390 protein-coding genes, 4 tRNA genes and 2 pseudogenes (1 of these 396 only partly in view) are annotated in these 461373 nt (G+C 64.1%); 190 read left to right on the top strand and 206 right to left on the bottom strand.

Features of this window, described 5'->3' with window-relative positions; all coding sequences use genetic code 11:
- Both NLM25_RS03775 and NLM25_RS03770 read right to left on the bottom strand, forming a co-directional pair.
- Positions 1-668, bottom strand: partial view of an amino acid ABC transporter substrate-binding protein gene (locus tag NLM25_RS03775; RefSeq protein WP_254136084.1) — the 5' portion only. The gene continues 250 nt to the left of window position 1, outside the view; 668 of the gene's 918 nt are visible here — the first part of the coding sequence; it begins with the start codon at positions 666-668; its stop codon lies beyond the left edge, outside the window.
- Between the two features lie 12 nt (positions 669-680).
- A complete protein-coding gene (locus NLM25_RS03770) occupies positions 681-1976 on the bottom strand; it encodes a dicarboxylate/amino acid:cation symporter (RefSeq protein WP_254136083.1) in 1296 nt (431 codons plus the stop codon).
- Positions 1977-2185: 209 nt separating this feature from the next.
- Here NLM25_RS03770 and NLM25_RS03765 point away from each other — a divergent pair, with 209 nt between their 5' ends.
- The 5 genes from NLM25_RS03765 (at position 2186) to NLM25_RS03745 (ending at position 7510) form a co-directional block, all read left to right on the top strand.
- The gene (locus NLM25_RS03765) at positions 2186-3181 is read left to right on the top strand and encodes an NADP-dependent oxidoreductase (RefSeq protein WP_254136082.1); all 996 of its coding nucleotides are present in this window, start codon (positions 2186-2188) and stop codon (positions 3179-3181) included.
- Between the two features lie 236 nt (positions 3182-3417).
- Positions 3418-4224 carry a cysteine rich repeat-containing protein gene (locus NLM25_RS03760; RefSeq protein WP_254136081.1) on the top strand — a complete coding sequence of 269 codons (807 nt, stop codon included), beginning with the start codon at positions 3418-3420 and terminating at the stop codon, positions 4222-4224.
- Positions 4225-4354: 130 nt separating this feature from the next.
- Positions 4355-4570 (top strand): hypothetical protein, encoded by a 216-nt coding sequence (locus NLM25_RS03755; RefSeq protein ID WP_254115315.1) that lies wholly within the window; start codon positions 4355-4357, stop codon positions 4568-4570.
- Between the two features lie 190 nt (positions 4571-4760).
- Complete coding sequence (locus NLM25_RS03750; protein ID WP_254115314.1) at positions 4761-5900, top strand: FAD-dependent monooxygenase; 1140 nt, start codon at positions 4761-4763, stop codon at positions 5898-5900.
- Positions 5897-7510, top strand: coding sequence for a benzoate-CoA ligase family protein (locus NLM25_RS03745; RefSeq protein WP_254136080.1), 1614 nt, complete (start codon positions 5897-5899; stop codon positions 7508-7510). The genes NLM25_RS03750 and NLM25_RS03745 overlap by 4 nt, the downstream gene beginning before the upstream one ends.
- A gap of 172 nt (positions 7511-7682) precedes the next feature.
- Here the strand turns inward: NLM25_RS03745 and NLM25_RS03740 are convergent, their stop codons facing one another.
- Positions 7683-8192, bottom strand: a complete 510-nt coding sequence (locus tag NLM25_RS03740) for a MarR family winged helix-turn-helix transcriptional regulator (protein ID WP_254136079.1) — start codon at positions 8190-8192, stop codon at positions 7683-7685.
- Complete coding sequence (maiA, locus tag NLM25_RS03735; RefSeq protein ID WP_254136078.1) at positions 8182-8814, bottom strand: maleylacetoacetate isomerase; 633 nt, start codon at positions 8812-8814, stop codon at positions 8182-8184. The genes NLM25_RS03740 and maiA overlap by 11 nt, the downstream gene beginning before the upstream one ends.
- A gap of 176 nt (positions 8815-8990) precedes the next feature.
- On the opposite strand from maiA, the gene gtdA reads away from it, so the two are divergent.
- Complete coding sequence (gene gtdA, locus NLM25_RS03730) at positions 8991-10031, top strand: gentisate 1,2-dioxygenase (RefSeq protein WP_254136077.1); 1041 nt, start codon at positions 8991-8993, stop codon at positions 10029-10031.
- Between the two features lie 113 nt (positions 10032-10144).
- Here gtdA and NLM25_RS03725 read toward each other — a convergent pair whose 3' ends face one another.
- The 4 genes from NLM25_RS03725 to NLM25_RS03710 all read right to left on the bottom strand — a co-directional run bounded on the left by NLM25_RS03725 (position 10145) and on the right by NLM25_RS03710 (position 14299).
- Positions 10145-10969, bottom strand: coding sequence for an ABC transporter permease (locus tag NLM25_RS03725; RefSeq protein ID WP_254136076.1), 825 nt, complete (start codon positions 10967-10969; stop codon positions 10145-10147).
- The gene (locus NLM25_RS03720; protein WP_254136075.1) at positions 10962-11735 is read right to left on the bottom strand and encodes an ABC transporter ATP-binding protein; all 774 of its coding nucleotides are present in this window, start codon (positions 11733-11735) and stop codon (positions 10962-10964) included. The genes NLM25_RS03725 and NLM25_RS03720 overlap by 8 nt, the downstream gene beginning before the upstream one ends.
- Before the next feature lie 133 nt (positions 11736-11868).
- Entirely contained in the window at positions 11869-12873 is a 1005-nt protein-coding gene (locus NLM25_RS03715) for an ABC transporter substrate-binding protein (protein ID WP_254136074.1), read from the bottom strand.
- Positions 12874-12931: 58 nt separating this feature from the next.
- Positions 12932-14299, bottom strand: a complete 1368-nt coding sequence (locus NLM25_RS03710; protein WP_254136073.1) for an FAD-dependent oxidoreductase — start codon at positions 14297-14299, stop codon at positions 12932-12934.
- 111 nt (positions 14300-14410) lie between these two features.
- On the opposite strand from NLM25_RS03710, the gene NLM25_RS03705 reads away from it, so the two are divergent.
- Both NLM25_RS03705 and NLM25_RS03700 read left to right on the top strand, forming a co-directional pair.
- Positions 14411-15295, top strand: coding sequence for a LysR family transcriptional regulator (locus NLM25_RS03705; RefSeq protein ID WP_254136072.1), 885 nt, complete (start codon positions 14411-14413; stop codon positions 15293-15295).
- Between the two features lie 159 nt (positions 15296-15454).
- Positions 15455-15730 (top strand): hypothetical protein, encoded by a 276-nt coding sequence (locus NLM25_RS03700; RefSeq protein WP_254136071.1) that lies wholly within the window; start codon positions 15455-15457, stop codon positions 15728-15730.
- A gap of 11 nt (positions 15731-15741) precedes the next feature.
- Here the strand turns inward: NLM25_RS03700 and NLM25_RS03695 are convergent, their stop codons facing one another.
- Complete coding sequence (locus NLM25_RS03695) at positions 15742-16545, bottom strand: enoyl-CoA hydratase-related protein (protein WP_254136070.1); 804 nt, start codon at positions 16543-16545, stop codon at positions 15742-15744.
- Positions 16546-16703: 158 nt separating this feature from the next.
- Here NLM25_RS03695 and NLM25_RS03690 point away from each other — a divergent pair, with 158 nt between their 5' ends.
- Complete coding sequence (locus tag NLM25_RS03690; RefSeq protein ID WP_254136069.1) at positions 16704-17678, top strand: ketopantoate reductase family protein; 975 nt, start codon at positions 16704-16706, stop codon at positions 17676-17678.
- A gap of 3 nt (positions 17679-17681) precedes the next feature.
- Here NLM25_RS03690 and NLM25_RS03685 read toward each other — a convergent pair whose 3' ends face one another.
- Positions 17682-18359, bottom strand: coding sequence for an alpha/beta family hydrolase (locus NLM25_RS03685; RefSeq protein WP_254136068.1), 678 nt, complete (start codon positions 18357-18359; stop codon positions 17682-17684).
- 126 nt (positions 18360-18485) lie between these two features.
- Here NLM25_RS03685 and NLM25_RS03680 point away from each other — a divergent pair, with 126 nt between their 5' ends.
- Positions 18486-19631, top strand: coding sequence for an acyl-CoA dehydrogenase family protein (locus NLM25_RS03680; protein WP_254124136.1), 1146 nt, complete (start codon positions 18486-18488; stop codon positions 19629-19631).
- 8 nt (positions 19632-19639) lie between these two features.
- Here NLM25_RS03680 and NLM25_RS03675 read toward each other — a convergent pair whose 3' ends face one another.
- Complete coding sequence (locus tag NLM25_RS03675; protein ID WP_254136067.1) at positions 19640-20620, bottom strand: helix-turn-helix domain-containing protein; 981 nt, start codon at positions 20618-20620, stop codon at positions 19640-19642.
- A gap of 158 nt (positions 20621-20778) precedes the next feature.
- Here NLM25_RS03675 and NLM25_RS03670 point away from each other — a divergent pair, with 158 nt between their 5' ends.
- Positions 20779-21504: an alpha/beta fold hydrolase gene (locus NLM25_RS03670; protein ID WP_254136066.1), complete on the top strand. Its 726-nt coding sequence runs from the start codon at positions 20779-20781 to the stop codon at positions 21502-21504.
- A gap of 41 nt (positions 21505-21545) precedes the next feature.
- On the opposite strand, the gene NLM25_RS03665 is transcribed toward NLM25_RS03670, so the two are convergent.
- Positions 21546-22430 (bottom strand): LysR family transcriptional regulator, encoded by an 885-nt coding sequence (locus NLM25_RS03665; RefSeq protein ID WP_254136065.1) that lies wholly within the window; start codon positions 22428-22430, stop codon positions 21546-21548.
- 102 nt (positions 22431-22532) lie between these two features.
- On the opposite strand from NLM25_RS03665, the gene NLM25_RS03660 reads away from it, so the two are divergent.
- The 3 genes from NLM25_RS03660 to NLM25_RS03650 are packed head-to-tail and all read left to right on the top strand — an operon-like array spanning position 22533 to position 24031.
- Positions 22533-22961: a DoxX family protein gene (locus tag NLM25_RS03660; protein ID WP_254136064.1), complete on the top strand. Its 429-nt coding sequence runs from the start codon at positions 22533-22535 to the stop codon at positions 22959-22961.
- 19 nt (positions 22962-22980) lie between these two features.
- Positions 22981-23442 carry a DsrE family protein gene (locus tag NLM25_RS03655; protein WP_254136063.1) on the top strand — a complete coding sequence of 154 codons (462 nt, stop codon included), beginning with the start codon at positions 22981-22983 and terminating at the stop codon, positions 23440-23442.
- Positions 23435-24031 carry a TlpA disulfide reductase family protein gene (locus NLM25_RS03650; protein ID WP_254136062.1) on the top strand — a complete coding sequence of 199 codons (597 nt, stop codon included), beginning with the start codon at positions 23435-23437 and terminating at the stop codon, positions 24029-24031. Before NLM25_RS03655 ends, NLM25_RS03650 begins: the two co-directional genes overlap by 8 nt.
- A gap of 6 nt (positions 24032-24037) precedes the next feature.
- Here the strand turns inward: NLM25_RS03650 and NLM25_RS03645 are convergent, their stop codons facing one another.
- From NLM25_RS03645 to NLM25_RS03635, 3 genes are all read right to left on the bottom strand, one after another.
- The gene (locus NLM25_RS03645) at positions 24038-25177 is read right to left on the bottom strand and encodes an amidohydrolase/deacetylase family metallohydrolase (RefSeq protein WP_254136061.1); all 1140 of its coding nucleotides are present in this window, start codon (positions 25175-25177) and stop codon (positions 24038-24040) included.
- A gap of 200 nt (positions 25178-25377) precedes the next feature.
- A complete protein-coding gene (locus tag NLM25_RS03640; RefSeq protein WP_254136060.1) occupies positions 25378-26838 on the bottom strand; it encodes a catalase in 1461 nt (486 codons plus the stop codon).
- 66 nt (positions 26839-26904) lie between these two features.
- Positions 26905-27546 carry an HD domain-containing protein gene (locus NLM25_RS03635; RefSeq protein ID WP_254136059.1) on the bottom strand — a complete coding sequence of 214 codons (642 nt, stop codon included), beginning with the start codon at positions 27544-27546 and terminating at the stop codon, positions 26905-26907.
- Positions 27547-27651: 105 nt separating this feature from the next.
- On the opposite strand from NLM25_RS03635, the gene NLM25_RS03630 reads away from it, so the two are divergent.
- Positions 27652-28635, top strand: coding sequence for a GlxA family transcriptional regulator (locus NLM25_RS03630; RefSeq protein ID WP_254136058.1), 984 nt, complete (start codon positions 27652-27654; stop codon positions 28633-28635).
- A gap of 14 nt (positions 28636-28649) precedes the next feature.
- Here NLM25_RS03630 and NLM25_RS03625 read toward each other — a convergent pair.
- A tRNA-Arg gene (locus NLM25_RS03625) sits at positions 28650-28726 on the bottom strand.
- Between the two features lie 142 nt (positions 28727-28868).
- Between NLM25_RS03625 and NLM25_RS03620 the strand changes: the two genes are divergently transcribed.
- The gene (locus tag NLM25_RS03620) at positions 28869-29222 is read left to right on the top strand and encodes a glyoxalase/bleomycin resistance/extradiol dioxygenase family protein (protein ID WP_254115281.1); all 354 of its coding nucleotides are present in this window, start codon (positions 28869-28871) and stop codon (positions 29220-29222) included.
- 123 nt (positions 29223-29345) lie between these two features.
- Positions 29346-29639: a GYD domain-containing protein gene (locus NLM25_RS03615; RefSeq protein ID WP_254115280.1), complete on the top strand. Its 294-nt coding sequence runs from the start codon at positions 29346-29348 to the stop codon at positions 29637-29639.
- Between the two features lie 58 nt (positions 29640-29697).
- On the opposite strand, the gene NLM25_RS03610 is transcribed toward NLM25_RS03615, so the two are convergent.
- The 5 genes from NLM25_RS03610 to NLM25_RS03590 all read right to left on the bottom strand — a co-directional run bounded on the left by NLM25_RS03610 (position 29698) and on the right by NLM25_RS03590 (position 34441).
- Complete coding sequence (locus NLM25_RS03610; RefSeq protein WP_254136057.1) at positions 29698-30654, bottom strand: tripartite tricarboxylate transporter substrate-binding protein; 957 nt, start codon at positions 30652-30654, stop codon at positions 29698-29700.
- Between the two features lie 49 nt (positions 30655-30703).
- Positions 30704-31075, bottom strand: coding sequence for a cupin domain-containing protein (locus tag NLM25_RS03605; protein WP_254136056.1), 372 nt, complete (start codon positions 31073-31075; stop codon positions 30704-30706).
- Between the two features lie 27 nt (positions 31076-31102).
- Positions 31103-31741, bottom strand: a complete 639-nt coding sequence (locus NLM25_RS03600; protein WP_254136055.1) for an RraA family protein — start codon at positions 31739-31741, stop codon at positions 31103-31105.
- A gap of 26 nt (positions 31742-31767) precedes the next feature.
- Positions 31768-33285 (bottom strand): AMP-binding protein, encoded by a 1518-nt coding sequence (locus tag NLM25_RS03595; protein WP_254136054.1) that lies wholly within the window; start codon positions 33283-33285, stop codon positions 31768-31770.
- Between the two features lie 127 nt (positions 33286-33412).
- Positions 33413-34441, bottom strand: a complete 1029-nt coding sequence (locus tag NLM25_RS03590) for an alpha/beta hydrolase (protein WP_254136053.1) — start codon at positions 34439-34441, stop codon at positions 33413-33415.
- A 209-nt stretch (positions 34442-34650) separates the two neighbouring features.
- Here NLM25_RS03590 and NLM25_RS03585 point away from each other — a divergent pair, with 209 nt between their 5' ends.
- Complete coding sequence (locus NLM25_RS03585; RefSeq protein WP_254136052.1) at positions 34651-35286, top strand: hypothetical protein; 636 nt, start codon at positions 34651-34653, stop codon at positions 35284-35286.
- Positions 35287-35306: 20 nt separating this feature from the next.
- Here the strand turns inward: NLM25_RS03585 and NLM25_RS03580 are convergent, their stop codons facing one another.
- Together NLM25_RS03580 and NLM25_RS03575 are read right to left on the bottom strand one after the other, a co-directional pair.
- On the bottom strand, positions 35307-35522 hold the full coding sequence (locus tag NLM25_RS03580; protein ID WP_254136051.1) for a hypothetical protein: 216 nt from the start codon (positions 35520-35522) through the stop codon (positions 35307-35309).
- Between the two features lie 22 nt (positions 35523-35544).
- Positions 35545-36546, bottom strand: coding sequence for a 2-dehydropantoate 2-reductase (locus NLM25_RS03575; protein WP_254136050.1), 1002 nt, complete (start codon positions 36544-36546; stop codon positions 35545-35547).
- A 167-nt stretch (positions 36547-36713) separates the two neighbouring features.
- Between NLM25_RS03575 and NLM25_RS03570 the strand changes: the two genes are divergently transcribed.
- The gene (locus NLM25_RS03570; RefSeq protein ID WP_254115272.1) at positions 36714-37316 is read left to right on the top strand and encodes a YidB family protein; all 603 of its coding nucleotides are present in this window, start codon (positions 36714-36716) and stop codon (positions 37314-37316) included.
- A gap of 42 nt (positions 37317-37358) precedes the next feature.
- On the top strand, positions 37359-37631 hold the full coding sequence (locus NLM25_RS03565; protein WP_254115271.1) for a GlsB/YeaQ/YmgE family stress response membrane protein: 273 nt from the start codon (positions 37359-37361) through the stop codon (positions 37629-37631).
- A 115-nt stretch (positions 37632-37746) separates the two neighbouring features.
- Here NLM25_RS03565 and NLM25_RS03560 read toward each other — a convergent pair whose 3' ends face one another.
- Complete coding sequence (locus tag NLM25_RS03560; protein WP_254136049.1) at positions 37747-38532, bottom strand: SDR family NAD(P)-dependent oxidoreductase; 786 nt, start codon at positions 38530-38532, stop codon at positions 37747-37749.
- Positions 38533-38788: 256 nt separating this feature from the next.
- Here NLM25_RS03560 and NLM25_RS03555 point away from each other — a divergent pair, with 256 nt between their 5' ends.
- The 3 genes from NLM25_RS03555 to NLM25_RS03545 are packed head-to-tail and all read left to right on the top strand — an operon-like array spanning position 38789 to position 41857.
- Positions 38789-39850 (top strand): acyl-CoA dehydrogenase family protein, encoded by a 1062-nt coding sequence (locus tag NLM25_RS03555; protein ID WP_254136048.1) that lies wholly within the window; start codon positions 38789-38791, stop codon positions 39848-39850.
- An 18-nt stretch (positions 39851-39868) separates the two neighbouring features.
- A complete protein-coding gene (locus tag NLM25_RS03550) occupies positions 39869-41029 on the top strand; it encodes an acyl-CoA dehydrogenase family protein (RefSeq protein WP_008133127.1) in 1161 nt (386 codons plus the stop codon).
- A gap of 15 nt (positions 41030-41044) precedes the next feature.
- Positions 41045-41857 carry an enoyl-CoA hydratase/isomerase family protein gene (locus NLM25_RS03545; protein WP_063980654.1) on the top strand — a complete coding sequence of 271 codons (813 nt, stop codon included), beginning with the start codon at positions 41045-41047 and terminating at the stop codon, positions 41855-41857.
- A 166-nt stretch (positions 41858-42023) separates the two neighbouring features.
- Here NLM25_RS03545 and NLM25_RS03540 read toward each other — a convergent pair whose 3' ends face one another.
- The 3 genes from NLM25_RS03540 to NLM25_RS03530 form a co-directional block, all read right to left on the bottom strand.
- Complete coding sequence (locus NLM25_RS03540; protein ID WP_254141105.1) at positions 42024-42773, bottom strand: hypothetical protein; 750 nt, start codon at positions 42771-42773, stop codon at positions 42024-42026.
- A 2-nt stretch (positions 42774-42775) separates the two neighbouring features.
- Positions 42776-43564, bottom strand: coding sequence for an enoyl-CoA hydratase (locus NLM25_RS03535; RefSeq protein WP_248881154.1), 789 nt, complete (start codon positions 43562-43564; stop codon positions 42776-42778).
- 134 nt (positions 43565-43698) lie between these two features.
- The gene (locus NLM25_RS03530; protein WP_254115266.1) at positions 43699-44904 is read right to left on the bottom strand and encodes an ABC transporter substrate-binding protein; all 1206 of its coding nucleotides are present in this window, start codon (positions 44902-44904) and stop codon (positions 43699-43701) included.
- Positions 44905-45312: 408 nt separating this feature from the next.
- On the opposite strand from NLM25_RS03530, the gene NLM25_RS03525 reads away from it, so the two are divergent.
- Both NLM25_RS03525 and NLM25_RS03520 read left to right on the top strand, forming a co-directional pair.
- Entirely contained in the window at positions 45313-46164 is an 852-nt protein-coding gene (locus tag NLM25_RS03525) for a thermonuclease family protein (protein ID WP_254141104.1), read from the top strand.
- A gap of 133 nt (positions 46165-46297) precedes the next feature.
- On the top strand, positions 46298-47689 hold the full coding sequence (locus NLM25_RS03520; protein ID WP_254115265.1) for a M48 family metalloprotease: 1392 nt from the start codon (positions 46298-46300) through the stop codon (positions 47687-47689).
- A gap of 172 nt (positions 47690-47861) precedes the next feature.
- On the opposite strand, the gene NLM25_RS03515 is transcribed toward NLM25_RS03520, so the two are convergent.
- Positions 47862-49190, bottom strand: a complete 1329-nt coding sequence (locus NLM25_RS03515; RefSeq protein WP_254115264.1) for an MFS transporter — start codon at positions 49188-49190, stop codon at positions 47862-47864.
- A 182-nt stretch (positions 49191-49372) separates the two neighbouring features.
- Here NLM25_RS03515 and cyoA point away from each other — a divergent pair, with 182 nt between their 5' ends.
- The 7 genes from cyoA to NLM25_RS03480 are packed head-to-tail and all read left to right on the top strand — an operon-like array spanning position 49373 to position 56268.
- A complete protein-coding gene (gene cyoA / locus NLM25_RS03510) occupies positions 49373-50533 on the top strand; it encodes a ubiquinol oxidase subunit II (RefSeq protein ID WP_254136047.1) in 1161 nt (386 codons plus the stop codon).
- 11 nt (positions 50534-50544) lie between these two features.
- On the top strand, positions 50545-52542 hold the full coding sequence (cyoB, locus tag NLM25_RS03505) for a cytochrome o ubiquinol oxidase subunit I (RefSeq protein WP_254115262.1): 1998 nt from the start codon (positions 50545-50547) through the stop codon (positions 52540-52542).
- A complete protein-coding gene (gene cyoC / locus NLM25_RS03500) occupies positions 52543-53172 on the top strand; it encodes a cytochrome o ubiquinol oxidase subunit III (RefSeq protein WP_254115261.1) in 630 nt (209 codons plus the stop codon).
- Positions 53169-53549, top strand: a complete 381-nt coding sequence (cyoD, locus tag NLM25_RS03495) for a cytochrome o ubiquinol oxidase subunit IV (RefSeq protein ID WP_254115260.1) — start codon at positions 53169-53171, stop codon at positions 53547-53549. The genes cyoC and cyoD overlap by 4 nt, the downstream gene beginning before the upstream one ends.
- Positions 53546-54394 carry an SURF1 family protein gene (locus tag NLM25_RS03490; protein WP_254136046.1) on the top strand — a complete coding sequence of 283 codons (849 nt, stop codon included), beginning with the start codon at positions 53546-53548 and terminating at the stop codon, positions 54392-54394. The genes cyoD and NLM25_RS03490 overlap by 4 nt, the downstream gene beginning before the upstream one ends.
- Positions 54366-55745, top strand: coding sequence for an ATP-binding protein (locus NLM25_RS03485; protein ID WP_254136045.1), 1380 nt, complete (start codon positions 54366-54368; stop codon positions 55743-55745). Before NLM25_RS03490 ends, NLM25_RS03485 begins: the two co-directional genes overlap by 29 nt.
- Entirely contained in the window at positions 55735-56268 is a 534-nt protein-coding gene (locus tag NLM25_RS03480) for a response regulator transcription factor (protein ID WP_254115257.1), read from the top strand. Before NLM25_RS03485 ends, NLM25_RS03480 begins: the two co-directional genes overlap by 11 nt.
- Positions 56269-56295: 27 nt before the next feature.
- Here NLM25_RS03480 and NLM25_RS03475 read toward each other — a convergent pair whose 3' ends face one another.
- From NLM25_RS03475 to NLM25_RS03460, 4 genes are all read right to left on the bottom strand, one after another.
- On the bottom strand, positions 56296-57414 hold the full coding sequence (locus tag NLM25_RS03475) for a 5-methyltetrahydropteroyltriglutamate--homocysteine S-methyltransferase (protein ID WP_254136044.1): 1119 nt from the start codon (positions 57412-57414) through the stop codon (positions 56296-56298).
- A gap of 14 nt (positions 57415-57428) precedes the next feature.
- Positions 57429-58574, bottom strand: a complete 1146-nt coding sequence (locus NLM25_RS03470) for an ABC transporter substrate-binding protein (RefSeq protein ID WP_254136043.1) — start codon at positions 58572-58574, stop codon at positions 57429-57431.
- Between the two features lie 114 nt (positions 58575-58688).
- Positions 58689-59795, bottom strand: a complete 1107-nt coding sequence (locus tag NLM25_RS03465) for an aromatic ring-hydroxylating dioxygenase subunit alpha (RefSeq protein WP_254136042.1) — start codon at positions 59793-59795, stop codon at positions 58689-58691.
- Positions 59796-59818: 23 nt separating this feature from the next.
- Positions 59819-60790 (bottom strand): PDR/VanB family oxidoreductase, encoded by a 972-nt coding sequence (locus NLM25_RS03460; RefSeq protein WP_254136041.1) that lies wholly within the window; start codon positions 60788-60790, stop codon positions 59819-59821.
- 159 nt (positions 60791-60949) lie between these two features.
- On the opposite strand from NLM25_RS03460, the gene NLM25_RS03455 reads away from it, so the two are divergent.
- Positions 60950-62161: a LysR family transcriptional regulator gene (locus NLM25_RS03455; RefSeq protein ID WP_254136040.1), complete on the top strand. Its 1212-nt coding sequence runs from the start codon at positions 60950-60952 to the stop codon at positions 62159-62161.
- A 109-nt stretch (positions 62162-62270) separates the two neighbouring features.
- On the opposite strand, the gene NLM25_RS03450 is transcribed toward NLM25_RS03455, so the two are convergent.
- The 5 genes from NLM25_RS03450 to NLM25_RS03430 form a co-directional block, all read right to left on the bottom strand.
- Positions 62271-63062: a CarD family transcriptional regulator gene (locus NLM25_RS03450; protein WP_254115251.1), complete on the bottom strand. Its 792-nt coding sequence runs from the start codon at positions 63060-63062 to the stop codon at positions 62271-62273.
- Between the two features lie 346 nt (positions 63063-63408).
- Positions 63409-63747 (bottom strand): ferredoxin FdxA, encoded by a 339-nt coding sequence (gene fdxA, locus NLM25_RS03445; protein ID WP_014490375.1) that lies wholly within the window; start codon positions 63745-63747, stop codon positions 63409-63411.
- A 132-nt stretch (positions 63748-63879) separates the two neighbouring features.
- Positions 63880-64137, bottom strand: a complete 258-nt coding sequence (locus NLM25_RS03440) for a S4 domain-containing protein (RefSeq protein WP_309143644.1) — start codon at positions 64135-64137, stop codon at positions 63880-63882.
- Between the two features lie 25 nt (positions 64138-64162).
- Complete coding sequence (locus NLM25_RS03435; protein WP_254136038.1) at positions 64163-67531, bottom strand: helicase-related protein; 3369 nt, start codon at positions 67529-67531, stop codon at positions 64163-64165.
- Between the two features lie 677 nt (positions 67532-68208).
- Positions 68209-68994 carry a DUF3108 domain-containing protein gene (locus NLM25_RS03430; protein ID WP_254141103.1) on the bottom strand — a complete coding sequence of 262 codons (786 nt, stop codon included), beginning with the start codon at positions 68992-68994 and terminating at the stop codon, positions 68209-68211.
- Between the two features lie 605 nt (positions 68995-69599).
- Between NLM25_RS03430 and rpmB the strand changes: the two genes are divergently transcribed.
- From rpmB to ftsZ, 6 genes and pseudogenes are all read left to right on the top strand, one after another.
- On the top strand, positions 69600-69905 hold the full coding sequence (gene rpmB / locus NLM25_RS03425; RefSeq protein WP_254115247.1) for a 50S ribosomal protein L28: 306 nt from the start codon (positions 69600-69602) through the stop codon (positions 69903-69905).
- A gap of 277 nt (positions 69906-70182) precedes the next feature.
- The gene (locus NLM25_RS03420; RefSeq protein WP_254136037.1) at positions 70183-70899 is read left to right on the top strand and encodes a hypothetical protein; all 717 of its coding nucleotides are present in this window, start codon (positions 70183-70185) and stop codon (positions 70897-70899) included.
- 10 nt (positions 70900-70909) lie between these two features.
- On the top strand, positions 70910-74212 hold the full coding sequence (locus tag NLM25_RS03415) for a DEAD/DEAH box helicase (protein WP_254136036.1): 3303 nt from the start codon (positions 70910-70912) through the stop codon (positions 74210-74212).
- 51 nt (positions 74213-74263) lie between these two features.
- Positions 74264-74473 (top strand): annotated as a pseudogene (locus NLM25_RS44230) (phospholipase effector Tle1 domain-containing protein); the annotation flags it as partial.
- 117 nt (positions 74474-74590) lie between these two features.
- Positions 74591-75139 (top strand): hypothetical protein, encoded by a 549-nt coding sequence (locus tag NLM25_RS03405; protein ID WP_254136035.1) that lies wholly within the window; start codon positions 74591-74593, stop codon positions 75137-75139.
- A 50-nt stretch (positions 75140-75189) separates the two neighbouring features.
- On the top strand, positions 75190-76449 hold the full coding sequence (gene ftsZ / locus NLM25_RS03400; protein WP_254136034.1) for a cell division protein FtsZ: 1260 nt from the start codon (positions 75190-75192) through the stop codon (positions 76447-76449).
- A 266-nt stretch (positions 76450-76715) separates the two neighbouring features.
- Here the strand turns inward: ftsZ and NLM25_RS03395 are convergent, their stop codons facing one another.
- Positions 76716-77375, bottom strand: coding sequence for a hypothetical protein (locus NLM25_RS03395; protein ID WP_254136033.1), 660 nt, complete (start codon positions 77373-77375; stop codon positions 76716-76718).
- 461 nt (positions 77376-77836) lie between these two features.
- Here NLM25_RS03395 and NLM25_RS43860 point away from each other — a divergent pair, with 461 nt between their 5' ends.
- The 3 genes from NLM25_RS43860 (at position 77837) to NLM25_RS03385 (ending at position 79994) form a co-directional block, all read left to right on the top strand.
- On the top strand, positions 77837-77971 hold the full coding sequence (locus NLM25_RS43860) for a hypothetical protein (RefSeq protein WP_256565378.1): 135 nt from the start codon (positions 77837-77839) through the stop codon (positions 77969-77971).
- 271 nt (positions 77972-78242) lie between these two features.
- Positions 78243-79574 (top strand): DUF2235 domain-containing protein, encoded by a 1332-nt coding sequence (locus NLM25_RS03390; protein WP_254136032.1) that lies wholly within the window; start codon positions 78243-78245, stop codon positions 79572-79574.
- A 174-nt stretch (positions 79575-79748) separates the two neighbouring features.
- A complete protein-coding gene (locus NLM25_RS03385; protein WP_254115239.1) occupies positions 79749-79994 on the top strand; it encodes a PilZ domain-containing protein in 246 nt (81 codons plus the stop codon).
- A 48-nt stretch (positions 79995-80042) separates the two neighbouring features.
- On the opposite strand, the gene NLM25_RS03380 is transcribed toward NLM25_RS03385, so the two are convergent.
- The 6 genes from NLM25_RS03380 to cobS form a co-directional block, all read right to left on the bottom strand.
- Positions 80043-80450, bottom strand: a complete 408-nt coding sequence (locus NLM25_RS03380) for a hypothetical protein (protein WP_254115238.1) — start codon at positions 80448-80450, stop codon at positions 80043-80045.
- A gap of 302 nt (positions 80451-80752) precedes the next feature.
- Positions 80753-81865, bottom strand: coding sequence for an NADH:flavin oxidoreductase/NADH oxidase (locus NLM25_RS03375; protein WP_254136031.1), 1113 nt, complete (start codon positions 81863-81865; stop codon positions 80753-80755).
- A 188-nt stretch (positions 81866-82053) separates the two neighbouring features.
- Positions 82054-83124 (bottom strand): esterase-like activity of phytase family protein, encoded by a 1071-nt coding sequence (locus NLM25_RS03370; protein WP_254136030.1) that lies wholly within the window; start codon positions 83122-83124, stop codon positions 82054-82056.
- Entirely contained in the window at positions 83121-85028 is a 1908-nt protein-coding gene (cobT, locus tag NLM25_RS03365; RefSeq protein WP_254115235.1) for a cobaltochelatase subunit CobT, read from the bottom strand. The genes NLM25_RS03370 and cobT overlap by 4 nt, the downstream gene beginning before the upstream one ends.
- Positions 85025-85435, bottom strand: a complete 411-nt coding sequence (locus NLM25_RS03360; RefSeq protein ID WP_254136029.1) for a GNAT family N-acetyltransferase — start codon at positions 85433-85435, stop codon at positions 85025-85027. The genes cobT and NLM25_RS03360 overlap by 4 nt, the downstream gene beginning before the upstream one ends.
- 3 nt (positions 85436-85438) lie before the next feature.
- Positions 85439-86437: a cobaltochelatase subunit CobS gene (gene cobS / locus NLM25_RS03355; protein WP_254136028.1), complete on the bottom strand. Its 999-nt coding sequence runs from the start codon at positions 86435-86437 to the stop codon at positions 85439-85441.
- A 294-nt stretch (positions 86438-86731) separates the two neighbouring features.
- Here cobS and NLM25_RS03350 point away from each other — a divergent pair, with 294 nt between their 5' ends.
- Positions 86732-87394 carry a VTT domain-containing protein gene (locus NLM25_RS03350; RefSeq protein WP_254136027.1) on the top strand — a complete coding sequence of 221 codons (663 nt, stop codon included), beginning with the start codon at positions 86732-86734 and terminating at the stop codon, positions 87392-87394.
- Between the two features lie 173 nt (positions 87395-87567).
- On the opposite strand, the gene NLM25_RS03345 is transcribed toward NLM25_RS03350, so the two are convergent.
- On the bottom strand, positions 87568-88788 hold the full coding sequence (locus NLM25_RS03345; protein ID WP_254136026.1) for a citrate synthase family protein: 1221 nt from the start codon (positions 88786-88788) through the stop codon (positions 87568-87570).
- Between the two features lie 79 nt (positions 88789-88867).
- Between NLM25_RS03345 and NLM25_RS03340 the strand changes: the two genes are divergently transcribed.
- Positions 88868-89962: a citrate synthase/methylcitrate synthase gene (locus tag NLM25_RS03340; RefSeq protein WP_254115230.1), complete on the top strand. Its 1095-nt coding sequence runs from the start codon at positions 88868-88870 to the stop codon at positions 89960-89962.
- A gap of 195 nt (positions 89963-90157) precedes the next feature.
- Here the strand turns inward: NLM25_RS03340 and NLM25_RS03335 are convergent, their stop codons facing one another.
- Positions 90158-90790, bottom strand: coding sequence for a J domain-containing protein (locus NLM25_RS03335; RefSeq protein ID WP_254136025.1), 633 nt, complete (start codon positions 90788-90790; stop codon positions 90158-90160).
- A gap of 158 nt (positions 90791-90948) precedes the next feature.
- On the opposite strand from NLM25_RS03335, the gene NLM25_RS03330 reads away from it, so the two are divergent.
- The gene (locus tag NLM25_RS03330; RefSeq protein ID WP_375166926.1) at positions 90949-91224 is read left to right on the top strand and encodes a BolA family protein; all 276 of its coding nucleotides are present in this window, start codon (positions 90949-90951) and stop codon (positions 91222-91224) included.
- A gap of 145 nt (positions 91225-91369) precedes the next feature.
- On the opposite strand, the gene NLM25_RS03325 is transcribed toward NLM25_RS03330, so the two are convergent.
- From NLM25_RS03325 to NLM25_RS03315, 3 genes are all read right to left on the bottom strand, one after another.
- A complete protein-coding gene (locus NLM25_RS03325) occupies positions 91370-92674 on the bottom strand; it encodes an HlyC/CorC family transporter (protein ID WP_254115227.1) in 1305 nt (434 codons plus the stop codon).
- A 92-nt stretch (positions 92675-92766) separates the two neighbouring features.
- Positions 92767-93915 (bottom strand): 3-dehydroquinate synthase, encoded by a 1149-nt coding sequence (gene aroB / locus NLM25_RS03320; RefSeq protein ID WP_254136024.1) that lies wholly within the window; start codon positions 93913-93915, stop codon positions 92767-92769.
- Positions 93912-94535, bottom strand: coding sequence for a shikimate kinase (locus NLM25_RS03315; protein ID WP_254115225.1), 624 nt, complete (start codon positions 94533-94535; stop codon positions 93912-93914). Before NLM25_RS03315 ends, aroB begins: the two co-directional genes overlap by 4 nt.
- Positions 94536-94692: 157 nt before the next feature.
- Between NLM25_RS03315 and NLM25_RS03310 the strand changes: the two genes are divergently transcribed.
- From NLM25_RS03310 to NLM25_RS03295, 4 genes are all read left to right on the top strand, one after another.
- Positions 94693-94839 (top strand): hypothetical protein, encoded by a 147-nt coding sequence (locus NLM25_RS03310; protein ID WP_014439243.1) that lies wholly within the window; start codon positions 94693-94695, stop codon positions 94837-94839.
- A 17-nt stretch (positions 94840-94856) separates the two neighbouring features.
- Positions 94857-95816 (top strand): site-specific tyrosine recombinase XerD, encoded by a 960-nt coding sequence (gene xerD / locus NLM25_RS03305; RefSeq protein ID WP_254136023.1) that lies wholly within the window; start codon positions 94857-94859, stop codon positions 95814-95816.
- A gap of 429 nt (positions 95817-96245) precedes the next feature.
- A complete protein-coding gene (locus tag NLM25_RS03300; protein WP_254115223.1) occupies positions 96246-97208 on the top strand; it encodes an acetyl-CoA carboxylase carboxyltransferase subunit alpha in 963 nt (320 codons plus the stop codon).
- A gap of 442 nt (positions 97209-97650) precedes the next feature.
- Complete coding sequence (locus NLM25_RS03295; RefSeq protein ID WP_254136022.1) at positions 97651-99210, top strand: murein L,D-transpeptidase family protein; 1560 nt, start codon at positions 97651-97653, stop codon at positions 99208-99210.
- A gap of 126 nt (positions 99211-99336) precedes the next feature.
- Here NLM25_RS03295 and NLM25_RS03290 read toward each other — a convergent pair whose 3' ends face one another.
- The 7 genes from NLM25_RS03290 to NLM25_RS03260 all read right to left on the bottom strand — a co-directional run bounded on the left by NLM25_RS03290 (position 99337) and on the right by NLM25_RS03260 (position 106872).
- Positions 99337-100032 (bottom strand): ABC transporter ATP-binding protein, encoded by a 696-nt coding sequence (locus NLM25_RS03290; protein WP_254115221.1) that lies wholly within the window; start codon positions 100030-100032, stop codon positions 99337-99339.
- Positions 100025-100759, bottom strand: coding sequence for an ABC transporter ATP-binding protein (locus tag NLM25_RS03285; RefSeq protein ID WP_254136021.1), 735 nt, complete (start codon positions 100757-100759; stop codon positions 100025-100027). The genes NLM25_RS03290 and NLM25_RS03285 overlap by 8 nt, the downstream gene beginning before the upstream one ends.
- Positions 100746-101840: a branched-chain amino acid ABC transporter permease gene (locus NLM25_RS03280; protein ID WP_254136020.1), complete on the bottom strand. Its 1095-nt coding sequence runs from the start codon at positions 101838-101840 to the stop codon at positions 100746-100748. The genes NLM25_RS03285 and NLM25_RS03280 overlap by 14 nt, the downstream gene beginning before the upstream one ends.
- A 6-nt stretch (positions 101841-101846) precedes the next feature.
- Positions 101847-103064, bottom strand: coding sequence for a substrate-binding protein (locus NLM25_RS03275; protein ID WP_254115218.1), 1218 nt, complete (start codon positions 103062-103064; stop codon positions 101847-101849).
- 2 nt (positions 103065-103066) lie between these two features.
- Positions 103067-103924, bottom strand: a complete 858-nt coding sequence (locus tag NLM25_RS03270) for a branched-chain amino acid ABC transporter permease (protein ID WP_254136019.1) — start codon at positions 103922-103924, stop codon at positions 103067-103069.
- A gap of 90 nt (positions 103925-104014) precedes the next feature.
- On the bottom strand, positions 104015-105529 hold the full coding sequence (locus NLM25_RS03265) for an amidase (protein ID WP_254136018.1): 1515 nt from the start codon (positions 105527-105529) through the stop codon (positions 104015-104017).
- A gap of 152 nt (positions 105530-105681) precedes the next feature.
- The gene (locus NLM25_RS03260; protein ID WP_254136017.1) at positions 105682-106872 is read right to left on the bottom strand and encodes a substrate-binding domain-containing protein; all 1191 of its coding nucleotides are present in this window, start codon (positions 106870-106872) and stop codon (positions 105682-105684) included.
- Positions 106873-107050: 178 nt separating this feature from the next.
- On the opposite strand from NLM25_RS03260, the gene NLM25_RS03255 reads away from it, so the two are divergent.
- On the top strand, positions 107051-107485 hold the full coding sequence (locus NLM25_RS03255) for a MarR family transcriptional regulator (protein WP_254115214.1): 435 nt from the start codon (positions 107051-107053) through the stop codon (positions 107483-107485).
- Positions 107486-107851: 366 nt separating this feature from the next.
- Here NLM25_RS03255 and secA read toward each other — a convergent pair whose 3' ends face one another.
- Entirely contained in the window at positions 107852-110692 is a 2841-nt protein-coding gene (secA, locus tag NLM25_RS03250) for a preprotein translocase subunit SecA (protein WP_254136016.1), read from the bottom strand.
- A gap of 353 nt (positions 110693-111045) precedes the next feature.
- Here secA and NLM25_RS03245 point away from each other — a divergent pair, with 353 nt between their 5' ends.
- The 3 genes from NLM25_RS03245 to mutT all read left to right on the top strand — a co-directional run bounded on the left by NLM25_RS03245 (position 111046) and on the right by mutT (position 113732).
- A complete protein-coding gene (locus NLM25_RS03245; protein WP_254136015.1) occupies positions 111046-111972 on the top strand; it encodes a peptidylprolyl isomerase in 927 nt (308 codons plus the stop codon).
- A gap of 102 nt (positions 111973-112074) precedes the next feature.
- Positions 112075-113316 (top strand): bifunctional glutamate N-acetyltransferase/amino-acid acetyltransferase ArgJ, encoded by a 1242-nt coding sequence (gene argJ / locus NLM25_RS03240; RefSeq protein ID WP_254136014.1) that lies wholly within the window; start codon positions 112075-112077, stop codon positions 113314-113316.
- A gap of 5 nt (positions 113317-113321) precedes the next feature.
- A complete protein-coding gene (gene mutT / locus NLM25_RS03235; RefSeq protein ID WP_254115210.1) occupies positions 113322-113732 on the top strand; it encodes an 8-oxo-dGTP diphosphatase MutT in 411 nt (136 codons plus the stop codon).
- A gap of 138 nt (positions 113733-113870) precedes the next feature.
- Here mutT and NLM25_RS03230 read toward each other — a convergent pair whose 3' ends face one another.
- Positions 113871-114719, bottom strand: a complete 849-nt coding sequence (locus NLM25_RS03230; protein ID WP_254136013.1) for a methyltransferase domain-containing protein — start codon at positions 114717-114719, stop codon at positions 113871-113873.
- Between the two features lie 126 nt (positions 114720-114845).
- On the opposite strand from NLM25_RS03230, the gene NLM25_RS03225 reads away from it, so the two are divergent.
- From NLM25_RS03225 to NLM25_RS03210, 4 genes are read left to right on the top strand one after another with little or no spacing between them, the layout of a single operon-like run.
- Entirely contained in the window at positions 114846-115655 is an 810-nt protein-coding gene (locus NLM25_RS03225) for a ComF family protein (protein ID WP_254136012.1), read from the top strand.
- A gap of 35 nt (positions 115656-115690) precedes the next feature.
- Complete coding sequence (grxC, locus tag NLM25_RS03220) at positions 115691-115966, top strand: glutaredoxin 3 (RefSeq protein ID WP_254141102.1); 276 nt, start codon at positions 115691-115693, stop codon at positions 115964-115966.
- Positions 115963-116841: a carbon-nitrogen hydrolase family protein gene (locus tag NLM25_RS03215; protein ID WP_254115207.1), complete on the top strand. Its 879-nt coding sequence runs from the start codon at positions 115963-115965 to the stop codon at positions 116839-116841. Before grxC ends, NLM25_RS03215 begins: the two co-directional genes overlap by 4 nt.
- The gene (locus tag NLM25_RS03210; RefSeq protein WP_254136011.1) at positions 116838-117317 is read left to right on the top strand and encodes a DUF1178 family protein; all 480 of its coding nucleotides are present in this window, start codon (positions 116838-116840) and stop codon (positions 117315-117317) included. Before NLM25_RS03215 ends, NLM25_RS03210 begins: the two co-directional genes overlap by 4 nt.
- A gap of 13 nt (positions 117318-117330) precedes the next feature.
- On the opposite strand, the gene NLM25_RS03205 is transcribed toward NLM25_RS03210, so the two are convergent.
- From NLM25_RS03205 to NLM25_RS03195, 3 genes are all read right to left on the bottom strand, one after another.
- Positions 117331-118230 (bottom strand): EamA family transporter, encoded by a 900-nt coding sequence (locus NLM25_RS03205; protein WP_254136010.1) that lies wholly within the window; start codon positions 118228-118230, stop codon positions 117331-117333.
- A gap of 276 nt (positions 118231-118506) precedes the next feature.
- Positions 118507-119274 carry a bifunctional 2-polyprenyl-6-hydroxyphenol methylase/3-demethylubiquinol 3-O-methyltransferase UbiG gene (ubiG, locus tag NLM25_RS03200; protein ID WP_254115204.1) on the bottom strand — a complete coding sequence of 256 codons (768 nt, stop codon included), beginning with the start codon at positions 119272-119274 and terminating at the stop codon, positions 118507-118509.
- A 14-nt stretch (positions 119275-119288) separates the two neighbouring features.
- On the bottom strand, positions 119289-119756 hold the full coding sequence (locus tag NLM25_RS03195) for a PH domain-containing protein (protein ID WP_254124131.1): 468 nt from the start codon (positions 119754-119756) through the stop codon (positions 119289-119291).
- Between the two features lie 148 nt (positions 119757-119904).
- Here NLM25_RS03195 and NLM25_RS03190 point away from each other — a divergent pair, with 148 nt between their 5' ends.
- From NLM25_RS03190 to prfA, 3 genes are all read left to right on the top strand, one after another.
- Positions 119905-121161 carry an aspartate kinase gene (locus tag NLM25_RS03190; protein WP_254115203.1) on the top strand — a complete coding sequence of 419 codons (1257 nt, stop codon included), beginning with the start codon at positions 119905-119907 and terminating at the stop codon, positions 121159-121161.
- A gap of 268 nt (positions 121162-121429) precedes the next feature.
- A complete protein-coding gene (ptsP, locus tag NLM25_RS03185) occupies positions 121430-123697 on the top strand; it encodes a phosphoenolpyruvate--protein phosphotransferase (protein ID WP_254136009.1) in 2268 nt (755 codons plus the stop codon).
- A gap of 56 nt (positions 123698-123753) precedes the next feature.
- A complete protein-coding gene (gene prfA, locus NLM25_RS03180; protein ID WP_254136008.1) occupies positions 123754-124839 on the top strand; it encodes a peptide chain release factor 1 in 1086 nt (361 codons plus the stop codon).
- Between the two features lie 7 nt (positions 124840-124846).
- Here prfA and NLM25_RS03175 read toward each other — a convergent pair whose 3' ends face one another.
- Together NLM25_RS03175 and NLM25_RS03170 are read right to left on the bottom strand one after the other, a co-directional pair.
- A complete protein-coding gene (locus tag NLM25_RS03175) occupies positions 124847-125326 on the bottom strand; it encodes a MarR family winged helix-turn-helix transcriptional regulator (protein ID WP_375166925.1) in 480 nt (159 codons plus the stop codon).
- A 108-nt stretch (positions 125327-125434) separates the two neighbouring features.
- Complete coding sequence (locus NLM25_RS03170) at positions 125435-125833, bottom strand: hypothetical protein (RefSeq protein WP_254136007.1); 399 nt, start codon at positions 125831-125833, stop codon at positions 125435-125437.
- 411 nt (positions 125834-126244) lie between these two features.
- Between NLM25_RS03170 and NLM25_RS03165 the strand changes: the two genes are divergently transcribed.
- The 4 genes from NLM25_RS03165 to NLM25_RS03150 all read left to right on the top strand — a co-directional run bounded on the left by NLM25_RS03165 (position 126245) and on the right by NLM25_RS03150 (position 131105).
- Positions 126245-127576 carry a substrate-binding protein gene (locus tag NLM25_RS03165; protein ID WP_254136006.1) on the top strand — a complete coding sequence of 444 codons (1332 nt, stop codon included), beginning with the start codon at positions 126245-126247 and terminating at the stop codon, positions 127574-127576.
- Between the two features lie 99 nt (positions 127577-127675).
- The gene (locus tag NLM25_RS03160) at positions 127676-128551 is read left to right on the top strand and encodes a branched-chain amino acid ABC transporter permease (RefSeq protein ID WP_254136005.1); all 876 of its coding nucleotides are present in this window, start codon (positions 127676-127678) and stop codon (positions 128549-128551) included.
- A gap of 11 nt (positions 128552-128562) precedes the next feature.
- Complete coding sequence (locus NLM25_RS03155; RefSeq protein WP_254136004.1) at positions 128563-130410, top strand: ATP-binding cassette domain-containing protein; 1848 nt, start codon at positions 128563-128565, stop codon at positions 130408-130410.
- On the top strand, positions 130407-131105 hold the full coding sequence (locus NLM25_RS03150) for an ABC transporter ATP-binding protein (RefSeq protein ID WP_028149500.1): 699 nt from the start codon (positions 130407-130409) through the stop codon (positions 131103-131105). Before NLM25_RS03155 ends, NLM25_RS03150 begins: the two co-directional genes overlap by 4 nt.
- A gap of 11 nt (positions 131106-131116) precedes the next feature.
- On the opposite strand, the gene NLM25_RS03145 is transcribed toward NLM25_RS03150, so the two are convergent.
- Complete coding sequence (locus tag NLM25_RS03145; protein WP_254136003.1) at positions 131117-131542, bottom strand: HIT family protein; 426 nt, start codon at positions 131540-131542, stop codon at positions 131117-131119.
- Between the two features lie 90 nt (positions 131543-131632).
- Here NLM25_RS03145 and prmC point away from each other — a divergent pair, with 90 nt between their 5' ends.
- Together prmC and NLM25_RS03135 are read left to right on the top strand one after the other, a co-directional pair.
- On the top strand, positions 131633-132529 hold the full coding sequence (gene prmC / locus NLM25_RS03140; protein ID WP_254136002.1) for a peptide chain release factor N(5)-glutamine methyltransferase: 897 nt from the start codon (positions 131633-131635) through the stop codon (positions 132527-132529).
- 463 nt (positions 132530-132992) lie between these two features.
- Positions 132993-133775 carry a DUF4167 domain-containing protein gene (locus NLM25_RS03135; RefSeq protein ID WP_254115194.1) on the top strand — a complete coding sequence of 261 codons (783 nt, stop codon included), beginning with the start codon at positions 132993-132995 and terminating at the stop codon, positions 133773-133775.
- Positions 133776-133840: 65 nt separating this feature from the next.
- Here the strand turns inward: NLM25_RS03135 and NLM25_RS03130 are convergent, their stop codons facing one another.
- The gene (locus NLM25_RS03130; protein WP_254115193.1) at positions 133841-134587 is read right to left on the bottom strand and encodes a class I SAM-dependent methyltransferase; all 747 of its coding nucleotides are present in this window, start codon (positions 134585-134587) and stop codon (positions 133841-133843) included.
- A 107-nt stretch (positions 134588-134694) separates the two neighbouring features.
- On the opposite strand from NLM25_RS03130, the gene gloB reads away from it, so the two are divergent.
- The 3 genes from gloB to NLM25_RS03115 all read left to right on the top strand — a co-directional run bounded on the left by gloB (position 134695) and on the right by NLM25_RS03115 (position 136758).
- A complete protein-coding gene (gene gloB, locus NLM25_RS03125; protein WP_254136001.1) occupies positions 134695-135462 on the top strand; it encodes a hydroxyacylglutathione hydrolase in 768 nt (255 codons plus the stop codon).
- 37 nt (positions 135463-135499) lie between these two features.
- Entirely contained in the window at positions 135500-135922 is a 423-nt protein-coding gene (locus tag NLM25_RS03120; RefSeq protein WP_254136000.1) for a cupin domain-containing protein, read from the top strand.
- Between the two features lie 152 nt (positions 135923-136074).
- Positions 136075-136758 (top strand): flavin reductase family protein, encoded by a 684-nt coding sequence (locus NLM25_RS03115; RefSeq protein ID WP_254135999.1) that lies wholly within the window; start codon positions 136075-136077, stop codon positions 136756-136758.
- 7 nt (positions 136759-136765) lie between these two features.
- Here NLM25_RS03115 and NLM25_RS03110 read toward each other — a convergent pair whose 3' ends face one another.
- The 3 genes from NLM25_RS03110 to NLM25_RS03100 form a co-directional block, all read right to left on the bottom strand.
- Positions 136766-137635, bottom strand: coding sequence for a DMT family transporter (locus NLM25_RS03110; protein ID WP_254135998.1), 870 nt, complete (start codon positions 137633-137635; stop codon positions 136766-136768).
- A gap of 115 nt (positions 137636-137750) precedes the next feature.
- A complete protein-coding gene (gene phbB / locus NLM25_RS03105) occupies positions 137751-138476 on the bottom strand; it encodes an acetoacetyl-CoA reductase (protein WP_254135997.1) in 726 nt (241 codons plus the stop codon).
- Positions 138477-138725: 249 nt separating this feature from the next.
- Positions 138726-139904 carry an acetyl-CoA C-acetyltransferase gene (locus tag NLM25_RS03100; protein WP_254115187.1) on the bottom strand — a complete coding sequence of 393 codons (1179 nt, stop codon included), beginning with the start codon at positions 139902-139904 and terminating at the stop codon, positions 138726-138728.
- Between the two features lie 305 nt (positions 139905-140209).
- On the opposite strand from NLM25_RS03100, the gene phaR reads away from it, so the two are divergent.
- Both phaR and NLM25_RS03090 read left to right on the top strand, forming a co-directional pair.
- Positions 140210-140806 (top strand): polyhydroxyalkanoate synthesis repressor PhaR, encoded by a 597-nt coding sequence (gene phaR, locus NLM25_RS03095; protein ID WP_254135996.1) that lies wholly within the window; start codon positions 140210-140212, stop codon positions 140804-140806.
- Between the two features lie 106 nt (positions 140807-140912).
- Positions 140913-141530, top strand: coding sequence for a trans-aconitate 2-methyltransferase (locus NLM25_RS03090; RefSeq protein WP_254135995.1), 618 nt, complete (start codon positions 140913-140915; stop codon positions 141528-141530).
- 151 nt (positions 141531-141681) lie between these two features.
- Here the strand turns inward: NLM25_RS03090 and NLM25_RS03085 are convergent, their stop codons facing one another.
- Complete coding sequence (locus NLM25_RS03085) at positions 141682-142569, bottom strand: branched-chain amino acid aminotransferase (protein WP_254135994.1); 888 nt, start codon at positions 142567-142569, stop codon at positions 141682-141684.
- 120 nt (positions 142570-142689) lie between these two features.
- Between NLM25_RS03085 and NLM25_RS03080 the strand changes: the two genes are divergently transcribed.
- Positions 142690-143625, top strand: a complete 936-nt coding sequence (locus NLM25_RS03080) for an alpha/beta hydrolase (protein WP_254135993.1) — start codon at positions 142690-142692, stop codon at positions 143623-143625.
- Positions 143626-143668: 43 nt separating this feature from the next.
- Here the strand turns inward: NLM25_RS03080 and NLM25_RS03075 are convergent, their stop codons facing one another.
- Entirely contained in the window at positions 143669-143917 is a 249-nt protein-coding gene (locus tag NLM25_RS03075) for a hypothetical protein (RefSeq protein ID WP_254115182.1), read from the bottom strand.
- A gap of 216 nt (positions 143918-144133) precedes the next feature.
- Between NLM25_RS03075 and NLM25_RS03070 the strand changes: the two genes are divergently transcribed.
- Positions 144134-145006, top strand: a complete 873-nt coding sequence (locus NLM25_RS03070; protein WP_254141101.1) for a hypothetical protein — start codon at positions 144134-144136, stop codon at positions 145004-145006.
- A 212-nt stretch (positions 145007-145218) separates the two neighbouring features.
- The gene (locus tag NLM25_RS03065) at positions 145219-146802 is read left to right on the top strand and encodes a sensor domain-containing diguanylate cyclase (protein ID WP_254135992.1); all 1584 of its coding nucleotides are present in this window, start codon (positions 145219-145221) and stop codon (positions 146800-146802) included.
- Positions 146803-146818: 16 nt separating this feature from the next.
- Here NLM25_RS03065 and NLM25_RS03060 read toward each other — a convergent pair whose 3' ends face one another.
- The gene (locus NLM25_RS03060) at positions 146819-147379 is read right to left on the bottom strand and encodes a carboxymuconolactone decarboxylase family protein (RefSeq protein WP_254135991.1); all 561 of its coding nucleotides are present in this window, start codon (positions 147377-147379) and stop codon (positions 146819-146821) included.
- Positions 147380-147532: 153 nt separating this feature from the next.
- Between NLM25_RS03060 and NLM25_RS03055 the strand changes: the two genes are divergently transcribed.
- Positions 147533-148108 carry a hypothetical protein gene (locus NLM25_RS03055; protein WP_254135990.1) on the top strand — a complete coding sequence of 192 codons (576 nt, stop codon included), beginning with the start codon at positions 147533-147535 and terminating at the stop codon, positions 148106-148108.
- A 27-nt stretch (positions 148109-148135) separates the two neighbouring features.
- Here the strand turns inward: NLM25_RS03055 and NLM25_RS03050 are convergent, their stop codons facing one another.
- Together NLM25_RS03050 and NLM25_RS03045 are read right to left on the bottom strand one after the other, a co-directional pair.
- Positions 148136-149281, bottom strand: coding sequence for a PLP-dependent cysteine synthase family protein (locus NLM25_RS03050; RefSeq protein WP_254135989.1), 1146 nt, complete (start codon positions 149279-149281; stop codon positions 148136-148138).
- A 108-nt stretch (positions 149282-149389) separates the two neighbouring features.
- Positions 149390-149854, bottom strand: coding sequence for an Lrp/AsnC family transcriptional regulator (locus tag NLM25_RS03045; RefSeq protein WP_254115178.1), 465 nt, complete (start codon positions 149852-149854; stop codon positions 149390-149392).
- Positions 149855-150013: 159 nt separating this feature from the next.
- Here NLM25_RS03045 and NLM25_RS03040 point away from each other — a divergent pair, with 159 nt between their 5' ends.
- Positions 150014-151030, top strand: coding sequence for a 1-aminocyclopropane-1-carboxylate deaminase (locus NLM25_RS03040; protein WP_254135988.1), 1017 nt, complete (start codon positions 150014-150016; stop codon positions 151028-151030).
- Between the two features lie 81 nt (positions 151031-151111).
- On the opposite strand, the gene recQ is transcribed toward NLM25_RS03040, so the two are convergent.
- The 4 genes from recQ to NLM25_RS03020 form a co-directional block, all read right to left on the bottom strand.
- Positions 151112-152977 carry a DNA helicase RecQ gene (gene recQ, locus NLM25_RS03035; RefSeq protein ID WP_254135987.1) on the bottom strand — a complete coding sequence of 622 codons (1866 nt, stop codon included), beginning with the start codon at positions 152975-152977 and terminating at the stop codon, positions 151112-151114.
- A gap of 245 nt (positions 152978-153222) precedes the next feature.
- Positions 153223-153966, bottom strand: a complete 744-nt coding sequence (locus NLM25_RS03030) for a polysaccharide deacetylase family protein (protein ID WP_309143577.1) — start codon at positions 153964-153966, stop codon at positions 153223-153225.
- 106 nt (positions 153967-154072) lie between these two features.
- Complete coding sequence (locus tag NLM25_RS03025) at positions 154073-155074, bottom strand: homoserine O-succinyltransferase (RefSeq protein WP_254135985.1); 1002 nt, start codon at positions 155072-155074, stop codon at positions 154073-154075.
- Positions 155075-155086: 12 nt separating this feature from the next.
- Positions 155087-156388, bottom strand: a complete 1302-nt coding sequence (locus tag NLM25_RS03020; RefSeq protein ID WP_254135984.1) for an O-acetylhomoserine aminocarboxypropyltransferase/cysteine synthase family protein — start codon at positions 156386-156388, stop codon at positions 155087-155089.
- Positions 156389-156962: 574 nt separating this feature from the next.
- Here NLM25_RS03020 and NLM25_RS03015 point away from each other — a divergent pair.
- Entirely contained in the window at positions 156963-158261 is a 1299-nt protein-coding gene (locus tag NLM25_RS03015) for a TadE/TadG family type IV pilus assembly protein (RefSeq protein WP_254141100.1), read from the top strand.
- An 83-nt stretch (positions 158262-158344) separates the two neighbouring features.
- Here NLM25_RS03015 and NLM25_RS03010 read toward each other — a convergent pair whose 3' ends face one another.
- On the bottom strand, positions 158345-159955 hold the full coding sequence (locus tag NLM25_RS03010; RefSeq protein ID WP_254135983.1) for an amidase family protein: 1611 nt from the start codon (positions 159953-159955) through the stop codon (positions 158345-158347).
- A 255-nt stretch (positions 159956-160210) separates the two neighbouring features.
- Here NLM25_RS03010 and NLM25_RS03005 point away from each other — a divergent pair, with 255 nt between their 5' ends.
- Entirely contained in the window at positions 160211-161029 is an 819-nt protein-coding gene (locus NLM25_RS03005) for a uracil-DNA glycosylase (RefSeq protein ID WP_254135982.1), read from the top strand.
- The gene (locus tag NLM25_RS03000; RefSeq protein WP_254135981.1) at positions 161026-162636 is read left to right on the top strand and encodes an amidohydrolase family protein; all 1611 of its coding nucleotides are present in this window, start codon (positions 161026-161028) and stop codon (positions 162634-162636) included. Before NLM25_RS03005 ends, NLM25_RS03000 begins: the two co-directional genes overlap by 4 nt.
- A gap of 27 nt (positions 162637-162663) precedes the next feature.
- Here NLM25_RS03000 and NLM25_RS02995 read toward each other — a convergent pair whose 3' ends face one another.
- Positions 162664-163845 (bottom strand): MFS transporter, encoded by a 1182-nt coding sequence (locus NLM25_RS02995; protein WP_254135980.1) that lies wholly within the window; start codon positions 163843-163845, stop codon positions 162664-162666.
- A gap of 98 nt (positions 163846-163943) precedes the next feature.
- On the opposite strand from NLM25_RS02995, the gene NLM25_RS02990 reads away from it, so the two are divergent.
- Positions 163944-164897, top strand: coding sequence for a LysR family transcriptional regulator (locus tag NLM25_RS02990; RefSeq protein ID WP_254135979.1), 954 nt, complete (start codon positions 163944-163946; stop codon positions 164895-164897).
- A 204-nt stretch (positions 164898-165101) separates the two neighbouring features.
- On the opposite strand, the gene NLM25_RS02985 is transcribed toward NLM25_RS02990, so the two are convergent.
- Positions 165102-165992 (bottom strand): LysR family transcriptional regulator, encoded by an 891-nt coding sequence (locus NLM25_RS02985; RefSeq protein WP_254135978.1) that lies wholly within the window; start codon positions 165990-165992, stop codon positions 165102-165104.
- 120 nt (positions 165993-166112) lie between these two features.
- Here NLM25_RS02985 and NLM25_RS02980 point away from each other — a divergent pair, with 120 nt between their 5' ends.
- The 7 genes from NLM25_RS02980 to NLM25_RS02950 all read left to right on the top strand — a co-directional run bounded on the left by NLM25_RS02980 (position 166113) and on the right by NLM25_RS02950 (position 175248).
- Positions 166113-167057, top strand: a complete 945-nt coding sequence (locus tag NLM25_RS02980) for an ABC transporter permease (RefSeq protein ID WP_254135977.1) — start codon at positions 166113-166115, stop codon at positions 167055-167057.
- Entirely contained in the window at positions 167054-167872 is an 819-nt protein-coding gene (locus NLM25_RS02975; RefSeq protein ID WP_254135976.1) for an ABC transporter permease, read from the top strand. Before NLM25_RS02980 ends, NLM25_RS02975 begins: the two co-directional genes overlap by 4 nt.
- Positions 167869-169551: an ABC transporter ATP-binding protein gene (locus NLM25_RS02970; RefSeq protein WP_254135975.1), complete on the top strand. Its 1683-nt coding sequence runs from the start codon at positions 167869-167871 to the stop codon at positions 169549-169551. Before NLM25_RS02975 ends, NLM25_RS02970 begins: the two co-directional genes overlap by 4 nt.
- Before the next feature lie 19 nt (positions 169552-169570).
- Positions 169571-171121, top strand: coding sequence for an ABC transporter substrate-binding protein (locus NLM25_RS02965; protein ID WP_254135974.1), 1551 nt, complete (start codon positions 169571-169573; stop codon positions 171119-171121).
- Positions 171121-172149, top strand: coding sequence for a CapA family protein (locus NLM25_RS02960; protein WP_254135973.1), 1029 nt, complete (start codon positions 171121-171123; stop codon positions 172147-172149). The genes NLM25_RS02965 and NLM25_RS02960 overlap by 1 nt, the downstream gene beginning before the upstream one ends.
- 53 nt (positions 172150-172202) lie before the next feature.
- On the top strand, positions 172203-173807 hold the full coding sequence (gene ggt / locus NLM25_RS02955; RefSeq protein WP_254141099.1) for a gamma-glutamyltransferase: 1605 nt from the start codon (positions 172203-172205) through the stop codon (positions 173805-173807).
- Between the two features lie 61 nt (positions 173808-173868).
- A complete protein-coding gene (locus NLM25_RS02950; RefSeq protein WP_254135972.1) occupies positions 173869-175248 on the top strand; it encodes an L-serine ammonia-lyase in 1380 nt (459 codons plus the stop codon).
- A 112-nt stretch (positions 175249-175360) separates the two neighbouring features.
- Here the strand turns inward: NLM25_RS02950 and NLM25_RS02945 are convergent.
- Positions 175361-175450: transfer RNA gene (locus NLM25_RS02945), tRNA-Ser, on the bottom strand.
- 194 nt (positions 175451-175644) lie between these two features.
- On the opposite strand from NLM25_RS02945, the gene NLM25_RS02940 reads away from it, so the two are divergent.
- On the top strand, positions 175645-175986 hold the full coding sequence (locus NLM25_RS02940; RefSeq protein ID WP_254141098.1) for a hypothetical protein: 342 nt from the start codon (positions 175645-175647) through the stop codon (positions 175984-175986).
- A gap of 125 nt (positions 175987-176111) precedes the next feature.
- Here NLM25_RS02940 and NLM25_RS02935 read toward each other — a convergent pair whose 3' ends face one another.
- From NLM25_RS02935 to NLM25_RS02925, 3 genes are all read right to left on the bottom strand, one after another.
- The gene (locus tag NLM25_RS02935; RefSeq protein WP_254135971.1) at positions 176112-177572 is read right to left on the bottom strand and encodes a trehalose-6-phosphate synthase; all 1461 of its coding nucleotides are present in this window, start codon (positions 177570-177572) and stop codon (positions 176112-176114) included.
- 235 nt (positions 177573-177807) lie between these two features.
- A complete protein-coding gene (gene otsB, locus NLM25_RS02930) occupies positions 177808-178629 on the bottom strand; it encodes a trehalose-phosphatase (protein ID WP_254115165.1) in 822 nt (273 codons plus the stop codon).
- A 3-nt stretch (positions 178630-178632) separates the two neighbouring features.
- Positions 178633-180120: an MFS transporter gene (locus NLM25_RS02925; RefSeq protein ID WP_254135970.1), complete on the bottom strand. Its 1488-nt coding sequence runs from the start codon at positions 180118-180120 to the stop codon at positions 178633-178635.
- A 182-nt stretch (positions 180121-180302) separates the two neighbouring features.
- Between NLM25_RS02925 and NLM25_RS02920 the strand changes: the two genes are divergently transcribed.
- Positions 180303-180641 (top strand): DUF3175 domain-containing protein, encoded by a 339-nt coding sequence (locus tag NLM25_RS02920; protein ID WP_254135969.1) that lies wholly within the window; start codon positions 180303-180305, stop codon positions 180639-180641.
- A 3-nt stretch (positions 180642-180644) separates the two neighbouring features.
- Here the strand turns inward: NLM25_RS02920 and NLM25_RS02915 are convergent, their stop codons facing one another.
- Both NLM25_RS02915 and NLM25_RS02910 read right to left on the bottom strand, forming a co-directional pair.
- The gene (locus tag NLM25_RS02915) at positions 180645-182678 is read right to left on the bottom strand and encodes a methyl-accepting chemotaxis protein (RefSeq protein WP_254135968.1); all 2034 of its coding nucleotides are present in this window, start codon (positions 182676-182678) and stop codon (positions 180645-180647) included.
- A gap of 218 nt (positions 182679-182896) precedes the next feature.
- Positions 182897-184936, bottom strand: coding sequence for a methyl-accepting chemotaxis protein (locus NLM25_RS02910; protein ID WP_254135967.1), 2040 nt, complete (start codon positions 184934-184936; stop codon positions 182897-182899).
- Positions 184937-185277: 341 nt separating this feature from the next.
- Between NLM25_RS02910 and NLM25_RS02905 the strand changes: the two genes are divergently transcribed.
- The 4 genes from NLM25_RS02905 to NLM25_RS02890 all read left to right on the top strand — a co-directional run bounded on the left by NLM25_RS02905 (position 185278) and on the right by NLM25_RS02890 (position 190345).
- A complete protein-coding gene (locus NLM25_RS02905) occupies positions 185278-185763 on the top strand; it encodes a (2Fe-2S)-binding protein (RefSeq protein ID WP_254135966.1) in 486 nt (161 codons plus the stop codon).
- Between the two features lie 85 nt (positions 185764-185848).
- On the top strand, positions 185849-188191 hold the full coding sequence (locus NLM25_RS02900) for a xanthine dehydrogenase family protein molybdopterin-binding subunit (protein WP_254115159.1): 2343 nt from the start codon (positions 185849-185851) through the stop codon (positions 188189-188191).
- A gap of 15 nt (positions 188192-188206) precedes the next feature.
- The gene (locus NLM25_RS02895; protein WP_254135965.1) at positions 188207-189007 is read left to right on the top strand and encodes a xanthine dehydrogenase family protein subunit M; all 801 of its coding nucleotides are present in this window, start codon (positions 188207-188209) and stop codon (positions 189005-189007) included.
- A gap of 231 nt (positions 189008-189238) precedes the next feature.
- Positions 189239-190345, top strand: coding sequence for a CaiB/BaiF CoA-transferase family protein (locus NLM25_RS02890; protein WP_254135964.1), 1107 nt, complete (start codon positions 189239-189241; stop codon positions 190343-190345).
- 134 nt (positions 190346-190479) lie between these two features.
- On the opposite strand, the gene hppD is transcribed toward NLM25_RS02890, so the two are convergent.
- Positions 190480-191598: a 4-hydroxyphenylpyruvate dioxygenase gene (gene hppD, locus NLM25_RS02885; RefSeq protein ID WP_254135963.1), complete on the bottom strand. Its 1119-nt coding sequence runs from the start codon at positions 191596-191598 to the stop codon at positions 190480-190482.
- Positions 191599-191718: 120 nt separating this feature from the next.
- Here hppD and NLM25_RS02880 point away from each other — a divergent pair, with 120 nt between their 5' ends.
- Both NLM25_RS02880 and NLM25_RS02875 read left to right on the top strand, forming a co-directional pair.
- Positions 191719-192198, top strand: a complete 480-nt coding sequence (locus NLM25_RS02880) for an Lrp/AsnC family transcriptional regulator (RefSeq protein ID WP_254135962.1) — start codon at positions 191719-191721, stop codon at positions 192196-192198.
- Positions 192199-192271: 73 nt separating this feature from the next.
- A complete protein-coding gene (locus NLM25_RS02875; RefSeq protein WP_254135961.1) occupies positions 192272-192583 on the top strand; it encodes a DUF1272 domain-containing protein in 312 nt (103 codons plus the stop codon).
- A 101-nt stretch (positions 192584-192684) separates the two neighbouring features.
- Here the strand turns inward: NLM25_RS02875 and fahA are convergent, their stop codons facing one another.
- From fahA to NLM25_RS02850, 5 genes are all read right to left on the bottom strand, one after another.
- Positions 192685-193953 (bottom strand): fumarylacetoacetase, encoded by a 1269-nt coding sequence (fahA, locus tag NLM25_RS02870; protein WP_254135960.1) that lies wholly within the window; start codon positions 193951-193953, stop codon positions 192685-192687.
- 226 nt (positions 193954-194179) lie between these two features.
- On the bottom strand, positions 194180-195526 hold the full coding sequence (hmgA, locus tag NLM25_RS02865) for a homogentisate 1,2-dioxygenase (RefSeq protein WP_254135959.1): 1347 nt from the start codon (positions 195524-195526) through the stop codon (positions 194180-194182).
- 2 nt (positions 195527-195528) lie between these two features.
- Complete coding sequence (locus tag NLM25_RS02860; RefSeq protein WP_254115151.1) at positions 195529-196485, bottom strand: MBL fold metallo-hydrolase; 957 nt, start codon at positions 196483-196485, stop codon at positions 195529-195531.
- A gap of 35 nt (positions 196486-196520) precedes the next feature.
- Positions 196521-196751, bottom strand: a complete 231-nt coding sequence (locus NLM25_RS02855; protein WP_254135958.1) for a DUF2783 domain-containing protein — start codon at positions 196749-196751, stop codon at positions 196521-196523.
- Between the two features lie 8 nt (positions 196752-196759).
- Positions 196760-198376, bottom strand: coding sequence for an FAD-dependent oxidoreductase (locus NLM25_RS02850; protein ID WP_254135957.1), 1617 nt, complete (start codon positions 198374-198376; stop codon positions 196760-196762).
- Positions 198377-198486: 110 nt separating this feature from the next.
- Here NLM25_RS02850 and NLM25_RS02845 point away from each other — a divergent pair, with 110 nt between their 5' ends.
- A complete protein-coding gene (locus NLM25_RS02845) occupies positions 198487-199029 on the top strand; it encodes a MarR family winged helix-turn-helix transcriptional regulator (protein WP_254135956.1) in 543 nt (180 codons plus the stop codon).
- A gap of 129 nt (positions 199030-199158) precedes the next feature.
- Here the strand turns inward: NLM25_RS02845 and NLM25_RS02840 are convergent, their stop codons facing one another.
- On the bottom strand, positions 199159-199965 hold the full coding sequence (locus NLM25_RS02840; RefSeq protein ID WP_254135955.1) for an N-acyl homoserine lactonase family protein: 807 nt from the start codon (positions 199963-199965) through the stop codon (positions 199159-199161).
- Between the two features lie 367 nt (positions 199966-200332).
- Here NLM25_RS02840 and NLM25_RS02835 point away from each other — a divergent pair, with 367 nt between their 5' ends.
- From NLM25_RS02835 to NLM25_RS02820, 4 genes are all read left to right on the top strand, one after another.
- Positions 200333-201874 carry a caspase family protein gene (locus NLM25_RS02835; protein WP_254115147.1) on the top strand — a complete coding sequence of 514 codons (1542 nt, stop codon included), beginning with the start codon at positions 200333-200335 and terminating at the stop codon, positions 201872-201874.
- Between the two features lie 148 nt (positions 201875-202022).
- Complete coding sequence (locus NLM25_RS02830; RefSeq protein WP_254115146.1) at positions 202023-202694, top strand: OmpA family protein; 672 nt, start codon at positions 202023-202025, stop codon at positions 202692-202694.
- A gap of 158 nt (positions 202695-202852) precedes the next feature.
- Complete coding sequence (locus NLM25_RS02825) at positions 202853-203782, top strand: efflux RND transporter periplasmic adaptor subunit (protein WP_254115145.1); 930 nt, start codon at positions 202853-202855, stop codon at positions 203780-203782.
- Positions 203782-206952: an efflux RND transporter permease subunit gene (locus NLM25_RS02820; RefSeq protein WP_254135954.1), complete on the top strand. Its 3171-nt coding sequence runs from the start codon at positions 203782-203784 to the stop codon at positions 206950-206952. The genes NLM25_RS02825 and NLM25_RS02820 overlap by 1 nt, the downstream gene beginning before the upstream one ends.
- Before the next feature lie 98 nt (positions 206953-207050).
- On the opposite strand, the gene NLM25_RS02815 is transcribed toward NLM25_RS02820, so the two are convergent.
- A complete protein-coding gene (locus tag NLM25_RS02815; protein WP_254115143.1) occupies positions 207051-207725 on the bottom strand; it encodes a Crp/Fnr family transcriptional regulator in 675 nt (224 codons plus the stop codon).
- Positions 207726-207985: 260 nt separating this feature from the next.
- On the opposite strand from NLM25_RS02815, the gene NLM25_RS02810 reads away from it, so the two are divergent.
- The 3 genes from NLM25_RS02810 to NLM25_RS02800 all read left to right on the top strand — a co-directional run bounded on the left by NLM25_RS02810 (position 207986) and on the right by NLM25_RS02800 (position 213829).
- Positions 207986-210040: an AsmA family protein gene (locus NLM25_RS02810; RefSeq protein WP_254135953.1), complete on the top strand. Its 2055-nt coding sequence runs from the start codon at positions 207986-207988 to the stop codon at positions 210038-210040.
- A gap of 246 nt (positions 210041-210286) precedes the next feature.
- Positions 210287-212734 (top strand): adenylate/guanylate cyclase domain-containing protein, encoded by a 2448-nt coding sequence (locus NLM25_RS02805; RefSeq protein ID WP_254135952.1) that lies wholly within the window; start codon positions 210287-210289, stop codon positions 212732-212734.
- A gap of 267 nt (positions 212735-213001) precedes the next feature.
- On the top strand, positions 213002-213829 hold the full coding sequence (locus NLM25_RS02800) for a hypothetical protein (protein WP_254135951.1): 828 nt from the start codon (positions 213002-213004) through the stop codon (positions 213827-213829).
- On the opposite strand, the gene NLM25_RS02795 is transcribed toward NLM25_RS02800, so the two are convergent.
- Both NLM25_RS02795 and NLM25_RS02790 read right to left on the bottom strand, forming a co-directional pair.
- Positions 213830-215101: a Spy/CpxP family protein refolding chaperone gene (locus NLM25_RS02795; RefSeq protein WP_254141097.1), complete on the bottom strand. Its 1272-nt coding sequence runs from the start codon at positions 215099-215101 to the stop codon at positions 213830-213832.
- A 154-nt stretch (positions 215102-215255) separates the two neighbouring features.
- The gene (locus tag NLM25_RS02790; RefSeq protein ID WP_254135950.1) at positions 215256-216317 is read right to left on the bottom strand and encodes a LysM peptidoglycan-binding domain-containing protein; all 1062 of its coding nucleotides are present in this window, start codon (positions 216315-216317) and stop codon (positions 215256-215258) included.
- A gap of 187 nt (positions 216318-216504) precedes the next feature.
- Between NLM25_RS02790 and NLM25_RS02785 the strand changes: the two genes are divergently transcribed.
- A complete protein-coding gene (locus NLM25_RS02785) occupies positions 216505-217188 on the top strand; it encodes a hypothetical protein (protein WP_254135949.1) in 684 nt (227 codons plus the stop codon).
- Positions 217189-217301: 113 nt separating this feature from the next.
- Positions 217302-219965, top strand: coding sequence for an EAL domain-containing protein (locus NLM25_RS02780; RefSeq protein ID WP_254135948.1), 2664 nt, complete (start codon positions 217302-217304; stop codon positions 219963-219965).
- A 150-nt stretch (positions 219966-220115) separates the two neighbouring features.
- Here NLM25_RS02780 and NLM25_RS02775 read toward each other — a convergent pair whose 3' ends face one another.
- The gene (locus NLM25_RS02775; protein ID WP_254115136.1) at positions 220116-220610 is read right to left on the bottom strand and encodes a hypothetical protein; all 495 of its coding nucleotides are present in this window, start codon (positions 220608-220610) and stop codon (positions 220116-220118) included.
- Positions 220611-220703: 93 nt separating this feature from the next.
- Complete coding sequence (locus NLM25_RS02770; RefSeq protein WP_254135947.1) at positions 220704-221813, bottom strand: DUF937 domain-containing protein; 1110 nt, start codon at positions 221811-221813, stop codon at positions 220704-220706.
- Positions 221814-222049: 236 nt separating this feature from the next.
- Between NLM25_RS02770 and NLM25_RS02765 the strand changes: the two genes are divergently transcribed.
- Positions 222050-222739, top strand: coding sequence for an aspartate/glutamate racemase family protein (locus NLM25_RS02765; RefSeq protein ID WP_254135946.1), 690 nt, complete (start codon positions 222050-222052; stop codon positions 222737-222739).
- Positions 222740-222766: 27 nt separating this feature from the next.
- Here the strand turns inward: NLM25_RS02765 and NLM25_RS02760 are convergent, their stop codons facing one another.
- The 3 genes from NLM25_RS02760 to NLM25_RS02755 form a co-directional block, all read right to left on the bottom strand.
- A complete protein-coding gene (locus NLM25_RS02760) occupies positions 222767-223063 on the bottom strand; it encodes a hypothetical protein (protein ID WP_254135945.1) in 297 nt (98 codons plus the stop codon).
- Positions 223064-223194: 131 nt separating this feature from the next.
- Positions 223195-223320, bottom strand: a complete 126-nt coding sequence (locus tag NLM25_RS43855) for a hypothetical protein (protein WP_256565372.1) — start codon at positions 223318-223320, stop codon at positions 223195-223197.
- 111 nt (positions 223321-223431) lie between these two features.
- Positions 223432-223608, bottom strand: a complete 177-nt coding sequence (locus NLM25_RS02755) for a hypothetical protein (RefSeq protein ID WP_254135944.1) — start codon at positions 223606-223608, stop codon at positions 223432-223434.
- 133 nt (positions 223609-223741) lie between these two features.
- Here NLM25_RS02755 and NLM25_RS02750 point away from each other — a divergent pair, with 133 nt between their 5' ends.
- From NLM25_RS02750 to NLM25_RS02740, 3 genes are all read left to right on the top strand, one after another.
- Complete coding sequence (locus tag NLM25_RS02750) at positions 223742-223879, top strand: hypothetical protein (RefSeq protein ID WP_254115131.1); 138 nt, start codon at positions 223742-223744, stop codon at positions 223877-223879.
- A gap of 125 nt (positions 223880-224004) precedes the next feature.
- Positions 224005-225120, top strand: coding sequence for a beta-propeller fold lactonase family protein (locus tag NLM25_RS02745; RefSeq protein ID WP_254135943.1), 1116 nt, complete (start codon positions 224005-224007; stop codon positions 225118-225120).
- A gap of 178 nt (positions 225121-225298) precedes the next feature.
- Positions 225299-226186, top strand: a complete 888-nt coding sequence (locus NLM25_RS02740; protein WP_254135942.1) for an efflux RND transporter periplasmic adaptor subunit — start codon at positions 225299-225301, stop codon at positions 226184-226186.
- Between the two features lie 267 nt (positions 226187-226453).
- Here the strand turns inward: NLM25_RS02740 and NLM25_RS02735 are convergent, their stop codons facing one another.
- Complete coding sequence (locus NLM25_RS02735) at positions 226454-227302, bottom strand: caspase family protein (RefSeq protein WP_254135941.1); 849 nt, start codon at positions 227300-227302, stop codon at positions 226454-226456.
- Positions 227303-227728: 426 nt separating this feature from the next.
- Between NLM25_RS02735 and NLM25_RS02730 the strand changes: the two genes are divergently transcribed.
- The 3 genes from NLM25_RS02730 to NLM25_RS02720 all read left to right on the top strand — a co-directional run bounded on the left by NLM25_RS02730 (position 227729) and on the right by NLM25_RS02720 (position 231737).
- Positions 227729-229456, top strand: coding sequence for a hypothetical protein (locus NLM25_RS02730; protein ID WP_254135940.1), 1728 nt, complete (start codon positions 227729-227731; stop codon positions 229454-229456).
- Between the two features lie 247 nt (positions 229457-229703).
- Complete coding sequence (locus tag NLM25_RS02725) at positions 229704-230444, top strand: thermonuclease family protein (RefSeq protein ID WP_254135939.1); 741 nt, start codon at positions 229704-229706, stop codon at positions 230442-230444.
- Positions 230445-230549: 105 nt separating this feature from the next.
- Entirely contained in the window at positions 230550-231737 is a 1188-nt protein-coding gene (locus NLM25_RS02720) for an alanine--glyoxylate aminotransferase family protein (protein ID WP_254135938.1), read from the top strand.
- Between the two features lie 105 nt (positions 231738-231842).
- Here NLM25_RS02720 and NLM25_RS02715 read toward each other — a convergent pair whose 3' ends face one another.
- Together NLM25_RS02715 and NLM25_RS02710 are read right to left on the bottom strand one after the other, a co-directional pair.
- Positions 231843-232958, bottom strand: a complete 1116-nt coding sequence (locus NLM25_RS02715) for a hypothetical protein (RefSeq protein WP_254135937.1) — start codon at positions 232956-232958, stop codon at positions 231843-231845.
- Positions 232958-234394, bottom strand: a complete 1437-nt coding sequence (locus NLM25_RS02710; protein ID WP_254135936.1) for an MBOAT family protein — start codon at positions 234392-234394, stop codon at positions 232958-232960. Before NLM25_RS02710 ends, NLM25_RS02715 begins: the two co-directional genes overlap by 1 nt.
- A 149-nt stretch (positions 234395-234543) precedes the next feature.
- On the opposite strand from NLM25_RS02710, the gene NLM25_RS02705 reads away from it, so the two are divergent.
- Positions 234544-236649 carry a S9 family peptidase gene (locus NLM25_RS02705; RefSeq protein ID WP_254135935.1) on the top strand — a complete coding sequence of 702 codons (2106 nt, stop codon included), beginning with the start codon at positions 234544-234546 and terminating at the stop codon, positions 236647-236649.
- 199 nt (positions 236650-236848) lie between these two features.
- Here the strand turns inward: NLM25_RS02705 and NLM25_RS02700 are convergent, their stop codons facing one another.
- From NLM25_RS02700 to NLM25_RS02675, 6 genes are all read right to left on the bottom strand, one after another.
- Positions 236849-237940: an SMP-30/gluconolactonase/LRE family protein gene (locus NLM25_RS02700; protein WP_254135934.1), complete on the bottom strand. Its 1092-nt coding sequence runs from the start codon at positions 237938-237940 to the stop codon at positions 236849-236851.
- Positions 237941-238014: 74 nt separating this feature from the next.
- Complete coding sequence (locus tag NLM25_RS02695) at positions 238015-238734, bottom strand: ribonuclease activity regulator RraA (protein WP_254135933.1); 720 nt, start codon at positions 238732-238734, stop codon at positions 238015-238017.
- 10 nt (positions 238735-238744) lie between these two features.
- Positions 238745-240484: an L-arabinonate dehydratase gene (gene araD, locus NLM25_RS02690; protein WP_254135932.1), complete on the bottom strand. Its 1740-nt coding sequence runs from the start codon at positions 240482-240484 to the stop codon at positions 238745-238747.
- Positions 240481-241344, bottom strand: a complete 864-nt coding sequence (locus tag NLM25_RS02685; protein ID WP_254135931.1) for an ABC transporter permease — start codon at positions 241342-241344, stop codon at positions 240481-240483. Before NLM25_RS02685 ends, araD begins: the two co-directional genes overlap by 4 nt.
- 11 nt (positions 241345-241355) lie before the next feature.
- A complete protein-coding gene (locus tag NLM25_RS02680) occupies positions 241356-242117 on the bottom strand; it encodes an ABC transporter ATP-binding protein (protein ID WP_254135930.1) in 762 nt (253 codons plus the stop codon).
- Positions 242117-243136 carry an ABC transporter substrate-binding protein gene (locus NLM25_RS02675; protein ID WP_254135929.1) on the bottom strand — a complete coding sequence of 340 codons (1020 nt, stop codon included), beginning with the start codon at positions 243134-243136 and terminating at the stop codon, positions 242117-242119. Before NLM25_RS02675 ends, NLM25_RS02680 begins: the two co-directional genes overlap by 1 nt.
- A gap of 95 nt (positions 243137-243231) precedes the next feature.
- Between NLM25_RS02675 and NLM25_RS02670 the strand changes: the two genes are divergently transcribed.
- The 3 genes and pseudogenes from NLM25_RS02670 (at position 243232) to NLM25_RS02660 (ending at position 248148) form a co-directional block, all read left to right on the top strand.
- On the top strand, positions 243232-243960 hold the full coding sequence (locus NLM25_RS02670) for a GntR family transcriptional regulator (RefSeq protein ID WP_254135928.1): 729 nt from the start codon (positions 243232-243234) through the stop codon (positions 243958-243960).
- A 206-nt stretch (positions 243961-244166) separates the two neighbouring features.
- Positions 244167-244580, top strand: coding sequence for a response regulator (locus NLM25_RS02665; RefSeq protein ID WP_254115114.1), 414 nt, complete (start codon positions 244167-244169; stop codon positions 244578-244580).
- A gap of 67 nt (positions 244581-244647) precedes the next feature.
- A pseudogene (locus tag NLM25_RS02660) lies at positions 244648-248148 on the top strand (PAS domain S-box protein).
- A gap of 108 nt (positions 248149-248256) precedes the next feature.
- On the opposite strand, the gene NLM25_RS02655 reads toward NLM25_RS02660, so the two are convergent.
- Complete coding sequence (locus NLM25_RS02655) at positions 248257-248892, bottom strand: response regulator transcription factor (RefSeq protein ID WP_254115112.1); 636 nt, start codon at positions 248890-248892, stop codon at positions 248257-248259.
- A 149-nt stretch (positions 248893-249041) separates the two neighbouring features.
- Here NLM25_RS02655 and NLM25_RS02650 point away from each other — a divergent pair, with 149 nt between their 5' ends.
- Positions 249042-249335 (top strand): hypothetical protein, encoded by a 294-nt coding sequence (locus tag NLM25_RS02650; protein WP_254135927.1) that lies wholly within the window; start codon positions 249042-249044, stop codon positions 249333-249335.
- Between the two features lie 54 nt (positions 249336-249389).
- On the opposite strand, the gene NLM25_RS02645 is transcribed toward NLM25_RS02650, so the two are convergent.
- The 7 genes from NLM25_RS02645 to NLM25_RS44225 all read right to left on the bottom strand — a co-directional run bounded on the left by NLM25_RS02645 (position 249390) and on the right by NLM25_RS44225 (position 255661).
- Positions 249390-249893: a response regulator gene (locus tag NLM25_RS02645; protein WP_254115110.1), complete on the bottom strand. Its 504-nt coding sequence runs from the start codon at positions 249891-249893 to the stop codon at positions 249390-249392.
- 148 nt (positions 249894-250041) lie between these two features.
- On the bottom strand, positions 250042-250359 hold the full coding sequence (locus tag NLM25_RS02640) for a hypothetical protein (RefSeq protein WP_008565131.1): 318 nt from the start codon (positions 250357-250359) through the stop codon (positions 250042-250044).
- Positions 250360-250361: 2 nt separating this feature from the next.
- Entirely contained in the window at positions 250362-251240 is an 879-nt protein-coding gene (locus tag NLM25_RS02635; RefSeq protein ID WP_254115109.1) for a protein-glutamate O-methyltransferase CheR, read from the bottom strand.
- 59 nt (positions 251241-251299) lie between these two features.
- The gene (locus NLM25_RS02630) at positions 251300-251686 is read right to left on the bottom strand and encodes a response regulator (RefSeq protein WP_254115108.1); all 387 of its coding nucleotides are present in this window, start codon (positions 251684-251686) and stop codon (positions 251300-251302) included.
- A gap of 32 nt (positions 251687-251718) precedes the next feature.
- A complete protein-coding gene (locus NLM25_RS02625; protein ID WP_254135926.1) occupies positions 251719-252192 on the bottom strand; it encodes a chemotaxis protein CheW in 474 nt (157 codons plus the stop codon).
- Between the two features lie 21 nt (positions 252193-252213).
- Entirely contained in the window at positions 252214-255036 is a 2823-nt protein-coding gene (locus tag NLM25_RS02620; protein ID WP_254135925.1) for a hybrid sensor histidine kinase/response regulator, read from the bottom strand.
- Positions 255037-255484: 448 nt separating this feature from the next.
- Positions 255485-255661 carry a hypothetical protein gene (locus NLM25_RS44225; protein WP_375167804.1) on the bottom strand — a complete coding sequence of 59 codons (177 nt, stop codon included), beginning with the start codon at positions 255659-255661 and terminating at the stop codon, positions 255485-255487.
- Positions 255662-255893: 232 nt separating this feature from the next.
- On the opposite strand from NLM25_RS44225, the gene NLM25_RS02610 reads away from it, so the two are divergent.
- The 4 genes from NLM25_RS02610 (at position 255894) to NLM25_RS02595 (ending at position 258346) form a co-directional block, all read left to right on the top strand.
- On the top strand, positions 255894-256604 hold the full coding sequence (locus NLM25_RS02610) for a Crp/Fnr family transcriptional regulator (RefSeq protein WP_254135924.1): 711 nt from the start codon (positions 255894-255896) through the stop codon (positions 256602-256604).
- 167 nt (positions 256605-256771) lie between these two features.
- On the top strand, positions 256772-257470 hold the full coding sequence (locus tag NLM25_RS02605; RefSeq protein WP_254124125.1) for a Crp/Fnr family transcriptional regulator: 699 nt from the start codon (positions 256772-256774) through the stop codon (positions 257468-257470).
- Positions 257471-257621: 151 nt separating this feature from the next.
- Positions 257622-257999 (top strand): Hpt domain-containing protein, encoded by a 378-nt coding sequence (locus NLM25_RS02600; RefSeq protein ID WP_254135923.1) that lies wholly within the window; start codon positions 257622-257624, stop codon positions 257997-257999.
- A gap of 98 nt (positions 258000-258097) precedes the next feature.
- On the top strand, positions 258098-258346 hold the full coding sequence (locus NLM25_RS02595) for a hypothetical protein (RefSeq protein ID WP_254115103.1): 249 nt from the start codon (positions 258098-258100) through the stop codon (positions 258344-258346).
- Positions 258347-258425: 79 nt separating this feature from the next.
- On the opposite strand, the gene NLM25_RS02590 is transcribed toward NLM25_RS02595, so the two are convergent.
- Entirely contained in the window at positions 258426-259049 is a 624-nt protein-coding gene (locus NLM25_RS02590) for a LuxR family transcriptional regulator (protein WP_254135922.1), read from the bottom strand.
- A gap of 339 nt (positions 259050-259388) precedes the next feature.
- Here NLM25_RS02590 and NLM25_RS02585 point away from each other — a divergent pair, with 339 nt between their 5' ends.
- The 3 genes from NLM25_RS02585 to NLM25_RS02575 all read left to right on the top strand — a co-directional run bounded on the left by NLM25_RS02585 (position 259389) and on the right by NLM25_RS02575 (position 262807).
- Positions 259389-260552, top strand: coding sequence for a hypothetical protein (locus NLM25_RS02585; RefSeq protein WP_254135921.1), 1164 nt, complete (start codon positions 259389-259391; stop codon positions 260550-260552).
- 330 nt (positions 260553-260882) lie between these two features.
- Entirely contained in the window at positions 260883-261308 is a 426-nt protein-coding gene (locus NLM25_RS02580) for a hypothetical protein (RefSeq protein ID WP_254135920.1), read from the top strand.
- Between the two features lie 284 nt (positions 261309-261592).
- Entirely contained in the window at positions 261593-262807 is a 1215-nt protein-coding gene (locus NLM25_RS02575; RefSeq protein ID WP_254115099.1) for an EAL domain-containing protein, read from the top strand.
- A gap of 11 nt (positions 262808-262818) precedes the next feature.
- Here the strand turns inward: NLM25_RS02575 and NLM25_RS02570 are convergent, their stop codons facing one another.
- The gene (locus NLM25_RS02570; RefSeq protein WP_254135919.1) at positions 262819-263679 is read right to left on the bottom strand and encodes a DMT family transporter; all 861 of its coding nucleotides are present in this window, start codon (positions 263677-263679) and stop codon (positions 262819-262821) included.
- 159 nt (positions 263680-263838) lie between these two features.
- On the opposite strand from NLM25_RS02570, the gene NLM25_RS02565 reads away from it, so the two are divergent.
- Entirely contained in the window at positions 263839-265200 is a 1362-nt protein-coding gene (locus NLM25_RS02565) for a PLP-dependent aminotransferase family protein (RefSeq protein WP_375167875.1), read from the top strand.
- Here the strand turns inward: NLM25_RS02565 and NLM25_RS02560 are convergent.
- Entirely contained in the window at positions 265197-265793 is a 597-nt protein-coding gene (locus tag NLM25_RS02560) for a GDYXXLXY domain-containing protein (protein ID WP_254135917.1), read from the bottom strand. The two genes, NLM25_RS02565 and NLM25_RS02560, sit on opposite strands and share 4 nt — an antisense overlap.
- Positions 265790-267061 (bottom strand): DUF2157 domain-containing protein, encoded by a 1272-nt coding sequence (locus NLM25_RS02555; protein ID WP_254135916.1) that lies wholly within the window; start codon positions 267059-267061, stop codon positions 265790-265792. Before NLM25_RS02555 ends, NLM25_RS02560 begins: the two co-directional genes overlap by 4 nt.
- Positions 267062-267371: 310 nt before the next feature.
- On the opposite strand from NLM25_RS02555, the gene NLM25_RS02550 reads away from it, so the two are divergent.
- Positions 267372-268475, top strand: a complete 1104-nt coding sequence (locus NLM25_RS02550; RefSeq protein ID WP_254135915.1) for a tripartite tricarboxylate transporter substrate binding protein — start codon at positions 267372-267374, stop codon at positions 268473-268475.
- Positions 268476-268848: 373 nt separating this feature from the next.
- On the opposite strand, the gene NLM25_RS02545 is transcribed toward NLM25_RS02550, so the two are convergent.
- From NLM25_RS02545 to NLM25_RS02515, 7 genes are all read right to left on the bottom strand, one after another.
- Positions 268849-270054: a mandelate racemase/muconate lactonizing enzyme family protein gene (locus tag NLM25_RS02545; RefSeq protein ID WP_254115093.1), complete on the bottom strand. Its 1206-nt coding sequence runs from the start codon at positions 270052-270054 to the stop codon at positions 268849-268851.
- Between the two features lie 32 nt (positions 270055-270086).
- A complete protein-coding gene (locus tag NLM25_RS02540) occupies positions 270087-271106 on the bottom strand; it encodes a TRAP transporter substrate-binding protein (RefSeq protein WP_375167874.1) in 1020 nt (339 codons plus the stop codon).
- A gap of 30 nt (positions 271107-271136) precedes the next feature.
- Positions 271137-272420: a TRAP transporter large permease gene (locus NLM25_RS02535; RefSeq protein ID WP_254115091.1), complete on the bottom strand. Its 1284-nt coding sequence runs from the start codon at positions 272418-272420 to the stop codon at positions 271137-271139.
- Positions 272417-272962 (bottom strand): TRAP transporter small permease, encoded by a 546-nt coding sequence (locus NLM25_RS02530; protein WP_254115090.1) that lies wholly within the window; start codon positions 272960-272962, stop codon positions 272417-272419. The genes NLM25_RS02535 and NLM25_RS02530 overlap by 4 nt, the downstream gene beginning before the upstream one ends.
- Entirely contained in the window at positions 272922-273704 is a 783-nt protein-coding gene (locus tag NLM25_RS02525) for a FadR/GntR family transcriptional regulator (RefSeq protein WP_254135913.1), read from the bottom strand. The genes NLM25_RS02530 and NLM25_RS02525 overlap by 41 nt, the downstream gene beginning before the upstream one ends.
- Before the next feature lie 491 nt (positions 273705-274195).
- Entirely contained in the window at positions 274196-275176 is a 981-nt protein-coding gene (locus NLM25_RS02520) for a tripartite tricarboxylate transporter substrate binding protein (RefSeq protein WP_254135912.1), read from the bottom strand.
- Positions 275177-275233: 57 nt separating this feature from the next.
- The gene (locus NLM25_RS02515; protein WP_254135911.1) at positions 275234-276886 is read right to left on the bottom strand and encodes an FAD-dependent oxidoreductase; all 1653 of its coding nucleotides are present in this window, start codon (positions 276884-276886) and stop codon (positions 275234-275236) included.
- 102 nt (positions 276887-276988) lie between these two features.
- Here NLM25_RS02515 and NLM25_RS02510 point away from each other — a divergent pair, with 102 nt between their 5' ends.
- Together NLM25_RS02510 and NLM25_RS02505 are read left to right on the top strand one after the other, a co-directional pair.
- Positions 276989-277900 (top strand): LysR family transcriptional regulator, encoded by a 912-nt coding sequence (locus NLM25_RS02510; protein WP_254135910.1) that lies wholly within the window; start codon positions 276989-276991, stop codon positions 277898-277900.
- A 149-nt stretch (positions 277901-278049) separates the two neighbouring features.
- Positions 278050-279639, top strand: coding sequence for a DUF6538 domain-containing protein (locus NLM25_RS02505; protein ID WP_254135909.1), 1590 nt, complete (start codon positions 278050-278052; stop codon positions 279637-279639).
- Positions 279640-279901: 262 nt separating this feature from the next.
- Here NLM25_RS02505 and NLM25_RS02500 read toward each other — a convergent pair whose 3' ends face one another.
- A complete protein-coding gene (locus NLM25_RS02500) occupies positions 279902-281005 on the bottom strand; it encodes an ABC transporter substrate-binding protein (RefSeq protein WP_254135908.1) in 1104 nt (367 codons plus the stop codon).
- An 822-nt stretch (positions 281006-281827) separates the two neighbouring features.
- Here NLM25_RS02500 and NLM25_RS02495 point away from each other — a divergent pair.
- The 3 genes from NLM25_RS02495 (at position 281828) to NLM25_RS02485 (ending at position 284139) form a co-directional block, all read left to right on the top strand.
- The gene (locus NLM25_RS02495) at positions 281828-282517 is read left to right on the top strand and encodes a hypothetical protein (RefSeq protein WP_254135907.1); all 690 of its coding nucleotides are present in this window, start codon (positions 281828-281830) and stop codon (positions 282515-282517) included.
- A gap of 324 nt (positions 282518-282841) precedes the next feature.
- Positions 282842-283135, top strand: coding sequence for a DUF6538 domain-containing protein (locus NLM25_RS02490; RefSeq protein ID WP_254135906.1), 294 nt, complete (start codon positions 282842-282844; stop codon positions 283133-283135).
- Between the two features lie 323 nt (positions 283136-283458).
- Complete coding sequence (locus NLM25_RS02485) at positions 283459-284139, top strand: hypothetical protein (RefSeq protein ID WP_254135905.1); 681 nt, start codon at positions 283459-283461, stop codon at positions 284137-284139.
- Positions 284140-284447: 308 nt separating this feature from the next.
- On the opposite strand, the gene NLM25_RS02480 is transcribed toward NLM25_RS02485, so the two are convergent.
- The 4 genes from NLM25_RS02480 to NLM25_RS02465 all read right to left on the bottom strand — a co-directional run bounded on the left by NLM25_RS02480 (position 284448) and on the right by NLM25_RS02465 (position 291504).
- Positions 284448-286076 (bottom strand): WD40 repeat domain-containing protein, encoded by a 1629-nt coding sequence (locus NLM25_RS02480; RefSeq protein WP_254135904.1) that lies wholly within the window; start codon positions 286074-286076, stop codon positions 284448-284450.
- The gene (locus NLM25_RS02475) at positions 286073-288187 is read right to left on the bottom strand and encodes a hypothetical protein (RefSeq protein ID WP_254135903.1); all 2115 of its coding nucleotides are present in this window, start codon (positions 288185-288187) and stop codon (positions 286073-286075) included. Before NLM25_RS02475 ends, NLM25_RS02480 begins: the two co-directional genes overlap by 4 nt.
- 537 nt (positions 288188-288724) lie before the next feature.
- Positions 288725-289780, bottom strand: coding sequence for a MoxR family ATPase (locus NLM25_RS02470; protein WP_254135902.1), 1056 nt, complete (start codon positions 289778-289780; stop codon positions 288725-288727).
- Positions 289777-291504 carry a serine protease gene (locus tag NLM25_RS02465; protein WP_254135901.1) on the bottom strand — a complete coding sequence of 576 codons (1728 nt, stop codon included), beginning with the start codon at positions 291502-291504 and terminating at the stop codon, positions 289777-289779. Before NLM25_RS02465 ends, NLM25_RS02470 begins: the two co-directional genes overlap by 4 nt.
- Positions 291505-291735: 231 nt before the next feature.
- Here NLM25_RS02465 and NLM25_RS02460 point away from each other — a divergent pair, with 231 nt between their 5' ends.
- Entirely contained in the window at positions 291736-292935 is a 1200-nt protein-coding gene (locus tag NLM25_RS02460) for a serine protease (protein WP_254135900.1), read from the top strand.
- 933 nt (positions 292936-293868) lie between these two features.
- On the opposite strand, the gene NLM25_RS02455 is transcribed toward NLM25_RS02460, so the two are convergent.
- Both NLM25_RS02455 and NLM25_RS02450 read right to left on the bottom strand, forming a co-directional pair.
- A complete protein-coding gene (locus NLM25_RS02455; protein ID WP_254135899.1) occupies positions 293869-300588 on the bottom strand; it encodes a hypothetical protein in 6720 nt (2239 codons plus the stop codon).
- A gap of 3 nt (positions 300589-300591) precedes the next feature.
- A complete protein-coding gene (locus tag NLM25_RS02450) occupies positions 300592-308169 on the bottom strand; it encodes an apolipoprotein A1/A4/E family protein (protein ID WP_254135898.1) in 7578 nt (2525 codons plus the stop codon).
- A gap of 492 nt (positions 308170-308661) precedes the next feature.
- Here NLM25_RS02450 and NLM25_RS02445 point away from each other — a divergent pair, with 492 nt between their 5' ends.
- From NLM25_RS02445 to NLM25_RS02425, 5 genes are all read left to right on the top strand, one after another.
- Positions 308662-309600 (top strand): hypothetical protein, encoded by a 939-nt coding sequence (locus NLM25_RS02445; protein WP_254135897.1) that lies wholly within the window; start codon positions 308662-308664, stop codon positions 309598-309600.
- A 21-nt stretch (positions 309601-309621) separates the two neighbouring features.
- Entirely contained in the window at positions 309622-310350 is a 729-nt protein-coding gene (locus tag NLM25_RS02440) for a hypothetical protein (RefSeq protein ID WP_254135896.1), read from the top strand.
- A gap of 9 nt (positions 310351-310359) precedes the next feature.
- On the top strand, positions 310360-311388 hold the full coding sequence (locus NLM25_RS02435; protein WP_254135895.1) for a hypothetical protein: 1029 nt from the start codon (positions 310360-310362) through the stop codon (positions 311386-311388).
- Positions 311381-315685 carry a phospholipase D-like domain-containing protein gene (locus tag NLM25_RS02430; protein WP_254135894.1) on the top strand — a complete coding sequence of 1435 codons (4305 nt, stop codon included), beginning with the start codon at positions 311381-311383 and terminating at the stop codon, positions 315683-315685. The genes NLM25_RS02435 and NLM25_RS02430 overlap by 8 nt, the downstream gene beginning before the upstream one ends.
- Positions 315686-315859: 174 nt before the next feature.
- Entirely contained in the window at positions 315860-316918 is a 1059-nt protein-coding gene (locus tag NLM25_RS02425) for a DUF2252 family protein (RefSeq protein WP_254135893.1), read from the top strand.
- Positions 316919-317117: 199 nt separating this feature from the next.
- Here NLM25_RS02425 and NLM25_RS02420 read toward each other — a convergent pair whose 3' ends face one another.
- The 5 genes from NLM25_RS02420 to NLM25_RS02400 form a co-directional block, all read right to left on the bottom strand.
- Complete coding sequence (locus tag NLM25_RS02420; protein ID WP_254135892.1) at positions 317118-319109, bottom strand: hypothetical protein; 1992 nt, start codon at positions 319107-319109, stop codon at positions 317118-317120.
- Positions 319106-320023 carry an AAA family ATPase gene (locus tag NLM25_RS02415; protein ID WP_254135891.1) on the bottom strand — a complete coding sequence of 306 codons (918 nt, stop codon included), beginning with the start codon at positions 320021-320023 and terminating at the stop codon, positions 319106-319108. The genes NLM25_RS02420 and NLM25_RS02415 overlap by 4 nt, the downstream gene beginning before the upstream one ends.
- 12 nt (positions 320024-320035) lie before the next feature.
- Complete coding sequence (locus tag NLM25_RS02410; protein WP_254135890.1) at positions 320036-323125, bottom strand: SUMF1/EgtB/PvdO family nonheme iron enzyme; 3090 nt, start codon at positions 323123-323125, stop codon at positions 320036-320038.
- On the bottom strand, positions 323122-324093 hold the full coding sequence (locus NLM25_RS02405; protein WP_254135889.1) for a serine protease: 972 nt from the start codon (positions 324091-324093) through the stop codon (positions 323122-323124). The genes NLM25_RS02410 and NLM25_RS02405 overlap by 4 nt, the downstream gene beginning before the upstream one ends.
- Positions 324094-325491: 1398 nt before the next feature.
- Positions 325492-325716 (bottom strand): helix-turn-helix domain-containing protein, encoded by a 225-nt coding sequence (locus tag NLM25_RS02400; protein ID WP_254135888.1) that lies wholly within the window; start codon positions 325714-325716, stop codon positions 325492-325494.
- 759 nt (positions 325717-326475) lie between these two features.
- Here NLM25_RS02400 and NLM25_RS02395 point away from each other — a divergent pair.
- The 4 genes from NLM25_RS02395 (at position 326476) to NLM25_RS43850 (ending at position 330540) form a co-directional block, all read left to right on the top strand.
- Positions 326476-326724: a helix-turn-helix domain-containing protein gene (locus NLM25_RS02395; RefSeq protein WP_254135887.1), complete on the top strand. Its 249-nt coding sequence runs from the start codon at positions 326476-326478 to the stop codon at positions 326722-326724.
- A gap of 441 nt (positions 326725-327165) precedes the next feature.
- On the top strand, positions 327166-327756 hold the full coding sequence (locus NLM25_RS02390; RefSeq protein WP_254135886.1) for a hypothetical protein: 591 nt from the start codon (positions 327166-327168) through the stop codon (positions 327754-327756).
- Between the two features lie 259 nt (positions 327757-328015).
- Positions 328016-330118, top strand: a complete 2103-nt coding sequence (locus NLM25_RS02385; protein ID WP_254135885.1) for an AAA family ATPase — start codon at positions 328016-328018, stop codon at positions 330116-330118.
- A gap of 293 nt (positions 330119-330411) precedes the next feature.
- The gene (locus NLM25_RS43850; protein WP_256570652.1) at positions 330412-330540 is read left to right on the top strand and encodes a hypothetical protein; all 129 of its coding nucleotides are present in this window, start codon (positions 330412-330414) and stop codon (positions 330538-330540) included.
- A 26-nt stretch (positions 330541-330566) separates the two neighbouring features.
- On the opposite strand, the gene NLM25_RS02380 is transcribed toward NLM25_RS43850, so the two are convergent.
- Entirely contained in the window at positions 330567-331646 is a 1080-nt protein-coding gene (locus tag NLM25_RS02380; RefSeq protein WP_254135884.1) for a helix-turn-helix domain-containing protein, read from the bottom strand.
- 179 nt (positions 331647-331825) lie between these two features.
- Between NLM25_RS02380 and NLM25_RS02375 the strand changes: the two genes are divergently transcribed.
- The gene (locus NLM25_RS02375; RefSeq protein ID WP_254135883.1) at positions 331826-333613 is read left to right on the top strand and encodes a recombinase family protein; all 1788 of its coding nucleotides are present in this window, start codon (positions 331826-331828) and stop codon (positions 333611-333613) included.
- Positions 333614-333712: 99 nt separating this feature from the next.
- Here the strand turns inward: NLM25_RS02375 and mutM are convergent, their stop codons facing one another.
- Positions 333713-334618, bottom strand: coding sequence for a bifunctional DNA-formamidopyrimidine glycosylase/DNA-(apurinic or apyrimidinic site) lyase (gene mutM, locus NLM25_RS02370; protein ID WP_254135882.1), 906 nt, complete (start codon positions 334616-334618; stop codon positions 333713-333715).
- An 81-nt stretch (positions 334619-334699) separates the two neighbouring features.
- Between mutM and ubiE the strand changes: the two genes are divergently transcribed.
- The 11 genes from ubiE to trxA all read left to right on the top strand — a co-directional run bounded on the left by ubiE (position 334700) and on the right by trxA (position 351792).
- Positions 334700-335461 carry a bifunctional demethylmenaquinone methyltransferase/2-methoxy-6-polyprenyl-1,4-benzoquinol methylase UbiE gene (gene ubiE / locus NLM25_RS02365; RefSeq protein WP_254135881.1) on the top strand — a complete coding sequence of 254 codons (762 nt, stop codon included), beginning with the start codon at positions 334700-334702 and terminating at the stop codon, positions 335459-335461.
- Positions 335458-337032: a 2-polyprenylphenol 6-hydroxylase gene (gene ubiB / locus NLM25_RS02360; protein WP_254114685.1), complete on the top strand. Its 1575-nt coding sequence runs from the start codon at positions 335458-335460 to the stop codon at positions 337030-337032. Before ubiE ends, ubiB begins: the two co-directional genes overlap by 4 nt.
- Positions 337033-337088: 56 nt before the next feature.
- Entirely contained in the window at positions 337089-338540 is a 1452-nt protein-coding gene (coaBC, locus tag NLM25_RS02355) for a bifunctional phosphopantothenoylcysteine decarboxylase/phosphopantothenate--cysteine ligase CoaBC (RefSeq protein WP_254114686.1), read from the top strand.
- Positions 338537-338995, top strand: a complete 459-nt coding sequence (gene dut, locus NLM25_RS02350) for a dUTP diphosphatase (RefSeq protein ID WP_254135880.1) — start codon at positions 338537-338539, stop codon at positions 338993-338995. Before coaBC ends, dut begins: the two co-directional genes overlap by 4 nt.
- A gap of 190 nt (positions 338996-339185) precedes the next feature.
- Complete coding sequence (locus NLM25_RS02345; RefSeq protein WP_254135879.1) at positions 339186-341690, top strand: PAS domain-containing sensor histidine kinase; 2505 nt, start codon at positions 339186-339188, stop codon at positions 341688-341690.
- Positions 341687-343255: a tRNA (adenosine(37)-N6)-threonylcarbamoyltransferase complex ATPase subunit type 1 TsaE gene (gene tsaE / locus NLM25_RS02340; RefSeq protein ID WP_254135878.1), complete on the top strand. Its 1569-nt coding sequence runs from the start codon at positions 341687-341689 to the stop codon at positions 343253-343255. The genes NLM25_RS02345 and tsaE overlap by 4 nt, the downstream gene beginning before the upstream one ends.
- Positions 343256-343343: 88 nt before the next feature.
- Complete coding sequence (locus tag NLM25_RS02335) at positions 343344-343661, top strand: PilZ domain-containing protein (protein WP_254114690.1); 318 nt, start codon at positions 343344-343346, stop codon at positions 343659-343661.
- A gap of 147 nt (positions 343662-343808) precedes the next feature.
- Positions 343809-344531, top strand: a complete 723-nt coding sequence (locus NLM25_RS02330) for a nucleotidyltransferase family protein (protein WP_254114691.1) — start codon at positions 343809-343811, stop codon at positions 344529-344531.
- 223 nt (positions 344532-344754) lie between these two features.
- The gene (addB, locus tag NLM25_RS02325; protein WP_254135877.1) at positions 344755-347901 is read left to right on the top strand and encodes a double-strand break repair protein AddB; all 3147 of its coding nucleotides are present in this window, start codon (positions 344755-344757) and stop codon (positions 347899-347901) included.
- Positions 347895-351404: a double-strand break repair helicase AddA gene (addA, locus tag NLM25_RS02320; protein WP_254135876.1), complete on the top strand. Its 3510-nt coding sequence runs from the start codon at positions 347895-347897 to the stop codon at positions 351402-351404. The genes addB and addA overlap by 7 nt, the downstream gene beginning before the upstream one ends.
- A gap of 67 nt (positions 351405-351471) precedes the next feature.
- Positions 351472-351792: a thioredoxin gene (gene trxA / locus NLM25_RS02315; protein ID WP_008540017.1), complete on the top strand. Its 321-nt coding sequence runs from the start codon at positions 351472-351474 to the stop codon at positions 351790-351792.
- 65 nt (positions 351793-351857) lie between these two features.
- On the opposite strand, the gene NLM25_RS02310 is transcribed toward trxA, so the two are convergent.
- From NLM25_RS02310 to aroA, 12 genes are all read right to left on the bottom strand, one after another.
- Complete coding sequence (locus NLM25_RS02310; protein WP_254135875.1) at positions 351858-352598, bottom strand: metallophosphoesterase; 741 nt, start codon at positions 352596-352598, stop codon at positions 351858-351860.
- A 131-nt stretch (positions 352599-352729) separates the two neighbouring features.
- The gene (locus NLM25_RS02305) at positions 352730-354073 is read right to left on the bottom strand and encodes a glutamate ligase domain-containing protein (protein WP_254135874.1); all 1344 of its coding nucleotides are present in this window, start codon (positions 354071-354073) and stop codon (positions 352730-352732) included.
- Entirely contained in the window at positions 354070-355011 is a 942-nt protein-coding gene (gene accD, locus NLM25_RS02300) for an acetyl-CoA carboxylase, carboxyltransferase subunit beta (protein WP_254114696.1), read from the bottom strand. Before accD ends, NLM25_RS02305 begins: the two co-directional genes overlap by 4 nt.
- 173 nt (positions 355012-355184) lie before the next feature.
- The gene (gene trpA, locus NLM25_RS02295; RefSeq protein ID WP_254135873.1) at positions 355185-356021 is read right to left on the bottom strand and encodes a tryptophan synthase subunit alpha; all 837 of its coding nucleotides are present in this window, start codon (positions 356019-356021) and stop codon (positions 355185-355187) included.
- Complete coding sequence (gene trpB, locus NLM25_RS02290) at positions 356018-357235, bottom strand: tryptophan synthase subunit beta (RefSeq protein WP_254114698.1); 1218 nt, start codon at positions 357233-357235, stop codon at positions 356018-356020. The genes trpA and trpB overlap by 4 nt, the downstream gene beginning before the upstream one ends.
- A complete protein-coding gene (locus tag NLM25_RS02285; protein ID WP_254135872.1) occupies positions 357232-357903 on the bottom strand; it encodes a phosphoribosylanthranilate isomerase in 672 nt (223 codons plus the stop codon). Before NLM25_RS02285 ends, trpB begins: the two co-directional genes overlap by 4 nt.
- Positions 357904-357969: 66 nt before the next feature.
- Positions 357970-358362: a lipopolysaccharide assembly protein LapA domain-containing protein gene (locus NLM25_RS02280; protein ID WP_254114700.1), complete on the bottom strand. Its 393-nt coding sequence runs from the start codon at positions 358360-358362 to the stop codon at positions 357970-357972.
- Between the two features lie 71 nt (positions 358363-358433).
- Positions 358434-358739 carry an integration host factor subunit beta gene (locus tag NLM25_RS02275; RefSeq protein ID WP_007598410.1) on the bottom strand — a complete coding sequence of 102 codons (306 nt, stop codon included), beginning with the start codon at positions 358737-358739 and terminating at the stop codon, positions 358434-358436.
- 172 nt (positions 358740-358911) lie between these two features.
- Positions 358912-359892 (bottom strand): signal peptide peptidase SppA, encoded by a 981-nt coding sequence (gene sppA, locus NLM25_RS02270; RefSeq protein ID WP_254135871.1) that lies wholly within the window; start codon positions 359890-359892, stop codon positions 358912-358914.
- Positions 359893-360292: 400 nt separating this feature from the next.
- Entirely contained in the window at positions 360293-362002 is a 1710-nt protein-coding gene (gene rpsA / locus NLM25_RS02265; RefSeq protein WP_254114702.1) for a 30S ribosomal protein S1, read from the bottom strand.
- Positions 362003-362268: 266 nt separating this feature from the next.
- Positions 362269-362907 carry a (d)CMP kinase gene (gene cmk / locus NLM25_RS02260; protein WP_254135870.1) on the bottom strand — a complete coding sequence of 213 codons (639 nt, stop codon included), beginning with the start codon at positions 362905-362907 and terminating at the stop codon, positions 362269-362271.
- Positions 362904-364241: a 3-phosphoshikimate 1-carboxyvinyltransferase gene (gene aroA / locus NLM25_RS02255; protein ID WP_254135869.1), complete on the bottom strand. Its 1338-nt coding sequence runs from the start codon at positions 364239-364241 to the stop codon at positions 362904-362906. The genes cmk and aroA overlap by 4 nt, the downstream gene beginning before the upstream one ends.
- 170 nt (positions 364242-364411) lie before the next feature.
- Here aroA and NLM25_RS02250 point away from each other — a divergent pair, with 170 nt between their 5' ends.
- From NLM25_RS02250 to NLM25_RS02240, 3 genes are all read left to right on the top strand, one after another.
- Positions 364412-364819: a TIGR02300 family protein gene (locus NLM25_RS02250; protein ID WP_038932747.1), complete on the top strand. Its 408-nt coding sequence runs from the start codon at positions 364412-364414 to the stop codon at positions 364817-364819.
- Between the two features lie 95 nt (positions 364820-364914).
- Positions 364915-364990 (top strand) — tRNA-Ala (locus NLM25_RS02245).
- A 133-nt stretch (positions 364991-365123) separates the two neighbouring features.
- The gene (locus NLM25_RS02240; protein WP_254135868.1) at positions 365124-365366 is read left to right on the top strand and encodes a GIY-YIG nuclease family protein; all 243 of its coding nucleotides are present in this window, start codon (positions 365124-365126) and stop codon (positions 365364-365366) included.
- 7 nt (positions 365367-365373) lie between these two features.
- Here NLM25_RS02240 and NLM25_RS02235 read toward each other — a convergent pair whose 3' ends face one another.
- Positions 365374-365835 carry a MarR family winged helix-turn-helix transcriptional regulator gene (locus NLM25_RS02235; RefSeq protein ID WP_254114705.1) on the bottom strand — a complete coding sequence of 154 codons (462 nt, stop codon included), beginning with the start codon at positions 365833-365835 and terminating at the stop codon, positions 365374-365376.
- 153 nt (positions 365836-365988) lie between these two features.
- Here NLM25_RS02235 and NLM25_RS02230 point away from each other — a divergent pair, with 153 nt between their 5' ends.
- From NLM25_RS02230 to NLM25_RS02195, 8 genes are all read left to right on the top strand, one after another.
- Entirely contained in the window at positions 365989-366414 is a 426-nt protein-coding gene (locus NLM25_RS02230; protein WP_014490914.1) for an organic hydroperoxide resistance protein, read from the top strand.
- Between the two features lie 176 nt (positions 366415-366590).
- Complete coding sequence (locus tag NLM25_RS02225; protein WP_254135867.1) at positions 366591-367793, top strand: CaiB/BaiF CoA-transferase family protein; 1203 nt, start codon at positions 366591-366593, stop codon at positions 367791-367793.
- 217 nt (positions 367794-368010) lie between these two features.
- Positions 368011-369327, top strand: coding sequence for a sn-glycerol-3-phosphate ABC transporter substrate-binding protein UgpB (ugpB, locus tag NLM25_RS02220; RefSeq protein WP_254135866.1), 1317 nt, complete (start codon positions 368011-368013; stop codon positions 369325-369327).
- Positions 369328-369375: 48 nt separating this feature from the next.
- A complete protein-coding gene (gene ugpA / locus NLM25_RS02215) occupies positions 369376-370257 on the top strand; it encodes a sn-glycerol-3-phosphate ABC transporter permease UgpA (protein WP_254135865.1) in 882 nt (293 codons plus the stop codon).
- Complete coding sequence (gene ugpE / locus NLM25_RS02210; protein WP_254135864.1) at positions 370257-371105, top strand: sn-glycerol-3-phosphate ABC transporter permease UgpE; 849 nt, start codon at positions 370257-370259, stop codon at positions 371103-371105. The genes ugpA and ugpE overlap by 1 nt, the downstream gene beginning before the upstream one ends.
- Before the next feature lie 6 nt (positions 371106-371111).
- Entirely contained in the window at positions 371112-372197 is a 1086-nt protein-coding gene (locus tag NLM25_RS02205) for a sn-glycerol-3-phosphate import ATP-binding protein UgpC (RefSeq protein WP_254135863.1), read from the top strand.
- 349 nt (positions 372198-372546) lie between these two features.
- A complete protein-coding gene (locus tag NLM25_RS02200; RefSeq protein WP_254114711.1) occupies positions 372547-372972 on the top strand; it encodes an Hsp20 family protein in 426 nt (141 codons plus the stop codon).
- A 51-nt stretch (positions 372973-373023) separates the two neighbouring features.
- On the top strand, positions 373024-373296 hold the full coding sequence (locus NLM25_RS02195) for a DUF1150 domain-containing protein (RefSeq protein ID WP_011083553.1): 273 nt from the start codon (positions 373024-373026) through the stop codon (positions 373294-373296).
- A gap of 89 nt (positions 373297-373385) precedes the next feature.
- Here NLM25_RS02195 and NLM25_RS02190 read toward each other — a convergent pair whose 3' ends face one another.
- The 3 genes from NLM25_RS02190 to NLM25_RS02180 are packed head-to-tail and all read right to left on the bottom strand — an operon-like array spanning position 373386 to position 376950.
- A complete protein-coding gene (locus tag NLM25_RS02190; RefSeq protein WP_254135862.1) occupies positions 373386-374924 on the bottom strand; it encodes an AMP-binding protein in 1539 nt (512 codons plus the stop codon).
- A 58-nt stretch (positions 374925-374982) separates the two neighbouring features.
- Complete coding sequence (locus NLM25_RS02185) at positions 374983-376110, bottom strand: DUF5938 domain-containing protein (protein ID WP_254135861.1); 1128 nt, start codon at positions 376108-376110, stop codon at positions 374983-374985.
- Between the two features lie 36 nt (positions 376111-376146).
- On the bottom strand, positions 376147-376950 hold the full coding sequence (locus tag NLM25_RS02180) for an SDR family NAD(P)-dependent oxidoreductase (protein ID WP_254135860.1): 804 nt from the start codon (positions 376948-376950) through the stop codon (positions 376147-376149).
- Between the two features lie 283 nt (positions 376951-377233).
- Here NLM25_RS02180 and NLM25_RS02175 point away from each other — a divergent pair, with 283 nt between their 5' ends.
- Positions 377234-377872: a TetR/AcrR family transcriptional regulator gene (locus NLM25_RS02175; RefSeq protein WP_254114715.1), complete on the top strand. Its 639-nt coding sequence runs from the start codon at positions 377234-377236 to the stop codon at positions 377870-377872.
- 67 nt (positions 377873-377939) lie between these two features.
- Here the strand turns inward: NLM25_RS02175 and NLM25_RS02170 are convergent, their stop codons facing one another.
- The 14 genes from NLM25_RS02170 to NLM25_RS02105 all read right to left on the bottom strand — a co-directional run bounded on the left by NLM25_RS02170 (position 377940) and on the right by NLM25_RS02105 (position 396003).
- Positions 377940-381512 carry a filamentous hemagglutinin N-terminal domain-containing protein gene (locus tag NLM25_RS02170; protein WP_254135859.1) on the bottom strand — a complete coding sequence of 1191 codons (3573 nt, stop codon included), beginning with the start codon at positions 381510-381512 and terminating at the stop codon, positions 377940-377942.
- A 20-nt stretch (positions 381513-381532) separates the two neighbouring features.
- Positions 381533-383221: a ShlB/FhaC/HecB family hemolysin secretion/activation protein gene (locus NLM25_RS02165; RefSeq protein WP_254135858.1), complete on the bottom strand. Its 1689-nt coding sequence runs from the start codon at positions 383219-383221 to the stop codon at positions 381533-381535.
- 322 nt (positions 383222-383543) lie between these two features.
- On the bottom strand, positions 383544-384005 hold the full coding sequence (gene ptsN, locus NLM25_RS02160) for a PTS IIA-like nitrogen regulatory protein PtsN (protein ID WP_063681444.1): 462 nt from the start codon (positions 384003-384005) through the stop codon (positions 383544-383546).
- Between the two features lie 222 nt (positions 384006-384227).
- Positions 384228-384827 carry a ribosome hibernation-promoting factor, HPF/YfiA family gene (gene hpf / locus NLM25_RS02155; protein ID WP_254135857.1) on the bottom strand — a complete coding sequence of 200 codons (600 nt, stop codon included), beginning with the start codon at positions 384825-384827 and terminating at the stop codon, positions 384228-384230.
- Between the two features lie 84 nt (positions 384828-384911).
- Entirely contained in the window at positions 384912-386537 is a 1626-nt protein-coding gene (gene rpoN, locus NLM25_RS02150; protein ID WP_254135856.1) for an RNA polymerase factor sigma-54, read from the bottom strand.
- Between the two features lie 90 nt (positions 386538-386627).
- Positions 386628-387638: an LPS export ABC transporter ATP-binding protein gene (gene lptB / locus NLM25_RS02145; protein ID WP_254135855.1), complete on the bottom strand. Its 1011-nt coding sequence runs from the start codon at positions 387636-387638 to the stop codon at positions 386628-386630.
- 236 nt (positions 387639-387874) lie between these two features.
- A complete protein-coding gene (locus tag NLM25_RS02140; RefSeq protein WP_254135854.1) occupies positions 387875-388600 on the bottom strand; it encodes an LptA/OstA family protein in 726 nt (241 codons plus the stop codon).
- A gap of 5 nt (positions 388601-388605) precedes the next feature.
- The gene (lptC, locus tag NLM25_RS02135; RefSeq protein WP_254114722.1) at positions 388606-389334 is read right to left on the bottom strand and encodes an LPS export ABC transporter periplasmic protein LptC; all 729 of its coding nucleotides are present in this window, start codon (positions 389332-389334) and stop codon (positions 388606-388608) included.
- Between the two features lie 142 nt (positions 389335-389476).
- The gene (locus tag NLM25_RS02130; protein ID WP_254114723.1) at positions 389477-390091 is read right to left on the bottom strand and encodes a ribonuclease D; all 615 of its coding nucleotides are present in this window, start codon (positions 390089-390091) and stop codon (positions 389477-389479) included.
- Positions 390092-390207: 116 nt separating this feature from the next.
- Positions 390208-391533, bottom strand: a complete 1326-nt coding sequence (locus NLM25_RS02125) for a UbiA family prenyltransferase (protein WP_254135853.1) — start codon at positions 391531-391533, stop codon at positions 390208-390210.
- Between the two features lie 286 nt (positions 391534-391819).
- Positions 391820-392398: a tail fiber domain-containing protein gene (locus NLM25_RS02120; protein WP_254135852.1), complete on the bottom strand. Its 579-nt coding sequence runs from the start codon at positions 392396-392398 to the stop codon at positions 391820-391822.
- Positions 392395-393684, bottom strand: a complete 1290-nt coding sequence (locus tag NLM25_RS02115) for a hypothetical protein (RefSeq protein WP_254135851.1) — start codon at positions 393682-393684, stop codon at positions 392395-392397. The genes NLM25_RS02120 and NLM25_RS02115 overlap by 4 nt, the downstream gene beginning before the upstream one ends.
- Before the next feature lie 307 nt (positions 393685-393991).
- Positions 393992-394561 carry a hypothetical protein gene (locus NLM25_RS02110; protein WP_254114727.1) on the bottom strand — a complete coding sequence of 190 codons (570 nt, stop codon included), beginning with the start codon at positions 394559-394561 and terminating at the stop codon, positions 393992-393994.
- Entirely contained in the window at positions 394552-396003 is a 1452-nt protein-coding gene (locus NLM25_RS02105) for a hypothetical protein (protein ID WP_254135850.1), read from the bottom strand. The genes NLM25_RS02110 and NLM25_RS02105 overlap by 10 nt, the downstream gene beginning before the upstream one ends.
- Before the next feature lie 197 nt (positions 396004-396200).
- Between NLM25_RS02105 and NLM25_RS02100 the strand changes: the two genes are divergently transcribed.
- Positions 396201-400196 carry a BTAD domain-containing putative transcriptional regulator gene (locus tag NLM25_RS02100; protein ID WP_254135849.1) on the top strand — a complete coding sequence of 1332 codons (3996 nt, stop codon included), beginning with the start codon at positions 396201-396203 and terminating at the stop codon, positions 400194-400196.
- Positions 400197-400297: 101 nt separating this feature from the next.
- Positions 400298-401569 (top strand): MFS transporter, encoded by a 1272-nt coding sequence (locus NLM25_RS02095; RefSeq protein WP_254135848.1) that lies wholly within the window; start codon positions 400298-400300, stop codon positions 401567-401569.
- Between the two features lie 42 nt (positions 401570-401611).
- On the opposite strand, the gene NLM25_RS02090 is transcribed toward NLM25_RS02095, so the two are convergent.
- Genes NLM25_RS02090 through NLM25_RS02085 form a run of 3 tightly spaced genes read right to left on the bottom strand, consistent with a single transcriptional unit; the run spans position 401612 to position 405353 of the window.
- Entirely contained in the window at positions 401612-402904 is a 1293-nt protein-coding gene (locus tag NLM25_RS02090; RefSeq protein WP_254141096.1) for a PepSY domain-containing protein, read from the bottom strand.
- Entirely contained in the window at positions 402904-403032 is a 129-nt protein-coding gene (locus NLM25_RS43845; RefSeq protein WP_256570650.1) for a hypothetical protein, read from the bottom strand. Before NLM25_RS43845 ends, NLM25_RS02090 begins: the two co-directional genes overlap by 1 nt.
- A gap of 5 nt (positions 403033-403037) precedes the next feature.
- Complete coding sequence (locus NLM25_RS02085) at positions 403038-405353, bottom strand: TonB-dependent siderophore receptor (protein ID WP_254135847.1); 2316 nt, start codon at positions 405351-405353, stop codon at positions 403038-403040.
- A 205-nt stretch (positions 405354-405558) separates the two neighbouring features.
- Here NLM25_RS02085 and NLM25_RS44085 point away from each other — a divergent pair, with 205 nt between their 5' ends.
- Positions 405559-406497, top strand: coding sequence for a helix-turn-helix transcriptional regulator (locus NLM25_RS44085; protein WP_254135846.1), 939 nt, complete (start codon positions 405559-405561; stop codon positions 406495-406497).
- Positions 406498-406588: 91 nt separating this feature from the next.
- On the opposite strand, the gene NLM25_RS02075 is transcribed toward NLM25_RS44085, so the two are convergent.
- Both NLM25_RS02075 and NLM25_RS02070 read right to left on the bottom strand, forming a co-directional pair.
- Complete coding sequence (locus tag NLM25_RS02075) at positions 406589-407812, bottom strand: MFS transporter (RefSeq protein WP_254135845.1); 1224 nt, start codon at positions 407810-407812, stop codon at positions 406589-406591.
- A gap of 279 nt (positions 407813-408091) precedes the next feature.
- A tRNA-Leu gene (locus NLM25_RS02070) sits at positions 408092-408178 on the bottom strand.
- 149 nt (positions 408179-408327) lie between these two features.
- Here NLM25_RS02070 and NLM25_RS02065 point away from each other — a divergent pair.
- Positions 408328-409293 carry a complex I NDUFA9 subunit family protein gene (locus NLM25_RS02065; RefSeq protein WP_254135844.1) on the top strand — a complete coding sequence of 322 codons (966 nt, stop codon included), beginning with the start codon at positions 408328-408330 and terminating at the stop codon, positions 409291-409293.
- 55 nt (positions 409294-409348) lie between these two features.
- On the opposite strand, the gene NLM25_RS02060 is transcribed toward NLM25_RS02065, so the two are convergent.
- From NLM25_RS02060 to NLM25_RS02050, 3 genes are all read right to left on the bottom strand, one after another.
- On the bottom strand, positions 409349-410089 hold the full coding sequence (locus NLM25_RS02060; protein ID WP_254135843.1) for an SDR family oxidoreductase: 741 nt from the start codon (positions 410087-410089) through the stop codon (positions 409349-409351).
- Positions 410090-410092: 3 nt separating this feature from the next.
- The gene (locus NLM25_RS02055; RefSeq protein ID WP_254135842.1) at positions 410093-411424 is read right to left on the bottom strand and encodes an FAD-binding oxidoreductase; all 1332 of its coding nucleotides are present in this window, start codon (positions 411422-411424) and stop codon (positions 410093-410095) included.
- 101 nt (positions 411425-411525) lie between these two features.
- The gene (locus NLM25_RS02050; RefSeq protein WP_254135841.1) at positions 411526-412332 is read right to left on the bottom strand and encodes an undecaprenyl-diphosphate phosphatase; all 807 of its coding nucleotides are present in this window, start codon (positions 412330-412332) and stop codon (positions 411526-411528) included.
- Between the two features lie 169 nt (positions 412333-412501).
- Here NLM25_RS02050 and NLM25_RS02045 point away from each other — a divergent pair, with 169 nt between their 5' ends.
- The 3 genes from NLM25_RS02045 (at position 412502) to NLM25_RS02035 (ending at position 415287) form a co-directional block, all read left to right on the top strand.
- On the top strand, positions 412502-413194 hold the full coding sequence (locus tag NLM25_RS02045; RefSeq protein ID WP_212484983.1) for a glutathione S-transferase family protein: 693 nt from the start codon (positions 412502-412504) through the stop codon (positions 413192-413194).
- Complete coding sequence (gene queG, locus NLM25_RS02040; RefSeq protein WP_254135840.1) at positions 413143-414318, top strand: tRNA epoxyqueuosine(34) reductase QueG; 1176 nt, start codon at positions 413143-413145, stop codon at positions 414316-414318. The genes NLM25_RS02045 and queG overlap by 52 nt, the downstream gene beginning before the upstream one ends.
- 180 nt (positions 414319-414498) lie before the next feature.
- Positions 414499-415287, top strand: coding sequence for an acyl-CoA thioesterase domain-containing protein (locus NLM25_RS02035; protein ID WP_254135839.1), 789 nt, complete (start codon positions 414499-414501; stop codon positions 415285-415287).
- Between the two features lie 11 nt (positions 415288-415298).
- Here the strand turns inward: NLM25_RS02035 and NLM25_RS02030 are convergent, their stop codons facing one another.
- Together NLM25_RS02030 and NLM25_RS02025 are read right to left on the bottom strand one after the other, a co-directional pair.
- The gene (locus NLM25_RS02030) at positions 415299-415766 is read right to left on the bottom strand and encodes a nuclear transport factor 2 family protein (RefSeq protein WP_254135838.1); all 468 of its coding nucleotides are present in this window, start codon (positions 415764-415766) and stop codon (positions 415299-415301) included.
- 171 nt (positions 415767-415937) lie between these two features.
- Positions 415938-416753 (bottom strand): carboxylesterase, encoded by an 816-nt coding sequence (locus NLM25_RS02025; RefSeq protein WP_254135837.1) that lies wholly within the window; start codon positions 416751-416753, stop codon positions 415938-415940.
- A 251-nt stretch (positions 416754-417004) separates the two neighbouring features.
- Here NLM25_RS02025 and infC point away from each other — a divergent pair, with 251 nt between their 5' ends.
- On the top strand, positions 417005-417544 hold the full coding sequence (infC, locus tag NLM25_RS02020; RefSeq protein ID WP_071917037.1) for a translation initiation factor IF-3: 540 nt from the start codon (positions 417005-417007) through the stop codon (positions 417542-417544).
- A gap of 63 nt (positions 417545-417607) precedes the next feature.
- On the opposite strand, the gene NLM25_RS02015 is transcribed toward infC, so the two are convergent.
- The gene (locus NLM25_RS02015; protein ID WP_254135836.1) at positions 417608-418003 is read right to left on the bottom strand and encodes a hypothetical protein; all 396 of its coding nucleotides are present in this window, start codon (positions 418001-418003) and stop codon (positions 417608-417610) included.
- A 274-nt stretch (positions 418004-418277) separates the two neighbouring features.
- Here NLM25_RS02015 and rpmI point away from each other — a divergent pair, with 274 nt between their 5' ends.
- Complete coding sequence (gene rpmI, locus NLM25_RS02010) at positions 418278-418478, top strand: 50S ribosomal protein L35 (RefSeq protein ID WP_008539890.1); 201 nt, start codon at positions 418278-418280, stop codon at positions 418476-418478.
- An 80-nt stretch (positions 418479-418558) separates the two neighbouring features.
- A complete protein-coding gene (rplT, locus tag NLM25_RS02005) occupies positions 418559-418918 on the top strand; it encodes a 50S ribosomal protein L20 (protein ID WP_011083533.1) in 360 nt (119 codons plus the stop codon).
- Between the two features lie 48 nt (positions 418919-418966).
- Here rplT and NLM25_RS02000 read toward each other — a convergent pair whose 3' ends face one another.
- Complete coding sequence (locus NLM25_RS02000; RefSeq protein ID WP_254141095.1) at positions 418967-419374, bottom strand: hypothetical protein; 408 nt, start codon at positions 419372-419374, stop codon at positions 418967-418969.
- 137 nt (positions 419375-419511) lie between these two features.
- On the opposite strand from NLM25_RS02000, the gene pheS reads away from it, so the two are divergent.
- The 3 genes from pheS to NLM25_RS01985 are packed head-to-tail and all read left to right on the top strand — an operon-like array spanning position 419512 to position 423825.
- Positions 419512-420594 carry a phenylalanine--tRNA ligase subunit alpha gene (gene pheS / locus NLM25_RS01995; RefSeq protein WP_254135835.1) on the top strand — a complete coding sequence of 361 codons (1083 nt, stop codon included), beginning with the start codon at positions 419512-419514 and terminating at the stop codon, positions 420592-420594.
- On the top strand, positions 420591-422999 hold the full coding sequence (pheT, locus tag NLM25_RS01990) for a phenylalanine--tRNA ligase subunit beta (RefSeq protein ID WP_254135834.1): 2409 nt from the start codon (positions 420591-420593) through the stop codon (positions 422997-422999). Before pheS ends, pheT begins: the two co-directional genes overlap by 4 nt.
- A gap of 55 nt (positions 423000-423054) precedes the next feature.
- Entirely contained in the window at positions 423055-423825 is a 771-nt protein-coding gene (locus NLM25_RS01985; protein ID WP_254135833.1) for a sulfite exporter TauE/SafE family protein, read from the top strand.
- A 158-nt stretch (positions 423826-423983) separates the two neighbouring features.
- Here NLM25_RS01985 and NLM25_RS01980 read toward each other — a convergent pair whose 3' ends face one another.
- Positions 423984-425372: an NAD(P)/FAD-dependent oxidoreductase gene (locus NLM25_RS01980; protein WP_254114762.1), complete on the bottom strand. Its 1389-nt coding sequence runs from the start codon at positions 425370-425372 to the stop codon at positions 423984-423986.
- Positions 425373-425564: 192 nt separating this feature from the next.
- Here NLM25_RS01980 and NLM25_RS01975 point away from each other — a divergent pair, with 192 nt between their 5' ends.
- Positions 425565-426536 (top strand): YiiX/YebB-like N1pC/P60 family cysteine hydrolase, encoded by a 972-nt coding sequence (locus NLM25_RS01975; RefSeq protein ID WP_254114763.1) that lies wholly within the window; start codon positions 425565-425567, stop codon positions 426534-426536.
- Between the two features lie 203 nt (positions 426537-426739).
- Here NLM25_RS01975 and NLM25_RS01970 read toward each other — a convergent pair whose 3' ends face one another.
- Complete coding sequence (locus NLM25_RS01970) at positions 426740-427015, bottom strand: metal-sensitive transcriptional regulator (protein WP_007598521.1); 276 nt, start codon at positions 427013-427015, stop codon at positions 426740-426742.
- Between the two features lie 50 nt (positions 427016-427065).
- Here NLM25_RS01970 and NLM25_RS01965 point away from each other — a divergent pair, with 50 nt between their 5' ends.
- The 4 genes from NLM25_RS01965 (at position 427066) to NLM25_RS01950 (ending at position 433373) form a co-directional block, all read left to right on the top strand.
- The gene (locus tag NLM25_RS01965; RefSeq protein WP_254135832.1) at positions 427066-429507 is read left to right on the top strand and encodes a heavy metal translocating P-type ATPase; all 2442 of its coding nucleotides are present in this window, start codon (positions 427066-427068) and stop codon (positions 429505-429507) included.
- Positions 429508-429641: 134 nt separating this feature from the next.
- Positions 429642-430088 carry a nickel-responsive transcriptional regulator NikR gene (gene nikR, locus NLM25_RS01960; protein ID WP_254135831.1) on the top strand — a complete coding sequence of 149 codons (447 nt, stop codon included), beginning with the start codon at positions 429642-429644 and terminating at the stop codon, positions 430086-430088.
- 430 nt (positions 430089-430518) lie between these two features.
- A complete protein-coding gene (locus tag NLM25_RS01955) occupies positions 430519-432546 on the top strand; it encodes a S8 family serine peptidase (protein WP_254135830.1) in 2028 nt (675 codons plus the stop codon).
- 86 nt (positions 432547-432632) lie between these two features.
- Positions 432633-433373 carry a sulfate transporter family protein gene (locus NLM25_RS01950; RefSeq protein WP_254114768.1) on the top strand — a complete coding sequence of 247 codons (741 nt, stop codon included), beginning with the start codon at positions 432633-432635 and terminating at the stop codon, positions 433371-433373.
- A gap of 6 nt (positions 433374-433379) precedes the next feature.
- Here the strand turns inward: NLM25_RS01950 and NLM25_RS01945 are convergent, their stop codons facing one another.
- The 3 genes from NLM25_RS01945 to nth all read right to left on the bottom strand — a co-directional run bounded on the left by NLM25_RS01945 (position 433380) and on the right by nth (position 437026).
- Positions 433380-435008 (bottom strand): MFS transporter, encoded by a 1629-nt coding sequence (locus NLM25_RS01945; RefSeq protein ID WP_254135829.1) that lies wholly within the window; start codon positions 435006-435008, stop codon positions 433380-433382.
- The gene (locus tag NLM25_RS01940) at positions 434995-436134 is read right to left on the bottom strand and encodes an HlyD family secretion protein (protein WP_254135828.1); all 1140 of its coding nucleotides are present in this window, start codon (positions 436132-436134) and stop codon (positions 434995-434997) included. Before NLM25_RS01940 ends, NLM25_RS01945 begins: the two co-directional genes overlap by 14 nt.
- A gap of 139 nt (positions 436135-436273) precedes the next feature.
- A complete protein-coding gene (gene nth / locus NLM25_RS01935; protein ID WP_254135827.1) occupies positions 436274-437026 on the bottom strand; it encodes an endonuclease III in 753 nt (250 codons plus the stop codon).
- Positions 437027-437048: 22 nt separating this feature from the next.
- Here nth and NLM25_RS01930 point away from each other — a divergent pair, with 22 nt between their 5' ends.
- A complete protein-coding gene (locus NLM25_RS01930) occupies positions 437049-437582 on the top strand; it encodes a DUF2244 domain-containing protein (RefSeq protein ID WP_254135826.1) in 534 nt (177 codons plus the stop codon).
- Positions 437583-437636: 54 nt separating this feature from the next.
- Entirely contained in the window at positions 437637-438533 is an 897-nt protein-coding gene (locus NLM25_RS01925) for a bifunctional helix-turn-helix domain-containing protein/methylated-DNA--[protein]-cysteine S-methyltransferase (RefSeq protein ID WP_254135825.1), read from the top strand.
- Positions 438534-438651: 118 nt separating this feature from the next.
- On the opposite strand, the gene NLM25_RS01920 is transcribed toward NLM25_RS01925, so the two are convergent.
- From NLM25_RS01920 to dnaK, 13 genes are all read right to left on the bottom strand, one after another.
- A complete protein-coding gene (locus NLM25_RS01920) occupies positions 438652-439275 on the bottom strand; it encodes a 2,3-bisphosphoglycerate-dependent phosphoglycerate mutase (RefSeq protein ID WP_028155497.1) in 624 nt (207 codons plus the stop codon).
- A 19-nt stretch (positions 439276-439294) separates the two neighbouring features.
- Positions 439295-440110: a 4-hydroxy-tetrahydrodipicolinate reductase gene (dapB, locus tag NLM25_RS01915; RefSeq protein ID WP_254135824.1), complete on the bottom strand. Its 816-nt coding sequence runs from the start codon at positions 440108-440110 to the stop codon at positions 439295-439297.
- 104 nt (positions 440111-440214) lie between these two features.
- On the bottom strand, positions 440215-441213 hold the full coding sequence (locus NLM25_RS01910; RefSeq protein ID WP_254135823.1) for a M23 family metallopeptidase: 999 nt from the start codon (positions 441211-441213) through the stop codon (positions 440215-440217).
- Positions 441214-441242: 29 nt separating this feature from the next.
- The gene (locus NLM25_RS01905) at positions 441243-442325 is read right to left on the bottom strand and encodes a helix-turn-helix transcriptional regulator (protein WP_254135822.1); all 1083 of its coding nucleotides are present in this window, start codon (positions 442323-442325) and stop codon (positions 441243-441245) included.
- 180 nt (positions 442326-442505) lie between these two features.
- On the bottom strand, positions 442506-443780 hold the full coding sequence (locus NLM25_RS01900) for an HlyD family type I secretion periplasmic adaptor subunit (protein WP_254135821.1): 1275 nt from the start codon (positions 443778-443780) through the stop codon (positions 442506-442508).
- Positions 443781-443866: 86 nt separating this feature from the next.
- Positions 443867-445582 (bottom strand): type I secretion system permease/ATPase, encoded by a 1716-nt coding sequence (locus tag NLM25_RS01895; RefSeq protein ID WP_254141094.1) that lies wholly within the window; start codon positions 445580-445582, stop codon positions 443867-443869.
- A gap of 129 nt (positions 445583-445711) precedes the next feature.
- Positions 445712-447013 (bottom strand): calcium-binding protein, encoded by a 1302-nt coding sequence (locus NLM25_RS01890; RefSeq protein ID WP_254135820.1) that lies wholly within the window; start codon positions 447011-447013, stop codon positions 445712-445714.
- Between the two features lie 355 nt (positions 447014-447368).
- The gene (locus tag NLM25_RS01885) at positions 447369-447674 is read right to left on the bottom strand and encodes a DUF1330 domain-containing protein (protein ID WP_254114780.1); all 306 of its coding nucleotides are present in this window, start codon (positions 447672-447674) and stop codon (positions 447369-447371) included.
- A gap of 22 nt (positions 447675-447696) precedes the next feature.
- Complete coding sequence (pyrF, locus tag NLM25_RS01880; RefSeq protein WP_254135819.1) at positions 447697-448407, bottom strand: orotidine-5'-phosphate decarboxylase; 711 nt, start codon at positions 448405-448407, stop codon at positions 447697-447699.
- A gap of 6 nt (positions 448408-448413) precedes the next feature.
- Positions 448414-448992, bottom strand: a complete 579-nt coding sequence (locus tag NLM25_RS01875; RefSeq protein ID WP_254114782.1) for an NADPH-dependent FMN reductase — start codon at positions 448990-448992, stop codon at positions 448414-448416.
- Positions 448993-449049: 57 nt separating this feature from the next.
- Positions 449050-449649, bottom strand: coding sequence for a class I SAM-dependent methyltransferase (locus NLM25_RS01870; protein ID WP_027561640.1), 600 nt, complete (start codon positions 449647-449649; stop codon positions 449050-449052).
- Positions 449650-449745: 96 nt separating this feature from the next.
- A complete protein-coding gene (dnaJ, locus tag NLM25_RS01865) occupies positions 449746-450873 on the bottom strand; it encodes a molecular chaperone DnaJ (RefSeq protein WP_254114783.1) in 1128 nt (375 codons plus the stop codon).
- A 245-nt stretch (positions 450874-451118) separates the two neighbouring features.
- Entirely contained in the window at positions 451119-453020 is a 1902-nt protein-coding gene (gene dnaK / locus NLM25_RS01860; protein ID WP_014490835.1) for a molecular chaperone DnaK, read from the bottom strand.
- 393 nt (positions 453021-453413) lie between these two features.
- On the opposite strand from dnaK, the gene NLM25_RS01855 reads away from it, so the two are divergent.
- Together NLM25_RS01855 and pncA are read left to right on the top strand one after the other, a co-directional pair.
- Positions 453414-454355, top strand: coding sequence for a hypothetical protein (locus tag NLM25_RS01855; protein WP_254135818.1), 942 nt, complete (start codon positions 453414-453416; stop codon positions 454353-454355).
- 145 nt (positions 454356-454500) lie between these two features.
- A complete protein-coding gene (gene pncA / locus NLM25_RS01850) occupies positions 454501-455223 on the top strand; it encodes a bifunctional nicotinamidase/pyrazinamidase (protein ID WP_254135817.1) in 723 nt (240 codons plus the stop codon).
- A gap of 130 nt (positions 455224-455353) precedes the next feature.
- Here the strand turns inward: pncA and grpE are convergent, their stop codons facing one another.
- Together grpE and hrcA are read right to left on the bottom strand one after the other, a co-directional pair.
- Positions 455354-455959 (bottom strand): nucleotide exchange factor GrpE, encoded by a 606-nt coding sequence (grpE, locus tag NLM25_RS01845; RefSeq protein WP_254114786.1) that lies wholly within the window; start codon positions 455957-455959, stop codon positions 455354-455356.
- 96 nt (positions 455960-456055) lie between these two features.
- Positions 456056-457144, bottom strand: coding sequence for a heat-inducible transcriptional repressor HrcA (hrcA, locus tag NLM25_RS01840; protein WP_254114787.1), 1089 nt, complete (start codon positions 457142-457144; stop codon positions 456056-456058).
- Between the two features lie 168 nt (positions 457145-457312).
- Between hrcA and rph the strand changes: the two genes are divergently transcribed.
- The 3 genes from rph to hemW are packed head-to-tail and all read left to right on the top strand — an operon-like array spanning position 457313 to position 459814.
- Positions 457313-458026: a ribonuclease PH gene (gene rph, locus NLM25_RS01835; RefSeq protein ID WP_247970100.1), complete on the top strand. Its 714-nt coding sequence runs from the start codon at positions 457313-457315 to the stop codon at positions 458024-458026.
- Positions 458027-458037: 11 nt separating this feature from the next.
- On the top strand, positions 458038-458673 hold the full coding sequence (rdgB, locus tag NLM25_RS01830) for an RdgB/HAM1 family non-canonical purine NTP pyrophosphatase (protein ID WP_254135816.1): 636 nt from the start codon (positions 458038-458040) through the stop codon (positions 458671-458673).
- Entirely contained in the window at positions 458660-459814 is a 1155-nt protein-coding gene (gene hemW / locus NLM25_RS01825) for a radical SAM family heme chaperone HemW (protein ID WP_254135815.1), read from the top strand. Before rdgB ends, hemW begins: the two co-directional genes overlap by 14 nt.
- A 107-nt stretch (positions 459815-459921) precedes the next feature.
- On the opposite strand, the gene NLM25_RS01820 is transcribed toward hemW, so the two are convergent.
- Positions 459922-461175 carry a penicillin-binding protein activator gene (locus tag NLM25_RS01820; protein ID WP_254135814.1) on the bottom strand — a complete coding sequence of 418 codons (1254 nt, stop codon included), beginning with the start codon at positions 461173-461175 and terminating at the stop codon, positions 459922-459924.
- Between the last annotated feature and the right edge of the window lie 198 nt (positions 461176-461373).

Genomic DNA, 461373 nt, shown 5'->3' with positions numbered 1-461373 from the left:
TTGTCCTGCGCCTTGTGGCGCGCGATCAGGCCGGAGAGCAGGATGTCGTCGGTCGCGAACGCATCGGCCTTGCCGTCGGCGAGCATCTGGTACGACTGCTCGTGGTCGGGCGAGGCAACGATGTTCAGCCCCAGCGATGACTTCTTGTCGGCAGCCTGGATCGCCTGCTCGTTGGTGGTGCCCTTCGTCACCACCACGGTCTTACCCTTCAAATCGGTCAACGACTGGACTTTCGACGCCTTCGGCACCATCAGCTTGGTGCCGGCGACGAATATCAGCGGCGAGAACGCGACGCGCTTGCCGCGCTCGGCATTGGCGGTGGTCGAGCCGCATTCGAGGTCGATCTTGTTCTGCAGCACGGCGTCGATGCGGTCGTCCGAGGTGACCTTGACGTAGTCGATCTTCAGATTGGGGTCGTCGACCTCGACGCCGATCTCCTCGACGATGGCCTCGCAGAGCTCGAGGCTGTAGCCGATCGGGCGACCCGACTGGTCGAGGAAGGAGAACGGCGGCGAGCTTTCGCGGTAGCCGAGCCGCACGGTGTGTCTGCTCTTGATGGCCGACAGCGTTGGGCTAAGCCCCTCGCTACCAGTCTGAGCGGAAGCGCCGGTTACCAGCAGACACGCCGCCAGCAACAGGCCGCCCGATATCGCCGTTGAAAGGCGCATGATGCACCTCCGTCAATGGCCGGCCATCGCGGGCACTTCGCCCGGCACCATGTCCGGCGTCGACGCTTCGCCAGGGCCAAGCTCGTGCTCGGGCCCGAGCTCGCCTTCCCACTTCGCGACCACTGCGGTCGCGAGCGAGTTGCCGATCACGTTGGTGGCGCTGCGTCCCATGTCGAGGAAGGTGTCGATGCCCATGATCATCAGCAGGCCCGCCTCGGGGATGCCGAACTGCGACAGCGTCGAGGCGATCACCACGAGGGAGGCGCGCGGCACGCCGGCAACGCCCTTGGAGGTGATCATCAGGGTCGCGAGCATCGCAAGCTGCGTCGCGAGCGACATCTCGATGTGATAGGTCTGCGCGATGAAGATGCTCGCGAAGGTGCAATACATCATCGTGCCGTCGAGGTTGAAGGAATAGCCGAGCGGCAGCACGAAGCTCGAGATCCGCGACGAGGCGCCGAACTTCGTCAGTCCCTCCAGCGTCTTCGGGTAGGCGGCCTCCGAGCTCGCGGTAGAGAACGCGATCATCAGCGGCTCGCGGATCAGCCGCAGGAGATGGCTGTAACGCGGCCCGATCACGACGAAGCCGACGACCATCAGGATGATCCACAGGATCGCAAGCGCGAGATAGAAGCCGCCCATGAAGACGACGAGCTTCCACAGCACACCGAGGCCGTTCTTGGCCACGGTGGCGGTGATGGCGGCCCACACCGCCAGCGGCGCGAACAGCATCACATAGCTCGTCACCTTGAGCATGATGTGGGCGACATCGTCGATCATCGCCAGGATCGGCTTGGAACGTTCGGGCATCGAGCCCATCGCCACCGAGAAGAACACGGCGAAGATCACGATCTGGAGGATCTCGTTCTGCGCCATCGCGTCCGCGATCGAGGTCGGGATCAGATGGGTGAGGAATTTCTCGATCGAGAAGGCCGAGACCGGCAGTCCCGTCGATTGCCCCGCCTGAGGCAGCGTGCCGGGGAAGTTCGCGCCGGGCTGGAGCAGATTGACCATCACGAGGCCGAGCAGCAGCGACACGAAAGAGGCGCTGACGAACCAGCCCATGGTCTTGGCGAAGATGCGCCCAAGCCGCGAACCGCTTCCCATATGCGCGATGCCGCCGACCAGGGTCGCGAACACCAGCGGCGCGATGATCATCTTGATCAGGCGCAGGAACATCATGGCGATCAGGTTGATGGAGGACGCCCATTCGGCGCGCGTGTCGGGCAGGAAGTTGAAGATCGCCGCCCCCATGACGATGCCCAGCACCATCGCGGCCAGAATGTATTGCGTGAACCTGTTCGACATTGAAGACCCCCACACTACCGGCCGCTTCATGATGTCGCAGATATGACAGCGACGCAACACGCTTCGCGAGCATTCGTGTTGCGGGATGTTCCCGTTGCGAAACACAGGCGCAAGATCTAGCCTTCATGCAGCGCACAACGAATGCGGCTTGCACGTTTTGTTTGCGGCACCTGCATCAATAATTGTCAAACAAACGAGGAGGAAACGTCATGAGCGGCAGCATCAATCGCCAGATTCTTCTGGTGGAAAAGCCCAGTGGCAAACTTGGCCCCGAGCACTTCAAGATGGTGGAGGGCGCGATGCCTGAGCCGAAGGACGGCGAGGCCTTGCTGCATGTGCGTTACATCTCGCTCGACGCCGCCAACCGTGCCTGGATGCATGGCGCGACCTATCGTTCCGCGGTCGAGGCCAACAGCGTGATGGCCGGCGGCGCCATCGCCGAGGTCGTCAGCTCGAAGGCGCCGGGGTTAGCTGCCGGCGACATCGTGTTCGGCGACACCGGCTGGCAGGAATATGCCGCGGTGCCCGCAAAGCATTTGACGAAAATGCCTAAGCTCGAACCGATGACGCATCTGCTCAGCGTGTTCGGCATCGCCGGCCTCACCGCCTATTTCGGCCTGCTCGAGGTCGGCAAGCCGAAGGAGGGCGAGACGGTCGTGGTCTCCGCGGGCTCGGTCGGCTCGATCGTCGGGCAGATCGCCAAGATCAGGGGATGTCGCGTGGTCGGCATCGCCGGTGGCGCCGACAAGTGCAACTGGCTGACCTCCGAACTCGGCTTCGATGCCGCGGTCGACTACAAGGACGGTGCGGTATTCAAGGCCCTGCGCGCCGCGGCGCCCAAGGGCATCGACGTCTATTTCGACAATGTCGGCGGCGACATTCTCGAAGCCTGCCTGCCGCAGATGAACAATTACGGCCGCATCGCCTGCTGCGGTGCGATCTCGCAATATGACGGTGCGCCCTCCGCGCACGGCCCGCGCGGCGTGCCCGGCCTGATCGTGGTGAAGCGGCTCGTCATGCAGGGCTTCATCGTGATGGACTACATGAAGGAGAGCCAGCGCGCGCTCGCCGAGCTGCAAGGCTGGGTGAAATCCGGCAAGCTGAAGGTGCAGGAAGACATCATCGACGGATTGCAGAACACGCCGAAGGCGCTGATCGGATTGCTGGCGGGAGAGAACCGCGGCAAGCGCATGGTGAAGCTCTGACGACGTAGCATTTGAGCATGATCTTCGCGCAAACGCGTGCCGCGTTTGCGCGAGGGAAAACCGCTGCACAATTTTCGGGATGATGCTCTGGTTACGTCGCAATTGGCACGGTATTATCTACTTGCGGTAGAGGTCGAAGCGGCCAATGATGCTGCACGCGGCATCACCCGCGACGATTGCTTGCATCACATTTGAAAAATCGTCGGCGTTACCGACAGGGCAGGAATTCAACCCAAATGCTCAACATTTTGAAACATGCATCGACACGTGGCGCGTTGTTGGCAGCGGCGCTGTTCGCAACTGCAACAGGCGCATCCGCGCAATCCCCGACCGAGGCCCAGAAGAGCGCCATCCGCTCCGCATGCCGCTCGGACTTCATGGCGCACTGCTCGAGCGTCACGCCCGGCGGCGTGGAAGCGTATCAATGTCTCCAGAAGAACATGTCCAGCCTGTCCTCGGGATGCCAGACCGCGGTTCGCGCGGTCGAGCCCGCTGCGGCGCCGAAGACTGAAGCTGCGCCCGCCAAATCTGAACCGGCCAAGACGGAAGCTGCGCCGGTCGCCCAGCCGAAGCCGGCTGCTGCCGCTCCGAAGGCCGCTGCCGCCAAGCAGCCGAGCAGCGCGCAGATCGCCGCGGTCAAGAGCGCGTGCCGCGCCGATTATCCCAAGGTGTGCGCCAGCGTGCCGCCGGGCGGCGCCCCCGCCCTCGAATGCCTGGAGAAGAACAAGGCAAAGGTTTCGCCGGCCTGCGAGAAGGCCGTGACCGCCGCGGCCGGCGGTGGCAGCGCGGCAGCGGCAACAGCGCCCGCAGGGGCGGCTCCTGCGGCCGCAGCACCGGCGGCCGCGCCGGCTGTCATCGTGCTGCGCCCGCTGCGGCCGCGCGAAGAGCTGTTCATCGTCCGGTCCGCCTGCGGCGCCGACATCCGCACGCTCTGCGCCGGCGTCGCGCCCGGCGGCGGCCGCATCGTGCAATGCGTCGCCAGCAATGCCGCCTCGCTGTCGCCCGCGTGCAAGGACGTGCTGGCACCGTTCGCTGCGCGATAAGGCAGCGCGGGGCTACGCGCCAGAGCGCGCATCAAAATCTCGCAACGCACGCGAATGAAATTTCGCGCGCCTGCCGCGACATATCTGTTGCGAACATCCGATTTCAATCACGACAAGCCGGGAGGAAGACATGCGTTCATTGCTGCTCGTCGCTTCTGCTCTCTTCGCCTTCGCCGCAACCATGACGTTTGAAGCGACCGACGCCAATGCAGTGGTGTGCGCTCGCGGCGTCTATCGTGCCGGTTGCGCCGGACCGAATGCGGCCGTCGTGGTCCGCAAGCCGGTTCCCGCGGTTCGCTGTACCAGGGTGCTGGTGAACGGGGTCTACGTGAAGCGCTGCGTCTGACGGTGCGGATGGCCAAGCCGGCGCGGTTTGGTTATTCTTGGCAGCGTCACTGCTCCGGACATGCGCCAGACGCGTGTCCGGGCCCAAGCTTCGATGCGCCTCGCCTTCGATAATTCCGCTGGCGTGGAAGGCCGGAGCACATTAGTCTAGCCCTAGATAGTAAGTATACTGTCAATTAGGGAGGCAGACGTTGCGGATCGCCGTGATTGGCGGGGGGCCCGGTGGCCTGTACTTCGCCTATCTCTGGAAGAAGCGTCACCCCGAGGATCAAGTCGACCTGTTCGAACAGAACCCGGCCGACGCGACCTGGGGCTTTGGCGTCGTGTTCTCCGATCAGGCCCTGGAATTCCTGCGCGCCGACGACCCCGAAACGGTCGATGCGATCGCGCCGCATATGGAGAGCTGGGAGAACATCACGCTCAACATTCATGGCGACAGCGTCGCCATCGACGGGGTCGGCTTCTCCTCGATCGGCAGGCTGGAGCTCTTGCAGTTCCTCCAGCGGCGCGCGCTGGATGCCGGCGTCACGCCGCGCTTCGATACGCAGATCCACGCCATCGACCAGCTCAACGGCCACGATCTGATCGTGGCCGCCGACGGGCTGAATTCGCTGGTGCGGCGCGCCTTCGAAGGCGATTTCGGCACCTCGCTGTCCTATTCCGCCAACAAGTTCGTCTGGTACGGCACCTCGAAGCGCTTCGATACGCTGTCGCAGACTTTCGTGAAGACCGACCGCGGCGCCTTCAACGCCCATCACTACCGCTACTCGCCGACCATGAGCACCTTCCTGGTCGAATGCGACCTCGCGACATGGCAGGCCTATGGCTTCGCCTACAAGGATGCCGAGCAGTCCAAGGGCGTCTGCGAGGAGGTCTTTGCCGACACGCTGGGCGGCCACTGCCTGGTTTCCAACAAGTCGGTCTGGCGCAATTTTCCCTGGGTCTGGAACGAGCACTGGTCGTTCAAGAACATGGTGCTGGTCGGCGACGCCCTGCACTCGGCGCATTTCTCCATCGGCTCGGGAACGCGGCTCGCGATCGAAGACGCCATTGCGCTGGTCAAGGCGCTGGAATCGGACGCGCATCTTTCGACCGCGCTGCACCGCTACCAGGCCGCACGCAAGCCGGTGGTGCAGAAGCTCGTCAATGCCGCGCGCACCTCGGCCTTCTGGTACGAGCACTTTGCCCAGCACATGCAGCTCGGCCTGATGGACTTCGCCTACAGCTACATCACCCGCTCCGGCCGCATCGACGATTCCCGGCTGCGCGCGATGTCGCCCGCCTTCATGACGCGCTATGAGGCCGAGAAGAACGGCGGAGATGCCGCATGAGCAGCGAGATCCGCGATCAGGTGCCCGCGGACAGCCCGGGCGCCCACGAGATCGGCTTTGCCGTTCCGGAAATTTACAATGCCTGTCGCATTCTGTTCGACAATCTCGCCAGGGGCCTTGGCGACAAGCCCGCGCTGATCGGACCGGCAGGCACGCGGACCTATGCCGAGCTTTGCGCGGAAGCTTGCCGCTGGGGCAACGGTTTCGCATCGCTCGGCCTGAAGCGCGGCGACCGCGTGCTGCTGTTCCTCGACGACACGCCGGCCTATCCGGCCGCATTCTTCGGCGCGGTCCGCGCCGGCTTCGTGCCGCTTCTGATCAACACGTTGACGCCGCCGGACCTGCTGCAATTCTATCTCGCCGATTCCGGCGCAGCCGTTGCGGTGGCGGATGCCGAATTCGCGACCCGCTTCAATGCGGAGGCCTGCGCGGCGACCTGCCTGCGCACGCTGATCGTCGTCAACGGCGAAGCGCGCGACCACGCCGCGCCTGCGGCGATCGCGGCGCCAGGCTGGCTCGCGCAGTTCCCGGCTGAGCTTGCTGAAACGGACACGCATCGCGACGAGATGGCGTTCTGGATGTACTCTTCCGGCTCGACCGGCCGGCCCAAGGGCATCGTGCATCTCCAGCACGACATGGCCTACAGCGATGCCGCCTTTGCGCAGAACGTGTTGAAGCTGACGCCCGGCGACATCTGCTTCTCGGTGCCTAAAATCTTCTTCGCCTACGGTTTCGGCAACTCCGTCACCTTCCCGTTCTCCGCGGGTGCCGCGACGCTGCTGCTGCCGGGACAGCCCAGGCCCGCGGCGATCTTCGCCGCGATCGGACAATACAAGCCGACGGTCTTCTTCGGCCTGCCGACGCTCTATACCTCGCTGACCAAGGCCGAAGGCGCCGACAAGGCGGATTTCTCGTCGTTGCGGATGTCGCTCTCGGCGGCCGAGGTGCTCTCGGCCGAAGTCTTCAACGGCTGGAAGACGCTCACGGGCCTGGAGATCGTCGAAGGCCTCGGCTCGACCGAGGTGCTGCACATCTATCTCTCCAACCGCCCCGAGCGGAAGAAGCTCGGCGCCGCCGGCCTGCGCGTCCCCGGCTACGAGGTCGCGCTGCGCGACAAGGACGGAAGCGAGGTCGGCGACAACGAGGAAGGCATCCTGTGGGTGCGCGGCGATTCCAACACGCCGCTGTACTGGAACCGGCCCGACAAATCCGCGGAGACCATCCGCGAGGGCGGCTGGATCTACACCGGCGACCGTTTCGTGCGCGATGCCGACGGCTTCCACTTCTTCCGCGGCCGTGCCGACGACCTCATCAAGATATCAGGCCAATGGGTCTATCCGCTCGAAGTCGAGCTGTGCCTCGCCGACCACCCCGACATCCGCGAATGCGCCGTGTTCGCCGCCGAGCTGCCGGACCGGCGCATGACGCTCAAGGCGGTGGTGGTGATGAATCAACGAGCTGTCGACCAGAGCGAAGCGACGCGCAAGCTGCAGGATTACGTCAAGGGCAAGCTGCTTCCTTACAAATATCCGCGCGAGGTGATCTTCATCGACGAGCTGCCGAAGACGGGCACGGGGAAGATCGATCGGCAGGCGTTGTTGCGGATGTGAGGCAAGGGCGTGAGAGGCGCACCAGCGCGCGCCCCACCAACGGTGTCATCGCCCGCGAAAGCGGGCGATCCAGTATTCCAGAGACGCAGTCGTTAAACCGATAGGCCGCGGCGTACTGGATTCCCCGCCTTCGCGGGGAATGACACCGTTATTGTTGCGACGCCGTCGCCCCTCACCCCTTCCCCAGATGCTCCAGCGCGTCCTCCGCGCGCAGCGGCACGCGTGACGCCTCGTTGTTGAGATCGACGAGCTGCACCAGCAGCCCCATCAGTGCCTTGCGATCGGCGGGCTTGAGCGGCTCCAGCATCCGCGCCTGGGCGCGCTCGACGGCGGGGATGATCTCGCGCAGGATCGCGGCGCCTGATTTCGTCAGGTAGAGCAGCTTGATGCGCTTGTCTTCGGGGGCCGGCTTGCGCTCGACGAAATCCTTGGCCTGCAGCCGCTCGATCACGCTGCCGAGCGTCGAGCGGTCGAAGGCGATCACCGCCGACAGCCGCGTCGCGTCGATGCCGGGATGGGTGTGGATCGCAATCAGCGCTGCGTACTGCACCGGCGTGAGATCGAACGCCCTGCACTCCTCCATGAAGATCGAGACCGCGATCTGCTGCATGCGCCGGAACAGATAGCCCGGCGCGGCATAGACCGCGTCGATCGTGATCGGAGGAGCGGGTTTACTCGGCATCGGCCTGCTTCTCCGGCGCGGCATCGGCGAAGGCGGGCAGCGCCTTGGCGGCGGCCTCCGCCGCCAGTAGACGCGGATAGGCCGAAACATCGACACCGAAGCGGCGCGCATTGGCGAGTTGCGGCACGAGGCAGAGATCGGCGAGCGTCGGCACGGCGCCGAAGCAAAATGGCCCGGGTTCATTTCTGATGAGGGTTTCACAGGCCGACAGTCCCTCGCGATTGACCCACGCCGCCCAGTCCTGGACTTTCTCCTCGGCAAGGCCCAGCTCGCGCAGCCGCGCCAGCACCTTCAAATTCTGCACCGGATGGGTGTCGCAGGCGATCGCCAGCGCGAACGCCCTCACCTTGGCACGCTGCAATGCGTCCTTCGGCAGCAGCGGCGGGTTGGGATGCGTCTCGTCGAGCCATTCTATGATCGCGACCGATTGGGTCAGCACCGCACCCGCATCGTTCTCCAGCGCCGGCACCAGCCCTTGCGGGTTGATGGCGAGATAGCTGGGGGCGCATTGCTCGCCCTTGCGAAGATGATGCGGTAGGTGCTCGGCGCCGAGGCCCTTGAGATTCAGCGCGATCCGCACGCGATAGGCCGCGCTGGAACGGAAATAGCCGTGCAGCTTCATTGAGACCTCCCTTTGAATTTTCCCGTCATTCCGGGGCGATGCGTCAGCATCGAACCCGGAATCTCGAGGTTCCGGGTTCACGCGTCGCGTGCCCCAGCCTTGGCAATCATCGTCACGTTGACGCTACCTAGATCGTCAGTATACTGTCAATCAACAAAACGACGGGAGCAGCAACCATGGAAGCCGTGACCAAGACGCCGGAGCGCGAGGCGTTCTACCGGAAGATCGACGGCGAAAATCTCACCGCGCTGTGGACGGTGATGAACGACCTGATCACGCCGGAGCCGAAGAGCGCCTGCCGCCCGCATCTGTGGAAGTTCGACGTCATCCGCGACTACATGCGTGAAGCCGGCAAGCTGATCACCGCCAAGGAAGCCGAACGGCGCGTGCTGGTGCTGGAAAATCCGGGCCTGCGCGGCCAGTCGAAAATCACGACCTCGCTCTATGCCGGCGTCCAGATGGTGGTGCCCGGCGATGTTGCGCCCGCGCACCGGCACAGCCAGTCGGCGCTGCGCTTCGTGCTCGAAGGCAGGGGCGCCCACACCGCGGTCGACGGCGAGCGCACCGCGATGGAGCCCGGGGACTTCATCATCACGCCGTCGATGACCTGGCATGATCATTCCAACGAGACCGATGAGCCGATGTTCTGGCTCGACGGCCTCGACATTCCGCTGGTGCAGTTCTTCGACTGCTCCTTCGCGGAAGGATCGAAAGAGGACCAGCAGACGATCACGAAACCCGCCGGCGACAGCTTTGCGCGCTACGGCCACAACCTGCTGCCGGTCGACGTCAAGCGAAGCTCGAAGACCTCGCCGATCTTCAGCTATCCCTATGCCCATACGCGCGAGGCGCTGGAGAAAGCTCGCGCGAGCCAGGAGTGGGACGCCTGTCACGGATTGAAGCTGAAATTCAGCAACCCCGAGACCGGCGATTTCGCGATGCCGACCATCGGCACCTTCATCCAGCTGCTGCCGAAGGGTTTCAAGACCGCGCGCTATCGCGCGACGGACGCCACCGTGTTCTGTCCGATCGAGGGCAAGGGCCGCAGCCGCATCGGCGATGCGGTTTTCGAATGGGGCCCGCGCGATCTGTTCGTGGTGCCGAGCTGGCAGTGGGTCACGCACGAGGCTGAAGACGACGCCGTGCTGTTCAGCTTCTCGGATCGCCCCGTGCAGCAGAAGCTGGATTTATTCCGCGAGGATCGCGGCAACGCGTGACGCTCTCGTAGGGTGGGTTAGCGAAGCGTAACCCACCAACTTCGTCACGCGCACGCGGAAGCATGGTGGGTTACGCCTTCGGCTAACCCACCCTACGACAGCGGTGGACGTCACTACCGCCAGTGCAACAACCGCGTCTCCAGCCAGCCGATCACCTTCCCCACGGCCAGGCCGAACACCGACAGGATCACCACACCCGCGAGCAGCTGATCCGTCTGCATCAGATTGCCCGCTTGCAGCACGAAGGCGCCGATGCCGTACTGGGCGCCGATCATCTCCGCGCTGACGACGAGCAGCAGCGCGACGGACGCCGTGATGCGGAAGCCGGCGAGGATTGCGGGCAGCGCGCCGGGCCAGATCACCTTGCGCACGATGGTCGCGAAGGGAACGTTGAAGCTTTGCGCCATGCGGATGAGGTTGCGCGGCACCGCATCGACGCCGCTGTAGACGGAGATCGCGGTCGAGAAGAACACCCCGAGCGCGATGGTCGCGATCTTCGGCTCTTCGCCGATGCCGAGCCACAGTATGAGCAACGGCAGCAGTGCGATCTTCGGGATCGGGAACAGCGCCGAGATGAAGGTGATGCCGACGCTGCGCGCAAGCCGCGACAGGCCGATGGCAAAGCCGACGACAACGCCCGCCGCGGTCCCCAGCAGCCAGCCGACGCCGATGCGCAGCAGCGACGCCGACAGGTGCTGCCACAATGCGCCCGAGATCGCGAGCTGGTAGATCGCGCGCGCGATCGCCGAGGGCGCCGGCAGGAACAGCGGATTGACGAGGCCGATGCTGCCCGCGGCTTGCCAGATCGCGATGACGAGCGCGAGTGCGATCCAGCCGCCGAAGCGGCTGGAGGCGGGCACGAAGCCAGCGCCGCGAAAACGAACGCGCCGCGTCACCTGGTCCTTTGAGGTGCCTTCAGTCGCCGCGCGATCAAGCATGCTGGACCTCGCGCTCGGCATCGATCGCCTCGTTGCGGATCAGCGACCAGATCTGGTTCTGGAGCGCGAGCAGCTTTTCGCGCGCCGAAGCTTCGCCGCGCGCCGCCCGCGTCATCGGCACGGTGACGACCTCGCGGATCCGGCCCGGCCGCCGCGACAGCACCACGATGCGGTCGGCGAGGCGTGCTGCTTCTTCGAGATTATGGGTGACATAGACCGCGCCCATGCCGCCATCGGCGAGCAGTCGGACGAAATCCTCCATCAAAAGCTCGCGCGTCTGCGAATCCAGCGCCGACAACGGCTCGTCCATCAGCAGAATAGCGGGCTTGACCGCGAGCGCGCGCGAAATGCCGACGCGCTGGCGCATGCCGCCGGAGAGCTGCTTTGGATAGGTCGTACGGAAATCGGTCAGGCCGGTGCGGCGCAGGGCATCGTCCACCAGCGCGCGGCGCTGGGTCGCGGAGAGTTGCGTGTGCAGCAGCGGGAATTCGACGTTCTCCGCGACCGTGGCCCAGGGCAGCAGCGCAAAATCCTGGAACACGAAGGTCAGCGGATTGAGGCTGTCCGCCGGCGGCGCCCCGCGCAGCTCGGGCGCGCCCGAGCTCGGCTGCAACAGCCCGCCGAGGATCGACAGCAGCGTGCTCTTGCCGCAGCCGGAGGGACCGACGATCGCCACCACCTCGCCGGCACCGACGGTGAAGGAGACGTCGTCGAGCACCGCGAGATCGCCGAAGCGATGGCTGATGTGGTTGGCGATCAGGTCCATTCTATCTCGTCTATCCTCTGCTCCGTCGTTCCGGGATGGTCCGAAGGACCAGACGTCAGGTGCGCAATTGCGCACCGGGGAACCTCAAGATTCCGGGTTCGATGCTTCGCATCGCCCCGGAATGACGGAAGCATCAATCCGCCTTCACATAGTCCTTGGCGATGATCGTGTTCACGTCAAAGCCCTTGTCGGCGAATCCCTGCTCCTGGAGCCATTTGATCTGGTTGTCCACGTTCTTGACGTCGAGCTTGCCGTCGGGATCGATATAGGCGCAGTTGCCGACCACCTGCTCGACCGGCAAATTGGTGTACTTTGCGATGATCTCCAGCAGCGGCTTCGTCTTGTCGTTGATCGGCGCGACACCGTCCTTCATCGCGGCGAGAATGACGTCGTGATATTCGCGGTCGGCCTTTGCCAATGCGCCGAGCAGCTTGGTCACCAGGACCTTGTTGGTCAGCGTCTTCGGCGAGGCGAACACCGCACCCAGCTGCCAGGGCGTCTCGTCGCCGACCCAGCCGAGAAACTTTGCGCCGCCCTCGTCCATCAGCTTTCGCGCGGTCGAGATCGGCAGCAGCGCCGCATCGACGGTCTCGCCCTTGAGCGCGGCGGCCGCATTCGACAGCGATTGCAGCGGCACGATCTTCACGTCCGCGAGCTTGAAGCCGTATTTGTCGGCGAGCAGGCCGAGCGAATAGTGAAAGCTCGATCCGACCTGCGTCATCGCCACGCGCTTGCCCGCGAGGTCCTTTGGCGTCTTCAGGCCGGCGGCATAGGCGTTGTTGCTGGCGAAATAGCCGATCAGGGGATAGCCCGCCTTCTCGCGGCTCATGCCGCCGATCACTTTCAGCGTGCCCTTGCCCGCAAGATTATAGAGACCGGCGGTGAAGGCGGTGACGCCGAAGTCGACGTCGCCTGAGGTCGTCGCGACCGCGATCGGCTGCGCCGCATCGAAGAATTTCAGCTCGACGTCGAGGCCGGCGTCGCGGAAATAGCCCTTGTCCTGCGCGATGAAGACCGGTGCAGAGGACGACAGGCGAAGCACGCCGATCCTGGCCTTCAGCGCGTCTTCGGCCCGAACCGTACCCGTCGCCATGATCGCCAGAAGGCCCGCGAGCGCGAGCCGCGCAATTCCGATCATCCCATTTCCTCCGCCGTATTTCTCTTGGCCGCTTTCTCTTGGCCGTTCGTGCAGTCCGTTACAGGCCTTCGGGCACCACCTGGTCCCGCCCGATGAAGGCGCCCTGTTGTTTCAACGTTTCCTGCAATTTTTCAACCGGGATTTCGCGCGGAATCCGGTTACCCGACAGCGCCAGCGCGGCGGCGGAACCGGCCGCCTCGCCCATCACGAAACAGGCACCGGACACCCGCGCTGCCGACTGGCCCTCATGGGTCATCGAGGCGCAACGCCCGGCGACCAGCAGATTGTCGACGCCTTCGGGCACCAGCATCCGGTAAGGCAGCTCGTTATATCCGCGCGATTCCGGGATCGGCGGGAAGGTGAACACGACATCGCCGGGAACATGGGCCTCGATCGGCCAGCCATTGACGCCGATCGAGTCCTCGAACGAAGCGCAGCCGAGCACGTCCTCGCCGCTGAGCTGATAGCCGCCCCTGATGCGGCGGGTCTCGCGGATGCCGAGCTGCGGCGGCAGGTCGACGATGTAGGACTTTTCGAAGCCCGGCACGCTGCTGCGCAGGAACTCGTACGCGGCGAGCGCCTGCTTTCGGCCCTCGATCTCGCCGCGGGTGAGATCGTCGGGCTCGACGCCGTTGATGGCATGGCCATCCTCGCGCGCCACCTGCGTGAAGTTCACCCGCCACTCGATGCCGGACTTTTGCGGCCGCACGATCGCGCTCTTGCGCGGGAATGTGTGGGTGCCGGCGGAGGTGGCCTTTTCCATCAATTGCGGGATGGTCCGCCAGGCATCGCCCGCCTTCTCCGGATCGATGCCATTGAGGCGGAGCATCATCGACGGGTACATCGGATGGCCGTGCTCGTCGCCGATGTCGAACGGTGCGCCCGCCCACACGGCGAGATCGCCGTCGCCGGAGCAATCGATGAAGATCTCCGACCGCACCGCCTGCCGGCCGGCTTTGGTTTCCATCATCAGCGCGTCGATGCGGTTGTTATCGCCCATCACGACGCCGGCGCCGAGCGCATGGAAGAGGATGTGCACCTTGTGGCTCGCGAGCAGCTCGTCAGCCGCGATCTTGTAGGCCGCAGTGTCGTAGGCCTGCGCAAAAACCTTGCCGAGGATCAGATGCGGCGCGTTGAGGCCGTTCAGACGATCGATCCGCGCCAGCAGCTCGGACGCCATGCCCTGCACCAGGCGGTGCGCCTCGCCATAGACATTGCCATGCAGCCCGCAAAAGTTGGTAACGCCGGCGGCCGTGCCCATGCCGCCGAGGAAGCCGTAGCGCTCGATCAGCAGCGTTCGCCTTCCCGCGCGCGCCGCGGACGCCGCCGCAACGATACCGGCCGGCCCACCGCCGAGCACGACGACTTCATATTCGCCATAGAGCGGCACCCGGCGTGCCGGTTCTTCGATCGTTGTGGCCCGCATGGCGCGTCCGCTCCCAAAATCCTTTGCTTGAGGGCGACTATGAATTAACGCGCGGCGAGCTACAATCCACCAAAATACGCGATCAGTTTTCGCGAATCGAGAAAGGTCGACATGGACATCCTCGTGAACCTCCAGGCTTTCCTCGCCACCGCGGATGCCGCCGGTTTCTCCGCCGCCGCGCGAAAGCTCAGCGTCTCGACCTCGGTCGTCGCAAAACGCGTCACGCAACTGGAGGCGCGGATCGGCACGCCGCTGTTTCACCGCTCGACCCGGCAATTGCGGCTGACCGAAGCCGGCCAGCGCTACGTCCATCGCGCGCGCGGCGTCGTGAGCGATGCCACCGACCTGCTCTCGCGCATGGGGGAAAAGGGCCATGATCTGGTCGATCACTTGCGCATCAAGGCGCCGACCTCGCTGACCGTCGCACGGCTCGCCGATGCCTTCAGCGCGTTCCAGACCCAGAACCCGAGGCTCAAGCTCGAGATCGTGTTGATCGATCGTCCCGTCGACCCCGTCGCGGAAGGATTCGACATCGCCATCGGCGCCTTCCCGCATTCCTTCGGCGGCGTGGTCGACGAGCCGCTGTGCCAGCTGAAGCGATTGCTCTGCGCTTCGCCGGCCTATTTGAAGAAGCACGGCACGCCAAAACATCCGCGCGACCTCGTCGATCACCGCTGCCTCAGCTTTCTGCCGACCGGTCCCGAATGGATTTTTGACGGGCCACGCGGCCGCATCAGCATCCAGGTCAGTCCGCTGCTCTCCTCCAACGAGGGCCATGTGCTGGCCCGCAGCGCGATCGCCGGCAACGGCATCGCGCTGATGTCGCATTATCTCGTCGCGGATGCCCTGCGCGACGGCACGCTCAAGCCCGTGCTGCGCGACTTTCCGATTCCGGAATTGTGGGTGAAGGCCGCGATCCCCGAGCGGCGCCGCAACGCGGCCGCGGTGCAGGCCCTGCTGACGCTGCTGAAAACGTCGCTCGCGCCGTCGCTGTAGGCCGCATCAAAATGTGCCGTAGCCCGCATGAGCGAAGCGACATGCGGGACCTGTCGCGGCATTCCCGGATATCGCTTCGCTCATCCGGGCTACGGCTGTCGCGCGCTTGTCACAACATGGCAGTTGCTCTCATGGGACGGACCTGAGAGAAGAGCCGCCATGGATTCGGTAGCTTTGAAATTCACTCTCCCCGCCCTGATTGCGCTCGCGATCTCCGCCACTCCCGCGGCAGCCCTGGAGCAAAACTGCCGTTTCATCCAGGCCAAGCCCGATCGCGAGGCCTGCTACAAGCGGCAGGAAGAAGAGCTCGCGGCGAAGCGCAAGCCCGCCGCGCCCGCCGCCGACGAGAGCAAGACGCTCGAAACGATGCGTCAGATGCGGCAGGACGACGACGCCGTCTACCGCAGCATCAACAACATCTGCCGCGGTTGCTGAGGGGGAAGCGCTCAGCTCTTCACGCCACCCCAATTCGCCGCGCGCTTCTCGGCGAACGAGGCCAACCCCTCCGCTGCCTCCGCGCTCTGACGCTTGAGCGAATGCAGCTGCACGAGCCGCTTGTAGGCGGCATCGTCCACCGCCATGCCGCCGAACGAGCTCTCCAGCGCGAGGCGCTTGGTCTCGGCCATCGCCTCCGGCCCGTTGGCAAGCAACTGCTCGACCACCTTGGCACCGGCCACTTCGAGATCAGCGAGCGGCACGACCTCGTGGACGAGGCCGATGCGGCGGGCGTCCTCGGCGCCGAAGCGTTCACCCGTCAGCGCGTAGCGGCGGACTTGCCGTATACTAATGGCGTCGCACAGTTGCGGGATGATGATCGCTGCGGTCAGGCCCCAGCGCACTTCGGTGATCGAGAACAGGGCGTTGTCCGCCGCGATCACGACGTCGCAAGCCGCAATCACGCCGGTGCCGCCGCCAAAACAGCCGCCCTGCACCAGCGCGACGGTCGGGATCGGCAGCGTGTTGAGCCGCTGCACGGCCTCAAAGGTCGCCCGCGACGCCGCCTCATTCGCCTCGGCCGATTGCGGCCGCACGCCGTTGATCCATTTGAGGTCGGCGCCGGCCTGAAAGTGCTTGCCATTGCCCTTGAGCACGACGATGCGCAAGGCCGGCTTCTTGGCCAGATCGTCCATGGCCGCGAGCACGCCTGCGATCAGCGCGCCGTCATAGGCATTGTTCACCTCCGGCCGGTTCAACGTGACGGTCGCAACCCCACGCGCATCCAGGGTCCACAGGACGGGGCTGTCAGTCATCGGCGATCCTCCGGTCATTGTTTGCCGCGCACTATGGCCGAGGCCGCTCGTTCCGATCCATATCTTTCCGGCGTAGGGCGGCCGCGTCCATCGCATGGCGGCTTGTGTCATGCTGCTGCCGGGCGACATCCAAGGGATCAAGGACGGGACATCACACCATGCGCATCTGCATTTTCGGCGCGGGCGCCGTCGGCAGCCATATCGCGGTCAGGCTGGCCCGCGCCGGCCATGAGGTCAGTTGTGTGATGCGCGGCGCGCATCTGGAGGCGGTCCGCGCCAATGGCCTGAAGCTGCGCGTCGGCGATTCCGAGGTCACCGCCAAGGTGAACGCCTCGGGCGATCCGGCCCAACTTGGTCCGCAGGATGTGGTGATCTCCACCCTCAAGGCGACCGCACTGACAGGACTTGTTTCCAGCATCAAGCCGCTGTTGCAAGACGACACCGCGATTGTGTTCGCGCAGAACGGTATCCCCTGGTGGTATGGCATCGGCCTGCCGCCACGGCATCCGACGCCGCCGGACATTTCCTTCCTCGACCCGGGTGGGCGCTTGCGCGCCTGCATCCCGAAGGAGCGGATCGTCGGCGGCGTCGTCTTCTCCTCCAACGAGGTGATCGCGCCCGGCGTTGTGCAGAACCTGACGCCGGACCGCAACCGCCTCTTGATCGGCGAATGCGACGACCGCAATTGCGAGCGCATCACCAGGCTTCGCGGCGTCCTCAACGATGCGCGACTGGAATCGCCGCCGGTGGCGGAGATCCGCGAGGCAATCTGGTCAAAGCTGCTGACCAACATGTCGCTGTCGGTGCTGTGCCTGCTCACCGGCCAGACCGCGCGCGGCGTGCGTGACGACCCCGCCTTCGCCGAGGTCATTCCGCGCATGCTGAACGAGGCCAACGACATCGCGCAGCATTTCATCCCCGAGGTGAAGCGCGTCACGCGCAGCGGCCCCGCGCCCAACCACAAGCCGTCGCTGCTCCAGGATTACGAGCTCGGCCGCGCCATGGAGATCGACGTGCTGGTGAAGGCGCCCGCCGCCTTCGCGCGCACCGCCGGCCTGTCGACGCCGACGCTCGACCTGATTGCCGCGCTCGCGATCCAGAAGGCCCGCGACAAGGGGCTCTACGCGGCCTGAGCCTCAGGCGAGTTGGTCGATCCAGGCCGCGAGCGCGTCGAGCACCTCGGTCAGCGCCTCGTCGTTGGTTCGGCCCGACTTCTTCAGCACCGCGAAGGAGTGATCGCCGCCTTCGACCTGATGCAGCGTCGCCTTCGCGCCGAGCCCCGCGATAACGGGCTTGAGATGGTCGAGATCGGCAAGTCCGTCGCGCGTTCCCTGCAGGAACAGCATGGGGATTGCGATACCGGCGAGGTGCTCGGCACGCTCGGACGACGGCTTCTTGTCGGCATGCAGGGGAAAGCCGAGGAAGGCGAGCCCTTTGACATCAGGCAACGGGGCCTTGGATTGCGCCTGCGACGTCATGCGCCCCCCGAAGGATTTTCCGCCCGCGACGAGCGTCACACCGGGGCACAGCTGCGCCGCTTCCGCAACCGCCGCACGGATGGCGGCATGCGCGACGGCCGGCTGGTCGGGACGCCCCTGTTTCTTTTCCATGTAAGGGAAATTGAAGCGGAACGTCGCGATGCCGCGGTCCGCAAGGCCCTCGGCGACCTTTCCCATGAAGGAATGCCGCATATCGGCGCCGGCGCTATGCGCCAGCACGTAGCAGGCGCGCGCATGGTCGGGCTGGGTCAGGATCGCCGAGACCGTGCCGATGTTCTCGATGTCGAGCTTGAGCTCTTGGGTTTTGGTCGTCAAAATCAGACATCCCGACAGACGCTGTTACGGCCGCCTTGGTAGCGTCACCGGCGCAGCCTGAAAACACAATAATTGCCGCGACCGCCTGGCCTACCAAGCCGGAAAGCCGCATTGACCGAGGTGACCATGTCCTACCGCTCCTCCTGGATGACCGAAGAGCTCGAAATCTTCCGCGACCAGTTCCGGAAATATCTGGCCAAGGACCTGGCACCGCATGCCGAGAAATGGCGCGAGCAGAAGATGGTCGACCGTTTCGCCTGGCGCGGGCTCGGCGAGATGGGCGCGCTGCTGGCGAGCGTGCCGGAGGAATATGGCGGCCTGGGCGCGACCTTCGCCTATGAGGCCGCCGTGCTCGACGACCTCGAAAGCACGGTGCCGGAGCTGACGACCGGCGTCTCCGTGCACAGTGCCATCGTCGCGCACTACATCCTCAATTACGGCTCGGAGGAGCAGAAGAAGCGCTGGCTGCCGAAGATGGCTTCCGGCGAGATGGTCGGCGCCATCGCCATGACCGAGCCCGGCACCGGCTCGGATCTGCAGGCCGTCAAGACCACCGCCAGGAAGCAGGGCAATTCCTACGTCATCAACGGCCAGAAGACGTTCATCACCAACGGCCAGGCCGCCGATCTCGTCATCGTGGTCGCGCGCACCGGCGACGCGGGTGCCAAGGGCATTTCGCTAATCGTGGTCGAGACCGCAGGCGCAGAGGGCTACAAGCGCGGGCGCAACCTCGACAAGATCGGCCTGCACGCCTCCGACACGTCGGAGCTGTTCTTCGACAACGTCACGGTGCCGCCGGAAAACCTGCTCGGCAAGGAGGAAGGCCAGGGCTTTGTGCAGCTGATGCAGCAATTGCCGCAGGAGCGTCTGTCGCTTGCGGTCGGCGCCGTCGCCTCGATGGAGCGCGCAGTCAAGCTCACCACCGAATACACCAAGGAGCGAAAGGCCTTCGGCAAGCCGCTGATGGATTTCCAGAACACCGCCTTCACCCTCGCCGAGCGCAAGACCGAAGCGATGATCGCGCGCGTCTTCGTCGACTGGTGCATTGAGCAGCTGATCGCCGGGGATCTCGACACCGTCACGGCGTCGATGGCGAAGTACTGGTGCTCGGACAAGCAGGTCCAGACCGCCGACGAATGCCTCCAGCTGTTCGGCGGCTACGGCTACATGCAGGAATACCCGATCTCGCGCATCTTCATCGATTCCCGCATCCAGAAGATCTACGGCGGCACCAACGAGATCATGAAGCTGCTGATCGCCAGATCGCTGTAAGGGCCGCGCTATCGCGCCCGCCAGTCGCGCGGGCGGCAGCCGAAACGCTGCTTGAAACGCCGCGTGAAGTGGGAGAGATCGGAGAAGCCCCAGTCGAACGCGATTGAGCCAATCGCCTGGTCCACTTTCGCGGGATCGCTCAGGTCCCGTGCCGCGCCGTCCAATCTGCGGTCCATGACGTAGTCAGAGAATGTGGTGCCCGCGCGCTCGAACAGCTTGTGCACATAGCGCTCGCTGATGCCGATCGCGCGCGCGACAATCGCCACCGTCAGCCCAGGCTCGCGCATCCGCTCATGCACGGCACGGCGGAGCGCGAGGGCGGTCGCATCGGCAAAGCCGGCGGCCTCCGCCGCCTGCGCGCGCGAGCGGCGAGACAGGCTCAGCGCGACGAGGTCCAGCAGCACTCCGAAAAGCCCGATAGCTTCATCTTCCGCCATCCGCAGCGCGCCGGCATTCAGTGATCGTGCGGTCTCAGCGATGAGATGCCCGACGAAGGGATCGTCGGACACGCGCTCAACCCTGAAGTCGAAGGAAGGCGGCAGCCGGTCGCGCAGCTCGCGCGAAGGCACCCAGAAGGAAACAACCTCCAGCGTCGGCCCGCGATCGTGTAAGAGCCTCACTTCGCGGTCGCTGTCGCAGATGCCGACCTGCCCGCGCGACAGGCTGACGTCGCGACCGCCCTGCAGCACCCGGCAGCGGCCGGCCAGCTTGAAGTTGAGATAGAAGCAGCTCTCGGTCGACGCCGCGATATCGGCGCGCGAGCGATGCACGGTGTGCTCGGGAAAGACCACTCGATTGATGGCGCCGGTGCCGATCTTGATGGCCTCGACCTTGGCCGGAAAGCGCGAGGTCGTCGCCGATTCCGGCGTCAGGTTCATGAAGGCCTGGCAGATCGCCTCGCGATAGTAGGAAAACTGCTCCTCCGGCCGCGTTGCCCCGGTGTCCCAGACCAGATGCCGGGGCCGGCCTTCGGAATTGAGCTGCTCCATCAGTTCGCTCCGAGACCAATCCGGTTCAGCGTCAGACAAGCGGAAAATCCGCGGCCGGTTCACACTTCGCGCAACAAGAGTTGTCCGCCGCGCCTCGCGAGCGCCGCAAAGGACCCGCGTCATGTCGATCTAACCACATCCTGCGGAGGAGCTACAACATGTCGACCTACGTTCTCGTCCACGGCGCCTGGCACACCGGTGCCGAGCTCGAGCCTGTTGCGGCCCCCATCCGCGCCGCCGGCCACCAGGTCTACCTGCCGACGATCAAGGGCAACCGGCCGGGCGATGCCAAGACGACGGGGCTGAAGGAAGCGATCCAGTCGATCGCCGACTACCTCGCCGAGAATAATCTCAAGGATGTCATCCTGCTCGGCCATTCCTATGGCGGCATGGTCATCACCGGCGTCGCCGACCTCGTACCCGAACGCATCCGCCGGCTGATCTACTGGAACGCCTTCGTGCCCAACAACGGCGAGTGCCTCAACGACATGGTGCCGCCGCATTATGTCGGGCTGTTCGACGCGATCGCGGCCGAGCGCGGCGACGGCTCGGTGGTGCTGCCTTTCCCGATCTGGCGCGAGGCCTTCATCAACGATGCCGATCTCGAGACGGCGCAGAGGGCCTACGACATTCTCAATCCGCATCCGCTCGCGACCTTCAGCGACAAGATCGCGCTCAAGGCCAACCCGGCCGAGATGCCGCTGGCAAAATCCTACATCAACTGCACCGAGGACACCGCGCTGCCGCACAGCTATGGCTGGCATCCGCGTCTGTCGGAAAAGCTCGGCCTGTTCCGCCTGGTGCAGGTGCCGGGAAGCCATGAGCTGTGCTTCTCCGATCCGGCGCGGCTCGCCAAGGCGATCATGGAGGCGGGGCGCGACTGACAGGTGCATCCGCGCGGTTGATCGCGCGGTCGCTGTAGCGGTCACCTCATCCGCCTGTCGGCGGCGACGAAGTCGATGAAGGTTCGCACCTTCGCGGAGAGATATTTGCGGCTCGGATAGACCGCGAACAGCTTTCCCTCGAAGATGACCTGGCCGGGCATGACGTGCTCGAGACGCCCCGCAGTGATGTCCGCGGCGACCAGCCATTTCGGCAGGAAGGCGAGGCCCATGCCTTCGAGCGCCGCCATGTGCAGCAGCGTCTCGTTGGCGCTGCGCAGCACCGGATTGAGCTTGATGTTCTCGGGGCCATGCTCGCCCTTAAAGGAGAAGCTCTCGCCGGGATAGAGCGCGTAATGCAATAGCGCGTGGCCAGCGATATCGGCGAGCTTGGCCGGTCGGCCTGCGCGTTTGAGGTAGGCCGGCGCGGCCACCATGTAGAACGGAACGTTGGTAATTGGGCGCGCGATCAGCGCCTCGTCGGGCGCGGCGGTCGCGCGCAGGGCAAGATCGAATCCTTCCTCGACCAGATTGACCAGCCGCCCACTGAGATCGACGTCGAGCCGCACATCCGGGTATCGCGCCTGATAGTCGGCCAGCACGCCCGCGAAGATCGTGTTCGCCATCCACACCGGCGCGGTCAGCCGTAGCGTGCCGTGCGGCACGACGGTGGCGTTGCTGACGGCGGCCTCGACCTCATCGAGTGAATCGAGCATCTGCCGCGCCTGCTCGAAATAGAGCGCACCGCTTTCGCTCAGGCTGACGCGCCGGCTGGTCCGGTTGAGCAGCCGCGTCCCCAGCCGCTTCTCGAGCTGCATCACGTGCTTGCTCGCCATCGCGGGCGAGATGCGCAGGCGCTGCGCCGCGGTCGCAAAGCTCTTCAGCTCGGCGACCAGGCAAAACACCCTCATGCTGACCAGGGAATCCATGAGATCATCAACATCCAGGAAAGGAACCGATCCCGGAACATATAATGATGTAGGAATGCGAAACTATCAAATGGTGGCGATCATCAATGATCGGAGCCCCCCATGTCCACCACCACCCTTGAGACCGCCACGCCCGGCCGCGCCCTCCGCATCGGCCTATGGGCCGCCCAGGTCGTCCTCGCCTTCGTCTTCATCTCGGCAGGGTTCGTCAAGCTGACCACGCCTATTCCGCAGCTCGCCGCGATGATGCCATTTGCGGGCGAGTATTCCGAAACGTTCGTTCGCTCCGTCGCCCTGGTCGATCTCGCCGGTGGCATCGGCATCCTCCTGCCGGCACTGACCCGCATCCTGCCGCGACTGACGGTACTGGCCGCGCTGGGCTGTAGCGTGCTGCAGGTCTTCGCATTCGCCTTCCATATCTCGCGCGGCGAGGCCGCGACGACACCGCTCAACCTCGTCCTGCTTGCGCTCAGCCTGTTCGTGTTGTGGGGACGCAGCCGCAAGGCGCCGATTGCTGCCCGGCAATTCTGACCGGGAAGACGGCACCGCCATGATCTCAGCCAATGGATGGTCCCGCAGGGGCCTGCTTGCGGGCACCGCGATCCTCACGGCCGGCGGCACCGCCGCGGCCAAGGAGGATCGCCTCACTGAGGGCGTCGTGATCCTGATCGACAGCAACGAGCCCTATGTCATGGGTCATGCGATCAGCTACTCGGCCAATCTCTCCAAGCACTTTGCCGAGAGGGGTGCGAAATTGCTGATCGAGGTCGTCGCCAACGGCAAGGGCATCGACGTCTTCCGGGCGGACAAGACCCCGCTGGTCGAGCCGCTCGCAACGTTGCGGCAGTCGCTGCCCAACCTCACCTACAGCATGTGCGCCTCGTCCAAGACGATCGCGGAAGCCAAGGAGCAGATCTCGATCCCGCTGATCCCGGGCACGAGCCTCGTCCCGTTCGGCATCGGACGCGTGGTCGATCTGCAACTCAAAGGCTGGGCGTATATCCATGCGTGACGTGGCGCGCGAAAACGGCTCGGGGCTGTCGCGGCGGTCGGTTCTGATGGCCGCGCCGGTGCTTCTGGCTACTGCGCGCGCAAGCCGCGCGCAGGCAAGCTGGCCGCCGGTGTTCGAGGCCGGCCGCAGCCAGTTCACGGTGGTTCGGCCGCGCGCGGCGATGCCACAGCTAAGGCTTCAAGACATTGGCGGCAGGGACGTCTTGGTGACCGCGAAGCCGGGCCGCATCACCCTCGTCAATTTCTGGGCGACCTGGTGCGCGGCCTGCCGGCTCGATCTGCCGGCGCTCGCAAGCCTGGCGGGATCGCGGCCCGACCGGCTCGACATCGTCGCGATCTGCACGGACACCAAAGACCTTGCCAAGATCCGCAAATTTCTCGGCAGCCTCGCCGTGCAAAACCTCGCCTGCTTTGCCGACACCTATGGCGCTTCAGCCGAAGCGTCCAAAGCGATGTTCCCGCTCGTCGGCATGCCCATTACCTATCTGGTCGGGGCGAGCGGCTACGTCGAGGGCTATATCGCAGGCGCCCCCGACTGGCTCTCACCGGCGGGCGCACGCCTGCTGCAATTCTATCGCGAGCAAGGTTAGCGCCGCTCAATTCGGATGCCACCAGCGGCCGCCGATGACGACGCCCTCCGAGACGATCTTGCGATCACCGATCAGGTGCTCGCCGACGACGTCTTCATAGTCGAACTGGCCTTGCCTGACCGTAACAAGCGTGGCGTCGCCGACGCTGCCGGGCTTGAGGCTGCCGAGCTCGGGGCGCCGCAGCGCCATCGCCGCGTTCACCGTCGACGCCGCGACCACGTCGGACAGCTCCAAGCCCATGCACAGGAATTTCGACATGGTGGTGACCTGGTCGAAGGCCGGGCCGTCGATGCAGAGCTGGTGAATGTCGGACGAGATCGTGTCCGGATGGAAGCCGTTCGCCAGCATCGCGCGCGCGGTCTTGAATGCGAACGAGCCCTTGCCGTGGCCGATGTCGAACAGCACGCCGCGCTCGCGCGCGTCGAGCACCGCGCGCTTCACCGTGCCTTGCGCGGTCGCGGGCGTGTTCGGGAAAGGGCGGAACGCATGGGTGAGCACGTCGCCGGAACGCAGGCGCGCCAGCACCTCCTCATAGCTCGGCGGCGGATGGTCGATATGCGCCATCAGGGGCATGCCGACCTCGTTCGCGACCTCGAGCGCGATGTCGAGCGGCACCGCCCCCGAGGTGCCCGAGGAGTGCAGGCCGACGCGCACCTTGATGCCGACGATCAGGTCGCGGTTGGCATCGGCCACCTTCGCGGCCTCGATCGGATTCATCAGCCGCAGCTCCTCGCTCTCGCCGACCATGATCCGGTGCGAGAAGCCGAAGATGCCGGCATGCGAGACGTGCAGATAAGCGAGGATGCGGACCTGGCTCGGCTCGATCACATGCTTGCGGAAGCCGGCGAAATTGCCGGGACCGGCGCTGCCGGTATCGACCGCGGTGGTGACGCCGGACAGGCGGCAGAATTCCTCGGCGTCAATGCCGAGCGAGGTGCCGCCCCAATAGACATGGGTGTGGAGATCGATCAGCCCCGGCGTCACGATGTAGCGCGAGACGTCGCGAACATCGGTAGCAGGATCGGCCTTCAGCCCGCTGCCGATCGCGGCGACTTTACCACCCGAAAATGCGACATCCGTCACGGCATCGAGCTTCTGCGAGGGGTCAACCACGCGGCCGCCGCGCAGGATCAAGTCGAAAGGCATTCTGGTCTCCGGGTATCGCGATGAGGCGGCCGACCGTCAGTCAGCCGAAAGGAAGGAAGCCTCCCACTTCTAGCAATTTTTGCGCCGGAGTCCTTGGCAAACAGGGACGATGACCCATGACAAAATGGCGATCCCGGGATTAGTCGCGCCTCCGGCTCGCCGGCCGGAAGCCGCCTCTTCCCAGGATCGTCTCAACGGGGCTAAGCCAAGCGAACAGTGGCAAGACGCTCCAGCGATTCGCGGACACCGGCGCCATAGGCCGGATCGGCCTTCGTGCAGTTCGCGATGTGCCGCTCCTGGATGTGGACCGCAGCACCGCCGACGGCACGTGCCGTATTGTCGAACAGGATCTGTCGCTGTGCCGCGTTCATCTTGCGAAACAAATCGCCGGGCTGCTGATAGTGGTCGTCGTCAACGCGGTGATCCCAATGTGCTGCCGCGCCGTCGATCTCGAGCGGCGGCTCGTTGAGATCGGGCTGGTCGGCCCATTCGCCGTGGCTGTTCGGAAAATAGGTCGGTGTCCGTCCCAGATTGCCGTCCGTCCGCATCGCACCGTCGCGATGGTAGCTGTGATACGGGCATTTCGGGGCATTCACCGGAATCAGATGGTGGTTGACGCCGAGACGATAGCGCGCCGCGTCGCCGTAGGAGAACAGTCGGGCCTGCAACATCTTGTCGGGCGAGAAGCCGATGCCCGGAACGACATGAGCCGGTGAGAAGGACGCCTGCTCGACCTCGGCGAAGACGTTTTCCGGATTGCGGTTCAACTCGACAGTGCCGACTTCGATCAGTGGAAAGTCCGCCTTCGGCCAGACCTTGGTCAGATCGAACGGATTGAACGGAAACGCCCTGGCCTCATCATCGGTCATGATCTGCACGAACAGGGTCCAGCGCGGGAAATCGCCACGCTCGATGCTGCCGAACAGGTCGCGCTGATGCGACTCGCGATCCTTGCCGACGAGCGTCTCGGCCTCGGCATCCGTCAGGTTCACGATCCCCTGCTGGGTGCGGAAGTGAAACTTCACCCAGGTCCGTTCATTGGCGGCGTTGACGAAACTGTAGGTGTGGCTGCCGAAACCGTGCATGTGGCGATAGCTTTTGGGAATGCCACGCTCGCTCATGACGATGGTGACCTGGTGCAGCGCCTCCGGCAACAGCGTCCAGAAATCCCAATTGTTGTCGGCGCTGCGCATTCCTGTGCGCGGGTCACGCTTGATCGCGTGATTGAGATCGGGGAAGCGCAGGGGATCTCGGAAGAAGAACACGGGGGTGTTGTTGCCCACCATGTCCCAATTGCCTTCCTCGGTGTAGAACTTCAGCGCAAAGCCGCGGATGTCGCGCTCGGCGTCGGCCGCGCCGCGCTCGCCGGCGACGGTCGAGAACCGCGCGAACATCGGCGTCTGCTTGCCGACTTCCGAGAATATCTTCGCCTTGGTGTAGCACGTGATGTCATGCGTCACGGTGAAGGTACCAAAGGCGCCGGAACCCTTGGCGTGCATGCGCCGCTCGGGAATCACTTCGCGATCGAAGTGAGCCAGTTTCTCGATCAGCCAGATGTCCTGGAGAAGCGCAGGGCCGCGGCGGCCTGCGGTCATGATGTTGAGGTTGTCGCTGACGGGAGCACCGGTCGCGTGCGTGAGGTAGGGTGGTTTGTCACTCATATGTTGATTCCTGATCCGTGATTTGGGGAAAGGCGGTCGGGCCGCGTTGCAGCGCAGGAAGGCCGCTCAGCCGTGCCAATGCGAGCCGCGGATGACGCTGCAGAAATTGCCGCGATGGAAATGCGGCTCCTTGTCGGCGATGACGTCGGCCTTGACGTTGCCGAAGGTCGTGTCCGGCTTGTAGCTGATGCCGTCGTAGAACGCCTGGATGATGTCTTCCTTGAAGTGCGGCGTGCGCGGAAATGCCTTCACCACGGCCTCGCGCTCCGCGTCGGAATAGTCCTTGTAGGTCAGCCCGAGGACGTCCATTTCGACACCGGCCGTCACCAGGGCGACGACGGGATGCATATGCTGCGGCACGCCGGGCGTGGTGTGCAGCGCGATCGCGGTCCAGACCGTATAGGCGTCGGCTTCGGAGATGCCGTGGCTGCGCAGGAAATCGCGCGCGGCATGTGCGCCGTCGACCTCGAACCGTTCGTGCTCGCTGCCATGGCCCGGCATCAGGCCGATGTCGTGAAACATGGCGCCGGCATAGAGCAGCTCACGGTCGAAGGTCAGCCCGCGACGGATGCCGGCCATCGCACCGAAATGATAGACCCGGCTGGAATGGTTGAAGAGCAGGTCCGTCTCGGTATCGCGGATGTAGTCGGTGATGGCGCGCGCCAGCTTGCTGTCGGGAATGGCGGCGGCTTTTGCAATCTCTTGCATGATGGTCTCCTGAATATCTCCGGTGGCCGCCAAGCTAGATCCGGGCTATTCTGTCCTTAATTGACGTAATACGTCATAAACGGACAAATACCGACCGAGGCGGACATGGGTGCGAAGCCGAAACCGAGGACTGTCGTGATCGTTGCGCTGCCCGGGGTGCAGCTTCTCGACGTCGCCGGCCCCCTCGACGTGTTCGCCGAGGCGAACTTGCAGGCCGGCCATCAGGCCTATGTGCTTTTCGTGGCGGGGGCGGAGCCGGGCCCGATCCGCAGCTCGTCGGGGGTGCGGCTGATGCCCGACCGCATCATCGATCGCGGCTTCCAGGAGAGCATCGACACCTTGTTGATCGCGGGATGCCCGAACGCCGCCGAGGTGCCGGCAGACGGCGTGGTGATCGACTGGCTCCGCCGCCGGGCGGCCAGAACCCGCCGCTTCGGCTCAGTATGCTCAGGCGCCTTCTTCCTGGCAGCGGCGGGTCTCCTCGACGGCAAGCGGATCACGACGCATTGGGCGGTCGCAGACCGGCTCGCCGCTAAATTCCCGTCGGTCAGCGTGGACAAGGACGCAATCTATGTCACCGACGGCAAGCTCCGCACCGCCGCCGGCGTGACCGCGGGACTCGATCTCGCGCTCGCGCTCGTGGAGGAAGATCTCGGACGCGAGACCGCGATGAAGGTCGCGAGCCAGCTCGTCATGTTCTTCAAGCGCCCGGGCGGGCAAATGCAGTTCACCCGCAAGGGAGAGACAGTCCCCACCGGCCGCGCCGCGCTACAGGAGCTGCAGCGCTGGGTCGCCGCCAATCCCGGACTGGATCACAGCGTCGGGAGCCTCGCGGCGCGCATGGACATCAGTCCGCGTCACTTTGCGCGGCTGTTCCGCGCTGAAGTCGGAATCACCCCCGCGACCTGGGTCGAGGAAGCCCGCGTCAATGCCGCGAGGCGCCTGCTGGAGCTCGGCAACGAAGCCCCCAAGCAAGTCGCCATGCATTGCGGCTTTGCCGACGCGGACACATTGCGCCGTGCTTTCGCCCGCCATGTCGGCGTGACACCTGCCGAATACCGCAAGCGCTTTGCGCGGATATCGGCTTGAAGCGAAAGCAAGAATGGCGATCCCGGGAAGACTCGAACTTCCGACCTACGGTTTAGGAAACCGTCGCTCTATCCGGCTGAGCTACGGGACCGCGGAACCCGCGGGTGCGGGTTCGAACTCCTCATAGCAGAGCAGGATTCGGTTCGCCAGCCGCAAGGCGGGCCGGATCATCGTCAAGGCGAACGGGGTGGCTGTACAATCGCTCCCAGATCCCTCTCGGCGGAGCAGCTCACATGATCGAAAGCATCAGCGCCATCACGCTCGGCACGCATGACATGGGGCGCGCCGTGCACTTCTACCGTTCGCTGGGGTTCGAGCTCCTGTATGGCGGTGAAGCCGCGGCATTCACAAGCTTTCGCGCCGGCACCGGCTATCTCAACCTGACAGCGCAGCCGGACGACAAGCGCTGGTCCTGGTGGGGCCGCGTCATCTTCTATGTCGCCGATGTCGACGAGACCTACGAGCAAGCGCGCGCTGCCGGGTGGCAGCCGCTGACCACGCCGCGCGATGCGGAATGGGGTGAGCGCTACTTCCATCTCACCGACCCCGACGGTCATGAGCTCAGTTTCGCGCGGCCGTTATCCTGACCGGGCAAGTCACAGCCGCTGACGTTCCCAACGCGCAAGTGGCGCCGCCTCGGCCGCTGTGGCAAACTCGGCGCGGTTGCCTCAAGCGAGAACTGTATCTGGTTCTAACCAGGGAGGACGACCATGGTAACCTATGTCGTGCTATCGAACTTCACTGATCAGGGAGTCCGCAACGTCAAGGACTCGCCGAAGCGGGCCGACGCCTTCAAGGAGATGGCCAAGACGTTCGGCGTGACCGTGAAGGAGATCGTCTGGACGCAGGGACGATATGACGTTGTGACCATACTCGAGGCTCCAGATGAAGCTGCCGCGATGTCGCTCAGCCTTAGTCTCAGCGCACTCGGCAATGTCCGCACCGAAACGCTGCGCGCGTTTTCGGCAGCAGATATGACAAATATCGTCGGCAAGATGCTCTGACGCTCGAGCCCGCGCGAGCCCACCGGACCCGGGATGGCAATCCGGGGAATAAGGCCTCTTATGCCCTGATATTGTTGTCCCTCACCACCTTGCCCCAATAGGCGACCTGCTTGTCGAAGAAGGTCTTGAAGGCGGCACCATCCTCGAGCAGCAGGGTCATCTGCTGGGTCTCCTTGAGCTGGGCGGCGGTCGCGGGCTCGCTCAGGATCTCCTTCGACGCCGTCGCGAGGCCTGCGACGATGTCAGGCGGCGTGCCCGCGGGCGCGAAGATGCCCCACCAGGCCAGCGTCTCGAAGTCCGGAAAGCCCGCTTCGATCGCGGTCGGCGTATCCGGCAGGCCCGGTAACCGCTCGCGGCCGAGTTGCAGGATCGGTCGCAGCATGTTGGTGCCGAGCTGGGCTGCGACCAGCGCCGCCGATCCCGCGATGAGATCGACATGGCCGCCGAGCACGTCGTTCATTGCCGGGCCGCCGCCGCGATAGGGCACATGCATGATCTCGACGCCGGCCTTGTTGCCGAGCACGGTCATCGCGAGATGGCCGAGCGTGCCGATGCCGACGGAGGCGTATTTCACCGCGCCGGGCGTCGCCTTGCAGGCGGCCACCACGTCGGCAAAGCTCTTGTAGGGGCGGCCGGCGCCCGCGGCGATCACATAAGGCGCGGTCCCGACCAGCAACACCGGCATCAGCTCGCGCTCGACATCGACCGGGGGCTTGTCGAGGATGGACGGGATCACCGCGTGGGAATCGAAGGTGACCAGGAACGACGAGCCATCAGGCGGGCTCTTGGCAACCTGTGCCGCGCCGAGCGCGCCGGCCGCGCCCGACTTGTTCTCGACCACGACGATGCGATTGAGCTTGGTTTGCAGATGGCTCTGGAGCAGCCGCGCCATCGCGTCGGTCGAACCGCCCGGCGGGAACGGCACCACCAGCGTGATTTTCGAGGCTTGCGCGCTTGCCGGTGCCATCGCGAGGATGGCGGGCGCGGCCAGCAGCGCCCGTCGTGTGATCGTCATGGTCCCCTCCCTTTTTGGTTTTGCGCCTGGCTTTTTGCTCTTTGGCGCTTTACGTCGTGCCGAAACCCGAACCCGCTTTTTTGTATTCTGGCCTTGGCGGACTAAAGATGTCCAGCACGCGGGCGCCGTCGGGGCCGGCGCGCATGGTGTGCGGCACGTTGCCGGGCGTGCGCCAGAAATCGCCCTTCTTCACGGGAATTTCCTCATCGCCCTGGACCCGAACGGCGGAGCCGTCGAGCAGCACACCCCATTGCTCCTCGGGATGATGATGCAGCGTGCCCTGCGCATGCGGGGCCAGCGTTACCACCGACAGCATGGCCTGCTCGCCGGAGAAGATGCGCGTCGTCACGCCTGCCGCGAGCTCGCGGAACAGCCCGTCGCTGGCGTCGTCGATGTTGTGAAATTCGTCCTTCTGGCTCACGCCCTTCTCCCTTACGTCTTTCTCTGATCAGGATTTGCCATAGGAGCCCTGGTAGCGGCCCTCGCGGATCGCCTTCATGGTCTCCTCTTCGCGCGCGACCTGGGCGCGCACGGCGTCCAGCAGCGCCGCGGCGCCGGCGGCCGGAAACGACACCACGCCATCCTCGTCGCCGACGACGATGTCGCCGGGCGAGATCACGCTGCCGCCGATCGAAACCGGGATGTTGATTTCGCCGGGCCCGTTCTTGTAGGGGCCACGATGGATCACGGCGCGGGCGTAGCAGGGAAAGTCGTCGCCAGCGAACGCCGCGACATCGCGGATCGCACCATCGATGACGTAGCCCTCTGCTTTGCGCCACTGCGCGATGTTCTTCATGATCTCGCCAACCAGCGCGCGGGTCTCGTCGCCGCCACCGTCGACCACGATGACGTCGCCGGGGCCGACCAGCTCGAGCGCGCGGTGAATGGCGAGATTGTCGCCGGGACGGGTGCGCACGGTGAAGGCCGTGCCCACCAGCTTGCCGCCGCGATGATAGGGTCTTAGCCCCACCGCCCCCGGCAACCGGGCGAGATTGTCTGAAATGACCGAGGTCGGCGCACCGCGAAAGCCCTCGATGATCTCGGCCGGCGGTTTGGGCACGCTGTTGGCTGCGATGGTGATCGTCATGTCGAAGAGTCCTTTCGTGAATTTTCTTATTCGGCGTGCGCCCGCGCCCTTGCCGGCCAAATCCGGAAGGCGCGCCCTTCCTTCATCCATGCTGAGCGCTCGTCGCGCAACAGCGTGCGGCGGACTTTTCCGGAATCATCACGCGGCGGGGCGCTGACGATCTCGAAACTCTCGGGGTGCTTGTAGCGGCTGAGCCTGTCGTTCAGGAAGTCAGCCATGCCGTCGGCAATGGCCTGGCTGTCCGCGTCAGCCTCCGGTTCGATGATCGCGTGCACGCGCTGGCCCAATTCCGGATCGGGCAAACCCACCACGACGCAGGACCGAACGCCGGGAGCCTCGGAGACCGCCGCCTCGACCTCGGCCGGATAGATGTTGGCGCCGCCGCGCAGCACCATGTCGGCGAGACGGTCGCCGAGATAGAGATAGCCTTCCGCATCCAGCCGGCCGATATCGCCGAGCGATTCCCAGCCGTCCGCGCGGCGCTTCGGCTCGGCGCCGAGATAATGATAGGTCGCGTCCTTGCCGTCATTGTTGAGGAAATAGATCTCGCCGGTCTCGCCGGGCGCGACGTCGTTGCCGTCCTCGCCGACGATGCGCAAGCGTGCCATCTCGCCGATCTTGCCGACCGAGCCCTTGTGCGTCAGCCATTCCGTGCCGGAGATGATGCAGGAGCCCTGGCGCTCGGTGCCGCCATAGAGCTCCCAGACCCGCTCAGGTCCGAGCCAGGCGATCCAGTTCTCCTTCAGCCAGGGCGGCATGGGAGCTGCCATGTGGAACACGGTCTGCAGGCTCGACACGTCGTAGGATTTACGCACGCTCTCAGGCAGCGCCCAGATCCGGTGCATCATGGTCGGCACGAAATTGACCCATTGCACGCGCTCGCGCGCGATCTGGCGCAGCGTCTCCTCGGCGTCGAACTTGACGAGGCCGGTGAGCTGGCCGCCGGTGAACAGCGCGTAATGCGACACGATGAACGGCGCATTGTGGTAGAGCGGACCGGGATTGAGCAGCGAGACGCCGAAGGGGATGTTGAGCGGCGGCGCGGCGACGGTGTCGGTCACCGCCGGCTGATGATCGAGGATCACTTTCGGGCGGCCGGTCGAGCCGCCGCTGGTCATGGCCTTCCAGTAGCGGGCCACCGGCGGATTGAGCGGCTCATCCGAAAAACCCTCCGGCACGAAATCAGCAGGCAAGCGGTTCGGCGCATTCCAGTCGGCCTCGCCGCCGACCACCAGTGCAGGCTTCAGAATGTCGAGCACCGCGGCGGCTTCGCCGCGCGGCAGCCGCCATGACAGCGAGGTCGGCGTCGCCCCGCACTTCCAGACGGCAAACGACGTCTCGAAGAACGCGTTGCCGTTGGGAAGGCCGATCGCGACGAAGTCGCCGGGCTTGACGCCCTTGGCCATGAACGCCCGCGCGCGCCGGTTGGCGCCGCGTTCGAGCTCGTCCCATGTCAGCGTATCCTGCCCGTGACGGACGGCGATCGTGCCTTGGGGTTTGCGCTCTGCGTACCAGCGCGGCACGTCGGACAGGGGCAGTAGCATCAGGTGTTTCCACTTCGTCTTCTTGGCGCCGCCTCGGGATGAGACGCGTCGCGAGCCGAAGTGTAACAGCCGGAGCCGAGCCTACAAGGTATCTGCCTTCAAGGTATCTGCCTTCAAGACATCCGCATCAGCGCTCAGCTCCGCAGCCCGGAATATCGAACAGCGCCGCGAGGCCGCATTTCGAGGTCAGCATCTTGTCGCCGTCATGGCCGACGCCGGCGACGTCCCACACCCGGTGATTGGGCGTGCCGCGGTCACGCTTGGCCATCGCGTCCGCATAGGCGTGGCCGCGGGCATAGCGATACGGGCCCTGCGCCTCGGCCATGCAGCTCTTGTCCAGCGCGGAGTGCTTTGGATTGGTGTCGAGCGTGCCGAGCAGATAGATCACCTCGCGCTCGACATAGCGCTGCTCGAGTGCCGCCGGCGTGACGTTCGCAAGATAGGGCGGACGCCCGTCCATGCCGTATTTCCAATTGTTGAAGCCCGGGCAGGATGCGGCGATCTTGGGCAGTGGCCGCTGGTCGCTGAAATAGGCGTAGGAGGAGGGATTGGCGACGACGTAGCGGACGTCGATATGCTGGCGCGACAGCGCCGCCTCGCCTTTTCCGGCAATGGCGTAGCGCTGCGCGACCTGGCCGCCGCCGGAATGGCCGGCCACGACGACCTGCTTCAAATTCGGGAAGATGCGCCGATCCGAGAGTTTTGCGAGGATCGCATCGAGCGCGTCGAAAGATGACACGGGGTTCGGCGCCAGCGCGGCGTCGCCGCCTTCCCAACCCTCCAGCGACCAGCGCAGCGTGTCCGCCGGCAGCTTGTACGCCTCGATGTCGATCTCCGCGAGGAACTGCGGCACGATCATCAGCGCGCTCTTGCCGTAATCGCCCGCTGCGCCCTGCGCGGTATGGGCTGACATGTAATATTCGTCGGCATTGCGCAGGCGTCCGTGCAGCACGATGACGGCGCGGGAGATCGCGGGCAGCGGCAGCGACCAGTCGCTGGAGAGATAGAGCGGCAGCATTCCCTGCCCGCCGACCGAGAGGCGCGCGTCGGCGATCGCCCTCACTGGCTTGCGGTTGGGTGCATCCTCGTCCGCTGCGAATGCATGGCTGGACATGAACGCCAGCGCGATTGCGGCGAGACGGGCCAACGCTCTCATGACGGATAGTCCCCTTCGAATTCAAACCGATAAAAGTCTAAGCGCATCACGTGCCGTGCGGCTGTGACTCCCGCGCCACGTCAAGCAAAAAATGTCAGCATTACAGCCATGAAATTCCCGAGTTCCATGGGTGACAAACCGGCGATAAAGGGGCAAAAATCCGCCCCGACTCAGTTCGGGTTGAGTTTTGCTAGGAATGCTCCCGTAGAATGTTGTACGTGTTCGCATCGCGTCGCGCGGCGCTTGTCGTTGCCGCAGCAGGATTTTTTCTGCTGACGCCGTTGCATGCCCACGCGCAATGGTGGAAGCGCGCGCCTGTCGATTTCGAGGAATGCGCGGACGCCGCCGAGAAGGCTGCGAACAAGACCGAGAAGACCGCTGCGCTTGCCGGCTGCAACGCCAAGTTCGCCGGCCGCCGCAAGGCAGGCGGTGGCTATTCCTATTACGATTTCCTCCAGGACCGCACCTTCGACATCGCTGGGCCAAACCCGACGCCGGAGGAGCAGAAAAAGATCGACGAATCCTACACCGCCTACCTCGCCAATCAGCGCCGCAGCAATGAAGCGGCCCAAGCCGCCGCGCGCGAGCAGCAGGAACAGCAAGCGCAGAAGCTCCAGCAGGTCGCACTGCGAACCGAGGTCGAGCGCCTGCCGGTGCCAGTCGCGCGCGTGCCGGTACCGGTCGAGCGGCCGAAGGTGCAGCAGGCCGCGAGCCCGCGACCGAAAGGTGCGCCCTGCACCAAGGGCTCGTTTTCCTGCGAATGGCCGCGGCTGTCGGAAAGCCTGAACGATCTGAAGAAGCTGTTCAGCCCGACGCCGAGCAAGCCGCCGGCGAAGAAGGGCTGAGTCAAGGGCGCTGCCACGCTTCAGTTCGGCTGCTTCTTCTTAGTCCGCTTCGGTTTGACCACCGGCGCACTCGCTGGCCCGGTGACCGTCGGCGAACTACCCAACTGCGACCGGCTCTCCTGCAGCCGCCTGTCATAGCCGGGCGAGTTCATGACCGTCGGCGGCCTCGCGTAGGCAAGCGTCGTTGCGCCGCAGAGCACCGCCAGCGCGAATCCGATCACCAAACAACGCCTCATCGCGCCCCCCTGCACTCTCGCGCTACCCGCGGATCTGCTGCGGCGTCAGCCGAGGTGGACCATTGCCTGCTGCCTCGGCCTCCTTGATCAGCGCAACAATGCGGCGCATCAGCGGCGCCTCGACGTTGTTCTGCTCGGCGAGTGCGATGACTGCGCCCTGGAGATAGTCGATCTCGGTCGTGCGGCCCTGCTTCAAATCCTGCCACATCGAGGAGCGCGCCTCGGGATCGATCTTCATCGTACGGCCGAGGATCGCATTGAAGATCATGTCGGGCAGCCTCAGCAGGGTCGGCGACCACTTCATCGGGATCGGCGTCGACGAGACCGGCGCGATGCCGGCGGCCTTCAGCGCGGCGAGGCCTTCCGCCATCTGGTCGGCGAACAGTTTTCGCCAGTCGCGGTTCGCCAGTTGCGCGGCGAGCGGCATGTCGGACAGCGCGCTGAGCGCATTGTTCAGATTGATGATCAGCTTGCCCCATTGCACGCCGGTGATGTCGCGACTGGCGCGCACGGCAAGACCCGGCACCGACAGCGCTGCCGCCGTATTCGCCTCGTCCTCGCCGACATGGATGTCGCCGGACGTCGAGCGGTGAAAACGCCCTTCGCCCATCGCGATCACGTTGAACGGCACCATGCCGGCGAGAACGCGCCGGCCGCCGAGGCGCTCGCGCAGAACCGCGACATTGCCGATGCCGTTTTGCAGGGAGACGATGACCGCATCCTGCGGCGCGTGCCGCGCGATCTGGTCCGCGACATCGGCGGTGTCGGCGCTCTTCACCGTGACCAGCACGATGCCGGCGTTGTGGAAGATCGCGGGATCCTCCGACAGCGCGAGCTGGCCCGCGCCGAGCTTCTTCTCGGAGCCGTCGAAATCGGTCAGCCGCAGGCCGAACCGCTCGATCTCGGTTTTGACCCGCGGCCGCACCAGCAGCGCGACGCGGCGGCCGGCGGCCGCCAGCATGCCGCCGGCGAAACAGCCGATGGCGCCTGCGCCGGCCACCACGATCGGTCGATCCGCAATCACCTGACCTTGCTCCCTTTAATGGCCCGCCTTCGATAGCAGAGGCGGCGCCGGCTGCCCATTGGTTGCGATGCATTCGCCTTGTAACCGTCATGAGAGCCCCATATGTTTTTGCCCCGGGGGCTGTCACCGGCGAGAACTCGCCGACGAGAACGCCAAAGGAGAGCACCATGGGTCTACTCGACGTCCTCAACGGCATGCAGAATGGCCCCCGCGGCCCGAGCACGCCCAGCTCTGAGCAATCCTCCGGCGGCATGTCGCCAATGACCATGGCGCTGCTCGGCCTGATCGCCTGGAAGGCCTTCAAGCATCTGACGGCAGGCCAGCCCGACGCGGCGCCGGCATCGCAGCAGCGCTCGCCGCTGCCGCCTCCGACACCTGTCAATACGGGCAGCAGCGCTGTTCCCGGCGGCCCCGGTGGTAGCGGCGGCCTCAGCGACCTGCTCAAGGGCGGCCTCGGCGGCTTGCTCGCGGGCGGCGCCGCCGGCACCGTGCTGAGCGGCGGTCTCGGCGATCTCCTCAACCAGCTTCAGCAGGGCGGCCACGGCGAGGCCGCGAATTCCTGGGTCGGCAAGGGCGAGAACAAGGCGATCGCGCCCGGCGATCTCGCCAGCGCCCTCGGCGCCGACCAGATCCAAAGCCTGTCCGCCCAAAGTGGCCTGTCGCGCGACGAGCTGCTCTCCGGCCTCAGTCAATATCTGCCGCAGGTGATCGACCATCTGACGCCGGACGGGCGGCTGCCGACCGAGAATGAGCTCTCGGGCCGAATTTAAACGACGTTCGATCTGCAGATTCTAGGCAAGGGGAGCACTGTCATGAGTTTCGGCGGCCTGTTGTGGATCATCGTCGTCGGCTTCGTCGCCGGCCTCATCGCGCGCTGGCTGGCGCCGGGGCCGAACAACCCGAGCGGTTTCATCCTCACCACCATCCTGGGCATTGCGGGTGCGTTTCTCGCCACCTTCATCGGACAGGCGATCGGGCACTACAGCCCAGACCAGGGCGCCGGCTTCATCATGGCCACGATCGGCGCGGTGGTGGTGCTGTTCATCTGGCATCGGCTGGTCGCGAGCGGCGTGATAAAAGGGTAGCGGTGCACGACGCTGCCCTCGCACTCCGTCATTGCGAGGAGCCCTTGCGACGAAGCAATCCAGACTGTCCGCGCGGACGCTCTCTGGATTGCTTCGCTTCGCTCGCAATGACGAATTAAGTAATCAGATGCATCCCCGCATCCATGCGCACGACCTCGCCGGTCATGTTGCTGGAGGCCGGCATTGCCAGGAAGCAGACGAGCTGCGCGATGTCGTCGGCGGTCGATGCGACCTTGAGCGGCACCTTCGCCACCACGCTGTCGCGCACCTGCTTGGCACCGGCCTCGCCGCGCCCCTTGGTGAACCAGGGCGTGTCGATGTAGCCGGGGCACACCGTGTTGACGCGAATCAGCGGCGCCAGCGCGCGCGACAGCGACAACGTCATGGTGTTGAGCGCGCCCTTGCTCGCGGCATAGGCGATCGACGAGCCGACGCCGCTGATGCCGGCGACCGAAGAGATGTTGACCACGGCGGACGGCCGTCCCGACGCCTTCGCCCCGGCCTCGAGCAGGCTGCGCGCCGCACGCACCATCTGGAACGGGCCGATGGTGTTGACGCCGTACAAGCGCTGGAAATCCTCGGCCGACAATCCATCGAGATCGGCATGGGCCACATGCTTGGTGGTGCCGGCATTGTTGACGAGCACGTCGAGCCGGCCCCAGCCGGCCGCCGCGGCGACGATCTTGCGGCAATCGTCATCCTTTGACACGTCGCCCTGCGCGACCAGAACTTCCGGAGAGCCCGCCTTGCGACAGAGTTCGGCCGTGGCCTCGGCGTCCTTCTGGCTCGAGGAATAGTTGATGACGAGCCGCGCCCCGCTCCGCGCGAGAATTTCCGCGGTCGCAGCCCCCAGTCCGGATGCGGACCCCGTCACGATTGCGCACAAGCCGTCTTTAGCCATCCGGATTTCCTTCCCCTTGATTGAATGCGAGCTCTTAGAACTGGCCCTGTTTAGCGAGTTTGCCGCGCCCTGCAAATCGAGCAAACTCCGCTAAGCGGAATTAGTCCAGACCGGTTCTCGCGCCCATGCCGGAGCCGCAGATGGGCCTGCGATCAACGCTTGTCAGAGCCATGGCTTTTTCGGATCATCGGGCGCAAGAAGAACCTGCGCGCGCCTCACGGGCGGAACGCGCCAATGGCAAAACACGGGGAACGCTGTGGCGGAGAGTGACAATATCGTCGTCGAGACCGCGGAGAAGATCTTCGCCGATCTCGCCGATCCGCAGACCATCAACAACGACAAGAAGGATTCGTGGCAGGCGCCGCTTTGGCAGGCGCTGAGCGAGGCCGGCTTGCCGCTATCCTGGGTGCCTGACGATCTCGGCGGCTCCGGCGCCAGCCTCGCCGACGGTTTTGCGCTGCTGAACGCCGCCGGCCGCTTTGCAGTCGCGGTTCCCCTGGCCGAAACCATGCTTGCGGGCTGGCTGCTTGCGCAGGCGAAAATTTCTTCACCGGAAGGTGAGATGACGGTGCTGCCGGCCTCGCCGAAGGATCGCATCACGCTCGATGCCGACGGCGCACTCTCCGGCCGCGCCCGCGGCGTGCCCTTTGCGAAGGCGGCGAAGCATTTTGCGGTGCTGGCGCACGGCAAGGACGGCGTTTCCATCGCGCTGGTCGATGCGAGCAAGGGCCGGATCGAATCCGGACTCAACGTCGGCTACGACCACAGCGACACCGTGACGCTCGACAAGGTCCAGCCCGTCACCGTCAAGCCCGCGAAGGGCTTTGACCAGACCACGCTCATGCTGATGGGCGGCGTTGCGCGCAGCCTTCAGATCGCCGGCGCGCTGGAAGCGATGCTCGACATCTCCGTGCGCTATTCCAACGAGCGCGTCGCCTTCGAGAAGAAGATCTCGAAATTCCAGGCGGTGCAGCACAATCTTGCCCGTCTCGCCGGCGAGTCCGCCGCGGCGCTTGCGGCTGCAACCTCCGCAGCCGATGCCATCGCGAACGCGAAGAGCTTTGACGACGAGGTCTACCTCGAAGCCGCCGCCGCAAAGATCCGCTGCGCGGAGGCCGCGGAGAAAGGCGGCGCCATCGCGCATCAGGTTCACGGCGCGATCGGCTTCACCATCGAGCACATCCTGCACCGCTATTCGCTGCGGGCGCTGGCCTGGCGCGACGATTTCGGGTCGGAAAGCCACTGGGCCGTCGAGCTCGGCAAGCTGGTCGCCAATCGCGGCGCCGACGAATTGTGGCCGCTCGTGGCTTCGCGCTGATCAGGGGACGAGACAACAATGACCGCTGCCCTTCGTTTCGATCCGATCCGCCTGCCCGAGAAGTGCGAGCAATTGCGCAAGGAAGTGCGCGCGTTCCTCGCCGAGGAGATCGCCGCCGGCACCTTCGATCCGCACAAGCCCAACCGCGAGGACACCGACGCGCCGGAATTTTCCCGCCGGGTCGGCGCCAAGGGCTGGCTCGGCATGACCTGGCCGAAGAAATATGGCGGCCAGGAACGTTCGTTCCTCGAGCGCTACGTCGTCACCGAGGAGATGCGCGTCGCCAACGCGCCGACGCGGCGTTTCTTCGTCGCCGACCGCCAGAGCGGGCCGGTGCTGATCAAATACGCGCCCGAGCACATCAAGATGGATATCCTGCCGCGCATCTGCCGCGGCGAGATCTGCTTTGCGATCGGCATGAGCGAGCCGAACTCCGGCTCGGACCTGTTCGCCGCGAAGACGCGCGCGACCAAGACCGATGGCGGCTATCTCATCAACGGCACCAAGATCTGGACCTCGTCTGCGCACATCGCCGACTACATGATCGCGATTTTCCGCACGTCGCAGCCGACCAAGGAAAACCGCCGTCACGGCCTGACCCAGTTCCTGGTCAAGATGAAGCAGCCGGGCATTCAGGTGAACCCGATCGGCCAGATCACCGGCCAGTACGAGTTCAACGAGGTCGTGTTCACCGACTTCTTCGTGCCCGACGATCACGTCCTCGGCGAAGTCGACGGCGCCTGGAAGCAGGCGACCAGTGAGCTCGCCTATGAGCGCTCAGGTCCCGAACGCTTCCTCGAAACCTATTACGTGCTGACCGAGCTGGTCCGCGCGGTCGGTCCGAACCCGGACACGCGCAGCGCCGAAGGCATCGGCCGTCTCGTGGCGCAGCTCCACACCATGCGCCGCATGTCGGTCTCGGTGGCCGGCATGCTGCAAGCCGGCAAGGAGCCGGTGGTGGAAGCCTCCATCGTCAAGGACATCGGCACGGTCTGGGAGCAACAGCTTCCGCACCGCGTGCGCGATCTCGCCGCCTTCGTCGAGGAGACCGCGACCAACCGCGAGACGCTGGAGCGGCAGCTCGACTTCGCCATCAAGACCGCACCGAAACTCACCATCCAGGGCGGCACCACCGAGGTGCTGCGCGGCATCATCGCCCGCGGACTTGGTTTGCGCTAATTCACGAGGATCATCATGAGCACTTATAAAGATATCGGCGTCGAGAAGGTCGGCCACGTCGGCACCATCGAAATCCGCAGGCCTCCGCTGAACTTCTTCGACATCTCGCTGATCAACCAGATCGCGGATGCGCTCGACGAGTTCGACCGCGACATCGAGATCCGCGCCTCGGTTCTCTCGGCACAGGGCAAGGCGTTCTGCGCCGGTGCGAACTTCGGCGATCCCGCGCGGCAGGCGCAGGAGGCGCGCGAGGCCGAGAAGAAGGGCGATCCCGCCGACAATCTCGGGCCGATCAACCATCTCTACATCCAGGCCGTGCGCATCTTCCGCGCCAAGAAGCCGATCGTCGCGGCCGTGCAAGGAGCGGCCATTGGCGGCGGGCTCGGGCTCGCTGTGTCCGCCGACTTCCGCGTCACCTGCCCCGAAGCACGCTTCTCCGCGAATTTTACCAAGCTCGGCTTCCATCCCGGCTTCGGCCTGACCGTGACGCTGCCCGAGCTGATCGGCAAGAACAACGCCGAGCTGATGTTCTACACCAGCCGCCGCGTGACCGGCGAAGAGGCGGTCAAGTGGGGCCTCGCCAACGAGCTGGTGCCGCAGGACCAGGTGAAGGCGGGCGCGATGAAGCTTGCCGCCGAGATCGCCGAATGCTCGCCACTCGGCCTCCTCTCCACCCGCGCCACGATGCGCGCCAATCTCGCCGACCGCGTCATGGCCGCGACCAACCACGAACTCGCCGAGCAAACGCGGCTGCGTGCGACGGAAGACTTCAAGGAAGGCGTCAAGGCCACGGAAGAGCGCCGCGCGGCGAACTTTAAGGGAAGGTAGCTTCTTTCTTCCTTCCCCCTGTGGGAGAAGGTGGCGCGAAGCGCCGGATGAGGGGTTGTCTCCGCGGATCCAACTGCGAAGGCGTTCGCGGAGAGAGACCCCTCAACCGTCTCGCCGCTACCGCGGCGAGCCGCCCTCTCCCACAAGGGGAGAGGGTTTAGAGCATTCACCTGACGCGGAACGTCACCCCGCCCAGCAAGAACTCATGACCGGCCACCGCGAGCCCCTTTGCCTTGGCCACGTGCAGCACCTCCGCGACATCGGCGACCTGAAACTCCAGCGCGCTCATGATCTCGTTTGTGCCCTTCACGAAGCGGAAGGTGGCATTGGGCAGCTTCAATTCGGCATCGTCACTCGGCACAATTCCGATGATCTTGCCCCAGTGCTCCGCGAGCCCCTGCGGATCCGGGCTCTGCATCTCCACAGCCGTCAGCGCCTGCGTCACGTCCTTGCGGATGAATTTTTGCCAGTCCGGCCCTGCCGGCGGGTACGGGCCCAGAATATCATCGCTGCCTTTCGTGTGGTTGAACTCGATGAAGGCGGCACGGCAGTCGCGGGGGTGGAGCTGCACGCCGTGATACGGCGCGTGGTCGATCACGTTGGCGGTACGCACGCCGAGCGCATTGGCATTACGGCCGCGCTCGTCGGGATCGTTGCAGCAGAAGATCGCCATGTACCCGCCGCGGCCGCCGGTCTTCTCGATGAAGCGGCCGGCGGTGGTGCCGTCCTTGAAGGGCGCGACCACCTCCAGCAAGATCGTGTCGACCGGGAGCAGCGCGTTCTCCAGGCCGTATTTGGCGACATTGCCATCGCGGTAGCAGACGGCGAGGCCCATGATCTCGGCGATGCCGGAGATGACAGGCGCGAGCTGCGGCGCGACGAGGCAGATCTGCCGCAGCCGCATATAGGGCGCCATCGTCATGCGCCCCTGAAGGTCGGCTTGCGCTTCTCGACAAAGGCCTTCGCGGCTTCCTTGTGATCCTCGGTGTCGCTGCAACGGGTGTGATGGATGGCTTCGCCGTCGAAGCAATCTTCCAGCGCCAGATGCTCGGCGTTGTTGATGTTGCGCTTGATGAAGCCGAGCGCGATCGACGGCCCCTGCGCCAGCGACAGTGCGAGCTCGTGCGCGGCGGCATCGATCTCGGCATCGGGGACGACCTTCGTCACCATGCCGATCGCATGCGCCTCCTTCGCCGTGAGCACCGGCGACATCAGATAGAGCTCGCGCGCCCGCGCGCTGCCGAGCAGCTGGGTGAGGAAATAGGTGCCACCGTAGTCGCCGGAGAAGCCGACTTTTGCGAAGGCCGTCGTGATCTTGCAGGATTCGGAGGCAATGCGCAGATCGCACGACAGCGCCATGGAAAGGCCGGCACCGGCAGCGGCGCCGTCGAGCTGTGCCACCACGGGCTTCGGCATCTGGTGCAGGATGCGCGAGACTTCCATCCCGCGGCGCAGGTTCGCCATTTTCACCTCGAACGGCAGCGGCGCACGGCCTGCCGCCATCGACTTGACGTCGCCGCCGACGCAGAACGAGCCGCCCGCGCCCTTGAACAGCACCGCGCGCACCTCGGGATCGTCGGCCGCGCGCCGCGCGGCTTCGACCAGCCCGGCGACCATGTCGGGATTGAGCGCGTTCTTCCGCTCGGGTCGGTTCATCGTGATGGTGAGCAGCCCGCCTTCGAGCTTTTGCAGGACCATGTCGTTCATGCGACGTTTCCCTTGTTGTTGTTTGGTCGTCGTTCCGGGGCTCGCGAAGCGAGAACCCGGAACCTCGAGATCCTCAGGCGCGCAATTGCGCACCATAGTTCGCGCTTACGCGCGCCCCGGGATGACGCTTCGCGTCACTTCTTCACCAGCGGGCAGCGCGATTGCTCCAGCGACTGGAACGCCTCGTTGCCGGGCACGGTGGCAAGCAGCTTGTAGTCGTCCCAGCGGCCCTTGGACTCCGACGGCTTCTTGACCTCGAACAAATACATGTCGTGGATCATGCGGCCGTCCTCGCGGATCTTGCCGTTCTTGGCGAAGAAGTCATTGATCGGCGTCTCCTTCATCACCTTGATGACGGTGGCCGAGTCGGTCGTGCCCGCCGCCTTCACGGCCTTCAGGTAATGCGTGACGGACGAATAGACGCCGGCCTGCGCAGAGGTCGGCACGCGCTTGGTGCGCTCCATGAAGCGCTTCGAGAACGCGCGCGTGTCGTCATTGAGGTCCCAGTAGAACGCTTCGGCCAGCAGCAGGCCCTGCGCGGTCTCCAGCCCGATCGAGTCGATGTCGGAGACGAAGGCGAGCAGCGGCGAGACCTTCTGGCCGCCCTTGGTGATGCCGAACTCGGCCGCCTGCTTGATGGCGTTGACGGTGTCGCCGCCGGCGTTGGCGAGGCCGATCACCTTGGCCTTGGAGGCCTGCGCCTGCAGCAGGAACGACGAGAAATCCGACGTGTTGAGCGGATGGCGCACGCTGCCGAGCACCTTGCCGCCGGTCTTGGTGACGACGGCGCTGGTGTCCTTCTCCAGGTCCTGTCCGAAGGCGTAATCGGCGGTGAGGAAGAACCAGCTGTCGAGGCCGGACTTCACGGCCGCAAGGCCAGTCACGTTGGCCTGGCCGTAGGTGTCGAACACGTAATGGATGGTGTAGGGACCACAGGCCTCGTTGGTGAGACGGATCGAGCCCGGGCCGTTGAACATGATGATCTTGTTGCGCGCTTTCGCGATCTCGCCGGCGGCAAGCGCAGTGGCCGAAGCCGCGACGTCGTAGATCATTTCGACGCCCTGGTTGTCGAGCATGTCGCGGGCGATGTTTGCCGAGAGGTCGGCCTTGTTGAGATGGTCGGCTGCCAGCACCTGGATCTTGCGTCCCAGCACCTCGCCGCCAAAATCCTCAACGGCCATCTTGGCCGCGGTCTCGCTGCCGGGGCCGGTGATGTCGGCATACAGGCTCGACATGTCGAGGATGCCGCCGATCTTGAGTGGCGGCTTGTCCTGAGCCTGCGCGGCGCTCGCACTCAGGGCTAACGCGGCAGCAAAAATGCCCGACAAAACATGCTTCATCGAAAAAGACCTCCCTTATCGCGCCGTACTCTGATGGCGGCTTGGTTGTTGCTCTTGGCTATCGCTATTGCCGCAATCATGCCGCATGCGCGAGAGCGCAGCAAGCGAAGGTGCGCGACCCGCGACACGATTGACGCGCACGTTTTCCGCAAAGCGGAATGGTCAGGTACGGATACATGTCTCCACATCATTGCGAGCTGAGCGAAGCAATCCAGAGTCCTTCCGCGGGGGATTCTGGATTGCTTCGCTGCGCTCGCAATGACGGCGTGTGAGGCAATAGCGAAGCGTCAAACCAGCTGCCGTAGGGTAGGCAAAGGCGCTCTTCGCGCCGTGCCCACCAGCCGCGCGCGGTTAGCAAAAGACGTGGGCACGCTTCGCTTTGCCCACCCTACGAGTGCCGTGCTCGCAATGACGGCGTGTGACGAAGCCTCTTCGCGTCCCGCCACGCTTGAGTTAAACTTGGCCCGAAACGCAACCTCTCCGGGCAACGTGACGCGACTGCTTCACCTCATCGTCGCAATTCTTCTGTTCGCGTCTCACACCGCGCTCGCGACACCGTGCCAATTCGAAACGCAGGGCGAAGGCCGCGTCGCGGGAATCGTCGATGCCCGCAGCGTGCGTCTCGACGACGGTCGCGAGGTCCGCCTCACCGGGATCGAAGCAACCGCGACAACGAAGCAGGCGTTGAGCTCGCTGCTCGTCGGCCGCGACGTGAATCTGCGGAGCGCGGACGACACGCCCGATCGCTACGGCCGGCAAGCCGCGCTGGTCTTCGTCGGCGAAAGCGATATTTCGGTCCAGGCCATTCTGCTCGCCCGGGGCGAGGCCATCGTCTCTGCCGAGATCGCCGACAAGGACTGCGCGGCGGCCCTGATGGCGGCGGAGGCCGAGGCGCGGCGCCAAAAAATGGGCAGCTGGGCTGACCCGTCGGCCATAAAAAACGCGGAAAGTCCGGACGATATTTGGGCGGGGATCGGGCGCTTTATGGTGGTCGAAGGCAAAGTCCTGTCGGTCCGGCAAGCTGGGGCAATGACCTACCTCAACTTCGGACGGAACTGGACACGCGGCTTTGCGGTGACTATTTCAAGGCGCATACAGCCGGCGTTCGAAAACGCCGGGATCACTCTTAAGTCCCTGGAGAATCGACGTATTCGCGTCCGGGGCTGGGTTGAAGGGAATACGGGGCCACGGATCGATGTGCGCCTCGTGGGACAGGTCGAGTTGCTGGGCGCAAACGAGCCGACAGGGGTAAGGCCCTAAAAAGGGCCAGCACGGGTTAAGCGACGTGAATGGGGTGCTAGAACGGCACGTATGGAGTGAACGCCGTCGCCTGCGGGCGGCGCCGGCCGCGCTATGCCTCGTGCTGGGCTCAGCCCTCGCCGGTTGCGGTGATATGAACCGGTTCCAGACCGCGGCAGCCCCGCCGACCGTCGCGATGCCCAAGCCCAAGCCGGCCGTCGCACAGACCCCCGCCACCGAAAAGGAACACGAGCGTATCCTGGCGAGCTATGGCGGAACTTACGACGATCCCCGGCTCGAATCGCTCGTCAGCAAGACCGTTGACCGGCTCGTCGCGGCGTCCGACCGCCCCGACCAGGGCTACAAGGTCACCATCCTTAATTCCGGCGCGGTGAACGCTTTCGCCCTGCCGAACGGCCAGCTCTATGTCACCCGCGGCCTGCTCGCGCTTGCCAGCGATACGTCGGAATTGTCCTCGGTGCTCAGCCATGAGATGGCGCATGTGCTGTCCAAGCACGCCGCGATGCGCGAGGATCAGGCGCGCCAGGCCGCGATCGTCACCCGCGTCGTCACCGACATGAGCAACGATCCCGATCTCACCGCGCTGGCGCTGGCCAAGACCAAGCTCACCATGGCGAGCTTTTCGCGCAACCAGGAGTTCGAGGCCGACGGCATCGGCGTCGGCATTTCCGCCAAGGCCCATTTCGACCCGTATGGCGCCGCGCGCTTCCTCTCGGCGATGGAGCGCAATGCCGAGCTGAAGGCCGGCAAGACCTCGCTCGATCCACGCGCGCAGGATTTCACCTCGTCGCATCCGGCCACCCCGGAGCGCGTGCAGAATGCGCAGACCATCGCGCGGCAATATGCTGCGCCCGAGGGCGCCGAGCGCGACCGCGAAACCTACCTCGCCGCGATCGACAACCTCGTCTATGGCGAAGATCCCAGCGAAGGGTTTGTGCGCGGCCGGCGTTTCCTGCACCCGAAACTCGGCTTCACCTTCCAGGCGCCGGACAATTTCACGCTCGACAATACCGCGCAGGCGGTGATCGGCGTGCGCGACGGCGGCTCGCAGGCGATGCGCTTCGACGTGGTGAGAGTGCCGGCCGAGCAGTCGCTCGGCGATTACCTCAATTCCGGCTGGATGGAGGGCGTCGACAAGACCTCCACCGAGGACATCACCATCAACGGTTTTCCGGCCGCGTCCGCCACCGCCAAGGGCGATCAGTGGCAGTTCAAGGTCTATGCGTTGCGCTTCGGCAGCGACGTCTATCGCTTCATCTTCGCGGCGCGGCAGAAATCGACCGAGAGCGAGCGCAACGCGCGCGAGACCGTCAATTCATTCCGCCGCCTGACGCTCGACGAGATCCAGGCCGCGCGCCCGCTGCGCATCAAGGTCATCACGGTGCAGCCCGGCGACACCGTGGAATCGCTGTCCCACCGCATGGCCGGCGTCGATCACCCCGCCGAACGCTTCCGCGTGCTCAACGGCCTCGATCGCACCGCGCAAGTGAAGGTGCGCGACCGCGTGAAGGTCGTGGCGGATTGAGGCTACGGACCACGAGCTCTGCTGTCGTCTCGGACAAGCATAACTGCCGTAGGGTGGGCAAAGCGAAGCGTGCCCACCATTCCCGATCGCAATCATCGACAGATGGTGGGCACGGCGCTGCGCGCCTTTGCCCACCCTACGACGCCTTTGATGCGGCGACGACGCGAGCCTCTTAGCGCCCCGCGTCCATATCCCCCGCCTCGCGCTGGCCGCTGAGCCAGAGCGCGAGCAGGGTCCAGAACGCGCCTGACAGCAGATACGCACCCGAGGCGATGACGCCGAGATTGGTGGCGAGCAGAAGCGCCACCAACGGGGCGAAGCCGGCACCGAACAGCCAGGCCATGTCCGAGGTCAGCGCCGAGGCCGTGTAGCGATACATCTGGTTGAAGTTCGAGGCGATCGCGCCCGAGGACTGGCCGAAGGACAGGCCGAGCAGAATGAAGCCGATCACCATGTAGATGGTCTCGCCGAACGCGCCGGCGTCGAGCAGCTGCGGGGCGAAACCGCTGTAGATCGCGATCGCGATCGCCGAGCCCATCAGCAGCGACTTGCGGCCGACGCGGTCGGCGATGATGCCGGAGAGCACGATCGCCCCGACGCCGAACACGGCGGCGACGATCTCGATGATCAAAAAGCGCACCGGGCTTTCGCGGGTGAACAGGAACACCCAGGACAGCGGAAACACCGTGACCATGTGGAACAGCGCGAAGCTCGCGAGCGGCGCGAAGGCGCCGAGCATGATGTTGTGGCCTTCGCGCGCGACGGTCTCGGAGATGCGCGACGGCTGGAGTTCGCGGGTCTCGAACAGCGAGGCATATTCCTCGGTCGTCACCATGCGCAGGCGCGCGAACAGCGCCACGACGTTGATGGCAAACGCGACGAAGAACGGATAGCGCCAGCCCCAGTCGAAGAAGTCGTCGGCCGAGAGATTGCCGGCGAAATAGGCGAACAGCGCGCTCGCCACGATCAGGCCCAGCGGGGCGCCGAGCTGCGGCACCATCGCGTACCAGCCGCGCTTGGACGGCGGCGCATTCAGCGCCAGCAGCGAAGCCATGCCATCCCAGGCGCCGCCCCAGGCCAGGCCCTGCGCGATCCGCGCCAGCGCCAGCAGCCAGATCGCGGCAACGCCGATCTCGTGATAGCCGGGCAGGAACGCCAGCGCGACGGTGGCGGTGCCGAGCAGGAACAGCGCCGAGATCAGCTTCGCCGTCTTGCCGTATGCGCGGTCGACCGTCATGAAAATGACGGTGCCGATCGGCCGGGCCATGAAGGCCAGCGCGAAGACCATGAATGAATAGAGAGTGCCGGTCAGTTCGCTCGTGAACGGGAACACCAGGCGCGGGAACACGATCACCGAGGCGATCGCGAACACGAAGAAGTCGAAGAATTCCGAGGTGCGGCCGATGATGACGCCGATGGCGATCTCGCCGGGACTGGCCTGGTCGTGGCCGTGCTCGCCCGAGTGGAGGTCTGCCATTGCGGGGGTCTGTGCCGTCGCCATTCGTGCGCCCTTAACGTCCTGAAAACCAAAGCCGACCGCCCGGCGGGAAGCCGGGCAATCTGGTTCTGTCTGACCCAACATTCCGCACTGCAACATTGGACAAATTGTCCAATGTCCGGATTGCTGCGCCGCAGCTACCCGTTGGCCCCGCAAAGGAAACTCATTCTCATAAGGCTCGGCCCGTGTCCCGTCTCAAGATCCTGGCGCTGCTACCTCTGGCAGCTGCGCTCAGTGGATGCAACTACATCGTGCTGGCGCCAGCCGGCGACATCGCTGCCCAGCAGCGCGACCTCGTCATCATCTCCACCGTTCTGATGCTCCTGATCGTCGTCCCCGTGATGGCGCTGACGGTGCTGTTCGCCTGGCGCTACCGCCAGTCCAACACCTCGGCCCGCTACGAGCCGGAATGGGATCACTCGACCAAGCTCGAGCTGGTGATCTGGTCGGCCCCGCTGCTGATCATCATTTGCCTGGGCGCGCTGACCTGGATGGGCACGCATCTGCTCGACCCCTATCGCAACATCGGCCGCATCCATGCCGACCGCGCCCTGGACCAGTCCAAGGCTCCGCTCGTGGTCGATGTCGTCGCGCTCGACTGGAAGTGGCTCTTCATCTATCCGGATTACGGCATCGCCACCGTCAACGAGCTCGCCGCGCCGGTTGATCGCCCGATCAACTTCCACATCACCGCCTCCTCGGTGATGAACTCGTTCTACATCCCCGCACTCGCCGGACAGATCTACGCGATGCCGGGCATGGAGACGTCGCTGCACGCCGTGATCAACCACGCCGGTATCTACAAGGGCTTCTCGGCGAACTATAGCGGCGCCGGCTTCTCCGGCATGCACTTCAACTTCCACGGCCTCGACGACAAGGGCTTTGACGCCTGGATCGCACAGGCCAAATCTGCTGGGGGCTCGCTCGGCCGCGCCGAATATCTCCAGCTCGAGAAGCCGAGCCAGAACGAGCCGGTGCGCCGCTGGGGCACGGTCGATTCCGATCTCTACCGCCTGATCCTCAACATGTGCGTCGAGACCGGCAAGATGTGCCAGAGCGAGATGATGGCAATCGACGCCAAGGGCGGCAATGGCCACGAAGGCCTGAACAACACGCTGCCGCTGGCCTACGACAAGTACGCCCGCCGCGGCACCGTGCTCGGGCCGGAGCCGACCTTCGTCGCCGGCACCTGCACGCCCGATGCACCGCAGGGCAGGACCACTGCCTCGATCACGGCACCGACCGACACCGCGCCGCTGCTCGGCGCCGGCCTGAAGCGGCCGATCTTCACGCCGCTGAAGTCCTCGTCCTTCTTCCTCGGACAGCGTCCGAAGTCAGACTCCTAAAGAGAACGCGCATGTCTCCTGATCTTCTCAAGCTCATCTTCGGCCGGCTCGGCCTCGAGTCGCTGCCACTGCACGAGCCAATCGTCGTCGGCACCTTCGCGGTGGTCGCGCTCGGCGGCGCCACGCTGCTCGCCGGCCTCACCTATTTCCGCCTGTGGGGCTACCTCTGGCGCGAATGGTTCACCACCGTGGACCACAAGCGCATCGGCATCATGTACATGATCCTCGGCATCGTGATGCTGCTGCGGGGCTTTGCCGACGCGCTGATGATGCGCGGCCAGCAGATGCTGGCCTTCAACGGCTCCGAAGGCTATCTCAACGCCCATCACTACGACCAGGTCTTCACCGCCCACGGCGTGATCATGATCTTCTTCGTGGCGATGCCGCTGGTCACGGGCCTGATGAACTATGTCGTGCCGCTGCAGATCGGCGCCCGCGACGTGTCGTTCCCGTTCCTGAACAATTTCAGCTTCTGGATGACGGTCGGCGGCGCCGTGCTGGTGATGGCCTCGCTGTTCATCGGCGAATTCGCCCGCACCGGCTGGCTGGCTTATCCGCCGCTGTCGAACATCGGCTACAGTCCCGACGTCGGCGTCGACTATTACATCTGGGCGCTGCAGGTCGCAGGCGTCGGAACGACGTTATCCGGCATCAATCTGATCTGTACCATTGTCAAGCTGCGCTGCCCCGGCATGACCATGATGAAGATGCCGGTGTTCACCTGGACCTCGCTCTGCACCAACATCCTGATCGTCGCCTCCTTCCCCGTCCTGACCGTCGTGCTCGCGCTGCTCTCGCTCGACCGCTACGTCGGCACCAACTTCTTCACGAACGATTTCGGGGGCAGCCCGATGATGTACGTGAACCTGATCTGGATCTGGGGTCATCCCGAGGTCTACATCCTGGTTCTCCCGGCGTTCGGCATCTTCTCGGAAGTCACCTCGACCTTCTCCGGCAAGCGGCTGTTCGGCTACACCTCGATGGTCTACGCCACGGTCGTCATCACCATCCTGTCGTACCTGGTCTGGCTGCACCACTTCTTCACGATGGGCTCGGGCGCCAGCGTCAACTCGTTCTTCGGCATCACCACGATGATCATCTCGATCCCGACGGGCGCGAAGATGTTCAACTGGCTGTTCACGATGTATCGCGGCCGGATCCGCTACGAGCTGCCGATGATGTGGACGGTCGCCTTCATGCTGACCTTCGTGCTCGGCGGCATGACCGGCGTGCTGCTCGCGGTGCCGCCGGCCGACTTCGTGCTGCACAACAGCCTGTTCCTGATCGCGCACTTCCACAACGTCATCATTGGCGGCGTGGTGTTCGGCGCCTTCGCCGGCATCAACTACTGGTTCCCGAAGGCGTTCGGCTTCAAGCTCGATGTGTTCTGGGGCAAGCTGTCGTTCTGGTTCTGGGTCGTCGGCTTCTACCTCGCTTTCATGCCGCTCTACGTGCTCGGCCTGATGGGCGTGACCCGCCGCCTGCGCGTGTTCGACGACCCTTCGCTTCAGATCTGGTTCGTCATCGCCGCGATCGGTGCCTTCCTCGTCTTCCTCGGCATCCTGTCCATGCTGATGCAGTTCGCGGTCAGCCTGCTCAAGCGCGAGCAACTCAAGGACGTCACCGGCGATCCCTGGGATGCACGTACGCTGGAATGGGCGACCTCATCGCCTCCGCCGGACTACAACTTCGCCTTCACCCCCGTCGTTCACGACAATGACGCGTGGTGGGACATGAAGAAGCGCGGCTACCAGCGTCCGCTCACCGGGTTCAAGCCGATCCACATGCCCAGCAGCACCGGCACCGGCGTCATCCTCGCCGGCCTCGCCACCGCGATGGGATTCGGCCTGATCTGGTACATCTGGTGGCTGGCCGCCGTGAGCTTTATCGCGATGCTCGTCGTCGGGATCGGTCACACCTTCAACTATCACCGCGACTTCGACATTCCGGCTGAGGACGTCATCCGGACCGAGGACGCGCGCACCAAACTGCTCGCCGGAGCCAAGTAAATGACCGTCTCTGTCAATCCCTCGCAGACCGGCGAGCCGGTCTTCTATCTCGCCGATGAACACCCGCATCCGGAAGGCTACAGCACCTCGCTCGGCTTCTGGATCTACCTGATGAGCGATTGCCTCATCTTCGCGATGCTGTTCGCCACCTTCGGCGTGCTCGGTGCCAATTACGCCGCCGGGCCCGCGCCGAAGGACCTGTTCGACCTCGACCTCGTCGCGGTGAACACGTCGATGCTGCTGCTGTCGTCGATCACCTATGGTTTTGCCATGCTGACGATGCAGCAGAACAAGGTCGCGCAGACGCAGATGTGGCTGGCGATCACCGGCCTGTTCGGCCTCGCCTTCATCGGCATCGAGCTCACCGAGTTCGCCCACATGATCCACGAAGGCGCGACGCCCCAGCGCAGCGCCTTCCTGTCCTCCTTCTTCACCCTGGTCGGCACCCACGGCCTGCACGTCTCCTGTGGCATCATCTGGCTGGTGACGCTGATGGTGCAGGTCCAAAAGTTCGGCCTGATCGAGGCCAACCGCCGCCGCCTGATGTGCCTGTCGATGTTCTGGCACTTCCTGGACGTGGTCTGGATCGGCGTCTTCACATTCGTCTATCTCCTGGGAGTTCTGCGATGAACACCGATACCCACGCCGCCCACGCGGGCGATCATCACCACGGCGACAGCCACGCCCACGGCTCGTTCTCGACCTACATGCTCGGCTTCGTGCTCTCGGTCGTGCTCACCGCAATCCCATTCTGGCTGGTGATGAGCGGCGCGCTGCCGAGCAAGCAGATCACCGCGCTGGTCATCATGGCCTTCGCGGTCGTTCAGATCGTCGTGCACATGGTCTACTTCCTGCACATGAACACGACGTCCGAGAACGGCTGGAGCATGATGGCGCTGATCTTCACCATCGTCATGGTGGTGATCGCGCTGTCCGGTTCGCTGTGGGTGATGAACCACCTCAACAGCAACATGATGCCGATCCACCAGATGAGCGGAATGAAGTGAGCGAACCCGGGACCGTGACGAGCAAGGCAACGGGCGCGCGCCACAAGGCTGCGCGCCCGTCCCTGTGGCTCACGGTCCTCTCGCTCACGGCCTTTTCACTTCTGATCGCGCTCGGCGTCTGGCAGGTCGAGCGCCGCGCCTGGAAGCTGGCGCTGATCGACCGCGTCGAGCAGCGCGTCCATGCCCCGGCCCAGCCGCTCGCCTCGCCTGCGGCGTGGCCCGCGGTCACCGCCGCGAACGACGAATACAGGCACGTCAGCGTCGCCGGCCGCTTCCTGCATGACCGCGAGACGCTGGTCCAAGCCGTCACCGAGGAAGGCCCGGGCTATTGGGTGCTGACGCCGCTTCAGCGCCGCGACGGCACACAGGTCCTGGTCAATCGCGGCTTCGTGCCGACCGAGCGGCGCGACGCATCGACGCGCCAGAACGGCAATCCGGACGGCCAGGTCGAGATCACGGGCCTGCTCCGCATGAGCGAGCCGAAGGGCGGATTCCTCCGGAATAACGTGCCCCAGCACAACCGCTGGTATTCGCGGGATGTCGCCGCGATTGCGGCGGCACGCGGTCTCGAAAACGTCGCGCCCTTCTTCGTCGATGCCGACGCCGGATCACAATCCGGCCCCGGTCCAATCGGCGGATTGACCGTGGTCGCCTTTCCCAATAACCACCTGATCTACGCGCTGACGTGGTTTGCCCTGGCGTTCATGCTGGCGGGTAAACTTTTCGTCACATTCGGCGGCGGGCTGTTCCGCCGCAAGCGCTTCGTCCACGAACCGGACGGCGGCTCGGACGCTGTCACCCGCAGGACGGGATCAGATGCTGGAACGATCGTCGAGCAGACCTGACGACGGGAAGACGCATGACGCCGTCACGCTGCAATCGCAGGCGGACGTGCGCAGCGAGCTGATCGGCGTTGCGCCGACCGACGACGAGACCAACCGCAAGAACATGGCGCTGCTGATCCAGCTGCGCTGGACCGCGGTGGTCGGCCAGATCGTGACCATCGGCGGCGTGCATTTTGGCCTGGGTATTCCCCTGCCATTGGAACGGATGGGCGCGGTGATCGGCGCGCTCGTGCTGCTCAACGTCTCCAGCCTCGTCTGGGTGCGCCATCGCGCCGCGATCACCAACAACGAGCTGCTGGTCGCCTTGATGCTCGACGTCGCCGCGCTGACCGCGCAGCTTTACCTCAGCGGCGGCGCCACCAATCCCTTCACCTCGCTGTTCCTGCTCCAGGTCACCCTCGGCGCGGTGCTGCTCGATGGTCGCTCGACCTGGTCGCTGGTCGCGCTGACCTGTGCGAGTTTCGTCTGGTTGACCCTGGCGTACCGGCCGCTCGACCTGCCGCCGAACCCGATCAGCGAGACCTACAGCCTCACCGTGGCAGGCATGCTGCTGGGCTTCGTTCTCAACGCGGTGCTGCTGGTGGTGTTCGTCACCCGCATCAACAGGAATTTGCGCGAGCGCGATGCGCATCTGGCGGCCTTGCGCCAGCACGCGGCCGAGCAGGACCACATCGTCCGCATGGGCCTGCTCGCCTCCGGCGCGGCGCATGAGCTCGGCACGCCGCTCGCCTCGCTGTCGGTCATTCTCAGCGACTGGCGCCGCATGCCCGATCTCGCCGCCGACCAGGAGCTTGCCGAGGATCTCGCGGAGATGGAAACCTCGCTGCAACGCTGCAAGACCATCGTGACGGGCATCCTGGTGTCGGCGGGCGAGGCGCGCGGCGAAGGTTCCTCGCCGACGACGGTGACGGCCTTCGTCACCGCGCTGGTGGACGAGTGGCGCGACGCCCGCTCGGCGCGCACGCTCTATTTCGTCAATACTTTCGGCGAGGACGTCGCCATCGTCTCGGACATCGCGCTGAAGCAGGTGATCTTCAACGTGCTCGACAATGCCTATGAGGTCTCGCGTGAATGGGTCGAGCTGCTGGCCGAGCGCGAGGGCGACAATCTCGTGCTGTCGATCAGCGACCGCGGCCCGGGCTTTGCGCCGGAGATGCTGGCGCAGCTCGGGAAGCCCTATCACTCGAGCAAGGGCCGCGCCGGCGGCGGGCTCGGCCTGTTCCTGGTGATGAACGTCGTGCGCAAGCTCGGCGGCACCGTGACCGCCGAGAACCACAGGAAGCGCGGCGCCACCGTCCGCCTCACCCTGCCGCTCGCAACGCTCGCGATCGGAGGTCAATTTGACGCCTGACCGTTCGCTCATCGTCGTCGAGGACGATGCCGGCTTCGCGCGCACGCTGAAGCGCTCGTTCGAGCGCCGCGGCTACGAGGTCGTCCTCGCAGCTTCGATCGAAGAGGTGCGCAAAGTTCTGGAGGAGCGATCCTTCGGCCATGCCGTGGTCGATCTCAAGCTCGGCGGCGCCTCCGGGCTCGCCTGCGTCGAGCTGCTGCACACGCACGATCCGGAGATGCTGATCGTGGTGCTGACGGGCTTTGCCAGCATCTCCACCGCCGTCGAGGCGATCAAGCTGGGCGCCTGTCACTACCTGGCAAAGCCGTCGAACACCGACGACATCGAGGCCGCCTTCAACAAGGCCGAAGGCAACGCCGAGGTCGCACTCGATGCCCGCCCGACCTCGATCAAGACGCTGGAATGGGAGCGCATCCACCAGACGCTGATCGAGACGGACTTTAACATCTCGGAGGCGGCGCGGAGGCTGGGGATGCATCGGCGCACCTTGGCCAGGAAGCTCGAGAAGCGGCCGGTGAAGTAGCCCCCTGCTCGCGCTTCATTCGCCCCCTTACGCCGCGTCCCAATACTCCCTTGCCGTCTGCACCACCAACGCCAGCTTGGCGCGCTGGTCGGCTTCGGTGATCAGATTGCCTTCGACCACGCTGGCGAAGCCGCATTGCGGACTGAGCGCGAGGAACGACGGATCGATCAGCCTGGCGGCCTCATCCAGCCGCCGCTTCAGGGCATCCTTGTCCTCGAGCCGGGCATGCTTGGTCGTAACCAGGCCGAGCACGACCTGCTTGCTTTTCGGCATGAAACGAAGCGGCGCGAACGAGCCGCTTCGTTCATCGTCATATTCGAGCAGGAAGCGATCGACGTTGAGCAGCGCAAAGCAGGTATCGGCGAGCCCTTCATACGTGCCCTCCGCCAGCCAGGTGCTGCGCGCGTTACCGCGGCAGATATGGATGCCGATCGTCGTCGCCGCAGAGCGCTCCGCGATGCAGTCGTTGATCAGGCGGATGTAGCGCCGCAGCCGCGTATCGGGATCATCGCCGTCGGTGACGATTTCGGCCCGCAGATGGGGATCGAGAAAGTAGCTGAGCAGGGGATCGTCGATCTGGATGTAGCGGCAGCCGGCCGCTTCCAGCGCGGCGATCTCGCGGCGGTAGACCGCTGCAACATCGGCGAAGAAGGCCTCGATATCTGGATAGACTTCGATCGAGACCGACTTGCGGCCGCCATGAAAGTGCAGCCGTGTCGGCGACGGCACCGCGATCTTGGCGATGGCCCTGGCGTTCTTCCGGACGAAGCGGAAGTCGTCGACCAGGATCGGTCCGGCCGCGCCGACCCGCCCCGAGACCCGCACCGATTTCGGCACGTATCGCGGCGCCTCATTGGTTGCAAACGCCGTCCCGCCGCCAGCGACGATCTCGACGCCTTCGAGCTTGCGGACGAAATCGATCCACCAGTTTTCGCGCCGGAACTCCCCGTCGGTGACGACGGGGAGCCCGATCCCCTCCTGATAGGCGATGACATCGGCGATCGCCTGATCCTCGATCTCATGCAGCGCAGCCGCATCGATCTCGCCGAGATCGAAACGTCGGCGCGCGGCATGGAGACCGTCCGGACGGAGCAAGCTGCCGACGGTGTCGGCGCGGACCGGGGCGTTCAGGGAGACGTTCGTCATGGGACCTCGGTCGATCATTTCGATTCCGACGCTCCATGCGCCGGGTCTTTCACGTTCGGAAAGGTCTCGAACTCCATGTTGTAGAGTTCGCCGTCGTGACGCTCGACCTTCCGCATGTAGATGTTCTGGATGATGTCGCGCGTTGCGGGATCGATCGAAATCGGTCCGCGCGGGCTGTTCCAGCTCTGCCCTTTCATCGCGGCGAGGAGAGCGTCACCATTGGTGTCGCCCTTGGTCGCCTCCACGGCACGATAGATGAGCTCGAGCGCGTCCCACGCACCGACAGCGACGACGTTCGGGCGCATGCCGGGATTGGCGGCCTTGAACTGCGCGACGAACGCCTTGTTCTCGGGCGAATCGTGGCTTGCCGAATAGGGGCCGCCGGTGATGGCGCCGAGGGCGGCATCGCCCATGTTGTTGAGGAGATCGTCGTCGGTGAGGTCGGACATCGCGACCAGCTTCATCCCGGCCTTGTCGAGGCCGCGCTCGACGAACTGCTTCATGAAGTTGCCGCCAGCACCGGTCGGAACGAACACGAAGAGAGCTTCCGGCTTGGCATCGGCCGCGCGCTGGAGGAACGGCGCGAAGTCGGGATTGGCGAGCGGGACCTTGAGCTTTTCGATCACGCGGCCGCCATGCGCCTCGACGGTCTTGGCGAACCATTCTTCGGCATCGAGGCCCGGACCGTATTCGGAGACGATGCTCACAAAGGTCTTCGGGCCCGATTTCGGTGCCCACTGGCCGATGACGCTGGCGATCTGCGGGATCGATTGCGAGGTGCGCACGACATAGGGCGACTTCTCGACGATCGACGACGTCGCGGCGACCATGATCACCTGCGGCACCTTGGCCTTGGCGGCAAACGCAGCGGCCGAGAGCGCGGCAGGCGTGTTGCCGAACCCGGTCAGGATCGCGACGCGGTCCTGCGCAATCAGCTCCTGGGCGAACCTGTTGGCGTTGTCAGGCGCGCCGCGATCGTCGCGGAGGATGAACTCGATCTTGCGGCCAGCGACGGTGTCGCCCTTCTCCTTGGTGTAGGCCTTGATCGCCGCTTCGATCTGCTTACCGTTCGACTGGAACGGTCCGGTCATCGGGATGATCACGCCGATCTTGACGGGATCCGCGGCATGAGCCGCCGCGGCCATTCCCAGAGTCGCCATTGCAGCGATGCTCCAGGACTTCAATTTCCTCTTCAGTTTCTTCTTCAATTGCTTCCTCACTTGTCCCTCCCTTGCAGTGTTGTTTTTTGTCATCGGAACGCGGCTGCGCTACGCTCAGCGCGCTTCCTTCGCCGACAGGCGATACATGATGCGGCGGGCCATCAGGCCCGGCTTGTCGGGCGCAAAGCTCAGGTCGAACTGCGCTTCGCCATCGGTTCGCACCACCTCGTTGATCCATTCGAGCGCCTCGACATCCTCGTGATAGGCCTGCGAATGCGCCTCGAACATGAACTTGTCGATCTCGGGGTCGCCGGGGCGATAGTCGCGCGAGTTGAACCACCAGTAGTGGATCGAATTGTTGGTCTCCGGCGTGAAGACGTGAGTGATGTTGTAGCGATAGAGCGAGGGCTGCCCCGGATCGGGCGCGCCATCGCGCACGCTGGCAAAGGCGGTGTGCAGCGCCGGCGAGACGAAGCGCGCCTCGGACGCGCGGTCGACCCGCTTGTGCATGATGTCGGCCGGCTTGCCGTAGACGCCCGGCGGCGGCGCATCCTTCAATTCGCGGCGGATCACGACCTGGTTATTCTCCGTGGAGACGCTGAGCTTCGAACGCGCATATTCCGGCGTGCCCACCGTGCCCGGATGCAGGAACGGAAAGTGGGTCTGGTCGATGAGGTTTTCGTGCATCGCCACGTAGTCGGACTTGATGTGGAAGCTGCCGGTCACGGTGCCCCACGCGGGATCGCTGAGCCACGACGTGTCAGGGATCAACGCCTCGTCGGCGAGATCGGGCGCGCCCATCCAGATCCAGGTCAGGGGACCGCGATCCACGATCGGGTAGGTCTGGACGGTCGCGGTCGCAGGCGCCTGCGTGAGCGCGGGCATGTGCGCACAGACGCCGTCGGGTCCGAACTCCATGCCATGATAACCGCAGACCAGACGATCGCCGACCAGCTTGCCGCGTGCGAGCGGAAACGACCGGTGCGGGCAGCGATTGCGCATCGCGACGGGCGCGCCGGCTGCGGTCCGGAACAATGCCACGTCAATGCCGAGCAGCTTTCGGGCCAGCGGCGTGCGGCCGATCTCGCCCGCACGCGCGCAGGCGTACCAGCAATTGCGGATCAGGGGCGTGGCATGGTTGGCGAAGTCGCCGGGCTCTCGCGGCTCCATCGCGGCGAAGACGGCCTCATCGGTCGGTCGGGACAGGTCGATCGTATCCATCGGCTTTCAACCTTCCTTGGGGGCTAGACGTTGAGCGCCAGCGCGCGGCCAGTGATCCGCGAGCAGCAGATCGCGATCTGCCTGTTCGCGCGGTGCTCCTCGTCGCTGAAATAGCGGTCGCGATGGTCGAGCTCGCCGTCACAAGCCGCGACGTCGGTGACGCAGAGACCGCATTCGCCGCGCCGGCAGCTCGACAAGGTATCGACGCCGGCACGCTCGAGCGCGTCGAGGATGGTCGTTCCGGCACCGACCTTGACGCGGCGGCCGGTGGATAGCCGCACCTCGAAGTCACCGTCATCGGGCCTGTGGGCGGCGTTGAACACTTCGAAGCGGACGCGCTCCTTGCGCCAGCCGAGGGCGGAGGCAGCTTCGCGCAGCGCCTCGATCATCGCTACGGGGCCGCAGACATAGACGACGGTCTCGGCAGGTTGGCCGGACAGCAGCCTGACGAGATCGGGAATGCCGTCGCGGTTGCTTTCATGAAGGCTCAACCGATCGCCGCACAGGCCTTGCAGCTCGTCGACGTAAGCCATCGTGGAGCAATCCTGCCCGGCGTAAAACATCGAGAAGTCGACGTTCCGCAGCCGCAGCGAACGCGCCATCGCGAGCATGGGCGTGACGCCGATGCCGCCGGCGACCAACAGCGTGCCCGCCTGATGGCGCGCCAGCCGGAAGGCGTTGATCGGACGAGAGAGCGTCAATGCCGTGCCGGCGCGGAAAGTGTCGTGAATGTATGCGGAGCCGCGCGCGCGATTCTCCCGCTGCACGGCGATGCGCCAGAACGGCTCGGGCTCATCGCGAAGCGTGAGCGGACCGACGATGGAGTAGTGCCGGACGAAACGATGCTCACCGCCGCCGAAATGCAGCTCGATATGGCTGCCGGATTCGGCCATCGGCAAAGGGCGGCCGTCCGCGCGCCCGATGCAGAACTCGGCGATGCGGCCGGTCAGCGCGCGTCGCGCCAGCACGACGGCATCGATACCCTTGCCGGCCATGAGACCTCCCGCGCAACGCCGGTACGCCGGTGTCGCGATGATTATGGTCTCTAGCTAGCAGGATCGTGCAGGGCGCCATTATGCAGGTTTTGAAATAGACCTTGCAAAATGTGAATATTATGCCGAGCGTAGCGACGCCCCGGCCTTCACGACGCATCCATGAAACGGACACCCCTCCTCACGATCAAGCAGGTGCGCGTCATCAGCGCGGTGGCGAGCTACGCCAGCCTTGCGCGCGCGAGCGAACAGCTGAACGCGAGCCAGAGCAGCCTGTCGCGTTCGATCGCGGAGGTCGAAGGCAGACTGCACCAGCAGCTGTTCGCGCGCGGCTGGACCGGCATGGAGCCGACCTCGCAGGGCGAGATCGTCATCGCGCGCTGCCGCCACATGATGTCGAGCATCCAGGCCGCACAGGAGGCGCTCAAGGCCTCCGGCGCCCGCATTGTCGATCTCGGCCATCACCTCGCCTGGGAATTGCTCAGCGCCGTCGGCGCGATCAGGAAGACCGGCAGCGTGTCGGCCGCCGCCGAATATCTCGAGCGGTCACAGCCCGACATCAGCCGTGCGCTCGCCAAAATCGCCGCGGCAACAGGCCGGCCGCCGTTCGAACGTACGCGCGCGGGCATGAAGGCGACCGGCGACGCCGTCATCCTGGCCGACCTACACACAAAGCTGCTGATGGACGTGATGACGCTGCCGGAGCAGCTGGAGGCGTTGTCCGGCAAGGTGACGGGCCGCGTCGCCGTCGGCCTGTTGCCGTTCTCTGAGCAGGACGTCGTGGTTAAAGTGTTCGGCGAGATGCTGAGCCGTCACCGGCACGTCCGGCTCCAGGCCGTCACCGGCAGTTACGCCGCCTTGATCGATGGCCTGCGGCAGGGCGAGCTGGATTTCGTCATCGGCCCGCTGCGCGAACCGCCGCCTTACGACGTGCTCGAAGAGCGGCATCTCTTCGACGAATTCTTCGCCGTGATCGCGCGCGCGGATCACCGCCTGGCAAAAGGCCGCCGCAAGCTGAAGGATCTCGTCGGCGAGAACTGGGTCGTCGCCCCGCACGGCACGCCGACGCGCCGCTATTTCGAGGAGCTCCTGATCGGACAGGGACTGGTGCCGCCATCGCAGACCTGCGAGATCGTCACCTTCGCGCTCGCCGAGCAGATGGTCATGAACAGCGACGTGGTCGCCCTGCTGACCTATTCGCCCGCGAAGCTGAAGACCCTCGCGAAGGGACTGAAGGCGCTCGCCGTCGAGCTTCCCGCCAACGCGCGCGCGATCGGCCTGACGTATCGGAGGGACCAGCCGCTGACGGCCGCGCAGCAGACCTTCCTCGAAATGCTCGGCCGGAAAGCGGGAAAGCTTGCGCGCGCCATATGACGTGGCCCGCGGGGGTTCCGCGACAAGCCGACCGCCGCCGCGCGCGTCAAACAAAAAGCCCGGCCTTTCGGCCGGGCTTTTGATTGGTTGCGATCGACGCGAGAGGCGCTTAGGCGGCCTCGTCGGCGACGGTGGTGTCGTCGCCATCGGTATCGCCGTCGGCATCCGTCTCGCCCTCGCCATCGGCGGCTTCCGCCTTGGCGTTGGTGCGGCGCGGGCTCTTGGCGAGCTGGGCCTCGATCTCCTTGACCGCTTCGGTCTCGGTCGAGTGCTGCACGACCGCGATCTCGCGGGACAGACGATCGAGTGCCGCTTCATAGAGCTGGCGTTCGCTGTATGACTGCTCCGGCTGCGATTCCGAGCGGTAGAGATCGCGCACGACTTCCGCGATCGCGACGATGTCGCCCGAATTGATCTTTGCTTCGTATTCCTGGGCGCGGCGCGACCACATGGTGCGCTTGACGCGGGCGCGGCCCTTCAGCGTCTCCAGCGCCTTCTTCACCAGCGCGGGCTCGGACAGCTTGCGCATGCCGACGTTGGCGACCTTGGCGGTCGGCACGCGCAGCGTCATCTTGTCCTTGATGAAGTTGATGACGAACAGCTCGAGCTTCGCACCGGCGATCTCCTGCTCCTCGATGGCCAGGATCTGGCCAACGCCGTGAGCGGGATAGACGACGAATTCGTTGGCCTTGAAGCCCTGGCGCTGGGTCACGACCTTCTTTTCCTCGACCTTCGGCGCAGGCGCAGCGGCCTTCACAGCCGGCTTGGCAACCACAGGAGCCTTGGCAGGAGCAGCAGCAACAGGGGCCTTCGGCGCGGCGGGCTTGGCAGCAGGAGCCTTGGCAGCAGCAGGCTTGGCAACGGTCGCTTTCGCGGCCGGTTTGGCAGTCTTGTTAGGCATTGCGCTTCTTTTGTTCTTCGAGGACTTTGCAGCCGGCGCCTTCGTCGCGGTCCGACCCTTGGATGCGCTACGGCTGGCCGCGGCGACTTTTTTGGCCTCCTTATGGGAAGCCCTCGCTGAAGTACTCTTTTTACGCGTTTTCTGTGACACAGCCTGCGCGCGGAAACTGCCACGCCCCTGTTTCGACATTTGGTTTCACGGGAACCCAACGGGGCCAACTGGGCTGACTGGGTTCAGCTTAATGTGCCCAATATAGCACATTTCCCGCAAAAATCAATGATTTAGGGGTCTTGAGGGCTGGTTTTCGGCGTTGACGAAGGTATTAGGGTTAAGTTTGCGCCGGAATTTAGTCACCGGAGCCGGGGTTCGGAGAAAAATATTTCTCGAACTTGCCTTCCTGACCGTCGAATTCCTTCGCGTCCGGGGGTGATTCTTTCTTCTGCGTGATGTTCGGCCAGCTCTTGGCGTAGTCAGCGTTGACCTGGAGCCACTTTTCGAGGCCCGGTTCCGTGTCCGGCTTGATGGCGTCGGCGGGGCATTCCGGCTCGCACACGCCGCAGTCGATGCATTCGTCAGGATGGATGACGAGCATGTTGTCGCCCTCGTAGAAACAGTCGACCGGGCAGACCTCGACGCAGTCGGTGTACTTGCACTTGATGCAGTTTTCAGTGACGACGTAAGTCATCCAACGCTCCGAAAAGCTCTTTTAAAAGTCGCGGCTTGCGTAGCGCGGATGGCCCGGCGCCGCAAGGTCGGGAACGGCCGATCATGACGGCTTTATGTGTTTGATCGACCAAGAAATGAATTCAATGCGCAATTAATTGCGCTTCGCTTCATTCATTTCCTCGTAGAGCACGCGGGCCGAGGCGGCGTCGCCGCGGCGCTCGTTGAAGGCGGTGACTTTCAGCACCCGCACGGTGCGATCGAGCGCGATGGTGATGACGTCACCGATCTTGATCGCATGGCCCGGCGACTTTTCGCGCTCACCGTTGACGCGGACGTGGCCGGTGACGACGAGCTCGGCCGCGGAGGTACGCGCCTTCACCACCCGCGCGTGCCAGAGCCATTTGTCGATGCGCTGCCGCTCGGTGGTCGTGGGATCACTCCTTGCGGCCGGACAGCTGCTCTTTCAGCGCGGCGAGCTTAGCGAAGGGCGAGTTCGGATCGGCGGGGCGATCACGCTCGCGCGGGTTCGCGCTCGATGCGTAGGGACGCAGCGACGGCCCGCCCTGGCGGTCACGGCCCTTGTCGCGGTCGCGGCCACGATTGTCGCGGCCCTTGTCGCGATCACCGCCGAACTTGCCCTTGTTGTCGCGGTTGCGATCGCGATCCTTGTTGTCGCGATCCTTGCCCTGAAAACTGCGGTTCCTGTCGTCGCGACGCTCGCCGCCCTCGCCACCTTCGCGCGGCTTGCGGAAGTCTCTGCCACCATCTCTGCGACCGCCGCCATGACGATGGCGCTCGCCGCGCTTCTCGCCATCGGCGGCCTGCGCTGCTTCGCCTTCCGCGGGCGCGGCGGCGGCTTCGGCACCGGCCTGCGGGCGCTGGCCGTGGTGACGCTGATGACGATGACGCTCGTGGCGCGGCTTGCGGTCCTCGTGACGGCCACCGGGACGCCAGACCTCGACGAGCTCGGGCTCGGCCGGCGCAGCGGCAGTCTCGGGCGCGGCGGCATCGGGCGATGCGGCGGCTTCCGTCGCGGCGGCCTCGGCGGGCGCGGCCTCGGCAGCCTCGACGGGCGCAGCAGGCTCTTCCGCCGGCGGCGCGATGCCGGGGGCATCTTCCGGCGTGACGGGCGCTTCAGGAGACGCTTCGAGCGCCGGCTCTTCCTGCGCTCCCTCGTCGTGCTGCTCCATGCCGGGCGCATCTTCGACGGTCACAGGCTCGCCGGCGGCTTCGATGGCCGTCTCTGCAGAGGCAGCGGCCTCCTCGGCCGCAGGCGTCTCAGAAGAAACTTCAGCAGCCGGCGTCTCGGCAGCGGCAGGCGCCGCGGGCTTCACCGGCAGCGGCGGACGCTTGTCCATGCGATAGCCGAGCGCGCGCAGCACCGAGGCAAAATCTTCGCCGGCCGAGCCGGTGAGCGAGGTCATCGCCTGCGTCACCACAAAACTGCGGCCATCGAACGCGCCGGCAGGCTTCTCGCCGGGCGAGTTCTCGCGCCAGGCCAGCGCCGGCCGGATCAGGTCGGCCAGGCGCTCCAGAATATCGACGCGCACGGCGCGCTCGCCGGCCTGCTTGTAGCCGAGCACGCGATAGGCATCGCGCGGCAGCTGCTTGTCGACCGGGAACGAGGTGCGGCCCGAAGAGGCCAGATGCTGCGCGCCCGACAGCGACGACAGATCGACATTGTCCTGCTTCAGCGCCCACAGCAGCGCGGCCAGCGCACGCCCGGCGGGCTTCAACAGGCCGGGGAAATAGATGTGATAGGCACCGAAGCGGACGCCGTATTTGCGCAGGACCGCGCGCGAGGGCTGGTCGAGATCCTTCAGCTCGTTGGCGATCTTCGGACGCTCGAGCACGCCCAGCGCCTCGACGAGCTGATAGGCGATGCCGCGGGCAATGCCGGTGACGTCCTCGGCCTTCGACAGCTCGAACATCGGCCCGAGCAGCCTCTCGATATGCGTCTTGAGCCAGAGCTCGAGCCGGGCCTGCACCTTCTCACGGGGGCTACCTGTCAGGCGCTCGTCCGAGATGATGCGGATGCGCGGATGCAGCGCGTCCTCCGCGGCAGACAGGCGCGCCACGGCGTCGCCGGTCCAGCGGATGGTGCCCTCCGAGGTCAGCACGAACTGATCGTCCGGCGCATTGCCCAGTTTCTCGGCGCGCGCGTTGATCTCGCCGGCGAGCACCGCTTGCGCTGCAGCCTGCAAGGCTTTCGCGTCGGAGCCGGCTTCCGCCGCATCCGGTGCAAAGGTGAAGCCGTCGAGGCGGCCGATGACATGGCCTTCGACGATGACTTCGCCGGTCTTGCCGATTTCCGTATTCAAGCTCGTGTTCTCCCGCAGGCGGCGCATCAATACACTGGTCCGGCGATCAACGAAACGCTCAGTCAAGCGTTCGTGGAGCGCATCCGATAATTTATTTTCGACCTCCCGCGCGATCCCCTGCCAGCGTTCGGGGTCTTTCAGCCAGTCCGGGCGGTTGGCGACGAAGGTCCAGGTGCGGATCTGCGCGATCCGGGCCGACAGCGTGTCGATGTCGCCGTCGATGCGGTCGGCCTGGTCGACCTGGGCGGCAAACCAGGCATCGGGAATGCATCCCTTCTGCATCAGGAAGCCGTAGAGCGTGGTGACGAGCTCGGCATGGGCGGCCGGCGACAGCTTTCGGTAATCCGGGACCTGGCAGGCCTCCCAGAGGCGCTCCACCGCCGCCTTGCCATGCGCGACGTCGCGCACCTCGACGTCGCGGGCGGCGTGGTCGAGCACGCGCATGTCCTCGGCGATCGGCGCGCGCGTCAGCGCCTCATGGCCGGGGGCGAGGTTCAGGGACACCTGGAGCGCGCCGAGCGAGGAGAAATCCAGCTTCGAATTGCGCCATTGCAGCATCTTCACGGGGTCGAAGGTGTGGTTCTGGAGCGCGTTGACCAGCTCGGGCTCGAACGGCGCGCAGCGGCCCGTCGTCCCGAAGGTGCCGTTGCGCGTGGCGCGGCCGGCGCGGCCGGCGATCTGCGCGAACTCGGACGGCGTCAGGCGGCGGAACTGGTAGCCGTCGAACTTGCGGTCGGAGGCAAAGGCGACATGGTCGACGTCGAGATTGAGGCCCATGCCGACGGCGTCGGTGGCGACGAGGTAATCGACATCGCCGTTCTGGAACATCTCGACCTGCGCGTTCCGTGTGCGCGGCGACAGCGATCCCAGCACCACGGCGGCGCCGCCATGCTGGCGGCGGATCAGCTCGGCGATGGCGTAGACCTCGTCGGCGGAGAAGGCGACGATGGCGGTGCGGCGCGGCTGGCGCGTGATCTTGCGATCGCCGGCAAATTCCAGCTGCGACAGGCGCGGCCGCGTGATCATGGACACGCCGGGCAAGAGCCGCTCGATGATCGGGCGCATCGTGGCGGCGCCCAAGAGCAGCGTCTCGTCGCGGCCGCGGCGGTTGAGGATGCGATCGGTGAAGACGTGGCCGCGCTCCAGATCAGATGCGATCTGGACCTCGTCGACGGCCAGGAACGAGACGTCGAGGTCGCGCGGCATCGCCTCGACGGTGGAGACCCAGTAGCGCGGCGATTTCGGCTTGATCTTCTCCTCGCCGGTCACGAGCGCGACGGCTTCGCTGCCGACCCGCGCGGCGATCTTGTTGTAGACCTCGCGCGCGAGCAGCCGCAGCGGCAGCCCGATCATCCCCGAGGGATGCGCCAGCATCCGCTCGATGGCGAGATGGGTCTTGCCGGTGTTGGTCGGCCCGAGCACCGCAGTGACGCCAGCGCCAGGCGCGCGCTCGGAAGCGAAGGGGGAGGAAGAGAAGGCCATGTCTGGGGATTAGGTAGTGGCGATTTGGGCGAATGTCAGTGCTGTCTGGGGCGTTGCGGGGGCTGGATCTGCTCCTCATCCTGAGGAGCGCGTCAGCGCGTCTCGAAGGATGAAGGCCCGGCTGGTGCAGCCGAGCAAGCCAAGCCCCTCGCCCTTCGAGACGGCCGCTGATGCGGCCTCCTCAGGGTGAGGGGCACACCGAGTGGGTGGGAGCACGTCCCCCAAACCTCGCGCAACTGTCTCACTTTGCGACGCTTTTCCCGTTGGCCTTAAGCTTCGGAACGACTCTAGAACGAATCGCGGCCGAATCGCTGACTCCCCGTTGAGTCCCGTTCCGTTCACGCAACATGTCGCGGGGCTCGTATTATTTGTGCACTAGATGGAGTTTTGCCCTGCCGCACAAGCGGCGTTTCGATGACCGGTTCCTTAAAATTGGGGACGGCGCGGAGTCGAATCAGAATCGGGGTGGAGTCAAATGGATTCCCGGTCCCCGACCCCCAAACTCATATTCGTGAAAACAACCCCATGCACAGTAGGCAAGTTATTGAATTTGCTTGACTTATTTTTCGGCCTTTGAGGCGGGTCGTAGCCCTCATGAGCGAAGCGACATGCGGGGCTTCTCTCGCGGTCGCAGTCCCGGATATCGCTTCGCTCATCCGGGCTACGGCCGCAGGGCTTTACTGCGTCTTCGCGACCCGCGGCGGCTGGGGGGAGGTGATGAAGCTGGTCGCTTCCAGCATCGCCGGCCCCAAGGGCGTCGGCACTTTCAGCCAGAACGGAACCAGGATGCGGGTGCCGGCCACGGGGGCGAACGCGATCTCGATGTTGCGCTGGGCGGCGAGGTATTTGATCACGGGGCGGTCGGGGATGTAGCCGGCCACAGGCACGAAATAGAGCGAGCAGACCACGACCGGGCCCTTGTACCCCTTCTCCGCCTTCACCGTCTCCATGCGCTTGAAATCGAGCTTGAGGTCGTAGCGCATGCGGCCGTCGAACACCGGGGCGGCGTTGTGGCAGGCATCCGGCGTCACGGGATCGCCTGTGCCGGGCACGCGCAGCAGCGAGGCCGTCATCGGATCCCAGACGCCGCGGCGATGCGCGTCGGTGACGACGATGCGGTCGGCATCGACCGGCGGCTCCGGCACGATGCCGAACTCCTTCACATTGCCCTTGTCGAGCGTGATGCGGATCTCTTCGGTCTTCTTCGAGGTGGTGGTGGAGGCCTGGTAGCCGGTCGCGACCAGCGCGCCGTTGACGACGCGCCCCTGCGAGGCGCCGGTGCCGGACCCGCCCGCGAACGATTTCAGCAGCCCCGTGGTGCCGCCTGAGGCCGCGGCCGCGAACACGTCGTCGCCGATGTCGATGTTCCAGGCGCCCTTGCCGACGGGAATGCCGGCCAGCGTCGCCTCATACTGCGCCTCGAGCTTGCCCTGCGCCGCCACGGGATCCGCCCCCCAGGCCATGACCAGCCCGCAAAGGGCCGCGAAGGCCAGCCGGCCGGCGGAGTGCCGCCGGGGCAGATGTCGAAAAGATGTGAGCACGAAACAATCCAATCGGGGCGCGAACGGTTGTTACTTAAGCCAAAAACTGGGTCAAACAATGAGTCCGGGCGTGAGCTTTGCGGAACTCCACCGGACTATTCGTGTGCGAATACGCCCTTTATGTGATGGTAAGGCGCGCTAATCATTGCCGTTTTTGTGATCGGGATGGGTCAGGAGAGCGCACCTCCCTCCGCCTCCTCCGCCGTCATGCCCCGGCTTGACCGGGGCATCCAGTACGCCGCGGCCCCTCTGGTCATCGCAGGCGCCTCGGCGTACTGGATCGCCCGGTCCCGGCTCCGCCAAGGCTACGCCGGGCCCACGGGGGCGCTCGGCCGCCGAAGCTTCGGCGAAGGCGGCGAGCCGGGCGATGACACCTGCCGTGGGGCAAGAAACCTGCCCAAAACCTTGACTACCCGCCCCTTCCCCCCTATACGTCCGCCCGCTCCCTGCAAGGACAGAGAATTAGCCCCCGTGGCGCCCAGAATGGCGGCCGCAACCCGTTGGGGGACAGGACAAGGATTTTAGAGATGTCTCGCCGCTGCGAACTGACGGCCAAGGGCCCCCTCGTCGGCCACAAGGTCAGCCACTCCAACATCAAGACCAAGCGCCGCTTCCTGCCGAACCTCGTCAACGTGACGTTCATGAGCGAAGCCCTGGAGCGCAACGTGCGCCTGCGCGTCTCGACCAACGCGGTCAAGAGCGTCGACCACAATGGCGGCCTCGATGCCTTCCTGCTCAAGGCCAAGGCCGACTTGCTGTCGCCGCGCGCCCTCGAGCTGAAGCGAGCCATCCAGAAGAAGGTCGGCGACGCGCCGGTCAAGAAGGCCAGCTAATCCAATTTTGAAATCGCGCGGGGGCTAGGTTGCGTCGCGTGGCGTAGGCTTAGCCAGTCAAGTTTTGCGTTGACGGCCGGATCGGAAGATCCGGCCGTTTTTGTTTTTTGAGCACAAGATCGTTTGGATATCCTGTCTTTTCGGTCGAGCAACGAGGGAAACGAGTATAAGGTTGCCTGCAACTACCATTTGCATCCAAAGATATTCTCTCGTTTGAATGACAATTGTGCTCACGAATTTTCTTGATGGAAGCCTCTGTCGAGGATGTTCCTGGGCAGTGCAGGACGAAACCGAGCTCGCCGAACGTATTGCTCGTGTTGCTCTTGGTCAGTCTCGCCACGTCGCCAAGATCCTTGCCGGTCTAAATAACTCTCCCCCACCAAGCACGAAAGCCGCGCAAGCAGCTGCGATCAAACTACTGACGGTGCCTGAGGGGAAAGAGACATGGCACCGCGATGGCTGGATATTTCAAACGATGTCATGGCTCGTAGCTACGCAGGCGAGCCCATCATCGCTCACAAGGGCGCCGCACATGATCCTCGCCCACAAGGGATTCGACGGCTTGCAGCTCGAAATCGATCAGACTACCGGCCGTGTTTCGACAGCAGTGATCTTCGAGGATAAGGCAACGAGCAATCCACGCCAAACGATCACCGGCGAGGTATGGCCGGAATTTAAACTTCTCGAATCTGGTGATCGCGAGAATGTTTTAACGGCTGACGTAAGTGCATTGCTTTGTACGAGGCCAGATGTTGACCCCGACAAAGCGATCGAGAACATCATCTGGAAGCAAGTTCGCCACTATCGTCTCAGCATTACTGTCGGAAGCCAAGACTTCACATCGGATGAAGGGCGGAAGCAGCTCTTTAAAGGGTATGATGACATCGCCATAGGAGATGTAACGCGACGTCGCGGTGAGATTTTTTACGTAGAGAAATTGCGGCCTTGGATGAAGGCGTTAGCAGGCAAGACCATTTCGTTCTTAAGCTCGTAGGAATTGGAGAGTGTTTGATCCGGATACAGTAGCGGTAATCGCGCAAGCCCCTCCCCTGGAAGGGCTCGACCTTGCGCGTCTCCCTCAGACATTCACTGAGGTATATGCCGAGATCGTTGCTGCTCGCATTCAAATCCGCCAAGCTGGCACGGGGCAACAACTGCCCGAGAGCGTCCGCGACTCTGTTCTTTACATGAAGCGGCTCGCCTCTGCGGAGGAAGCTTTTGTCGCTGTCTCCCCTTTGCGAGAGGATCGTTCGGCCGCTGCCTTCGTAGCTGGATCGGCCCATCATGCCTGTATGCTAGCAGAGCTAGTCGGCTCCGTCGAAAGCCCTCGGCCCAGCTATCTTTCGCTTGATTCCATCTCTCCTGATGTCTCCGCCGCACTGTTGTTCTTGGTTGCTGAGGCAAGCACAGATGCTGCCGAGATCGCCAAGCGCATTCGACCTGCGGAAAATGCAAGTCTCATCGAAGCGCGGCTTCTAAACTCCATTTCTGATCTAGCAACCGGACGTCTAAGCTCAATTATCAACCGACCGATACCATCCGTCGCAGCAGTTGGTTCCGCCGACGCCGGCACAGTAGGGACTAATGCTCTTTACCTCATGATTTTGAGAGGTGTGTACGCACTCGCTGGAGAGATGCTCGGCGAGTCAACGGATTTGCTCGGAGCAAGCGCCTCTCAGATATTCGAGAACGCAATCTCTCTTTCAAAAGAACGCATCGAAGGAATTGGCTCTCCCGACGGCGAGGCCTCCTACAACATTTTCCCCGGGCCTCACCATCTCGCCAAGCTACTGCAGGCCGTCGCGCGGGACTTTCCTGCCTCAGCGCTCGTGGCTGTTCCTCCGCCGGATGGAATCCTCTCGTCCCGGTGGGAGGATCTAACGAAGCAAATGGCGAAACAGCGACCATATGTTTGGCGCAACCATCGTGAAGCTATAGCCCAAGGCTATCTAGAAACGGGCATATCGGCGGTGGTCAGCTTTCCTACCGGCGGAGGGAAGTCGAAGCTGGCCGAGCTCAAGATAGCGGCGTCACTCTTGCGCGGTGTAAAAGTAATCTTCTTGGTACCAACACTCGCACTGGTGGACCAGACGGCTACAGCGCTGAGCAAGACCTTCCCCCAAGCTCAAGTTCAGCGCGAATTGGTGGAAGAATTGATCTTCTCACCGGGCATTGTCGAGCCACTTCCGAGCATCAGCGTCCTGACTCCGGAACGATGTCTTGCAATGCTCAGCTTCAGTCGGGATGTTTTCGAAGATGTTGGCCTCATCGTTTTCGACGAATGCCATCTACTTCATCCGCGCAACATCGACACGAGCCGTCGGAGCATTGATGCGATGCTCTGTTTTCTCAATCTGAGTGCGATTGCGGATACGGCCGACATTCTGCTTCTGTCAGCGATGATGAAGAATACGCACGAAATCGCGGATTGGCTGCATGAAATCACGGGCCGTTCCTGTTTAGCGTTAGACATAAAGTGGAAGCCCACTCGCCAAGTGCGCGGGTGCGTGGTTTACGCATCAGAAGCGTTGAATGACCTTCGTGCAAAGCTCGCAGAGACGAGAAGAAGCGTAAAAAACAAGAGCGTACCCGCCGCACTCAAGCGAAACCTCAAGGCGCTACCATTCGGCTTTTTCTGTCTGCGTCAAACGTGGGTATCCAAGGCGCGCAATGACTACGCGTTGCTCCCGCTTCTCCGGGAAGAAGTGAATTTATCCACCGGCAATCGCCATGATGGAGGTTGGTATCTTACCCCCAACGGGAACCAAGTCAGCGCGGCTATTGGCGCTGCAACAAGCGCCACGGGGCTTAAGACACTAATTTTTGCACAGACAATTCCCCTTTGCAAAAGCACCTGCAATGCAGTTAATGAAGCAGCAGGAGATAAGGCAATTCGCCTTACGGAGACGGAGCGGTCGCTCTATCAAGCTGCGGAGGAAGAGGCAGGAGGTGCGGAGCACCTTTATATACGTGTATCGCAAAACGAGACACTTCTCGATGCGAGCGCATGCCATCACGGGCTTCTCATTCCGCCCGAACGACACTTGCATGAGGAGCTATTTCGTCGCGCGGATGGAATTAGCGCGTTGGTTGCAACATCAACGCTCGCTCAGGGAATGAACCTGCCAAGTGAGGTGGTGATAATTGCCGGCGACAGTCGATTTGACCCAGATGCCAATCGACTTGAGCAGTTGGATGCGCATGAACTTCTGAATGCTGCGGGTAGAGCGGGTCGGGCTGGAGAAGCCTCTCAGGGGCTGGTCTTGATAGTTCCCAGCAAGGTCGTGGACTTTCAAAGCAAGACGAATCAGATTCATAGTCATTGGTCGGATTTGCAAGCCATCTTCTCTCAGAGCGATCAGTGCTTACAGATCGATGATCCTTTCGCTGCGCTCTTGGATCAAGTACATGCGGCGAGCGAGCCAATATCCGCTTCGGCAAAATACTTCCTTGGTCGTCTGCCGAAGGGATCCGGGCCCGATCCCGATGAGCCAGCGTCGCATCTCATCGCACGCTCATTCGCGGCATTTCGTGCGCGGCGCAGCCATGACACGCAATGGATTAAGAGTCGTACAGAGGCCGCGATCCGCTTGCGCAATGCCGATCCCGACATCACAAATACTTGGATCGATGAGATTGCTGCTGCTTCTGGCATACCGGCTCGACTTTTGACGGGCCTAGTCCATCACCTAATCGCCAGCGCAATCGCGAGGGCATTGCCTCAAACGACCGCAGCTTGGAGAACATGGCTGTTCACGTGGCTACGGAATAACCCCAGCTCAATTCCGCAGTTGATGCGACCCGAGAGCCTTGAGGGAATGTTTGGAGCCCCCTACAAGCGCCTCAAAAATGACGATGACAGAGGCATTTTTGCCCTCTCGGTCTTTGAGCTAATGCTCCCCGCATGGATGAATGGTGAGACTCTAGCAACACTAGAGAAAATCGCAGGAACGCCAATCGCCAAGATCGGAAAGTGCGAGCGTGCTCGTGAGTTCGTATTACGTATAGTGCCTGAGCTTTCCTACCTTCACGGCATATTAGCCCAACTCTACACGGCCCTGTTCCCAACCGAGCTAGTCGTTCCGATAAACTTAGCCACCCTAGGAACGGCAGTAAGGGAGGGGCTTGATAGTCCTGAAAAAGTGGCACTACGACAGATGCGTTCACGTCGCCCAAATCGAATCGCGATCCACCGTGAGTATCAGGGACTTGCCAAGCTTATGCCGGCGGCGGGTCTCAACGAGACGCTCTCTGACGTAATTGTTCGTGTCGAAAGCGCTGTTAGTGTGCGCGACGTTCTCGGGTAATTGGCTCATTCTTGCATTTTCCGCCATGCTGGCCCCGATAGCATTACCGGGATGGGGCTGATCTGTGGAGCACGAGCGCACCACCGACCACAAATCCTCACCGAAAACCTCGTCATCTGCTGTGACGGCACTTGCAACGAGATCTCTGAGAACATCTCCAACGTCCCGAAGCTCCATCGCTGCCTGCGCAAGACGGACAGGACGTATCCCGCGCGGCAGATGGCGTCCAGCGACCCCGGGGCCAGCACGGTGCCGCCACCCGTAAACAACACCCCTCGCACGTTAACCGTCCGTTAACCAACGCAGCCTAGCTTCGACTCATCGTCCAGCCACCATTAGCCCGAAATGCCTTCCCGGTTCGCTCCAGGAGAAGCGCCGATGTGCGTTGCGTTGTTGACGTATGCCGATCTCAGTACCCGCCTCGATATCTCGCGCGAGGCCGCGCGTTCGTTGGCCAGGCGACGCGGCTGGCCGCGCTCGCGTTCGGATGACGGCAAGGCCCTGGTGAGCGTTGATCTCTCCGAACTCCGCTACACGCCCCGCCCGCGGCGTCGCCGCCAGGCAGGCCAGGTGGATGCCCCCATCGCTGGGATCGAGCCGGTCGAGATCGATGCCTCCATGGCTGAGATCGAGGCCATCAAGATCGAGGCATTCAAGGCGGAGATCGCGCGGCTCGAAGCTGTTGCAGCCGGCTATCGGGCGGTTTTCGAGCGCGAGCACGAGCGCGCCGATCGCCTCGCCGCCGAACTGCTGCAGGCGGCCGCCGAGACCAAGGCCGCCAATGCATGGGCGGCACGGCTGGAAGACGAAGTGGCGGCGCTGCGGACCGGCCGGCAGGCCGGCGGCTCGGTCGCGGGACAGGCGGCGCATCGATTGGGGCGTCTGGCCGCTTCCATCGTGCAAGCAGACCGCGCTGCCAGCAGGTAGCGCTCGAACCTTTCTCTATCCCGGCGCGCCGGAGCAACCGCGAGGACAGAATGACTGGCACTACAGATATTCGCGAGATGAAGGCGCGCATCGTCGTGTTCGGGGTCGGCGGCGCCGGCGGCAATGCCGTCAACAACATGATCACGGCCGGGCTGGAAGGGGTCGACTTCGTCGTCGCCAACACCGACGCGCAGGCGCTTGCGATGTCGAAGGCGCCGCGCCTCATCCAGCTGGGCACCCAGGTGACCGCAGGCCTCGGCGCCGGCTCGCAACCCGAACTGGGACGCGCCGCGGCCGAGGAGGCGATCGACACGATCCGCGAACATCTGGTCGGCGCGCACATGGTGTTCGTGACGGCCGGCATGGGCGGCGGCACCGGCACCGGGGCCGCCCCCATCATCGCCAGGACCGCGCGGGAGCTCGGCATCCTCACGATCGGCGTGGTCACCAAGCCGTTCTACTTCGAGGGCCAGCGCCGCATGCGCTTTGCCGAAGCCGGCATCGAGGAGCTGCTGAAGACGGTCGACACGCTTCTGATCATCCCGAACCAGAACCTGTTCCGGGTCGCCAGCAACAAGACCACGTTCGCCGATGCCTTTGCCCTTGCCGACCAGGTGCTTTATTCGGGCGTCGCCTGCATCAGCGACCTCATCGTCAAGGAAGGCCTGATCAACCTCGATTTTGCCGACGTGCTCTCCGTGATGCGCGAGAAGGGCAAGGCCATGATGGGACGGGGCGAGGCGTCCGGCGAGAAACGCGTGCTCGCAGCCGCCGTGGCCGCAATTTCCAATCCGCTGATCGAGAACCCCTCGATCAAGCGTGCCAGCGGCCTCATCATCTCCATCACCGGCGGCCGGGATCTCATGCTGTTCGAGGTCGACGAAGCCGCCACCCGCATTCGCGACGAGGCCGACCCGGACGCCAACATCATCGTCGGCGCGTCGTTCGACGAAAGCCTCGAAGGCATCGTCCGCGTCTCGGTGGTGGCGACCGGCATCGACAATGTCGACCCGGCGCTGCAGACGCCAGTGGCGGAAACCTCGCTCACGCAGCTCGCCGGCAAGCTGCGCAACGACAGCCGCCGCATCGCCGATCGCATCGAGCGCAGTGCGCCGCTTCCGCAGGTGGACAGCCCGCCGCTTCGCCCGGCGGCCGGCGGGCCCGCAGGCCAACCGGCAAGGCCGAATCCGGACTATGCGCGCCAGGCTGCTGCCCAGCCGCTCGATCCCTACGGCCGCTCGGCTCCGCGCAACGTGGCCGACGAAAGCCTGCTCGATATCCCGGCCTTCCTGCGCCGCGCCGCCAACTGAGCGGATCGCGAGAGGGCACGCGGTGCGCCCTCTCTCCCGCTTGCGGGTAGGGCTATCGCATATGACGTCATGGCGGGAGCCTGAGCGAGCGCCTCGTCCTTCGAGACGACCGCTTTGCGGTCTCCTCAGGATGAGGCTAGGCGGCATCTTTGCCTGTAGAAATTGCTGCTAAGCACTCCGCCCTCATCCTGAGGGCCCGCCGTTAGGCGGGCGTCTCGAAGGATGGCCGCAGGCGACCTTCTTGAGGAGCGCAGCGCGCCGCTGATTCACGCAGCCGTGCTGCGCGGGCTCTCCGCCGGTTCCTTCTTTTCCGGCTCCTTGTCGCGAGACAGCCAGGCCGGGAAACGGAGCAGGCGATCGTTGGTGTCCTTCGGCAGTTCCACGGCCGGTACGAAGGCCCCCTCATCCGCCGAAGCCTGGATTTCAGGTGCAGCGTGGCCGGCTCGCACCGCATCCGCGCGCTGATCCAGCTCGCGCAACAGGGGATCGATGACGTTGTCGATCTCGGCCGCCACCGACACCAGGAAGCTGTTGAGCTCGCGGGCCTCGGGCACGACGGCCGAAGCATGCTGGATCGCCTTGCAGAGACCATCGACGACGGGTGTAAACGCGCTTCCGGCCTGCTTGATTCGGGTCTTTATGGCTTCGATTTCGCCGAGGACGCGTTCGCGCTCCCGCCTGGTCTTCTCTTCCGAAAGGCGGGTTTCGATTTCGGCGATCTGAGCCGTCAGGGTCGCAGCTTCGGATGCAAGAGCATCGCGTCGTCCGCGCGCACGATCGAGATCGCGACTGAGATTGTCCACTAAGTCGTCCTTTCCGAACATGGCATGGCTCCGTAGGACGGCCGATTTGGCCTGTAGGACGGCCCTGGCGCGAACAGCCAGCCTCGCAGCCGAAGCAATGGCTGGTTCGGCCGAAGCAGGCATCAGCTTCGTTCGCGTCAGATGGGCCGACATGGTGACCCCCAATCGTCCTCATTAGGCGACGGCATGGTTAACAAGTGGTTAATGTCCACAGCCGATGCAGCAAATGGAACCGCGGATGCGACCCGCGCAGGCGGATGAACCGGGCTTCGCGCTCGTCGGGCCTGGCGCGCCGGCCACGCTCGTGCGCCTCGTTTTAGCCCTCGCCATCGGCGCGGTGCAGGCGTACGCTCGATCGCGTCACCGCTTGGAGTTGCGGCATCGACCGGTGACCGAGGGCTGCGCGCGCTCCCGCCACGCACAGGCAGGCGCGAATCACGCCCCGGTTTTGCTCCGGCGGATCGCGCCGCCGATGATCGTTCCGCCGTTTCTTCTGCTTCTCGTACGCTTGCCCGTTCCGGCCGGAGCCGCACGCGCGATGGTCGGACGAGCCCGATGAACTCAGGACATCAGAGGAGAGCGACATGGCCAAGGGACAGCAACGCAGCAACCGCGAGATCAAGAAACCGAAGAAGGACAAGGCCAAGGCGATCGCCGCGGCCCCGAGCCGCAAGGAGGCCAACTGGCAGCCGGAGATCGGTCAGGGAAAGAAGAAGTAGGGGGCGGATAGAAGCGGCGCGCGCTGCCTTCCCTTCTCCCCTTGTGGGAGAAGGTGCCTTGCCGAAGGCAAGGCGGATGAGGGGTTGTTTCCCGGAATTCTCACGCGAGAGATTCACGCGTGGAGAGAGCCCCCTCACCCGTCTCAATCGCGCGGAGCGCGATTGATCCCCCCTCTCCCACAAGGGGAGAGGGGAAGCACCCCCACCGTCTCTTCCCCGTCGCGCTTTTCCGCTATACTCGCCCCGGTAGCATCACCGTGAGGGGCATACCGTGGGGCACGAAGCCAAAACCGACCACAAAGCCGAGCCGAAAAACCTCGTCATCTGCTGTGACGGCACCGGCAACGAGATCTCGGAGAACATCTCCAACGTCCTGAAGCTCTATCGTTGCCTGCGCAAGACCGACAAGACGCAGCCGCGGCAGATGGTGTTTTACGATCCCGGCGTCGGCACGGTGACGGAGCCGACCACGTGGCACCGGCTCAAGGCCAACGTCAATCTGGTGCTGGGGCTCGCCACCGGCTACGGGCTCGATGACAACGTGCTCTCGGCCTATTGCTTCCTGGTCGAGCATTATTCGCCGGGCGACAAGATCTATCTGTTCGGTTTTTCGCGCGGTGCCTACACGGTTCGCGTGCTGGCGGGGCTGATCCACAAAATCGGCTTGATCTCGCCGGAGCAGGCGAACCTCGCAGGCAGTGGCCTCGTCGCCTACAAGCAATATTCCGGCACCGGGCGCGGCAACGACATCGAGGATCTCAAGGACGTCGACTTCGACGATCAGGGGCCGCTGCCGAAGGACGAATTCGACCTCGCAGCCCAATTCGCGCGCATCACCTCGACGCGCTGGCCGACCATCCACTTCATCGGCGTCTGGGACACGGTGGCGAGCGTGATCGTGCCGCGGCGCGACAATTTCTTCTTCGTGTTCAGCCTGGAGGAGCTCGCCTTCACGCTGCGCAATCCGAGCGTCAAGATCTTCCGGCAGGCGATCGCGATCGACGAGCGGCGCTGCATGTTCCGCCTCAAGGAGTACGAGGAGCCGCAGGAATATTGGCGCAACCGCTACGTGCCCGACGAGAAGAAGGAGCCGCAGGACATTCTGCAGGTGTGGTTCGCCGGCGTGCATTGCGACGTCGGCGGCGGCTATCCGGAGGCCGAGAGCGGCGAATCGAAATATCCGCTGATCTGGATGATCGAGGAGGCGGAAAAGGCCGGGCTGAACTTCAACCCGCGCACCGTGAACCAGCTCGCCTGGGGCGTGCAGCGCAAGAACAGCCCTTTCAAGTACGTCGCGCCCGCCTACACCGGCAAGACCGGCGAGCTGCACAATTCGATGACGGCGCTCTGGCGCGTGCTGGAATACGTACCGAAGAGCGCGAAGTACAAGGAATGGCCGGACAGGACCGTCGTGCTCGGCTTCTACATCCCCGATTGCGAGCCGCGCGTGATTCCCGAAGGCGCGCATGTGCATGAGAGCGTGATCAAGCGGATGGCGGTGGAGCCGGGCTACCGGCCGGTGAACCTGCCGAAGGATTATGTGACCGTGCCGATGCCGGTGGGGCCGGGGGTGGGGGTGGTGGAGGAGACGGAGGCAGTCTGAGCGCGCTTACCCTCCCCTGGAGGGGAGGGTGGGAGCCCGCTACCGCCGCTTTCTCCATTCGCCGCTACTTTTCATTAAAATTCTCCGCCGCGCCTTAGCTGGATCGCATCAACTCCCTCCGCATCATCGGAGCCTGCCACCCGCGCCGTTCGCGGAAATTGGAGGAGAGTGCCAATGCATCCGCGCCGACATGCCCGCGTCAAACCTTCCGGACTGGTGTCCCGCCAGGCCAAGATCATCACCGACCCGCGCGCGCCGGTGATCCCCTGCACGCTGATCGACTACTCGCCCGGCGGGGCCTGCGTCGATCTCGGCGGGCAGGTGACCATTCCTGATCGCTTCGAGCTGCTGCACGTCAACACCAAGAAGCGCTGCCGCATCGCCTGGAAGCGCGGCTCGCGCGTGGGCGTGGTGTTCTAGGGCGAGCTGCGCGCTTGCCCTCCCCTGGAGGGGGAGGGTAAGCGCGCCCTACCTCCGCATCCGCGCTTTCGTCCCGGCGACGATCTGCATCGCGACACCGGCGACCCAGCCGAACAAAGCGAGCCAGGTCCAACCCAGATGCGGATCGAGGCGCAGCACGATGACGGCGACGGAGGCGAGCGCGGTGAGCGTGGCGCAGAGCGTGCCGGCGGCGCTCAGGAATTCCGCGGCGTCGATGGTGCTGTGCGCGTCGTCGAAGGGCAGCTGCGGCGTGTCGATGCCGAGATAGAAGCCGACGAAGCCGAGCAGCATCATCAGGAGCAGGAAGCCTTGCGTGGTGAGCGGGGCGATCGCCGATCCCACATAGGCGCCGACGAACAGCCCGCACGCCGCACCTGCCATGGCGAGGCCCACGCGCTCGAACACGTGGGCAGTCTTGCGAACACCAAACCGCATGGCGGGCCTCCGCGAGGAGTTGGGTCCAGGGAGGTTAGGCCAGTTTCGCGGGGCGTGGAAGGTGAGGACCTTTACGGAGATGTGAGGTCGCGGGATGGTGAGGGGCTGAAAGGCGCGCCGTACGGCGACCTGGGCGTGTGGCGCGCGTGTCTCCCCACCGTCATTGCGAGGGTTAAGCGAGGCAATGCAGAGTCTTTCCGCGGAGGGTTTCTGGATTGCTTCGTCGCATCAGCGCAAAATTGCTGCGCAATTTTGTCGCGAGCTCCTCGCAATGACGAGAGTGTGGCGCGATGCCCGCGCCCTCACCGCGCCCCGAAGGTCGTCTTGCCGAACAGCGCCTTCTGCGTCGACGGCTGCGAGCGCCAGTATTGCGGCGGGGCCTCGACTTCGCCGCCGACTTCGGCCGCGGCGTGCCAGCCCCAGCGGGGCTCGTAGAGCATGCCGCGGGCGAGCGCGACCATGTCGGCCTTGCCGGATGCCACGATCTCTTCGGCGTGTTTTGCCTCGGTGATCAGGCCGACGGCCATGGTGGGCAGTCCGGTCTCGCGCTTGATGGCCTCGGCAAACTGCACCTGATAGCCGGGCCCGAGCGGGATCTTCTGCTGCGGCGAGACGCCGCCGGAGGAGGCATCGATCCAGTCGACGCCGCGCGCCTTCAGCGCATTTGCGAATTCAATGGTCTGCGCCAGATCCCAGCCGCCCTCGACCCAGTCGGTCGACGACACCCGCATGCCGACCGGCTTGTCGTGCGGGAACACGCTGCGCACCGCATCGTACACTTCCAGCGGGAAGCGCATGCGGTTCTGCAAGCTGCCGCCATATTCGTCGGTGCGCCTGTTCGAGATCGGCGACAGGAACTGATGCATGAGATAGCCGTGCGCGCCGTGCAGCTCGATCGCGTCGATGCCGAGCCGGGCGGCGCGCTTCGCGCTGTCGACGAAGGCATCGCGGATGCGCTTCAGGCCGGCCGCATCCAGCGCCAGCGGCGCGGCCTCGCCCTCCTTATGCGGCAGCGCCGACGGCGCCACGGTCTGCCAGCCGCCCTGCTCGACCGGAATCAGCTGGCCGCCGTCCCAGGGCCGCGCGCTGGAGGCCTTGCGGCCGGCATGCGCGAGTTGCATCGCGATCGCCGTCGTCGAATGCTTGCGCACGGAGGTGAGGATCTGCTTCAGCGCGGCCTCGCACGCATCGCTGTAGAGTCCGAGACAACCCGGCGTGATGCGGCCGATCGTCTCCACATGGGTCGCCTCGATGCAGAACATCGCAGCGCCCGACAGCGCCAGATTGTTGATGTGGGTGAAGTGCCAGTCGGTGGCGACGCCGTCGTCGGCCGAATACTGGCACATCGGCGACACCACGACGCGGTTCTTCAAGGTCAGGCCGCGCAGCTTGATCGGGGAAAACAGGGCGCTCATGCGGGGAGTTCCGGATGATGAGAGGGGTGGAAGCAATTGCATGAAGTGTAGTGGGCGACGAGCGGATTGCCAGTTGCGCGGACGGCATGGCCGTGGCGCCACCCATGCATTACACGCGTCATTTGATCACGGGATCGCGCGGCAATTTCAGCCGTCGTCCCTGCTTACGCAGGGACGACAGCGGAGAGCTACTCCACCAGCGTGAACTGCAACAACAAGGTGCGCTGGAGCATCGAGAAATTGTCGTCCGACACCATGGTCAGGACGGTCTCGCCCTCGGGGGTGACGTGGGCGTCGATGCCTTCCATGTTATCGACCTCGTGGCCGAGATCGGCGTTGAAGAGCGCGGGGCCGTCGACCAGCGCGTTCGGCACGATCGACTTCAACGGGATCGCGCGGATACGGATGTTGATGCCGGTGAACCAGGAAAATTTGCGTTCGAGGATCAGAAGCTCGCCCGACGGCAGCAGCGTCGCATCCGAGATGTCGAACTTGTCGGTGCGGCGCACGCTGAACTGTCCGGGCGCAGGGCCACCGATCAGGAAGGCGACCAGATTGCCGTCGGCGTCCAGCCCGCGCTCGGAGAACGCGATCAGCGTGCCAGCGAGCGGCTGGCCCTTCGGGACCGCTACCATCGCTTCGAGCCCCTTATTGTAGGGCAATTTCCGCATCGCGGGCGGCGTCGGCAGCACATCGCCGCGGGCGCGCGTGCCGCCCTTGGAAAAATCGAAGCGCATGATCTGGTTGACGCGTTCGAGCCCGACATAGACGACATTGCCGTCGCGCGCGAGCGACTCGGTGTCGTACCAGAGCCGCTTCTCCGTGATCGGCCGACCCTCCGCGTTCAGCATCGGCGAGGCCTCGACATCGTCGAGCGCGGTCATCCTGCCGCCGGAATAGCGGATGCGGCCGGTGAACCAGCCGCCCTGGTCGGAGATCGCAAGGAAGCGCTCGCCCTTGGCGTCGAGCCGGATGCCGGACAGGCCGCCGAAGCCGCGATAGGGCGAGGTCAGCACGAGGCCGCTGCGATATTGCAGCGAGCCGAAGCGCACCCGCGAGCGGTCGCGCGGCTCGAAATTGGGAATCGACCGCGCGTTCACCTCGATGCCGACCGGCTCGGTGACGGCGTGCTCGATCTGCGCGGGGCGCGGCGGCGGCTCGGTCGTCGGCTGCGCCTGCGCGAGGCGCGAGATTGCGAGAGTGGAAAATCCCGCCGCTGCGTGGCTAATGAAGCTGCGGCGGGATTGATGCGTGCTCACGAATGCAATTTGCGTCGCGGGCGACCGGCCTGCTGCGTGGGCGCTGTGTTGGTCTCGCTGAACAGCTCGGCGAGCTTTTCGGTGATGGCACCGCCGAGCTCTTCGGCGTCCACGATCGTCACGGCGCGGCGATAGTAGCGCGTCACGTCATGGCCGATGCCGATCGCGATCAGCTCGACCGGCGAGCGGGTCTCGATCTCCTCGATGATGTGGCGCAGATGCCGCTCGAGATAGTTGCCGGGATTGACCGACAGCGTGGAATCGTCGACCGGCGCACCGTCCGAGATCATCATCAGGATCTTGCGCTGCTCGGGCCGGCCGAGCAGGCGCTTGTGCGCCCAGTCCAGCGCCTCTCCGTCGATGTTCTCCTTCAGGAGCCCCTCGCGCATCATCAGGCCGAGATTCTTTCGCGCACGGCGCCAGGGGGCGTCGGCCGACTTGTAGATGATGTGGCGGAGATCGTTGAGGCGGCCGGGATTGGCCGGCTTGCCGGCGGCAAGCCACGCCTCGCGCGATTGCCCGCCCTTCCAGGCGCGCGTGGTGAAGCCCAAAATCTCGACCTTGACGCCGCAACGCTCCAGCGTGCGCGCAAGAATGTCGGCGCAGGTCGCCGCAACCGTGATCGGACGGCCGCGCATCGAGCCGGAATTGTCGAGCAGCAGCGTCACCACGGTGTCGCGGAACGTCGCCTCCTTCTCGTGCATGAAGGACAGCGGGTGATAGGGATCGGTCACCACGCGCGACAGCCGCGCCGGATCGAGGATGCCCTCTTCGAGGTCGAAGTCCCAGGCGCGGTTCTGCTGCGCCATCAGCCGGCGCTGCAGCCGGTTGGCGAGGCGGGCGACGATGCCTTGGAGATGCGCGAGCTGCTTGTCGAGATAGGCGCGCAGGCGCTCCAGCTCGTCATGGTCGCAGAGGTCTTCGGCCGCGATCACCTCGTCGAATTTCGGCGCGAAGGCATGATATTCCGGCCCGCGCGGCTCGTTGGCGCCGCGCGAATTCGGCCGCGTCGCCTCGCCCGGCGTCTCGTCGTCGCCAAGTTCGCCGTCGTCGAACGTGTCGGAGGTCGAGGCCTGCGCGCTTTCCATCGCGCTCTCGCTCATCTCCTCGCTCGAGGCCTGCGCCTGGTCGGCGCTCATCTCCTGCGCGGCGTCGGAATCGGGCGAGCCTTCGGCGCCGGACTGGTCGTTGTCGCCGTCGCGGTTCTCCTCGTCGTCGTCATTATCTTCGCTGTCGGCGCTGCGCTCGTCGCCGAGCTCGAGCGCGGTCAGCAGATCATGCACGGCGTCGCCGAACCTGGTCTGGTCCTCGACCAGCCCGTCGAGCCGGTCGAGCCGCTTGCCGATCTTGTCCTCGAGAATGGGCCGCCAGAGATCGACCATCTTCTTCGCCGCCGTGGGCGGCGCCATGCCGGTCAGGCGCTCGCGCACCAGCATCGCCAGCGCATCCGCCAGCGGCGCATCGGCACGGTCGGTGATCTCGTCGAACTTGCCGCGGTGGAAATGATCGTCGAGCATCGCGGTGAGGTTCTTGGCAACGCCGGCCATGCGGCGCGCGCCGATCGCCTCGACCCTCGCCTGCTCGACCGCCTCGAACACGCCGCGCGCCTGCGGATTGCCGGGCATCAGCTTGCGATGCAGCTTGGCATCGTGACAGGCGATCTTGAGCGCGATGGAATCGGCATGGCCACGCACGATCGCGGCATCGCGCTTGGTCATCTTTCGCGCGGGCTCGGGCAGCCGCGCCTTGCCCGGCGCGAGCCCGGGACGCTCGGCAGCGAAGCTGACCTCGAGCTCGGGCGACTTGGCGATCGCCTTCAGGCAGGAAGCCACCGAGCGCTTGAACGGCTCGGTCGGCGCTTCCTTGGTGTTACGGAATTTGGAGTTGGATGATGATGTGCTCATAGCGACTTCGTAAACGAATGGCGCGTCACGCCGCCGGGATAGCCCTTGAGGCTGCCGAACTCCTCGTACCCGCAGGAACGATAGAAGCCCGGCGCCTGGAAACTCATCGTGTCGACATGGGCCTGGACCGCGCCCTGCCGTCTTGCCTCGTCCTCGATCGCCGCGATCAGCTTCGTGCCCAAACCCCTGCCGCGCTGCTTCTGATCGATCCAGAAATACTGGATGAACAGAACCGTCGCCCAGAGATGCCCGACGATGCCGCCGACGATCTTGCGGCCGTCCTTCAAGGAGACCGCGATGCTCTTGGCCTTCTGCTTCCCAAACTGCTCGTCGTTATAGGCGCCGAGCCCGGCGAGCACAGCCTTCTTGGTGGTCCCAATGGTGCGCTCGACGGTGATGGTGGCCATGGCCTAGCTGAGCGCCACGTTGATCGCCGATTCCGGCAGCTCCGCATTGAAGCAGCGCTGGTAGAACTCTGCGACCAGGGGACGCTCGAGCTCGTCGCACTTGTTGAGGAAGGTGACGCGGAAGGCAAATCCGATATCGCCGAAGATGTCGGAGTTTTCCGCCCAGGTGATCACCGTGCGCGGGCTCATCACCGTCGACAGATCGCCGTTGGCGAAGGCGTTGCGGGTGAGATCGGCGAGGCGAACCATCTTGTTGACGATGTCGCGGCCCTCCTGGGTGCGATAGTGCTTGGCCTTGGCCAGCACGATCTCCACTTCCTCGTCATGGCTGAGATAGTTCAGCGTGGTGACGATCGACCAGCGGTCCATCTGGCCCTGGTTGATCTGCTGGGTGCCGTGATAGAGGCCCGAGGTGTCGCCGAGGCCGACCGTGTTGGCGGTCGAGAACAGGCGGAACGCGGGGTGCGGCTTGATCACCTTGTTCTGGTCGAGCAGCGTCAGGCGTCCCGAGACCTCCAGCACGCGCTGGATCACGAACATCACGTCGGGGCGGCCGGCGTCGTATTCGTCGAACACCAGGGCGACGTTGTTCTGGAGCGCCCAGGGCAAAATGCCGTCGCGGAATTCGGTGACCTGCTTGCCGTCGCGGACCACGATCGAGTCCTTGCCGACGAGGTCGATACGGCTGATGTGGCTGTCGAGGTTGACGCGCACGCAGGGCCAATTCAGGCGGGCGGCGACCTGCTCGATATGGGTGGACTTACCGGTGCCGTGATAGCCGGTCACCATCACGCGGCGATTGCGGGCAAAGCCGGCGAGAATGGCGAGCGTGGTGGCGCGGTCGAAACGGTAGTCGGAATCGACTTCGGGCACATGAGGATCGACTTCGGAATAGGCCGGGACTTCGAGATCACTGTCGATCCCGAACACCTGGCGCACCGACACCTTCATGTCGGGCATACCGGAAACTTCCTCAACTTTGGACATGGCGGCGGTCGTCATCAATCCTCCGAGGTCCCGGGCGGTCCCGAAACCGGTTATTCGCACGTTGGCTGCGGCTGGGTGCTGAAAATCAACCTATCAGAGACAACGTGCGGGCAGAAGCCCGCCCTCCAATCAAAGTTCCGTTGTCTTTTCATTTAGATAGGCAAGGAACGCAGTTTTTGGAGGGCTGCCTTGCGAATTACGCCCGAATTTCGGGCGGGATGCATGGCCTGCCCACGCGAATGGCACTTTTGCCGCTCCTTGCTTATGTAGGGTCTGAACCTGAAAGCCCCAGCCCTCCACAGAGACGACGTGACGTCCTTCCTCGACCCCCTCATCTCCTTCGTCTCGGCCCATGCTTGGCTGGCCTACCTGACCCTGTTCCTGGCGGCGCTGCTCGAAGCCGTTCCGGTGGTGGGGTCGGTGATCCCCGGCTCGACCATCATCCTGGCGCTGAGCGCGCTGATTCCGGGCGGCGACCTGAAACTGCAATGGGTGCTGCTGGCCGCCGCGGTCGGCGCGGTGCTCGGTGACGGCTCGGCCTATTGGATCGGGCACCGGCGCCAGCGCGAGATCCTCAACACCTGGCCGCTGACCAATTATCCCCGCGTGGTCGCCGAGAGCGAAAGCTTCTTCAACCGTTTCGGCACCTGGGCCGTGTTCTTCGCCCGTTTCGTGCCGCCGATCCGGGCCTTCGTGCCGGTGACCGCCGGTGCGCTCGGCATGGTGCCGGCGAAGTTCTACGCGGTGAACATCCCGGCGATCCTGATGTGGGCGCCGGCGCATGTGCTGCCCGGCGTGCTGGCGGTGTCGGCCCTTCACCAATATTTCGGACTTCCGCACCACGGGCAGCATCCGTTCAAGCACATCTGGATCTTGACGGTGGTGGCGGTGGCGATCGTGGTGGGCTTGGCGGTGTGGATCTATCGCCGGCGGAATGGTGCTGGTGTCGCGACAGAGAAGCCGCAGGCTTGATGGCGCCGCACCCTAGGTGTCGTCCCTGCGAAAGCAGGGACCCATAACCCCAGGAAGTCGTTTGGCGAAGAACCGCTAGTCGGGACTCTTACCGACCGTGATCGATAAATCACGCGGTATGGGTCCCTGCGTTCGCAGGGACGACAACGGAGAACGGCGCGCGCTTAGACCTTCTAACCTGCGCCCCCTGCCCGCCTCCCCGGCGCCGGCCCCACATACCTTGCCCGCGGCCGGATCAACTTCCCGAACTGCAATTGCTCGCTGGCGTGCGCAATCCAGCCGACGCTGCGGGCCATGGCGAACAGGGCGAGCTCGCTGCCGGCCGGTAACCTGAGCGCGTGCACGAGCACGGCGAGCGCATAGTCGATGTTGACGAGCTCGCCGGTCGCTTCAATGATCCGCTCCGGCACCTCTCGCGTGAACTTGCGCGGCGCGCCGGCGCGCGACAGGGCGTTCAAGAGCGATTGGGCGCGGGGATCGCCGCGCTTGTAGACGCCGTGGCCGAAACCGGCAAAGCGTTCGCCGAGCGCGACGCGCTCGCGGACCATCGGGGCGACGTCGCGATCGATCAGCGTCTTGACGAGTTGCGAGGCCAGCACGCCGGCGCCGCCATGCTTCGGGCCTTTCAGTGCGGCGAGGCCGGCGATGACGGAATCATAGAGGTTGAGACCGGTCGAGGCCGCGCAGCGCGCGGTGAAGGTCGAGGCATTCAATTCGTGATCGGCGAGCAGCACCAGCGCGCGGCGAATGAGGTCGGGCGCATGCTTGTTGTCGGGCGCCCAGGCCTTCGCGATCTGCTGATGCAGCGGCTCGGACGACGGCTCGGCATTGAGCATGGTCGCGACCAGGAGGCGGACAATGCGGCCGCCGACCATCGCGCGGCCATCGGGCGCACGGGTGAAGGCACGCGCGTCGGCACTGGTCGCGAGCGCCAGCACTGCGATGGCACGATCGATCGGCGCCGCGCGGCGCGCGGCTTCTGCGATCGCGCGCATCTCCTCGGAAATCTGGGGCTGATTGTCCTGGTCGAACGGGTCGACGTCGGAGACGTCCCACAGCAGCGTCGCGGTGTGCTCCAGCGTGTCGTTCTCGGCGAGGTCGACGCAGTTGACGCCGCGATAGATCGCGCCCTCCTCGGTGATGGTCGAGATTTCCGTATCCATCACCGGCAGGTCGGCGTCGAAGCTGCGAAGGCCGCGCGGCTCCGGCGACGGCACGCGGCGCTCCTTCAGGGCGCGGACGTCCTCGGCACGGTAGCGGTTTTTCCGCGAATCCGGGGTCGGCTCGGAGCGGATCAGGCCACGGCTGACATAGGCGTAGAGGGTCGCCGGCGAGATCGCGAGCTCGGCGGCGGCTTCCCGGGCAGACAGGTAGAGCTCCGGAGAATTTTTCATATTGATTTATGTAATCAAGATTGATCAATCTGTCGAGAGGCCCGACCTTTCCCTGGTGCAGTGCAAAGGAGATTGGGCCATGAACATCCACCTCACCAAAAGCCAGATCGGGCTGGACGGCGTTCCCGCGGCCGAGACCGTGCTGAGCCATGTCGACGGCGAGCGCGGTGAACTGATCATTGCCGGCGAGCATGTCGGGCGCCTCGCCGCCAAATCGAGCTTCGAGGGCGTCACCGCCCGGCTCTGGAACGGCGCCAGCAAGACCAACCTCACCGAAGCCAATGTGCGCGCGAGTCTGGGTGCGGGGCGCGAACGTGCCTTCGCGCGGCTGCCGGAGCTTTTGCCGGCAACTCGCGGCATGGGCATCATCGACGGGTTTCGTGCGGCGGTCGCGGGGCTTCGCGCCGAGCACGGTCTCGCGCACGAGGCGACCATCGTCGGCGCGTTTCCGGTGATCGCGGGCGCGCTGGTCCGGCGCGCGAAAGGGCTCGATCCCATCGCGCCGGATCCCAATGTCAGCCATGCCGCCGATACGCTGCGCATGCTGCTTGGGCGCGCGCCCGCAGCGCGCGAGGTCACCGCGTTAGATGCCTATCTCGTCACCGCCAGCGACCACGGCATGAACGCCTCGACTTTCACCGCGCGCGTGGTGGCATCGACGCAAGCCGACCTGTTTGCCGCAGTCACCGCGGGCTATTGCGCGCTCACGGGTCCGCTGCATGGCGGCGCGCCTGAGCCGGTGCTGGAGATGCTCGATGCGATCGGCTCGCGCGAGCGCATCCAGCCCTGGGTGGATGCCGCGCTCGCACGCGGCGAGCGGATGATGGGTTTTGGTCACCGCGTCTATCGCGTCCGCGATCCGCGCGCCGACGTGCTCAAGACCGCCGTCGAGGCGCTGGCGTCCAACGGCACCGATCTGCCGTTCGCCGGCGAGGTCGAGGCCTATATCCGCAGCGCGCTGCGCAAGAAGAACCCGGACCGCCCCCTGGAGACGAATGTCGAGTTCTTCACCGCGATCCTGCTCGATGCGCTGGCGATTCCACGGCAGGCCTTCACGCCGATCTTCGCGGTGGCGCGCGCAGCCGGATGGACCGCGCATGCGTGTGAGCAGCAGCGGACGGGGCGGTTGATCCGTCCGAGCTCGTCCTATGTGGGCGCAATGCCGGAGGCGTGATGAAGTAGTACGGATGGAGCGGAGCTCTTCCCCTCTCCCCTTGTGGGAGAGGGTGGCTCGCCGCGCAGCGGCGAGACGGGTGAGGGGTTTCTATCCGCGCGCAAATCGCTTGCGATGAATTCGCCGAGGCAACCCCTCATCCGGCGCTTCGCGCCACCTTCTCCCGCAAGGGGAGAAGGAAGAGGACAGCGAGGCTTACGCCTCCCGCACCACCGTCTTCAGATAGTTATACGCCTTGATGATCTCGATCAGGCGATCTTCGGTCGAGCGGTCGCCGCCATTGGCGTCGGGGTGGTGCTGCTTCACCAGTGCCTTGTACTTGGTCTTGACGTCGGCGAGCGTGGAATCGGGGCCGAGGCCCATGACCTGGAGCGCCTTGCGCTCGGCGTTCATCACCTTGCGCGTCTCGGCCTTGGGCTGGGCGTCCGGGCCCTTCCGCCAGCTCGCGCGGCCATTGATCTCGCTGAACATGCTGAACGGATCGGAGGCCATGTCGATCTCGGCTTCCGCACCCTTCTTGCCGCCATTGGCGCCCATCTTCCAGGTCGGACGATGGCCGGTCAGCGCATCCTTCTGGTAGCGCGCAACCGCGTCAGCATTCATGCCGGAAAAGAAATTGTAGTTCTGGTTGTACTCGCGCACGTGGTCGAGGCAGAAGTGCCAGTATTCGCGCTGGTTGTCGCGACCCTTGGGCGCGCGGTGTGCGCCCTTGTTCTGGCATCCGGCCCATTCGCAGCCGACCACGGCGTCGCGCGGCTTCACTTCCGGCTGCTTGCCCCGCGGCTTGACGCGGATGGAGTCGAAGAACTTTGATGAATCGATCGGCATGGCTGACTTTGACTACGCAATGCAAAAACCTTCAAGTCTTGACATTGCAATTAGCTGACACAGGTAGCCGAAGTTTCACTTCGGCGTCCTTGAAGCACGTCCGCCCATGGGCGGCCTATGCAATTGACGGGGCACGATGGCACGCTTTAATGGCACTCATGGTTATGAAAGACACTATCAGCAACAAGTTGCAGGAAGCTTTCACGCCCGAAAGCCTCGAGGTCGTCGACGAGTCACATTTGCATGAGGGCCACGCCGGCCACCGGCCCAGCGGCGAGACGCACTTCCGCGTTTATATCGTATCTGCGGCCTTCAAAGGGAAGAGCCGGGTCGATCGCCACCGCATGATAAATTCGGCGCTGGCCATGGAACTCTCCGGCAGCGTGCATGCGCTCGCGATCCACGCGCAGGCGCCGGGTGAGGGCGGAACGTAAGCCACGTTGGCGCGCCGACGGCGCTTTCTCCCCTCATCCTGAGGAGCGCGCTCTAGCGCGCGTCTCGAAGGATAGAGGCCAAGATGCCGCAGCGGGGGCCTGCATGGTTCGAGACGGCGCTGACGCGCCTCCTCACCATGAGGGTCTAAAACGACGTCCCGGCCCGCCTTGGCTTGGCCTCTTCCATTTCCGCCTCGCGCGGCACCGGTGAAATACGGAGCGCGGTGATGCGGTTGCGCTCGCGGCGGAGGACGCGGAAGCGGAAGCCGTGGAACGTGAAACTCTGGCCGCGGTCGGGGATCGAGCGCGCCTCGTGAATGACGAGGCCGGCGACCGTCGTTGCCTCCTCATCGGGCAGGTGCCAGTCCATGGCCCGGTTGAGGTCGCGGATCGGCACCGAGCCGTCGACCACCACCGAGCCGTCCGGCTGGGCCCGCACGCCCGCGACCACGACGTCGTGCTCGTCGGAGATGTCGCCGACGATCTCCTCCAGAATGTCTTCCAGCGTCACAAGGCCTTCGACTTCGCCGTATTCGTCGACGACGAGCGCGAAATGGGTCTTGCGGCGGCGGAACGCCTTGAGCTGCTCGGACACGGGCCGCATCTCCGGCACGAACCAGGGCGGCAGCGCGATGGTGGAGACGTCGATGCGCGAGGTGTCGCCGTCGGAGGCGCGGATCGCGCGCAGCAGATCCTTGGCGTGGAGCACGCCGATGATGTTCTCCGGCTTCTCGCGCCACAGCGGAATGCGGGTGTATTCGGTCGCCAGCACCTCGCGCACCAGCTCTTCCGGCGGCAGGTCGGCGTTGATCATCATCATCTCGGTGCGATGGATCATGACGTCGGAGACCTGAAGCTCGCGCAGGTCCAGGAGACCGCCGAGCATGTCGCGGTCTTGCTTCTCGAACTTGCCCTCGTGGTGCAACAGGTCGACCGCGCCGCGCAGGCGCTCGGTCGGCGACAGGATTGCCTGGTGCTCGCCGGCAAGGCCGAACAGGCGCATCAACAGACGGACGATGACTTCCACGATCCGCAGCAGCGGCCCCAGCACATACATCGTCAGCCGCATCGGGCGGGCGACGGCCAGCGCCATGCGGTCGGGCGCATTGATGGCGATGGTCTTCGGCAGCACCTCCGCGAAGATCACGACCAGTGCCGTCATCACGCCAGTGGCGTAGAGCACGCCGACATCGCCGAACCAGGCCGTGAAGATGGAGGTTGCGAGCGCGGATGCGCTGATATTGGCGATGTTGTTGCCGAGCAGCAGCGCGCCGATCAGGCGCTCGCGCATGTCGAGCAGCTGCGAGACCACATCGGCGTCGTGGTTACCCTGCTTGGACAGCCGCAGCATGCTGGCGCGCGAGGCGCCGGTCAGCGCGGTCTCGCTCGCGGCGAAGAAGCCCGAGACGAGCAGACAGATAATGACGATGGTGAAGCCGAGCCAGTCCATGCACCACTCTGGTTTCTCGTTCTGACGCGTTTTCCTGACGCGAACCGGTACCCACTGCGCTTGAAAACGCTTTCGCGCCTTTCAGCCGCGCATCACGCTTTCTGCGCGAGCTTGTCCTTCAGGAAATCGCGCACCGGCGCCGGCTCGACATCCTTTGCGATGACGGCGCGCCCGACTGCCTCCAGCAGGATGAAGGTCAGCTTGCCGCGCACGACCTTCTTGTCCTGCGCCATCAGCGCCATCAGCGCGTCGGCATCGGCAAGCCCTTCCTGGGCAAAACCCGCGATGTCCTGCAAGCGGGTGGGCAAGCCCGCCTCGATCAGGTGCCGCTCGACGCGCGCCGCATCGGCCTCGCCGATCATGCCGAGCCTGGCCGAGAACTGCGCGGCCAGGGTCATGCCGATCGCAACGCCCTCGCCGTGGAACAGGCGATCGGAGAAGCCGGTCGCCGCTTCCAGCGCGTGACCGAAGGTGTGGCCGAGATTGAGCAACGCGCGCTCGCCGGTCTCACGCTCGTCGCGTGAGACGATTCCGGCCTTGGCGCGGCAGGAGGTCGCGATCGCATGCTCGCGGGCGGAGCCACCCTTGAAGATGTCTGAATGGTTCTTCTCCAGCCAGGTGAAGAAAGCCTCGTCGCCGAGCACGCCGTATTTGGCGACCTCGGCGTAGCCGGCGCGGAATTGCCGCGGCGACAGCGTGTCGAGCACGGCGGTGTCGGCGATGACGAGCAGCGGCTGGTGGAAGGCGCCGAGCAGGTTCTTGCCCTGCGGCGAGTTGATGCCGGTCTTGCCGCCGACGCTGGAATCGACCTGCGCCAGCAGCGAGGTCGGCACCTGCACGAAATCGACGCCGCGGCGCAGGATCGCCGCCGCAAAACCGGCGAGATCGCCGACGACGCCGCCGCCAAGCGCGATGACCAGATCATTACGCTCGATCTTCGCGGCGATCAGGGCTTCGCTGACCTTTTCCAGGCCGGCATAGGTTTTGGAGATCTCGCCTTCCTCGACCACGATGCGCGAGGTCGGAATGCCGCTCGCCGCGAGCGATGCTTCAGTCGGCTCGAGCCAGTGTTTCGCGACGGTGCGGTCGGTGACGATGGCCGTGCGCACGCCGGGACGTAAAGCCGCGACCCGCGCGCCGAGCGAAGCCAGCACGCCGCGGCCGATGACGATGTCATAGGCGCGATCGCCGAGCGCGACGTCGACATTGAGGGGATCGGAATGTTTCAGGGGCGCAGTCATCGTACGGCACTCGCAACGTCGGCAGGTGGTTGGACGGCCTGTTCGCCGCAGAGATGGGCGCGCAGCGTCTCGATGCATTCCTCGACGATCTTGTCGTGCGGCACGTCACGCGAGGCGATGGTGAGGTCGGCATGGCTGTAGACCGGCTCGCGCTCGGTGAGCAGGCGCGTCACGGTTCCTTCGGGATCGGCGGTCTGGAGCAGCGGGCGGTCGGCACGGCGGCGGACGCGGCGCATGATGACGTCGTGGTCCGCCTTGAGCCAGATCGAGACCGCCTTCGCCGCGATGCGGGTCCGCGTCTCCTCGCGCATGAAGGCGCCGCCGCCGGTCGCAAGCACGATCGGGCCGCCGTCCAGGAGACGCGCGATCACCCGCGCCTCGCCGTCGCGGAAATGCGGCTCGCCGTGACGCTCGAAAATCTCCGGTATGGTCATGGTGGCCGCCGCCTCGATCTCGGTGTCGGCGTCCACGAATGGCAGCTTGAGCCGGGCGGCCATGCGGCGGCCGATGGTGGATTTGCCCACCCCCATCATGCCGACGAGCACGATCGAGCGCGCCCCGAGCGCCGACAGGATGTCGGCCTCAGGCGAACCGGGAATCGGCAACACGGCGTCGGACATGGGTCTCGCTCGATCCGCCGCCAAAGGCGGCATGCTTTCGCCACCTATACGACCCCGCAGGGGGCCTCGCCAGAGGACTCTTGCCACGAAACGGCGAACATGTTGGATGATTTCATTGGTTAATTTGCCCGTCTGGACCCTCTCCGAGATCTTGCCGATGCCCAGCCTGTTCCGCTTCCTGACGGTTGTCGCCGTGATCGCCGGCATCGTCTATGGCGTGGTCTTCGCGCTGGCGAACTTCGTGAGCCCGAAGTCGCGAGAAATGACGGTGACGATCCCGCCGGATAAATTTCTCAAGAAATAGGAGCTAGCTTCCAGGGCATGCGCATACAGCCCTCAGATGCCAAGCTCACCGGCCTGTTCCTCGACATGCTCGCGGCGGAACAGGGCGCCGGCGCCAATACGCTCGACGCCTACCGCCGCGACCTCACCGATTTCTCGGAATTTTTGGGCCGCGTCGGCCATACTTTTGCGGACGCGGAAACGCAGACGTTACGCGACTACCTCGCCGATCTCGACACGCGCGGCTTCAAATCCACCAGCGTCGCGCGGCGGCTGTCGGCGATGCGGCATCTCTACCGCTTCCTCCTGAACGAGCGCATCCGCACCGAGGATCCCGCCGCGATCCTGTCCGGCCCCAAGCGCGGCCGCGGCTTGCCGAAGGTGCTGACGATCGCGGATGTCGACCGCATGCTCCGCCGCGCCAAAGAATTGAGCGAGGCGGAGGATGCCTCGCCGTCGAGGCGGCTGCGCGCCTTGCGACTCTATTGCCTGCTCGAGGTGCTCTACGCCACCGGGCTGCGCGTCTCCGAGCTGGTGGCGCTGCCGCGCTCGGCGGCCAAACGCGATGCCCGCATGATCGTGGTGCGCGGCAAGGGCAACAAGGAACGCCTGGTGCCGCTCAACGAGGCCTCACGGCAGGCGATGGCCGATTATCTCGCGGCCACGGAAGCGGCGAAGACGGAGAAGAAAAAGGACAGCCTCGCCGCTTCGAAATGGCTATTCCCGTCGTCCGGCGAGAGCGGGCATCTGACGCGGCAGCATTTTGCCCGCGACCTCAAGGAGCTCGCGGTCGCCTCGGGGCTGCAGGCCCGGCTGGTCTCCCCGCACGTGCTGCGGCACGCCTTTGCCAGCCACCTCCTGCACAACGGCGCCGACTTGCGTATCGTGCAGACCCTGCTCGGCCACACCGATATCTCGACGACGCAGATCTACACCCATGTGGTCGAGGAGCGCCTGAAGAGCCTGGTGCGCGACCTGCACCCGCTGGCGGAGACATAGTTGCTCCCGTAGCCCGGATGAGCGAAGCGACATCCGGGATGGTGCCCGAGGCTCGACCTAGCCCCGGATATCGCTTCGCTCATCCGGGCTACAAGCTGGCGGAGAAATGACTGTCGTCCCTGTGAAAGCAGGGACCCATACCGCGTGATCTCTCTGTGACGGGCGGTGTTAGTACCGCGGGAAGACCACTTCACTGCCGGTCCTCGCCAAACTTCTCCCTGTGGTTATGGGTCCCCGCGTTCGCGGGGACGACAATGGAGAACGAAACCGCCTTGACTTCGGCCACATCTCCGCAGAAAGAGCCGTGGCCTCACGATCGATTTGGCCGCTCTCGGGAGCGCACAGGCCAACTCATTGAAGAAGCTACACTTCTTTCCTCGAGCTCAAATCCGCTTCGACGCCCCGTCCCGTCCTCCCTATACTGAGTTGATGCCAGATCAGATGCGCAGCTATCTCGACTTCGAAAAGCCCGTCGCCGAGCTCGACTCCAAGGTCGACGAGCTGCGGACGCTTGCGGCCAACGGCACCGACATCGCTGATGAGATCGGGCGGATCGAGGACAAGGCGGCGCAGGCGCTGGCCGACCTCTATCTGAACCTGACGCCGTGGCAGAAGACGCTGGTCGCGCGGCATCCGCAGCGGCCGCATTTCAACGACTTCATCAAGGGCCTGATCACCGAATTCACCCCGCTCGCCGGCGACCGCAAGTTCGGCGAGGACGAGGCGCTGGTCGCCGGCTTCGGCCGCTTCCGCGGCGAGCCGATCTGCGTCATGGGCCAGGAAAAGGGTGATTCCACCGAGAGCCGCATCCGGCATAATTTCGGCATGGCGCGGCCCGAAGGCTATCGCAAATGCGTGCGGCTGATGGAGATGGCCGAGCGGTTCGGCCTGCCCGTGCTGTCGCTCGCCGATTCCGCCGGCGCCTATCCCGGCATCGGCGCCGAAGAGCGCGGCCAGGCCGAGGCGATCGCGCGCTCGACCGATGCCTGCATGGCGCTGACCGTGCCCAACGTCGCCATCATCACCGGCGAGGGCATGTCGGGAGGCGCCATCGCCATCACCACCGCCAACAAGGTCTTGATGCTGGAGCACGCGATCTACAGCGTGATCTCGCCGGAAGCCGCCTCCTCCATCCTCTGGCGCGACGGCTCCAAGGCGCAGGAAGCCGCCAACAACATGAAGATCACCGCCCAGGACATGCTGCGCTTCGGGGTGATCGACAGCATCCTGAAGGAGCCGGTCGGCGGCGCCCACCGCGACCCCGCCGCCATGATCGCCACCACCGGCGATGCTATCGCCAAGGCCTTTGACGAGCTACGCGGCCTGGACGGCGACGCCATCCGCAAGCAGCGCCGGCAGAAATTCCTCGATATCGGCCGGAAACTGGGCTGATTCGGGCATTTCAGGTGCCGTAGGGTGGGCAAAGCGAAGCGTGCCCACCATTCCCGACCGTACTACTTCGCTGGTGGGCACGGCGCTTCGCGCCTTTGCCCACCCTACGAGACTTCCCAGGCTCCTCCGGTAACCCCCCGTTAACCCTTTTTTTGCCCAAATCGGCGATCTCTGTTCCGTTTGGGCCGGAAGGCCCAAGTAAGGCCCAAAGTCGCGTCCATTTAGTCTTCGTTGACCATGCCGCTGGGCCAACGGGCTCGTGATCCCCGCTCGGGTTGCGACCACCTGACCCAGAGGTTAGAATTTTAATCAATGGCTTCAGGGCATAAGCGCTGGAGCGTGGTTTGAAAAAGCCCGTCACGGCGGGTCCGGATCTCCGGTCGAATCATGCTCTAAAGAACTGGGGTTCGCGCTCTCTGCCCGGCACGGTGTGGGGTCCATCTTGATTTCTCGTTCGCTTGCTCGCGCGCTCTTGGCTTCGGTTGCGCTCGCCGCCAGCATTGTGCTGGCCGGTTGCGACACCGACCAGGTTTCGCTCGCGGCCAACGCCAAGGCCAACCAGCCGGTGCCGGCAAAGCTTCTCTCCGCGATGGTCGAGAAGAACATGGACCTGCAATCGCCGATCCTGGTCCGCCTGTTCAAGCAGGAGGCCGAGCTCGAGGTCTGGAAGCAGACCCGCAACGGCCAGTTCGCGCTGCTCAAGACCTATCCGATCTGCCGCTGGTCGGGCGATCTCGGACCGAAGGTGCGCGAAGGCGACCGCCAGGCGCCGGAGGGATTCTACTCGATCAATCCTGGCCAGATGAATCCGCAGTCGGCCTATTATCTCTCGTTCAACACGGGCTATCCGAACGCCTTCGACAAGGCGCTGGGCCGTACCGGCTCGCAGCTGATGGTGCATGGCGATTGCTCCTCTCGCGGCTGCTACGCGATGACGGACGAGCAGATCGCGGAGATCTATTCGCTCGGCCGCGAGTCCTTCTTCGGCGGCCAGAAGGCGTTCCAGCTCCAGGCCTATCCGTTCAAGATGACGCCGGTGAACATGGCCAAGCACCGGAACAATCCGAACATGCCGTTCTGGAAGATGATCAAGGAAGGCTATGATCATTTCGAGGTGACGCGGCAGGAGCCGAAGGTCGATTTCTGCGAGCGCAAATACGTGTTCGACGCGGCGAAGCCGGCCGACGCCAAGCGCGATCTGGTGTTCGATGCCTCGGCGAAGTGCCCGGCCTATGTGATCCCCGAGGATATCGCCAGCGCCGTGCGCGAGAAGGACCAGCGCGACCAGGCCGAGTACAACAAGCTTGTCGCCAAGGGCACGCCGATGGCGCGCATGAACACCGGCATCGACGGCGGCATGAACAAGATCTTCGCCTCCAAGATTCCGGAGGGCTCGACCGGCCTGTCCGAGAATGCCGAAGGCTCGACCCTGGAAATGCTGGCGATGGCGAAGGCGCCGGGCACGATCCCCGGCCACGTCAATCCGCCCAAGCCGAATCTCGACGCGGCCGCCACTGCTTCCGCGAGCCAGGAGCCGGTCGTCGCCGTCAGCGCGCCCGCCGCCAACACCCGCGTCGCCGCAGCTCAGCCTGCCGAAAAATCGAGCGGCGGCTTCTTCTCCAATCTCGGCCGCAAGATGGGCATGGGCACCGCCGACACCACGGCGACCACGCCTCCGCCGCCGCAGGCCACCGCATCCGTGGCCCCGGCCGCCACGACCACGACGCCGCCCACCGCGGCGTCCCGGCTGAAGGCCGCAGTGACGCGGTTCGTGCCCGGACACGACAAGTCCAAGGATGCGGCAAAGGATGCGCCGAAGCCGGCCGCGACCGTGGCCGCCAAGCCCGTCGAGCCGGCGAAGCCCGATACGCGTCTCGCCGCGACACGCCCGGCGCTGAAGCCGTCGGTGAACGATGGTGCGAGTGAAGCGACGCAGATCATGGGAGCCGCGCCGGTGGTGCAGTCGAACTCGTTCGACAGCCGGTTTGGAGCGGTGAAGTAGGCGAGCCGTCGTAGCCCGGATGAGCGAAGCGACATCCGGGAATGTCGCGAGAGGCTCCCCGCATGTCGCTTCGCTCATGCGGGCTACGGCAGTTAAGCTGAGAGCGCTGCGCTTCGAAGCGAGCCCCTACGGCGCCAGATACCGCATCAGCTCCGGATTGCGCCTGACCTCCCCCGCCTCCCCCTGCAACGCAACCCTTCCGCGGTCCAGCACGTAGGCGTAGTCGGCGACGCGCAGGGCGAGGTCGAGATGCTGCTCGACGATGATGACCGCGATTGTCTTAGCGAGCTCGATCAGGCGCTCGGTGATCTCCTCGATCACGCCGATCCAGACCCCTTCGGTCGGCTCATCCAGCAGCAACAGCTTTGGATCGCCCAGCATGGCGCGGCCGATCGCGAGCATCTTGCGCTCGCCGCCGGAGAGCGTGCCGGCGGGCTGGTCGAGACGCTGACCGAGTTTCGGGAAGATGGTCAGCACCTGGTCGACCGCGTCGGCCTTCTTGCTCGCGAGCGAGCCGACCGCGAGATTGTCGCGCACCGACAGGCGCGCGAACACCGAATGCTCCTGCGGGACGTAGCCGATGCCGGCGCGCACGCGCTCCTGGGTCGCGCGGCGGCTGATGTCGCGGCCGTCGAAGGCGACCTCACCCTTCCACGCCGGCAATTCGCCGACGATGGTCTTCATCAGCGTGGTCTTGCCGGCGCCGTTGCGGCCGAGCACGGCGACGCCGCCGCGCCAGGGAATGCCGAGGGTGACGTCGAACAGGACCTGGCTGCGGCCGTAGCCGGCGTCGAGATGCTTGATGTCCAAAAATTCAGGCACGGCGCAGATAAATCTCCTGGACGGCTTTATTGGCCTGGATCTCGGACACAGTGCCCGATGCCAGCACCTTGCCCTGGTCGAGCACGGTGAGGCGATCGCAGATGTCGCGGATGAAATCGAGATCGTGCTCGACGATGACGAGCGAGCAATGTTTCTTGATCGGCTGGAGCAATTCGCCGGTGACGCGGCGTTCCTCCAGGCTCATGCCGCCGGTCGGCTCGTCCAGCAACAGCAGCTTCGGCTTGCCCGCCAGCGCCATCGCGATCTCCAGCCATTGCTGCTGGCCGTGCGACAGGGCGGCCGCCGCGTCGAAGGCGCGATCGGCGAGGCGGAACTGCGTCAGCATGGTCATGACCTGGTCGTGCAGCGCACCGCGCGTGCGCGAGAAGACGAGGTCGAACAGCGAGGACTGCGCCTGCAGTGCGAGCAGGATGTTGTCGTAGAGCGTCAGCGACGGCAGCACTGACGTGATCTGGAATTTCAGGCTCATGCCGGCGCGGGCGCGTTCGGTCGGCGTGAATGCGGTGATGTCGGTGTTGACGAAGGAGACCTTGCCCTGCGTCGGCACTTCGGCACCGGCGATGCACTTCATCAGCGTGCTCTTGCCCGAGCCGTTCGGGCCGATCAGGCCGTGAAACTCGTTCTCGCCGACGGTGAGCGCGGCGCCGTCGAGCGCGGTGAGCTTGCCGAAGACCTTCTTGATGCCGGCGGCTTCAAGGAGCATCACGCTTCTCCCTGGCTTTCGCGCCGAAGCTGCCGACCCGCTCGCGTTCGCCGAGCACAAAACTGATCAGGCCGAGCGGACGGAACAGGATCACGAGCAACAGCAGCAAGCCCAGAATGATCGGCCAGATGTCGCGATAATTGTCCGACAGCCAGAAGCTGACGCCCTCGACGATCACAGTGCCGATGACGGCGCCGATCAGCGTGCCGGAACCGCCGAACAGCACATAGAGCACGACCTGGGTCGAGACCACGACGCCGACCATATTGGGCCAGACGAACCCTTCGTGGAAGGCATAGAGGCTGCCGGCTAGGCCTGCGATGGCGCCGCCGATCGCGAAGATGATCGCCTTTAGATGCTGCGCCTTGTAGCCGAAGAAGGCGATGCGCTGCTCGTTCTCGCGCAGGCCCGCGAGCGCCAGCCCGAACTGCGAACGCACCAGGAAGCGGCAGAGCAGGTAGACCACGACAAGGATGCCGAGCACGAGATAGTAGAAGGCCGGCCCTTCCGTGAACTCGTAGCCACCGATCGACATCGGCGCGATCGAGGGAATGCCGTTCTGGCCGCCGAGATAGTACCAGCCGCGCGCGAGGCGATCGGCCGCGTAGGAGCCGGTGAGCGTGCCCAGCGACACGAAGATCACGCTGGAGGGATGCCGCCCGAGCAGCAGGAAGCCGCCGAGCAGCAGCGCGAAGGTCAGGCCGATCAGCGTCCCGGCGGGAAGCACCAGCAGGATGTTGGTGATGTTCAAATCGCGCGCGAGCAGCGCGACACCATAGCCGGCCGAACCGAAGAACAGGGCCTGACCGAAGCTCATGATGCCGGCATAGCCCCAGACCAGATCGAACGACAGCGCGAACAGCGCGAGGATGATCACGCGGGTCGCGAACACCGTAAGATAGTCCTGCAGCACCAGCGGCGCGAGCAGCGCCGCGACGAGCACGACGCCCTCCACGATCGGCAGGACTTTTCGTCCTGCCTTGACTTGCTTCTTGGCCTGTCCCGCTGCCACGCGTTCAACCATCGCATCGTCCGCTTCGTCGCCTGCGATGGCTTCTCTTACCACACTCATCGACTTCGGCATTCCGCCTCAGCATTCCTTGGGATCGACCAGACCCTCGCTGCGCGCGACGATCTCGTAGTTCCCGCCCTTGGCGACCGCGGTGTACATCTTCATCTTGCAGTGCCGCTTGCCCGGCACCATCTCGGCCGGTCCGCCCGGGCCTTCGGCGATCTTGGCGTGATCAAGCGCGGCGGCGACGGACTCGCGGTCGATCTTGCCGGCTTCCTTGACGGCGGCCTCCCACAGCTTGAGGCCGCGATAGGTGCCGGTGGCAGCGCTGCCCGCGGCGAACAGGAAGTTGCCCGGAAAGTCCTTCTCGTAGGCCGCCTGGATCTTCGCGTCGAACGGGTTCTCCTTGGTCAGCACCTTGAAGTAATCGAGACAGCTTGCGAGCCCTTCGATCTCGGCGGCCTGATTGATGTTGAGCGTGTTCTCGTCATAGTAGACGCAAGCCAGACGCCCGCCGTTCTTGAGGAAGCCGGCTTCATAGAGCTGCTTGAAGAACGGACCGACGCCCGGCGGGATGACGGTGTTGAAGACGACGTCGACCTTGTTGGAGACGATGCGGTTGACGGTCGCGGAGAAATCGACCTGGTCGAGCGGGTAATATTCCTCGAACACGACCTCGCCGCCGTTCGCCTCGATCACCTTGCGGGCATAGACGTTGAGCGTGTGCGGCCAGACATAGTTGGCGCTGGGCAGCGCGAACTTCTTGCCGCCGTTCTTGATCAGCCAGGGGATGAACTCGTCGCACTGCTGCGCCGGGGTCGGCCCGGTGCAGAACAGATAGGGTGTGCACTCCTTGCCCTCGTAGAGCTGCGGATAGATGTAGAGCGTCTTGCCGCGTGCCACGATCGGGTCCTTGATCGCGTTGCGCATCGACGAGGTGATGCCGCCAAGCACCATGTCGACCTTGTCGCGCTGGATCAGTTTGCGGACGTTGCCGACGGCGACGGATTCATTGGAGGCGGTGTCCTCGATGAAGAGCTCGAGCGGGCGGCCGAGCAGGCCGCCCGCCGCGTTGATCTCCTTGATCACCATCTTTGCGACGTTGGCGTCGGCATTGCCGGCATAGGCGATCGGGCCGGTCAGGTCGGTGGCGATGCCGACCTTGATCGGGCCTTCCGCCGCATTGGCCCACGGCGCCGGGATCACCCAGCTGCCGACGCCGGTCGCGACCGCACCGGTGGTGAACGCAAGGTTGGACAGGAAGCGGCGACGTGAAAGTTGAGTACGATCGAACATGACTAAACCCCTTTTCCAGCGATGAGGCCCTGTGGCCGAAATTTGATGAAGACAATGGCGAGCACGAAGACGAGGACGTCGGCGACGACGGGCGCCATCACCCATGGCAGCGCGGCGCTGAGCGTGCCGATGACGCCGGCGCCCGCGACCGGTCCGATGAAGGAGCCGACGCCGCCAACCATCACCGCGACGAAGCCCTGGATCAGGAAGCGCAGGCCGAGATCGGCGTAGAGGCTGAACACCGGCACGATCAGCGCACCGGCAAGGCCGGCGAGCGCTGACCCAAAGGCAAACGTGGCGCCGTACATCAAGGGCGTCGAAATGCCTGAGGCACGCGCCAGCGACGGGTTCTCCAGCGTGGCGCGCATGCGCAGGCCAAAGCTCGTGCGCGACAGCAGGAGATAGCAGCCCGCCATCACCAGCAGCGTGATGACGATGATGGTGAAGCGCCAGGCCGAGATATGGATCGTACCGATGTCGATCGAGCCGCCAATCGGCTCGGGCACGGTGAGATAGAAGCCGCCGATCAGCCCGCGCACGGCCTCGCGGATGATCAGCCCGAGCGCGTAGGTGCCGAGCATCGCCACGATCGGCGCGGCGTAGAAGCGGCGGATGATCAGCGCCTCCAGCACGAAGCCGAGCGCCCCGACCACGACCGGCGCCGCGAGCATGCCGGCCCAGATCGGCAGGCCCTTGGCGTAGGCGAGATAGGTGATGTAGGCCCCGAGCAGGACGAACTCGCCTTGCGCGAAGTTGAAGATGCCCATCATGCTGGCGATGATCCCGAGCCCCAGCACGATCAGGACGATGATCGCGCCAAAGCTCAGGATCTCGAACGCCGCGACGAACGCGTTAGCCATGCGCCAGAGCCTTTCCCGTTCCGACGGGATCGGAACAGGGCTCTGGATTCCAGTTCTGACGCGTCCCGTCCGTCTGCATCAATGCCTCGCTCACATCTTCTTCCAGTCGCCGATCTGCTCGAAGGCATGCGCGGCGCGGTAGATGGTGGATTCCTCGAACATGCGGCCGACCAGCATCAGGCCGACCGGCAGGCCGTCGACCATGCCGCAGGGCAGCGACATCGCGGGATGATGGGTGATGTCGAACGGCGCGGTGTTGGAGATCATCTCCAGCGCGCGGGCGACATAGTCCTCGCGGCTGGCGGTGGGCTCCGGCAGCTTGGTTGCCTTCATCGGCGTGGTCGGCAGCAGCAGCAGGTCGTAGTCGCCGAACGCCTTGTCATAGGCCGCGGTCAGGCGTCGCGAGATGTTGAGCGCCTTGCCGTAATAGCGGGGACCGAAAGTGTTGTTGATGTAGGTGCCGAGCATCAGGAACAGCTTTGTCGTCTCGGACAGCGAGTCCGCCTGCCGGCGCCAGCCGCGGTGGAAATCCATCAGCGAGGTCGAGTAGAGATCGGCACGGGACAGGCCGTAGCCGTCGCCGTACATCATGGTCTGGGTCATGCCCTCCGTGCCGATCGGGGTCCAGATCGCGGGACCGACGAGATGCATCGGGATCGAGACGGTCTCGACCGTCGCACCCAAATCCTTGAAGCGCTTGGCGGCCTCGCGGACGCTCTCATTGACAGCGGCCTCCGCGGTCGGCTGCTCAAAACCTTCCTTGAGGATGCCGATCTTCATGCCCTTCACGCCCTGGCCGAGCGCCTTGGTGTACTCCTCGACCTTCGGCGCCTTGATGCGCGGATCGTAGCCGTCGTCGCCGGCGAGCACTTCGAGCAGCAATGCGTTGTCGGCGACGGTCGCGGTCATCGGGCCGGTGTGATCGACGAAGATCTCGATCGGCATGATGCCGGTGTAGGGCACGAGGCCCCAGGTCGGCTTCATGCCGTAGGTGCCGCAGAACGAGGACGGCATACGGATCGAGCCGCCCTGGTCGCCGCCAATCGCCATGTCGACCTCGCCGAGCGCAACGACGACGCCGCTGCCCGAGGACGAACCTCCGGCCGAATAGCCCATCTTGTAGGGATTATGGACGGCACCCGCCGCATTGGTGTGGCTGCCGCCCGACATGCAGAAGGATTCGCAATGCACCTTGCCCTTGATCTCGGCACCGGCGTCCAGCATGCGCGTGACGATGGTGGCGTCGAAATCGGGAACGTAGCCTTCGAGCGTCGTCGAGCCGTTCATCATGGGAACGCCGGCCAGCATGATGTTGTCTTTCAGCGCGACGGTCTTGCCCTTGAGCTTGCCGCTGGCGGCGCCCTTCACGGTCGATTTGCGGTACCAGGCGTTGCGGGGGTTTTCCTCCGCCGACGGCTGATAGCCCGGCGTGCGCGGATATTTGACCACCGGCACTTCATCCGGCATCGCGCCGACGAGATTGTAGGCTTCGATCGAGCCCTGCATCAGGCCACGGAACGAGGCGACGTCGTCGTCGGTGAGCGAAAGGCCGCACTGCTCGGCGACACTGCGAAGCTGGGCTGGCGTGGGAAGGACAACTGTCACGGCGCTCTCCTGAAGTTTCTTTGAACGGTCGCTGCGCGCCGCCGCGACTCGCGCGACGCGCGCGGCGACCCTGTCGAAACATTCAAAACGGAAATATTTTCCTTTTCAAGTATTATTTTGAAATGCGGCCTGTCCGGATTGCCGCGGCAAGCTCAGACCGGCTTGATCAGCTTGAAGTCGAGGCCGTCGGCCTCGGCGAGATACATCTGCATCCGGGCGTGACCGTTGCGAACGACGACCGGGCCGCGCGCGCCGCCGTAAACGATGTTGCGGCCCGCCGCGAGCATCGGCGCCATCGCCAGCGAACCGGCCTTTTTCGCCACGGCTTCGAGGAAACGCAGGCCTTCATAGCTGGACTGGCCGAGTGAGCCGATCGGCGGGGCGTTCGGCCCGAACATCGCGCGATAGCGGATCTGGAAGTCGTCATTGGCCCGCGAGCCGATCCAGGAGAAATAGCCGGACGCGCAGAACATGTTCTCGCTGTTGTCGGCGCCAATGCCGAGCAGCACGGTCTCGTCCATGGCGCCGGCCAGCCGCAACGTCGTGGCGCCGAGGCCGCATTCACCGAAAGCACGGTTGAAGGTGATGCTGTCGGTGCCGATCAGCGAGATCAGCACGACGTCGGGCCTCGCGGCACGGATGCGCGCCAGATGCGGCTCGTGATTGTCCTCGCCGAGGGGAACGAACTCTTCGCCGACGACATGGCCGCCGGTTTCCCTGATGTAGTTCTTCACGGCGCGGTGCGATTGCCAGGGCCAGACATAGTCGCTGCCGATCAGGTACCAGCGCGACGCCTTCTTGACGTCGGCAAGCCAGTGGATCGACGGCCGGCTCTGCCAGCGCGGCGTCTCGCCGATCGCCATCACGCCGGGCGTGCGCTCGCCGCCCTCGTAGACGGGCGTGTAGATGTAGGGAATGCGGTGGCGCGTGGTGACGTCGCGCAAGCCGACGCGGATCGCGCTGGTGTGCAGCCCGACGATGAGATCGAGCTCGTCGAAAGCGATCGCCTGCTCGGCGCGGTTCAGGACCTCGTCGAGCGGTCCGCCGGCGTCGTAGATCGAAAGCTCGATCTCGCGGCCAAGGATGCCGCCCCGCTTGTTGATCTCGGCGACCGCGAGCTGCGCGCTGTTCGTCGCGCAGGGGCCCCAGACCCCCGGCGATCCGGTGCAGCAGATGAATCCGCCGATGCGCAGCTTGTTGGCGCCGCGCCGCCTCAGGAAGGCGTGATCGCCCGGCGACAACGCTCCATCGGCATCAGCCGCCGATGACGACAGATTCCTGAGCAGCATGAACGGCGGCAACGCCGGGCCGCCGTGAGCCGGGAAGTTCACCGTCGTGCGCACGCCTACTCCTGTCTGGCACCAGACTTGAAAGCACATTCTTCGGGCGACCGCGGCATCCGCCCTTTTGTTGGGCAATATCCTATTTTGAAAATATTGAATATTCAACAATTGAAGTGCATATAGATGCAGCATTGATTGCAAGACATTCACTCATTTGGGTCAAGACGAAGTCTTAGCCGTGGCAAAACCGAACTCTCCGATCACCGAACACCTCGCCTACCTGCTCGCGCAAGCAAACCGGGAGATCAACCGGCAGCTCGAACTACGGTTGAGCAAGGAGGGCGTGCCCGTCGAGCAATGGCGCATCCTCAAGGTTCTCTCCGATGGCAGCGGCCATTCGATGGGCGAACTCGCGGACGCCGTGCTGCTCAACCATCCGACGCTGACCAAGATGATCGACCGCATGGTCTCCGACACGCTGGTCTATCGCGTGCAGGACCCGAACGACCGCCGCAAGGTGCTGATGTTCATCTCCGACCGCGGCAAGGTGCTGTGCAAGAAGCTCAACTCGCTCGCGGTGGACCAGGAGGAGCACATCCTGGAGAGCTACGGCGACAAGTCGACGAGCGAATTGAAGCGGCTCTTGGAGAGCCTGATCGACAGCTCGAATTGAGTGGCGGCTTCGCGCGGCCCTCTCAGCACGTCGTCCCGGACAAGCGAAGCGCAGATCCGGGATCCATAACCACAGGCCGTGGTTGTTTCAAAGATTGGTAGTTGCGCTGTCTCGCGCGGTACGACGACTGCGCGTCGTCGATAGATTGCGCGGTACGGGTCCCTGCGTTCGCAGGGACGACGGTGTGGTGGCAGTTGCGCACCACACATTCGCCTGTCATCGCCCGATTTGATCGGGCGATCCAGCATTCCAGAGACAGTTGTGATTGAGCCGAGGGGCCGCGGCGTACCGGGTCGCCCGGTTAAACCGGGCGACGACATTGGAGCGTGAAACACCGACGTTGCGCCTCGACCGCGTAGCTAAGCGCTAGCCGTACCGCCCGTGGCAGTGCTTGTACTTCTTGCCGCTGCCACACGGGCAATCCTCGTTGCGGCCGACCTTGCCCCAGCTTGCCGGGTTCTTGGGATCGCGCAGCGCAGCGTCGGTGGCCTGCGGGGCCAGCGTCACGCTGGCGAGGGCCATTTCGTCCTCGCCGGTGTCCGGGTTGAGCTTATGCGCTTCCATCTGCGGCAGGACAGGAGCTTCCTGCTCCGGCGGGACGATCTCGACGCGCATCAGCTGCGCCGTGACGGCCTCGCGCAAGTGGGCGCTCATCTCCTGGAAGAGATTGAAGGCTTCGGTCTTGTACTCCTGCAAGGGATCGCGCTGGCCGTAGCCGCGCAGGCCGATGACCTGACGCAGATGGTCGAGCATGATCAGGTGCTCGCGCCAGAGATGGTCGAGCGTCTGCAGCAAAATGGTCTTCTCGACGTAACGCATCACGTCGGGACCCCACTGCGCGACCTTGGCGGCCATGTGCTCGTCGGCCTTGGTCTCGATGCGGGTGAGCAGCTCCTCGTCGGCGATGCCCTCTTCCTTCGCCCAGTCGTCGACCGGCAGGTCGAGATCGAGCACGCGCTTCAGCTCGTCCTTCAGGCCGGCGACGTCCCACTGCTCGGCATAGGCATGCTCGGGCACGTGCTTGGCGACGAGGTCGTCGATGAAGGCGTGGCGCATGTCGGAGATCGTCTCGGCGACGCTCTCGTCCTTCATCAAATCGACGCGCTGGTCGAAGATCACCTTGCGCTGGTCGTTCTGGACGTTGTCGAACTTGAGCAGGTTCTTGCGGATGTCGAAGTTGCGCGCCTCGACCTTCTGCTGCGCCTTCTCGAGCGCCTTGTTGATCCAGGGATGGATGATCGCCTCGCCTTCCTTCAGGCCGAGACGCTGCAGCATGCTGTCGAGGCGATCCGAGCCGAAGATGCGCATCAGATCGTCTTCCAGCGACAGGAAGAACTTCGAGCGGCCGGGGTCACCCTGACGGCCGGAGCGGCCGCGCAGCTGGTTGTCGATGCGGCGGGATTCGTGGCGCTCGGAGCCCATGATGTAGAGGCCGCCGGGCTTCTTCACGGTCTTGGCGGGCTTGCTGCCCTTGGCCGGCTCGATCTCGACCTCTTCCTCGGCCTTCAGCACGATGTCGCGGAAGTGCTCGATGTCGGCCTTGATCTGCTCGATCTTCTTCGCCTTCTCGGCCTCGTCCTCGATGCCCGCGGTCTCCTGCTGGATGCGCATCTCGAGCGAGCCGCCGAGCTTGATGTCGGTGCCGCGGCCGGCCATGTTGGTCGCGATCGTGATCGCGCCGGGCACGCCGGCTTCGGCGACGATATAGGCTTCCTGCTCGTGGAAGCGCGCGTTCAGCACCGCGAACAGCTTGGCCGGCTTGCCGGCGCGGGCGGCGGCGTAGAGCTTCTGCATCGAATTTTCGTTGCCGAAATCGATCTGCCGGTAGCCGTGCTTCTTCAGGTATTCGGCGATCACTTCCGACTTCTCGATCGATGCGGTACCGACCAGCACCGGCTGCAGGCGCGCATTGGCGCGCTCGATCTCGGCCAGGATCGCGGCGTATTTCTCGTTCTGGGTACGATAGACCTCGTCGTCCTCGTCGAGGCGGGCGACCGACAGGTTGGTCGGGATTTCCACGACCTCGAGCTTGTAGATGTCGAACAATTCGTCGGCTTCGGTCAGCGCCGTACCGGTCATGCCGGCGAGCTTTTCGTACATCCGGAAATAGTTCTGGAAGGTGATCGAGGCCAGAGTCTGGTTTTCCGGCTGGACCTGGACATGCTCCTTGGCTTCCAGCGCCTGGTGCAGGCCTTCCGAATAGCGCCGGCCGGCCATCATGCGTCCGGTGAACTCGTCGATGATGACGACCTCGTCGTCGCGGACGATGTAGTCCTTGTCGCGCGTGAACAGCGTGTGGGCGCGCAGCGCCTGGTTGATGTGGTGCACGACGGAGACGTTCTCGACGTCGTAGAGCGACTCGCCCTTGAGCTGGCCGGCGTCGCGCAGCAACGTCTCGATCTTCTCCATGCCGCCTTCGGTCAGCGTCACCGTACGCTGCTTCTCGTCGACCTCGTAATCGGTCTTGTCGAGCTTGGGCAGGAAGCCGTCGATGGTGTTGTAGAATTCCGAACGGTCGTCGAGCGGGCCGGAGATGATCAGCGGCGTGCGCGCTTCGTCGATCAGGATGGAATCGACCTCGTCGACGATGGCGTAGAAGTGCGGCCGCTGGACCATGTCCTCGAGCCGGTACTTCATGTTGTCGCGCAGATAGTCGAAGCCGTATTCGTTGTTAGTGCCGTAGGTGATGTCGCAGGCATAGGCGGCCTTGCGCTCGGCATCGTCCAGGCCATGGACGATCACGCCCGTGGTCATGCCGAGGAAGCCGTAGATCTGGCCCATCCAGCCGGAGTCGCGGCGGGCGAGGTAGTCGTTGACGGTGACGACGTGGACGCCCTTGCCGGCGAGCGCGTTCAGGTACACCGCGAGCGTTGCGACCAGCGTCTTGCCTTCGCCGGTCTTCATCTCGGCGATGTCGCCCTCGTGCAGCACGATGCCGCCGATCAGCTGGACGTCGAAGTGGCGCTGGCCGAGCGTCCGCTTGGCGGCCTCGCGCACGGTGGCGAAGGCGGGCACCAGCAGGTCGTCGAGCGTCTTGCCTTCGGCGAGCTGTTTCTTGAACTCGGCGGTGCGGGCCTTCAGCGCCTCGTCGGAGAGTTTCGAGACCTCCGGCTCCAGCGCGTTGATCGCGTTGACGCGGGACTGATATCCCTTCACCCGCCGGTCGTTGGCGGAGCCGAAAAACTTGCGGGCGAGCGCGCCGATCATGCCTAGTTCCTGTGTTCGCGATTTAACCGCGGTGCAGCCAAGAAGTTGTCACCCGCCTGCCTATCAACTCACCGTGACGCCTGATGGCGCCAGAGCCCGGACTGCGGGGGTCATCCGCCATATGGGTGGGAATTGGGCAAGTCTGGGTTCAACGGCCAAAAACGCAGCAAAATAAACGCCATCGCCATGGTCGCGACCGGGCAGAGATATGGCCCGGTCAGGGCCTTGTCAACGGCGGGCGCATTGCGGCTAATTCATCATTTTGACAGACTTTTCGCGTTGCCAAGCCCCCCTGAATTGGGCGAGTGTCCGCCCCGCTCGAGCAGCCCCCTGCTTCAACAAAAGGATTTTCCATGACCACCTCGTTCCCGGTAATCACCGGCCAGCGTTTCCGCTATGCGTCCGCCCTGGCTGGCAGCCTCGCTCTGGCGCTGACCCTGGCGTTTGCGGGCCCGCTCCGGGCCGCTGACGATCCGGTGCTGGCGAAGGTCAATGGCGCGGAAATCAGGAAGAGCGACGTCGCCATGGCCGAGGAGGAACTCGGACCGAGCCTCGCCCAGATGGACCCGGCGACCAAGGACGAGAACGTCCTGTCGTTCCTGATCGACATGAAGATCGTCGGCAAGGCCGCCGAGGACAAGAAGGTCGCCGACAGCGAGGAGTTCAAGAAGCGCCTGGCGTTCGCCCGCAACCGCCTGCTGATGGACAGCCTGCTCGCGGGCGAGGGCAAGGCCGCCACCACCCCCGACGCCATGAAGAAGGTCTATGAGGAGGCCTCCAAGCAGATCACCGGCGAGCAGGAGGTCCGCGCCCGCCACATCCTGGTCGAGACCGAGGATGAGGCCAAGGCGGTGAAGGCCGAGCTCGACAAGGGCGCCGATTTCGCCGAGCTCGCCAAGAAGAAGTCCAAGGATCCGGGCTCGGCCGATGGCGGCGACCTCGGCTTCTTCACCAAGGAACAGATGGTGCCGGAATTCTCGGCGGTCGCCTTCGCGCTGGAGCCGGGCAAGATCTCCGACCCCGTGAAGTCGCAGTTCGGCTGGCACATCATCAAGGTCGAGGAAAAGCGCAACCGCAAGGCGCCGGACTTCGAGCAGGTCAAGGCGCAGATCGAGCAGTACGTCACCCGCAAGGCCCAGGCCGACTACGTCGCCAAGCTGCGCGCGGAGGCCAAGGTCGAGCGGCTGGACCAGCCGGCGGCGGATGCCAAGCCGGCCGACGCGGCCAAGACCGACGCCAAGCCGGCCGACAGCAAGATGGCGCCCCCTGCGAAGAAGTAAGAATTCGCTGTCACTTCACGGACGCCAATAGTATCTAACGTCGCAATGGCCGGGCAAATGCCCGGCCATCTGCATATCCAGACCTCACCAAGGCGCCCCGCGATGTCCTCCTCCGTCTCCCCGCTCGCCCCCAAAACCGTTCCCGACATGCCCGTGATCGCGGGCGTCCGTCTCGCGACGGCCGAAGCCGGCATCCGCTACAAGAACCGCACCGACGTGCTGCTGGCGGTGATGGATAAGGGCACCGCGGTCGCGGGCGTCTTCACCAAGTCGAAATGCCCGTCCGCGCCGGTGGAATGGTGCCGCGCCAAGTTGAAGGGCGGCAAGGCGCGCGCACTGGTGGTGAATTCCGGCAACGCCAATGCCTTCACCGGCAAGACCGGGCGTGCCTCCACCGCGCTGACCGCGAAGATCGCGGCCAAGGCGGTCGGCTGCAGCGAGGGCGAAATCTTCCTGGCCTCCACCGGCGTGATCGGCGAGCCGCTGGACGCGACCAAGTTCGACGGTGTGCTCGGACGTCTCGCGGAAACTGCCGAGGCCGGCGACTATCTGGCGGCCGCCAAGGCGATCATGACCACCGACACCTTCCCGAAGGTCGCGACCGCGACCGTGAAGCTCGGCAAGGCCAAGGTCACCATCAACGGCATGGCCAAGGGCGCCGGCATGATCGCCCCCGATATGGCGACTATGCTGTCCTTCATCTTCACCGACGCCCCGATCGCACCGGCCGCGCTGCAGGCGTTGCTCAAGGCCGGCGTCGAGGACACCTTTAACGCGGTGACGATCGACGGCGACACCTCGACCTCGGACACGCTGCTGGCCTTCGCCACCGGCGCTGCCGCCGAGCATGGCGCGCCAAAGATCAGCCGCGCCAGCGACCCGCGCCTCAAGGCCTTCGTCAAGGCGTTCAACCAGGTGCTCGCCAATCTGTCCGAGCAGGTCGCCCGCGACGGCGAGGGCGCGCGCAAGCTGGTCGAGATCACGGTCGAGGGCGCCAAGACCAAGGCCTCGGCACGCAAGATCGCGATGTCGATCGCCAACTCGCCGCTGGTGAAGACCGCGATCGCCGGCGAGGACGCCAATTGGGGCCGCGTGGTGATGGCGGTCGGCAAGGCCGGCGAGCCGGCCGATCGCGACAAGCTCTCGATCTCCTTCAACGGCATCCGCGTCGCCAAGAGCGGCGCACGCGATCCGTCCTATGACGAAGCGCAGGTGTCGGAGGCGATGAAGGCCCCGGAAATCGCGATCAAGGTCTCGCTCGGCCTCGGCAAGGGCCGCGACCGCGTGCTGACCTGCGACCTCACCAAGGAGTATGTCGCGATCAACGGGGATTACCGGTCGTAAACCTCATGACCGATCTCAAGCTAACATTGGTGGTGGCCTGCGCGCTTGTCGACGCCGACAAGCGCGTGCTGATCGCGCAGCGCCCCGCGGGCAAGACGCTTGCGGGCCTCTGGGAATTTCCCGGCGGCAAGCTCGAGCCCGGCGAGCGGCCGGAGCAGAGCCTGATCCGCGAACTGCACGAGGAGCTCGGCATCACCGTGGCCGAGCCGTGCCTGGCGCCGCTGACGTTTGCGAGCTACGGCTACGAGACCTTTCACCTGCTGATGCCGCTCTACATCTGCCGGCGCTGGGAGGGACAGGTAGAAGCGCGCGAAGGCCAGACCCTCGCCTGGGTCCGCGCCAACAAGCTGCGCGACTATCCGATGCCGCCCGCGGACATTCCGCTGATCCCGCATTTGATTGATTTGCTGATGTGACGATGCTCTTGCATCGTCATTCCGGGGCGCGCGAGAGCGCGAACTATGGAGCGCAATTGCGCTCCTGAGAATCTCGCGCCACAATTTCTGGATTCCGGGTTCGGTCCTGTGGACCGCCCGGAATGACGGCACCAGTGGCTACGTCTCTCCCGCCTTCTTCACCGCCTCCGCAAGGCTTGCTTTCGCCGACCCCGGCTTGAGCGGCTGCTGCTGGCTCGCATGCGGCGCCCAGCCGGAGAGCCAGACGATGTCGAACGTCGCACGGATGCGGCCGTCGGCATCGGCAAAGCGCTCGGCGTAGATTTCCGCCATGCGCAGCAGCGTTGCGCGACGGCTCGGCGCGCGGCGCCGCTCGATCAGCACATTGGCCGCGCCCATGCGGCGAAGATCCTGCATCAGCGCGAACGCATTGGCGTAGCGCACCACGACGCGGTCAACGTCGGTGACCGGCAGCGCGAAGCCGGCCCGCTGCAACAGCGCGCCGATGTCGCGCAAATCCGCGAACGGCGCCACGCGCGGCGACACGCCGCCCTCGCATTCGGCCTCGGCGGCCGCAAACGCCTGGCGCAGCTCGGTCAGGCTGTCGCCACCGATCATTGCGGCGAGCAGCAGGCCATCCGGCTTCAACGCGCGGCGGATTTGCGCGAGCACGCCCGGCAGGTCGTTGACGAATTGCAGCGCCAGTGCCGAGACGACGAGGTCGAGGCTTTCCGGTGCGAAGGGTAGCGTCTCGACGCCCGCCGCATCGAGCGCGATCCGTTGGATGGAGGGAAGCCGGGTACGCAGTCCGGCGAGCCCTTCACCGGGCGTCCAGAGATCGGCCGGCGCGTGAAACTCGCGCATCACGGCACCTAGCCGGTCGGACATGTCCTCGGCGACGCGATCGAGCAGGAATGTCACCTCGCCCTGCGTCCGCGCGCGCCGCTGCCGCACATGCAGAAGCGCGCGATCGAACAGAGCAGGCGGGGTTTGCGGGGGCTGGGCCATGCCGCTGGTTACGCTGATCCCAATGGTTCTGGCAATCTCCTCTCGCGTGCCCCGGACGCGCTGCGCCGCGTCCGGGGCACGAGGGCGCGGCTTGAGCGGATTGTCACGGAACGCTAGCCTGCCCTCATGGAAGCAGACGCCGCCCCCACCCGCTCCACCGCCGCGCCGCTGCGGGCCGCATGGACGGCCGGCCGCACCGTGCTGTCGCGCGCGGCAAGGCTCGCGCTCGACATTGCGCTGCCGACGCTGTGCGTGTCGTGCCGCGAGCCGGTGGATGGCGAGGGCGTTTGCGCGGCCTGCTGGACGCGGTTGTCGTTCATCGAACGGCCCTATTGCCCGCGGCTTGGCATCCCCTTCGTATACGACCCCGGCCCCGACATGCTGTCGATGGAGGCGATCGCGAGCCCCCCGGCTTACCAGCGGGCGCGCGCGGCGGTGCGCTATGACGACGTCGCGCGCACGCTGGTCCATGCGCTGAAATACCAGGACCGCACGGATCTGGCGCCGGCCATGGGCCGCTGGATGGCGCGCGCGGGCGGCGAACTGCTCGCCGGGGCCGATATGCTGGTGCCCGTGCCCCTGCATTGGCGCAGGGCCTGGCGCCGCCGCTACAACCAGTCGGGAGCGCTGGCGCGCATCATCGCACGGCAGAGCGGGGTGACGGTGAAGGCTGAGGTGCTGCGCCGGGTACGCGCCACCGAGCAGCAGATCGGCCTGTCGCGGGCCCAGCGGGCCACCAATGTGCAGGGGGCGTTCCAGGTATCCCCCGACCGTCAGGTCGAAATCCAGGGCCGCCGGATCATCCTGATCGACGACGTCCTGACCTCGGGCGCGACGCTGGACGCCTGCGCGCGGGCCCTGCTCCGTGCCAAGGCGGCCCAGGTCGACGTGCTGGTCTTCGCCCGGGTTGTCGAGAGCGGCCCCCGTCCCATATAGTTCAATGAATTCATGACATGAGAGCGCCAGACGACATGACCGCTGCTGTCGAGATCTACACCAGGCCGGGCTGCGGCTATTGTTCCGCCGCCCGGTCGCTGCTGACCCGCAAGAAGGCGACCTTCACGGAGTTCGACATCACCAAGGATCCGTCCTGGCGCCAGGAGATGTACGACCGCGCCGGCGAGGGCTCGACCTTCCCGCAGATCTGGATCGGCGGAACTCACATTGGCGGCTGCGACGACCTCTACGCGCTCGACCGCGAGGGCAAGCTCGACGGCATGCTCGACAACGTAAAGGCGGTGTCATGAGCGAGAACCGCACTTTCACCGCCGCCATGGTGCAGATGCGCACCGGCCTGATGCCCGAGCCGAGCCTCGCGCAGGCCACCAGGTTGATCCGGCAGGCCGCGGCCAACGGCGCCGACTACGTGCAGACGCCCGAAGTCAGCAACATGATGCAGCTCAACCGCAAGGCGCTGTTCGAGCACCTCCAGCGCGAAGAGGACGACACCTCGCTGAAGGCATACCGGGCGCTCGCGGCAGAACTCGGGATTCACATCCATGTCGGCTCGCTGGCGCTACGCTTCTCGGAGGAGAAGGCGGTCAACCGTTCTTTCCTGATCGGGCCCGAGGGCAATGTGCTCGCGAGCTACGACAAGATCCACATGTTCGACATCGAGCTGCCGGACGGCGAGAGCTATCGCGAATCCGCCAATTACCAGCCGGGCGAGACCGCGGTGATCTCCGACCTGCCCTGGGGCCGCGTCGGGCTGACGATCTGCTACGACGTGCGCTTCCCGGCGCTCTACCGTGCGCTGGCCGAAAGCGGCGCATCCTTCATCACGGTGCCGTCGGCCTTCACCCGCAAGACCGGTGAGGCACATTGGCACATCCTTCTGCGTTCGCGCGCGATCGAGACCGGCTGCTTCATCTTCGCCGCCGCGCAGGCCGGCCTGCACGAGAACAAGCGCGAGACGTTTGGCCACTCGCTGATCATCGACCCCTGGGGCGAGATCCTCGCCGAAGGCGATGTCGAGCCCGGCATCATCATGGCCAAAATCGATCCGGCCAAGGTCGAGACCGCCCGCCGCGCGATCCCATCGCTCCAGCACGGCCGCCGCTTCGGCGTCGCCGATCCCAAGGCCGGGCCGGACCATCTGCATCTCGTGCGGGGATCGGCATGATCCGCTACGCGCTCCACTGCGACCGCAACCACGCATTCGAAAGCTGGTTCCAGAGCTCGTCGGCTTACGATTCGCAGGTGAAGCGCAAGCTGGTGACCTGTCCGATCTGCGGCTCGGCCAAGGTCGACAAGGCGATCATGGCGCCGCGCATCGTCGGCAAGAAGGGCCGCGGGCGTGCGACGCCACCGCCGGAGCCGGCCACGACGACGCCCGAGGCGGCTGCGTCAGGACCGACCTCGCTGATGATGGCGCAAGAGAAGGAGCTGCGCGCCAAGCTCAAGGAGCTACGCGATCACATCGTCAAAAATGCCGACAATGTCGGCGAGCGTTTTGCGAACGAAGCCCGCGCGATGCATTACGGCGACAAGGAGCACCGCCCGATCTACGGCGAGGCCTCGCCCGACGAGGCCAAGTCCCTGATCGACGAAGGCATCGAGGTGTCGCCACTGCCGACGCTGCCGGAAGACAGGAACTGACGCGCGCTGCGCGTCAGACTCCCACGAGCAACGCGACTCCAACAACGATCAGCACGATCCCGAAAATCTCACGCGGCGCGATCGGCTGCTTGAACGAGTAATACGCCACGGCCTGTGCGAACAGCACCTCGATCAGAGCGAGCGTGCGGACATTGGCGGCCGCCGTCAGCGCGAACGCCAGGAACCAGAATTGCGAGGCGAAAGCGCCCATGAAGCCGGCGAGCAGCGACGGCTTCCACAGCCCCAGGATCGACTGAAGCACTTTTGGCGCCTGCCAGAGCAGATAGATGGTCAGGATCAGCGTCTGCACGAACAGGCCGAGCACCAGCGTGAACGATGCCGCCGTCACGAAGAAGACATCAGGGACGTTGATGATGGCACCGCGGAAGCCGACCGCTGAGAGCGCGAACGCTGCGGCCGCGACGAGACCGGTGATGGTCGGCTTCAGCTCCGCAAAACTCTTCTCGCCGCCGGGCCGCAGCGCGGTGATGACGACGCCGATTGTCGCGATCACGATCGCCAGCACCTTCAGCCAGGTCAGGTGATCGCCGAGGAAGATGAAGCCGAAGATCGCGGTCTGGATCGCCTCGGTCTTGAGGTACGCCGTCGTCACCACGAAGGAGCGATCGTTCATCGCGAGCAGCATCAGCCCGGTCGCGACGATCTGGCTGAGCGCCCCGAGCAGCAGCCACGGCCAGAACACGCCCGGCGGCATGCCGAGATGATCGCCGGTCGCGACCAGCACCACCCCAAGGAACAGCAGCGAGAACGGAAAACCGAACAGGAAGCGGATATTGGTCGCGCCCCAGGTCCCCAGCGGCTTCGTCAGCGACCGCTGCATCGCATTGCGCGCGACCTGGCCCAGCGCGGCAATGACTGTGAAGGGAATCCAGAGGCTGGCGATGGTGAGCATGGGGGGTAGCTAAAGCGGGGAAAGGATTGCGGCCAACCTGCAAGCTGAGGCCCGCGCGGTCAACCGCATCGATGTCATGGGAGCGATGCTCTCGCCACAAACTCCTCTGTCGTCCCTGCGAACGCAGGGACCAATACCGCGGAATCTATCGATGACGGACGGTATTAGATGCGCGGGCTAGCAGCTTTCACATAGCTGCTCCCTGTGGTTATGGGTCCCTGCTTTCGCAGGGATAACGCCGTCTGTGGAGGAACGGCTGGTGCCAGATCCACAGTCTCACACCATCCCTTCCGCCACGACCATGTAGTTCACGTCCATATCCGACGAGAGGGTCCATTTGTCGGCGAATGGGCTGTAGACGACGCCGGTCTGCTCGGTGATGACGAGGCGGTTGTCGAGCAGGTACTTCGTCAGCTCGTCGGGGGTGACGAACTTGTTCCATTCGTGGGTGCCGCGCGGCAGCCAGCGCAGGACGTATTCGGCGCCGACGATGGCGAGTGCAAAGCTCTTCCAGTTCCGGTTCAGCGTCGAGACCACCATCAGGCCGTTCGGCTTGAGCATCGATGCGCAGCGCTTCAGGAAGACGCCGACGTCGACGACGTGCTCGACCACCTCCATCGCCAGCACGATGTCGAAGCGCTCGCGCGGGTCGATCTCCTCGACCGTGGTGCAGCGATAGTCGATCGCGAGATGGCTCTTGCCGGCATGCAGCTTCGCCGCGGCGATGTTGCTCTGGGACGGATCGACGCCGATGACCTGCGCACCGAGGCGCGACAGCGGCTCGCACAACAGGCCGGCGCCGCAGCCGATGTCGAGCACCCGCAGGCCGCCGAGGCAGTTGAGGCTGCGCACGTTGCGCTCGAACTTGCGGCAGGCGGCGTCGCGGATGTAGCCGAGCCGCAGCGGATTGATCCGGTGCAGCGGCGCCATCTTGCCGTTGGGGTCCCACCATTCGGCCGAGAGCTTTGAGAATTTCGCGATCTCGGCGGCGTCGACGGTCGACCCCGGCTGGGTGGTGGCGGAAGTATTTTGCTGCATGCTCATGGTTAGGCGCGGTCCTACCGCGTGGTGATCGAACTACGGAAGGCGAGCGGCGAGGCGATGGTCCGGATGGTTTCGCGACCTTCGCCGACGCCGTTGATGGTCACGTCGCCGTAGTTGAGAATACGTCCAAGAATCGACTGGTTGACGTCGACACTCTCGACCTTGTCGAGCGCCATTTCAAAGGTGCGGCGCTTGATGAAGCCGGTCTTGTGCACAACTCTGAGGTTGGTGACGTCGGTCTCGGTGGTGAAGCGGTGGAACCAGCCCTTCAGGGTCCAGAACAGGGCCGCCAAGGCCACCACGCCCGCCGCGATACGACACAGAATCGCGAGCCCCTCGACCGAGGTCTGCCCTGACAGGAGCAGCAGGCCCAGGGCCACGATCCAGGCCAGGATGGCCGGGAAATAGAAGATCCAGTGCGCATTGGTCGAATACAGCACCCGTTCGCCGGGTTGCAGGATTTCGTCAATATAGCGCGCCATAACCTCGATTAACCCATTGCCCGGAATGGCCCCGCAGGAACCCGCTTGCCCCCGGCCCCGCCCCTCTGTATACGCGCGGTCGGGTGTCCCCAGCATCGCCTCGCGCGGGTCACCATACTTATCCTTATGAGGGAATGCACGCGTCGTCATGAGCCGCCTCGTGATGAAATTCGGCGGCACGTCCGTCGCCAACATCGAACGTATCCGCAACGTCGCACGCCATGTGAAGCGTGAGGTCGACGCCGGCCATGAGGTGGCCGTGGTCGTCTCGGCGATGTCCGGCAAGACCAACGAGCTGGTGGCCTGGTGCACCGAGGCCTCGCCGATGCACGACGCGCGCGAATACGACGCCGTCGTCGCTTCCGGCGAACAGGTGACATCCGGCCTGCTTGCCATCGTGCTTCAGGGCATGGGCATCCAGGCCCGCTCCTGGCAGGGTTGGCAGATCCCGATCAAAACCAGCGACGCCCATGCCTCGGCCCGAATCGAGGACATCGACGGCAGCGAGATCATCAAGCGCTTCCAGGAGCGCAAGGAGGTCGCGGTTGTCGCCGGCTTCCAGGGCATCAACCCCGAGACGAATCGCATCACCACGCTCGGCCGCGGCGGCTCCGACACCTCGGCCGTGGCGATCGCCGCGGCCGTCAAGGCGGATCGCTGCGACATCTACACCGACGTCGACGGCGTCTACACCACCGACCCGCGAATCGTGCCGAAGGCCCGCCGCCTCGACAAGATCGCGTTCGAAGACATGCTGGAACTGGCCTCCCAGGGCGCAAAAGTGCTCCAGGTCCGCTCGGTGGAACTCGGCATGGTCCACAACATGCCGATCTTCGTCCGCTCGAGCTTCGACAAGCCCGAGGATATCGACCCGCATGCCAACCAGCCGCCCGGCACGCTGATCTGCAGCGAGGAGGAGATCATGGAAAGCCACGTCGTCACCGGTATCGCCTTTTCGAAGGACGAGGCCCAGATCTCGGTGCGCCAGATCGAGGACAAGCCCGGTGTGGCAGCGTCGATCTTCGGCCCGCTGGCGGACGCCAACATCAACGTCGACATGATCGTTCAGAACGTCTCCGAGGACGGCAAGACCACCGACCTCACCTTCACGGTACCGGCGGCCGACTACACCCGCGCCAGGGACACGATCACGGCCGCCAAGGGCAAGATCGGCTATGCCCGGCTCGATACCGCCACCGACGTCGCCAAGATCTCGGTGATCGGCAGCGGCATGCGCAGCCATGCCGGCGTCGCCGCCCAGGCGTTCTCGGCCCTCGCCGGACGGAATATCAACATCCGGGCCATCACAACCTCCGAGATCAAATTCTCGGTTTTGATCGACACGGCTTACACAGAGCTTGCGGTGCGCACCCTGCACACGCTCTACGGTCTCGATCAGGCCTAGGCTAATTTTCTCTTAGCGGTCGCAGCAAACGCGAAGGTGTACACACCTTCGCGTTTGGCAGGCGTTTTGCTTGGCAAAACAAGCCTCAATTCGCTATACGGCGAACAGGGTGGGCTGCCGCAGACTGTGTCCCAGTTCAGGCCGCTGATTCGGTGCAAGCGAAGGTTTGCGCCTGCGCCGGACAAACAAACTGGTTGTTTTTCTGGAATTTTGGGCCAGCCGCCGGCCGATACCGCCGGGCCCGGCAGACGGAGGAGATTGACGGTTCATGCGGAGCGCGTCGGGAGGTCCCCGCGTCTTGTTGAGACGGCTCCGCGAAACCATGGCGGAGCAGGTCTCGGCCCAGGAGCGGCTGGACAAGATCGTGGTGCTGATCGCCGCCAACATGGTGGCGGAGGTGTGCTCGGTCTATGTGCTGCGCATCGACAACACGCTCGAACTCTACGCCACCGAAGGCCTCAACCGCGAGGCGGTGCACCATACCGTGCTGAGCGCCCATGAGGGCCTGGTCGGCCTCGTCGCCAGCGAGGCGACCCCGCTCAACCTGAGCGACGCGCAAAACCACCCGGCCTTCTCGTTCCGCCCGGAGACCGGCGAAGAAATCTACCACTCCTTCCTCGGCGTGCCGATCCTGCGCGCCGGCAACACGCTCGGCGTGCTGGTGGTGCAGAACCGCGCCAAGCGCAACTATGTCGAGGAGGAGCTCGAGGCGCTCCAGACCACCGCGATGGTGCTGGCGGAACTGATCGCCTCCGGCGAATTGTCGGCGCTCGCCCAGCCGGGCCAGGAGCCGGCCGCCCGCCATTCGGCACAGAAGGTCGGCGCGATCCTCTCGGAAGGCATTGCGCTCGGCCATGTCGTGCTGCACGAGCCGCGCGTCGTCATCAAGGACTACATCGCCGAGGATCTGCCGAAGGAGATCAAGCGGCTCGACACCGCGCTGACCAAGCTGCGCGCCGATCTCGACCGCATGCTGGAGCGCGGCGACGTCGCCGAGGGGGGCGAGCACCGCGAGGTGCTGGAAGCCTATCGCATGTTCGCCAACGACCAGGGCTGGTCGCACAAGCTGCACGAGGCGGTCGCCACCGGCCTCACGGCGGAGGCAGCCGTCGAGCGCGTGCAATCCGACACCCGCGCGCGCATGCTGCGCTCGACCGATCCCTATCTGCGCGACCGGCTGCACGATCTCGAGGACCTCGGTTATCGCCTGATGCGGCAGCTGGTCGGGCAGGACCACGCGCCGTCACGTGAACAATTGCCCGACAACGCCATCGTCATCGCGCGCGCGATGGGCCCAGCGGCGCTGCTCGACTACGACCGCAAGCGCCTGCGCGGCATCGTGCTGGAGGAAGGCACCGCCAATTCCCACGTCTCGATCGTGGCCCGCGCGCTCGGCATTCCCGCCGTCGGCGAAGTCCCGAACGCGCCCGGCATCGCCGATCCCGGCGACGCCATCATCGTCGACGGCACGTCGGGCTCGATCTATGTCCGCCCGTCGCAGGAGGTCGAGGCCGCCTTCGCCGAGCGCGTGCGCTTCCGTGCCCGCCGCCAGGCGCAGTATCTGGCGCTGCGCGATCTTCCGTGCGTCACCAAGGACGGCCAGAAGGTCGAGCTCATGATCAACGCAGGGCTCGCCATCGACCTGCCGCATATCGAGGACACCGGCAGCGCCGGCATCGGCCTGTTCCGCACCGAGCTGCAATTCATGGTCGGCCAGAGCCTGCCGCGCACCAGCGACCAGCTCGCGCTCTATCGCACGGTGCTGGATGCCGCAGGCACCAAGCCCGTGACCTTCCGCACCCTCGACATCGGCGGCGACAAGGCACTGCCCTATATGGAAGCGGTGATCGAGGAGAATCCCGCACTCGGCTGGCGCGCGATCCGGCTCGGGCTCGATCGTCCCGGCCTCTTGCGTGGCCAGATCCGCGCGCTGCTGCGCGCCGGCGGCGGCCGGGCGCTGCGCATCATGTTCCCGATGATCTCGGAGGTCGCCGAATTCGACTCGGCGAAGGCGCTGGTCGAGCGCGAGCTGACCTATCTGCGCCAGCACGGCCATACCCTGCCGGAGCGCATCGACATCGGCACCATGGTCGAGGTGCCCGCCCTGCTCTACCAGCTCGACGAGCTCCTGAAGAAGGTCGACTTCATCTCGGTCGGCTCCAACGATCTGTTCCAGTTCCTGTTCGCAGTCGACCGCGGCAATGCCAAGGTTTCCGAGCGCTTCGACACCATGTCGGCGCCGATCCTGCGCGTGCTGCGCGAGATCGCGCGGAAGTCGAACGAGGCAAAGAAGTCGCTGTCGCTGTGCGGCGAGATGGCCTCCAAGCCGATCGGCGCACTGGCGCTGATCGCGATGGGCTATCGCTCGCTGTCGCTCTCGGCGACCGCGCTCGGCCCGGTCAAGGCGATGGTGATCGATCTCGACGTGAAGAAGGCCGAAGCGATGCTCGGCCCGCTGCTGGACGCGCCCTCGGGCAGCGTCTCGATCCGGCAGAAGCTGACGGAGTTTGCCGAGGCCGAGGGCCTGGCGTTGTAGCGGGCCAAGCGCCGCTACCCGCCGCCTCGCCCTTTTCCGCACCCGAGACTGAACCGATGTCGTCACTCCCCGAAGCCAAACTGGACGTCCTGCTCGCGCATCACGCCTCGCTCGAGGCCGAATCGCTGGGCCAGCTCGCCTCCGAGCGCTATGTGCAGATCACGCGCGAGCTCGCCGAGATCACGCCGCTGATCGAGGCGGTGAAGGCTTATCGCGCTGCCGTCAAAGAGCTTGCCGACACCGAGGCGCTGATCGCCGATCCTGCGACGGATGCCGAGATGCGCGGCATGGCGGAAGCCGAGCGCGACGAGCTGGCGCCGAAGATCGAGGAGCTGGTCCAGAAGATCCGCGTCGCGCTGCTGCCCAAGGACGCCATGGACGACCGCAACGTGGTGCTGGAAATCCGCGCCGGCACCGGCGGCGACGAGGCCTCGCTGTTCGCCGGCGATCTGTTCCGGATGTACGAGCGCTTCGCTGCCTTGCAGGGCTGGAAGGTCGAAGTGATCTCGGCGAGCGAAGGCACGGTCGGCGGCTACAAGGAAATCATCGCGGAGGTCCAGGGCCGCGGCGCGTTCTCGAAACTGAAATTCGAATCCGGCGTGCACCGCGTGCAGCGCGTGCCCGACACCGAGACGCAAGGACGTATCCACACCTCCGCCGCGACGGTCGCCGTGCTGCCGGAGGTCGAGGATGTCGACGTCGACATCAAGAACGACGATCTGCGCATCGAGACCATGCGTGCGCAAGGCGCCGGCGGCCAGCACGTCAACAAGACGGAATCGGCGATCCGCATCACCCACATTCCGACCGGCATCGTGGTGATGATGCAGGACAGCCGCTCGCAGCACAAGAACCGCGCCTCCGCCATGAACATTCTGCGCTCGCGCATCTATGATGCCGAGCGCCAGCGCGCCGATGCCGCCCGCTCGGCCGAGCGCAAGGAGAAGGTCGGCTCCGGCGACCGCAGCGAACGCATCCGGACCTATAATTTCCCGCAAGGCCGCGTCACCGATCATCGCATCAACCTGACGCTCTACAAGCTGCCCCAGGTGATCGCCGGCGAAGCGCTCGGCGAATTGACCGACGCGCTGACCACCGAGCACCAGGCCGCGCAGCTCGCCGCACAAGGTGCGGCGGCGTAGCCGGCGTTCAGGCCTCGCTGGCGACTCGGAACGACTTCAACAGCCGGCTCAATGCCGGGCTCGCGGCGCGGCGGAGCTCTTCGAGATTCTTCCGGGAAAGGGCCTGGAGCTTCTGCTCCCCCTTCTTCGTCAGCTTGAGCAGGACGCGTCTCGCGTCTTCGGGGTCGGCAACCCGGCTGACCAGCTCGAGCTTGGCGAGGCGGTTGATGAGTTCGACAGCGGAGTGATGGCGGATCAGCAGGAATCGCGCGACGTCACCGACGGTCGCGGGTCCCGGACGGACAAAGCCCTTGATACCAAGCAGCGCCTGGTGCTGCGTCGGCGTCAAACCCTGCTGGGCCGCCGCCGCCTCGCTGAACGCCAGAAAGCTGCGGATCTGGTAGCGGAACTGTGCCAGCGCGGCGTAATCGGAATCACGCATCGCGCCGCCGGTGCGCTTGGCCGGCGTCGTCACCTTGGAGCGCTGCACCTTCTTCGCCTGAACCATGACCACCTCGACCATGCCGCCCGTCATCACCGGAGGCATAGCCGAAAGTAGCAAGCGACCCCAGCCGGACCAACCGGCCGGCGCCGCGGATGCACAGCTATCCGCCCCCTATTCGAAGCTGGAGAGCAGGATTTTCACCAGGATGACCTGAAACGCGATCGGGATGCGGACGCTCTTCCGCCGGATCGAGCGCTGCAGTGCGCCGGCAATCTCTGCACTGGTCAGGCTGCCTGCCGACGCATTGGCAATCAGCTCCGCCCACATCTGCGACAGCGAGCCGCCCGGCGGAAGCAGCGGCCTGATGGTCACGCCGCAGCCCTGCGCCCAGTCGACGATCTCCCGCATCGTATGCGGACCGCAATTGCGCGCGGTCGCGAGGCGCTCGGCCGTCAACGCACGCAGCAGTTCGCGCGACGGCGACCAATTTCCCTTCGGCGGCTGCTCGCCGGTGAGCTCAACCGCGAGTTCCTTCAGGATGTTCTGGGCCCGTACGCTCAGTCTCTTCATCGGCGCAGGCGCGCGCATCGCCTGAGCGGAGCCGATAGCCGGTCCCCGCTCGCTGGTCGGCCGATTGCCCTCCGCAGGCCACGCCGCCTCAGGCCGCTCCGCCTCCTGCGGCCAGGATCGTCGCTTCCGCACACCTGCCACTGTCGTCTGCCGCGCCATTTCTCTCGCCGAACCCGCCAGCCTCATAGTCACAAAGACTAATATATATCGTTATCCGATATGTTTTCACGACATAATTTTCGTCGTTCGACCAAAGGCGAATTTGACAGAAGACCTTCACAAGCAATGCTTAGGGCCAAGAGCTACACGCGGATGTGACGTGCCCGGCGCAGCAGGCCAACAAGGTCGGCTGGCGCCGGACAGGTCGCGCTTGCGCCTGCAAAACAAGAACGATGTTCGGAGGAAACGACCATGACTGACGATCTCATCCGCCGCGGCCTTTCGCGCCGCGGCCTGCTCCAGACCACGGCAGGCCTCATCGGCGGCTCGATGCTGCCCGCGATGCCGGCCTTTGCCGAGGACAAGCCGATCGGCTCCTATCCCGCCGGCGTGTCGGGTTCCACCGCCTTCATCGGGATCTCGGTGCCGCGCACCGGCACCTATGCCGTGCAGGGCGAGGACGAGCTCAAGGGCTACCAGCTCGCGATCGAGCACATCAACAGCGGCCACGACCTGATCAAGAAGATCTCGCCGAAGACCAGCAAGGGCGTGCTCGGCAAGGAGCTGAAGTTCGGCGTCGCGGATTCCGCGGCCAAGCCGAACGAGGCGGTGCAGGCGCAGCAGCGCTTCATCAGCGAGAACAAGGCGATCATGATCACCGGCGGCACGTCGAGCGCCGTTGCGGTCGCGCTCAACAAGCTCGCGCAGCGCGAACACGTGCTGTTTGTGTGCGGCATTTCCGGCTCGAACGACACCACCGGCAAGGACTGCGTTCGCTACGGCTTCCGCCAGAATTTCTTCGGCCAGACCGCCGCTGCGGCGATCGGCCCGGTGATGGTGAGGGAGTTCGGCAAGGGCAAGAAGGCGGCTTACCTGACGCCCGATTACACCTATGGACACACCGTCACCAAGTCGATGCAGGATTTTCTCGCGACCGCGGGCTGGACGACAGTGACCAACCAGGTCGCCCCGCTCGGTGCGCCCGACTATTCCTCGTATCTGCTGAACGTCGCGAACTCCGGCGCCGACGTGCTCATCAATGTCAACTGGGGCCACGACGCGGTGCTGTCGACCCAGCAGGCCAAGCAGTTCGGCGTGCTCGACAAGATGAAGCTGGTCGTCCCCTACCAGGTGCCGTTCATCGCGCGCGAGACCGGCGGCCTGATGCAGGGCGTCTACGCCGCCACCGACTATTGGTGGACGATCGAGGACAAGTTCCCGCTGGCCAAGATGTTCAACGAGGCCTTCGAGAAGAAGTACGGTTACAAGCCGGAATGGGGCGCCGAGAACGCCTATGTCAGCTTCGCGCACTGGGCCCGCATGTGCGAGCAGGCCGGCAGCTTCAATCCGCCCGACGTGATCAAGGCCTATGAGAAGGGCGAGACGATCCCCTCCCTCGTCGGCGACGTGCATTACCGCCCGGAGGACCACCAGTGCGTCCGCCCGGTGATCATCGTCAAGGGCAAGCAGCAGAAGGACATGAAGAACAAGGAAGACTGGTACGACGTCGTCGAGATCGTCAAGGGTGAAGGCCTAATGCAGAAGCCGGATGCGTTCGGCTGCCATCCCGGCGACTACAGCTGAGCCCGCGCTAACCCCTGTGACGCCGCGGGCTGCACTCTGGTCCTGCGGCGTCACCTTTTTTGACGCAGCTCCATCGCGCGTCACAACGGCGATAGTCGCATGATCAGTTGGCCCAACCTCGTTTCACAGCTTTTCAACGGGCTCGCGCTCGGCGCTTTGCTCGCGCTGATCAGCTCCGGCCTGACCATCATCTACGGCACGCTCGGCGTGCTCAACCTCGCGCATGGCGCGATGTTCATGATCGGCGGCTATGCCGGTTTCGTCGCCTACCAGTACACGGAATCGTTCGTCCTCGCCGTCATCGCGGGCTCGCTGTTCGTGATGCTGCTCGGCGTTCTCATGGAACGCGTGATCATCCGGCACTTCTATCACCGCCCGCACGAGGATCAGCTGCTCGTGACCTTCGGGCTCGGAATTTGTTTCGTCGAGCTCGTGCGCCTGATCTTCTCGAGCCAGTCGCAGCTGGTGCCGCCGCCGGCGCTGTTCCAGGGCATCACCAATCTCGGCTTCATGTTCTATCCGACCTACCGCCTCGCCGTGGTCGGCATCGTCGCGATCGCGCTCGGCGCGCTGTTCATCATCCTCTACCGCACCCGGCTCGGCATGATCGTGCGCGCCGGCATCGAGGATTCGGTGATGGTCGATTCGCTCGGCATCAACGTCTACCGCGTCTTCATGGTCGTGTTCGGCATCGGCGCGATGGCCGCGGGCTTTGCCGGCATCGTCAACGCGCCGGTGGTGTCGCTGACACCGGGCATCGGTGACGACATCCTGGTCCAGACCTTCGTGGTGGTGGTGATCGGCGGCGTCGGCTCGTTCCCCGGCGCCATCCTCGGCGGCCTGATCGCCGGCGAGATCATCAGCGTCACCTCCATGTTCAACCCCGGCTACGCCTATGTGATGCTGTTTGCGGCAATGACGCTCGTACTCGTGGTGCGACCGCATGGCCTGCTCGGCGTCCAGGGCCGCGAGTAAGCGATTTCGAGATGCTCAAGCAACGCCCGTTCCTGATCGAGACCTTGACCGCGATCGGGTTGATCGCAGCCCCGTTCGTGCTGCCGCATCTCGGCTTCGCCCCGAACACCGTGAACCGGATCCTGGTCTGGGGCCTGTTCGGTCTCGGCTTCGACATCCTGTTCGGATTCACCGGCCTCTTGTCGTTCGGCCAGTCCGCCTTCTACGGCACCGGCGGCTTCGTCGCCGCCTATCTCCTGACCCGCGCGGGGTTCGGCAACGTGCTGGGCGCGTTGATCATCGGCATGATCGCAGCGGCGGCGACCGGCTATCTGATCGGCCTGATCGCGCTGCGTCGGACAGGCATCTATTTCGCCATGATCACAGTGGCGATCGCGGAGGTGTTCTTTTTCGTCGAGTTCAACCCGCTCTCGGACTTCACCGGCGGGGAAAACGGCCTGCCGGGCGTGCCAACGCCGAGCTTCAATCTCGGCTTCACCACACTGCACTTCACCAATGGCTGGTCGCTCTATCAGTTCATCGCGCTGTGCTACTTCATCGGCGTCATCATCGCACTCAGGATCGTCCGCTCGCCGGTTGGCGCCATCTTCAGTGCGATCCGGGACAATCCGCTGCGCGCCACCGCCGTCGGCCACAACATCCACGGCTACAAGCTGACCGCCTTCGTGATCGCGGCCGCCTACGCGGGCTTCGCCGGCGGCCTGCTCGGCGTGCTGCAGGCCTTCATGCCGCCCGACGCCTTCACCTTCGACACCTCGGGCCAGCTCGTGATGCAGACGGCCATCGGCGGCCGGGGTGCGCTGTTCGGGCCGCTGGTCGGCGCGACCGTCTGGCTCTTCCTTCAGGATTTCCTGCAGTCCGCGCTGGGCCTGGGGGCCGCCTGGAAGCTCGTGCTCGGCGTCGTGTTCGTGCTGCTGGTCTGCTTCCTGCGCGGCGGCATCATCGGCGGGATCGCCGATCTCTATCGCCTGTTCTCCGGCAAGCGTAAGCGGACGGAAGCGGAGGCTGAACAGGAAGCCGCTGACGCCGAGACCATGCAGCCGCCCGCACCGGCGCCGATGCAGGCCAAGGAGGTCGAGCATCCCGCCTATTCCGGCCCGATCCTGAAAGCCACGGGCCTGACCAAGCGCTATGGCGGCCTCGTCGCCAACAGCGACATCGATTTCAGCGTCAATCGGGGCGAGCTGCGCGGCATCATCGGCCCCAACGGCGCCGGCAAATCGACCTTCTTCAAAATGCTGACCTGCGAGATCGCGCCGACCTCGGGCCAGATCGTGTTCGAGGGCCGCGACATCACGGGATTGAAGGTCACCGAGGTTTGCCAGCTCGGGCTCACCAAGAGCTACCAGGTCAACCAGCTCTTCACCGGGCTGACAGTGCGGCAGAACCTGACCATCGCCGCACTGGCGGAACTACGCGGAAAATTCCGGCTCGACCTGTTCCGCAAGCTCTCGGGCGTCAAGGGCCTGACTGAGCAGGTGGAGCACACGCTGGCCCTGGTCAATCTGACCCGCCGCGCCGACACGCCGGTCTCCGAGCTCGCCTATGGCGAGAAGCGCAGGCTGGAGATCGGGCTTGCACTCGCCACCTCGCCGCGCCTGTTGCTGCTCGACGAGCCGCTCGCGGGCATGAGCCCGCGCGAGCGGGTCGAGACCGTCAAGCTGCTCAAATCGATCGCGCGCGGGCGCACCATGATCATCATCGACCACGACATGGATTCGCTGTTCGAGCTGGTCGAGCGCGTGACGGTGCTCCAGGAGGGCAAGGTGCTGCTGGACGGCACACCGGAAGAAATCAGGACCAACGCCGCAGTGCAGGAAGCCTATCTCGGCGGCGTTCACGGAGAGATCGCCGCATGAGCCTGATCGAGGTCAATGGCCTGAACAGCTATTACGGCGACTCCCACATCCTGTTCGACGTCGCGATGCGCGTCGAGCGGCACGAGGTGGTGGCGCTGCTCGGGCGGAACGGCGCCGGCAAGAGCACTACGCTGAAGAGCCTGATGGGCGTCGTGACGCCGCGCAGCGGCAGCGTGAAGTTCGACGGCATCGACATCGCCGGACGCAAGAGCCACAGAATCGCGCAGGCCGGCATGCAGCTCGTGCACGAGGAGCGGCGGATCTTCGGCAGCCTGTCGGTGGAGGAGAACATCGTCCTCGCCGGGATCACCGCGCCAAAGCGCTGGCCGCTCGAGCGCATCTACGAGATGTTTCCGCGGCTGAAGGAGCGGCGCAACAACCGCGGCACCGAGCTCTCCGGCGGCGAGCAGCAGATGCTCGCGATCGCGCGCGCGCTGGTGCGCGATCCCAAGATCGTGCTGCTGGACGAGCCGTTCGAGGGGCTCGCGCCCGTGATCGTCCACGATCTCGTCAAGGCCTGCCGCGAGCTCGCAGCCGCCGGCCAGACCATCGTGCTGGTCGAGCAGAATCTGGCGGCGACGCTGGCACTGGCGACACGGATCTACATCATCAACAACGGCCACATCGTGCACGAAGGCCCGGCGCAGGAGCTCAAGGCCCAGCCGGAGCTGCTGCAGCGCTATCTCGGCGTCTAGTTAGCCGCCAATCAACTGCCCAGCGCCGCGATCATCCGCTTGGCGTGATCGGCGAGCACCGCCATGTCTTCCTTGCGCGTCTGCGCCGGCAGCAATTCGACGCCGGCCCTGACCGGCATGACGTGCATGTGCAGGTGAAGCACCACCTGCCCGCTGGCGGGCTCGCTGAACTGCTGCAGAATGATACCCTCGGCGCCGAACGCCTTCATCGCCGCGACCGCGATCCGCTTGGCGGTTCGTGCAACTGCGGCGAGATCGTCATCCGCGATGTCGAGGATGCCGCGCGCCGGCGCCCGGGGGATGACCAGCGTGTGTCCGGGCGAGCGCGGCATGATGTCGAGGAAGGCGAGGCTGCGGTCGTCCCTGAAAACCTCGAAGCAGGGAATCTCGCCACGCAGGATCTTTGCGAAGACGTTCTGATCGTCATAGGCCGTCATGGATCCCTCCCTCGCTGCGAGATGCGATCAAACGCGCTCCTTTCCGTTGACGCAAGCAATGCCGCCGATCTATCCACGAGACCAGGCAGGATGGCTCCATTGGCGACAGGTTTCGATCCCGGACACAGCATCGAGAGTGCGCGGCGCGCACTTGCGGCACGGCTGAAATCGGCCGGCATCGAGGAGCCCGCCCTTGATGCGCGCCTGCTCGTCGGCGCGGCGCTGAGGCTTGATTTGACCGGCATGGTCACGCAGGCGGCGCGCCAACTCACGGCCGAAGAGGCTGCGCGGCTCGAAGCATATGCGCAGCGCCGCCTCGCGCATGAGCCGGTCGCCCGCATTCTCGGCGCGCGCGAATTCTGGGGCCTGCCGTTCCAGCTGTCCGAGGCGACGCTGGTGCCGCGGCCGGACACCGAGACCGTCGTCGAACTGGCACTCGAGATCTTTCGCGGGGCCACGATATCGGGGCGGCACCCGCGAATTGCGGATATCGGCACCGGATCCGGCGCGATCCTGCTCGCGCTGCTGCACGAAATTCCCGATGCCTTCGGTGTCGGAACCGATCTCAGCCTCTCCGCCCTCAACACCGCGAGGAGCAATGCCGCAGCTCTTGGTCTCGCCCGCCGCTCCGGCTTCGTCGCCTGCTCCTATGCGGCGGCGCTCAGCGGCCCGTTCGATCTCATCGTGTCGAATCCGCCCTATATTCCCTCAGGGGAAATTCCGAAACTGAGCATCGAAGTGCGCGAGCACGATCCGCATCTGGCGCTCGATGGCGGCAATGACGGCTATGACGCCTACCGCGCCCTGATCCCGCAGGCGGCCGAGCGTCTCGCACCCGGCGGGGCGTTGATCGTCGAGGCGGGACAGGGACAGGCCGGGGATATTGCAACCCTGATGACGGCCGCCGCGTTGTCTGTGGACAGGCCGCCCAGGGCCGATCTGGCGGGCATCCCGCGGGCAGTCTCGGCCCGAAAAATGCCTCCATAAAAGCCGGATTGGGCTGCAAAAAACCTCTTGGAATATCCCTTGGGAACGACTACGTTCCGGTCAACACATCGGTGCCGGCCCCGTAGACCTACGGGCGAAAGCCGGGCTCTCGGGCGAGAGCTTTACTGATTAAAGGTTCCAAGCCGCTGGTCCTGTTGAGCGCGATCGCCATTGGAGCTGCGCTGCTCTCCGACCGCAAAGTGAACGAAAGCCTGATATTGCGCTTGAAGACTTACGCAACAAAGCTGGGCTTGTTTCGGCAGGCGATATGAATGGGTTCGCTGGCAATGAATGCTGGCGGGTGGGGAACGCGTCTTTGTTGAACGCGACGGTCGACGAACATCGGCAGGGTTCAAGCCGCTCTTGCGCGCGGTGCGCGCGAGAAATGTGAACCGCTGTCACCAGGTCACTCCGAGCAATCAGTAATGCGTGCAACCTTTAGGGCTGGAATTAAAGGCAGGACATGAGAAACGGTCAGAACAAGCAGCGGATGCGCAACCGCAACAACAATAACAACAACAATAACCGGCGCGGCCAGAACCCGATGACCCGGGTTTACGAATCGAACGGACCCGACATCAAGATCCGCGGCACGGCTTCGCACATCGCCGAAAAATATCTTCAGCTCGCGCGCGATGCGCGCTCCTCTGGCGACCCGGTCGCCGCCGAGAACTACTACCAGCATGCCGAGCATTATTTCCGCTTGATCGCAGCGGCCCAGGAACAGTTCCGCCAGAACCAGCAGCCGCGCGGCGACGAGCCCGTCAGCACCAGCGCCGACGACAGCGAGGACGACGGCGAGAATTTCTCGAATTTCGGCCAGGAGCCGGGCTTCGTCCCGCAGCCGCAGCAGCAGCCTTTCGTGCGTGACCGTGACGGTCAGCGCGATCACCAGCGTGATCATCAGCAGCGCGACAGCCAGCAGCCCTATCAGCGCGACCAGCAGCAGCCGCGCGAGCATCGCGAGCGCGACCATCGTCCGCAGCCGCAATATCAGCCGCAGCCGCAACCGCAGAACCAGCCGCAGCCCGTCGTTGCCGACACCGGCAGCGTCGATCGCCTGCCCTCCTTCATCACCGGCGCACAGCCGCAGGTGAATAGTGCCGCAAATGGCGCTCAGCCCGGCTTCGAAGGCGGTGGTGGCGGCGAGCGCTTTCCGCGGCGCCGGCGTCGGCCGCATGGCCCGCGCGCCGAGCGCGAGGCGGCTCCCGCCGGCTCCAGCGACGAAGTGGCCTCCGGCGAGTAAGCCGCAGCCCTTTCGCCAGACATCCTGAACTGAATCGTCCCGGCCTCGCCGGGACGATTTTGTTTTTAGCTGCGCCTGACCGTGGTCGAGGACGGCACCAGCACGGGCTTCGTCAGCGCGGGAATCAGCCGCGCCCGTTCGCGCTTGGCGGGGATCGCGCGATAGACCTGCTTGGTCGCCTCGACAATGTGCACGCCGGCAAACGGCAACGACAGCGCCGCGCCCGCACGCTCCCACATCTGCGCCGATTTCAGCACCCAGCCGCCGGCATAGGGCGGCATGAACAGCGCCTCGCCCCAGGCGGTCGGCGTGAACCAGGTCTGGCGCAAGAGGTCGGTGATCTGTGAACGCGAATAGGGCCGGCCGTGACCGAACGGCGTGCTGTCGGTGCGGGTCCACACCCCGCGCCGGTTCGGGATCACCGCGATCACGCGGCCGGAGGGCGACAACACCCGCCACACCTCGCGCAAGAGCGCGGCCGGATCGTCCGACATCTCCAGTGCATGAATCAGCAAGATACGGTCGACCGCGGCGTCGGGAAGCGGCAGCGAGAATTCATCGACCAGCGAAGCCAGCGCCGGCCGTCCCGTCGGCCATTTCAAGACGCCCTGCGCCGACGGCATGAAGGCGATGCAGCGCTCCGCGTCCTCGCGGAACAGGCCGAGATAGGGCGTGGGATAGCCGAAGCCGAGAACACGCTGGCCCGCGGCGGTCGGCCAGCGCTCCCTGATGCCGCGATTGATCATTTGCCGCGCCACAATCCCGAGGCGACGGGAATAGAACTCGCGGAGGTCGACGACATCAATGGTCATGATGGCAATGTAACATGCACAAGGCGGCTCCCGCGCGCGGAATATTGCATTGCCTGCGCAACGTTAACGCCATATTTGTCTGCGGGACTGAGCGCGATGGAGATGACATGGCCGCCGAAATTCGTACTTTCACCTGTTTAAACGATAATTTCGGATATCTGATCCACGATGTGGAAACCAAGGCAACGGCGTCGATCGACGCGCCGGAGGCCGGCCCCATCCTGAAGGCGCTGGAGCGCGAGGGCTGGCAGCTAACCGACATCCTGATCACTCATCATCATGGCGATCATGTCGGCGGGGTCGCCGAACTCAAGCAGAAATACAATTGCCGCGTCGTCGCGCCGCATGACAAGACGACTGCGATTGCCAACGTCGACCTGCGCGTCGCCAATGCCGACATCGTCAAGGTCGGCAACTTGCTGGGGCGCGTACTGGAGACGCCAGGCCACACGCTCGACCACATCTCCTACGTGTTCGACAACGAGAAAACGCTGTTCGCGGCCGACACGTTGTTCTCGATCGGCTGCGGCCGCGTGTTCGAAGGCGACTACCCGATGATGTGGGATTCGCTTCTGAAGCTGCGGGCCCTGCCCGACGACTTCAGGCTCTATTGCGGCCACGAATACACGGCGTCCAACGTCAAGTTCGCGCTCAGCATCGATCCGGACAACGCGGCGCTCCAGGCGCGCGCGGCGGACGTCGCGAAGCTGCGGGCCGAGAACAAGCCGACCATTCCCTCACTGCTTGGTGATGAGAAGCGAGCAAATGTGTTCCTGCGCGCCGATGAACCCTCGGTCGCGGCCAGGCTACACATGAAGGGCGCGGACGCCGCCGCGGTGTTCGGCGAACTGCGCGAGCGCAAGAACAAGTCTTGAAGAGCAAATATTGAAGAACAAATCCTGACGGGGATCGATGCCGACCGCAGCCGAGATCATCGCGCGCCTCGAACTCCGTCCGCATCCCGAGGGCGGGCACTACCGCGAGACGTTTCGCGACCAGACCACGGACGCCAGCGGGCGTTCGCGCTCGACCCTTATTTACTTCCTGCTCGCGCGCGGCGAACGCTCGCACTGGCATCGCATCGACGCAGTCGAGATCTGGCACTATTACGCCGGCAGTCCGCTGAGGCTGCGCATCGCGCATGAAGGCTGCTCGCAACACGAGGTGCGGCTCGGCACGGATCTGTCAGGCGGCGAGCGGCCGCAAGCGATCGTGCCGGCAGATGCGTGGCAGATGGCGGAGAGCATGGGAGAGTGGACGCTGGTCGGCTGCACCGTGGCGCCCGCGTTCGAATTCGCGAAGTTCGAGCTCGCGCCGAAGGGCTGGGAGCCGTAGAGCTTCGGTTCTGGTTGAGTCAGAAACGCGCTTTCTTCGCGCGAACCGGCATCCACTTCGCTCGAAAACGCTTCTGATCCGCGATCTGGAATCGGGTGGGATCGATCCATTGCACACCGTAGGACAGCGCTCATCGTCAACAGGAGCGCACGATGCACGGAACATTCGATCCACCGGCCATTCAGATAGACCCTGCGATTCTATATTTCGGGACACCCGTCGTCCTGATCGGATCGACCAATGACGACGGCTCCCACAATCTCGCGCCGATGTCCTCGGCATGGTGGGTGGGCTGGCGCTGCATGCTCGGGCTCGCGCGCAATTCCAAGACCACCGAGAACATGATTCGTACCGGCGAATGCGTGCTCAACCTGCCGTCAGCCGAACTCGTTGCCGCCGTCGATCGCCTCGCACGCACCACCGGGTCGGATCCGGTACCTCCAGGAAAGCTCTATCGCGGCTACCGGCACGAGAAGGACAAATTCGGTCTCAGCGGATTGACCGCACTGGCGAGCGAAACGGTCGGTGCGCCGCGTGTGGCGGAATGTCCGGTGCAGATGGAAGCCAAGGTCGCTCATGTGCACGAGATGGCGCAGGATGACACGGTCTGGCGTGGCAATCTGGCTGCGATCGAAGTCCGCATCACCCGCGTGCACGCACATCCCGACATCATGATGGACGGCGCGTCCAATCGAATCGATCCCGACAAATGGCGCCCGCTGATCCTCAGCTTCCAGGAATTCTATGGCCTGACGCCGCAACGCCTGCAGCGCTCCGAGCTCGGGCAGATTCCGGAGGCGATGTATCGGCCGCCGGGCTGGCAGCCGGCGCTTTGACGCACGCTTATCGCTTGCGCAGTACCATGTCCTTCGCCGCGATCAGGCCGCCGCCGGCGATCAGGATCGCGGCGATGGCGATGTTGGCGCTGGCTTTTGCAAAGCCGGCGGCGATGAGGAAGCCGGTCGAGAGCAGCGGCGTGGCATAGGATGCGGCGCCGAGCACGCGGATGTCGCCGCGCTTCATGCCGATGTCCCAGGCATAGAACGCGGCACCGACGGGGCCGATACCGAGGGCGGCTACGGAGAGCCATTGCAGCGTCGTCTCCGGCCACACCGTGGTTTCAAGCAGGCCATGCATCAGCGCGGCGAGCGCGGCGGTGGCAAGGCAGAATCCCGCGACCGCATCGGTCGGCACCGCTTTCAATCGCCGCGACAGCACCGAATAGGCCGCCCACACGAACGCCGCGATGAACGCTGCGATCAATCCCGGCAGCTGGCCCGGCGCGAAGCCGGAGGTGCTGCCGGCGAACAGCAGCACGGTGCCGACGAGGCCGAGCACGGCACCGACGATGTGATGCATGGCAAGCCGCTCGCCCGGCAGAAACGACGAGAACAGCACGATCAGCAGCGGCCACATGTAATTCAAAAGACCGGCTTCGGCCGGCGGCGCGAAGCGCAGCGCAAGAAAGTACAATGCGTGATAGCCGAACAGGCCACCGACGCCGACGACCCATACGACCAGCGGCTGACGCAGGCTTTTCGCCGCATCGCCGCGGCCGATCCAGGTGAGGAGGCCGACGAGACCGCCGATCGCGAACGTCATGGCGGCGAGCTGGAACGCCGGAATCTTTCCGGTGGCCACCGTCATCACCGATAGCAGCGACCACATCAGGATCGCGGTCAATCCGACCAGTGTGGCTGTGCGCGGGGTCATCAATCGAAAGGCTCTGAGGACGATGATGCCCGGCACGAGGCCGGGCATTTCGTCTTCACTATCGCCTTGTCGCGCCTGAATCTACAGGCTTTTGGCACACAGGCCCGACACCCTATCAGGCGTGATACTGGCCGCCATTGATGGTCAGGGTCGAGCCGGTGATAAAGCCGGCATCGTCGGACGCGAGGAACACGACGGCGCGCGCAATCTCCTCGGGCTCACCGAGGCGGTTGACCGGGATCTGCGGGATCACGTTCTTCTCCAGAACGTCCTTCGGCACCGCCTGCACCATTTCGGTATTGATATAGCCCGGCGCGATCACGTTGACGGTGATGCCGCCCTTGGCGTTCTCGATCGCGAGCGCCTTGGTGAAGCCGATGTCGCCGGCCTTCGCCGCGGAATAGTTGACCTGGCCGAACTGCCCCTTCTGGCCGTTGATCGACGAGATCGAGATGACGCGGCCGAACTTGCGCGAACGCATGCCCTCGATCACCTGGCGCGTCATGTTGAACAGCGAGCCGAGATTGGTGTTGATCACGGCGTTCCACTGCTCGAGCGTCATCTTGTGAAAGGCGGTATCGCGGGTGATGCCGGCATTGTTGACGAGCACCTCGACGGGACCGAGATCGGCCTCGACCTTCTTCACACCTTCCGCGCAGGCGTCGAAATTGCTCACGTCCCATTTGTAGACGGCGATGCCGGTCTCGGCCTTGAACTTCTCCGCCGCCGCATCGTTGCCGGCATAGCTCGCCGCGACCTTGTAGCCGGCCGCCTTCAGCGCCTTGCTGATCGCAGCTCCGATGCCCCGCGTACCACCCGTCACCAGTGCAACACGTGCCATATCGTATTCCTTCCCTTGGACTCTTCGGACGCTTCTGAGTGATCGTTTTTAGTGGTGGATTATGCGGCTGGTTTGACGGACATCAAGAACAAAACGCCCGGCGTCGAGCCGGGCGTTTGTATTTAGTCGAGGCTTGCGCGGTTGCGAAGAATATTTGATTTGCAACCGCTGCCTTTTTAGTCGCGTGCAACGCACTCGGTCTGTGTGCAGCGCACGCGCAAGTGACACGTAAGTTACGCGTCAGCTATCTCAGTCGCGCGCCAGACACATCGCGATACCCATGCCGCCGCCGATGCACAGCGTGGCAAGGCCCTTCTTCGAATCGCGCTTCTGCATTTCGTGCAGCAGTGTCACCAGCACGCGCGCGCCGGAAGCGCCGACCGGATGGCCGATCGCGATCGCACCGCCGTTGACGTTGACCTTGGAGGTATCCCAGCCGAGATCCTTGTTGACGGCGCAGGCCTGCGCCGCGAAGGCCTCGTTGGCCTCGATCAGGTCGAGATCGCCGACGTTCCAACCGGCCTTCTTCAGCGCGGCACGCGAGGCCGGGATCGGGCCCGAGCCCATGATCTTCGGATCGACGCCGGCCTGCGCCCAGGACACGATGCGCGCGAGCGGCTTCTTGCCTTCCTTGGCCGCCTGCTTGGCGGTCATCAGCACAACGGCGGCAGCGCCGTCGTTGATGCCGGAGGCCGAACCCGCGGTGACCGTGCCTTCCTTCTCGAAGGCCGGACGAAGCTTGGCCATCGCATCAAGGGTGGCGCCATGGCGCGGATATTCGTCAGCGCTGACGACCGTGTCGCCCTTGCGGCCCTTGATGGTGACGGGGACGATCTCGTCGTTGAACTTGCCGGCCTTCTGCGCAGCTTCGGCCTTCTGCTGCGAAGCGACGGCGAACTCGTCCTGCTGCGCGCGGGTGATCTGCCACTGCCGCGCGACGTTCTCGGCGGTGTTGCCCATGTGATAGCCGTTGAAGGCGTCCCACAGGCCGTCCTTGATCATGGTGTCGACGAACTCGACCGCGCCCATCTTGACGCCGCCGCGCAGATATTGGGCGTGCGGTGCCATGCTCATGGATTCCTGGCCGCCGGCGACCACGATCTCGGAATCGCCGTTGAGCAGCGCCTGGTAGCCGAGTGCGACGGTGCGCAGGCCCGAGCCGCAGAGCTGGTTGACGCCCCAGGCCGGGCTCTCCACCGGAATGCCGGCGGCAATCGAGGCCTGGCGGGCCGGGTTCTGGCCCTGAGCCGCGGTGAGGATCTGGCCCATGATGACTTCGGAGACCCGGCCGGGCTCGATGCCACCACGCTCCAGCGCGGCCTTGATGGCGATCGCGCCGAGGTCATGGGCGGGAAGGGTCGCGAACGCTCCGTTGAAGCTTCCGACCGGGGTGCGGGCGGCGCTGACGATGACGACATCGTCTGACATGGGCATCTCCTGATGTTGAAAGGGGGCAGGCGGGGCTGGGGAAAACGGCTCGCCAGTCTCGAATGGCATCCTGTTAACGTCGTTGAGGCATGTCAATCGGCCGATGACCGAATCCATACCGCAGCGCATTCAAAATAGCGTTCTTGGCGCTTTCGCAAGCACGTTTTTGCTGCCCGATTAACCGTGGCGCACAAAACGGTAGCGTGACCCCTTTGAAAATGCTTATTTTGTTGCGTTGCGTACTCTTCCCGCCCTGCGGCATGGCCCGCCGGGTTCCCGTTCTCCGCGCTTGCAAGTGAGAGCCCATGGCGAAATCAGACCAACCCACCACCATCAAGAAATACGCGAACCGCCGGCTCTATAACACCGGAACGAGCACCTACGTGACGCTCGAGGACCTCGCCGCCATGGTCAAGGACGGCGAGGATTTCCTGGTCTACGACGCCAAGACTGGCGACGACATCACCCGCTCCGTGCTCGCCCAGATCATCTTCGAGCAGGAGAACAAGGCCGGCCAGAACCTGCTGCCGACCACCTTCCTGCGCCAGCTGATCCGCTTCTATGGCGACAGCATGCAGATGGTGGTGCCGAAATATCTGGAGCAGTCGATCGCGACGCTGACCCAGGAGCAGGAGAAGTTCCGCAAGCAGATCGCCAACTCGCTGTCCGGAACTCCGTTCGCGCCGCTGGAAGAACAGGTCCGCCGCAACATGGAGCTGTTCCAGCAGACCTTCTCGATGTTCAAGCCGTTCGCTCCTGGCACGGGCCGCCCGGCGGCCAGCGCGGAGCCTGAGCCCGATGCGAACGCTGCGGCGCCGAAGGACAGCAATATCGACGACCTGCGTCAGCAGATGAAGGACATGCAGGAACGCCTCGAGAGGATGTCGAAGAAGGACGAGTAGGTCCTTCTTCATGCCGGCGCGTCCGCATGCGGCGGGCGCGCGAACTGCCAGTTCATCGCGGCATCGCCACTTGCGCGCTGCCGCCCCGGCCAAGGCCGGAGCCGCCATGTCCGACCGCAGCACACATTGGGACAACGTCTACGCCACCAAGGGCGAGACCGAGGTCAGCTGGTTTCAGGACAGCCCGGCCATCTCGCTCGATATGATCCGCTCGGCCAGCCCGGATCATGGCACCGCCATCATCGACATCGGCGGCGGCGCTTCGCGGCTGGTGGACGCTCTCCTGCGGGACGGATATCGCGACCTCGCAGTGCTGGACCTTTCCGGCAACGCGCTCGAGGCAGCGCGGAGACGAATTGGCGCAGCCGCATCAACGGTCGATTGGATCGTCGCCGACGTCACGACATGGCAACCGCCGAAGACCTACGATGTCTGGCACGATCGCGCGGCGTTTCACTTCCTGACCGACCCGCGCGACAGGGCGGCTTACGTCGAGCGCCTGAGGTCGGCGGTTGCGCCCGGCGGGCACGTCATCATCGCGACGTTCGCACCCGACGGCCCGGAGAAATGCAGCGGCCTGCCGGTGCAACGGCACGACAGCGCGAGCCTTGCGGCGGAGCTGGGGTCGGAGTTCGAGCTGGTCGAGACGCGGAGCGAGGTCCACCACACGCCGTGGGATTCGACACAGGCGTTTCAGTTCAGCCGGTTTCGGCGGCGAGGTTAGCTGTCATGCCCCGGCTTGACCGGGGCATCCAGTACGCTGCGGTCCGTCGATTCCATCACAAGCGTCTCGGAATACTGGATCGCCCGATCAAGTCGGGCGATGACAATGGAGTATTTCGCGCGAAAGCGCACAATGTCAGAGAATGAAGCGTCTACGCCGCCAGCCTCACCGCATGCGCAAAATCCCAATAGAGTTTTCGCGCTTTGGTGTAGAGCGGGCCCGGCTTCAGCTCGCGATCGTCGATGCGGATCACGGGAGCGACCTTGGCGAAATTGCCGGTGGAGAAGATCTCGTCGGCGGCGAGGAAGTCGGGATAGCGCAGCGTCTTCTCGACCACCGTGACGCCGTCGCCGCGCAGCAGGCTGATGACGCGCTGACGCGTGATGCCGTTCAGGAACGTGCCGTTCGGGACCGGCGTGTAGACCACGCCGTCCCTGGCCATGAACACGTTGGAATTGCCGAACTCCGCGACGTTGCCGAGCATGTCGAGCATCAGGGCGTTCTGGAAGCCGCGCCCGGCAGCTTCCGCGAGCGCGCGCGAATTGTTCGGATAGAGACAGGCGGCCTTGGCCTCGACCGGCGCACATTCGGCCGTGGGCCTACGGAACGGCGACAGAGTGATGGCGTTGCCGACGGGTTTCGGCATCGGCGCCTCGTAGATGCAGAGGCACCAGTTGGTGGTCTCGGGGTCGAACAGCACGCCGCCGCCCGAACCGTTCTGCGCCCAGTACATCGGACGGACGTAGAGCTCGGCATTCCGGGCGAAGCGCGCGATGCCTTCGTTGGCGAGCGCGAGCCAGGTGCCGGTGTCGACCACCGGCTTCAGGCCAAAATTGATCGCGGATTGATTGGCGCGGGCGACGTGACGGTCGAGATCGGGCGCGACGCCTTCGAACGCGCGCGCGCCGTCAAACACGACCGAGCCGAGCCAGGCAGCATGCGTGCGCGGGCCCATGATCGGCACATTGCCGTCGTGCCATTTGCCTTCGAAGAAGGTCCAGCTCGGCGAATATTCGATCGGCTTCTTGATCTCGGCCATGACCGGCCTCCCCTTGGCGTGACGCCACACTATAGCGCCACTATTGGGCGCAATTTCTAAATGATTTGCTGCGCCGGGCTGCTGAGTTACCCTCTCCCACAAGGGGATAAAGGAAGTGCCATGCCGCTCGATCCGCTCGCAAAGCGTTTGTTGACCATGATGGCTGCGGCCGCGCCGCAGGCACGGAGCCGGCCGAGTGTGGAAGCGCGGCGGCAGTCGCTGGCGAAGCTGATGCAGTTCGCGCGTGCCGAGGCGCCGGATGTGAGCGCGTCCGACGGCACGTTTCCGGGGCCCGGTGGCGAGCTGCCCTATCGCCTTTATTCGCCCGCTTCTGCCGGCGAGCGCGCGCCGGGCTTCGTGTTCTTTCATGGCGGCGGGCTCGTGGCCGGAAGCATTGCGACGCATGATCGCATCGCGGCGGCGCTGGCGCATGTGACCGGCTGCCGCCTCGTCTCGGTCGATTACCGGCTGGCGCCGGAGCACAAATATCCCGCTGCCGTCGACGATGCGATCGCGGCGACCGAATGGGTCGCGCGGCAAGCCTCGTCGCTGGGCATCGACGCCGAACGACTGGTGGTCGGCGGCGATTCCGCCGGCGCCACGCTCGCGGCGATCGTGTGCCAGGAGGCCGCACAGAGCGCCGGCCTCTCGATCGTCGCGCAATGCCTGATTTGCCCGGTGCTGGATTTCGAGGAGAGTTCGCCTTCGCGCGAGGAATTCGCCGAAGGCCACCTGATCGATCGCGTCACCATCGAAGCCGACCTCGCGGACTATCTGCCCGAGGGCCTGGATGCCGCCGATCCCCGCATCTCGCCCCTGCGCGCGACGCGGCTCGCAGGCCTGCCGACCGCCATCATCCACACCGCCGAATTCGATCCGATGCGCGACGAAGGTAACGCCTATGCGCGCAAATTGCTCGCCGCGGGCGTCGCGGTCGAGCACGTCTGCCATGACGGCATGGTCCACAATTTCCATGCCATGGGCGCGATCCTGCCGCAGGCGCAGCTCGTGCTGTCGCAGATCGGCGAGCAGGTCAGACGCGCAGTGGAGACGTGAGGCGCTCGCTTACCCTCCCCCTTGTGGGAGAAGGAAGAAAGACTCACACCCTTGCGCCGATCACTGCGCGCGCTGCCACGACATACTCGAGCCAATGCGCATCCGCGTAACGCTCGGCCTGCCGCGCGCAGGTGACGTCGGGCGCATGCGCGGCGGCGATCGTGCGCGCGAAGCGTTCTTCGGCGACCGTCACGTCGTCGGGCTCGGCCGACGGTATGGAGGCGGCCACGGCAGTCGGGGCCACAGCGAGTCCCGCCAGACCGGTGAGCAGGATGCGGCGTGACGTGTTCATGGCTGTTGTCCTTCCGATGTCCGGCCTGCACTCTGGCCGGCGCGTGTGTCAGTGCGATCACGGCAGATTAGCCGCGCACGTCGGTGCAGTCCATCGCTTGCGGATAGCGCTTGACCCTGGGAGCGATCACGTTCCATCTAGCGCGCGGTTCCGGCATCGCCGTGCCACGCGTCGGATTGTCACGTGTCTCATTGTAACCCATCGCATCATCGGGCTTTGCGCATTGCCGCGATAGGGTTGCTTTCCCTGGCGGTTTCGGCGGGCGCTGCCGTCGCCGATGAGGCCGAGGAGGATGCACCGGCAAAGCCGGCTCTGCCGAACATCTACCTCGATCTGCGCACGATCTATGCGGCGATTCCCGCGGGCACGCTTGGGCTCGGCTTCGGCAACACATCATTGTCGGCCGCGTTCGAGGCGCTGGCGGCGCGCAGAGGCACGACCCTGCCAAACGGCTTGCCGGCGGCAAAGGCGATCGCCGTCGACCTGCCGCTGACCGTCGACGTCAGCGATAGCGTATCGCTCTATGGCGGCGTATCGGGCTCAACGACCGACATCGGTGGCGGCTGGACGGCGTTCGACATCACCAGCTGGAACATCGGCGTGCAGGCCGATCTCTATCAGCAGAACGGCGGAAAGATCCCGACCATTACGCTGCAATCGACCCTGACGCAGTCGGTGCCGAACGAGCAGGGCATGACGACATCGTTCAACAACATCCTGGAATTCGACTACGCGCTGGACGAGGACGAGACCCGGGGCTGGCTTGCCGGGGTGCAATACACCCACACAGACATCGCCAGCCAGCTCGCCAGCATCAGGCCGAACACGATCCTCTATGGCGGCGGCTATTACCAGTGGCCGAGCAACTGGAAGTTCACGGGACGCCTCGGCGTGCAGTCGTTCGGCGGCGCGCAGCTTGCAGGCCGGACGCTGGCGGAGTCCTTCACCCAGCCGCTCCTGCGGCTCGATCTCGACCGCATGGACGATAACGACAACCGCCTGTTCGGCATCACCGCCCAGATCGCCTGGATGCCGAAGCCGTCCTACCAGCTGACGTTGCGCACACCGCTCTACGCGGTACGCAACTGACTGCGGTCGCAGAGGATTTTCGATAGAGCGCAGCGTCCGGACGACCGGCTACGGAGCGGGTGCATTGAAGCCTTTCGCGTCCGCCGCTCGCATTGCGCGTCAACCGGTTGTTAATCCTCATCCCAAAACGTCGATCGCGTTACACCGCCGCAAGTAACCTTGCGCGAGACTGGACCGGCTTGTTGGTGGCGTGTTCAGCTTGGAGGCTGTGAATGTCCCGCTTGGTCCCGGAACGGACGTTCCTTGCTGGGAAGATCTTCTTCAATTTCGGCCAGTCGTCGATCGATTGCGTCGTGCGCCGGCTCTCCGAGGAGGGCGCCACGCTCGAGATGGAGAGTGGCCTCGGCGTGCCCGAGCGATTCCAGCTCAGGCTTGCGGGACGCGAGATCCTGACCTGCCGCGTGATCTGGCGATCGGACCGTCAGGTCGGCGTCGCCTTCGAGCAGCCGAACACCATCGAGCGCTCGGCCGGCGAGGAACGGGAACGCTCCTCCGACGCGCTGATGCGCGGCCAGATGCTGGCGCTGCGCGCCGCGCTCGATCATGTGCCGACCGGCATCGTGCTGCTCGACTCCAGCCTCAGGGCGCGCCTGATCAACCGGTCGTTTCGACAGATGTGGCGCCTCCCCGACGAGGTCGCCGACAGCAATCCGTCCATTCTCACGCTGCTTCGTCACGGACGTGACATCGGAGCCTATGAGGTGCCGGACCCCGAGCTCGATGCTCTGGTGGCGGAACGCGTCCGTGTGATCGAAGCCGGTGATCCGACGCCGATCGATCTGCGCCGGACCAACGGCGATGTCGTGCGCGTCCAAGTCACCCCACTGCCCGACGGCGGGCGCATGCTGACCTATACGCCGGTCACCGACATTGTCCGCACCTCCGACGAGCTGAAGCTGCTGCGGGATGCTCTGGAGAATGTCCAGGATGGGGTCCTCCTGCTCGACTCCGACCTGCACGCCACCTTCATGAACCGGCGCATGCGACGTTTTTGGGAGATCAGCGACGACGAGGCCGCGAACCGGCCGGCCTATTCGTCGCTGGTGCGAGGCCTGCATCGCGCCAGCGCACCGAATCTTCCAACCAACGAGCTCGCGAAATTTCCGGCAAGGCGCGTCGATGAGGTCAAGGCCGGCGATCATGTGCGCGACCTGCAGACCCCGGACGGCAGACGCATCAGGGCCCATTGCACCACGATGTCGAATGGCGGCCGCATGCTGACCTATGTCGACATCACCGATCTGACGCAAAAAGCCGCGATGCTGGAGACGCTCGCCACCACCGATCCGCTGACCGGGCTCTACAATCGCCGCCACTTTCTCGAGTGCCTCGCTGCGGAATGGAGCCGCTTTCAGCGCTACTATCGCTCCGTCTCGGTGCTGATGCTCGACATCGACCATTTCAAGTCGGTCAACGATCGCCATGGCCATGCGACGGGCGACGCCGCGATCAAGGCGGTTGCGGCTGCGTGCCTCGAAGGCAAGCGCAAGTCGGACATCGTCGGCCGCGTCGGCGGCGAGGAATTTGCGGTTCTCCTGCCCGAGACCAGCCTGTCCCGTGCAAGGACGGTCGCCGAGCGCATCCGCAAGCGCGTGATGGGTGCGCAGATCCTCGCAAACAGGATTCAGTTCGGCGTCACCGTGAGCATCGGCATCGCGGAAGCCACCGTCAGCATGTCGGGCATCGACGGGCTGATGGGCGCGGCCGATCATGCGCTCTACGAGGCCAAGGCCGAAGGTCGCAATCGCTGCATCGCCTTCGCGCCCCCGCCGCCTGCAAGCAAGGCGGCGGAGTGATCGAAGGGAGCCGTTTCTATTCCGGCACCGGCACGTCAAACGTGTTGAGCGTGACCGAGACCATGCAATAAACGCCGACGAGGTAGGACAGCTCGGCCGCGCCATGCTCGCCGAACTCCTTCACCGCCGCCCGATAAGTCAACTCCGGCAGCACGCCACCGCTCACCAGTGCCGAGGCCATGTCGTAAGCGACCGCCTCCTGCCTGGTGAGATCCACCGGCCGCTGTCCGGCGACGATGGTCGCGAGCTTCTCGTCGGAGAGGCCGCGCTGCTCGGCGACCAGGACATGAGCATAGAGCTCGTAGCCGGAGCGGAAATGCGAGCCGGTGACGAGGATCGCGACCTCGCGCACCGGCGCCGGCAGCAGCGGGTTCGACGCGATCGCCTTGACCAGCTCCCACACCGGCTTGCCGAAGCGCGGTTCGCGGATCCAGGGATTCCAGGGCCCGAGCAGCGCGCCGTCGTCGCGCATGTTCACGAAGCCCTTGAAGTGGTCCTTGATGCCGGCTCGCATGTCGTCATAGAGCGGCTTCTGTTCGTCGGTCAGATCCTTGGGATCGAGAATGGGAAGGCGCACGGCAGGATCTCCTCGTTGAGAAGAGGCGAAGCTCATCTGCAGGCGAGCGCAACGCAAGTGAAGTTGCCGTGACGACGGTGCGATTCTACAAGTGGCATGGAGACACGAGCACAACCATGCTATATCCCCCATGTGTCGTTCACGAGGCATGCGATGGCCGATCTAATCGTCGGACTTGATAGTTGGATTATTGAGGACGGCAACTATGGTGACTTCGCGCAAGCGACGAACGTCTCGTTCGCGCTCGAATTCTGTCCGGTAGTCCCGCTTCCGGGGGCCGGTCCATTTGACCCCAAAGCGCCGTCAATCACTCATTTGTTCGAGAGCTCTTACGAAATTGTTGCCCAGGTCGTGCATACCCAAGATGACTGGTGGGTCCTGGACGTTGGCCTTCTTATGTATTGCGATGGAAGGCCTCCCGACAATGCTCGCCTAGGCGCCTGGTTGGGAGGACTGGTCTGCATCGGAGTAGACCCGTTCTTCTACTTCGAAAATCACGCGCACCTCACGGGCGCTCCCGCCATGGTCTACGATTGGAGGATCGAAAAGATCGAAATGGAGACAGGCCCTTTCATTGAAACGAAGCCCAAGCATTTCGAGCGCGATCCCGAGAAGCGCGGATGGAAAGAGGTCGCCAAGACCGATGCTTGGCATGACGATGGAGGATACTTGCTCCACTGCACCCGTCTTGATGGTCCGCGTCGGCCCAAAAACAGAAGTCGCCCCTAACTGGCGCGGCGTAATTGCCACGGCGCTTTATTCGCTCTGCGGATTTGCGACGTCGTCGACATCAAGCGTCAGCGGGTCGCCCGTCGCGAGGAACGACGACAGGGCCGTCTCGACCGGCGCAGGATCGAGGCCGCGCGCTTTCAGCCATCCGGGCTCGTAATAGGTCTGCCGGTAGCGTTCGCCGGAATCGCAGATCAACGTCACCAACGAGCCCGTTACATTCGCCTTGCGCATCTCCGCGGCGAGCCGGCACAGCGCCAGGAAGTTGGTGCCAGTGGAGCCGCCGACTGCGCGGCGCAGCCGGCGCGACAATACGTTCATCGCGGCGATCGTCGCCGCATCCGGAATCTTCATCATGCGATCGACCACGCCCGGCACAAAGGACGGCTCGCAGCGCGGCCGGCCGACGCCCTCGATCAGCGACGGACGGTCGCAAACATGGGAGCGGTCCTGCGTGCGGAAGCAGTCGAAGAAGGCGGAATGCTCGACATCGGCGACGCAGAGACGCGTCGGATACTGACGATAGCGCAAATAGCGTCCGATGGTGGCCGAGGTGCCGCCGGTGCCGGCCCCCATCACGATCCAGTCCGGCAGCGGGCGCGGCTCGCCGTGCAATTGCGTGAAGATCGATTCGGCGATGTTGTTGTTGCCGCGCCAATCCGTGGCGCGCTCCGCGAAGGTGAACTGATCCATGTAGTGGCCGCCCAGCCGGGTCGCGAGCGCGGCGGCCTCCGCGTAGAGCGCGCGGCCATCGTCGATCAGATGGCAGTTGCCGCCATAATGTTCGATCGCCGCGATCTTCTCCGCCGAGGTCGTGCGCGGCATCACGGCGTAGAACGGCACGCCGATCATCTGCGCGAAATAGGCTTCCGACACCGCGGTCGATCCCGACGATGCCTCGACGACGGGCGTGCCTTCACGGATGTGGCCGTTGCAGAGCGCGTAAAGGAACAGCGAGCGCGCCAGTCGGTGCTTCAGGCTGCCGGTCGGATGCGTGGATTCGTCCTTCAGATAGATGTCGATGCCTGATAGCGCCGGCACGATCAGCCGGATCAGATGCGTGTCTGCGGTCCGGCACTGGTCCGCCTCGATCGCGGCGACGGCCTCGTCCACCCAGCCGCGCCGGTAGGCCGGCGCGACAGGATTTTGCTGACGAAAGGGAGGCGGTTGCATTGGACGAATCTCTCATGATGAGTCTCGCGCATCAATAGCGTCGAATTACTGTTTCGACGCGTTTTCACGGCGCGAACCGGTCTCCAACGCGCTGAAAAACGCTGCAGCTCAAAACTCCAGCGGCGCGTTGTCGACGACTTCCTTCATCACGAAGAACGTGCGGGTCTGGCGCACGCCGGGCAGCGCAATGAGCTGCTCGCCGTGAATGCGGTTGAAATCCTCCATGTCGCCGACGCGGATCTTGAGGAAATAGTCGAAATCGCCGGCCACGAGGTGGCAGTCGAGCACGAATTTCAGTTTTGCGATCGCCTGCTCGAAGGTGGCAAAGCTCTCCGGCGTCGAGCGGTCGAGCACGACGCCGACCATCACCAGCGTCCCCTTCGCCACCTTCTTCGGGGCGACCATGGCCCGGACGGCGGCGATGAAGCCGTCCTCGAACAGGCGCTGGGTGCGGCGATGGCAGGTGGCGGGGCTGATGGCGACGGTTTCGGCCAGCTCGGCGTTGCTGAGCCGGCCGTTATTCTGCAGCAATCTCAACATCTTGAGGTCGATGCGGTCGAGCCGGGCGGACATGGAAGAAGCTTCCGTGCTTGGCTAATTTTCCGGAAGAAATCATAACGACTGGCGAGTTTTTCGCAAGATAAGGCGCAATATCGGCGCAATATTCGAGAGCACATTTTTCCAGGCCAATGCTAGCCACATCCCAGACACACACACCAATCGGGATGCCCCATGAAGCTGGACCAATTCGCGCGCTATCCGCTGACCTTCGGCCCGACGCCCATCGAGAAGCTGGAGCGGCTGTCAAAGCATCTCGGCGGCAATGTCGAGGTCTATGCCAAGCGCGAGGACTGCAATTCCGGCCTCGCCTATGGCGGCAACAAGCTGCGCAAGCTCGAATACATCATTCCCGACGCGATTGCCTCCAACGCCGACACGCTGGTCTCGATCGGCGGCGTGCAGTCCAACCACACCCGCATGATCGCGGCGGTCGCGGCCAAGATCGGCATGAAATGCCGCCTGGTGCAGGAAGCCTGGGTGCCGCACGAGGACGCGGTCTATGACCGTGTCGGCAACATCATGCTGTCGCGCATCATGGGCGCCGACGTGCGCCTCGTCGACGACGGCTTCGACATCGGCATCCGCAAGAGCTGGGAGCAGGCGATCGACGAGGTGAAGGCGGCGGGCGGCAAGCCTTATGCAATCCCGGCCGGCGCCTCCGTGCACAAGTTTGGCGGGCTCGGCTATGTCGGCTTCGCCGAGGAAGTGCGCAAGCAGGAGAAGGAGCTCGGCTTCAAGTTCGACTACATCGTGGTCTGCACGGTCACCGGATCGACCCATGCCGGCATGCTGGTCGGCTTTGCGGCGGACGGCCGCGCGCGAAAGGTGATCGGCATCGACGCATCCTTCACGCCGGCGCAGACGAAAGCCCAGGTGCTCGAGATCGCACAGAACACGGCCAAGCTGGTCGAGCTCGGCAAGGATCTCGTCGCTGACGACGTCGTGCTGATCGAGGACTACGCCTATCCGGCTTACGGCGTGCCGTCGGAAGAGACCAAGGAGGCGATCCGCCTCACCGCGCGTCTCGAAGGCATGATCACCGACCCCGTCTACGAAGGCAAATCGATGCAGGGCCTGATCGACCTCGCGCAGAAGGGCTATTTCGAGAAGGGTGCGAAGATTCTGTACGCCCATCTCGGCGGTGCGCCGGCGCTGAACGGATATGCTTATGCGTTCAGGAATGGGTGAGTGAGGCCGCGATAGCCGAGATGAGCCAGTAGCCCGGATGGAGCGCAGCGAAATCCGGGGCTACGGCACCCGTGATCGCCGCTACCGTGTCCTGATGATCTGCAGCAGCTCGTCGCCGTAATGCTCGAGCTTCTTGTCGCCGATCCCCGGCACGCCACGCAGTTCGTCCAGCGTCGTCGGCCAGGCCCGGACGATGCCGTCGATGGTGGCATCGTGGAGCACGACATAGGCCGGCACGCCGCGCTCGCGCGCGACATCTGAACGCCAGGACCGCAGGCGCGCGCGCAACTCGGGATCGACATCGCCTTGCGGTGCGTTGGCCGCGGGCGCGAGGTCGCCGCGGCGGGATTTGGCACGGCTGGCGCGAACACGCGTGCCCGGCGCCTCCTCGCGCAGCCACACCTCGGTCTCGCCGCGCAGCACGCCGCGCGCGGTGTCCGTCAGCTTCAGCGCGCCGAAGGCTTCGCTGTCGCTCTGCAAATGGCCCATCGCCACCAGCTGCCGCAGCACCGTGCGCCACTGCTTCTCGTTCAGCTCGCGCCCGATGCCGAACACCGAGAGCTTGTCGTGGCCGAACTGCGTCACCTTCTCGGTCAGACGGCCGATCAGCACGTCGATCAGGTGCATCGCGCCAAAACGTTGCCCGGTGCGATAGGCGCAGGAGAGCAGCTTCTGCGCCAGCACCTTGCCGTCGCGCATCTTTGGCGGCGTCAGGCAGTTGTCGCAATTGCCGCAACTGTTCGCGGTCTCCGTCTCGCCGAAATAGGCGAGCAGTCGTTTGCGCCGGCACTGCGCGGTCTCGGCGAGGCCTACGAGCGCGTCGAGCTTGCCGATCGACACGCGCTTGAAATCGTCGGAGCCGCTGGATTCGTCGATCATGCGGCGCTGCTGCACGATGTCCGAGAGGCCATACGCCATCCAGGCCGCGGACGGCTTGCCGTCGCGCCCCGCGCGCCCCGTCTCCTGGTAATAGGCCTCGATGCTCTTGGGCAGGTCGAGATGGGCGACGAAGCGCACGTCGGGCTTGTCGATGCCCATGCCGAAAGCGATGGTCGCGACGATGACGATGCCGTCTTCGTTGAGGAACCGGTCCTGGTTGCGCGAGCGCACGCTGCTGTCGAGCCCGGCGTGATAAGGCAGCGCGGCGATGCCGGCGTCGTCGAGCGCCGCGGCAACTTCCTCGACGCGGTTGCGCGAGAGGCAATAGACCACGCCGGCATCGCCGGCGTGGCGCTCGCGGATGAATTCTTTCAGCTGCGACACTGCGTTACGCTTGTCGACGATCTCGTAGCGGATATTTGGGCGGTCGAAGCTGGAGACGAATTGCGGGCTGTCTGCAAGCCGAAGCCGCTCGACGATCTCCTTACGTGTCAGCTCGTCGGCCGTCGCGGTCAGCGCGATGCGCGGCACGTTGGGGAACCGCTCGGCGATGATGGAGAGGCCGACATATTCGGGGCGGAAGTCGTGGCCCCATTGCGAGACGCAATGCGCTTCGTCGATCGCGAATAGCGACACCTTGGCCTGCGCCAGCATCGACAGGCAGCGCGGCGTCACCAGGCGTTCCGGCGCAACATAGAGCAGGTCGAGATCGCCCGCGATCAGGCGCCGCTCGATGTCGGAGGCTTCCTGGAAAGTCAGCGACGAGTTCAGCGCGGCCGCGTTGACACCGGCCTCGATCAGGCCGGCGACCTGGTCGCGCATCAGTGCGATCAGCGGCGACACCACGATGCCGCAGCCTTCGCGCAGCAATGACGGCAGCTGGTAGCACAGCGACTTGCCGCCGCCGGTCGGCATCAGCACCAGGCAATTGCCGCCGTCCGTGACATGCCGGATGATCTCGCCCTGCGCCCCCCGGAACCCCGGCAGGCCGAACACCGAATGCAGCACCGACAGCGCATCGCGGCCGTTGGCCGGCACAGGCAGCGGAGCGGTGGAAGGAGCGGACATGAGCGTGTGAGACGTTGAGATTTCGGTCAACGCCAGTCGCATGCCGTAGGGGTCATGACAAGACTATTCGCGCGGCATCGGGAATTCGTCCCCTCTCCCCCTGTGGGAGAGGGTGGCTCGCCGCGTAGCGGCGAGACGGGTGAGGGGTTCTTTCCGCGAATCGACAGAAGATGATTCGCTGAAACACACCCCTCATCCGGCGCTTCGCGCCACCTTCTCCCACAGGGGGAGAAGGGAAGAAGAAGCTACGCCCCGATCCTTCGTAGTGCTTCGGCGACCGTTACGATCGGCATGCCGCGCTTCCCGGCTGCTTCCAGCGCGTGGCGCATCAGGTGGGGCGTACATCCATAGGGGCTTGGCGTATTCGTGACGTCATGGCCGTAGAAGATCAGCCATCCGCCGCTTGCGACCGCCTCGTCAAAATAGCGATCGACGCCCGCAATATCGATCTCGCAATCGACCAGAGGCGAAGCACGCAGGAACTGGAGGTCGATGACGTCGCGATTGACGCCGGGAAGGATGCCGCGCGCCGAGCGGAACGCCTTTGCGAGCTGCGGCTTGCGCCAGACCGAGGCGATTCCGTAGGGATAGGCGAAGTTCTCCAGCTTGATCGAGGAATCGATGCCGTGGAAATAGCTGCGATTCCGCTCGATCTCGTGGGCCATGGCGGCCTCGTCGAGATTGGCCGAGCTCCGGTGCGAGAAGGTGTGGCAGGCGATCTCGTGACCGGCCCGATGGAGCCGCACGATCGCGTCGTTCGAGAGGCCGTGCCAGTGGTCCGAGGGACGATCGATCAGGCTGCCGGCGAGATAGTAGGTGCCGCGACCGCCATGCCGCTCCAGAAGCTCGGCGCCCTCGCCCGCAGCGCTGTCGGGGGCATCGTCGAAGGTGAAGCTCACCATAGGCGCATGCGAGGGTAGCCGGTGCGGCGCGGCACGGAAATGCCGGGCGAGCCGATTGCTCACGCGTCCCTGGAGTGCCGACCACACGACTTACGTTTCCCGTGATTCTATATTTCTGTACTGAAACATTCGTGCGCTGGCTGAGGCAAGCCTAACGCTCGGGTAATCCTAACGCGGAGCCAACGCCCTCCGGCTAGGGTATCAGGGCCGGCGCATCGGCTTCCGCCGCGAGATATTGCAGCCAGTTGCGGAAAAGCGCCGCCGCGGCGCTGCCAGCCGCGATATCGGCGCGCAAAGTCAGCGCAGGCAGCTCGTTGGTGAGCGCCGGATGGCGCTCGTGCTTCGCCCGTCTTTCGAATCGCGCGAGCTTCTCTTCGGTCGCTGCGTCAAAATAGCTCACGGGCAGGTGCGGATAATTGTCGCGCTCACGGGCGAGATAGCGGCCGATGTCGCGCAGATATTCGCGCTGGAGCGACAGCGCATCGTATTCCGGGTGCCCCTGGAAGAACACGAAGCGGCTGGCATATTGGCGCGTGAAGATATCGACGCCCGCCTTTGCCGAGCGCGTCAGCACCTGATAGCCGGCCTGCGCCAGATCGCTCTCCGCGATCTCGTTCAGACGCGAATGCGAGACCTTGAGCGGCGCAGGCGCGGCGCGCGTCAGGGCATCGTTCGCCACGGCTTCGCAGTCGAAAATGCCGTGGCATTTGGCCGGCAGCCGCCGCCGTTCGATATGGTCGAGATGCAGCACTGCCGCGTGCGCGGCGAGGCACGACCAGATCGCCGAGCGCGTGTTGAGCTTGGCCCAGTCGATCAGCTCGGTGAGATCGCGCCAGTACGGCTCCTGGTCGAGCTCGGGCGCGACCGGCTCGGCGCCGGTCACGATCAGCCCGTCGAAGCTGTGACGCCTGAGCTCGGTGAGATCCGAATATTCACTCTCGACATGCCACTTCGCTTCCGGCGAGCGTTTCACCGAGGGCAGTGAGAAGCAGTGGAAGCGGATGCGGCGCGGACCTGCGGCGGCCTGGAGCAGCTTCATGAACTGCCGCTCGGTCGCTTTCAGTGCCGGGTCCGGCATGTTGTTGATCAGGCCGATCGTGAGCTCAGGACCACCGTGGTCGCGCGTGAGATCGCCTTCGGCCGGCACCAGTGCCGGGCTCGATATGCCTTGATCCCTGTCGATCAGGATCGTCATCGGCGCAGTCGCCTACTCCGCGGCCTGGAGGCGTGCCGACGGGCAGGCCTTCTCGAGCGCCTGGTCGATGTCCTCGATGATATCTGCGGAATGCTCGATGCCGATCGACAGGCGGATCGTCTCCGGCAGCACGCCCGCAACGCGCTGCTGCTCCGCCGACATCTGCCGATGCGTGGTCGAGGCCGGATGGCAAGCCAGCGACTTGGCATCGCCGATATTGACGAGGCGCGTGATCAGCTTCAGCGCGTCGTAGAAGGTCTTGCCTGCTTCCATGCCGCCCTTGATGCCGAAGGTGAACAGCGAGGAGGCGTTGCCGTCGAGGTACTTCTGAACGAGCGGATAGTATGGGCTGTCCGGGAAGCCGGTGTAGTTGACCCAGGCGACGCGCGAGTCCTTGCGGAGGAATTCGGCGACCTTGCGGGCGTTCTCGACATGGCGCTCCATGCGCAGCGCCACGGTCTCGATGCCCTGGAGCAACAGGAAGGCGTTGAACGGCGACAGCACCGAGCCCATGGTGCGCTGATAGACACTACGGGCGCGCTCGATATAGGCGGTCTTGCCGAAGCGCTCGGCATAGACGAGGCCGTGATAGGAGGCGTCGGGCTTGTTGTAGGCCGGGAAGCGGTCGGCGTGCCTCGCCCAGGGGAAGTTGCCGGAATCGACGATGGCGCCGCCCAGCGTGGTGCCGTGGCCGCCGAGAAACTTGGTGAGCGAGTGTACCGCGATGTCGGCGCCGTAGTCGAACGGCTTGAGCAGGATCGGGGTCGCGACCGTGTTGTCGACGATGAGCGGCACGCCATGCGCATGCGCGATCTTCGCCAGCGCCTCGATGTCGCAGACATTGCCGGCGGGATTGCCGATGGTCTCGGCGAACACGGCGCGGGTGTTCTCGTCGATCAGTTTTTCGATCGCATCCGGCTTGTCGCTCTCGGCGAAGCGGCCGGTGATGCCCTGGCGTGGCAGGATGTGCGAGAGCAGCGTGTGCGTGGTGCCGTAGAGCTGCGGCACGGAAACGATGTTGCCGCCGTGATCGGCGACGTTGACGAAGGCGAAATGCAGCGCGGCCTGGCCGGTCGCAACCGCCAGCGCGCCGACGCCGCCCTCGAGCTGGGCGATACGCTTCTCCAGCACCGCGCTGGTCGGATTGGCGATGCGGCTGTAGCGAAAACCTTCGGCCTCGAGATTGAAGAGCGCGGCGCCGTGGTCGGCGCTGTCGAAGGCGTAGGCCGCGGTCTGGTAGATCGGCACGGCCACCGCGTGCGTGGTGGCTTCGGGCTCGTAGCCGGCGTGAATAGCGATCGTCTCGTTGCGCATCGTGCCACCTCCGCGTGGAGCGGGCCGCACTTATTGGCCTGTATGAGGCATGTGCGTTGTCCGCCGTCCCTCTGTTAGAGGCGGGTGGTAAAGCGGACAATAATTCGCCTAGAGATCGAGGAAGTAACCCTAACGCTTGTTGGCGAATTGGCTAAAATTCGAGTCAATTTTCGTTAAGGAATCGATACCGGTGAGCACAGCTTGCGCGATGACCTGCCTGCGCCCGTCGTGGCAGAACACGGCGTGAAGCGGCAACGCATCGAGGTGACGATGCGGGAGACCGCATGATCATTCAGCGCGTCTTCGCCTTACCGTAAGTCGACGCACTCCTGCGCGACGCGGCATCCGCGCGCACGCGTTGCCGCGCGGAGACCGGTAACGCATCGCCTCGGTGATCCCACGGAGCAGACCAGAGCTCTCGCACGAAGAGCCTTTCTTCAAGGGGCTTGCGGCACATCCGCGACACGAACTGTAACGCGCAGACATGCGCGCTAACGCCAGGATCAACCCTTGCGTAATTTCCGCGATGCTACGGAACCATACGATTTTCGCTGAAGGATCCCCCTGTTTGATCATGATCACCGAGAATGCTCATCGCCTGCTCTCGCGCTTTGCGACCGATCGCCGTGGCAACATCGTCATCATCTTCGCGCTGTCGCTGTTGCCACTGCTGTCCTTTGTCGGCGCCGCCATCGATTACTCGCTCGCGACGCGGGCAAGAGCGAAGCTGGTGGCGGCCCTCGACACCGCCGTGCTGGTCGCCACCGCCAAGAGCGAGATCACGAAGACCGCATCGGCGGCACAGAGCGATGCCGTGAGCACCTTCACCGGACAGATGTCCGCGCTCGGCCTGTCGACGAGCTCCGTGACCATCACCGTGACCGACAGCGTCACCACCCGCACCGCCACCGGAACGGCCTCGTCGAGCGTGACAACTTATTTCATGGGAATCATGGGCTACAAGACGCTCGCGATCTCGGCAACATCGAGCGCCGCGGCCTCGCTACCGTCCTACATCGACTTCTACGTGCTGCTGGACAATTCGCCGTCGCAGGGGTTGGGCGCGACCACGGCCGACATGACGGCCTTGCAGAACGCGACCTCCGACAGCTGCGCCTTTGCCTGTCACGACACCTATACGTCGAGCTCGAAGAAGACGCTTCAGACCTCGAGCTATTACTCGATCGCCAAGAAGCTGGGGATCAAGATGCGGATCGACCTGGTGCGTGACGCAACGCAGTCGCTGACGGATACGGCGACCGCGAGCCAGCTCGTCAGCAACCAGTACCGGATGGCGGTCTACACGATGGGCAGCGATTGCAGCTCGATCGGCCTGACGACCATATCCGCGCTATCGTCGAGCCTCTCCTCGGTGAAGACGGCGGTTGCCGGCGTCGACCTGATGACGATCCCCTACACCAACTACAACAACGACATGTGCACCGACTTCGACGGCACGCTGTCGTCGATGAACGGCACGATCCCGACACCCGGCGACGGCTCCTCGTCGTCGCCGCAGAAATGGCTGTTCTTCGTCTCGGATGGCGTCGCCGACTACTATTATCCCTCGACGTGCAGCAAGACGGTTATCAGCTCGTCAGGGCGGTGCCAGGAGCCGCTCACGACCACGATCTGCGACACCATCAAGGCGCGCGGCGTCAAGATCGCGGTGCTCTACACCACCTATCTCGCGATCACCAACAACAGCTGGTACAACACCTATATCGCGCCATGGCGCAGCTCGATCGGGACCAAGATGCAGGCTTGCGCGACGTCGGGCTATTATTACGAGGTGTCGAGCGATGCCAGCATCAGCGACGCGCTGAACGCGCTGTTCCAGAAGGCGATCGCCGCCTCGCATCTGACGAACTAGCCATCAGCTCCGTTCCGATGAAATCGGAACGGAGCCTCATTTGTCGGCGCGTTTTCTTGACGCCAAGCGCTTTGGCCGCGGGTTCAGGCCATCGCCTCCCAGAGCCGATGGGTGAGCACACCGGCACGCTTCTCGATCGCGGCCGCCGCATCGAGCGCGAGGTCCTCGCGATAGCGTCCCGCGATGAGCTGCACGCCGATCGGCTTGCCGTCATGCAGGGTCACCGGCACCACCGCGCCGGGCAGGCCCAATACGTTGATGGCGGAGATGAAGCGGATCTCGCCCCAGAAGATTTCCTGCACGCGCTCGGCGCTGACGGTGTCGTCGCGCGGCCCCGGCGTCGGCTTCACCGTGGTCGGCGCCAGCACCACCGGGTATTCCTCGAAGAACAATTGCCAGGCGCGGATATGGCCATTGCGTGCGGCGGTGGCGCGCATCCAGGCCGGCAGGTCGAGCACGCCGGCCTTGGCCTTCATGCCGCCCCACGCCTTGTGGAAGTCTTCCGAAGTCACCTTCAGCATGCCGGCTTCCTGCATCACCACGGTCTCGTTGGTGATGATGTCGCACCAGGTCTGCCAGACACCGTTGATGTCGGGGACATCGACCTCGGTCACGCGATAGCCGGAGCGTTCGAGATGATCGGCGGCCTGGCGCAGTGCCGCGTGCACAGACGGATCGACGTCCATGTCCTCCGGGATCTTGGCCAGCGCGACCTTGATCGGCCCTTTCGGCTTCGGCCCGGCCAGCGGCGCCGGCACCCACCAGGGATCGCGCGGATCGCGCTGGCTCATCACTTCCAGCGCGAGGCGGACGTCGCCGACATGGCGGGCGAGCGGGCCCTGCGCCGACATCAGATGCGCCAGCATCGGCCGCTCGGCCGTTGCGCTTCCGTTGAAGGCCGGGATGCGGCCCTGCGTCGGCTTGATCGTGGCAACGCCATTGCAATGCGCCGGCCAGCGCAGCGAGCCGCCGATATCGTTGCCATGGGCGATGGTGCCGATGCCGGCGGCGACCGCCGACCCCGCACCGCCCGAGGAGCCGCCGCAGGTGATGTTGGGATCCCAGGGATTGAGCGTCAGCCCGTGCAGGGGATTGTCGGTGAAGCCGCGAAACGAGAATTCGGGCGTGTTGGTGAGACCGATGACGATCGCTCCGGCCTTCTTCAGGTTGCGGACAACAGGCGAATCCGACGGCGCGACGAGGTCCTTGTTGGCGGGCACGCCGTTGAAATTTGGCCGGCCCTCGTAATCGACGTTCTCCTTGATGGTGATGGGCACGCCGTGCAGGAGGCCGAGCTCGCCGCCCCTGGACCGCTGCTTGTCGGCGGCATGCGCCGCAGCGAGCGCTTCTTCCGAGAGATCGACGACGACCGCGTTCAGCTTCGGATTGACCGCGCGCATCCGTTCGAGATGCACTTCGACGGTCTCGACGGCGGAGATTGCGCCGGAACGGATCGCAGCGGCGGTCTCGACTGCCGACCATTGCCAGGCCGGGCCCTTCGGCCGGCGGGCCGCGGCCGGCTTGCGCGGTGCCGGCGTCTTGACTGCCTTGTTGGCTGTCTTTTTGGCTGTCTTGCTGACTGCCTTCCTGGCCGCCTTTGCGACGGCCGCCTTGCGGGCGGTGCTCGTCTTGCTCGAGGTCTTCGCTGCCTGCTTCGAACCAGTTTTCTTCTTGGTCGCCGTCTTCTTCGCCACGCCGCATCTCCTGAATTTGCGCCGCGGAGGTTATGGAGGTCACGGGACCGTGTACAGGCGCGTTTCTGCATGGCGCATTGTCGCGGCGCTCTGTCACAGCCCCAAGCGGATCAAGAGAAGCTCATGAACCTTTGGGGCCCCTCCCTTGACCCACATAGTGGTTGAATGACGCAACAAACGACCGCCAAGATTGCGGCATGGTGACTGGCTTTTTTGACGCAGCCAGTTTGACACCGATACATCGGAGCATTTGCGATGCTCGTGGAATTCGACAGCGGATACGACCAGCAACCATTTCGCGACTTGTGCGCCGGCTACCCGGGCGCTGAAGCGTACGATCCAGATGATTTTCGGATCGAATGGGGACCGATCTTTCACCGTGGCCGGCTCGACGGATCGGCGCGCGTGCTCGTCGTCGGTCAGGATCCCGCCCAGCACGAGACCATCGTGCGCCGCATCCTGGTCGGCACCGCGGGCCGCCGGGCCCAGGGCTTTCTCGCAAAGCTCGGCATCACGCGGAGCTACGTGATGGTGAACACCTTCCTGTACAGCGTCTATGGACAGAGCGGCGGCAACAAGCACAAGAACGAGCCCGGCATCGTCGACTACCGCAACAAATGGTTCAAGGCCGTGCTCGCGCCCGGCAACATCGAGGCCGTGGTCTCGCTTGGCGGCCTTGCGGACGAGGCCTGGAAAGCCTGGCTCAAGACTGCCGATGGCGCAGCCTTCAAGACCCTCGCCTATCAGCACATCACGCACCCGACCTGGCCGGAAAGTTCCGCCAGTGATAACGCGACACGGGCTGCGAACACCAAGATCATGCTGACCAAGTGGAATGCCGCGCTCGCAGCCCTCGCACCTGCGCTCCTGCATCCCGACATACCGACCACACTCGTGCCGTATGGCGACACCTTCAAGCCGACCGAACTCATCGACATCATCGCAAAGGATCTTCCCGCGGGACTACCGGCCTGGATGTGCGGGGACACGCCGTGGGCCACGCGCCAGGGCGCTGACGCGGCAGCCAAGCGACGCACGATCGCGATCACCGTTCCCGACGGGGTGATCCCATGAGCCCGGCCGCGACCCCGACGCGCTGGGCGCTGAACGGGCGGATCGTGACGATGGCCACTGAGGGCGACGTCATCAAGAGCGGAACGATCTTCATCGAAGACGATCGCATCGCCGCGATCGTGCCCAAGGGACAGCCCGCCCCGGCAGGCTTCGAGGCCGTCGATCCGGTCATGACCGGCGGCACCATCTATCCCGGCCTGATCGAGCTGCACAATCATTTGAGCTACAACATCCTGCCGCTCTGGAGCGTGCCGCAGCTCTACCGCAATCGCGACCAGTGGCAGAACGCCAGATCGTACAAGACGTCCGTGACCGGCCCCATGAGCGCGATTGCGCTGGCCGACGACGGCTCGCTGCTGCCGGCGCTGGTCCGCTATGTCGAAGCCAAGTGCATGGTCGCGGGCACGACGACCAGCCAGGGGATCACGCTGTCGAACTGGAGCGGCACGATCCACAAATACTACAAGGGAGCGCTGCGCGCCGCCGAGATCGGGAGCCCTCCCGATCTTCCGCGGGCCCACTCGAAGATCCCCGATATCGATGCGGAGGATTGGGCGAAGTTCGACAACGAGCTCAAATCGTCGACGTGCTTCCTGCTGCATCTGAGCGAAGGCGTCGATACCAGTGCGCACAGCCACTTTCTCGCTTTGCGCAATCCCGCAGGCGATTGGGCGATCGAACCATCGCTGGCCGGCATTCATTGCACGGCGCTCGATGCGACCGACTTCGGAACGATGGCCCAAAATCAGGCCAAGGTGGTCTGGTCCCCGCTGAGCAATCTGCTGCTCTACGGGAAAACGACCGACGTCGTGGCAGCACGCACGGCCGGCCTCACCATCGCGCTCGGCTCTGACTGGTCGCCCTCGGGCAGCAAGAACCTGCTCGGCGAGCTGAAGGCAGCGAAGGTCGTCTCCGCGCATTTCAACCTCGGCTTCAGCGACTACGCCATCGTCTCGATGGCGACGCGCAATCCGGCTGCGATCCTGAAGTGGGACGCAGGGCTGGGGACGATCGCCAAGGGCAAGCTCGCCGATCTTCTGGTCGTGAAGGGCGTGACCGGCGAGCCCTACGGCCACCTGATCAAATCGCGCGAGCAGGATATCGTCCTGGTCACGATCGGCGGACGGCCGCGCTATGGAATGAAGAGGGCCATGCAGCTGGCGGGCGGAAGCGGCGAGGCGCTCAAGATCGGCAGCAGCGCACGGGTGATCGATTTCTCTTCGCCCGACCAGGATCCGGAAATCGAGAAGATCACGCTGGCGGAAGCGACCAGTCGGCTCCGCACCGCGCTCGGCCAACTCGGCACGCTGCAACCGCATAGCCTCGCCATGTCAGCGGCGATCGCCAGTGGAACGGTCTCGCGGACCGGATGGCGTCTCGCGCTGGACGAGCAGTTCGGCAACAATGTCCAATTGCGCCCGCGGCTCGAATATAACGGCGTCAGAACCGGCCCCGATTTGCAGGCCGTCACAGCGGCGACCGAGCCGCTGCATCCCATCAAGCTGGATGGCCTGACGGTAGCGGGCGATCCCGCCTTCCTGGACATGCTGAAGAGCGAGACGAATCTCCCGGCTGGAATCGCAACGGCGATCGCGGCTTTTTATTGAGCCGCGATCGCCGTCGTCATCGCCGTTTCATTCCGCCGGGCACGCCGCGAGGGTCACCTGCCTGCGGTCGAGCTGAAAGCTCCACAGCGCGAGCATGAGACCGACGGCCGTGATGCCGGCGGCGACCAGAGGCAGCGCGGAGAGACCGAGCCCGCGATCGATGGTGACGCCGCCGGCCCAGGCGCCGAGCGCGTTGCCGAGGTTGAACGCGGCGATGTTCAGGCTGGAGGCCAGCGTGCGGCCGCTGGGCCCGGCCGCCTCCAGCACGCGCAGCTGAAGCGGCGCGACCGTCGCAAAGGCGGCGATGCCGAGCAGCAGGATCAGCACGATGGCCGCGATCTTGACCGAGAGCACGGCGGCAAGGCCCAGCAGCACGATGGCGAGCGCAGCGAGCGTGCCGATCAGGGCGCGCGCAAGGCCGCGGTCGGCGAGCTTGCCGCCGGCGACGTTGCCGATCGCAAGGCCCGCGCCGAACACCAGCAGGATCGGCGATACCGCCGCTTCCGAAAACCCGGTGAAGCGGGTCAGGATCGGCTGGATATAGGTGAAGACGACGAACAGGCCTGCAAAGCCGAACACCGTCATGGCAAGGCCGAGCAGCACCTGCGGACGGCCCAGCACCGCGACCTCCTCGGCAAGCGAGATCGGCTTGTCGCCATTGCCGACATGGCCGGGCACGAGCGCCGCGACGACCGCGAATGCGACCACGCCGATCACCGTCACCGCCCAGAACGCGGCACGCCAGCCGAGCATCAGGCCGAACCAGGCGCCGAAGGGCACGCCCAGCAGCGTCGCGACGGTCAGACCGATGAACATGGTCGCGATGGCCGAGGCGCGCTTGTCCTCGACGACGAGGCTGGTCGCCACCACCGAGCCGACGCCGAAGAACGTGCCGTGGGCGAGCGAGGTCAGCACCCGTGCCGCCATCAGCAGTTCGTAGTTCGGGGCCAGCGCGCAAGCCGCATTGCCGAGCGTGAAGATCGCCATCAGGGCGAGAAGAACCGTCTTCCGCGGCATTCGCCGCGTCGCGAGCGTCAGCACCGGGGCTCCGACGAACACGCCGAGCGCATAGCCGGAGATCAGCAGGCCCGCGACCGGCACGGAGACATGCATGTCGGCGGCGACCTGGAGCAGCAGGCCCATGATGATGAATTCGGTGGTGCCGATGCCAAAGGCACCGGCGGTGAGCGCGAGGACGGCGAGAGGCATGCGTGGCTCCGAAGGATGAGACGAGCCACGGAGATAGCCGCACCGCAGCAAATCCATTAGAATGTCCGCAATCCAATCATTTGTGACGTGAATTCAACATGGCCCGTTTCGACACCAACCGCTCCGCCGAGATGGAGGTTTTCGTCCGCGTCGTCGATTTCGGCGGCTTCACGCAGGCCGCGCGAAAACTGCGGCTGACGCCGTCAGGCGTCAGCAAGCTGATCTCGCGGCTGGAGACGCGGCTTGGCTCGCGGCTGATCAACCGCACCACGCGCAAGCTCACGCTGACCGAGGAAGGCCAGGCCTTCTACCAGCGCTCGTTGCGCATCCTCGGCGAGATGGAAGAGGCCGAGCGCGAGGCAGCCTCAGGCGCGACGCCGCGCGGCCGGCTCACGGTCAACTGCAACATCCCCTTCGGCATGCTGCATGTGATGCCGCTGATCCCGCGCTTTCTCGAACGGCATCCCGACGTCACGCTCGATCTCGTGCTGACCGACACGCTGATCGACCTGATGCAGGAGCGCGCCGACGTCGCCATCCGCGTCGGACCTCTGAAAACCTCGCGTCTGATCGCGCGGAAGCTCGGCACCAGCCGCATGGTCATCGTCGGCACACCCGATTATCTGACGCGCTTTGGCACCCCGAAAAACCCGACGAATCTCGCGGAGCATCGCGGCATCGGCTGGACATTTCCGCGTATCCGCGGCGGCTGGCCGTTTCGCCGGGGAGACCGCACCGAGGAAGCGGTGCCACCGCTTGTGGCGCGCGCCAGCGACGGCGAAATCGCTCGTCGCCTCGCACTCGGCGGCGTCGGTCTCGCTCGCCTCGCCCTCTTCCACATCGGCCCCGACATCGAAGCCGGTCGCCTTGTCCCGGTGCTGCAAGGCTACAATCCCGGCGACCGCGAAGACATCCACGCCGTCTATGTCGGCCACACCGCGCCCCTGCCCGCCCGCGTGCGCGCGTTCATCGATTTCCTGGCGGAGCATGTGCGCGTGAGCGACCCTGCGCTGAAGCGCGCGGGGGATGGGACGTGGAAATTGGTGGGATGAGGCCAGTGGCGGAGAGAGTGTCAGTTAATCCCCGTTGAAAGATAAAGGATTTTCGACTTTCCCCGACCAAAACCTACCGTTCGAGCTACGTGCGGAATGGGGTTTCCATCACGGACAAAAGCCCATTCGGCGGATGGCGTCGCCTGCACAGCCTGATCGATGTCCAGTCCTCTGGCGCCGTTCGACGCAACATGTCGATATCGTTCATCCCGGTAAAGGTTGCTCGCTGCACAGTTCAATCAGCAGCTGGCGCAATTGGCTCGTCAGTTGCCGCTTCCGCTCGCTTTCCATGAAGCCGATTTCCCGCCTCCCGTCAGGAAAGCCGAGATGCTCGATTCTGAGCCTGGGATTCTCCTCCCAGGAGGAGAATCGGCCGAGCGGCACGATCGTCACCCCGGCGTCCTGCTCGACCAATTCGACCAATGTGCGCGACAACTGCATTTCGAGACTCTCGCCGAAAGTGATTCTCTTGTCCTTCAAGAACCTGTCGAGCGATGCTCCGGTATGCGTGGTGAGCGAAGGGCGCAAGAACAGGCGCTCGTGCATCAGGCGCTCCCTGTCGAGGCCCTCCGTCGATTGTCTGTTCGCGATGAAGACGAACGGCTCGAGGTAGAGCGTCGTCCAGAGCGTCCCTGCTGCTATCGGGCGCGGACTCCTGACTGCGACGGCTGCATCAGACTGACCAGCCTCCACGCGGGCGCTAAGATCGGTAGAATAGCCAACCGCAGGCCTGATCGTGAGACGGCGAAATCGCTTTCGCGCGTGCAAAGTGGCCTTCACCAGCAAGCTCATGCAGGACGCGATCGCCTCGGCATTGATCGTACCGACCGGATCGTCCGCGTCGTCCGAACTCGTGATGAGCTCGTCAAACTGATCAATCAGCTGGCGGGCCCGCGGAAGGAATCTCAGGCCGCGTTCATTGAGCGAGAGCTTCTTGCCAATTCGATCAAACAGTTGATGGCCGAGCGAATCCTCCAGCAGGCGCATCTGTTGGCTGACACCCGCCGGCGTGAGGCCCACCTTCTCCGCTGCAGCGGCGAAGCTGCCGTACTGCGCTACGCATAGGAATGTCCGCAGAGCCCGGATCGTCGCCATGATTGCCCATCGACAAATTTGAATTGTCTATTTGACAATAACTTCTAGTTTTTCTTTCGAAGGCGCAAGCGTTAGCAATGGCCGGATTGGCTCCCCAGGGTGGCTAACCGGATACATGGCATGCTTCGATTTGCGCTGACGCGGATAGGAATGGCATTGCCGACGCTGCTGATCGTGGCGGTTTCGGTCTTCGTCCTGATCCGGCTGATCCCCGGCGACCCGGCCCAGCTGATGCTGGGCGACCTTGCAACGCCGGCGAGCCTCGCCGACCTCCGGGTCCGGCTCGGCCTCGACCAGAACCTGCCGGTGCAGTTCGGCATCTGGTTCGGCAAAGTACTGACCGGCGATTTCGGCCAGTCGATCTCGACACAGCAGGCGGTCCTGCCCCTCATCCTGCAACGGTTCTGGATCAGCGCGCAGATCGTGCTCGTCGCGGTGCTGCTGGCGAGCCTGGTCGCAGTGCCGGCCGGCGTGATTGCCGCCTGGAAGCAGAATTCCCCGGTCGACCTCTCGCTGGTCACGCTGGCGACGCTGCTGCTCTCGATTCCGACCTTCTGGCTCGGTCTGCTGCTCCTGCTGTTGTTCGGCCTCAAGCTCGAATGGCTGCCGGTCGTCGGCTACGTCTCGATCTCGGAGAACGCGGGGGCCGGCCTGCTCTATCTCCTGATGCCGATCATGACGCTCTTCCTGCACGAGATCGGCGTGATCCTGCGCATGGCGCGCGCCTCGACGCTGGAGGTACTCAGGCTCGACTACATCACCCATGCCCGCGCCAAGGGCCTCTCGGAGATGGCGGTGCTGTGGCGCCACGCCTTCAAGAACGCGTTCGGCCCGACCTGGACGCTGATCGGCCTCGTCCTCGGCAACCTGCTCGGCGGCATCGCGGTGGTGGAAACGGTCTTCACCATCCCGGGCCTCGGCCGGCTGCTGGTCGATTCGATCTTCGCCCGCGACTATCCGGTGATCCAGGGCTGCCTGCTCTTCGTCGCCTGCACCTATGTGCTGGTGAATCTCGTCATCGACCTCTGCTATCCGCTCTTCGATCCCAGGGTGACGGCCGCATGAAACTTCCTGCCCCCAATGCGATGGTCGGCAGCACGCTGATCGGCATCCTGCTCGCGGTCGCCGGCACCGGCGCGCTGTGGACACCGTACGACCCGCTCAAGCTCTCCTTTCGCGCGAAGCTTGCGGCGCCGAGCGCCATCCACTGGCTCGGCACCGACGAGTTCGGACGCGACGTGCTCTCCCGCCTGATGGCGGGAGCGGCGACCTCGGTCTGGATCAGCCTCCTCACCGTCTCGCTCGCCGTCGTGCTCGGCACGTTGATCGGCCTGTTCTCGGGCTACATGCGCGGCTGGGTCGACCGGGTGATCATGGCCTTCAACGACGCGCTCCTCGCCTTTCCCGGCATCCTCCTGGCACTCGGCCTGCTCGCAGTGGTCGGCGCCAACAAATACGGCATCATCGTCGCACTCGGCATCGCCTATACGCCGTCGGTCGCACGCGTCGTGCGCGGCGCCGTGCTGTCGCTGCGCGAACGCGAGTTCATCGCCGCCTCGCGCGTCATGGGCAACTCGGAAGCCTTTACGATGGCCCGCCACATCCTGCCGAACTGCATCGCGCCGCTGACCGTGCTGGCGACCTCGATGTTCGGCTATGTCCTGCTGGCAGAGAGCGCGCTCTCCTTCCTCGGTCTCGGCGTGCCGCCACCGGCGCCGACCTGGGGCAACATGCTCGCAGGCTCCCGGCCCTATATCGGCCAGGCCGTCTGGCTGGGCGTCTTTCCGGGTCTCGCGATCTCGCTGACCCTGCTCGGCATCAATCTGCTCGGCGATGCCGCGCGCGACAAGCTCGACCCGCGGATGAGGGGGGCGCGATGACCCGGACCGCTCCTCTCCTCGACGTCGCCGGCCTGACGCTCAAGGTCGGCACGACCGGCCGTACCGTCGTCAACGACGTCTCCTTCCAGGTTTTCCCCGGCGAAATCGTCGGAATCGTCGGCGAATCCGGCTCCGGCAAGACGCTCGCCGCCCGTGCCGTGATGGGCTTCATCCCGCCTGCCGTTGCGCTCGCCTCCGGCACGATCCGCTTCGACGGGCAGGACGTGATGGCGATGAGCGGCAAGGACCTGCGCGCCATGCGCGGCTCCCGCGTCGGCATGGTCTTCCAGGAACCGATGACCTCGCTCAACCCCTCCACGCTGATCGGCCGCCAGCTCGACGAGGGCCTGGCGCTGCACCGCAAGCTCGACGCGCCGGCGCGCCGCGCATTGATCATCGACATGCTCAAGCGGGTCGGCCTGCGCGATCCGGAAGGGGCGCTCACCGCCTATCCGCACCAGTTCTCCGGCGGCATGCGCCAGCGCATCATGCTGGCCTCGGTGATGCTGCTGAAGCCGGCGCTGCTGCTCGCCGACGAGCCGACGACGGCGCTCGACGCCGTCGTCCAGCGCGACGTGATGGAGCTGATGGTCGATCTGACCAAGGCCAACCACACCGCCGTGCTGCTGATCTCGCACGATCTCGGCATGGTCGCACGCTATTGCAGCCGCATCGTCGTGATGTGCCAGGGCGACGTGGTCGAGCAGGGCAGGAGCGAGGACATCCTCGCCCGGCCGCAACATGCCTATACGCGCAAGCTGCTCTCGGCGATGCCGCACCGGTTGCCGGCGCGGCCGCCGCCACAGGCGAACACGCCGATCGTTTCGTTGCGCGACCTCGTCGTCGAGTATCCGGGCAGGCAGGGCTTCTTCCGCAAGGAGGCGGCCAAGCGCGCGCTCCACGGCATCAGCCTCGACATTCAGCCCGGCGAGGTCGTCGCGGTGGTCGGCGGCTCGGGCTCGGGCAAGACCACGCTCGGCCAGTCGATCGCGGGGCTCATCAAGCCGGCCGGCGGCGAGATCCGCTTCAACGGCAAGCCGATCGCGAAGAGCGAGGCGGCCTACCGGGACTATCGGCTCAACTGCCAGATGGTGTTCCAGGACCCCTATTCCTCGCTCGACCCGCGGATGACCATCGGCCAGCTGGTCGGAGAGCCGTTGCGGCAGGTCGCCGCCATGACCCCGGCGGAGCGGAAGGCGCGCGTCGCCGAGGTTCTGGCCGAGGTTGGGCTCGCGGACGGCTTCGCCGAGCGCTATCCGCACGAACTCTCGGGCGGACAGCGCCAGCGCATCGCGATCGCGCGGGCCGTCGTGCGCCGGCCGAGCTTCGTCATCGCCGACGAACCAGTCTCGGCGCTCGACGTAACGGTGCGCGCGCAGGTGCTCGAGCTCTTCGACGAGCTGCAGAAGAAGCACGGTTTCTCCTGCCTGTTCATCAGCCATGATCTCTCTGTGGTCGAGCAGGTCGCCGACCGCGTGATCGTCATGCAGGACGGCCGCATCGTCGAGGAAGGCCCCCGCGACGCCATCTTCGACGCCCCCCAGCACGCCTACACGAAGAAGCTCCTCGCCGCCGTCCCGGGCCTCGAATCCACCGGCGAAGGAGGCGTCAGACTGTTCTGGCGACTGAGCCAGGCGGAGAGAGCTCTCGCCGGTGCCGGGGCTTCTGCGTCGACATAGCGAGAGGCGAGGAAAGAACATGCGCAAGACCTTGCTGGTCGTCGCCACAGTCATGACGGGGTTCGGCTTTGCCACCGGACAAGCCAACGCCAGCGCGCTCAAGGTGTATCTGGACGCGGACATCCGCAGCACGGACCCGGGCGTCAATCGGGACGGCAACACCGACGGCGTTGTGCTGCACATGGTCGAGGGCCTGGTCGGCTACGATGCGCGGGGAGTGCCGAAGCCACTTCTGGCCGAGAGCATCGCGGTGTCGCCGGACGGGCTGACCTACACCTTCAAGCTCCGCTCCGGCGTAAGATTCCACAATGGCGAGACCCTCAAGGCAGACGACGTCGTGTGGAGCTGGAACCGCTATCTGAACCCCAAGACCGGCTGGCGCTGCCTGACCGACTTCAACGGCGATATCGGCCTGAAAGTCGAAAGCGTGACGGCGGTCGACCCGCAGACGGTCACGATCCGGATCAACGAGCCATCCCCCCTGTTCCTTGCCAACATCGCGCGCAGCGACTGCGGCATGACGGCAATCACGCATCGTTCGTCGGTGAAGCCGGACGGCAGCTGGGACAAGCCGATCGGCACCGGGCCATTCAAGCTGGCGGAGTGGCGCCAGCGGGAGTTCGTCAGCCTGACCCGCTTCGACGGGTATTCGAATCCCGGCGGCGAACCGAACGGCTATGTCGGCAGCAAGCGACCGCTGGTTGATGAAATCCGCTTCGTCGTCATCAGCGATCCCGCAACCGCGAAGGCGGCTTTCATCCGCGGCGACATCGATATCCTGCCGCGGCTTCCGTATTCGGAGGCGAACGAGCTCAAGCCGAACCCGAACATCACCATCTCCGCCGAGCCGGGCCTGGCTGCGACGACCTTCTTGTTGCAGACTCGCGACAAGCTGCTGTCGAACGTCAAATTGCGTCAGGCGATCGCGGCGGCGATCGACTACGACGAGCTCGTCGGCAGCGTGACCTACGATCTTGCCGCGCCCAACAATTCCCTTGTCCCGGTCGCCTCGCTCTTTCACACTGACGCGCACCAGAACGGCTTCCGCCATGATCCGGCGCTTGCGAAGAAGCTGCTGCAGGAAGCCGGCTACAAGGGGCAGACACTCAAGATCACGACCAACAAGCGCAACCAGGCGAATTTCGATGCGGCCATCATCCTGCAAGCGATGCTGGAAGCTGTCGGCATCAAGGCCGAAGTCGAAGTGCTCGAATGGGGCGTGCAGACGGATCGCTGGCAATCGGGCAAGTATCAGATCATGTCGTTCAGCTATTCGAGCCGGATGGACCCCGCGCTCAACTACGAGGGAGCGATCGGCCCGAAGGACTCGCAACCGCGCAAGGTCTGGGAAGACAAGGTGGCGCTCGATGCACTCGCAGAGGTCACCAGCGAAACCCGGAATACCGAACGTCAGAGATTATTCGACCGGCTGCACGCGGCCATGATCGACCAGGCTCCACTCATTCCGTTGTTCAGCACGGTAACCGCGGGCGCGAGCCGCAAGAGCGTCAAGGGCTTCGCCACCAACGTCTTTGGTGCACCGCTGCTTTGGGAGGTTCGGAAGGACTGATGCCCGTGACACATTCCCTCTATCTGCTTGGCGACATCAATCTCAAAGGCATTGCCGATCCGTCCCGGATCTTCGACGTCGTCGGCCCCGATCTCACAGCGGCGGATATGGTTTTCGCCAACCTGGAGTGCTGCCTCTTCGACGATGCCGAACGCGCCGTCGAGAAGCGCGGCTTCTACGTTCCGACGCGATCAGCTGCACTGCTGAGGGACGGCGGCGTGCAGGTCGTCGGAGCAGCGAACAACGTCAACATCGGCGCGGAGGCTATCGCCTCCTCGCTGGCCGCGCTCGCCTCCGCCGGGATTGCGCAGGTCGGCGCCGGGCTCGAGCCGGCAGCAGCCTACCGGACACTCGTCGTCGAGCGGAACGGGCTGCGCTACGGTTTTCTGCAGCGCACGGCCGTGTATTGGCCGGATGGTCACGAGGTCGGTATCGGGCAACCCGGCGTGGCCGTGATCAAGGCGCACACCGCCTATCGTCCTCGATACGAACAGCAGGCTGCCCGCACGCGCCCGGGCGTGCCGCCGGAGGTCGTGACCTGGGCCGATCCCGATTCGTTGGCAGAGGTTTCGCGTGCAGTCGCGGAACTAAGGACGCGCGCCGATATTGTCATCGCCTCGTTCCACTGGGGATACCGGCGCGAGGTCCTGCAATATCAGCGCCAGTTCGCGCGCGCCGCGATCGATACCGGGGCCGACATTGTTCTTGGCCACGGGCCGCACATGATCATGCCGCTGGAGCTTCATGCAGGGCGGCCGATCATCTATGGCGGCGGCAATTTCTCGTTCCTGTACGAGCACGGTAACAAGCCTCATGCGGACTGGGTCGGCATGTTCGTGCATGCCGAGATCGTCGAACGGTCGATGCGGCGCCTGACGATCTCGTTCGTCCGCCGCGACGCGTCAGATCGGACGATCGTCCGTTCGGTTCGCGACGAACCCCGTGAGCGAGACGAGCTGATCGCTGCCTCTGCCGCCAACGGCGCTGCCTTGACGGCCGAAGGTGACAGGCTGGTTCTGCAGCTCTAGCGCCTCATCGCCTCGACGATCCGGAAAGACAGGGAAAACCGCATATGGTGACGATGAAGAACGCGATGATCGTTGCGCCGCAGCCGGAAGCGGCCGAGGCTGGCGCAGAAGTGCTGGAGCGCGGCGGCAATGCCGTCGACGCGGCCATCGCCTGTGCCTTCATGCAGGGTGTCGTCGATCCGCTGATGTGCGGCATCGGCGGCTTCGGCTCGATGCAGGTCTACATGCCGCGCCGCGGCGTTCACGAGATCGTCGAGTTCTACGCCAGGGCTCCGCTCTCTGCCACGCCCGACATGTGGCTGAAACATCTGCAAGGGCAGACGCGGGACGGCTTTGCCTTTTTGCTCGAGGGCGGAATCAATGAGTTCGGCCACCTCGCCGTCTGCACGCCGGGGAGCGTGAAGGGCTACGCCCATGCGCTCTCGCAGTTCGGCACGATGGATTGGCAGGACGTGATGGCGCCCGCGATCCGGCAGGCTCGGAGCGGCGTGCTGGTGCGACCCCATATGCATTGGTTCTGGACCCAGGACCAGAGCGGCGGCGGCGAGGTGAATACCGGTGACAAGCTGTGCTACAGCCGGACTGGACGAGAGGTGTTCTTCCGGCCTGACGGCAGCCCGAAGCGGCCGGGCGACACATTGGTCAATCCCGACCTCGCCGCGACGCTCGAGCACCTCGCCAGAAGCGGTCCGGACGACTTTTACCATGGCGCGCTGGCCAGCCGCATGGCATCTGACTTCGCCGCACAGGGCGGCCTTCTCACCGAGCGCGACTTCGCGGCATACGAACTGTCCGTCGCCAACCCGATCTGGGGCTCGTACCGCGGCCGCCGGATCTCGACGAGCCCGCCGCCAGCGAGCGGCATGTCCATGTTGCAGGTGCTGCACATCCTCGACCATTTCGACGTCGGTGCGCTGCGCCACGGCAGTGCCGAGCACATCGCCCTGCTCGCCGAGGCCATGAAGCGCATGACGATCGACAAGGACCGCTTCATGGGTGACCCAAGCTATGTCGACGTGCCCGTCGCGCGACTGATCTCGAGGGGACATGCGGCCGAGCAGGCCGAGGCGATCAGGCGTGGCGAGCGTGCGGTGGTTGAAAGGCTCGACCGCTCGCAGCGCGAGACGACGCACGTCTCGGTGATCGACCGCGAAGGCAACGCCGTCGCGCTGACCCACACCCTTGGCAGTCCGTCCGGCGCCATCTCCGACGGCCTCGGCTTCATCTACAACGGCACGATGAGCCGATTCGATCCGCGCCCCGGACGGGCCGCTTCGATCGCGCCAGGAAAGCGCCGCGCCTCATCCGCTGCGCCAACCATCGTCTTCGAGGGCGAGACACCCCGCGTCGTGATCGGCGCGCCGGGGGGCAGCTACGTTGCGCCGGCCGTGGCGCAGGGCATCATGAACATGATCGACTTCGGCATGTCGACCTTCGAGGCTGTCGCTGCGCCGCGCATTGTGGCCGTCTCAAACGCGATCGACATCTCGAACCGCATTCGTCGCAATGTCAGTGACGAGCTCGCGGCCGTCGGCTATGACGTCAAGCGTTCGGCCCAGACGTTTCCCTTCGCCGCCCTGCACGCCATCGGGATCGTCGATGGTACCTGTACGGGAGGAGCCGATCCGCAGCGCGACGGAATGGCGATCTCCGTCTGAGGCTTGCCGGCTGCCGTACACGGCTTGTCGTGCAGGAAACAGGTTCGGCTGGAGGCGTGCGATGTTTCTGAGTGTATTCGACGTCTTCAAGATCGGCATCGGTCCCTCATCGTCGCATACGATGGGACCGATGACGGCCGCCGGACATTTCCTCAATCTCCTGCGGCAGCATCCGGCCGGTCGCCACGCGGCGGCCGTCGGGGCCACCCTGCACGGGTCGCTCGCATTTACGGGCAAAGGCCACGCAACGGATCGCGCCGTGACGCTTGGCCTGCTCGGCTGGACGCCGGCCGAGTTCGATTTCGACGAGGCCGAGCGCCAGCTCGAGGAGCTCCGCAGCAGTCGTCTCTTGCACATCAAGGGGCTGCCGCCGCTCATGTTCGACCCTGCCCTCGACATCGTCTTCGATTACGGGCCGCCCCTGCCAGGTCACGCAAACGGGCTCGTCCTGTCTGCCCGCGATTCCGCCGGAACGACGCTGTTTCACGAGACCTATTATTCGATCGGCGGCGGTTTCGTGGTGACGGCACAGGAACGCGAAGCACCGTCGGCGGCCGCCGACGCCATGCCATGGCCCTATCCATTTGCGAATGCGAACACGATGCTGCGCATGGCACGCGAGAGCGGTTTGTCCATCGCGGACATGAAGCGCGCGAATGAGACCCACCTCCGGACGCCAGAAGAGGTCGAACGCGGCCTCGCCCGTCTCTGGTCGGTCATGGACGGCTGCATCGAACGGGGGCTGAGCCAGGAGGGCGAACTGCCGGGTGGGCTCCGCGTGCGTCGCAGGGCCGCGAGAATACATCAGCAGTTGATGGCTGAACGGCGGGCCAATCGCACTCAACCTCATGCGGCGGCAGACTGGCTGAGCGTGTACGCAATGGCCGTGAACGAAGAGAACGCGGCAGGCGGCAGGGTCGTGACCTCGCCGACCAATGGGGCCGCCGGCGTCGTGCCCGCCGTGCTGAGATACTATCTGGATCACTGCGTCGGGGCAGAGCCCGACAAGGTCGCTGATTTCCTGCTCACGGCGGCGGCGATCGGCGGGCTGATCAAGCACAACGCCTCGATCTCCGGGGCCGAGGCCGGTTGTCAAGGTGAGGTTGGGTCTGCGGCCGCGATGGCTGCGGCTGGATTCTGCGCGGTGCTGGGCGGATCGCCCGAGCAAATTGAAAACGCCGCGGAGATTGCCCTCGAGCACCATCTCGGCATGACTTGCGATCCCGCGGCGGGCCTGGTCCAGGTCCCGTGCATCGAGCGTAACGGCATCGGCGCTATCAAGGCCGTCGCGGCGGCCTCGCTCGCGCTGCGGGGCGACGGATCGCACTTCATGCCGCTGGACAATTGCATCGAGGCAATGCGGCAGACGGGCGAAGCCATGAATGCAAAGTTCAAGGAAACCAGCCTGGGCGGATTGGCGGTCAACCTGCCGGAGTGTTGAGATCGAGCGTGAGCCGGACGGAATCGCGGCGCAAAGTTCTGCGGCCAGCGCCACTTACCGCCGGAAGAGCGCCGTCGTAGAAAATCGCGGCTTGGCCCACAAAATCGTGCGGTGGCGGAGAGAGTGGGATTCGAACCCACGGTACGGTTTCCCGCACACACGCTTTCCAAGCGTGCGCCTTAAGCCACTCGGCCATCTCTCCGGAGCGCCCTCTCTTGAAGGGACGCCGGTGATTTTGCAAGGGATCGCGGGGAAATCGGATGATTTTTCAGCAACCTATTGTATTTACAAGATAATATCTGGCGACACACAGCCCCTGACCCGCCTGCCGACTGAACCCCTGGCGGGTTTGGCGCGACGATTCACTCGAGGACGCCAAACATGACCGGGGACGCCATGACCATCCGCAATACCATCGCCGCGCTGAGCCTGATTCTGGTGCTCGGCTTTGCCTTCGCCGGGCCGGCCCTGGCCCAGGTCTGCTCCCGTCAGGGCGTCGACGTCAGCTGCGACGACGGACGGCGCGGGGTGCTCTCGGGCGATGCCATCATCTGGCCGGACGGGACGCGCTCGAGCGCCTCGCCGCATCCGAGCGTGATCATCGGCAACAAGAGCTCGGTGCATGTCGGGCCCGGCGTGTTCGTCGGCCAGGGCAAGGGCATGGTGCCGCTGGATGATCCGAACGCGCCGAACAAGCGGCAATGCGCGATTCTGGAGGGACTGTCGTATTGCTATTGAGGTTGGACGGCGCCGCGTCGTCGGAGCACACCGTCATGGCCGGGCTTGTCCCGGGCATCCACGTTCTTGAGGTCCAAGACGTGAGACGTGGATGGCCGGGACAAGCCCGGCCATGACGCAAGATCCTAAATCAACCGCACGCCCGAGATCGCCGACTTCAGCCAGCGCAGCGCCTGCGGCGGCTGTGCTGCGAGTGGCACGACCGCCTTTTCGGTCCGGCATTTCTCCAGCTCGGCGACGAAGTCGGCGGACCATTGCTGGATGGTGTGGCCGCGCAGCTTCTTCATCATCGCGTCCCAGCGCATCTTGCGCTCGGTGAGCGGCATCGCGGCCGCGACCGCGATCGCGCGCGCCATGCCGTCGATGTCATGCGGATTGACCAGCAATGCCGTTTCGAGCTCGTTGGCGGCGCCGGCGAATTTCGACAGCACCAGCACGCCGGGATCGGCCGGGTTTTGCGCGGCGACATATTCCTTGGCGACGAGGTTCATGCCGTCATGCAGCGGCGTCACCACGCCGATCTGCGCGGTCCGGTAAAGGCCCGCGAGCACGGCCTGGCTGAAGCCCTTGTTCAGGTAGCGGATCGGCGTCCAGTCGACCTCGCCATGGCGGCCGTTGACGTCGGTGACGAGGCGCGCGACCTCGTTCTGGAGATTGCCATAGGCCTCGATCGCACCGCGCGAGGGGTTGGCGATCTGGAGCAGCGAGATGCTGCGCGCAAACTGCGGCTGCTCGGTCCAGAGCCGGTCGAACGCGCTGATGCGGTTGACGAGGCCCTTGGAATAGTCGAGCCGGTCGACGCCGATCGCGAGCCGTTCGCCGTTGAGACTGCGGCGCAGTCGCGACACGTCGGGATGCGACGCAGACTTCGCGGCGTAGGCTGCGAACTTCTCTGCATCGATGCCGATCGGAAACACCTCGCAGCGCGTCCGGCCATGGTGCGAGATCGCGACGCCGTCTTCGACAGTGAGGCCGAGTTCGCCCGCGACATAGCCGAGGAAGTTCTGGCAATCCTCATTGGTCTGGAAGCCGAGCAGATCGTAGGCCAGCATCGCGGTGATCAGCTCGCGATGATTGGGCACGCCCTGCATCACCGCGGCGACCGGCCACGGCGTGTGCAGGAAGAAGCCGATCGGATCATCGACGCCGAGATCGCGCAGCTCCGCGCCGAGCGCGAGGAAATGATAATCCTGCACCCAGAACGCGGTCTTGGCCTTGCGGAAGCGCATCAAGGCGCGCGCCATGAAGGCGTTGACCTCGCGATAGCTGACATAGTCCTCTCGCGAGACGCGGATCAGATCGCTGCGCGAATGCAGCGCCGGCCACAGCGCCGAATTGGCAAAGCCTTCGTAATAGCCGCCGTAATGCGCCGACGGCAGATCCAGCGTCGCAATCGCGCCCGAGCCAAGCGCTTCGATCTCGGCGAACGGTTCCTTCTGCTGGCCGTCGCGCACGCGGCCTGACGAACCCACCCAGATGGCACCAGAATGTTCCACAACGGGAAGCAAGGCTGCCGCAAGGCCGCCCGTCATAGGCTCGTTAGGTTTACCGCGCGCAACTCGATTTGAAACGACGACTAAGTTCACAGGTCGTCCCCTCCTGTTCATTCCGTCCCGTTTAACTGCCGTTCATCAATATGGTTCCTGATCATCATTTGCACGAATTGAAACCAAAATCAGGCACGCGCGTTGGAACCAGTTTTGCCCAGGGAACCCGGCGATTTCACTCAACAAAGTTGGTTTTCGCGGCTGTGTCGCGCAGCATGAACTGCCCGGGCCAAGGCGCGACGCGAGCAACAATGTGGCCCTGAGGTGTCGTGCCCTATTCCAACCTTGTATCGTCTAGCAGACGCGCAAGGAACGCGCGCACATCGTTCGGCGCATCGAAATGGCCGTTGACGCCGATGGCGCGGCGGCCGACCGAGAAGGCAAGGCCGTTCATGTCGGGCATGATCGCGAACACGGTCTCATCGGTGACGTCGTCGCCGATGAAGATCGGACGCCGCCCCTTGAAGGGCTCATGCTTCATCAACTCGCGCACGCCGGTCGCCTTTGTGAAACCGGAATGCTTGATCTCGCAAACGAACTTGCCGGGCAGCACCTCGATCGGCGCGTTGGGCAGATCGGCGCGGATCAGCGAGACGGATTCGTAGATCGCCTTCTCCGCATGCGGCGCAAGGCGATAATGCAGCGCCAGCGAATAGCCCTTGTCCTCGAGCAGAATGCCCGGGCTGAGCTTTGCGATCGCAGCGAGCCGCCGCTTCAGCTCCTTGTCCATCGGCGGCGCATGCACGTCGTCGGCCTCGTTGCCCACCGACAGCCGCATCTCCGCGCCGTGCCCGGCGACGGCACGAAACACGTCGGGCGCGAAGATCAGGTCGATGTCGTTGAGCGAGCGGCCGCTGACCATCGCCAGCGCGCCCGACGTGCGCTCCGTCAGCTTGTTCAGCGTTTCCGACAGGCCCGGCGGCACCCACACCTCGCGCGGCGTCGGCATCAGGTCGAGCAGCGTGCCGTCGATATCGAGCAGGATCGCCGTCTCGTGCAGATGCGGCACGAGCGCATGCGGCACCGGCACCGCGTCGGGTGCTTCATCATCTGGCATGGTGCGCTTCTGATCCAATTCCGCGAGCTCCGATTTCATAGTCTACTCCATATAGGCAAGCGGCCGCGCGATTTGTTCGAGCGATTTTCGTTCCGCGGCGACGGCGTAGCGCCACGCCACGATCGCAGCCGCGATCATCAGGAAGGCCCCCAGCAAATAGCCGGCGAACACGCTGGTGCGTGATCCTGTATCGATCAGCGCGCCGAACAGCGCCGGGCCGATCACTCCGCCGATGCCGGTGCCGACTGCGTAGAACACGGCAATCGCCAGCGCGCGCACTTCGAGCGGGAAGGTCTCGCTGACGGTGAGATAGGCCGCGCTCGCGGCGGGCGAGGCAAAGAAGAAGATCACCATCCAGGCGATGGTCTGCCCCTGCGCGCTCAGCGCGCCGATCGAGAACAGATAGCCCGACAGCGCCAGCAGCACGCCCGACACGCCGTAGGTAAACATGATCATGACGCGGCGGCCGAGCGTATCGAAAAGGCGGCCGAGCAGCAGCGGGCCGAGGAAGTTGCCGGCCGCGAACGGCAGCAGATACCAGCCGACGTGTTCGGCACTGATGCCGTAGAAGTCGGTCAGCACCAGCGCGAAGGTGAAGAAGATCGCGTTGTAGAAGAACGCCTGCGCGCTCATCAGCACGAGGCCGACCAGCGCGCGCTGGCGATAGGCGGAGAACAGCGTGTGCACGACCTCCCTGATCGGGGTGTGGTCGCGCATCCTCAGGCGGATTTTCGTGAAGCGGCCGTCGCTCGTATCCTGGTCGTGCCCGATCACCGAGCGCTCGATCTCGTCCACGATGGCGTGGGCCTGGTCGGGCCGGCCATGGATCATCAGCCAGCGGGGACTTTCCGGAATCCACATCCGCATCAACAGCACGACGAGGCCGAGGGTCGCGCCGATGAGGTAGGCGAGGCGCCAGCCGAGATCCGGGCTGATCGTTGCAGGATCGAGCAGCACGATGGCCGCGACCGCGCCCATCGCCGCGCCGATCCAGAAACTGCCGTTGATGACCAGATCGGTCCAGCCGCGATAGCGCGCCGGCACCAGCTCCTGGATGGTCGAGTTGATCGCGGTGTATTCGCCGCCGATGCCGGCGCCGGTGAGAAAACGAAACAGCGCGTAGCTCGCGACATTCCACGACAAAGCGGTCGCGGCGGTCGCAGAGAGATAAAGCGCCAGCGTGATGAAGAACAGTTTCTTGCGGCCGATGCGGTCGGTGAGCCAGCCGAAGCCGAGCGCGCCGAGCACCGCACCCGCAAGATACGCGGAATTGGCGATGCCGAGATCGAGATTTGAAAATTGCAGCGTCGGACTCTGCTTCAGCGCGCCGGAGAGCGCGCCGGCCAGCGTCACCTCCAGCCCGTCGAGGATCCAGGTGATCCCGAGCGCCAGCACGACGCGGGTGTGAAAGCCGCTCCACGGCAGCGCATCGAGGCGCGCGGGAATGCTGGTCTCGACGATGCGGTCAGGCGCGGCCGCCGTGGCGACCACAGGTCCATCATTCGGCGCTGGGCTTCGCTGCAATTCCATCGCGTTGTTGCATCTGACCAATGGACGCGGCCCCGGTTCACAGGACGTGAACGGGGTCGATCCGATCATGGGGGTGCGGCATTCCGCCTGCCACCTGCGACAACGTCTGCGGCGAAGGCAGGTTCCCATGGGAACGGCCGTTGACGCGGCTCGTTTCCGATGGAGCCACAAGGAGTTGACGCATGGCTCCCGTCAGAAAGACGACACATTCGCTCAAAACTGCGCCGCGCAGGAGCACCAGACGTGCCACGCCAAAGCGCTGGTCGCAGCGCGTGACGAAGCAGAGCGATGCGCTCGACCTCAAGCAAGGCGTGTTCAAGCTGACCAGCGCGAAGAAGATCGCGGCGTCGCTGAAGCGCTCGGCCGAGCACAGCTCGCGCCGCAAGGCCGGCGCCTACCGCTCGGCGCTGTCGATGCTGACCTTCTACATCAACCGTGCGGGCAAGGCGCTGCCGAAGACAGAGCGCACGCGGCTGGAGCGGGCGAAGGTGGAGTTGAAGCGGGCGTTCGGGAGGGAGTGAGCCTTAAGCCGCCCGGATATTGCCCATGAAGCGGTCGAGCTCGGCACGCAGGCGTGTGCTTTCGCTGGAGAGCGACCTGGCCGAGTTCAGCACCTCTTCCGAGGCCGAGCCGGTTTCGGCGGCGCCACGGTTGACCTGGCCGATGTCGGTGGCGGCGGTCTGGGTGCCCTGCGCAACGGTCTGGACGCTGCGCGCGATTTCCTGCGTCGCGGCGCCTTGCTGCTCGACTGCGCTCGCAATCGACGTCGAGATCGACGAAATCTGGCCGATGGTGGCGCCGATCTCCTTGATCGCGGCGACCGACTCGGCGGTCGCGCCCTGCATCCCCGTAATGTGGGAGGAGATTTCGTCGGTCGCCTTCGCGGTCTGGCTCGCCAGCGACTTCACTTCGCTGGCAACCACCGCGAAGCCGCGGCCGGCTTCACCGGCGCGTGCCGCCTCGATGGTGGCGTTCAGCGCCAGAAGGTTGGTCTGCTCGGCAATCGCCGTGATGAGCTTGACGACTTCGCCGATCTGCTGGGCGGCATGGGACAGTTTTCCGATACGGGTATCGGTCTCCTTGGCCTGCACCACGGCGGCCTCGGCGATGCGGCTGGAATCGCGGACCTGGCGGCCGATCTCCTCGACCGAAGCCGAGAGTTCTTCCGTTGCGGTTGCGACCGACTGCATGTTGCTGGAAGCCTGCTCGGACACGCCGGCGACCTGGTTCGACAGGCTCTGCGTAGTCTCGGCGGTGCGTGTCAGCGTGGACGCTGCCGATTCGAGCTGCACGGCGGAGGATGAGACATTGGAGACGATGGCGCCGACGGCGCTCTCGAAATCGTCGGCAAAGCGGATCAGCTCGGAGCGGCGGCTAGCGGCCTGCTCCCTGTTCTGGACTTCGCTGGCGGCGGCGTCGCGCTCGGCCTTGGCGACGGCCTGAACCTTGAACTCCTCGACCGCACTCGCCATCTCGCCGATCTCATCCTTGCGGCCGAGACCCGGCAGCACGACGTCGAAATTGCCGGACGCGAGCTCGCGCATCGCCTTGCACATCGCGATCATCGGACGCGAGATGCCATTGCCGAGCATCAGGGCCAGCACGGCACCGATGGCGAGGCCGCCGAGTGCCATCATCAGCATCAGCCGCTCGGTATCCACGATCGTCGCATTGGCGCTCGTCTCGATGCGCTGCTGATCGGCGGTCAGATCCGACCGCAGCTCACCCGAAAGCTTGAGGATGGTCGCCGCCGTCTTGGTCATCTCGCCGTTCGACTTGACGATGATCTTCACGTTCTCGGTCAGCTTCGAGAACGAGGTGCGGTACTGCTTCAGCAGATTGCCGATCTCGGTGACGCGGTCGGTGATCTTCTGGTCGTTGGCATAGATCGAGACCAGCAGCGTCTCCAGGAATTTGATGCGGGCGATCACGCCGTCGGCGGTCTTCGGCTCCGGCTTGGCGACGAAGGCGCTGACCGAGGTGGAGACTGCAAGATATTGCGAGGTGACGTCCTTGGCCGTGGTCTGAACCGAATTCAGGCCAGCCAGCGCGGCGGTATCGGCGAGATCGTCGAACTTGAAGCGGATCTTGTTGCCGACGCTGTTGAGCTCGTCGGCGGCGATCTTGTTGTTCTCGCGCGTCAGCGTGATGATCTCGCTGAACACCTTCGCGAACCGCTGGAACTCGGCCTCGAGCTTGCCGACCTGCTCGCGGCGCGCCGCGCCGGTGGTCGCGGCCATCGACTTGGCGATCGAGCTCTTCAAGCTCTCTTCTGCCGCCTTGGCCGCAGTCTCGTCATCGGCCGCGCCCGTCAACGTATAGGCCCGCGCCAGTCCCTGATAGCTGATGAGGTCGCGATCGACGGTCCGCGCGAGGTCCGCTTCCGATACGCTGGCCCGGTAGGATGCCACAGCGGCCTGGATCCGCTCGAAACCGAAATAGGCGAAAGCCATGCTGACGGCGAGGATGGCGAGCACTGCCACGAAGCCGAGGATGATTTTTGCACGAAAACGCAAGGTGAGCAGCTTCGACGTGTTCGGCTTCGACTTGACGGGCATTCCCCACCCCATTCCATTCGCGGAAAACCAGGCGCAGCCCGAAAGCAGCCCGCTTCCCGACTCGTCAGCACGGTAAAGTGCAAAGGATAAGCGGCGGTAAATTTATGGCGTCGCAACCGGCGGTTAGGTGTCGCGGGGGGAGCCGCCGCTGTCGTCCCCGCCTAGTGCGCAATTGCGCACTAGGCGGGGACGACAGGAGTATGAGGCGACGGCGCCCCCTAGGCCGCCCGGATATTGCCCATGAAGCGGTCGAGCTCGGCGCGCAGGCGGGTGCTTTCCGATGACAGCGTCTTGGCCGAGTGCAGCACCTCCTCCGAGGCCGAGCCGGTTTCGGCGGCGCCGCGGTTGACCTGGCCGATGTCGGTGGCGGCGGTCTGGGTGCCCTGCGCGACGGTCTGGACGCTACGGGCAATCTCCTGCGTCGCTGCGCCCTGCTCTTCCACGGCGCTCGCGATGGACGTCGAGATCGACGAAATCTGGCCGATGGTGGCGCCGATCTCCTTGATGGCGGCGACCGACTCGGCCGTCGCACCCTGCATGCCCGCGATGTGCGAGGAAATCTCGTCGGTGGCCTTCGCGGTCTGGCTGGCCAGCGACTTCACTTCGCTGGCGACCACGGCAAAGCCGCGGCCGGCGTCGCCGGCGCGCGCCGCCTCGATGGTGGCATTGAGGGCGAGAAGATTGGTCTGCTCGGCGATTGCGGTGATGAGCTTGACGACCTCGCCGATTTGCTGGGCGGCATGGGAGAGCTTGCCGATCCGGCCGTCGGTCTCCTTGGCCTGCACCACGGCAGCTTCCGCAATGCGGCTGGAATCGCGGACCTGGCGGCCGATCTCCTCGACGGAGGCCGAGAGCTCCTCGGTCGCGGTTGCGACCGACTGCATGTTGCTCGAGGCCTGCTCGGAGACGCCGGCAACCTGGCTCGACAGGGTCTGCGTGGTCTCCGCGGTGCGGGTCAGCGTGGAAGCCGCCGATTCGAGCTGCACGGCGGAGGCCGACACGTTCGACACGATGGCGCCGACCGCGCTTTCGAAGTCGTCGGCGAAGCGAATCAGCTCGGAACGGCGCGCGGTGGCCAGTTCCTTGTTCTGGACTTCGCTGGCGGCAGCGTCGCGCTCGGCCTTGGCCACGGCCTGAACCTTGAACTCCTCGACCGCGCCGGCCATCTCGCCGATCTCGTCCTTGCGCCCCAAGCCCGGCAGCACGACGTCGAAATTGCCCGAGGCAAGCTCGCGCATCGCCTTGCACATCGCGATCATCGGGCGCGAGATGCCGGTCCCGAGCAGGAAGGCGAGGATCGCACCTAACAGCGTGCCGCCGACGGCCAGCATCAGCACCAATTGCTCGGTCTGCCCGATGGTCGCCTCCGACTCCGATTCCAGCCGCTGCTGTTCGGCGACGAGGTCCGCCTTCATCGCGGTGGCTCCTTGCAGGATCGCGCCGGCCGAACCGTTCATCTCGGTGACGAGGTCGTCGACCATCTTGGCGTTCGCGATCAGCTTCTCCAGCGATTCGCGATAGGCACCGAGCAATCCCCTGGCATCCTTCAGGCCGGCGACGATCTTGTCGTCCATGGAATAGACCGCGCCGAGCGAGTTCTCGACGAATTTCAGCCGCGCCAGCGCGCTGGTCGCGATCGCCTGGTCGGACGTCAGCACGAAATTGGTCGCCGCCGCGCTCGCGGTCTGGAACTGGGCGTTGACCTGCTTGGTGCCGAACTCGATCGACTGCGCCTCGGCGTCGGAGGCGTTGTTACCGATGTCGTCGAGCTTGTATTTCAGGAGGTTGGCGTTACGCGTCAGCTGGTTCTGCACCAGCAGCGCGCTGTCGCGCTTGGCCTGGAGGACCTTCGCGAAGGTCGCGGAGAAGTTGGAAAATTCCTTGGCGAGCTTGTTGAGGCTCTCCTGCCGCGCCGGCTTCTTGGCACTCTTGACCGCCTGGTCGATGGCGCTCTTCAAGCCGGTCTCGGCGTCCAGCGCCGCCTTGGCATCGTCCTCCTTGCCGGTGACGACGAAATAGCGGACTGCCGAGCGGTAGGCGAGCAACTCGCGATCGATGTTGCGGGCGAGATCGGCCTCCGTGACGCTGCTGCGGTAGGACCCGACCCCGGACGAGACCCGCTCGAAGCCAAAGTAGGAGAATGCCATGCTGCCGGCGGAGATCACCAGCACCGCGGCGAAGCCCAGGATGATCTTGGCGCGGAACTTGAGGGTCGGAAATATTTTACGCTTCGACGGCGACGCGGTACGCCCGGACATTCCCAACCCCCATTTTCTATTCAGCCGTGTTCCGGAGGCGCCCCGCCCCCAAGACCGGATGCGCAAAACTAGGGCACAATGGATAAAGGGCGGTAAATTCGGCAGGCTGGCGCAATCCGGAGCTTCATCGGCCAGAGGCCGATGGGGCGGGATGATGGCTGGCATCCCACGCCGGCCGGCCACTCCGTCCGGATCCGTGCGGCGCACCCCGCAAATCGTCGCAGGCCCGTCTGGATCAATGACTTTTCCATGACGCGGGCGACCAAAATCCTAGTTGCAAAGTTCCGGGTCGCTGGTCTCTAATTAGAAACAATCAAAATCAATCCCGGGAGGACCACACCGTGTCTACAGTCAAACTGACAGTGAACGGCAAGGCCGTTGCTGTCGACGTCGAGGACCGAACGCTGCTGGTCCAGCTCCTTCGCGATCACCTCAACCTTACCGGGACCCATGTCGGCTGCGACACCAGCCAGTGCGGCGCCTGCGTCGTGCACATGGACGGCAAGGCGGTGAAATCCTGCACCATGCTGGCGGGCCAGGCCGACGGCGCCAACGTCACCACGATCGAAGGCATCGCCAAGGGCGACGAGCTGCACCCGATGCAGGCCGCCTTCCGCGACAATCACGGCCTGCAGTGCGGCTATTGCACGCCGGGCATGATCATGTCGGCAATCGACATCGTGCACCGCCATGGTGGCCAGCTCGACGAGGCCACCGTGCGCCACGAGCTCGAGGGCAATATCTGCCGCTGCACCGGCTACCACAACATCGTCAAGGCCGTGCTGGATGCAGCCGGACGCATGAAGGTCTCGCAGGCGGCCGAGTAAAGCGGCCCGCCTCGAAATAAGAACCACCGCCGCTGCTTTCGAGGGAAAGCGCGGTCAAAGAAATTTCCGGTCGGGAGGACCAGACATGGGTGTTGAAGGCATCGGCGCGCGCGTCGTGCGCAAGGAAGACAAGCGTTTCATTACCGGCAAGGGCCGCTACGTCGACGACATCAAATTGCAGGGCATGACCCATGCCCATTTTATCAGAAGCCCGCACGCGCACGCCAAGGTGAAGAAGATCGACTCCACCGCCGCGCTGAAGATGCCGGGCGTGGTCGCCGTGCTCACCGGACAGCAGATCGTCGACGACAAGGTCGGCAACCTCATCTGCGGCTGGGCCATCACCTCAAAGGACGGCAGCCCGATGAAGATGGGCGCGTGGCCGGCGATGGCGCCGGAGACGGTGCGCTTCGTCGGCCAGGCCGTCGCGGTCGTGATCGCCGACAGCAAGAATCTCGCGCGTGACGCGGCGGAAGCTGTCGTCGTCGATTACGAGGAACTTCCCGCGGTCGCCGACGTCCAGGCGGCGATCAAGTCCGGCGCGCCGCAGCTTCACCCCGAAGCCCCCGGCAACCAGGTCTACGACTGGGTGATCGGCGACGAGGGCGCGACGGACGCCGCCTTCTCGAAGGCCGCCAACGTCGTCAAGCTCGACGTCACCAACAACCGCCTCGCACCGAACGCGATGGAGCCGCGCGCGGCGATCGCGGATTACGACGCGGCTGAGGAGCACTTCACTCTTTATACGACGTCGCAGAACCCGCACGTCGCCCGCCTCGTGCTGTCGGCGTTCTACAACATCGCCCCCGAGCACAAGCTGCGCGTGATCGCCCCCGACGTCGGCGGCGGCTTCGGCTCGAAGATCTTCATCTATCCCGAGGAGATGGTGGCGCTGTGGGCCTCGAAGAAGGTCGGCCGTCCCGTGAAATGGACCGGCGATCGCACCGAAGCCTTCCTCACCGACGCGCATGGCCGCGACCATGTGACCCATGCCGAGATGGCGTTCGACGCCAACAACAAGATCACCGGCTTGAAGGTGAAGACCTACGCCAATTTCGGCGCCTACATGTCGCTGTTCTCGTCGTCGGTCCCGACCTATCTCTACGCGACGCTGCTGTCGGGCCAGTACAACATCCCGGCGATCCATGCCGAGGTGGTCGGCGTCTACACCAACACCACGCCGGTCGATGCCTATCGCGGCGCGGGCCGCCCCGAGGCGAGCTACCTGATCGAACGTCTGATGGAAACGGCCGCGCGGCAGCTCAAGGTCGATCCGGCGCAGCTGCGCCGGACCAACTTCATCACCCAGTTCCCGCACCAGACGCCGGTGATCATGGCCTACGACACCGGCGACTTTAATGCTTCCCTCGATGCCGCGATGAAGGCGATCGACTATGCCGGCTTCGCAGCGCGCAAGGCCAAGGCGAAAGCCGACGGCAAGCTGCGTGGCATCGGCGTGTCCTGCTACATCGAGGCCTGCGGCATCGCGCCGTCGAAGGCGGTCGGCAGCCTGGGCGCCGGCGTCGGCTTGTGGGAATCCGCCGAGGTGCGCGTCAATCCCGTCGGCACCATCGAGATCCTGACGGGCTCGCACAGCCATGGCCAGGGTCACGAGACCACGTTCTGCCAGCTCGTTGCGGATCGCCTGGGCGTTCCGATCAGCCAGGTCTCGATCGTCCATGGCGACACCGACAAGGTGCAGTTCGGCATGGGCACCTATGGCTCGCGCTCCGCGGCCGTCGGTCTCACCGCGATCCTGAAGGCGATGGAGAAGATGGAATCCAAGGCCAAGAAGATCGCCGCGCATGCCCTCGAAGCGTCGGAAGGCGACATCGTCATCGAGAACGGCGAGTTCAAGGTGGCCGGCACCGACAAGGCGATCGCCTTCCCGATGGTGGCGCTTGCGGCCTATACCGCACACAATCTGCCTGACGGGATGGAGCCGGGCCTGAAGGAGAGCGCCTTCTACGATCCCTCCAACTTCACCTTCCCGGCCGGCGCCTATATCTGCGAGCTCGAGGTCGATCCCGGCACCGGCAAGACCTCCTTCGTCAACTTCGTCGCAGCCGACGATTTCGGCCGGCTGATCAACCCGATGATCGTCGAGGGCCAGGTCCATGGCGGCCTTGCGCAAGGGATTGGCCAGGCGCTGCTCGAGCACGCCATCTACGACGCCAACGGCCAGCCGGTCACGGCCTCGTTCATGGATTACTCGATGCCGCGCGCCGACGATTTGCCGTCGTTCAACCTCTCCCACACCACGACGCTGTGCCCGGGCAATCCGCTGGGCATCAAGGGTTGCGGTGAGGCCGGCGCGATCGGCGCCTCTGCGGCCGTGATCAACGCGATCACGGATGCGATCGGCAAGAACAATCTGGAAATGCCCGCAACCCCGGACCGGGTGTGGCGCACGATCCACGCGGCTTAAGAGGGAGGAACGAAGATGTACCAGACCACCTATCATCGCGCCTCCTCGGTCGACGAGGCCGTCAGCCTGTTCGGCAAGAGCAGCGAAGCGAAATTCCTCGCCGGCGGCCAGACGTTGCTGCCGGTCATGAAGCAGCGCCTCGCCGGGCCGTCCGACGTGATCGATCTCGGCAAGATCAAGGAGCTGCAGGGCGTCGAGCTGTCGGGCGACGTGCTGACCATCAAGGCCGGCACGACCTATTTCGACATCATGCAGAATGCCGATGTGAAGAAGGCGATCCCCGCGATCGCCTATCTCACCTCGGTGCTCGGCGATCCCGCCGTGCGCTACCGCGGCACGATCGGCGGCTCGATCGCCAACAACGATCCGGCCGCGGATTATCCGGCCGCGCTGCTCGGACTCGGCGCCACCGTGAAGACCAACAAGCGATCGATCTCCGCCGAGGACTTCTTCCAGGGCCTGTTCACCACCGCCCTTGAAGACGGCGAGATCATCACCGCCGTGGCGTTCCCGGTTCCGGCGAAGGCGGGCTACGCCAAGATGCGGCATCCGGCCTCGCGCTTCGCGCTGACCGCCGTCTTCGTCGCGCAGACGAAGTCGGGCGAGATTCGCGTCGCCGCGACCGGCGCATCGCAGAGCGGCGTGATGCGGGTGCCCGCGATCGAAGCCGCGCTGAAGGCGAACTGGTCGCCGTCGGCGATCGACGGCGTCACTGTCTCGGCAAACGGACTGCTGGCCGACATCCACGGCACGGCCGAATACCGCGCCAACCTCGTCAAGGTGATGGCGCAGCGCGCCGTGGCCGTTGCGGGCTGATCGAGCAAATAAAGCGCGACAGCGCGTCGCGCCTTAGCGCCTCAACACAAATCTTCCGCGGCGCGCAGAAATGCGCGCCGCTTTTTTTATGCGCCCATGCATGAAAAGCGCTTGCCTCGCTGGCGTGAAGGCGAGAAAAGTTAATCAGCCAATTAACTCGCCCCAGAGAGGAATGTCCGAGGCGCTTGCCGGCCCAACCGGCATCCGCCCGCGACCCGAGGAAACAACAACGTGCTCGATAAACCAGCCCAAAACTCCTCCGTCCGCACCTCCGGCCCGCTGTCGGGTTTCCGCATCGTCGAATTCGCCGGCATCGGGCCCGGCCCGTTTGCCTGCATGATGCTGGCCGACATGGGCGCCGATGTCGTCACGCTCGACCGCGTTGGGGCCAAGAAGAGCATGAAGTCGGTGGCGGGCCGCGGCCGCAAGGTGATCGAGCTCGACCTCAAGGACAAGGCCGCGATCGCGCAGGTGCTCGACCTGCTCGCCAGCGCCGATGCGCTGGTCGAGGGTTTTCGTCCCGGCGTGATGGAGCGGCTCGGGCTCGGCCCAGATGTCGTGCTCGCGCGCAACCCGAAGCTCGTCTACGGCCGCATGACCGGCTGGGGCCAGGAAGGCCCGCTCGCCAATGCCGCCGGCCATGACATCAACTACATCTCCATCACCGGCGCGCTCGCCGCGATCGGCACGAAGGAAGCGCCGGTGCCGCCGCTCAATCTGGTCGGCGATTTCGGCGGCGGCGCGCTCTACATGGTCGTCGGCGTGCTCGCTGCGCTCCTGGAAGCGCAGAAGTCCGGCAAGGGCCAGGTCGTCGACACCGCGATGTGCGACGGTGCGGCATCGCTGATGTCGTTCTTCTTCGACATGAAAACGATCGGCCGCTGGACTGAAGGCCGCAACCGGAACTTCCTCGACGGCGGCGCGCATTTCTACGGCGTCTATGAATGCGCCTGCGGCCATTTCGTCTCGATCGGCTCGATCGAGCCGCAGTTCTACGCGCTGCTCCGCGAGCACGCGGGCCTGACCGACGCCGATTTCGACGCACAGATGGACCCCAAGGCCTGGCCCGCGCTGAAGCAGAAGCTGCAGGCCGTGTTCAAGAGCAAGACCCGCGAGGACTGGTGCAAGATCATGGAAGGCACCGACATCTGCTTCGCGCCGGTGCTGACCATGTCGGAAGCGACCGAGCATCCGCACATGGTCGCCCGCGAGGTCTTCATCGAGCGCCACGGCGTGAAACAGCCGGCGCCGGCGCCGCGGTTCTCAAGGACTCCGTCTGCGGTTCGCGAACCGGAAGGCGCAGAGATCGCGGCAGTGACGGCTGCGTGGAAGAGGTAGAGTCTCCGCGGTGGCAGTATTGTAGGGTGGGCAAAGGCGCATAGTGCCGTGCCCACCATCTTCCAAAGATGAGCGGAAGTGGTGGGCACGCTTCGCTTGGTCCACCCTACGGCAGTGCGCGCGAACGTCGCGCGCTACGCCGCCGTATCCACCTTCAACACCCCGCGCCGGATCTGGTCCTCCTCGATCGATTCGAACAGGGCCTTGAAATTGCCCTCGCCAAAACCGTCATCGCCCTTGCGCTGGATGAACTCGAAGAAGATCGGGCCGATCGCGTTGGCGGAGAAGATCTGGAGCAGCACCTTGGTCTGGCCGCCCGCGACTACGCCCTCGCCGTCGATCAGGATGCCGTTCTTCTGCAGACGCGCGACGTCCTCGCCGTGCTTCGGCAGGCGCGTGTCGACCTTCTCAAAATAGGTGTCGGGCGGTGACGGCATGAACGGCAGGCCGGCCTCGCGCAGGCCTTCGATGGTGCTGTGGATCTCGCGGCAGCCGCAGGCGATGTGCTGGATGCCCTCGCCGCGATAGATGTTCAGATATTCCTCGATCTGGCCGGAATCGCCGGCGTCCTCGTTGATCGGAATCCGGATCTTGCCGTCCGGGCTGGTCAGCGCCCGCGAGAACAGGCCGGAGGCGCGGCCCTCGATGTCGAAGAAGCGGATCTGGCGGAAGTTGAACAGTTTTTCGTAGAAGCCGGTCCACACATCCATGCGGCCGCGATGGACGTTGTGGGTGAGGTGATCGAGATAGAACAGGCCGGCACCAACGGGCCGCGGATCGCGCGCGCCAATCCATTCGAACTCGCCATCGTAGGCCGAACCCTTGGCCCCATAACGATCGACGAAATAGAGCAGGCTGCCGCCGATGCCCTTGATCGCGGGCACATCGAGCGTCTTCTGCGCCGACGACGTATCGGCAGGCTCCGCGCCGAGCGAAATCGCGCGGTCATAGGCTGCCTTGGCATCGACCACGCGGAACGCCATCGACGGCGCGCAGGGGCCGTGCGCGGCGACGAAGTCGTGACCGTGGGTGCCGGGCTCCTCGTTGACGAGATAGTTGATGTCGCCCTGGCGATAGACGGTGATCTTCTTCGTCTTGTGGCGCGCGACAGGCGCATAGCCCATCAGCTTGAACAGCGCGTGGAGTTCTTCCGGATTGGGATGCGCATATTCGACGAACTCGAACCCGTCGGTGCCCATCGGATTGTCGGCGCTGATGGTGGCCGGCGGTGCATCGTGCGGAAACGGACCCATGGTGTTCTCCCAATTGCTGCTGGAAGGAACTATCCTTCATGGGACACGCAAGGAGCGTGCAAACGGCACGTGATTTGGCTATCTTGTGCACGATCCGTGCATGAAATGGACAAATGACGCATGATTCCGGTAGACACCTTCGACCTCAAGATCCTGGGTGCGCTCCAGGATGACGGCCGCCTGACCAACCAGGAACTGGCCGACCTCGCGGGCCTCTCGGCCTCGCAATGCTCACGGCGGCGGATGCGGCTGGAGGAGGAGAAGGTGATCGCGGGCTATCACGCCGACCTTTCCAGCGAGGCGCTCGGCTTCGGCGTGATCGCCTTCATCCAGGTGGGGCTTGCGACCCACTCGCCTGATAATTCCAAGCGGTTTCGTGCGCTGGTCAATCGGATCGACGAGATCCAGGAGGCCTATTCGCTGACGGGCGATGCCGACTATGTGCTGAAAGCCGTGCTGCGCGATCTCAAAGGCCTGTCCAATCTCGTCAACGACGTGTTGATGCCGCACCAGAGCGTGGCGCATGTGCGCTCATCCATCGTGCTCGACCGGCTCAAGGAAAGCTCAAAGCTGCCGCTCAAGGAGATCAAGCCCGGCTGAAATCGAGGGAACTACGGCATTCGCGCCCCGCGCGCGATCTGCGATGATCACAGCAATCCGGGAGACGAAAGCCATGGCCCTCCAGCTTCGACCGAACTGCGAATATTGCGACCGCGACCTGCCGCCCGATGCAACGGATGCGCGGATCTGTTCCTATGAATGCACGTTCTGTGCGGATTGCGTGGAGACGAAGCTCTCCAACGTCTGCCCGAACTGCGGCGGCGGCTTTGCCCCGCGCCCGATCAGGCCGACGCAGGAATGGCGGCCGGGCGTGTGCACGACGAAGCAGACGCCGTCGGACAAGCGGGTGCATTTGAAGTACAGCGTGGAGGATGTCGCGGCGCATTGCGCGCGGGTGAAAGACGTGCCGCCGGAGAGGCGGTGAACTCGTAGGGTGGGCAAAGGCGCGTTAGCGCCGTGCCCACGTCATCGATGTGGTGGGCACGCTTCGCTTTGCCCACCCTACGGCACCGGAACGCGCAGCACTCACTCCGCCGCCAAAATCGTTCCCTCGACCGCGCCAAATCCCACGCGATAACCGCTGCCCTGGCACCAGCCGCGCATCACGAGGCTGTCGCCGTCCTCCAGGAACGAGCGCTTGGCGCCGCCGGGCAACTCCGCCGGCTCGGTGCCGTTCCAGCTAATCTCCAACAGGCTGCCGCGCTGGTTCTTCTCCGGGCCGGAGATGGTGCCGCTGCCGAGGAGATCGCCGACATTCATGGCGCAGCCGCTGGAGGCGTGGTGCATCAATTGCTGCACCGAGGACCAGTACATGTATTTGAAGTTGGTGCGGCTGATGCTGGCCGGTGCATTGGCGCCGGCCGCGCGCAAGGACACGTCGAGCGCGATGTCGTAGTTCTGCGGCTTCGCCTGCTTGAGATAATCCAGCGGCACCGGCGCCTGCTCCGGTCCCTGTAACCGAAACGGCTCCAGCGCCTCGCGCGTCACCACCCACGGGCTGATCGAGGTCGCGAAGGCTTTTGCCAGGAACGGGCCAAGCGGCACATATTCCCATTGCTGGATGTCGCGCGCGCTCCAGTCGTTGAGCAGCACGAAGCCGAAGATCATGTCCTCGGCCTGTTGCTCGGTCAGCATGCCGCCCATCGGCGAGGGCTGGCCGACCACGACGCCCATCTCCAGCTCGAAGTCGAGCCGCTTGCACGGTCCGAAGCTCGGCACCTCGACATTCGGCGGCTTCAGCTGCCCGCGCGGCCGCTTCACCCTGGTGCCGGAAACCACAACAGTCGAGGCGCGGCCGTTATAGGCGATCGGCATATGCAGCCAGTTCGGCTGCAGCGCATTGTCCTTGCCGCGGAACATCACGCCGACATTGGTGGCGTGCTCTTTCGACGAATAGAAATCGGTGTAGCCGGAGACGGTGAACGGCATGTGCATCGTCACGTCGGCGCGCGGGATCAGCACACGGTCGCGCAGTTGCTTGTTGTCGCGCAGCTCAGGATGATCGTGGCGGAGCAACTCGGAGATACGTGCACGCACCCGAGACCAGACTTGCGGCCCCTTTTGCATCAGTGCGTTGAGACCGACGGCGAAGACGCCGGGATCGCCGACGTTGATCAACCCCTCCTGCTCCAACTCCCAGAGGTCGAGCACGAAATCGCCAATGGCGACTCCGAGGCGCGGGCTCATCTTGTCCGTCGAGAACACGCCATAGGGCAGGTTCTGGATCGGGAAGTCGGAGCCGGGATCGACCTCGATGAAGGAGCGGAGGCTGGGGTCGTTGGGGTGAGTTGTCACTTTTTGCTCGGTCCTATCTTCCTTCTCCCCTTGTGGGAGAAGGTGGCGCGAAGCGCCGGATGAGGGGTTGTCTCCGCGAATTCCAATGAGAGATTTCCGTACCGAGAGAACCCCTCACCCGTCTTGCCGCTACGCGGCAGCCGATGCAAAGCATCGGCGTTCTTAAGAGACGGCGGCCGAAGGCCGCCTATGCCACCCTCTCCCACAAGGGGAGAGGGGAAGAAAACTACGGCTTGTTCGGATCGAACCGCTTCTCGAGTCCCTTCCAGCAGTCCGCGTAGTCGTCCTGCAACGTCGCGGAATTGGCAGCGTGGGCGGTGACGCGTTGCGGGTAACGGGTTTCGAACATGAAGGCCATGGTGCCCGTCAGCTTCACCGGCTTCAATTCGCCATTGCTGGCGTGCTCGAAGGCGTCGCGATCGGGGCCATGCGGCAGCATGCAATTGTGCAGCGAGATGCCGCCCGGGACGAAGCCTTGCGGCTTGGCGTCGTAGACACCGTAAATCAGCCCCATGAACTCGCTCATGATGTTCATGTGGTACCAGGGTGGACGGAAGGTGTTGTCGGCGACCATCCAGCGTTCCGGGAAGATCACGAAGTCGATATTCGCGGTGCCCGCCGTCTCCGACGGCGAGGTCAGCACCGTGAAGATCGAGGGATCGGGATGATCGAAGCCGATCGCGCCGACGGGAGAGAAGGTGCGCAGATCGTATTTGTACGGCGCATAATTGCCATGCCAGGCGACGACGTCGATCGGCGAATGCGGCAAGGTCGTCTTGAACAGCGATCCGCCCCATTTCACGTAGAGCTCGGTCGGCGCGTCCTTGTCCTCGTAATGCGCGACCGGCGTGAGGAAGTCGCGCGCATTGGCGAGGCAGTTGGCGCCGATCGGCCCGCGCTCCGGCAGCGTAAAGGCGCCACCGTAGTTCTCGCAGAGATAACCGCGCGCAGGGCCATTCGGAATCTCGACGCGGAACTTGACGCCGCGCGGGATCACAACGATCTCGCCGGGCTCGGCGTCGATGCGGCCGAACTCGGTGACGAGGCGCAAGACCCCCTGCTGAAGCACGAACATCAGCTCGCCGTCGGCATTGTAGAAGTGCTGGTCCACCATCGAGCTGGTGATGAGGTAGACATGCGCGGCCATGCCGGCCTGCGTATTGACGTCACCGGCGGTCGTCATGGTCTGCACGCCCTGAAGGAAGGTCATGTCCTCCTTCGGGATCGGCGCCGGGTCCCACCGCAGCTGCGCGATCGGCAGATCGTTTTCGTGGCACGGCGCCGAGCGCCACAGGCCGGCATCGGCCTTCTCGAAGCGGCCGGAATGCTTCACCGAGGGGCGGATGCGATAGAGCCAGGAGCGCTCGTTGGTGCCGCGCGGCGCGGTGAAGGGCGAGCCGGAAAGCTGCTCCGCGTAGAGCCCGTAGGCACAGCGCTGCGGCGAGTTGCGCCCGATCGGCAGCGCACCCGGCAGCGCCTCGGTCTCAAAGCTGTTGCCGAAGCCGGACATGTAGCCCGGCGTCACCTGGGCCGAGCTGCGGATGACCTGATCAGGCGAGGTGTTGATGTTCATGACTATCCTCCTCCTTGCAAGTTCGCCCACATTTCCTGGTCGCGCTTGTCGGTCCAGATCACGGGGTCATCGATTCCCGACGCCTCGTCGTAGGCGCGCGAGACGTTGAACGGCAGGCAGTGCTCGTAGATGGCGAAGCTGTGGAATTTCGGATCCATCACTTCACGGGTCGCGGCCATCGATTCCTTCAGCGTGCGTCCCTTCGCGACCGAGATTTCGGCCGCGCCATAGAGCGAGGTGACGAAATCGCGCGTCATGGCGATGGCTTCGCGCACGGTGCCAACGCCCTTCAGCGCATCGCCGCGGCCTGGCGCGATCGCCTTGGGATTGAAATTGCGAATCTCGTTCAGCGTCAGCGGCCATTCGCGCAAATGCGCATCGCCGCAATAGCAGGCCGAGTGATACTCGATGAGGTCGCCGGAGAACATGACTTCGGCATCCGGCACCCAGGCGACGATGTCGCCGGACGTGTGGCCGGCGCCGAGCTGCATCAGGCGCACCTCGCGTTTTCCGAGATAGATCGACATCTCGCCTTCGAAGGTCAGCGTCGGCCAGGTCAGGCCGGGAATGCTCTCGGCATCCTGGAACAGCCGCGGGAAGCGGCCGTATTCGGAATCCCAATCCTGCTGGCCGCGCTCCTCGATCAGGCGATAGGTCTCCTGCGAGGCCACGATTCCTTGCGCCTTGTAGGCGGAGGCACCGAGCACGCGCACGGCGTGATAGTGCGACAGCACGACATATTTGATCGGCTTGTCGGTGACGGTGCGGACGCGCTCGATCACCTTGTTGGCCATCGCCGGCGTCGATTGCGCGTCGAACACCAGGCAGCCGTCGTCACCGACGATGATCGCGGTGTTCGGATCGCCCTCGGCGGTGAAGGCATAGAGATCGGTGCCGATCTCGGAGAAGGTGATCTTCTTCTCGGAGAGATCGCCGGTGGATGCGAAGTTCTTCGCCATCAGTTCATCCTTAAGTCTTTGCTTCAGGTTCTGGGTTATTGTTGTTGCTGTTGCTGTTGCTGCTGCTGGCCGTCGATCATGCGCCGCTTGGCGAGCCCGATCGCCTCCCGCAGCACGTCGATGTCGCCGATATGGTTGGCGAGGATCAGCACCAGCGCCGCGTCGAAATCGGCGCTCTGCTCTTCGGTGAAGCCGCGATGCGCCTCGACGATGGCACGAAAGGCATCGTCAGGCCGCGCAAAATTGGAGCTGGTGGAAAGCGGCATGCGAAACCTCAATTCAAACCTGCGGCCCGCAACAGCGCGGCGGCGACCGCCTCGCGCGTCGGATGGCGAAAGCGCGCCGCGACATAGCCGTCGGGCCTGAGCAGATAGGCGGCACCCGGCCCGGCGTCATAGCGCTTTGCGACAAGGCCCGAGGGATCGGCAAGCCCGCCTTCGCCGCCGACGCGGATATCCTTCACGCCATCGGGCGCATCAATCGCCGCGCCATTGCTGAACGACAGCAAGGTGAAGTCCGTTCCACCCCGGCGGAATGCATCCGTCAGATAGCCCTGCTCGGCAACGGGGGCGTCGAGCATGGAACAGCCCGGCGACGGTCCGCCGCGCCACGCATCCGCATCGGGCGATGACAGTGGCGAGTCGTAGCTGCACGGCACCGAGAGCCGCCCGCCATTGACCATGCGCTTGCCGAACTCCGTTTCCTTGGCCAGCGAGAGCACCGCCTTGCGCAGCCGCGCCTCCTGGTGCGAGTTCGGCGCCATGAAATCGGTCGAGCGGGTGGATTCGCGGATGTTCTCGTCGGCCGCAAGGCTGCGCTCGACATGGTAGCTCTCGAGCAGGCTCGCGGGCGAGGTCCCGCGCAGCACGCGGTCGAGCTTCCAGGAAAGATTTTCGGCATCCTCGAGGCCGGAATTCGCGCCGCGCGCACCGAAGGGCGAAACCTGGTGCGCGGAATCTCCCGCAAAGATCACGCGGCCATGGAGGAAGCGATCCATCCGCCGGCACTGGAATTTGTAGAGCGAGATCCACTCGAACTCGAACTTGTCATGGCCGAGCATGCGCGCGATCCGCGGCCGCACGTTCTCCGGCTTCTTCTCGACCACGGGATCGGCATAACGGTTGAGCTGGAGGTCGATGCGCCAGACGTCATCGGGCTGCCGGTGCAACAGCGCCGAACGTCCCGCATGGAACGGCGGATCGAACCAGAACCAGCGCTCGGTCGGAAACTCCGCCGTCATCTTGACGTCGGCGATCAGGAACTGATCCTCGAACACCTGGCCGGCGAAGTCGGCGCCGACCATCTGCCGCAGCGAGGAACGCGCGCCGTCGCAGGCGACGACATATTGCGCGTGCAGGCGATAGGCGCCCTCGGGCGTCTCGATCGTCAACACGGCGGAATCGTTGCGGTTCTCCAGCGCCGTCACCTTGTTGCGCCAGCGCAGGTCAATCCCCGGCAGGTCGCCGATGCGATCGACCAGATAGGCCTCGGCGTAATATTGCTGGAGGTTGATGAAGGCTGGCCGCTTGTGACCGTCTTCGGGCAGCAGGTTGAACTGGTAGAGCTGCGACTCGCCATGAAAGATGCGGCCGACGCTCCACACCACGCCCTTGTCGACCATGCGGTCGCCGACGCCGAGCCGGTCCCAATATTCGAGCGAGCGTTTGGAGAAGCAGATCGCGCGCGAGCCTTCGCCGATGCGGTCGGCATCATCCAGAAGGACGACGCGCTGGCCGCGCTGGGCGAGATCGATGGCGAGCGACAGCCCGACCGGGCCAGCGCCGACGACCACCACGGGATGCTCGGCGACGCTCTGGCCGGGGCGATCCTGATCGGGGTGGCGGCGATAGCCGAACTGGGTTTTGGCCTGCTGCGTATTGGCCTGCGCCATGCGCTAACCTCGGCTCTGGTCAGGAGAGGACTGATCTGCTAGATAGTCTCACGTGCAACTACTTTGGACCGGAGCCGGCCGGCCGTCAACTGAAATTCGGAGCGCTCTCCTTGGCGAGGACATCCAGCGACATCGCGCTGAAGACACGCGAAGCCGACGAGGCTTCGGCGCGGCCAAAGTCACGGCTCGACCTGTTCAAGTTCGTGCCGTTCCGGCTCAACCGGCTGGCAGCGGAAGTCAGCGCCGCGCTTTCGGTCGAATATCAGGAACGGCACGGTCTCGACATTCCGGCCTGGCGCGTGATTGCCACGCTCGGCTTCCGCAACGATGCCTGTAGCGCGCAGTACATCTCGCAATGCACCCGCACGCACAAATCCACCATCAGCCGCGCGGTGACCACGCTGCTGCACCAGGGGCTGATCGAGCGGGTCGAGAACGAAGCCGACCGCCGCGAATTCCGCCTGCAACTGACGAAGAAGGGCCGCGCGCTGTACGAAGAGCTGTTCCCGCAATTGCTGCGGCGAGAAGACGAGATCCTCGCCTGCCTGTCCGCGCAGGAGCGCAAGCAGCTCGCGGCATTGCTCGGCAAGATCGAGCAGAGCCTCGACCTGATCCAGACCAGCGAAGAGGCGGACGCCAAGCAGGCGTATTGATTGCCCCTCATGGTGAGGAGGCGCGAAGCGCCGTCTCGAACCATGAAGGCCCCGCTGCTACAGCTCGGCCTTCATCCTTCGAGACGGCCGCTACGCGGCCTCCTCAGGATGAGGGTCCGGCGCTGCGCCCTATTTCGCAAACGACCGCGTCGGCGGCAGGTGCAATGCCCAGGCATCGACCTTGTCGCTGGCCCGCGGATAGATTTCCGTCACAATCGGATCATGGCCGGGAATGAACCTGTCGGGATGGCCGGCGAGACGCTCGATCGTCTCCCAGCCCTGCGCCATGTCGCCGATGTTGTAGACGATGGGAAACGGGCTCTTGCGCTGCAGATTGGCGTAGTAGTGCGCGGCATCGGATGCCAGCACCACCGGCCCGCGCGCGGTCTCGACCTTGACCACCTGCAAGCCGTCGGAATGACCGCCGACACGGTGCACGGTGACGCCGGGCGCAACCTCGCCGTCGCCTGAATAGAAATTGACACGCTCGCCATAGACATGGCGCACCATCTGCGTGACGTGCTCGACCGAGAACGGATGTCGCAGCAGTCCGTTGCACATGCAGCGGCCCGTCGCGTAAGCCATCTCGCGCTCCTGGAGATGGAAGCGCGCGTTCGGGAAGCGATCGAGATTGCCGGCATGGTCGTAATGCAGGTGTGTCACGATAATGTCGCGAATGCTCGATGCCGCGACGCCGAAGCGCTCCAGCGCATCGACCGGATTGAGCGTCAGCTTGCGCGCCCGCGCGCTCGCCTCCTCGGCATTGAAGCCGGTGTCGACCAGGATGTCGCGGCCGCCGCCGCGGATCAGCCAGACGAAATAGTCGAGGTCCTGCGCCGCGCTGTCGTGCGGGTCGGGCTGCAGGAAGTTCATGTTGGGGGTGCGCGGCGACATCGTCGCGTAACGCAGGGCGTAGATTTCGTAGGCGTTTCCCATGGTTTTCTTTTCTGAGTTGGACCTTCGGGGACGATCGAGCGCACCAAGCCATCGTCCGCCGCAAAGGTCAAACACCGGAGGGCTGCGACAACGTCCGGCCTGCTATGTGAGACCCATCACATGTTCCTTGCGGCGGCTCCTCTAGCATCCCGCGGCAGAGTCGAACCGGATGACGTCGAGCCCAACCGTGACAGCCCGTTTATTCCCCTCGCAGCGCGCCCAAGCATCGCGGTCAATTGTCGCGATAATGCCGAATCTCCAAGCGGTTGACGCCCTCCTTCCCCGGTTTGATAATGCACATTGCGTAAGTTAAGGTCGCCGCGGCGCAAGCTGGTAACGGCGCCTTTTTGGCTGGACCGCGCTGATTATGAAAATTCGCTTCCTTTTTCTTCTGCCCCTGCTCGTCTCGCTCATCCCGGCCGCGCCATCCCTGGCCGCTGGCGACCGCTATGCACTGGTCATCGGCAACGCCAAATATCCCGACGCGGATGCCCCGCTGAAGGAACCGCTCAACGACGCGCGCGACGTCGCCGACGAGCTCAAGCGCGACGGCTTTTCGGTCGAAATCGGCGAGAACCTGACCGGCGACGGCATGCGCCGCGCCTTCGACAAGCTCTATGGCAAGATCAAGCCGGGCTCGGTGGCGCTGGTCTTCTTCAGCGGTTTCGGCATCCAGTCGGCGCGCCAGAGCTACATGCTGCCGATCGACGCGCAGATCTGGACCGAATCCGACGTGCGCCGCGACGGTTTCAGCCTGGAGACCGTGCTCGGCGAGCTCAACACCCGCGGCGCCGGCGTCAAGATCGCGCTGGTCGACGCCTCCAGGCGCAATCCCTTCGAGCGCCGGTTCCGCAGCTTCTCGGCCGGCCTCACCCCGGTCATCGCGCCGAACGGCACGCTGGTGATGTATTCGGCGGCGCTGGCCTCGGTGGTCTCGGATGCCGGCGGCGATCACAGCCTGTTCGTCCAGGAACTCCTGAAGGAAATTCGGGTCCCCGACCTGATGGCCGAGGAGACGCTGAACCGCACCAAGATGGGCGTCACCCGCGCCTCGCGCGGCGAGCAGGTGCCGTGGATCTCCTCCTCGCTCGCCGAAGATTTTTCGTTCATTCCGGGCGCCGGCGGATCGCGCCCGCCGGTGACGGCACCGCCGCCGCCGGTCGTCGCCACCAACCCGCCGCCGGCTCCGCCCGCACCGCCGCCGGTCGTCGCCGCCAACCCGCCGCCGACTCCGCCCGCACCGCCGCCGCCGCCAAAGCCGGCGGACACGGCAGCGGCCCCTGCTCCCGCACCGGCGCCCTCGCCGAAGCCGCAGGTCGAGGCCGCCTTGCCCCCGCCGCCACCACCGGTGAAACCAACCGAGACCACCCCCGCGCCGAGCATGGATAGCGGACCGAGCGCAGCCGCGCTGGCGGAGGACCCGACCATCAAGGGCCTGACGGCCAAGATCGCCGCCAATCCGGATGACGTGAACGCGTTGTACCGGCGCGGCCAGGTCTATGCCAGCAAGGGCGCCTACAATCTGGCCATCAAGGATTTCGACGAGACGCTCCGGATCAACTCGAAGGACGTCGAGGCGCTGAACAACCGCTGCTGGACCCGCACCGTGGTCGGCGACCTCCAGGGCGCGCTGAAGGATTGCAACGAAGCGTTGCGGCTGCGGCCGAATTTCGTCGATGCGTTGGACAGCCGGGGGCTCGTCAATCTGAAATCGGGCGCGGTCAAGAACTCCATCGCCGATTTCGACGCCGCGCTGAAGATCAATCCGCGCCTGACCTCCTCACTCTATGGCCGCGGGATTGCCAAGCAGCGCAACGGCTCGGCCCAGGAAGGCGCGCTTGACATCGCCAATGCCAAGGCGATGGACCCGAACATTGTTCAGGAGTTCGCAAGCTACGGAGTACGCTAGTATTTTTTTGAGTTGAGGCGGGGGACGCCTCGAACCCTCGGCAGCCCAAGGAAGACTAACGAACGGATGCCGCAGGCGGCCTTTCCCGGGGGGCCCATTTGCAGGAATTTTGGAACCGCGCAGGTCAGCTGCGCAGGAGGGACTGGCAATGAGATTGGCTGCAAAGGGATTTACCGCGATCCTGTCCATCGTCACGGTCGGCGCCGCTCTGTCGCTGACGACCCCGCTCGCATTCGCGGGCGACGACGGCAACAGCAAGAACGTCACCGAAGACGACATCGTCCGCGCGCTGGCGCCGCCGTCGAAAAAGCCGTTGACCCGCGGCCTCTCGATTGCCCCGCCGGCCGATCCCGCGCCGAGCGCGGCCGAGACCAAGCTGATCCAGTCGGTGCGCGGCCGCTCGACGCGTTCGCTTTCGTCGACCGAGCGCGAGGAAATCGCCTCCGCCGCCAAGGACAAGCCGAACATCGATCTTGAGATCACCTTCGACTACAACTCGGCCAATATCAGCGCCAAATCGCTTGCCTCCGTGCAGGCGCTCGGCCGCGCACTGACCAGCCCCGACCTGAAGGGCTCGACCTTCGTGGTGGCCGGCCACACCGATGCCGCCGGCGGCGAGGGCTATAATCAGGACCTGTCGGAGCGCCGCGCGGATTCGATCAAGCGCTACCTCATCGACAAGTACAGCATCTCCGCGACCGACCTCGTCACCGTCGGCTACGGCAAGAGCAAGCTGAAAGACCCGAGCCAGCCGATGGCGGAGGTCAATCGTCGCGTGCAGGTCGTCAACATGGAAAACAAGACCACCGCATCGAAGTGAGCACGACGCAATCCGTTGAAGTGACAAGTCGTGATGTGGTGTAAAGTCTTGCTTCCGGCGCGCGTCCCGCAGCCCTGCGGGACGCCGCTTTATTTCAGGGAAACGCTCTCAGCAGGCCTCGTGCGGATGGCCGTGAGCCAGGCCAGGACAATCCGGCGATGAACGTCTCCGACTATCTCAAGCCTGCCGGAACCGTGGTGTTCATCGTTGCGCTCGGCGTCGGCTATTACCTGTTCGAGCATCGGCGGCGCCCCGAGGCGAAGGAAACGCCGAGCGAGGCGCTCGTCATCGTGACGAAGTCGACCAACGCCTGCTTCTCCGACCTCGTGCGGGTGACCGGCTTCTTCGTGCCGCGTCGCGAGGCCGTGGTCGTCGCCGACCAGGAAGGCTCCAGGGTCACCGACCTCTTCGTCACCGAAGGCACCATGGTCACCGACAATCAGGAGCTGGCGCGCCTGACGGCGCCGCCGCAGATCCCCGGCCAGCCGCAACGACCCGGCCCGCAAGGCCCGATCTCGCTGAAGGCGCCCGCGCCGGGCCTCGTCACCGAAGTCCGCACCATCGTCGGCGCCCCCGCCTCGCCGCAAGCCGGTCCGATGTTCCGCATCGCCGTCAACAACGAGATCGAGCTCGACGCCCAGGTCCCGGCGGTGCACATGCCCAAGCTCAGCTCCGGCGCGACCGTGCGCATCAGCCGCGACGACGCGCCCGATTTGATCGGCCGGGTCCGGCTGGTTGCGCCCGAAATCGACCGCGCCACGCAGCTCGGCCGGGTCCGCATCAGCGTCACCAACAATCCATCGCTGAAGGTCGGCGTGTTTGCCCGCGCCTCGATCGACGCCAAGCGAAGCTGCGGCGTCTCGATCCCCAAGACCGCGATCGACCATCTCACCGTGCAGGTCGTCAAGGGCAATACGGTCGAGACGCGCAAGGTGCGGGTCGGACTGTCGTCCGACAGCGCGACGGAAATCCTGGAAGGCCTCGACGTCGGCGAAATCGTCGTGGCCGACGCCGGCTCTTCGCTCCATGACGGCGACCAGATCAAGACCATGTTCGCCGATGAACTCGATCGCACGCGGGTACGCTGATGGCTCTTAATATCTCGGCTTGGTCGATCCGCAATCCGCTACCGTCGGTCGTCTTCTCGATCATTCTCCTGATCCTCGGCTGGGTGTCCTTCACCAAGCTCGCGGTGACGCGGCTGCCCTCGGCGGACATTCCCGTGATCTCGGTCGCGGTGTCGCAGTTCGGCGCGGCGCCCGCCGAGCTGGAGTCCCAGGTCACCAAGACGGTTGAAGACGCCGTCTCCGGCGTCGAGGGCGTACGGCACATCACCTCGTCGATCACCGACGGCCTGTCGGTGACCACCATCCAGTTCGCGCTGGAGACCAACACCGACCGCGCGCTCAACGACGTCAAGGACGCGGTGACGCGCGTGCGCTCCAACCTGCCGCAGAACGTCACCGAGCCGCTGATCCAGCGCGTCGACGTGATCGGCCTGCCGATCGTCACCTACGCCGCGATCTCGCCCGGCAAGACGCCGGAGCAGCTCTCCTATTTCGTCGACGACGTGGTCAAGCGCGCGCTGCAAGGCGTGCGCGGCGTCGCCCAGGTCGAGCGCATCGGCGGTGTCGAGCGCGAGATCCTGGTCTCGCTCGATCCGGACCGCTTGCAGGCCATGGGGCTGACCGCGGTCAATGTCAGCCAGAGCCTGCGCGGCACCAATGTCGACGTCGCCGGCGGCCGCGCCGAGATCGGCAAGAACGACCAGGCCATCCGCACGCTCGCGGGCGCCAAGACGCTGGGCGACCTTGCCGGCACCATGATCCCGCTGTTCGGCGGCGGCGAGGTCCGGCTCGACGATCTCGGCACCGTCACCGACACCATCGCGGACCGCCGCACCTTCGCCCGCTTCAACGGCGAGCCGATCGTCGCGCTCGGCATCAAGCGCTCCAAGGGCGCCAGCGACGTGAAGGTGGCCGAGGCCGTGCAGAAGCGCATCGACGCGCTGAAGGCCGCCTATCCCGACGTCGACCTGAAGGTGATCGACACCTCGGTCGATTATACCAACGGCAATTACCACGCGGCGATCTCGACCCTGTTCGAAGGCGCCATCCTCGCCGTCATCATCGTGCTGCTGTTCCTGCGCGACCTGCGCGCCACAATCATCGCCGCGATCTCGCTGCCATTGTCGATCTTCCCGGCGTTCTGGGCGATGGACCTGCTCGGCTTCTCGCTGAACCTCGTCAGCTTCCTCGCCATCACGCTGTCGACGGGTATTCTCGTCGACGACGCCATCGTCGAGATCGAGAACATCGTCAGGCACATGAACATGGGCAAGTCGCCCTATCGTGCCGCCCTCGAAGCCGCCGACGAGATCGGCCTCGCGGTCATCGCGATCTCGCTAACGATCATCGCGATCTTCGCACCCGCGAGCTTCATGTCCGGCATCGCCGGACAGTTCTTCAAGCAGTTCGGCATCACCGTCTCGGTGCAGGTGTTCTTCTCGCTGCTCGCGGCGCGCTTCGTCACGCCGGTGCTCGCCGCCTACTTCCTCAAACATGGCAATCACGAAGAGCCGCCGCCCGGCCGCGTGCTGCGGTCCTATCACAGGATCGTGGCCTGGTCGGTGAGGCACTATTTCATCACGGTGCTGGTCGGCTTCGGCGTCTTCGCCGCCTCGATCTGGAGCATCACGCTGCTGCCGCAAGGCTTCCTGCCGGCGCAGGACAGCGCGCGCTCGCTGCTTGCCCTCGAGCTGCCGCCGGGCACCCAGCTCGCCTACACCGAAAAAGTCACCGAGGACATCGTCGCGCGGCTGCGCAAGCGGCCCGAGGTGAAGAGCATCTTCGTCGACGGCGGACGTGTTCCTCCGGGAACCCAGGAAGTCCGGCGCGCAGCTTTGATCATCAACTACACGCCCAAGGACAGCCGCGACATCACCCAGCGCGAGCTCGAATTCTCGATCAGCCAGGAGCTGGAGAACGTTCCCGACATCCGCTTCTGGTTCCTCGACGAGAACGGCCTGCGCGCCATCTCGCTGGTCGTGACCGGCGTCGACGCCAACATCGTCAACAATTTCGCGAGTGAGCTCGCGACGCAGATGAAGCGGATTCCGACCATCTCCAACGTGATCTCGGAAACCACGCTGGAGCGGCCCGAACTGCGCATCGAGCCCCGCGCCGATCTCGCCGCGCGGCTCGGCGTCTCGACCGAAAGCCTGTCGCAGACCATTCGCGTCGCCACCATCGGCGACGTCGGTCCCGCGCTCGCCAAATTCGATGTCGGCGACCGTCTGGTGCCGATCCGCGTGCAGCTCGAGGATGCCGCACGCGGCAATCTGAAGACGCTCGAGCAGTTGCGCGTGCCGCTCGGCGAGCGCGGCGAGAAGGGCGGTGTGCCGCTCTCGGTGATCGCCGACGTCAAGCTCGACCAGGGTCCGACCAGCATCAACCGCTACGACCGCGAGCGGCAGGCGACGGTCGCAGCCGACCTCGTCGGCTCCGCCGCGCTCGGCGACGCCACCAAGAAGATCTACGAGCTGCCGGTGATGAAGAGCCGGCCGAAGGGCGTGAAAGTCTCCCCCTCCGGCGACGCCGAAAGCCTCAACGAGCTGTCCGACGGCTTCGCCACAGCGATCACGGCCGGCCTGTTGATGGTCTACGCGGTGCTGGTACTGCTGTTCGGCACCTTCCTCCAGCCGATCACCATCCTGTTCTCGCTGCCGCTGTCGATCGGCGGCGCCATCGCCGCCCTGCTCATCACCGGCAAGCAGCTCACGACGCCGGTGTGGATCGGCATCCTGATGCTGATGGGCATCGTCACCAAGAACGCGATCATGCTGGTCGAGTTCGCCATCGAATCCATTCGCGCCGGCAAACCGCGCGAGGAAGCGATGATCGACGCCGGCATGAAGCGCGCCCGTCCGATCGTGATGACCACCATCGCGATGGCCGCGGGCATGATGCCGAGCGCGCTCGCGGTCGGCGCCGGCGGCGAGTTCCGCTCGCCGATGGCGCTCGCGGTGATCGGCGGCCTGATCTTCTCGACCATCCTGTCGCTGGTGTTCGTGCCCGCGATGTTCATGGTGATGGACGATCTCGGCGCCCTGATCTGGCGCTTCGCCAAGCGGCTGATCGTGCACAGCGAGGATGCCGAGACCGCCGATCATCATGGTGCGGCGCCGGCCCCGAAGAACGTCGCGCACCCTGCGGCGGAGAACCGCAACTCAGATGTCGAAAGCGCAAGACAGTTCTGAAAGCAACGTCGGACACCCCGACATTGCTGAAGATCTTCTTCGCTACGAAATGTTCAAGCGTGCCTCGTCCCATCGCGGACGAGGTGCGCAAATAATCCCTACTCGTTCCGCGCGATCGCCGTCAGCTTGGTCATGTTCCTGAGCAGGATGCGGCCGCGCTGGAGATCGAGAATCGCATCCTTGCGCCAGGCCTGAAGCTGGCGGTTGACGCTTTCGCGGGCGGCACCGACGAAGACGCCGAGCTGCTCCTGCGAGATGTGCACCTCGGAGCCGAAATCGGCGGCGAGCGCGCAGAGTCGTCGCGCGAGGCGAACCGGCAGCGGTTGCAGCATGGATTCTTCCATGCGCTCGCTCTGCCAGCGGATGCGCTGGCACAGCAGCGCGATGATCTTGATCGCGACCTTCGGCTCGCGTTCGAGGAAGCTGAGAAAATCCTCGCGCCGCAGCACGAACAGTTCGCTGGCCTCGCCCGCGGTCGCATCCGCGGTGCGGCTCTGGCCGTCCAGCACCGCGACCTCGCCGAACAGGTCGCCCGGGCCCATGAAGTTCAGGGTCAGACGGCTGCCATCCGAGGCGCCGGTCTCGATGCGGACCTGGCCCCGGCGCACGCCGAACAGCGCGTCGCCCGCATCGCCCTTCTGGAACAACACCTCGCCATTTCCCAGATGCTGGGTGTGGCAGAGGTTGGACAGCCGCTGCAGCTCATCTGCGCCGAGATCGGCGAACAGCGCGTTCATCTTCAGGATGACCGCAAATTCGGCCTGCTTGCTCATTTCAATGTCCTTGTGAATGTTCTTGGTCAGTTTCCCTGGCCCGTCTTCCGGCGAGTGTCCTCGGCAAATCGCTTGGAACCATCGACATCAGAATCGCGTAAAACCGCGCCGGAGAAGTGTGTCATAAGTCACATAACTTTGCAGCACCCCCTGACTAATTTTACGCGCTTGGAGCCGCTTCCCGTCCGGGGATAAACTCATGCGCAAAGGACGGCGATCTGCCGGCTTCGACGCCGGTTGTCCGTTGTTGGAAAGTCGAGATGAGAGCATTGAAATTCGCCGGCGCGGCGATTGCCGCAGCCATCGTCGTGATCGGACTTCTCCTCGTGGTGGGGATCCCCTCGGGATTCCTGACCACGACGATTGCCTCGCGGGTCGAGAGCGCGACCGGCTATCGCCTGTCCGTCGACGGCACCACGAAGATCAGCCTGTGGCCGACGCTGAACGTCACGCTCAACGATCTCACGCTTGCCGACCTCAAGGACCGCAGCGGCATCACGCGCCTGACGATCGGCAGCGTGCAGGCCGACATGTCGCTCTCGAGCGTATGGTCGGGCCGTCCGAAGATCAGCGAACTCGTCGTCACCCATCCCGTGCTCCATCAGCCGCTGCTGCGTGAGCGCCTGCCGAACGCCGGCGCCGCGTCGAAGCCGCTGGCGCTCGACACGGCGGGCGCGACCATCGACCGCGTCAAGGTCATCGACGGTGAAGTCGCGTTCGCCCGTGTGCGCGATCGTGTCGAGGGACGCATCAGCGCCATCAACGCCGATGCCGTCGTCGGCCGCGACCGCAGGCTCGACATCGCCGGCACTGCGCGGGTCGGCCAGCACCCGACCAAGTTCGACATCAAGGCGACGACGCCGGCGGCGCCGGCCGACCGGCCGACCATTCCGGTGGATTTCGCCATCGACATGCCTGATGTGCTGAAGTCTCAGCTCACCGGTCATGCCGAGATGCGGCTGAGCGGCGATGTCGTGATGATCAACGGCGTGAACGGCAAGCTCGGCGACGGCGCGTTCAATGGCTGGGCCTCGGTCGATATTGCCAGCAAGCCACTGGTCAAGGTCGATCTCGACTTCCAGCGGCTCGCCATACCGCTGGCGAAATCGCCGGAGGGCACGTCGGGACGGCCCTGGAGCGATGCGCCGATCGATGTGTCCGGGCTCAACTATGTCGATGCTCAAGTCAGGATCTCCGCGAACGAGGCCGTGATCGGCGATGCGCGCATCGCGCCGCTGGCGCTCGATGCGAAGCTCGCCGGCGGCGTGCTCAAAGCCGGCACCGCCAATCTCGGCGCCTATGGCGGCCAGGTCTCGGGCGAGGTGATCCTGGATGCCACAACTGGCGCGCCGAGCTTTGCCATGCATTCCGATCTCGTCGGCGTGCGCGCGCTGCCGCTGCTCCAGGGCCTTGCCGATTTCGACCGGATCGACGGCAAGCTGCAAGCCAAGCTCGCGCTGCGCAGCGCCGGCACCAGCCAGCGCACGCTGATGGCGAACATGCAAGGCACGGCCTTCGTCAATTTCCAGGACGGCGCCATTCGCGGCATCAACATCGCGCAGATGATCCGCTCGCTGACGGCGGGCACCTTGTCCGGCTGGCAGGAGAACCAGGCCCCCAGCCAGGAGCAGAGCACGGATCTGTCGCAGCTCTCGGCGTCCTTCCGCATCGACAAGGGCCAGGCGGTGACGACCGACCTCAACCTGATCGGGCCGCTGGTACGCGTGACCGGCGCCGGCACCATCGCGCTCGACACCAAGATGATGGGCTTCCGCGTCGAGCCGAAGCTCGTGATGACGACCGAAGGCCAGGGCCGCTCGTCGGAGCCGGTCGGCTTCGGCATTCCCGTGATGATCCAGGGCAACTGGTCGCAGCCGCGGATCTACCCTGATATGGCCGGAGTGCTGGACAATCCGGACGCCGCCTATGCCAAGCTGCGGGAGATGGGCAAGGGCCTGTTCGGCCCAGATGGCGCCGGGCTCGGCAATATCCTGGGCAGCCTCGGACTGGGCGGCGCCACCGCGCCGGGCGGCGGCAATGCGGCCGGCAATGCCAATCCGCAAACCCAGCAGCCGGGACAGAACAATCCGCTCGGCGGCCCCTTGGGCGAGGCGATCGGCAATTTGATCCAGCAGGGGCTTTCCAGCGGTACTGGCACCGGGCGGAGCCGCGGCCTGCCGGCAACACCGACCACACCCGCTCCGCAGACCTCTCCCACGCCCCCGGCCCAAGCTCAGGTCCTGGACGACCCGCCGATGGCGCAGCAGGACAGTCAGCCGATGAACGACGTGCTGCGACAGCTCTTTAATCGATGATTGGCGGACCAACGCACGGAACTCCACGCCAATCCCTTACATCGGCCTCCCGGTCCGCCGCTTCCTCCGAACGGACGAGGCTGCAACAATTAACGCCACTTTCCGTCCCGCCCGACCTCTCCAGCGGTAACCACGCCGGCCGGTCCACGGGTCGCGGGACGGTCCCTTCGCCCAAATTGTGCTAGAAGGCCCTTGGGCCGGTACGGCCCGTAGCGCCGGCGCCGGAGGCGGCGCAAGAGGATCTGGATGGCCGGAGCGAAAGACAAGACACGGTTTCTGCGCGAGGGTCTGTTCGCCAAATACGTCGTCTCCCTCGTCGGCCTCGTCGTGTTTGTCCTCGCCGTCAACGGCGCGATGGAGACCTGGATCTCCTATCGCGCGACCAAGACGCAGCTGACCGACGGGCTCGAGGACAAGGCGCAAGGAGCCGCCCGGCGGATCGAGCAGTCGATCTCCGAGCTCGAACGCCAGATCAGCTGGGTGACGCGGGCAAGCCAGGACACACTCGAGAAGCGCCGCGCCGACTACGCCTCGCTGCTGCACCAGGTCTCGGTCGTCAATCAGCTGTTCCAGCTCAACGGCGAGGGACGCGAGGTGCTGCGCGTCTCGCGCCAGTCGACCACGACCGGCGGCAACGCCGACCTCTCCCGCGACATGCGCTTCACCGACACGGTTGCCCGCGGCGTCAGCTACGCGCCGGCCTGGTTCACCGACCGGACACCGTTCATGTCGATCTCGGTGGCGCATTCCGGCTTCAATGCCGGCGTCACCGTGGCCGAGATCGATCTCAGCTTCCTCTCCGACTTCCTGTCCGACGCCCAGGTCGGCAAGGCGGCCCATGCCTATGTGGTCGATCCGCGCGGCCGCGTGCTGGCGACGTCGTCGAAGGGGCCCGATGTCGGCAAGGACCTGTCGAAGCTGCCGCAGGTGGCGGCCGCGATTGCGCCCGGCCGCGAGCCCGACACGTCGGGCACCGACTTCAACGGCCATGCGGTGATCAGCGCCGCCAGCACCGTGCCGAAGCTCGGCTGGAGCGTGATGTTCGAGCAGCCGGCCGCGCAGGCCTTGATGCCGATCCGCGACCAGCTCGTGCGCATCGCGCTTCTGATCGGCATGGGCCTGATGGTCGCGATCCTCGCCGGCACGCTGCTCGCCCGCCGCATGATCATCCCGATCACCGCGCTGCGCGACGGCGCGCACAAGCTCGGCGAAGGCGATTTCAGCCACCGCATCGACGTCCACACCTCGGACGAGCTGGAAGACCTCGCCGGCCAGTTCAACCGCATGGCCGGCCAGATCCAGGAGACCTATTCAAACCTCGAAACCAAGGTCGACGAGCGCACCCGCGATCTCGCGCAGTCGATCAACGAGCTCAAGGTGCTGGAAGAGGTCGGCCGCGCCGTCGCTTCCTCGCTCGACCTCAACGCGGTGTTGCCGACGATCGCCGCCCGCGCGATCGAGATTACCCATGCCGATGCCGTACTGATCTACGGCTATGATGCAGAGGCGCGCCGATTCAACCTGGTCGAATCCAACGGCATCGACAAATCGGCCGAGGGCGCGCATGTCACGATCGAGGAAGGCGCGAACATCCTGAGTGATGCCGCGAGCTCAGGCGAGCCGATCGCGATTGCCGATCTCGACCATGCGACCGAGCAGCCGCTGCGCGACGCCGCGGTCCAGGCCGGCTTCCACTCGGTGCTGGTGGTGCCGCTGGTCGACCAGCAAGGCACGCTCGGCTCCCTCGTGGTGCTGCGCCGTGCCAGCGGCGAGTTCGCCGCCAGCATCATCGGCCTGATGCGCACCTTCGCCAACCAGGCCGTGCTTGCGATGCGCAATGCGCGCCTTTTCACCGAGGTCGATCACAAGAGCCACGCGCTGGAGACGGCGAACGAGACCGTGCGCGCGCAAGCCGACAAGCTGCGCGTGCAGACCGAGCAGCTCAAGGACTGGAACAAGTCGCTGGAGGAACGCGTCAAGACCCAGCTCGGCGAGATCGAGCGCATCCGCAAGCTCGAGCGTTTCCTGGCGCCGCAGGTGGCGCAGCTGATCGCATCCTCCGACAGCCCCGAGGGGCTGCTCACCAGCCAACGCCGCGAGGTGACCGTGGTGTTCTGCGACCTGCGCGGCTTCACCGCGTTCACGGAAGCGACCGAGCCGGAAGAGGCGATGAACGTGCTCCGCGAATATCACGCAGCGCTGGGCAAGCTGATCTTCAAATATGAGGGCACGCTCGACAAATATGCCGGCGACGGCGTGATGATCCTGTTCAACGCGCCGATTCAATTCGAGGACCACACCCAGCGCGCCGTGAAGATGGCGGTGGAGATGCGCGACACCATCGGCCCGCTGACCGAGCGCTGGCGCAACCGCGGGCACAGCCTCGGCTTCGGCATCGGCATCGCGGTCGGCTACGCCACGCTCGGCCAGGTCGGCTTCGAGCAGCGGCTGGAATATGCCGCGATCGGCAGCGTCACCAACCTCGCCTCCCGCCTCTGCGGCGAAGCCAAGGCCAACCAGATCGTGGCCAGCCGCCGCGTCTACGGCATCGTCGAGCCCTGGGTGGAGGCCCGCGCGCTCGACGATCTCCAGGTCAAAGGATTCAACCACCCCGTGCTCGCGATGGAGATTTTGTCCTGGCGCGAGGAGGTGGAGAACGCGGTGGATGCGTCGGCCGCGCGGCGGCGGATGTAGGCGTCCAAAACAAAAAGATCGAAAACAACCCCATGCACAGTAGCCGGGGGCTGCAAGATCAATGGCTTACGCGGGCCGCGCTCGCGAGGTGAAGCGCTTTGACACGTCGGGCAAAACACCGGCAGGATGGCAGCATCTCCCTCACCTCTCCCACGAACCACATCTCCTCTCCCCGCGACTAACCATCGCCTCAACGTCGAGGCTGGAATCCGGAATGGGAGACGACCTGTGGCGTTTGCCTTGCCTTCGCGTGCTTATGATTTGCAGATGCTGGACCGTCCCGCCGATCGCGCGCGCGACCAGGGCTGGGTCTATGGGCTGCCGCCGGGCATCAGCAGCGAGCAATGGCCGCTCGATCCCGTCACCGGTTTTCCGCTGATGCACGGCTTCACGCTTCTGCTGCCGGAGGATTATCGCGTCCATGGCGAGGACATCGTCGCGGTGTCGTTCTTCGCCACCGCGCCCGACCACAATGACGGCGGTGCGCCCGACGATCCCGAAATCCGCGAAGCGGTGCTGGCGCGCGCCTCGCATCCGCGCCTGTCGCGCATGACGGATATCCTCGACTACGGTTATGCCGCGCTGCTGCTGACCAGGGGCGAATACGAGGGCGCGTTCGCGACCCCGCCGGCGCCGCTCGCACTTGCGACGGCGGAGCGGCCGCGCTGGCTCGATGTCGGCGGCGCCAGTGCCTACTACGAGGCCGCAGCGCCTTACGCGAAGAAGATGTTTACAAGCCCGCCGCGCACCGATCTCAGCGAGACCCGCGCGATTGCGCTCACGCCGCGTGCCACCGATCCCAATGCCGGCAAGGGTCCGCAGGACGAGCACACCCGGAAGAACGCGCCGACCGGCTATCAGTCCTATTATTACTATGTCGGCGGCGTCGTGAGCAGCGACAATTTCCGCCTGCACGACTGGGTCAAGGACCACGCCCACGACCACCTCGGCGGCACCATGCGGCCGTGCCAGGCGGAGCCGGAGATGAGTCCGTTCTACATCGAGTTCGAGGAATATTTCGGCGGCTACAATTTCGGCGGCGGCAACGCGCAACTCGACTTCAAGGACATGAAGTTCGACTGGGCGTGCGGGTGATCACACCCCCCGCTTCGGCCCGATCGTCTCGAATCCCGCCTTCTGCTCGTCGCTCAAGTCGGCCTCGAAATCGTCGAGGGCATCGCCGACGCCGTTCACCGCTTGCAGCATCGTCTCCAGCCGCGCCTTCACCGCGGTGACGCGGGCCTGCGGCGAGGGCTCGGCCTTGGGCTCGGACTTGGACGGGCAGGCGCTGAGCGTCTCCATGGTGCGCAGCGTCGTGTCCTGGAGCACCTCGAACCGGGCGCGCGCGACCTCGTCGAGACGGAGGGTGGTGGCGATCTCGGCGGCGGGCCATTGCTGCTGCACGAGCTGCTCGTACTGACGTTGCAGCTTCTCGTCGTAGCGGGGATCGCTGTTCGCATCACAGGCTGCCGCAGCTTGCGCATCCTTGTTGGGCTGGCCCGCCGCAAGCGCGGCGCGGCGGTCCCAGGCGAGCGAATCGAGCTTTGCCTTCTGCCCGTCATCGAGCAGATCGACGAATTTTGCGAGCGGCGGCGCGATTCCCTCCGTTGCCTTGATCATGGCCGCAAGGCGCTCGCGCATCAGACCGAGGCGCTCCGGAGCGGTCGCGGGGGCCTGCGTCGGACAGGCGGCGCGGATGGTGTCGCGCGCGGCGATCCAGGCAGTGCCGAGCTCGTCGAGCGCCGCGCGCTGCAATTCGTTCGGCCGCACCAGCGCTGCGATGCGATCGACCGGCAAGCCGCCGGTGTCGCTGGCATCGCAAACAGTCTCGGCCGAAGGGACTTTTCGCGCGCGCCTGCCTTGCGGCGCCGTGTAGGCGGCGAGCTCCGTGGCCGCGTAGGGCGCGAAGATCGCGGCATAGATGTCGCCATAGCCATAGAGCGAGAGGCTGGTGGTATCGCCGAAGATGATTGCGGTGGTGAGATCGTCATGCGCGAACGGCCAGAACACCGGACCCGCCCAGCCATAGCTGCCATCGGGGTGACGCCACCAGCCCTGCGGGCGACGGCCACCGTGCCAGCCCGACAGCGCAGCTTGCGCCGTGAGCGCCGCGCGCAGGATGTAGGGGTTGGGCGGCTGGCCGCGCTCGGCGCCGCGGGGATCCTGCGACCTCAACGCCGCGGAGCGGTATCGGCCGCCGCGAACCGCCATGCGCGAGTGCCGCAGCCGCGACATGCCGATGACGTGGCCGACGGCAAAGCGCGCGACACCGAGCGGGCCGCCGCGCATTCCGAACTGCGCCTCGGCCTTGTTCGGCAGCAGCACTGCCGCAATCATGAGAGCAGCGCCCGCCAGCGCCAGTCCCATGCGTCCAGACCTGAAAGCTGACCTGACCACCTCGGCCTCCTCCCAGCGCCACGCGCGCACCGGGTCGCATCACAATGACGCGCCGGGGAACCGAAGGTTCCGGAGATATCGAGGGCAAAGCGTCGCAACAAGCATCGGCGTTGCCGATGCGATCTCACTCCGCCTTCTGGGGCACCACGAAAGTCTGGCCGGGATAGATCAAATTGGGGTTGTGGATCTTGCCCCGGTTGGCGTTGAAGATCACCGCGTAGCGGGAGCCGTCGCCGTAAGCGAGCTTGCTCAGCGCCCACAGGCTGTCGCCGCGGGAGATCACCCGGTTGCCGCCTGCCTCGGCCGGTGCAGCGCTGATGACATCGGCCGGCGAGGCCGATGCAACGGTCGTGGCCGCGGGTGCCCGCGCCATCACCCTGGGCTTCGGTGCCCCGATGAATCTCGGCCGGGCCGCGGTCCGGTCAGGCGCCGATGCCAGGCGCGACGATGCCGACGGCAGCGATGCCACGACATCAGATTTGTCGTCGGCCTTCTCGGCCTGCTTCGGCGCTTGTGCCGGCTCCAGCCTCGCGACAGGCGCGGGGCGCGTTGGCGGCGGCGCGGCTTCGGCGATGGTCACCGGCATGCTGCGGCCCGATTGCGTGACGGTACCGTCAGGCGCTCTCGCCCGCAGGGTCAATTCATAGGAGCCGGCGGGAAGCTGCGGCGGGGTCATCACGAACTGGCCCGACGCATCGGCGACCACCGTATCGAGCGGCTTGCCGTCGCGCAGCAACTCGACCTGCGCACCTGGCGCGGCCCGCCCCGCGATCACCGCCGCCTCGCCATGATCGTCGACGCGCGCGACGTCGAACCGCGGGCCGGTGTCCGCCACCGCCGCCGGCGGCTTGGCCGGTACGAGATCGGCGAGCGCCATGGCCTGCTTCTGCGTCTCGGCGAGCGCATCCACCTTCGGCGCGGAGGCCGGGGGCGCCGATGGCGCAGGCGGCGCGACGGCGGCGAGCTTCGGCTCGTCCAGCTTCGGCTCCGGCTTGGTCTCGGCCTTAATCTCGGCCTTGGTCTCCGCCTTGGCTTCGGGCTTTGTCTCCGGCCTGGCGGCGACGGCGGTTTCGGTCTGCGCGCCGCCCGGCAGCAGGCGGCGTAGCTCGGTGGGACCGATCACCAGGACGGTGCCGCCCACCGCGAGCAGGCAGAACGCAATGAGAGCCTTGGAAGCGGTGATCATCAGACAATGAACCCTTGGGTCGCAAATCAAACGAGGCCGGCAAATTGCGCCGATTTGGCTGCCGCAGCAAGACGATCCTTGGGATGATGCACCTTTCGTTCCGGCGCGCATCGGCGTGAACCGGCAGGGTGCCGACGGCGTCAAATCATCGAGGCCGCATCGCGGTCATTTCTTAAGGATTTTTCCCGTGGCCGCATTTTACCGCCCCGCGCCATGGCTGGCGCTTGCCCTGACGCTGGCGGCAGCTCCCGCGCTCGCCGGATCCGGCCCGCCCCAAGGCTTCGTTCTCAGCGACAACGCCGATCTTGCCTTCACCTCGCCCGACAAGGCCACCGGGATCGAGCAGTACATGAAGGACAGCGAAGATATCGACTTCAAATGGCAGGCGTGGGCGCGGCACGGCGAGCGGATGATCGAGTTGAAGCCGGAGCAGGACTATCCAGCCGGCTTCCGCTTCACCAACGATTCGCAATGGCTGGTGCGGATGCAGAAGACCGGCTCCGGCGAGCAGGACCTCTTTCTCTACCATGTCGAGAAAGGCGCCTTCGTCAGCGCAACGAAAAAGCCGTTCAGCGACCTCGCCTGGGCTTATTTCCATAGCCGGCAGAAGATGAAGCTCGACTACCACATCTCGGCCAATCTCGTGAAAGGCACCGAGGAGGCCTATCGCGGGCTCGGCGTGAAATGGCCCGACAACCGTTACCTCGTGATCTCGCTGTCGGGCGAGATGGACAAGCATCCGAAGAACGTCGCGGTGAAGGGGCTGGCCGACTGGCGCTGCCGCTATGACCTCAAGACCGGGACGTTCGACGTACCGGCGATGTTCGCGAAGGGGAATGCGGAAGCCTTGAGGTGGGAAATCCGCCGGTGATCCGCCTGAGGGAACCAACCCTCTGATTCCGCTCCGATTCATGTTTTCCTAACCCTCACTGGTAACGGGCTCTTGTCGGTTTTGCTGCATCTTGCATCCCACGGGAGGGCTGGATGGGCACATCAATCCGATGGACCGCGCGCATGCGCGCGCTGCTTCGCCGTTGGCAGGGAGCGCCGCTGACGTGGCTGATCGCCGGCGGCTTCGTGCTGATGGTCGCGATGGCCATCGGCACCGCGCTCACCGTCGACCGTTTCCGGCAGAATGCGATCGAGAGCGGCCGCGACAGCCTGGAAAATTCCGTCCGCCTGCTCGCCCGTCACTTCGACCGCGAATTCGCCGACTTCGCGGTGCTCCAGAAGAGCGTCATCGCGGAACTTGAAAGCCACGGCATCGAATCCGCCGACGTCTTCCGCAGCGAGATGGGCACGCTGGCCGTGCACGAGGTGCTGCGCGCCAAGGCCAGCGGCTGGTCCGACGTCGCCGGCGCCAACGTGTTCGATGCCGGCGGCGTGCTGATCAACTCGTCGCGGCGCTGGCCGGTCGCCGATATCTCGGTGTCCGACCGCAACTATTTCAATCGCCTCAAGAACGATCCGGCTTCGCAGGAAGAGATCGAGGTCGTGCCCGGCCGGTTCGGCAACGGACCTGCGATCGTGTTCGCGCGGCGCGTCACCGGCCCGCATGGTGAGTTCCTCGGTATGGTGTCGCGGGCCATTTCGCCGGCGCAGCTCGAATCCTTCTTCGCCTCGGCCGGGCTCGGCGAGGACTCCTCGATCGCGATGCACCACCAGAATGGCCAGCTGCTCGCGCGCGTTCCGCATGTCGACGCGATGATCGGACAGAATTTTCGCAACGGCACGCGCGAGCAGATGGCGGTGTTCGAGCGCACCTTCGTGACGACGCAGCTCGCCAGCCCGATGGACGGCAAGGACCGCATCGTCGCCTCGCGCATGCTGACCGGCGAGCCGCTGGTCGTGGTCGCCACCAAATCGCTGGATGCGACGCTGGCGACCTGGCGCACGCAGACGAAGTTCTTCGTCTTCGTGGCCGTGCTGTCGATCGGCCTGCTCGTGCTCACGCTCTATCTGATCTTCCGTCAGATGATGCACCGCCTCTCGGTGGAGAAGCAGCGGCTCGACACCGCGATGAACACGATGACGCAAGGCCTTCTGATGTTCGACCAGGACGAGCGTCTCATCGTCTGCAACCGGCGCTATGTCGAGATGTACGGACTGTCGGCCGACGTGGTGAAGCCCGGCGCCTATTTCCGCGACGTGATCCAGCATCGCCACGACACCGGATCGTTCGAGGGCGACGTCGATTCCTATTGCGACGGAATCCTGAGCCAGGTCGGACGTACGCAGAGCGCCGTCGTGGAGACCGCCGACGGCCGCCTGATCGAGATCAAGAACCAGCCCGGCGCCGCCGGCGGCTGGCTCGCCACCCATGACGACGTCACCGAGCGCATCCGCGCCGACGAGCGCATCGCGCATATGGCGCATTACGACGCGCTGACCGACCTGCCCAACCGCGTGCTGATGCGCGGCCATCTGGAGCGCCGCGTGGCGGAGCTTGCCCAAGGCAAGCCGTTCGCGATCCTCTACATCGACGTCGACGAGTTCAAGGGCGTCAACGATTCGCTCGGCCACGAGGTCGGCGACGAGCTGCTCCGCCAGGTTGCCAACCGGCTGCGCGCCTGCGTTAGCGGCAACGACCTCGTCGCGCGGCTCGGGGGCGACGAGTTCGCCATCGTCAAGGCCGGCACCAGCGACCAGACCGAGCTGACGGCGCTTGCGGAAAATATCCTGAAGGCGCTGCGCATGCCCGTAGACTGCAAGGGCCAGGAGATCCCGACCGACGCCAGCATCGGCATCGCGATCGCGCCCGACCATGGCGATAATCTCGACGATCTGCTCAAGCGCGCCGATCTCGCGATGTATGCGGCGAAGTCCGAGGGACGCCGCACCTTCCGCGTGTTCGTGCCCGAATACGACGCCAAGGCGCGGCTGCGCCGCCAGCTCGAGCTCGATTTGCGCCAGGCCCTCGTCCGCGGCGAGTTCGAGGTGCATTACCAGCCGCTGGTCGATCTCGCGGCCAATGTGGTGAACGGCTGCGAGGCGCTGCTGCGCTGGCGCCATCCCGAGCGCGGCATGATCTCGCCGGCCGATTTCATTCCGGTCGCGGAAGAGACCGGCCTGATCGGCGAGATCGGCGAATGGGTGCTGAAGCAGGCCTGCCTCGAGGCCGCGAGCTGGCCGGGCGATATCCATGTCGCCGTCAACGTCTCGCCGGTGCAGTTCCGCGCCAGGACGCTGGCGCTGAAGGTTGCGGCCGCACTCGCGGAGTCAGGGCTTGCGCCCGGACGGCTCGAGCTCGAGGTCACCGAAACCGTCCTCATTCGCGACGACGAGGAAGCGCTGACGATTCTCCAGCAGCTCCGCGAGCTCGGCGTACGCATCGCGCTCGACGATTTCGGCACCGGCTATTCGTCGCTGAGCTATCTGCACCGCTTCCCGTTCGACAAGATCAAGATCGACCGCAGCTTCATCAGCGACATCGGCCAGTCCGAAGATTCGTCCCCGATCGTGCAGGCCGTGGTGCACATGGCCGCCGCCCGCCGCATGGCGACGACCGCGGAAGGCGTCGAGACCGAAGCCCAGCGCGAGGTGCTGCGCCAGCTCGGATGCAGCCAGATGCAGGGCTGGCTGTTCAGCCCGGCCGTGCCCGCGGCGAAGCTGAAGCAGCTGTTGTCGGCGCAGGCGAAGGCGGCTTAGCCAACTTTACCGTTCTTCGCTTCCGCAGCGGCGCACTGAGCGATCATCCAACCGGTCTTGCCAACCTATCTTGCAATGCGCGATCGGACGCATCAGGGCTTGCGCCTGGCCGGCGTGCCAGAGGGATGACATCCGTTCGGTGCACCGAGGCTAGACGCCAAGCGCGCTCGAGATTTCGCCGAGGGTTGCCTTCTCGGCATCGCTGACCTGAACGCCTCCGCCAAACAAGCCTCCGCCCTCTGATGCAGCCTCGGCCGTCTTTTGACTGATTTGACGCAGCCATCCCTTGAAATCCGCGGCATCAGCTGGAGCTTTTGCAGCAAGAAGGGCAGCAACCTCGCGCAATGAGTTGACCGCCTTGCTCGTCATCTCAGCCGGCTTGCTGTTGCCAATCTCTGCCTTCAATCCGTCGTGGGCCGCGGCCCTGCCCTCGCTCGTCTGGAAATCGGCAACCACGGCCTTGACCAGCGAGTTAGCATTGGGATCGGTGGCGGCCCGTGCGAGCGCCGTACCGCTGGCGAACGATTCCTTCAGAAGCCCGAACAGTCCGCTCGGATCGGCGGCCGTAATGGCCATTCCCGCATTCATGGGACTTCTCAGGAGGAGCGCCCATTCATCCTTGGTGAAATTGGTCTTGTCAGTCATGGGCGTATCTCCCTGATGGCGGCGACGGATGCGGCAGGTACATCGCGTCGCCGCAGGTTGGTGGCCAGATTGTTGCGCGCCACATCTAGACTTTTAGACTTTCGTCAGCGCATCGAGCTTGGCGCGAAGATTGTCAATCGTGGGTTTTGCGAGCGTGCCTGCGCCCGGCGTCGACAATACCTTGTCGCACATCTGATTGATCGTCGGCGTCGCCGCGATGATCAGCTTGGCAAGCGCGCTTCGCCCTTCCGGAGAAAGCTTGGCCGCCCGCGCCGTGATGCCATCCAGCTGCGCGATGGCGTCGTTGATCTTCGGCAGGGCTGCCTGCGCGCTGGCGTCATCGGTGATGGTCGGCAGTGCGGCCCTCAGCGTGCCCATCGACGAATCGATCTGGTTCGCCAGATTCACCCCGTCAACGGTCAAGTTCGCGGGCGCCAAGCCCACTGTTCCAGCTGCGGGTCGCGTGACCGTGGGACTCTGAGCGACCGTGGGCTCGGTGGGGCGCTGAAGCGCATACCAGCCAAGGCCGAGAACGATGGCCAGCGCGCCCAGCCAATATGGCCATTGCGCTCTGCCGGCGGCATAGGCGGCCTGGCTCGCGCCGGAGGCTACCCGTTCGGATGCGCCGGCGGCCGTGGCCATGCCACTGCGCGCTCCGGCTACCGTCTTGTCGATCAGGCCTGCGGCGCCGAGCTGATCCGCAAGCCCCGACGGGATCGCCGCCATGATCTGGTCCTTCTGCGAGCGCAGAAGCGACGCCAGTCCGTTTGCATCCAGCCCGGAGTCACGCTGCTGCTGACCGAGCATGCCCAGCACGAGCGGGCCGACCACGGATAGCAACGACTTTCCGCCGTTATCGTTCGTCCCGGCGAACTTGCCGATCGCCTGGGCCATGGTGTCCACGGTTCGGCCGCCAAACAGTCCGGACAACATGCTCGAGCCCATCTGGGCCAAGCCCTGAGCGCCGGAGTTGCGTAGCAGGTCGATGGGGTTAGGGCCTTGCTGTTGCGACAGCAGTTTCGATAGTTGGCTGGCGCCGGCCGGAGTGCCGACCAGATCGGCAAGGCTTGCCAGTATTGCGGGGATCGTTGCTCCCGCGGCCTTCTGCGCCGTGCTTCGGTCCATGCCGAGAAAGGAAGCAATCTGCGCAATGACGTCAGGCGTCAGGAGTTGCGCCGCAACTGAACTGAGATTGATGGCCATGGCGATTTCTCCACTACGTTGCAGGATGTGTCTGCTTGGTTCGCCCCCAATCCGTGAGTTTGCTGAGACAATCGTCGTTAGCTCAAACGCTGGCCTATCATCCGGCGCCTTGATCTAGATCAACGAGTTCAGCTCAGGGCAAAAGTGGCAAACGGGTCAGCAATCCTCCACTACGATGGCGAGCTTCGGCTTCTTCGCTTACGATCCCCACATTGGATCATTTTCGGAGCCGCGGAATGCGAACGATTGGCCTGATTGGGGGCATGAGCTGGGAGAGCACGGCGCTCTACTACAAGCTCATCAACGAGCGGGTCCGCGATCGCATGGGCAAGCTGCATTCGGCCCCGCTGCTGATGTATTCCTACGACTTTCAAGAGATCAAGGAGATGCAATATGCCGGCCGCTGGGACGAAGCGGCCGCGAGCCTTGCGGAGGTCGCGCGGCGTCTCGAGGACGCCGGCGCGCGTGCGATCGTGCTGTGCACCAACACGATGCACAAGCTCGCGCCCGACATCATGTCGCGCGTGACCATTCCCTTCATTCACATCGGCGACGCAACGGCGGAGCGTATCAGGGCCAGAGGGTACCGGCGGGTCGGCCTGCTCGGCACGAAATTCACGATGGAGGAGGACTTTTACATCGCCCGGCTGCGCGCGCACGATCTCGACGTCCTGATACCTCCCGCCGACGAGCGGGCCGACGTGAACCGCATCATCTATGACGAACTGTGCCTCGGCATCGCCTCCGCGCCTTCGCGCCGTCGCTATCGGGACGTGATGGCGGCGCTCGTCGCCCGCGGCGCCGAGTGCGTCATCCTCGGCTGCACCGAGATCACGATGCTGGTCGGCCGCGACGACACGACGGTCGAGACGTTCGACACGACGGCCATTCACGCCGAGACAGCGGCCGATTTCGCGATCGGATGAGCGCGCCGGCGTGGCTTCGCGGCAGAGCTATTGGACGTTCGTCATTGAAAGCAATTCCAGCTTCGCCGCCGATGTCTCCAGCAACCGGACTTGCGCCGTGCGCCGAGGGTCATTCCGGTAATTCTGAAAGTCCGCTTCGGACGCGAAGCTGACGATGTGCACCTCCGTAGTGCCGTCCTGGCTTCGAAGGCGACGCTCCAGACGCCCGCCAAACTCCCCCAGCAGCGGCAGGACCGCAGCCTCGTAGGCCTGGAAGTCCGCGATACCCTCTTCGGGTATCCGGGCCACGAGCACGAAGGTCAGGAGGCTGGCCTGGTCGGACATCGCCGGAATCTCACGCGGGCATTGACGGCGATGCATCCTGCGGTCGCCGCTTCACAGCGTCAATGAACGCGTTGGATCAAGCAGCAAAGGCGAGCAGCGATCAGGCGGAATGTCCGGAGAGATGCGAAAATTCACATCAGCCGTCGTTTGGCCGCGCGCACCTCGGCGATTTCGGAATCGGGATGGCTGACGATGGTGGCAACCCAGATGCCGCTGATGATCAGCGACCACGCGGTGTTCCAATAAATCCAAAACATCTGCCAGCCTCCGTTTCGATCTCCTCCGCCCGCGGGATCAAGCTAACGGCAAGGCAAGGCGGTCGTTCCCGGCGCGATTGCGGCACGGCGGTGTGCGGGCGAAACGCGGCGCTATTTTTTGTTGGTCGGCGGCGAGCCGCGATCGGTTTGACCGGTGTGGCGCTTTGCCACGACGTCCTCATCGCGCTCGCCCTCGCGCGGGCGCGGCGGCGGCTGGGGCTGGCCTTTCTGGCCGCCATGCTTGCCGCCCATGTCGGGCTTGCCTTCGAGGTCGTTTTCACGGGGCATGCGGGGTCAATGCGCTCGCGCGGCATTGGTTCGCAATGACGTTGTGACGTTTGCCTGTGAACGAGTTCATAGGATCGTCGCCGTTTGCAGTGCACGATCGCAGGTGCCTCAAACGACGGACGGACCTGGCCTGATGCGGAAACGGCTCGTCACCTGGACCATTTTGACTTGCGCGCTGCTTGCCGTGGCCGTTTGGGGCCTGCTCGGAGCACCCAACACTGCGTCCGGCCCGCATCTGCCGTCCCGCAGCCTGACGGCGGCGGTGCGGTAGCCGTCCCGCGCGACCGATACAATTTCGGCATCGATCGATCCCAACTGGAATTTGGTGCGGCGGCACGGCTCCCGCTATCCTCCACGGCAAAACGACGATGCCGTACCGGCCCAAGGAGGAGCCCCATGTTGAAACCGACACGCCGCAGCGCGCCACGCGTTGCGGTCGCCACCACCCTCGCCTTCCTCGCTTTCATTTCTGGAGCCCGCCCCGGCATGGCCGAGACCTTCGCCTATGTCGGCAACGCCGACAGCAACGACATCAGCGTGTTCAAGATGGCCGCGAGCGGAGAGATGACACCGGTGCAGACCGCCGCCTTCACCGGCGTCGACAAGCCCGGCTCCTCGACGCCGCTGGCGATCACGCCCGACCACCGCGTCCTGATTGCCGGCGTGCGCTCGCAGCCCTTCCTCGCGGTGAGCTTCGCGGTCGATCCCAAGACGGGCCAGCTCAGCCATATCGGCAACGGCCCGCTCGCCGACAGCATGGCGAACATCGCGAGCGACCGCGGCGGCAAATTCCTGTTCAGCGCCTCCTATGGCGGCAACAAGGTCGCGCTCAATCCGCTCAACGCAAACGGCGTCGCCGGCGAGCCGAAGCAGGTGATCCCGACCGGGCTGAACGCGCACGCCTTCCTGCCCTCGCCCGACAACCGATTTGTGTTCGCGACCAATCTCGGCTCCGATCAGGTTCTGAGCTTCGCATTCGACGCTACGGCCGGCACGCTGACGCCGAGCGATCCGCCTGTCATCAAGGTGCCGGAGAAATCGGGGCCACGGCACTTCGTGTTTCATCCCAACGGCAAGTTCGTCTATCTCGTCCACGAGCTGAACGGCGATGTCGCGGCGTTCGCCTATGAGGCCAAGAGCGGCGCCTGGACCGAGATCCAGCGCACCACCGCACTGCCGGAAGGGTTTAACGGCAAACCCTGGGCGGCCGACATCCACATCACCCCGGACGGCCGTTTCCTCTACGCCTCCGAGCGCACCACCAATACGCTCGCCGGCTACAAGGTCGACGCAACAAGCGGCAAGCTGACCGCGATCGGCAGCGTGCCGACTGAGAAGCAGCCGCGCGGCTTCCACATCGATCCCGCAGGGCGCTACCTCGCCGCGGTCGGCGAGCTCTCCGACAGCATGACGGTCTATGCGATCGACCAGAGCAGCGGCGCATTGGCCAAACTGAAATCCTATCCCACCGGCAAGAAGCCGAACTGGGTGGAGTTCTTGAACCTGCCGTGAACTTACCCTCCCCTGGAGGGGAGGGTAAGGGCGGCGAACCTATTTGCTTGTGCGAAGACTAATTCGACAGGCGGCATCGCGCCGCCTGCGCTGCTTCATTCTCATCCGGCCGGCCCATGGTCCGGTGCGCGCGCTTCTGCTAACGATGAGGCCGTCAAGGCCCCAACCGGAATGACCGATGCGTCCATTGCCTGCGCGTTCCTTTTCCCAAAAGCTCGTTGCTCTCGCCGGACTGGCTCTGCTGTCCGGACAGCCCACGCTCGCCGCCGATGACGATACGCCCAAGGGGCCCGCGGTCACGGTGCTGAAGGTCGCAAAATCCTGCTTCTCCGACATCGTCGAGGCCACCGGCACGATCATCGCGCGCGAGGAGACCTCCGTGCGGCCGGAGCGTCCCGGCCTGAAGGTCACGGACGTGCTGGCGGAAGCCGGCGACACCATCACGGCCGGCCAGGTGCTGGCGCGGCTGGCGCTGCCCGAAGGCGGCACGCTTCAGGTCACCGCCCCGGTGGCGGGCGTGATCGCGACCTCGACCGCGCAGATCGGCAACTTCGCCTCGGCCAAGGGCGAGGCGCTGTTCACGATCGTGGCGCGCAGCGAATACGATCTCGTCGGCCTGGTCGCGACTACCGACATCAGGAAGCTCGCGGTCAACCAGCAGGCGACCGTGCGCGTTGCCGGCGCCGGCGATCTCGACGGCAAGGTGCGTCGCATCGGACCGACCGTCGAGCCGAACATCCAGCAGGGCATGGTCTATATCGGCATCAACTCGCAGAAGAGGCTGTTGCTGAAGGCGAGCGGGCGCGCGCTGATCAAGACCGGGCAGAGCTGCAACGTCGCGGTGCCGCTGACCGCCGTGCAGTATTCCACCGCCGGCACCGTCGTGCAGGTGATCCGCCGCAACCGCGTCGAGACCAAGCGTGTCGAGGTCGGCTTGATGTCGGGCGGCAATATCGAGGTGCGTGACGGCCTCAACGAAGGCGACGTCGTCGTCGCCCGCGCCGGCGCAATCTTGCGCGAAGGCGATCCGGTGCGCCCGGTGATGGCCACGGAAGCGGCGAAGTAGCGGCCACTTCGTAGGGTGGGTTACCAAGCTGAGAGAGAAGCGGTGGATTACGCCTTCGGCTAATCCACCCTACACGTGATGGATTGCTTCGCTTCGCTCGCAATGACGATGGAGAGGCAGACGCGCCCCGCACACGCATGCCGCAGGGTGGGCAAAGCGTAGCGTGCCCACGTCTTTCTATCAGAATGTTCGAAAGATAAGGATCGTGGGCACGGCGCGTTGCGCCTTTGCCCACCCTACGAGAGCTCGCGAGCCCTCGGAAAAAACTTAGCCGCCGGCCTGATCGAACTGCACATCCTCGAGCAGCGAGGAGGAGATGGTCGGGACCTGATCGCCTTCGGAGGCGCGGGAGATCGCGATGCGGGTCTTGTTGAAGACGCCTTCGGCGCTGCCCTGCGCATTGAGGTTGGTGAGGAACTCGCCGACCAGCACGCTGTGCTCGCCCTTGCCGTCGTCGACGACCTTGCCGGGCGACGCCGAGGAGAGGATCAGCGCATTGTCGGTCGCGCTGATCGGCGCGAGACCGTGGCTGTAGGAGCGGAAGCGGCGCTCATAGGGATTGCGGCGGGACGCATCGACGACGACGAGCTTGGCCTTGGCGCCCTGCTCCTTCATCATCTCGAGCACGCCGTCGATCGAGACGCCCTGGCGGCGCACGTCGCTTTCCTTCCAGATCACGGCATCGACCGGCAGCATGTAGCTCTGCCGGCCGGTCTGCACGCCGTAGCCGCCGAAGAACAGCATCACTGTGGTGTCGCGCTTGATCCGGGACTTCAGGCGATTGACGGCGCGGACCATGTCGTCCTTGGTGGCGTCTTCCACCATGTCGACGTCAAAGCCGCTCTTGCGCAAGCTCGAGGACAGCGCGCGGGCGTCGTTGATCGACTGCGTCAGCGGCGCGCTGGCGTCGGGATAATGTCCATTGCCGATGACGAGGGCGAGGCGGGACGTCTGGCCGATCGAGCCGGCGACCTGGTCAGTCGAGACGGCCTTGGCGGCATCGATCGCGCGCATGTTAAGGGCAGCATGAGCGCCGATCACGAGCGACACCGTGCCGACGAGGGCCGCGGCAACCGCGATCGTGCGGCGGGAAATGTCGAGCTGCCTTACATTCATCTCGCTTCATTCCTGTCAGTGCCAAAGACCAGCCAAGCGCGCGCACACAGATTGAGTAGCGCGATAGCGTCTTCAGGTTTGAGGGATTGGCCGGGGATGTGCCCCCGAATTGCGCGCAATTTGCGGCGCCGCACCAAACAAACCCTTAACCGGATATAGCCTCCCGGGCAATAGATTGCCAAAAAATTGACCTAACATGCTGATTATATTAGTTAATCCCCCGAGCCAGTTTTCGCCATTTTTTGCCCATCCCGTAGCCTTCCGGAGGCTGATCATGCAGCCCTCGTGCCGGTTTTTTTCGTGACATCCGTCACATTTGTTTTTCCTGCGAATCCGGGTAGCTTTTTCAAAGACTTGCAGGGGGTGGCACGCAGATGGGAGCGTGCCGGCCGGCCCCCGGGCCAAGACCCCGCGACCAGGTATTTCATGAACTTTCATTATTTCGCCGGCGCCGCCTGCCGGGCGCTGACGGCGCGGAAAGACGGCCCCTCGCTTTACGACGTCTGCGATCCCGTATTGTCTGCTACCGCCAGCGGCGATCCGCATCTGGCCAAGTTCTACAAGACCGCGCTCGGCAATCCCGCACTGCGGATCCTGCTGCGACGCGCGGGCGTGCCCGAGCTGCGCAACGAGGCGAAGCTGACGCGGCTGCGCGATGCACTCGCCCGTGCCCGCGACGAGGCCGAGCCCGACTGGGCAGCGGTCGGCCAGCCCGTCGCGGATCTCGTCGACGGCATCGCGCTCGACCATCCGAAGCCGCCGCCGGCAATATTCACCGGCTCAGCACCTTCGCAGGTGCAGATCGACGGCGTGATCCGCGACTGCGCGCAACACCTGCTCGGCTCGTACCGCAAGAACGGTTTCCTGCCGACCTATGCCGCCTTCAACCTGATCGGCGATCCTGATTTCCGCGGGCGCGAGCTGACCATGGCGCTCACGGGGCTGAACGCGCGCGGCTACAAGAATTCGTCGCTGCTGTTCAACCTCGCCCGCGTTTTCATCGCGCGCTCGCCCGCGCGTGCCGTGGTCAATCCACCCTGGACCGGCATTGCCGAGCCGATGTGGGAGCCGGTGCAGATCCGCCACCGCTCGGCCTATTACGACGCGTTCTTCATCGAGGCGCTGCTGAGCTATGTCGAGACCGGACTCGCCTCGCCGGCCGACAAGATTGCGGCCGAGCGTGCGGTCGCCGACATGGTCGATTTCTGCGTCAACATCAGCCGCGAGGAGGTCGAGGGCAGCGACGGCGCGCGGTTCAACGTCATCACCGCGCTCGCGCCGGCGCCGCATCCGCGCTTTTCCCGCTACTTCGCCCAGATCAAGCAGGACCTCGGCTTCGGCGTTTACGTGCCGGATTGCGACACCACGGCGTGCTCGATCTCGGCAGCGACGCAAGCCGGCTGCACCGATCCGATCATCGACCAGCCGCTGCTCGACTTCTACGCGGACTACCAGGTGCGCGCCGGTGTCAACGAGCCGCGCGTGACGGTGCCGCTCAACGACAATATCGACTACGAGGGCGGCGTCGCGACCTGGATCGACAACCTCAAGGGCGAGCGGCCCTACGGCAACGATCTCGATCCAACGCTCAATCTCGACATTCTCGAGGTGAGCTTCCGCAATCTGGCGCGCTGGAAAATTTTGGAAACGCCGGCGCGGCTGGCGACCGTGCATCGCATCATCGGCTTCCAGAAGCGGCTGGCGGCGAGCGGTGCCTTCGCCAATCCGCGCTCGCACATCTATTACCTGCCGGAGCTCTACAGCGCCTATTTCGGCCGCTGCTACGCGGCCTTCCTGGCGCTGCCGCTGGCGGCGCAGGCCGCGATCGATCCCGACGGCGATTTCGATTTCATCCGTCATCGCGTGCTCTCCTACGTCAAGGGCGAGCTGATGGCCGCGGAGATGAACGTGTTCGACGCGGCGCTAGCGCTGATCGCGCTCGGCCATCTCGGCGCCGACCCGCGCGCGTTCGCGCCGGCGCTGAACGTCATCGTGGCAAGCCTCGGTGAAGGCGGCCGCCGTGGCCCGTTCCGCGCCTATGAATGGAACAAGATGAAGACGCCGACACGGATTTTGGTGGGCGGTCCGGAGGTGACGTCGGCGTTCGTGCTGATGGCGCTGGCGGTGGCCAAGCGCGCGATGGCGCGGGAGTGAGGGTAGGTCTCGTAGGGTGGGTTAGCCTTGCGGCTGCGCGAAGCGCAGTCGCTTGGCGTAACCCACCACTTCTGTCGCTGCGGAGACCAAAGAGGTGGGTTACGCCTTCGGCTAACCCACCCTACGAGAGCGGCGCATGCAATGACGGGAAGTTGAAAGCCCATCTGTTAGGCATACGCTGGCCCGGAGGCCAAAAGCCGACCACAATTGCGGGGTCTATCGAGATTTTCTTCACACGCGGACCGGCATGTTGCGAAAAATCCTGATTGCGCTGTCACTGCTCGCCTTGTCCTTGCCCGGCTGGCCGTCGCTGGCGGAGGCCGCCGACATCACCGGCACCGCGAAGGTCCGCGCCGGCGATGCCGTCGTGATCGGGAACACGCGAATTCGGCTCGGCGGCATCGACGCGCCCGCGGTCGACCAGCTCTGCCTCAACACCAAGAGCGAGCGCTGGACCTGCGGCGTTGCCGCCCGCGACGAGCTCGCCAAATTCGCCGAGGGCAAGAACTGGGTCTGCCATGCCCGCGCGATCGACCGGCGCGGCCGCACCGTGGCGCGCTGCGAGGTCGGCGGCGAGGACATCCAGAAATGGCTGGTGCGCGCCGGCTGGGCGCTGGCTTATGCCCGCGTCTCCAAGGACTACGAACCCGATGAGGCCGCCGCGCGTGAGGCCAAGGCCGGCATGTGGCAGGGCGCCTTCATCGCGCCCTGGGACTGGCGCGTCCGCAACAAGAAGACCCCCATTCTGGGCGCGACCAAGCCGCCCGAAGGGGCGCACGCGGTGCTGCTCGCCTCGGCCTCCGGGCCGGTCGCGCCCTCGCCGGACTGCACCATCAAGGGCAATGTCAACACCGCCGGCGAGTGCATCTATCACCAGCCGACCAGCCGCTGGTACACCCAGATCAAGATGAAAATCAGCAAGGGCACCCGCTGGTTCTGCTCGGTGGAAGAGGCCGAAGCCGCCGGCTGCCGGGAAACGAAGAGATAGAGCCCCAGACCTGCGTTTTGCGCGCTTTTCTCGAGCGCTCGCGGCGCGTAAAATCGTGATCCAGCAACCCACCATCCCGTTCTCAAGCAACAAGGACCAACAGCAATGACCGTTCGCGCGGGCCGGGAATTTCTGGCCATCCCCGGGCCCACCACGATGCCCGACGAGGTGCTGCGGGCGATGCATCGTCCGGCGATCGATATCTACTCCAAGGAGATGCACGAGCTGACCGACACCCTGCTCGCCGATATCTCGAAGCTGTTTGCGACCAAGGGCAAGTCTTACATCTACATCGCCAACGGCCACGGCGCCTGGGAAGCCGCGCTGAGCAACGTTTTGTCGCGCGGCGACAAGGTGCTGGTGCTGGAGAGCGGACGCTTCGCGATCGGCTGGGGCAATGCGGCGGCGCTGATGGGCGCCGAGGTCGAGGTGCTCAAGGGCGACTGGCGCCGCGCGGTGCGGCCGAGCGAGGTCGAGGAGCGCCTGCGCCGCGACAAGGAGCACACCATCAAGGCCGTCGTCGTCGTCCAGGTCGACACGGCCTCCGGCGTGCAGAACGACATCGAGGCGATCGGCAAGGCGATCAAGGCGGCCGGCCATCCCGCGCTGTACATGGTCGACACCGTCGCGTCCCTCGGCTGCATGCCGTTCGAGATGGACAAATGGGGCGTCGACGTCGCGATGTCCGGTTCGCAGAAGGGCCTGATGACGCCGCCGGGCCTCGGCTTCGTCTCCGCCAACGCGCGCGCGCAGGAAGTGCACAAGAAAGCCAACATGGCGACGCCCTATTGGAGCTGGAGCGAGCGCGAGGGCACCGAGAACTATCGCAAATATGCCGGCACGGCGCCGGTGCATCTGCTGTTCGCGCTGCGCCAGGCGATCGACCTCTTGCACGAGGAAGGCCTGGAGAACGCCTTCCGCCGCCACAGCCTGCTTGGCGAAGCCGCACGCCGCGCGGTCGCCGCATGGTCGGAAGGCCAGGTGCTCGGCTTCAACGTCGCGGAGGCCAGCGAACGCTCCAACACCGTGACCACGGTGACCATGAACAACGGCCATGATCCCGCGGTGCTGCAACGCTATTGCAAGGACAAGTGCGGCGTCGTGCTCGGCACCGGCATCGGCGATCTCTCGGGACAAGCCTTCCGCATCGCCCATATGGGCCACGTCAACGCGCCGATGCTGCTCGGCACGCTGGGCGTGATCGAGATCGGATTGAATGCGCTGAAGATCCCGCACGGCAAGGGCGGGCTGGAAGCGGCGGTGTCTTATCTCGGTGAAGAGGTGGCGGCGTAGGCGCGGCCACGCTGTCGTCCTGCGAACGCGGTCTTGTAGCCCGGGTGAGCGAAGCGACACCCGGGATCTTGCGCGAGGCCCCGCATGTCGCTTCGCTCATGCGGGCTACGGCAGATTCGACCGCGGCACCTGATACGCCTCGACCTGCGCCTTCAGCTCATCCAGCGACGCAGTCGGCTTCTTCGGATCGACCCGATACTCCCCGCTCGCCAGCCATTGCAGCACTTTCGCATCAATCACCGGCGAATGGTGGATGACGTCGGCGTAATTGTCGAGGTCGTGCGTCACCGCCTTGATCGCGCGGAAATCGTGGAGGCGCACATTGGGAAGCTGCGTCAGGCGCTGCGCAATGACGGCGGTGAGGTCCGTCACGATCTTCAGCGTCGCAGGCGAGGCATCGCGCATCGCGACGAATTGCAGGATCGAATAGGGCGGGAAGTAGATGTCGAAGGCGACATCCGGATGGCGCGCGATCAGGCCGACGGCGTCGCGCTCGAAATGCCGGACCATGGCGTCGTAACCATAGCCTTCGCCGAGGAAGCGGCTGCGCACGGGACTGGTGATGTAGGCGAAGGAGGCAAACGTCTTCTTCGCGTTGTAGTCCCGCGCAACGTCGAAATCCCGTGGCAGCGCGTAGATGTCATCGACATCCGCGAGCGCGAACTTGACGGGCAGATAAGGCGCTGCCCGGGTCAGCGGCTCCTGTAGCGGCGGGAGCGAGCGCAGCAGCGCGAACGCGGATTCCTTCGCCATCGCGGCACTGAACACATACGACGCGATCCCCTTGGCCGTCCCGCGATAGAGATCGACGGAGAGAAAGGGATCGGCTTCGATGTCGGCCGCATCGACAAAGATGAAATCGTCCATCTGCCAGATCACGCGCCTTGCGCCGCGGGCGATCGCCTGCTCCAGCACAAAACTCTGCTGGCGCGAGTTCGAGCCGGTCATCGCCAGCTTGAGCGAATGCACGCCGAGCGCGCGATCGATGTCGCTCTGGCGGAAATGAATCGCGAGCGAGGTGCCCATGAAGGCGGCGTCGAACGGCTGGCTGCGGATCAGCCCGGCATTCTGCACGCGCGTCTCGTCGGAATAGAAGGCGACGAGACGCGAGGGGCGAAACAGCTGCAGGGGATCGACGGCGTAGGTGAGCACTGCTGCGCCCAGCGTGCACACGATGCTCGCGAGGAGGAGACGCCTCAAATATTTGAATGTGCCCCGCATCAGAACCGGAAATAGATGAATTCGCTGTGGCTCTGGATGCCGAGAATCCCGAGAGCGAGCACCAGCGACGCGCCGTAAAGGACCAGCGGCCGCATCCGCCCTGCCCGCAAATTCTCACCGACCCTGCGATTGTCGTGATCGTATCCCATGATGCCCTGCGTGTTCGGCGCCAGCCGCGCCAGCGCAGCATAGATGGCCACCAGCACCAGCGCCGCGATCTCCTCGCGGCCGAAGACGATATTCGAGGGATCGGCCATGGCATGGAGGACCCGCAGCGCCCAAGCAACGCTCTCGGCGCGGAAGAACACCCAGGCCACGACGACCGCGAGGAAAGTCAGCACCGCCCCGGCGATACCAGCCGGGCGCGCAAGAGGCGCCGGAATGTTCGGCACCAGCGCATTGAAGGCGTGATTGACGCAGAGATAGACGCCGTGCAGCGCACCCCACACCACGAACGTCCAGGCCGCGCCGTGCCAGAGCCCGCCGAGCAGCATCGTGACCATCAGATTGACGTAGCGCAGCACGCGGCCGCGGCGATTGCCGCCAAGCGAGATGTAGAGGTAGTCGCGCAGGAACTGCGACAAGGTCATGTGCCAGCGGCGCCAGAACTCGACGATGCTGGTGGCCTTGTAGGGCGAGTTGAAGTTGACGGGCAGGAAGATGCCGAACATCAGCGAGATCCCGATCGCCATGTCGGAATAGCCGGAGAAATCGAAATAGAGCTGGAAGGTGTAGGCGAGCGCGCCGAGCCAGGCCTGGTCGAAGCTCGGCGAGCGCGCCTCGAAGGCGAGCGCGACCAGCGGCTGGATGCCGTCGGCAAGGCAGGTCTTCTTGAACAGGCCGATCGCGAAGATGATGATTCCGCAGAGAATGAGATGCGCGTCGGGGAACTTGGTCTCCTTCCGCTCGAACTGCGGAATCATGTCCTTGTGATGGAGGATCGGCCCCGCGATCAGATGCGGAAAGTAAGTCACGAACAGCGTGTAATGCGGCAGCGCATAGGCCGCGACCTGTCCACGATAGGCATCGACCAGGAATGCGATCTGGGTGAAGGTGTAGAAGGAGATGCCGACCGGCAGCAGGATGTGAACGGCGAAATGCGTGCCGGCCAGCGCGTTGATGTTCTCGGTGACGAAGCCGGCATATTTGAAGATGCCGAGCACGAGAAGGTCGCCGACGACGCCAAGAGCGAGCGCCGCCTTCCGTTGCGACGCACCGAGCTTCGCCACGATCAGGAGATGGCCGACGCCATAGTTGAAGGCGATCGAGAGCAGCAGCAGGGCCACGAACTGCCAGTTGCCGATGGCGTAGAAAGCGAGCGAAGCTGCCGCCAGCCAGATCACCGGGGTCAGATTGCTGCGCCGCCCCAGCCAGAAATAGCCGGCCAGCACGACCGGCAGGAACAGCAGGATGAACGGGTAGGAATTGAACAGCATCAGGCTGGACCGGCGGCGGGAATATCGCCCCTCAAAGCACACAAGGGGCGGATCAACAACCCGGCGACTTGGCGCAGTCCTTTCAGGCCGCTGGCAATTCGCGGAATCGGGACGATATAAGGTGGAACACGCTTTGAGATGAGGATCGAGTGACACAAGCCAAGACCCCTTCCCAGCCCCCCGTTGCCCCGCGCCGGCCGCATTCCTTCACGCGGCACGGGATCACCGTGACCGACGATTACGCCTGGCTGAAGGACGAGAAATGGCAGGAGGTGCTGCGCGATCCCGCGGTGCTCGATCCCGACATCCGCAAATATCTGGACGAAGAGAACGTCTACACCGAGAGCCTGCTCGGCCATACCTCGTCCCTGCAGAAGACGCTGGTGCGCGAGATGCGCTCCCGGATCAAGGAAGACGATTCCAGCGTGCCGTCGCCGGACGGCCCGTTCGCCTATTTCCGCAAGTTTCGCGAGGGCGGGCAGCACGAGCTGTTCGGCCGCATGCCGCGCGACGGCGGCGACGGCCACATCGTGCTCGACGGCGATGCGCTCGCCAAGGACCATAAATATTTCAAGTTCGGCGGCAGCCGACACTCGCACGATCACAAGCTGCAGGCCTGGAGCGCGGACACCAAGGGCTCGGAGTATTTCTCGATCCGCGTCCGCGACTGGGCGAGCGGCAAGGATCTTGACGATGTGGTCGAGGAGACCGATGGCGGCATCGTCTGGGCCGCGGACTGCAAAAGCTTCTTCTATGTGAAGCTCGACGACAATCACCGGCCGATGCAGGTGTGGCGCCACAAGCTCGGCACGAAGCAGGCCGACGACACGCTGGTCTACGAGGAGCCGGATTCCGGCTGGTTCACCCATCTGCACGAGAGCACTAGCGGCCGCTTCTGCGTGATCGCGGGCGGCGACCACGAGACCTCCGAGCAGCGGCTGATCGACCTCGCCCACCCTGAGGCGCCGCCGCGCCTCGTCGCGGCACGCGAGGAGGGCGTGCAATATTCACTCACCGATCGCGGCGACGAGCTCTACATCCTCACCAATGCCGATGACGCCATCGACTTCAAGGTCGTCACCGCGCCGCTCGGCGCGCCCGAGCGCAAGAACTGGCGCGATCTGATCCCCTATCGTCCGGGCATCTACATCATCGACCTCGATCTCTATGCCGGCCATCTGGTGCGGCTGGAGCGCGCCAACGCGCTGCCGTCGATCGTGATCCGCGATCTCGCTAGCCATGACGAGCACGCCATCGCCTTCGACGAGGCCGCCTATTCGCTGGATACGATGGGCTCCTACGAATTCGAGACGACGAATTTGCGCTTCGCCTATTCGTCGATGACGACGCCGTCGGAAGTCTACGATTACGACATGGTCAAGCGCACGCGGGCCTTACGCAAGCGTCAGGAAATTCCGTCCGGCCACAACGCCGCCGACTACGTCACCACGCGCATCATGGCCAAAGCCCATGACGGCGCCGAGGTGCCGGTGTCGATCCTCTATCGCCGGGGATTGAAGCTCGACGGCTCGGCGCCGCTGCTGCTCTACGGCTACGGCTCCTATGGCATGGCGATGCCGGCCTCGTTCAACGCCAACCGCCTGTCGCTGGTCGACCGCGGCTTCGTCTACGCCATCGCCCATATCCGCGGCGGCGCCGACAAGGGCTGGGGCTGGTATCTCGACGGCAAGCGCGAGAAGAAGACGAATTCGTTCGACGATTTCGCCGCCAGCGCCCGCGCGCTGATCGCGGCGAAGTACACCAGCGCGAAACGCATCGTCGGCCATGGCGGCTCGGCCGGCGGCATGCTGATGGGCGCGGTGGCCAACCGCGCCGGCGAATTGTTCGCCGGCATCGTCGCGGAAGTGCCGTTCGTCGACGTGCTCAACACCATGCTCGACGACACGCTGCCGCTGACGCCGCCGGAATGGCCGGAATGGGGCAATCCGATCGAGAGCGAAAAGGATTTTCGCACGATCCTGTCCTACTCGCCCTACGACAATGTCGCGGCAAAGGACTATCCGGCGATCCTGGCGATGGGCGGCTTGACGGATCCACGCGTCACCTATTGGGAGCCCGCCAAATGGATCGCGCGCCTGCGCGCCACCATGAGCGGCGGCGGCCCGGTGTTACTCCGCACCAACATGGGTGCCGGCCATGGTGGCGCATCGGGGCGGTTTGATCGGCTGGATGAAGTCGCGATCGTCTATGCGTTCGCGCTATGGGCGGCGGGGATGGCGGAGGCTGAGGTGTAGCCACCCCCTCCGCTGTCGTCCCTGCGAACGCAGGGACCCATACCGCGAGATTTATCGGTAGAGGGCGGTGCTCATACCGACGAAGACTTCTTAACTGGAAGTCTTCGCCAAACTACTCCTTGGGGTTATGGGTCCCTGCGTTCGCAGGGACGACAGGGGAGATTGTGGGACGACCGTTGCCGTCCCACAACGCGCCGCCTCACACTGCCCCGTGCGCCTCGACATACAGCGCATACACCGAGTGGCTGCTGGCCATATAGAGACGGTTGTTCTTCGGGCCGCCGAAGCAGAGATTGGCGCAGCGTTCGGGCAGCTTGATGAAGGCGAGCGGCTTGCCGTCCGGATTGAACACCATCACGCCGTCGAGATCCTCGGACTTGCCCCGGAGCTGAAACACCTTGCGGCCGCCGATATCGGTGGGCTCGGCCTGCAGCGCGCCGTTGGAGCCCCAGCCGCACCAGAGATTGCCGTCGCGGTCGACGCGAAAACCGTCGAGCGAGGCCTGGTCGGCGGCGTCGATCAGCTTGGTCTTGCCGCTGAGGGCACCGTCGTCGCCGACATTGTAGCTCCAGATGCTGCGGTTCGGCGTGCCCTTCCATTCGACGATGTAGAGCTTCTTCTCGTCGGGCGAGAAGGCAAGGCCGTTCGGATTGACGAGGTCGGTGAGGACGGCGGTGATCTTGCCGTCCTTGGCGATCCGATAGACGTTGGTGGTGGCCTGCTCGGCCTTCTCCTTCTTGCCCTCCCACTCGCCGTTGATGCCGAACAGCGGATCGGTGAACCAGATGCTGTCGTCGGACTTCACCACGATGTCGTTCGGCGCGTTCAGCCGCTTGCCGTCGAACTTGTCGGCGAGGACGGTGATCTTGCCGTCCTTCTCGGTGCGGGTGATGCGGCGGGTGACGGAATGCTCGCAGGTGACGAGACGGCCCTGGCGATCGCGCGCATTGCCGTTGGCGTAGTTGGCGTTGGCGCGGAAGACGCTGGTCTGTCCGGTCTTCTCGTCGAACTTCATGATCCGGTTGTTGGGAATGTCGGAGAACAGGAGATAGCCGCCCTCGGGGAAATAGGCGGGCCCCTCGGCCCAGCGCATGCCTGACGCGACCTGCTCGACCGTCGAGGAATAGAGCCGGTATTTTCCGAAGCTCGGATCGAGGATCTGGACGGCGGGATCGGGGTAGCGCTGATTGGGCGTGAACGGGAACGACTGGGCACCGGCGGCGCGGGCGAGAAGCGTGGACGCGGCCATCGCTCCAGCGCCGGCCATGAGGTTACGTCGCGTGAAATTCATTGTAGTCCTCCCTGCTTGATAAAAAGCCGGCGCTTGCTGCGCCGGCTCGTTTCCTGACGTGCTTCAGTCTCGGTCTAGCGGCCGTTCTTCTTCCGCCATTCCGCAAAATCGGTCAGCGTCTGCGGGTCCGTGGCCGGATAGAGACCAAAGATGCCGCGGCCCTTGCCGACTTCCTCCGTGACGAAGTCCTCGAACGCGGTCATCTCAAAGGTCTCGTTGGCGATCTCGTCGGCGAGATGCGCGGGGATCACGATGACGCCGTCGCTGTCGCCGAGGATGATATCGCCGGGAAACACCGGCGCATCGCCGCAGCCGATCGGCACGTTGATCTCGATCGCCTGGTGCAGCGTGAGATTCGTCGGCGCCGAGGGGCGGTGATGGTAGGCGGGGATGCCGAGCTTGGCGATCTCGGCGGAATCGCGAAAGCCGCCGTCTGTGACGACGCCGGCGACACCACGCTTCATCAGCCGCGTCACCAGGATCGCGCCGGCGGAGGCCGCGCGCGCGTCCTTGCGGCTGTCCATCACCAGCACGGCTCCGGGCGGGCAATCCTCGACCGCCTTGCGCTGCGGATGGGAGCGATCCTTGAAGACGTCGATGGTGTTGAGATCTTCCCGCGCCGGCATGTAGCGCAGCGTGAAGGCCTCACCGACCATGGTCGGCTGATCCGCACCGAGCGGGTGCACATCCTGGATCATCTGGATGCGCAGGCCGCGCTTGAACAGCGCGGTGGCGACGGTGGCCGTGGAGACGGATTTGAGCTTGTTGCGGGTGGCTTCGGAAAGTTTTGTCATAGTGTGCTCTCTAGTAAATCGACGGCTCGCCGATCGGCGCACCGAAGTCGGTCTCGAGGAAGTCGAAGTCGCAGCCGTCATTGGCCTGCTTGATGTGCTTGGTGAACATCCAGCCATAGCCGCGCTCGAAGCGGCGCTCGGGCTGCTTCCAGGCGGCGCGGCGCTTGTCCAGCTCAGCCTCGGGGACGTCGAGATTGATGGTGCGCGCGGCGACGTCGAGCGTGATGCGGTCGCCGTTCTGCACCAGCGCCAGCGGGCCGCCGATGTAGGACTCGGGCGAGACGTGCAGGATGCAGGCGCCGTAGCTGGTGCCGCTCATGCGCGCGTCCGAGATGCGCACCATGTCGCGCACGCCCTGCTTCACGAGCTTGGTCGGGATCGGCAGCATGCCCCATTCCGGCATGCCCGGCCCGCCCTGCGGCCCGGCATTGCGCAGAATGAGGATATGATCCTCGGTGACGTCGAGGTTGGGATCGTCGACCGCCTTCTTCATCGAGGGGTAGTCGTCGAACACCAGCGCGGGGCCGGTGTGCTTGAGGAAACGCGGCGCGCAGGCGCTCGGCTTGATGACGCAGCCGTCTGGCGCGAGATTGCCCTTGAGCACGGCGAGCGCGCCTTCCTTGTAGATGGGATTGTCGACCGAGCGGATCACGTCGGCATTGTGCACCTCGGCGCCGTCGATGTTCTCACCGAGAGTCTTGCCTGTGACGGTGATGCAATCGAGATGCAGATGCTGCTTGATCTGACCCATCAGCGCCGGCAGGCCGCCAGCGTAGAAGAAGTCCTCCATCAGATAGGCATCGCCGCTCGGACGGACGTTGGCAATCACAGGCACCTTGCGGGAGGCCTTCTCGAAATCGTCGAGGCCGATGTCGAGGCCGGCGCGGCGGGCCTGCGCGATCAAATGGATGATCGCGTTGGTCGAGCAGCCCATCGCCATCGCGACCGCAATGGCGTTCTCGAACGCCTTGCGCGTCTGGATCGTCTTCGGCGTCAGATCCTCCCACACCATCTCGACGATGCGGCGGCCGCATTCGCTGGCCATGCGGATATGGTTGGCGTCAGCCGCGGGAATCGAGGAGGCGCCCGGCAGCGTCATGCCGATCGCTTCCGCAATCGCGGTCATGGTCGAGGCCGTGCCCATGGTCATGCAGGTGCCGTAGCTGCGCGCGATGCCGGCCTCGATGTCGAGCCAGTCCTTGTCAGAGATCTTTCCGGCGCGCCGCTCATCCCAATATTTCCAGCCGTCCGAGCCGGAGCCGAGCGTCTTGCCCTTCCAGTTGCCGCGCAGCATGGGACCGGCCGGCAGATAGATCGCCGGGATGTTCATCGAGGTCGCCCCTAACAACAGCGCCGGCGTGGTCTTGTCGCAGCCGCCCATCAGCACCACGCCGTCGACGGGATGGCTGCGCAGCAGCTCCTCCGCGTCCATGGCGAGCAGGTTTCGATAGAGCATGGTGGTCGGCTTGAGCAGCGATTCCGACAGCGACAGTGCCGGCAGCTCGATCGGCAGGCCGCCGGCCATCAGGATGCCGCGCTTGACGTCGTCGACGCGCGACTTGAAGTGCATGTGGCAGGGCTGGGCGTCCGACCAGGTGTTGAGGATCGCGATGCACGGCCGGTCCTTCCACTCCTCCGGGGCGTAGCCCATCTGCATGGTGCGGGAGCGGTGGCCGAACGAGCGCAGATCGTCGGGCGCAAACCAGCGCGCGCTGCGGAGCTGGTCGGGCGTGATTTTCTTCTTGGTCATGATTGGGTGCCCCATTTCTGGACGGTATTCCGCTCGATAGCGCGGAAGATCAGGTTCTCGACAAAGAGCCCAATGATGATCACGGTCAAGAGGCCTGCGAACACCGCAGGAATGTCCAGGAGATTGCGGTTCTCGAAGATGAACCAGCCGAGCCCGCCCTGCCCCGACGACACGCCGAACACCAGCTCGGCCGCGATCAGCGTGCGCCAGGCAAAGGCCCAGCCGATCTTGAGGCCGGTGAGGATCGAGCCGAACGCCGCGGGGATCAGGATCTTGGCGACGTAAGGCAGCCCGCGCAGGCCGTAATTGCGTCCGACCATGCGCAGCGTATTGGACACGCTCTTGAAGCCGGAATGGGTATTGAGGGCGACCGGCCAGAGCACCGAATGGATCAGCACGAACACGAGGCTGCCATTGCCGAGCCCGAACCAGATCAGGGCCAGCGGCAACAGCGCGATCGCCGGCAGCGGGTTGAACATCGCCGTCACCGTCTCCAGGAAGTCGGTGCCGATCCGCGTCGAGATCGCGAGCACGGTGAAGATCGCGGCCAGCACGATGCCCGCCGAATAGCCCATGAACAGCACCTTCAGCGAAGTCCAGGCCCGCATCGGAATGGTGCCGTCCTTGACGCGATCGTACAGCGTCACGATCGTGTCGTGCAGCGTCGGAAACAGCAGGGGATTGTCGAGATAGAGGCCGTAGGCCTCCCAGACCGCTGCCAGGAACAGGATGATGACGGTCTTGCGGACAAAACCGTCGTTCCACAGCAGCTCGAGCACACTCAGCTTGCGTTCGACCTCGCCTGCGCCGCCAGCGGCGGTAGCCGGCGCCTCACGCAGCAAAATTGTCGCTTCGCCCATAACCGGCTCCCTCAATGCGCCGTTGCTTCGGAGGCGAACAGGAGATCGTGGATCTCCTTCTCCAGCCGGCCGGCGCTGCCATCACCATTGGAGACCTTGTCGACGTCGATCACCTCGGCCTTGACGCGGCCGGGATGCGGCGACAGCAGCAGGATGCGGTTGCCGATGCGGATTGCTTCCGCAATCGAATGCGTCACGAACAGCACGGTGAATTTGGTCTCGCTCCAGAGCTGGAGCAGCTCGTCCTGGCAGGTTCGGCGCGTCAGCGCGTCGAGCGCGGCGAACGGCTCGTCCATCAGCAGGATGTCAGGCTCCATCGCCATACCGCGCGCGATCGCAACGCGCTGCTTCATGCCGCCCGACAGCGTATGCGGATAGGCATCGACGACGCGGGTGAGGCCGACCTTCTCGATATAGGCCCGCGCCTTCGCCTCGGCGGCCTTGCGCGACAGTTTTCGCGCGGTCAGCAGCGGAAACATCACGTTGGCCAGCACGCTCTTCCAGGGCAGCAGCTGGTCGAACTCCTGGAAGATCATCATGCGGTCGGCGCCGGGACCGTGGATCTCGCGATCGCCAATGGTCATGCGTCCCTCACTCGGCGTCATGTAGCCGCCGACGGCCTTGAGCAGGGTCGACTTGCCGCAGCCGGACGGCCCGAGCAGCACGAAGCGGTCGGACTTGTCGACGGTGAAACTCACCCTTTCGGTGGCGGTGACGACGGCGCTGGAGGTCTTGTAGCGCAGCGTCACCCCATTGACGTCGAGCAGCGCCATCAGTTGCCCTTCAGATCGTGCGCGACGGGGAGATAATAGTCGGTCCAGGCCTTGGGCTGGTTCTTCAGCGTGCCGGTCTTGAACAGATGGGCGGCGAACTTCATCGTGCCCTGCGGCTCGAGATTCCACTCCATCATGCCAGGCTCCTTCAGGAGATCGAGCAGCTCCTCGACCGAGGTCTTGTCGCCGGTGATCTCCTTGTAGATCTCGACCGCCTGCTTGGTGTCGCTGCGGATCAGATCCTGCGCTTCCTTGGTGGCGTCGCGCACGGCCTGGATGATCTTCGGATTGGCATCGGCGAATTTCGTCGTGGTGAAGAATTGCGCCTGGCTGAGCGGGCCGCCCATCACGTCCGGCGACGACAGCACGACATGCGCGCCCGGCACGTTCTTCAGCTCCAGGAAGGTGAACGGCGGAATCGAGAAGTGGGTGTGCACCTCGTGCTTGGGATTGGACAGCGCCGCATAGGCGTCGGGATGGCCGAGCTGCACGGTGTTGGCGTCGAGCTTCGACCATTGGTCCGCACCGAAAGCCTCGGCGGCCGCGATCTGCAGCACGATCGCCTGGGTCGAGACCTTCACCGTCGGCACCGCGATCTTGTCGGTCGGCCCGAAATCCTTGATCGACTTGATGTTGGCGTCGCGGCTGATCAGCGTCATCGGCTGCGCCGAGGTCGCGACGATGCCCTTCACGCCGCCGCGGGTGCGGTCCCACAGCAGCAGAAGATTGCCGGTGCCGGTGTTGAGGATGTCGACGCCGCCGGCGAGCAGCGCATCGGTCTGCGCGCCGCCGCCAGAGAAGGTGATCCATTTGGTGGTGACGCCGGTTACGCCGAGCTGAGCCGCGTGCTTCTCGATCAGCTTCTGCTTTTCCATGATGTGGCTCGGCATGTAGAAAATGCCGGGCTGGCGCGACAGCGAGATCTCGGATTTCTGCTGCGCATGTGCCGCGGATACCGACAGGGCGGTTGCGGCGATCAGGGTGGCAGCCGCAAGCTTGCTACGAAGATGCTTGATCATTGTTGTGTGTTTCCTCCGGGGTGCCGCGAGCCCGCGTTGACCCTGCTGATGCACTAATATATTAGTGCATCAAAGGCAAGCCCGCGGGACCCGACATGGAAGCAGCCCAACCTTCGCCGCGCGCGGCCGCAAAAACCGCCCCGCGACCCGCCGCCCGGCTCGATCGCGCCCGCCAGGCCGCGCCGCAGGTGTTCGAGCGGCTGCGCAATGCGATCATCGCCCTGGAGCTGCCGCCGGGCGCGCCGCTGTCACGTGCCGAGCTTGCAGGCCAGTTCGGCGTCAGCTCAACACCGGTGCGCGATGCCTTGATGCGGCTCGAGGAAGAGGGTCTGGTCGACGTTTTCCCGCAGCACGCCACCGTGGTCAGCCGGATCGACATCAGCCGCGCCGAGCAGGCGCATTTCCTGCGTCAGGCACTGGAGCTGGAGATCATCCGCCTGCTTGCAGGCAACCACGACGCCGCACTGGTCATTCGCCTGGATCAAGCCATTGCGCTGCAACAGCAATTCGCCAAGGCTGGCGACTTCGAGGCCTTCATGGCCGGCGACAATGATTTTCACGCCCAGCTCTATGCTGCCGCCGGAAAACAGGACCTGTGGGTGCTGGTGCGCAGCCGCAGCGGACATATCGACCGCCTGCGCCGGCTGCATTTGCCCTCGCCCGGCAAGGCCCAGAACATCGTCCGCCACCACAAGCTGATCACGCGCGCGATCGAGGCCGGCGACGCCGATGCGGCGCAACAGCATCTGCGCAAGCATCTGTCGGGTACGCTGAGCGAGCTGGACAAGATCCGGAGCCACTATCCCGAATACCTGACCGATTAGGCGCGCGGACACGGACCAGGGCGCGCACCCGGAACCCATGTGCACGTAAACATGCATATGGCCGATATCGCCGGGATCGCGCGAGGCGGACAACGTGTCGGCCGCGAAGTGCTTGCAGGATGGGCACAATCCGCGCAACAATTTCGTATTTGATGCTTTGATTTGGGTCGCCGGGAACATCCCTGTCCGACCCGGAGGTTTTTGACGTGGCCAACATCCTGATTGTGGATGACGATCCGGCCGTGCAGATCACGATCCGGCTGATCCTGGAGAGAGCGGGTCACCAAGTCACCGTCGCCGGCGATGGCCACAAGGGACTTGCGCTGGTCGGGGCGAGCCGGTTCGACCTCCTGTTCCTCGACATATTCATGCCCGGCATGGACGGACTGGAGACGATGCGCCACATCCGGGTGCTGCAACCGACCCTTCCGATCGTCGTGATTTCCGGCCGGTCCATCACGCCGGACGCCTATGCCGAGCCGGACTTTCTGAAGATGGCGACCAAGCTTGGCGCGGTGGCAAGCCTGCAGAAGCCGTTCCGGCCGGATGCGCTGCTCGCCGCTGTCGATGGCTGCCTCGCATCCGCGCCGCGATCCGATGCCGGCGCCTGCGGCCGATGACGGGGTGATGTATGTTGCAGCGTAGCAGCACATTCGGACCCGCTCGCGACGCGGCGCGAAGGACGATATGACCCTCGCAACCCGGCTGGCCATCGCAATGATCCTGCTGGTCGCGATCGCGGTCGCCGCCGTCGGGTGGCTCAGCCATTACAGCCTGGAGCAGGCCTTCCTGCCGCGCGTGCTCGACCGTATCGAGAGCCACTCGCGGCTGCTGGCCTCGCAGCTCGAAGCCCACGCGAATGGCGCCCGCGCCGACGTTGCGACATTCCGTTCCCGTGCGGCCGCGCGCGGCATGATCGATGCCCATTTCAACAACGGGATCGATCCGGTCGACCACCTTTCGGAGAAGACCTGGCGCGACCGGCTGCTGACGCGCCTCGTGGCTGACGTCGGCGCCAACCCGGCCTACGCAAAATTCCGCATCATCGGTGCCGACGGCGTCTAATATCTGCGCGTCGACCGCTCCGGCCCGAACGGGGCGGTGCGTGCCGTTCCCGACGATGCCTTGCAGAACAAGGGCGAGCGCGGCTTCTTCCAGGAGGCGATCAAGCTGTCCGAAGACCAGGTCAGCGTCTCCCCGGTCGATCTGGACGTCGACGACGGCGTGCTTCGGATGCCCTACGCTCCGATGTTGCGCGTCGCGGCCCCCCTGTTTGGGGCCGATCATCGGCTGTTCGGCATCGTCGTCGTCAATGTCGACATGCGTCAGGCGTTCGACCGTATCAGGATAGCGATCCGGAACGGAGAGTCGGTCTATGTCGTCGGCCGTAACGGCGATTACCTCGTGCATCCCGACCGCACCCGTGAGTTCGGTTCGCAGCTCGGGAGGCCAACGCGCTGGCAGGACGACTTCCCCTATTTCGCTGCAATGACCGGATCGACCCTGGGTGCGACCCAGGTCGTGCCGGGCAGTGACAACAAGCCGAGCGGCACCGCGATCGCGCCCGCAATCCTGGCCGAGGATCAGTGGGTCGGCATCATCCGCGTCGTGCCCAACGCCGTCTTCATGGCGCCGGCCGTCATCATCGAAAGAACGACCATCACGATCGGCCTCATCGCGGTGCTGGTCGCTGCCGCGCTGGCCGTGCTGCTGGCGCGGTCGCTGACCCGGCCGATCGCGCAGCTCACTGCGGCGGTCGAGTGGTTCGGTCGGGACAATTCCATCAGAATTCCAACCGACGCCCCCGGCGAGACCGGCGTGCTGGCTCGGGCGTTTGCCCGTCTGATCGATGAGATGCGGGCGAAGACGGCAGCGCTGGAGCATGAGGTCGAGGAGCGGCGGCGCACGGAGGCCGCGCGCGACCAGCTCGCCGTCCGCGAACGCCTGTTCAGCGCGGCGGTCGAATCCTCCGACGATTCGATCGTCATGCAGACGCTCGACGGCGTCGTCATCGGATGGAATGCGGCGGCCGAGCGCCTCTACGGCTTTACGGCCGAGGAAGCGGTCGGACAGCGGACCTCGATCATCCTGCCACCCGATCGCCGCGAAGAGGGCAAGGACTATCTTCGCCGGATTTCGCTCGGCGAGCGGATCGAGCACTTCGAAACGGTGCGCCTGCGCAAGGACGGCAGTCCGGTCGAAATCTCGGTGAGCCTGTCGCCGATCAGAGGCGATTCGGGCGAGATCATCGGCGCGTCCGGCACGGCGCGCAGCCTGACGGAGGCGCGGCGGACCGAGCGCGCCCTGAAACAGCAGATCGAGGAGCGGCGGCAGCTGTTCGACGCCTCGGAAGATCTGATCATGGTCATGGATTCACGCGGCCATATCGTACAGATCAGTCCCAGCAGCCGGACCGTTCTCGGCTACAGTCCGGACGAGATGATCGGCCGCAGCGGCGTCGATTTCATTCACCCCGCCCATCTCGAGCAATCCCGCGAGGAGATGCGCGCGCTCCGGCGCGGCGGCCACCCGAAGCTCGCCGACACCCGCTGCATCCACAAGGACGGGCGCGAGGTCTGGCTGTCCTGGCTCGGCAACTGGTCGGATCAGGCCAGGCGCTTCTTCTTCGTCGGACGCGACATGACCGAGGCGAGGCGCGCGGAAGAATCCCTGCGCGAAAGCGAGCAGCTCGCGCGCAACATCGTCGAGACCGCGCTCGACGCCTTCGTCCAGACCGATGACCGCAGTACCATCCTGAACTGGAGCTCGCGGGCCGAAGAGTTGTTCGGCTGGCAACGCGACGAGGCGCTCGGTAGGAACGCGGTCGACCTCATCGTCGCCGAGAGCGAGCGCGAGAGGGTGAAGGCCGGCCTTGCGCGCTTCCTCGAGTCCCAGGACGGCCAGACGCTCAACCGGCGCCGCGAGCTCATGGTCCGGCGCCGCGACGGCAAGGAATTCAAGGCCGAGCTGAGCGTCACGGCGCTGAGACGCCGTGAAGGCGTTCTGTTCAACGTGTTCTACCGCGACCTCACCGACAAGATCGCGTCCGAGGAGCGCATCCGCCACGCCGAGAAGATGGAGGCGGTCGGCCAGCTCACCGGCGGCGTGGCGCACGACTTCAACAACATCCTCACCGTCATCACCGGGACGATCGAGATTTTGGCCGACGCGGTGGCGAAGGAGCCGGAGCTTGCGGCGATCACGAAGATGATCGACGAGGCCGCCGGGCGCGGCGCCGAGCTGACCCAGCATTTGCTCGCCTTCGCGCGCAAGCAGCCGCTCCAGCCGCGCGAGATCGACGTCAACTCGCTGGTCATCGACACCGCAAAGCTGTTGCGGCCGACGCTGGGCGAGCAGATCCAGATCGAATCGGTGTTCGAGGACGAGAACTGCGTCGCGATGGTCGATCCCAACCAGCTCACCACCGCGATCCTCAACCTCGCGCTCAATGCCCGCGACGCCATGCCGGGCGGCGGCAAGCTGATCGTGGAGACGGGCGCCGCCTATCTCGACGAGGTCTATGCCAGCGTCAACGATATCCGGCCGGGACACTATGTGCTGATCGCCGTGAGCGACACCGGCACCGGAATTCCTGCCAACATGCTGGCCCGGGTGTTCGATCCGTTCTTCACCTCGAAGGGGCCGGGCAAGGGCACCGGGCTCGGGCTTTCGATGGTCTATGGCTTCATCAAGCAGTCCACGGGCCACATCAAGATCTACAGTGAGGAAGGCCACGGCACCACGATCAAGATGTACCTGCCGCCGGGCAAGACGCCCACGGCAGTGAGCGAAGGCGTGATGCCGTCGACGATCGAGGGCGGGCACGAGACGATCCTCGTGGTCGAGGACGACCGGCTGGTGCGCGACTACGTGCTGGCGCAGCTGCATTCGCTCGGCTACGTCACCCTGCAGGCCGCGAACGCCGCCGAGGCGCTCGCGATCGTCGCCAGTGGCAAGCCGTTCGACCTGCTGTTCACCGACGTCATCATGCCCGGCAAGATGAATGGACGGCAGCTGGCCGACGAGGTGTTGAAGACGCATCCCGGGCTCAGGGTGGTCTACACCTCAGGCTATACCGAGAACGCGATCATCCATCACGGCCGGCTGGATTCAGGCGTCCTGCTGCTGGCGAAGCCGTATCGCAAATCAGATCTGGCGCGGATCATCCGCAAGGCGCTGGCCAGTTGACGCGTGGGCGCCGGTAGCCCGGGTGAGCGAAGCGATACCTGGAAACGCCGCGAGCAAAGTCCCGGATGTCGCGCTGCGCTCATCCGGGCTACGAAACGTGACTGCGCCCTACGACGCGCGCTGGGCCGCGGTCATCACGATGCGGATCAGGTCGGCGGCGTTGCGCGCCCCGAGCTTCTTCATGATGTTGGCGCGGTGGTCCTCGATGGTGCGCGGGCTGATGCCGAGCGTGCGGCCGGCCTCCTTGTTGGATGCACCGGACGCGAACTGTTCGAGCACCTCGCGTTCGCGCCGCGTCAACGGCTCGCGCCCGGGGAAATGCAGCGAAGAGAATTTCGGCGACGCGCTCTCTGCCTGCCTGCGTGCATAAGCGCCGATCGCTTCGTCCAGCCGGCCGACGATCTCGCTGCCGCGGAACGGCTTCTCGATGAAATCGAGCGCGCCGCTCTTGATGGCGCCCACCGCCATCGTGATGTCGCCCTGTCCGGAGATCATGAAGATCGGCGCCGGATAATCTTCGCCGTGCAGCTCCTTCAGAATGTCGAGGCCCGACTTTCCGGGAATGTGCACGTCGAGCAGGATCGCAGCCGGTGTGCGGTTTCGCGCGACGGAGAGCAGGGCTGCGCCGTCCGCAAAACAGATCACCTCATAGCCCGCGGCCTTCAACACCATCGACAAGGTGTCGCGAACGGCAGGGTCGTCGTCGACCACGAAGATTTCACCACGAGAGATTTGCTCGGCCATTTGCCACATCCAGTTGGCATTACGGACTCGCGTCCGCGCCAACTGTTATGGCGTTCGGCGCGGATTCGGCCCACCCGTATTTGTACGGGACATGGACTTAACGCACAAGTAGCGGCAATGCGCCTAATTGCAGGAGACGGAGAATATCCATGCTAAATTTGGCCGATCCACCGCCGCTGGTCGCGACATCCGATGCCGACAGCCAACGATTGATCGCGGCCGACCTTCGCTTGCTGATCGCGCAGATCGAGACCAGCATGCGCCGGATAGCCGCAGCCATGGATCAAGAACACAGCAACGATCCGGAAGGTTCCGCCGAGGTCTTCGTCCTCGACGACGTCACGCCGCGTTATGCCTCGGCGAACGCCGCCCTCAACGCCTGCCGGGCGGGCCTCGGCCACGCACTGCAATGTCTGTCGTCGGAATCCGGCAACCCGGCTTAAATCGCGATTAGCGCGGCGGATCGTCCGCATCCGATCGCATGGCAGCTCCGCGCCTCAGGCGCGGTGCCGTTCCACGATCGCGTCGGTGGCGACGCCACCCCAGGTGTGCATCGCCGGCAGCCCCATCGCGGTCTTGCCGAGATTGGCGAGGCTGATGCGCAGCGCCGCGAGATCGAGCGGCTTCGGCAGGCCTTGGAGCTGGATCCCGACGGAACGCGCGAAGCTGCGGGCGGCGCTGCGGCGCTTGCCGTCCATGCCGCTGATGACGATCACGGCGCCTGCGAATTTCGCGGCCGCCATCTCGCGCAGCACGTCGATGCCGTCGCCATCCTCCAGCACCAGATCGAGCGTCACGCAGTCGAAGCGCGCCGCGCGGAGCTTTTCGATCGCTTCCGCCACCGACGGCGCGACCGTGACTTCATGGCCGGCCTGCTTGGCGGCGACCGTGATCAGGCTGCGCTGCGTGGCGTCGTCGTCGACCACCAGGAGCTGAAGCGCGCGCCGCTCGGCGACGTCGGGCAGGTTTGACGGGATGGGGGAAAGGGAACTTCGGGGCATTTCCGTATCCTGAGGATTGAGACCGGCAATGGATACACGGCACGCGCTTAGGCCCCGTAAAGCCGGCACGGCGAATTCGTCCGGATGTTTTAGCAAATATGAACCAACGTCGTGGAAAACGGCGGCGGGACGCACGCGTATTTGGAGATCACGCCGCCTCGTCGCGGCCGCCGGCAGCGCCGCGCTTCTTCCGGTTCTTACCGCGCAGGAACTGGATGTCCATCTCGGCGCCGTTGACGCGCACCAGCTCGCAGCGGCGATAGGCAAGCCCGGTCGACGACAGCAGCAGGAAGAATTCCTTCAGGTTCAAGCCCTGGATCGAGCCTTCCACCGTGAGGATGGCGTCGGTGTCGGAAATCGCATTGAGCTTGCAGTCGCGCCGCCACGTGCCGTCGATGGCCATGATGCAGACATCATAGCCGCGGCTGAACGTGACGCGCTCTGCGCCCTTGCCATCCTCGGCCATGCTTATCGTCCCGCCATCACCGCCATGCGCGGCGGCGCACCTGCGACAGCCGGCCTGGCCGCGGCCGCACGCGGGTCGTTCGGCTTGTAGAGGCCGCGACGATCCGGGATCGGCCTGAACGTGTCGGTCAGTCCGACCACCGTTTCGGCGGCACCCAGCACCAGGAAGCCGTCGGGCTCGATCTGGCGGGCGAGGCGGTTGAAGATGTTGATCTTGGTATCCTGGTCGAAATAGATCAGCACGTTGCGGCAGAAGATGACGTCGAAGGTGCCGAGCTGGGCAAAATCATGCAACAGGTTGAGTTGCCGGTGCTGGATCATCGCGCGCAGCTCCGGATTGATCTGCCACGTCTCGCCGGTCTGCTTGAAATATTTCATCAGCATCTGGATCGGCAGGCCGCGCTGCACTTCGAACTGGCTGTAGATGCCGGCCTTGGCCTTCTCGAGCACCTCCTGCGACAGGTCGGTCGCGATGATCTCGACGCGCCAGCCGGTCAGGGCCGCACCCATCTCCTTCAGGCACATCGCCAGCGAATAAGGTTCCTGTCCGGTCGAGCCGGCGGCGCACCAGATGCGCACGCTCCGTCGGCCGGCGCGCGCCTTGATGACCTCAGGCATGATGGTGTCGCGAAAATGATCGAACGGGACCTTGTCGCGGAAGAAGAAGGTTTCGTTGGTGGTCATGGCTTCGACCACGCTGGTGACGAGCGCGCTCGAATTGCCCTGCAGCTTCTGCACGAGCTCGCCGATGCCGGAGAGTCCGGCCTTGCGGGCGAGCGGCAACAGCCGGCTTTCGATCAGATATTGCTTGTCTGCGGACAGGTCGAGCCCGGAATGATCCCTCAGGAACTTACGCAGATACTCATACTCGGTCGGGGTCACGGATAGCCTCTCGGAAGCTGTACTGGGAACACTCTGGCCGGAACGCTCCGGCCAGACACTCAGACCATGGCTTGTCCGACCGGGATCAAACCAACTTCAGCGAATTTGTCAGCGATGATGTCTTTGTCGAAGGGCTTCATGATGTACTCGTTGGCGCCGCCGCTGAGCGCCTGGGCGATGTGCGCCACGTTGTTCTCGGTGGTGCAGAACACCACCTTCGGCTGGTCGCCGCCGGGCAGGCGGCGCATGTGGCCCATGAACTCGAAGCCGTCCATCACGGGCATGTTCCAGTCGAGCAGCACCGCATCGGGCAGCTGGCGCCGGCAGATCTCCAGCGCCTTCGAGCCGTCCTCGGCCTCGGTGACTTCGAATTCCAGGCCTTCCAGGATCCGGCGCGCGATCTTTCGCACGACGCTGGAATCATCGACCACCAAACATGTCTTCATTTTGGTTCTCCGGCTTCGATGTTTTCGTTAGCTCACGCAGCGATTTGCACTTCGGTTTTGAGCTCGAGGACGCGATCGACGTCGAGGACGACCATGAGCTGGCCGTCGAGGCGATGGACGCCGCCGGCGAGCTTGGCCATGCGGGGATCGAGGTTGACGGGGTTTTCTTCCATGCCGGCTTCGGGCAGGCGCAGGACTTCGCCGATCTGGTCGATCAGCAGGCCATAGGATTCCCCGCGCAGGTCGACGCCGACCGCCATGGGGGTCTTGCCGTCCTCGTCCCTGGGCAGGCCAAGGCGCGAACGCATGTCGACCACGGTGACGATGCGGCCGCGCAGGTTCAGCACGCCCGCGATCTCGCGCGAGGACAGCGGCACGCGGGTGACGCGCTCGGGCATGAACACGTCCTGGACGCGGGAGATCGGCAGGCCGAACAGCTGGCCGCCGATCATCGCGGTGACGTATTCGACCATGGCGCCTTCGGTGGACTGGGTCTTGTTGCTCATCTCGGTATCTCCTCGTCCCGTTTAGGCCGCGGCCCGGTTCAGCTCGGAGGCGCCGGCGGCGCCCGCGGTCTGCTCCTTCAACGCCGCGATCAGGCCGGGACGGTCGAACTTGGCGACATAGTCGTGGAAGCCGGCCTGACGGCCGCGCTCGATCGCCGCCGGCGACACCAGCGCCGAGAGACCGATGATCGGCATCGAGCCCAGATTGTTGTCCGAGCGGATCACCTCCGCGAACTCGAACCCGTTCATGTCGGGCATCTCGATGTCGGTCAGGACCACGTCGAAGGTTTGCGCGCGGAGCGCAGCCAGGCCCTCCTGCGCGGTCGGCGCGGTGCGGACGCGGTAGCCGGCCGCCTTCAGCACCGGGGCCAGCATGTTGCGGAAGAACGCGCTGTCGTCGACCAGCAGCACCGATTGCGAGTGCATCGACGGCTTCATCTCCTTGCGGGTGAACCAGTCGGCGAACGCCATCGGCAGGAAGTGGCCGACGTCGATCACCTCGGTGGCCTGGCCCTTGATCACGGCCGAGCCGAGAATGCCGGAGGAGGAGCCGCCGACCTCGATGTTGAGGCGTTCCTCGACGATGTCGATGATCTCGTCGACGACGAGGCCCATGGAGCGGCCGTCATCGGCGAACACCAGGATCGGCTGGGCGCCCTGGCTGGCAATGGTGACGCTCTCCATGGCGACGAGCGGCATCAGCTGCTCGCGGTACTGCACCATGTAGCGGCCGTTGCTGAACTCGATCTTGTCGGCCGGCAGCTCTTCGAGGCGGGTGACGAGCCCGAGCGGGACCGCCTTGGGCTGCGACGAGCCGGCGCGGAACACCAGCAGCGAGGTGGTCTGCTCGCCGCTTCCGATGTGGTGCGCGCCGTTCTCGTCGGCCATGTCGTGGGCCGAGGAGCCGGCGGCGCCGAGCGCCTTGGCAATGCCGTTGGGGTCGATGATCATGATGACCGCGCCATCACCCAGAATGGTGTTGCCGGAGAACATGTCGATGTGACGCAGCTTCGTCGACATCGGCTTGACCACGATTTCTTCGGTGTGGAACACGCCGTCGACGACGATACCGAAGGTCTGGCTGCCGACCTGGGTCACCACGATAAAACCGTTCTCGGGATCGGAGGCGGCGCCGTCGTCGATCTTGAGCAGCTTCTTGAGGTGGATCAGCGGCAGCAGCTTGTTGCGCAGGCGAAGGACCGCGGTGTCCTTGATGCGCTCGATGCGGTGCTCGGAGTTGGCGCGGGCCCGGACCAGTTCGACGACCGAGAGCTGCGGGATCGCAAAGCGGTCACCGGCGGCTTCGACGATCAGCGCCGAGACGATGGCGAGCGTCAGCGGGATCTTGATGGTGACGGAGGAGCCTTCACCGGCGACCGACTTGATGTCGATGGTGCCGCCGATCTGGTCGATATTGGTGCGCACCACGTCCATGCCGACGCCGCGGCCGGAGACCGACGTGATGGCGGCCGCGGTCGAGAAGCCCGGCGCGAAGATGAACTTGTGGATCTGGGCTTCGCTCATCTTCTCGAGCTCGGCCTCGCTGACGAGACCCGAGGAGATCGCCTTGGCCTTGATCTTCTCGGTGTTGAGGCCGCGGCCGTTGTCGGCGATGCAGATGATGATGTGGCCGCCCTCGTGATAGGCGGACAGGCGGATGGTGCCCTGCTCGCCCTTGCCGGACGCCAGACGCTCGGCGGGGGTCTCGAGGCCATGGTCGGCGGAGTTGCGCACCATGTGGGTGAGCGGGTCCTTGATCAGGTCGAGCACCTGGCGGTCGAGCTCGGTGTCGGCGCCGTGCATCTCCAGCTCGATCTGCTTGCCGAGTTCGCTCGAGAGGTCGCGGACGATGCGGGGCAGCTTCTGCCAGGCATTGCCGATCGGCTGCATGCGCGTCTTCATGACGCCTTCCTGCAGCTCGGCGGTGACGTTGGACAGGCGCTGCAACGGCACCTTGAACTCGGTGTCCTCGTTGCGGCGGGAGATCTCCAGCAGCTGGTTGCGGGTCAGCACCAGCTCGGAGACCATGGTCATCAGATGCTCCAGCGTGTCCACGTTGACGCGGATCGACTGGTTGGCGATGCTGGCGCCTTCGCCGGCGCCCTCGTCGGCCATCGACTTCTTCGGCGCGGCCTTTTCCTTGGGCGCCTTGGCTTCCTTGACGGTTTCCTTGGCAGCGGGCGCTTCAGCAGCCGGCGCGGGCTCGGCCTTGACGACGGGCGCCGGCGCTTCGATCGCGGTCTCGCGGAAGGCGCGCTCGAGCTCGTCGAGCGAGACTTCGCCCGGACGCAACGGGCGCTCCAGCGTCTGGTCGATCAGCGAGCCCGTGGTCATCTCTTTTGCGGGCGCAGGCGCCGCAGCAACGGGCGCTTCCGGCACCAGCGGCGGCGCTTCGGCAACAGGAGCCGCAGCCGATGCAGCGGCACCAGCAGTCGGCATCGGCTGCGCCGAGCCTGACATGGCCGCCATGCCCTGCTCGACCATCGCTTCGAGCTTGTCGATGAGGTCGCGGTCGTTGCCTTCCGGCTCGGCTTCGGTGGCTTCGAGACCTGCGAGGATCTCCTTGATGCGGTCGATCGAGGACAGGATCACCGTCACGGCCTGTCCGGTCACCGGCATGCCGTCGCGGAATTTGCCCATCAGCGTCTCGCCGGCATGCGCCAGCGCTTCGAGCCGCGGCAGCCCGAGGAAGCCGCACGTGCCCTTGATGGTGTGGACGAGGCGGAAGATGTTATCCAGGATCTTGGCGTTGTTCGGCTCCTGCTCGAACTTCACCAGCTGATTGTCGACGGTGTCCAGGCTCTCGCTGGTCTCCGTCAAAAATTCCCGCAACAGATCATCCATGAGCTACGCCTTACTGAGCCGGACTTCGACGCCTGAGCCGCACCTGGAATTCGGCGGAGGCGCGCTGCCGGATCGTTAGACAACCCCTTTCACGGTCCCGTTAATTTCAGCCTCCGTGCTAATACGGATATTGAAGACAAGTTTGCGCTTCGACGGCATGCGATCGCGCTTTTCGACAGCAGCGTCGCCGCATCTCATGCGGGAAAAGCCATAGGTAAACGCTCCGATAACAGCACTGCGATTTGCGCGAAAAAATCCTGCCGGCGAAGGATGATATCCACGGGCCGCGCGAATTGAATCAAATCGCGCGCGATCAGAGTCGCTCACACGGCTCGCGTGCCGGGATCCGCAAGAGCTGCGCTTGCGGTAAACGGACGCTTACTTCGCGGCCACCGCGATTGGTACCGCGCTAACCGAATCGCGCGGCGGCAGCACGATGCTCCGCGAGTCAATCCTTGATGGCGGCGAGTAACGCATCCGGCGTAAGCGGCTTGCGAAGGTAGCGCGCGGCGCCGAGCTCCAGCGCCATCCGGTCTCGGATGCTTGAAAATGCCCGCTCGAGAAAGGAAGCCGCAGCTCTCGGCCGGCGTCCGATGGCGGCGCGGATGCAATGCGTCCGGCTCATGATGGCCCCTTGCCACTTTTTCCTGCCGCCCGATGCAGGACGGGTCGCCCCGAATTCCCGAGCGAACCAGCGCGCATTTCTGATTTCCGCTGCAAATGCCGCAGGCTGTCTGCCCTCCAACGGGTATATTAACGGCGCCACAACCTTTATAATATGTTTTTATCATCGTACAACTGGACGAGGCGCAAGGTGCGGCGCCGATCATACGACCGACGCGCCGGATTGAGCCTGCATGACCGCGAGCGGCCACCCGTGCAACCAGTTGCTGCAAATGCTCGACGTGGCGGATTTCGATCTGCTGCGGCCCCATCTCGCGACAGTCGAAATGGTCAGGGAGTCTGTCTTGGCCGAGGCAGGCGCCGCACTGAGATATGTCTACTTCCCGCATGGCGGATCGGTTTCGATCACGGTGGGCCTCTCCGAGGGACAGATGATCGAGGTCGCGATGCTGGGCTGCGACGGCGTCGTGGGCGCCGGCGCAGCGCTTGCCGACGGCATCGCAGCGACTGACGCCGCCGTGCTCTTCCCCGGGACAGCTTCCGTCCTCGATATCGCGGCCTTCCGGGCGGTGGCGGGCGCGAGCGCGCAGTTCCGCGGCCTGATGATCCGCCACGAGCAGGTGCTGCTCGCGCATGCGCAGCAATCGGTGCTGTGCAATACGCTGCACCCGGTCGAAGCGCGGCTGGCGCGCTGGCTCTTGCGTGCCCGCGACCTCTCCGACAGCAAGCTGCTTCCGCTGACACAGGAGGTGCTGGCGCAGATGATGGGCGTACGCCGCAACGCGATCTCCCTCGTCGCAAATGCGCTGCAGCGCGCCGGCGTCATTCGCTACACCCGTGGCCAGATCGAGATCGTCAACGAGCGCGCATTGGAAACGACGTCCTGCGACTGCTATGCGGCGGTGAGGGCCTGCCACGAGCGCCTGCTGGAAGGCCCGCGGTGACGATCGCTCGGCGCAACCGGCCTGCATCCCGTGTGGCAATGGGAACCGGACAACTTGTCCCAATTGCCAATATATCCCGACGTGAACATGATGAAACCTCCCCGTGTTGGGAGCAGCCCGTTCGAGGTGAATTCCGGGCTGACGAGACGGAGGCAGTCTTGGAAACGATGGTGCGCCCATCCAACGGTTTCCTGTCCGCGCTGTCGGCGGAGGATTACGAATTGATCCGCCCGCATCTGCGCGCGGTCGATCTGCCGCATGAGGCGATCCTGGTGGAGACCGGCGAGACGCTCAAACGCGCCTACTTTCCCCACCGCGGCGTCATCTCGCTGGTGGTGAAACTCGCCAGGGGCGAGCATGTGCAGGTCGCCATGATCGGCCGCGACAGCCTGCTCGGAACGCTGTCGACCATGGGCGATGCCTGCGCGCTGAATACGGCGATTGTGCTGGTTCCCGGTGCCGCCTCCGTGATGGAGCTCGACCGGCTGCGCGACGCGGCCGACCAGAGCAGCACCTTGCGGACCCAGCTCACCCGTCACGGGCTGGCGGTCTACGCCCAGGTCCAGCAGACCGCGGGCTGCAACGCCGCCCATCCGGTGGAGTCCCGGCTGTCGCGTTGCCTGCTGCACACCCATGACCTCAGCGGCGACTACCGGCTGTTGCTGACCCAGGAGGCGATGGCGCAGATGATCGGAGCGCGCCGCAACAGCGTGTCGCTGGTCGCCAATACGTTGCAGCACGCCAATTTCATTCACTACAGCCGCGGACACATCCAGATCCTCAACCTGGATGGCCTGCGCCAGACCGCGTGCGAATGCTACGCCACCGTGAAGGCCCAGTACGACCGGCTGCTCGGCCCGCGCTGACCGGCACCGCGGCTTGGTAAACCGGCGGCTAACGCCGGCCTGCAAACACGGATCGTCCTGCTACCGGAACTGAAATTCGAATGCCGTAGACAGGGAGCGTGCCTCGCGCCGCACAGGCCGCGGGGCAGACCAACCGCGACCAGGACAGGCCATGTTTGAAGTGACCGCCGCACCGATGCAAAGAGCGCTCGATGCCGAGCCCGCGCGCGAGCCGGGTGCGTATGAAGTGCTGGTGCGCGAGATCGGCGAGGACGGGGCCCGTGAAGTCCGTGACGTATTCTGGAGCGAGACCTGCGCGCGCCTGCAACTGTTTCGCACGCTCACGCTCGCACAGCACCTTGCCAGGATCATACGCGAAGCGCATTCGCTGAAGAGCGCGGCCGGGACGTTCGGCTATGTCAGGCTCGCGGCACTGGCGCTGCGGCTGGAGAAGACCGCGGACAAGCTTGGCGAGGCTGAATTCCGCGACCTGCTGGAGCTGATGGATGCCGCCTACGCCGCCGCGCGTGCGCAGGAGCCGCAGGGCTAGAAAAGCGCGCGCCAAGCCCGCCGTACTTCTACGGTTTGGGATTTTCACAGATGGCTAATCATAGGTGGCGATAGTCGCCGGAAACCAGGAGGGTTTCCATGTTCACCTATGAGACTGCGGACCAGAAAGAGGTCCGTCGCTTCCGCATCGCACAGTTCAACGGCCGGACGGCCACGGTGAAGTCTGGCGAGGCGACGGTGACTGGTTTCGTTCGTTCGGTGCTGGAGCAGGAATCGAGCAAGCCGCCGCGCTGGACCATCACGATCATTCCGAACGCGCCAAAGGAAGAGTCCAAGTCGCTGCGGCCGCCGTCGCGCGTGCGCCCTTTCGCCGAGGATTACCTCTGAGCGCGATCGCGGTCCCCCGCCCTTCTGTATCAGGCCAATCCCGGGCTTGATCGGCCGCCCGGCGGCGCAGGACACAACCTCAATCGATCGAATGCAGCAGCGCCGCACGGACGAGGTCCGCGGTGTTGCGCGCACCGAGCTTGCGCATCGCCTCGGCGCGATGGCTCTCGAACGTACGCGGGCTGATCTGCATCCGCAGCGCGCCCTGCTTGTTCGAGTAGCCCTCGCTGATCAGCCTCAGCACCTCGCGTTCGCGCTTGGTCAGCCGCTTCTGGCCCGACAGGCCCAGCAACTCGGTGCTCGGCACGCGCTGCGGCTGCGGCGCGCGGGCGGCATTCAATTCCGCCGCCTCGGTCCTGGGCGGGATCGGCAAGGCGTCCTTGTGAGGACCGGCAAGCTGCTTGACCAGGCCGCAAACACGCTCGGTCTGCGCCAGCGCATTCTCCACCACGCGCTGCAGATAGGCCCGATCGCTGGTAACCGGCGCGAGCTGGTCGCTGTGGTGCTTGATCTCGCCCATATAGAGCAGGAGCGCGGTCAGGGGGCCGTTGAGCTCGCGGGCGATGGCGGTGGCCATCTCGTCGGCGGCCTTGGCGCGGGCCGCGTTCAGGCGGGCGAAATCGAGCTCTTCGGTCGGAGCAGTGCTGCTTTCGAACCATTCCGACGGCCGCGAATCGGTGGCCGTATCGTTCTGTGACCCCATGTGACTCGTTTAGCGGAACCTGGGCCGCTCTGTGGTTAACTTTTTGCTCCGTAAGACTACGGTGATTTTGGCAGTTTTGTGCTGAAACCCCGGCATGGGCACAATTTATGCTTGTGCGCCCTCGCCGCCGACCAAACTGAGGTTGAGGTTTTCGCCCAAAACTTGAGCAGGCAAGGAAAAGCCTCCTTAACCAACACCCCCAGCGGGCGCCCGCGCCTCCCGGCTTTTACGGATAAATTAACAATGACTTGCTTCTCTTGATCACGATTGAGAGCGCGCAAATGCCTCCACGCATGAGGCCTGTAGGCCTGCGGGAAACGCTGCGGAAGATTGCGTGCCATGAACGAGATCAATCGGCTGTCCGAGTTCTTGCAGAGGCTGACGCCGCTGTCGCGCAGCTGCCTGCTTAGCGAGCTCGAGCGGCTCGAGCTGTGCGGCATCGACATGCCGGGCTCGTCCGACATCCAGGCCAAGTTGCGCGCCGAATTCCGCAAGGACGGATCGACCCAGGCACGCGCCACCAGTCCCTCACGCTATTTCTTCGCGCCGCTCGAACTGCTCCTGATCGACGGCGCGCCCGAGCACGCCAATGCGGGGCGGATTTCACGCAACACGCTCACCCCGATCTGGGAGTGGATCTGCCGCGACCTGCTGCCGACCATGGCGCGCGACTACATCAAGGCGATCAACGACCAGGTCACCGCCAACAACCCGAAGGAAGTGCTGAAAACCGCGTCGATCTTCCAGACCAAGGTCGTCAAGGTCCTCGAGAGCACCCTCGCGTCAGTGGAGAGCACCGAGTTCGCGCGCGCCAAGCTCACGCAATACACCGCCTCGCGCACCGCCTTCGACGACGTGAAGAAAATGCAGCATGTGCTGCGCGCCGGCGACGCGCTGCCGAAGTTCAACGAAAAGCTGCCTGAGAAGATCGCGAAATTCGACGACGGCCAGGTTACCCAGATCACCGCCCAGCTCGATGCCTTCAAGAAGTCGCATCCGGACGCGCTGCCCTTTGCGCTGGCGCTGGTGGCGAGGCGCCTGAAGACGTCCTGGCAATTGGTGCGCCTTGCCACCAAGACCGCCGCGAGCAAGAGCGCGGCCGACGTCGCCGCCACGCCCTATGCCTGCGTCGTTCCCATGGTGCTCGACCGGCTCGACGACAAGCGGCTCGCGCTGCGGGTCGCGCTCAGGCACAACCGCGTGCTGGTCGCGCGTGACCTGCTCACCGAAATCTACGACACCGAATATGCGCTCAAGGTCCGCATCGACGGGATCGAGAGTTGCGAATGGGGCATCCGCCTTCAGCAATTGATGGATGCGATCGCGGCGCTGGTGTCCGCCGAGGTGAGCCGCTTCCCCTCGAATGTCGGCCACATTCTCGGCTCGCGCCGGCTACGCAGCCACGACACGCTCGGCGGCAAACTGTCCTATCTGGCCTGGAAGGGACGCGACGCCGTGCAGGACGGCGCGGCGGCATTTCGCAAATTGATCGGCCAAACCTGATATCGCGCAGCTAGTGGGCACGCGGCAGGCACAGGAAGCGATCCAGGAATCGCCCTGACAGCACGAATCTGAACCACCAATACATCATTCGCCGCATCGTCATTGCTGTAATCCTCGACAGCCCGCCACCGGCTGCGCAGCAATAGCGCGGGTGCAGCAAGACACATGTGATCTGCTTCACAATTGCGCTGTTCCAGCCGGGCTCATTGTCGCAGAACTGTCACGCGCGACGTGAGATAATGCGCGCATCGCGCGAAAATGAATTCTTCGATCGCCGCCGCCGCGCCTATCCTGCGATGCACCCGGGAGAGCGACGGGAAGGAGCTTGCGATGAGATCGAACCGACGGGCAGCGACGATGGCGGCGTTGCTTGCGGGCACGCTGGCGCTGAGCTCGACGACGTTGGCGCAGACGACGCCGCCGCAAGGCAATGCCGCGCCGACCGCCGACAACGCCGTGCTGCTCACCGTGTTCTTCAAGCACGACCAATCCCGCCCGTTGAACGAGCTGAATGCGCAGCTCGAGAAGCAGGGATTCTACAAGGCGTTTCCCCCGCCGGGCGTCGAGGTCGTGAGTTGGTACGTGATGATGGGCATAGGCCAGGTGATCACGCTGCGTTTGCCGGCGTCGCGGCTGCGCGAGGTCAATCGAATCATCGAGGACACTGCGTGGGGCCCCTATCGCACCGAGTTCTATCCGACCTACGACTACAAGGGGGTCGGCATGGCTCAACACGACAAGGCCACGGCCAATTAAGGCCGTACATTATTGAATTGGGCGAAGCACGCGCGGCCTCGTCCAATAGCAGGACACTGCGCGTGCATGCCGCCAGATTGAACGCCGCGAAAATCTCCGGTGATTGCCGCAGTCCAGCGCGCCGCGCGCGCGCAGACGTAAAAACTTCTCGAAGGAGATCCGAACAATTTTAGATATGATGCAGGCTTTAACGTTACCCAGATAATTCAACAATCGGCTCAAGCCCTCCTTATTTGAAACTGCTCTCGTCGCTAACACCGGCCGCGGAACGGGAGTGGTTTGCGATGAACGATGAACTTGTTGAGCTCGCCGAACGGAGGCCAAAAACCTTCGGACGGCGAAAAGTCACGCCGCGCGCATGTGTCGCCGACGGCAAGCGCCATCTGCGCGCCTTCCTTTCAGAAGTGCTGGAGGACCTTGGCTTCGTCACCAGCGAATGCGCCAGCGCGGACGAGCTGAAGACCGTGCTCGCCGGCGAGCTGCCGGATCTGATCCTGTTCGGCGTCGCCGCCGACGGCATCGAGCCCGGCACATTTCTCGAGACGCTGGTCCGCGAGGCCTTCGACGGCAAGGTGCTCGCCGTCGGCGCCCGCGAGTCGATCATCGTCAAGGCGGTGCAGCAGGTCGGAGAGGAATACGGCCTCGCGATGCTGCCGCCGCTGACGACGCCCTTTGCCGCGGAGACGCTGCGCGAGCGCGTCGCGATGCTGCTGCCGGACGAGCCGGCGCCGAGCCCGGCCGTGCATGTCGGCGAGGCCCTTCATGCCGGCTGGCTCGAGCTGTGGTACCAGCCCAAGATCGACGCGCGCACGCTGATCCGCTGCGGCGCCGAGGCGCTGGTGCGGATGCGCCATCCGACCTGGGGCGTGGTGCCGCCGGCCTATTTCATCCCTGAAGAGCACGATCCGCATCTGCGCGACCTCTCGGAGTTCGTGATCGAGCGCGCCGTGCAGGACTGGCACTATCTGCTGGAGCAGCAGAGCCCGGTCGATCTCTCGATCAACCTGCCGGCGTCGTATCTGAAGGAGCCGCAGTCGGTGCGCGATCTCTGCCGCCGCGTGCCGACACATCCGGCCTTCGGCGGGCTCACGATCGAGATCAACAGCGAGGAAGCAATCCGCGATCTCGATGTCCTGACCGAAGTCTCGCGCGAAATGCGCCTGCACAATATCGGCCTGTCGATCGACAATCTCGGCGCCAACTGGCCCTCGCTGATGGATCTGGACAAGATTCCCTTCATCAAGCTGAAGGCCGACCGGCACTTCGTCACCGGCAGCGGCAATGACCGCCTCAAGCGCACGGTGTGCCGCCACATCGTCGAGCTTTCACATGGCTACGGCGTGGGCGCGGTGGCCGAAGGCGTCGAGAGCCGCGCCGACCTCGTCGCCGCCAACGAGCTCGGCTTCGACCTCGTGCAGGGCTTCCTGTTCGGCAAGCCGATGCCGCTGAAGAAATTCGCGCGGAGCACGCTGACGCGGACGGTGATGGGGCAGGAGTGAGGCGCGCTGCCTCACGCATACCGGCGCGCGAAGAAGACGCAGACGACCACGAGCGCGGTCGCAGCGATCATGCTCCATGCGACCGGCTCGTGCAGCAGGAAGCCGGCGAGCGCGAGGCCGAAGAACGGCTGAAGCTGTTGCAATTGGCCGACGCGCGCGATGCCGCCGATCGCAAGGCCGCGGTACCAGAAGATGAAGCCGACGAACATGCTGAAGACGGAAACGTAGGCGAGCCCGATCCAGGCGGGCACGCCGACGCCGCTCCATGTCGCCGGCCAGGTCAGGATCGCGACCGGCACCATCAGCGGCAGAGCGAGCAGCAGCGCCCAGGAGATCACCTGCCAGCCGCCAAGGCGGCGCGACAGCGCGGCGCCTTCGGCATAGCCGAGCCCGCACAGCACGATGGCGGCGACCATCAGGAGATCGCCGGTCACTGACGCCGAGCCGTCGTTCGACAAAGCAAAGCCCGCCACCGTGGCGCTGCCCAGAATCGCGAACAGCCAGAACAGCGGCTGCGGCCGCTCGCCGCCGCGCAGCACGGCGAAGATCGCCGTCGACAGCGGCAAGAGGCCAATGAAGACGATCGAATGCGCGGAGGTGATGTGCTGGAGCGCCAGCGCGGTCAGCAGGGGAAAGCCGACCACGACGCCGATGGAGACGATGGTGAGCGAGACGAGATCCTTTCGCTCCGGCCGGGCCTGACGAAGCAGGCCGAGCACGGCCACGCCGATCAGCGCCGCAATGACCGCGCGTGCGGAGGTCAGGAACAGCGCGGAGAAGCCGCCGACCGCGACGCGCGTCGCCGGCAACGAGCCGCTGAAGATGATGACGCCGAGAAGCCCGTTGCCCCAGCCGCTGCCCGCAGATTGCATGTCCACCTCTTTTTGGACGGCAATCCTCGGCCCTCTACGGTGGCGAGACCAGAGACAATCCAGTACAATCTGGCAAAACTGTATGGGTATGGAAGGTCATACACCTTGAACATCGAAGCGCAATCGAAGGGACGCGGCGGCACACGGACCAATGACGTGATGAGCGCGATCCGCGCCAAGGTCGCCGGCCGCGCGCTCGGTGCCGGCGACCGCCTCCCGTCGATCCGCAGCCTTGCCACGACGATGGGTGTTTCGCCGTCCACCGTCGTCGAAGCCTATGATCGCCTCGCCGCCGAAGGCCTGATCCGTGCCCGCCGCGGCTCGGGCTTCTATGTCTCGCCGACCGTCACGCCGCCGCTGGCGTTGACCGACGTCGAGCCGCGCCGCGACCGCGCGGTCGATCCGTTCTGGGTCTCCAGGCAATCGCTCGATGCCGATGATGCCGCGCCAAAGCCCGGCTGCGGCTGGCTGCCGCCGGAGTGGATGCCGGAGGCGGCCTTGCGCCGCGCCACACGCGCGCTCGCCCGCACCGACGCCAGCGTGCTGACCAATTACGGCTCGACGTCCGGCTCCCTCGCCCTGCGCCGGCTGCTGCTGACGCGCCTTGCCGAAGACGGGATCGAGGCCTCGATCAACCAGCTGATGCTGACGGGTTCGGGCACGCAGGCGACCGACCTGATCTGTCGCTTCCTGCTCCGTCCCGGCGACACCGTGCTGGTCGACGATCCCTGCTACTTCAATTTTCGTGCGCTGCTGCGGGCGCATCAGGCCAAGATCGTCAGCGTGCCCTACACGCCGTCAGGCCCCGACGTCGTCCGCTTCGAGCAGATCCTCGGCAGCGAGCGGCCGCGGCTCTACATCACCAATTCAGCGCTGCATAACCCGACCGGCGCGACGTGCTCGCTCCAGACCGCGCACCGGCTTCTGGCCGCGGCCGCCGCGCATGACCTCACCATCATCGAGGACGACATCTTTGGCGACTTCGAGCCGGAGCGTTCGCCGCGCCTGGCCGCGCTCGACGGTCTTGCCCGCGTGATCCGCATCGGCAGCTTCTCCAAGACGCTGTCGGCCTCGGTGCGTTGCGGCTACATCGCAGCACGGGCCGACTGGATCGAGCATCTCGTCGATCTCCAGGTCGCAACCAGTTTTGGCGGCCCGAGCCCGGTTGCGACGGACATCATCGCCAAGGTGCTGGCCGGCGGCAGCTATCGCAAGCACATGGACGAGCTCCGGCAAAAGCTCACACGCACGCGCCGCGACGTCGCGCGAAAACTGCAGGCGCTGGGCGTCGAGCCCTGGCTGATGCCGCGCGGCGGCTTCTTTCTCTGGTGCCGTCTCGCCGACGGGCAGGACACCACGGCCGTTGCGCGCGCAGCGCTCGAGGAGGACGTGGTGCTGGCGCCGGGCAACGTGTTCAGCGTGTCGCAGACGGCGCAAAACTTCATGCGCTTCAACGTCGCGCACATGAGCGATCCGCGGATGTGGGACGTGCTGCGGCGGGCGTTGAAGACTGGCCGCTAATACAGCGGCTCCTCATAGACCGGCTCGCCGTCGAGCAGCAGCCGCTTGATGGCGGCGCGGCCTGAGGGCAGCACGGCGGCGACGACCCGCAGCTTCTGCTGGTTGCGTGCCTGCTCGAGCTTCTTGCCCTCGCCTTCGGGCACGAAATAGCTTTCGAGGCCGTATTTGATCGTCAGCTTGTCGCAAAACGTGCGGCCGGTTGAACCGCAGGAATAACTGACGCGGCCGCGGATCAGGATTTCGGGCGCCGTGACCGCGACAGGCGCGGCATGCACCGAGACAGCCTCGTAAAGCCCGTTGGCATTCGGCGCGAGCCTGACGAACACGGCGGGATTGCGCTCGGCGGCAGGCGTGCCGGCCAGCGCGCCTGCCGGCAGTTGCGAGATGTCGTAGCGGAGCACGACGTAGTCGCCGCGCAGGAGATCGCGGGGATCGACCGGCTGCGTCTGCAAGGTCACCTCACGGCCTTCGCGCAGGATCTGCATGCGATCGGCGACCATCAACATGAGCAGGATGCATTGAAGCAGAACGGCGACGCCGAACAGCACGGCTTTCGGGATGCGCTGCCAGAGCTGTGTGACGGTCTCGATCATCGTTCAGCCCTCGGCAGCGCACGATTGAGCGCGGTTGCAAAGACGACCGCGATGATGCCGGCCGCGGCAAGGAAGGCCGAGCGGCGCAGCAGCGAGCCCTTCACCGCCCAGGTGATGCCCGCGATGACACCGGCGATCCCGAGCCAGCCGGCGACGATGCGCGGGCGCACATCGTCGAGCATGCCGGAGACGACGAGGCACAGCATGGCGCAGAGCAGCGCGGCATAGGCGTACCAGGGCTCGCCGGCCGTGGAGGCCGGCCAGATCGGCGCCGCGATCAGCACGAGCCCGATGGCACATGCTGCCAGGACTTCGCCGGCGCGCCTGGTGATCCCAGCGGAAGCGAGAGCCAGGATCACACCCGCGGCCCCGCAAACAATCGCCCACAGCGGCTGGGCCGGCACCGTGCTGGTGTGGAAGCGGATGATGTCGTCGACCGTCGTCACCTCCAGGAAAGCGACGACGGCGAGCGAGAACGCGCCGTAGATCGACAGAACGCTCCCAAGCAGAAGCGCCCTCGGCGACCGCGACGCGGCGATTGCGAGCCCCGCGCCGAACAGCAGCGCCGCACCGTTCGCGAGGACGAAAGACGGCTGAAGGCCATCGAGGTCGAAGCGAAACGATGTCGCGATCCACCACGGAAGCACCGCGACCGCGACGAGATGAGCGGCGACGCGAGAATTCCACGCAAGCGCGAGAGCGGCTGCGATCAGCCAGACCATCACGAACGGCAGATGCAGGGTATCAGGCGCATCATAGCTGCGCATGCAGGTCCAGATGCAGGCGGCGACGAGGCCGACCGCGAGCGCACCGCGCGAGCCGGTCAGCGTTGCTGCGGCAAACGCGCCGATCGACCACAGCAGCATGCCGCCGGCGAAGTCGTCGCCCAGATGATACATCTGGCCGACCAGCGCGATGCCCGCGCCGAAGATGATGGCACCGATGCTGGCGCAGAGATCGGCCAGAACAATGCGGCCGGACGCCGCGAACCACGCGCCGAGGCCGCCGGCGACGACCATACCGGCGAGCAGGATCGCGAACCGCAGCAGCCGCGCGATCTCCGTCCAGTGCGCCGCGACGAAGGCGAGGAATGCGGCCGCGATCAACAGGCCGCCGACGATGCCAACGACCACCGCGATGTTGATGCCGGCGGAAAGCGGCGGCAGCGCATTGCGGATCGAGGTGGCCGCCGCCGGCGCGAGCACGCCATCGGCTTCCCATTGCGCAAGATCAGCTTCGAGCCGCTGCCGGTAGGACTTGTCGAACATCGTCTTAGAACAGGCTCCCTGCCGGCCGCGGAATGTTGGTCGGACCGCGCCGGCGACAGGTTCAAGCATCGTCCTGCGACGGTCTTCTGCGACCTGATAACAGAAATTGCGAAAACAACCCCATGCACAGTAGCCCGCGACTGCAGGCCTGGCGTCCGCTGGGTCCAACGAACCATCTGATGCATCGATCTTTTCATATTTTGCAAAAGTGATGCTCGGACTGCGCCAATGGTTGGAAGACACTCGGGGCTGTAGCCTTCGGTCAAGATGGCCATCAACGGCCACACTGCAACGAGGGAGGACTGCATCCATGGGGGGAGCGGATCATACCGGCGGTCCGCAAGGGCCCGCCGCGGGATTTGGCGCGCGCAGCGGCCTGAGCGGGCGTCCCGAAGGGACGGCGACGAGAGCGCTCCCAAGAACGCTGCCAAGAACGCTGCTATGTCTCGTCGCCGCTACGACGCTGGCGCTCCAGGCGGGCGCCGCGGGGGCCCAGACGGCCGCGGACTCCTGGCCGAACCGCGCGATCACCTGGGTGGTGCCGTTCGGGGCCGGCGGCGTCACCGACCTCGTCTCGCGCAAGATCGCGGAGCTGCTGCGGACGCGGCTTGGGCAGCCCGTGGTGGTGGAGAACCGGCCCGGCGCCGGCGGGACCATCGGGACGGAGTTCGTGGCCCGGGCCCAGCCCGACGGCTACACCGTGCTCTACGCCTCCGGCGGGCCCATGACGATCCAGCCGAATTTGGGACTGACGAAGCTCAACTACGACCCGCTCAAGAGCTACGTCCACGTCCGCGGCGTGAGCTCGTCGAACCAGGTCCTCGTCGCGACTGCGGCAGCGCCCTACAGCACACTGGCCGAGTTTGTCGCCTACGCGAAGGCCAACCCGGGCAAGCTCAATTTCGGTTCTCCCGGCCCCGGCACCGCGCAGCACCTCGCCGGCGAGATGTTCCAGGCGGCCGCCGGCATCAAGCTGACCCACGTGCCCTACAAGTCGGGCTCGAGCCAGATGACCGACATGATGTCGGGCATCCTGGACGTCTCCTTCGACTACCTCACCGTGCTGAGGCCCCTGATCGACACCGGCAAGGTCAAGGTGCTCGGCACCACCGGCGCGGCGCGGATGGCCGCGCTGCCCGATGCGCCCACGGTGCTCGAGGCCGGCTACCCCGACGCCGTCAATGCCGGCTCGACCTGGGTCTCGGTCCCGGCCGGGACCGACCCGAAAATCGTGGGCAAGCTCTCCGAGGCCATGGCCGCCGTGCTCGCCGACCCCGGCATCGTCGCCGACCTCACCACCAACGGCCAGGTGTCGATTGCCGACAAGGGGCCGGCCGAGATGGTCCCGTTCATCGTCGAGGAGACCGCACGCAACAAGCGGGTGATCGAGAGCGCGGGGATCGGTGGGCAGTAGCGGGCGCACGGCAGCGTACGTCGCGCGCGCGGAGCGGCCTTCGGCATGCGCCGACCGATCGCGAAGTCGCGGAAGGGGCCGATGTCGCTGTGGACGATGGTGGCCCTGTCGCGGCTGCCGCGTCGACAATGCTGACGGCCATGTCGGCTACATGCTGCGTTCGCCGCCGGACAGTGCCAATTTAGTGCACTGTCACCGTAACACCGATAACGCCAAATCCGAGGGAGGCGGCCTTCGCTTCAGCGACAATGTTTACCCAGGTCACGCTCTCCGCGGGAATGCCGCCGCTGTCGCGGCCCGCATGCCGCGCCGCGGCATGCCCTTGCGCAATCGCGAGAGCGCGACGGCCGGCTAGATCAGCCAGCCTTGTACTTCAACTCCCGCCGAGGCGACTGAAACGGACGATCGCGTCGGGGCGCTTTTCAAGCCCGGGCAGCAGTTCAAGCCCGAGACCGGGGGCATCGGAAATGGAGATCATCCCGTTCTCGGCTTTCGGCAGCTCAGTGACCAGCTCGGTGTACCAGCCCGTGTAGAACGCACGTACCGATTCCTGGATCAGCGCGTTGCGCGCGTGCATCGAGAAATGACAGGACGCCGCATAGACCACAGGGCCGGTGCAGTCATGCGGTGCGACGGGCGTGTGCCAGGCTTCCGCCATGCCGGCGATCTTCCGTGCCTCCGACAGGCCGCCGCACCAGGACAGGTCCAGCATCACGACGCCGGCGGCACCGGACTCGAGGTAATCCCGGAAAGAGTGCGTATAGGCCAGCGTCTCGGAGGCGCAGACCCAGGCCTTTGAATGCCGCGCATATTCACCGAGGTCGTGGATGTTATCGAGACGGAACGGATCCTCGTGCCAATAGGTGTCGAACTCGGCAAGGCGCTCGGCGAGCTTCTTGGCCATGGGCAAGCTCCACAGCGAGTGGAATTCGACCATGATGTCCATGCGGTCGCCGACCGCCTTGCGGATCTTGCGGAACGGTTCGAGCGCGGTGTTCAGTTCCTGCGGACTGATGTCCCAACCGGCCGAACGTTCCGCAGCGATGTCGAAGGGCCAGATCTTCATACCGGTAATGCCCTGCTCGAGCAGGGAGTGGGCGAGCTCGTCGGCGCGATAGAGGAAACCCTCGAGATCCTCATAGGGTCCGCCTTGCTCGCCGACGTGCCAATTGGCCACCGCTTGCGAGCGGGAATCGCGGATATACCGGTACCCGGCACAGGTGTTGTAGGTACGGATCGTGTCGCGTGCCTTGCCGCCGAGTGCGATCGAGACGGGCTGCCCGACCGACTTGCCGAAGATGTCCCAGAGCGCGATGTCCACGGCCGAATTGCCTCGCGTCTCGACTCCGGAGCCGCGCCAGCCGAGATAGTTGTTCAGGCTGGCGTTGCGCGCCTCGATCTGGAGCGGATCCTTGCCGAGCAGTTTTGGCGCGACGGTCTCGTGCAGATAGGCTTCGACCGCCGCTGCTCCCATGAAGGTTTCACCCAGTCCGACCGGACCGTCGTCAGTATGGAGCCGCACCCAGATGATATTGGCGAACTCGGTCAGGCGGATGGTTTCAACGGCGGTGATTTTCATCGTTCAGTGACTCTTCTTCCGGTGTCGGACGATCAGTTGGCGCCGCGGATCTTGGCGAGCTCGGTCTTCAGACGCTCGATCGCCTCCTTGCCGATCGAGGCCTCGTGACGCTGGTAGACTGCGGCAGTGGCCTCACGCATCTTGGCGAGTTCGTCCTTGGAGACCTCGGACACCTGCATGCCCTGCTTCTTCAGGTTTGCCAGCGACTTGTCGTTGAGCTCACGCGAGACACGGCGTTCCTCGTCGCGGCCTGTCGCCGCGCATTCGCTGAGGATGGTCTGCTCCTCCGCGGAGAGCTGATCCCAGAGCTTCTTGGAGTAGAGCACCAGGAAGGGCGTATAGGCGTGACGCGTCAGCGTCAGGTATTTCTGTACTTCGTAGAGCTTCGAGGTGTCGATGGTGACGAGCGGGTTCTCCTGGCCATCGATCGCGTGGGTCTCGAGCGCCGCGAAGACCTCGCCGAAGGCCATCGGCGTGGCGTTGGCGCCCATGCTCTTGAAGCTGTCGAGGAAGATGTTGTTCTGCATCACGCGGACCTTCAGGCCGGTCAGCTCTTCCGCCTTCGAGACCGCGCGCTTCGAGTTGGTCAGATTGCGGAAGCCATTTTCCCAGTAGGACAGGTTGACCACGCCGGCGGCCGGCAGTTGGTCGGAGATGTATTTACCGTAGACGCCATCGAGCACCGCATCCGCCTCCTTCTCGTTCGTAAAGAGGAACGGCAGGTCGAAGACGCCGAGTACCGGCACGATTCCAACCAGCGGCGAGGACGACGTGATCACCATCTCCTGCGTCCCGGCCCGCAGCGCCTGCGTCGCCTGCAGGTCGCCGCCGAGAGCGCCGCCCCAGAAGGCCTGGAGCTTGAGCTTTCCACCGGACTTGTCCGCCATGCAGGCGCGCATCTTCGCGACGCCGTTGCCGACCGGATGATCCTCGTTGATGCCATTGGAGACGCGGATGTTGCGTTCCTTGACCTGCGCCTGGACGGAGCCGGCGAACGCGGCAAGAGCGACGGGAAGGGCGACGGCAAGCGTAACAGCGATCTTCTTGTTCAGCATAGGAGTCCTCCTGAGTGTCTTTTTGGTTTAGCGGCCGCTGAGCCAGGCCAGCGGAACGGTCACGAGTTGAGGGAACAGGATCAGCACGAACATCGCGATCGTCTGGGCGATCAGGAACGGCATCACGCCGCGGATCACCAACGTCATCGGAACGCGTGCAACGCCGCAGACGACGTTGAGCACGATGCCGACCGGGGGCGTAATCAAGCCGATGGCGTTGTTGATGATGAAGAGCACGCCGAAATAGATCGGATCGATGCCTGCCTGTTTGATCACCGGCATCAGCACGGGAGTCAGGATCAGCACGGTCGGCGTGAAATCGAGCGCCGTGCCGACGACCATCACCAGCAACATGATCACGATCATGAGGATCGTCTTGTTGCCCATAAAGGGTTCGAGCAGGCTCGACAGCTCCGCCGGAATGTTGGCCTGAGTGATGAGCCAGGCTGAAACGACTGCTGCAGCGACCAGCAGCATGACTGCGCTCGTCGTCTTCGCCGCCGTCAGCGTGACCCTGTAGAGATCGGCCGGCTTGAGCTCGCGATAGACGAACATGCCTACGATCAGGGCGTACACGGTCGCGACCACGGCCGCCTCCGTCGGCGTGACGATGCCGAAGCGAATGCCGCCCAGGATCGCGATCGGCATCAGCAAGGCGAGCGAGCCGTCCCAGGTCGCCTTCAGGCGCTCCGCGCCGCTGCGCCGCGGCAGCACCGCGATCTTGTCGCGACGGCAGACGATCGCCCAGGCAATCACCAGCGACAGGCCGATCAGAAGCCCCGGGAAGACCCCGGCCAGGAAGAGCTTGGTGATCGAGAGGTTGGCGGCGACCCCAAACACGATGAATCCGATTGAGGGCGGAATGATCGGCGCGATGATGCCACCCGAGGCGATCAGTCCCGCCGATCGGCCGACATCGTAGCCGGCTTGGCGCATCATCGGGAGCAGGATCGAAGCGAGGGCGGCGGTATCGGCGGCAGCCGATCCCGAGAGCGAAGCCATGATGATCGCGGCGAAGATCGCGACATAGCCGAGGCCCCCATGCAGATGGCCGACCATGGAGAGCGCAAAATTGACGATACGCTTCGACAGTCCGCCGGCGTTCATCAGTTCGCCTGCGAGCAGGAAGAACGGTATCGCCAGCAGCTGGAAGGAGTCCGCGCCGATGATCATGTTCTGCGCGATGATCTGTGTGTCGAAGACGCCGAGCCAGAACATCAGCGCGACCGCGCAGACGATCAGTGAGAAGGCGATCGGCATGCCGAGCGCCATGGCGCCGCAGAGCGACAGCAGGAAGACGGCGACGGTCATTCGAGATGCCCCTTCAAATCGTGTGAGGGGTTGCCGCTATAGTCGCCGGCGAATTCCGCCAGCTCGTACGGGCCGAGCTTGCCCGTCAGGGCGCGCAGCAGGCGGGCCAGCGTGATGAGACCGATGCCGAGCCCGGCGAAGTACAGCACGCCGTAGACATAACCCATGCTCAGGCCGGTGACCGGCGCGACGGCGCTGGCATTGATCTCATGTTGCTTCCAGGTGCCGTCGAGCAGCATGACGCAACAGACCAGCACGATGGCATCGCTGAGCATCATGCAGATCAGCCGCCCGCGCGGGCCGATCGCGCCGACGAGCGTATCGACGCCGAGATGGCCGTTCTCGCGCATCACCACGACCGCGCCGATATAGGTCAGCCAGACGAAGAAATAGCGCGACAGCTCCTCGGACAGGTCGATGCCCGAATTGAATGCGTAACGCAGCACCACGTTGCCGAAGACCATCACGACCATCCCGGCAAGCAGGGCGACCAGGATGGCTTCAAGCCCCCGTAGGATCCATCTTTCGGCTGTTGCGAGCATGGGACGTTTCCTGTGTTTTTTTGATTGTTCGATTCTTGGAGCCGGTCGTTTTGCGTGGCGGACCGGTGTTGATGTCGGCCTGTGCGACCTTCAGCAGCGCAACCATGGCCGCGCGCGCCTCGTCCGGCTGGCGCGCCGCAATCGCGGCCGCGACCCGACGGTGGATCGCAATGGACGCCTGGGCGCGCTTGTGGTCATGCATCGAGAGGCGGAACGAGGCTTTCAGCACCGCGCGCAGGATTGGCTTGAGCTGCAGCAGCAGGATGTTTCCCGAAGCTTCCAGGACGGCCTCGTGGAAGCGGAAGTCTGAAGCCTCGTGTTCGGCTTTGTCCTGTGCGTTCGCCATGGCGTCGAGCGACGTGTTGATCGCGGCGATCTGGGCGTTGGAGCCGCGCTCCGCAGCGAAGCCGGCGGCCGCCGGCTCAATCATGCCGCGCAGCTCGAGCAGATCACGCTCGAAGCCGCTCGCCATATCGGCATCCGTGATCCAGTCCATCACCTGCGGGTCGAGCAGCCGCCAGGACGACAGCGGCTGGACGCGCGAGCCGACCCGCGGTCCCGTCGTGATCAGTCCGAGCGCTTGCAGGGTCTTTGTCGCCTCCCGGACGACGGTACGGCTGACGCCAAAACGGTCGGCGAGTTCGTCCTCCCGCGGCAACGCGCCGTCTACCCCGATCTGCCCCGACGCGATGAGACGGCCGAGCTGATCGACGAGGAAGGCGTGGAAGTTCGTTGGGCGCATTGAAAGATCATATGACATATGAAATCGCAAACGTCATATCATCATATGAATAATCTTGCAAGGTACGCCCCCGGCAACTTGCTTCGGCACGACCCGGACGTATTTTTGAGCCAAAGTTTGGCGTAGGGCTGGACCTTCCCGACCAACAGCTCGAGGCGCCGCCTCCGCGATCGAAACTAGGTCGACGCCGACCTCACCGCCAACGGCCAGGTGTCGATTGCCGACAAGGGGCTGGCCGAAATGGTCCCGTTCATCGTCGAGGAGACCGCACGACCAAGCGGTGATCGAGAGCGCGGGGATCGGTGTGCAGTAGCGGGCGCACGGGCGTGGATGGCGCGCACGCGAAGGAGCGGCTGGCGCGTGGCGCCCGATCGCGAAGTCGCGGAACGGCCGATGTCGTGGTGGACGTTGATGGCCCTGCCGCGGCCGCCGCGTCGACGATGCCGGCGGCCATGTCGGCTACATGCTGCGTTCCCGGCGTGACGCCAGGCCTAGTTCGCCTTGATGCCGGCCTCGGCGATCAGCTTGCCCCACTTCGTGCTCTCGCTTTGAATGAATCGGCCGAACTGCTCGGGCGACGTTGGCGCTGGCTCTGCGCCGAGCGTCCGGATCTTCTCGACCACCGCGGGATCTTTCAGAGCCTTCACGAAGGCGTCGTTCAGCCTGGCGACGATGTCGGCGGGCGTGCCGGAGGGAGCAACGAGCCCGAACCAGCCCACGGATTCGAAGCCCGCAAGGCCGCTCTCGGCGAGGGTTGGCACGTCTGGCAAGGATGCCAGCCGGCGTGCCGACGACACGCCGATCGCGTTGAGCTTGCGTTCGAGGATCAGTTGTCGCGATGCGGGGATATCCAGCACCGCGAAAGGGACATGTCCCGCAAGGACGTCGACTGCTGCCGGCGCCGTCCCGCGATACGGCACCAGCTCCATGCTGATCCCGGCCTTCTGCGTGAACAGCGCAGCCGTCAAATGCATCGCGGTCGAATTGCCGCCATGTCCGATCGACAGCACGCCCGGCTTTGCCTTGGCGAGCGCTATCGTCTCGGCCGCTGTGTGCGCAGGTATCTCCGCGGATGCGACAAGCACGAAGGGAATTTCGGCGAGCAGCGTGATCGGCGCGAGATCCTTCGGGTCGAACGGCATCGACGAATTGAGGTGAGGATTCACCGTCACGCTCCCTGCCGGCGCAACGCCGAGCGTGTAGCCATCAGGCTTGGCCTGCGCGACCGCGGCCATGCCGATATTGCCTCCCGCGCCAGCGCGGTTCTCGATGACCAGGCTCTGCTTGAGCTCGGCTGTAACCAGCGGCTCGAGCGCGCGGATGACGGTGTCGGCGCTGCCGCCGGGCGGGAAGGTCACGATGATCTTGATCAATTGCTCCGGATAGGCCGCCTGACCTGCTTCCGGCGGCAGCACGACGATAGTCGCGGCCGCCAGCACGGCCAGAATGCGGCGCCTTGCAACGTGAAACACGTTCTCCTCCTCAATGCATTTTTGCTTGTGGGCGCGACCAGGCTGCCCGTTGTCCGGTTACGCCGTCGCGCCGGTGATGCGCGCCAGCAAGCCTTCTGGATTCTCGGGCGCGGCCTGCCCGCGCCAAGCGATGTGCTGGTCGGGCCGCGCCAGCAAGAGCTTCTCGGCATAGGCCCCGTTAGCTTCATCGGGCGCGATATCGATGAGCGCGAGCGGCACGCCGCGTTTCTTCGCGGCAGACTCTAACTCCGTCACATCGATCGCCGGATCGAACCTCAGCAATGTGTAACCGGTGCCGAACGCGTCGTAGAGCGATCGCCCATCGCGCAAGAACACATGCGGCGCGCGGGCGCCGGGCACGGTCGAAGGCGTGAAGCTCCCCATCGTGTAGGCCGGAGGGGTTTCGCCATCATAAGCGATGATCGGCGAGGCATCATAATAGTAGCCGAAGTTGAGGCCCGCGCAGCAATATTGCTGCACGTTGAGATCGTAGGCCGCTCTCGCCAGCGCTGCGCGCGCCGCGTGGCCGCGCGATGTGTCATCCTCGATCTCGGCGGAGACGCCACCGCGCTGCGCCATCATCTTCATCGCGTGGTCCATCGCGAAACGCGACACCTGCTCGGTGATGGGCTGTCGCTCCGCCTCATAGGCATCGAGGATCGAAGCGGACGCCCATCCATTCAGATGCGCCGCCAATTGCCAACAGAGATCGACGGCGTCCGCAATGCCCGCATTCATGCCATAGCCCGCATAGGGCATCCACAAATGCGCGGCATCGCCGCAGATGAAGACCCGGCGGTCGCGGAAGCGATCCGCCACCAGCCGGCGCCCGACCCAATCCTCCTTGCTGAGAACCTTGTACTCGAAGCGCTCGTCGACGCCGAGAATGGCGCGGATCGCCCAGTCGCGATCGACCGAGTCGAACTCGGGCTCATCGGGCTTGAGGTGATTGTGGATCAGCCAGCGGTCACGACCATCGATCGCAACTGTGGTGCCGGAGCGGCGCGGATTGAGCGAGAGCACCATCCAGGCCGGCTTGTGAGCCCCCATCAGTGCCCTGAGCTGCGGCGCTTCGATGAAGGTCGATTGCACGCGCTGGATCACCGGCGTGCCCGACAGGCTTGCGCCGATCGATTTCCGAACCAGGGAGCGGCTGCCGTCGCATCCGATCACAAAGGAAGCCTCGATGCGGGTAGAGTTTCCGCTGTCGAGGTCGCGGGCGAGTGCGACCACATGGTCATCGTGCTGCTCGATGCCAGTGATCTCCGTGCGCGCCAGAATGGTGATGCGTGGCTGGGCGGCCGCATGACTGAACAGGATCGGCTCGAGATAGACCTGGTTGATCCGGTGCGGCGGCTCGGGCGTCGGCCACCAGGTGTCGGGACCGCCGGTTGCGCTGTAGCGGCGTGCGCGGGAGGGAATGTCGATGCGGCAGAGCTCGATGCCGGTCGCCGTGGTCCGATAGGAGCAATCGTTCGAAAAGTCCGCCGGAAGCCCTGCATCGCGCAGCTTGGCGGCGACGCCCAGCCGGCGGAAAATTTCCATCGAGCGCGCCGAAACGTGATTGCATTTGACGCTGGGCGGATCGCCGGCATGCCGGATCTCCGCCACGATAACGTCGATCCCACGGGAGGCCAGATCCATGGCCGCGGTCAATCCCACGGGCCCGGCGCCCACGACCAGCACCTGTGTCCTAATGCTCGTTTCCATTCCCTCATCGCCGCGGATTCGCTGCCCGCGCAGCATGCATTTTATTGCAGGGCCGCTTATGCGATAAGCCGGAAAGAACTCATAAATTCATGAGCTTTCTCTATGAATCTTACCTTGCGACAATTGCAGGCCTTCGCCGGAGTGTACCGGGCGCGCAGCATCACGCGGGCCGCGCGCGAGCTGGGGATCACGCAATCGGCGGCGAGCTTGTTGATCCAGCAACTCGAAGCCCAGCTCGGCGTCAAACTGTTCGATCGCTCCACGCGATCGGTGCAACCGACGCTCGCCGCCGACGAGGCTTATCAATCGGCCGAGCGGATGCTGGGCGATGCGCAGGGCCTGTCACGGCGCATGCGTGACCTCGCGCAGGCGCGCGCCGGTCGTGTCGCGTTTCTGGCGTCAGCCGGCGCCGCATCGGCGCTGCTGCCTTTGGTGCTCGCGAAATTCCGCGCAAGCTATCCCTACATCGAGATCGACATGCGCGACGTCGCCGCCGACGATCTCGTTCCGCGCCTGAGCACGACCGATGCGGAGTTCGCAATCGGCAGCGTGGAAGGCGAGTTCGCGGAGATGACGATCGAGACGCTGACCCGCGGACGCCTGAGCGCGATCGGCCGCCGCACAGCCGACTTCGCCGCGCGGCGTTCCCTGACATGGGACGAGCTCGCGCAACTCCCGACGATCGCGATGCGCCGCGAGACCCGGATCCGCATGCAGATCGATCAGGCCCTGGGCGCGCAGGGCAAACACCTCTCCCCGACCTATGAAGTGACGCTGATCAACACCGCGCTGGCCATGACGGCGCAGGGCCTCGGCCTCGCCATCCTGCCGGCGACGATGCTCCCCGCCGACCAATTCCCGACGCTGATCGCAAAGCCCCTCATGCGCCCAGCCATCACACGACCGGTGTCGTTGCTCAAGCGCCAGGGTCGAACGCTATCGCCGGCGGCGCAGGCGTTCGTGGCGACGGCGCGGGTGGTTCTCGCGGCGCGAGCAGCACCGGCATCAGGCTGATTTTGCAGGGGTTTCTTGAAGTCGCTTTGTATGGCGGAGAGGGAGGGATTCCTAACCCAGCGGCGGGATTTTGTCAGTCCGTTCAAATTGTTCCGGTCTGATAAGGGCTTACGCAGCATCCGGGTGCTACACAGGGATGCTACACAGCCATGGTTGTTCGTATGCCTGCGCCGGTCCTGCGTGACAAGAAAAGCAAATCCTATTGGCTGCGCAAGCGGGTGCCGCAGCGCTACCGCGACATCGTCGGGCGCGGCGAGATCTGGCGCTCGCTGGAAACCGAGGACGAACGCATCGCCACCGTCCGCTGCGCTAGCCTCTCGCTGGAGCTCGAATCCGAGTGGGAGAAGCGGCTCGAGGCGCTGCGGGCGGGCCTGCCCGACCCCGTGACCCAGGACCTACCCTTCACCAAGCTCAGCCCCAAACAAGCGGTTGGGCTTGCCGGAGAGTACTACCGCGAATACGTCGCGAAGCACGGCAACGACCCTACTTCTGCAGCCTACGAGGCGGCGCAAGTCCACAAGAAGAAATCCAAGCCGCTCATCTGGCACCCCAATTGGCAGCTGTTCGCCTATTGGGAGGACATTTTGGAATTCCTCGAGCGGAAAAGACTGCGGCTCGATCCCAGCAGCCAAACCCTGTTCATGCGCGCCTTCTTCAAGGCGCGGGGGCACGCGACAGCCGACCTGGTCCGAGCCGCGAACGGTGACTTTTCAGTCTCCCCCCACGTTGCGAACTACCCGCCGCCCGAGCCCGAAAAACTCGACGCCCTGGCCTGGTTCGACAAGTACGCCGAAGCCGCCGGTCTGGCTGCGTCAACCCTTGAGCGGTGGCGACCGGTCATCAAGGAATTCACGGACTGGGCCAAGGATTCGAATCTCGCCAAGGTGACAAAAAAGCAGGTCATCGACTGGAAGAATGAGCTGCTGAAACAAGACGTCAGGATCGGGCGAGTGGTTAAGAAGCGCGCGCCGCGGACCGTCAAGGACGTCCATCTCGCCGCCCTGAAGGCCGTCTGCCAATATCTCGTCGACGAGGACAAGCTGACGGTCAACCCCGTGGCTGGCGTCGTGGTTCGAAATGTCGAGACCGAAAAGGACGACGACGAGAAAGGATTCAGCGACAAGGACGCGCGCACTATCCTGACCGCGACTCTGCAGAAGGGGTCGCATCTGCTTTCGGGTGAAATGGCGGCGGCGCGGCGCTGGATCCCCTGGATCTGCGCCTACACGGGCGCGCGGGTGAACGAGATTACGTCCCTCCTGCCGTCGGACATCGTGACGGTTCAAGGCGTCCTCTGCTTCAGTCTACCGAAGGAGCGCACCAAGGGGCGGAAGAAGCGGCTTGTCCCGATCCATTCCCATCTGGACGAGCAGGGGTTGCTTGCTTATGTCGCAGCGCGCAAGAAGCTTCGAAAGCCCCTGTTCTACGATCCGGCGAGATCACGCGGCGGCACGGGTGCGCACCCTCACTACCAGAAGGTCGGCGAACGACTGGCAGAGTGGGTCAGAGAATTGCCCGTCGATCACAACGTGTGGCCCAACCACGGCTGGCGGCACCGCTGGAAATCGCAGTCTCGGCACGTCGGAATGCATGCTCAAGTGGCGGATTTCATCCAGGGGCATGGCAGCGGTTCGGTCTCCGAGAAATACGGGTCCAGATGGCCGAAGACGCTCAGGCGAGCGGTCGAGATGATTCCGCGCTATCGGATTTCCGGCTGCGTCCGAAGCGCGGACTGCTAGAGGTGAGCTTTCAGATCGGCGCCCGCAGCTTGCCGATGGTCTCGCCTCCTGATCGATGCCCGAGGAATAACGCCAGCTGTCCGATCAGCGTCCCGCTCTCATCGCAAATGCCATTATCCGGGCACCCATGCCCTCGCTACGACCATCCCACCGGTGCTAACGAAGACGATCACTGGCTTGGTCTTCACGCCCGCAAAGGCCCATAAATGGAGCCGCGGGATCAGCGTTGCTGGGTGACTTCGCGTGCCATCGTCTCTCTAGATTAATTGGTCTTGACCATGGCTTCCATCAGTGGGCCGAAACGCATCCATTTCATCCCATCAAATCTGCTCAGCTGCATCTGCTGGATAGGAACGTGGTTTTTCCTGAGCGATGTGTTGAAGGTGATTCCAGGAAGGAGCAGGTCGAACTTGATATCGTTCATGTTTTTGGCCTGCTTGATCATGTTGGCGCGCGTCAGAACATCGCCGCATTGCTTGAGCAACGCCACAATTCCCTGCGCCATGGTGTAGCCGTAAGCGAGCAGGTAGTTGCCCTCGTCTTCGTTCGGCAAGGCTCTTTCGAGAAACTCCACGAAGGTTCTCATCCCCGGATCGTTGCTCCAGTCAGGGTCGTCGGGATCCTTGAGATAATTCGCCGAAATGATGCCTTTCGATGTCTCTGATGACAGGTTGAGAACCCTGCCAAAGGGAAGCGAGGCGTTGGCCAGAATATGCACCGCCGGCTTCCAGCCGATCTCCGGCATCATTCTGATCGCTTCAGCAGTAAACATCGGCGTGGTGAAGCTCACCAGGGCTGTTGCACCCATATGCTTTAGCATGTGGATGTGCGCACCTGCGCCCAAGCTTGCGGCTGCGTTCCCGGGGACCGAAATGCGCTCGGCGCGAGAAGCTCCAAGTCCCTGATCGAGACCCGCTACGCTGCTGTCCGCGAATTCGGAATAGAGAATTGCAACCTTATGGTCCGGATGGTTCTTGGCGAGGTAGGCGCCGTAGACGTGCGCTTCTCCCTGATACGAGGGTTGCCAATGGCCGATGAGCGGCACGTTCTTGCCGTCGAGATAAGAGAGCGTTTCTCTAATCCATAAAGTGCTGCTGGGTGGAACCATGAGCAGCACTTCATCGCTTTCGACAAGCTTGCGCGCCTGCTTGAGCGCTTCTTGCGGGTTGTAGGCGTCATCATGGCTGATGTATTGAATCTTTCGTCCATTGATGCCGCCTTGCTCATTAATCATTCCGAAATAGGCGGCCTGCGATCTGCCAATGATGCCGTACGACGATGCAGGCCCGCTGTAGGTTTGCGTGTTGCCGATCTTGATCGTGGCGTCGGTCGCGCCGGCGTCGTGGTTGGCCGCGGTAGAGGTCATGGTCTTCCTCCTTAGCCGTTCGCCTTCCAAACTGCTGTGCGAGCGGGCGGTGCTAGGCAGCGGCGCAAGCGCCCCCTCTGAAGTATCCACCCTCGCGCGTTACCGTCTCCAGCTCGTCTTAGGTTCGACAGACTGCGTCGTCCAAGGTGTCGCCCGCCACTTCGCCTCCTCAACCCATGCGAGATTTCTGATTTCACACTATTTTGAGTTAGAACCTCGGCATTGTCGAGAGTACCCGGCCCGCGACAATGTTTCGCAAGCCGTCGCGAGGTTGCGTGGGGCATGGAGAGACCGGACGTGCCTAATCATGGCTCGCTCGGCCGCTGAGGCAGCATCTCGCTCGCCCTTGGCGCAAGCGCTCCGCGAAGCGGTCAGCAAAGAAGGAACGAGTGATCCACACTGCCGTCGTGTGGAGCGTCGACCAAGGGCACCGGACGTCGCTACCCGCGCCTGGGCCGGCGCTGCCCCGCGCGCTAAAGTCGCACTGACATCCCATAGCCACCCTTGAGCTGTCAAAGGCGATGCCCTAATGTGGTAGGGGTCATCCTTTTCAAATCTATTTGTTTCTACCCCAGGTGCTTTTCCGAATGAGAAGGCCATGCAGGCGATTTCGCAATGCGATTTTTGGCAGCCTGCGCGATCTTTCGCCGCCCGACATTCTCGACACCATCCAGAATCTCCACGGCACGATGCCGACGCTGCCAGCCACGAGGCGATGGCGGTAAGCCCCACGCGACCTATCTGGTCGCTAAGGCATCGGATTCGGCGCTGCCCACGCCGATTCATTAGCGCGAGTCAACCATAAACACTGCGGGGTCATTGATGGCTACGTACAGCATTCTGTCGCTCGGCTCACGGCGCGACGTCAAGCAATTTCGGAAGGGCGCGGCCGAGAAACTCGGCCTATCAGAGGGCGCCGTTGTCACCGGCGCCAAACCATCGCTCGCTGCGATCAAGGCGCTGTTCGGCCGCAGCGACGATGTGTTATTTCTGGCCGGGCACTACGTCTCGTCGCTTTACAATGAGGACAGCACGATCGATCTGGCCTTCGCCAATGACAAATTGACGATTACCTATGACGGGCAGGTAACGCAGCTCGCGCGCGGCACCGGCCTTAAGCAGACCGGCCCAAAGCTGGTGATCTGGGGCGGTTGCAGCGTTTGCAGCAAAGATGCGACGATCGCCACGATGCGCGCGTTGTTCGGCCCCCACGTCATGATCGGCTGGATCGGCCAGACCGGCTGGGAAATCACCGACATCATGTTCGGCGGAAAGGGCCACGGCAACACCGGCACCGAACCATTGCCGACCTTCGCAACGCCGAATTTTTTCGATGCGCTGGGCGGCTCGATTACGGACGCGACGAAGCTCTGGAAAGCCTGGTTGCAGGTCGCGAATGGCATAGCATGGGGCAATGCGCCGAACGATGGCGGTCCCTACATCGATCGCTTCTGTGCGGTCGATACCGGCGGCACCAAGCATTTGCCGGCTGATAGCGGCTCAGGCGTGTGAGCGGCGCGCCAGCGGTTCCGGAGCGATCCGAATATTCGGCTTGCGGTTTGAGAGAGTGATGCGAGATCTCGAGGCAGTGCGGCGCGAACATGGGGCATCTGTTTTGTCGAGTTTTTCGACTCGGCTAGCGTGCGACGACTAATACGACCGCGGGCGTGAGCGTGCATCCGTCCGGGCTGCCTCCGGTACCGCACGACGTCGTCGTCCGCCCAGCCGCCGGTTTTCTGTCAACGCTTTTGGATCGCATCGCGAAGAGGGAGAGATTCCTAATCCGCCGACGGAAATAGCTCACTCCGTCCAAATTGTTGCGGTCTCGTCCTCCGAATGCCCACCGCCGTCCTGCGCGACAAGAAGAGCAAATCCTATTGGCTAACGAAGCGCGTCCCTGCGCGCTACCGTGAGATCGTCGGCCGGAACGAGGTCTGGCGCTCGCTGAAGACGGAAGACAAGCGAATCGCCACGATCCGTTGCGTCAACCTGTCCCTGGAGCTCGAAACCGAAATGGCAGAAGAAATTCGAGCACGCCGGGCCGGCCTGCCCGACCCCGTGACCGAGGACCTGCCACTGACAGCGCTCAGCCTATTACTACCGCGCATGTCTCGAAGAACATTCAAATGATCCGACCTCTAAGGCTTACGAGGCGGCAGGAACTCCATAAGAAAAAGTCGAAGCCGGTCTTCGGCCATGTCAATTGGCCAACTGTTCGCCTATTGGAACGAGATTCCGAGCTTCTTAGAGTGGAGGAAGCTGCGGCTTGATACGCAAAGTCAAACGCAGTTCGTCTGCGCCTTCTTCAAGGCGATAAGCCATGCGACGGCGGATCTGGTTCGGGAGGCGAACGGCGACTTCTCGCCTTCTGCCCACGCAGCAAACTACCCGCCCCCTGAACCCGAGAGGCCCAATGCCTGACCTGGTTCGACAGGTGCGCCGAAGCCACGAGGTTGGCCGCGTCGACCTTGGAGCGATGGCGGCCGGTCATCCAGGAGTTCAAGGATTGGGCGAAGGATTCGAATCTCGCCAAGGTGACAAAGAAGCAGGTCATCGACTGGAAGAACGCACTTCTCCAGCAGGTCAGGATTGGCCGGGACGTCAGGAGGCGCGCGCCGCGGACCGTCAAGGATGTCCATCCCGCGGCTCTGAAGGCTGCCTGCCAGATCGACGAGGACAAGTTGGCCGTCAATCCGGTCGCCGGCGTCGTGGTTCGAAACGTCGAGACCGAAAGGGACGATGACGAGAAGGGATTTAGCGACAAACACGCGCGCACCATCCTGGCCGCGACCCTCCAGAAGGGCTCGCGTCTGCTTTCCGGCGAAATGACCGCGGCGAGTCGCTGGATTCCTTGGATCCGCGCCTATACCGGCGCTCGCGTAAACGAAATCACTTCGCTCCTGCCTTCGGACATCGTGACGGTTCAAGGCGTCCTCTGTTTCAGCCTGCCCAAGGAGCGCGGCAAGGGCAAAAGGAAGCGCATCGTGCCGATCCATTCGCACCTAATCGAACAGGGTCTCCTTGCGTATGTGGAAGAGCGCAAGAAGCTTCGAAAACCGCTGTTCTACGACCGGCGCGATCACGCGGCGGGAAGGGAGCGAACCCTCACTACCAGAAAGTCGGTGAGCGATTAGCGGAATGGTCGGGAAGCTACCCGTCGATCACAACGTTTGGCTCAAACACGGCTGGCGGCACCGCTGGAAGTTGCAGTCTCGCGATGTTGGGATGCACGCCCAGGTCGCGGATTTCATCCAGGGGCACGGCAGCGGTTCGGTCTCCGAGAAGTACGGTTGCAAATGGCCCAAGACGTTGAAAAGGGCAGTGGGATGATCCCGCGATACCGGATTTCATGGATGCGCCACTGCATCAGTTTCGTAGTCTGGGCGGAGAAAAGGGCAGATGGAACCGAACGGCCCCCACTCGATTTGAACCGAAACAAGAATTACTTCTTCGATCCAGTGCAAACGACCTCGAAGCGAGTATAGCCGCATTTGTTGCCTGCAATACTATTAGCTACGGTTAGCGTTACTTCCTGAACGCCGCCGCATAGTTGTTTTGCGAATGCTTCTACCCCTCCTCGCGTGGAAGCTTCTTCGCAACTGATGCGCGGACCAAACTCTGGATATCGATCAAGCTCACCGTAGTAGAAGCTACGCTTGTTGACGGCCGTGCCTGCTAACGGTTCTTCCTCAGGAATTTGCGTGACGGTCGTATTTTCACATTCTGGTCCCGTTGGAAGGGCAGCAAATGGCAGCGCCGCAAGACGCCGATAGGCTGGCAGGTCGTAAATCCGGACTCTTCGGTTAAGGTCAGCAGCTGCCAAGTATCGCCCGTCTTCAGATACGACAAGGCGTCCAATAACGCGGCCGTGTCCTCTCAAGATTGTCGTTGTCGAAGGACGAAAACTCAGGCGAGCTGGCGTGATGCCGCCATCGCCGGTCTCATCCGAAGACATGAGCCTAAGCTCCCGGATCGAGCAATCCTGAGCAGCGGCCGCATAAAGCGTTTTGCCCGATCCCATCACGGAGGCCGTTGCCACAAAGTCGAGATCTAATCGGACCAATTCCATCTTCTCGTTATCGAGCTTAGAAACGTCGCTAGCATAGAAATAGCCGGAAACAGTTCTCACCAGGAGAAGAGTGCCGTCTCTCGACATCTCCAAGCTGTCGGGACCCAGAATGGGCAGAGCATCTTCGGGAAACGAAATATTTTTGGATTCAAGAAAGTTGTCGGAGTTCTCGAACCACAGCTTGATGGATCCATCGCTCGCTGCCGAGACGACGCGCGGCCCCCTCGCTTGATCCTTCCACGCTCTACTCGTTGCAAGTGCCAAAACAGGTGCTCGATGCGCGTCACGGCTTTCGGCACCGGTTCGCTCCTCGTAGATCACCGCAACGTGGCCATCGGCCCCGCCAACGGCTAGCTGGCGAGGGGATGGGAGGGCAAGCATGGCGGTGATGTTGGCGTTCCAACTGAAAATCGGAAAGAACTGCTGGGCCTGTTTGGTTTCCACAAATGGTGTGGACTCGCGGTCCTGCGGCACTTTCCAGATGCTGCGAGGATCCGGTGCGTTGGCCGAAATAGCGCGATAGTTGCCGCTCGTGTCACGAAGTCGGGCCGCACCGGTGAGATATAGCGAGCCGTTCGGATGGTTGATAATGAGCCCGCCGGGCACCACAGCTTCGATGCGTCTGTCTCGGAATGTTGAAAATGTCTCTGGCCCCACTTGCTTGATTGATGCATCGTATGGCTGTTTCTCGCTAGGAAAAATCGGCTGCTCTCTCTGCATCGTTCCGCCTGCAGAAAAGTAAGCTGCTCTCTGGCTTTGCTCCAAAAATTCGATTTGGTTCTCGCCAAACCAGTCAAGGCTAAGAAGAGATGCAGCATGAGTTACAGGTTCGCCTTCCCAATAGGGCGACACCTTTGTAATCCAGTCCTCGGATGAGATTGCCAGCAGAAATGCCAAGAAACCAACCCCCAGCATCCCTCGAGGATTCCAGAGGGCCATGCGGAATATACCGACAAGCCAGAGCCACGCGGAGGAAGCAAAGGAATTGATGCTTGTCCTCATCTTGGTGCCTCCTTGTCCGTAGCGGCGGCGTTAGTCGCTGTGGAGGAGCGCAGAACCTCGCCACTTTCTTGAGCGGCCTGAGAATGCGGTAACGCTGGCGCCGGAGGCGCCGGGCCGGCCCTTCGCAGCAGGGAAACGAGCAAGCAGACACCTACGCATGCCAGCAGGAATCCCAGAACCGGCAACCAAGCGCCCAAGCTCTGGGTATTCTTTGCCAAGTCTGGCGCAAGCCACGCAGCGCCAAGCCCAGCGACAGCCAAAAATCCGCCAAACTGTGCGTCTTGCCAGAATATGGCCGATCGCGCAGCGCTTTGCAGTAACGCTTCACGCTCCGGGAGTACCCTGGGTGCTTCCACGCGTACATTCCCGTCTAGCGCAGACGCCATCACGGCGTCCGGAGGTATTGTCAAGGCGCCGGTGAACGGCCACCAGATAGCCAATTGAGTTTGCGGTTTGCTCGAAGTGGCGCCAAATAACGAGCGAATTAGTTTGCTGGCGCGCTTGAGGTCGTCAGCTGAAATCTGGCTGAGAGCTTCGCGTCGCAACCACTCTGGCATTCGTCCGGTGCGGAACCAGGGCAACGCGGTCAGTCGCTCGAATATCCTGAGGTCCCCGGGCAAATCACGAAACAGTTCGGGGGCTTCAAGGTGGGGTCCAGCACGTAGGTGCGTCCCTATGTGCACTGTCAGGTCGAACCGTAGCTGCGGATAGACTGCACACGCGGCGTGCCAGAGAAATCCACGCGGACCCAGCCAGCGCCGCAGCGCAGCCATTGTCTCACTTATGATCTCGCGGGCAGGCTCAAGATCGGTCACGATCAGCGGGTTGTCGGGAAGCAAATGAGGGCCCGACGCCGGCGCTGCGTCAGAGCCAAATTCACTCGCCACCTCCTGCCACCAGGCATCGAGCTTGCGCAAGCCCGGTACTCCCCTCGCGCGCTCAAGGGCCAGCCGGTGCCTGGCGTGTCCGAACGCGGATTGGAAGCCCCGTGCCAGGTCGGTCGCCATGCTTTGCGTCGCACGGCCCAATGGGGCGTCCAAATCGCGGGACAAGGCAAATTCCACCTCCCCCCAATCGCCGACCGGAACTGGCGTCAGGACCATCCGCTCCGACCAGAACGAGAAGCTCCGGACGACCTCGTCGCGCACCCTGCCGGTGACGCGATCAACGAGATCTCTTCCATCGGTCACCAAGACCAAACGTGAGTTGGGATGAAGGTCACGTAGGGTCGGCAGGTCGAGCATTTCCTCGCGGCCGTAAAACCCGCTGAGCTGCTCCGTATTCCCTGAGCGGACCGCGCGCCGGGCCATCAGAGGATCGCGCTCGTAGTCATAAACGCTGATCGAGAGACCCTTCTTTGCCAGCACGTCCACGAGATGGCGCACTCGCATACGTTCATGATCATGAGTTTGCCAACGTTGGATGAGGATCAGGTAGTCGATGACGTGCTGAACCTTTCGCATGACTGGATTGGCGTAGCCTGCCTGCCGCACAACGGCCCTGACACTGCGCCGTTCATCCAGACGCTTGCCCACGATAGGACGATAGCGCATGAGCCTGCGCAGGCTTTCGCGGGTGATCAGAGGTTCCGGCAGTCGACACTCGAGCGGGCCACTGGTCTGCCGAATGCCTTCGACGGCCGGCGGTCCTCCGATTGCGCGCTCGTCGTCCCTGATCCATTGCTCTACCAGATCCTCGCAACGGCGGCGGAATAGGAGAGCCGCAAACAGGACGAACACTACCAATGGGAGACCGCCTGTCGCCAGCCACCATCGGGACCACGCATTCGGAACCGTCGTTGGACTGCTCGCGACTGGCAGCGGCGCGATACCGCTGTCCTGGTTGATGAGGTCCTCGAACATGACGCGTGGCAGTCCTGCGGAAATTGCTGCTACCTCCGCGGTAAGCCGCTTCAAGGTAACAATGCCCCGCGCATCTGGCGTGATTGGCTCGTCGGGCGGTACGGGCCAGCCGCGCAGCATGGCGACCAGCAATGAATCCGGGGTGCCAAGCGCCGGCGTTACGCCGGCGTGTGCTGCCGCGAGCTGACGAGGCGTAAGCCCGCCGGTCTTAATGTCCGGCGCCCTGAGCAGTCGACGCGTCACACCCATAGCGTCGCCATAGGCGTCCGAAGCCGGTACGTTCAATTTAGCATATGGGGGAAAGGGCAAACCGGGTATGTCGCGCCCTTGGATCGGGCGGGCCAACCATCCTGTTTTGTCGAGCTCGCTTATGTTCAAGCTTTCAGTAGGTCCCACGACGAGGATGAGCGAACACACCAACGTGAGTACCCGAGGCCGCGTAAGTTGAGCGCGGAGCCTGGCCCAAAGACTTCGCGATTCAGAATCACGTTTGGGAGGGAGGACGAATTCAAGCAACACCTCGCGCAGAAGACTTCGCGCCGGTCCGCTCTCAGCTAAAATGGGCGCAAGATAGTTGAGCCAGACCTCCAACGGAGCGCCCTCCCGCGCCGGCCCGTGCTCGCCTCGCAACGCAGCCACGAGGCGATGCAGGTCCAGTCGTTGCGACGGTGTGATGCGCCAGGCCCGATCGCCACTGAAACTTGATCGGCGGGCTCGCTCGAATGCGTCCACCAAATCGTCGGGCTCGATCCTAATCCGTTCGGCCGACGCGTCCGACATCTTCGGTTATTCCGCCTGACTGGCGAGAGGTGGACCGCTCAAGGCGGCGAGCGCACGGCTGAATACCGGCAGATCGGTCTTTAATTTTACCAAGGCCGGTGCCAATCGGACGAGCCACTCGCCAAACGGCACGCCCGCAGGGCGCTTGGTCATGACGTGCCCTGCGTCGATCAGCTCGGCGATGCCGGGCTTCTTCTGCATACCGCCTTTACGGAGTTCGTCGAAGAGGATCAGCAGGCTCGCGCGTTCGGATGTCCCGTTATCTCCGCCGTCCAGCTTTTCGAGATGCAAGTCGAGTATCTCCCTCAATACAGCGGGATCGGGGAATTCGATGGCCAAAAAAATACAGCGTCGGAGAAATGCATCCGGCATCTGGCTTTCCTCGTTCGAGGTCGCGATGATAATGGGTCTTCGTTCGAAAGGAATTCGTGATCCGGGCGGCGTTCCGTCGCCTTCTTCCGGCGAATTGGATAGCTCCGGAACTCGAAAACTCAGATCCTCAATTTCGCGCAGCAGATCATTGGTGAAATCGCGCGGTGCCTTATCAATCTCGTCGATCACCACGACAGAGCGTCGCGGCTCGGCAGGCAGCGCAACGTGCCCGCGACCTTTCAGAAGGTTCTTCACGTCGACCTGTGTGTGCGAATCGAGTATGGCCCGACCCAATGCCTGATAGCGGATGAAGTCGCCCGGTGTGGCCACGTCCTTCGCTGACTTGCCTTGTCCCTGCACAGCAGCGAGCTGCGCTTCGCGAAATCGACCCACAGCGTCGTAGGTGTAGAACAATTCCCGGGCTTCCGAGGAGGACTTGGTAGAAAAGAAGTAGAGCGATTCGACCCCAAGTCGCCGGGCGACCGCATACCCGAGCTCGGTCTTGCCGCAGCCTGGTTCTCCGGCGACAAGGAGAGGGCGTCCCAGTCCGATTGCCACGTCGACCGCAGCCTCGATAGCTGATGTAAAGCGATAAAGGCTGCCCTTATCTGTCTCGACGTCATTCTCAAACAACCTCGGGCCGCTGATGGCGACGGGTGGTCGCGACGAAAGCGCATCGAATACGGTCATAAGCGGCTCGCCTTTGTTTCAGCGTTCAACAGCGCAATGGCGGCATTAGTGATCGGGGCTTTAAGCATTGCAACCACTTCTGCCATGTAGAACTCCTGCTCAGGATGGAACTCAGCAGGAAATTTAACCGGCGTATTGCTCTTGCTCCACGCGGTATTCACGTTCAACAGCCATGGCTCGATCTCGTCGCGCGTCACCTTCGGAAGTGCGAGGCTTGCCCCGCAATACCGCGGCGGCTGCTTCCATAAGGGTGCGATCTGCGTGATATCTAAGGCGGGGTTCGGGCCATACTTATAGACCACCAGGGCCTGCAAGCCCTGCCATGCGTACGCCGGATCCCGGTTTGTCTTCACGTAGTTCGCGAACTCGTCGCCGAGGATCTCCATGTAGGCTCGCTCCTCCTGGGGCGAACGCCTGGCAAGGCTACTCGCTGAAAGAACAACCAACGTGCGCGGGGAAAAGTCATTCGATTTCAGCGCATTTGAAAAATCGCTCCGGACCTGTTCGAGCGGTGTATTTACCCTCGGCCAAGTCATCCCGCCGATCCTCCAAGTCAGTGTCGTTGAATCTTCTCCGCGCAAATATCGCGCGATGAATTCCGGAGCGGGGCCGGCATCAACCTGAGCGGCGCCCACCATAACCCTTTCCAGAAAGCGGTCGATCTCATCCTGCGGCTCCCGGCAGACGACATGGTTGACGTAGACGGGTAGATCGCGCGCGCGAAACTTGACCTGAATGAGGTTGTTCTGTGCCTCCCTGTCGAGGAGAGCTTCGGCCGCCTTGATCCGTTCCTTTATCGCCTGCTTGACGCGCTCCGTCATGCTCGGGTCGATCGCGCCCGATGAGGGGAGCTTGACGATCGAAGGCGGGTCCGAACTCACGAGTTCGTGGTAGACGTCCTGCTTATTAAAGGCGATATCCGCTAAAATTCGGTCGATCGGCACGAAGCGATTGTCGGCTTTGCCGCCGGCGTATTGTCCAGCGTTGTGCAATCCCACCAGAGTAACGCCATCGAACACCGGCGAGCCGGACGAGCCTTTGCGGGTGGACGCGTCGTATTGACCACGCCATCCGTTCGCGATCAGCCTCGCTGACGTGCTCTCGGCGGTCTGCATGGAGTCTTGGCTAAACCCTGCACCGGAGGTTCGTTCGGGGAATTGAAACACCGACAGCCTCGGTCCGAACTGTGCTCCGATCTTCCTCATGCTTATCCAACCGAGCGGCCGAAGTTCAATATCCATTGGCGTTCGGCCAGACTGGCGACCGACGGGCGTGGTCAGGCGCAAAATCGCATAGTCGAGCAAAGGATGCTTTTCAGCATCCAAAAAATCCTTCTCGTCTAGTAGACTCGGTTTATCGCCTGGCGCGGTTGGGCTCGTCGCCACGAACGCTTCACCCGGATCATTCGGCAAGCCGATCCATTCATGTTCATCATCGTCGTACTGGTCATCAGAGAAGAAGTTGAAGCGGCACTTGATCTGACGAGGAGCAACCATTTTGCCATTGGCGTCCAGCAGCACATGATAGCAGGTCATGACGAGATCTTCGCCCACCAGAAAGCCGCTGCCCCTCCCCTGCCGATCGATCACCACGGAGCAGACACAGCCGAACCGGCGTGCCTCGAGGGCCTCGCGCGCAAGCGCGGGAATGAGTTCGCTATCGTCATCGATGGCCTGAAGGTTGCCGCTGACGGTTGCCTTCCGGCGGCCCTGAAAGATCGTCATCGAGGACGCAAGTTTGTTCCAAAAACGTGAGAGATCACCCGGCATTGCTTAGTCGCGATAGCTCTGGAATGACCTGGAAGTGACGCGGGATCCCGGCCGGAGCAGAACCAACCAGCCAGACCTTAGCGCTGCCCAAATCATCCTCCGCAATTCGTTCGTGAAATATTGTCACGAACAAATTTACACCTGCGGCGAACTGGTGCAATCTGAAAGCACAACCTAGGGGGAGCAATGGACCGGAGCCCGGGTGGGAAGCTGCGTCGCATCGGAACGCTCGCCGCAATCAATCGCGCGCCTGGCCTGGAAAGTCGAGATCGCGCCACGGAGGCGACCGGGGACGACGCAATCAGCGCCGACGTGGTCAAGCAATCTGTTTCCGCACTGCAAGATCAGATCGTTAGGATGCGTGGCGGCACGGCGCAGATGACGGATAGCGACCGAGCGCTGGTCGAGACAGCGCGCTCGGCCGGTGGAAAACTCGCTACCGATGGTGCAGGCGCGAACTTATCCGCCTCGGAAGAAATGGCCTTGGAGGCCATTGCCGTGGCAGATGGCAGCCGACCGGCCTTGCTGTTGCATGACGATACAATTGATCCAAACGATAGGACGATCGGCGATTGGGGGCGTAAATTGCGTGACTTCGGCGGTGCACTCAAGGCCGCCTCGCAATCGGTTGGGCGCATCAACATGCGCGGCCGCCATATCGGCACTGGCTGGATGATACGGCCGGGTTGCGTCGTCACCAACCGCCACGTCGCGCAGGTCGTGTCGAAGGATCCAAAGCAAGTTCATCTTAACCTCGACTCTGACCACGGCCCGACCATCTGCTTCGGTCATCAGTTTAACGAGACTGCGCCACTTCCGCAGCATCCGATCGAGGCGATTTTGTTCGCGGGCGAAGAATATGTCGACCCGTATCGCAGCGACATGGCCCGGCTTGATCTGGCCATTCTCAAGATCGGGGCGGGTCCCGTCCAGTTACCGGACCCGCTCCCATCGTCCTTGCTCCCGCTCGACCAGACTGTGGTCGCGACAGACATCTTTGTTCTCGGTTACCCTGGCCCCGCCGCCGGCTCGAGCTTGCCCAACAGCGTGCTCATGGACCTGCTGGGTCCCCAGGCTGGACTGAAACGTCTCTCACCGGGGGAGATCGCCTTGGAGGTCGGCAAGATCGCCTCGGACAGCAAGTCCCGGACCTTCGTGCACGATGCGACCACTCTGGGCGGCAGTTCCGGATCCGCGATTCTCGCCTTCGACAAGGTCGGTCGTCCGCTCACGCTCGGACTGCATTTCGGAGGTTATGAGGTCAAGTACGGCCCAGGGGGCGTTGTCGAATATCGAGGCCGAAACTTCGCCCATAGCTTTGCGGCGATGGACGATGTCATGGCTGACGTCAATCGGGCAGTGGCGGCCGAGCTTTCCCGCGCTTAATCGCAGAAATTCATCGCCGCGGTCGTACGCAGCTTCACAAGATCGTAGCGCTTGCTGAGCGGCGCGCGCATGCTGCGATCACAAATTAATCCGTTCAGACGCTGAATTCGACACCTTCTCCGAGTCTTGTATCTTTCCTGACCTGTAGGAGTATTTTATAAACTTAGCGCGCGACTCCCACGGTCTTACCTCAGACGAATGCCAAACAGCGGATAAGCGCGTTCTCGCCGCGATCCTGGGGTGATTCAAAGGTGCTCGCTTCGACAAAACCAACTGCCGGTCCCACAGAACCTGCGACGGCTCCTAGCCCTAGTCCAGACCAGCAGTACGATCACCACCCTCATGGCGGGCGATTGTGTTGAAAAAGTCGAAAATGCCGCGTCAGCAAAATTCGCGAAAAAGCGAGATGATCGCGGATTTTGGCTAGCGATACCCTCTCGGAGTATGTGGGTAGGCCGCTGAATGAACCCCTCAAGTCGAAGCGGTCCCCCCAAGCGCCAGACGCACCAGCGACTCTTAGAAAATTGGTACCGACGCCGGGCGGGACCTTTCAAAAACAATCTGGGCTGGAGCGGACTAACATTTTGAATGAACCGACTTCCGCCTAGACCGCGGCTACTCCGCGGCGTTCTCGATCTGCCCAAACACGAAAATGGGGAATGAGCGCGCCTCACCGACATCGTCAGGAATTTCGCGTCGGAACGCATAGCACGAACTCGGCTTGCGATTGGGCGGCATCCGACCCACTGGCGGTCCCGAAGACAGCCGCTCTCATGGCGGAACGAGGCATCAGCCTTGAGGCAATTCGGCACGTCAATGCGCTTTCCGTCTACGGTTAGCCGTTAAACTGTATCCCCCCACCGTGGAGAACGTGCTAATTCGAGGCCCGCCGCTTCGCAAAAGCGGATGGACCACCGGTCGTAGACCGCCGATCTATTTCTGGCCCGAAGACGGAATCGGTGACGAAACCGCGATAATTCGTGCCTGGGTCTCGTTCGTGACAGCCAAGGCCTGAGGACGGACTGCCTCCAGAGCATCCCCGAGTGCTGCTTGGGAAAAGAGCCAATCGAAATCGAAGTCACCGGATGTTCCGGCGCCTTTGGAATGAAGTAGGGATACATCTGCCCAGAAACAGAGGCCGACAGTATTCACACCGGCCTTTTCCCTGGCCTTTATCGAAAGGATGAAGCCAGGATCGGTTGGTACAAGCACTGCTGCCGGCGGAACCGGGCTGACACTACCGTCCGGGTTCGCGCGCGTAATCACGATGTCGGCCGGCTTTAGGGTGCTCACGCTGCCATCTGAATTCAGACGTGAAGCGATAACTGCACTCGCCGTAAGCTCGAGCCAAATGCCGAGCGCGAACTGCGATCCGGTTGACGCAAGACCAAAGGAAACGGTCTGTGCGCCGGAGCCGTCTGTGTTCGCAAGGCTCACCTGAAGGCTCTCGAAATCCCGCAAATGATTGGGCAATCCGACAAAGCGGAAGAAGAGCCGGATTGAACCGGACTTATATCCGCTCGATCTCAGATCGAAATATGCCGTCTTGTATGTATCGGGAATCAAATCCGATGGCGTCCCCGTCAAGATCATGGCTGGGGTTTCGAATTCAACGATGCGGCAGCAGGATATCTTCTTTCGATCGTTCAAAGCCATCAGGCTCGTTGTCTTGCCCTTTACCAGGTCGGCGCGCGAGAACGCCTCGACCGGCCTTCCCGCGCCATCAGCAAAGTGCGTGCTGATCACGGCAAGGTGTCGATGAATGTGAACCGGGAACGAGGTTTCCGCGAACGTCGAACTAACCGCCCAGATCGGTACGCCAATTCCGGTGTTGCCCCGGCGCAGCGAAAATACGTTACTGGCGTCAATCCAGGCTTCGACATCCCCAAAATCGAACGACTCAACTTCCATCTGCCCGGACTCCTGGCTCAACGTCAGCATGCGGCCGCGATCGTGATCGATCCCGGTGCGCGTCCAGGAAAGGAACGTACGCGCACTCATCGTTCCTGGCCACACCGCTGCCTCGTCGAGCCAGATGGTCGCTTCTATTATTTCCTCTGACTCCGGTTGTGACTCCAGATCGACAATTCGGCGGGGTGACCATTCAAAGCTTGCGAGCACCAGAGGCAGGATATTCTGACTGTTGTCGTCAGTATCCTTTGCGGAGGTTGGAAAGCCGAGGATCGAGGTCGAATAACGTTTGGGCGCAACGGGCTGGTGCAGGAGTACGAGCCGTGCGATTTGCGATGGACTGAAATGCGCGATGACCACATCGCGGTCGCCGGGGCGCGCCGGTACCGGATCGAGCATCACCTTTGCGATCCGAATTTCTCGCGGCTTGGTGCCAGCCGTCCCGGTGGCGATCTTGAGAAACTCTTCAGAGGTGCTTCCATGCTTGAGAATGATCTCATAAGGCGAATTGCCGTGCCGACGGGCAGCATCTGGCAATTCAATCCATGCCGCCCGTTCTGGATCGAATGAGATATTTTTCCCTGAATGGATCGGGTTGACGTTCATCCAGTTTGGATCGATATGACGCCGCAGCGCGACGCCCAAAAAGTGCTCCTCCAGCACCGGCTGGCTGACTTCGGTGACGCTGAAGGGCATAAGCGACAGCAGGGAATTGGCAAACGCGGGCGCGGGAGCATTCTGCTGATCGAATGTAAGGCCCAAGGGACCTTCAGCGCGCATCGTAAGTCCGAAGGCTCTTTCCTTCGGCATTGCCCGGTATGTCGAGCGCGGATCCGGGCCGACCTCCTTGCGTGAATCGAGGATATGTACCCGTTCGACGTGATCCGGTTCTTCATCTTCCCGGGGCGCATCGAAGCCGTAACCGAAGCCGGTGCTAATCTCCGCGGCGATCCGGTCGGCGAGGCCGGCCTGCGCGAACGGCGGCTCCTGCAGCACGGCGAGCAAGGGCGGTGTCGAGCGCGAGAGCGAGGCCGCCCCAGTTGATGTCGTGAGCGGAATCAATGCGCGGAGTTGCGGTCGAGTCACCGTAAGGTTGGAGTGATCCGCTAGCATCGCCACGCGTAGCGTCCATTCCTGAAGGGGATCCGGCGCATTGCGATCGGGAGCGGGCCAGGCAGGAACGCTGCGCCGGTTCTGATTGACGAGAGCTCCTGCGTATCGCGATCGCAGTCTGAAGTGATGGCGGAAATAGGTTGCAGAGGGATCGTTCCAGGGAAAGGTCTGCAGTACCGTGGCCGAGGGCAAGGGAAGAAGCCGCTGAATCACCGTTTCGGAATCGAGATTGATCCGGTCGAAAAAGGCTTCCGTCTCGAAGGACGACAGAGCGTCGTTTTTCGGATTTCTAAGCGCGAGCGCGGAATGGACGACTGCATCCTCTGTCTTGCCGTCGGCGCGAAACTCGCGGGGATTCACGAAATTGTAAATCGGCCTCCCGGTTACACGCCATCGCTGAGTGGTGATGTCAATCTCACCGATCATTCGCCAATCGTTGCGATCCGTCGCCAGCGGCCACCGCAGGCCCTCGATATCGCCGCGCGACGTAAGATCGTAGCGCCGCGCCGACTGCACTGGCGTGACGGTGACGATTCGACGCGCAAGCTCGGTCGCCCTGTCTTGACTGACGAGAACATCGGCCATCGTTTCAATGCGAAGCGCGGTCGCCGGGAACACCAGCAGAGAGCCATAGTTTGCTGCAACATGCTGTAGCAAGCCAGGGTGACACACGCTCGGGAAGGTGATACCCGCGTGGACTTTCTCGGAGAAATGCCTCGCTTCCACCATTGGCGCGATCGAGAACTGAGCAACGACACCCGCCGGCACTTGAACGATGATCCTGCCGCCGGATCCGGCGTCGTGCGCGCGGTCCACGCTCACCGTCAGGCTCAACGCACCTGGTGACACCGCAAGGTCGAAGGTAAACTTGTCACGGACCCGTTCAAATATTTGAGATTTCAGATCCTTGACGCTCCAGGCTTTCTTCCGCACCGGTACACCGTCTTCGGTACCGTCCGAGGGAATCGCTTTTACGACCAACGCCAGCAGATCTTTCAGTTCGATATCCTTCTGCAGCATAATTACCGGCTGTTCCCCAAGCCGGTCTGCAACGGCGAGGGTCACGCGCAGTGCGACGACCGACGGATCGGGCAGATTGGAAAGACTTTCGGCGAGATCTTTATCGCGGTGCCGCATTACATAGGCGGTAAGCAACGCGTCGAAAAACATCGTTGCTTTGTCGACGCCCATGAAGACGTCTGTCCGCAAGTCGGCATTGGCAAACCAGCGTTCGAAATCGAGGTAGCCCGTGCGTGGAGCATCGATTTTTGCGTGGATTGGTTCCGCCAGACCGGACTGCCATCCTTCGCGCGCGGGTGCGAGCAAAAGCAATGGAGTATCCCGGATTCCGTGGCCCGCGCCCCCTTGCCCCTCAGGCTCGGCGAAGGAGAACACGACCGGCTTGCCCACGTCCTCCGCCCTCAGCGTCAGGCGGAACCATCCTCGGTCTATGCGAGTGACCAGTTCGGTATGACCAAGCGGCGTCGCATCGACGTAAAGAGCAACCGTATACGTGTCGACGGCGTTTGCCTTCCGTTCGACGGACAGGAATAGTTCGCCGCTCCCGTTGAAGCCTGAGCCGCCGCCGGGAATGTTCGAAATCGAAACATCGGCGACGGTGTCGAGGCGCGCCGGCAACGTGAAGATGCCTATGTCCAACCTGCCCTTGCCGCCAAGCCAGTCTGGGTCGGCCAGCCCAAGCTTGCTTCGTTTGGCTTCGCCGATTTCGGTCGGAAAAATGAAGCCGCCGCTGCCGTCGGCGAGACGCATGAGGTCGACCGCATCGGGTGTGGCTGGATCGCAAGTGGAAAGTATCAACCGCGGATAATCGGTGGCCAGCGGATAAACTCCGGGCAAGCTTCCGCCAATACGTTTACTGCCCGCACCTCCCTTGTTGCCGGCTAGTTCCGTGATCGCAATGCGACCAACCGCAGTCCGCCGATGACACGGGGCTTTTGATTTCACCGCCTCGTCGATTTTCTTCGCCACGATGTCCTTGGCCGAGCGCCACGGAGTATCGGCCGAGCTAAATAGCGCCGGCGGCAGCGACCCGGAATTGGTCGTAACGAAAGCGAAGGTCTCGAACGTACGGCCGTAGGCTAGTCGTGGCGGCATCTTTTTCAACCAGTCGCCTGTGTAATCGGCGACTTCATGTATATTGAGCGGACGTCGCGCCGGGGTTTCTTCGTCATCGGTATATGGCACCGTCGTGGAAAACGCCGTGCTGGCAAAGGGGAAGCCCTCATAGTTCAAGAACAGCGCACTTCGTCCATCGACCAACGCTGGCAAGATCGGATGAATGGCGCCATTTTCGTCGGCAGCCTCCGCGAACTTGAACTTGCCGTCCGTGCCTTTGGCGCCGGTCCAGGTCAGGCTCGCAAGGTTGAGATGCACGAAGGGCGAATTGTCGTTGTCCACGCGACGGATCGCTACCGCAATGCCATTGAAATGGCGTGCAAAGCGATCGACGTCCGCCGCCGCGAGGCTATCGCCGATCTGTACGGGCAGTGGATGCGGAACATTGTCGGGGACGAAGCGCATCGGCAACTGAGCCGACTCGCTAACGAAATCCGAAAGCGGTGCCATCGCGTCGGTATGGGCCTCCTCCAGTATTTTCAGGAACGTATCGTCGGCCTTGATGGCGTCAGGAGCCTCCGGCCTCGGCAGGCTTTTGATGATGTCCGCAAAACACCCGGTGCCGTTCCGGAACAGACAATCGGAAAATTTACTGCCATCCAAAATCAACGTCGCGAGTGAGGAAACGGTGTCCTGCATCGCTTTTAACGGCTGTCCGCCTTGCGGACCAAGGAGCGCCGTCAACAAGTCGGCCCCTGCCGAGCGTCGTGCAGCTTCGGCGCCATTGAAGGCGCCTTCCAGCGTGGTACGGAATTCCTGCCAGGCTTTTGCGACCGGCGTTACTATCTTCCCTGCATCAAGGCCCGCTTTGTCGGCGACGGATTTGGCGAGTTGTTCGGAAACCAGCGTAGAGATCGACGGTTGTGGTCCTGTCGCAGGTTTGACTGCCGCCGCTTCAAAGAAGCGGAGGATGGCAGCTTCAAACCCAGCCTCCTTATGTAACTCATTGTTTCTGGTAATCGCCAGCGCTAGAGGATCCGGGCCAAAGCCGTCCGGGTTCCCCGTTTTCGGATCGAACCTCGCGATCTTTTTCACCCGCGTCGCATCGAGGGCGATACGCTGCCCGGGTCCCGCCAAAAAACACGTGAAGAGGACATCCAGCAGGACGTCCTCAGCGGGCGAGCTTGCATCCGGCGGCCCGATGCCGTGAATGTATCTGAGCGCTTGGCCGAATTTCTCGGGGGCCGTGTCGAACAGATCGCCTTTCTGAAGGAACTCTCGCACCGCGCCAGCGATGATCATCTCATCTGGCAATTTTCCGGTGGGGAATACGGCCGCATCGGTGAGGCGAACCTGATCGAGTTGACGCAAGATGCCTGACACGAGCATCGATAGAACTTGTCCCTCTGGACGCGGATCAAGTTCAACGGCCGAGGCAGGCTTCAGCGCCGGCCGCATCAAGCCGATGATCATCGGATCGAGCGCAATGCACAACGATGCTACTAGGCGCCATGCCGTCCCGAACGCTTTGAGCTCAAACGTCAGATTTGGCTCAACTCCGCTCGTGGTCCAACTAGGTGCGAACAGATGGCTCACCGAGACGCCATTCTTCGCCTGATCACGCGTGAGCCCGGGCAAAGGCGATATCAACGACGCGGCGCCCTGTTCGAACCAGTTGAGCAGCCGGCGAACTTGGTCCGGTTGCTGGTCGACCTTGAGAAAGCCGTCCGCCCCAACCAGGCCCGGGAAGTCGTCCTGTGGGAGCAACAGTCGGGCGGCACGGCAAACGGTCGGATGCACGAAGCCTGCGTTCAAATCGTAGGGAATATCGACCGTCTCGGCCGGGCTGCCGTCGTCGAACGGAGCGGTGGCCGATATGTCGGGTACAGGAGGGTTGCCGTCGAAGGACGGCAGAACGAGGTAGAAAATCCCGTCGGTTTTCAGGTCCGCATCTGTAAACGGCAGCAACAGAAGCTTGGTCAGTCCGAAGCGGTGTGCGACGGGAGCATTCCACGCATGTGCCGAGCGCAGTTCATGTGTTGCGCCGATTTCGGTTTGGTCGATCTTGTCGCTGCCATTGCCCCCGGACGCAATGAGCCAATAGCTCCTTTCCGCTGCGGCCGCCTCGGCCTGCCTGTCGGCCTCAGTCGTCTTGATGCTTCTCTTCAATGCGTCGGCGCGCCGGACGGCTGCTCCCTCCTCGAGCCAGGCCAACAAAATTTTGTTATCTGCAATTGCGGATTCGGATAGAACCCGCCCTCCTCCCTCACCGATCTTGTAGAGCCAATCCAGCTTCGTGATTCCGGTTTTGCCGGTGTGTGGCGCCGGCAATTGGCCGAACGTGACCTTGAATAAGTGGAACTCGGCCGCAGCCGCTTTCTGAAGAAACAGGTCGAATGCCGCGCGAGCCTCACTCCTTGCAGTGTCATCGAACGGCAGCACCGCCTCGCACTCGATGTTGAGATTTACGGCATAGGCCTTATCTCCGCCCGCTCCGTGGAATGCGGTCGGCTCGACGTCGGTCAGACAATGGATACGCGTGGTAACGGTCATCGCTCAGCCCCTTGCCTTCTTGAGCTTGTCGGCGGCTTGCTGCAGCCTTTTGTCCTCCGCCTCTGCGTTGACGCTCGTGCTGACCGTCGTCTCGGAACGTCCGCCTCGGAGCTTGTAGTGAACATCGGCCCTGGCGTGGATTTTGAAGAAGCGCGAAATGCTGATCGTGACCGACAGCGTGCCGTCGGCATCGGCCTGACCGTTGTCGCGGTAGCTAATGCGTAGCAACAAATAGATGCCGACCGTGACGATGCTGCAGACGGTTACGCTGCCGGCGATGACCAGCACGAGCCCTATTGTCAATCCGCCACCGGACCGCCCGATATGCTTGCGGTAGGTAATGCTGATGCTGAGCGCGATGAAAACGGATCCCGAGAACGGTCCAAACGAAAGACCGAGCGTCGCCGATCCTCCGGCGGCCGCCTCGACGGAGACCATAAGATCGTTACGGAAGGGCTGGTATTCGGCCTCGATCTGGATGTAGCCAGTCCCACCAATGACGAATATCGAAAAAATGAATGGCATTTCCGGCCGCGACAAGCTGAAGCGGTCCGCGATGATGAAATCCGGATAGGCGAGAAGCTGGAAACGGTTGGAAATGGAAATGTTCGACACGCCGCTCGTGCCGAACATCAGGCTTATCGCCGGCAGCGCGAACTCGTGCTCCAGTCCTACCGGAATCCCGTCGCGCTTGATGACCTTGAGTCCACCTAGTTCATCGGGGAATAGACTGGATAGCAAGTCTTGGATGAACTGGAAGGACGGGTTGAGCTTGATCCGCGATGGATCGAATTCGACCTTGAGGCCGCTCTCCCTTGTGAAATGAAACGCAAGCGACTGGAACGTCACCATGGACTGGCCGCCGACGACCATGTCCAGATTTGCGTCGACGCGACCGAACCCGGTTTGGCTCACAGTTTCGCTGTCTTTGGAAGCCTCCAGCCTGACCTGACCCGTCACCCGCATCTCGACGAGGTCGGCCTGAAACACCTCGAGAGAGAACAGGCTGCACCGTCCGGGAACCGGCAGATTGATGTCGACCTGGACCCATGCCTTCATCTGGGTCTTGTCGAAATCATGCGTAAGTCGAATCGAGTCACCGGCGCCGGCCGGCATCTTGAAGCCCTTGGCGAGCTTACCGAAGCTGGAGCCGCCGAGGTTTGAGAACACCCTTGGAAAGTCGAACGAGGAAATGTCCGTGACGGCGCGTATTTTGTCGCCGATGGCGTCGAAAGGTAGCGCGATTCCAAGCGCCTTCAGTTCGTCGCCGAGATGGTTGAAGAGAGCCGTCGCGCGCGTGGTATTGATGATGTCGCTGGCTTCGTCGAATCCGGCGCGTATGCGATCGATATCGGCTTTGAGCGCCGCAATCTCGGGCGCCGTGGTAACCGCCGAATAAAGTTTGAGGATATTGCTCGGTGCAGCAAGGGGATTGGAGACATCGACTTTCGAGAAAGCGTCCATGACTCGGTCGCCATATCTCCGCGCGCTCTCCACCGAGCGGCCTAGATCGTTCTGGATGCCCCGGACGGTGTAGTCCAGGGCCTGGACTGAAGAGACCAGTTTTTCGAGACCTTTATAATCCTTGGCATAGTCGTCGAGCCCTTTCCCCAACGGGTCAACGAGTTCGTCGAATTTCTTTTTTACATAGGTTTCGGCGTCGCCTTTCAGATCCTCGAAATACTTCGCCACCGCATTCGCATCTTCCACAATCACCGAACAAAATGCAGAAATCTCGGTTATGGCGTCCAAGGCATCGCTTTTAAGACCGGCGACGATGTCCTTTACTTCCGTGCTGAGCAGGGTCAGACGTTCGGCCGCAGACTGCCTTAGTTCTTTCAAGGCCGTCGTATCGGCTTTCAAGCTCTCCGGAAGCGGCTTGAGAAGATCGTCCAGCGCAGGCTCGATCACCTTCTTACGCAGAACGGCTTCCATCAAGGAATTGGGCGCTAGCGCGTCCTGAATGCCTTTCAGTGCCTTGGCCGCGTCATCGGCCAAGGGACCTACTCGCGCACCAATTTCCTTCACTTCGGTGCGGATCGTACGCAACGCCAGATCGAGCGAATCGACGACTTCCTTTACCAGGAGGTCGATTTTGTCTCCGATGATCTCGATCTTCCGCGCCAGCCAGCGGCCGAACACGCCAACTTGGACCTCTATACCTGCAAAGATGCCGTGGAAGAGACCATCGATTTGCTCAAAGCCAGCATCACTCAGCTTTTTCGCAGCCTCGGTCAGTTCCGTGACGATCGGCTCGATGCTCTTGACGATTTCGTCCAGTTTCACCGCCAGCTCGCGGATGCCCGAAACCGCCGATGCCGCGGTGTCCTTGTTGAGCTTGTTGGCCGTGGCGCTCAACTGTTTGGCCTGATCAGCCTTGGAACGGACGGCAACGAGCCCGTCGTCGGCCCTCCGCAACGCCCCTAGAGCCGCGTCCTTCAACTCCTGGAATTTAGGATCATCGATCTGGTTCGTAACTTCCGTGCGAGCTTTCGCAATATCCTGGCCAGCTTGATCGAGAACGCCGTTCCCCTTGAGAAGCTCCACAAGTCCGGAATCGACAGGCGCCAGAAGATGGTCGATCAAATTCTCGATTGTACTTAGTTGATCCAGCGCGGCGGCCTCGGCCCCTCCCACGCCGCTCAGAAACTTGGCGAGATGGCCGCCGATCGCCTGACTGGCGTTACCGAGTTCCACTCCCAAACGATGTTGCGCCTCGTCGATCGCGCCATGCACATCGTCAGCCACGCTGCTGATGGCAGAATACAGCCCAGCCTGAAATGAGGCGCGTCGGGAGGGAGACCACGGCTTACCGCGATCGTAGGAAGCTGCAAACTCTCGCACCCGCGAGCGGGCTCGCGCGACGATCGATTCGAACTCCGCGTCAACGTCAGCGATGATCGCGCGTGCGGTCTCCACAGCTTCCTCGCCACGCCCGACGTCCGTACTGGCCTCGGTGAAAACCGGTCGAACTAGATCGATGACGTCGTCTGCAAGCAACTGGAGGAGATTTGTTTTGGTTGGCTCAGTACCCGAGGTCAGGCCCGTCAATTTTCTCCAGGCGTTCTCGACCGCCGTATCCGCGTCATTTTCCCAGACCCGAATGTTTTCGACGATCAACGCGGACTTGCCGCGGACCATCGCGAGGGCGTCCTCCTTTAACTTCTCGCATTGCTGCTGACCGCTTCCGATCAGCGCGCTCACGTTCTTGACGGACTGGCTGAACTTCTTGGCGTCCTCAAATGCGGGGCCGACCTTCTTGGCGATCTCCTTTTGAAACTGGCCGGTAATCTCAGCCCTCAGCTTCTGCACGGCGGTACGCACCGGCGCGAGATCTGGCGGCAGATCGGCCTCTTTGGGCGACTTGATCGCTTTCGCTGCGTCTATGACGTCCTTGATTGCGGCCGTATAGGCGCCGACGTTCTCTGGTCCTGCGCCACCGTCCGACGTCCAGTAGCCAGTGCCGATGATCGCAGCATACGCGGCAGGATCGCCGATCGCGGACTTGACCTTGAGAACGTCCTTTAGGTCGTTCGGAACCTCCGCGATCTTCTGCGTGCTACGCATGAACGTCACGGAATCCAGCCCGACGTAGACTGGCTTGGCTGAACGTCCAGCATTGAGCGCGCTCTTGCGGGCGGCAGGCGCCAGTCGCCAAGTGAACCGGCTGACGCCGGGCAGCACTCGGCTGACGCTGGGGCGGCGCGAGGAAGCATCGAGCGGATCGGTCGTCGACTTCGCGTCAACGATTGCCGCCAGGTTCGTCGACGACGGCGCGTTGTTGTAGTCGACCACCTGCCGAACCTGCCACACATTGGTGTCACTGGTGCGCGCGGAAAAATCGGCAAAGAAATACAGCTTCTCGGGATCGCGGGTTTCCTGGGCCACTGCCGGCTTTTCGCCGTCACCTTCCGCAGCAGTGACGAACGCGACGTCAGGCATCGGATAGACCTGCGGCCGCTGGCGCGCGCTCGCGCGATTCCACAACGGAATTTCCCAACCGAACTTGCCGACATCGCGGCTCCAGGCACTGTCGACGTTGATGATTCGGGAGTTGAAGCGTACGCGATCAAGGAAACCGGTGCTGCGCGATACCGCCTCCGGAAAATCCGGATAGCCGCGATCCCATTCGATGAACTCAACGTATTCGCGCACCTTGCGAAGGATCGGGCGCCGCGATCGATTGCCCTTCGGATCGTCCTCGTAGAGTGGCGCAAACTGCGCAGTGGGGTTTGTCGTTCGTTCGTAGATGACGACATGTTTGGCGCGGTGCCAAAGCGCTCCGACACGGCCTATGACCTCGACCTGTTGACGCTGCACGAACCCATTCTTGGTTTCGCTGATTATGGAGACGATGCCATTGAGGAACTCCGCCTTCTGCACCGCGTCGCCGCCCAGCGGCGACAAAGCGATCCCCTCGATAGAACCACCGTTTGACTCGGGCCGTTCGAGCAGTGCACGGAAGAGATTGGCGGACTCCACCGGCCAGAGCGCGCCACCGCTAAGACCTTGGGGGTGGAAGCGGATCGGTTTATCCGCTGGCGCATTGACATAAGCGGCGGGGCTTTCGAATTCGTCATTACGGCCTTTCACCGGCGCGCGATGCAACGCGGTGCTGCGAAGCGCAAAGGTAACGCCATCGGAGAAGCGCGCCGGCGCGAAATCGACCGCCGACCCCGGATCGAAGGCCCAGACCTCGAGCCGCTCGGGTCTTCGCGAGACCGCACTCGCCAGCGCATTCCAGCGCTTGGCGAGCGCTCCAGCGGAGTCGTGGCGCGGTTCGCCCAGCACGCTTCCGGTCAGCGCCTGGATTTCGGCAACCCGAGCCTGACGCGCCACGCCGCCCTCGCGCGCGACGTCAATGCCGACGGCAAGGCCATAGAGGAACTCGCCACGCAAGGCAGCCAGGCGCACGCCTAGCCCTGCTTCGCCGCGCTGACGAAACAATTCGTAGCTTTCCCACGCGGGCATGAAATAGCCGCGTTCAACGTCACTCGGGCGGACCCATATCTCGGTCGATGGTGTCAGCCGAAATTCAACCGCCCTGCGATGAAGGTCATGCCAGAGCTTCGGATCGTACTCCGGATGATTGATGTCCCGGGCAGGAGCGTCATCGTCGAACGGTGGTACCGGGCGCCTGGCGGCAACGGTCCCCTCAGGTAGATCGTGGATATGCAATCTGCGCGGCTTGTCGGCACTTTCGCCGATCACCTGTGGTGGCAAAGTGTAATGATAATGCTCCGCCACCTGCTTCAACGTCCAGATGCGGTCGTCGCTGGAATAGGCCGCTACGGCAGCATTGGCGGCATCCCCCCGCGCGCCGATGCGTGCTTCGGTGAAACGCAATACCGAAAACGGCTCCTGAGAGAGCAGGACGTAGTCTCGTCCGCTCGTTTCGGCGTTCTGATCGTAGATGCTTGCAGTCAGCAACCGGTCATGAGTGGCGGAGAGTTGCTCCTCGAACTCCAGCACGAAACCGGCGGCTTCATCCTCACTCCCGAGCGGAATAAGCAATGGCCCCGGTCGTCCGGTGCGGTCGCTGCGGGGAATATCGACGCCAACTGGCTGGATCGCTTCGACGCCGAGCTTGGCCGACAAAGAGACAGCCGTCGGCGTCTTGCTGACGAGGCGCGCACCGCCGGTGCGGCCGGCGAATCGTACGCCCGGTCCGCCGGTTTTCAACCTGTCGGGCCTGTTGCTCTCGTCGGTCCCGCCATCGCTTTGATGCAAGACCGTTTCTGTGTCGAAGCCAAACTGCAGAGAGGAAAGGCGTCCGGCGAACTTGGCCTTTGCCGGCTTCTGTCCCCAGCGCATTTTGAAGGAAGCGAAATATCGGACCTGGTTCGGATCGAACTGGATATCGGAGTTCACCCATTCCCGGTCCGTGGACAAAAGAAGCGGCAAGCGACGCTTTTGAGCCTCGCCGAGAAAGAACGCCGGAAACGTCGCAGACAGCCGAAGATCGGATGATGTCTCACTGGGTAAGAGATCCCGCGCGTCGGCCAGCGAGAGACGCGCCGGCCGTCGCAGCGGGCCATCTGATCCCGCCAGCAACAAACCTTCGATATCGAAAGGAGTTGTGCTTGTGCGATCCGGGAGCTCCATCGCAGGAAGCGACAGCCCGAAGCGCACCGTCTGGTCGTCCACGTCGACCGACAGATTCGGCAGAAGCGATTGCGGCTGCCCGCCCTCGGCCTGGCGAAGCGCAACTTGCAGCGCCGTCATTGCAGCGGCCGCCTCGCTCAGCGTCCCCCGGTGATAGTCTCCGCTTTCATCAAGATCCGCCCTTGCGGCCAACGGTCCACTACCGAGCGTCTCGGTCCAGTGAAAGCGCAGGGTATGTCGTAGCGTCCAGTCGGACCTGCGATCCTTCGCCCATATCTTATCGGTTGGAATGGACCAGGACAGTGTAACGTCGGCGAAGACCTTCGGGGAATCGATCCGCAGGACTCCTCCAATCTCCTCCTGCAACCTAAATCCGAAGCCATCGGCATCCCAGCTCAGGTCGTCGGATTCGCCGTGCGAGCGTGTCGCGACCGCGAGCCGATAGACGAGACTCCCCCTTCTGTTTCCTTCCGTGCTCTTTTCGGCTTCGTCGAGCGGTCGTGGAAATCGTATGCTGAGGTCTTTCTCATCGCGGCTGCCAAGAGCGAGTCCCGTGAAATCTTCGGGATGAAATCTGAAACCGAAGCGCCGCAGGATCTGGAGAACAAAGTTGGTCTCCATGACCCTGTTGCCGAGATTTGGATCTGGCCAGAAGTGCTTGACCAGGACCGGCGTATGACCGTTGACGAAATTCCCGCGACAAACAGCAAAGCCTCTCGAGCTCTCATTCCCTCCCGAACTGAAACCAAACAGGCCAAGCCGGCGATCGGCTGCACTGACATTGAAATACTCGTTCTGCTCGAACGTTCTGGTCCGCTTTCGGCCCGAGGCCCCCATAACCAGCACGTTGATGCGGGTCAGTGCGGTCCGCTCTTTTCGCCTAGGCAGGTACACCGTCGAAAGCGGCAGAGTTGCTGGGTTGAGCTCTCCCGGTGCGGATCGGCTCGTTTGCGGGAAGGGCACCGGCAATTGGAGGTCGAAGCGAAAATTGTCGTTCCCGCTTTGGCCGATGATCAGCGTGGAAAAATACGTCGGCTCATTGGTGTTGTATCGGCATTCGCGCACCAGAGGCCAAACCGTTTCGGGAGCTTTTGGCGCGCTATCGAGATACTGTTCAAACAGGAAGGCGCCGCGGAACGCCAGCTTTCGCTCTCCTTTTTTTGCCGGATCGAATATCCACAATAGAGTTTCGTCCGCGTCATTGAAGCGCGAGCTCGGCTCGGGGATCGAATAGACATTGTCCGCTTTTTTCGGAAGCTCGGCCGGACCGCTGTCCGGCTGAACGGTGCCGGGCCGCCACCGCAGGAAGGCCTTGTATTCCAGATCTTCCGGCGTCGGGTTCACCGGATTGGTCTTGAGCTGATCGAAGTGAATTTCGACCATGCCCGCCTGCAGCTTCGGTGGCACGTCGTGGTCGGGCGGATCTGGAAGCGGTGGCCATTGGAAAAACCCATAAAGACGAAAAGCAAGAACCATCGCCTCCTCCCCCGAGACGCGAGCCGGACGCAATATGTCCGACGGACATTGACGCACAAAAATCGCCGCAGTTCAATTTTCCGTTGCAAACCGAAGTCAAACGGACCTAGACTACCTTACATTGAAATCAAGAAAATTGGACTGTCTCGACGGATAATCTTGGGTCTGGACCGAGGGCGGGTGTTCGACACCTTCGTCTTCACGCATCCATTTGGAATTCGATGGAGCTGGCGGGAGCGATCACACTGGGATTGGTCGTCGGGTGGCTCACTGTGTCCGTACACTGTCCGCCTGACCCTTCGCGATTTCGTTGGCGCGCGCTCTTTTTCGCGATCTTTTTCTGGACGTTGGCCCTTCTGCTCGCCTGGAATTACACCGGCTATCCGGGCCTGCTGCACTGCATTGCCGGATTGATGACAGGCGCCGCAGCGCTGACGATGTTGCGATACTCAATCAGGATGTCGAATCGAAGTATTTTTCTGGGGGAATGAGATGGATCTGAAGACTTACGGGGCTTTTGCTTTCGGGATGATACTCGGTTGGTACTTGTACTACATCAATCGATATCGCAAAGGCGATGTACAGATTAGCGACATTACGACTGTCGTAGGAACCATTGGTGGCGCTGCTGTTCTCAAGCTTTTCGATTCAAGTACAGACTTGTTCGGTGCCTACGGGATCGGGCTTGCAGTGGGCTTCTTCCTGTACTTCCTGGTATTGATCATTCTTGTTGGCGTCTCGGATAACTTCAGCGCCGATTGGTTTCTCGATGGGCGTAGGCGCAACCCAGGACCCGACTATGGCTATGGCCAGGATGTGCGCGGTACCGTAGCGGCGATGGACATTGAGCCGCCGGGATACTCGCCACGCTTCCATGGTCAAAACCCGGGCACGGTGCAGAATTTTTATCTGGCCCCGGACGCCGCCAAGCCGGTGGCGTCCGCGCTGGCCCCGCCGCCCGCGATGGCAGCCCCACCGACGATGGCAGCGCCAAACCCGAACAGCCAAAAGGTCATCGATACCTGCAAGGCAGTTTGGCCGGAAAAGAAGGACGCTTGCAACTTCTTCGCCATCGAAGTCGCCAGGCAGCTCAATATCACATTGAGTGGTACCGCCGATCAAATCGTTGACGAGATCAAGGGCGCCGGTTGGACGAGCATTGCGAACGGTCCCGCTGCCCGTGATGCGGCGACGCAGGGGAAGTTCGTTATCGCCGGAATCAAATCGGGAGACTTCACCGAGCCGCGTCTAGAAGGGCACGTCGCGGTCGTCGTGGCAGGCGCACTGAACCCCGCAGGCTGGGCACCGGCCGGCTATTGGGGAAGCACCGATTCGAATGTGGCGAGTAAGGGCGGCAGCGGAGCCCCGATAAGCCAGTGCTTCCGGGCGGAAGACAAGGACAAGATCGTTTATGCGTCGAGGAATTTTTGAGCCACAAGCGGAGTTCCGACAATGGACGACACGCATTTTTGCTCCACCATCGATCACGTCGAGCAGGCTTCACCAACGGCTCGCCGCGGATTCAATGCGCGCGCCGCAATGCTTAATCGTGCTTTTTGGGGCCGGGGCGCTCGCCTGACCGTCGGTTTCCTCGAAGGATCTATCGCGTTACATCGACGGGTCGAAGCCATCGCGCAACGCTGGCCGACAGAAAGTAAAGCCGATTTTACGTTCGAGTTCTGGATCGACACACCGCGCGACCCTAAGCAAGCCAACATCCGGATTTCCTTCAGACCGGACAAGGGATCGTGGTCCGTTTTGGGGAGCTACGGGCGCGGCGTCGATAGCAACGCTGCAACGATGAATCTTGGCTGGATGACCGTCGACCTTCAGGAGGAAAAAGCTCAATCCGTGGTGCTTCACGAATTTGGTCACGCGCTTGGCCTGATCCATGAGCATCTCAATCCAAGCCAAAGAATCGATTGGAACGTTCCCAACGTCGTTTCCGATTTGAAACGCACTCAAAATTGGGATGATGCGACCATCCAGGCCAACATGTTCGCTCAATTTCGACCGGACGAAATATTTGCCACCGACGTGGATCCGCTTTCCATCATGATGTACCCTATCCCGCCACGATGGACGAACAACGGATTTACAACGCCATTCAACTCGCGTTTGACCGAACAGGACAAGGCACTCATTCTTCAAGCCTATGGTCCGCGTTCGCCCTTCGCGTGAATCCGTAACATGCCCCCCACCCCGACCGATCCCGATCGCGCTCTGGTAGTGGGGATCGCGAGTTATCCAAAGCTTGGCCTCAAGCCGCTTTTAGGACCAGTCTGGGACGCCAAGCGGATGGCGGATTGGCTCGTGACGTCTGCAAAGGCGCACGTAACGCTGATTACGTCGGACGGGACCGGAAACAACTCGTGGACCGTTTCCGACATGCGCCCCACGCCGGATGACGTGACGCAGGGCTTTATAAGCTATCTTGCTGAATCGCAGGGCAAACCAATTCAGCGGCTCGGCAGAAGACTATACGTTTATATGGCCGGGCACGGTTTCATGCCCGAGCCCAGAAATTTGGCCCTCATTACGGCCAATGCGCTTGGCGATAGCTGGATTCCGAACATTCAGGCCACCTCCTGGATCGATTGGTTCGCCGACCAGCTCTACTTCGATGAGTACGTGCTCTTCATGGATTGCTGCGCCACGCGCACGTTTCTTTACGATGGCGGTAAGCCGTTGCTGAAGAAGACGGCCGCACGTCAGGACGGCCGCGGCAAGGTGGTCATGGGATTCGCAGCTGGCCCGACGCTCGAGTCTTTCGAAGGCCCCATCGGTCCCAAGGGCGAGATAGGGGGGCTTTTCACCAACAGGCTTTTGCGGGGTCTTGGCGGTGCGGCCGCGCACGGTGACGGCGTGGTTCGCACCTCGGGTTTGATCTCGTATTTCAAGAATCCGCATGGGGTTGTCGGTAGCAGCGTGGTCGCTGACTCAGGCAACGAGCATCCGGTCGATCCCATGTTTCCGGAGCGGGCAGAACTTGAGTTCGCCAGCGTCCCGCTTCCCAAATATGTCTTCAAGGCTGCGCTCGCCGATGGCGTCGTTCTCGATATCTGGGATACGGACGGACGGCGGATCGCAAGCGGAGCGATCGCGAATGGAGCCGTGACGCTGCCGCTCGGGCTTGGCATCTATCGGGCTCAGGCACCAGGCTTCTCGCGGCTGTTTGAAATTGCCTCAGGAATCGCTGCGGAGGTGATTCTTGCCTAGACTCACCGTATCAAGCCATGCCGACGCACAAATTCTCGTCATGGATGCGAAACTGCAAGTCATTCACCGCGGCGTGGGTGACATAAGCGTCGACTTGAACCGCGGGCTGTACAAGGTCAAGGTTGCGCGAGGCGGGGGCACTGTGGAGCAACTGCTGGACCTCGACTCTGATCAGGGTGTCTCTCTCCCGGTCAACGAATTCCCGGCGATTGCGCCCATCGGTCCAATGCTGGGCCCCGACGGTAGCAAGGTCGAAGCGCTCGCGACCGCGGCCTTCACAACTCGGACGGCCAGCGAACCTGGCCATGATGCCGTGTTTTCGGACCGCGCCGACGAACCAGGCCTGCTGATCATGGGCCATCACATCACTGAAGGCGCGATCTGCGCTCATCCATTGAGCGGTCTGCGAGTTATGCCATGGCGCCGCGATGACCTGGCCTACAACATCGCGCAAAGCAACAGCACCGTCAGTCAGATAGGACGGGAGCGGTGGGGCGCTATCTGGCTCCCCTATATACCCGGATGCTATCTGCTCGAAGTATCCGACGGAGCTCAAACCGTCAGGCAGACCATTCCGATCGCACCTAAATGGCAAACCAGGATATTCCTGCGTAGACGCAACTGGCTGAGCGCGCGCTCCAGCTCTGAAGGCGACGCTGCGCGCCACGAGTGGATCGACGTATCGATCCAGATGTCACCCCCCAAGAGTTCCGTGGTGTATTTCGACCACTATGAAACGATCGAGGTGGCACGCAATGCGCTGCAAACGACCCAGCCGATCTTCGTCTCTCAGAACCTGATCGACAATCTGCTTTGGGGAAAATACGAAAATCCAATCGCCGGAATTACGGGGCTGCACCTTTATCTCGAGGCCGCCGAACGCTCAGATAACCCTCAAGAAGATTTGGCCACGGGCCGCGAGCTGGAAGTGGACCCGAAGAATAAACCGGAAGACGTCGCGCGCGAAGTAGTTGCTAATTTGATGAAGCTTGTGGGTGAGTCACCCGATCTGACAAGTGATCTCGTTGCATTGAAGGCGCGTGCAGGATTGCTGCCCCGGGAAACTGTAACGATTACCAAACCGCCAATGTTTTGGGTTAGCTGGAAATATCTCTGCCAACATGCGGGACGCGAGGGACGCATCTGGGTGGATCCGACGTTATGGAATACAATTGCAAGTTCCGCGGCTTGGGGCCCCTACATTGTATGGGAGCCGCGGGAAAACAGTTGGCAGGAGTTGCTGCGCCGTCAGATATCTTACAGACCGCCGGCAACTGCCGATCCTGAAGCGCCTGCCATGTTGGGTTCTCGCCGGCGCGAGGGCGACAAATCTTCTTCATTGAAGTTGCAGTTTCTGGATGAAGAAAATGTGGCCGCAAGCCTCGGGGTGCCGTTCTCAGTTACTAATGCCTCGTTGCGCGAACATCGCCGCCGACCGCGACCGCTTGCAAGAGTGTCGTCGACGACTGACACCTTTGCATCTGGACGATCAACGACGGTTAAGGGGAAGAACATGGCTCATCCAATTCAATTCGGCTTGACGCCGGAAAAGATCAGCAACTGGCTGCAAAACCTCGAGCGCTTCGACCCGGATCTTGCCAAATCGATCAACGCCCGCGCTGCCGCCATGCAGCCGGCCGCGCGCCAAATGATGGGATTGGAGGCGGCCGTCGCGGAAGCGGCGCCCTCGCTGGATGTGCCGATAACGATCGAAACGATGGTGCGCCCTGGTCGGCCGGTGGTGCCGATCAAGGCAGACACGGTTGTGGGCTCGCCGGCGTTCATTGAACCGCCGGACGGGGTGATGATGGTGCAGCGGCTCTTGGCTGCCGCCGACAAAATCAAGCCGGTCATTCCACTCGTAGGCCGTATCGATGTCGCCAATTTCCCACGAAATACGAGCTTCATCGGCACCGGTTGGCTGATCGCGCCTGACATCGTCGTCACCAATAGCCATGTGGCCGAGTTGATCGGCCGCCGCGACGGCCGACGCTTCACCTTCCTGCCTGGTCGGTTCGGCGATCCGATCGTCACCACCGTGAACTGGAAGCACGAGATGGATAGCGACTCGAGCATCGCCAGTCCGGTCGAAAGCATCATCTTCATCGAGTCGCGACAGGTTGCCGACATCGCGTTCCTGAAGATCGGCCGCCGCAGCGATGGCGCACAGCAGGACCGCGTCCTGCTTGCCGACACCGATGCTGCCGCGGGCACATCGGTGGCCGTCATCGGCTATCCGGCACGGGCGGGGGAAGATGTCATCCCTGATCAGGCCTGGATGGAACGTGTGTTCGGCGGCCGCTACGACGTCAAGCGCGCCGCGCCGGGAGTCGTGATGCCGAATTCGCGCGGCTGGGCGACGCATGATTGCACCACGCTTGGCGGCAATTCAGGCTCGGCGGTCATCGACCTAGCGACCGGCAGAGCAGTTGCGCTGCATTTCGCTGGCGCCTATGTCCTGGAGAATTATGCCGTGCCGGCCTCCACCATCCGCAACTACCTGAAACGGCGACCGTGGGAGACCCCGGAAACGATCGTAACCGACCGCAGCAGCGGTCAGGCAATTGCCGGCGTAACCCAGGCACCACCCCCGGCGGCGGCAGCAGCCACGGGGCAGGCCGCCTCCGTCTCGATCACACTTCCCCTCACGATTACCGTCTCGATCGGCACCCCGGTCGCCGGGAGCGGAATCGCGCAGGCAGCAGCGGCAACGGAGACTGCCTCGATTGAGGACGCGGTGCGCCGCTTTGCGGCTGCCTTTCGTGGCGACGGCATCCTTACCGTCCGCTCCGGCCTTGTCGTCAGCAACGGCGAGTTCACCGAAACGTCCTGCGTCAATGTTGTCACCCATCCCGACAAGATCGCCGCGGTGCGCGCGCGCGTTCCCGCGGCGTATCTCGGCCACCCCGTCGACGTTCGCATGGCCGGAATCGTCGACATGCTTGGCGGCGCGGACCTCGTCAGCGAGGCTGCGGTCACCTCGATTGCCTACAACGATGATGACCGGACTGGGGCCAATTTCAGTTTTGCTCAGGTCAATGAAGAGATGGAGCTGACCTGCTGTGTCGGTCCCGAACGCAGCTGGTCGGTATTGTCGGACTACATCGCTAAGGCCAAGGGCCGCATGGTGTCCTCGATGTACGAATTCCATGCAGAGCACATCGCTGACGCCATTCAGGAGCGGCTTGAGAGCGGCATCAAGATGGATCTGGCCCTCGACAACGCCACGCGCGTTACCAGGGCAGGCGTCGGTGATGGCGACTTCAATCGCAAGACCGTGTTCCGAAATTGGGCAAGGAATTTCAACTTTGATCGCATCTACGTGCCGGAGGGATCAAACGGTCTGATCGCCGACTCCTACCACATCAAGGTGACGGTGGATGACGATGATCGATTCTGGCTGTCGAGCGGCAACTGGAAGAATTCGAGCCAGCCTTATATCGACCCCGCTGACCTCAACGATCTCCAGGCCATCAGGGCCAAGAAGGGAAACCGTGAATGGCACGTGGTGATCAAGAACAAGTCGCTTGCCACCCGCTACCGCAGCCACATCCTCGCCGATCTGGAGTTCTCCAAGGAGAACGGCGGGACCGAGGAGGCGGTGATCGAGGATGTCTTGGTCGACGTTCCCCTTGCGATCGAGGAGTCCATCGCATTTGAGCTGGAAGCGCGTGCAGCATCGCGCATCTTCGATCCGATCACGATCAACCGCCGCGTCAAGGTCAAGCCGCTGCTGACACCTGACAGGAGGGGAAAGGTCTATACCGATGCCGTGCTGGATCTCATCGAATCCGCGGAAGACGAGCTGTTGTTCCAGATTCCCTACATCAACTCTTTTAAGGAAAGTGCTGCAGGCAACCTCGAGAAGTTGGTGAAGGCGCTCATCAGAAAGTCGAAAGAGATAGATACCGTGCGGGTCATCCTGCGCTCGGACCACGGTACCTGGATCCCGTGCGCTGAGGATCTCAAGAAGCGCGGCCTTAGCCTAAACAAGTGCCTTCGGCACCTGCCAAGCACGCACACCAAGGGCATGATCGTCGACGGCAAGCGCTGCCTGGTCGGCAGCCATAACTGGAGCGGCAACGGGGTTACCCTAAACCGCGATGCGAGTCTCCTGTTCGACGACAGCGACGTCGCCCAGTATTATCGCGAGGCATTCGAGCTCGACTGGGATCGTGCATCACGGCCCGTCATTCCGGAATCTGCGATCACCGAAGCGCCGCGCATCGCCGATCCCGAAAGCGCGGTCCCACAAGGCTTTCGCCGCACGACGTTGGAGGAGTTTCTTGAAGGGTAAAGGTGTACGTGGTGCCCGCGCGGTTGACGAAATTTTCCGCCGATACCAGTCGGCTTCTGGTCAGGACCGGGTACGCTTATACCGAGGCGGCGCTCACTTCCGGTCGGGTTCGAATTTCCAATCGCTGCGATCTTGGCTTTGACCGTCTTCCGGATGTCGGACAGAGGGCTAAGGATGTCTTTCGTAGAGGAAAACACGGCCTACGAGAATTGGATGAGAACGGTCTGCGACGTCGTCGAGGACGATCTCGAGCGTAAGCACGACCGAATGAGCAAGAATGCCTTCAAGTTCCTGAGGGCCACGTTCTTCCGGTGGGCACACGCCGTCAAGGCAACCGCTCCCGAAATCTTGGGACTGCCTGCTCCTCTCGCCGTCGGCGACGTCCATGTCGAGAACTTCGGGACCTGGCGGGATGCTGAAACGAGGCTGGTATGGGGCGTCAACGACTACGACGATGCCGCCGAGATCCCGTATGCCTCCGACATCCTCAGGCTTACGGTCAGCGTACGTCTCGCCGACTTCAGCGTCGGAAATCGCGAAGCCGCGCAGGCAATCTTCGAAGGCTATGGCGACGGACTGCGCGACCCCGGTCCCACCCTGCTCGACCAAAAGGAAATGTGGATGAGGGACTATGTCGCGGTCACGGACAAGCAGCGCGAGTCGTTTTGGAACGAGATCGACGAATATCCCGACGCAAGCCCGTCGTCAGAGGCGAAAACGGCGCTGCGCGCGAGCCTCCCCGCGGGGTCCGAGCTCGAACGGTTCGCGCGCGCCAGCAAGGGAGGAGGCAGCCTCGGGAGACCGCGTTTCGTTGCGGTCGCGCGATGGCGGGGCGGTCGCATAGCTCGCGAGGCAAAGGCGTTGATATCATCGGGCTGGGACTGGGCGGCCGGAAACCCCGACCGCGCGAGCAAACTGGACGACGTCATGAACGGGGTCACTTCCGCACCTGATCCCTTCCTGCGTACGGCTCGCGGGTTCATCGTACGCCGCATCGCCGCGGACACGCGAAAGCTCGAGCGTGACTCGGACTTCGATCAAAAGCTGGACACGAAGCTATTGCGGGCAATGGGCTCTGAGATTGGATCGATTCACGCTTCGACGTCGCGGCTTAGGCAGGCGATCCTTGACGATCTCGAACGGAGGGATCCAGGCTGGCTTTACGAGACGGCCAAATCGACGGCTTCGGCGGTCGAGGCCGATTTCGAAGAATGGAGCGCTTCGTACGCTTGAGTCACCGCGGCGGAAGGTGCTCCGTCGCTGGTCGTTGGCTTTGGGTCATCTCTAGCGGTCGACCACAGAAGATAGGCGCTCGGGGTCGGCGTCCGCGCGCATGGGTCGCAGCTCCGTTGAAATCCTTGCCCGAGACGGGCAGTCGACGATCGAGGCAGGGACGTTCGGCCATAAATGCAATGAAATTTGAGTTAGTCGATCAGCCTAAGCCCAACTTACTCACCGTCGCAAATATTCGACTACGTACTAGGTCTACCGGAACAGTCAGCTCGACGGATAGGGTGAATGACAACTTGGCGCGTTCAACGGAGCTGAAGCTAGAAAGGGCAATCGGAATGATCTTCACTCCGCAATGTGCCGCAAAGGGCCATACCGAAGCAGGTATATTGTAGTCCTCTGGCTTTACGACCATTACCCCTCGTCGTGCTGCCAGCACCGCGGTTCGCATCAAAATTTCAGGCCAAGATAGATCACCCGCGCAAGTTTCAAGCTCGTGGAACACGCATCCGGCCTCAGTTTGATGAAAGTAGGCACCATGATCCCACTTCTTCAGGCGACTCTTCATCTCATTGGCTGGTACAGGGGCTTTCCAAACTCCTTCCAAATCGAGCACTCCATATACCTTCTGCATGCGGAGCCTGAATGATCCATCTTGAGCCCGAAACGGGATCTTTTCCTGAGGGTCAACGGCACGGGACTGGGAAGGAACCGATATACTCATCTGTTCTGACTGCGTGCATTCGAGTCCGGCCTCTACGTCGGGCCTAAGGAGCCAAACTATCGGCTCGTGCTTGTAGTCGATGTTCGTCCGCTTTAGCCGACGAGAAACGACATAGACTTTTGGCACGACGTTTTGCGACGCACGCAAAGTGCGACGAACATCGATTCCCCCCTCAATGGCGCCCCTAAATTCTCGCGTTTGGGCTTCGCGTTCACGCGATGCCGCGATATATGCAGCTTTTGATCTCATATCGTCCCAAATCGAACGTTGGACAGTCAGCGACTTCGACTTTGGCCGGCGTTTAGGTGGAGGCTTTGGACGAGGCTCTGGCACGTATCCACTCGTCTCGCCGCCGCAGGACCGGGAAACAACGCCCCGCATGACGGGCTGCGGCTTGACAACAAACGTACCCTTCATAACCCCCTTGCGAATCTTTATTCGCTCAAGAGTTAGTTGGTCTTGATACTCCCCCAATCTGTAAATCACTTTGCTGGCTATATCGTCCCCAAGACAGCTACGGCACACTTCGCCCAAATCACTAGGATTTGGCATAACACGACGTCTCGATAGCGTGAGCCTACGTAGGTATTCTGCGAACACTTTTACCCGCCGCGACGAGGGCTTATCATCCAAGTCTGCATAGCCGAACCGCCAGACCAAATTTAGAAGCTCTTGATATGGCTGAAATACCGCATTGCTCTTGGATCTTGAACGCTGAAATTCTTCAGTGAGCCTAGGAAACTCCCCCAGATACTGGAGCAGAGCGTGAGTCGTCGGCTTATCGATCTCATATATTTTGTCCGGGCTAACGACAGCCCTTGAGACACTTGGTGCGCCCGTTGCAGTTACAATAAGCTTCGGCAGCGCCAAGTAGTGCTGGGCCTCGCAGATCACGAGCACTCGCCGATAGTTGCGATGCAACCGTCGCAGGTTTGCTGCCAGGAATTGTTCGCGCCAAGTATCCGTTGGTTCAAAGCGGACGGGCGGTTCGGCGCACAGCTGTCGGATCAGCTCAATATAGCCTTTGCAGCCGATCAATGGCTCCAAAACGAGCGTACTATCCGGATAGAAAGGATGATCCGCACACCGGCGAAGTGAAAAATCATCCGGCGAGATTTCAGAATCGATGTAGGAAAGTGAAACATGATGCTCGATTGCGAGGCGCATCGCCTCCGCAAAGGCATCGGTGGGGGAAATTGCAAACACCTCTCTCGGTGCTACCGCGCCCCACGAGGCATACAGCAGCGTTACCGGCAAGCACCCCTCTTTCTGGCCGCTCAGAATTCGTTCGCTTTCTTTGCCGATGGACATAGGCAGTGCAATGGCCACCAAGTCCTCATCTGTCCACGGACGATCGCGCGCCAGCTCAAAAAATGCACTCCGGACACAAACCGCAAACGACAATTGATGCCGGACTACCGGTACGAAATGGAGATTCTGGAAGCGAATTGAAAATGCTTCCGTTTTCATTGGGCAGACTCTTCCAAATCAGATTGCTCTTCGTCAGGATCCTCGGCGGCCTCGTCTCCCTTCCGCTTTACTCCGACTTGAGCACTCGCCGTGCGTATCGTATCCAAGGACGATGCCTTTTTTTGCCTTGACACGGCCATTGCGTACTGAACGAGGGTCGTCGCCTGCCGCGTAGAGAGCTGCGTCTTAGCCTCTTCCTCATACCACTTGCGAAACGCGTCGAGGAGCTCCTTTGGAGGCACCAGCTTGTTCTCCAGCACAGCAATGAGGTCTTCCACCGGCAAGTAGTCAATCCGAATTACTGGCAGCGTACGTTCGTCAATGTACTCTGGCAGAGCTCCCCGTGCCGCCCCCTCAGGATTCATGGCACAACAAAATCGAAAAGAACCCCGTTTCAGCTCATCCGGTGGAGCAATGTCGCGCGCCACCAATGCCGAGTAGATCCGTCTTCGTTCGTCGAGAACCGATGCTAGTGGCGCAAGTGTTCGCTCCGGCACGCGGTTGATCTCGTCAAAAAAGAAAAGCGCTCCTTTCCTTAAGGCTGTAACCAGCGGACTCGCGTTATAGGAAAATCGCATCGCGCCCGACGCACTCTCCTCAGCATCGGGAACCAATACGAGCGCGAGGTCTTCAGGAGTCAATTCTTCATGACCTTGTATGACGTAGAGTGGCCGGTCCAGTTGCCGCGCTAGTTCATACACAATCTCATTCTTTCCGACACCCGGAGGCCCCTCAAGCCTGAAATTCAGCGGCGGCAGATCATCGATCATGATCTTGGTCTCGCCATCGATGCCCCAACACGCAAAGCATTGTTGAAGTTCTGCAGAGCGAGCTATGAATTTGCGGGACTGTATATGAAATGGTGGCGAGAGTCGGAATCGTACGCCTAGTTCTTCACCGTCGTATTCGTTCACGGGCCCATCTCCTCAGTGAAATACTTGTTGCGCGACCTTGCGAGTTCGGCACAAGCGAAAACCCAAGCGATCAAAGCGGATCGCCGAATCAAACACCGTTCCTATTGCGGCCCAGACCGCGCTACTTTGCTCGCGCACGGGACCACCCTTTACAACAACCTCTTCCGAGTCAGTGCAGCACCATTCCCAAACGCCGCCAATAAGGTCATGAAGACCGATCTCATTGGGATCGAATGCGCCAACGGGAGTCTGAGTGAATAGTCCTCCTCCGCCGCTCGCTATCGAATGCTCGATTTGACGTCGGTAGGTTGTATCATCAGCCGCGAGTGCTGCTGCGACACACTCAAACAGCTCCTGGATCTGCTCGTGGGATCGGGCGGGTCTTCGGGACTTCGAACGAAGCATGATGGCAATTACAGAATCGGCAGCCTCGATCAATCCCGATGCACGATCCCATTCATAGTGAAACGGCAGCCGAAAGTCGTATTCTTTGTCTTTTCTAGTGAGCCACCGACAGAAGGCTCGGGCTTCGGAAAGTGTAACCCCTCCAACTGGGTAATTGGCCTTGCAGACCATTGGGTCCCTCCAGGTCGAGGGACGCGGATTTTCCTGTCGAGCAGCCCACTCCCATGCGTCTCCCCAGAGATCAGCATCCGAGTATCCACCGTCCCGAACAAAATGCCAAAATTCCAGATTTGTCACGGGATACCGAGATATATCGACTTTCTCAGTAAGCTTTCTGAAATTGTCTTCACTCAGCCGAGGATCCAAAAAAGAAAGCGTCTCTAGATTTGCGACCCGCTCCCGCAAGCTGTCCGCGCTCGACTCGATGAGGCGCCATGTTAGCTTGAGCTCGACGTCGATCTCCTTTGCTCGTGAAACAGGAATTTGCAGTAAGCATTCACAAGCAAGCCGCTCGTCGCTGCGCGCCATCCATTCGACCAACCTCTGTTGGGATTCTTTTCTTAGCATACCGAGCAAAATGACGAGTATGCCCCTTATCGAGAACAGTGGTTGTTCCATCTGCAGCTGGATTAGCCGCTCCTCGCGCAGACGATCATTGTTCAGCCGACAGAGAGCTTCTGAAATGAAATAGTCCTCTAACCATTGATGCATAAATGAAATGCTATCGCCGGCGCGGACCAGAACTTTCAATCCGATCAGACGCTCAATTTGGCGCTGATTAGCATTTATTGTGCGGCCCGCTCTCAGATCTAACGCAAGATTCGGAAGCAACTCTTCAATGTAGCGCCGGAGATCTGACTCCCGCTCCCTTCTTAGCTTTATTTGAACATGCAGACGTATGATTTGATGTAGTGCGATGTATCCGCTGGCACTTGTTTGTTCTGGTAGTTGCCCCAGACGACCAGCTTCAATCAAGCACTTCACTATAAATGGGTTACGCGCAACGGGCGGAAGAATCGTCGGTTCAATTGCAAACAGGGCTTCAAACAATCTATCGAAATCTCCAGAATGAACAGAATCCCCATCAGCCAACTCGGCGTATTGCTTACGTGTTAGGTCCTCCAATTGGACCACAGTTACGGTACCCCGAAGCACGCACGCATCTGTTAGATCCTGTTCTGCGAACGGGAGACAAGCAATGAGATAACCAGCCCCCATAAAGTTCGTTTGCAGTTCGCGGATCATCGCACCGCCGTGCTCCAATGACACCCGCGTTGCGTTGATCAACAGATACAATGATGAACCGAGAACCGCCGACATGTCATCAGGCGTCACTGCCGAAAAAAACTTATGCGCGTAGAGGATTTGCCTTCCGGTTGCAGCAGCAGGGAATGGGTTCTCATTCCTTTTCAACTGCTCTGCGAATGCGTGCGCCAAGGTCTCGTGGTGCTTGTGAATATCAATCGTGATCGGAATCCATGCCGGCGGACGTATGCCTTCCACATATTTTCGGGGTAATGCCCAAGAATGAGCAATTGACGGCAACAATGCGGATATGCCTTGGCCTATATCACTAACCAAGATCCCTTGTGGGACTGTACGAGGAATCTCGACTAAGTCGTCAACAAAGCCGACGATCCCACTGGCACGCTCGTCGTCGGCTGATATCTCGAACAAATTCGCGCATCGAGGCACAGGCTTATTTTCTTGACTATAGACAGAAATGAGCTCCAGGCGAAATGCGAGCTCCCAAAGCTCGTGCGCAGCAAAGCTCGCCGCGAGCCGAAGTGCATCATCTGCGCTTCGCCGTCTCCCTGGATCAGCGCTCCGGCGTCTGAGGAACTCACGAGCTATCCAGCGTCCGATGGGACTGTTAACTTCAACAAATGGACGGTAAATCTCCTCAACTTCTGAACAGAATGCATCATTGACACTGGGCGCGGTGAACTCAAAGAGAGGAAGGACTTCCCAACACCATTCCGAGGCCTGAAGGCTCGCGGCTATCTCCGGGTCGAGGAGAACCCAACGGGGAATGCCAGCAACGGTTGGCCCGTGACGATCAACCTGCAACGATCGAAGAAACGTCTGTGCCGTCTGGAGGGATTCAGACTCTCTCTCTATAGAATTCGCAAGCGGTTCATCAAGAATAAGCTCCTGGATGTATTCTGCCGACTCAAGCCGGCCGAGATGGCGTGCGACACTAGTTACAAATACGACCGCATCCTGACGAAAGTGGGCCAATATCAGCAATGGCGTCCCCGGAGACTCCGCCCACCATCGACGTGCCAATTCGGCCAGTGTCAGTGACTCTCGCGAATCCGACGACCCAAGCGGCCGAAGTCGAATTGACGTATCATCAAACGCCGATTCGGGTAGTTCCTCTCGATCTAATGCACCAATTGGATGCACGGCACCACGTTGAATCTTCTGCATCCGAACAAAATCATTGTAAGCTTTTCGTAGAGGCAATGCGCTCGCTTCTTCTGCAGCGCAATCCACCACAAGCCTTAGCACTCCCCAGGAAAATAGCTTAGGTAGAATTGATGCCCAGGTGTCTGCCGGAGCGCCCTCAAGGTCAAGATAGACCAAGTTAGGAACGTAAAGCCGCATAAGGAATGCGCGGATGGAACTCGGCGAGGAAAAGCGCTCCGCCAGCAATTCAGCAAGTCGATGCACTCTTCCATTCGGAATCGTCATTTCGAGAATCCGAGGTACGCCTCGTAAAGCACGGCAACCGCGATGCCCTGGTTTCTGAAGTGAACGCTTTTTCCTGGCCCGTTCGGCTCCGCTAGCCATCCGCCTGCGTGGTGCATGGCAACCAAACGCCACTCACTGTCGAAAACGGGCGAGCCCGAAGAGCCCGGCATTGTATCTGTAAGATATTGGATTCTTGTAGAATCAACGTAGGCAACGACGTTGTGATACAGTGCAATCTGCTTCGGGCCTCCAAGAGGGTGCTGGATGATATTCACGTAATCACCTTTTTGGACGAGCATCGGCTCTAGCGTGATTGCACCCCAACGGCTGTTTGCATCTCCCTTCAAGCGGACCAATGTCCAATCGTCTCCGCCTCGTTTGGGTGACGTGGCAAAGCCTTTGCTCGGATCGAGAGAGTAGCGTTCCGAGCGCTCACTCAAACCCGTTGCCGTCTCTTGCAAATTGAATTCAACAAACGCAGACGCAGCACTGTCCCTTGACGCGACCACGTGATTATTCGTCATTAGGAGATTGTTTTCGATCAGGAAGCCGGTGCCCAAACCATTCGCAGTGGCCACCCGACCGACGGCTCGTGAGACGCGGAGGCCCACATCCAGAAAGGCGATGGGAAGAAAGGTGGGCTGCGCTCCTATTACTTTTTCGAACTCGCCTGCGCCCGCATGCCAAGCGACATCCCGACCCACAACTGGGCTTAAGTCGCCAGACTGCGCAGCCTTCAGCGCACTTGACCAGTCTATTTCGGGAAACTCGGAACGCGCGCGTTCTAGCACTAAGTCGATTTTGCTCCTTAACCGAGCTTCGTCCAATAGGCTGGTCCACGCATCGATGGCGGGGCCACCTAGATTTACATGCCCTAGCTTTATACCGGCGCGCTTCGCGAAAGCAGCAGCACCATCGCTAGATGGGATCACACTGACAAACAAATCTACCAAGGGCCCGAGCTTCATGGATGTCCTGAGCCGCCAAGGGTGAGCACCAAGCCAAATCAACGCCAATATCCGCTCGCTCACGCGAGGTTCAACATGCTACCCAGGAGCGAGGGCCATTGGCAAGACAGCTTCGTATCTCGCGCTGCGCAACAGCACGGCCCCACGAACGGTCGGGCTCGAGCCTAAAACCAAGACGAGCCCCAACGCCATCAGCAGCACGCCAAGCCAGCCAGCTCGCCGTCATCGGCGATGGGAAAGGCGACCGAGGCGCGTAGGCGGCAACCGACACGGTGGCAGCCCGCGGTCGCCAGAAGTATCCCCAACTCGACCCGGCCCGGGATGGGATGGGGCGGGCGTAAGCTGATCCGTCGCGGACATGGGGACGACGGGCGACGACGGCACGAAGACTGCGGCTCGGGTCTTGAGGACGGGAGTGGCATCAGCCACCTTGAACTCGGGCGTGGGCGGCGTCGCCTGGACCGCTTCCGCCGGTGCGGAGCGCAGCCGGTCCGTCCGCGCGTGCATCCACGACCGCCTTTCGCTTGTGCAGCGCGGTCACGTGCTTCTCGTCAGCGGGCATACAATGCCTCGTGGCGTGACGATGAGGCTTTGTCACCGTCACGGTCCCCGCCGCGGCCGGGAACCGCGATGGCCGTCGAAACGATAGACCCGGTACCGGCCATCAGCCGTCGACTTGCCAGACTGCGAGCGGCACCCCTCTGCGGCGGGAATCGGCGCGATGGCTTGCCCTTTGAGACGCATTGAACAAGTCGGCGAAGGGAGAAGACGCAGGGAATGTCGAGGGACCTGCGAGTGAAGCGAAATCGCAAGTGACCGGATATGAATATCCCCGGCGGTGCGCAAGCGCCCGTAGGCACGACCTTTGGCGGCGACCAGGTCCCAATGCAGCTCAAATCAGGCAACGCGGCGGATCCATTCTGGCCCAGAAACGAGATCTGGACCGAATTCAACGCCAGCCCTGTAGCGGCGCGGGAGAAGTTCGGAATAACCCGGCACCGCCGGTCACCTAACTTGACAGAACTTTTCCTTACAAAGCGACCATCGGCAGCAGCAGAAATGCCGCGAGTTCCAGGGTCTTTGCTTACTCTGACAGGAATCGCAGAGCACTATGCGGGTAGTGCTCACTGCGGCCATTTTGTCGAAAGTGTAAAGCAACCATTGATCGAGGTGTAAGGGTCCCGCAGCGTATCCGCCGCCGGACTTTCTTCGCCCGCGAACAGGTCTTCTGGCAGGCGGCGTGCTCCCCCCTTTCTTGTCCTCCTTCTTGCGCTGTAGCCCCGCTCCCGGATGTCGCTGAGCAGGCTCACGGGCTAAGAGCGAGTCCGACAATACCGCTCCGCAGCTGGTCGAGTAAGTATGGGGCAAGATCCCGTCTATTGCGCCGCACGATCCATGCTACCCAGCGACAAGATCGGCAACATCGACACGGAGAGCGGCGGCAATCTTGTCCAGCGACTCTAACGTAGGATTAGCTTGAGCAAGCTCGAGTGCGCTGACAAGCGCCTGACGCACCTTCGCCTCGTTGGCGAGATCGTGCTGCGACCACGATCTTTCGGCCCGCAACCGCCTCAGGTTGCGCGCAAGCAGCCGCTTAGTATGAGCAGGATTGCGTCGCCTCATCCGTCAGGATGATGCATTTGCGCGGAATTTACGCTACACGCTTTACCGTGTAATACGCGTCCAGCGCATAGTGTCGCCAAACTATCGGGATAGCCGACGCGCTGCCCGGGCCGTGGCCCACATCAACATCGAGAGCGCGTGCCGGCACTTGTGTCCAGCACCGCAGAGAATGCGGCACTCGTAACAGGGCAAACTCGGCGCCGGCCCCCAGAATGCATCACATCTTAGCGCTTCTCGTCACGAGAAGCGAAAATGAATTTGCCGCTCAGAAAAAAAATTCGCTCATCAGCTGGACGTTTGGCCGTGGAGGTTGGTAATCTTCAGCCACGTCCTACTGAACGATTGACGAAGTGGATTGGCAGCGGTTGCCAAGGACACAAAGGAATACTACTTCACGGCAATAGCGCATGGCGCTCGGACACAACGGTGGAGGCGAAGCGGCCATCAGGGCTTTCCTCGTTGAGAGGCAGCCGCCCCTTGTCGTGAATATAGGATTCGTTCTCTTGGACGGGATCTTATCTAGGCTGCCCCGCTAACACTCCATTGCTGCTCTGCTACTCTCACACCTCCGACCGGACGATTCCTTCCGAGATTCGCTTTCGTCGAATAGCGCCGGTCGAGCTGGCCGGATTGCTCACGAACGATAATCCTTGCCGACAGACTTCTGTCCCGGTGGCGGCAGCCTCCGAAACGTGGCAAGTTGAGCAAGACCCTCTCTCGAGTCTTGGTCGCGGAGCGAAGGATTATCTGGAGGGATCCGTGACGGAATCTGAGTCCTTTGTAACAGACAGCACGCAGCTCAGGGACACTTTCGGCCGCAAGGTCAAAGAGCGAAGGCTTTCTCTGAACATGTCCCAGAGGGATCTGGCCGAGGGCGCCGGAATTCGTCAGGCGCTTGTCAGTCAAATCGAGCGAGGAGAAGCGAACCCGACGCTCGATTCGATCATGAGGATCGCAACTGCGCTGAAGGTGAGCTTCGCCGAGCTCTTCGAGTTGCGACATTCGTAAGGTTGGCATACCGGCCCATCGGTTCCCGACCGGGCGGACGAAATCGCCACGATTGAGTTAACCGCCATATCTTCGGCACAATCATCTGATACGCTATAACGTGTCGGGCGCCTTTTCGCCTGCGAGCATTGTGCGGAGACGTGCCAATGCACCTTAGAGCTCTCGCCGACATCGATCAGCAATACCGACTGCCGTGACAGGTGGCCGAGGGGTGGTCCACCCTTCGACGCGCGCTCGTCGTTTTCCAAGGTGCCACCAGATTCAGCACACGAATCCGGCCTTTCCGGAAACGCCCCCTGCGGCGCAGTCGCAATTCCAGACCTTTCTCGCGATCGATATAGGCATTCGATCACACAGCGAAAGGAACCTGCCCATGTTCATCGACCACGATCGTCCTCGTCACACCGTCCCTTCCCGACAACGTGTTCAGGACACTGTGCCATGCGTAGCAATCAGCTCCATGTACGGGCCGCGCCCGCCTTCTTCACCAGCCCGAAATGCAAAGTTGCGATTCCCATTCACCATACCCTTGTCCGCGACGCACTCGCGCAAGCGAGCCTTGACCCTTCGGTTCGCGCGATCGGCTACCGGCAGACTCCGGACCTGCATGATCGTCAAGAAAGGCTAAACGGCATCGTCCTAAACCGAATGGACGGCGATTTTCTGCTTGCGGTTTGCGAAACGCGACCACAGCGAAGTGACTGGGAGTTAGCACATCTTTCTGGTGTGCTTGAGTCGAACGGACTGCGTCTGTTCGAACGCGATGCACTCGATATTAGACGAGAACCGCTATTCTCCAACGCCCGCGCAGTCTGGTCGCACGAGCGCTACCACGTATGTGTAATTGACCGACTAAAGATTGCGGCGGCGCTCGCGGAAGATGGTCCGCAATCGATACTCGAACTGGAGGAGCGTGCCCGACCGAGTAACGACATCCTCGCGGCAGTATGCGCCTTGGCCTGCGAGGATCTGGTACAGCTCAGCATTTGCGACATGCCTCTGGGTCCACGTACGATCGTGCGCGCATGCTAGGACGTGGTTTGCCGTCGCCACTGAAGATGATCTGCGCTGCGGGGGCGAAGTTTTGGCCCGAGGCCACTGTGACGATCTGAGGCCCCATCGCGCTCGCGAAAGCAGCCTCCACGCGCGACCAGTACAGCAAAGCAGGCAGACCCTACCGCCTGGGCGCCGTCTACATGACAGCTGCACCGCACACAAAGTGCGGTTGTCGCGCATCGTTCCCGATCGGCTTCAGCTCTCCCAACCTATGCTTTCTCGATGGAGGGAATTAATGAACTTGCAACTGACGGCTCCGCGCGATCTTCTCGCACGTGCCTACCTCGATATGTTAGCCGCCGAGGCTGGCACGAACAGTGGGCCGCTCCTGCGAAGCGGCGATCCCGACGATCCGATCGAGCGTCTGATCGACGATTTGTCGACCGCCCCCGAGTCGGTGGGAAGGACATCGATCCGGGCGGACCTGGCGGCCGCGGCGGTCCTAGTCGCACGTGCAATCGAGCCGCTCGCCGGGCTCACTCGCGAGTTGCGCCGCGGTTGCCCGGTCGTGGCGCTCGCCACGCACGGCGCTGAGGTGGTTTCTCTCGTTCGGCAAGTCCTAAAGACGTGCGCCTTCGGCTCCGAGGCGAAAGTACTCGACGATCGCTCCTTCGACGAGGATCGGTATACGCGTCCGGTATTGTTGCTAGCGCGGGATGGAACATCGACCGAACACAAATCGGAGCGGGGGAACGACACGATTGCGAAGGCTCTGCATGCTCGCGCGCCGATCTTCGGTGCTGCACCGGATCCCCGCCGACACCTGCCGCGCGATCTGCTCCGCGCAGCCGAACATCACCTTTCGCTCAGCCAGCTCGACGCTTCCGCAATCGCGCTGGTGATCGAAGCCGTGACCGGAAAGCTTCCGAACGCAGCGGTGGACGAGCAAGTTGTCCGCGCAGTGGACATCGCAGACCTAACGCTCGCAGTTCGCTCGGATCGCACGGCTGACGATTGCGTGAAGCGCCTGGAAAAGATCGTCTCGACGAAATCGTTCTTCGACCATCGCGGTCCCGGGTTGGAGGAACTTGCGGGCTACGGTGCGGCACGCGAATGGGGATTGAATCTCGTCGCGGACTTGCGCGAGTACCGAGCAGGATGGCTCGATTGGGAATGTATCGAAAAGGGCCTTCTGCTGGTCGGCCCGCCTGGCGTAGGCAAGACGCAATTCGCCCGCGCGGTGGCGAAGTCTGCAGGTGTCCCCCTTGTGGCCACGTCAGTCGCAGACTGGAATGCAGCGGCCTATCTGTCCGGTACACTAGCGGCCATCAAGGAAGCATTCTCGCAGGCGCGCAAACTTGCGCCGTGCATTCTATTTATCGACGAATTGGACGGAATCTCGGATCGCGCAACCCTGACGACCGAGTACAAGGAGTATTGGACCCAGATCGTCAATCTACTCTTGGAGCTGTTAGCAGGCATCGAAGAGCGCCCCGGCGTGGTCGTGATCGGCGCAACAAATCACCCCGAGCACATCGACGCGGCTGTACGTCGCGCGGGGCGCCTCGACCGCACGATCGAGATCGAACTGCCCGACGCCGAGAGCCTCACCGCGATCTTCCGCTTTCATCTCGGCCCAGACGCTTTGCCCAATGTCGATCTGATGCCTGCCGCGCTCGCCGCCGCCGGAAAAACCGGCGCGGACGTCGAGGCATGGGTCCGGCGGGCGAAGTCGCGCGCTCGCCGCTGCAGGCGCGAGCTCATGTTGGAAGATGTCCTCCACGAGGTCAGATCTGGACGCGAAGGAATGCCACAAAACCTCAGGCGATCCTGTTCCATCCACGAAGCCGGACACGTTGTCTCCGGCGTGGCTCTGGCCGTTTTCGAACCGCAGGCGTTGACGATTCTAGATCACGGTGGGGCGACGCGCGTCGAGCTTTCGCGGGCTAACTCCCAAACCCGGGCAGGCATCGAAAACTACATCACAGCCCTTCTGGCCGGCCGTGCCGCCGAAGAGATTTTACTGGGCTCGTCTGAGGCGACTGCGGGCGCCGGCATTGGCGATGATAGTGATTTTTCGCGAGCTACCCAAGCGGCAGTCGACCTTGAACTCAAGTTCGGCTTCGGAGTGATCGGAGTGGCGCATTTCGCGGACCGAGCGACCGAAATGCTTCTTCACGATCCATCCATCGTAGCTTTGATCACGAAACGCCTGGATCGTTGCTTGATACGTGCGCGCGAACTAATCGCAAACAACCGAGAAGCCGTAGAAGCGGTGGCACGGCGATTGGAGGCGACGGGCTACCTCGATCGCGCTGCGATTGGCGAACTCCTCAAAAGGCATCACGTGCAAAGCGGTTCGTTGAAGAACGATACGAGGGAAAGCTCGTATGATTAGTATGGGGACTTTGCCGACGCACAAGCCGGCTATGGGGCTGCCCCCTCATCAATCGACTGACTTTGATAATATCCGTTCGGTCGAACGCATCTCACCTGCGCGATCAAGAGCGTAAACTTTTTCGGGGACGGGCGAGCTGAGATTCTGGCTCAACAATCACACCGGAATGGTCGATGATTCCCAACAAGACGCTGCAGACGTCCTCAAGAGTCCGAATAGTATACACAAGTTCGAACGCGGTCGATCCACGCCTCAGCGAAACGCCGAGTTCGGATGTGAGGCGGAGAGAACTGATGCGTATCCTGCTGGCGGTAATGGCCAAGGCCGACGTCGAGCGGCAACTTGGCGATAGAGCCGAGCGGCGGCGCAAATTGTGCAAAGACGTCGCAAACAAGTCCTCAAACGAGAGCGGTTCGACCTGAGGTCGTGCTGCGCGGATCGACCCAGTTCAATCGTGAACTTGCATTCGCACAAATACTGCCACGACTCTTCCGATGAGCACCCCGGTTTGTTCCACCGGAATCGCATGTTGCCCCATGGGATGAGTTCGGACGATGAGATGCCCCTTGCCATAGGAGTATGCGAACTGTCCTCCCAGTCCAACATCACGGCGTCCAGTATCAACGAAGACTCGGTCTCCAATTTTGAGGCCTTCATTCGGGACATCGACCGCTACTGCCACCACTCGGGAGGGATTCGCCGAAAGCATATTCGAAACGAATCCTTTGGGAAGTCTCCAACGTCGTGTGCTGGCTATCGCTCCTTCGTTCGGGCCCGACGGCCCGAACTGGTCCGGATTCGCCTCAGGGATATCATCAGCGTCTGATGCAGAGACTCTCTGTTTGTGGATTGCCTCCTCAACAAGTTTACGGACCTCAAAGTAATCGGGGGGAGTCTCTCTTTCGGCGAGGCTCCGAACCTCGCGAAAGCTTATGGTCTCAAGGCTCGGCTGCACGGCCAAACGCTGGTCAACGCGCGCCCCGAGACCGGATGGCTGAATGCCTTTTAGAAGCCAGAGCGAGCTGATGCCGTAGGCTGACGCGTACGCCAGCGCCATCAATTCGCTCACCCGATTGGTGCCAGCCTCGTGCGCGGCCAGGGTGGGGTGCGCAAACCCGAATTCTTTAGCGGCAGCAGCGACGGTTTCGAAGCCACGCAGTTTGCGTGCTATCTTCAGGCGAAGTCCCACCTGCTCGTTCGACGAGCTGTTGTCTTCGATAGGCGAATCTTTGAGCCTGGAAAGCTGTGCCCGGGTCAGCTCGCCGAGTTGGTACCCCGCTAGGTGCCGGTCTTGGAGACTTCCTGCTGGAAGGCCGAAAGCAGCTTCGTACTTTTCCGCGTCGGAAGCCCCGATCTTTCGGCCTCCCCGCTCATGCGCCCGTAGAGAGGCTTCGGGCCACCCATAGGCCAGCGCAGCAGCTGCGGCCGACGAAAACCCAGCCCTCTTGCGGGCCGCCGCCAGAAGTTTGCCCAACCGAGGATCTCCGAAGTCCTTGGTTTTACGAGCATTTTTCTTAGGATCGATCATTTGCGGTTCGTTAACCGTGATTCGCGGCGCAAATTTACTTGTATCATGATACATATTATATTGTATCGGCTACAAGACATCATGGCTCATCATCGTCTCAACCTCAACGCCCTCCACTCCCGGTACCCGACCTGCGTCGGCGCCCGAGAAGGAGTTCGTGTTCTTGATCGGGCGTCGCGATGAAAGAGTTCGTGATGCATCAGGTCCCCCCGAAGGGTGGTGTGTGGGCTAGCTATTGCCGAGTATCGACCCCTGGTCAGATCGAAAGCAACATTGTTCAGCGTGACCTCAACAGAAGGTACGTTGACGCGGCGCAGGGCGCATTGCGCTACGAGCTGTCAGACGTAGGAACCGGCTCACGCGTCAAGAACCGTCCCGGCTACCAGAAGCTCCTGAATCTGATTCGCGAGCGCAAGATAACGCATATCGTCGCTCGAGACCTTAGTCGCTTTGGGCGCAGAATCAGACATCTCTATCATCTGATGGAGCTCTGTACAGAGAACGGGGTGCTCGTCTACGACACGCAGATGGGACAAATTACCGACATGCACATCTGGGCGGTTGGTATTGTCGCGCAGATGCAGTTGCAGGTGTTATCCCTCCAGATCAAAGAGGCACTAGTTGCGAGGCTAATCAAAGGACTCCGAACAGGCGGGAGAGTCTTCGGCTACGACAACGTGGAAATCGACGGCGAGAAGGGCCATCTCGTAAAAAACGAGGATGAAGCTGCGATCGTGCAGCTGATGTATAACCTTGCGGACGAGGGGGGCCTCGACGACCGAGCAATTACCCGAACGTTGAACCGCAAGCGCATCCCAGCGCCCGGCGGCGGCAGGTGGCACAGAAAGACCGTCGCTTACATCTTGACGAACGCTGTCTATCGTAAAGATTTAGTCTGGAACAAATGCAAGACATACTTTGATGCGGACGACGAGAAGCTGAAACGCGAACCCAGGCCGGAAGAACAATGGCTCAAGCGCCTGGGGCAGCACGACCCGATCATTGACGCCGACCAGATCGACCGCGTCCAGGCAAAAAGAAACGGCCGCAAGAAGCCGCGGCCCATCACGAAGAAGACCGGGCCCGCCGTGTTTCTCTCCGGCAAGCTAAAATGCGCCCACTGCACTAAACTCGACGAGGACGGCATCCCGAGGGGCGGGACGATGAGTGTCTGCGGTGGTGACGGGCGAGCGACGCGCCTTCGTTGCTCGTATTACAGCGACGACAAAGACAAGTGCAGTAATAACCGTACCCACTATCGCCATGAGGTCCTGACGGCCGTCCTTCAAAGCCTAGTGCAGCAGTTGGAAACGCCGGAGGCGGTGGCCATCTTTTTGGAAGAGCATAACCTGGCGAGCCGTACCAATCGAAAGAAGAAAGGTGCGCACCGGGCAAAGCTCTCGCGCGACCTGCAAAAACTGGAAGCACAAATCAAACGCTTGGCCGCATCCATTGCCGATGGTGCGCCCAATACCGCAATCATTCCTCACATCGTACAGCGCGAAAACGAGAAGCAGAAGCTCAGTGATCAACTGGCGGACTTGGACTTCGAAGATGTGGAATTCGAAATCGAGCCCGCTTCCGTAGAACGCTATTTGGACATGGCCAAGGGTATGCTCGATCGGCTGACGAAGAGCCCGACTGATGCGCTGGACATCGAAGTCGCCGAGTGCCTTGAGGCGATGATCGACTACGTGCTGGTTAGCCCGAATCCTGAGGGACGCGGCTTTTCGGTTGAAGTCTTCGGCAAGCTTGCCCAATTGGTGGCGGACAACTCGTCACACAAAGCCGACTTTCGTAAGGGTTTTGAACGTACGGATAGGCGTCAGACGGGCTCTTCGCCGTCCGGTGAAACAGCCCAAGCGACGAAGCAATCCGGCGACCAGCCCGGCCGGATTGCTTCGCTTCGCGTTTTGGGAGACTGCATCCACGCCGTCATTGCGAGCGCAACGAATTCGCTTTCGTAGCCCGGATGGAGCGAAGCGCAATCCGGGAGTCTCGCCGCGCGGATAGACTCCCGGATTTCGTTTCGCTCCATCCGGGCTACGGCACTGCGACCCTGCTTCTCACTTCTGACATTTCGGACACCAGAACGTCGACCGGCCGTTCTGGGTGAAGCGCTTGACCGTGCCGCCGCAACCCGGCGTGGTGCATCTCTCGCCTTCGCGATCGTAGACCTTGAACGAGTGCTGGAAATAGCCGAGCTCGCCCGAGGTCTGGCGATGGTCGCGCAGTGACGAGCCGCCGGCCTTGATGGCGTCGTTCAGCACGGTGTGGATCGCACCGACCAATCGCTTCGCATGATCCGTCGGCTCGCCCCCGGCAACGCCCTTGCGTTGTCCGGCCTTGGTCGACAGCGTCGCGGCGATCCGGCGCGGTGACAGATGCGAGCGATGCAGGGCTTCGCAGACATAGATGTTGCCGAGCCCTGCGACCACGCGCTGGTCGAGCAGCGCGGCCTTCAGGCTCGTGGCCTTGTCTTTGCAGGACCGCGCCAGCATCGCGGCGTCGAATTCGTTGCCGAGCGGCTCGGGACCGAGCCCGCGCAGCAGCGGCTCCTCGTCGAGCGCGTTGCGCGCGATCACTTTCATGTAACCGAAACGGCGCGGGTCGTTGAACACGATGTCGGCGCCCGAGGACATCCGAAACAGCACGTGGTCGTGTGTGGAGTCTTTGCCCTTCGGATAGTGAAACTCGCCCGGCGCGGCCTCGTTGTCCGGCTTGATGACGCGGAACGAGCCCGACATGCCCAAATGCATCAGGAGCACGTCGCCGGAGGCGAGATCGGCCATGAGATATTTTGCACGGCGTCCGAGCCCGGTGACGACCTGCCCCTTCAGCCGGGCCACGAAATCCGGCTGGAACGGAAAGCGCAAATCCGGCCGGCGGGCCTCCGCATTGAGGATTTTCGCACCCTCCATGACGGGCTGAAGGCCGCGGCGGACGGTCTCGACTTCGGGCAATTCAGGCATGGTCAGGCATTCACCTTATGAGGGCGGTGTGATAGCGCCATTGCGGCGGGCAGGCTATGGTCCGCCTCGTGGAGTAGAGTAATGGATCGGCCGGGCGAAACCACGCATTTTGGCTTCAGGGACGTTCCCCTGGGGGACAAGCAGACGTTGGTGAACGATGTGTTTTACAGCGTGGCGTCGCGCTATGACCTGATGAACGACCTGATGTCCGGTGGCCTGCACCGGGTCTGGAAGGACATCATGATCAACGCGCTCAACCCGCCGCGGAGTGACCGGCCGTTCGCGCTGCTCGACGTTGCCGGCGGCACCGGCGACATCTCGTTCCGAGCCGCCAAGGCGGCGGGCCCGGGCTTCCATGCCACGGTCTGCGACATCAACACCGGGATGCTGGCCGTGGGCCGCGAGCGCGCGGCGAAGCGGCATCTCGAGACCCAGGTCGATTTCGTCGAGGGCAACGCCGAAACGCTCGCCTTCGCCGACCGCAGCTTTGATGCATATACGATCGCCTTCGGCATTCGCAATGTGCCGCGGATCGACCTGGCGCTGCACGAGGCCTACCGCGTGCTCAAGCCCGGCAGCCGCTTCCTGTGCCTGGAATTCTCCACCGTCGAGATGCCCGGGCTCGACCGGATCTATGATCTGTTCTCGTTCAAGGTGATCCCGCCGCTCGGCCGCATGGTCACGGGCGATGCCGAATCCTACCAATATCTCGTCGAATCGATCCGCAAGTTTCCAAAACCCAACGCCTTCGCCGACATGATCCGCGACGCCGGCTTCGCCCGCGTCAGCTGGCAGACATTGTCGGGCGGGATCGTCGCACTGCATTCGGGCTGGCGTTTGTGATTTCTGCCTTCACCCACATTGTGCGCCTGATCCGCGCCGCGTTCGTCTTTGCGCGCGAGGGCGTGTTCGGCTCGGTCGATCCGAGCCTGGTGCCACCGCCCGGACAGCTGGCGCTGAAACTTGCCCGCGTCGTCGAGCGGCGCGGCCCGAAGCACGGACCGCGGATATCGCGTGCACTGACCCGGATGGGCCCGGCCTATCTCAAGCTCGGGCAATTTTTGGCAACGCGCCCCGACGTCGTCGGCGTCGTGATCGCGCGCGACCTCGAAAGCCTCCAGGACCGCCTGCCGCCGTTCTCGCAGGCCGAAGCGGAAGCCGCGATCGAGACGTCGCTGGAACGCCCCCTGAAGGACGTGTTCGCAAGCTTCAGCGCGCCGGTCGCGGCCGCCTCGATCGCGCAGGTGCATCGTGGCGAGGTCTTGCGCGACGGCATCCGCAAGCCGGTCGCCATCAAGGTGCTGCGGCCGAACGTTGCCGCGCGCTTCCGCCGCGATCTCTCCGATTTCTTCTTCGTCGCGCACAAGGCCGAGGCCTATTCATCCGAGGCGCGGCGCCTGCGCCTGATCGAGGTCATCAACACCATGTCGCGCTCGGTCGCGATGGAGATGGACCTGCGGCTCGAGGCTGCGGCGCTGTCCGAGATGGCGGAGAACACGCGCGACGATCCTGATTTTCGCGTGCCGACCGTCGACTGGGACCGCACCACGCACAACGTGCTGACGATGGAGTGGATCGACGGCATCGCGCTGAACGATCACAAGCGCCTCGCAGAGGCGCAGGTCGACCTGCCCGATCTCGGCCGCAAGGTGATCCAGAGCTTTCTGCGCCACGCACTGCGCGACGGCTTCTTCCATGCCGACATGCATCCGGGCAATTTGTTCCTGGATGACGCCGGCCGTCTCGTCGCGGTCGATTTCGGCATCATGGGCCGGCTCGGGATGAAGGAGCGGCGCTTCCTCGCGGAGATCCTGCTCGGCTTCATCACCCGCGATTATCGCCGCGTCGCCGAGGTGCATTTCGAGGCGGGCTATGTGCCGGCACATCACTCGGTCGAGAATTTCGCGCAAGCCATCCGCGCCATCGGCGAGCCGATCCACAACCGCACGGCCGAAGAGATCTCGATGGCGCGGCTGCTGACGCTGCTGCTCGAGGTCACCGGCCTGTTCGACATGACGACGCGGCCCGAGCTGATCCTGCTCCAAAAGACCATGGTGGTGGTCGAGGGCGTGGCGCGCGGCTTCGATCCCAAGCTCGACATCTGGAAGGTCGCCGATCCCGTGGTGCGCGAATGGATCGAGCGTAATCTCGGTCCGATCGGCCGCGTCCAGGGCGCGCTTTCGGGCGGCGGCGATCTCGCGCGCATCCTGATGCGTCTTCCGGATATTGCCGCGCGTTCAGTCGCGGTGCTCGAGCAGCTCGAGACCATGACGCGGGAAGGCCTCCGGTTGTCGCCGGAGAGCATCGCCGCGATGGGCCGCAGCGAAGGCCGCAAGAACCGCTGGCGCACCGTGGCGCTCTGGATCATCGCCGCCACCTTCATCGGAATCCTGATCGCCGTCCGGAATCTTTGATTGCATTGCAATCATACGGATGATAGCATCGCTATCATTCCGTGCTGGAGGGCGTCGTGGCAAGCCTGACCATCCGCAAGCTCGATGAGGGCGTCAAAACCTATCTGCGCCTGCGTTCGGCCAAGAACCGCAGGTCGGTCGAGGAAGAGGTCCGCATCATCCTGGGCGAGCTGATCCAGGGCCACGAGGAGCCGCTGACGCCGATGGCGGCGCCCCCGGATCACGCTCCGGCCCCTGTCTCCCAGCGCACCGGCGCCCTCCCCGAGGCCAGCGTCACCCTGATCATCGGCGGCGGGATCGCGGCCTACAAGTCGCTCGACCTGATCCGGAGGCTGAAGGAGCGCCGCGTCGAGGTCCGCTGCGTGCTGACCAAGGCGGCGCAACAATTCGTCACGCCGCTGGCCGTCAGCGCGCTGTCGCATGAGCGCGTCTACACCGACCTGTTCGACCCCCAGAGCGAGTTCGACGCCGGCCATATCCGCCTCGCGCGCGACTGCGACCTGATCGTGGTGGCACCCGCGACCGCCGACCTGATGGCGAAGATGGCCAACGGCCATGCCGACGATCTCGCCAGCGCCATCCTGCTCGCGACCAACCGCAAGGTTCTGCTGGCGCCGGCGATGAATCCGCTGATGTGGAACAACGCGGCGACGCGACGCAACGTCGCGCAGCTTCAGCGTGACGGCGTGGTGCTGATCGGCCCGAATTCCGGCGAGATGGCCGAGGCAGGCGAAGCCGGAATCGGCCGCATGTCCGAGGCGATCGAGATCGCCACCGCCGCCGAACGGCTGCTGCGGCCGCCGGTGCCGCGCCCGCTTGCCGGCAAGCGCGTGCTGATCACCGCAGGCCCGACGCATGAGCCGATCGACCCGGTGCGCTACATCGCCAACCGCTCCTCCGGCAAGCAGGGCTTTGCCATCGCCGCCGCCGCGCAGGCCGCGGGCGCCGAGGTGATCCTGGTGAGCGGCCCGGTTGATCTCGGCGATCCCCAGGGCGTGACCGTGAAGCATGTGGAATCGGCGCGGCAGATGCTGGAGCAGGTGCAGGCCGCGCTTCCGGCTGACATCGCGATCTTCGCCGCCGCGGTCGCCGACTGGCGGGTTGCCAGTGAGGGCGAGCAGAAGCTGAAAAAGACCTCGGCCGGCATGCCGCCGCTTCAGCTGGTCGAAAACCCCGATATCCTCGCCACGATCTCGAAGCTGACCGACAACCGTCCGCCGCTGGTGATCGGCTTTGCCGCCGAGACCGAGCATCTCATCGACAACGCCAAATCCAAGCTTGCCCGCAAGGGCTGCGACTGGATCGTCGCCAACGACGTCTCGCCGGCCACCGGCGTGATGGGCGGCGACCGCAACACCGTGCACCTGATAACCCGCAAGAAGGGTGAGGAGGACGGCGAGATTGCAGTTGATTCCTGGCCGGTGATGACCAAGGAACAGGTCGCCATCGAACTGGTCGCGCATGTCGCTAGAAGCGTGACCGGCAAATCCCGGGAGCCGGCATCTTGAGCACGAAAGTCACGGTCGAACTGCAACGCCTGGGTCATGCCGAGGGCCTGCCGCTGCCGGTTTATCAGACCGCCGAGGCCGCAGGCCTCGACCTGATGGCCGCGGTGCCGGACAGCGAGCCGATGACGCTCGCCCCCGGCCAATATGCGCTGGTGCCGACGGGCCTCACGATCGCGCTCCCGCCCGGGCACGAGGCCCAGGTGCGACCGCGCTCGGGACTTGCCGCCAAGCACGGCGTCACCGTGCTGAACTCGCCCGGCACGATCGATGCGGACTATCGCGGTGAGATCAAGGTGATCCTGATCAACCACGGCGCAACGCCCTTCGTGGTCAAGCGCGGCGAGCGCATCGCGCAGATGGTGATTGCACCGGTGGTGCAGGCCGCGCTGGTTCCCGTGGCGACATTGTCCGCAACCGATCGCGGCGCCGGCGGCTTCGGCTCGACCGGGCGCTAACGCACGATAATTCCAGCCGAATCATCCCGAAGAACGACGTGGGTTGGAACCGCGCCCCGGCATTTTTGTGGGACCGCCTTTGCGTTCACGATCTGGACTCTTACCGCTGGAGTCGCGGTGGGGGTATTGTCTTTTGATTCGCGCGCGGCGGGGGTCGCCGCGTGCAAATCCGTGCGATCTTGGGGCAACTATGTCAGGCGTGATCGTGTCGATGCGTCGGACGCTGCTGTCGTGCACATCGCTCGTGCGCAACGGCTTGTTGGGAGGCGCCCTCGCGGCGCTGCTGCCGGCTGCGCCGGCTGAGGCTGCCGACCTCGTCGACACACTCTCCATAATGCTGGACTTCAACCGGCAGGAACTCGCGGTGCTCGCCACCGCGCTCGCGCTGCTCGGCTTCTCGGTCGTGGCCGCGATCCTGTTGATGCGCACACGCGTGCGCACGGCGAACAACGAGGCGCGGCTGCGCGCGCGAATTGGGGAACTGCAACTCCAGTCCGATCGCTTCGGTGCGCTGCTGTTCGCCGAGCCGCAGATCCTGATCTCCTGGCCGGCCGGCGACAATCGCGCGCAGATTTCCGGCGACTTCTCCATGGTGCTGCCGCGCGATTCCTCCCCGCAGCGCGTGCTCGCGTTCGGAACATGGCTGCCGCCAGAACCCGCGCTCCAGATGGATCACGCGGTCGATGCGTTGCGTGATCGCGGCGACGGGTTCCAGCTGACGCTCACCACCGCGCACGGCCACACGCTGGAGGCCATCGGCCGCGCCATCGGCGGCCAGGCCATTGTCCGGATTCGCGAACTCTCCGGACTCCGGCGCGATCTGGCCGAGACCAATCTGCGCTACAAGGCGCTCGCCGACGAGACCGAGATGCTGCGCGGCTTTGCCGCCGCCGCGCCCTGGCCGATCTGGGCCAAGGCCGAGAACGGCGCGCTGACTTTCGCCAATCCGGCCTATGTCCGTGCGACCGAGGCGAACAGCGTCATTGATGCCCAGGAGCGCAAGCTCGAGCTGCTCGACAGCGCCGACCGCACCGCGATGGAGCGGGGCCTGAAGGACGCGGCCAATTTCAGCTCGCGGCTGCCGATCGTGATCGGCGGCGAGCGGCGCATGTACGACGTCCGCGCCGTAAAGGTCGGCAGCGGCAATGTCGGCGTCGCCATCGACGCCAGCGAGGCGGATGCGCTGAGCTCGGCGCTGGTGCGGATGGCGGAGGCGCATCGCCGCACGCTGGACCAGCTCTCGTCGGGCGTCGCCGTATTCGACGGCCATCGCCGGCTCGCCTTCTACAACGATTCCTACCGCCGGCTGTGGGACCTCGATCGCACCTTCCTCGACGCCAATCCCGACGATTCCAGCGTGCTCGACCAGCTCCGCGCCGCGCGCAAATTGCCGGAGCAGCCGGACTTCCGCGCCTGGAAGGCCAAGCTGCACGACGCCTATCGCGCGGTCGAGACCGCCAAGGACACCTGGTACCTGCCCGACGGCCGCGCACTCTCCGTCGTCACCACGCCGAATCCGGAAGGCGGCGTCACCTATCTGTTCGACGACGTCACCGAAAGCCTCGAGCTCGCCCGCCGCTTCGACGGCATGATCCGCGTTCAGCGCGAGACGCTGGACAGCCTCGCCGAGGGCGTTGCGGTGTTCGGCAGCAACGGCAAAGCGCAGCTGTTCAACCCGGCCTTTGTCCGGATGTGGAAGCTGTCGAGCGACGCCATGCGCGACGAGCCGCACATCCAGACCGTCGAAGGCTGGTGCCATCAGCTGTTCGACGACCCCGTGGTCTGGCGCCAGATCCGCGAGGCCGTCACCTCGATCGAGAGCCGCGCCGACGTGCCGCTGAAGCTGGAGCGCAAGGACGGCAGCGTGCTCGACGGCATGATCCGGCCGCTGCATGACGGCGCCACCATGCTGACGTTCCAGGACATCACCGACACCGAGAACGTCGAGCGTGCGCTGCGCGAGCGCAACGAGGCGCTGGAGGCTGCCGACCAGATGAAGGTGGATTTCGTCCACCACGTCTCCTACGAGTTGCGCTCGCCGCTCACCACCATCATCGGCTTCGCGCATTTCCTCAGCGATCCCTCGACCGGGCCGCTGACGCCGAAACAGGCCGAATATCTCGACTACGTCACCAAATCGACCAATGCGCTGCTGGCGCTGACCAACAACATCCTGGATCTCGCCACCATCGACGCTGGCGCCATGAAGCTGGAACTCGGACCGGTCGACGTCAGCAAGACCATCGAGCTCGCCGCCGAGGGCATCCAGGACCGTCTTGCCACCGACCGCATCCGCCTCAAGGTCGAGATCGCGCCCGATGTCGGCAGCTTCGTCGGCGACGAGAAGCGCGTGGTGCAGGTGCTCTATAACCTCCTCGCCAATGCCGTCGGGTTTTCTCCACAGGATTCCACCGTCGGCATCAGCGCGCGGCGCACCGAACGCAGCGTGGTCTTCACTGTGACAGATTCCGGGCCTGGAATACCTGCCGACATGAAGGACAAGGTGTTCAACTGGTTCGAAAGCCGCTCGCAGGGGTCGCGTCATCGCGGCGCCGGGCTCGGCCTGTCGCTGGTGCGCTCCTTCGTCGAGCTGCATGGCGGCAAGGTGCGGGTGGATTCGATCGTCGGCCGGGGCACGGTCGTGATCTGCGATTTCCCGACCGACCAGGCGGCGCATCGCGACGCCGCCGAATGACTGAACCAACCACATTCTCCGTCGCGCTTGTCAACGAGACGGCGACCGCGCAATTGATGGCCGATCTCGCCCTGCTGGCCGGCCCCGGCGACGTTATCACCCTCACCGGGGATCTCGGTGCCGGCAAGACCGCGGCCGCCCGCGCCATGATCCGCTATCTCGCGGGCGACGAGGCGCTGGAAGTCCCGAGCCCGACCTTCACCCTGGTGCAGGGCTACGAGCTGCCGCCGTTTCCGGTGGTGCATGCCGATCTCTACCGGGTCGAGAACGAGAGCGAGCTCGAGGAGATCGGCCTGTCGCCGCTCCCCGATGCGACGCTCGTCCTGATCGAATGGCCGGAGCGCGCGCCGTCGGCGATGCCGCAAGACCGCATCGACATCGCGCTGACGCATCGGCCGGCGCTGGGCTCGAATGCACGCGCCGCCGACATCACCGGTCATGGCAAGGCCGCCGCCATTGTTGCGCGGCTGAAGGCGCTGCGCGACTTCCTCGATACATCCGGCTACATGGATGCAACGCGCAAGCGCATGGCCGGCGATGCCTCGACCCGCTCCTACGCGCGACTGCTGCGCGACGACGAGATCGTCATCCTCATGAACTTTCCGCAGCGGCCCGACGGCGCGGCGATGTACGGCGGAAAATCCTACAGCGCCGCCGTGCATCTGGCCGAGAACGTAAAGCCGTTCGTCGCCATCGACGAAGGCCTGCGCGCGCAAGGCATCTCCGCGCCCGCGATCCATCACTCCGATCTCGACCACGGCTTCCTGATCACCGAAGATTTTGGCAGCGAAGGCGTGATCGAAGGCGATCCGCCGCGCCCGATCGCCGAGCGCTACGAGGCCGCGACCGACGCACTGGCCGCGCTGCATGGCAAGACGCTGCCGGAGACGTTGCCGCTGGCGGACCAGACTTACGCCATTCCGGTCTTCGACACCGAGGCGCTGCTGATCGAGATCGGGCTGATGCCGGAATGGTATCTGCCCGACCGCAATGCGCCGCTGAGCGAGGAGAAGCGCGCAGAGTTTTTCGCGATGTGGCGCGAGCTGCTGAAGAAGCCGCTGGCCGCGCCGAAGAGCTGGATCATCCGCGACTACCACTCGCCCAATCTGATCTGGCTCGCTGACCGCGCCGGCATCGCGCGCGTCGGCGTGATCGACTTCCAGGACACCGTGCTCGGACCGCGATCCTACGACGTCGTCTCGCTGCTCCAGGATGCCCGCATCGACGTACCCGAAAACCTCGAGCTGACGCTGCTGTCGCGCTACATCAAGGCGCGCCGCGCGGACGATGCGAGCTTCGATCCGGCTGGCTTCGCCGAGCTCTATGCGATCATGTCGGCGCAGCGGAACACGCGCCTGCTTGGCACCTTCGCCCGCCTCAACCGCCGCGACGGTAAGCCGCATTATCTGCGTCACCAGCCACGGATCTGGACCTACCTCCAGCGCTCGCTGGCGCATCCGGCGCTCGGCGCCTTGCGCGACTGGTATCTCGCCAACGTCCCGCCGCCCCAAGCGGCCCCCCAGGAAACGCCCCAAGAAACGTCCCAAGCGCCTCTGCAAGCCTGATTCGCGGCCCGATTTACCGGCTGTTAGCCATCGCATTGGTATCATGGCCCGCAGGCAGCCGGACAATGACGGGGCTGGAGCAGGGCAGATGGCGGTGAAGACGGACCAGCGCGGCAACAACCGGGTTGTTTTCGAGCGCGGGATTCCGGCCCAGATGATGGGAATCGACGGCACCTGGCGGCGCGACTGCACCATGGAGGACGTTTCCGAAAGCGGTGCCAAGCTGACCATCGACGGCTCGGTCGAAGGCCTGCATCTGAAGGAATTTTTTCTCCTGCTGTCGTCGACGGGACTTGCTTACCGGCGCTGCGAACTGGCCTGGGTCAATGGTGACCAGATCGGCGTCAATTTCCTCAAGCTCGGCGACAAGAAGAAAAAGGCGCGTCCCACATCCGTCGGGGCGTGACGGCAACACCCGTCGTACAACCGTCACGGCAGGTCATTAAGGCGGTTAAGACGCGGTGCGGCTGATTGCGGTCCGTGCTAGGCTTGCTGCAACGCGAACTTCTTCTGAGTCAAGCTTCCGAGAAAGACGAGCCTGAGAAAGCGAACGATGTCCGTCAATCCGACCAAAGCCATGGTGCTCGCCGCAGGGTTCGGCCTGCGCATGCGTCCGTTGACGGAGAAGATGCCGAAGCCGCTGGTGCCGGTGGCTGGCCAGCCGCTGCTGGACCATGTGCTCGACAAGCTCGGCGACGCCGGCGTGACCGAGGCGATCGTCAATGTGCACTATCTGCCGGACCAGATCATCAATCACACCGCATCCCGCCAGCATCCGCGCGTGACCATCTCGGACGAGCGCGACCAGGTGCTCGGCACCGGTGGCGGCGTGGTCAAGGCGCTGCCGCTGCTCGGCGATGCGCCGTTCTTCCATGTCAATTCCGACACGCTGTGGATCGACGGGGTACGCTCGAACCTGGCGCGGCTTGCCGAAAACTTCGACCCCGCGCGAATGGACATCCTGCTGCTGATGGCGCCGACGGCGACCAGCATCGGCTATAGCGGCCGCGGCGATTACGGCATGCTGCCCGACGGCGCCCTGCGCAAGCGCAAGGAAAAAGAGGTCGTCCCGTTCGTCTATGCCGGCGCCGCGATCCTGTCGCCCTCGATCTTTGCCGACGCACCGCAGGGTGAGTTCTCGCTGACGAAAATGTTCGACCGCGCCAACGAGCAGGAGCGGCTGTTCGGCCTCCGCCTCGACGGCGTCTGGATGCATGTCGGCACGCCCGACGCGGTGCACGCCGCGGAAGAGGCGTTTCTGGAGAGCGTGGCGTAAGCTAGCCTCGAAGACGGTGCCGTAGGGTGGGCAAAGCGAAGCGTGCCCACCAAATCAAGCTGAAGAACTCACTGAGAGACGTCGTGGGCACGGCGCTCTCGCGCCTTTGCCCACCCTACGGCACCTGTTTTCGCCCCGCAAACAACGGGGACGACTTCGCCCCTCCCCATGACCATTCGCGTCCGCCTCCCTATATTGCCGTGATTCCCGAATCAGGCAGCCCATGCGCGTTTTCAGCGTTCCCCTCTCAGTTCCGTTCCTGCGCACGATCGTCTCGGCCCTGCTGGACGGCCGGCTGGTCGAGGGATTCGAGGCGCGCAAGGAACCGGCGCGCCTTGCCGACGCGACGCTGTACCTGCCAACCCGCCGCGCCATGCGCGTCGTGCGCGAGATCTTTCTCGACGAGATGAAGGCGGACGCGGTCGTGCTGCCGCGCATCGTCGCGCTCGGCGACATCGACGAGGACGAGCTCGCTTTCGCCGACGAAGGCGAGCAGTTCTCCGGCACAACGCCGCTCGACATTCCGCCGCGGCTCGGCGAGCTCGAACGCCGGCTGACGCTGGCGCAGCTCGTCGCCGCCTGGGCCAAGGGCCCGGTGCTGTCGCCGCTGGTGGTCGGCGGTCCCGCCTCGACGCTGGCGCTGGCGGGCGACCTCGCACGCCTGATCGACGACATGGTCACGCGCGGCGTCGACTGGAGCGCGCTCGACGGCCTCGTGCCTGATAACCTCGATCGCTACTGGCAGCACTCGCTGGAATTTTTGCGCATCGCGCGCATTGCCTGGCCCGGTCATCTCGCGGAGATCAACCGCATCGAGCCCGCGGCGCGGCGCGATCTCCTGATCGCCGCGGAAGCAAAACGGCTGACCGCGCATCCCCATGGCCCCGTGATCGCGGCCGGCTCGACCGGCTCGATGCCGGCCACCGCAAAGTTTCTGCATGCGGTCGCATCGCTGCCACACGGCGCCGTGGTGCTGCCGGGGCTCGACACCGATCTCGACGACGACGCCTGGCGCACCATCGGCGGCGTGCGCGATTCGCTCGGCAAGTTCGCGGAGCATCCGGCCTCGAACCATCCGCAATATGCCATGCATTCGCTGCTGGACCGTTTCGGCATCAAGCGTAGCGACGTCGAGATCCTCCAGCCGCCGGCGGACGGCGGCCGCGACCTGCTTGCATCCGAATCGATGCGGCCATCGGCCAAGACGGAAGTCTGGCACGACCGGCTGAAGCAGCCTGACGTCGCCGCGAAGATCGCCGGCGGCATGAGGAACCTTGCTGTCGTCGAAGCGCCCAACCCTGAAATGGAAGCGCTCGCGATTGCCATTGCGATGCGCGAGGCACGGCATCTCGACAAATCGGCAGCGCTGGTGACGCCGGATCGCGCACTGGCGCGACGGGTGATGGCCGCGCTGACGCGATGGGATCTCGCCTTCGACGATTCCGGCGGCGACGTGTTGATGGAGACATCCGCCGGTGTTTTCGCGCGGCTCGCCGCGGAAGCTGCGACCAAGGGATTGGAACCGCCGACGCTGCTCGCCATGCTGAAACATCCGTTGTGCCGGCTCGGCCGGCCGCCCGGCGCATGGAAGGCTGCGATCGAGGGGCTGGAGCTTGCGGTCTTGCGTGGCACGCGTCCGCCTGCGGGCACGGGCGGCCTGCTGCGCGAATTCAATCGTTTCCGTGAGGAGCTGACAAAGCTGTGGCGCAGCGAGGTCTCCGCGCTCCACAAGGCCGAGCCGCGCGCGCGTCTCAAGGCCGAGGACCTCGACCGCATCCAGGCGCTGGTCGACGTCTTGCAGAAGGCGTTGGCACCGATCGAGAGCCTCGCATCGTCAAGGCCATTCGACTTCGCCGAGCTTGCGCATCGGCATCGCGAGATCATGATCGAGCTGTCGCGTGACGAGCAGGGCATCCCGCTCGCCTTCGAGGACCGCGAGGGCCTCGCACTCGCTGCCGCGTTCGACGACCTGCTGCGCGGTGGCACCACCAGCGGATTGATGGTGCCGCTGCCGGACTACCCGGACGTCTTCCAGACCGCATTCGGCGACCGCGCGGTGCGGCGGCGGGACAAGCCCGGCGCGCGGCTGCAGATCTATGGTCCGCTGGAATCGCGTCTGATGCAGGCCGACCGAATCATCGTCGGCGGGCTGATCGAAGGCGTCTGGCCGCCGGCGCCGCGCATCGATCCCTGGCTCAGCCGGCCGATGCGGCACGAGCTCGGCCTCGATCTTCCGGAGCGCCGTATCGGCCTCTCCGCGCACGACTTCGCGCAGCTGCTCGGCGGCGGCGAAGTCATCCTCACCCATTCCGCCAAGGCCGGCGGCGCGCCGGCGGTGGCCTCGCGCTTCCTGCACCGGCTGGAGGCGGTTGCGGGCGCCGATCTCTGGAAGGCGGCCATCCGCGCCGGCGAAAAATACGTGCAGTTCGCGGGCGCGCTCGACCAGCCCGCCGAGGTCAAGCCAATCAAGCAGCCCGAGCCGCGGCCGCCGCGCGCGACGCGACCACTGACAATGTCGGTCACCGAGATCGAAGACTGGCTGCGCGATCCCTACACAATCTACGCCAAACGCATCCTGAAGCTCGCCGCGCTCGATCCCGTCGACATGCCGCTGTCCGCCGCCGACCGCGGCTCGGCGATCCACGATGCACTCGGCGAGTTCACGGAGACCTATGCTTCGCGTCTGCCCGACGATCCCGCCCGCGTGCTGCGCGCGATCGGTGAAAAGTATTTTGCGCCGCTGATGGAGCGGCCCGAAGCGCGCGCGCTGTGGTGGCCGCGCTTCCAGCGCATCGCGCGCTGGTTCGGCGAATGGGAGACGGTGCGGCGCGATGCGATCGAGTCGATCGCCGCGGAGACCCGCGGTGAGATTTCGATCATGCTCGACCCTGAGCGCAGCTTTAAGCTCTCCGCCCGCGCCGACCGCATCGAGCGGCGCCAGGGCGGCGGCTACGCCATTCTCGACTACAAGACCGGCCAGCCGCCGACCGGCAAGCAGGTCCGCATGGGCCTGTCGCCGCAGCTCACGCTGGAAGCGGCGATCCTGCGCGAGGGCGGCTTCCCCGATATCGACGCCGGCGCGTCCGTCAGCCAGCTCGTCTATGTGCGCCTCAGCGGCAACAATCCGCCGGGCGAGGAGCGCATCCTCGAACTGAAGTTCAAGCAGGGCGACGAGCCACAGCCGCCGGACACGGCCGCCGCCGAAGCACGGGCCAAGCTCGAGGCCCTGATCCGCGCCTTCGACGACGAGAATCAGGCGTACACCTCGCTGAACCTGCCGATGTGGACCAACCGCTACGGCACCTATGACGACCTCGCCCGGATCAAGGAATGGTCTGCCGCGGGCGGCCTGGGGATCGAGGAATGGTGAAGCTGCCGCGCCCCATCCCGGATGAAGTGCGCGCAAGGCAGGCGCGCGCATCGGACCCGACCGCGTCGGCCTTCGTGTCGGCCAACGCCGGCTCGGGCAAGACGCATGTGCTGGTACAGCGGGTGATCCGCCTGCTGCTGTCGGGCGTGCCGCCGGAAAAGATCCTCTGCATCACCTTCACCAAGGCCGCTGCCGCCAACATGGCCGAGCGCGTGTTCACCACGCTCGGCCATTGGGTGACGCTTGATGATACCGGACTCGACGCAGCGATCCGCGCCGTCGGCATCCCGCACCCCAGTGCAAAGCTGCGGCGCGAGGCGCGAAAGCTGTTCGCGTGCGCGCTGGAGACGCCGGGCGGGCTGAAGGTGCAGACCATCCACGCGCTGTGCACGCGCCTGCTCCAGCAATTTCCGTTCGAAGCCAACGTGCCGGCGCGCTTTGCCGTGATCGACGAGCGCGACCAGACCGACATGATGGAGCGCGCCAATCTGAAGGTGCTGCTGGAGGCCGCGCGCGATCCGGAGACCGTCACCGGCCGCGCGCTGCTGACCGCGATGGCGAGCGCCGCCGACGTGACCTTCAAGGAGGTCGTGCGCGAGGCCTGTCTCAGCCGCGACCATTTCATGGCCTGGACCGACGAGGCCGGCAACGCCGGCGCCGCGGCCGAGCAGATGGGGGCCGTTCTGGGCGTCGATGCGAGCGACCGCATCGAGGACGTCGAGACGGAGATTCTCGACGGCCCGTTCCTGCCGCGCTCGCGCTGGGACGACATTGCCTTCGCGCTGGAGGACGGCAGCAAGTCCGACAACGACCAGGCCAGCCGGCTCCGCGAGGCAAAAGTCTTTTCCGGCGGCGCGCAGGTCGATGCCTATCTCTGCGTCTTCCTCACCGACGAAAAGCTGCCGCGCAAGGCGGTGCTGACCAAGAAATTTGGCGAGCACAATCCATCCGTCGCCCGTCTGTTCGAGAACGAGGCGCAGCGTCTCAGTGGCCTGATCGAGAAGCGCCGTGCGGTGACCATGCGCGACCGCACCGCGGCTCTGCTGCATATCGCGACGGCCGCCGCGGCAAACTACCGCCGCGAGAAGCAGGAGCGCGGCCTGCTCGACTATGACGACCTGATCGACAAGACCCTGGCGATGCTCAACCGCGTCGCCTCGGGCTGGGTGCATTACAAGCTCGACCGCGGCGTCGATCACGTCCTGATCGACGAGGCCCAGGACACCAGCCCGCGGCAATGGGACATCGTCGCGCACATCATCTCGGAATTCACGGCCGGAGAAGGAGCCCGCGAAGGGCTGAACCGCACCGTCTTCGCGGTCGGCGACGAGAAGCAGTCGATCTTCTCGTTCCAGGGGGCCGACCCCCATGAATTCGACGCTCGCAAGCGGGAGCTGCATCGCAAGTTCACGGCGGCCGGCCTGAAATTCGACCCGGTCGCCTTCACCTATTCGTTCCGCTCGGGCGCGGCGATCCTGCACTCCGTCGACCACGTCTTCCGCGAGCAGGAGATCTACAAGAGCATCCATTCGGTCGAGATCGGCCATCCCCTGCACAATGCGCTCGCCGATGCAGGTCCGAGCGTGATCGAGCTGTGGGATCTGGCCGTCGCGGACGACAGGCAGGAGATCGAGGGTTGGCGCGCGCCGTTCGACGGCGTCGCCGCCACCAGCCCTGAAGTCAAGCTCGCGCGTCGCATCCAGACCGAGATCAAGCGGCTGGTCGAGAGCGGCACGCTGACCGGGCACGAAGGCGAACGCCGTCCCCTGCGCTATGGTGACATGCTGATCCTGGTGCGCCGGCGCGGCAATGCGTTCGACGCCGTGATCCAGGCGCTGAAGCACGCCAACGTTCCCGTCGCCGGCGCCGACCGGCTCAAGCTGACCGAGCATATCGGCATCATCGACCTGATGAACCTCGCCGACGCACTGCTGCTGCCGCAGGACGATCTCGCGCTCGCGGTGGCGCTGAAGAGCCCGCTGTTCGGTCTCGATGACGACGATCTGTTTCAGCTGGCCCATGGCCGCAAGGGATCGCTGCGCCGTGCGCTCGGCGAGCATGCGGCTGGAAGTGAGAAGTTCGCGACTGTGCTGCGACGCCTGGAAGCCTGCGAGATGCGTGCGCGCGAGGAGACGCCATTCGCGTTCTACGCCTGGCTGCTCGGCGGCGACGGCGGACGCGCGCGCATCCTGCGCCGGCTCGGTCACGAGGCCAATGACGCGCTCGACGAGTTTCTGGAGCTGGCGCTGAACTATGAGCGCAAGGCGCCGGCCTCGCTGCAAGGCTTCATGGCCTGGCTGCGCTCGGCCGACACCGAGGTGAAGCGCGACATGGAGATCTCGCGCGACGAGGTGCGGGTGATGACCGTGCACGGCGCCAAGGGCCTCGAGGCCTCCGTCGTGTTCATGGTCGATACGACGTCCTCGCCCGCGGACTCGCAGCGGGTGCGGCTGATCCATGTACCGCGCGGCAATGGCGGCGAGGTCGTGGTCTGGGCCGGGCGCAAGGCCGACGATCCCAAGCCCGTCGCCGACGCACGCAAGGCAATGATCGATGAGACCGAGGACGAGTATCGCCGCCTGCTCTATGTCGCGATGACGCGTGCGGCCGACCGCCTGATCATCGGCGGCTGCATGCCGGGCAACATGAAGACGGTGCGTAAGCTGAGCTGGTACGACCTCGTCGACACCGGCCTCACCGGCTCGGGTCTGGACAAAGAGACGATCGAGACGCCACTCGGCAAGGTGACCCGGTTCGCCCGTTCCGAGGATGTCGCGGCGCTGGGCACGCCGGCGGCGTCCGTGGACCAATCGATCGCGCTGCCGGACTGGCTGCGAATGCCGGCGCCGCGCGAAATGATCGAGGATGATCCGGTGCGCCCCTCCGGCCAGGCGGCCGAGGAAGGCCGCAGCGTGCGGACCGGCGAATCGGTCCAGTCGCGCGCGCTGGCGCTCCAGCGCGGCACGCTGGTGCACCGGCTGCTGCAATCCCTGCCCGACATCGCCGCCGAGCGCCGGCGCGAGGCCGCCCTCGGTTTCATGGCGCGCAACGCCTCGGATTGGCCTGAGGCCGACCGGACCGCACTGGCCGACAAGGTGCTCGCCCTGATCGCCGAGCCGCGCTTTGCGCCCGTGTTCGCCGCCGGCAGCCGGGCCGAGGTCGCCATCGTCGGTAAACTCGACCGGCCGGGACGGCCGCCGGCGCTGGTCTCGGGGCAGATCGACCGGCTGGTCGTTCGTCCGGACGAGGTTCTGATCGTCGATTTCAAGACCAACCAGGCGGCGCCCAGAAGCGCGGCCGCAGCGCCCGCCACCTATGTCCGGCAGCTTGCGTTGTACCGGGCGGTGCTGGCGCGGCTTTATCCCCAAAAGCCGATCCGCGCGGTCCTGCTTTGGACCGAGGCCCTTGAATATATGGAGATTTCAGCCCCCGCGCTGGACGCGGCGCTGGCATCCCTTCATCTCGGTGTGAGCGTCCTTGACCCGGCAAGGGGCCGTTCATAGGTTGACGCCATGATCCCGGGCGCGATTCCCATCCGCGCCGATTCTTTCAACCGAGTGAGGTACTCCAATGGCCGTTAGCAAGGTTTCCGACGCCGATTTCGAAGCCGAAGTGCTCAAGGCGAACGGCCCCGTGGTCGTCGATTTCTGGGCCGAGTGGTGCGGCCCCTGCCGCATGATCGCGCCCGCCCTCGACGAGATCGCCGGCGCGATGGGCGACAAGGTCAAGATCGTGAAGCTCAACGTCGACGAGAGCCCGAAGACCGCGTCCAAGTACGGCGTGATGTCGATCCCGACCCTGATGATCTTCAAGGGCGGCGAGATGGCCTCCCGCCAGGTCGGCGCCGCGCCGAAGGCGAAGCTGCAGCAGTGGATCACGTCGGCGGTCTGATCCGCGGCGCGACGAACTAGCGAATTCTGCAACGGCCGGCGAAACGCCGGCCGCTTTGTTTTGCCCTACTTGATCCAGCCCGTCGCGAGCGCATTCGCCAGCTCCGGCTGATGATTGCGGCGGGCAAGCGCGGCCATGGTCTCGTGGTCGTAGGCGATGTTGCGGAACGTCACCTGCCACTCACCATCAGCCAGTTCGAGAATCGCGTAGCGCGCGTGCGGTGTACCGGCCTCGACGACATGGGGAAACGGGTGCGTGTCGCGATAGCCGGGGCTGCCGACGCTGCCGGGATTGACGATCAGCCGGCCGTCGCGAAGCCGCACGGCGCGGGCGAGATGGGTGTGGGCGCAGAGGATCAGCGATTGCGTGACGTTTTGCGCGAACTGCTCGATGCGGCCGAGCGGCGATAGCGCGACCGTGCCGTCTGGGTGCACGGTGTCGAGCCAGTAGATTTCGTCGTTCTCAGGCGTCGCGTGACAGAGAAACACCTTGTCGCGATACACGCGCGTCATCGGCTGCGCACGCAGCCAGTCGAGCTGCGCGGCATCGAGCTGTGCGTGCGCGGGGCGGTCCCACGAGCCCATCTTCTCCGGGGGACGGTCGAGCAGATAGCGGTCGTGATTGCCGAGCACGTGCACGGCGTCGAGCTCCATCAGGATCTCGATGGTCCGCCGCGCATCGAGCGGGCCGCTCAGCATGTCGCCGAGATTGACGATATCGGCAATGCCGAGGGAGCGGATATCGGCGAGCACCGCCTCCAGCGCGAGGTGGTTTCCGTGGACGTCAGCAATCGCGGCAAAACGCATTGGCATCCTCTCTTGCCCCGGACGCGGCGCAGCGTGAAACGGTGCGCTGCTGAGCCGGGGCCCATGTGGCGGCATTCTGGGTCCCGGCTCAGCGCTCCGCTTCGCTGCGCTTGTCCGGGACACGAGGCCGACTATGCAGGAGGCGTGCCGTTGAGCCCGAGCACATGTCCGGCGAGATAGAGCGAGCCGGTGATCAGGATGCGCGGCGGCACCTCATAGGCGAGCTTCGCCAAGGCGCGCAGCGCGGCTTCGATGCCGGGGGCGGTCTCGACGCGCATGCCGAGGCTGCGCGCGGCATCCGCGAGGCGATCGACCGGCATCGCGGCCTCGGTGTCGGGGATCGGCACCGCGATGATGTGACGGGTGAGGCCAGCGAAATTGGCGAGGAAACCACCTGCGTCCTTGTTGGCCATCATGCCCGCGATCACCACCAGCGGCCGCGACACCCGCTCTTCGAGATCGCCGAGCGCGGCCGCCGCAACGCGCCCGCCTTCGGCATTGTGCCCGCCATCGAGCCATATCTCCGAGCCTTGCGGTCCGAGAGCGAGCAATTCGCCCGAGGTAATGCGCTGCATGCGCGCCGGCCATTCGGCACCGACGATGCCGGCCTCGAACGCCGCCTGGTTGATCTTGAAGGTCGGGATCGCCCGCAGCGTCGCGATCGCGAGACCCGCATTGTCGAACTGGTGGCGACCGAACAGGCGCGGCGCCGTCAGGTCCATCAGGCCGCGCTCGTCGGAATAGACCAGGCGCCCGTGCTCGACATTGACGTGCCAGCTCTCGTTCGCGGCAAACAGCGGCGCGCGCATGCGCTTGGCCTGCGCCTCGATCACCGCCATGGCCTCCGGTGACTGCTCGGCGCAGATCACGGGCACGCCGCGCTTGATGATCGCGGCCTTCTCGCCGGCGATCGACGTCAGCGTATCGCCGAGGAAGTCCATATGGTCCATGCTGACAGGCGTGATCACGCAGGCCGCCGGCGCGTCGATCACGTTGGTCGAATCCAGCCGGCCGCCGAGGCCGACTTCGAGCAGCACGACATCTGCCGGATTCTGCGCGAACAGATGGAAGGCGGCGGCGGTCTTCAGCTCGAACACGGTCGCGGCTTCGCCGGCATTGACGCGCTCGACCTCTTCCAGTGCCGCGCGCAATTCGTCGTCATCGACCAGCACGCCACCGCCGACGCGGCCGAGCCGGAAACATTCGTTGATGCGGACCAGATAAGGTGAGGTGTAGGCGTGGACGCGCAGGCCGGCAGCTTCAAGCGTCGCGCGCAGATAGGCGAGCGTCGAGCCCTTGCCATTGGTGCCGGCGATGTGGATCACCGGCGGCAGCTTGCGTTCGGGGTGGCCGAGCCGCTCGAGCAGGCGGTGCATCCGCTCCAGCCCGAGATCGATGCGCTTCTGGTGCAGGGCCGACAGCCGCCCGATCAGTTCACCGAGCGGCGGCTTTGCGCTGTCAGGGGACGCGTTCACGCGTGGGGCGCAGCCGGCGCCGTCTCAGCCGCCGATACGATCTGCGCCGGGCTGACGACGGGCTGCACCGATTTCGATGCGCTTTCCTGCGCCGGCGCCTTGGTCAGCAGGCGGCAGAGCCGCGCCAGCGTCGGGCGTAGCTCGTGGCGATGCACGACCATATCGACCATGCCGTGCTCTTTCAGATATTCGGCACGCTGGAAGCCTTCCGGCAGCTTCTCGCGGATGGTCTGCTCGATGACGCGCGCGCCGGCAAAGCCGATCAGCGCGCCGGGTTCGGCGATCTGCACGTCGCCCAGCATCGCGTAGGATGCGGTGACGCCGCCGGTGGTCGGGTTGGTCAGCACGACGATGTAGGGCTGCTTCGCTTCACGCAGCATCTGCACCGCGACGGTGGTGCGCGGCATCTGCATCAGCGACAAAATGCCTTCCTGCATGCGCGCGCCGCCCGAGGCGGCGAACACGATGAACGGCGACTTCTTCTCGACCGCGAGCTCGAGCCCGCGGACGATGGCCTCGCCCGCGGCCATGCCGAGCGAGCCGCCCATGAAATCGAAATCCTGCACGGCAACGACGACGGCTGCGCCCTCGAGCTTGCCGTAGCCGACCTTGATCGCGTCGTTCAGATTGGTGCGCGCCCGCGCATCCTTGATGCGGTCGACGTATTTCTTCTCGTCGCGGAACTTGAGCGGATCGGGCGTGACGTCCGGCAGCGCGACGTCGTACCAGGTCTCGTTGTCGAAGATCGACTTCAGCCGCGCCACCGCGCCCATGCGCATGTGGTAGTTCGAGCCGGGGATGACGAACTGGTTGGCTTCGACGTCCTTGTAGAACACGAGCTGCCCGGAATCCGGGCATTTGATCCACAGATTCTCCGGCGTCTCCCGCCGCAGCATGTTGCGGATCTTCGGCCGGACCACATTGGTAAGCCAGTTCATGGTTTGCTCCGATGTGCGACCCCGCGCAGGGATCGCCTGAAGGGATATATGGCGGCCGGACCTTTGCCCGGCAAGCCGCCGTGTCGTCCGCGTTAGAGCATGATCCGGAAAAGTGTGAAGCGGTTTTCCGACAAGATCATGCTCAAACTAAAGAGCTAAAGCGGAATTATGGCCTATTCCGCCGCCTGTTGCGCGCCCTTGACGCCCTGGGCCAGGGCCGCCGTCAGTTCGGCGATGGCGTTAACGGTTTTGGCGGTCGCCCGCCCTTCGGCATCGAGGCTGTTCTTGAGCGCATCGACCAGCGCGGTGCCGACCACCGAACCATCGGCCGTCTCGGCGATGGCGCGCGCCGCCTCCGGCGTGCGGATGCCGAAACCGACGCAGATCGGCAGCTTGGTATGCCGCTTGATGCGCGCGACGGCGGCGCCGACGGCGTTCGCATCCGCCGCCGCTGCACCGGTGATACCGGCGATGGAGACGTAATAGACAAAGCCCGACGTGTTCGCGAGCACCGCGGGCAGGCGCTTGTCGTCGGTGGTCGGGGTCGCCAAGCGAATGAAGTTCAGGCCCGCCTTCAGCGCGGGAATGCAGAGCTCGTCGTCTTCCTCCGGCGGCAGATCGACGATGATCAGGCCGTCAACGCCGGCCGTCTTGGCATCAGCCAGGAACTTGTCGACGCCGTAAATGTAGATCGGATTGTAATAGCCCATCAGCACCAGCGGCGTGGCGTTGTCGTCCTTGCGGAAGTCGCGCACGAGGTCCAGCGTCTTCTTCAGGGTCATGCCGGCCTTGAGCGCGCGCAGACCTGCAGCCTGGATCGAGGGACCATCCGCCATCGGATCGGTGAAGGGAATGCCGAGCTCGATGACGTCGGAGCCTGACTTGGGCAGCGCCTTGACGATCTCGAGCGACGTCGCGAGATCGGGATCGCCGGCCATCACATAGGTGACGAAGGCCGCGCGGCCCTGTTTCTTCAGTTCGGCAAAACGCGTGTCGATACGGGTGGTCACTGCTTCCTGCCCTTCAGAATTTCCGAGATCTGCGGAATGTCCTTGTCGCCGCGGCCGGAGAGGTTGACCACCATCAGATGATCTCTAGGCCGCTTCGGCGCGAGCTCCATGACCTTGGCGATGGCATGCGCGGATTCCAGCGCCGGCGGGATGCCCTCGAGGCGCGACAGCAGCATGAAGGCATCAAGCGCCTCGTCGTCGGTCGCAGAGAGATAGTTCACGCGGCCGATCTCGTGCAGCCAGGAATGCTCGGGGCCGATGCCGGGATAGTCGAGACCGGCCGAGATCGAATGCGCGTCCTGGATCTGGCCATCGGCATCCATCAGCAGATAGGTGCGGTTGCCGTGGAGCACGCCTGGGCGGCCGCCGGCAATCGAGGCTGCATGCAGCTGCGTCAGCCCGTGACCCGCCGCTTCGACGCCGAAGATTTCGACCGAGGGATCGTCCAGGAAGGGATGAAACAGCCCGATCGCGTTGGAGCCGCCGCCGATGCAGGCGACCAGCGAATCCGGCAGGCGGCCTTCGGCCTCCTGCATCTGCGTCCTGGTCTCCTCGCCGATGATGCACTGGAAGTCGCGCACCATCATCGGATAGGGATGCGGCCCTGCGACCGTGCCGATGCAATAGAAGGTGTTGTGCACGTTGGTGACCCAGTCACGCAGCGCCTCGTTCATGGCGTCTTTCAGCGTGCGCGTGCCCGACTGCACCGGAACCACCTTGGCGCCCAGCATCTCCATGCGGAATACGTTCGGCGCTTGCCGCGCGACGTCGACCGCGCCCATATAGACGATGCATTCCAGGCCGAACCGCGCGCACAGCGTCGCGGTGGCGACGCCATGCTGGCCGGCGCCGGTCTCGGCAATGATGCGCTTCTTGCCCATGCGCCGCGCGACCATGATCTGGCCGAGCACATTGTTCACCTTGTGCGCACCGGTGTGATTCAGCTCTTCCCGCTTGAGATAGATCTTGGCACCACCGAGATGCTCGGTGAGACGCTCCGCGAAATAGAGCGGAGACGGGCGGCCGACATAGTCCCTCAGGTAGCCCTTCATCTCCGCATGGAATGCGGGATCGGCCTTGGCCGCGGCGTAGGCCTTCTCCAGATCGAGGATCAGCGGCATCAGGGTTTCGGCGACGAAGCGCCCGCCGAAATTGCCGAAATGGCCGCGCTCGTCGGGACCGCTACGATAGGAATTTGGTTTGGCGATGTTCATCGAACGCTCAACTCTTGATTTGCATCCTGGGTGGCGCGCGCGGCGCGAATGAAGGCCTTGATCATCTCGGGATCCTTGACGCCGGAGGCGCGCTCGACACCGGAGGAGACATCGACGCCACCGGCGCGCGTGACGCGAAGAGCCTCGGCGACGTTCCGGGCATCGAGTCCACCCGAGACCATATATGGCAGCTTCAGTTCCAGGTTTTCGAGCAGATGCCAATCGAAGGCCGCACCGAGGCCGCCGGGCCGGGTCGCGTCTTTCGGTGCGCGCGCATCGAACAGGATGCGATCGGCAACCTCTGCGTAGCCGGGCAACACGGCGAGATCGGCCGCGGTTGCGACCGGCACCGCTTTCATCACCGGGCGGCCGAACTTCTGCTTGATGTCGCGCAGCCGCGCCACGCTCTCCTTGCCATGGAGCTGGAGAATGTCCGGCGACAGCGCGTCCATGATGTTGTCGAGCGTCGCGTCATCGGCATCGACCGTGAGCGCGACCTTGAGCGCGCGCCGTTTCACCTGCCGGCCGAGCTCGCGGCCGACTTCCAGCGAGACATGCCGGGGCGACGGCGGAAAGAACACGAACCCCACCATGTCGGCGCCGGCGTCGAGCGCTGTTTCGAGCGTCTCGCGCGTGGACAGGCCGCAGATTTTGACGAGCAGGGACATGGTCTCAAAGCAGGTGAAGGCCGCGGATCGGCGGCCGGAAAACAGGGTTTTCGGTTGCGGCCGCTTCTACAACGTCGCGCGCTGCTTGTCTCGCCCGATAGGCCCGTAAAGGCCCACCCCGGAGGGGACGGGGAGGCGCTGGGAGGCGGGCTTTGCTGCGGCCGCCTGGGCCCGCAGGTCGGCCAGTTCGGTCCGGGCCGCCCGCGCGTCCGCATCATTCCGGCGCGCCGCCCGCCGCCACCGCCGCTGGCCGAACCAGACCGCGCAACCGCCGGCCAGGACCCCGAGGGCGGCCACCAGGATGAGGAGCAGGAACAGCGGCAACGTCACCGACAGTGACGGATCGTTCGTCATGAAGGGATCGAAGGAGACCGTGACGAAATGCCGGTTGGCGACGGCGAAGGTCACCAGGATCAGGCCCAGCGGAATCACGATCAGCGCGGTCAGGAACTTTCGCATCTCGCTTCGCTCGCCTTGAATCAAGCTTCCGGCCGCATCTCTCGCGGCCGCGGGAAACCCTGACGCCGGTCTCAGTCCGGCGCGCCGGGATCCGGATGGTCGCGATTCAGCCGTTCGCGCATTTCCTTGCCGGTCTTGAAGAACGGAACGCTCTTCTGATCGACCGGCACATGGGCGCCGGTGCGCGGATTGCGCCCTGCGCGTGCAGGGCGATGCTTGACCGAGAAGGCACCGAAGCCGCGCAACTCGACGCGATCACCGCGCGCGAGAGCCGCTACGATCTCTTCGAGAATCGCATTCACAATGTTCTCGACATCCCGCTGGTACAGATGCGGGTTGTGCTCGGCGATACGCTGAACAAGTTCGGATTTGATCATCGAGAGAATTGACCCGGAAGCGTGCGGATGACCATTTCCGTGAAAATACCGTGATCTGTCAAGACGCTAAATGAAGGTTGAGCGTCGCGAAAATACGTGACAAATGCCGAAAAAGCGGGCTGCCCCACCACCCGCCAGACGGGAAAAGCGTCGGAAACTCGCCTGGTTCCGCTCAGTTTGACGCAGCCGGCTGCCACAGGGCCAGCATTCCATCCATGCCGAACCGATCGACGGCCTGTGCGACGCCGGTTTGCCCGATCTGATGCGCAATCGAGCCTAAACCAAGCGCTTCCAGCGTCACGGCGGCCGCCGTCTTGAGGAACGGCAGGTCGCCGAAGCGAGGCTGGAGCTTGTAATCGCGGACGGTGAGCCCCTTCTTGACGCCCTTCTGTTCGACCAGCCAGGTCACTGCGGTCTTCTCGTCGCCGATCTGATCGATCAGCTTGAGATCGATCGCCTGACGTCCGGTGAAGACGCGGCCATCGGCGACTTTTTCCAGCTGCGTGTCATCCATGCCACGCCGTTCCTTCACCAATCCCCTGAACCAGGCATAGGAATCCTTGACCAGCGCATCGAGCGCGGCGCGCGCCTCAGGACTGGTCGGCTCAAAACCATTCGGTGCGGCCTTCAGCGGCGAGGATTTGACCTCCTCGACCTTGACGCCGATGGTCTTCAGCAGCTCGGTGACGTTGGGATACTGGAACAGCACGCCGATCGAGCCGACCAGCGAGCTCTGCTGGGCGATGATGTGGTCGCTGGCGATCGCCGTGATGTAGCCGCCGGAGGCGGCGAGGCCCTCGACCACGACGACGAGCGGCTTCTTCGCCTTCAGCCGGACGAGCGAGTCGTAGAGCTGCTCGGAGCCGGCGGTGGTGCCACCCGGCGAGTTGATGTGAATGATGACGGCGGCGGCCTGCGAATTCTCCAGCCGCTCCAGCGCCTGGGTACGATCGGAGTCGCTGCGGATCAGCCCCTCGATCTGGACCCGCGCGATCGAGCCGGCGGATGCGAACGTGCCGCGCGCACCGGGCGTCGCGACCAGCGCGAAGCCCGCGATCGCCGCGATCGCGATCAGCGCGGCCATCACGCGCCAGAACGTCAGCTTGCGGCGAATCCTGCGGCGATCGACGATGATGTCCGAATCGAGCGACATCGGAATATCTCCAAATAAAAGGTCAGGTGCGTTGTGCCGTCACAGCGTGACCATCGGCTTATCTGGATACATCAATTGCGGCGCATTTTGAAGAAAACAAGGCTGTGAGCCGGCTGAGAGGCGGGGCGCGCCACACCCTCGCTGTCGTCGCCGCCTAGTGCGCAATTGCGCACGGGGCGCGGGCACCCATACCGCGTGATGCGTCGGTGAGCGTCGGATGTGAGCACCGCGGGAAGGCTCTTGCACGACCTGTCTTCGCCAAACCACGCCCTGTGGCTATGGATGCCGGATCGGCGCTCCGCTCCGCTGCGCTTGTCCGGGACGACGGTTGAGGAGGCCGCAACAAAAAAGCCCCGGCTTGCGCCGGGGCTTTGATGTCTCGCGAAACGAAGCGTTCCGCTTACTTGTTGTCGCCGCGGTTCTTGAGCGCGGTGCCGAGGATGTCGCCGAGCGTCGCTCCCGAATCGGAGGAGCCGTACTGCGCGATGGCTTCCTTCTCTTCGGCGACTTCGAGCGCCTTGATCGACACCTGGACCTTGCGGGCCTTCTTGTCGAACTGGATCACGCGGGCATCGACCTTCTCGCCGACCGCGAAGCGTTCGGCGCGCTGGTCGTTGCGGTCACGCGCGAGCTCCGAGCGCTTGATGAAGGTCGAGAAGTCGGTACCGGTGATCTTCACCTCGATGCCGCTTTCCTTCACTTCGAGCACTTCGCAGGTCACGACCGCGCCCTTCTTGACATCGCCCGGCTCGGCGAAGGGGTCGCCTTCGAGCTGCTTGATGCCGAGCGAGATGCGCTCCTTCTCGACGTCCACATCGAGCACCACGGCCTTCACCATGTCGCCCTTCTTGTAGTTGTCGATCACCTGCTCGCCCGGAAGCTTCCAGTCGAGGTCGGAGAGATGGACCATGCCGTCGACGTCGCCCTCGAGGCCCAGGAACAGACCGAACTCGGTCTTGTTCTTGACTTCGCCCTCGACCACCGAACCGGTCGGGTGACCTTCGACGAAGACCTCCCAGGGGTTGCGCATGGTCTGCTTGAGACCGAGCGAGATACGGCGCTTGACGGAATCGACTTCCAGCACCTGCACTTCGACTTCCTGCGAGGTCGAAACGATCTTGCCGGGGTGCATGTTCTTCTTGGTCCACGACATCTCGGAGACGTGGATCAGGCCTTCGATGCCCGGCTCGAGCTCGACGAACGCACCGTAGTCGGTGATGTTGGTGACGCGGCCGGTGAAGCGGGCACCCAGCGGGTACTTGGCTTCGATGCCCTGCCACGGATCGTCCAGCAGCTGCTTCATGCCCAGCGAGATGCGGTGCGTCTCGTGGTTGATCTTGATGATCTTGACCTTCACGGTCTGGCCGATCGAGAGCACCTCGGTCGGGTGGTTGACGCGGCGCCACGCGATGTCGGTGACGTGCAGCAGGCCGTCGATGCCGCCGAGATCAACGAACGCACCGTAATCGGTGATGTTCTTGACCACGCCGTCGATGACCTGACCCTCTTCGAGGTTCTGCACCAGCTCCTGACGCTGCTCGGCGCGGGTCTCTTCGAGAACCGTGCGGCGGGACACGACGATGTTGCCGCGGCGGCGGTCCATCTTGAGGATCTGGAACGGCTGCGAGTTGTTCATCAGCGGCGCAACGTCGCGGATCGGACGGATGTCGACCTGCGAGCGCGGCAGGAAGGCCACGGCACCGTCGAGGTCGACGGTGAAGCCGCCCTTGACCTGGTTGAAGATGACGCCGTTGACCTTCTCGTTGTTCTGGAACGCCTTCTCGAGCTTGCCCCAGCTCTCTTCGCGGCGCGCCTTGTCGCGCGACAGCACGGCTTCGCCGAGGGCGTTCTCGATGCGATCGAGGAACACTTCCACCTCGTCGCCGACCTTGATCTCGCTGTCACGGCCGGGGCCGGAAAATTCGCGCAGGGCGACGCGGCCCTCGGTCTTCAGGCCGACATCGATGACGGCCATGTCTTTTTCAATTGCAACCACCTTGCCCTTGACGACGGAGCTCTCCTGCAGGTTGCCACCTGCGAAGGACTCGTCGAGCATCGCGGCGAAATCGTCACGCGACGGGCTGTAGGTATCAGCAGAAGTCGAAGCCATTTGTTCTCCAGTTGCGGAAGTATGCCGGCCGTTGGGTTCATGGGCGCATCGCACGCGCAGTGTCGGAAGGTCCGCAAGACCTTCGAGCGACCGCTCGCTGCTCCGGCCTTGCGGCGGAGCAGCGGAAGCGGGCCGGCTGAGGCCCGCACGTTCGATACGTGAAAATCTGTGTCCGGAGCCTGGATCTCGCCGGGCCCAAACGGGGGACCGGGGGGTATCGACCTCAAAGAGCGGGAGCGGGCGCTTCCTCCAATGACGGCGGCGGCTTAACCCCGCGACCGGCCCGCTCGGACGGCCTCGATAATGTCGATGGCGGCCCGGACGCCGCCTTCTATATCCAGTTGGGAGTTATCTAGCAAGTAAGCATCAGAGGCCGGTTTCAAGGGCGCAATCGCCCGGTTCTTGTCGCGTTCGTCGCGCTGGATGATGTCGGCGAGCACGGCCGCCTCGTCCGCGTCCTCGCCCCTCGCCCGCGCCTCCATGGTCCGGCGGCGCGCGCGGACCCTGGGGTCTGCGACCACGAAAATCTTCACGTCGGCATGCGGGCAGATCACGGTTCCAATGTCTCGGCCGTCCAGGACAGCCCCCGGCGGATCGGCGGCGAATTGCCGCTGGAAATTGACCAGGGCCTCGCGGACCCCGGGGATCGCCGAGACGATGGAGGCGCCCTCGCCGGCCTGCTGCGTCTTCAGGGCGGGATTGCCGAACTTTTCGGGATCGAGTTCCAGCGCCGCCGCGACCGCGGCCGCCTCGTCGCGCAGATCGTGGCCGGACTGCATCAGGGCGTAGGCCACCGCGCGATAGATCACGCCGGTATCGAGATGACGATAGCCGTAGTGATGGGCAAGGCGCTTGCCGAGCGTCCCTTTGCCCGAGGCCGCGGGCCCGTCGATGGCGATGATCATGAAAACTCGGCCCCCAGCGAACGCATCATCGGAATGAAGTCCGGGAAGCTGGTGGCGATGAAGGCGGTGTCGTCGACGGTCACGGGCTGATCGGAGGCGCAGCCCATCACCAGCGCGGACATCGCGATACGATGGTCCATGTGCGTGGCGACAACGCCGCCGCCGGGGACGTGACCACGCCCCTCGACGATCAGATCGTCGCCGGAGACATCGACCTTCACGCCGTTGACGCGAAGCATCTCGGCGGTGGCTTCCAGGCGGTCGGATTCCTTGACGCGCAGCTCCTGCAGGCCGCGCATGATGGTCGTGCCTTCGGCGAAGGAGGCCGCCACGGCCAGCACCAGATATTCGTCGATCATCGAGGGCGCGCGCTCCGGCGGCACCTCGACGCCGCGCAGCTTCGAGGCGCGCACGCGCAGCTGCGCCATCGGCTCGCCGGCGTCGCCGCGGACTTCGCTTTCCTCGATCGAGGCGCCCATTTCGCGCAGCGTGGTGAACAGGCCGGTGCGCAGCGGATTGGTCATGACGTCGGACAGAACGACATCCGAGCCTTCGACGATCAACGCCGCAACGATCGGGAACGCTGCAGACGAGGGGTCGGCGGGCACAATGACAGTGGCACCGTGCAGCTCAGGCTGGCCCACCAGCGTGATGCGGCGGCCGTGCTGACCCTCCTGCGTCGAGGTGATCTCGGCGCCGAAATGCTTCAGCATCAACTCGGTATGGTCGCGGCTGGCCTCGGCCTCGATCACGGTCGTGATGCCGGGCGCGGCCAGGCCCGCCAGTAGCACGGCCGATTTGATCTGCGCCGAGGCGACCGGGGTCTTGTAGGTGATCGGCAGCGGATCGCGCGCGCCCTGGACGGTCAGCGGCAGACGGCCGCCCTCGCCGCCGGACACCACTTTGGCGCCCATCTTCTCGAGCGGATCGAGGATCCGGCGCATCGGGCGGCTGCGCAGCGAGGCATCGCCGTCGAACACCGCCGAGATCGGGCAGCCGGCGACGGCGCCCATGACGAGCCGGCAGCCGGTGCCGGAGTTGCCGAAATCAAGCGGCGCCTTGGGCTCGGCAAAGCCGGCGACGCCCACGCCGTTCACCTTCCAGGCGAAATCGCCGGTGCGCTCGACCCTGGCGCCCAGCGCCTGCATCGATTTGGCGGTGTTGAGGACGTCCTCGCCCTCGAGCAAGCCCGAAATCCGGGTCTCGCCGACCGCGAGCGCGCCCAGGATGAGCGCGCGGTGGGAAATCGACTTGTCCCCGGGCACCCGTACTTTTCCGGTCAGGGGACCGCTTGCGCGCGACTTGAGCGGCGTCGGCTTGTCGGAATCGGTCAAGTTTGTGTCCTTGAATAGGCCCGAAGCATCCCTGCGGGGCTCGCAGGGCAGGTACCATATGGTTTCCCCGCCGTCACGGGCATGTCTTTCTCCCGTAATGCGCTATTGACAGCGGGCCGCCAACTAGCCAAGTGAAGCACCGCTTTTCAGACATTCCCAGGATTCCTGCCGTGGCCAAGTCCGAACTCGGAACCAAACGTATTTGCCCGACCACGGGCAAGAAATTCTATGATCTCAACAAGAATCCGGTGATCTCGCCCTATACCGGCGAAGTCGTGCCGATCGCGCCCGTGGCGCCGGCTCGCGCGACCCGCGGCGCCGAAGCCCGCCACGCGGCGACCGCCGACACCGCGCCGGAGCCGGCAGAGGTCGAAGAGGTCTCGCTCGAGGAGGCCGATGCCGAGGAGAACACCGGCAAGGTCAAGGCCGTGGTGCCCGAATCCGAGGACGATATCGAGGTCGACGAGACCATCGACGACGACGATGACGATGATTCGACCTTCATCGCCGACGAAGAAGAGGGCGATGAGGACGTGACCGACATCATTGGTGATGTCGGAGGTGATGAAGAGACTTGAGATCAGCCCTGATCTGTGAAAAAGGGTGCACCGCGCGAGTCACCAGGCTCGCCGGTCGGGAGTGATCCACCAGGATCGTCCCATTTATGGACTAAGGGGCCATAGCTCAGCTGGGAGAGCGCTTGCATGGCATGCAAGAGGTCGGCGGTTCGATCCCGCCTGGCTCCACCACGCTTCGCCCTTCGGGCTACGCGTGGCGCAGCCGCGCGGAGCCTGAATGGCGAAGCGTGGTGTCCGGCGAAGCCCGCAGGGCGAAGACGGACTGTTGAGGCCCGTCTAACGGCTACCCAGGCGATCGTCGTCAATGTGGTATGTCTACATCCTCCGCAGCATCGAATTTCCCGAGCAGGAATACGTTGGAGCTTCGGAAGATTTGAAGCGACGGATTCCGGAACATAACGCCGGCAAATCCAGCCACACCGCCAAGTTCAAACCCTGGAAGCTGATCTGGTACTGCGCCTTCCCAGACAAGCACAAAGCGCTCGCGTTTGAGGCTTATCTGAAGTCTCACTCCGGTCGCGCCTTCACGAAGAAGCGGCTGACGTAAGCCTTCCCTACTCCCCGATCACCGCATTGAGCCGGTCGCGCAGCGCGACGATCTCGTCCTTCATCGCGACCAGTTCCGAGACCGAGCAGTCCGACGCCGCGAGGACCGATTGCGGCACGGCCCGCGCCTTGTCCTTCAAGGCGTGGCCCTGCGCCGTCAGCGCGATCAGCACCTGACGTTCGTCCTCGCTCGAGCGCGTGCGCCTGACGAGGTGGGCAGCCTCGAGCCGCTTGAGCAGCGGCGTCAGCGTGCCCGAATCCAGGAACAGCTTTTCGCCGATGACCTTGACCGGCACGTCGTCGCGCTCCCACAGCACCAGCATCACCAGATATTGCGGATAGGTCAGGCCGAGCCGGTCGAGCAGCGGCTTGTAGACGCGGTTGAAGGCATGCGCGGCCGAATAGACCGCGAAGCAGATCTGGTTGTCGAGCCGCAGCGGCTGATCCGCTGCCGGGTGTTTCCGGGGCATGGAGAATCTCACGAGACTTTCCTCATTCTGGGGCCGGCCGCCGGCACATTCAATTGCGAACAATTAAATGTGAGGCGCTCCAATTTCAATTGCGCGCAATCTAATTGTTTGCGATACAGGCCGCACCCAACCCGAAGATCCGAGGAGACCAAAATGTCCGTGAACGTCCTCTACAAGACCAGCGCAAAAGCCACTGGCGGCCGCGACGGCCATGCCGCCACCCTCGACGGCGCGCTCGACGTCAAGCTCACCACGCCGAAGGAGCTCGGCGGCGGCGGCGGCGCCGGCAACAATCCCGAGCAGCTGTTCGCGGCGGGCTATGCCGCCTGCTTCATCGGCGCGATGAAGTTCGTGGCCTCGCAGGGTGGCCCGAAGGTTCCGGCCGACGCGTCGGTGACCTCGACCGTCGGCATCGGCCCGCGCTCGGCCGGCGGCTTCGGTCTCGACATCGACCTCGCCGTCTCGCTGCCGGGCCTCGCCCGTGCGGAAGCCGAGGCGCTGGTCGAGAAGGCCCACCAGGTGTGCCCGTACTCCAATGCCACGCGCGGCAATGTCGACGTTCGCCTGACGGTCGTCTGATCGAAGGGTGACTGGCTGGCCCGAGATCCCCCTCGGGCCGGCCGCTTCCGTTCGATTTTGCCACGTTGCGGGATAGCCGCACGGCGGCGCATACGCCCCCACGCAACAGGCCATTGCTGGCGTCCGCGAACCTCGCTAGGCCTGTGATCAAACGTCGACACAGGGGAAGCGAAGGCATGACTGAAGCCGTATTGGGCGCAATGAGCGGACTGCGCGTCATCGATCTCACGCGCGTGCTCGGCGGTCCCTACTGCACCCAGATTCTTGCCGACCACGGCGCCGACGTGATCAAGGTCGAGCCGCCGGCCGGCGACGAGGTGCGCGACTGGGGCCCTCCCTTCCACGAGGAAGACGCGGCCTATTTCATCGGCATCAACCGCAACAAGCGCTCGATCGGCCTCGACCTCGCCTCCGAAGGCGGCCGCGCCGTGCTGCTCAAGATGCTGGAGAGCGCCGACGTCCTGATCGAGAATTTCAAGCCGGGCACGCTGGAGAAATGGGGCATCGGCAACGAGGTGCTGCGCGAGAAATTCCCGCGCCTGGTGCACTGCCGGATCTGCGGCTTCGGCGCCGACGGCCCGCGCGGCGGCAATCCCGGCTATGACGCCATCATCCAGGCCATGACCGGCATGATCGCGGCCACCGGCTCGCCCGAGAGCGGGCCGATGCGGATCGGCGTGCCGCTGGTCGACATCACCACCGGCCTCTATGCGGCGATCGGTATCCTGATGGCGCTGTCGGAGCGGCAGCGCTCGGGCCAGGGCCAGTTCCTGGAGACGACGCTGTACGAGACCGGTCTTGCCATCATGCATCCGCACACCGCGAACTATTTCATGCATGGCAAGCCGCCGAGCCTGACCGGCAACGAGCATCCCAACCTCGTGCCCTATGCGATCTTCCCGACGAAAACCGACAACATCTTCATCGGCGTCGGCAATGACGGCACCTTCCGCAAGCTCGCCAAGGAGATCGGCAAGCCCGAGCTCGGCACCGATCCGCGCTTTGCCCGCAACAAGGACCGCATCGCCAATCGCGATGCGCTGCGCGCCGAGCTTGCCGCCGTGTTCAGCCAGCACGAGGCCGAGCCGCTGTGCAATCGCCTGCTCGCCGCGGGCCTGCCCGCAGGTCCCGTGCAGAAGATCGACCAGGCGTTGACCAACCCGCACACGATCGCCCGCGGCGATGTCATTGAGAAGGACTGGTACAAGGGCGTGGCCTCGCCGATCCGGCTCGATCGCAGCAAGCCGAGCCTGCGCCGGCTGCCGCCGAAATTCAGCCAGCACTCCCAGGAAGTGCTGGGCGAGTTCGGCTACTCCAAATCCGAGATCGACGCGATGGTCGAGCAGGGCACGGTCTGCGGCCCCGAGCGCAAGCGCTAGGGGCCCTCACCTCCTCACCCAAGTCATGCCGCACTGCGGCGCGGGCACGCCTGTGCACCGCGAACGGAGGAGGCTGCGCGCCCGGCATTCGCCTATTTGACGGCTTCCCTTTTCCAGCGCTTGCCGCTTTCGTTTCGGCCGCTTACACAGTCATGTGAACGTCATATGGCGCTGCTAGCGCAAGCGATCATTTTGACGGCCCAAGGGAGGTTTCTTGATGGCTCTTCGACACTTTGGCGCGGCTGCCGCGCTTGCAGTCACCGTTGGTTTTGGCAGTTCGCCGGCGTGGGCCGTGACCGAAATCCAGTGGTGGCACGCGATGACCGGTGCCAACAACGACGTCATCGTCAAGCTCGCCACCGACTTCAACGCGTCGCAGACCGACTACAAGGTGATCCCAACCTACAAGGGCAACTACCCCGATACGATGAACGCCGGCATCGCGGCGTTCCGCGCCGGTAACGCGCCGCACATCATGCAGGTGTTCGAAGTCGGCACCGCGACCATGATGGCCGCGACCGGCGCCGTAAAACCCGTCTACAAGCTGATGGCCGAGGCCGGCGAGAAGTTCGATCCCAAGATCTACCTGCCCGCCATCACCGGCTACTACTCGACCTCGAAGGGCGAGATGCTGTCCTTCCCGTTCAACTCGTCGTCGACCGTCATGTGGGTCAACCTCGACGAGCTCAAGAAGGCGAACGTCGAGATCCCCAAGACCTGGCCGGAAACGTTCGAGGCTGCCAAGAAGCTGAAGGCTGCGGGTCATGACACCTGCGGCTTCTCCGGCTCCTGGGTCACCTGGGTCAATCTCGAGCAGCTCTCCGCCTGGCACAACGTGCCGCTCGCCAGCAAGGCCAACGGCCTCGACGGCTTCGACACCGTGCTGGAGTTCAACGGCCCGCTCCAGGTCAAGCATCTCGAAACCCTGGTCGAGCTCCAGAAGACCAAGGTCTACGACTATGCCGGCCGCACCAACACCGGCGAAGGCCGCTTCACCTCCGGCGAATGCCCGATCTACCTGACCTCGTCGGCGTTCTTCGGCAACGTCAAGGCGCAGGCCAAGTTCAACTTCACCGCCGTGCCGATGCCCTACTATCCGGACGTCAAGGGCGCGCCGCAGAACTCGATCATCGGCGGCGCCTCGCTCTGGGTCATGGGCGGCAAATCGGCCGAGGAATACAAGGGCGTCGCGAAATTCCTGACCTTCCTCTCGGACACCGATCGCCAAGTCTACATCCACAAGGCCTCCGGCTATCTGCCGATCACCAAGGCGGCCTATGAGAAGGCCAAGGCCGAGGGCTTCTACAAGGATCAGCCCTATCTCGAGACCCCGCTGCTCGAGCTGACCAACAAGGAGCCGACCGAGAATTCGCGCGGTCTGCGCCTCGGCAACATGGTTCAGCTCCGTGACGTCTGGTCGGAAGAGATCGAGCAGGCGCTGGCCGGCAAGAAGACCGCCAAGCAGGCGCTCGACACCGCCGTCGAACGCGGCAACACCATGCTGCGCCAGTTCGAAAAGACCGCGGTAAAATAAGGCAAAGGCGCCGGCAGGCCATCGAGCGGCCTGCCGGCGCCACCCATCATGCAAAAACAGGCCATTTTCCAGTCGAAGCTATTGCCCTACGCGCTGGTTGCGCCGCAGCTCGCAATCGTCCTGATTTTCTTCTACTGGCCGGCCTTGCAGGCGGTGATCCAGTCGTTCCTGCTCCAGGACGCCTTCGGTCTGTCGAGCACCTTCGTCTGGTTCGACAATTACATCGAGCTGTTCAAGGACCCCGCCTATTTCGAGGCGATCGTCCGGACCTTCTTCTTCTCGTTCGCGATTGCGATTTCGTCGCTGTCTTTCGCGCTGCTGCTCGCGGTGATGGCCGACAAGCCGCTGCGCGGCTCGATGCTCTACCGCACGCTGCTGATCTGGCCCTATGCCGTCGCGCCGCCCGTCGTCGGCGTGCTCTGGATCTTCATGCTGCATCCCTCGCTCGGCGTGCTCTCGCGCTATCTGCGCGGCCTCGGCGTCGACTGGAATCCGCTGCTCGACGGCAACCAGGCCGCTGGCTTGATCATCCTCGCCGCCGCCTGGAAGCAGATCTCCTATAATTTCCTGTTCTTCCTCGCCGGCCTGCAAGCCATCCCGAGATCCGTGTTCGAGGCCGCCGCGATCGACGGCGCCCGTCCGATGCGCCGGTTCTGGACCGTGACCTTCCCGCTGCTGTCGCCGACCATCTTCTTCCTGCTGGTCGTCAACATCGTCTACGCCTTCTTCGACACCTTCGGCATCATCGACACCATGACCCGCGGCGGGCCGGGAACGTCGACGGTCACGCTGGTCTACAAGGTCTATTCCGACGGCCTGCTCGGCGGCAATCTCGGCAGCTCCGCAGCGCAATCGGTGATCCTGATGGTCATGGTGATCGTGCTGACGGGAATCCAGTTCCGCTTCGTCGAACGCAAGGTGACCTACTGATGGTCGAGGAAGAGGGTTTTCGGCGCTACATCGCTCACGCCATCCTGTGGATCGGGATCGCGATCGTCGCGTTCCCGGTCTACATCGCCATCGTCGCCTCGACCCAGGACAACGCGCTGATCGCGAACGGGCAGATGTCGCTGCTGCCCGGCGGCCATTTCTTCGAGGTCTACTACCAGACCATCTTCGTCGGCACGAGCGGCTCGACCCGCGAGCCCGTCGGCAACATGATGCTGAACTCGCTGGTGATGGCGCTGGCGATCGCGATCGGCAAGATCGCGATCTCGATCATCTCGGCCTATGCGATCGTGTATTTCCGCTTTCCGTTCCGGATGGCGATCTTCTGGATCATCTTCATCACGTTGATGCTGCCGGTCGAGGTGCGCATCTATCCGACCTACAAGATCGTCGCCGATCTGCACATGCTCGACAGCTATGCCGGCCTCGCCCTGCCGCTGATCGCCTCTGCGACCGCAACGCTGCTGTTCCGCCAGTTCTTCATGACGGTGCCGGACGAGCTGCTGGAGGCCTCGCGCATCGACGGCGCCGGCCCCTTGCGCTTCTTCTGGGATACGCTGCTGCCGCTGTCGCGCACCAACATGGCGGCGCTGTTCGTGATCCTCTTCATCCTCGGCTGGAATCAGTATCTCTGGCCGCTGCTCATCACCACGCGCGACGACATGCAGACCATCCAGGTCGGCATCCGCAAGATGATCACCACCACCGACGCGCTGACCGAATGGCCGATCGTGATGGCAACCGCCGTGCTGGCCATGCTGCCACCGGTGTTCGTCGTCGTCGCCATGCAGAAATTGTTCGTGCGCGGACTGGTCGAGACCGAAAAGTGAGTTTTCATGGCTAACGTCACCCTGCGCAACGTCCGCAAGACCTATACGGGCGGCTTCGAGGCCATCAAGGGCGTCAACGTCGATGTCGGCGACGGCCAGTTCTGCGTGCTGGTCGGCCCCTCCGGCTGCGGCAAGTCCACGCTGCTGCGCATGGTCGCGGGCCTCGAGACCGTCACCGGCGGCGAGATCGACATCGGCGGCCGTGTCGTCAACCAGATCGAGCCCGCCGATCGCGACATCGCGATGGTGTTCCAGAACTACGCGCTCTATCCGCATATGAGCGTCTACAACAACATGGCCTACGGCCTGCGCAACCGTGGCATGGCGGAAGCCGAGGTCAAGACCCGCGTCGAGGAGGCCGCGCGCGTGCTCGAGCTCGCGCCGATGCTGGAGCGCAAGCCGCGCCAGCTCTCCGGCGGCCAGCGCCAGCGCGTCGCCATGGGCCGCGCCATCGTGCGCCAGCCAAAAGTGTTCCTGTTCGACGAGCCACTGTCGAACCTCGATGCCAAGCTGCGCATCGCGATGCGGGTCGAGATCCGCAAATTGCAGCGCCGGCTCAACACGACGTCGATCTACGTCACCCACGACCAGCTCGAGGCGATGACGCTCGCCGACGTCCTGGTGGTGATGAACGGCGGCCAGGTCGAGCAGGTCGGCAATCCGCTCGCGATCTACGAGAAGCCGGCGACGACGTTCGTCGCCTCCTTCATCGGGGCACCGCCGATGAACCTGATGTCGACGCGCGCTGACGAGATCAAGTCGCAGCTCGGTGGCGGCGCGACCGAGGCCGGCATCCTCGGCATCCGCCCGGAGGATTTCGTCATCACCGACCAGACACCGGCCGGTGGCGTCGCACTGCCGCTGACCGTGGAAGCGATCGAGCGCGTCGGCGCCGAAACCTTCGTCTACGGCACGCGGGCCCAGGACGAGCAACGCGTCGCCGCCACCCCCGGCGAGCTGCCGCCCGGCGAAGTCATCGTCCGCATTCCAGGAACCGAGGCCCCCGCGATCGGCGCGAGGATCCGCGTCGCTGCTGTGCGCCAGAAACTGCATCTTTTCAGCGGCGACGGCCGGAAGCGGATCGAGGCCTGACCGGTTCCGAGGGCCGGCCAACAAAACTGCGAAAACAACCCCATGCACAGTAGCTAGGACATTGTTTTCATTGGGATAAATCACTCGCAGATTCATCATGCCCGGGCTTGTCCCGGGCATCCGCGTTTTTGGGCTGCGAGCAAGGTCGTGGATGGCCGGAACAAGCCCGGGCCATAACGATCCGGAAGCACTTTACGCGATATTGGACAGGCCACGGGGCCGAGACGCCAATCCACAGCCCCCGGCTACCTGCTTGAACCCCCACAGAGATATGCCCATATTACTGACCAAGGGGCGCCGCTTCCGGGCCCTGAAATGCCAAAGTCGCTTCGAGAGGACTTTGTAAACTATGTCTCGTGTTCCAACGCTTTCCAGTCCGTTCCTTCTGGGTTTCGACGAGATCGAGCGCGTGCTCGACCGCGTCGTCAAAGGCGCCGACGGTTACCCTCCCTACAATATCGAGAGGTGTGAACGGTCGGACGGCCAGCCCGAGCGCCTTCGCATCACGCTGGCGGTCGCCGGATTCACCCGCGACCAACTCGATGTAACCATTGAGGAAAACCAGCTCGTGATCCGCGGGCGGCAGCAGGACGACAAGTCCCGGCAATACATCCATCGCGGCATCGCCGCGCGCCACTTCCAGCGCACGTTCGTGCTGGCGGAGGGGATGCTGGTGCTGGGTGCGGATCTCAGGAACGGGCTGTTGTCCGTCGATCTCGCCCGGCCTGAACCGGAGAGGATCGTTAAGACAATCGCTATCAATGAGCACGAATAATGGAACGAGTAGCGGACTCGACCGCTTAGTTTCGAGAGAGGAGTCGAGACCATGAGTGAAGGTCACGTTGCGTTCGAATACGAAGCCAAGAACGTCTCTCCGGAGACGCTGGCAACCCTCGGCGAAGGCCATATCGCCTATGTGAAGCAGATCCGCTCCGAGGATGTGCCCGGGCTGTTTCCCGAAGCGCCGAAGATCGCGCCGGGCCTCAAGCTCTTCGCGCTGCACGCCGCCGACGGTACGCCGATCATGCTGACCGACAGCCGCGAAGCCGCTGTCGCGAATGCCTGGAGCAACGAGTTGCAGGCGGTGAGCGTGCACTGAGCGCTACGCGCGCGCAGCTAACGAATTCAAATGCGCGGGCATGCCTCAGGGCGGCCCGCGTATTTTTTTTGGCGCCTCGCAGGCGTTTGCTAGTCGCCTGAGCGACCTGCCAGCCGCGCGCGGATGTCCGGCTTCAGCACCTTGCCCACTTTGGAGCGCGGCAGGTCATCCCAGACTTCGATCTGCTTCGGTGTCTTGACGCTGCCGATCCGCTGCTTGACGAAGGCCGCCAGCGCCGTCGCATCGACGCTTTGGCCGGCGCGGGGCTGCACCACGGCGACGATCCGCTCACCCCATTTCTCGTCCGCCAGCCCGATCACGGCGCAATCCTGCACCGCCTCATGCGCCCGCAGCGCGTTCTCGACCTCGATCGAGTAGACGTTGAACCCGCCGGTGATGATCATGTCCTTGGCGCGATCGACGATATAGAGGTAGCCGTCGTCGTCGATATAGCCGATGTCGCCGGTGTGGTGCCAGCCATGCGCGGAGGCCTCCGCCGTAGCCTCGGGATTTTTGTAATAGCCCTCCATCACCAGCGAACCGCGGACTACGATCTCGCCGCGGGCGCCTGATGGCAGCAGATTGCCGTCGCCATCCATGATGCCGGCCTGCACCAGCGGGCTAATCCGCCCCGCCGAGGCGAGACGCTCCATCGCGATCGTGCCGTCGGCATTGTAATGCTCGCCAGGTGCCATCATCGAGATCATCATCGGCGCCTCGGTCTGACCGAACAGCTGCGCCATCGGCCCGATACGCTGGAGCGCCTCCGCAAGCCGCGCGGCCGAGATCGGCGCCGCGCCGTACCAGAAGCATTGCAGGGACCCGAGCTTCGCGGAGTCGAGCTTCGGATGATCGAGCAGCATGTAGATCACGGTCGGCGGCAGGAAGGTGTGCGTGACGCGATAGCGCTCGATCAGATCGAGAAATTCGGCGATGTCGGGGTGATGCATGATCACGATGCGGCCGCCGAGCGCCATGATCGGGAAACACAGCACGCCGGCCGCGTGGGTCAGCGGCGCGAGCGCGAGATAGATCGGACGTCCCTTGAAGGGATAGCCCATCAGCGTCAGTGCCGTCATGGCCTCGATATTGCGGCCCGACAGCATGACCCCTTTCGGCTTGCCGGTGGTGCCGCCGGTGCCCGGGATCATCGCGAGATCGTCGATCGTCTCGCGCTGGTAGTGGTCATCGGCAAAGCCGGCGAGCCAGCTGTCGAACGAGGGCGCAAAGGGTAACGCGGCATCGAGGCAGACGAGGGCGCGCAGCTTCGGCAGCTCTGCACGCACCGCCTCGACCATTGGCGCGAAGCTCGAATGAAATAGCAGCAGGCTGCAGTCGAATTGGTCGAGGATGAGCCGATTTTCGGCCGCCTCGTTTCGCGGATTGATCGGGCACCAGACCGCACCGGCGCGGGAAATGCCGAACACGCAAGCAAACGCGACCGGATCGTTGCCGGAAAGGATTGCGACCTTCTCGCCGGCAGCAATCCCCGATCGCGCGAGCCCGCGCGCGACGCGGTAGCTCAGCAACTGCACCTCGCGATAGCTGAGGTCGCGTCCATCCATGGTGAGGCACGGCGCGTCGGCGCCGAGCGAGGCACCTTTGTCGAGGTAATCGATGAAGCGCATGATCAACACCCGAAGCGGTAGCAGGTGACGCGGAGGTCCGCGCCACCCGCGATTTACCTTAATCGTTCACGGTCAGAACCGGCTTGCTGACGAGCCCGAAGCTGCGCAACTGCCCGAGCAGCTCGTGATGGCCGAACGCCTGGCAGCCGGAGGCGAACCCCACGCGCTTCGGCGGCTGCTGCAGCAGGTGCGCCGCGGCATAAGCCTGCAGCAAGCCGGTCTGCTTGTAGTTGCTGTTGCCGTAGATGATGCAGTGCGCGCGCCCCAACGGGCCGGAGGCATGCACCGAATCCATCGACTTGTTGACGCGCGGGTTCTCGCGCGGCGGCATGGTGTTCATCACACCGGCGGCGGTCTGCGCCAATGCGGCGTAGCGGTCGTCGGGATTCATGTCCTTGGTCGCCTCCAGCGCGGCCGCGACGATCTGCGGCACGCCCAGCATCAGCGCGCGATTGAACACACCGCCCAGCACCTTCACGTTGGCCACGCGCGGATCGCGCTTGAACCACACCGGGTGCGAGGTGCCACCCCAGGGCAACGCCAGCGCCAGCTCGTGCTGACCGGGGATGGCGAGGTTGTAGAGGCCGGCATCGGGCTGATGCTCGACATATTTGTTCTGCTCCAAATAGTAGGCCTTGGCCATCGCCGCGTTGACCAGGATGGTCTGCGTCGATGCGATGGTCGGGCTGCCACCCCAGAACACGGCAATGTCCAGCGTGTCGAGGCCTGGTGTCTCCAGGCACAGCTGCGCGGCGATCTCGCCGGTGGTGTACATCTGCGCGATGCCTGGCGCCAACAGCAGCCCGGCATTGGCGAACTTCGTGCCGAACTCCTGCTCGAGCGTGATCAGCCAGTCCTGCTCGCCGGTGGTGTCGGTGTAATGGCATCTGGAAGCGAGGCAAGCCTGCACCACCTCAGTGCCGAACTTGGCGAAGGGGCCCACGGTGTTGAGCACCACCGAGGCGCCCTTGAACAATTCAGTCAGCGCGGCCGCGGTGTGCGGCACCGTCACCACCTCGTAGTCGGCGGTCTCGATGCCGGCGACGTTCGACTTCATCGCGGCGTTGAGCTTCTCTTCGCTGCGCCCGGCGGCGATGAAGGGGATGTTGTATTCGCGTAAGTATTCGCAGACCAGCCGGCCGGTGTAGCCGGATGCGCCGTAGACGATGACGGGCTTCTTGCTCATTGCGATCCTCCGAAATGCTTGTTGTCGGCTTTGTTGTTACATGCCCATGCCGCCATCGACCGGCAGTCCGATGCCGGTGATGAAGCGCGCCTCGTTCGAGCACAGGAACACCGCGGCATCGCCGATGTCCGTGACCTCGGCGAGACGGCCGAGCGGGGTTTGCTCCACCACCGAGCCGACTGCGGCGTTGACGTCAGCCGCGAGCCCGACCTTGACGATGTCGTTGGCGAGCTGCATGCCCATGTCGGTCGGGATCAGCCCCGGATAGATGCAGTTTACGCGCACGCCGAAACCGAGCTTGCCGGCTTCCATCGCTCCGACCCGCGTCATGCGGTCAACCGCGGATTTGGTGCCCGAATAGACCGCGATGCTCGGGAAGGCGATCGTTGCCGCAACCGAGGCGATGTTGACGACGGCGCCGCCCTTGCCGGCCGGCCCGCCCGGGCGCATCGCACGGAAGGCGTGCTTCATGCCGAGCACGGTGCCGACGATATTGACGTCGCACATCCGCCGCGCGTCCTCGGCCTTGACCTCGGAGATCAGCGAGGTGATCTCGATGCCGGCATTGTTGATCAGGATGTCGTAGCCGCCGAGGGTTGCGACGGTATTGGCAACCGCCCGCTCCCATTGAGCGTCGTCGGTGACGTCGAGCTGGACGAAGCCCGTCGCGACATCTTCCTTCGCGATTGCGGCTGCGCTGGCGCGGCCGGTCTCCTCCAGGATGTCGGCGATCATGATCGAGGCGCCGGCTCGCGCCAACGCCTGCGCGATGGCCGCGCCGATTCCGCGGGCACCGCCGGTGACCAGGGCTTTCCTGCCTGCAAGGCTCTTGGCACTCATGACGCACTCCTCCGTTGCTGGTGATCGATCTTTTCGTGCTGCGCCCATCGGCGCGCACCAAGTCGATGGGCGCAGGCCTTTCGGCGGCACCCAGCGAAGCGTTCCTCCATGGTTGGACGTCTTGACGACTGTCCAAATTCTTGGTGCGAACCTCCGCCAGAATCTTGACACTTGTCAAGAACGAATTTGACAGTCGTCAAGGGAAGTGGTTGTGAGGGGATGGAGCATTCCGCGATCGACGCGGTATAAGTCCTTGAAAGAACGGGACTGAGGAAGGGACGAGATGGCGCGGCAGGTGACGGGAGCGGCCCGGCGTGTGGCTGATGCGGCCGAGGTGCTGCGCGACGAGAAGTTCAACGCGCGGCGCATCGAGCTTTCCGAGGCCGCGCTCGAAACGCTTGGAGAGCTCGGCTTCGCACGCACCAGCCTGCGCGAAATCGCGCAGAACTCGGCGTTCACGCACGGCGTGTTCCATTATTATTTCAGCGACAAGCTCGACCTGATCTGCTGCTGCGTCCGCCACTACAAGGCGAAGTGCGTGACGCGATATGACGATGTCGTCGCGACAGCAACGAGCCGCGACGAATTGACGGAGGGTTTCCTCGCCAAGCTCGCAGCAACCCTGCAGACCGAAGCGCGCATGCACCGTCTTTGGTACGATTTGCGCTCGCAGGCGATGTTCGAGGCAGCGTTTCGCAAGGATGTGCTCGAGATCGACAAGAGCCTGGAAGCGATGATCTGGCGTATCGCCTCCCGCTATGCCGAGCTCGGCGGCAAGCGACCAGCGTCGTCGCCGGCTGCGCTCTATGCGCTGTTTGACGGCCTATTCCAGAGTGCGCTGCTCAAGCACCTCGCGGGCGACAAAACGGCGATTCCCGAACTGCTCGACGAAGTCCGGCGCCTGCTGCCAACGGTCTGCTGAAGCGCACGAGCGGCGCCGGCGAAGGTCATTGCCTTTGCCGGGATAGCTGCGCGTAACGTTCGAGAGTTCACCTTCGGACGTCGGGCGTCGATGCTGTCACGAGATACAGCGATTGTACCGCTACGGGGGTGCTCTGAGGCAGCACGACCTCGATCGGCGCCTGGTCGTTCAGCCCGAGGGGCGCGGCAGGATCAGGTGGCGTGGCGCCGCAGACCGCGTTGCCGCCAGCCCCGAGCGAGCAGCCGCCCGCATCCCGCGAAATGATCGCGAGCCGGCCGCCGACATAGGTGATGTCGTAGTTCCCAGACGTCAGGCCCGAGGCGGTGATGCCATAGACCCCGGGATTGCGCGCACCCTGGGCCGAGCCGCCAAAGAGGAGCGTGCCTGATAGCACGGACGTCGCCTCGCCGTTGACGAAGCCGGAATAGGCCACGCTGCCGCCGGAGAACGGAACGCCGTCGGAAATCCTGGTGACGTCGTTCGCTGTGATGGTGAGTGCCGCCTTGTTGATGGTCAGCGAGCCGTCGACATAGGTGATGGCGTAGTTGGTCGAGGAGAGGCCGGAGATGCTCAGGGTGTACTGCCCTGCATTCACCGCGCCCTGCCCGCTGCCACCATAGTTGAGCGTGCCGGAGAGAACCGACGCACTCTCTCCATTCATGAGCCCGGAATAAGTGACGTTGCCGCCGGAGAACGCCACACCGTCATAGGTCTTGGAGGCATTTGCGGTGATGGTGAGCGATGCGTTGCCGATGGTGAGACCGACCGCGACGGATCCGACATAGACGGCACCGCCGGAGCTGGTCGCGTTCACAACGCCGGGACCGCTCAGATTGTAGCTCCCCGCCCCCAGCGTGGTGGTCACCGCGCTGCCCCAGCCGAGCGTGACGTGGTTCGCGTTCACACCGGTCGCGGTCAATCCAGCGAGCGAGGCCAACGTGCCATAGGTGGTGCTCGCCGAACCCGACACATTCACATAGACATCGTAGACCGTGTCGCCGAACACCCGCAGCACCGGCATGCCGTTGTTGGCGCCGCTGACGGACGTGCCCCACATGGTGACAAAATCGTAGCCCGCGTTGATGAACGTGAAGGGATCGCGCATCTGCGCGTTGGTGAGGAGAGCGCCGCCCGCGCAGGAGCCCGCGAAAACCGTGCCGCATACGGAGCTCTGCCCCGTGGTGTCGCGGTTTGCATAGCTCTGCGTGATGTTAGCACCCGAGATGAGCCCTATCAGCGCGCCAACATCGGTGGTCCCGGATACCGCGCCCGTGGCGTAACTCCAGTTCACCGTACCGCCGAAATTGTATCCGACCAGTCCGCCGACGATCTGCGTTCCCGTGACCGTACCCGTGGCGTAAGAATATTCTATATAGGGGTCGTCGTAGTTTTGCCCCACCAGTCCTCCAACTTGACGCGTCCCCGACACGTTGCCGGTGGCATAGGATTGACTTATCGAGCCGCCGGTCCAGTTCGCCCCCATTAGCCCGCCGACCGTGTCGATGCCGGAGACATTCCCCGTGGCATAGGATCGCAGCACCTGACCGTACGTGCTGTATCCCACCAGCCCGCCGGCAGCTGAGCCTACGGGCCAACTGTTACCTGTGCCCGACACATTGCCGGTGGCGTAGCTGTCGGTGATGAGACCAATGTTGCTGTACCCCAGCAGTCCACCGACAAAGACGCCGCCGGACACTGCACCGGTGGCGTGGGAGTGGCTAATCGTCCCAATCGCATAATCCGCCTGACCTGGTCCGATCCACGTTCCGAGATTGAACCCAACCAGTCCGCCGGCACCCTGGTCGATGGCGGACACATTGCCGGTGGCGTATGAGTTGGAGACGATCGTGGCGACCGTGCGCCCCGCGAGCCCGCCGACGGAGCCATAGCCCGCAACCGTGCCGGTTGCATATGCGTTGCTGATCGTGGTGAGCCAGGTGTCGCCCACTATTCCGCCGACGAAGGCGCCGCTGCCGGTCACATTGCCCGTGTTGTAAACGTTGCTGATGGTGGCGCCACCGGCGCTGCTCGTGCCGAGGTAAACCCAGATGCCGGTCAATCCGACCAGGCCACCGACGGAATTGTTACCCGTTACGCTGCCGCCTTCCAATCCGACATTGCGGAGGCTCGCACCATTGTCGATGTAGCCGAACAGACCGACACCGTCGGTAGTGGGCCGGTTGATGGTCAGATTGCTGACGACATGGCCAAGCCCGTCGAAAACGCCGCTGAAATAGGTGTTGCCGGCGCCTCCGATCGGCATGAAGCCCGCGCCGCCGTTCCAGCCCGCCGTGCTGCTGGCGTCGATGTTCGCGCCCAGCACGTAGTTGCCGGCAAGATTCGTATTGATGTTCTGCAAGGCGTTGAGATCGGTGATGACCGTGTAAGTGACCGGCGCATTGCTGCCGCTCTGGGTCTGGAACAGGCTTCCGGCCGCGAGATTGACCGGCGCATTGACGCTGTAGGTGCCGGTCGAATTGGTCTGCGCATATTGCAGCACGAGGCCGTCGAGGCCGGTCGTGCCGGTCGAGGTCAGCGGCGCATTGATGCTGATGGTGTTGTCGGCGCGAAGCGTGAGGATGTGCGATGCCCAATTGATCGGCGCGTTGACCGCGATGTTGCCCGCATCCGTGCCGCTGCCCGAGGTGGTCACCGTCACGTCGCCGCTCGCCAGCGCGGTCTGCAGGGCCGCCGCGTAATTGGCGTCGATGGTGATGTTGACGGGATCGATCAGCCAGCGTCCGCCCAGCGTGTCGACCTTCAGATCGGCGGCGAGCTTGACCTTGGCGGCGGATGTCTCGACGGAGCGCGCGCGCAGCGTGCCGCCGGCATTGACCTCGCCGTACCTGGAGTCGCCGAGCAGGAGGATGCGGCCGTTCCTGCTGCCGATGCTCGCGGCCTGCACCACGCCTGAATTGTTGACGACGCCCTTCATGGCATCGCTGGCACCTTTGGCCGTGAGAACGGCAAGCCCGCCATCGGCGCGGATCAGCCCCTTGTTCTCGACCAGGGTCTTGACGGTCGAGGCCTTGACCTCGACCGAGAGCAGGCCGTCACCATTGAAGTCGAGCAGCACGTCGGTGCCGGCCGCGAGCGCCGTGCTGCCGGCGATGGTGCCGGAATTGCTGACGCTCGGCGAGATCAGCGCCACCACCTTGCCGGAAAGGTTGCCTTCATTGCTGATCGCACCGCCGCTGCCGGTGAAATTGTAGCGGCCGGCCAAGAAATCCGTGTTGCTGATGCCGAGGGTGGAGGCGACGAAGCCGCCGGTCTGCACGCTGCCGGATTTGCCGATGGCAATGCCGTTCGGGTTGATCAGGAACACCTGCCCGTTGGCGCTGAGATTGCCGAGGATTTGCGACGGATCCTGCCCGACGACGCGGTTCAGCGCGACCGAGGACGCGCCGGGCTGATTGAAGGTCACGGAGTTGCCGGTGCCGATCGAAAAACTCTGCCAATTGGCGATCATCCGGTCGCTCGACTGGTTGATGGTCATGGCATTGCCGGACTGGCTGATCGTGGCCTGCCCCGATACGACCTGACCGCCGGTCGGCAGGGTCTGCGCCAGCGCTGGCGGCGTCAACATCGTGGTCGCGGACAGCGCGATTGCGAGCTGGATTCGCGGCAGGGTCGATGTCATGTCGTGCCCTCTCGAAAACGTCAGAAGCGGATGGCGGCTTGCAGCCAGAACTGGTCGCTGGACCTGACGCCATCGGCATTGACTTCGGTGATGATGGAACGGCCGGGATTGTCGCCCAGCGTGTGGGCCCAGCTTGCCGATACGTTCAGCCTTTCGCGCGCCCAGCGCGCGGCAAGCCCGGCGCTGGCGAGGCCGTAATCGTTGCAGCCGCACGCGGTGACCGGCGGAATGCCGTTCGGCGACACGTTGACCTTGACGTAGCCGCCGTCCACGAAGCTCGCCAGTTGCAGGCCGCCAAAGCGCGGCGGCAGCGGCGCGTTGTAGCGAAGCTCGAGCGTGCCGAGCACGCCCATGTCGCCGCGCCCCTCGCCGACGGGATAGCCGCGCACGCCGAACGGACCGCCCAGCGCAAAGTCTTCCGAGGAATCGAGATTCTTGTCCGCCCATTGTCCGTAGAGGCGGCCGAACAGCGCGAAGTCACCGGGCAGCGCCTGAAGCCGGGCCACCGTCGCATTGATGCGATTGAACTGGCCCTGCGTCCTGAGCCCGGCCTGGTCGGCCGCGAGCGCGCTCGCCACACGCGCGAGATCGAGATCGCCGAGCGTCCAGCTCACCGACCAGCTGGTGATGCCGCCGCCGAGCAAGGCATCGCGCCGGTCGCCGTTCAGGCTAAGCGTGGTGGAGATGGAGCGCTTGTCCTGAAGCGTCCCGGCGATGCTGTCGTCGACCAGCGCCTTCCAGGTCACGGCGCCGCCGAGCTGAAGGTTGAAATCGCGGCTGCGGATCAGGCTGTAGTCCGTGCCGCCATTGGCGAAATGAGCGAATCCGGTGAGACCGAGGGCCTGCCCGATCGCGTCGATGTTGTGATAGTCGAGATAACCGTAGCTGGCATTGGCCGTAAGGCCGCTTGCGCCGAGCGGCACGCTCGTCCCAAACGACCCGTACTCCTGTCCCTGCGAGACCGTGCCGGAGACGCGCGTGAGATCGCCCCAACCGGTCACGTCGGTGAATGTCACGAGACCGCTTCCTTGCGCCTTGCCGACATTGGAGCTGCCATAGTTGTCGGCCCAGAAGCTGACGCCAACGACCGGAGCCTGTTCGACACCGACGACGAGCCTGGTGGTGTTCGGCGCCTCGCCCGGCGCGAGCTTCGCATGCACGGACACGCCGGGCAGGTCGTTCATGCGCAGCAGCGCGTCTTCCAGATCCTGCCGCGTCACCCCGTCGGGCTTCAGCCGGCCCTCGATGATGGCGCGCAGCAAATCCTCGCGCACCCGTACGCCCTTGGCGCGGTCGAGCGTGATGGTCTTGAGCGCACCCTCGGCGATCTCGATCGTGACGATGCCGCTCGTGACATCCTGCGGCGGCAGCAGCGCGCGCGCCAGCAGCCGGCCGCGGCCCTGGAGCGCGGCCGTCACCTGATCGGCCAGCGCATAGAGCCCTTGGATGCCGAGGCGCTTGCCGCGCACCGAGGCAACGAGCTGCTCGCGCTCGGCCGGCGGCAGCAGCTCCACCTTGCCGGTGAAGCGAACGCCCTTCACGATGATGCGCTCGCCCCGGTCGGGGGTGGCGGCGGGCGGCTGCTGCGGTCGAATCTCGTCAGGAGCCGGCAGCCTTTCCTGCCGCTGCAACTCCTGCTGCCGCTGCATCTCGCGGAGCAGCGATCCAGCATCCTGCGCGACGGCCGGGACTGCGGTACCTGCTATCACTAGCCCGACCACAACAACCCTGCACTGCACCGCGCCAACCACTTTCATCCTGCGGGCCCGACCTTCGGGCAATAGGTAACGACATCAGCGAAAGCGCAGGACGGCGCGTCGATCCAGGCGCCACTTGCGTTCCTGGGCGTCCTTAGCGGACGCCGACATGGCGCGTTGTGCCGGACGTCTCAAATGGGGAAATTATTCGCGTGATCTCGCCGGTTGTTACGAGATCGCGACATCCCGCGCGCATGCGACGGAGATGGCCGGCGTAGATTGGCAATTGCGTGGGTCGATTCCGCTTCTCAGCGGGCGGCGAGGAAAAGCGAAGTTACGCCGCGGTCGCCGGCGGCAGCGCCAGCACCGAATAGATCGCCTGGGCGTCGCGCGAGGCGCGGAGCTTCTTGGCGATGTCCTGGTCGCGCAGCAGGCGGGCGATTCGGGCGAGCGCCTTGAGGTGGTCGGCGCCGGCGCCTTCGGGGGCGAGCAGCAGGAAGACGAGATCTACCGGCTGGCCGTCCATCGCCTCGAAATCGATCGGACGATCGAGGCGCGCGAACAGGCCAAAAATCTTTTCCAGCTTGGGCAGCTTGCCGTGGGGAATGGCGACACCGTAGCCGACTGCGGTGGTGCCGAGCTTCTCACGCTGCAGCAGCACCTCGAACACCGCGCGTTCGTTCTGCCCGGTCAGCTCGGCGGCCTTGGCCGCAAGCTCCTGAAGCGCCTGCTTCTTGCTGTTGACCTTCAATGCCGGGAGAATCGCCTCGGGTGCGACCAGATCGGTAATCGGCATGGAAGGTTTCCGAGGTGAATTAAACCGTCAGGTTCCGAATTGGCCAGCTTGGTCGAACCACGCCCGGCCGGCGTCGAGAAGGTCAAGCAGGAAGGGGACTTAGCCCCGATCCTGATGTGGGGCGCTTCTACTCCAACGCAATCCCGGTGCCAACTGCTGCGTGCGGCTTTGCCCCGGTCATTGTTAAAGGCTGCGGATGATACGGAGCCCAGGTTCCAGCCCTTAACCGTCCGGTTTGGCCCCCGGCGGGTCGATCCAGCCGACATTGCCGTCGGCCCGGCGGTAAATGATGTTCACCCGGCCGCTGGAGCCGTGCTGGAATACCAGGCAGGGCGCTCCGCTGAGGTCGAGCTCCATGACGGCCTCGCTGACCGACAGCTGCTTCAGCGAGGTCGTGGCCTCGGCGATGATGACGGGGCTGTAGCCGGTGACCTCGTCCTCGTCCTCCCCATCGCCCGGCGCCTCCAGCACGTAGCTCGTGGCATTCAGGGCGGCGAGGGCGGCGGAGGCGACATGGGCCTTGCGGGCCGAGCGGTCCTTGAGCCGGCTCTTGTAACGCTTGAGCCGCTTCTCGATCATCAGGAGCGCCTGGTCGGCGCTGGCATAGGCGTCCGGCGCGTTCGAATCGGCCTCGAGCGTGATCCCCGAATCAAGGTGCAGGGCACAGTCGGTACGGAAGCCGAAGCCGTCCTTGCTCAGCGTGATGTGACCGGAATAATTGCCGTCGAAATACTTGCGCAGGACCTCTTCAGTCCGGTCGGTCACGCGGCCGCGCAGGGCGTCGCCGACGCTAACGCTCTTTCCGGAGATTCTGAGAGTCATGTGATGCCTCGCTTGGTTTGAGGGCCTAGCTTGGATCGGTCGCGAAGGGGGAGGTGAGAGTAGCGCGATTTGGCGCCAGCGCAATCAGGCCGGCTCGGTGTTGCGGGAGCGATCGGACATTGCGGTGGAGAGGACGTTACCAAGAGCGCTCTGCTTGTCGCGGCGGCGTTGCACCGAGGAGGGAATGCGCATGGCTTCGCGGTACTTCGCGACCGTGCGGCGGGCAATATCAATGCCCGAGGCGCGTAAGCGTTCCACGATGGTGTCGTCCGACAGGATCGCCGCCGGCGCTTCCGAATCGATCAGCTGCTTGATGTGGTGACGGACGGCTTCGGCGGAATGCGCCTCGCCGCCGTCGGCCGAGGCGATCGAGGCGGTGAAGAAATATTTCAATTCGAATGTGCCGCGATTTGTCGCCATGTACTTGTTGGCGGTGACCCGCGACACCGTGGATTCATGCATCTGGATGGCGTCGGCGACGGCCTTCAGATTCAGCGGCCGCAGATGCGCAACGCCATGGGTGAAGAAGCCGTCCTGCTGGCGCACGATTTCCGTTGCAACCTTCAGGATGGTCCGGGCGCGCTGATCGAGCGCGCGCACGAGCCAGGTCGCGTTCTGGAGCGCGTCGGTGAAATAGGACTTGTCGCCGTCCTTGCCGATCTTCTTCGACAGCTCGGAGTAATAGGTCTGGTTGACCAGCACGCGCGGCAAGGTGTCGCTGTTGAGCTCGACATGCCAGCCGCCATCGGGACCCGGGCGGACATAGACATCCGGCACCATGGTCTGGAGCCGCGCCGAGCCGAACTTCATGCCGGGCTTGGGATTGAGGCGGCGGATCTCGCCGATCATGTCGGCGATGTCCTCGTCGTCGACGCCGCAGAGCTTGCGCAAGGCAGCGATGTCGCGCTTGGCGAGCAGATCGAGATGCTCGACGAGGGCCTGCATCGCGGGGTCGTAGCGGTCGAGCTCGCGGAGCTGGATCGCCAGGCATTCGCTCAAATTACGGGCGCAGACGCCGGGCGGATCGAATTTTTGCAGCACGGCGAGGACGCCCTCGACGTCCTGCTGCGACGCGCCAAGGCGCTCGGCGGCCTGGCCGAGATCCGGCGGCAGATAGCCGGCCTCGTCGACGAGGTCGATCAGGTACTGACCGATCATGCGCTGCGCGGGTGCCGTGAAGGCAACCGAAAGCTGCTCGGCGAGGTGGTCGCCCAGCGTGGTTTCGGCGGCAACGAAGGCCTCGAGATTGTAGTCCTCGTCGCCGGAGGCGCCGCCGCCCCATTCGGTATAGGTGGTCGGCGCCGCATCCTGGGCGTTGCGCGCGGCAGCCTCGGCCGGTTCCTCGGAGAAGACGTTGTCGAGGCCCGTGTCCAGGGTCTGCTCGATCTCGGCGCGGGTGCCGAGATCCTTGCTCATCCATTCTTCCTGGCCCGGCTCGAAGGCGCTGCCGCCAAAACCGTCATCGCCCTGCCCATCACCTTGGCCGCCGGACTCCTCGCCATCGCCGAACTGGCCGGCCTCGGCGGGAGCTTCGCCGCCGGGGGGCTCGTCATTGGCCCGCTCCAGCAGAGGGTTACGCTCGAGTTCCTCTTCCACGAACGTCGTGAGATCGAGATTGGACAATTGCAGCAGCTTGATCGCCTGCATCAGCTGCGGCGTCATGACCAGCGACTGCGATTGCCGGAACTCTAATCTCTGCGTTAGCGCCATGAAGCAAGAACCGATCCCAAAAGTTGGTCCGATTTTTGCTTATCCTAGTCCGAGCCCGATGTACACGGCTTGACGAATTGGAAAAACGGGCTAGAGGCGGAATTCCTCGCCAAGGTAAAGCCGGCGAACGTCAGGATCAGCGACGATCTCATCCGGGCTACCCTCGGTCAAGATTTCACCGGCATAGACGATATAGGCGCGATCGGTCAGGCCGAGCGTCTCGCGGACATTGTGGTCGGTGATCAGCACGCCGATGCCGCGGTTGGTGAGATGGCGGACGAGGTCCTGAATGTCGCCGACCGCGATCGGATCGATGCCGGCGAAGGGCTCGTCGAGCAGCATGTAGTTCGGACGCGTCGCGAGCGCGCGCGCGATCTCGACGCGGCGGCGCTCGCCGCCCGACAGCGCGATCGACGGCGATTTCCTCAAGCGCGTGATGTTGAATTCGTCGAGCAACGAGTCGAGCTGCTGCTCGCGCTTCTTGCGCGAGGGCTCGACCACTTCGAGCACGGCGCGAATGTTCTGCTCGACGGTGAGGCCGCGAAAGATCGAGGCTTCCTGCGGCAGATAGCCGATGCCGAGCCGCGCGCGCTGATACATCGGCAGCCTGGTGACGTCGTGGCCGTCGAGCTCGATCGCGCCGCGATCGGGCTTGATGAGGCCGGTGATCATGTAGAACACGGTGGTCTTGCCGGCGCCGTTCGGGCCGAGCAGGCCGACCGCTTCGCCACGACGCACATAGATGCTGACGCCGCGCACCACCTGACGGCTGCCAAAACTCTTTTCCACGCTATGCACCGCCAGGAAGCCCGGCCGCTTCAGGAGCTGGGGCCCACCGGCGCCGTTGGGCCGGCTGGCGGCCCGCACCGGATGCACCGCCTGGGCACGCGGCTGCTCGGCCTGATAGTCGGCTTGGAAGTCGGCCTGGAAATGATCGGGCGCGCGCATCGGCTGGTCACGGGCGATCGGCGGCGCGTCGCGCACCGGGCTGGGCACGAGACCGCCGACGCTGTCACCGAGCGCGGTGATGTCCTGACGCGCAAATCCTGGCCGGCCGCGCTTGGCGGGGCGCCGACGGAACATGCTGAAGAGATCGACCATCCCCGCCTTCTAGCCTTTCGCGACGATCCTGCGCGGAATTCGCGCGATCTGCCGCACCGGCCTTGCGATTCGCCGGAACAGCATGAGTGAAGGGATGTCTCATGCCCAGTGAAACACGCCCGAAAAGCGGCGGACCCCGCTTCGAAAGCCCTGCGCGCTAGATACAGTCTCGCCGGGCAAGCTTCAACCTCGGATCGGGAGAATCTGGCCCAAGCCGTTGAAATCGCGCCTGGAATTTACTTCTGCTTGCCCGTGCCAGGCAATTGCAGAGGCGGACCCGCGCCGGCTTTGCCCGGACTGCCCGATCCGCAATCATTGCTCCCGCCCTGCGGCAGCAACGCCTGCACCCGGCCGGTATCCGACTCTACGCGGGACACGCCGGTCGTCATGTCGACCGCCAGACGGTCGCCGCGCAGCACGTTCTTGCACTGCGTCAGGACGACGCCGCCGAGCATGGTGATGAGGTTGGTCTTGGTGTCGAAGACGGCGGTCTCGCCCGTCACCACCTGGTCCTTCTGGGTGACAACGACATTGCCGCGCGCCTCCAGCCGCTTGATCGAGGAGCTGCCGCCCGGGCCCGGCGTCGCCGACTGCATCGGCGCGCCGGTGCCGCTATTCTTGGCCGCCTTCGCCGCGGGCTGCGGCGTGGCCGGCTTGTCGCCACCGGATTCGTAAAACACCACCAGCGTCTTCGAGGTCATGGTGGTGTCGCCCTGGATGACCTTCACGTTGCCGGAGAAGGTCGCCTCCTTCTTCTTGTCGCGCATCTCCAGCGAAGCGGCTTCGATCTGGATCGGCTGATCGCGGTTCTGCGAAAAGCCCTGCATGGCGTTGGGCACGCCTTGCATTGTGCTCTGTGCGAGCGCCGCGCCCGTTGCGATCAGCGCGACTGTGGCGGCGAGCGCGGCCGCACCGAGGATGACGCTGCGCTTCTCTTCGTTGCGCGGAAAAAACTTCGACATGAAAATCACTTTGAATTGGCAGACTTGTTCTGGGGCGTACGCGTTTTTACAGGCGGCGCGGGCTGCTCGGCCGGCGCAGGCTGAGCGGCGGGGTCGTCCAGCTTGTCCAGATGCATCACCACATTGCCCTCGAAGCGGATGACGTCGCCGCCTTCCGTGATGCGCAGCCGGTCGGCGGTCAGCGTGCCGTTGGTCAGCTTGACGTCGACACGCTCGTCCGAGGAGACCGTGCCCTTGCCCATGTCGACGAAGGCCGAGTTCAGCCGCGCCTCGTAGCCGGTCGAGGTGCGCAGGAAGATATCCTTGTGCAGGTCGAGCTGCTGCTGCTTGTTGTCGAAGCGGCCGGTGCGGGCATCGAGCAGCAGGGTCGATTTGTCTTCCATCAGCACCTTCGCGCGCAAATCATTGAGATCGACGTGATCGGGATCAGTGATGTCCTGCGTCGCGGTCTTGGCCCAGAGCTCGTAGGGCCGCTGGTCCGGGGTGAAGCCGGCCAGATGCGGCGATTCCATCGTGATCTTGGTGCCTGTCACCACGAGGTTTCCGGAGTCGAGCTTGATGGGGATCTGGAAGGGATTGAGGAAGGTCGAGACCGCGACGATCGCGGCGATCGACGCAGCCACCGTCACCGGCACCGCGATGCGCAGAATCCGCACCAGGCGGCTGTGGCGCGCCGCGCTGGCAAACTTCGCCGCAAGCGCGGCGTCGTAGGTTGGATTCTGGGCCGAATTCACCGCTGCTCCAGAGTGTCGCTCGCCTTGTCCGGTCGATGGCGCGCCATTGTACCCGGCACCGCCAGGATATGCAGCCCGCGAGAGGCCGCACGAAAGTGTCCGAAACGGGGCGGCAACCCCAGCCTAACGGCCGCTGGGCGCTTCAGGAATGCGCGAAAATGTCCTCTTCCTGCCAGCCCTGGAGGTCGAGCAAAGCGCGGGTCGGCAGGAAGTCGAAACAGGCCTTTGCCAGCGCGGTGCGGCCCTCCCGCACCAGCATGGCGTCGAGCCGCTCCCGCAGGGCATGAAGGTGCAGCACGTCGGAGGCGGCATAGGCGAGCTGCGGCTCGGTCAGGCTGTCGGAACCCCAATCGCTGGATTGCTGCTGCTTGGAGAGGTCGACATTGAGCACCTCGCGCACGAGGTCCTTGAGGCCATGGCGGTCGGTGTAGGTGCGGGTCAGGCGCGAGGCAATCTTGGTGCAATAAATCGGCCCGGTCATGACGCCGAAGGTCTGGTACAGCACCGCGACGTCGAACCGCGCGAAGTGGAAGATCTTCGTGATCGCGGGATTGGCCAGCAGGGCCTTCAGGTTCGGCGCGTCGGTGTGGCCCTTGGGGATCTGCACCACGTCGGCGCTGCCGTCGCCGGGCGAGAGCTGCACCACGCAGAGCCGGTCGCGATGCGGGTTCAGCCCCATGGTCTCGGTATCGATCGCCACCGCTGTGGTGTAGCGGGACAGGTCGGGCAGGTCGCCGCGATGCAGGCGTACGGTCATGGCGTTTCAAAACCTCGGTCGAATTGGTCTGTCGGCATCATAAGCTAGTCGGATGGCCTGCGATGTAGCCACTGGCGGCGGGCCGCGCAAGCGCCGGCGGTTCCTGCCAAGCCCGGTCAGATCGCGGCCAGCATGATGCAGATCATCGCCGCCACCGTGATGCGGCTGGCACCGTCGCGAAAAGTATAGAGAATCGGATCGTCGGGCATCTCGCGGCGATGCGCCATCATCAGGGCACGGCCGAACCAGTAGAGCAGCAGCGGGTTGAGCAGCCACAGCATCCAGGGCCGGCTGTAGAGCGGCGTCACCGCGGACGAGGACACATAGAGCGAGAACACGGTCACCGCGTTCATGGCGCTCGCCGCCGCCATCGCGCTGATGATGTGCAGGTCGGTGATCTTGTAATCGCGGTTGGAGGGATCGGCGAGGCCGGCGCTCTCGCGCATGCTGAGCTCGCTGAAGCGCTTGATCAGCGCCAGCGAGGTGAACACGAACAGCGAGAAGATCAGCAGCCATTCCGACAGCACCACATCGACACCGACCGCGCCGGCGACGATGCGCAGCGTGTAGAGGCCAGCGAGCGTGACGACGTCGACCAGCATCTTGCGCTTGAGCACGAGCGAATAGGCGATCGTGGTGGCGAGATAGCCACCGAGCACGCCGAGGAACAGCGGTGAGATGCAGAGGGAAGCTGCAACCGCGAACAGCCACAGCGCGGGGATCGCAAGCAGCGCCGACGAGATCGGCAGATCGCCGGCCGCAAGCGCCCGATGGCGCTTGGTCGGATGCTGCCGGTCGGCAGCGAGATCGAGCAGATCGTTCATCAGATAGGCGCCCGACGCGCAGGCCGAGAACGCCATGAACGCCAGCAGCGCATAGCCGAGCGTCGGAAGGTTCATCTGATGCGCAGTGATCGCAGGCACGAACACCAGCGTGTTCTTGGCGTATTGATAGACCCGCAGCGCCTTCGCCCAGGTCTTGAGGCTCGCGCCAGCGCTGCCGCGCTTCTCGATGCGCTCCACGGAGGCGGGATCGAACGGCAGCTTGCCGCCCGCAGAAAGATCAGCCGGCGTAACGACGCCGTCAAAGCCGAGATGGGCGGCAATGCCGGCGGCATGGCGGGCAAAGCGGCCGGCAACCAGATAGATCTTCCCGCCCCGCGCCCGCGCCGCCAGCGCCTGGTTCAGCACGCCGGAATCATAGGGCAGATGGGCATAGTCGATCTCGGCCTGCGCCAGGACATCCGTCAGCGCCGCCATCCCCGGCCGTCCGCCCGCACCGAAGCGCGCCAGCAGGCGGGCGGGGCTGGAGAACAGCGCTTCCATCAAGAGCTCGGACCGCAGCAGGGCGCCTTCGAGATCAATGACGAGCGTCCGCGCAGCCGCCGCCGTTGCCGACGGCTCAGGCGCGCCAGAATCATACTGCCAGGCAGGCTGCTCCATCCGAAAACGCTCTGACTTGCCGCAAACTGACCGGCCCTTAGGCCGGGGAGCAGGGAAATGGACGGCCGCGAGCGTAGGGGGCATTCGCTAAGGCTGGCTTAACCGGAGACTGCCGCCAACCCGTTTCGCCGACCCGTCATTCCGCCGGCATCGTGTTATGTTATGATTAACATAACTTCACCGGAGTTGACGCTCACAAGCGACGGTGTCGGCGAAACAGTGCTGGCCTATCAGCCGGTGGACATGACTCACACGATCATCCTGGTCAGCTAGGCCTGGTGGTTTCTCAACCGCCCCAGCTGCGGAACTGCAGTCCGAGCAGGTCGTAACGGACCCGAAGATAGCCGTCGGGACCGTGCACCACGGCACTGGGCAAGATCCGCTCGACCTCCTGGGCCATCACACCGACATAGAACGTGTCGTCCCAGAGATAGCGAAACCGGTAGAGGCAGATGCCGCTGTCGAGACATCCAAGGCGCAAGATGTCGTGCTTGAGCCGTCTGTCGGACGTGACAGGCGGTGGAGGCGGTGGAGGCGTTGGCGGCAGGGTCGGAACCACCGCCGGCACGGGCTGGGGCGGAGGCGGTCCGTATTTGTTGTAGGACCGCTCGATCAACCTGGGGGTGTTCGTGTCCTGGCTGTCGCCGCGGCTCTGCGAGACCGGCGCGCCGGTATAGGACAGTTTGGGCTGCGAGAAGATGATCGCTCGCTGGCGCATCGACCTGGCGAGGCCGCCGTTGACGCATCCACCACCTGCAGTCCTGCCCTCTGGGCATCTTGCGTGCGCCTGATCGAAAGTCGACAAGCCGGCGACGAATGCCGTGACAAGAGCAAAGCCGCTCAACCCGGTGATGATGCGCGTCAAAATTTCATGCTCCCGCCAAGTATCGCGATCCAGCCGCGAACGCGAAGGTTCGGTGTCAGCTCGGTCGGATTCTCATTGATCCAGAAGTGCTCTACACTCGCTTTCAAGGACAAGCCTTCGCGTAGTGAATACTGCGCAGAACCTCCGGCTCCGATGCGGGTCTTTGCCGGAATGAATTGCTGCGTGACCGGATTGTAGGAGTTTTGATCGCGCCGCATGTAGTTCACCATCGGTGCGACGGTCCAGTTGCCGCTCACGACGGGTTGCTCGAGGCGATACCGATAAACGGCGCTGTTGGACCGAAACGACTCGGGAACAATCTTCAACAGGTCCGGATCCAACACCCTGTTCTTCTCCGCGTTGGTCCACGACGCCGTGAATGTCGTGCTCGACGATGTCGTCCATGCGTATCCGACCGTACCTGACAGCGTGTAGCGGTCGCCAAGCGCATAAGATGAGATATGATCCAGATAGGTTGCAGTTTCGTGGGCGTAGGACGCTGAAGCCAGCAGCGTCAGGTTTGCCAGCTGGTAGCCGAGCGACGCACTCTGCGTCGCGACCCGTCCCGGCCCCACCAATGTGGTTGCCTGCGGCTCCGTGCTTGCGGGATCGAGCAGCGCTTCCATGCGATATGCGCCGCGCCAGGTATAGCCGGAACTGAACGTCAGGATGAGCTGTTCGCCGATGGGCAGGTTGACGCCGACCGTCGGCCCTATGTTCAACCCTTCGCCGAATGTTGCGAGGTCGACGATGTCCTGATCCATTCGCGCATTCGCCGCGCTGCCATAGAGAGCCGTCGTCCCCGAGGGAAGGTTGACGTTCATGGAGACGAACGGCTGAATTCCGGGAATGCCGAGATAGGTTGCTGTCCCCGAGACCACCGTATCGGTCGCGGTCGTGATGCTGCCGGTCAACCCGGGCGTGGATTGCCGTGACCACACATAGCCGCCCCTGCCGAGCAGATCGACTTTGACGTTTTCGAGCGGCTGCCCGCTCGCCTGGATCGTCAGGGGTGCATAGACCTGCGTCCCGGCGCCGGCCGCCGTCGAGCCGCTGGCAGGGAAACCCCGCGTGCCGCTCCAGCTCGCATATCGCAAATCCTGATCGGCGCTCAGCGACCAGTTCGGCTCGGCGGCATTCGCAAGCGAGGAAACCGTACAGCAGGCCATGACGACACACGCGCGCTTCCATCCGTCTCGAACGAAATCGCAGAGGCGTGCGCGCATGATGGGCTGACAGGACATGCAGTTGGAGAAGCCTGGCGGCAACGAGATCGCCGGATGCACGGCGACCTCGCGCTCGGACTCGCAATAAAGCCGCGGCTACGGCTTCTTCCCGGACGTGGGGGCTGGCGGCTTGGGGGGCGCCGGAGTGGGCTTCGGCGGCGGCGGGATGTTCTTCCGTACGGACGCGTCGCTCAGCGACGGAGATCTCGTGTAAGCCATGACCGGGGCGGCGCTGACCGCTGCGAACAACGCCGCGGCGATCATCATTCGATACATCATGAACTTGTTCCTCTTCATAATCCGTCCGGGAGCAGTGAAAAATTCCAGCCGATGACGGTCGCGGCTGAGAATCTGTTGGCAGAGCGCCTCATTGTGATTTCTTTTGCAGAGGTGCCGCCGGCTTGACGGGAGACGCTTGAGTCTGGGCTTGAGCCTGAGCCTGCGGCGGCGCGGGTGCTTCCGGCGTGGCGATCGCGATCCCGAACAGACGCCATTGTCCGGCGGCGATCTGAAACACAAGATCGAACTTGATCTGCTGCGGCTGGGTCGGAATGTAACCGGCAAGGCGCAGCATTCCGCGCTGGTCGAGCGATGGCGCTTCGGTGAATTGCGGCGGCAGCAATGCCGCGCCGTACAGATCGAAATTGCGACGCCGCAGGTCGAGAAAATTCAGCCCGAGATCGGCGGCGGTATTGCGCGCCTGGAAATCGGGCGCGGCGAGATCGCGCAGCACGGTGTAATTGCCGGTGCGGTTGGCATCATTGAGCGTAAGCAGCGTCGAACGGATCAGATAGAGCGCCTGCTCCAGCGTGACAGGCAGCGACGGCTGCGCGGGCGTGGCCGCAGGCGCAAGCGTTTTCTGTTGAGCTTCCGCCCGGCCGTTGCTGCACGACAGCAGCAGCGCCAGCGCAATCAGGGCACGCGCAATCAATTGCATGGACTGGCCGCGCCCGCCTTCACCAGCCGACGCGCATTCCGACACGTCCGCCCAATCCGCCGGCCGTTCGTGCCATAGGTCAGGCCGCCGCTGGCCTGCACATGCTCGCTGACGCGGAGCGCGGCGCTCATAGAGAGCGCATTGGTGTTCTGGAACGTGCCCCAGTTCGCGGTGACCGCGATCTTCTCGGACGGCATTAGCCACGGCGAACCGGACATCGCAAAAGCCATCGCAACACCGTTGATCGCCTTGCTGGTCCTGCCGTCGAGTTCGGAGAGGTGCGCATTGATGCCTGCGAGCCGATTGTTGATTCCGGCGATGTCGCCGGAGCTGGCAAGCCCGAGCGCGGCCAGCGACGTCGAGGCGAGATTGCCGGCGGCATCCGTGGTGACGAGTTGCGTCGGTCCGGACTGCGCGGCCGTGCTCGCCGCCGAGGCGATGCCGGTCATCGTGTAGGTATTGGTGGCGGTGCCGTAGACCTGCTGGTTCGCGCGCGTCGCGGTGGCGCCGTTGCCGATCGCGGTGGAGTTCGCGAAAGTCGCCGACGCGCCATTGCCGAAGGCCGACGAATTCGCGCCCGTGGCGTTGGAGCCATTGCCCACCGCGGTATTGGCGACGCCGTTTCCACTGGCGGTGGCGTTGAGGCCCACCGCGACGTTGGCGCTACCGGTGCCGTTAGCCAGAGCGCCTGCTCCGGTTGCGACATTTCCCGAATTGGCGCCGCTCGCATTGGAGAGATAGCCGCTCGCCGCGTTGAAGCTGCTCGCGCCACTGGCGTTGGCGCCGTCGCCGGTCGCGACGTTTCGGCTTCCGGCGCCACTCGCGTTGGCGTTCAAGCCGGTCGCGACGTTGGAGCTGATATTGCCGCTGGCGTTGGCGTTGGTCCCGGACGCAATGTTGTTGCTGGCGTTGCCGTTTGCAACGGCCCCAGCACCCAATGCGGAATTGGCGCTGTTGTCGCCCGTCGCGTGAGCGCCGGACCCGGTCGCAGTATTTTTGCTGCCATCACCGCTGGCAATGGCGTCAAATCCGCTCGCGGTGTTGGAGCTGTTGTTGCCGTTGGCGAGCGCTTCCCCGGTCGCGGTATTGACGCTGCTGTTGCCGCTGGCATTGGCGTTGTCCCCGACCGCTGTATTGACGCTGCTATTGCCACTGGCGTTGGCGAGGCCGATGGCGAGATTGCCACTGACGTTGCCGTTGGCGTTTGCTCCGAACCCGATTGCCGTGTTGTTACCGCCTGTGCCGGTGGCGTTTGCATTGGTCCCGCAGGCAAAATTGCCGCCTGACCCGGTTGCCGTCGCACCTTGGGCGGAGGCGCCGGTATCGACGCAGACAAATTGAGCCCGGGCTTGCGGCGCGCCGGCGCAGATCACGATCGCGGCAATGAGCGCGGTTGCAAGGAAAGCGGCTGCTCGCATCCGGAATACGACTGAAATATTCATATTTTCGTCCCCCACTATCTCCCCAATTCGCCATCGGGAGCGCGCCCGCGGCGGATTTGTAGGCCGACCGCCGTCAATGCCGGCGTCAGTCCGGCGTGACAGCAGCGTGACTCCTGCTTTGCGCGGCATTCAAAGTGCGTCAAAGCGTGTTAGGTGTGTTTCCGAGGCCACGATCGCCGTGCCCGGTTGCCACTGGAATGAGAGACTGCGTGCCGCTTCCGAGATTTGGTCTTTCGCTGTTCGGACGTTTTGAACTGACGACAAATGACGGCGTGGTTTCGTTGCCGGGCCGGAAGCTTGCGGGATTGCTGGCCTATCTGGCTTGCACTGCGCCGCGCCGCCAACCGCGCGAAAAGCTCGCGAACCTGCTGTGGGGCTCGCATTTCGAGACCCAGGCGCGGCAGAATCTGCGCCAGAGCCTCGTGCGGTTACGGCGGATTCTCGGGCAGGACTCCATTTGCAGCGACGACAACGACGTCTGGCTCGCGCCCGGCGTGATCGATTGCGATGCGGTCCGCTTCGAGACGCTGATCGTCGAGGGCAGCCGTGCGTCGCTGGCCGCGGCCGCCGATCTCTACCGCAATCCGCTGCTGACGGATCTGAACATCGAAGAAGACGCATGGTCGGAATGGCGCGACCAGGAACGGGAGCGGCTGGACGGCCTGGCAGTCGATTCCATGGTCCGGCACGGCCAGCACGCGCTGCAGTCCGGACATGCGGAATCCGCGCTCAGGACGGCCAACCGGGCCATTGCCGTGAATGCCTTGCGCGAGGATGCGCATCGGCTGGTCATCCAGGCGCTCACCGCCACTGGACGCAGGGCCGAGGCGCTCAAGCGCTATCAGGATCTCGTCGCGCTGCTCAAGCGCGAGCTGAACACGGAGCCCGATGCGGTCACCCAGTCGCTCGTCGCGGAACTCCGCAACGCCAGACCATCCGGTGGCGCGCGGACGAACGAGCCCCTGGATGGCGTTCGGGTGCGGGAGACCGAAGCCGCAGCCGTCGCGGAACGCGACGACGATGCCCCGCCTTCGGAATCGCTTCGCCCGGGCGGCCGCCAGCAGCGCCAGTTGACGATCATGGCTTGCCATCTGATCGGCGCGATGCCTCTGTCCGCGGAGCGCGACCCAGAGGACGTCCACGACCAGATCGTCGCCTTTCATCAGGTCGCGGCCCGGATCGCGGTGCAATTCCATGGCTTCGTCGCCCAGCACCAGGGCAACGGTGTCCTGATCTATTTCGGTTATCCCATGGCGCGCGAGCACGATGCCGAACACGCCGTACGCGCCGGCCTCGCGATCGTCGACGCGGTTCGCATTCTCAACGCACCGGCCGGCACGGCACCGCGGGCGAGCGTCGGGATCGCAACCGGCCTCGTCGTGATCGGCGAGAAGCCCGGGCCCGGCGATCTCAGGCAGCACGTTGCGATCGGCGAGACGCCGAACCTGGCAACGCGGTTGCAGGGCGTTGCCGGACCGGGCGAGGTCGCGATCGCAGCCGGCACGCGGCGGCTGCTTGGGCAATTGTTCGACACGCGCGCGCTTCCGGATATCGAGGTCAAGGGACTGCGAGAGCCGGTGCCCGCGTGGCAAGTGCTCGGCGAGGCCGTGGGCGTCAGCCGTTTCGATGCGCGGCGCGCCGATTCACTGTCCGCGCTCGTCGGTCGCCAGGAAGAGATCGAGCTGCTGCTGCGCCGCTGGGATCAGGCGAAGTCCGGTGCGGGCCGCGTGGTGCTGATCTCGGGCGAGCCCGGCATCGGCAAGTCGCGCATCGTCGAGAGCGTGTTGACGAGGCTCGAGGACGAGCAACACAGCCGCTTGCGCTATTATTGCTCTCCGCATCATGCGCACAGCGCGCTCTACCCGCTCATCATTCAGCTTGAACGGGCTGCCGATTTCGAACCCGGCAGCAGCGCCGGCGCACGGATAGACAGGCTGGAAACCCTGCTCGCGCCCGCAACGAAAAATCTGACCCGCGATGTCATGCTGATCGCCGAGCTTCTCGGCGTGCCCTCGGACGGACGCTATCCGGCCCTCGCGATCTCCCCGCAGGAGAAGCGGGAGATGACCCTCAATGCGCTGCTCAACCAGCTTTCAGCCGGAACGGTGCAGACACCGGGGCTGATCGTGATCGAGGACGCGCACTGGATCGACCCGACATCGCTCGACCTGCTCGACGCGATCGCGGCTCGCGCCGCAAATCTGCCGTTGCTGTTGCTCATCACCATCAGGCCGGAATTCCAGCCTTCCTGGATCGGCCAGCCTCATGTGACGCTGCTGCCCCTCGGCCGCCTTGGCCGCAGCGACAGCGCCGGCATCATTGATGACGTCGCGGGAGGCAAGCCTCTGCCCGAGCCCGTCGTCGAGCAGATATTGTCGCGTGCCGACGGCATCCCGCTGTTCGTCGAGGAGTTGACCCGCACGCTGATTGAGCAGGAGCTGTTGCGCGAGGCATCCGGCAGCGAAGGGCCGGAGGGATCGCGGCGGTCGCTCGCCATTCCGGCGACGTTGCAGGCCTCGCTGGCCGCTCGCCTCGATCTGCTCGGCGCGGTGAAGGACGTGGCTTCGATCGGCGCTTCGATCGGGCGGGAGTTCTCCTACGAGCTGATCGCTGCAATATCCGCGCTGCCCCCTGTCGATCTGGACGCCGCGCTTGAACGGTTGACGGCCTCCGGCCTCGTCAGCCGTCGCGGCTCGCCGCCGCAGGCGAGCTACACGTTCAAGCACGCGCTGGTCCAGGATGCCGCCTATGTCGCGATGCTGAGGAGCCGCAGGCAGCAATTGCATGCGGATATCGCGAACACACTCATCGAAAGCTTCCCGGCACTGGCCGAAACCCAATCCGAGATCGTTGCCCTTCATTTCACCGAGGCCGGGCGTGCCCGCGAGGCGACCGACCACTGGATCAAGGCGGGGCGACTCGCACATGCGCGATGGGCCAACCGCGAAGCGGCCAGTTTCTTCGAACGGGGGCTGCGCTGTCTCGCGACTCTGCCACAGACCCGGGACACAATGGAGCAGGCGATCGATCTCAGGTTCGACCTGAAGACCTCGCTGTTTCCACTCGGCCAGTTCGCGCGCATCGTCGACTATCTTCGCGAGGCCGAAGCGCTGGCCAGAAATCTCGACGATCCCGGACGACTTTGCCTCGCGTCCGTTCACATGTGCCAGACCCTCAGCCTGAGCGGCCATCCACAGGACGCCGTCACGTTCGGGCGGGACGCCCATCGTCTCGCAGAGCAGCTCGGCGAGCTTTCGCTCCGCATCTCGGCATCGCTGTTTCTCGGGCTCGCCTGCTTCTCGACGCTGCACTACGGCGAGTCGGAATCTCATTACCTCAACGTACTGGAACTGCTCGACGGCGACGCAAGCCTCCAGCAATTTTCCCTCGCCGGATTTCCGGCGGTGACCGCCCACGGTTTTCTCGCTCGCATCTATGCCGACCAGGGCAAGTTCGCGCGCGGGATCGCTCACGGCGAGGAAGGCATACGCCTCGCCGAGGCGGTCGATCACCCCTACAGCCTCGGCATCGTCAGCTGGTGTTTTGCCGATCTGCTGGCGTCCCGGGGAGAGCTGAACCGTGCAGTCGTGGTGCTGGAGCGTGGACTGGCGGTGGCGCGCGAGTGGAACCTGCCGTTCCTCGTCGCAGGCAATTCCGGCAGCCTTGGCCACGCTTATGCCCTGCTGGGGCGAACGGCCGAAGGCCTGCCGCTGATGGAGCAGGCGCTGAGGGTCTTCGAGAAGATGGGGCATCGATTTGCTCAGGCGCTGTTCCTGTCGCCTTTGGGCGAAGCATACCTGTTCGCGGGCCGGCAGGCGGATGCTCTCAGGGCTGCCGGGCGGGCGCTGACGCTGGCCCGTGAAAATGGCCAGAGGAGCGGCGAGGCGGCCGCCCTGCGCCTTCTGGGCGAGGCTTCCAGCGGCGACAGCTCCCCGGACCAGGCTGAAGGTCACTACAGAGCCGCGCTCGCGCTGGCCGATGAACTCGACCTCCGCCCGCTCGCTGCGCGCTGCCGTCACGGCCTCGGAAAATTGTATTCGAACGCGGGACGTCCGGACCAGGCTCGCGACGAGCTTGTTGCCGCGGCGACGATGTACCGCGAGATGGAGATGCGGTTCTGGCTGGCACAGGCCGAAGCGGAATTGAGCGGACTGCCGGACTCCCTGTTGCATGGATCCTACAACCCGGCGTGAGCTTCATGTTCCGGGGGAACGAGCGGCCTGCGGCCCATGAAATTCGCCCCGGCCCACCCTATCTGCCAGTCTCCTCCTCCACTCGCCATGAATCGAGCCCCATGACCGACCAGACGCTCGCCGCGCCTATCGACGATCAATCGGACCGCCCGCGCGGCTTTTCGCGCTATCAAGCGCTCCTCATCGCGCTGCTCGCGTTCACGCAGTTCACGATCATCCTCGATTTCATCATCATGTCGCCGCTCGGCGCCATCCTGATGCCCGCGCTCGACATCACGGCCGGGCAGTTCGGCGTCGCGGTCTCGGCCTACGCGTTCAGCGCGGGCATTTCGGGCATTTTGGCCGCCGGCTTTGCCGATCGCTTCGACCGCAAGCGCCTGCTGCTGTTCTTCTATGTCGGCTTCACGCTCGGAACCGCGCTCTGCGCCGCCGCGCCGAATTACCATGTGCTGCTGCTCGGCCGGATCGTGACCGGATTGTTCGGCGGCGTGATCGGCTCGGTCGTGCTCGCCATCATCACCGATTTGTTCGCGCTGCACCTGCGCGGCCGGGTGATGGGCTTCGTCCAGACGGCGTTCGCCGCGAGCCAGGTGCTCGGCATTCCGGCCGGGCTGTTTCTCGCCAATCACTGGAACTGGCATGTCTGCTTCATTGCGATCGTCGGCCTGTCGATCGCCGCGATCGCCATCATCGTGTTCGCCATGGAGCCGGTCGACGCGCATCTGAAGCTGAAGCAGGACAGAAATCCGTTCCGCCATCTGATCGCGACGATCGGAGAGCCGCGCTACACGCTGGCCTTCGCCGTCACGACGCTGCTGGCGACGGGCGGCTACATGCTGATGCCGTTCTCCAGCGCGTTCACCGTGCACAATCTCGGCATCGACATTTTGCACCTGCCGACGATCTATCTCGTCTCCGGCCTGTTCAGCATCGTCACCGGGCCTCTGGTCGGCCGGGCCAGCGATGCGTTCGGCAAATACCCGACCTTCGTGTTCGGCAGCGTGGTGTCCGTCATCATGGTGCTGATCTACACCCATCTCGGCCACGTCTCGCTGACGACCGCGATCCTCGTCAACGTGCTGATGTTCGTCGGCATCTTCTCGCGCATGATCCCGTCGCAGGCCCTGATGTCGGCGATCCCCGACCAGAGCCAGCGCGGCTCGTTCAGCGCGATCAGCGCCTCGCTTCAGCAGCTCTCCGGCGGCCTCGGCTCAGTGGCCGCCGCCGCGATCGTCGCGCAAGCGCCCGACGGCTCGCTGCTCCATTTCGACCGGATCGGCTACGTCGTCGTCGCGTCGGCGATGGTCGCGCTGGTGGCGATGTATTTTGTGCAGAGGCAGGTGGCTGAGCGGGCAGGGAGAAGCGTGGTGTGAGGGGTTGTCGCGTGCCGGTGGACACAATGCAGGGGAACGCGTTCACTCGGCAGGCAGCGACCTGAGAGCGGAGGCATAGGCTCCTTGGCTCGAACGCAGAACCCTTGCCCTCCGCTTTCGCCACCAGATGACCACCCCCGTCACGGCCAGCGCGGCAGATACAAGGCCCATCGCCGAGATGAGGATGCGGCCCGGCAATCCAAGGATACGGCCCGAATGCAGCGGAAATTGCGCTTGCGCAAAAATGTCCGCGGCGCTGCCGCTCCAAGGGACGCGTTGTCCGACCACTTCGCCGGTTACGCCGTCATAATGAAGCCGGGCAGGGCCGACGCCACCGCCTCCATGATCGTCCGCTCCGGGAAAAAAGAAGCGCGGCTGATAGATTCCGTAGCGGGCCTGGTATGAAATAGCGCCGACCGGTTCGGGCCACCCACGACGCTTACCTTCCTCGTTCGCCCGTTCGATGATCTCCTGAAACGAGAATTTCGGCGTGATCCTTTCGTCCAAACCGACTGGCTTGCGCGTCTCAAAAACAGACGGCGTATAGTTGGAAACAGTCTGCATGATGGGGCTGAAGACCTCTCGATAGAGGTTCAACGAGAATGCAGTGAACGCCACGATGAAAAGAAGCGACCAGGTCCAAAGCCCGAAGGCCCGATGGATATCAAAGTTGATCCGATAGGCGCTTCCTCTGGTCTTGATCTTCCAGGCCGGCCACCAGCGCGTCCAGAACCCTTTCCCCAATTCCCGAGCCACGGCCGCGGGCCTCACGATACTGGTTCGTTTTCGCGGTGGAAGGGTCAGATAAAATCCAACGAAGCAATCGACGGTCCAGATCACGGCGATGACGCCGAGAAGCCAGATGCCCCACTTGTCCGTTCCCCAGAATTCCGGGAAGTGCAAGGTATAGTGAAACTTGAGCATCCACGACGTGAAGTTCGTTTTCGTTATCGGCCACGGGGCGCCAAATTTGCGCTTTCCCATTTCTTCGCCGGTATGCGGATCGAGATAGATCTGATCGTAGTCCACGACGAAACGCTTGTTCGTCGCGGGATCGATTTTCGGTTCCGCATATAGATAGGCGCTCTTCCCGGCTTCCGGGACCAGCTCGAAGTAGATCACCTCGATGCGAGGATCGCGTTGTTCCGCCAGACGCACGAGTTCAAGAATCGGCTTATTCTCGCCTTGCGTTTTGACGTCGAAGAATTCGCTGTTGAGCCATTCGTCGATCGCGTGGTCCCAGGAAATGATCGCGCCTGTGAGGCCGGAAAAGATGATGAACGCAGCAATCGTTAGTCCGAACCAACGATGGAGAATTGTGGAGACTGATCTGATCATTGTGGGACCAAGCCTATGGACTTGCCGTCAGGGCTGCCCCCGCCCGGCAGCCCCGAGCCAACATCCGTCGCCTTGAGCTGCAACACGGCATCTACATCGTCTTCAATGCCGCGTTGCTCGCTCATCGGCCTCACTTCCTGTACAGGACCGGCGTAACCGGAGGAGGCGGGGGCGTCAGGTCCGCGCTGAGCGTAAGCCGGAAGGTACGCGGCATCCCCTGTTGCAGCGACCCTTGCCCCGTCGAGGCCCAATAATTCAGGTCCGTAACGTTCTCGACATTGAAGCGCGCATTCCAGAGAATTTTCTCGTAGACCCACGAATAACGTGCACCAAGGTCAAGACGGGTCCACTCGGGGATCCACTGGAGATTGGCCTGATCGTAATATTGCTTCGACGTGTAGATCACGCGCGCACTCGTCGTGAAGCCCGGCGCAAACCACCAGTCGTACTCGCCACCGATGTTGATCGAGACATCAGGCACGCCCGGCGCCTTCTTTCCGTCGAACGCGCCGTTGGCTGTCTTGGTGAGAACGCCGTCGAGCAGCGTGAAGCCGCCAAGAATGCGGGCACCCGGCGCCACTTCACCGAATACATTGTAGTCAATGCCGCGGTTCCGCTGTTCACCGTTGAAGCCAAAAATCAAATTGGCATCAAGGAAGGCATTGGGCCTGGTGATTTCAAAGAAAGCCAGCGACATGCCAATGGTGCCCAGATCGAGCTTGGCACCGGTCTCGATCTGCTTTGACAGGCCAGGCGGCAGCACTCGATCGGGATTGTTGAGTGCATTGTTCGGCGTTGTGGCGGTGAAACCGAAGCCTTCGGCGTAACTGACGTAAAGAGAAAGAGGCTTGACCGGCTTTACGATGAGTGCACCGAGCGGCGAGGTTCTCACTCCGGCTTCGGAGCTGGTGAAAACGCCCGTGGGTCCAAAAGTGTCCGTCCTCAATGACTGGTAACGAGCACCGACCAGAAGCTGCAGCCGTTCATCCAGAACCGACAATGTATCGGTCACCGCCGCACTATCTGCGAACAGATGCTGACGGCTTGCGGCCGTTCCGGAGAACGTCGGTCGCGGGTAGTATGTCGGGTTGTACAGGTTGGATACGAAGACGGGTCCGTTAACGAAACCGCCGAATTCCTGATTGCTGTTATACGACGTGCCAACGACCGAAATGGCGTGCTGGACCGGACCTATCTGAACCTTGCCCCGAACGCCGACTTCTCCCGTCCACTGCTCTTGGACGGCGCCACCGACCTGCGACGTGGAAGCCGTTTGAGTGATGTCGCCAGCCGCGTTGACGATCCGACCAGTGGTCCCGAAGCCGCCGTTCTTCTGGTTCGAGCCACCAACTGCAGCAAACAGAGTCCAGTTCGGCAGCACATCATATTCGGCGCGAGCAAGCGCGTATCGGCTCTCGCTGTAGGATCGTTCCCACGGCTGCGCGATGCCCCTGCTGAGGTCGGGTGCGCGAGGAATAGCAAAGCCGGGCGCGACGGTGAAAGAACCGCTCGGCGCCTTGATCATATCGTTTTGATAGCCGACATCCAGGCTGGCACGGAAGCGGTCGCCCCGATAGTCGAGACCTACGCTGCCAAACCCGGTTTCGAGATTCTGATTATCGACCGGCGTCCCTCCATTGCGGTACAGGCCGTTGGCGCGAACACCAAATTCATTGGCCTCGCCATAGCGGCGACCCACGTCGAATGCGGTCCCGACGTTTGAATTGGACATGTACTGAGCGGCAATGCGCGTGATCGGATAGTCGGTGGCGCGTTTGGGGATCATGTTGATCACACCACCCACGTTGCCGGACGGTGAGAAGCCGTAGAGGAGTGCAGACGGGCCGTTCAGAACCTCTACGCGCTCAATGCCCTCCAATGCGGGACGATAGATTGGAACGATGCCGTACAGACCATCGAACCCAACCTCACGTGCATTGAACAGAAAACCTCGAATGAAGTAGTTCTGCTGACCGGTGAAACTCGACTGGAGCTGACGAACAGAAGGGTTGTTGGCGACAACGTCGGCGATTGTCTGCGCTTGCTGATCTCGGATCAGTTGAGAGGTGTAACTGGTTACGGTGAATGGCGTATCAAAAATGCTCTTGTTGCCAAGCAGACCAAGTCGTGCACCGCTTGCCACCTGTCCACCGGCATAAGGCGCGGGCGGTGTGCCGATGACGTGTGTCGTGCCCGTCGTTGGCCTGGCCGCCGCAGCTATCGCGGGATTGACCGCCGGCTGGCTCTGAACGGGCGCACGGCGAGCTGCTGATTGTGTTGCCCGACGAGTCGGCGCCGTCCTCGCATTAGGTCGCTGTTTCGGCGCGTCCACCGTGACGGGCGGCAACGTGCTGGATTGCGCCTTTACCTCGCTGGCCAACCCGAAAGCCAAATAGCTGGCCGCGCTCAAAAGAAGCCCACGCGACAGATACCCAACGCCACTCATTCTCGCCCCCAAAGACACCCAGAACCTGTTGCTCACACCTGCAACTGCGTCTGGGTCTATCGAGGCTCTCTCGTCAGTTCATCCGTACGAACATTAGAATACCTGCAAAGTCATATGTGATCCGGCCAAGGCGTATGATAAAAAGACAAATCGTTCAGAGCTGTACAATTTCAGATATATGTCACTCCCTTCGAAGCCGATTTACGTGAGCGACATTCTGGCTCTTTCGAGGCCTGATCGAAAAGTCTCGCTCGAAACGTCGAAGGCAGACGACGTGGACGATGTGCTCGGTTACGGCTGGCTCGTTGACGCCGACGTACAGCCGGGACTTGTCGCCTTCGCTGCGGAGTATGTCAGCCACGAGGACTACACGATCTGCATGGAGTCGCAGCCTCGCTGCATGATTTCTCTCTACATGGGCGATGGGCATAGAGCAGAATTTGGTCGACGCGAGGAGCGGCTACCCAGCGGTCATTTCAGCATCGTTTCACTCGATGAAACTACGCCGACCAGACTTTATCGGGGAGAGCGGGGTAATCAGCGACGTTGCTCTGTCTTCCTGGATCAAGAATGGATCAACTCCGGCTCGATTGAGAGATATGATGACTCAGGCGTCATCAAGAAAGTTCTCTCCCAGCCCGGTCTCTTCCAAAGTGCCGCCGCGTCGCCTCAAATGCTGACTGCGGCTTCTCGACTATTCGCAGCTTCCTGCTGGAATGGGCCCTTGACTGTGCTCCGTCGCGAGGCGGCCGCGCTGGGCTTTTTTGCCGAAGCCTTTGCCGAACTCGAAAGCCTGCAACTCCGCGTTCCCGCCGGTATCGATGTGGCTCGCATGATGCGCGTGAAGGAGTCGCTCGACAACCTTCTGCCGGGCGAAGAAGTCAGGCTCATTGAACTGGCCGCAGTGCACGATATGAGCGTCCGGACTCTCAGCCGTCAATTTCGACGAACCTTCGACAAGACCGTATTGGGATATGTCGCCGAGCGGCGCATGGACTCGGCTCGCGTCGCGCTCGAACGAGATGAAATGACGATCGATCAAGCCGCTTACTTCGCTGGCTTTTCTCACACGACCAATTTCTCGCTGGCCTTTCGGCGGCGCTATGGTTATCCGCCCGGCAAAGCTAGGAGCCACCGGTCCTAAGTGCTCGTTTCGCAATCGGCACGGACCATGCGGAGGTCCGCTTTCAAAATGGTCCATCAACGGCGAGTGAGATGGGTCAGCCTTCAAACTCTCAAGAGGCCTTGGTTCTGCGAAGAACCGGAAACGCAAGGCCGGATGCAATCGTTGCGGTCGCACTCATCAAACCGCCGATGACGATTGCCGCCGACGGTCCAAGGAAACCCGCAACCGTCGCAGTGTAGATGTTTCCCAAGGCGGGGCCCATCAATGCCTGGGTTAGCCATATGCCGTTGACGCGACCACGCAGATGGCTGGGTGTATTTGCCTGAACAAGCGCGGTACGAATTATCTCGGATGTCGCATCTGCAAACCCGGCGATTGCAAGACACGCGATTGCCAGGACCACTGTCGCACTGAGGCCGAAAGCAGTAATTGCGACGGGCCACATCAGCGCCGCCAGGAGCAACCATCTTCCCGGGCGAGTCGTCCGACCGATCCAGCCGCTGAGGAGAGACGCAAGTAGCGCGCCTGTCGCGGGCGCCGAATACAGTAGACCCGCCGTTTCAGGTCCACCTCCAAACACACCGCCGGCAAGATTCGGAATCAGCGAGAAGGGAGTCGCAAACAGCATCGCCGCAAAATCGATCGTTAGCACGGCGCAGATGATTGGCGACGTTCTGACGAACGCCAGGGCCTCCGACATCGATGCGTGGTAGCTCGGTCCAACGACGCCCACTACCTGCATTCTCGAAAGCGAAAGCGACAGGGCGCCTCCAGACAGCGCAACAACGGACCCGACAGCATACACTGTAGTCTCGCCAAACGATCCCATCAGGAATCCGGCCGCTATCGGCGAAAGAACGCCAGCTATCCGACCAGCGATCGTATTGAGAGCGCCAATTGCTGCGAACTGATGCGGAGCCACGAGCGTGGCTGCGGCTGCCATCGCCGCCGGGGCGGAAAGTCCCTGGCCGGCGCCCGCGAATGCTGCGATGAAAAAGAGCGCCACCAAAGACGGCTTGTCCGCACATGCATTGATGGCGAGAGCGAGCATCAGAATCGATACGAAGGCACCCGTTCCGGCTATGAGAAATCGCTTGTCGAGGCGATCTGCAAGATAGCCGCCAACCAGCAACCCCGACACCATTGCGACCGAGCGAAGCGCTCCGACAAGTCCGACCGCCACCGGACCGGCCAGCGCATGGACCTGGAGGAACAGTGAGGTGCCGACAAGCTCGCCTGCGAACATGGCAAGCAGACCAGCGGTATAAAGACGGCCGAACTGCCGGCTGCTCTTCAGCGGTGAAAGGTCGATCGCGATCGTCGAAAGAGACATTGCCCGCCGCGCCCTAGGCTGCCGCGAGCGCTTTGCGCGTCTCGACCTCGCTGGGCCTCGAGGCGCGGAGAGAGAGCCGGACGACCTGAGCGCACACGCCAGGCGTCACGACAACGTCAGCGGGACCACGCCGGACGACAATCCAAAAATGAGACGCACCCCGGCGCATCGGCCGAACAACCCCCAACAGCGATGTTGCACCCCAACATTACACCATCGGGGCCGCGCAACACCCTGAAAGGGCTTATCTATCTGGATCTACATATTTTCCAGAATCAATGGTGCCCAGGAAAGGACTCGAACCTTCACGGCCGTTAAGCCACTGGCACCTGAAGCCAGCGCGTCTACCAATTCCACCACCTGGGCATGCCGTTTGGGCACGGAGGCGGTTACTACGGTTCGGTGACGCGGTTGTCAAATGATGCTTGGAGGGTGCGTGGGGATGCGGATTGCGCATCGCAAACCGGACCGATACAAGCCTGATAACACGCACTCTTCCTGCAGGATTGGCTCCCATGGCATCGAATCTGGAAACTCTCGTCACGGTTTTCGGCGGATCGGGGTTTTTGGGCCGGAATGTCGTCCGCGCGCTGTGCCGGCGGGATTACCGGGTCCGGGTCGCGGTGCGGCGGCCGGAACTGGCCGGATACCTCCAGCCATCGGGGCGGGTCGGGCAGGTCCACATCGTGCAGTCGAATTTGCGCTATCCGGCCTCGGTCGAGGCGGCGCTGCGTGATTCGCATGTCGTGATCAATCTGGTCGGCATCCTCGCGGAGGGCGGCGCGCAGAGCTTTGACGCCGTCCAGGCCAAGGGTGCCGAGACCGTGGCCAAGGCGGCCGCGGCGGCAGGTAGCCGCCTGGTGCATGTCTCCGCGATCGGCGCCGATGCCGAATCGCCCTCGCACTATGCCAGGGCCAAGGCGGCCGGGGAGGCGGCGGTATTGGCCGCCGTGCCGTCGGCCACGATCTTCCGCCCCTCCGTGATGTTCGGCCCCGAGGACCAGTTCACCAACCGCTTCGCCGCGCTGGCGCGGATGTCGCCGGTGCTGCCGCTGATCGGCGAGAGTACCCGGATGCAGCCGGTCTATGTCGGCGACGTCGCCACCGCGATCGCGGACGCCGTCGACGGCAAGGCCAAGGCGGGCGCGACCTACGAGCTCGGCGGGCCGGAAGTGCTGACCATGCGCGAGATCATCGAGGCCATTCTCGCGATCACCGACCGTAAGCGGATGCTGGTGCCGCTGCCGTTCGGCCTCGCCCGGTTCCAGGCTAATTTCCTGCAATTCGCCCCGGGCGCGTTCAAGCTGACGCCGGACCAGGTCACGCTGCTCGCGCGCGACAATGTCGTGTCGGACGCGGCCAAGGCCGCAGGGCTGACACTCGAAGGCCTCGGCATATCGGCCGATTCGCTGGAGGCGATCGCCCCGCAATATCTCTGGCGTTTCCGCTCCGCCGGGCAGTTCCAGCGCATGAGCGTGTGAGGCCTTTCTTTACCTCGCCCCGCTTGCGGGGAGAGGGAGCAGACCGCCTCTGCGGCTAGAACTTCAGCTTCTTGAACACCGCCTCCGGCAGCGTCTTGATGATCAGCATCACGAGGCGCCACTTGCCGCTGACATAGACGACGTCGGTCTTGCTCTCGACGGCCCGAAGGATCGCATCGCCGACGACAGGCGCTTCGACGGTGAGCGGGCCGATCAGCTTCATGCCTTCCGTCATTTTGGTGCGGACGAATCCTGGCTTCACCGTGACGACGTGCACGCCGCCGCGGCTCGCACGCGCGCGCAGGCCGGACAGGAACGCGGAGAAGCCGGCCTTGGCCGAGCCGTAGACATAGTTCGAAGCGCGGCCGCGATCGCCGGCAACGGACGACACGCCGACGATCGTACCGGTGCCGCGGCCTAAAAACTTTTCCGCGAACAGGCCGAGGATCAGCGACGGGCCTTCGTAGTTGGAGCGCATGATCGTGGTGGCATGCGCGAGGTCGCTCTCGGCGTTTTGCTGCACACCCAGCAAGCCGACGATCGAGATCACGACATCGGGCAACGCCGGAAGGCCGCTGACAAAGCTATCGAACGACGCGGTATCGAGCACGTCGAATTTGTGGAGGCCGACCTCGACATTGGAGCGCGCGCGCAGATCGGCGGCGTCAGGCTCCAGCGCGGCGACGTCGCGGCCCGCGAGGCCCACATCGTACCCCGCCTTGGCGAATGCGCGCGCCGCGGCGCGGCCGATATCGGAGGAGCCACCGAGCACCAGAACGGTCTTGCGTGACGTCACGGCTTAAACCTCATCGAACAGGCGTTGTGAAAGTTTCGAGCGGATGGCCCCGGCGGGATCGAGCGATTTGCGGATCGCCTTGAAGCGCGACAGAGCGGGATAGCCGGCCTCGAACGTCGCGCGCGACTGACGCGCATCCTTGGCCAGATAAAGCCGGCCGCCGGCGGCGACGACCAGGCGGTCGATCTCGTCGAGGAAATTCAGGATGTCGCCCTTCACCGGGAAATCCAGCGCCAGCGTGTAGCCGGGCAGCGGGAACGACAGGATGCCGTCGCCCTGGCCGAGCTTTTTGAGCACCGCGAGGAAGGAGGCATCGCCGCGCCGGGCAACGCGGTCGAGGATCTCGCCGAGCACGGCGCGCGCGCCGGCTTCCGGGATCACGCATTGATGCTGGAGGAAGCCGCGCCGGCCATAGATGCGATTCCAACCACTGAGGCTGTCGAGCGGGAAGAAATACGGATAGAGCGAGACCACATGGTTGCCGCCGGCGCGCCGCGCGCCCATGCGGTAGTAGAGCTCGTTGAAGGCGCGGATGCTGTAGCGGTTCAGCGTCATCGACGGCAGATCGACGGGCACCGCGAGGCCGGGATCCTTGCCGGCGGGAAACGCAGCGGCACCTTCGGCAAGCTCGTCTCTGCCGGCGTGCTCGCCGAGATAGATCAGCGAGCGGCCGAGATCGCGCCCGCGTGCCGCGCAATCGATCCAGGCCACCGAATAGGTCGCGGAATCGCTCGCCTCGAGCGCGCGCATGGCGGCATCGAGATCGGACGCGGAGATCACCCGCTCGCGAATCCACCCGGTCTCGACCGGCCGGAGCCGCATCGTCGCTTCCAGGATCACGCCGGTGAGGCCCATGCCGCCGACGGTCGCGAAGAAGGCATCCGAATTCTGCTCGCGCGAGGCTTCGATGGTCTCGCTCTGCCCGGTGCGCAGCAAGATGCTGTCGACATAGCGGCCGAAACCGCCCTCGCAATGATGGTTCTTGCCGTGCACGTCGGCGGCGATGGCGCCGCCAACCGAGACGAAGCGCGTGCCCGGCACGACGAACGGCAGGAAGCCGCGCGGGCCGAACGTGTCGATCAGATCAGACAGCAGCACGCCGGCTTCGAGACGGAGACGCCCGGTCGCGGGATCGAACGACCGGACCCGGTCGAACCCGGTCATCCCGATCGTCCTGACGGCGCCGATCGCGGCATCGCCATAGGCGCGGCCGTTGCCCCGCGCCACCGAGCCGGTCACCCTGGCGACAGCCTCACCCACCGCCTCGAACGAGCGCGGACGCAGCACATCGCTATCGACGACCGGGAAACGCCCCCAGCCGCTGACAAGGGTCATGGTTCAGCTCCTGTGCGGGGCGCGCGCCGCCCTGCTCTGGAAACTGCCTACCCATCAAAAGCTTATATTGCGTTGAGGCGCGTCAGTTGGTTTTCGAAAAGTTAACGGCCGAGCGCCAGCGCGATCAGGCCGAGCGTGCCGACGATGACGCGCCACCAGGCGAACACCGCAAACCCGTGGCGGGTGACGTACCCCAGGAACGTCTTCACCACGATGATCGCGGTGATGAACGACACCACGAAGCCGATCGCGACGACGCCCATGTGATCCATCGTCATCTCGGAGCGGTTCTTGTAGAAGTCGTAGGCGAACGCGCCGATCATGGTGGGGATGGCGAGGAAGAACGAGAACTCCGCCGCCGCACGCTTGTCGGCGCCCAAAAACATCGCGGCGACGATGCTGGCGCCGGAGCGCGACACGCCCGGGATCATGGCGACGCACTGCGCGATGCCGATATAGAGATACATCATCAGCGGAAATTTGGTGGCGTCATGCTCGCGCGCCTTGAGATCGAGCCGATCGACCCACAACAGGATGGCGCCGCCGACGATCAGCGAGAAGCACACCACCCACGGATTGAACAGCAAGCTCTTGATGTATTTGCCGGCGATCAGACCGACGATCACGGCGGGGAGGAACGCCACCAGCACGCCGATCACGAAGCGGCGCGCATAGGCGTCGCCCGTGAACATGCCGATCGCGACGTCCCACAATTTCTTGAAGTACAGCACGACGATCGCGAGGATCGCGCCGAGCTGGATCAGAACGGTAAACGAATCCCAGAACGCGCCTTCGCCGAGATGGAAGAAGCGCTCCGCGAGCAGAAGGTGGCCGGTCGAGGACACGGGAAGGAACTCGGTCACACCCTCGATGATGCCGAGGATCACTGCCCGTATTGCATCTGACATATTTACGGTCCATTTCCGCTGGAAAAGCGGGGCTCTTCTCGCCTATTCGCCCTTCTCTCGCAATCGCAAAATGCGGCATCACGCTCTTGCCTCGCGGTTTTGAAGGACTAGTGTGGCGCCGCACAAACATTGATGGATTCTTAAGCACCATCAAATAGTCAAAGGCTTCATGTTTACGCTGTTTCATCATCCGTTCTGCCCGCATTCGCGCTTCATTCGTCTGATCGCGGGCGAATACGGGCTCGACCTGAAGCTGGTCGAGGAGCGCAGCTGGGAGCGGCGCGAGGCGTTTCTGCTGCTCAATGCGGCCGGCACCACGCCTGTCCTGGTGGACGACGAGCAGCCGCCCATACCGGGCGGGGCCATCATCGCCGAATATGTCGACGAGGCCTATGGCGCCGAGATGGGACCGAAGCGCCTGATGCCGGAGACGGTCGCCGAGCGCGTCGAGGTCCGCCGGCTGATGGCCTGGTTCAACGAAAAGTTCTTCGAGGAGGTCTCGCATCCTCTCGTCACCGAACGCATCTACAAGCGCTTCATGAGCGAGGAGAACGGCGGCGGTGCGCCCTCGGCCGACGTGATGCGAGCCGCCAAGGCAAACGTGCGCTATCATCTGGCCTATATCGGCTGGCTGGCGCAGACGCGTAACTTCCTCGCCGGCGACCGGCTCACTTACGCGGATCTCGCCGCCGCAGCGCATCTCTCGGCGATCGACTATCTGGGCGACGTGCCATGGAGCGAGGACGACGCAGCAAAGGCGTGGTACGCGCGGGTGAAATCCCGCCCGTCGTTCCGCCCGCTGCTGAGCGAATGGCTGGCCGGCGTGCCGGCATCGCGGACCTACGTGGACCTCGACTTCTGAACTCCGACCCGACTGAACTGAAGACGGCGCTGGCGCACGAGGCGAAAGCGCTCGGCTTCGACTGCATCGGCATCACCGAGCCCGGCACGATCGAGAACGCCGGCAAGCATTTCCTCGAATTCATTGCCGCGGGCGGGCATGGCGACATGGACTGGCTCGCCGCAAGCCCTGAGCGCCGGGTCGATCCGCGCGGGCTGTGGCAGGACGTGCGCAGCGTCATCATGCTCGGCGTCAATTACGGGCCCGACCGGGATCCGCTCGCGATCCTGCAGCAGCGCACGCGCGCGGCGATCTCGGTCTATGCGCAAGGCGACGACTATCACGACATCATCAAGAAACGCCTGAAGGCACTGGCGCGCTGGCTGGTCGCGACCGCGCCATCGGACGTGAAGGTGTTCGTCGACACCGCGGCGGTGATGGAGAAGCCGCTCGCGCAAGCCGCGCATCTGGGCTGGCAGGGCAAGCACACCAATCTCGTCTCGCGCGAGTTCGGCTCCTGGCTGTTTCTCGGTGCGATCTACACCACGCTCGATCTGCCGCGCGACACCGCGGAGATCGATCATTGCGGCTCGTGCCAGGCGTGTCTCGACATCTGCCCGACCGCCGCGTTTCCAGCGCCGTACAAGCTCGATGCACGGCGCTGCATCTCGTATCTGACCATCGAGAACAAGGGGCCGATCCCGCGAGAATTTCGCAAGGCGATCGGCAACCGCATCTATGGTTGCGACGATTGCCTCGCCGCGTGTCCATGGAACAAGTTCGCGCAAGAGGGACGCGAGGCGAAGCTGGCCGCGCGCGACGAGTTGCGCGCGCCGACGCTTGCGGAGTTGTCGCGGCTCGACGACACCGCGTTTCGCGCGCTGTTCACGAAATCGCCGGTCAAGCGCATCGGGCGCGATCGCTTTTTGCGGAACGTGCTGATCGCGATCGGCAACTCCGGAGACGGGACGCTGGCGGAAGAGGCGCGGCGATTGTTGGAGGATGCAAGCCCGCTGGTGCGTGGCGCCGCGGTGTGGGCGCTCGGGCAGTTGGTCGAGCGGGAAGCGTTCGAAACGATGAGGCTGACTGTCGCAAATAGCGAGCCCGACGAAAACGTGCGCGAGGAATGGCGCGCAGTGCCCTAGCAGCTCGCTCTCTCCCCTCATCCTGAGGAGCGCGGAACGCGCGTCTCGAAGGATCGAGGCCGAGCTGCGAGAGCCGGGCCTGCATCCTTCGAGACGGCACTTCGCGCCTCCTCAGGATGAGGATTGTAGACCTTGATTTCCCCGCCCATTCCCGCAAAGTCGCGCACCATGACAACAAGCATGCCTTTCTTCACCCGCGACGGCGATACATTCCATCCGACGGAAGTGGCCAACGGTCCCTGGGATCCGAAATCGCTGCACGGGCGCGTCATCATCGGCCTGCTCGGCTTCGCCATCGAGGAGCGCCATTCCGGTCCCGAATTCGTACCTGCACGGCTCACGGTCGACATGTTTCGGCTGCCGACCATCGACAAGCCGATCGAGGTAACGACGCGGCTGGTGCGCGACGGAATGCGCATCCGCGTGGTCGAGGCCGAATTCTTCTCGGGCGGCGTCAGCATGGCGCGCGCCTCGTGCCAGCTGCTGCGGCGGACGCAAAACCCCGAAGGCAACGTCTGGTCGCCGCCGAACTGGGACGTGCCGAAGCCATCAGACATCCCGAAGCCGACCGATCCCCGGCTCGGCATGAACGGCAAATGGACGACGCGCCCCATTGTTGGCCATATGGGCTCGCTCGGTCCGCGAAAACTCTGGATGAGCGAGGTGCGCGAACTGGTGGCGGGCGCGCCGATGACGCCGTTCGTGCATGTCGCTGTCGGTGCCGATTTCGCCAGTCCCTTCGCGAACGCCGGCGACAAGGGGCTGGGCTACATCAACAGCGACGTCACGATCTATCTGCATCGCCTGCCGGTGACGAAGTGGATCGGCTTCGACGTGGTGAATCACCAGGCGACCGACGGCGTCGCGATCGGCGAATGCTGGCTCTATGACGAGCAGGGGCCGATCGGCACCGCCACGGTCGCGGCGCTGGCGCAGCGCAAGCCGATGGCGAAGCCACCGCCGCCGTAAGGGCTCTGCCGTCAGCCCAGATGCCGCTTCATCTCCGGCCGCGCCTTGAGCTCCGCGCCCTGCTTGCCGACGATCTTCGCGATCCGCTCCGGCGCGAACTTCAAATCGACAAACGCCGGCGCGGTGTTGGCGACCTCGTGATAGCTGACGATCCTGCCGTCGCGCAGCGTCATGATCGCGACGCCCTCGAACATCGCGCGCGCGCCGTTCGCTTCCGGCAGGGTCGAGCGATAGCTGAAGGTGTAGCGCGCATAGAGCGTGGCGCCGTCAGTGACGGGGTCGTGCATGTCCCAGCGAAAATCGGTCGCCGTGCGATAGAACCAGTCGTCGACCATCGCCGCGATTTTGGAGCGGCCTTCGAAGGCGCCGTAGAACACGTCGTGATAGACACCGTCCTCGGTGAACAGCTCGGCGAACGCTCGGCCGTTGCGTTGCTCGACCGCGTCGCAGAAGGCGCGCAGCATGGCGGTGGTGGTCATTGAATTGCCTCCCGGTGTTCTTCTTTCCCTCTCCCCTTGTGGGAGAGGGTGGATCAATTGCGCTTTGCGCGATTGAGACGGGTGAGGGGTCTGTCTCCGCGGAAAGAACCCCTCATCCGGCTTCGCTTCGCGAAGCCACCTTCTCCCACAAGGGGAGAAGGAAGAGAACTGTCACCCGATCTCGGCGACCGCGGCAAGGATGCGCGCGATGTCCTGCGGGCGGGACAGGCGGTGATCGCCGTCCTGGATCATGGTCAGCACGACGTCGTCGGCCGGCAGGCGATGTGTCAATGCGAATGCGTGCTGCCACGGCACATCGGGATCCTGCGCTCCTTGCAGGATGCGGACGGGACAGCCGAGATCGATGGCACCGCCAAGCAGCAAATGATTGCGGCCCTCCTCGATCAGATTCCGCGTGATCGGATAGGGCGAGCCGTCACCATAGTCCGACGGCCTCAGCCAGACGCCCTTGGTCTCGATTTCCTTCTTCACCGCGGGCGGAAAATTCTTCCACATCAGCTCCTCAGTAAAGTCGGGCGCCGGCGCGATCAGCACCAGGCCCGCCAGCGACGCCCCGGCTTGCTGTCTCTCTTGTCGCTTCCTGATCTCGCGCGCGAGCAGCAGCGCCATCCAGCCGCCCATGGAGGAGCCGATCAGAACTTGCGGGCCCGCGCAGAACCGCTCGAACACCGCCACGCTCTCCTCCAGCCAGCGCCCGATGGTTCCGTCGGCGAAATCGCCGCCGGATTCGCCGTGGCCGGAATAATCGAACCGGACCACGGCACGGCCGTGGTCCCGGCCCCAGCCGTCCAGCGCCACGGCCTTGCTGCCTTGCATGTCCGACTTGAACCCGCCGAGCCAGACCAGCCCGGGTCCTTGACCGGCTCCTTGACGCGCCGCGCGGCTGCGCACCGCGATCCTGCGTGCGGACGGGCCCTCGCCCACGTCGACGAAGCCGAGCACGGCTTCCGGAATTGCATTGGTCATGGAACGTTTACTCTGGCTGTTTGGTTTGAGCTGTCTGGATGTGTTCCGCGGCACAGCCCGGTATCGGTATTGGCCCTTTGGGACGCTTGCGGAACAGAAGCAAGGTGTCTATGTCGTGCAGCGTGCCTATGGGCGTGACCAAAATGCCTCGCATTTGAGGCTTTTTCGCTTCCCGCACACGCGACTTGCTTGCCGGCAAACGCATCTTCCTTCAAACTAGCCGCCTCTTTCACAACTTTGGAGAACCACCCATTCGCCGTCCCAATAAAGCCCCGCCCGTTGCCAGCAAAGACGGGCCGCGCATCAATGATGATATTCGCAATGCGCAAATCCAGCTGATCGATCAGACCGGTGACAACAAGGGCACGGTCGAAACCGTCATGGCCATCCGCATGGCCCAGGAAGCTGGTATGGATCTCGTCGAGATTTCGCCGAATGTCAGCCCTCCCGTCTGCAAGATTATGGACTACGGGAAGTACAAATATTCCGCCCAGAAAAAGGCCGCCGAAGCCCGCAAGCGGCAGAAGATCGTCGAGATCAAGGAGATCAAGCTCCGCCCGATGATCGACGACCACGATTACGACGTGAAGATGCGCGCGATGCAGCGGTTCTTCGAAGAGGGCGACAAGGTCAAGATCACGCTGCGCTATCGCGGCCGCGAAATGGCGCACCAGGAGATCGGCACCAAGCTTCTGGACAAGATCAAGAACGACGTCGCCGAGCTCGCCAAGGTCGAGCAGGACGCCAGGTTCGAGGGCCGTCAGGTCGTCATGGTGCTGGCACCGCGCTGACGCGGGCTCGTCAGGACTGAAAGTTCAACGGCCCGTCCGGATTTCCGGCGGGCCGTTTGTGTATCAGGACCTGGTCGCATGCCAGGTGCCGCTGCAGCGGTCGCCGGAAATGATGCCGTTCCAGGAGCCTGCACCGGCCATCCCGCCGAGCCGGCCGCCTCCACTGGCGTGGGACGCGCCGACCGAGACCTGGACCGCGACGGCGCCGCTGCGATTGACCTTGCCGGAGACCCGGCCGCCGCCGGCGGATGACACCCGGCTGCCGCTGACGGTGAAGGGGACGCTGTAACCGGAGCTGCAATTGCCCCGCGTGGTGGCGAAGGTGACATTCCAGACGCCGTCATAGCCGCCGATGCGGGCCTCGGCGGGCGAGGGCAGCGCGGCGGTGGCGAGCAGAGCAAGCAGCGCCAGTCTGCGCGGGCGGGCGAAATCAGAAAGCGATTGGGAAAAATGGGCCATTTTGGTCCTGCTCCAGGCGACACGGCTGGGACATAAGCGGTGGTAACTCCGAATAGTCGGCGGGCAGGTTCTGGCGGTTCATCGTTGCCATTTGGCCTGTCCTCTGTCATAAGCCCAGCCTTCATCGCCCGGCTGATTAAGGGCTGCCGTGGCGGTGTTTCGTGCGGGTTTCGCGCTTGTTCGCAAAAACCTGAGCACAATCAACGCTCTAACGAGCATTTTTGACGGCCAGCCGCCTTCGCGGGCGGACTTCTGTGGCCATTAGGAGAGCCAAATGCCCAAGCTGAAGACCAAATCGGGCGCTAAAAAGCGCTTCAAGGTGACTGCCACCGGCAAAGTGATGCACGCCCAGCGCGGCAAGCGTCACGGCATGATCAAGCGGACGAAGAAGCAGATCCGTCAGCTCCGCGGCACTCGCGTGCTGTTCAAGACCGACGGCGACAACGTCAAGAAGTACTTCTTGCCGAACGCCTGATCGCGTCCACGATCATTGCCAACCGTGCCGCGTATCGCGCGGCAATCCGATAACCAAAGTCATCTCTGAAGGATTTTGTCATGTCTCGCGTCAAACGCGGTGTGACCGCCCACGCCAAGCACAAGAAAGTCTACAAGGCCGCCAAGGGCTTCTATGGCCGCCGCAAGAACACCATCCGCGCCGCCAAGCCGGCCGTGGAAAAGGCCCAGCAATACGCCTTCCGCGATCGCAAGCGCAAGAAGCGCACCTTCCGCGCGCTCTGGATCCAGCGCCTCAACGCCGCTGTGCGTCCGTTCGGCCTGACCTACAGCCGATTTATCGACGGTCTCGCCAAGTCGGGCATCACCGTGGACCGCAAGGTGCTGTCGGATCTCGCGATCAACGAGCCTGCGTCGTTCCAGGCGATCGCCGAGAAGGCCAAGGCTGCGCTGGCCGCCTGAGAGGCCGCTCCGGCTGCCTGAGCAAGTTTTGCTTGAGCAAGGCTTGCGCTAATGGCCGGCTCCGCCGGCCTGCAGCGCTCGTTGGGAGTAGCGCTGGGCGACCTCCGCCCGGCAGAAGGCCGTGGCCGAGATATACATGGTGCCGGACTTGTTCCGGTACTTCCGGTCGCAGACCCGCAACTCGCGCCGATAGCTGAGCTTCTGCGGCGGCTTCGATCGGCCGAGGAAGTCGGCCTCGCACTTCTTCTCGACGACCTCCCCGAATTGCACGTCGCCGCTGGCGCCGTATGAGCAGGCCTCGAACAGTTGCATGGCGCGGTCGCAGCTCGGCGCCGCGTTCAGGACCGCGATGACGTCATCCATCGACGTGGATTTGGCCGGACATTCCTCCGCGGCACGAGCCGCGCTTCCCGTGAGGACCAGGACCAGGCCGACCAGGCAGGATCGCAAACGCATCATCGTCTCCTTCGGCTTCAGGTTGGTGCCAGCCATGCCCGTACGGTTCAAATACCCTGCATTTGAGATGCGCCATTCGGCTTGACGTTCCGGCCCGGCTGCGGCCACAACCGGCAGCCTTTTGAAAGGATCCGACCGTGTCCGACCTCGCCAGTCTCGTCCAATCCATCCTCGCGCAGATCAGTGCTGCCGGGGACGAAGCGGCCCTCGAAGCCGTCCGTGTTGCTTCCCTCGGCAAGAAGGGCTCGATCTCGGCCTTGCTCGCAACGCTCGGCAAGATGTCGCCGGACGAGCGCAAGACGCAAGGCGCCGCGATCAACCAGGCCAAGGACGAGGTCACCCAGGCGCTCACTGCCCGGCGCGACGTGCTGAAGTCGGCGGCGCTCGATGCGCGGCTTGCGTCCGAGACCGTCGACGTCACCCTGCCGCTGCGCGACGCGCAGACCGAGGCCGGCCGTATCCATCCGCTGAGCCAGGTCTGGGACGAGCTGACCACGATCTTCGCCGACATGGGATTCTCGGTCGCCGAAGGTCCCGACATCGAGACCGACGACTACAACTTCACCAAGCTGAATTTCCCGGAAGGCCATCCCGCGCGCGAGATGCACGACACCTTCTTCTTCCATCCGAAGGAGGACGGCTCGCGCATGCTGTTGCGCACCCACACCTCGCCGGTGCAGGTGCGCACCATGCTGAGCCAGAAGCCGCCGATCCGCGTGATCTGCCCGGGCCGCACCTACCGCATCGATTCGGACGCGACCCACACGCCGCAATTCCACCAGGTCGAAGGCCTCGTCATCGACAAGCATTCGCATCTCGGCCACCTCAAATGGATCCTGCACGAGTTCTGCAAGGCGTTCTTCGAGGTCGATCACATCAACATGCGCTTCCGGCCGTCGTTCTTCCCGTTCACCGAGCCGTCGCTGGAAGTCGACATCCAGTGCCGCCGCGACAAGGGCGAGATCCGCTTCGGCGAGGGCGAGGACTGGCTCGAGATTCTCGGCTGCGGCATGGTGCATCCGAACGTGCTGCGCGCCTGCGGCATCGATCCCGACGAGTACCAGGGCTTTGCCTGGGGCATGGGCATCGACCGCATCGCCATGCTGAAATACGGCATCGCCGATCTGCGCCAGCTGTTCGACAGCGACGTCCGCTGGCTGTCCCATTACGGCTTCAAGCCGCTCGAAGTGCCGACGCTTGCGGGAGGGCTGAGCTCGTGAAATTCACTCTCTCCTGGCTGAAGGATCATCTCGACACCGACGAGCCCCTGGAAAGGCTCGCCGACAAGCTCACCATGATCGGGCTCGAGGTCGAGAACATCGAGGACAAGGCGAAGGCGCTGAAGCCTTTCACCATCGCGAAGGTGATCTCGGCCGAGCAGCATCCGAATGCGGATCGCCTGCGCGTCTGCATGGTCGACACCGGTGACGGGGCTGCGCCGGTGCAGGTCGTGTGCGGTGCGCCGAATGCGCGCGCCGGGCTCGTCAGCGTGTTCTCGCCGCCCGGCACGTACATCCCCGGCAAGGACATCACCCTCGGCGTCGGCACCATCCGCGGCGTCGAGAGCCGCGGCATGCTGTGCTCGGCGGCTGAACTCCAGATCTCCAACGACCACGACGGCATCATGGAATTGCCGGCGGATGCGCCGATCGGCGCGGCTTACGCCGCATGGGCCGGCCTCGGCGATCCCATGCTCGAGATCAACCTGACGCCGAACCGGCAGGACTGCACCGGCGTGCACGGCATCGCGCGCGATCTTGCCGCCGCCGACATGGGCAAGTTCAAGGATCCGTCCATCAAGCCGATCAAGGGCGAGTTCCCCTGTCCGGTGAAGGTCACGGTCGAGGACGCCACGCTGTGTCCGGGCTTCGCGCTGCGCCTCGTGCGCGGGGTGAAGAACGGGCCGTCGCCGGAATGGCTGCAAAAGCGGCTGACCGCGATCGGGCTGCGCCCGATCAATGCGCTGGTCGACATCACCAACTTCATGACCTACGACCGCGCGCGTCCGCTGCACGTGTTCGACGCCAAGAAGGTGAGGGGCAATCTCGTCGTGCGCCGCGCCCGCGATGGCGAGACGCTGCTCGCGCTCGACGGCCGCACCTACAATCTCGATCCCGCGATCTGCGTGATCGCGGACGAGCACGGCGTCGAATCGCTCGCCGGCATCATGGGCGGTGAAGCGTCGGGCTGCGACGAGAACACCACCGACGTGCTGATCGAATCGGCGCTCTGGAACGAGATCAACATCGCCCAGACCGGCCGCAAGCTCGGCATCAATTCGGACGCGCGCTATCGCTTCGAGCGCGGCGTCGATCCCGCCTTCATGGTGCCGGGCCTCGAGCTCGCGACCAAGCTGGTGATGGAGATGTGCGGCGGTGCACCGTCGGAGAACGTCGTCGTCGGCAAGGCCTTTGGCGACGACCGCGTGATCGATTTCCCGATCACCGAGGTCAAGCGCCTCTCCGGCATCGAGGTGCCGCAGGTGGAGATGAAGCGCATCCTGACCCATCTCGGCTTCATGATGGCCGGACCGGGTCCGGTGGTGAAGGTCGCGGTGCCCTCGTGGCGCACCGACGTGCACGGCAAGGCCGACATCGTCGAGGAGATCGTGCGAATCTACGGCGTCGACAAGGTGCCGATGACGCCGTTCGAGCGCGGCGAGGACGCGCGCAAGCCGGTGCTGACGCCGCTCCAGCTCCGCATCCGACGTGCCCGTCGCGCGCTCGCGAGCCGCGGCATCATCGAAGCGGTGACCTGGTCATTCATCACGAAGCCTGCGGCCGAACTGTTCGGCGGCGGCGCGCACGAGCTCGAAGTCGCCAACCCGATCGCCTCGGACCTGTCCGACATGCGCCCGACTCTGCTGGCGGGCCTGGTCGCGGCCGCGCAGGCCAACGCCGATCGCGGTTTTGGCGATGTCGCGCTGTTCGAGGTCGGCCAGGTGTTCAAGGGCGATCGCCCGCAGGATCAGTTCATGGCGGCAAGCGGCGTCCGCCGCGGCTTTGCTTCCTCGGAAGGCCTCGGCCGGCATTGGTCGGGCTCGACACAGGCTGATGTGTTCGATGCCAAGGCTGACGCACTCGCCGTGCTGGCTGCTGCCGGTGCGCCGATGCAGGCGCTTCAGATCGTCGCTGGTGGACCCGGATGGCTGCATCCGGGACGCTCGGGCACGATCCAGATCGGCCCGCAGAACGTGCTCGGCTATTTCGGCGAGATGCATCCCCGCGCGCTCGAGGCGCTCGGCGCCGACGGTCCGCTGATGGTCTTCGAGGTGATCCTGGACCGCATCCCCGAAGCGAAGAAGAAGCCGACCCGCGCGAAGCCCTTGATCGAGCTGTCGGCATTCCAGCCAGTGTCGCGCGACTTCGCCTTCATCGTCGATCGCACCGTCAAGGCCGGCGACATCGTCCGCGCCGCGCAAGGCGTCGACAAGAAGCTGATCACCGGCGTCAACGTGTTCGACGTCTACGAGGGCAAGGGCATCGACGACGGCAAGAAGTCGGTCGCGATCGCGGTGACGATCCAGCCGCGCGAGAAGACGCTGACCGATCAGGAGATCGAGGCCGTGGCCGCGAAGGTCGTGGCGGAGGTCACGAAGAAGACCGGCGGCACCCTGAGAGCATGATGCCGAAAAGTGTGAAGCGGTTTTCGGACAACATCATGCTCCAGAAGCAAAGGGCATGACGCTCGCGGATTTCCTTCCAAAGGACGTCAGCCTCACCGTTGCGATGGCGCTCTGCGCCGTCGCTTTCGTTTCCGGCACCGCGCGCGGCTTCTCCGGCTTCGGCTCGGCGCTGATCTTCATGCCGCTGGCGAGCAGCATCGCGGCGCCGCGTCTCGTTGCCGCGCTGCTCCTCGTGATCGATTTCGTCGCGGCCGCGCCGCTGCTGCCCGACGCCTGGCGCAAGGCCGACCGCAAGGCCACCGCCGTGATCGTGCTGGGCGCGCTGATCGGCGTGCCCATCGGCACTTATTTCCTCAGCGTGCTCGAGCCCGTCACCACGCGCTGGATCATCTCGTGCTTCGTCGCTGCGCTGTTGCTCCTGCTGCTGTCCGGCTGGCGCTATCGCGGCAAGGACCACGCCTGGCTCTCGGTCGGGATCGGCGGCCTGTCGGGCTTCTGCAGCGGGCTGGCGCAGACCGGCGGGCCGCCGATCGTCGGCTACTGGCTCGGCCGGCCCATCGCCCCGATCGTCGCGCGCGCCAACATCGTGCTGTTCTTCGGCGCGTCGGATTTCTTCTCGATGGTCAGCTATGCGACGACGGGACTGATCTCGCGCGAATCGCTGGTGCTCTCGCTCGCGGTCGGGCCGGTCTATGCGATCGGCGTCGCTTTCGGCGCCTCGCTGTTCGGCCGCGCCAGCGAAAAAGTGTTTCGCGCGATCTGCTACGGGCTGATCGCGATGGCGGTGATCGCCGGGCTGCCGGTGCTGGACAGGATCTTGCGCTGATAATCTCTGCTGTCGTCCCTGCGAACGCAGGGACCCATTACCCCGGTCAGGACTTGTGGCGCGAGCTGGTCACCACGAGTCTTCGCCAAACTTCTCCCTGTGGTTATGGGTCCCTGCGTTCGCAGGGACGACAGGGAAGTTTGTTGCGGCTTAGCTGCCTACTGCCGCGGCGCGCGGCGCTTCTTCGTCGACTGCGTCGGCACGTCGGCGGACTCGTCCTTGAGCGCGCCGATCTTGCGCAAGGCTGCATCCGCCGCGCGCTCGCCGCTTTCCCAGGCGCCGTCGACGGTGCCCCAGAGCGTCTCGTGCGTGGCTTCGCCGGCGAGGAACACGTTGCCGATCGGCTCGGTCAGGATCTTGCGCGAGAGCTGACCGCCGGGCGAGGAAGCCGACATCGCTCCCATGACGAAAGGCGAGGCGTTCCAGCGCGTCGCGCTGGTCTTTTGCACGGCGGCCGCCGCCTCGCTGCCGAACAGCTTTGTGATCCATTCCCTGGCGAAGGCGACCATCGCCTTCTCGCCCTGCTCGGAGAGATCGCGGCCGAACGAGCCGCCGACGTCGATCGAGCACAGCGAGGAGCCGCCGATATTGGCGAACATCAGCGCCGTGCGGGTCGAATTGCTCTGCTCGATGAGGATGTCGTCGCGCGAGAGTCCAAGCGGATTGCCCGGCAGTTGCAGCACGATGCGATCGTAGCTGCCGAGCGTGAGCTTCGATGCCGCGTCCAACGTGCGCTTGGGAATATCAGGCGCGAACTTGATCGCGCCTGATGTCAGCACATTGGTCGAGATCGTGACGATGGCGGCGCGTGCGGCGATCTTGCCGGATTGGGTCTCGACGCTGACGTCGCGATTGCTCCAGGTGATGCGGCTCGCTGGTGTCGAGAGCGAGACCGGCGCCTGCTCGCCGAGCCTGGTGATCAGGGTCCCAAGGCCCTGGCGGCAGGCGATCGCGGCGTTGCGGTCCTGCGCGCGCGCCTTGTCGATCGCCGACAGCTCCTTCAGGTCCTTGCCGGCAAAGCTCGCGCCGAGCATGAATTCCGTCGCGCCGGCCCAGTCGCCGAGATCCTTCGGCAGCACCGAGGCGCAGGCTGTATCGAGCTTGCCGCGCGCGGCTTCGTCGATGGTGCGGTTGGCGCGCACCAGCGCCGCCAGGAATTCCTCGGTCTCGCCCGCGCGTGCGTTGCGGCGGCCGATGCGCATCTTCTGGCCGGTCGGCGCCGGCAGCACGTCGAGCCCGGCGCTGCGCGCCAGCCGGATCATCGGATTGGTTTCGGGATTGTGCATCCAGCGCGCGCCGCGATCGAACGGCACGTCGAAGGTCGTACTGTCGGTAAGGCAGCGCCCGCCGATCCGGGATGCCGCCTCCACCACCACGACCTTGCGATTGGCCGCCATGATGCGCCGTGCCGCGGCAATTCCGGCCGCGCCCGCGCCGATCACGACGATGTCGGCCTCGCGCGGCAGGGGTGCGGCGTTCGCGCGCAGGACCGGCATCGCGGCAAGAGCCGCCGACGCCGATAGGAAGCTGCGGCGCGTGATTGTCATGTCATGGTTTCCGGGAACTTGCGGCGAACGGGAACAGCCCGCGAACCTTGCTGCATCTGGCGTTGCACGGCAACCATCATGGTGAATCAATCGTGCTTGATCTCACAGACTGATGAACCGAATTGCAACACGTTTCGACCATGATAGAGAAGGGAAAAAGACGGCCGGAAAAGGCCGTGGGGGGAGTTTGAAATGGGGACGGTCCTGGACTCAGTCGGCAAGCTGATTGCCGCGTACCTCTCGAAGGAGGTGCCGGGCTACGAGCCGTTCACGCCGAGCGACCCCGAGCATCTCCGCGGCGTCATCGAGCCCGGCGACGTGCTGCTGGTCGAGGGCAACAACCGCATCTCCGGCATCATCAAATATCTGACGCAGTCGACCTGGTCGCATGGCGCGCTCTATGTCGGTCCGGTCGAGGGCGCCGTGGAGCCCGACGGCGAGCCGCACGTGCTGATCGAGGCCAATATCGGCGAAGGCGTTACTTCCGCGCCGCTGTCGAAATATTTCCCGTATCACACCCGCGTCTGCCGCCCGGTCGGGCTGTCCTATGAGGACCGCACCACGGTCTGCCGCTATGCGATCAACCGCATCGGCTTCGGCTACGACACCAAGAACATCATCGACCTGATGCGCTTCCTGTTTCCGCTGCCGATTCCGCAGCGCTGGCGGCGCCGCATGATCGCGATCGGGTCGGGCGATCCGACCAAGATCATCTGTTCGGCGCTGATCGCGCAGGCGTTCGACGCGGTGCGCTATCCGATCCTGCCGAAGATCACCAAGGCCGGCAGCCGCGCCGCCCGCCGCGAGATCCTGCATATCCGCGATTCCTCGCTCTACATGCCTCGCGACTTCGACATCTCGCCCTATTTCGAAGTCGTCAAACCCACCATCGTGCACGGCTTCGACTACACCGCCCTGCACTGGGCCGACAAGCAGAAGCCGCTCGAGGAGGTAGCGGGCACATTCAGTGTGTTTCCAGAAACGCTCCGTGCGCCGCCGCTCGTTCCTGAGGCGATTGACCAAGAAGCGCCGGATGAAATTCCGGCTGAAGAAGTAACGGGTGAGGCCGCCGGGACGGGCGTCACCTTCTCCGAGCATTTTGTGCAGCTGAACGAGCTCGCGATGTACCGCGCGCGGGTACGGGCGCGGGAGAAGGCCGCGTAGCCCCTGTCGTCCCTGCGAAAGCAGGGACCCATACCGCGTGATCTATCGCGTAGAAGCGGTAGAAGTACCGAGCAACCGATCTTCGCCAAACCGCTTCCCGAGGTTATGGATCCCTGCTTTCGCAGGGACGACACCTTGTGGGTGTGACGCGATCTCGCATCAACAACAGTCATGGCGAGGAGCACAACGGCGATCGCGAAAGCCTACCGCTCCGCCCTCCCGATCACCGCCATCAGCTCCGCGATCTTCTCGCGCTGATCGGCCTTGTCGCCGCTCGCGATCGCGTGCTCGACGCAATGGGCGACGTGATCTTTCAGAACCTCTTCCTCGACCCGGCGCAGCGCGGCGCGCACCGCCGAGATCTGCGTCACGATGTCGATGCAATAGCGATCCTCCTCGACCATTTTCGAGAGGCCGCGCACCTGACCTTCGATCCGGCCAAGACGTTTTCCGACAGATGCCTTGATGTCCTTGCGCATGCGTCCTATATACCCCCCTAGGGTATATGTTGCAAGGCCGGAGCGTGGCAATGAACGACGCCGAACACGGGCACCATCACAAGTCCGAACCACATTCCGGATGCGGCTGTTCCGCCAAGGCCGCTCCGCCCGCCGACAAACCCGCGGCTTCCTCCTGCTGCGGCGGGCACGGCGATCACGCGCATGAGCATGGCGAGGCCGCGACAAAGGTCCTCGATCCCGTCTGCGGCATGACGGTCGATCCCGCGACCTCGAAGCACCGCTTCGAGCATCACGGCGAGACCTTCCATTTCTGCTCGGCGGGCTGCCGCACCAAATTCGCCGCCGATCCCGCGAAGTATCTTGCCGGGAAGAAGGCGAGCGAGCCCGAGGCGCCCGCGGGCACGATCTACACCTGCCCGATGCATCCGGAGATCCGGCAGGTCGGACCGGGCAGCTGCCCGATCTGCGGCATGGCGCTGGAGCCAGAGGTCGCGAGCCTGGAGACCGGACCCAACCCCGAGCTTGCCGACATGACGCGGCGGTTCTGGATCGGCGGCGCGTTGGCGCTGCCAGCCGTGGTGCTGGAGATGGGCGGCCATCTCGCAGGCCCGCACAATTGGATCGATCAGACGCTCTCGAACTGGATCCAGCTGGTTTTCGCCACGCCCGTGGTGCTGTGGGCCGGCTGGCCGTTCTTCGTCCGCGGCTGGCAGTCGCTGGTCACCCGCAATCTCAACATGTTCACGCTGATCGCGATGGGCACCGGCGTCGCCTACGTCTACAGCCTGATCGGCACCATCGCGCCGCAGATCTTTCCTGAAACATTCCGTGGCCATGAAGGCGCCGTCGCCGTCTATTTCGAGGCGGCAGCGGTCATCACCGTGCTGGTGCTGCTCGGCCAGGTGCTGGAGCTGCGCGCTCGCGACGCCACCTCTGGTGCGATCAAGGCGCTGCTCCAGCTCGCGCCGAAGACCGCCCGCCGCGTCGATGCCGATGGCAGCGAGCATGAGGTCGAAATCGATACGCTGCATGCCGGCGACCGCCTGCGCGTTCGTCCCGGCGAGAAGGTGCCCGTCGACGGCGTCATCCTCGAGGGCCGTTCGTCACTCGATGAGTCGCTCGTGACAGGTGAATCCATGCCGGTCACCAAAGAAGTCGACGCCAAGGTGATCGCCGGCACGCTCAATCAATCAGGCAGTTTCATCATGCGCGCCGACAAGGTCGGGCGCGAGACGCTGCTATCGCAGATCGTGCAGATGGTCGCTGACGCGCAGCGCTCCCGCGCGCCGATCCAGCGGCTGGCCGATCAGGTCGCGGGCTGGTTCGTGCCCACCGTGATCGCCGTTGCCCTTGTTGCTTTCGCCGCCTGGGCCTGGTTCGGACCGGAGCCACGGCTCGCCTTCGGCCTCGTGGCTGCCGTCAGCGTGCTGATCATCGCCTGCCCCTGCGCGCTTGGCCTCGCCACCCCGATGTCGATCATGGTCGGTGTCGGCCGCGGCGCACAGGCAGGTGTCCTGATCAAGAATGCCGAGGCCCTGGAGCGGATGGAGAAGATCGACACGCTGGTGGTGGACAAGACCGGCACACTGACCGAGGGCAAGCCCAAGGTGGTGTCGATCGTGCCGGCATCAGGCTTTGGCGAGGATGACATCCTGCGGCTTGCGGCCAGCGTCGAGCGCGCCAGCGAGCATCCGCTGGCCGACGCCGTCGTGCGCGCGGCGAAGGAGAAGCAGCTTACGCTCGGCCCGGTCGAAGGATTCGACTCGCCGACCGGCAAGGGCGCGACCGGCAAGGTCGACGGCAAGACCATCGTGCTCGGCAATGCCAAATACTTTGGCTCGATCGGCATCGACACCGGCGCGCTTGACACCGAGGCCGAACGGCTGCGCCAGGACGGCGCCACCGTGATCAACATGGCCGTCGACGGCAAGCTCGCCGGCCTGTTCGCGATCGCCGATCCAGTCAAGGCCTCGACCCCGGAAGCGCTGAGGGTGTTGGCGGATGAAGGCATCAAGGTCATCATGCTGACCGGCGACAATCGCACGACGGCGGAAGCCGTGGCACGCCGGCTCGGTATCGCCGAGGTCGAGGCCGAGGTGCTGCCGGACCAGAAGAGCGCGGTGGTGACCAAGCTGCAAAAGGCCGGGCGCAGCGTCGCGATGGCCGGCGACGGCGTCAACGACGCGCCCGCACTGGCGGCCGCCGAAGTCGGCATCGCCATGGGCACCGGCACGGATGTGGCGATGGAAAGCGCCGGCGTCACGCTGCTCAGGGGCGATCTCACCGGCATCGTCCGCGCCCGAAAACTGTCGCAGGCGACCATGAGCAACATCCGGCAAAACCTGTTCTTCGCCTTCATCTACAACGCCGCCGGCATCCCGATCGCGGCCGGCATCCTCTATCCGGCGTTCGGCATCCTGCTGTCCCCGATCATCGCCGCGGCGGCGATGGCGCTGTCCTCGGTGAGCGTGGTCGGAAATGCGCTCCGGCTGCGCGCGACGAAATTATGACGGAACTGCGTAGCCCGGATGGAGCGAAGCGAAATCCGGGGGCCCGGCCACATATTGGTGCCGTCCCGGATTGCGCTTCGCTCCATCCGGGCTACGGTTCACGGGACACAAGCGGCACCCGCGGAGAGGACCTGATGCAGCGGATTACGATCACGATCGAGGACGATCTCCTGGCGGAGATCGATGCCGCGGCAGAGGCGCGCGGCTACCAGAACCGCTCCGAGATCATCCGCGACCTCACGCGCGCCGGGCTTCAGCAGTCCACCGAGGACACCGCACAGACCGGCCCCTGCGTCGCCGGCCTCGTCTATGTCTACGACCACGCCGCGCGCGATCTCTCAAAGCGCCTGGTGCAGGAATTCCACGGCCACCACGACCTCGCGCTGGCCACCCTGCATGTCCATCTCGACGACAACAATTGCATGGAGATGACGGCGCTGCGTGGCGACGCCGGCGAGGTCAGGCATTTCGCCGACCACATCATCGCCGAACGCGGCGTCCGCTACGGCCGCGTGGTGATGATCCCGACGGGGGAGGGCAAGCCGGCGAAGGTGCGGAAGCACGGCCATCGGCATGAATGACTGCTGACAATGACTTGCTCCGCTGGTCGTGGAGGCCGGATTGTTGCCCCTCGGCTAGAGGTCCAATCCAAAGCGTGAATTTGTTCTCTATCTTCTAAGTTGCTCGGCTGGTGAATTGCTCGCCGGGCCCAAACCGGCACGGGATTGGTCAATAGCTCAGACCATTCGGTGCCTATAATTTTCGATCTAAGATTGCAACCGTCGGCCCACTTGGCCGACCAATGAAAAGACATTTGCCAAAATCAATTGCGGAGGGGCCGAGGGCACCTCGAGGCAGCAGGAGCAGGCCGCCGCCCAGATCTGCGAGGGGCGCCGGCGCATGCCCTGAAGCGCCATCGCCTGCCGGGCCAGCATCGCGACGGAGACCTGGCGGACAACCCGACCAGCGCAGATGACAAAGGACGGATCAACCAGGGAGAGTGGAACGACCATGGCTCAGATCACGATCAACGGCATCACAATCGATCCTTCGGCTCCGCATACGGAACGCGCCGCGCTATCGCTCGATCATGCGAATGCGAAGGAATCCGACTACATCATCGTGCAGACCAACCAGCCGCTCAACGCCGAACGCAGGGAGCAACTCGCCAAGGCCGGCGCCGAGATCCTGGAGGCCGTCCCGGGCAACGCCGTCGTCTGTCACTTTCCGGCGGCCGGGCTCGACAAGGTCCGGAAACTGCCGTTCGTGACATGGGCGGACCTTTACCCGGGCATCGTGAAGATCGCGCCGGCGCTGCGCAACCTGGACACCCAGCCCGGAGGAGTCGCCGCGGCGCGCGCGCTCGCGGCAAGGCCGGCGACGCTCGACCGCACCAGCGTGACCGTCGACGTCATGCTCCACCGCAATGTCGGCGTGAAAACTGCCGCGAAGAAGATCGCGGAGGCAGCGCACGTCCATCTCGAGGATGTCACCCCGGGCACCACCAAGGTGCGTGTCACGCTGAAAATGCGCCGTCTTGCCGACGTCGCCGCGCTCGACGAAGTGCGCAGCGTCGAGAAGGTCTTTCCCCGCAAGCTGCTCAACAACATCGCGCGGGGAATTCTTCGCGTTCCCGCAGCGGCGCCGGCCAACGGCAACGAAGGCGCGGGCGAGATCATCGCGATTGCCGACACGGGCTTCGACAAGGGATCGACCACGAACACGCACCCGGCCTTCAAGGGCCGCGTGAAGAAGCTCTACGCGCTCGGCCGTCCCGGGCTCAAGGACGATCCGGACGGCCATGGCACCCATGTTGCGGGCTCCGCGCTGGGCGACGGCGTGTCGAAAAGCGACGGCCCGATCCGCGGCACGGCTCCCGGCGCCAAACTGGTTCTGCAATCGGTGCTCGACAGCGGAGGCAATCTGGGCGGCCTGCCCGACAGCCTCGATGCGCTGTTCGGCCCGCCCTACAAGACCGACAAGGCGCGAATTCATTCCAACTCGTGGGGCAGCACCGGAAATTTCGGCGTCTATGACTCCCAGGCCAACGAGCTCGACACCTTCGTCTACGCGCATCGCGACATGCTGATCTGCTTCGCCGCGGGAAATGAAGGCACCGACAAGGACGGCAGCGGCCAGGTCGACCCCAACTCGGTGACGCCGCCGGGTACGGCCAAGAACTGCCTCACCATCGGTGCATGTGAGAACAATCGCCCGACCCAGACCCTGACCTATGGAGCGGCCTGGCCGCGCGATTTTCCGGCCACGCCCATCAGATCCGACCGTGTGGCCAACAATCCCGAAGGCATGGTGGCGTTCAGCAGCCGCGGACCCACGAACGATGACCGCATCAAGCCCGATGTCGTGGCGCCGGGCTCGTTCATCCTGTCAACACGCTCCCGCGCCACAAAATCGGAGGGGTGGCAGCTCTCGAAGGACCCGCTCTACATGTTCGAAGGCGGCACCAGCATGGCGACGCCGCTGGTGGCCGGATGCGTCGCGGTGGTCCGGTCGTTCCTGAGGAAGGATCAGGGACTGAAGTCGCCGAGCGCCGCGCTGCTGAAGGCGCTCATCATCAACGGCGCTCGCAGCCTCGCCGGACAATACCATCCCTCGGAGGCGGGAGCTGTCGCCAGCAACAGTCAGGGCTTCGGCCGGGTCGACGTTCAGTCTGTGGTCGGTCCCTATGCGGCGAACGAGACGGTGCAATTCTTCGACGAGAAGAAGAAGCTCGACGCCGGCGACCGCGAGGACCGCATGGTCACGATACCGGCGGGAAGCAGCCGCCTGAAGGTCACGCTGGTCTGGACCGATCCGCCCGGCGAAGGACTGCAAAGCGACCTCGACCTCGTCGTCGTCGCCAACAAGCAGGAGCGCCACGGCAACATGCCGGCCGGCTCAAAGGACTTCGACCGCAGGAATAACGTAGAGCAGGTCATCTTCGAGAATCTGCCGCCCGGCGAAGCCGTGATTTCGGTCATCTCGCATTCCATCGCCGTCGCGCCGCAGAATTATGCCCTGGTCATCAGGGTGAGCTAGGCAATCGGCCGGGGAAGGCTCGGCCTCTTGCCGAACCTTCCGCGCATGTCTACCTCTCGCGGGTGGTTTTTACGAGAGGTACTTCCATGCTGGATGCCGCCGTCAAGGCGCTGTCGCAAATGATCTCGCCGCCGATGCGCTCGATCCTGTGGCGATCGATCGGGGTCGCCCTGGTGCTGATCACCGTGCTGGCGGTCGGCCTGCAGCGGCTGCTCAGCTGGTTTGCGACCTATGGCGAGGTCTGGCTGGAAGGCCTGCTGGGGCCGGGCTGGCATTCGTCGCTCGAAGTGTTGTCCTGGATCGTCTCGATCGCGGCGGGCCTCGGCGTCGTGTTCGGCGGCCTGTTCCTGATGCCTGCGATCACCTCGCTGGTGGCGAGCCTGTTCGTCGACGACGTCGCCGATATCGTCGAGCGCGAGCACTATCCCGCCGAGCGGCCGGGCGCTGCGCTGCCGTTCAGCCAGGCGATCTACGAAGGCGTCAAGACCGCGCTGCTGACGATCGTGGTCTATCTGATCGCGTTGCCGCTGGTCCTGTTCGCCGGCGCCGGTTTCCTGATCTTCTTCCTCGCCGCCGCCTGGCTGCTCGGGCGGGAATATTTCGAGCTCGCCGCGATGCGCTTCCGCTCTCCGGAGGAGGCCAAGGCGATGCGGCGCGACAATGCCGCGACCATCTTCACCGCCGGCCTGTTCATTGCGGCCTTCGTCTCGATCCCGATCGTGAATCTCGCGACGCCGATCTTCGGCATGGCGTTCATGGTCCATATGCACAAGCGGCTGTCGGGTTCCCGGCCCGAGCTGATCGAGCCGGCGCGGCAAATGCGGTGACGTCAGCTACGTCACCTGCACCCCGCATTTGCGCAAAAGCATCCTGGCGAAGCCGAACGGCGCCGGCGTGAACGGACCGGGCGGCGCGCGGGTGATCAGCGCAATGCAGCCCAGCGCGACGATCGCGAGCCAGAAGCACAGCCAGAAGCCGTCGATATAGGCGAGCACATTGGCCTCGCGCTGGACCAAGCCGGCGAGCGTGCCGACCGCGCGCGCCGGCGCCGAGCCGGCGCCATGAGCGGCGAAATGGTCGGCAAGCTGTTTGAGCCGCGTCACCACATCGGCATCGCCGACCATGAGATTCTGGCCGAGATAGAAGGAATGCACCTGCTCGCGCACGCGTAGCCACGTTCCCATCAGCGCGATACCGATCTCTGCGCCGCCGAGCCGCATGATCTGGATGTAGGCGGCAAAGGAGGTGGCACGGCTCGGATCGGCGTTCGACAGCAGCGTGATGATGAGGGGCAGCAGGATCAACGACTGCCCGATCGCCTGGAGCAGCACGATGCCGACAAAATCCTCGCGCGCCCAGACATGGCTGAGCTGCGTGCCCCAGAGATTGGCCGCGGCAAAGCAGGCAAAGCCCAGCACCACGACGAACCGCGTATCGAAATGCCGCAGCAGCCAGATCGAGATCGGCACCAGCACGAACATCGGCAGGGCACCGTAGGTGAGCAGCAACATCCCGCTCTGCTCCGGCCGGAGCAGAACGACATTGCCGAGGAAATTCGGCACCAGCGACGAGTTGGAGAGGCTGGTCAGTGTGTAGAGCAGGATCAAGACCAGCCCCAGCCCGATATTGCGCGAGAACAGCACGTTCACATGCGCCCAGGGCTGACGCACCAGCGACTCGTTGACGAGGAAGGCCACGAACAGCACGGCGCCCGCAATGAGCAGCGCCATCACGGTGCCGTTGCCGAGCCAGTCCAGCCGATTGCCCTGGTCGAGGCCGGCATAGATCATCGAGACCGAGGCGCCGAGCAGCAGCATGCCGCCCCAATCGGCCTCGCGCAGCAGCGCGCGGTTCACCGGCTCGCTCGGCGTGCCCAGATAGACCATCAGGCCCATCAGGGGCGCGACCACGACGCCCTGCCAGTACAGCCATTGCCAGCCGAGATGGTCGACATAGAAGCCGACCAGCGAGCTCGACGTATCCAGCGCGAAACCGACGCGGATCGAATAGAGCGAGATCGCGGGCAGCCACCAGCGGATCGGCAGGTTGCGGAGCACGATCATGAGCGTCGCCGGCACGAAGGTGCCGAGCAGCAGGCCGTGCACGACGCTGAGCGCGAGCAGCGTCGGATAATCGTGCACGAAGGGAATGATCAGCGACACCGCAGCGTAGACGAGGCTCGGGATGCCGAGCACGCGGCGCAGGCCGAACACGGTCGCGAGCCACGCCACCGCCGGCGCAATCAGGATCTGCGAGCCGATGCCGGCGGTCGATAGCCATGCGCCCTCGTCGAACGAGAGCGAGAACGCACCGCGCAAGTCCGGCAGGCCGACCGTGGTCAGCCGGCTGTCGAAATTGGCGAGGAACGAGCCGAGCAGCACGGCCGCGACGGCGAACAGAGGCTGTGGCGCGACGCCGCCGCGCGAGACCGGTCCGCGGCGGGCGTCGTCATTGTCCGCCATTTCCGGCCTTCGTGTCGATGCTGGTCACGACCGACATGCCCGGCACCAGCCGCGCCAGCAACGGCTGGTTGTCGTCGAGCTGGATCCGCACGGGAATGCGCTGCACGACCTTGGTGAAATTGCCGGTCGCATTATCGGGCGGCAGCAGCGCCACCTGCGCGCCGGTCGCGGGCGCAATGCGCTCGACCCGGCCGCGCAGCTTTTCGCGCGGAAAACTGTCGACGGTGATCTCGACCGGCTGGCCCGGCGCGACGTGCGTGAGCTGGGTCTCCTTGTAGTTCGCGATCACATAGACCTTCGGCAGCGGCACCACGTTGATGAGGTTGGTGCCTATGTTGACGTAGTCGCCGGGCTGCACCTGGCGCTCGCCGACGACACCGTCGAACGGCGCGGTGATCCTGGTGTAACCAAGCTTCAGTTTCACGCTCGCCAGCGTCGCCTTGGCCGCTTCGACATCGGCGGCGCGCTGCTTCTTGGTACCCTGCAGAACTTCGAGTTGATGCTGCTGCGCGGCGATGACGGCGCGGCTGGCGCGCACGTCGGCCTGCGCCTTGGCGTAGCCGGCGACCGCCTGCTCATACCGCTGCCGCGTGCCGGATTCGGTTTGCGACAGCGATTGCTGGCGCTCCTGCTCCTGCCGCGCCTCGACTTCAAGCGCTTCCGCGGACAGCCGCGCGGCCTGTGCCTGCGCGATGGTCGCATATTGCAGCTCGACCTGGTTGCTCAGATTGTCGAGCACGGCCTGCGCGGCGGCGACAGCGGCCTCGGACTGCGCGACCTGCGCCTGGTAGTCGGCGGGATCGATCTGGATCAGGAGATCGCCGGCCTTGACGCGCTGGAAGTCGGTAACGCCAACGGTCAGCACTTCGCCGGAGACACGGCTTGCGAGCCGCGTCAGGTCGGAGCGGACATAGGCGTCATTCGTGGTCTGGACCACGGCATTGCCGACCCATTCGTCGAAGCGCAGCGTTGCCAGCGCGACGAAGGCGAGCGCGACGATCACGGCGAACAACGGGATCGCGAGACGGCTCCAGAGCGAGCTCGCCGGCCGCTGCGTCGGCTTCGGCGGCGGGGCCGGCGCTGCGGCAGGGGGTGGCGGTGACGAGACTTGTTCCTGCTGACTCACGACCTGCCCCCAAAACCGGCTGCGCTTGAACTCGAATCTCACTGCCGTCATTCCGGGGCGATGCACAGCATCGAACCCGGAATCTCGAGATTCCGGGTCCGGTCCTTTGGACCGTCCCGGAATGACGGCAGTTGCCGCCTCAGACCGTCTTCTCCGGCCATCGGCAGAGATCGTTGATCAGGCAAACCTCGCAGCGCGGCTTGCGCGCGAGGCAAGTATAGCGGCCGTGCAGGATCAGCCAATGATGGGCATGCAACATGAACTCGCCCGGGATCACCTTTTCGAGACCAAGCTCGACGTCGAGCGGCGTCTTGCCGGGCGCGAGGCCGGTGCGGTTGCCGACGCGGAAGACATGCGTGTCGACCGCCATGGTGTGCTCGCCGAAGGCCATGTTGAGCACGACATTGGCGGTTTTCCGCCCGGCGCCGGGTAGCGACTCGATCTCGGCGCGCGTGCGCGGCACCTCGCCGCCGAAATCGCTCAGCACCTTTGCCGACAGCGCGATGACGTTTCTGGCCTTGGTGCGGTAGAGGCCGATGGTCTTGATGTATTCGCGCAGGCGCTCTTCGCCGAGGTCGAGCATCTTCTGCGGCGTGTCGGCGATCTCGAACAATGCGCGCGTCGCCTTGTTGACGCCGGCATCGGTGGCTTGTGCCGACAGCACCACGGCGACCAGCAGCGTGAAGGGATTGACGTGCTCGAGTTCGCCTTTCGGCTCGGGATTGGCCTTGCGGAAGCGGCTGAAGACCTCGTGAATTTCGGCCGGCGTCCAAGGCTTGGTGGCCTTGAGCGATTTCTTGGCGGGAGCCTTTGGCTTCGCAACAGTCGCCTTTGCCTTTTTCTTCGGCACGGACGCTTTGCGCGGGGCCGGCTTGCGGGTGATTTTCGCCATGATCGGGATATACTGAGGGACGATGAGCACAGGCAACGAAATTGAGCGCAAGCGATCTGAAAGCGAGGCCGAGCCTCAGATCTTCTCCGCGCTGCTGACGCCGCACCGCTCGCTGAACCGCACCGGCTTCCTCGCCGTGATGTTGTTCCTGAGCGTCGTCAGCTTTGCCACCGGCCTCGCCTTCCTGATGAAGGGCGCCTGGCCGGTGCTCGGCTTTTTCGGCCTCGACGTGATGGTGGTCTGGTGGGCCTTCAAGGCCAATTTCCGCACCGCGCGGGCGCGCGAGGAGATTTCAGTCACGGTGTCCGAACTGCGCGTGCGGCGTATCAGCCATCGCGGCCAGGTCGCCGAATGGACGTTCAATCCGCTCTGGGTCCGTCTCGACATGGAGATCGACGAGGACTTTGGCATCGAGCATCTCTATCTGATCTCGCGCGGCCACCAGATCCAGATCGGCCGCTTCCTCGGCCCAGACGAAAAAGCAAGTTTTTACAAAGGCTTGGTCGAGGCGTTGAACGCCGCCAAGCGTGGCCCGACCTACAACCCCATCAGTTGATTCCAGTCGGAAATCGGGTGGTTTCGGAGCCTTCGCTCTCCTACATTTCTTCTCATGATGACACTCGCCATACATGACCAGCGCCTGGCCAAGCCGGGCCCCCAGAATGCCGCGCTGCGCGACTACGATTCCGTGCGCCGGGCGATCGCGTTCATCTCGGAGAACTGGCGCACGCAGCCGGCCATCGAAGCGATGGCGGATGCGGCCGGCGTCACGCCGGATGAGCTGCACCATCTGTTCCGCCGCTGGGCCTCGATCACGCCGAAGGCTTTCATGCAAGCCCTCACCCTCGACCACGCCAAGGGTCTGCTGCGGGATTCCGCGAGCATTCTCGATGCGGCACTCGACTCAGGTCTCTCGGGGCCGGGGCGGCTGCACGATCTCTTCGTCACCCATGAAGCGATGTCGCCGGGCGAATGGAAGAACGGCGGCGCGGGTCTCACCTTGCGCTACGGCTTCCATCCCTCGCCGTTCGGCACGGCGATCGTGATCGCGACCGATCGCGGCCTGTCGGGCCTCGCCTTCGCCGATCCCGGTGAAGAGAAGGTCGCGCTCGCCGACATGACGCGGCGATGGCGCAACGCAACTTACGTCGAGGATCACGAAGGCACCGCACCGCTCGCACAGCGCATCTTCGATACGAAGCTGTGGCGGCCGGACCAGCCGCTGCGCGTGGTCATGATCGGCACCGATTTCGAAGTGCGGGTGTGGGAGACGCTGCTGAAGATCCCGATGGGCCGCGCGGTGTCCTATTCCGACATCGCCTGCAACATCAACAGCCCGAAGGCCTCGCGCGCTGTCGGCGCTGCGGTCGGCAAGAACCCGGTCTCGTTCGTCGTGCCCTGCCACCGCGCACTCGGCAAGAGCGGCACGCTCACCGGCTATCACTGGGGCATCACCCGCAAGCAGGCGATGCTAGGCTGGGAAGCCGGGCAGATGGGGATGCAGTAGGTCTCGTAGGGTGGGCAAAGGCGCAAAGCGCCGTGCCCACCATATTTCCGCGATCGCCGACAGATGGTGGGCACGCTGCGCTTTGCCCACCCTACGGCACTGGCGTTTGAGGCGAAGACTAGCCCGCCAGATCCAGCTTCGACGCCACGGTCGAATCCGCATTGAGCCGGTAGATGATCGGCACACCCGTCGCCAGCTCGCGCTTCAAAATGCCTTCGGGCGAGAGCTTTTCCAGCACCATGATCAGCGCGCGCAGCGAGTTGCCGTGGGCGGCGACCAGCGTGCGCTTGCCGTTGAGCACACCGGGCAGGATCTCCTGCACGTAATAAGGCAGCGCGCGCGCCAGCGTATCCTTCAGGCTTTCACCGCCGGGCGGCGGCACGTCGTAGGAACGGCGCCAGATCAGCACCTGGTCCTCGCCCCATTTCTTGCGGGCGTCGTCCTTGTTGAGGCCGGAGAGATCGCCATAGTCGCGCTCGTTCAGCGCGAGGTCCTTGGAGGTCGGCAGGCCTTTCTGGCCGAGCTCGCCGAGGATGAGATCCAGCGTGTGCTGGGCACGCGTCAGGACCGAGGTGTAGGCGACGTCGAACACCAGGCCCTGCGCCTTCAGCTTGCGGCCCGCTTCCGTGGCCTCCTTCACGCCGAGCTCGGTGAGATCAGGATCCTTCCAGCCCGTGAAAAGGTTCTTCAGATTCCATTCGCTCTGGCCATGGCGCACGAGCACGAGAAGACGTTCGCTCATCAACTGCTTTCCGTTTTTTTCAGATGTCGGAGAGGCCAAGCACGTCGGCCATCGAATAGAGCCCGGGGCTCTTGCCATGCGCCCACAGCGCCGCCTTCAGCGCACCATGGGCGAACAGCATGCGGTCCTCGGCGTGATGCGACAGCGTCAACCGCTCGAACGGACCCGCGAACATCACGGTGTGATCGCCGGCCGCGGTGCCACCGCGTAGCGACGCAAAGCCGATGTCGCCCGGCCGGCGCGCGCCGGTGATGCCGTCACGACCGCGCGCCGAATGCTCGTCGAGCGCGATGCCGCGGCCGGCGGCGGCCGCCTGGCCCAGCATGAGCGCGGTGCCCGAGGGCGCATCGACCTTCATGCGGTGATGCGTCTCCACGACCTCGATATCGAAACTCTCGTCGAGCGCCTTGGCGACGCGCTTGACCACCGCCGCGAGTAGGTTGACGCCGAGACTCATGTTGCCCGACTTCACGACCACTGCGCGGTTGGTGACGCTCTTGATCACGGCATCATCGGAGCCCGAAAGGCCGGTGGTGCCGATGACGTGCACGAGGCCGCGCTGGGCCGCGATCGCGACATTGGCGATGGTCGCCGCCGGCACGGTGAAATCCAGGATGCCGTCGGCGTCTTTCGACATCGCCCAGAGGTCGGCGGAGAGCTTGATGTCATTGGCGGGGAGGCCCGCGAGCACGCCGGCATCCTTGCCGAGCAGTTCGGAGCCCGGTGCCTCCAGCGCGCCGGCCAGCACCGCGCCCTTGCTCTCGGCAATCGCTCGTGTCAGCGCCCGGCCCATCCGGCCGCCGGCCCCAGCAACAATCAAACGCATATCGGACATGGCTCACCCTCTCCACGCCCTATAGCGGGAGCGGGCCGTTCCGGCAACCGATCAGGCCTCTAAACCGCTCGTGGGCCTGGGCTCCCCCGAACATAGGCGCAGGGCTAGAGCACGAGATCCAGGTCCTTCTTGAGCACGATTTGGCCGTCGCGCTCGACAACATAAGTGGCCTTGTAGGAACCACGTTCCCAACCGCCAGCGGGACGCTTCTTCCCCGCGAACAGCATGAATTGCGCCTTGCTGCCCTGAAGCGGCGCAGACCGATTTTCCGCAATGACATTCCCGAGGGGATCCTTGACGACCAGCCATTGCGCGTCGCCTGCCTTCAGCCCGATCGCGCGCACGAACGCGACGATTGCGGTCGAACCGGCGGACGGCGTTTGCCGCTCGGCAGTACCGTCCTCGATGAGTTCCATCGTGACCGCACCGGTCGTAAAGCCTGCATTGAGGATGGCGCGTTCCTGATACTCGAGTTTCGAGCGGAGGGCGGGAAGCCAGAGGGATTGACCGCCCTCGCAGGACTCTGGACGAACGCCATACGCGAAGGGATCAACGACCGCGCCGTTGCGCCTCACGGTGAAATGCAGGTGAGGATATTCCGTGAGGCCGGAGAGACCGACGCGGCCGATCGGCTGTCCGGGTTCGACCTTGTCTCCCGGCTTGACCAGCACACTGCCGGCGGCCAGGTGGCAGTACTGGGTTTCCCACTGCTCCGGATGCTCGATGACGATTCCATTGCCGCATTCGGCCTCGCGCACGGCGTCGCGTCCCGATTTCGTGAAAGCGTCGTCCGGAGCATCGTTGCGTGTCCGAAGAACGCGACCACCTGCCGCTGTGCGCACTTCCACGCCGGCCTTTTGCGCCGCCAGTGAGGGCAAGCGAAAGTCGGTGCCGTTGTGGTTGTCATAGGTCAGCGTGCCGCATTTGTAATCTCGCGCCGACCGGGACGGATCAAGATCGGTGTAATTCTGGATGTAGCAGGAACGGCCGGGCTCGCAATCAATCGGAAGCGCCAATTGGATGCCCTGGGCATCGGCATGGAAGCCGGTCCCCGCCAATGCCAGCGCAGCGAGCGCCCGATAGAGGAAACCTGCGCAGCTCATGCGGCTCGACCTCACGGAGCTCCCTGCACTCAATCAGGCGAACGCTTGTCCGCCGTCCGCAATCCCATCGGATCGTCGTCGATCAATCGGCTGTCGGAGGCCGGCCGGATCATCGGGTTCTCGCGCCTGCCAGCGCCAAAAGGCGACTGGGTGAGATGATACAGAAGAAAGAATTCCGACTGTCGATTGATGCCCAATTTGAGCATGATCCTCTTGGTGTAGGTCCGCACCGTTGCCTCGGTTAGTCGAAGCGCGGCTCCAATATCGCGAGGGCACTGGAATTGGAGAATCCGGCCGACGATTCTTTCCTCGGCCCAGTTCAACCCGAAGGCAGACGCGATGCAGTGCGCGCCCTGCACGTCATCGAACTGCGGCACGACGATGAGGGCCTTTCCCAGCTCGTCATGCGTTGGGACAGCGCCGATCTTGGCGAAGGCGAATTGCTGACGATCCGTCGAAAGTGGTACCGTAGTATTGCAACCTCCATGGGTCGCGCTCTCAACGAGCACCTTCGCGATCGCCCCTCGCAAGCTTTCGGTCACGGAACCGCACGAGCCAGCGAGCTTTCCTCCGTCCATCCTTAGCAGCTCGCGCTTGGCAAGCAGCATTCGTCCACCACGATTGACAGCGTAAACGTGCAGAGCCTGGTCCGCGACGATGGCGGGAAAGGTCAGCTCTTCGAGCCATATCTGCGCATCGACATGCCCCGGCTTTTGCCGGGCCATTGAATGAGCCGCCTTCCATATCGGGCGCACGGTATGCGCCAGACCGGGAATCTCGGCTGCCGCAAGCGCGGCCGGCCGCCATCCGGCCACGAATACGACAGTGGCGCGCTCACTGGACGCAAACCTGCCAATGACCGAATGACCATTGATCGGGGGTTCGGCGCCGATCAACTTCCGCACGAAGGAGGTCCGGGAATTGACCGGCTCAAGCGAGGCAACATCCTCGGCTGTGCCCTTGCGCGCGAAGCGCTCAACCATTGTCGGACATGACGGATCGGTAGGAGCGTCTCCAATTCTGACTTCTTCCAGTCCGGAGCCGGATATCAGGGCTACGTAACAATTCCTGCAGCCGAGCAATTCCGCCATGGCCTTCGCGAAATATTCCATTGCGGTCTGTTGCGGACGTGGCTCCGGACCTGGTCCTGGTGGACCGCATCCGTCATTGGCCTGCTTCGAGGCGCGCTCGACGCGATCAGAACGAAAATCATCCTGTGCGGAAGGTAGTGCCTTACTGCACTCATGCACGGTCGCCTCCCTCGTAGGCCGGCCCACCCCTTACCAGCGCTTTTAATTCTCCCTGAACGCACGGTTGATCCGTAGCGTCATTGGCTGCAAAAGATATTCAGCAAAGGTTCGTTCCCCCGTCTCGACAAATATCTCGACGGGCATTCCAGGCATCAATGTCGAGATGTAGGAGGCTGTTGGCGCCTTGGGGTCCAGCTCAACCTCGGCCAGGTAAGAGCTCACGCCGGACTTGGAGTCTGTCAGTGCGTCTGCCGCAACGCCGACGACCCTTCCCTCGAGCATCGGCCGGCGACGAATATTCAGCGCGTGAACCCGCACGCGCGCCATCTGTCCGACATAGACCTCTTCCCGATCCGCAGGCTTCAATGTCGCCTCGATGACAAGCCGATCTTGCGTCGGAACGATTTCCATCAGGGTTTCCCGAGGTCCAAGCACGGCGTTGAGGTCTCTGCTATTGAGACCGACGATCCTTCCACTTTCCGGGGCACGCAGTTCAGACCGAACAAGCTGGGAGCGCAACGCGGCAATTCGATGTCTGAGGTCGCCGATTTCCTCGCTGGTCGCGTGGCGCTGCTTGGCGATATCCTGATTCTGGTTGAACCCGAGCTGCCGGCGTCTGTCCTGCAACTCCGCGATCTTGCCCTGCATCTCGGAAATTGATGCGGCATTGCGATCGACCTGTCCAGCGGCCTCGGCTTCGGCACGCTTCAACGCCAGCACACGCGGTTTTCGAGCGAGGCCTTTCGCCAGCAGATAGCTCGTATCGGAGATCTCTTCCCGGAGTAATACGAGTTGTTGTTCGAGTCCTTGCGTGTTGCTCTCCAGGCCGCGGATGGAGTCGGCGTTTTGCAGCATCTGCTGGTCGATCACCTTGCGCTCGTTTTCAATCGCCGCCAGTCGCGCAGCAAATTCAGCCTCCTGGGTTTGAATGGCGATACGGGCGGAGGGACGAGCTGCACTCTCGCGCAATTCGTCCGGAAACCGGATTGATTTCGCACCGTCTTGCTCAGCTGCCAGACGGGCCTCCATCGCGAGGTCTGCGAAGAACTTTGTCTCAAGGGAGCCAAGAGTGCCTTCGATCTGCGCGGTGTCGAGCCGTGCAATGAGTTGCCCGGCTTCGACGTGATCGTTTTCCCGCACATAGATCGACTTGATGATCCCGCCTTCCAGATGTTGCACTGCCTTGCGCTTCGAATGCACCTTGATGAATCCCGGCGCCACGACCGCGCCGCGGAGCGGAACCGTGGTTGCCCACAAGCCGAAGCCGCAAAATTGCAGGACGAGCAGCACGCAACCCCAGGCGATGATCCGTCGCATGTCGGATCGCGGTTGCTCCGTCGGCCAGGACTTCGGCCGGGGGCCAGCGACAGGCGCGGGCATCGCGATGGTTTGACCAGTCTGCGTCATGGCCCCGCTCTCCACCCCGTCAGCCTCTGCGGTTCGGCATCGCGCGGGACCACGGCCCGAGTGGGGACCGGTGCCGGCCGCTGGGTGCGAAGAACCTCATAGGGGGGGCCGAAGGTGATCTGGTTGCCGTCCCTCAAGAGGAGCACGGCATCTGCGATGGTCAACAGGCGCGGCCGATGGGTCACGATCACCGATGCTGCGCCGCGGGCCTTGGCTGATAGAATCGCGGAGCACAATGCTTCTTCGCCGTCCGGGTCGAGATTGGCGTTGGGCTCATCCAGCAGGATCAATTTGCGATCGCCAAAGAAGGCACGTGCAAGACCAATGCGCTGGCGCTGGCCACCGGACAGCCTGCTGCCGTCGCGGCCGATCTCGGTCTGATAGCCGGCCGGAAGGGACAGGATCATTTCATGCGCCTGCGCAAGCATGGCCGCGGCGACGATAGCCTTGTCCTGTGCGCATTCATTGAACCCGGCAATGGCTTCGGCCACCGTTCCGCCCAGGAGCTGCACGTCCTGGGGAAGATAGCCGACGAATTGCCCAAGCTGATCGGGATCCCAGTTATGGAGTGCTGCGCGGTCCAGCCGGATCGTGCCGGTGCTCGGCCGCTCGAGGCCTGCCATCAAGCGCAGCAATGTGGACTTTCCAGCGCCGGTCGGTCCGATCACGACGACAAGTTCGGAAGGGCGGCACTGAAATGAGATGCCCGCGAGAATGGGACGCTGCACGCCGCCAATCCGGAATGTCACCCGTTCGACCTGGAGAATGCCGGATGGCGGCGGAAGCAGCGTCTTCTGCGAGCGCGCAAGAACCGGCATCGCGGCGTTGCAGACTTGCGTCCAGGCGTCCTGCGCAGATGCCAATGCGCGCCAGGCCGAAACCAACCCTTCCATGGGCTGCAATGTGCGGGCGATCAGGATCGAACTCGCGATCAGACTGCCGGACAGCACCTCGTTCTGAAGCACGAGCCAGGCACCGGCACCGATCGCGGCAATCTGCAGGATGGTCCTGACCATTCGCGCGGCGGCCGTAATCGTGTAGATGCGTTCGCTCGCCCGCACGACCGGAGACAGGGCTTCATCGTTGAGGCTCATGAACGCGCGGATGGCGCCTCGGGTCCAGCCCATCGCCCGCACCACGCCGGAGTGCCGGACGATTCCATCGAGCAACGCCTGGGTCTTCAACGCGGCCTGAGAGGCCTGCGCGATTTCCCCGCGCGCGATCCAGTGGCTTGCAACGCCCATCGCCAGCAGGATCCCCACCCCGATCAGGACTATGACGCCATACCAGGGGTGCAGGAAGAACAGGATGAGAATAAACACCGGAAGGAATGGCGCATCTATCAGCGATGTCACCGTTCCGCTCGACAGGAAGGTTCTCAGCTCGCGAAGCTTGACGAGATCATGCGGCCGGCCGTCGGCCGGCGCCGCGCCGGTGATGCTGCCTTCAAGGATGATCGGAGCGAGGCAGTGCTCGAACCCGACGGCGAACCGGCTCAACAGGCGGTTACGAAACGTATCGAACGCAGCGCTGAAGGCGAGGGCACCTACGGCGATGACGGTGAGGCCGACAAGCGTCTCAATGCTGCCGCTGCTGAGCACACGGTCGAACACCTCGATGGAATAGAAAGGTACGACCAGGAGCAGCAGGTTTACGGACACGCTAAAGCAGACGATCCACCCCAACGCGGATCGTCCCGGAATCAAGGTCACCAGCAATCTCTGGTCAGATGCTGGGATCGCACCACGGTTACGCGAATACATAACTGGCCGGCACTATCACTGACTGGAACAAAATGCAGAGCGGGCGGGGCGGCCTGACAGCCGCCCCGCGGGCTGGAGCTAGACAACTGCGATGGCGTCGTAACCAGCGGCAGTGTTGATGTCGTCAATCGATTCGAACGGAGTCGCACCGCCCGTGACGCCGTCGAGCTGGATGGCACCGAAGCCGAAATCCAGCACGGTGTTGGTGCCGTCGTCGTCCACGACCACCGTAGCCGGGTCAAAGCCTGGCGGAGCATCGACAACAACGGCATCGCCGTCGGCGAAGCTGAGATCGGTGACTTCATCATTGCCGAAGTTGGTAGCCGTGTTGTCGCCGAAATTGTGCGTGTCGGTACCCGCACCTCCCGTCAGTACATCGTCGCCGAGTCCGCCGTCGAGGACGTCGGCGCCGTTGCCGCCGTCCAACTCGTCGTCGCCGTCACCGCCGCTCAAGGTGTCATTGCCATTGCCTCCCGAGAGGATATCGGCTCCAGCATTGCCATTCAGGGTATCGGTGCCGTCGCCGCCGTCGAGCGTGTCATCACCGGCGTTCCCTTCGAGCGTATCGTTACCGGTTCCGCCGGCGAGTTCGTCATCACCGGCACCGCCGCTCATGGCATCGTTACCCGCGCCGCCGGCCATTTCATCGTCGCCGGCATCGCCGAACATCGTATCGTTACCGGCGCCGCCATCCATGATGTCGTCGCCCGCGTCGCCATGCATGGTGTCGTTGCCATCGTCGCCATTCAGCGTATCGGCGCCCAAACCGCCGTTCAGGACGTCGTCACCGGTACCGCCATTCAGCAGGTCATTGCCAAGTCCGCCGCTCAGCGTGTCGTTGCCGGCGTCGCCATTCAGAGTGTCATCTCCGAAGCCACCGGTGAGTACGTCGTCACCGTTGCCGCCGTTCAAGACGTCATCGCCGGCGTCGCCGCTCAACGTGTCATTGCCGGCGTCGCCCCACAGGGTGTCGGCACCCGCGCCGCCATGAATGTCATCATTGCCGTCGCCGCCGTGGATGCCGTCGTCGCCGGCGTCACCAAAGAGCTGATCATCGCCGGTTCCGCCATCGATGGTGTCGTTGCCTTGGTCGCCATGGATGATGTCGATGCCGGCATTTCCGTTCAGCGTGTCATCGCCCGCGCCGCCATTGATCGTGTCATCGCCATCGCCACCGGTGATGGTATCGATACCGGCATTTCCATCCAGGGTGTCGTTGCCGGTACCGCCATCGATGGAATCGTCGCCCGCGCCGCCGCTTGCGGTATCATTGCCAGCCAGGCCAGTAATGGTGTCGTTACCTTGAAGGCCAAAGATCTGATCGTCCGCAGCTGTGCCAGGCAATACATCGTCGCCTGCTGTTCCGATGATCACTGCCATGATCTCCGCTCCCTTTGCATGGAAATGCGCGACACGGGGCGCATTGCGGCCCGTCATGGACGTCGCAGATTTCGGGTTTGGCTTGATACCCATCACCGATCGGCGTGGGCTCCAATCAAGCAACCTTGGATGAAAGGAGAGCGATGCAGCAATCCCCATTTGGGGACAAAAGAATACGACAAGCTGGTGGACCCAATGAGGTCTTCATCTCAGCTGCGAACGGCCTCACTCGTTCGATCGAATGAGGCCGTCGAGGCGATATCCCGATCGCGCACGATCATCCTATGCGCGTTCTGTCCGCGAGAGCCGGATATGCTCGCGTCAAACCGGGATATGCTTTCGTGACAATCCGTCTTCAGGGCTGCGGGCCGTCATAGCCCTCGATGATGATGAGGTCGGCGATGGAGTGCGGCTGGCGCACCTTGATGTTGGCCTGGTATTCCGGCGAGTTGTAGCAGGCGATCGCGGTCTCGTAGTCGGGAAATTCGATCACGACGTTGCGCGTGCGGCTCTGGCCTTCGACCGTGGTGAAGCGGCCGCCGCGAACGACGTAGCGGGCGCCGAATTTCTTGAAGATCGCGAGATTGGCGACCGCATAGGGCTTGTAGCCCTCGTCATTGGACACATCGACGCGTCCGATCCAATAGCCCTTTGCTGCCATTCTTCTTCTCCTGGTTTGTTGTTCAGCCGAGCGCTTGCGCGATCTCGACCTGGATGGCCTCGGCGACAGCCTTCGGATCGGCAGCTTCCACCACCGGCCGCCCGACGACGAGATAATCGGCGCCGGCAGTGATCGCACGGCCCGGCGTCATGATGCGTTTCTGATCGCCGCTCGCCGCGCCCGCCGGCCGGATGCCGGGAGTGACGAGGCTCATCTGGCGACCGACGATCTTGCGCAAGGCGCCGACCTCTTCGGGCGATGACACCAGCCCGTCGACGCCGAGCACCTGCGCCTGCTGCGCGCGCGCTTCGACGAGCTCGGAGACGCTGAGCCGGTAGCCGGCCGCGTGCAAATCGTCGTCGTTGTAGGACGTCAGCACCGTGACGGCGAGGATCTTCAGGCTCGCGCTGCCGCGGCCTTCGACGGCGCCCTTCATGGTCTGCGGATAGGCGTGCACGGTGAGGAACGTCGCGCCCAGCCTGGCGACACTCTCGACACCGCGCGTCACCGTGTTGCCGATGTCGTGCATCTTGAGGTCGGCAAACACCTTCTTGCCCTTGTCGGCGAGCTTGCCGATCAGCGGCAGGCCGCCGGCATAAGCGAGCTGATAGCCGATCTTGTAGAAGGTGACGCTGTCGCCGAGCCTTGCGATCATCGCCTCCGCGGCGTCGACGCTGGGCAGATCGAGCGCAACGATCAGGCGGTCCTTCGGGGCGATCTCGGCTGGCGTCATGTCACCTCACATCATGCGTTGGGAAATGTCGATCAACTGCCGCACCAGCTCCTTCAACGCGGCGATGTCGCCTTCGTTCTTGAGCTTGTCCATATCGTCATAGGCCTGGTCGGCAAAGGCGAGCGTGAGCTGGCTGGCAATCACATTGGCGTGGCAGGAGGTCAAGATCAGCCGCAACGCCTGCAGTGCACGGGCGGCGCCGAGGCGGCTCTGCGATGCGCCGGCGAGCGCGAAGGCACGGCCGCGGAAAACATCGCCGCGCGCCTCGTGCGGATCCTGCACGCGGCTGACCCAGTCGATCGCGTTCTTCAGCAGCGGCGGCACGGAGGCGTTGTATTCGGGCGAGACGAACAGCACGCCGTGATGCGTGCCGATCATGCGCTTGAGATTGATCGCGTGCTTCGGCACGCCTGATTTGGCCTGGAGATCGCCGTCATAGATCGGCAGCGGAAAATCGGCGAGCGAGACGCGGGTGACGTCGACGCCGGCCAGGGCGAATTCATGGGCGGCGACCGCCGCCAGCTTCGCATTGTGCGAGCCGGTGCGCAGCGAGCCGGGAATGACCAGGATTTTGGGTGCGGACATCCGCTTCCATGCGTTCGGCGAAACGAGCCCGCCGCGCAAAGGGTGATGCCGGCGGAATTAGTCCTTGCGATACACCCAGACGCGGGCCGGCGGAAGGTTCATCCAGATCCGTTCCGAAGCCTCTGTGGACACGCCGGGCAGCGATTTCGGGATCGGCGGGACCACCGCATAGGTGAACTGGACGAAGGGCGCGCCCGGCGCCAGCGCCGTGAAGGCGTCGCGGATCAGCCGCAGCCGCGTCAGCATCGGTTTCGTCACGAGCGGCAGGCCGGAGACGACCGCGGAAGCGGGCGCGCTCAACACGTTCCAGAGCGTGTCGCGCAGGCGATAGGCATCGCCCTGCACCACCTTGGCCTGCGGATAGCGATCGCGCAGCAGCGCGCAGAAGCCGGGATTATATTCGACGAGGACGAGGCGCTTCTGGTCGACGCCGCGCTCGACCAGGGCCGAGGTGATGGCGCCGGTGCCGGGACCGAGCTCGACCACTGGTGCGTCCGAGTCGATATCGACGTAATGCGCCATGGTCCGGGCCAGCAGCTTGCCCGACGGCATCACCGCGCCCATGTGCAGGGGCTTTTCGATCCATGATCGGAGAAAACGCACCTCGTCATCGAGACGAGGCTTCTTCAACGCACGCGCGGACGATGGCAATGGCATGTCAGGACCGGACTGGACCGCGGGACCGCGAGACCGCGGCGTGTCAGAAAATGGTCATAAACAGGTATAGGCCGAAGACGATACGGTCAAGACGAGTCAGCTCGCCCGATTACTGAACAGATCCTTGACCTTGGCGAAGAAGCCGACGGACTCCGGCTGGGTATTGCCCGAGGAGAGCTTCTCGAACTCGGCCAGCAATTCCTGCTGTTTCTTGGTGAGATTCTGCGGGGTCTCGACCGCGACCTGGACATACATGTCGCCCATCTGGCGCGAGCGCAGCACCGGCATGCCTTTTGCTGCAATGCGGAAACGGCGGCCCGACTGGGTTCCGGCCGGCACCTTCACCTTGGTTTTGCCGCTGTCGATGGTCGGCACCTCGAATTCGCCGCCGAGGGCGGCCGTCACCATCGAGATCGGCACCCGGCAATGCAGATCGGCGCCGTCGCGCTGGAAGAGCTGGTGCTGGGCCAGCGACAGGAAAATGTAGAGGTCGCCGGGCGGGCCGCCGCGGACCCCGGCCTCGCCTTCGCCGGCGAGCCTGATCCTTGTGCCGTCCTCGACGCCCGGGGGAATGTTGACCGACAGATTCCGCTCGCGGGTGACCCGGCCCTGGCCGGAGCAGGACGGGCAGGCATCCTCGATCGTCTGGCCACGGCCCTGACAGCCCGGGCAGGTGCGCTCCAGCGTGAAGAAGCCCTGTGACTGCCGCATGCGGCCGGCGCCGCCGCAGGTCGAGCAGGTCTTCGGCTTGGTGCCGGCCTTGGCGCCGATGCCCGAGCAGGCCTCGCAGGTGACCGAGACCGGAATCTCGATCTGCGCGGTCTTGCCGCCAAAGGCTTCCTCGAGCGTGATTTCCATGTTGTAGCGCAGGTCGGCGCCGCGCTCGCGGCCGCCGCGGCCGCGCTGTCCGGCCATGCCGAACAGGTCCTCGAAGATGTCGGAGAAGGAGGAGGCGAAGCCCGCGCCGAACCCGGCGCCGCCGCCGGGACCGCCCTGCTCGAAGGCCGCATGGCCGAAACGGTCATAGGCCGCGCGCTTGTCCTTGTCCTTGAGGACTTCGTAGGCCTCGTTGATTTCCTTGAACTTGACTTCGCTGGTGTCGTCGCCGGGATTGCGGTCCGGGTGGAATTTCATCGCAAGCTTGCGGAAGGACGATTTCAGCACGGAATCGTCGGCAGAGCGTTCGACTTCCAGGGTTTCGTAATAGCAGCGCTTGGTGGACATGGCGGGCTCGGTCTATCCAATCGCGATTCAAGTCGGGGCGAAACAACGTCGCCACGCGACGATATAAGCAGCCTTCTGCCCTGCGGCAGAGGGCAGCGAAGCGGCGTTGAGCATAACCATAGGGAATTGATCGATCGTAACGGGCGCCTTGCCCGTCGAGCCCGACACGAAGACCTCCCCCTTGAAGGGGGAGGCTGACTGAGCGTGTGGGGTCCAAGCCGTCCGCATCATCACCCTCTTGGGGTTCAGGCGGACTTCTTGTTGTTCTTGTCGTCGTCGACTTCGGTGAACTCCGCGTCGACGACGTCGTCCTTGGCCGCGTCCTTCTTGGCGTCGGCTTCGGCCTGCTGCTTGTACATGGCCTCGCCGAGCTTCATCGAAGCCTGCGCCAGCGTCTGGGTCTTGGCCTTGATCGCCTCGGCATCGTCGCCCTTCAGCGCTTCCTTGAGGTCGCTGACGGCATCCTCGATGGCGCGGCGCTCGGTCTCGGCGACCTTCGAACCGTGCTCGGCCAGGGCCTTCTCGGTGGAGTGCACCAAGCCATCCGCCTCGTTCTTGGCAGTGACGGCCTCGCGGCGCTTCTTGTCCGCCTCGGCATTGGCCTCGGCGTCCTTGACCATCTTCTCGATGTCGGCTTCCGACAGGCCGCCGGAGGCCTGGATGCGGATCTGCTGCTCCTTGGCCGTGGCCTTGTCCTTGGCCGAGACGTTGACGATGCCGTTGGCGTCGATGTCGAAGGTCACCTCGATCTGCGGCATGCCACGCGGGGCCGGCGGAATGCCCATCAGGTCGAACTGGCCGAGCATCTTGTTGTCGGCCGCCATCTCACGCTCGCCCTGGAAGACGCGGATGGTGACCGCGTTCTGGTTGTCCTCGGCGGTCGAGAACACCTGGCTCTTCTTGGTCGGGATCGTGGTGTTGCGGTCGATGATGCGGGTGAACACGCCGCCCAGCGTCTCGATGCCCAGCGACAGCGGGGTCACGTCGAGCAGCAGCACGTCCTTGACGTCGCCCTGGAGCACGCCGGCCTGGATCGCGGCACCGATCGCCACGACTTCGTCCGGGTTGACGCCCTTGTGCGGCTCCTTGCCGAACAGCTGCTTCACGACTTCCTGGACCTTCGGCATGCGCGACATGCCGCCGACCAGAACGACTTCGCCGATCTCACCGGCGGTGACGCCGGCGTCCTTCAACGCCTTGCGGCAGGGCTCGACGGTCTTCTGGACGAGGTCGTCGACCAGCGCCTCGAACTTGGCGCGGGTGAGCTTCATCGTCAGATGCTTCGGGCCGGTCTGGTCCGCGGTGATGAAGGGCAGGTTGATTTCGGTCTGCGTCGTCGACGACAGCTCGATCTTGGCCTTTTCAGCGGCTTCCTTCAGGCGCTGCAACGCGAGCTTGTCGTTGCGCAGGTTGATGCCCTGCTCCTTCTGGAACTCGTCGGCCAGATAACCCACGAGGCGCATGTCGAAGTCTTCGCCGCCGAGGAAGGTGTCGCCGTTGGTCGACTTCACCTCGAACACGCCGTCGCCGATTTCGAGAATGGAGATATCGAACGTGCCGCCGCCGAGATCGTACACGGCGATCGTGCCGGTCTTGGTCTTGTCCAGACCATAGGCGAGCGCGGCCGCGGTCGGCTCGTTGATGATGCGCAGCACTTCAAGGCCCGCGATCTTGCCGGCATCCTTGGTCGCCTGGCGCTGGGCGTCGTTGAAGTAGGCGGGAACGGTGATGACGGCCTGGTCGACCTTCTGGCCGAGATGGGCTTCCGCGGTCTCCTTCATCTTCTGCAAGATGAACGCAGACACCTGCGAGGGCGAGTAGGTCTGGCCGTCGGCCTCGACCCAGGCGTCGCCGTTGGAAGCCTTCACGATCTTGTACGGAACGAGCTTCTTGTCCTTCTCGACCATCGGGTCGTCGTAGCGGCGGCCGATGAGGCGCTTCACTGCGAAGAAGGTGCGCTCGGGATTGGTGACGGCCTGGCGCTTGGCCGGCTGGCCGACGAGGCGCTCACCGTCGTCCGTCACGGCGACGATCGAAGGCGTCGTGCGCATGCCTTCGGAATTCTCGATGACTTTGGCGTTCTTGCCATCCATCACGGCGACGCACGAATTCGTGGTGCCGAGGTCGATCCCAATGACCTTTCCCATGGTCCTGATATCCTTGTTTTTGCGGCAGGTTGGTTGGGCCCAGAAGGCACCCGATCCAAACCCCCTAAGATCAAACATCCGCGATATTGCGATGATTGGGGGTCATATAGGAGGGGGGGAGGGGGCTGCAAGGACCGAACGCAAGTTTCGGCCGTGAAAACATTGGGTTTTGGAAGATCATATCCGGGCTCAACCGCCCTTGCGGGTGAGGAATTATTAACAGGTTCGGTTGTCGCCGGCCCCGCCACGGCGGTCCGTCCCGCCCTGTTGCCGGAAGGCCAAACCCGCTAAAAGGCGGGCGGCCGGATAACCGCCTTTGGGGCGGCTTCGCGCGACAAAGCGGCCCGATGGCCGACCATCGAACGGCCTCAATGTGAACCAATCAGAGTGCCCATGAAGCTGATCCGCCCCCTCGCCGCGCTCGCCCTCCTCGCCGCAACAGCGCTTCCGGCGCTTGCCGCCGACGCCGTTTTCCCGCCCGGCTTGCGCCTCGGCATGGTGCCGCTGGTCGGGCTGAGCACGGCCAAGACCTTTCCGGGCTTCGAGAGCGAGGACGGCAGCGTCAAGGTGCTGATCACCGAGCTGCCGCCGGCGGCCTATGGCGAGGTCGTGAGCGCCTTCAATTCCAATCCCGCCGGCACCGCCGGCGTCAAGCAGGACAAGATCGAGACCCCCGCGGGTCTGGCCTATTACACCACGGAAAGCGGCAAGGCCGGCGATACCCCGGTGAAGCGCTATTCGATGATCGTGCCGGGCGCCGGCTTCTCCGGCTATGTCGCCGTGCAGATCCCGGAGAACGCGACCAGGATCTACACCGACGAGGCGGTGCGGCAGATGTTTGCCAGCGCCACCACCCGCAAGCAGGTCTCGGCCGAAGAGCAGATCGGGCTGATGCCGTTCAAGATCACCGATCTCGCCGACTTCAAGGACATCCGCACGCTGGCGCCGGGCGCCAGCATCATCCTGGCCGACGGCAACGAGAGCTCGGGCTATGAATCGAAGCCGTTCATGATCCTCGGCCTGATCGGCGCCACCCCGCAGCAGGCCGACGACCGCGCCCGCTTCGCCCAGGAGGCCGCGCTGCAGATCCCCGGCGTGCGCGAGTCCCGCGTCACCATGTCCGAGCCGATCCGCATCAACGGCCAGCAGGGTTTCGAGACCCGGATCGACGGCGTCAGCGGCAAGGACAAGACCCCGGTGACCGTGGTGCAGTGGATCCGCTTCTCGAGCGGCGGCACCTCCTTGCGCATCATCGCCAGCGCCCCGCGCGACCAGTGGTCGGCCGCCTTCACCCGCTTCCGCGCCGTGCGCGACGGCATCCAGCCGAAGGGGTAGGCGGCACACTCGGTGTCGTCCCGGCGAAGCTGGGACGACCAAGAGAGCCCAAGCACTCACCAGACCTGGCTGCATTTTCGGGCTTCTGTTCGCTCGCGCGCGGAACTAGGCTTCGTCTCCATTGGCTCACAAGGGGAGGCGAACGATGCTGGATCGGCGACAGATTTTGACGGCGCTTGGGACGACGGCGCTCGCAACCCTCGCTCCAACCGCGCTCTTTGCAGCCGCATCGATCAAGCCGGACGATGCATCCGCGCTGCTTGTGATCGACGTGCAAAACTGCTTCCTGCCCGGCGGCAGCCTCGCCGTGAAGGAAGGCGAGCAGGTGGTGCCCGTCATCAACAAGATCTCGAAAGCGTTCGCGAACGTGGTGATGACGCAGGACTGGCACACGCCGGGCCACGTCTCGTTCGCTTCGGTGCATTCCGGCAAGAAGCCGTTCGAGACCGTCGATCTGCCTTACGGCAAGCAGGTGCTGTGGCCCGACCATTGCGTGCAGGGCACCGACGGCGCCGCGCTGTCGAAGGACCTTGCGATCCCGCATGCCGAGCTCATCATCCGCAAGGGCTTTCACAAGGACGTCGACAGCTATTCGGCCTTCCTCGAAGCCGACGGCAAGACTTCGACGGGCCTCGCCGGTTACCTGAAGGGCCGCAAGATCAAGCGCGTCTTCGTTGTGGGATTGGCGACGGATTTCTGCGTCGCCTGGACCGCGCTCGACGCGCGCAAGGCGGGCTTCGAGGTCTATGTGGTGGAGGACGCCTGCCGCGGCATCGACACGCAGGGCTCACTGGCGAAGGCCTGGGCCGATATGGCCAAGGCCGGCGTGAAGCGGATTCAGTCGGGTGACATCGCGGTGAGCGCGTAGGACACACGCATCCGCCAGCCCCTCATGGTGAGGAGGCGCGTCAGCGCCGTCTCGAAGGATGAAGGCCGAGCTGAGAGAGCCGGGCCCTCATCCTTCGAGACGCGCGCGAGCGCGCTCCTCAGGATGAGGATCAGTTCGACTCGTTGCTGTTGGCGGCGGCGGCCGCCTTTGCGCCACCCTTGGCGACACCGACCAGCGCCGGGCGCAGCACGCGCTCGCCGATGGTGTAGCCGGCCTGCATGACCTGCACGACGGTGCCCGCAGGCACCGACGCATCCGGCACCTCGTACATCGCCTGCTGGAAGTTCGGGTCGAACTTCTGGCCCTGCGGATCGAACTTCTTCACGCCGTGCTTTTCCAGCGCGTTGAGCAGCGAGCGCTCGGTGAGCTCGACGCCCTCGATCAGCGAGGTCAGGCCGGGATCGGCCGCGGCACGGGCTTCGGCCGGAACAGCATCGAGCGCGCGCTGGAGATTGTCGGCGATGTCGAGCACGTCGCGGGCAAAGCCGGTGACGCCGTAGAGCTTGGAGTCGGCGACCTCCTTGGCGGTGCGCTTGCGCAGATTCTCCATTTCGGCCAGCGTCCGCAGCATGCGGTCGCGCGCCTCGGCGGCTTCCTTCTGCAACAGCTCGACCGAGCCCGGCTCGGGATCGTCGGGCATGATGTAGGGCTTTGACACCACGGGCTCCCCGGTCGGCGGGGTCGTGTCGTCGGGCTGCCGGTCTCGATCGGTCATCGGCTCTCTTCTCAAACTCATCTCAAGGGATTGTTGGCCCGGATATCGTGCCTAAGCTTGCGAAAATCAAGCGCCCGTGATCGGAGGAAACGCCGGTCACCCCCCCAAAAGGCGGCTGACGATGCGGGCGGCGTAGTCCACGGTCGGGATCACGCGGGCATAATTCAGCCGGGTCGGCCCGATCACGCCCAAAACGCCGACGATATGGCCGGCGGCATCCCGATAGGGTGAGATGATCGTGGAGGAGCCGGACAGCGAAAACAGTTTGTTCTCGCTGCCGATGAAGATCCGCACGCCCTCGGCGGTCTCGGCGCGTCCCAGAAGGTCGATGACGCCGCGCTTGGTCTCGAGATCGTCGAACAGCAGGCGAACCCGTTCCAGATCCTCCAGCGCGTGCAGATCCTCGAGCAGATTGGCGTGGCCACGAACGATGAGCTGGCGGTCTTCGTTCTCGCCGCCGGACCAGCTCGCAATACCGGCCGAAATCACTTTCTGCGTCAGCTGGTCGAGCTCGGCACGGGCTTCGCCGAGCGCGGTTTCGAGCTCGAGCCGCGCCTCGGCCAGCGTGCGGCCGCGGATCCGCGCATTGAGGAAATTACCGGCTTCGGTGAGCGCCGAGGAGGGAACCCCGGGCGGCAGCGCCAGCACGCGGTTTTCGACCTGGCCGTCCTCGCCGACCAGGATCACCAGCGCCTTTTCCGGTTCCAGGCGGACGAATTCGATGTGCTTCAGCCGCGCATTGGATTTCGGCGTCAGCACGACCGCTGCTGCGCGGGTGAGCCCCGACAGCCGCGTCAACGCCTGATCCAGCGCCGCCTCGACCGATTGCGCGTGGCCGACGGTGGCAAGCTGGCTCTGGATCGACTGCCGCTCGGCCTCGTTGAGGTCGCCGACCTGCATCAGGGCATCGACGAAGAAGCGCAGGCCGAGTTCCGTCGGCAGCCGGCCTGCGGAGGTGTGCGGGGCATAGATCAGGCCGAGCTGTTCCAGATCGGCCATCACATTGCGGACCGAGGCCGGCGACAACGGCATGGCGATCAGGCGCGCGATATTGCGCGAGCCGACCGGCTCGCCGGTCGCGAGATAGCTTTCGACAATTTGACGAAAGATGTCGCGGGAACGCTCGTTGAGCTGGGCGAGGCCTGCGCGCGGCGCGATCAGATGGATCGGATCGTGATGGGCCACAGACGGTAACTCCTGTCAGACGCTCATAATTTGTCCATCCCGGGCCGTTCTGACAAGCGTGGCGTTTGCGGGGTGGAAAACCGGGGGTGAAAAAGCCTTGTCCTCCCGACTCACCCCACCTACAAGCACCGCGAACAGCCCTTTTCCGAGAGTTTTGGAGGATTTCCCATGCGGCCAAGCCGCCGTGCGCCCGACGAATTGCGCCCCGTGACGCTGGAGCGCGGCGTGGTCAAATATGCGGAAGGCTCCTGCCTCGTGAAATTCGGCGACACCCATGTGCTGGTCACCGCCACGCTGGAAGACCGCCTGCCGCCGTGGCTGAAGGGCCAGGGCCGCGGCTGGGTCACCGCCGAGTACGGCATGCTGCCGCGCGCGACCTCAGAACGCACCCGCCGCGAGGCCTCCGCCGGCAAGCAAAGCGGCCGCACCGTCGAGATCCAGCGCCTGATCGGCCGCTCGCTTCGCACCATCGTCGATCTCGAAGCGCTCGGTGAGCGCCAGATCACGGTCGATTGCGACGTGCTCCAGGCCGACGGCGGCACGCGTACGGCCTCGATCACCGGCGCCTGGGTCGCGCTCGCCGATTGCATCAACTGGATGAAGGCGCGCAACATGATCAAGGCCAACGTGATGCGCGACAACGTCGCCGCGATCTCCTGCGGCATCTACAACGGCACGCCCGTGCTCGACCTCGACTATGCCGAGGATTCGGAAGCCCAGACCGACGCCAATTTCGTCATGACGGGCGATGGCCGCATCATCGAGGTGCAGGGCACCGCGGAACGCGAGCCGTTCACGCAGGACGAGTTCCTGGCGCTGATGGCGCTGGCGCGCAAGGGCGTCGCGCGTCTCGTGGACTTGCAGAAACTGGCTGTCGCGTAGTCAATAGACCCATGCACCGCCGAATCACCGGAAAGCTCGTCATCGCGACCCACAATCCCGGCAAGCTCGCCGAGATGAAGGAGCTGCTCGCGCCCTACGGCATCGAGGCGGTGTCGGCCGGTGAGCTCGGCCTCCCCGAGCCCGAAGAGACCGGCAACGACTTCCGCAGCAACGCCGCGATCAAGGCGATCGCGGCGGCGCAGGCGACCAGGCTCCCGTCTTTCGCCGATGATTCCGGCATCGTGGTCGACGCGCTCGACGGCGCGCCCGGCATCTACAGCGCGCGCTGGGCCGGTCCGAACAAGGATTTTGCCGCGGCGATGGCGCAGATCGAGCGCCTGTTGCAGGAGCGCGGCGCGACCGCGCCGGAGAAGCGCACCGCGCATTTCGTCTCCGCGCTCTGTGTCGCCTGGCCCGACGATCATCTCGAGGAGGTCGAGGCGCACGTCGACGGCACCTTGGTCTGGCCGCCGCGCGGTACCGCCGGCTTCGGTTATGATCCGATGTTCCTGCCCGACGGTCACAACCGCACCTTCGGCGAGATGACCAGCATCGAGAAGCACGGCCTGCCGCCGCTCGGCCTCGCCCTGTCGCACCGCGCCCGCGCCTTCGTGAAACTGGCGGAGATCTGCCTTGAGCCGCGCTAAGGAAGCCTTTGGCGTCTACGTGCACTGGCCGTTCTGCCTGTCGAAGTGCCCCTATTGCGACTTCAACAGCCATGTCCGCCACGCCGCGATTGACGAGGCGCGCTTTGCGTCCGCCTTCGCCCGCGAGATCGCAACGACCGCGCAGCGTTCGCCCGGCCGCGAGGTCACATCGATCTTCCTCGGTGGCGGCACGCCGTCACTGATGCAGCCCGCAACCGTCGGCGCGGTGCTCGATGCGATCGGCAAGCACTGGACCGTTGCCAGCGACGTCGAGGTGACCCTGGAGGCGAACCCGACCAGTGTCGAGGCCACGCGCTTTGCCGGCTATCGCGCCGCCGGCGTCAATCGCGTCTCGCTCGGCGTGCAGGCGCTGGACGATGCCTCGCTGAAGGCGCTTGGCCGCATGCACAGCGCGCGCGAGGCGCTCGACGCCGTCGCGATCGCACGCCGCTCGTTCGACCGTTATTCGTTCGACCTGATTTATGCCCGTCCCGACCAGACGCCGGCGATGTGGGCCGACGAGCTGCGTCTCGCAATCGACGAAGCCGCCGAGCATCTGTCGCTCTATCAACTGACGATCGAGGAAGGCACGCCGTTCTTCGGCCTGCACCAGGCCGGCAAATTGAAGACGCCGGACGAAGCCGTCGCGCGCGCGCTCTACGACGTCACGCAGGAGACCTGCGACAAGCTCGGCCTGCCCGCCTACGAGATTTCAAATCACGCGCGGCGCGGCGCCGAGTGCCGGCACAATCTGGTCTACTGGCGCGGCGACGAATATGCCGGCATCGGCCCCGGCGCGCATGGCCGCCTCGACATCGACGGTATCAGGCACGCCACCGCCACCGAGAAGCGCCCCGAAGCCTGGCTGATGCGGGTCGAGACCAACGGCCATGGCGTCGTCACCGACGATCTTCTCAACAGCGAAGAGCGCGCCGACGAATTCTTGCTGATGGGGTTGCGGCTCGCCGAGGGCATCGACCCCGAACGCTACAAGGCGCTCTCCGGCCGCCCGCTCGATCCCGGCCGCATCGCGCTGCTGCGCGAGGAAGGCGCGATCACCGTCGATGCGACAGGTCGGCTGCGCGTGACGAGCAGCGGATTCCCCGTGCTGGATGCGGTGGTTGCGGATCTGGCAGCGTAGCGAGGTCTCGTAGGGTGGGTTAGCCGAAGGCGTAACCCACCATGTTTCCGCGTACGCGGAACGCACTTGGTGGGTTACGCTTCGCTAACCCACCCTACGGCAGCGTGTTACGCCCCAAAACTCTTCGGCGAGCCCGCGACCGCAACACCGCCGCCGGTCGTCACCTTCATGACCGCGAGCCCGCGCTCGTTGGTGCCGTCCGCGCGGAAGCGGAACAGGCCGTCGATGCCGGCAAAGCCCGAAGGATTGGTGAGCACGTCGGGCGAAAAGCGCGTGGTGCCCTGCGTACGCGCGAGCGCGGCGACGAGCGCGACCGCGTCATAGGCCAGCGTCGCGGTACGGATCGGCTCGGCGCCGTATTTGGTGCGGTAGCGGCCGGAGAAGGCGCGGAAGCCGGCCGGGTCCGGCGCGGCGTAGAGACCGCCTTGCAGGTTCTGGCTCGCATAAACGCGCGGACTGTCCCACAGGCCGGTGCCGAGCAGCTGGATGTTGCGCAGATTCGCGCCCGCGGCAGTCATCGCATCGGCGACCGCAACCACGGCATCGCCGTCATCGGCAATGAACAGCGCATCCGCGCTGCCGAGCTGCTGCGCCACGGTCCGTGCCGGCGTGGCGCGATCGGCGCCGTATTTCTCGAACGCGACGATGCGGCCGCCGCGGCGCGGCACCGCCGCCTTCACCGCGGCCTCGACCACATTGCCATAGGCATTGTCGGGCACGAGCACGGCGACGGAGCGCTTTCCGATGCTGGCGGAATATTCGACGATGCGGTTGACGTCGGATTCCGGCAGGAAGCTCAGCAGATAGACGCCGCGGCCGGCAATGCTGGAATCGGTCGAGAACGCGATCACCGAGATGCCGCGCGTGCGGGCGACCTGCGCCACCGCCGGCACCGATTGCGCGAACAACGGCCCCAGGATGATCTCGGCACCTTCGTCGACCGCCTGCTGCGCGCCCTGTTGCGCGCCCTGCGGGCTGCCGTTGTCGTCCTTGATCAGGAGCTGGATGTTGGGATTCTGGAACTCGGCCAGCGCCATCTCGGCGGCGTTGCGCATCGACTGCGCGGCGAGGCCGGCATTGCCGGCCGCCGAGAGCGGCAGGATCACGGCAACCTTCACCCCGCCGCTGCCGGCGGTCGTGGCCTGTTGCGGCGGGCCTGCCGGCTGAGCCGGTGGCGGTGAGGAGCTGCTGAACGGGTTGGAAAACTGGCTGAGGCTCTGCTGCACGCCGGCGCAGGCCGACAGCAAGGGCGCACCGAGCAACAGGCCGAGCGCGCTCCGCCGCGTCGCCCCCGATATCGGGGGCCCCGGAACGGGAGACTCCTCGGGAGAGGGAGACCTGGAATTGCGCGGGCCCAGCATGGCAGCTCTTCTTCTGACCGGCCGTCTTCAGCAGGTCACACAACTTTTCCGCATCAGAACCCGCGGATTCAGGCATATTGTCGGCAAATAGTTAACTAAAACAAAAGGATAATGCTCGCTTAACGCGACCGCCCCTCAAGTCCGGCTAGCTGTCCACCGTCCGTCACCCAGCATCAAGGCGGCGTTTCCGCCGCGAAT

This window comes from Bradyrhizobium sp. CCGB01, from assembly GCF_024199795.1.
GTDB lineage: Bacteria > Pseudomonadota > Alphaproteobacteria > Rhizobiales > Xanthobacteraceae > Bradyrhizobium.
Note: the sequence above shows the minus strand (reverse complement) of the source record. Positions and strands in the feature narration are given on the sequence as shown.

Excerpts from the sequence above, each read along its gene's own strand:
- NLM25_RS03770 (WP_254136083.1), bottom strand. The coding sequence starts at position 1,976 with ATGTCGAACAGGTTCACGCAATACATTCTGGCCGCGATGGTGCTGGGC.
- NLM25_RS03765 (WP_254136082.1), top strand. The coding sequence starts at position 2,186 with ATGAGCGGCAGCATCAATCGCCAGATTCTTCTGGTGGAAAAGCCCAGT.
- NLM25_RS03760 (WP_254136081.1), top strand. The coding sequence starts at position 3,418 with ATGCTCAACATTTTGAAACATGCATCGACACGTGGCGCGTTGTTGGCA.
- NLM25_RS03755 (WP_254115315.1), top strand. The coding sequence starts at position 4,355 with ATGCGTTCATTGCTGCTCGTCGCTTCTGCTCTCTTCGCCTTCGCCGCA.
- NLM25_RS03745 (WP_254136080.1), top strand. The coding sequence starts at position 5,897 with ATGAGCAGCGAGATCCGCGATCAGGTGCCCGCGGACAGCCCGGGCGCC.
- NLM25_RS03740 (WP_254136079.1), bottom strand. The coding sequence starts at position 8,192 with ATGCCGAGTAAACCCGCTCCTCCGATCACGATCGACGCGGTCTATGCC.
- maiA (WP_254136078.1), bottom strand. The coding sequence starts at position 8,814 with ATGAAGCTGCACGGCTATTTCCGTTCCAGCGCGGCCTATCGCGTGCGG.
- gtdA (WP_254136077.1), top strand. The coding sequence starts at position 8,991 with ATGGAAGCCGTGACCAAGACGCCGGAGCGCGAGGCGTTCTACCGGAAG.
- NLM25_RS03725 (WP_254136076.1), bottom strand. The coding sequence starts at position 10,969 with ATGCTTGATCGCGCGGCGACTGAAGGCACCTCAAAGGACCAGGTGACG.
- NLM25_RS03720 (WP_254136075.1), bottom strand. The coding sequence starts at position 11,735 with ATGGACCTGATCGCCAACCACATCAGCCATCGCTTCGGCGATCTCGCG.
- NLM25_RS03715 (WP_254136074.1), bottom strand. The coding sequence starts at position 12,873 with ATGATCGGAATTGCGCGGCTCGCGCTCGCGGGCCTTCTGGCGATCATG.
- NLM25_RS03710 (WP_254136073.1), bottom strand. The coding sequence starts at position 14,299 with ATGCGGGCCACAACGATCGAAGAACCGGCACGCCGGGTGCCGCTCTAT.
- NLM25_RS03705 (WP_254136072.1), top strand. The coding sequence starts at position 14,411 with ATGGACATCCTCGTGAACCTCCAGGCTTTCCTCGCCACCGCGGATGCC.
- NLM25_RS03700 (WP_254136071.1), top strand. The coding sequence starts at position 15,455 with ATGGATTCGGTAGCTTTGAAATTCACTCTCCCCGCCCTGATTGCGCTC.
- NLM25_RS03695 (WP_254136070.1), bottom strand. The coding sequence starts at position 16,545 with ATGACTGACAGCCCCGTCCTGTGGACCCTGGATGCGCGTGGGGTTGCG.
- NLM25_RS03690 (WP_254136069.1), top strand. The coding sequence starts at position 16,704 with ATGCGCATCTGCATTTTCGGCGCGGGCGCCGTCGGCAGCCATATCGCG.
- NLM25_RS03680 (WP_254124136.1), top strand. The coding sequence starts at position 18,486 with ATGTCCTACCGCTCCTCCTGGATGACCGAAGAGCTCGAAATCTTCCGC.
- NLM25_RS03675 (WP_254136067.1), bottom strand. The coding sequence starts at position 20,620 with ATGGAGCAGCTCAATTCCGAAGGCCGGCCCCGGCATCTGGTCTGGGAC.
- NLM25_RS03670 (WP_254136066.1), top strand. The coding sequence starts at position 20,779 with ATGTCGACCTACGTTCTCGTCCACGGCGCCTGGCACACCGGTGCCGAG.
- NLM25_RS03665 (WP_254136065.1), bottom strand. The coding sequence starts at position 22,430 with ATGGATTCCCTGGTCAGCATGAGGGTGTTTTGCCTGGTCGCCGAGCTG.
- NLM25_RS03660 (WP_254136064.1), top strand. The coding sequence starts at position 22,533 with ATGTCCACCACCACCCTTGAGACCGCCACGCCCGGCCGCGCCCTCCGC.
- NLM25_RS03655 (WP_254136063.1), top strand. The coding sequence starts at position 22,981 with ATGATCTCAGCCAATGGATGGTCCCGCAGGGGCCTGCTTGCGGGCACC.
- NLM25_RS03650 (WP_254136062.1), top strand. The coding sequence starts at position 23,435 with ATGCGTGACGTGGCGCGCGAAAACGGCTCGGGGCTGTCGCGGCGGTCG.
- NLM25_RS03645 (WP_254136061.1), bottom strand. The coding sequence starts at position 25,177 with ATGCCTTTCGACTTGATCCTGCGCGGCGGCCGCGTGGTTGACCCCTCG.
- NLM25_RS03640 (WP_254136060.1), bottom strand. The coding sequence starts at position 26,838 with ATGAGTGACAAACCACCCTACCTCACGCACGCGACCGGTGCTCCCGTC.
- NLM25_RS03635 (WP_254136059.1), bottom strand. The coding sequence starts at position 27,546 with ATGCAAGAGATTGCAAAAGCCGCCGCCATTCCCGACAGCAAGCTGGCG.
- NLM25_RS03630 (WP_254136058.1), top strand. The coding sequence starts at position 27,652 with ATGGGTGCGAAGCCGAAACCGAGGACTGTCGTGATCGTTGCGCTGCCC.
- NLM25_RS03620 (WP_254115281.1), top strand. The coding sequence starts at position 28,869 with ATGATCGAAAGCATCAGCGCCATCACGCTCGGCACGCATGACATGGGG.
- NLM25_RS03615 (WP_254115280.1), top strand. The coding sequence starts at position 29,346 with ATGGTAACCTATGTCGTGCTATCGAACTTCACTGATCAGGGAGTCCGC.
- NLM25_RS03610 (WP_254136057.1), bottom strand. The coding sequence starts at position 30,654 with ATGACGATCACACGACGGGCGCTGCTGGCCGCGCCCGCCATCCTCGCG.
- NLM25_RS03600 (WP_254136055.1), bottom strand. The coding sequence starts at position 31,741 with ATGACGATCACCATCGCAGCCAACAGCGTGCCCAAACCGCCGGCCGAG.
- NLM25_RS03595 (WP_254136054.1), bottom strand. The coding sequence starts at position 33,285 with ATGCTACTGCCCCTGTCCGACGTGCCGCGCTGGTACGCAGAGCGCAAA.
- NLM25_RS03590 (WP_254136053.1), bottom strand. The coding sequence starts at position 34,441 with ATGAGAGCGTTGGCCCGTCTCGCCGCAATCGCGCTGGCGTTCATGTCC.
- NLM25_RS03585 (WP_254136052.1), top strand. The coding sequence starts at position 34,651 with ATGTTGTACGTGTTCGCATCGCGTCGCGCGGCGCTTGTCGTTGCCGCA.
- NLM25_RS03580 (WP_254136051.1), bottom strand. The coding sequence starts at position 35,522 with ATGAGGCGTTGTTTGGTGATCGGATTCGCGCTGGCGGTGCTCTGCGGC.
- NLM25_RS03570 (WP_254115272.1), top strand. The coding sequence starts at position 36,714 with ATGGGTCTACTCGACGTCCTCAACGGCATGCAGAATGGCCCCCGCGGC.
- NLM25_RS03565 (WP_254115271.1), top strand. The coding sequence starts at position 37,359 with ATGAGTTTCGGCGGCCTGTTGTGGATCATCGTCGTCGGCTTCGTCGCC.
- NLM25_RS03560 (WP_254136049.1), bottom strand. The coding sequence starts at position 38,532 with ATGGCTAAAGACGGCTTGTGCGCAATCGTGACGGGGTCCGCATCCGGA.
- NLM25_RS03550 (WP_008133127.1), top strand. The coding sequence starts at position 39,869 with ATGACCGCTGCCCTTCGTTTCGATCCGATCCGCCTGCCCGAGAAGTGC.
- NLM25_RS03545 (WP_063980654.1), top strand. The coding sequence starts at position 41,045 with ATGAGCACTTATAAAGATATCGGCGTCGAGAAGGTCGGCCACGTCGGC.
- NLM25_RS03540 (WP_254141105.1), bottom strand. The coding sequence starts at position 42,773 with ATGGCGCCCTATATGCGGCTGCGGCAGATCTGCCTCGTCGCGCCGCAG.
- NLM25_RS03535 (WP_248881154.1), bottom strand. The coding sequence starts at position 43,564 with ATGAACGACATGGTCCTGCAAAAGCTCGAAGGCGGGCTGCTCACCATC.
- NLM25_RS03530 (WP_254115266.1), bottom strand. The coding sequence starts at position 44,904 with ATGAAGCATGTTTTGTCGGGCATTTTTGCTGCCGCGTTAGCCCTGAGT.
- NLM25_RS03525 (WP_254141104.1), top strand. The coding sequence starts at position 45,313 with ATGACGGCGTGTGACGAAGCCTCTTCGCGTCCCGCCACGCTTGAGTTA.
- NLM25_RS03520 (WP_254115265.1), top strand. The coding sequence starts at position 46,298 with ATGAACCGGTTCCAGACCGCGGCAGCCCCGCCGACCGTCGCGATGCCC.
- NLM25_RS03515 (WP_254115264.1), bottom strand. The coding sequence starts at position 49,190 with ATGGCGACGGCACAGACCCCCGCAATGGCAGACCTCCACTCGGGCGAG.
- cyoB (WP_254115262.1), top strand. The coding sequence starts at position 50,545 with ATGTCTCCTGATCTTCTCAAGCTCATCTTCGGCCGGCTCGGCCTCGAG.
- cyoC (WP_254115261.1), top strand. The coding sequence starts at position 52,543 with ATGACCGTCTCTGTCAATCCCTCGCAGACCGGCGAGCCGGTCTTCTAT.
- cyoD (WP_254115260.1), top strand. The coding sequence starts at position 53,169 with ATGAACACCGATACCCACGCCGCCCACGCGGGCGATCATCACCACGGC.
- NLM25_RS03485 (WP_254136045.1), top strand. The coding sequence starts at position 54,366 with ATGCTGGAACGATCGTCGAGCAGACCTGACGACGGGAAGACGCATGAC.
- NLM25_RS03475 (WP_254136044.1), bottom strand. The coding sequence starts at position 57,414 with ATGACGAACGTCTCCCTGAACGCCCCGGTCCGCGCCGACACCGTCGGC.
- NLM25_RS03470 (WP_254136043.1), bottom strand. The coding sequence starts at position 58,574 with ATGGCGACTCTGGGAATGGCCGCGGCGGCTCATGCCGCGGATCCCGTC.
- NLM25_RS03465 (WP_254136042.1), bottom strand. The coding sequence starts at position 59,795 with ATGGATACGATCGACCTGTCCCGACCGACCGATGAGGCCGTCTTCGCC.
- NLM25_RS03460 (WP_254136041.1), bottom strand. The coding sequence starts at position 60,790 with ATGGCCGGCAAGGGTATCGATGCCGTCGTGCTGGCGCGACGCGCGCTG.
- NLM25_RS03455 (WP_254136040.1), top strand. The coding sequence starts at position 60,950 with ATGAAACGGACACCCCTCCTCACGATCAAGCAGGTGCGCGTCATCAGC.
- NLM25_RS03450 (WP_254115251.1), bottom strand. The coding sequence starts at position 63,062 with ATGCCTAACAAGACTGCCAAACCGGCCGCGAAAGCGACCGTTGCCAAG.
- fdxA (WP_014490375.1), bottom strand. The coding sequence starts at position 63,747 with ATGACTTACGTCGTCACTGAAAACTGCATCAAGTGCAAGTACACCGAC.
- NLM25_RS03435 (WP_254136038.1), bottom strand. The coding sequence starts at position 67,531 with ATGGCCTTCTCTTCCTCCCCCTTCGCTTCCGAGCGCGCGCCTGGCGCT.
- NLM25_RS03430 (WP_254141103.1), bottom strand. The coding sequence starts at position 68,994 with ATGGCCTGGGGGGCGGATCCCGTGGCGGCGCAGGGCAAGCTCGAGGCG.
- rpmB (WP_254115247.1), top strand. The coding sequence starts at position 69,600 with ATGTCTCGCCGCTGCGAACTGACGGCCAAGGGCCCCCTCGTCGGCCAC.
- NLM25_RS03405 (WP_254136035.1), top strand. The coding sequence starts at position 74,591 with ATGTGCGTTGCGTTGTTGACGTATGCCGATCTCAGTACCCGCCTCGAT.
- ftsZ (WP_254136034.1), top strand. The coding sequence starts at position 75,190 with ATGACTGGCACTACAGATATTCGCGAGATGAAGGCGCGCATCGTCGTG.
- NLM25_RS03395 (WP_254136033.1), bottom strand. The coding sequence starts at position 77,375 with ATGCCTGCTTCGGCCGAACCAGCCATTGCTTCGGCTGCGAGGCTGGCT.
- NLM25_RS43860 (WP_256565378.1), top strand. The coding sequence starts at position 77,837 with ATGGCCAAGGGACAGCAACGCAGCAACCGCGAGATCAAGAAACCGAAG.
- NLM25_RS03385 (WP_254115239.1), top strand. The coding sequence starts at position 79,749 with ATGCATCCGCGCCGACATGCCCGCGTCAAACCTTCCGGACTGGTGTCC.
- NLM25_RS03380 (WP_254115238.1), bottom strand. The coding sequence starts at position 80,450 with ATGCGGTTTGGTGTTCGCAAGACTGCCCACGTGTTCGAGCGCGTGGGC.
- NLM25_RS03375 (WP_254136031.1), bottom strand. The coding sequence starts at position 81,865 with ATGAGCGCCCTGTTTTCCCCGATCAAGCTGCGCGGCCTGACCTTGAAG.
- cobT (WP_254115235.1), bottom strand. The coding sequence starts at position 85,028 with ATGAGCACATCATCATCCAACTCCAAATTCCGTAACACCAAGGAAGCG.
- NLM25_RS03360 (WP_254136029.1), bottom strand. The coding sequence starts at position 85,435 with ATGGCCACCATCACCGTCGAGCGCACCATTGGGACCACCAAGAAGGCT.
- cobS (WP_254136028.1), bottom strand. The coding sequence starts at position 86,437 with ATGACGACCGCCGCCATGTCCAAAGTTGAGGAAGTTTCCGGTATGCCC.
- NLM25_RS03345 (WP_254136026.1), bottom strand. The coding sequence starts at position 88,788 with ATGAAAAATTCTCCGGAGCTCTACCTGTCTGCCCGGGAAGCCGCCGCC.
- NLM25_RS03340 (WP_254115230.1), top strand. The coding sequence starts at position 88,868 with ATGAACATCCACCTCACCAAAAGCCAGATCGGGCTGGACGGCGTTCCC.
- NLM25_RS03335 (WP_254136025.1), bottom strand. The coding sequence starts at position 90,790 with ATGCCGATCGATTCATCAAAGTTCTTCGACTCCATCCGCGTCAAGCCG.
- NLM25_RS03330 (WP_375166926.1), top strand. The coding sequence starts at position 90,949 with ATGGTTATGAAAGACACTATCAGCAACAAGTTGCAGGAAGCTTTCACG.
- NLM25_RS03325 (WP_254115227.1), bottom strand. The coding sequence starts at position 92,674 with ATGGACTGGCTCGGCTTCACCATCGTCATTATCTGTCTGCTCGTCTCG.
- aroB (WP_254136024.1), bottom strand. The coding sequence starts at position 93,915 with ATGACTGCGCCCCTGAAACATTCCGATCCCCTCAATGTCGACGTCGCG.
- NLM25_RS03315 (WP_254115225.1), bottom strand. The coding sequence starts at position 94,535 with ATGTCCGACGCCGTGTTGCCGATTCCCGGTTCGCCTGAGGCCGACATC.
- NLM25_RS03310 (WP_014439243.1), top strand. The coding sequence starts at position 94,693 with ATGCCCAGCCTGTTCCGCTTCCTGACGGTTGTCGCCGTGATCGCCGGC.
- xerD (WP_254136023.1), top strand. The coding sequence starts at position 94,857 with ATGCGCATACAGCCCTCAGATGCCAAGCTCACCGGCCTGTTCCTCGAC.
- NLM25_RS03300 (WP_254115223.1), top strand. The coding sequence starts at position 96,246 with ATGCCAGATCAGATGCGCAGCTATCTCGACTTCGAAAAGCCCGTCGCC.
- NLM25_RS03280 (WP_254136020.1), bottom strand. The coding sequence starts at position 101,840 with ATGCCGAAGTCGATGAGTGTGGTAAGAGAAGCCATCGCAGGCGACGAA.
- NLM25_RS03275 (WP_254115218.1), bottom strand. The coding sequence starts at position 103,064 with ATGTTCGATCGTACTCAACTTTCACGTCGCCGCTTCCTGTCCAACCTT.
- NLM25_RS03270 (WP_254136019.1), bottom strand. The coding sequence starts at position 103,924 with ATGGCTAACGCGTTCGTCGCGGCGTTCGAGATCCTGAGCTTTGGCGCG.
- secA (WP_254136016.1), bottom strand. The coding sequence starts at position 110,692 with ATGATCGGCGCGCTCGCCCGCAAGTTTTTCGGCTCCGCCAACGACCGG.
- NLM25_RS03245 (WP_254136015.1), top strand. The coding sequence starts at position 111,046 with ATGACCACCTCGTTCCCGGTAATCACCGGCCAGCGTTTCCGCTATGCG.
- argJ (WP_254136014.1), top strand. The coding sequence starts at position 112,075 with ATGTCCTCCTCCGTCTCCCCGCTCGCCCCCAAAACCGTTCCCGACATG.
- mutT (WP_254115210.1), top strand. The coding sequence starts at position 113,322 with ATGACCGATCTCAAGCTAACATTGGTGGTGGCCTGCGCGCTTGTCGAC.
- NLM25_RS03230 (WP_254136013.1), bottom strand. The coding sequence starts at position 114,719 with ATGGCCCAGCCCCCGCAAACCCCGCCTGCTCTGTTCGATCGCGCGCTT.
- NLM25_RS03225 (WP_254136012.1), top strand. The coding sequence starts at position 114,846 with ATGGAAGCAGACGCCGCCCCCACCCGCTCCACCGCCGCGCCGCTGCGG.
- grxC (WP_254141102.1), top strand. The coding sequence starts at position 115,691 with ATGACCGCTGCTGTCGAGATCTACACCAGGCCGGGCTGCGGCTATTGT.
- NLM25_RS03215 (WP_254115207.1), top strand. The coding sequence starts at position 115,963 with ATGAGCGAGAACCGCACTTTCACCGCCGCCATGGTGCAGATGCGCACC.
- NLM25_RS03210 (WP_254136011.1), top strand. The coding sequence starts at position 116,838 with ATGATCCGCTACGCGCTCCACTGCGACCGCAACCACGCATTCGAAAGC.
- NLM25_RS03205 (WP_254136010.1), bottom strand. The coding sequence starts at position 118,230 with ATGCTCACCATCGCCAGCCTCTGGATTCCCTTCACAGTCATTGCCGCG.
- ubiG (WP_254115204.1), bottom strand. The coding sequence starts at position 119,274 with ATGAGCATGCAGCAAAATACTTCCGCCACCACCCAGCCGGGGTCGACC.
- NLM25_RS03195 (WP_254124131.1), bottom strand. The coding sequence starts at position 119,756 with ATGGCGCGCTATATTGACGAAATCCTGCAACCCGGCGAACGGGTGCTG.
- NLM25_RS03190 (WP_254115203.1), top strand. The coding sequence starts at position 119,905 with ATGAGCCGCCTCGTGATGAAATTCGGCGGCACGTCCGTCGCCAACATC.
- ptsP (WP_254136009.1), top strand. The coding sequence starts at position 121,430 with ATGCGGAGCGCGTCGGGAGGTCCCCGCGTCTTGTTGAGACGGCTCCGC.
- prfA (WP_254136008.1), top strand. The coding sequence starts at position 123,754 with ATGTCGTCACTCCCCGAAGCCAAACTGGACGTCCTGCTCGCGCATCAC.
- NLM25_RS03175 (WP_375166925.1), bottom strand. The coding sequence starts at position 125,326 with ATGGTTCAGGCGAAGAAGGTGCAGCGCTCCAAGGTGACGACGCCGGCC.
- NLM25_RS03170 (WP_254136007.1), bottom strand. The coding sequence starts at position 125,833 with ATGAAGAGACTGAGCGTACGGGCCCAGAACATCCTGAAGGAACTCGCG.
- NLM25_RS03165 (WP_254136006.1), top strand. The coding sequence starts at position 126,245 with ATGACTGACGATCTCATCCGCCGCGGCCTTTCGCGCCGCGGCCTGCTC.
- NLM25_RS03160 (WP_254136005.1), top strand. The coding sequence starts at position 127,676 with ATGATCAGTTGGCCCAACCTCGTTTCACAGCTTTTCAACGGGCTCGCG.
- NLM25_RS03155 (WP_254136004.1), top strand. The coding sequence starts at position 128,563 with ATGCTCAAGCAACGCCCGTTCCTGATCGAGACCTTGACCGCGATCGGG.
- NLM25_RS03150 (WP_028149500.1), top strand. The coding sequence starts at position 130,407 with ATGAGCCTGATCGAGGTCAATGGCCTGAACAGCTATTACGGCGACTCC.
- NLM25_RS03145 (WP_254136003.1), bottom strand. The coding sequence starts at position 131,542 with ATGACGGCCTATGACGATCAGAACGTCTTCGCAAAGATCCTGCGTGGC.
- prmC (WP_254136002.1), top strand. The coding sequence starts at position 131,633 with ATGGCTCCATTGGCGACAGGTTTCGATCCCGGACACAGCATCGAGAGT.
- NLM25_RS03135 (WP_254115194.1), top strand. The coding sequence starts at position 132,993 with ATGAGAAACGGTCAGAACAAGCAGCGGATGCGCAACCGCAACAACAAT.
- NLM25_RS03130 (WP_254115193.1), bottom strand. The coding sequence starts at position 134,587 with ATGACCATTGATGTCGTCGACCTCCGCGAGTTCTATTCCCGTCGCCTC.
- gloB (WP_254136001.1), top strand. The coding sequence starts at position 134,695 with ATGGCCGCCGAAATTCGTACTTTCACCTGTTTAAACGATAATTTCGGA.
- NLM25_RS03120 (WP_254136000.1), top strand. The coding sequence starts at position 135,500 with ATGCCGACCGCAGCCGAGATCATCGCGCGCCTCGAACTCCGTCCGCAT.
- NLM25_RS03115 (WP_254135999.1), top strand. The coding sequence starts at position 136,075 with ATGCACGGAACATTCGATCCACCGGCCATTCAGATAGACCCTGCGATT.
- NLM25_RS03110 (WP_254135998.1), bottom strand. The coding sequence starts at position 137,635 with ATGACCCCGCGCACAGCCACACTGGTCGGATTGACCGCGATCCTGATG.
- phbB (WP_254135997.1), bottom strand. The coding sequence starts at position 138,476 with ATGGCACGTGTTGCACTGGTGACGGGTGGTACGCGGGGCATCGGAGCT.
- NLM25_RS03100 (WP_254115187.1), bottom strand. The coding sequence starts at position 139,904 with ATGTCAGACGATGTCGTCATCGTCAGCGCCGCCCGCACCCCGGTCGGA.
- phaR (WP_254135996.1), top strand. The coding sequence starts at position 140,210 with ATGGCGAAATCAGACCAACCCACCACCATCAAGAAATACGCGAACCGC.
- NLM25_RS03090 (WP_254135995.1), top strand. The coding sequence starts at position 140,913 with ATGTCCGACCGCAGCACACATTGGGACAACGTCTACGCCACCAAGGGC.
- NLM25_RS03085 (WP_254135994.1), bottom strand. The coding sequence starts at position 142,569 with ATGGCCGAGATCAAGAAGCCGATCGAATATTCGCCGAGCTGGACCTTC.
- NLM25_RS03080 (WP_254135993.1), top strand. The coding sequence starts at position 142,690 with ATGCCGCTCGATCCGCTCGCAAAGCGTTTGTTGACCATGATGGCTGCG.
- NLM25_RS03075 (WP_254115182.1), bottom strand. The coding sequence starts at position 143,917 with ATGAACACGTCACGCCGCATCCTGCTCACCGGTCTGGCGGGACTCGCT.
- NLM25_RS03065 (WP_254135992.1), top strand. The coding sequence starts at position 145,219 with ATGTCCCGCTTGGTCCCGGAACGGACGTTCCTTGCTGGGAAGATCTTC.
- NLM25_RS03055 (WP_254135990.1), top strand. The coding sequence starts at position 147,533 with ATGGCCGATCTAATCGTCGGACTTGATAGTTGGATTATTGAGGACGGC.
- NLM25_RS03050 (WP_254135989.1), bottom strand. The coding sequence starts at position 149,281 with ATGCAACCGCCTCCCTTTCGTCAGCAAAATCCTGTCGCGCCGGCCTAC.
- NLM25_RS03045 (WP_254115178.1), bottom strand. The coding sequence starts at position 149,854 with ATGTCCGCCCGGCTCGACCGCATCGACCTCAAGATGTTGAGATTGCTG.
- NLM25_RS03040 (WP_254135988.1), top strand. The coding sequence starts at position 150,014 with ATGAAGCTGGACCAATTCGCGCGCTATCCGCTGACCTTCGGCCCGACG.
- recQ (WP_254135987.1), bottom strand. The coding sequence starts at position 152,977 with ATGTCCGCTCCTTCCACCGCTCCGCTGCCTGTGCCGGCCAACGGCCGC.
- NLM25_RS03025 (WP_254135985.1), bottom strand. The coding sequence starts at position 155,074 with ATGACGATCCTGATCGACAGGGATCAAGGCATATCGAGCCCGGCACTG.
- NLM25_RS03020 (WP_254135984.1), bottom strand. The coding sequence starts at position 156,388 with ATGCGCAACGAGACGATCGCTATTCACGCCGGCTACGAGCCCGAAGCC.
- NLM25_RS03015 (WP_254141100.1), top strand. The coding sequence starts at position 156,963 with ATGATCACCGAGAATGCTCATCGCCTGCTCTCGCGCTTTGCGACCGAT.
- NLM25_RS03005 (WP_254135982.1), top strand. The coding sequence starts at position 160,211 with ATGCTCGTGGAATTCGACAGCGGATACGACCAGCAACCATTTCGCGAC.
- NLM25_RS03000 (WP_254135981.1), top strand. The coding sequence starts at position 161,026 with ATGAGCCCGGCCGCGACCCCGACGCGCTGGGCGCTGAACGGGCGGATC.
- NLM25_RS02995 (WP_254135980.1), bottom strand. The coding sequence starts at position 163,845 with ATGCCTCTCGCCGTCCTCGCGCTCACCGCCGGTGCCTTTGGCATCGGC.
- NLM25_RS02990 (WP_254135979.1), top strand. The coding sequence starts at position 163,944 with ATGGCCCGTTTCGACACCAACCGCTCCGCCGAGATGGAGGTTTTCGTC.
- NLM25_RS02985 (WP_254135978.1), bottom strand. The coding sequence starts at position 165,992 with ATGGCGACGATCCGGGCTCTGCGGACATTCCTATGCGTAGCGCAGTAC.
- NLM25_RS02980 (WP_254135977.1), top strand. The coding sequence starts at position 166,113 with ATGCTTCGATTTGCGCTGACGCGGATAGGAATGGCATTGCCGACGCTG.
- NLM25_RS02975 (WP_254135976.1), top strand. The coding sequence starts at position 167,054 with ATGAAACTTCCTGCCCCCAATGCGATGGTCGGCAGCACGCTGATCGGC.
- NLM25_RS02970 (WP_254135975.1), top strand. The coding sequence starts at position 167,869 with ATGACCCGGACCGCTCCTCTCCTCGACGTCGCCGGCCTGACGCTCAAG.
- NLM25_RS02965 (WP_254135974.1), top strand. The coding sequence starts at position 169,571 with ATGCGCAAGACCTTGCTGGTCGTCGCCACAGTCATGACGGGGTTCGGC.
- NLM25_RS02960 (WP_254135973.1), top strand. The coding sequence starts at position 171,121 with ATGCCCGTGACACATTCCCTCTATCTGCTTGGCGACATCAATCTCAAA.
- ggt (WP_254141099.1), top strand. The coding sequence starts at position 172,203 with ATGAAGAACGCGATGATCGTTGCGCCGCAGCCGGAAGCGGCCGAGGCT.
- NLM25_RS02950 (WP_254135972.1), top strand. The coding sequence starts at position 173,869 with ATGTTTCTGAGTGTATTCGACGTCTTCAAGATCGGCATCGGTCCCTCA.
- NLM25_RS02940 (WP_254141098.1), top strand. The coding sequence starts at position 175,645 with ATGACCATCCGCAATACCATCGCCGCGCTGAGCCTGATTCTGGTGCTC.
- otsB (WP_254115165.1), bottom strand. The coding sequence starts at position 178,629 with ATGAAATCGGAGCTCGCGGAATTGGATCAGAAGCGCACCATGCCAGAT.
- NLM25_RS02925 (WP_254135970.1), bottom strand. The coding sequence starts at position 180,120 with ATGGAATTGCAGCGAAGCCCAGCGCCGAATGATGGACCTGTGGTCGCC.
- NLM25_RS02920 (WP_254135969.1), top strand. The coding sequence starts at position 180,303 with ATGGCTCCCGTCAGAAAGACGACACATTCGCTCAAAACTGCGCCGCGC.
- NLM25_RS02915 (WP_254135968.1), bottom strand. The coding sequence starts at position 182,678 with ATGCCCGTCAAGTCGAAGCCGAACACGTCGAAGCTGCTCACCTTGCGT.
- NLM25_RS02910 (WP_254135967.1), bottom strand. The coding sequence starts at position 184,936 with ATGTCCGGGCGTACCGCGTCGCCGTCGAAGCGTAAAATATTTCCGACC.
- NLM25_RS02900 (WP_254115159.1), top strand. The coding sequence starts at position 185,849 with ATGGGTGTTGAAGGCATCGGCGCGCGCGTCGTGCGCAAGGAAGACAAG.
- NLM25_RS02895 (WP_254135965.1), top strand. The coding sequence starts at position 188,207 with ATGTACCAGACCACCTATCATCGCGCCTCCTCGGTCGACGAGGCCGTC.
- hppD (WP_254135963.1), bottom strand. The coding sequence starts at position 191,598 with ATGGGTCCGTTTCCGCACGATGCACCGCCGGCCACCATCAGCGCCGAC.
- NLM25_RS02880 (WP_254135962.1), top strand. The coding sequence starts at position 191,719 with ATGATTCCGGTAGACACCTTCGACCTCAAGATCCTGGGTGCGCTCCAG.
- NLM25_RS02875 (WP_254135961.1), top strand. The coding sequence starts at position 192,272 with ATGGCCCTCCAGCTTCGACCGAACTGCGAATATTGCGACCGCGACCTG.
- hmgA (WP_254135959.1), bottom strand. The coding sequence starts at position 195,526 with ATGAACATCAACACCTCGCCTGATCAGGTCATCCGCAGCTCGGCCCAG.
- NLM25_RS02860 (WP_254115151.1), bottom strand. The coding sequence starts at position 196,485 with ATGGCGAAGAACTTCGCATCCACCGGCGATCTCTCCGAGAAGAAGATC.
- NLM25_RS02855 (WP_254135958.1), bottom strand. The coding sequence starts at position 196,751 with ATGCCGCTTTCCACCAGCTCCAATTTTGCGCGGCCTGACGATGCCTTT.
- NLM25_RS02850 (WP_254135957.1), bottom strand. The coding sequence starts at position 198,376 with ATGGCGCAGGCCAATACGCAGCAGGCCAAAACCCAGTTCGGCTATCGC.
- NLM25_RS02840 (WP_254135955.1), bottom strand. The coding sequence starts at position 199,965 with ATGGGAAACGCCTACGAAATCTACGCCCTGCGTTACGCGACGATGTCG.
- NLM25_RS02835 (WP_254115147.1), top strand. The coding sequence starts at position 200,333 with ATGAAAATTCGCTTCCTTTTTCTTCTGCCCCTGCTCGTCTCGCTCATC.
- NLM25_RS02830 (WP_254115146.1), top strand. The coding sequence starts at position 202,023 with ATGAGATTGGCTGCAAAGGGATTTACCGCGATCCTGTCCATCGTCACG.
- NLM25_RS02825 (WP_254115145.1), top strand. The coding sequence starts at position 202,853 with ATGAACGTCTCCGACTATCTCAAGCCTGCCGGAACCGTGGTGTTCATC.
- NLM25_RS02820 (WP_254135954.1), top strand. The coding sequence starts at position 203,782 with ATGGCTCTTAATATCTCGGCTTGGTCGATCCGCAATCCGCTACCGTCG.
- NLM25_RS02815 (WP_254115143.1), bottom strand. The coding sequence starts at position 207,725 with ATGAGCAAGCAGGCCGAATTTGCGGTCATCCTGAAGATGAACGCGCTG.
- NLM25_RS02810 (WP_254135953.1), top strand. The coding sequence starts at position 207,986 with ATGAGAGCATTGAAATTCGCCGGCGCGGCGATTGCCGCAGCCATCGTC.
- NLM25_RS02805 (WP_254135952.1), top strand. The coding sequence starts at position 210,287 with ATGGCCGGAGCGAAAGACAAGACACGGTTTCTGCGCGAGGGTCTGTTC.
- NLM25_RS02800 (WP_254135951.1), top strand. The coding sequence starts at position 213,002 with ATGCTGGACCGTCCCGCCGATCGCGCGCGCGACCAGGGCTGGGTCTAT.
- NLM25_RS02795 (WP_254141097.1), bottom strand. The coding sequence starts at position 215,101 with ATGGGACTGGCGCTGGCGGGCGCTGCTCTCATGATTGCGGCAGTGCTG.
- NLM25_RS02790 (WP_254135950.1), bottom strand. The coding sequence starts at position 216,317 with ATGATCACCGCTTCCAAGGCTCTCATTGCGTTCTGCCTGCTCGCGGTG.
- NLM25_RS02780 (WP_254135948.1), top strand. The coding sequence starts at position 217,302 with ATGGGCACATCAATCCGATGGACCGCGCGCATGCGCGCGCTGCTTCGC.
- NLM25_RS02775 (WP_254115136.1), bottom strand. The coding sequence starts at position 220,610 with ATGACTGACAAGACCAATTTCACCAAGGATGAATGGGCGCTCCTCCTG.
- NLM25_RS02770 (WP_254135947.1), bottom strand. The coding sequence starts at position 221,813 with ATGGCCATCAATCTCAGTTCAGTTGCGGCGCAACTCCTGACGCCTGAC.
- NLM25_RS02765 (WP_254135946.1), top strand. The coding sequence starts at position 222,050 with ATGCGAACGATTGGCCTGATTGGGGGCATGAGCTGGGAGAGCACGGCG.
- NLM25_RS02760 (WP_254135945.1), bottom strand. The coding sequence starts at position 223,063 with ATGTCCGACCAGGCCAGCCTCCTGACCTTCGTGCTCGTGGCCCGGATA.
- NLM25_RS43855 (WP_256565372.1), bottom strand. The coding sequence starts at position 223,320 with ATGTTTTGGATTTATTGGAACACCGCGTGGTCGCTGATCATCAGCGGC.
- NLM25_RS02755 (WP_254135944.1), bottom strand. The coding sequence starts at position 223,608 with ATGCCCCGTGAAAACGACCTCGAAGGCAAGCCCGACATGGGCGGCAAG.
- NLM25_RS02750 (WP_254115131.1), top strand. The coding sequence starts at position 223,742 with ATGCGGAAACGGCTCGTCACCTGGACCATTTTGACTTGCGCGCTGCTT.
- NLM25_RS02745 (WP_254135943.1), top strand. The coding sequence starts at position 224,005 with ATGTTGAAACCGACACGCCGCAGCGCGCCACGCGTTGCGGTCGCCACC.
- NLM25_RS02740 (WP_254135942.1), top strand. The coding sequence starts at position 225,299 with ATGCGTCCATTGCCTGCGCGTTCCTTTTCCCAAAAGCTCGTTGCTCTC.
- NLM25_RS02735 (WP_254135941.1), bottom strand. The coding sequence starts at position 227,302 with ATGAATGTAAGGCAGCTCGACATTTCCCGCCGCACGATCGCGGTTGCC.
- NLM25_RS02730 (WP_254135940.1), top strand. The coding sequence starts at position 227,729 with ATGAACTTTCATTATTTCGCCGGCGCCGCCTGCCGGGCGCTGACGGCG.
- NLM25_RS02725 (WP_254135939.1), top strand. The coding sequence starts at position 229,704 with ATGTTGCGAAAAATCCTGATTGCGCTGTCACTGCTCGCCTTGTCCTTG.
- NLM25_RS02720 (WP_254135938.1), top strand. The coding sequence starts at position 230,550 with ATGACCGTTCGCGCGGGCCGGGAATTTCTGGCCATCCCCGGGCCCACC.
- NLM25_RS02715 (WP_254135937.1), bottom strand. The coding sequence starts at position 232,958 with ATGCGGGGCACATTCAAATATTTGAGGCGTCTCCTCCTCGCGAGCATC.
- NLM25_RS02710 (WP_254135936.1), bottom strand. The coding sequence starts at position 234,394 with ATGCTGTTCAATTCCTACCCGTTCATCCTGCTGTTCCTGCCGGTCGTG.
- NLM25_RS02700 (WP_254135934.1), bottom strand. The coding sequence starts at position 237,940 with ATGAATTTCACGCGACGTAACCTCATGGCCGGCGCTGGAGCGATGGCC.
- NLM25_RS02695 (WP_254135933.1), bottom strand. The coding sequence starts at position 238,734 with ATGACAAAACTTTCCGAAGCCACCCGCAACAAGCTCAAATCCGTCTCC.
- araD (WP_254135932.1), bottom strand. The coding sequence starts at position 240,484 with ATGACCAAGAAGAAAATCACGCCCGACCAGCTCCGCAGCGCGCGCTGG.
- NLM25_RS02685 (WP_254135931.1), bottom strand. The coding sequence starts at position 241,344 with ATGGGCGAAGCGACAATTTTGCTGCGTGAGGCGCCGGCTACCGCCGCT.
- NLM25_RS02680 (WP_254135930.1), bottom strand. The coding sequence starts at position 242,117 with ATGGCGCTGCTCGACGTCAATGGGGTGACGCTGCGCTACAAGACCTCC.
- NLM25_RS02675 (WP_254135929.1), bottom strand. The coding sequence starts at position 243,136 with ATGATCAAGCATCTTCGTAGCAAGCTTGCGGCTGCCACCCTGATCGCC.
- NLM25_RS02670 (WP_254135928.1), top strand. The coding sequence starts at position 243,232 with ATGGAAGCAGCCCAACCTTCGCCGCGCGCGGCCGCAAAAACCGCCCCG.
- NLM25_RS02655 (WP_254115112.1), bottom strand. The coding sequence starts at position 248,892 with ATGGCCGAGCAAATCTCTCGTGGTGAAATCTTCGTGGTCGACGACGAC.
- NLM25_RS02650 (WP_254135927.1), top strand. The coding sequence starts at position 249,042 with ATGCTAAATTTGGCCGATCCACCGCCGCTGGTCGCGACATCCGATGCC.
- NLM25_RS02645 (WP_254115110.1), bottom strand. The coding sequence starts at position 249,893 with ATGCCCCGAAGTTCCCTTTCCCCCATCCCGTCAAACCTGCCCGACGTC.
- NLM25_RS02640 (WP_008565131.1), bottom strand. The coding sequence starts at position 250,359 with ATGGCCGAGGATGGCAAGGGCGCAGAGCGCGTCACGTTCAGCCGCGGC.
- NLM25_RS02630 (WP_254115108.1), bottom strand. The coding sequence starts at position 251,686 with ATGAAGACATGTTTGGTGGTCGATGATTCCAGCGTCGTGCGAAAGATC.
- NLM25_RS02625 (WP_254135926.1), bottom strand. The coding sequence starts at position 252,192 with ATGAGCAACAAGACCCAGTCCACCGAAGGCGCCATGGTCGAATACGTC.
- NLM25_RS02620 (WP_254135925.1), bottom strand. The coding sequence starts at position 255,036 with ATGGATGATCTGTTGCGGGAATTTTTGACGGAGACCAGCGAGAGCCTG.
- NLM25_RS44225 (WP_375167804.1), bottom strand. The coding sequence starts at position 255,661 with ATGAGCCGGACGCATTGCATCCGCGCCGCCATCGGACGCCGGCCGAGA.
- NLM25_RS02610 (WP_254135924.1), top strand. The coding sequence starts at position 255,894 with ATGACCGCGAGCGGCCACCCGTGCAACCAGTTGCTGCAAATGCTCGAC.
- NLM25_RS02605 (WP_254124125.1), top strand. The coding sequence starts at position 256,772 with ATGGTGCGCCCATCCAACGGTTTCCTGTCCGCGCTGTCGGCGGAGGAT.
- NLM25_RS02600 (WP_254135923.1), top strand. The coding sequence starts at position 257,622 with ATGTTTGAAGTGACCGCCGCACCGATGCAAAGAGCGCTCGATGCCGAG.
- NLM25_RS02595 (WP_254115103.1), top strand. The coding sequence starts at position 258,098 with ATGTTCACCTATGAGACTGCGGACCAGAAAGAGGTCCGTCGCTTCCGC.
- NLM25_RS02590 (WP_254135922.1), bottom strand. The coding sequence starts at position 259,049 with ATGGGGTCACAGAACGATACGGCCACCGATTCGCGGCCGTCGGAATGG.
- NLM25_RS02585 (WP_254135921.1), top strand. The coding sequence starts at position 259,389 with ATGAACGAGATCAATCGGCTGTCCGAGTTCTTGCAGAGGCTGACGCCG.
- NLM25_RS02580 (WP_254135920.1), top strand. The coding sequence starts at position 260,883 with ATGAGATCGAACCGACGGGCAGCGACGATGGCGGCGTTGCTTGCGGGC.
- NLM25_RS02575 (WP_254115099.1), top strand. The coding sequence starts at position 261,593 with ATGAACGATGAACTTGTTGAGCTCGCCGAACGGAGGCCAAAAACCTTC.
- NLM25_RS02570 (WP_254135919.1), bottom strand. The coding sequence starts at position 263,679 with ATGCAATCTGCGGGCAGCGGCTGGGGCAACGGGCTTCTCGGCGTCATC.
- NLM25_RS02565 (WP_375167875.1), top strand. The coding sequence starts at position 263,839 with ATGAGCGCGATCCGCGCCAAGGTCGCCGGCCGCGCGCTCGGTGCCGGC.
- NLM25_RS02560 (WP_254135917.1), bottom strand. The coding sequence starts at position 265,793 with ATGATCGAGACCGTCACACAGCTCTGGCAGCGCATCCCGAAAGCCGTG.
- NLM25_RS02555 (WP_254135916.1), bottom strand. The coding sequence starts at position 267,061 with ATGTTCGACAAGTCCTACCGGCAGCGGCTCGAAGCTGATCTTGCGCAA.
- NLM25_RS02550 (WP_254135915.1), top strand. The coding sequence starts at position 267,372 with ATGGGGGGAGCGGATCATACCGGCGGTCCGCAAGGGCCCGCCGCGGGA.
- NLM25_RS02545 (WP_254115093.1), bottom strand. The coding sequence starts at position 270,054 with ATGAAAATCACCGCCGTTGAAACCATCCGCCTGACCGAGTTCGCCAAT.
- NLM25_RS02535 (WP_254115091.1), bottom strand. The coding sequence starts at position 272,420 with ATGACCGTCGCCGTCTTCCTGCTGTCGCTCTGCGGCGCCATGGCGCTC.
- NLM25_RS02530 (WP_254115090.1), bottom strand. The coding sequence starts at position 272,962 with ATGCTCGCAACAGCCGAAAGATGGATCCTACGGGGGCTTGAAGCCATC.
- NLM25_RS02525 (WP_254135913.1), bottom strand. The coding sequence starts at position 273,704 with ATGCGCCCAACGAACTTCCACGCCTTCCTCGTCGATCAGCTCGGCCGT.
- NLM25_RS02515 (WP_254135911.1), bottom strand. The coding sequence starts at position 276,886 with ATGGAAACGAGCATTAGGACACAGGTGCTGGTCGTGGGCGCCGGGCCC.
- NLM25_RS02510 (WP_254135910.1), top strand. The coding sequence starts at position 276,989 with ATGAATCTTACCTTGCGACAATTGCAGGCCTTCGCCGGAGTGTACCGG.
- NLM25_RS02505 (WP_254135909.1), top strand. The coding sequence starts at position 278,050 with ATGGTTGTTCGTATGCCTGCGCCGGTCCTGCGTGACAAGAAAAGCAAA.
- NLM25_RS02500 (WP_254135908.1), bottom strand. The coding sequence starts at position 281,005 with ATGACCTCTACCGCGGCCAACCACGACGCCGGCGCGACCGACGCCACG.
- NLM25_RS02495 (WP_254135907.1), top strand. The coding sequence starts at position 281,828 with ATGGCTACGTACAGCATTCTGTCGCTCGGCTCACGGCGCGACGTCAAG.
- NLM25_RS02490 (WP_254135906.1), top strand. The coding sequence starts at position 282,842 with ATGCCCACCGCCGTCCTGCGCGACAAGAAGAGCAAATCCTATTGGCTA.
- NLM25_RS02480 (WP_254135904.1), bottom strand. The coding sequence starts at position 286,076 with ATGAGGACAAGCATCAATTCCTTTGCTTCCTCCGCGTGGCTCTGGCTT.
- NLM25_RS02475 (WP_254135903.1), bottom strand. The coding sequence starts at position 288,187 with ATGGGTGTGACGCGTCGACTGCTCAGGGCGCCGGACATTAAGACCGGC.
- NLM25_RS02470 (WP_254135902.1), bottom strand. The coding sequence starts at position 289,780 with ATGACCGTATTCGATGCGCTTTCGTCGCGACCACCCGTCGCCATCAGC.
- NLM25_RS02465 (WP_254135901.1), bottom strand. The coding sequence starts at position 291,504 with ATGACGATCTTTCAGGGCCGCCGGAAGGCAACCGTCAGCGGCAACCTT.
- NLM25_RS02460 (WP_254135900.1), top strand. The coding sequence starts at position 291,736 with ATGGACCGGAGCCCGGGTGGGAAGCTGCGTCGCATCGGAACGCTCGCC.
- NLM25_RS02455 (WP_254135899.1), bottom strand. The coding sequence starts at position 300,588 with ATGACCGTTACCACGCGTATCCATTGTCTGACCGACGTCGAGCCGACC.
- NLM25_RS02450 (WP_254135898.1), bottom strand. The coding sequence starts at position 308,169 with ATGGTTCTTGCTTTTCGTCTTTATGGGTTTTTCCAATGGCCACCGCTT.
- NLM25_RS02445 (WP_254135897.1), top strand. The coding sequence starts at position 308,662 with ATGGATCTGAAGACTTACGGGGCTTTTGCTTTCGGGATGATACTCGGT.
- NLM25_RS02440 (WP_254135896.1), top strand. The coding sequence starts at position 309,622 with ATGGACGACACGCATTTTTGCTCCACCATCGATCACGTCGAGCAGGCT.
- NLM25_RS02435 (WP_254135895.1), top strand. The coding sequence starts at position 310,360 with ATGCCCCCCACCCCGACCGATCCCGATCGCGCTCTGGTAGTGGGGATC.
- NLM25_RS02425 (WP_254135893.1), top strand. The coding sequence starts at position 315,860 with ATGTCTTTCGTAGAGGAAAACACGGCCTACGAGAATTGGATGAGAACG.
- NLM25_RS02420 (WP_254135892.1), bottom strand. The coding sequence starts at position 319,109 with ATGAAAACGGAAGCATTTTCAATTCGCTTCCAGAATCTCCATTTCGTA.
- NLM25_RS02410 (WP_254135890.1), bottom strand. The coding sequence starts at position 323,125 with ATGACGATTCCGAATGGAAGAGTGCATCGACTTGCTGAATTGCTGGCG.
- NLM25_RS02405 (WP_254135889.1), bottom strand. The coding sequence starts at position 324,093 with ATGAAGCTCGGGCCCTTGGTAGATTTGTTTGTCAGTGTGATCCCATCT.
- NLM25_RS02400 (WP_254135888.1), bottom strand. The coding sequence starts at position 325,716 with ATGAGGCGACGCAATCCTGCTCATACTAAGCGGCTGCTTGCGCGCAAC.
- NLM25_RS02390 (WP_254135886.1), top strand. The coding sequence starts at position 327,166 with ATGCGTAGCAATCAGCTCCATGTACGGGCCGCGCCCGCCTTCTTCACC.
- NLM25_RS02385 (WP_254135885.1), top strand. The coding sequence starts at position 328,016 with ATGAACTTGCAACTGACGGCTCCGCGCGATCTTCTCGCACGTGCCTAC.
- NLM25_RS43850 (WP_256570652.1), top strand. The coding sequence starts at position 330,412 with ATGCGTATCCTGCTGGCGGTAATGGCCAAGGCCGACGTCGAGCGGCAA.
- NLM25_RS02380 (WP_254135884.1), bottom strand. The coding sequence starts at position 331,646 with ATGATCGATCCTAAGAAAAATGCTCGTAAAACCAAGGACTTCGGAGAT.
- NLM25_RS02375 (WP_254135883.1), top strand. The coding sequence starts at position 331,826 with ATGAAAGAGTTCGTGATGCATCAGGTCCCCCCGAAGGGTGGTGTGTGG.
- mutM (WP_254135882.1), bottom strand. The coding sequence starts at position 334,618 with ATGCCTGAATTGCCCGAAGTCGAGACCGTCCGCCGCGGCCTTCAGCCC.
- ubiE (WP_254135881.1), top strand. The coding sequence starts at position 334,700 with ATGGATCGGCCGGGCGAAACCACGCATTTTGGCTTCAGGGACGTTCCC.
- NLM25_RS02345 (WP_254135879.1), top strand. The coding sequence starts at position 339,186 with ATGTCAGGCGTGATCGTGTCGATGCGTCGGACGCTGCTGTCGTGCACA.
- tsaE (WP_254135878.1), top strand. The coding sequence starts at position 341,687 with ATGACTGAACCAACCACATTCTCCGTCGCGCTTGTCAACGAGACGGCG.
- NLM25_RS02335 (WP_254114690.1), top strand. The coding sequence starts at position 343,344 with ATGGCGGTGAAGACGGACCAGCGCGGCAACAACCGGGTTGTTTTCGAG.
- NLM25_RS02330 (WP_254114691.1), top strand. The coding sequence starts at position 343,809 with ATGTCCGTCAATCCGACCAAAGCCATGGTGCTCGCCGCAGGGTTCGGC.
- addB (WP_254135877.1), top strand. The coding sequence starts at position 344,755 with ATGCGCGTTTTCAGCGTTCCCCTCTCAGTTCCGTTCCTGCGCACGATC.
- addA (WP_254135876.1), top strand. The coding sequence starts at position 347,895 with ATGGTGAAGCTGCCGCGCCCCATCCCGGATGAAGTGCGCGCAAGGCAG.
- trxA (WP_008540017.1), top strand. The coding sequence starts at position 351,472 with ATGGCCGTTAGCAAGGTTTCCGACGCCGATTTCGAAGCCGAAGTGCTC.
- NLM25_RS02310 (WP_254135875.1), bottom strand. The coding sequence starts at position 352,598 with ATGCGTTTTGCCGCGATTGCTGACGTCCACGGAAACCACCTCGCGCTG.
- accD (WP_254114696.1), bottom strand. The coding sequence starts at position 355,011 with ATGAACTGGCTTACCAATGTGGTCCGGCCGAAGATCCGCAACATGCTG.
- trpB (WP_254114698.1), bottom strand. The coding sequence starts at position 357,235 with ATGAACATCGCCAAACCAAATTCCTATCGTAGCGGTCCCGACGAGCGC.
- NLM25_RS02285 (WP_254135872.1), bottom strand. The coding sequence starts at position 357,903 with ATGTCCCTGCTCGTCAAAATCTGCGGCCTGTCCACGCGCGAGACGCTC.
- NLM25_RS02280 (WP_254114700.1), bottom strand. The coding sequence starts at position 358,362 with ATGCGAAAGTTCCTGACCGCGCTGATCGTGATTCCGCTGGGCCTGATC.
- NLM25_RS02275 (WP_007598410.1), bottom strand. The coding sequence starts at position 358,739 with ATGATCAAATCCGAACTTGTTCAGCGTATCGCCGAGCACAACCCGCAT.
- sppA (WP_254135871.1), bottom strand. The coding sequence starts at position 359,892 with ATGTCGCTCGATTCGGACATCATCGTCGATCGCCGCAGGATTCGCCGC.
- rpsA (WP_254114702.1), bottom strand. The coding sequence starts at position 362,002 with ATGGCTTCGACTTCTGCTGATACCTACAGCCCGTCGCGTGACGATTTC.
- cmk (WP_254135870.1), bottom strand. The coding sequence starts at position 362,907 with ATGATCATCGCCATCGACGGGCCCGCGGCCTCGGGCAAAGGGACGCTC.
- NLM25_RS02240 (WP_254135868.1), top strand. The coding sequence starts at position 365,124 with ATGTGGTATGTCTACATCCTCCGCAGCATCGAATTTCCCGAGCAGGAA.
- NLM25_RS02235 (WP_254114705.1), bottom strand. The coding sequence starts at position 365,835 with ATGCCCCGGAAACACCCGGCAGCGGATCAGCCGCTGCGGCTCGACAAC.
- NLM25_RS02230 (WP_014490914.1), top strand. The coding sequence starts at position 365,989 with ATGTCCGTGAACGTCCTCTACAAGACCAGCGCAAAAGCCACTGGCGGC.
- NLM25_RS02225 (WP_254135867.1), top strand. The coding sequence starts at position 366,591 with ATGACTGAAGCCGTATTGGGCGCAATGAGCGGACTGCGCGTCATCGAT.
- ugpB (WP_254135866.1), top strand. The coding sequence starts at position 368,011 with ATGGCTCTTCGACACTTTGGCGCGGCTGCCGCGCTTGCAGTCACCGTT.
- ugpA (WP_254135865.1), top strand. The coding sequence starts at position 369,376 with ATGCAAAAACAGGCCATTTTCCAGTCGAAGCTATTGCCCTACGCGCTG.
- ugpE (WP_254135864.1), top strand. The coding sequence starts at position 370,257 with ATGGTCGAGGAAGAGGGTTTTCGGCGCTACATCGCTCACGCCATCCTG.
- NLM25_RS02205 (WP_254135863.1), top strand. The coding sequence starts at position 371,112 with ATGGCTAACGTCACCCTGCGCAACGTCCGCAAGACCTATACGGGCGGC.
- NLM25_RS02200 (WP_254114711.1), top strand. The coding sequence starts at position 372,547 with ATGTCTCGTGTTCCAACGCTTTCCAGTCCGTTCCTTCTGGGTTTCGAC.
- NLM25_RS02195 (WP_011083553.1), top strand. The coding sequence starts at position 373,024 with ATGAGTGAAGGTCACGTTGCGTTCGAATACGAAGCCAAGAACGTCTCT.
- NLM25_RS02190 (WP_254135862.1), bottom strand. The coding sequence starts at position 374,924 with ATGCGCTTCATCGATTACCTCGACAAAGGTGCCTCGCTCGGCGCCGAC.
- NLM25_RS02185 (WP_254135861.1), bottom strand. The coding sequence starts at position 376,110 with ATGAGCAAGAAGCCCGTCATCGTCTACGGCGCATCCGGCTACACCGGC.
- NLM25_RS02180 (WP_254135860.1), bottom strand. The coding sequence starts at position 376,950 with ATGAGTGCCAAGAGCCTTGCAGGCAGGAAAGCCCTGGTCACCGGCGGT.
- NLM25_RS02175 (WP_254114715.1), top strand. The coding sequence starts at position 377,234 with ATGGCGCGGCAGGTGACGGGAGCGGCCCGGCGTGTGGCTGATGCGGCC.
- NLM25_RS02170 (WP_254135859.1), bottom strand. The coding sequence starts at position 381,512 with ATGACATCGACCCTGCCGCGAATCCAGCTCGCAATCGCGCTGTCCGCG.
- ptsN (WP_063681444.1), bottom strand. The coding sequence starts at position 384,005 with ATGCCGATTACCGATCTGGTCGCACCCGAGGCGATTCTCCCGGCATTG.
- hpf (WP_254135857.1), bottom strand. The coding sequence starts at position 384,827 with ATGACTCTCAGAATCTCCGGAAAGAGCGTTAGCGTCGGCGACGCCCTG.
- rpoN (WP_254135856.1), bottom strand. The coding sequence starts at position 386,537 with ATGGCGCTAACGCAGAGATTAGAGTTCCGGCAATCGCAGTCGCTGGTC.
- lptB (WP_254135855.1), bottom strand. The coding sequence starts at position 387,638 with ATGGTCGATCTCTTCAGCATGTTCCGTCGGCGCCCCGCCAAGCGCGGC.
- NLM25_RS02140 (WP_254135854.1), bottom strand. The coding sequence starts at position 388,600 with ATGTCGAAGTTTTTTCCGCGCAACGAAGAGAAGCGCAGCGTCATCCTC.
- NLM25_RS02130 (WP_254114723.1), bottom strand. The coding sequence starts at position 390,091 with ATGACCGTACGCCTGCATCGCGGCGACCTGCCCGACCTGTCCCGCTAC.
- NLM25_RS02125 (WP_254135853.1), bottom strand. The coding sequence starts at position 391,533 with ATGGAGCAGCCTGCCTGGCAGTATGATTCTGGCGCGCCTGAGCCGTCG.
- NLM25_RS02110 (WP_254114727.1), bottom strand. The coding sequence starts at position 394,561 with ATGCAATTGATTGCGCGTGCCCTGATTGCGCTGGCGCTGCTGCTGTCG.
- NLM25_RS02105 (WP_254135850.1), bottom strand. The coding sequence starts at position 396,003 with ATGAATATTTCAGTCGTATTCCGGATGCGAGCAGCCGCTTTCCTTGCA.
- NLM25_RS02100 (WP_254135849.1), top strand. The coding sequence starts at position 396,201 with ATGAGAGACTGCGTGCCGCTTCCGAGATTTGGTCTTTCGCTGTTCGGA.
- NLM25_RS02095 (WP_254135848.1), top strand. The coding sequence starts at position 400,298 with ATGACCGACCAGACGCTCGCCGCGCCTATCGACGATCAATCGGACCGC.
- NLM25_RS43845 (WP_256570650.1), bottom strand. The coding sequence starts at position 403,032 with ATGAGCGAGCAACGCGGCATTGAAGACGATGTAGATGCCGTGTTGCAG.
- NLM25_RS02085 (WP_254135847.1), bottom strand. The coding sequence starts at position 405,353 with ATGAGTGGCGTTGGGTATCTGTCGCGTGGGCTTCTTTTGAGCGCGGCC.
- NLM25_RS02075 (WP_254135845.1), bottom strand. The coding sequence starts at position 407,812 with ATGTCTCTTTCGACGATCGCGATCGACCTTTCACCGCTGAAGAGCAGC.
- NLM25_RS02065 (WP_254135844.1), top strand. The coding sequence starts at position 408,328 with ATGGCATCGAATCTGGAAACTCTCGTCACGGTTTTCGGCGGATCGGGG.
- NLM25_RS02055 (WP_254135842.1), bottom strand. The coding sequence starts at position 411,424 with ATGACCCTTGTCAGCGGCTGGGGGCGTTTCCCGGTCGTCGATAGCGAT.
- NLM25_RS02050 (WP_254135841.1), bottom strand. The coding sequence starts at position 412,332 with ATGTCAGATGCAATACGGGCAGTGATCCTCGGCATCATCGAGGGTGTG.
- NLM25_RS02045 (WP_212484983.1), top strand. The coding sequence starts at position 412,502 with ATGTTTACGCTGTTTCATCATCCGTTCTGCCCGCATTCGCGCTTCATT.
- queG (WP_254135840.1), top strand. The coding sequence starts at position 413,143 with ATGGCTGGCCGGCGTGCCGGCATCGCGGACCTACGTGGACCTCGACTT.
- NLM25_RS02035 (WP_254135839.1), top strand. The coding sequence starts at position 414,499 with ATGCCTTTCTTCACCCGCGACGGCGATACATTCCATCCGACGGAAGTG.
- NLM25_RS02030 (WP_254135838.1), bottom strand. The coding sequence starts at position 415,766 with ATGACCACCACCGCCATGCTGCGCGCCTTCTGCGACGCGGTCGAGCAA.
- NLM25_RS02025 (WP_254135837.1), bottom strand. The coding sequence starts at position 416,753 with ATGACCAATGCAATTCCGGAAGCCGTGCTCGGCTTCGTCGACGTGGGC.
- NLM25_RS02015 (WP_254135836.1), bottom strand. The coding sequence starts at position 418,003 with ATGGCCCATTTTTCCCAATCGCTTTCTGATTTCGCCCGCCCGCGCAGA.
- rpmI (WP_008539890.1), top strand. The coding sequence starts at position 418,278 with ATGCCCAAGCTGAAGACCAAATCGGGCGCTAAAAAGCGCTTCAAGGTG.
- rplT (WP_011083533.1), top strand. The coding sequence starts at position 418,559 with ATGTCTCGCGTCAAACGCGGTGTGACCGCCCACGCCAAGCACAAGAAA.
- NLM25_RS02000 (WP_254141095.1), bottom strand. The coding sequence starts at position 419,374 with ATGCGTTTGCGATCCTGCCTGGTCGGCCTGGTCCTGGTCCTCACGGGA.
- NLM25_RS01985 (WP_254135833.1), top strand. The coding sequence starts at position 423,055 with ATGACGCTCGCGGATTTCCTTCCAAAGGACGTCAGCCTCACCGTTGCG.
- NLM25_RS01980 (WP_254114762.1), bottom strand. The coding sequence starts at position 425,372 with ATGACAATCACGCGCCGCAGCTTCCTATCGGCGTCGGCGGCTCTTGCC.
- NLM25_RS01975 (WP_254114763.1), top strand. The coding sequence starts at position 425,565 with ATGGGGACGGTCCTGGACTCAGTCGGCAAGCTGATTGCCGCGTACCTC.
- NLM25_RS01970 (WP_007598521.1), bottom strand. The coding sequence starts at position 427,015 with ATGCGCAAGGACATCAAGGCATCTGTCGGAAAACGTCTTGGCCGGATC.
- NLM25_RS01965 (WP_254135832.1), top strand. The coding sequence starts at position 427,066 with ATGAACGACGCCGAACACGGGCACCATCACAAGTCCGAACCACATTCC.
- nikR (WP_254135831.1), top strand. The coding sequence starts at position 429,642 with ATGCAGCGGATTACGATCACGATCGAGGACGATCTCCTGGCGGAGATC.
- NLM25_RS01955 (WP_254135830.1), top strand. The coding sequence starts at position 430,519 with ATGGCTCAGATCACGATCAACGGCATCACAATCGATCCTTCGGCTCCG.
- NLM25_RS01950 (WP_254114768.1), top strand. The coding sequence starts at position 432,633 with ATGCTGGATGCCGCCGTCAAGGCGCTGTCGCAAATGATCTCGCCGCCG.
- NLM25_RS01945 (WP_254135829.1), bottom strand. The coding sequence starts at position 435,008 with ATGGCGGACAATGACGACGCCCGCCGCGGACCGGTCTCGCGCGGCGGC.
- nth (WP_254135827.1), bottom strand. The coding sequence starts at position 437,026 with ATGGCGAAAATCACCCGCAAGCCGGCCCCGCGCAAAGCGTCCGTGCCG.
- NLM25_RS01930 (WP_254135826.1), top strand. The coding sequence starts at position 437,049 with ATGAGCACAGGCAACGAAATTGAGCGCAAGCGATCTGAAAGCGAGGCC.
- NLM25_RS01925 (WP_254135825.1), top strand. The coding sequence starts at position 437,637 with ATGATGACACTCGCCATACATGACCAGCGCCTGGCCAAGCCGGGCCCC.
- NLM25_RS01920 (WP_028155497.1), bottom strand. The coding sequence starts at position 439,275 with ATGAGCGAACGTCTTCTCGTGCTCGTGCGCCATGGCCAGAGCGAATGG.
- dapB (WP_254135824.1), bottom strand. The coding sequence starts at position 440,110 with ATGTCCGATATGCGTTTGATTGTTGCTGGGGCCGGCGGCCGGATGGGC.
- NLM25_RS01910 (WP_254135823.1), bottom strand. The coding sequence starts at position 441,213 with ATGAGCTGCGCAGGTTTCCTCTATCGGGCGCTCGCTGCGCTGGCATTG.
- NLM25_RS01905 (WP_254135822.1), bottom strand. The coding sequence starts at position 442,325 with ATGGAATATTTCGCGAAGGCCATGGCGGAATTGCTCGGCTGCAGGAAT.
- NLM25_RS01900 (WP_254135821.1), bottom strand. The coding sequence starts at position 443,780 with ATGCGACGGATCATCGCCTGGGGTTGCGTGCTGCTCGTCCTGCAATTT.
- NLM25_RS01890 (WP_254135820.1), bottom strand. The coding sequence starts at position 447,013 with ATGGCAGTGATCATCGGAACAGCAGGCGACGATGTATTGCCTGGCACA.
- NLM25_RS01885 (WP_254114780.1), bottom strand. The coding sequence starts at position 447,674 with ATGGCAGCAAAGGGCTATTGGATCGGACGCGTCGATGTGTCCAATGAC.
- pyrF (WP_254135819.1), bottom strand. The coding sequence starts at position 448,407 with ATGACGCCAGCCGAGATCGCCCCGAAGGACCGCCTGATCGTTGCGCTC.
- NLM25_RS01875 (WP_254114782.1), bottom strand. The coding sequence starts at position 448,992 with ATGTCCGCACCCAAAATCCTGGTCATTCCCGGCTCGCTGCGCACCGGC.
- NLM25_RS01870 (WP_027561640.1), bottom strand. The coding sequence starts at position 449,649 with ATGCCATTGCCATCGTCCGCGCGTGCGTTGAAGAAGCCTCGTCTCGAT.
- dnaJ (WP_254114783.1), bottom strand. The coding sequence starts at position 450,873 with ATGTCCACCAAGCGCTGCTATTACGAAACCCTGGAAGTCGAACGCTCT.
- dnaK (WP_014490835.1), bottom strand. The coding sequence starts at position 453,020 with ATGGGAAAGGTCATTGGGATCGACCTCGGCACCACGAATTCGTGCGTC.
- NLM25_RS01855 (WP_254135818.1), top strand. The coding sequence starts at position 453,414 with ATGAAGCTGATCCGCCCCCTCGCCGCGCTCGCCCTCCTCGCCGCAACA.
- pncA (WP_254135817.1), top strand. The coding sequence starts at position 454,501 with ATGCTGGATCGGCGACAGATTTTGACGGCGCTTGGGACGACGGCGCTC.
- grpE (WP_254114786.1), bottom strand. The coding sequence starts at position 455,959 with ATGACCGATCGAGACCGGCAGCCCGACGACACGACCCCGCCGACCGGG.
- rph (WP_247970100.1), top strand. The coding sequence starts at position 457,313 with ATGCGGCCAAGCCGCCGTGCGCCCGACGAATTGCGCCCCGTGACGCTG.
- rdgB (WP_254135816.1), top strand. The coding sequence starts at position 458,038 with ATGCACCGCCGAATCACCGGAAAGCTCGTCATCGCGACCCACAATCCC.
- NLM25_RS01820 (WP_254135814.1), bottom strand. The coding sequence starts at position 461,175 with ATGCTGGGCCCGCGCAATTCCAGGTCTCCCTCTCCCGAGGAGTCTCCC.